Annotated in this window: 404 protein-coding genes, 9 tRNA genes, 1 other RNA gene and 3 pseudogenes (2 of these 417 cut by a window edge); 267 read left to right on the forward strand and 150 right to left on the reverse strand. The window is 63.2% G+C overall.

What is annotated here, in order from left to right:
* The 9 genes from iscR to iscX form a co-directional block, all read left to right on the forward strand.
* Positions 1-63: the end of a Fe-S cluster assembly transcriptional regulator IscR gene (gene iscR, locus AB870_RS08000; RefSeq protein WP_044455252.1), read on the forward strand. 465 nt of this gene lie to the left of the window's left edge; the window shows 63 of its 528 coding nt (coding positions 466-528); the start codon falls outside the window, past its left edge; its stop codon occupies positions 61-63.
* A 31-nt stretch (positions 64-94) separates the two neighbouring features.
* Positions 95-1,318 (forward strand): IscS subfamily cysteine desulfurase, encoded by a 1,224-nt coding sequence (locus AB870_RS08005; protein ID WP_047907597.1) that lies wholly within the window; start codon positions 95-97, stop codon positions 1,316-1,318.
* Between the two features lie 18 nt (positions 1,319-1,336).
* Positions 1,337-1,744 (forward strand): Fe-S cluster assembly scaffold IscU, encoded by a 408-nt coding sequence (gene iscU, locus AB870_RS08010; RefSeq protein WP_047907598.1) that lies wholly within the window; start codon positions 1,337-1,339, stop codon positions 1,742-1,744.
* A 29-nt stretch (positions 1,745-1,773) separates the two neighbouring features.
* Positions 1,774-2,097 (forward strand): iron-sulfur cluster assembly protein IscA, encoded by a 324-nt coding sequence (gene iscA / locus AB870_RS08015; protein WP_047907599.1) that lies wholly within the window; start codon positions 1,774-1,776, stop codon positions 2,095-2,097.
* A 29-nt stretch (positions 2,098-2,126) separates the two neighbouring features.
* Positions 2,127-2,348: a DUF3565 domain-containing protein gene (locus tag AB870_RS25555; RefSeq protein WP_084663448.1), complete on the forward strand. Its 222-nt coding sequence runs from the start codon at positions 2,127-2,129 to the stop codon at positions 2,346-2,348.
* Positions 2,349-2,465: 117 nt separating this feature from the next.
* Positions 2,466-2,996 carry a Fe-S protein assembly co-chaperone HscB gene (gene hscB / locus AB870_RS08020; RefSeq protein WP_047908961.1) on the forward strand — a complete coding sequence of 177 codons (531 nt, stop codon included), beginning with the start codon at positions 2,466-2,468 and terminating at the stop codon, positions 2,994-2,996.
* 86 nt (positions 2,997-3,082) lie between these two features.
* The gene (hscA, locus tag AB870_RS08025; protein WP_047908962.1) at positions 3,083-4,960 is read left to right on the forward strand and encodes a Fe-S protein assembly chaperone HscA; all 1,878 of its coding nucleotides are present in this window, start codon (positions 3,083-3,085) and stop codon (positions 4,958-4,960) included.
* Between the two features lie 22 nt (positions 4,961-4,982).
* Positions 4,983-5,324 carry an ISC system 2Fe-2S type ferredoxin gene (fdx, locus tag AB870_RS08030; protein WP_047907601.1) on the forward strand — a complete coding sequence of 114 codons (342 nt, stop codon included), beginning with the start codon at positions 4,983-4,985 and terminating at the stop codon, positions 5,322-5,324.
* 51 nt (positions 5,325-5,375) lie between these two features.
* Complete coding sequence (gene iscX, locus AB870_RS08035; RefSeq protein ID WP_047907602.1) at positions 5,376-5,570, forward strand: Fe-S cluster assembly protein IscX; 195 nt, start codon at positions 5,376-5,378, stop codon at positions 5,568-5,570.
* Between the two features lie 173 nt (positions 5,571-5,743).
* Here the strand turns inward: iscX and AB870_RS08040 are convergent, their stop codons facing one another.
* The gene (locus AB870_RS08040) at positions 5,744-6,466 is read right to left on the reverse strand and encodes a glycine zipper 2TM domain-containing protein (protein ID WP_047907603.1); all 723 of its coding nucleotides are present in this window, start codon (positions 6,464-6,466) and stop codon (positions 5,744-5,746) included.
* A 279-nt stretch (positions 6,467-6,745) separates the two neighbouring features.
* On the opposite strand from AB870_RS08040, the gene AB870_RS08045 reads away from it, so the two are divergent.
* The 3 genes from AB870_RS08045 (at position 6,746) to AB870_RS08055 (ending at position 9,912) form a co-directional block, all read left to right on the forward strand.
* Entirely contained in the window at positions 6,746-8,041 is a 1,296-nt protein-coding gene (locus AB870_RS08045; RefSeq protein ID WP_157112273.1) for a glycosyltransferase family 87 protein, read from the forward strand.
* 49 nt (positions 8,042-8,090) lie between these two features.
* Entirely contained in the window at positions 8,091-8,693 is a 603-nt protein-coding gene (locus tag AB870_RS08050) for a hypothetical protein (protein WP_047907605.1), read from the forward strand.
* Between the two features lie 268 nt (positions 8,694-8,961).
* Positions 8,962-9,912 (forward strand): hypothetical protein, encoded by a 951-nt coding sequence (locus tag AB870_RS08055; RefSeq protein WP_047907606.1) that lies wholly within the window; start codon positions 8,962-8,964, stop codon positions 9,910-9,912.
* A gap of 134 nt (positions 9,913-10,046) precedes the next feature.
* On the opposite strand, the gene lysS is transcribed toward AB870_RS08055, so the two are convergent.
* From lysS to AB870_RS08075, 4 genes are all read right to left on the reverse strand, one after another.
* Entirely contained in the window at positions 10,047-11,591 is a 1,545-nt protein-coding gene (gene lysS, locus AB870_RS08060) for a lysine--tRNA ligase (RefSeq protein ID WP_047907607.1), read from the reverse strand.
* Positions 11,592-11,607: 16 nt separating this feature from the next.
* On the reverse strand, positions 11,608-12,087 hold the full coding sequence (locus tag AB870_RS08065) for an Ivy family c-type lysozyme inhibitor (RefSeq protein WP_053059623.1): 480 nt from the start codon (positions 12,085-12,087) through the stop codon (positions 11,608-11,610).
* A gap of 3 nt (positions 12,088-12,090) precedes the next feature.
* Positions 12,091-13,195, reverse strand: a protein-coding gene (gene prfB, locus AB870_RS08070) for a peptide chain release factor 2 (protein WP_174554720.1) whose coding sequence is annotated in 2 segments (ribosomal slippage) — positions 12,091-13,122 and positions 13,124-13,195 — 1,104 coding nt in all. Because the reading frame shifts where the segments join, the coding sequence is not laid out codon by codon here.
* 102 nt (positions 13,196-13,297) lie between these two features.
* On the reverse strand, positions 13,298-13,519 hold the full coding sequence (locus AB870_RS08075) for a hypothetical protein (RefSeq protein ID WP_047907608.1): 222 nt from the start codon (positions 13,517-13,519) through the stop codon (positions 13,298-13,300).
* Positions 13,520-13,797: 278 nt separating this feature from the next.
* On the opposite strand from AB870_RS08075, the gene AB870_RS08080 reads away from it, so the two are divergent.
* Positions 13,798-14,694 carry a LysR family transcriptional regulator gene (locus AB870_RS08080; protein WP_047907609.1) on the forward strand — a complete coding sequence of 299 codons (897 nt, stop codon included), beginning with the start codon at positions 13,798-13,800 and terminating at the stop codon, positions 14,692-14,694.
* A gap of 14 nt (positions 14,695-14,708) precedes the next feature.
* Here AB870_RS08080 and recJ read toward each other — a convergent pair whose 3' ends face one another.
* Both recJ and AB870_RS08090 read right to left on the reverse strand, forming a co-directional pair.
* On the reverse strand, positions 14,709-16,406 hold the full coding sequence (gene recJ / locus AB870_RS08085; protein WP_047907610.1) for a single-stranded-DNA-specific exonuclease RecJ: 1,698 nt from the start codon (positions 16,404-16,406) through the stop codon (positions 14,709-14,711).
* Entirely contained in the window at positions 16,403-17,482 is a 1,080-nt protein-coding gene (locus AB870_RS08090) for a hypothetical protein (protein ID WP_047907611.1), read from the reverse strand. Before AB870_RS08090 ends, recJ begins: the two co-directional genes overlap by 4 nt.
* Before the next feature lie 183 nt (positions 17,483-17,665).
* On the opposite strand from AB870_RS08090, the gene AB870_RS08095 reads away from it, so the two are divergent.
* The 10 genes from AB870_RS08095 to ftsB all read left to right on the forward strand — a co-directional run bounded on the left by AB870_RS08095 (position 17,666) and on the right by ftsB (position 31,323).
* Complete coding sequence (locus tag AB870_RS08095; RefSeq protein WP_047907612.1) at positions 17,666-18,919, forward strand: lipoprotein-releasing ABC transporter permease subunit; 1,254 nt, start codon at positions 17,666-17,668, stop codon at positions 18,917-18,919.
* Positions 18,912-19,637 carry a lipoprotein-releasing ABC transporter ATP-binding protein LolD gene (gene lolD / locus AB870_RS08100; protein ID WP_174554721.1) on the forward strand — a complete coding sequence of 242 codons (726 nt, stop codon included), beginning with the start codon at positions 18,912-18,914 and terminating at the stop codon, positions 19,635-19,637. The genes AB870_RS08095 and lolD overlap by 8 nt, the downstream gene beginning before the upstream one ends.
* 145 nt (positions 19,638-19,782) lie before the next feature.
* On the forward strand, positions 19,783-21,249 hold the full coding sequence (locus tag AB870_RS08105) for an IS1182 family transposase (protein ID WP_053059471.1): 1,467 nt from the start codon (positions 19,783-19,785) through the stop codon (positions 21,247-21,249).
* 217 nt (positions 21,250-21,466) lie between these two features.
* Entirely contained in the window at positions 21,467-22,342 is an 876-nt protein-coding gene (locus AB870_RS08110) for a TatD family hydrolase (RefSeq protein ID WP_047907613.1), read from the forward strand.
* A gap of 44 nt (positions 22,343-22,386) precedes the next feature.
* The gene (locus AB870_RS08115) at positions 22,387-25,521 is read left to right on the forward strand and encodes a ComEC/Rec2 family competence protein (RefSeq protein ID WP_053059624.1); all 3,135 of its coding nucleotides are present in this window, start codon (positions 22,387-22,389) and stop codon (positions 25,519-25,521) included.
* An 84-nt stretch (positions 25,522-25,605) separates the two neighbouring features.
* Positions 25,606-26,436, forward strand: a complete 831-nt coding sequence (locus AB870_RS08120) for an alpha/beta fold hydrolase (protein ID WP_047908967.1) — start codon at positions 25,606-25,608, stop codon at positions 26,434-26,436.
* A 144-nt stretch (positions 26,437-26,580) separates the two neighbouring features.
* The gene (locus AB870_RS08125) at positions 26,581-28,239 is read left to right on the forward strand and encodes a CTP synthase (RefSeq protein WP_047907614.1); all 1,659 of its coding nucleotides are present in this window, start codon (positions 26,581-26,583) and stop codon (positions 28,237-28,239) included.
* 32 nt (positions 28,240-28,271) lie between these two features.
* Positions 28,272-29,126: a 3-deoxy-8-phosphooctulonate synthase gene (kdsA, locus tag AB870_RS08130; protein ID WP_047907615.1), complete on the forward strand. Its 855-nt coding sequence runs from the start codon at positions 28,272-28,274 to the stop codon at positions 29,124-29,126.
* 414 nt (positions 29,127-29,540) lie between these two features.
* Positions 29,541-30,824, forward strand: a complete 1,284-nt coding sequence (gene eno / locus AB870_RS08135; RefSeq protein ID WP_047907616.1) for a phosphopyruvate hydratase — start codon at positions 29,541-29,543, stop codon at positions 30,822-30,824.
* Positions 30,825-30,897: 73 nt separating this feature from the next.
* Positions 30,898-31,323: a cell division protein FtsB gene (ftsB, locus tag AB870_RS08140; RefSeq protein ID WP_047907617.1), complete on the forward strand. Its 426-nt coding sequence runs from the start codon at positions 30,898-30,900 to the stop codon at positions 31,321-31,323.
* A 113-nt stretch (positions 31,324-31,436) separates the two neighbouring features.
* On the opposite strand, the gene AB870_RS08145 is transcribed toward ftsB, so the two are convergent.
* The 3 genes from AB870_RS08145 to AB870_RS08155 all read right to left on the reverse strand — a co-directional run bounded on the left by AB870_RS08145 (position 31,437) and on the right by AB870_RS08155 (position 33,682).
* Positions 31,437-31,889, reverse strand: coding sequence for a hypothetical protein (locus AB870_RS08145; protein ID WP_157112275.1), 453 nt, complete (start codon positions 31,887-31,889; stop codon positions 31,437-31,439).
* A 7-nt stretch (positions 31,890-31,896) separates the two neighbouring features.
* Positions 31,897-32,832 (reverse strand): Hsp33 family molecular chaperone HslO, encoded by a 936-nt coding sequence (gene hslO / locus AB870_RS08150; protein ID WP_047908968.1) that lies wholly within the window; start codon positions 32,830-32,832, stop codon positions 31,897-31,899.
* A gap of 325 nt (positions 32,833-33,157) precedes the next feature.
* Positions 33,158-33,682 (reverse strand): gamma carbonic anhydrase family protein, encoded by a 525-nt coding sequence (locus AB870_RS08155; RefSeq protein ID WP_047907619.1) that lies wholly within the window; start codon positions 33,680-33,682, stop codon positions 33,158-33,160.
* A gap of 49 nt (positions 33,683-33,731) precedes the next feature.
* Here AB870_RS08155 and AB870_RS08160 point away from each other — a divergent pair, with 49 nt between their 5' ends.
* From AB870_RS08160 to AB870_RS08205, 10 genes are all read left to right on the forward strand, one after another.
* Positions 33,732-34,718 carry a ferritin-like domain-containing protein gene (locus tag AB870_RS08160; RefSeq protein WP_084663452.1) on the forward strand — a complete coding sequence of 329 codons (987 nt, stop codon included), beginning with the start codon at positions 33,732-33,734 and terminating at the stop codon, positions 34,716-34,718.
* Positions 34,719-34,931: 213 nt separating this feature from the next.
* Positions 34,932-35,822, forward strand: coding sequence for an alpha/beta fold hydrolase (locus tag AB870_RS08165; RefSeq protein ID WP_047907620.1), 891 nt, complete (start codon positions 34,932-34,934; stop codon positions 35,820-35,822).
* Between the two features lie 264 nt (positions 35,823-36,086).
* Entirely contained in the window at positions 36,087-36,920 is an 834-nt protein-coding gene (locus tag AB870_RS08170; protein WP_047907621.1) for a 3',5'-nucleoside bisphosphate phosphatase, read from the forward strand.
* A 12-nt stretch (positions 36,921-36,932) separates the two neighbouring features.
* A complete protein-coding gene (locus tag AB870_RS08175; protein ID WP_047907622.1) occupies positions 36,933-37,559 on the forward strand; it encodes an L-threonylcarbamoyladenylate synthase in 627 nt (208 codons plus the stop codon).
* Between the two features lie 92 nt (positions 37,560-37,651).
* Entirely contained in the window at positions 37,652-38,317 is a 666-nt protein-coding gene (locus tag AB870_RS08180) for a site-2 protease family protein (RefSeq protein ID WP_047907623.1), read from the forward strand.
* A gap of 25 nt (positions 38,318-38,342) precedes the next feature.
* Positions 38,343-39,545, forward strand: a complete 1,203-nt coding sequence (locus AB870_RS08185; protein ID WP_047907624.1) for a tryptophan--tRNA ligase — start codon at positions 38,343-38,345, stop codon at positions 39,543-39,545.
* Positions 39,542-40,141, forward strand: coding sequence for a class I SAM-dependent methyltransferase (locus AB870_RS08190; protein ID WP_047907625.1), 600 nt, complete (start codon positions 39,542-39,544; stop codon positions 40,139-40,141). The genes AB870_RS08185 and AB870_RS08190 overlap by 4 nt, the downstream gene beginning before the upstream one ends.
* Positions 40,142-40,183: 42 nt before the next feature.
* A complete protein-coding gene (dapA, locus tag AB870_RS08195; RefSeq protein WP_047907626.1) occupies positions 40,184-41,101 on the forward strand; it encodes a 4-hydroxy-tetrahydrodipicolinate synthase in 918 nt (305 codons plus the stop codon).
* Positions 41,102-41,152: 51 nt separating this feature from the next.
* Positions 41,153-42,295 carry an outer membrane protein assembly factor BamC gene (bamC, locus tag AB870_RS08200; RefSeq protein WP_047907627.1) on the forward strand — a complete coding sequence of 381 codons (1,143 nt, stop codon included), beginning with the start codon at positions 41,153-41,155 and terminating at the stop codon, positions 42,293-42,295.
* 8 nt (positions 42,296-42,303) lie between these two features.
* Positions 42,304-43,095, forward strand: a complete 792-nt coding sequence (locus AB870_RS08205) for an MBL fold metallo-hydrolase (protein WP_047907628.1) — start codon at positions 42,304-42,306, stop codon at positions 43,093-43,095.
* Between the two features lie 88 nt (positions 43,096-43,183).
* On the opposite strand, the gene AB870_RS26325 is transcribed toward AB870_RS08205, so the two are convergent.
* Both AB870_RS26325 and AB870_RS08210 read right to left on the reverse strand, forming a co-directional pair.
* Positions 43,184-43,441, reverse strand: coding sequence for a hypothetical protein (locus tag AB870_RS26325; RefSeq protein ID WP_072617452.1), 258 nt, complete (start codon positions 43,439-43,441; stop codon positions 43,184-43,186).
* 178 nt (positions 43,442-43,619) lie between these two features.
* Complete coding sequence (locus AB870_RS08210; protein WP_047907629.1) at positions 43,620-44,840, reverse strand: ribosomal protein uL16 3-hydroxylase; 1,221 nt, start codon at positions 44,838-44,840, stop codon at positions 43,620-43,622.
* 86 nt (positions 44,841-44,926) lie between these two features.
* On the opposite strand from AB870_RS08210, the gene AB870_RS08215 reads away from it, so the two are divergent.
* Entirely contained in the window at positions 44,927-45,454 is a 528-nt protein-coding gene (locus AB870_RS08215) for an FKBP-type peptidyl-prolyl cis-trans isomerase (RefSeq protein ID WP_047907630.1), read from the forward strand.
* Between the two features lie 215 nt (positions 45,455-45,669).
* Here the strand turns inward: AB870_RS08215 and AB870_RS08220 are convergent, their stop codons facing one another.
* Positions 45,670-47,091 (reverse strand): hypothetical protein, encoded by a 1,422-nt coding sequence (locus tag AB870_RS08220; RefSeq protein WP_053059626.1) that lies wholly within the window; start codon positions 47,089-47,091, stop codon positions 45,670-45,672.
* 27 nt (positions 47,092-47,118) lie between these two features.
* Positions 47,119-49,782 (reverse strand): DNA mismatch repair protein MutS, encoded by a 2,664-nt coding sequence (gene mutS, locus AB870_RS08225; protein ID WP_047908971.1) that lies wholly within the window; start codon positions 49,780-49,782, stop codon positions 47,119-47,121.
* A gap of 432 nt (positions 49,783-50,214) precedes the next feature.
* On the opposite strand from mutS, the gene AB870_RS08230 reads away from it, so the two are divergent.
* The 23 genes from AB870_RS08230 to AB870_RS08340 all read left to right on the forward strand — a co-directional run bounded on the left by AB870_RS08230 (position 50,215) and on the right by AB870_RS08340 (position 72,598).
* Positions 50,215-52,386 carry a sensor domain-containing diguanylate cyclase gene (locus AB870_RS08230; RefSeq protein WP_053059627.1) on the forward strand — a complete coding sequence of 724 codons (2,172 nt, stop codon included), beginning with the start codon at positions 50,215-50,217 and terminating at the stop codon, positions 52,384-52,386.
* 252 nt (positions 52,387-52,638) lie between these two features.
* The gene (locus AB870_RS08235) at positions 52,639-53,007 is read left to right on the forward strand and encodes a response regulator transcription factor (RefSeq protein WP_053059628.1); all 369 of its coding nucleotides are present in this window, start codon (positions 52,639-52,641) and stop codon (positions 53,005-53,007) included.
* Positions 53,008-53,446: 439 nt separating this feature from the next.
* A complete protein-coding gene (locus tag AB870_RS08240) occupies positions 53,447-54,451 on the forward strand; it encodes an NAD(P)H-quinone oxidoreductase (protein ID WP_047907631.1) in 1,005 nt (334 codons plus the stop codon).
* A gap of 181 nt (positions 54,452-54,632) precedes the next feature.
* On the forward strand, positions 54,633-55,400 hold the full coding sequence (gene tpiA / locus AB870_RS08245) for a triose-phosphate isomerase (RefSeq protein ID WP_047908974.1): 768 nt from the start codon (positions 54,633-54,635) through the stop codon (positions 55,398-55,400).
* Positions 55,401-55,491: 91 nt separating this feature from the next.
* Positions 55,492-55,860, forward strand: coding sequence for a preprotein translocase subunit SecG (secG, locus tag AB870_RS08250; protein ID WP_047908975.1), 369 nt, complete (start codon positions 55,492-55,494; stop codon positions 55,858-55,860).
* 142 nt (positions 55,861-56,002) lie between these two features.
* Positions 56,003-56,087 (forward strand) — tRNA-Leu (locus AB870_RS08255).
* Between the two features lie 130 nt (positions 56,088-56,217).
* Positions 56,218-56,577: an NADH-quinone oxidoreductase subunit A gene (locus tag AB870_RS08260; RefSeq protein ID WP_039368621.1), complete on the forward strand. Its 360-nt coding sequence runs from the start codon at positions 56,218-56,220 to the stop codon at positions 56,575-56,577.
* Positions 56,578-56,625: 48 nt separating this feature from the next.
* On the forward strand, positions 56,626-57,105 hold the full coding sequence (locus tag AB870_RS08265; protein WP_010807413.1) for a NuoB/complex I 20 kDa subunit family protein: 480 nt from the start codon (positions 56,626-56,628) through the stop codon (positions 57,103-57,105).
* Between the two features lie 12 nt (positions 57,106-57,117).
* Complete coding sequence (locus AB870_RS08270) at positions 57,118-57,717, forward strand: NADH-quinone oxidoreductase subunit C (protein WP_047907632.1); 600 nt, start codon at positions 57,118-57,120, stop codon at positions 57,715-57,717.
* 9 nt (positions 57,718-57,726) lie between these two features.
* A complete protein-coding gene (locus AB870_RS08275) occupies positions 57,727-58,980 on the forward strand; it encodes an NADH-quinone oxidoreductase subunit D (protein ID WP_047907633.1) in 1,254 nt (417 codons plus the stop codon).
* A 170-nt stretch (positions 58,981-59,150) separates the two neighbouring features.
* Positions 59,151-59,651, forward strand: coding sequence for an NADH-quinone oxidoreductase subunit NuoE (gene nuoE / locus AB870_RS08280; RefSeq protein ID WP_047907634.1), 501 nt, complete (start codon positions 59,151-59,153; stop codon positions 59,649-59,651).
* On the forward strand, positions 59,648-60,940 hold the full coding sequence (gene nuoF / locus AB870_RS08285) for an NADH-quinone oxidoreductase subunit NuoF (protein ID WP_047907635.1): 1,293 nt from the start codon (positions 59,648-59,650) through the stop codon (positions 60,938-60,940). Before nuoE ends, nuoF begins: the two co-directional genes overlap by 4 nt.
* 29 nt (positions 60,941-60,969) lie before the next feature.
* Positions 60,970-63,282, forward strand: a complete 2,313-nt coding sequence (gene nuoG / locus AB870_RS08290) for an NADH-quinone oxidoreductase subunit NuoG (protein ID WP_047907636.1) — start codon at positions 60,970-60,972, stop codon at positions 63,280-63,282.
* Positions 63,283-64,347, forward strand: a complete 1,065-nt coding sequence (nuoH, locus tag AB870_RS08295) for an NADH-quinone oxidoreductase subunit NuoH (RefSeq protein WP_047907637.1) — start codon at positions 63,283-63,285, stop codon at positions 64,345-64,347.
* A 23-nt stretch (positions 64,348-64,370) separates the two neighbouring features.
* Complete coding sequence (gene nuoI, locus AB870_RS08300) at positions 64,371-64,862, forward strand: NADH-quinone oxidoreductase subunit NuoI (RefSeq protein WP_047907638.1); 492 nt, start codon at positions 64,371-64,373, stop codon at positions 64,860-64,862.
* 80 nt (positions 64,863-64,942) lie between these two features.
* The gene (locus tag AB870_RS08305; RefSeq protein ID WP_047907639.1) at positions 64,943-65,578 is read left to right on the forward strand and encodes an NADH-quinone oxidoreductase subunit J; all 636 of its coding nucleotides are present in this window, start codon (positions 64,943-64,945) and stop codon (positions 65,576-65,578) included.
* A 9-nt stretch (positions 65,579-65,587) separates the two neighbouring features.
* Positions 65,588-65,899 carry an NADH-quinone oxidoreductase subunit NuoK gene (gene nuoK / locus AB870_RS08310; protein ID WP_023596640.1) on the forward strand — a complete coding sequence of 104 codons (312 nt, stop codon included), beginning with the start codon at positions 65,588-65,590 and terminating at the stop codon, positions 65,897-65,899.
* 17 nt (positions 65,900-65,916) lie between these two features.
* Positions 65,917-67,968, forward strand: coding sequence for an NADH-quinone oxidoreductase subunit L (nuoL, locus tag AB870_RS08315; protein ID WP_047907640.1), 2,052 nt, complete (start codon positions 65,917-65,919; stop codon positions 67,966-67,968).
* Positions 67,969-67,986: 18 nt separating this feature from the next.
* A complete protein-coding gene (locus AB870_RS08320; RefSeq protein WP_047907641.1) occupies positions 67,987-69,468 on the forward strand; it encodes an NADH-quinone oxidoreductase subunit M in 1,482 nt (493 codons plus the stop codon).
* Positions 69,469-69,488: 20 nt separating this feature from the next.
* Positions 69,489-70,958, forward strand: a complete 1,470-nt coding sequence (nuoN, locus tag AB870_RS08325) for an NADH-quinone oxidoreductase subunit NuoN (protein ID WP_053059629.1) — start codon at positions 69,489-69,491, stop codon at positions 70,956-70,958.
* A gap of 95 nt (positions 70,959-71,053) precedes the next feature.
* The gene (locus AB870_RS08330; protein ID WP_047908977.1) at positions 71,054-71,365 is read left to right on the forward strand and encodes a DUF2818 family protein; all 312 of its coding nucleotides are present in this window, start codon (positions 71,054-71,056) and stop codon (positions 71,363-71,365) included.
* 91 nt (positions 71,366-71,456) lie between these two features.
* A complete protein-coding gene (locus AB870_RS08335; protein WP_047907642.1) occupies positions 71,457-72,050 on the forward strand; it encodes an NUDIX domain-containing protein in 594 nt (197 codons plus the stop codon).
* Positions 72,051-72,085: 35 nt separating this feature from the next.
* On the forward strand, positions 72,086-72,598 hold the full coding sequence (locus AB870_RS08340) for a DUF1178 family protein (protein ID WP_047907643.1): 513 nt from the start codon (positions 72,086-72,088) through the stop codon (positions 72,596-72,598).
* Positions 72,599-72,689: 91 nt separating this feature from the next.
* Here the strand turns inward: AB870_RS08340 and AB870_RS08345 are convergent, their stop codons facing one another.
* A complete protein-coding gene (locus AB870_RS08345) occupies positions 72,690-77,513 on the reverse strand; it encodes a dermonecrotic toxin domain-containing protein (RefSeq protein ID WP_047907644.1) in 4,824 nt (1,607 codons plus the stop codon).
* 354 nt (positions 77,514-77,867) lie between these two features.
* Here AB870_RS08345 and AB870_RS08355 point away from each other — a divergent pair, with 354 nt between their 5' ends.
* Positions 77,868-78,332 (forward strand): MaoC family dehydratase, encoded by a 465-nt coding sequence (locus AB870_RS08355; protein ID WP_047907646.1) that lies wholly within the window; start codon positions 77,868-77,870, stop codon positions 78,330-78,332.
* Positions 78,333-78,404: 72 nt separating this feature from the next.
* On the opposite strand, the gene AB870_RS08360 is transcribed toward AB870_RS08355, so the two are convergent.
* The 7 genes from AB870_RS08360 to AB870_RS08390 form a co-directional block, all read right to left on the reverse strand.
* Complete coding sequence (locus tag AB870_RS08360) at positions 78,405-78,740, reverse strand: YegP family protein (protein ID WP_047907647.1); 336 nt, start codon at positions 78,738-78,740, stop codon at positions 78,405-78,407.
* Positions 78,741-79,047: 307 nt separating this feature from the next.
* A complete protein-coding gene (locus AB870_RS08365; RefSeq protein WP_047907648.1) occupies positions 79,048-79,740 on the reverse strand; it encodes a glutathione binding-like protein in 693 nt (230 codons plus the stop codon).
* A 100-nt stretch (positions 79,741-79,840) separates the two neighbouring features.
* Positions 79,841-81,058: an acyl-CoA dehydrogenase family protein gene (locus AB870_RS08370; RefSeq protein WP_047907649.1), complete on the reverse strand. Its 1,218-nt coding sequence runs from the start codon at positions 81,056-81,058 to the stop codon at positions 79,841-79,843.
* An 81-nt stretch (positions 81,059-81,139) separates the two neighbouring features.
* On the reverse strand, positions 81,140-82,267 hold the full coding sequence (locus AB870_RS08375; RefSeq protein WP_047907650.1) for a phosphotransferase: 1,128 nt from the start codon (positions 82,265-82,267) through the stop codon (positions 81,140-81,142).
* A gap of 208 nt (positions 82,268-82,475) precedes the next feature.
* Entirely contained in the window at positions 82,476-83,231 is a 756-nt protein-coding gene (locus AB870_RS08380; protein WP_047908978.1) for a histidine phosphatase family protein, read from the reverse strand.
* A gap of 106 nt (positions 83,232-83,337) precedes the next feature.
* Positions 83,338-84,117, reverse strand: coding sequence for an oxepin-CoA hydrolase, alternative type (locus AB870_RS08385; RefSeq protein WP_047907651.1), 780 nt, complete (start codon positions 84,115-84,117; stop codon positions 83,338-83,340).
* 16 nt (positions 84,118-84,133) lie between these two features.
* A complete protein-coding gene (locus AB870_RS08390) occupies positions 84,134-85,690 on the reverse strand; it encodes a 3-hydroxyacyl-CoA dehydrogenase (protein ID WP_047907652.1) in 1,557 nt (518 codons plus the stop codon).
* A 589-nt stretch (positions 85,691-86,279) separates the two neighbouring features.
* Here AB870_RS08390 and AB870_RS08395 point away from each other — a divergent pair.
* Entirely contained in the window at positions 86,280-87,299 is a 1,020-nt protein-coding gene (locus AB870_RS08395) for an IS110 family RNA-guided transposase (protein ID WP_047905322.1), read from the forward strand.
* Between the two features lie 287 nt (positions 87,300-87,586).
* Positions 87,587-88,243 (forward strand): glutathione S-transferase family protein, encoded by a 657-nt coding sequence (locus AB870_RS08400; protein ID WP_047907653.1) that lies wholly within the window; start codon positions 87,587-87,589, stop codon positions 88,241-88,243.
* 148 nt (positions 88,244-88,391) lie between these two features.
* Here AB870_RS08400 and AB870_RS08405 read toward each other — a convergent pair whose 3' ends face one another.
* The gene (locus AB870_RS08405; RefSeq protein WP_047907654.1) at positions 88,392-89,579 is read right to left on the reverse strand and encodes a pyridoxal phosphate-dependent aminotransferase; all 1,188 of its coding nucleotides are present in this window, start codon (positions 89,577-89,579) and stop codon (positions 88,392-88,394) included.
* 231 nt (positions 89,580-89,810) lie between these two features.
* Entirely contained in the window at positions 89,811-90,323 is a 513-nt protein-coding gene (locus tag AB870_RS08410; protein WP_084663458.1) for a putative toxin-antitoxin system toxin component, PIN family, read from the reverse strand.
* 58 nt (positions 90,324-90,381) lie between these two features.
* Between AB870_RS08410 and yaaA the strand changes: the two genes are divergently transcribed.
* Entirely contained in the window at positions 90,382-91,161 is a 780-nt protein-coding gene (gene yaaA / locus AB870_RS08415) for a peroxide stress protein YaaA (protein WP_047907655.1), read from the forward strand.
* Positions 91,162-91,228: 67 nt separating this feature from the next.
* A complete protein-coding gene (locus tag AB870_RS08420) occupies positions 91,229-92,377 on the forward strand; it encodes a M14 family metallopeptidase (protein ID WP_047907656.1) in 1,149 nt (382 codons plus the stop codon).
* A 118-nt stretch (positions 92,378-92,495) separates the two neighbouring features.
* On the opposite strand, the gene AB870_RS08425 is transcribed toward AB870_RS08420, so the two are convergent.
* Positions 92,496-93,092: a BspC domain-containing protein gene (locus AB870_RS08425; protein WP_047908980.1), complete on the reverse strand. Its 597-nt coding sequence runs from the start codon at positions 93,090-93,092 to the stop codon at positions 92,496-92,498.
* Between the two features lie 432 nt (positions 93,093-93,524).
* On the opposite strand from AB870_RS08425, the gene trmB reads away from it, so the two are divergent.
* The gene (gene trmB, locus AB870_RS08430; RefSeq protein ID WP_047907657.1) at positions 93,525-94,211 is read left to right on the forward strand and encodes a tRNA (guanine(46)-N(7))-methyltransferase TrmB; all 687 of its coding nucleotides are present in this window, start codon (positions 93,525-93,527) and stop codon (positions 94,209-94,211) included.
* 151 nt (positions 94,212-94,362) lie between these two features.
* Here trmB and AB870_RS08435 read toward each other — a convergent pair whose 3' ends face one another.
* The 6 genes from AB870_RS08435 to AB870_RS08460 form a co-directional block, all read right to left on the reverse strand.
* On the reverse strand, positions 94,363-95,541 hold the full coding sequence (locus AB870_RS08435; RefSeq protein WP_047907658.1) for a DUF2863 family protein: 1,179 nt from the start codon (positions 95,539-95,541) through the stop codon (positions 94,363-94,365).
* Between the two features lie 90 nt (positions 95,542-95,631).
* Complete coding sequence (locus AB870_RS08440; protein ID WP_047907659.1) at positions 95,632-96,153, reverse strand: methylated-DNA--[protein]-cysteine S-methyltransferase; 522 nt, start codon at positions 96,151-96,153, stop codon at positions 95,632-95,634.
* A 101-nt stretch (positions 96,154-96,254) separates the two neighbouring features.
* The gene (locus AB870_RS08445; RefSeq protein ID WP_047907660.1) at positions 96,255-97,751 is read right to left on the reverse strand and encodes a DNA-3-methyladenine glycosylase 2; all 1,497 of its coding nucleotides are present in this window, start codon (positions 97,749-97,751) and stop codon (positions 96,255-96,257) included.
* 183 nt (positions 97,752-97,934) lie between these two features.
* Positions 97,935-100,643 carry an aconitate hydratase AcnA gene (gene acnA / locus AB870_RS08450; protein WP_047907661.1) on the reverse strand — a complete coding sequence of 903 codons (2,709 nt, stop codon included), beginning with the start codon at positions 100,641-100,643 and terminating at the stop codon, positions 97,935-97,937.
* Positions 100,644-100,850: 207 nt separating this feature from the next.
* Positions 100,851-101,339, reverse strand: a complete 489-nt coding sequence (locus AB870_RS08455; RefSeq protein ID WP_047907662.1) for a hypothetical protein — start codon at positions 101,337-101,339, stop codon at positions 100,851-100,853.
* Between the two features lie 704 nt (positions 101,340-102,043).
* On the reverse strand, positions 102,044-103,027 hold the full coding sequence (locus tag AB870_RS08460; protein ID WP_047907663.1) for a malate dehydrogenase: 984 nt from the start codon (positions 103,025-103,027) through the stop codon (positions 102,044-102,046).
* Positions 103,028-103,373: 346 nt separating this feature from the next.
* On the opposite strand from AB870_RS08460, the gene AB870_RS08465 reads away from it, so the two are divergent.
* The 26 genes from AB870_RS08465 (at position 103,374) to AB870_RS08590 (ending at position 131,988) form a co-directional block, all read left to right on the forward strand.
* A complete protein-coding gene (locus AB870_RS08465; protein ID WP_047907664.1) occupies positions 103,374-104,210 on the forward strand; it encodes a GntR family transcriptional regulator in 837 nt (278 codons plus the stop codon).
* 223 nt (positions 104,211-104,433) lie between these two features.
* On the forward strand, positions 104,434-104,847 hold the full coding sequence (sdhC, locus tag AB870_RS08470; protein ID WP_047907665.1) for a succinate dehydrogenase, cytochrome b556 subunit: 414 nt from the start codon (positions 104,434-104,436) through the stop codon (positions 104,845-104,847).
* Between the two features lies 1 nt (position 104,848).
* Complete coding sequence (sdhD, locus tag AB870_RS08475) at positions 104,849-105,214, forward strand: succinate dehydrogenase, hydrophobic membrane anchor protein (RefSeq protein ID WP_047907666.1); 366 nt, start codon at positions 104,849-104,851, stop codon at positions 105,212-105,214.
* Between the two features lie 3 nt (positions 105,215-105,217).
* Positions 105,218-106,993: a succinate dehydrogenase flavoprotein subunit gene (gene sdhA, locus AB870_RS08480; protein WP_047907667.1), complete on the forward strand. Its 1,776-nt coding sequence runs from the start codon at positions 105,218-105,220 to the stop codon at positions 106,991-106,993.
* 12 nt (positions 106,994-107,005) lie between these two features.
* Positions 107,006-107,710 carry a succinate dehydrogenase iron-sulfur subunit gene (locus AB870_RS08485; RefSeq protein WP_044455326.1) on the forward strand — a complete coding sequence of 235 codons (705 nt, stop codon included), beginning with the start codon at positions 107,006-107,008 and terminating at the stop codon, positions 107,708-107,710.
* Positions 107,711-107,720: 10 nt separating this feature from the next.
* Positions 107,721-107,993 (forward strand): FAD assembly factor SdhE, encoded by a 273-nt coding sequence (locus AB870_RS08490; protein ID WP_047907668.1) that lies wholly within the window; start codon positions 107,721-107,723, stop codon positions 107,991-107,993.
* Between the two features lie 29 nt (positions 107,994-108,022).
* Positions 108,023-109,324: a citrate synthase gene (gene gltA / locus AB870_RS08495; RefSeq protein WP_047907669.1), complete on the forward strand. Its 1,302-nt coding sequence runs from the start codon at positions 108,023-108,025 to the stop codon at positions 109,322-109,324.
* Positions 109,325-109,608: 284 nt separating this feature from the next.
* A complete protein-coding gene (gene leuC, locus AB870_RS08500; protein WP_047907670.1) occupies positions 109,609-111,018 on the forward strand; it encodes a 3-isopropylmalate dehydratase large subunit in 1,410 nt (469 codons plus the stop codon).
* Positions 111,019-111,073: 55 nt separating this feature from the next.
* On the forward strand, positions 111,074-111,202 hold the full coding sequence (locus AB870_RS08505) for an entericidin A/B family lipoprotein (protein ID WP_047907671.1): 129 nt from the start codon (positions 111,074-111,076) through the stop codon (positions 111,200-111,202).
* Positions 111,203-111,334: 132 nt separating this feature from the next.
* Positions 111,335-111,985 carry a 3-isopropylmalate dehydratase small subunit gene (gene leuD, locus AB870_RS08510; RefSeq protein ID WP_047907672.1) on the forward strand — a complete coding sequence of 217 codons (651 nt, stop codon included), beginning with the start codon at positions 111,335-111,337 and terminating at the stop codon, positions 111,983-111,985.
* A gap of 35 nt (positions 111,986-112,020) precedes the next feature.
* Positions 112,021-113,088, forward strand: a complete 1,068-nt coding sequence (gene leuB / locus AB870_RS08515) for a 3-isopropylmalate dehydrogenase (protein ID WP_047907673.1) — start codon at positions 112,021-112,023, stop codon at positions 113,086-113,088.
* Between the two features lie 60 nt (positions 113,089-113,148).
* A complete protein-coding gene (asd, locus tag AB870_RS08520) occupies positions 113,149-114,279 on the forward strand; it encodes an aspartate-semialdehyde dehydrogenase (protein ID WP_084663464.1) in 1,131 nt (376 codons plus the stop codon).
* 199 nt (positions 114,280-114,478) lie between these two features.
* Positions 114,479-117,493 (forward strand): FimV/HubP family polar landmark protein, encoded by a 3,015-nt coding sequence (locus AB870_RS08525; protein WP_167362689.1) that lies wholly within the window; start codon positions 114,479-114,481, stop codon positions 117,491-117,493.
* Between the two features lie 111 nt (positions 117,494-117,604).
* A complete protein-coding gene (truA, locus tag AB870_RS08530) occupies positions 117,605-118,405 on the forward strand; it encodes a tRNA pseudouridine(38-40) synthase TruA (RefSeq protein ID WP_047907676.1) in 801 nt (266 codons plus the stop codon).
* Positions 118,390-119,061 carry a phosphoribosylanthranilate isomerase gene (locus tag AB870_RS08535; RefSeq protein ID WP_047908981.1) on the forward strand — a complete coding sequence of 224 codons (672 nt, stop codon included), beginning with the start codon at positions 118,390-118,392 and terminating at the stop codon, positions 119,059-119,061. The genes truA and AB870_RS08535 overlap by 16 nt, the downstream gene beginning before the upstream one ends.
* A 76-nt stretch (positions 119,062-119,137) precedes the next feature.
* Positions 119,138-120,340 carry a tryptophan synthase subunit beta gene (trpB, locus tag AB870_RS08540; protein WP_047907677.1) on the forward strand — a complete coding sequence of 401 codons (1,203 nt, stop codon included), beginning with the start codon at positions 119,138-119,140 and terminating at the stop codon, positions 120,338-120,340.
* Between the two features lie 159 nt (positions 120,341-120,499).
* On the forward strand, positions 120,500-121,333 hold the full coding sequence (locus tag AB870_RS08545) for a DNA-methyltransferase (protein WP_047908982.1): 834 nt from the start codon (positions 120,500-120,502) through the stop codon (positions 121,331-121,333).
* Entirely contained in the window at positions 121,287-122,111 is an 825-nt protein-coding gene (gene trpA / locus AB870_RS08550; RefSeq protein ID WP_047907678.1) for a tryptophan synthase subunit alpha, read from the forward strand. The genes AB870_RS08545 and trpA overlap by 47 nt, the downstream gene beginning before the upstream one ends.
* 205 nt (positions 122,112-122,316) lie before the next feature.
* Positions 122,317-123,192 carry an acetyl-CoA carboxylase, carboxyltransferase subunit beta gene (gene accD, locus AB870_RS08555; protein WP_044455339.1) on the forward strand — a complete coding sequence of 292 codons (876 nt, stop codon included), beginning with the start codon at positions 122,317-122,319 and terminating at the stop codon, positions 123,190-123,192.
* Positions 123,193-123,371: 179 nt separating this feature from the next.
* Positions 123,372-124,670 carry a bifunctional tetrahydrofolate synthase/dihydrofolate synthase gene (gene folC / locus AB870_RS08560; protein WP_047907679.1) on the forward strand — a complete coding sequence of 433 codons (1,299 nt, stop codon included), beginning with the start codon at positions 123,372-123,374 and terminating at the stop codon, positions 124,668-124,670.
* Between the two features lie 114 nt (positions 124,671-124,784).
* Positions 124,785-125,729 (forward strand): SPOR domain-containing protein, encoded by a 945-nt coding sequence (locus tag AB870_RS08565; protein WP_047908983.1) that lies wholly within the window; start codon positions 124,785-124,787, stop codon positions 125,727-125,729.
* Between the two features lies 1 nt (position 125,730).
* The gene (locus tag AB870_RS08570) at positions 125,731-126,699 is read left to right on the forward strand and encodes a CvpA family protein (protein ID WP_053059631.1); all 969 of its coding nucleotides are present in this window, start codon (positions 125,731-125,733) and stop codon (positions 126,697-126,699) included.
* A gap of 55 nt (positions 126,700-126,754) precedes the next feature.
* A complete protein-coding gene (gene purF / locus AB870_RS08575; protein ID WP_047907680.1) occupies positions 126,755-128,278 on the forward strand; it encodes an amidophosphoribosyltransferase in 1,524 nt (507 codons plus the stop codon).
* A gap of 284 nt (positions 128,279-128,562) precedes the next feature.
* A complete protein-coding gene (locus tag AB870_RS08580; RefSeq protein ID WP_047908985.1) occupies positions 128,563-129,750 on the forward strand; it encodes an O-succinylhomoserine sulfhydrylase in 1,188 nt (395 codons plus the stop codon).
* 24 nt (positions 129,751-129,774) lie between these two features.
* Positions 129,775-130,845 carry a histidinol-phosphate transaminase gene (gene hisC / locus AB870_RS08585; protein ID WP_047907681.1) on the forward strand — a complete coding sequence of 357 codons (1,071 nt, stop codon included), beginning with the start codon at positions 129,775-129,777 and terminating at the stop codon, positions 130,843-130,845.
* 171 nt (positions 130,846-131,016) lie between these two features.
* Positions 131,017-131,988 (forward strand): hypothetical protein, encoded by a 972-nt coding sequence (locus AB870_RS08590; protein ID WP_053059632.1) that lies wholly within the window; start codon positions 131,017-131,019, stop codon positions 131,986-131,988.
* 158 nt (positions 131,989-132,146) lie between these two features.
* Here the strand turns inward: AB870_RS08590 and AB870_RS08595 are convergent, their stop codons facing one another.
* The 3 genes from AB870_RS08595 to AB870_RS08605 all read right to left on the reverse strand — a co-directional run bounded on the left by AB870_RS08595 (position 132,147) and on the right by AB870_RS08605 (position 135,360).
* Positions 132,147-133,802, reverse strand: a complete 1,656-nt coding sequence (locus AB870_RS08595; protein WP_157112277.1) for a phosphoethanolamine transferase — start codon at positions 133,800-133,802, stop codon at positions 132,147-132,149.
* Positions 133,803-134,029: 227 nt separating this feature from the next.
* The gene (locus tag AB870_RS08600; protein ID WP_047907683.1) at positions 134,030-134,395 is read right to left on the reverse strand and encodes a tRNA-binding protein; all 366 of its coding nucleotides are present in this window, start codon (positions 134,393-134,395) and stop codon (positions 134,030-134,032) included.
* A 116-nt stretch (positions 134,396-134,511) separates the two neighbouring features.
* Positions 134,512-135,360, reverse strand: a complete 849-nt coding sequence (locus tag AB870_RS08605) for a helix-turn-helix domain-containing protein (RefSeq protein WP_053059633.1) — start codon at positions 135,358-135,360, stop codon at positions 134,512-134,514.
* Positions 135,361-135,652: 292 nt separating this feature from the next.
* Here AB870_RS08605 and ssuE point away from each other — a divergent pair, with 292 nt between their 5' ends.
* The 6 genes from ssuE (at position 135,653) to gltX (ending at position 141,435) form a co-directional block, all read left to right on the forward strand.
* On the forward strand, positions 135,653-136,330 hold the full coding sequence (gene ssuE / locus AB870_RS08610; RefSeq protein WP_064674801.1) for an NADPH-dependent FMN reductase: 678 nt from the start codon (positions 135,653-135,655) through the stop codon (positions 136,328-136,330).
* 14 nt (positions 136,331-136,344) lie between these two features.
* A complete protein-coding gene (gene ssuD, locus AB870_RS08615; protein WP_047907684.1) occupies positions 136,345-137,505 on the forward strand; it encodes an FMNH2-dependent alkanesulfonate monooxygenase in 1,161 nt (386 codons plus the stop codon).
* Positions 137,506-137,589: 84 nt separating this feature from the next.
* On the forward strand, positions 137,590-138,444 hold the full coding sequence (gene ssuC, locus AB870_RS08620; RefSeq protein WP_084663468.1) for an aliphatic sulfonate ABC transporter permease SsuC: 855 nt from the start codon (positions 137,590-137,592) through the stop codon (positions 138,442-138,444).
* Complete coding sequence (locus tag AB870_RS08625; RefSeq protein WP_084663470.1) at positions 138,441-139,484, forward strand: ATP-binding cassette domain-containing protein; 1,044 nt, start codon at positions 138,441-138,443, stop codon at positions 139,482-139,484. The genes ssuC and AB870_RS08625 overlap by 4 nt, the downstream gene beginning before the upstream one ends.
* A gap of 92 nt (positions 139,485-139,576) precedes the next feature.
* Positions 139,577-139,792 carry a TOBE domain-containing protein gene (locus tag AB870_RS08630; protein WP_039399140.1) on the forward strand — a complete coding sequence of 72 codons (216 nt, stop codon included), beginning with the start codon at positions 139,577-139,579 and terminating at the stop codon, positions 139,790-139,792.
* Between the two features lie 251 nt (positions 139,793-140,043).
* Positions 140,044-141,435 carry a glutamate--tRNA ligase gene (gene gltX / locus AB870_RS08635; protein ID WP_047907685.1) on the forward strand — a complete coding sequence of 464 codons (1,392 nt, stop codon included), beginning with the start codon at positions 140,044-140,046 and terminating at the stop codon, positions 141,433-141,435.
* 124 nt (positions 141,436-141,559) lie between these two features.
* On the opposite strand, the gene AB870_RS08640 is transcribed toward gltX, so the two are convergent.
* Positions 141,560-142,426 (reverse strand): inositol monophosphatase family protein, encoded by an 867-nt coding sequence (locus AB870_RS08640; protein ID WP_047907686.1) that lies wholly within the window; start codon positions 142,424-142,426, stop codon positions 141,560-141,562.
* 472 nt (positions 142,427-142,898) lie between these two features.
* Here AB870_RS08640 and AB870_RS08645 point away from each other — a divergent pair, with 472 nt between their 5' ends.
* Together AB870_RS08645 and cysE are read left to right on the forward strand one after the other, a co-directional pair.
* Positions 142,899-143,756 (forward strand): RNA methyltransferase, encoded by an 858-nt coding sequence (locus AB870_RS08645; RefSeq protein WP_084663472.1) that lies wholly within the window; start codon positions 142,899-142,901, stop codon positions 143,754-143,756.
* 322 nt (positions 143,757-144,078) lie between these two features.
* Positions 144,079-144,858 (forward strand): serine O-acetyltransferase, encoded by a 780-nt coding sequence (gene cysE, locus AB870_RS08650; protein WP_047907687.1) that lies wholly within the window; start codon positions 144,079-144,081, stop codon positions 144,856-144,858.
* 85 nt (positions 144,859-144,943) lie between these two features.
* Here cysE and AB870_RS08655 read toward each other — a convergent pair whose 3' ends face one another.
* From AB870_RS08655 to AB870_RS08670, 4 genes are all read right to left on the reverse strand, one after another.
* Complete coding sequence (locus AB870_RS08655) at positions 144,944-145,753, reverse strand: UDP-2,3-diacylglucosamine diphosphatase (protein WP_053059634.1); 810 nt, start codon at positions 145,751-145,753, stop codon at positions 144,944-144,946.
* Positions 145,754-145,817: 64 nt separating this feature from the next.
* Positions 145,818-146,312, reverse strand: a complete 495-nt coding sequence (locus tag AB870_RS08660; protein WP_047907689.1) for a peptidylprolyl isomerase — start codon at positions 146,310-146,312, stop codon at positions 145,818-145,820.
* Between the two features lie 45 nt (positions 146,313-146,357).
* Positions 146,358-146,945, reverse strand: coding sequence for a peptidylprolyl isomerase (locus AB870_RS08665; protein ID WP_418304001.1), 588 nt, complete (start codon positions 146,943-146,945; stop codon positions 146,358-146,360).
* Between the two features lie 67 nt (positions 146,946-147,012).
* Positions 147,013-147,765, reverse strand: a complete 753-nt coding sequence (locus tag AB870_RS08670) for a tetratricopeptide repeat protein (RefSeq protein ID WP_053059635.1) — start codon at positions 147,763-147,765, stop codon at positions 147,013-147,015.
* A gap of 232 nt (positions 147,766-147,997) precedes the next feature.
* Here AB870_RS08670 and cysS point away from each other — a divergent pair, with 232 nt between their 5' ends.
* From cysS to AB870_RS08715, 8 genes are all read left to right on the forward strand, one after another.
* Positions 147,998-149,401: a cysteine--tRNA ligase gene (gene cysS, locus AB870_RS08675; protein WP_047907690.1), complete on the forward strand. Its 1,404-nt coding sequence runs from the start codon at positions 147,998-148,000 to the stop codon at positions 149,399-149,401.
* A gap of 24 nt (positions 149,402-149,425) precedes the next feature.
* A complete protein-coding gene (locus tag AB870_RS08680) occupies positions 149,426-150,565 on the forward strand; it encodes a DNA-3-methyladenine glycosylase family protein (RefSeq protein ID WP_047907691.1) in 1,140 nt (379 codons plus the stop codon).
* Between the two features lie 222 nt (positions 150,566-150,787).
* Entirely contained in the window at positions 150,788-151,756 is a 969-nt protein-coding gene (locus AB870_RS08685; protein ID WP_047907692.1) for an acetyl-CoA carboxylase carboxyltransferase subunit alpha, read from the forward strand.
* 352 nt (positions 151,757-152,108) lie between these two features.
* Positions 152,109-153,434: a tRNA lysidine(34) synthetase TilS gene (gene tilS, locus AB870_RS08690; protein ID WP_053059636.1), complete on the forward strand. Its 1,326-nt coding sequence runs from the start codon at positions 152,109-152,111 to the stop codon at positions 153,432-153,434.
* Between the two features lie 207 nt (positions 153,435-153,641).
* Positions 153,642-154,892 (forward strand): aspartate kinase, encoded by a 1,251-nt coding sequence (locus AB870_RS08695; RefSeq protein ID WP_047907693.1) that lies wholly within the window; start codon positions 153,642-153,644, stop codon positions 154,890-154,892.
* A gap of 247 nt (positions 154,893-155,139) precedes the next feature.
* Positions 155,140-155,233, forward strand: a tRNA-Ser gene (locus AB870_RS08705).
* Between the two features lie 156 nt (positions 155,234-155,389).
* Positions 155,390-155,731 (forward strand): FKBP-type peptidyl-prolyl cis-trans isomerase, encoded by a 342-nt coding sequence (locus tag AB870_RS08710; RefSeq protein WP_044455358.1) that lies wholly within the window; start codon positions 155,390-155,392, stop codon positions 155,729-155,731.
* A 129-nt stretch (positions 155,732-155,860) separates the two neighbouring features.
* The gene (locus tag AB870_RS08715) at positions 155,861-157,102 is read left to right on the forward strand and encodes an MFS transporter (RefSeq protein ID WP_157112278.1); all 1,242 of its coding nucleotides are present in this window, start codon (positions 155,861-155,863) and stop codon (positions 157,100-157,102) included.
* A 154-nt stretch (positions 157,103-157,256) separates the two neighbouring features.
* On the opposite strand, the gene AB870_RS08720 is transcribed toward AB870_RS08715, so the two are convergent.
* Complete coding sequence (locus AB870_RS08720; RefSeq protein ID WP_084663478.1) at positions 157,257-158,159, reverse strand: aspartyl/asparaginyl beta-hydroxylase domain-containing protein; 903 nt, start codon at positions 158,157-158,159, stop codon at positions 157,257-157,259.
* 247 nt (positions 158,160-158,406) lie between these two features.
* Between AB870_RS08720 and AB870_RS08725 the strand changes: the two genes are divergently transcribed.
* From AB870_RS08725 to AB870_RS08745, 5 genes are all read left to right on the forward strand, one after another.
* A complete protein-coding gene (locus AB870_RS08725) occupies positions 158,407-160,461 on the forward strand; it encodes an extracellular solute-binding protein (protein WP_237170084.1) in 2,055 nt (684 codons plus the stop codon).
* Between the two features lie 2 nt (positions 160,462-160,463).
* The gene (locus AB870_RS08730; protein WP_039399120.1) at positions 160,464-161,519 is read left to right on the forward strand and encodes a microcin C ABC transporter permease YejB; all 1,056 of its coding nucleotides are present in this window, start codon (positions 160,464-160,466) and stop codon (positions 161,517-161,519) included.
* 31 nt (positions 161,520-161,550) lie between these two features.
* Complete coding sequence (locus tag AB870_RS08735) at positions 161,551-162,624, forward strand: ABC transporter permease (RefSeq protein WP_047907695.1); 1,074 nt, start codon at positions 161,551-161,553, stop codon at positions 162,622-162,624.
* Positions 162,621-164,216 (forward strand): ABC transporter ATP-binding protein, encoded by a 1,596-nt coding sequence (locus AB870_RS08740; protein ID WP_047907696.1) that lies wholly within the window; start codon positions 162,621-162,623, stop codon positions 164,214-164,216. Before AB870_RS08735 ends, AB870_RS08740 begins: the two co-directional genes overlap by 4 nt.
* A 322-nt stretch (positions 164,217-164,538) precedes the next feature.
* Positions 164,539-165,240 (forward strand): C40 family peptidase, encoded by a 702-nt coding sequence (locus AB870_RS08745; protein ID WP_053059638.1) that lies wholly within the window; start codon positions 164,539-164,541, stop codon positions 165,238-165,240.
* A gap of 99 nt (positions 165,241-165,339) precedes the next feature.
* On the opposite strand, the gene AB870_RS08750 is transcribed toward AB870_RS08745, so the two are convergent.
* Complete coding sequence (locus AB870_RS08750; RefSeq protein WP_418304002.1) at positions 165,340-166,398, reverse strand: patatin-like phospholipase family protein; 1,059 nt, start codon at positions 166,396-166,398, stop codon at positions 165,340-165,342.
* A 512-nt stretch (positions 166,399-166,910) separates the two neighbouring features.
* On the opposite strand from AB870_RS08750, the gene AB870_RS08755 reads away from it, so the two are divergent.
* Entirely contained in the window at positions 166,911-167,963 is a 1,053-nt protein-coding gene (locus AB870_RS08755) for a Fe(3+) ABC transporter substrate-binding protein (protein ID WP_047907697.1), read from the forward strand.
* Positions 167,964-168,117: 154 nt separating this feature from the next.
* Here the strand turns inward: AB870_RS08755 and AB870_RS08760 are convergent, their stop codons facing one another.
* From AB870_RS08760 to trxA, 3 genes are all read right to left on the reverse strand, one after another.
* Positions 168,118-169,131, reverse strand: coding sequence for a tetratricopeptide repeat protein (locus AB870_RS08760; RefSeq protein WP_047907698.1), 1,014 nt, complete (start codon positions 169,129-169,131; stop codon positions 168,118-168,120).
* A 258-nt stretch (positions 169,132-169,389) separates the two neighbouring features.
* A complete protein-coding gene (rho, locus tag AB870_RS08765; RefSeq protein ID WP_039399112.1) occupies positions 169,390-170,652 on the reverse strand; it encodes a transcription termination factor Rho in 1,263 nt (420 codons plus the stop codon).
* A 190-nt stretch (positions 170,653-170,842) separates the two neighbouring features.
* Complete coding sequence (gene trxA, locus AB870_RS08770; protein ID WP_047907699.1) at positions 170,843-171,169, reverse strand: thioredoxin TrxA; 327 nt, start codon at positions 171,167-171,169, stop codon at positions 170,843-170,845.
* Between the two features lie 302 nt (positions 171,170-171,471).
* Here trxA and ffs point away from each other — a divergent pair.
* The 12 genes from ffs to AB870_RS08830 all read left to right on the forward strand — a co-directional run bounded on the left by ffs (position 171,472) and on the right by AB870_RS08830 (position 183,498).
* Positions 171,472-171,570: signal recognition particle sRNA small type (gene ffs / locus AB870_RS08775), an RNA gene on the forward strand.
* A 320-nt stretch (positions 171,571-171,890) separates the two neighbouring features.
* Complete coding sequence (gene dnaX, locus AB870_RS08780) at positions 171,891-173,831, forward strand: DNA polymerase III subunit gamma/tau (RefSeq protein WP_047909000.1); 1,941 nt, start codon at positions 171,891-171,893, stop codon at positions 173,829-173,831.
* Positions 173,832-173,966: 135 nt separating this feature from the next.
* On the forward strand, positions 173,967-174,293 hold the full coding sequence (locus tag AB870_RS08785; protein ID WP_047907700.1) for a YbaB/EbfC family nucleoid-associated protein: 327 nt from the start codon (positions 173,967-173,969) through the stop codon (positions 174,291-174,293).
* Between the two features lie 34 nt (positions 174,294-174,327).
* Positions 174,328-174,930, forward strand: a complete 603-nt coding sequence (gene recR, locus AB870_RS08790; protein ID WP_047907701.1) for a recombination mediator RecR — start codon at positions 174,328-174,330, stop codon at positions 174,928-174,930.
* 250 nt (positions 174,931-175,180) lie between these two features.
* A complete protein-coding gene (locus AB870_RS08795) occupies positions 175,181-176,539 on the forward strand; it encodes a sigma-54 dependent transcriptional regulator (RefSeq protein WP_047907702.1) in 1,359 nt (452 codons plus the stop codon).
* Between the two features lie 773 nt (positions 176,540-177,312).
* Positions 177,313-177,840 (forward strand): hypothetical protein, encoded by a 528-nt coding sequence (locus tag AB870_RS08800; protein WP_047907703.1) that lies wholly within the window; start codon positions 177,313-177,315, stop codon positions 177,838-177,840.
* A 5-nt stretch (positions 177,841-177,845) separates the two neighbouring features.
* On the forward strand, positions 177,846-178,352 hold the full coding sequence (locus AB870_RS08805; protein WP_157112280.1) for a hypothetical protein: 507 nt from the start codon (positions 177,846-177,848) through the stop codon (positions 178,350-178,352).
* The gene (locus tag AB870_RS08810) at positions 178,349-178,990 is read left to right on the forward strand and encodes a hypothetical protein (RefSeq protein WP_047907705.1); all 642 of its coding nucleotides are present in this window, start codon (positions 178,349-178,351) and stop codon (positions 178,988-178,990) included. The genes AB870_RS08805 and AB870_RS08810 overlap by 4 nt, the downstream gene beginning before the upstream one ends.
* A gap of 30 nt (positions 178,991-179,020) precedes the next feature.
* Positions 179,021-180,400: a hypothetical protein gene (locus AB870_RS08815; protein ID WP_071386855.1), complete on the forward strand. Its 1,380-nt coding sequence runs from the start codon at positions 179,021-179,023 to the stop codon at positions 180,398-180,400.
* Positions 180,401-180,454: 54 nt separating this feature from the next.
* On the forward strand, positions 180,455-181,165 hold the full coding sequence (locus AB870_RS08820) for a C39 family peptidase (protein WP_047907706.1): 711 nt from the start codon (positions 180,455-180,457) through the stop codon (positions 181,163-181,165).
* 12 nt (positions 181,166-181,177) lie between these two features.
* Positions 181,178-181,927: a hypothetical protein gene (locus tag AB870_RS08825; RefSeq protein WP_064674804.1), complete on the forward strand. Its 750-nt coding sequence runs from the start codon at positions 181,178-181,180 to the stop codon at positions 181,925-181,927.
* A gap of 239 nt (positions 181,928-182,166) precedes the next feature.
* Positions 182,167-183,498: a hypothetical protein gene (locus tag AB870_RS08830; protein WP_047907707.1), complete on the forward strand. Its 1,332-nt coding sequence runs from the start codon at positions 182,167-182,169 to the stop codon at positions 183,496-183,498.
* Positions 183,499-183,732: 234 nt separating this feature from the next.
* On the opposite strand, the gene AB870_RS08835 is transcribed toward AB870_RS08830, so the two are convergent.
* A complete protein-coding gene (locus AB870_RS08835) occupies positions 183,733-184,173 on the reverse strand; it encodes a RodZ family helix-turn-helix domain-containing protein (RefSeq protein WP_047907708.1) in 441 nt (146 codons plus the stop codon).
* 399 nt (positions 184,174-184,572) lie between these two features.
* Between AB870_RS08835 and AB870_RS08840 the strand changes: the two genes are divergently transcribed.
* From AB870_RS08840 to rlmD, 12 genes and pseudogenes are all read left to right on the forward strand, one after another.
* On the forward strand, positions 184,573-185,298 hold the full coding sequence (locus tag AB870_RS08840; RefSeq protein WP_064674805.1) for a helix-turn-helix transcriptional regulator: 726 nt from the start codon (positions 184,573-184,575) through the stop codon (positions 185,296-185,298).
* A gap of 416 nt (positions 185,299-185,714) precedes the next feature.
* Complete coding sequence (locus AB870_RS08845; protein WP_047907709.1) at positions 185,715-186,890, forward strand: CaiB/BaiF CoA transferase family protein; 1,176 nt, start codon at positions 185,715-185,717, stop codon at positions 186,888-186,890.
* A gap of 112 nt (positions 186,891-187,002) precedes the next feature.
* Complete coding sequence (locus AB870_RS08850; protein WP_047907710.1) at positions 187,003-188,034, forward strand: ABC transporter substrate-binding protein; 1,032 nt, start codon at positions 187,003-187,005, stop codon at positions 188,032-188,034.
* A complete protein-coding gene (locus AB870_RS08855) occupies positions 188,034-188,846 on the forward strand; it encodes an ABC transporter ATP-binding protein (RefSeq protein ID WP_047909004.1) in 813 nt (270 codons plus the stop codon). The genes AB870_RS08850 and AB870_RS08855 overlap by 1 nt, the downstream gene beginning before the upstream one ends.
* A gap of 6 nt (positions 188,847-188,852) precedes the next feature.
* Positions 188,853-188,975 (forward strand): hypothetical protein, encoded by a 123-nt coding sequence (locus AB870_RS27365; protein WP_257786669.1) that lies wholly within the window; start codon positions 188,853-188,855, stop codon positions 188,973-188,975.
* 45 nt (positions 188,976-189,020) lie between these two features.
* Positions 189,021-189,839: an ABC transporter permease gene (locus tag AB870_RS08860; protein WP_047907711.1), complete on the forward strand. Its 819-nt coding sequence runs from the start codon at positions 189,021-189,023 to the stop codon at positions 189,837-189,839.
* Between the two features lie 244 nt (positions 189,840-190,083).
* Positions 190,084-190,845, forward strand: a complete 762-nt coding sequence (gene surE / locus AB870_RS08865; protein ID WP_047907712.1) for a 5'/3'-nucleotidase SurE — start codon at positions 190,084-190,086, stop codon at positions 190,843-190,845.
* The gene (locus AB870_RS08870) at positions 190,842-191,999 is read left to right on the forward strand and encodes a protein-L-isoaspartate(D-aspartate) O-methyltransferase (protein WP_047907713.1); all 1,158 of its coding nucleotides are present in this window, start codon (positions 190,842-190,844) and stop codon (positions 191,997-191,999) included. The genes surE and AB870_RS08870 overlap by 4 nt, the downstream gene beginning before the upstream one ends.
* Positions 192,000-192,084: 85 nt before the next feature.
* Entirely contained in the window at positions 192,085-192,861 is a 777-nt protein-coding gene (locus AB870_RS08875; RefSeq protein WP_157112452.1) for a peptidoglycan DD-metalloendopeptidase family protein, read from the forward strand.
* A 15-nt stretch (positions 192,862-192,876) separates the two neighbouring features.
* Positions 192,877-193,965: an RNA polymerase sigma factor RpoS gene (rpoS, locus tag AB870_RS08880; RefSeq protein WP_047907715.1), complete on the forward strand. Its 1,089-nt coding sequence runs from the start codon at positions 192,877-192,879 to the stop codon at positions 193,963-193,965.
* Positions 193,966-194,087: 122 nt separating this feature from the next.
* Positions 194,088-194,864, forward strand: coding sequence for a 3'-5' exonuclease (locus tag AB870_RS08885; protein WP_047907716.1), 777 nt, complete (start codon positions 194,088-194,090; stop codon positions 194,862-194,864).
* A gap of 155 nt (positions 194,865-195,019) precedes the next feature.
* Positions 195,020-196,417, forward strand: a pseudogene (gene rlmD, locus AB870_RS08890) (23S rRNA (uracil(1939)-C(5))-methyltransferase RlmD); the annotation flags it as partial.
* Positions 196,418-196,791: 374 nt separating this feature from the next.
* Here rlmD and AB870_RS08895 read toward each other — a convergent pair.
* Positions 196,792-197,493, reverse strand: a complete 702-nt coding sequence (locus AB870_RS08895) for a Bax inhibitor-1/YccA family protein (RefSeq protein WP_047907718.1) — start codon at positions 197,491-197,493, stop codon at positions 196,792-196,794.
* A 407-nt stretch (positions 197,494-197,900) separates the two neighbouring features.
* On the opposite strand from AB870_RS08895, the gene ndk reads away from it, so the two are divergent.
* The 17 genes and pseudogenes from ndk (at position 197,901) to AB870_RS25565 (ending at position 215,512) form a co-directional block, all read left to right on the forward strand.
* Positions 197,901-198,326, forward strand: coding sequence for a nucleoside-diphosphate kinase (gene ndk / locus AB870_RS08900; RefSeq protein ID WP_047907719.1), 426 nt, complete (start codon positions 197,901-197,903; stop codon positions 198,324-198,326).
* 59 nt (positions 198,327-198,385) lie between these two features.
* Entirely contained in the window at positions 198,386-199,507 is a 1,122-nt protein-coding gene (rlmN, locus tag AB870_RS08905) for a dual-specificity RNA methyltransferase RlmN (RefSeq protein WP_047907720.1), read from the forward strand.
* A 261-nt stretch (positions 199,508-199,768) separates the two neighbouring features.
* Entirely contained in the window at positions 199,769-200,830 is a 1,062-nt protein-coding gene (locus tag AB870_RS08910; RefSeq protein WP_053059643.1) for a helix-turn-helix domain-containing protein, read from the forward strand.
* 18 nt (positions 200,831-200,848) lie between these two features.
* On the forward strand, positions 200,849-202,129 hold the full coding sequence (ispG, locus tag AB870_RS08915) for a flavodoxin-dependent (E)-4-hydroxy-3-methylbut-2-enyl-diphosphate synthase (RefSeq protein ID WP_047907721.1): 1,281 nt from the start codon (positions 200,849-200,851) through the stop codon (positions 202,127-202,129).
* A 96-nt stretch (positions 202,130-202,225) separates the two neighbouring features.
* Positions 202,226-203,647, forward strand: coding sequence for a histidine--tRNA ligase (gene hisS / locus AB870_RS08920; RefSeq protein ID WP_418304003.1), 1,422 nt, complete (start codon positions 202,226-202,228; stop codon positions 203,645-203,647).
* A gap of 32 nt (positions 203,648-203,679) precedes the next feature.
* Positions 203,680-204,309 carry a YfgM family protein gene (locus AB870_RS08925; RefSeq protein WP_047907722.1) on the forward strand — a complete coding sequence of 210 codons (630 nt, stop codon included), beginning with the start codon at positions 203,680-203,682 and terminating at the stop codon, positions 204,307-204,309.
* A 98-nt stretch (positions 204,310-204,407) separates the two neighbouring features.
* Positions 204,408-205,598: an outer membrane protein assembly factor BamB gene (gene bamB / locus AB870_RS08930; protein ID WP_053059750.1), complete on the forward strand. Its 1,191-nt coding sequence runs from the start codon at positions 204,408-204,410 to the stop codon at positions 205,596-205,598.
* A 78-nt stretch (positions 205,599-205,676) separates the two neighbouring features.
* On the forward strand, positions 205,677-207,014 hold the full coding sequence (der, locus tag AB870_RS08935; protein ID WP_047907723.1) for a ribosome biogenesis GTPase Der: 1,338 nt from the start codon (positions 205,677-205,679) through the stop codon (positions 207,012-207,014).
* 126 nt (positions 207,015-207,140) lie between these two features.
* Positions 207,141-207,377, forward strand: a complete 237-nt coding sequence (hfq, locus tag AB870_RS08940) for an RNA chaperone Hfq (RefSeq protein ID WP_010807283.1) — start codon at positions 207,141-207,143, stop codon at positions 207,375-207,377.
* 102 nt (positions 207,378-207,479) lie between these two features.
* Positions 207,480-208,556 (forward strand): annotated as a pseudogene (gene hflX / locus AB870_RS08945) (GTPase HflX); the annotation flags it as partial.
* Between the two features lie 341 nt (positions 208,557-208,897).
* Positions 208,898-210,217 (forward strand): FtsH protease activity modulator HflK, encoded by a 1,320-nt coding sequence (hflK, locus tag AB870_RS08950; RefSeq protein WP_084663484.1) that lies wholly within the window; start codon positions 208,898-208,900, stop codon positions 210,215-210,217.
* Positions 210,218-210,229: 12 nt separating this feature from the next.
* On the forward strand, positions 210,230-211,129 hold the full coding sequence (hflC, locus tag AB870_RS08955; protein WP_047907725.1) for a protease modulator HflC: 900 nt from the start codon (positions 210,230-210,232) through the stop codon (positions 211,127-211,129).
* Positions 211,130-211,236: 107 nt separating this feature from the next.
* Positions 211,237-211,389 (forward strand): DUF2065 domain-containing protein, encoded by a 153-nt coding sequence (locus AB870_RS08960; RefSeq protein WP_044457977.1) that lies wholly within the window; start codon positions 211,237-211,239, stop codon positions 211,387-211,389.
* Positions 211,390-211,428: 39 nt separating this feature from the next.
* A complete protein-coding gene (locus AB870_RS08965; protein WP_047907726.1) occupies positions 211,429-212,589 on the forward strand; it encodes an ATP phosphoribosyltransferase regulatory subunit in 1,161 nt (386 codons plus the stop codon).
* 73 nt (positions 212,590-212,662) lie between these two features.
* The gene (locus AB870_RS08970) at positions 212,663-214,003 is read left to right on the forward strand and encodes an adenylosuccinate synthase (RefSeq protein ID WP_047907727.1); all 1,341 of its coding nucleotides are present in this window, start codon (positions 212,663-212,665) and stop codon (positions 214,001-214,003) included.
* Between the two features lie 27 nt (positions 214,004-214,030).
* Positions 214,031-214,567 carry a phosphoribosyltransferase gene (locus tag AB870_RS08975; RefSeq protein ID WP_047907728.1) on the forward strand — a complete coding sequence of 179 codons (537 nt, stop codon included), beginning with the start codon at positions 214,031-214,033 and terminating at the stop codon, positions 214,565-214,567.
* A gap of 369 nt (positions 214,568-214,936) precedes the next feature.
* Positions 214,937-215,512, forward strand: coding sequence for a DUF4189 domain-containing protein (locus AB870_RS25565; RefSeq protein ID WP_167362691.1), 576 nt, complete (start codon positions 214,937-214,939; stop codon positions 215,510-215,512).
* 111 nt (positions 215,513-215,623) lie between these two features.
* Here AB870_RS25565 and AB870_RS08985 read toward each other — a convergent pair whose 3' ends face one another.
* The 4 genes from AB870_RS08985 to AB870_RS09000 form a co-directional block, all read right to left on the reverse strand.
* A complete protein-coding gene (locus tag AB870_RS08985; protein ID WP_047907730.1) occupies positions 215,624-217,702 on the reverse strand; it encodes a M3 family metallopeptidase in 2,079 nt (692 codons plus the stop codon).
* A 390-nt stretch (positions 217,703-218,092) separates the two neighbouring features.
* Positions 218,093-218,944: a bifunctional methylenetetrahydrofolate dehydrogenase/methenyltetrahydrofolate cyclohydrolase FolD gene (gene folD / locus AB870_RS08990; protein WP_047907731.1), complete on the reverse strand. Its 852-nt coding sequence runs from the start codon at positions 218,942-218,944 to the stop codon at positions 218,093-218,095.
* Positions 218,945-219,226: 282 nt separating this feature from the next.
* Entirely contained in the window at positions 219,227-219,895 is a 669-nt protein-coding gene (locus AB870_RS08995; protein WP_047907732.1) for a response regulator transcription factor, read from the reverse strand.
* A complete protein-coding gene (locus AB870_RS09000; protein WP_047907733.1) occupies positions 219,892-222,375 on the reverse strand; it encodes a PAS domain-containing sensor histidine kinase in 2,484 nt (827 codons plus the stop codon). Before AB870_RS09000 ends, AB870_RS08995 begins: the two co-directional genes overlap by 4 nt.
* A gap of 342 nt (positions 222,376-222,717) precedes the next feature.
* On the opposite strand from AB870_RS09000, the gene aceE reads away from it, so the two are divergent.
* The 4 genes from aceE to lpdA all read left to right on the forward strand — a co-directional run bounded on the left by aceE (position 222,718) and on the right by lpdA (position 229,639).
* A complete protein-coding gene (gene aceE / locus AB870_RS09005) occupies positions 222,718-225,405 on the forward strand; it encodes a pyruvate dehydrogenase (acetyl-transferring), homodimeric type (protein ID WP_047907734.1) in 2,688 nt (895 codons plus the stop codon).
* Positions 225,406-225,503: 98 nt separating this feature from the next.
* Positions 225,504-227,189, forward strand: a complete 1,686-nt coding sequence (aceF, locus tag AB870_RS09010; protein WP_047907735.1) for a dihydrolipoyllysine-residue acetyltransferase — start codon at positions 225,504-225,506, stop codon at positions 227,187-227,189.
* A 78-nt stretch (positions 227,190-227,267) separates the two neighbouring features.
* Positions 227,268-227,849 (forward strand): Ntn hydrolase family protein, encoded by a 582-nt coding sequence (locus tag AB870_RS09015; RefSeq protein WP_047907736.1) that lies wholly within the window; start codon positions 227,268-227,270, stop codon positions 227,847-227,849.
* A 20-nt stretch (positions 227,850-227,869) separates the two neighbouring features.
* Positions 227,870-229,639, forward strand: a complete 1,770-nt coding sequence (gene lpdA / locus AB870_RS09020; RefSeq protein ID WP_047907737.1) for a dihydrolipoyl dehydrogenase — start codon at positions 227,870-227,872, stop codon at positions 229,637-229,639.
* A 286-nt stretch (positions 229,640-229,925) separates the two neighbouring features.
* Here lpdA and AB870_RS09025 read toward each other — a convergent pair whose 3' ends face one another.
* Complete coding sequence (locus tag AB870_RS09025; RefSeq protein WP_047907738.1) at positions 229,926-230,486, reverse strand: phasin family protein; 561 nt, start codon at positions 230,484-230,486, stop codon at positions 229,926-229,928.
* Positions 230,487-230,992: 506 nt separating this feature from the next.
* Here AB870_RS09025 and AB870_RS09030 point away from each other — a divergent pair.
* The 4 genes from AB870_RS09030 (at position 230,993) to pbpG (ending at position 235,336) form a co-directional block, all read left to right on the forward strand.
* The gene (locus AB870_RS09030) at positions 230,993-231,934 is read left to right on the forward strand and encodes a histone deacetylase family protein (RefSeq protein WP_047907739.1); all 942 of its coding nucleotides are present in this window, start codon (positions 230,993-230,995) and stop codon (positions 231,932-231,934) included.
* A 92-nt stretch (positions 231,935-232,026) separates the two neighbouring features.
* Entirely contained in the window at positions 232,027-232,986 is a 960-nt protein-coding gene (locus AB870_RS09035) for a DMT family transporter (protein ID WP_237170086.1), read from the forward strand.
* A 51-nt stretch (positions 232,987-233,037) separates the two neighbouring features.
* The gene (locus AB870_RS09040; RefSeq protein WP_084663488.1) at positions 233,038-233,883 is read left to right on the forward strand and encodes a nitroreductase; all 846 of its coding nucleotides are present in this window, start codon (positions 233,038-233,040) and stop codon (positions 233,881-233,883) included.
* A 184-nt stretch (positions 233,884-234,067) separates the two neighbouring features.
* On the forward strand, positions 234,068-235,336 hold the full coding sequence (gene pbpG, locus AB870_RS09045; RefSeq protein WP_047907741.1) for a D-alanyl-D-alanine endopeptidase: 1,269 nt from the start codon (positions 234,068-234,070) through the stop codon (positions 235,334-235,336).
* A gap of 128 nt (positions 235,337-235,464) precedes the next feature.
* On the opposite strand, the gene AB870_RS09050 is transcribed toward pbpG, so the two are convergent.
* A complete protein-coding gene (locus tag AB870_RS09050) occupies positions 235,465-236,292 on the reverse strand; it encodes an IclR family transcriptional regulator (RefSeq protein ID WP_047907742.1) in 828 nt (275 codons plus the stop codon).
* 260 nt (positions 236,293-236,552) lie between these two features.
* On the opposite strand from AB870_RS09050, the gene AB870_RS09055 reads away from it, so the two are divergent.
* The 4 genes from AB870_RS09055 to AB870_RS09070 all read left to right on the forward strand — a co-directional run bounded on the left by AB870_RS09055 (position 236,553) and on the right by AB870_RS09070 (position 240,156).
* The gene (locus tag AB870_RS09055) at positions 236,553-237,380 is read left to right on the forward strand and encodes a hypothetical protein (protein ID WP_157112282.1); all 828 of its coding nucleotides are present in this window, start codon (positions 236,553-236,555) and stop codon (positions 237,378-237,380) included.
* Positions 237,381-237,401: 21 nt separating this feature from the next.
* Positions 237,402-237,836, forward strand: coding sequence for a hypothetical protein (locus AB870_RS09060; protein ID WP_047907744.1), 435 nt, complete (start codon positions 237,402-237,404; stop codon positions 237,834-237,836).
* Between the two features lie 90 nt (positions 237,837-237,926).
* Complete coding sequence (locus AB870_RS09065) at positions 237,927-238,652, forward strand: (Fe-S)-binding protein (protein WP_047907745.1); 726 nt, start codon at positions 237,927-237,929, stop codon at positions 238,650-238,652.
* 94 nt (positions 238,653-238,746) lie between these two features.
* On the forward strand, positions 238,747-240,156 hold the full coding sequence (locus AB870_RS09070; RefSeq protein ID WP_047907746.1) for a lactate utilization protein B: 1,410 nt from the start codon (positions 238,747-238,749) through the stop codon (positions 240,154-240,156).
* A gap of 117 nt (positions 240,157-240,273) precedes the next feature.
* On the opposite strand, the gene AB870_RS09075 is transcribed toward AB870_RS09070, so the two are convergent.
* The 6 genes from AB870_RS09075 to AB870_RS09100 all read right to left on the reverse strand — a co-directional run bounded on the left by AB870_RS09075 (position 240,274) and on the right by AB870_RS09100 (position 245,414).
* On the reverse strand, positions 240,274-240,933 hold the full coding sequence (locus AB870_RS09075) for an amino acid ABC transporter permease (protein WP_047907747.1): 660 nt from the start codon (positions 240,931-240,933) through the stop codon (positions 240,274-240,276).
* A gap of 172 nt (positions 240,934-241,105) precedes the next feature.
* Positions 241,106-241,903, reverse strand: coding sequence for a transporter substrate-binding domain-containing protein (locus AB870_RS09080; RefSeq protein ID WP_047907748.1), 798 nt, complete (start codon positions 241,901-241,903; stop codon positions 241,106-241,108).
* Between the two features lie 51 nt (positions 241,904-241,954).
* Positions 241,955-242,983: a quinone-dependent dihydroorotate dehydrogenase gene (locus tag AB870_RS09085; RefSeq protein ID WP_047907749.1), complete on the reverse strand. Its 1,029-nt coding sequence runs from the start codon at positions 242,981-242,983 to the stop codon at positions 241,955-241,957.
* 162 nt (positions 242,984-243,145) lie between these two features.
* Positions 243,146-243,940 carry an arginyltransferase gene (locus AB870_RS09090; RefSeq protein WP_047907750.1) on the reverse strand — a complete coding sequence of 265 codons (795 nt, stop codon included), beginning with the start codon at positions 243,938-243,940 and terminating at the stop codon, positions 243,146-243,148.
* On the reverse strand, positions 243,937-244,701 hold the full coding sequence (aat, locus tag AB870_RS09095) for a leucyl/phenylalanyl-tRNA--protein transferase (RefSeq protein WP_047907751.1): 765 nt from the start codon (positions 244,699-244,701) through the stop codon (positions 243,937-243,939). Before aat ends, AB870_RS09090 begins: the two co-directional genes overlap by 4 nt.
* 95 nt (positions 244,702-244,796) lie before the next feature.
* A complete protein-coding gene (locus AB870_RS09100; RefSeq protein ID WP_047909010.1) occupies positions 244,797-245,414 on the reverse strand; it encodes an NUDIX hydrolase in 618 nt (205 codons plus the stop codon).
* 210 nt (positions 245,415-245,624) lie between these two features.
* On the opposite strand from AB870_RS09100, the gene AB870_RS09105 reads away from it, so the two are divergent.
* Both AB870_RS09105 and AB870_RS09110 read left to right on the forward strand, forming a co-directional pair.
* A tRNA-Met gene (locus AB870_RS09105) sits at positions 245,625-245,701 on the forward strand.
* A 224-nt stretch (positions 245,702-245,925) separates the two neighbouring features.
* Positions 245,926-246,390, forward strand: a complete 465-nt coding sequence (locus AB870_RS09110; RefSeq protein WP_047909011.1) for a GNAT family N-acetyltransferase — start codon at positions 245,926-245,928, stop codon at positions 246,388-246,390.
* Here AB870_RS09110 and AB870_RS09115 read toward each other — a convergent pair.
* Positions 246,387-247,271, reverse strand: a complete 885-nt coding sequence (locus AB870_RS09115; protein ID WP_047907752.1) for an EamA family transporter — start codon at positions 247,269-247,271, stop codon at positions 246,387-246,389. The genes AB870_RS09110 and AB870_RS09115 overlap by 4 nt on opposite strands.
* Before the next feature lie 308 nt (positions 247,272-247,579).
* On the opposite strand from AB870_RS09115, the gene dusA reads away from it, so the two are divergent.
* Both dusA and AB870_RS09125 read left to right on the forward strand, forming a co-directional pair.
* Complete coding sequence (gene dusA / locus AB870_RS09120) at positions 247,580-248,593, forward strand: tRNA dihydrouridine(20/20a) synthase DusA (protein ID WP_047907753.1); 1,014 nt, start codon at positions 247,580-247,582, stop codon at positions 248,591-248,593.
* A 211-nt stretch (positions 248,594-248,804) separates the two neighbouring features.
* Positions 248,805-248,880: transfer RNA gene (locus AB870_RS09125), tRNA-His, on the forward strand.
* A 362-nt stretch (positions 248,881-249,242) separates the two neighbouring features.
* On the opposite strand, the gene AB870_RS09130 is transcribed toward AB870_RS09125, so the two are convergent.
* Positions 249,243-249,758, reverse strand: a complete 516-nt coding sequence (locus AB870_RS09130) for a fasciclin domain-containing protein (protein ID WP_047909012.1) — start codon at positions 249,756-249,758, stop codon at positions 249,243-249,245.
* Between the two features lie 356 nt (positions 249,759-250,114).
* Here AB870_RS09130 and AB870_RS09135 point away from each other — a divergent pair, with 356 nt between their 5' ends.
* Together AB870_RS09135 and AB870_RS09140 are read left to right on the forward strand one after the other, a co-directional pair.
* Positions 250,115-250,732: a sigma-70 family RNA polymerase sigma factor gene (locus AB870_RS09135; RefSeq protein ID WP_047907754.1), complete on the forward strand. Its 618-nt coding sequence runs from the start codon at positions 250,115-250,117 to the stop codon at positions 250,730-250,732.
* On the forward strand, positions 250,729-251,463 hold the full coding sequence (locus AB870_RS09140) for an anti-sigma factor (RefSeq protein ID WP_047907755.1): 735 nt from the start codon (positions 250,729-250,731) through the stop codon (positions 251,461-251,463). The genes AB870_RS09135 and AB870_RS09140 overlap by 4 nt, the downstream gene beginning before the upstream one ends.
* A gap of 391 nt (positions 251,464-251,854) precedes the next feature.
* Here the strand turns inward: AB870_RS09140 and AB870_RS09145 are convergent, their stop codons facing one another.
* Both AB870_RS09145 and AB870_RS27670 read right to left on the reverse strand, forming a co-directional pair.
* Complete coding sequence (locus AB870_RS09145; protein WP_053059471.1) at positions 251,855-253,321, reverse strand: IS1182 family transposase; 1,467 nt, start codon at positions 253,319-253,321, stop codon at positions 251,855-251,857.
* A 66-nt stretch (positions 253,322-253,387) separates the two neighbouring features.
* Positions 253,388-253,852 (reverse strand): hypothetical protein, encoded by a 465-nt coding sequence (locus tag AB870_RS27670; protein WP_237170087.1) that lies wholly within the window; start codon positions 253,850-253,852, stop codon positions 253,388-253,390.
* 50 nt (positions 253,853-253,902) lie between these two features.
* Between AB870_RS27670 and AB870_RS09155 the strand changes: the two genes are divergently transcribed.
* The gene (locus AB870_RS09155; RefSeq protein WP_047907757.1) at positions 253,903-254,151 is read left to right on the forward strand and encodes a hypothetical protein; all 249 of its coding nucleotides are present in this window, start codon (positions 253,903-253,905) and stop codon (positions 254,149-254,151) included.
* Positions 254,152-254,252: 101 nt separating this feature from the next.
* On the opposite strand, the gene AB870_RS09160 is transcribed toward AB870_RS09155, so the two are convergent.
* From AB870_RS09160 to AB870_RS09175, 4 genes are all read right to left on the reverse strand, one after another.
* A complete protein-coding gene (locus tag AB870_RS09160) occupies positions 254,253-255,905 on the reverse strand; it encodes an MBL fold metallo-hydrolase (protein WP_237170088.1) in 1,653 nt (550 codons plus the stop codon).
* 261 nt (positions 255,906-256,166) lie between these two features.
* Positions 256,167-257,189 carry an alpha/beta fold hydrolase gene (locus AB870_RS09165; protein ID WP_084663496.1) on the reverse strand — a complete coding sequence of 341 codons (1,023 nt, stop codon included), beginning with the start codon at positions 257,187-257,189 and terminating at the stop codon, positions 256,167-256,169.
* Complete coding sequence (locus AB870_RS09170; RefSeq protein ID WP_047907759.1) at positions 257,186-258,754, reverse strand: flavin-containing monooxygenase; 1,569 nt, start codon at positions 258,752-258,754, stop codon at positions 257,186-257,188. The genes AB870_RS09165 and AB870_RS09170 overlap by 4 nt, the downstream gene beginning before the upstream one ends.
* Before the next feature lie 24 nt (positions 258,755-258,778).
* Complete coding sequence (locus AB870_RS09175; protein ID WP_047907760.1) at positions 258,779-259,690, reverse strand: SDR family NAD(P)-dependent oxidoreductase; 912 nt, start codon at positions 259,688-259,690, stop codon at positions 258,779-258,781.
* A 49-nt stretch (positions 259,691-259,739) separates the two neighbouring features.
* Here AB870_RS09175 and AB870_RS09180 point away from each other — a divergent pair, with 49 nt between their 5' ends.
* Positions 259,740-260,432: a TetR/AcrR family transcriptional regulator gene (locus tag AB870_RS09180; RefSeq protein ID WP_047907761.1), complete on the forward strand. Its 693-nt coding sequence runs from the start codon at positions 259,740-259,742 to the stop codon at positions 260,430-260,432.
* A gap of 166 nt (positions 260,433-260,598) precedes the next feature.
* On the forward strand, positions 260,599-261,801 hold the full coding sequence (gene purT, locus AB870_RS09185; protein ID WP_047907762.1) for a formate-dependent phosphoribosylglycinamide formyltransferase: 1,203 nt from the start codon (positions 260,599-260,601) through the stop codon (positions 261,799-261,801).
* Between the two features lie 132 nt (positions 261,802-261,933).
* On the opposite strand, the gene AB870_RS09190 is transcribed toward purT, so the two are convergent.
* Complete coding sequence (locus tag AB870_RS09190) at positions 261,934-262,137, reverse strand: cold-shock protein (RefSeq protein ID WP_039399001.1); 204 nt, start codon at positions 262,135-262,137, stop codon at positions 261,934-261,936.
* Positions 262,138-262,977: 840 nt separating this feature from the next.
* Here AB870_RS09190 and AB870_RS09195 point away from each other — a divergent pair.
* Complete coding sequence (locus AB870_RS09195) at positions 262,978-264,060, forward strand: GGDEF domain-containing protein (protein ID WP_047907763.1); 1,083 nt, start codon at positions 262,978-262,980, stop codon at positions 264,058-264,060.
* Positions 264,061-264,087: 27 nt separating this feature from the next.
* On the opposite strand, the gene AB870_RS09200 is transcribed toward AB870_RS09195, so the two are convergent.
* The 5 genes from AB870_RS09200 to AB870_RS09220 all read right to left on the reverse strand — a co-directional run bounded on the left by AB870_RS09200 (position 264,088) and on the right by AB870_RS09220 (position 267,289).
* Entirely contained in the window at positions 264,088-265,032 is a 945-nt protein-coding gene (locus AB870_RS09200; RefSeq protein ID WP_047907764.1) for an AEC family transporter, read from the reverse strand.
* Between the two features lie 12 nt (positions 265,033-265,044).
* Positions 265,045-265,707, reverse strand: coding sequence for a GntR family transcriptional regulator (locus AB870_RS09205; RefSeq protein ID WP_237170089.1), 663 nt, complete (start codon positions 265,705-265,707; stop codon positions 265,045-265,047).
* A 232-nt stretch (positions 265,708-265,939) separates the two neighbouring features.
* Positions 265,940-266,269 carry a hypothetical protein gene (locus AB870_RS09210; protein ID WP_047907765.1) on the reverse strand — a complete coding sequence of 110 codons (330 nt, stop codon included), beginning with the start codon at positions 266,267-266,269 and terminating at the stop codon, positions 265,940-265,942.
* 441 nt (positions 266,270-266,710) lie between these two features.
* Positions 266,711-266,899: a hypothetical protein gene (locus AB870_RS09215; protein WP_047909015.1), complete on the reverse strand. Its 189-nt coding sequence runs from the start codon at positions 266,897-266,899 to the stop codon at positions 266,711-266,713.
* Between the two features lie 183 nt (positions 266,900-267,082).
* On the reverse strand, positions 267,083-267,289 hold the full coding sequence (locus AB870_RS09220; protein ID WP_047907766.1) for a hypothetical protein: 207 nt from the start codon (positions 267,287-267,289) through the stop codon (positions 267,083-267,085).
* A gap of 604 nt (positions 267,290-267,893) precedes the next feature.
* Here AB870_RS09220 and fghA point away from each other — a divergent pair.
* A complete protein-coding gene (gene fghA, locus AB870_RS09225; RefSeq protein ID WP_047907767.1) occupies positions 267,894-268,748 on the forward strand; it encodes an S-formylglutathione hydrolase in 855 nt (284 codons plus the stop codon).
* Between the two features lie 27 nt (positions 268,749-268,775).
* Here the strand turns inward: fghA and pdxY are convergent, their stop codons facing one another.
* The 5 genes from pdxY to AB870_RS09250 all read right to left on the reverse strand — a co-directional run bounded on the left by pdxY (position 268,776) and on the right by AB870_RS09250 (position 275,685).
* Positions 268,776-269,633, reverse strand: coding sequence for a pyridoxal kinase PdxY (gene pdxY / locus AB870_RS09230; RefSeq protein WP_047909016.1), 858 nt, complete (start codon positions 269,631-269,633; stop codon positions 268,776-268,778).
* 164 nt (positions 269,634-269,797) lie between these two features.
* The gene (gene fusA / locus AB870_RS09235) at positions 269,798-271,894 is read right to left on the reverse strand and encodes an elongation factor G (protein ID WP_047907768.1); all 2,097 of its coding nucleotides are present in this window, start codon (positions 271,892-271,894) and stop codon (positions 269,798-269,800) included.
* A gap of 252 nt (positions 271,895-272,146) precedes the next feature.
* Complete coding sequence (locus tag AB870_RS09240; protein WP_047907769.1) at positions 272,147-273,793, reverse strand: methyl-accepting chemotaxis protein; 1,647 nt, start codon at positions 273,791-273,793, stop codon at positions 272,147-272,149.
* 327 nt (positions 273,794-274,120) lie between these two features.
* Positions 274,121-275,275, reverse strand: a complete 1,155-nt coding sequence (locus AB870_RS09245; protein ID WP_047907770.1) for a beta propeller repeat protein — start codon at positions 275,273-275,275, stop codon at positions 274,121-274,123.
* A gap of 140 nt (positions 275,276-275,415) precedes the next feature.
* Positions 275,416-275,685, reverse strand: a complete 270-nt coding sequence (locus tag AB870_RS09250; RefSeq protein ID WP_047907771.1) for a MoaD/ThiS family protein — start codon at positions 275,683-275,685, stop codon at positions 275,416-275,418.
* Between the two features lie 360 nt (positions 275,686-276,045).
* Here AB870_RS09250 and AB870_RS09255 point away from each other — a divergent pair, with 360 nt between their 5' ends.
* Positions 276,046-276,408 (forward strand): hypothetical protein, encoded by a 363-nt coding sequence (locus AB870_RS09255; protein ID WP_047907772.1) that lies wholly within the window; start codon positions 276,046-276,048, stop codon positions 276,406-276,408.
* Positions 276,409-276,496: 88 nt separating this feature from the next.
* Here the strand turns inward: AB870_RS09255 and AB870_RS09260 are convergent, their stop codons facing one another.
* The 9 genes from AB870_RS09260 to AB870_RS09300 all read right to left on the reverse strand — a co-directional run bounded on the left by AB870_RS09260 (position 276,497) and on the right by AB870_RS09300 (position 280,087).
* Positions 276,497-276,640, reverse strand: coding sequence for a glycine zipper 2TM domain-containing protein (locus AB870_RS09260; protein WP_418304004.1), 144 nt, complete (start codon positions 276,638-276,640; stop codon positions 276,497-276,499).
* A gap of 245 nt (positions 276,641-276,885) precedes the next feature.
* A tRNA-Lys gene (locus tag AB870_RS09265) sits at positions 276,886-276,961 on the reverse strand.
* Positions 276,962-277,012: 51 nt separating this feature from the next.
* A tRNA-Lys gene (locus AB870_RS09270) sits at positions 277,013-277,088 on the reverse strand.
* Between the two features lie 58 nt (positions 277,089-277,146).
* Positions 277,147-277,222, reverse strand: a tRNA-Lys gene (locus AB870_RS09275).
* Between the two features lie 72 nt (positions 277,223-277,294).
* Complete coding sequence (locus tag AB870_RS09280; protein WP_047907774.1) at positions 277,295-277,480, reverse strand: hypothetical protein; 186 nt, start codon at positions 277,478-277,480, stop codon at positions 277,295-277,297.
* Between the two features lie 163 nt (positions 277,481-277,643).
* Positions 277,644-277,883: a hypothetical protein gene (locus AB870_RS09285; protein WP_044455448.1), complete on the reverse strand. Its 240-nt coding sequence runs from the start codon at positions 277,881-277,883 to the stop codon at positions 277,644-277,646.
* A gap of 445 nt (positions 277,884-278,328) precedes the next feature.
* A complete protein-coding gene (locus AB870_RS09290; RefSeq protein WP_047907775.1) occupies positions 278,329-278,670 on the reverse strand; it encodes a DUF4148 domain-containing protein in 342 nt (113 codons plus the stop codon).
* Between the two features lie 282 nt (positions 278,671-278,952).
* Complete coding sequence (locus tag AB870_RS09295) at positions 278,953-279,570, reverse strand: LysE family translocator (protein WP_047907776.1); 618 nt, start codon at positions 279,568-279,570, stop codon at positions 278,953-278,955.
* A 46-nt stretch (positions 279,571-279,616) separates the two neighbouring features.
* The gene (locus AB870_RS09300) at positions 279,617-280,087 is read right to left on the reverse strand and encodes a rhodanese-like domain-containing protein (protein WP_047907777.1); all 471 of its coding nucleotides are present in this window, start codon (positions 280,085-280,087) and stop codon (positions 279,617-279,619) included.
* A gap of 481 nt (positions 280,088-280,568) precedes the next feature.
* Here AB870_RS09300 and glnA point away from each other — a divergent pair, with 481 nt between their 5' ends.
* From glnA to AB870_RS09330, 6 genes are all read left to right on the forward strand, one after another.
* Positions 280,569-281,984 (forward strand): type I glutamate--ammonia ligase, encoded by a 1,416-nt coding sequence (gene glnA, locus AB870_RS09305; protein ID WP_044455458.1) that lies wholly within the window; start codon positions 280,569-280,571, stop codon positions 281,982-281,984.
* Between the two features lie 359 nt (positions 281,985-282,343).
* The gene (gene glnL / locus AB870_RS09310; protein ID WP_047909017.1) at positions 282,344-283,450 is read left to right on the forward strand and encodes a nitrogen regulation protein NR(II); all 1,107 of its coding nucleotides are present in this window, start codon (positions 282,344-282,346) and stop codon (positions 283,448-283,450) included.
* A 62-nt stretch (positions 283,451-283,512) separates the two neighbouring features.
* Entirely contained in the window at positions 283,513-285,090 is a 1,578-nt protein-coding gene (gene ntrC, locus AB870_RS09315; RefSeq protein WP_047907778.1) for a nitrogen regulation protein NR(I), read from the forward strand.
* Positions 285,091-285,159: 69 nt separating this feature from the next.
* Positions 285,160-286,041 carry a dTDP-4-dehydrorhamnose reductase gene (gene rfbD, locus AB870_RS09320; protein WP_047907779.1) on the forward strand — a complete coding sequence of 294 codons (882 nt, stop codon included), beginning with the start codon at positions 285,160-285,162 and terminating at the stop codon, positions 286,039-286,041.
* Between the two features lie 128 nt (positions 286,042-286,169).
* On the forward strand, positions 286,170-289,313 hold the full coding sequence (locus tag AB870_RS09325) for a pentapeptide repeat-containing protein (protein ID WP_167362692.1): 3,144 nt from the start codon (positions 286,170-286,172) through the stop codon (positions 289,311-289,313).
* A gap of 249 nt (positions 289,314-289,562) precedes the next feature.
* The gene (locus AB870_RS09330) at positions 289,563-290,555 is read left to right on the forward strand and encodes a flagellar brake protein (RefSeq protein WP_084663500.1); all 993 of its coding nucleotides are present in this window, start codon (positions 289,563-289,565) and stop codon (positions 290,553-290,555) included.
* A gap of 82 nt (positions 290,556-290,637) precedes the next feature.
* Here the strand turns inward: AB870_RS09330 and xth are convergent, their stop codons facing one another.
* A complete protein-coding gene (gene xth, locus AB870_RS09335; protein WP_047907781.1) occupies positions 290,638-291,417 on the reverse strand; it encodes an exodeoxyribonuclease III in 780 nt (259 codons plus the stop codon).
* 28 nt (positions 291,418-291,445) lie between these two features.
* Complete coding sequence (locus AB870_RS09340) at positions 291,446-292,159, reverse strand: riboflavin synthase (protein WP_047907782.1); 714 nt, start codon at positions 292,157-292,159, stop codon at positions 291,446-291,448.
* A 124-nt stretch (positions 292,160-292,283) separates the two neighbouring features.
* Here AB870_RS09340 and AB870_RS09345 point away from each other — a divergent pair, with 124 nt between their 5' ends.
* Together AB870_RS09345 and AB870_RS09350 are read left to right on the forward strand one after the other, a co-directional pair.
* On the forward strand, positions 292,284-292,538 hold the full coding sequence (locus AB870_RS09345; RefSeq protein WP_047907783.1) for a hypothetical protein: 255 nt from the start codon (positions 292,284-292,286) through the stop codon (positions 292,536-292,538).
* Between the two features lie 99 nt (positions 292,539-292,637).
* Positions 292,638-292,853, forward strand: coding sequence for a hypothetical protein (locus AB870_RS09350; protein ID WP_047907784.1), 216 nt, complete (start codon positions 292,638-292,640; stop codon positions 292,851-292,853).
* 180 nt (positions 292,854-293,033) lie between these two features.
* Here AB870_RS09350 and AB870_RS09355 read toward each other — a convergent pair whose 3' ends face one another.
* Positions 293,034-294,116 (reverse strand): calcium:cation antiporter, encoded by a 1,083-nt coding sequence (locus tag AB870_RS09355; protein ID WP_047907785.1) that lies wholly within the window; start codon positions 294,114-294,116, stop codon positions 293,034-293,036.
* 377 nt (positions 294,117-294,493) lie between these two features.
* On the opposite strand from AB870_RS09355, the gene AB870_RS09360 reads away from it, so the two are divergent.
* The 6 genes from AB870_RS09360 (at position 294,494) to AB870_RS09385 (ending at position 299,517) form a co-directional block, all read left to right on the forward strand.
* A complete protein-coding gene (locus AB870_RS09360) occupies positions 294,494-295,231 on the forward strand; it encodes a FadR/GntR family transcriptional regulator (RefSeq protein WP_047907786.1) in 738 nt (245 codons plus the stop codon).
* On the forward strand, positions 295,228-295,983 hold the full coding sequence (locus AB870_RS09365) for an SDR family oxidoreductase (RefSeq protein WP_047907787.1): 756 nt from the start codon (positions 295,228-295,230) through the stop codon (positions 295,981-295,983). The genes AB870_RS09360 and AB870_RS09365 overlap by 4 nt, the downstream gene beginning before the upstream one ends.
* A 19-nt stretch (positions 295,984-296,002) precedes the next feature.
* Positions 296,003-296,863 (forward strand): fumarylacetoacetate hydrolase family protein, encoded by an 861-nt coding sequence (locus tag AB870_RS09370; RefSeq protein WP_047909020.1) that lies wholly within the window; start codon positions 296,003-296,005, stop codon positions 296,861-296,863.
* A gap of 149 nt (positions 296,864-297,012) precedes the next feature.
* Positions 297,013-297,774 carry an SDR family NAD(P)-dependent oxidoreductase gene (locus tag AB870_RS09375; protein WP_047907788.1) on the forward strand — a complete coding sequence of 254 codons (762 nt, stop codon included), beginning with the start codon at positions 297,013-297,015 and terminating at the stop codon, positions 297,772-297,774.
* Between the two features lie 199 nt (positions 297,775-297,973).
* Positions 297,974-298,645, forward strand: coding sequence for a DNA-3-methyladenine glycosylase I (locus tag AB870_RS09380; protein ID WP_047909021.1), 672 nt, complete (start codon positions 297,974-297,976; stop codon positions 298,643-298,645).
* Positions 298,645-299,517, forward strand: a complete 873-nt coding sequence (locus AB870_RS09385; protein WP_047907789.1) for a 23S rRNA (adenine(2030)-N(6))-methyltransferase RlmJ — start codon at positions 298,645-298,647, stop codon at positions 299,515-299,517. Before AB870_RS09380 ends, AB870_RS09385 begins: the two co-directional genes overlap by 1 nt.
* A gap of 113 nt (positions 299,518-299,630) precedes the next feature.
* On the opposite strand, the gene AB870_RS09390 is transcribed toward AB870_RS09385, so the two are convergent.
* The 10 genes from AB870_RS09390 to AB870_RS09435 form a co-directional block, all read right to left on the reverse strand.
* Positions 299,631-300,350, reverse strand: coding sequence for a pseudouridine synthase (locus AB870_RS09390; RefSeq protein ID WP_047907790.1), 720 nt, complete (start codon positions 300,348-300,350; stop codon positions 299,631-299,633).
* A 195-nt stretch (positions 300,351-300,545) separates the two neighbouring features.
* Positions 300,546-301,286 (reverse strand): ABC transporter permease, encoded by a 741-nt coding sequence (locus tag AB870_RS09395; RefSeq protein WP_237170124.1) that lies wholly within the window; start codon positions 301,284-301,286, stop codon positions 300,546-300,548.
* A 136-nt stretch (positions 301,287-301,422) separates the two neighbouring features.
* Positions 301,423-302,607, reverse strand: coding sequence for an ABC transporter substrate-binding protein (locus tag AB870_RS09400; RefSeq protein ID WP_047907791.1), 1,185 nt, complete (start codon positions 302,605-302,607; stop codon positions 301,423-301,425).
* Between the two features lie 35 nt (positions 302,608-302,642).
* Positions 302,643-303,545 carry an ABC transporter ATP-binding protein gene (locus AB870_RS09405; protein WP_084663502.1) on the reverse strand — a complete coding sequence of 301 codons (903 nt, stop codon included), beginning with the start codon at positions 303,543-303,545 and terminating at the stop codon, positions 302,643-302,645.
* Entirely contained in the window at positions 303,542-304,672 is a 1,131-nt protein-coding gene (locus tag AB870_RS09410) for an acyl-CoA dehydrogenase family protein (protein ID WP_047907792.1), read from the reverse strand. Before AB870_RS09410 ends, AB870_RS09405 begins: the two co-directional genes overlap by 4 nt.
* A complete protein-coding gene (locus AB870_RS09415; protein ID WP_047909024.1) occupies positions 304,669-305,235 on the reverse strand; it encodes a carboxymuconolactone decarboxylase family protein in 567 nt (188 codons plus the stop codon). Before AB870_RS09415 ends, AB870_RS09410 begins: the two co-directional genes overlap by 4 nt.
* Before the next feature lie 202 nt (positions 305,236-305,437).
* Entirely contained in the window at positions 305,438-306,472 is a 1,035-nt protein-coding gene (locus tag AB870_RS09420) for an AraC family transcriptional regulator (protein WP_084664111.1), read from the reverse strand.
* Between the two features lie 338 nt (positions 306,473-306,810).
* Positions 306,811-306,895, reverse strand: a tRNA-Leu gene (locus tag AB870_RS09425).
* A 140-nt stretch (positions 306,896-307,035) separates the two neighbouring features.
* Positions 307,036-307,950: a LysR family transcriptional regulator gene (locus tag AB870_RS09430; protein ID WP_047907793.1), complete on the reverse strand. Its 915-nt coding sequence runs from the start codon at positions 307,948-307,950 to the stop codon at positions 307,036-307,038.
* A gap of 264 nt (positions 307,951-308,214) precedes the next feature.
* Positions 308,215-308,874: a short chain dehydrogenase gene (locus AB870_RS09435; RefSeq protein WP_047907794.1), complete on the reverse strand. Its 660-nt coding sequence runs from the start codon at positions 308,872-308,874 to the stop codon at positions 308,215-308,217.
* A gap of 127 nt (positions 308,875-309,001) precedes the next feature.
* On the opposite strand from AB870_RS09435, the gene AB870_RS09440 reads away from it, so the two are divergent.
* Positions 309,002-309,943, forward strand: a complete 942-nt coding sequence (locus AB870_RS09440; RefSeq protein WP_053059647.1) for a LysR family transcriptional regulator — start codon at positions 309,002-309,004, stop codon at positions 309,941-309,943.
* A gap of 43 nt (positions 309,944-309,986) precedes the next feature.
* Here the strand turns inward: AB870_RS09440 and AB870_RS09445 are convergent.
* Positions 309,987-310,071 (reverse strand) — tRNA-Leu (locus AB870_RS09445).
* A gap of 279 nt (positions 310,072-310,350) precedes the next feature.
* Here AB870_RS09445 and rnr point away from each other — a divergent pair.
* Positions 310,351-312,927 (forward strand): ribonuclease R, encoded by a 2,577-nt coding sequence (rnr, locus tag AB870_RS09450; protein ID WP_047907795.1) that lies wholly within the window; start codon positions 310,351-310,353, stop codon positions 312,925-312,927.
* A 270-nt stretch (positions 312,928-313,197) separates the two neighbouring features.
* Positions 313,198-313,971, forward strand: coding sequence for a 23S rRNA (guanosine(2251)-2'-O)-methyltransferase RlmB (gene rlmB / locus AB870_RS09455; RefSeq protein WP_047907796.1), 774 nt, complete (start codon positions 313,198-313,200; stop codon positions 313,969-313,971).
* Positions 313,972-314,025: 54 nt separating this feature from the next.
* On the opposite strand, the gene AB870_RS09460 is transcribed toward rlmB, so the two are convergent.
* The 3 genes from AB870_RS09460 to tal all read right to left on the reverse strand — a co-directional run bounded on the left by AB870_RS09460 (position 314,026) and on the right by tal (position 321,428).
* The gene (locus AB870_RS09460; protein ID WP_047907797.1) at positions 314,026-316,347 is read right to left on the reverse strand and encodes a hypothetical protein; all 2,322 of its coding nucleotides are present in this window, start codon (positions 316,345-316,347) and stop codon (positions 314,026-314,028) included.
* Positions 316,348-316,613: 266 nt separating this feature from the next.
* A complete protein-coding gene (locus AB870_RS09465; protein ID WP_157112283.1) occupies positions 316,614-319,967 on the reverse strand; it encodes a hypothetical protein in 3,354 nt (1,117 codons plus the stop codon).
* Positions 319,968-320,477: 510 nt separating this feature from the next.
* Positions 320,478-321,428, reverse strand: a complete 951-nt coding sequence (gene tal / locus AB870_RS09470; RefSeq protein WP_047909027.1) for a transaldolase — start codon at positions 321,426-321,428, stop codon at positions 320,478-320,480.
* Positions 321,429-321,661: 233 nt separating this feature from the next.
* Between tal and rpiA the strand changes: the two genes are divergently transcribed.
* A complete protein-coding gene (rpiA, locus tag AB870_RS09475; RefSeq protein ID WP_047907800.1) occupies positions 321,662-322,354 on the forward strand; it encodes a ribose-5-phosphate isomerase RpiA in 693 nt (230 codons plus the stop codon).
* 15 nt (positions 322,355-322,369) lie between these two features.
* Complete coding sequence (locus AB870_RS09480) at positions 322,370-323,437, forward strand: serine endopeptidase (protein ID WP_047907801.1); 1,068 nt, start codon at positions 322,370-322,372, stop codon at positions 323,435-323,437.
* A 32-nt stretch (positions 323,438-323,469) separates the two neighbouring features.
* Here AB870_RS09480 and AB870_RS09485 read toward each other — a convergent pair whose 3' ends face one another.
* Both AB870_RS09485 and argA read right to left on the reverse strand, forming a co-directional pair.
* Positions 323,470-323,748: an oxidative damage protection protein gene (locus AB870_RS09485; protein WP_044455490.1), complete on the reverse strand. Its 279-nt coding sequence runs from the start codon at positions 323,746-323,748 to the stop codon at positions 323,470-323,472.
* Positions 323,749-323,924: 176 nt separating this feature from the next.
* Entirely contained in the window at positions 323,925-325,274 is a 1,350-nt protein-coding gene (gene argA, locus AB870_RS09490) for an amino-acid N-acetyltransferase (protein ID WP_047907802.1), read from the reverse strand.
* A 44-nt stretch (positions 325,275-325,318) separates the two neighbouring features.
* Here argA and hrpA point away from each other — a divergent pair, with 44 nt between their 5' ends.
* From hrpA to AB870_RS09510, 4 genes are all read left to right on the forward strand, one after another.
* Positions 325,319-329,503: an ATP-dependent RNA helicase HrpA gene (gene hrpA / locus AB870_RS09495; protein WP_084663504.1), complete on the forward strand. Its 4,185-nt coding sequence runs from the start codon at positions 325,319-325,321 to the stop codon at positions 329,501-329,503.
* 128 nt (positions 329,504-329,631) lie between these two features.
* Positions 329,632-330,627, forward strand: coding sequence for a YVTN family beta-propeller repeat protein (locus AB870_RS09500; RefSeq protein ID WP_047907803.1), 996 nt, complete (start codon positions 329,632-329,634; stop codon positions 330,625-330,627).
* A 75-nt stretch (positions 330,628-330,702) separates the two neighbouring features.
* The gene (locus AB870_RS09505) at positions 330,703-331,641 is read left to right on the forward strand and encodes an EI24 domain-containing protein (protein ID WP_047907804.1); all 939 of its coding nucleotides are present in this window, start codon (positions 330,703-330,705) and stop codon (positions 331,639-331,641) included.
* Positions 331,642-331,728: 87 nt separating this feature from the next.
* The gene (locus tag AB870_RS09510; RefSeq protein ID WP_047907805.1) at positions 331,729-332,568 is read left to right on the forward strand and encodes a competence/damage-inducible protein A; all 840 of its coding nucleotides are present in this window, start codon (positions 331,729-331,731) and stop codon (positions 332,566-332,568) included.
* Between the two features lie 178 nt (positions 332,569-332,746).
* On the opposite strand, the gene AB870_RS09515 is transcribed toward AB870_RS09510, so the two are convergent.
* Positions 332,747-333,763 carry a zinc-binding alcohol dehydrogenase family protein gene (locus AB870_RS09515; protein ID WP_047907806.1) on the reverse strand — a complete coding sequence of 339 codons (1,017 nt, stop codon included), beginning with the start codon at positions 333,761-333,763 and terminating at the stop codon, positions 332,747-332,749.
* A 143-nt stretch (positions 333,764-333,906) separates the two neighbouring features.
* Between AB870_RS09515 and AB870_RS09520 the strand changes: the two genes are divergently transcribed.
* Complete coding sequence (locus AB870_RS09520; RefSeq protein ID WP_047907807.1) at positions 333,907-334,833, forward strand: LysR family transcriptional regulator; 927 nt, start codon at positions 333,907-333,909, stop codon at positions 334,831-334,833.
* Positions 334,834-334,888: 55 nt separating this feature from the next.
* Here AB870_RS09520 and AB870_RS09525 read toward each other — a convergent pair whose 3' ends face one another.
* Both AB870_RS09525 and fnr read right to left on the reverse strand, forming a co-directional pair.
* Entirely contained in the window at positions 334,889-335,323 is a 435-nt protein-coding gene (locus tag AB870_RS09525; RefSeq protein ID WP_084663506.1) for a YybH family protein, read from the reverse strand.
* Positions 335,324-335,737: 414 nt separating this feature from the next.
* Positions 335,738-336,484 (reverse strand): fumarate/nitrate reduction transcriptional regulator Fnr, encoded by a 747-nt coding sequence (gene fnr / locus AB870_RS09530; protein WP_047907808.1) that lies wholly within the window; start codon positions 336,482-336,484, stop codon positions 335,738-335,740.
* Between the two features lie 332 nt (positions 336,485-336,816).
* On the opposite strand from fnr, the gene scpB reads away from it, so the two are divergent.
* The 7 genes from scpB to truB all read left to right on the forward strand — a co-directional run bounded on the left by scpB (position 336,817) and on the right by truB (position 347,056).
* Positions 336,817-338,160 carry an SMC-Scp complex subunit ScpB gene (gene scpB / locus AB870_RS09535; protein ID WP_047907809.1) on the forward strand — a complete coding sequence of 448 codons (1,344 nt, stop codon included), beginning with the start codon at positions 336,817-336,819 and terminating at the stop codon, positions 338,158-338,160.
* Positions 338,161-338,306: 146 nt separating this feature from the next.
* A complete protein-coding gene (locus tag AB870_RS09540) occupies positions 338,307-340,094 on the forward strand; it encodes a pseudouridine synthase (protein ID WP_047909030.1) in 1,788 nt (595 codons plus the stop codon).
* Between the two features lie 368 nt (positions 340,095-340,462).
* Positions 340,463-340,921 carry a ribosome maturation factor RimP gene (gene rimP, locus AB870_RS09545; protein ID WP_044455501.1) on the forward strand — a complete coding sequence of 153 codons (459 nt, stop codon included), beginning with the start codon at positions 340,463-340,465 and terminating at the stop codon, positions 340,919-340,921.
* A complete protein-coding gene (nusA, locus tag AB870_RS09550) occupies positions 340,918-342,393 on the forward strand; it encodes a transcription termination factor NusA (protein ID WP_047907810.1) in 1,476 nt (491 codons plus the stop codon). The genes rimP and nusA overlap by 4 nt, the downstream gene beginning before the upstream one ends.
* Before the next feature lie 80 nt (positions 342,394-342,473).
* The gene (gene infB / locus AB870_RS09555; protein WP_047907811.1) at positions 342,474-345,410 is read left to right on the forward strand and encodes a translation initiation factor IF-2; all 2,937 of its coding nucleotides are present in this window, start codon (positions 342,474-342,476) and stop codon (positions 345,408-345,410) included.
* 84 nt (positions 345,411-345,494) lie between these two features.
* Positions 345,495-345,944, forward strand: a complete 450-nt coding sequence (gene rbfA, locus AB870_RS09560; protein WP_047907812.1) for a 30S ribosome-binding factor RbfA — start codon at positions 345,495-345,497, stop codon at positions 345,942-345,944.
* A gap of 125 nt (positions 345,945-346,069) precedes the next feature.
* Positions 346,070-347,056: a tRNA pseudouridine(55) synthase TruB gene (gene truB, locus AB870_RS09565; RefSeq protein WP_047907813.1), complete on the forward strand. Its 987-nt coding sequence runs from the start codon at positions 346,070-346,072 to the stop codon at positions 347,054-347,056.
* 153 nt (positions 347,057-347,209) lie between these two features.
* Here truB and AB870_RS09570 read toward each other — a convergent pair whose 3' ends face one another.
* From AB870_RS09570 to AB870_RS09605, 9 genes are all read right to left on the reverse strand, one after another.
* Positions 347,210-347,419: a cold-shock protein gene (locus AB870_RS09570; RefSeq protein ID WP_071386859.1), complete on the reverse strand. Its 210-nt coding sequence runs from the start codon at positions 347,417-347,419 to the stop codon at positions 347,210-347,212.
* Positions 347,420-347,566: 147 nt separating this feature from the next.
* Entirely contained in the window at positions 347,567-347,725 is a 159-nt protein-coding gene (locus AB870_RS26330; protein WP_157112284.1) for a hypothetical protein, read from the reverse strand.
* Positions 347,726-347,923: 198 nt separating this feature from the next.
* Positions 347,924-348,133 carry a cold-shock protein gene (locus AB870_RS09575; RefSeq protein WP_047907814.1) on the reverse strand — a complete coding sequence of 70 codons (210 nt, stop codon included), beginning with the start codon at positions 348,131-348,133 and terminating at the stop codon, positions 347,924-347,926.
* Between the two features lie 116 nt (positions 348,134-348,249).
* On the reverse strand, positions 348,250-348,744 hold the full coding sequence (locus AB870_RS09580; protein ID WP_047907815.1) for an acyl-CoA thioesterase: 495 nt from the start codon (positions 348,742-348,744) through the stop codon (positions 348,250-348,252).
* 253 nt (positions 348,745-348,997) lie between these two features.
* On the reverse strand, positions 348,998-350,548 hold the full coding sequence (locus AB870_RS09585) for a DHA2 family efflux MFS transporter permease subunit (RefSeq protein ID WP_047907816.1): 1,551 nt from the start codon (positions 350,546-350,548) through the stop codon (positions 348,998-349,000).
* Between the two features lie 37 nt (positions 350,549-350,585).
* Positions 350,586-351,818, reverse strand: coding sequence for an HlyD/EmrA/EmrK family protein (locus AB870_RS09590; RefSeq protein ID WP_047909031.1), 1,233 nt, complete (start codon positions 351,816-351,818; stop codon positions 350,586-350,588).
* Between the two features lie 60 nt (positions 351,819-351,878).
* A complete protein-coding gene (locus tag AB870_RS09595) occupies positions 351,879-353,402 on the reverse strand; it encodes an efflux transporter outer membrane subunit (protein WP_047907817.1) in 1,524 nt (507 codons plus the stop codon).
* A 131-nt stretch (positions 353,403-353,533) separates the two neighbouring features.
* Complete coding sequence (locus AB870_RS09600; protein WP_167362733.1) at positions 353,534-354,010, reverse strand: MarR family winged helix-turn-helix transcriptional regulator; 477 nt, start codon at positions 354,008-354,010, stop codon at positions 353,534-353,536.
* Between the two features lie 133 nt (positions 354,011-354,143).
* Entirely contained in the window at positions 354,144-354,353 is a 210-nt protein-coding gene (locus AB870_RS09605; protein ID WP_064674807.1) for a hypothetical protein, read from the reverse strand.
* Between AB870_RS09605 and typA the strand changes: the two genes are divergently transcribed.
* Together typA and AB870_RS09615 are read left to right on the forward strand one after the other, a co-directional pair.
* Positions 354,352-356,175, forward strand: a complete 1,824-nt coding sequence (gene typA / locus AB870_RS09610; RefSeq protein ID WP_047907819.1) for a translational GTPase TypA — start codon at positions 354,352-354,354, stop codon at positions 356,173-356,175. The genes AB870_RS09605 and typA overlap by 2 nt on opposite strands.
* Positions 356,176-356,360: 185 nt before the next feature.
* Complete coding sequence (locus AB870_RS09615; RefSeq protein ID WP_047907820.1) at positions 356,361-357,473, forward strand: enoyl-CoA hydratase/isomerase family protein; 1,113 nt, start codon at positions 356,361-356,363, stop codon at positions 357,471-357,473.
* A 165-nt stretch (positions 357,474-357,638) separates the two neighbouring features.
* On the opposite strand, the gene AB870_RS09620 is transcribed toward AB870_RS09615, so the two are convergent.
* Together AB870_RS09620 and lexA are read right to left on the reverse strand one after the other, a co-directional pair.
* Positions 357,639-358,064 (reverse strand): hypothetical protein, encoded by a 426-nt coding sequence (locus tag AB870_RS09620; protein WP_047907821.1) that lies wholly within the window; start codon positions 358,062-358,064, stop codon positions 357,639-357,641.
* Positions 358,065-358,271: 207 nt separating this feature from the next.
* Positions 358,272-358,925: a transcriptional repressor LexA gene (gene lexA / locus AB870_RS09625; protein ID WP_044455518.1), complete on the reverse strand. Its 654-nt coding sequence runs from the start codon at positions 358,923-358,925 to the stop codon at positions 358,272-358,274.
* 227 nt (positions 358,926-359,152) lie between these two features.
* Here lexA and AB870_RS09630 point away from each other — a divergent pair, with 227 nt between their 5' ends.
* The 8 genes and pseudogenes from AB870_RS09630 to AB870_RS09660 all read left to right on the forward strand — a co-directional run bounded on the left by AB870_RS09630 (position 359,153) and on the right by AB870_RS09660 (position 366,113).
* The gene (locus tag AB870_RS09630; RefSeq protein WP_047907822.1) at positions 359,153-359,791 is read left to right on the forward strand and encodes a TetR/AcrR family transcriptional regulator; all 639 of its coding nucleotides are present in this window, start codon (positions 359,153-359,155) and stop codon (positions 359,789-359,791) included.
* A gap of 135 nt (positions 359,792-359,926) precedes the next feature.
* The gene (locus AB870_RS09635) at positions 359,927-360,958 is read left to right on the forward strand and encodes a sulfate ABC transporter substrate-binding protein (protein ID WP_047907823.1); all 1,032 of its coding nucleotides are present in this window, start codon (positions 359,927-359,929) and stop codon (positions 360,956-360,958) included.
* 18 nt (positions 360,959-360,976) lie between these two features.
* Positions 360,977-361,840, forward strand: coding sequence for a sulfate ABC transporter permease subunit CysT (gene cysT / locus AB870_RS09640; protein WP_047907824.1), 864 nt, complete (start codon positions 360,977-360,979; stop codon positions 361,838-361,840).
* Positions 361,841-361,882: 42 nt separating this feature from the next.
* Positions 361,883-362,788: a sulfate ABC transporter permease subunit CysW gene (gene cysW / locus AB870_RS09645; protein ID WP_157112285.1), complete on the forward strand. Its 906-nt coding sequence runs from the start codon at positions 361,883-361,885 to the stop codon at positions 362,786-362,788.
* A 26-nt stretch (positions 362,789-362,814) separates the two neighbouring features.
* Positions 362,815-363,550 (forward strand): annotated as a pseudogene (locus AB870_RS09650) (sulfate/molybdate ABC transporter ATP-binding protein); the annotation flags it as partial.
* A 197-nt stretch (positions 363,551-363,747) separates the two neighbouring features.
* Positions 363,748-363,891, forward strand: a complete 144-nt coding sequence (locus AB870_RS27520) for a hypothetical protein (protein ID WP_472462564.1) — start codon at positions 363,748-363,750, stop codon at positions 363,889-363,891.
* A gap of 101 nt (positions 363,892-363,992) precedes the next feature.
* Positions 363,993-364,931, forward strand: coding sequence for a CysB family HTH-type transcriptional regulator (locus AB870_RS09655; protein ID WP_044455525.1), 939 nt, complete (start codon positions 363,993-363,995; stop codon positions 364,929-364,931).
* A 141-nt stretch (positions 364,932-365,072) separates the two neighbouring features.
* Entirely contained in the window at positions 365,073-366,113 is a 1,041-nt protein-coding gene (locus AB870_RS09660; RefSeq protein WP_047907826.1) for an asparaginase, read from the forward strand.
* A 282-nt stretch (positions 366,114-366,395) separates the two neighbouring features.
* Here the strand turns inward: AB870_RS09660 and glxR are convergent, their stop codons facing one another.
* The 3 genes from glxR to gcl all read right to left on the reverse strand — a co-directional run bounded on the left by glxR (position 366,396) and on the right by gcl (position 370,369).
* Positions 366,396-367,277: a 2-hydroxy-3-oxopropionate reductase gene (gene glxR, locus AB870_RS09665; protein WP_047907827.1), complete on the reverse strand. Its 882-nt coding sequence runs from the start codon at positions 367,275-367,277 to the stop codon at positions 366,396-366,398.
* 290 nt (positions 367,278-367,567) lie between these two features.
* The gene (hyi, locus tag AB870_RS09670; RefSeq protein ID WP_047907828.1) at positions 367,568-368,359 is read right to left on the reverse strand and encodes a hydroxypyruvate isomerase; all 792 of its coding nucleotides are present in this window, start codon (positions 368,357-368,359) and stop codon (positions 367,568-367,570) included.
* A gap of 243 nt (positions 368,360-368,602) precedes the next feature.
* A complete protein-coding gene (gcl, locus tag AB870_RS09675) occupies positions 368,603-370,369 on the reverse strand; it encodes a glyoxylate carboligase (RefSeq protein ID WP_047907829.1) in 1,767 nt (588 codons plus the stop codon).
* Between the two features lie 130 nt (positions 370,370-370,499).
* On the opposite strand from gcl, the gene AB870_RS09680 reads away from it, so the two are divergent.
* The 8 genes from AB870_RS09680 (at position 370,500) to AB870_RS09715 (ending at position 376,551) form a co-directional block, all read left to right on the forward strand.
* Positions 370,500-371,411 (forward strand): LysR family transcriptional regulator, encoded by a 912-nt coding sequence (locus tag AB870_RS09680; RefSeq protein WP_047907830.1) that lies wholly within the window; start codon positions 370,500-370,502, stop codon positions 371,409-371,411.
* 163 nt (positions 371,412-371,574) lie between these two features.
* Positions 371,575-371,952, forward strand: a complete 378-nt coding sequence (gene rpsF, locus AB870_RS09685; RefSeq protein ID WP_044455531.1) for a 30S ribosomal protein S6 — start codon at positions 371,575-371,577, stop codon at positions 371,950-371,952.
* 46 nt (positions 371,953-371,998) lie between these two features.
* Positions 371,999-372,301, forward strand: coding sequence for a primosomal replication protein N (priB, locus tag AB870_RS09690; protein ID WP_044455532.1), 303 nt, complete (start codon positions 371,999-372,001; stop codon positions 372,299-372,301).
* A 2-nt stretch (positions 372,302-372,303) separates the two neighbouring features.
* Complete coding sequence (rpsR, locus tag AB870_RS09695) at positions 372,304-372,585, forward strand: 30S ribosomal protein S18 (protein WP_010803800.1); 282 nt, start codon at positions 372,304-372,306, stop codon at positions 372,583-372,585.
* A gap of 27 nt (positions 372,586-372,612) precedes the next feature.
* Positions 372,613-373,065 carry a 50S ribosomal protein L9 gene (gene rplI / locus AB870_RS09700; RefSeq protein WP_047907831.1) on the forward strand — a complete coding sequence of 151 codons (453 nt, stop codon included), beginning with the start codon at positions 372,613-372,615 and terminating at the stop codon, positions 373,063-373,065.
* A 353-nt stretch (positions 373,066-373,418) separates the two neighbouring features.
* Positions 373,419-374,786 (forward strand): replicative DNA helicase, encoded by a 1,368-nt coding sequence (locus AB870_RS09705; protein WP_047909033.1) that lies wholly within the window; start codon positions 373,419-373,421, stop codon positions 374,784-374,786.
* A gap of 114 nt (positions 374,787-374,900) precedes the next feature.
* Positions 374,901-375,527 (forward strand): DUF47 domain-containing protein, encoded by a 627-nt coding sequence (locus AB870_RS09710; protein WP_047907832.1) that lies wholly within the window; start codon positions 374,901-374,903, stop codon positions 375,525-375,527.
* 13 nt (positions 375,528-375,540) lie between these two features.
* Positions 375,541-376,551 (forward strand): inorganic phosphate transporter, encoded by a 1,011-nt coding sequence (locus AB870_RS09715; RefSeq protein WP_044455536.1) that lies wholly within the window; start codon positions 375,541-375,543, stop codon positions 376,549-376,551.
* A gap of 491 nt (positions 376,552-377,042) precedes the next feature.
* On the opposite strand, the gene AB870_RS09720 is transcribed toward AB870_RS09715, so the two are convergent.
* From AB870_RS09720 to AB870_RS09770, 11 genes are all read right to left on the reverse strand, one after another.
* Positions 377,043-377,831, reverse strand: a complete 789-nt coding sequence (locus AB870_RS09720; protein ID WP_047907833.1) for a C40 family peptidase — start codon at positions 377,829-377,831, stop codon at positions 377,043-377,045.
* 276 nt (positions 377,832-378,107) lie between these two features.
* A complete protein-coding gene (locus tag AB870_RS09725; protein ID WP_047907834.1) occupies positions 378,108-379,850 on the reverse strand; it encodes a PhoH family protein in 1,743 nt (580 codons plus the stop codon).
* A gap of 332 nt (positions 379,851-380,182) precedes the next feature.
* On the reverse strand, positions 380,183-380,644 hold the full coding sequence (locus tag AB870_RS09730) for a peroxiredoxin (protein ID WP_047907835.1): 462 nt from the start codon (positions 380,642-380,644) through the stop codon (positions 380,183-380,185).
* Between the two features lie 112 nt (positions 380,645-380,756).
* Positions 380,757-381,662 (reverse strand): polysaccharide deacetylase family protein, encoded by a 906-nt coding sequence (locus AB870_RS09735; RefSeq protein WP_047907836.1) that lies wholly within the window; start codon positions 381,660-381,662, stop codon positions 380,757-380,759.
* Between the two features lie 236 nt (positions 381,663-381,898).
* A complete protein-coding gene (locus AB870_RS09740; RefSeq protein WP_053059648.1) occupies positions 381,899-382,948 on the reverse strand; it encodes a bifunctional UDP-4-keto-pentose/UDP-xylose synthase in 1,050 nt (349 codons plus the stop codon).
* 7 nt (positions 382,949-382,955) lie between these two features.
* Positions 382,956-383,870, reverse strand: a complete 915-nt coding sequence (locus AB870_RS09745) for a formyltransferase (protein WP_047907837.1) — start codon at positions 383,868-383,870, stop codon at positions 382,956-382,958.
* The gene (locus AB870_RS09750) at positions 383,867-384,886 is read right to left on the reverse strand and encodes a glycosyltransferase (RefSeq protein WP_047907838.1); all 1,020 of its coding nucleotides are present in this window, start codon (positions 384,884-384,886) and stop codon (positions 383,867-383,869) included. Before AB870_RS09750 ends, AB870_RS09745 begins: the two co-directional genes overlap by 4 nt.
* The gene (locus AB870_RS09755; RefSeq protein ID WP_047907839.1) at positions 384,883-386,049 is read right to left on the reverse strand and encodes a DegT/DnrJ/EryC1/StrS family aminotransferase; all 1,167 of its coding nucleotides are present in this window, start codon (positions 386,047-386,049) and stop codon (positions 384,883-384,885) included. Before AB870_RS09755 ends, AB870_RS09750 begins: the two co-directional genes overlap by 4 nt.
* A gap of 135 nt (positions 386,050-386,184) precedes the next feature.
* The gene (locus AB870_RS09760) at positions 386,185-386,556 is read right to left on the reverse strand and encodes an SMR family transporter (protein WP_047907840.1); all 372 of its coding nucleotides are present in this window, start codon (positions 386,554-386,556) and stop codon (positions 386,185-386,187) included.
* A gap of 67 nt (positions 386,557-386,623) precedes the next feature.
* Positions 386,624-388,333, reverse strand: a complete 1,710-nt coding sequence (locus AB870_RS09765) for a glycosyltransferase family 39 protein (protein ID WP_047909035.1) — start codon at positions 388,331-388,333, stop codon at positions 386,624-386,626.
* Between the two features lie 71 nt (positions 388,334-388,404).
* Complete coding sequence (locus AB870_RS09770) at positions 388,405-388,794, reverse strand: Mth938-like domain-containing protein (RefSeq protein ID WP_047907841.1); 390 nt, start codon at positions 388,792-388,794, stop codon at positions 388,405-388,407.
* 253 nt (positions 388,795-389,047) lie between these two features.
* Here AB870_RS09770 and AB870_RS09775 point away from each other — a divergent pair, with 253 nt between their 5' ends.
* The 6 genes from AB870_RS09775 (at position 389,048) to moaE (ending at position 395,211) form a co-directional block, all read left to right on the forward strand.
* On the forward strand, positions 389,048-390,274 hold the full coding sequence (locus AB870_RS09775; protein ID WP_047907842.1) for a pyridoxal phosphate-dependent aminotransferase: 1,227 nt from the start codon (positions 389,048-389,050) through the stop codon (positions 390,272-390,274).
* Positions 390,275-390,311: 37 nt separating this feature from the next.
* Entirely contained in the window at positions 390,312-391,622 is a 1,311-nt protein-coding gene (locus tag AB870_RS09780) for a homoserine dehydrogenase (protein WP_047907843.1), read from the forward strand.
* A gap of 48 nt (positions 391,623-391,670) precedes the next feature.
* Entirely contained in the window at positions 391,671-393,137 is a 1,467-nt protein-coding gene (gene thrC, locus AB870_RS09785; RefSeq protein ID WP_047907844.1) for a threonine synthase, read from the forward strand.
* A gap of 66 nt (positions 393,138-393,203) precedes the next feature.
* Positions 393,204-394,415, forward strand: a complete 1,212-nt coding sequence (locus AB870_RS09790) for a molybdopterin molybdotransferase MoeA (RefSeq protein ID WP_047907845.1) — start codon at positions 393,204-393,206, stop codon at positions 394,413-394,415.
* 46 nt (positions 394,416-394,461) lie between these two features.
* Positions 394,462-394,722, forward strand: a complete 261-nt coding sequence (gene moaD, locus AB870_RS09795; RefSeq protein ID WP_047907846.1) for a molybdopterin converting factor subunit 1 — start codon at positions 394,462-394,464, stop codon at positions 394,720-394,722.
* Positions 394,723-394,749: 27 nt separating this feature from the next.
* A complete protein-coding gene (gene moaE / locus AB870_RS09800) occupies positions 394,750-395,211 on the forward strand; it encodes a molybdopterin synthase catalytic subunit MoaE (protein WP_047907847.1) in 462 nt (153 codons plus the stop codon).
* A 44-nt stretch (positions 395,212-395,255) separates the two neighbouring features.
* Here moaE and AB870_RS09805 read toward each other — a convergent pair whose 3' ends face one another.
* Positions 395,256-395,750: a group III truncated hemoglobin gene (locus tag AB870_RS09805; RefSeq protein WP_047907848.1), complete on the reverse strand. Its 495-nt coding sequence runs from the start codon at positions 395,748-395,750 to the stop codon at positions 395,256-395,258.
* A gap of 391 nt (positions 395,751-396,141) precedes the next feature.
* Between AB870_RS09805 and clpB the strand changes: the two genes are divergently transcribed.
* The 4 genes from clpB to AB870_RS09825 all read left to right on the forward strand — a co-directional run bounded on the left by clpB (position 396,142) and on the right by AB870_RS09825 (position 401,860).
* A complete protein-coding gene (gene clpB, locus AB870_RS09810) occupies positions 396,142-398,769 on the forward strand; it encodes an ATP-dependent chaperone ClpB (RefSeq protein ID WP_047907849.1) in 2,628 nt (875 codons plus the stop codon).
* 380 nt (positions 398,770-399,149) lie between these two features.
* Positions 399,150-399,677, forward strand: a complete 528-nt coding sequence (locus AB870_RS09815) for a DUF2306 domain-containing protein (RefSeq protein ID WP_053059649.1) — start codon at positions 399,150-399,152, stop codon at positions 399,675-399,677.
* Positions 399,678-399,685: 8 nt separating this feature from the next.
* Complete coding sequence (locus AB870_RS09820) at positions 399,686-400,966, forward strand: sensor histidine kinase (protein ID WP_167362693.1); 1,281 nt, start codon at positions 399,686-399,688, stop codon at positions 400,964-400,966.
* Positions 400,967-400,984: 18 nt separating this feature from the next.
* A complete protein-coding gene (locus tag AB870_RS09825; RefSeq protein ID WP_047907850.1) occupies positions 400,985-401,860 on the forward strand; it encodes a LytR/AlgR family response regulator transcription factor in 876 nt (291 codons plus the stop codon).
* Here AB870_RS09825 and AB870_RS09830 read toward each other — a convergent pair.
* Positions 401,823-402,695 carry an AraC family transcriptional regulator gene (locus AB870_RS09830; RefSeq protein WP_047909038.1) on the reverse strand — a complete coding sequence of 291 codons (873 nt, stop codon included), beginning with the start codon at positions 402,693-402,695 and terminating at the stop codon, positions 401,823-401,825. The two genes, AB870_RS09825 and AB870_RS09830, sit on opposite strands and share 38 nt — an antisense overlap.
* A gap of 262 nt (positions 402,696-402,957) precedes the next feature.
* Here AB870_RS09830 and AB870_RS09835 point away from each other — a divergent pair, with 262 nt between their 5' ends.
* From AB870_RS09835 to aceA, 3 genes are all read left to right on the forward strand, one after another.
* The gene (locus AB870_RS09835) at positions 402,958-403,320 is read left to right on the forward strand and encodes a gamma-glutamylcyclotransferase family protein (RefSeq protein ID WP_047909039.1); all 363 of its coding nucleotides are present in this window, start codon (positions 402,958-402,960) and stop codon (positions 403,318-403,320) included.
* A 168-nt stretch (positions 403,321-403,488) separates the two neighbouring features.
* Positions 403,489-404,400, forward strand: a complete 912-nt coding sequence (locus AB870_RS09840; RefSeq protein WP_047909040.1) for a DMT family transporter — start codon at positions 403,489-403,491, stop codon at positions 404,398-404,400.
* 389 nt (positions 404,401-404,789) lie between these two features.
* Positions 404,790-406,112, forward strand: coding sequence for an isocitrate lyase (aceA, locus tag AB870_RS09845; RefSeq protein ID WP_047907851.1), 1,323 nt, complete (start codon positions 404,790-404,792; stop codon positions 406,110-406,112).
* 280 nt (positions 406,113-406,392) lie between these two features.
* Here aceA and AB870_RS09850 read toward each other — a convergent pair whose 3' ends face one another.
* Both AB870_RS09850 and AB870_RS09855 read right to left on the reverse strand, forming a co-directional pair.
* Complete coding sequence (locus AB870_RS09850) at positions 406,393-406,827, reverse strand: universal stress protein (RefSeq protein ID WP_047909041.1); 435 nt, start codon at positions 406,825-406,827, stop codon at positions 406,393-406,395.
* Positions 406,828-407,101: 274 nt separating this feature from the next.
* The gene (locus AB870_RS09855) at positions 407,102-408,043 is read right to left on the reverse strand and encodes a LysR family transcriptional regulator (RefSeq protein WP_047907852.1); all 942 of its coding nucleotides are present in this window, start codon (positions 408,041-408,043) and stop codon (positions 407,102-407,104) included.
* Between the two features lie 228 nt (positions 408,044-408,271).
* On the opposite strand from AB870_RS09855, the gene aceB reads away from it, so the two are divergent.
* Both aceB and pip read left to right on the forward strand, forming a co-directional pair.
* Positions 408,272-409,867 carry a malate synthase A gene (aceB, locus tag AB870_RS09860; RefSeq protein ID WP_047907853.1) on the forward strand — a complete coding sequence of 532 codons (1,596 nt, stop codon included), beginning with the start codon at positions 408,272-408,274 and terminating at the stop codon, positions 409,865-409,867.
* A 343-nt stretch (positions 409,868-410,210) separates the two neighbouring features.
* The gene (pip, locus tag AB870_RS09865) at positions 410,211-411,146 is read left to right on the forward strand and encodes a prolyl aminopeptidase (protein WP_047909042.1); all 936 of its coding nucleotides are present in this window, start codon (positions 410,211-410,213) and stop codon (positions 411,144-411,146) included.
* Positions 411,147-411,300: 154 nt separating this feature from the next.
* On the opposite strand, the gene AB870_RS09870 is transcribed toward pip, so the two are convergent.
* Positions 411,301-413,112 carry a DEAD/DEAH box helicase gene (locus AB870_RS09870; protein ID WP_047907854.1) on the reverse strand — a complete coding sequence of 604 codons (1,812 nt, stop codon included), beginning with the start codon at positions 413,110-413,112 and terminating at the stop codon, positions 411,301-411,303.
* Positions 413,113-413,565: 453 nt separating this feature from the next.
* On the opposite strand from AB870_RS09870, the gene tsaB reads away from it, so the two are divergent.
* From tsaB to AB870_RS09890, 4 genes are read left to right on the forward strand one after another with little or no spacing between them, the layout of a single operon-like run.
* The gene (gene tsaB, locus AB870_RS09875) at positions 413,566-414,336 is read left to right on the forward strand and encodes a tRNA (adenosine(37)-N6)-threonylcarbamoyltransferase complex dimerization subunit type 1 TsaB (protein WP_047907855.1); all 771 of its coding nucleotides are present in this window, start codon (positions 413,566-413,568) and stop codon (positions 414,334-414,336) included.
* A complete protein-coding gene (rimI, locus tag AB870_RS09880) occupies positions 414,336-414,815 on the forward strand; it encodes a ribosomal protein S18-alanine N-acetyltransferase (protein WP_047907856.1) in 480 nt (159 codons plus the stop codon). The genes tsaB and rimI overlap by 1 nt, the downstream gene beginning before the upstream one ends.
* Entirely contained in the window at positions 414,802-415,890 is a 1,089-nt protein-coding gene (locus AB870_RS09885) for a uracil-DNA glycosylase (RefSeq protein ID WP_047907857.1), read from the forward strand. Before rimI ends, AB870_RS09885 begins: the two co-directional genes overlap by 14 nt.
* Positions 415,851-417,053 carry a DUF1853 family protein gene (locus AB870_RS09890; RefSeq protein WP_053059651.1) on the forward strand — a complete coding sequence of 401 codons (1,203 nt, stop codon included), beginning with the start codon at positions 415,851-415,853 and terminating at the stop codon, positions 417,051-417,053. Before AB870_RS09885 ends, AB870_RS09890 begins: the two co-directional genes overlap by 40 nt.
* Before the next feature lie 78 nt (positions 417,054-417,131).
* Here the strand turns inward: AB870_RS09890 and thiD are convergent, their stop codons facing one another.
* Complete coding sequence (gene thiD, locus AB870_RS09895; RefSeq protein WP_047907858.1) at positions 417,132-417,971, reverse strand: bifunctional hydroxymethylpyrimidine kinase/phosphomethylpyrimidine kinase; 840 nt, start codon at positions 417,969-417,971, stop codon at positions 417,132-417,134.
* 1 nt (position 417,972) lies between these two features.
* Complete coding sequence (gene lplT, locus AB870_RS09900) at positions 417,973-419,265, reverse strand: lysophospholipid transporter LplT (protein ID WP_047907859.1); 1,293 nt, start codon at positions 419,263-419,265, stop codon at positions 417,973-417,975.
* 337 nt (positions 419,266-419,602) lie between these two features.
* On the opposite strand from lplT, the gene alr reads away from it, so the two are divergent.
* Together alr and radA are read left to right on the forward strand one after the other, a co-directional pair.
* Complete coding sequence (alr, locus tag AB870_RS09905; RefSeq protein ID WP_047907860.1) at positions 419,603-420,673, forward strand: alanine racemase; 1,071 nt, start codon at positions 419,603-419,605, stop codon at positions 420,671-420,673.
* A 22-nt stretch (positions 420,674-420,695) separates the two neighbouring features.
* On the forward strand, positions 420,696-422,069 hold the full coding sequence (gene radA, locus AB870_RS09910; protein WP_047907861.1) for a DNA repair protein RadA: 1,374 nt from the start codon (positions 420,696-420,698) through the stop codon (positions 422,067-422,069).
* Positions 422,070-422,206: 137 nt separating this feature from the next.
* On the opposite strand, the gene AB870_RS09915 is transcribed toward radA, so the two are convergent.
* From AB870_RS09915 to dapC, 7 genes are all read right to left on the reverse strand, one after another.
* Positions 422,207-424,144 (reverse strand): ATP-binding cassette domain-containing protein, encoded by a 1,938-nt coding sequence (locus tag AB870_RS09915; protein ID WP_047907862.1) that lies wholly within the window; start codon positions 424,142-424,144, stop codon positions 422,207-422,209.
* A gap of 184 nt (positions 424,145-424,328) precedes the next feature.
* The gene (gene cls, locus AB870_RS09920) at positions 424,329-425,756 is read right to left on the reverse strand and encodes a cardiolipin synthase (protein WP_047907863.1); all 1,428 of its coding nucleotides are present in this window, start codon (positions 425,754-425,756) and stop codon (positions 424,329-424,331) included.
* A 152-nt stretch (positions 425,757-425,908) separates the two neighbouring features.
* Positions 425,909-426,796: a 50S ribosomal protein L3 N(5)-glutamine methyltransferase gene (gene prmB, locus AB870_RS09925; RefSeq protein ID WP_047907864.1), complete on the reverse strand. Its 888-nt coding sequence runs from the start codon at positions 426,794-426,796 to the stop codon at positions 425,909-425,911.
* Positions 426,797-426,825: 29 nt separating this feature from the next.
* Positions 426,826-427,977: a succinyl-diaminopimelate desuccinylase gene (gene dapE, locus AB870_RS09930; RefSeq protein WP_047907865.1), complete on the reverse strand. Its 1,152-nt coding sequence runs from the start codon at positions 427,975-427,977 to the stop codon at positions 426,826-426,828.
* 4 nt (positions 427,978-427,981) lie between these two features.
* The gene (locus AB870_RS09935) at positions 427,982-428,329 is read right to left on the reverse strand and encodes an ArsC family reductase (RefSeq protein WP_047907866.1); all 348 of its coding nucleotides are present in this window, start codon (positions 428,327-428,329) and stop codon (positions 427,982-427,984) included.
* A gap of 108 nt (positions 428,330-428,437) precedes the next feature.
* A complete protein-coding gene (gene dapD, locus AB870_RS09940; protein ID WP_047907867.1) occupies positions 428,438-429,265 on the reverse strand; it encodes a 2,3,4,5-tetrahydropyridine-2,6-dicarboxylate N-succinyltransferase in 828 nt (275 codons plus the stop codon).
* A gap of 24 nt (positions 429,266-429,289) precedes the next feature.
* The gene (dapC, locus tag AB870_RS09945; RefSeq protein ID WP_047907868.1) at positions 429,290-430,492 is read right to left on the reverse strand and encodes a succinyldiaminopimelate transaminase; all 1,203 of its coding nucleotides are present in this window, start codon (positions 430,490-430,492) and stop codon (positions 429,290-429,292) included.
* A 387-nt stretch (positions 430,493-430,879) separates the two neighbouring features.
* Here dapC and AB870_RS09950 point away from each other — a divergent pair, with 387 nt between their 5' ends.
* The 5 genes from AB870_RS09950 to def all read left to right on the forward strand — a co-directional run bounded on the left by AB870_RS09950 (position 430,880) and on the right by def (position 439,977).
* The gene (locus AB870_RS09950; RefSeq protein WP_053059652.1) at positions 430,880-431,875 is read left to right on the forward strand and encodes a DMT family transporter; all 996 of its coding nucleotides are present in this window, start codon (positions 430,880-430,882) and stop codon (positions 431,873-431,875) included.
* Positions 431,876-432,042: 167 nt separating this feature from the next.
* Positions 432,043-435,558, forward strand: a complete 3,516-nt coding sequence (smc, locus tag AB870_RS09955) for a chromosome segregation protein SMC (RefSeq protein WP_047907869.1) — start codon at positions 432,043-432,045, stop codon at positions 435,556-435,558.
* Positions 435,559-435,597: 39 nt separating this feature from the next.
* Positions 435,598-437,127, forward strand: coding sequence for a cell division protein ZipA C-terminal FtsZ-binding domain-containing protein (locus AB870_RS09960; RefSeq protein ID WP_047907870.1), 1,530 nt, complete (start codon positions 435,598-435,600; stop codon positions 437,125-437,127).
* Positions 437,128-437,300: 173 nt separating this feature from the next.
* The gene (ligA, locus tag AB870_RS09965; RefSeq protein ID WP_047907871.1) at positions 437,301-439,427 is read left to right on the forward strand and encodes an NAD-dependent DNA ligase LigA; all 2,127 of its coding nucleotides are present in this window, start codon (positions 437,301-437,303) and stop codon (positions 439,425-439,427) included.
* Positions 439,428-439,443: 16 nt separating this feature from the next.
* Complete coding sequence (gene def, locus AB870_RS09970) at positions 439,444-439,977, forward strand: peptide deformylase (RefSeq protein ID WP_047907872.1); 534 nt, start codon at positions 439,444-439,446, stop codon at positions 439,975-439,977.
* Between the two features lie 180 nt (positions 439,978-440,157).
* Here def and AB870_RS09975 read toward each other — a convergent pair whose 3' ends face one another.
* The 3 genes from AB870_RS09975 to map form a co-directional block, all read right to left on the reverse strand.
* Positions 440,158-441,750 (reverse strand): pseudouridine synthase, encoded by a 1,593-nt coding sequence (locus tag AB870_RS09975; RefSeq protein ID WP_047907873.1) that lies wholly within the window; start codon positions 441,748-441,750, stop codon positions 440,158-440,160.
* Positions 441,747-444,311 (reverse strand): [protein-PII] uridylyltransferase, encoded by a 2,565-nt coding sequence (locus AB870_RS09980; protein ID WP_047907874.1) that lies wholly within the window; start codon positions 444,309-444,311, stop codon positions 441,747-441,749. The genes AB870_RS09975 and AB870_RS09980 overlap by 4 nt, the downstream gene beginning before the upstream one ends.
* Positions 444,312-444,501: 190 nt before the next feature.
* Positions 444,502-445,329, reverse strand: a complete 828-nt coding sequence (gene map, locus AB870_RS09985; protein WP_047907875.1) for a type I methionyl aminopeptidase — start codon at positions 445,327-445,329, stop codon at positions 444,502-444,504.
* Between the two features lie 537 nt (positions 445,330-445,866).
* On the opposite strand from map, the gene rpsB reads away from it, so the two are divergent.
* From rpsB to AB870_RS10065, 16 genes are all read left to right on the forward strand, one after another.
* A complete protein-coding gene (rpsB, locus tag AB870_RS09990) occupies positions 445,867-446,616 on the forward strand; it encodes a 30S ribosomal protein S2 (protein ID WP_039398738.1) in 750 nt (249 codons plus the stop codon).
* A gap of 154 nt (positions 446,617-446,770) precedes the next feature.
* Positions 446,771-447,652, forward strand: coding sequence for a translation elongation factor Ts (gene tsf / locus AB870_RS09995; protein WP_047907876.1), 882 nt, complete (start codon positions 446,771-446,773; stop codon positions 447,650-447,652).
* 98 nt (positions 447,653-447,750) lie between these two features.
* Positions 447,751-448,464, forward strand: a complete 714-nt coding sequence (pyrH, locus tag AB870_RS10000; RefSeq protein WP_044455586.1) for a UMP kinase — start codon at positions 447,751-447,753, stop codon at positions 448,462-448,464.
* Between the two features lie 87 nt (positions 448,465-448,551).
* A complete protein-coding gene (gene frr, locus AB870_RS10005) occupies positions 448,552-449,112 on the forward strand; it encodes a ribosome recycling factor (protein WP_047907877.1) in 561 nt (186 codons plus the stop codon).
* 64 nt (positions 449,113-449,176) lie between these two features.
* Positions 449,177-449,959, forward strand: coding sequence for a polyprenyl diphosphate synthase (gene uppS, locus AB870_RS10010; protein WP_047907878.1), 783 nt, complete (start codon positions 449,177-449,179; stop codon positions 449,957-449,959).
* Positions 449,959-450,768 (forward strand): phosphatidate cytidylyltransferase, encoded by an 810-nt coding sequence (locus tag AB870_RS10015; protein WP_047907879.1) that lies wholly within the window; start codon positions 449,959-449,961, stop codon positions 450,766-450,768. The genes uppS and AB870_RS10015 overlap by 1 nt, the downstream gene beginning before the upstream one ends.
* Before the next feature lie 2 nt (positions 450,769-450,770).
* Positions 450,771-451,970, forward strand: a complete 1,200-nt coding sequence (ispC, locus tag AB870_RS10020; RefSeq protein WP_047907880.1) for a 1-deoxy-D-xylulose-5-phosphate reductoisomerase — start codon at positions 450,771-450,773, stop codon at positions 451,968-451,970.
* 42 nt (positions 451,971-452,012) lie between these two features.
* A complete protein-coding gene (gene rseP, locus AB870_RS10025; RefSeq protein WP_047907881.1) occupies positions 452,013-453,404 on the forward strand; it encodes an RIP metalloprotease RseP in 1,392 nt (463 codons plus the stop codon).
* Positions 453,405-453,477: 73 nt separating this feature from the next.
* Positions 453,478-455,781 (forward strand): outer membrane protein assembly factor BamA, encoded by a 2,304-nt coding sequence (gene bamA / locus AB870_RS10030; RefSeq protein WP_084663512.1) that lies wholly within the window; start codon positions 453,478-453,480, stop codon positions 455,779-455,781.
* 52 nt (positions 455,782-455,833) lie between these two features.
* The gene (locus AB870_RS10035) at positions 455,834-456,367 is read left to right on the forward strand and encodes an OmpH/Skp family outer membrane protein (RefSeq protein ID WP_418303986.1); all 534 of its coding nucleotides are present in this window, start codon (positions 455,834-455,836) and stop codon (positions 456,365-456,367) included.
* Positions 456,368-456,381: 14 nt separating this feature from the next.
* Positions 456,382-457,461: a UDP-3-O-(3-hydroxymyristoyl)glucosamine N-acyltransferase gene (gene lpxD, locus AB870_RS10040; RefSeq protein ID WP_047907883.1), complete on the forward strand. Its 1,080-nt coding sequence runs from the start codon at positions 456,382-456,384 to the stop codon at positions 457,459-457,461.
* The gene (gene fabZ, locus AB870_RS10045) at positions 457,458-457,916 is read left to right on the forward strand and encodes a 3-hydroxyacyl-ACP dehydratase FabZ (RefSeq protein WP_047907884.1); all 459 of its coding nucleotides are present in this window, start codon (positions 457,458-457,460) and stop codon (positions 457,914-457,916) included. The genes lpxD and fabZ overlap by 4 nt, the downstream gene beginning before the upstream one ends.
* 17 nt (positions 457,917-457,933) lie before the next feature.
* On the forward strand, positions 457,934-458,725 hold the full coding sequence (gene lpxA, locus AB870_RS10050; protein ID WP_047907885.1) for an acyl-ACP--UDP-N-acetylglucosamine O-acyltransferase: 792 nt from the start codon (positions 457,934-457,936) through the stop codon (positions 458,723-458,725).
* Between the two features lie 3 nt (positions 458,726-458,728).
* Positions 458,729-459,904 (forward strand): lipid-A-disaccharide synthase, encoded by a 1,176-nt coding sequence (gene lpxB, locus AB870_RS10055; RefSeq protein ID WP_047907886.1) that lies wholly within the window; start codon positions 458,729-458,731, stop codon positions 459,902-459,904.
* An 80-nt stretch (positions 459,905-459,984) separates the two neighbouring features.
* Entirely contained in the window at positions 459,985-460,620 is a 636-nt protein-coding gene (rnhB, locus tag AB870_RS10060; protein ID WP_047909046.1) for a ribonuclease HII, read from the forward strand.
* A protein-coding gene (locus AB870_RS10065) for a TrmH family RNA methyltransferase (RefSeq protein WP_047907887.1) crosses the window boundary here: on the forward strand, positions 460,617-461,373 show its 5' portion. It continues 23 nt past the right edge of the window; the window shows 757 of its 780 coding nt (coding positions 1-757); it begins with the start codon at positions 460,617-460,619; its stop codon lies off the right edge, out of view. The genes rnhB and AB870_RS10065 overlap by 4 nt, the downstream gene beginning before the upstream one ends.

The raw sequence follows: 461,373 nt of genomic DNA on the forward strand, positions 1-461,373 counted from the left end.
AACAGCAACCAGACAATGACGACGCGTATCCCCAATTCGGTCTTTGATATGGCCCGTTCATAACAGGCGCCACGGCACGATCCTGGAGCACCCCATGAAAAACGACACCCTCAACCTCCCCATCTACATGGACTACAGCGCCACGACGCCGATTGACCCCCGCGTCGTGGACAAGATGTTGCCGTACCTGCGCGAGCAGTTCGGCAACCCGGCGTCGCGCAGCCACTCGTTCGGCTGGGCTGCCGAGCAAGCGGTGGAAGAGGCGCGCGAGGAAGTCGCCAAGCTGGTGAACGCCGATCCGCGCGAAATCGTATGGACGTCGGGCGCGACCGAGTCGAACAACCTCGCCATCAAGGGGGCTGCGCACTTCTATCAAGGCAAGGGCAAGCATCTCATCACCGTGAAAACCGAGCACAAGGCGGTGCTCGACACGATGCGCGAACTTGAGCGCGAAGGGTTCGAAGTCACTTACCTGGACGTCAAGGACGACGGTCTGCTGGATCTGGAAGTCTTCAAGGCAGCCCTGCGCCCGGACACGATTCTCGTGTCGGTCATGGCCGTGAACAACGAAATCGGCGTGATTCAGGATATCGCGACGATTGGGGAAATCTGCCGGGAGAAGGGCATCGTTTTCCACGTCGATGCCGCTCAGGCAACGGGCAAGATGCCGCTCGACCTGGCTGCGCTGAAGGTCGATCTGATGTCGTTCTCGGCGCACAAGACGTATGGTCCGAAGGGGATCGGCGCACTGTATGTGCGTCGCAAGCCGCGCGTGCGTATCGAAGCGCAGATTCACGGCGGCGGCCATGAACGCGGCATGCGTTCGGGTACGCTGGCCACGCACCAGATCGTGGGCATGGGCGAAGCGTTCCGCCTGGCTCGCGAAGAAATGGCCGTCGAGAACGAGCGCATTCGTATGCTGCGCGATCGTCTGCTGACCGGCCTGACGGAAATGGAAGAAGTGTATGTGAACGGCGACATGGAACAGCGTGTCCCGCACAACCTGAATATCAGCTTCAATTTTGTCGAAGGCGAATCGCTGATCATGGCGATCAAGGATGTGGCGGTGTCGTCGGGTTCGGCGTGCACGTCGGCCTCGCTCGAGCCTTCGTACGTTCTGCGCGCACTGGGTCGCAACGACGAACTGGCGCACAGCTCGATTCGCTTCACGGTGGGTCGCTTCACGACCGAGCAGGAAGTCGACTATGTGGTCGAACTGCTCAAGAGCAAGATCGGCAAGCTGCGCGATCTGTCGCCGCTGTGGGAAATGTACAAGGACGGGGTCGATCTGAATTCGATCCAGTGGGCCGCACACTGAGCATTCAAGGAGTTAGCCATGTCGTACAGCAAGGAAGTTCTGGATCACTACGAAAACCCGCGTAACGTCGGTTCGTTCGAGAAGGGCGACGACGCCGTCGGTACGGGCATGGTCGGCGCACCCGCCTGCGGCGACGTGATGAAGCTGCAAATCCGCGTGAACGAAGCCGGCGTGATCGAAGACGCCAAGTTCAAGACCTACGGTTGCGGCTCGGCCATCGCTTCGTCGTCGTTGGTGACGGAGTGGGTTAAAGGCAAGACCCTGGATCAGGCGCTCGAGATCAAGAACACCGAAATCGCGCAGGAACTGGCGCTGCCGCCGGTGAAGATTCACTGCTCGATTCTGGCTGAAGACGCCATCAAGGCGGCGGTCGCCGACTACAAGCAGAAGCACGGCCAGACGGCTGAAACGGCCAAGGCTGCGTAAGCGGCGCGACTCATAAGGAAGCAGGCAAGATGGCCATTACATTGACCGAGAAGGCCGCGCAGCACGTTTCGCGTTATCTGGCGCGGCGCGGCAAGGGCGTGGGCCTGCGGCTGGGCGTGAAGACGACCGGCTGCTCGGGCCTGGCCTATAAGCTGGAGTACGCAGACGACGTGGCGGGCGAAGATACGGTCTTCGAAAGCCACGGCGTGAAGGTAATCGTCGATCCCAAGAGTCTGCCGTATATCGACGGCACCGAGCTCGACTTCGCGCGCGAAGGCCTGAACGAAGGGTTCCGCTTCAACAACCCGAACGTGAAGGACGAGTGCGGCTGCGGTGAGTCGTTCCGCGTCTGACGCTGCACCGCCACGCTGCACCGCCCTTGATGCGGCCCTCATCGGCGCCACTGCGCAAGATCATCGGTTTTCGGCAAGACGGCGAAGGCCAATGGGTGGCGCGACTGGCATGCGGGCATGGGCAACATGTCCGGCATCTTCCTCCGTGGCAGATCCGGGCATGGACGCAAAGTCCCGCCGGCCGTGAGGCGATGCTCGGCAGTGAACTGCCTTGCCGCAAATGCGAGCGTGGCGAGCCCTCCGACGAATGAGACGGCGGGCACGTGGGCGGGCAAAGGCAGTAGCGTAGGCAACAAGGCGGCGCGAGCCGCTTTTTTTACGGGCCGAATGCGGGCCCGGACGTAGATCAAACGTGGTGAATGGGCGCGATGAGTGCATTGACTGACAACTATTTCACGCTGTTCGATCTGCCGCAGGGCTTCGCGCTCGATACCGATGCGCTCGAGGCCGCGTACCGTGCCGTGCAATCGCGCGTGCACCCGGATCGATTCGCGAGTGCGAGCGATGCTGAGCGTCGTGTCGCCATGCAATGGGCTGCGCAGGCGAACGCCGCGTACCGTACGCTGCGCGATCCGTTGCAGCGTGCCACCTATTTGCTGACGTTGCAGGGCATCGACGTGGGCGCGGAGAACAACACCGCGATGGCCCCCGATTTCCTGATGCAGCAAATGGAGTGGCGTGAAGCGATCGACGACGCCGTTGCGGCGCGTAACGTCGGTGCGCTCGACGCGCTGGCCAGATCGCTGCGCGACGACCGTCGTGTGCGGCTCGCCAAACTCGGCGACTGGCTCGACAGCGCGGCGTGGCAACCGGCGGCGGAAGCCGTTCGGCAACTGATGTTCATTGTGCGCGCGGAGGAAGACATCGCGCAGCGCATCGAAATGCTGGAAAACGTGTGACGGCCCGGTGCGGCGCCGCCACTTGTCTTTGAGAACTGCTTGAGAACAGGGTGCACGCGTCGGCGCGTCGCCCGTACTGCAAAGTCATGGCCCTTCTGCAAATTTCCGAACCCGGCATGTCCCCCGCGCCGCACCAGCGGCGACTCGCCGTGGGCATCGATCTCGGCACGACGCACTCGCTCGTTGCCTCCGTGCGCAGCGGTGTGGCGGAAGTCCTTCCCGACGAACAAGGCCGCGTACTGCTGCCGTCGGTTGTCCGCTATCTGGGCGGCCACCGTACGCAGATCGGGTACGAGGCCAAGGCGGCTGCCGCCACCGATCCGCGTAACACCATCGTTTCCGTAAAACGTTTCATGGGACGTGGACTGGCCGACGTCGCGCATGCGGACAACGCACCTTACGATTTTGTCGATGCACCTGGCATGGTGCAGATGACGACCGCCGGGGGCGTCAAGAGTCCGGTGGAAGTATCGGCCGAGATTCTCGCGACACTGCGTCAGCGCGCGGAAGACACGCTCGGTGACGATCTCGTCGGTGCCGTGATTACGGTACCTGCGTATTTCGACGATGCGCAGCGACAGGCGACCAAAGACGCCGCGCGCCTTGCCGGTCTGAATGTACTTCGTCTGCTCAACGAGCCGACCGCCGCGGCCATTGCGTATGGCCTCGATAACGCGGCGGAAGGGCTCTACGCTGTCTACGATCTCGGCGGCGGCACATTCGACATCTCCATCCTTCGCCTGACTAAAGGCGTGTTCGAAGTGCTGGCTGCTGGGGGTGATTCGGCACTTGGCGGCGACGACTTCGATCTGGCGATCTATCGCTGGGCCGTGCAGGCAGCGCGAATCGATACGGCCTCGCTGACGCCGGAAGACGTACGCGGTTTGCTGGACCACGCGCGTACCGCCAAGGAAGCGTTGACCGACGCGGAGCGCGCGTCCCTCGCGGTGACGCTGTCGGGCGAGCGCACAGTCGCGCTCGAACTGACGCGCGAACAATTCACAGCGCTTGGCGCGCCGCTCGTGCAACGCACGATCGGACCGATGCGCAAGGCATTGCGTGACGCGGGCATGGGCCCCGAAGACGTCAAGGGTGTGGTGCTGGTGGGCGGTGCAACGCGCATGCCGCAGGTCCGTGCCGCGGTGGCGGATTTCTTCGGCCGTGAGCCGCTCGTCGATCTCGATCCGGATCAGGTCGTTGCGCTGGGTGCGGCCGTGCAGGCCAATCTGTTGGCGGGTAATCAGGCCGAAGGCGACGATTGGCTGTTGCTCGACGTGATTCCGCTCTCGCTCGGTGTCGAGACGATGGGCGGGCTGGTCGAGAAGATCATTCCGCGTAACGCAACCATCCCGGTCGCACGTGCGCAAGAGTTCACCACCTTCAAGGACGGTCAGACGGCGATGGCCATTCACGTGCTGCAAGGCGAGCGTGAACTGGTGTCCGATTGCCGTTCGCTGGCGCGCTTCGAGTTGCGCGGCATTCCGCCGATGACGGCGGGTGCCGCACGCATTCGCGTCACGTATCAGGTCGATGCCGACGGTCTGTTGTCGGTCTTCGCGCAGGAAATGCATTCCGGCGTGGCCGCGTCCATCGAAGTCAAGCCTTCATACGGTCTGGCGGATGAGGACATTTCGCGCATGTTGCAGGACAGTTTCGGCGCCGCCGAGCAGGACATGCGCGCCCGCGCGCTGCGTGAGCAGCAGGTCGAAGCCGAACGTCTGCTCGTCGCCATCGACAGCGCCCTGCAAGCCGATCCGGAACTGCTGGATGCGAACGAGCGCGCGCGGATCGACGGCCTGCTGGCCGACCTGCGTCAGAAGGCTTCCGGCGACGATCAGGCAGCGATCAAGGCGGCCACCGAAACCCTGTCGCATGCGACGGATGCCTTTGCTGCGCGCCGTATGGACAAGAGCATCCGGGCCGCGCTGGCCGGCCGCCGCGTGGCGGACATCGACAAACTGTAAGACACACACGGAATTCAAAGCCATGCCACAAATCGTTGTATTACCTCACGTCGAGCTGTGCCCCGAGGGGGCCGTGCTGGAGGTCGCGCCGGGCACGTCCGTATGCCGTGCGTTGCTGGATAACCATATCGAAATCGAACACGCCTGCGAGTTGTCGTGTGCATGTACCACGTGCCACGTGATCGTGCGCGAGGGGTTCGAATCGCTGGAGCCGGCAGAGGACGAAGAGGAAGATCTGCTCGACAAGGCCTGGGGGCTGGAGCCGACGTCGCGTCTGTCGTGCCAGACGTTGATGCCGGACGACACGGATCTGGTCGTCGAAATTCCGAAGTACACGATCAATCACGCCAAGGAAAATCACTGATCGATACCGATGCGTATCGCGAGGTGACGAGACAGCACAAAGGAGCTTCCCATGAAATGGACCGACAGCCTGGAAATCGCGATTGCGCTCACGGAGGCGCATCCCGATGTCGACCCGCAATACGTGCGCTTCACCGACCTGCATAAGTGGGTGCTGGCGCTCGACGGATTCGACGACGCCCCGGATCGCTCCGGCGAGAAGATTCTGGAAGCCATTCAATTGGCCTGGATCGACGAGGCAGATTGATCGACGAATGTGTTGTCAGGCGCGCGCCTCGCGTTTCGCCTGAGTTCGCCTGACGACGATTCAAGACAAAAGCCGCTCGAAAGAGCGGCTTTTGCGTTTTGGCGTCGAGGTTCGAACGGCGGAGGGACAGGGGAGGGATAGGGGAAGGATAGGGGAGAGGCGGGCGATGAGACTCAGCTTGCGCGCACCAACCCGTTGTTCTCCAGGCGTACGCGGTCCCCAGGCTGAACGCCTGGTGCGGACTGGTACGTCCAGTAGCGCGTCTTGCCGGTGTCCATGCGAACGTAGACGCGATACACCGTGTCGGAGCGCACGCGCTTCTCGACTTCGTTGCCGGCAAGGCCCCCGCCCAGCGCGCCGACCACCGTCATTGCCGTACGGCCGTTGCCGGCGCCGAACTGGTTGCCGAGCAGGCCGCCTGCGACGGCACCGCCGACAGCACCCAGACCGGTGGCGTGCCCTTCCGTGCGAATCGGCTCGACGGACTGCACCGTACCGCACGTGGAACACGTTGCCGCACGTGATTGCGACGGCGCGGCCGCCTGCTGCGCGTACGACGGTTGCGGCGCCGGGGCGCGTTGAGCGGGGGCTTGAGGCGCTGCGTACTGCGCGCTCTGCGGCGCTTGCGTCGCTGTCGGTTGCGATTTAGACGAATTGGTCGAACCGTACGAATTAGAAAGCGACGCTTGTTGAGGCCCCGTTAGTGCGTATTGTGCGTTGTTGTTGTTCGGATTCGTCGAGTTCGTCGAGTTCGTCGATATCGGGCCGTCGGTGCTCCTGGCGACAGGCAGCACGCCAGTAATGGCGGCGACCCCGAGCAGGCTGACGACGACGATGCTGCCGGCTGCGGCAGCGACCAGCGGATGCATGCGGCGCGGTTGCAGATCGTTATCCATGTTCTTTTCTCCATCGTGCGGTGAGTGCGACCCCCTTTCTGCGTGCTGGCGTGCACGGGCGGTTTCGCATGAGAAAAGTGTCCGCCACGGCGCCGAGTGCATCCGTTTCTTTTTGTAACGCGATGTAAGATGTGCATCGTCGGGGCGTCCGCCGGGTATCGGTTTTTGTTGATTTAAGTAATTGAAAAATATGGTGATTTTTGTCTTCTGAGCGTCCGCTTCACGAAGCGTGTGGGCGCCGCTCTTAACAAAAGAAACAAGTCGTTGGAGAAGCATGACGTGAATCGACAGACGGCATCGTCCAAATTGCCATTGGCCCGGAGGGGGGTGTCGACCGGCGGTGCCGCGCTGGCCCGTGGAGTCGAATTTGCGGCGGGCGCGGTCATGCTGTTGCAGTGGCTCGCGCTAGGGGCGTGGGCCTACAGTTGGTTGACGAGCGAAGCGCAGGGAACGGCGGGGATGCCGCCATTAGGCCATGACTTTCGCGTCTACTGGACCGTTTCCTGGATCACCACGCATCTTGGTGCGCTTGCTGCCTTCGACACCGCGACGCTCGGTGCGCTACAACATCAGTTCTTTCCTGCATACACCGAAACCGGGCGTTGGCTTTATCCCCCCACCTACCAATGGCTCATCCAGCCGTTATCGGCGATGCCGTACCGATGGGCATACGGTGTGTATGCGAGTGTCAGCGTTGCCCTGTACGCTGCCGCCGTATGGCACTGGCGTTCGCAGGCGCGTTGGCCATGGCTCGTGGTCATGGCATTTCCCGGTCTATGGATTGCGATGATGGCGGGGCAAAATTCGGTAGTCACGCTGCTGTTGATGACCGTTGCGCTTTCCTGCTCGGCTTCACGGCCGCTCCTTGCCGGCGTGTGCGGTGGCCTTCTGGTTATCAAGCCGCAGTTTGCGGTATTGCTGCCGTTGTGGTGGGTATGCGGCCGCCAGTGGCGCGCGTTATTGACGATGCTGCTCACTGGGGGCGTATGCTGCGCGCTCACGTTGGCATGGGAAGGCTGGTCGTTGTGGGGGGCCTTCTTCACGTCCGTATCGAAGTTCAACGCCGAAGTGGTTCAGCAGGGCGGCGGTGGCATCTGGCATGCGATGCCTACGATATTTGCGTTTGCGCGTCTTCACGGAGCGACGTTGCCCGCGGCCTACGCGCTATACGGTGCCGTGGCTGTGCCGTCCATCTTGTTTGCGGCGTGGCTTTGGGCGACAGGCGCGTCGTTGTCCTTGAGCGTAGCCGCCGCGATCATGGCAACGCTGCTGTCTCAGCCGTATCTGCTGTATTACGAATTGGTGTGGTTGATCGTGCCGCTGCTGTGCCTCGGCGCGCCCAACGTCGGCGACCGCGCTTCCGCCATTCGTCCCCCTGACCCGGCCTGCTCATCGGATGGGCTGTCAGCGTGGCTCGGCGGACGATTGTTGGCCGCAATCTGGTTGTTGCCGTTACAAGCGTACCTTGCGGCCCTGTGGACGCCCATGGGGCAGTGGGGTGTCGTGCTGCTACCCGCATTGATGCTGATGATCGTCTGCCGCGCCCGGCGCCCGGCACTTTCGATGCCCGCATAATGGCACCCATTGCCTGTGAACGTCACTTCCATCGGGTGGTCCCACGCTTATGATCGATACCCTTGCGCCCCTCGAAAGTCCGCTGGATACGGCCAGTCACGCACATGTCTATCCGTACGTCGTGCCACGCGCGTGGGTCGATACGCACGACGCGGAAGGCGACGTCAGCGAACCGTTTTCCGACGATGTCTTCGTGACGTTGGTAGTCGATAGCCCAGCGGGACTTCGGCGCTTGCAAGGCCGGGATTTGCACTTGGCGGGGCTGACGTTTGAAGCGATGTTCGCCCAGGCGGCGTCGAACCTGTCACGGGCATGGGCCGCGCGGCATTTCGAATTCGGCATTGCCCGGCTCGACGACGGCACGATGATCGGCGGCTCTCGTGGTAACTGGATGGCGCCTGCTGGTGCATTGGTACTGGGCAACCTCTACCAGTCGATGGTCGAGCATTTCGAAGCGAAGGAGTTTGCCGCCATCGCAGTCAACCGCACGTTTGTCGTGGCGTTTCCCACCGACACGAAAACCCTGTCGTCGCTGGCATTGCGTCAGTTGATCGAAGGCGCATCGAGCGGTGCAATCCTCCCCATTTCTCGTGGCTGGTTGCGGCTCGATGGCGAGTGGCCGTCTGCCTATCGCGGAATACCGGCTTTCTGAAACAGGCATTTCGTATTGTCTCGTTTCACACAATCTGCCCTCGCGACCCGATAACGTGACGGGTATGGCTTCCTAGACTCGGTGAAGGCACATCCGCTGCCGCCACCGGAGACCACGTATGCCAGCATTTCCTTCGTTATCGCCATATACGGCGAGTTCGCACCTCACAAACGCACATCCCGTACCGATCGCCCCGGAGACAACCGGGCGCGCGTCGTCGTTATTTGTCTCGCCCGTTGCGTCGACGGAGATATCGAGTGACGCATTCGTGCAAGCGTTCGAAGGTGCGCGCGTGCTTCGTGCTGTCGCCGAACCGCGCGCCGGAACGCAGTGCACCACGGTGTTGCCTCGCACGTCACCCGTTGAGGTGCAAGTCGAGGGGCGTACCGTCATGAATCTGCCGACCGGGTTGGATCGCGTGACATTTCTTACCGAGAACCGTGCGAGCGCCGTCTGGATGGAGGCGCAGGGTGCAACACGCCCGCTCAACGGATGCCCGGCGGACGTGCGCCCGGGGCAGGTGGCCGCCGACATCGCGGATCGTATGTCGTGTCTGGGCTTGGGCGTCGATGCGGGTTCGCGAACGGCTGTGGGGCCGGAGACCCAAACCGGTGCGTCATCGGGTGCGTCATCGGATGCGCGATCTGAGGCGCGAGCCCGCACTGCAAGCGCGCCGGGAGGCGCCAGCGAATTTGCGACGATGGAAGCGCTGTCGCTCCCTTCGGTCTACATCCGTGAGCCGGGTTTCGAGCCGGGGACGGTGGCGGCGCTCGAATACGATCTCGGGTGGCGGGCACTGGCGCCGTCCTGGCGCACCGTGATGCCGTCAATCGACGAGGCGGCGTGGGCGGCGGACCCGAATACCGCGCTGTTCCGTGCGGTCGGCCGTGCCGTGCTGCCGCATCTTGCGACTTACGAGCACGGGGATCTCGCGGACGAGATATGTGCTCGTATCGTGTCGTTCCACATGCATGCCGGTGGATGGGTCGACTGCTTGTCCAACGTCACACAGACGGCGGCCCGTCCGTCTCCCAACGGTGAATCCGAGACCGTCGCGGCCATTGAACTCTCCGATTTCCTGCGCGAATGCGCCGGTACGAACTGGCGAGAGTCGCTTATTGGCCGCGAGGGAGAAGACGCGCTGACGCGTCGGCGCGAAGCCTGCTCGCCAGCATCGACGACGGCGGCGACCTCCGTAGGGGCGGCTGAAACCCGCTGAGATCAGCGACGCCAGACGACGCGACATTGACTGGGTGGCCTCGCCCGGGCGGCCGACATCGTGATGAAAAATGCCGCAGCCCCGAAAAGGGTCAGGGCCGCGGCTTTGCATGATGCTTGTCGCGTACCGGACGATCAGTCTTCGCGACGCAGGTGCGGGAACAGCAGCACGTCGCGAATGTTGGGGCTGTCGGTGAGCAGCATGATCAGTCGATCGATGCCGATACCGCAGCCGCCCGTCGGGGGCATGCCGTACTCGAGCGCGCGAATATAGTCGGCGTCGTAGTACATCGCTTCTTCGTCCCCGGCATCCTTCTGCTCGACCTGCGCACGGAAACGTGCGGCCTGATCTTCCGGGTCGTTCAGTTCCGAAAAGCCGTTGGCGATCTCACGACCCGTGATGAACAGTTCGAAGCGCTCGGTAATGCCCGGCACCGTGTCCGAAGCGCGTGCCAGCGGCGAGACTTCCACGGGGTAATCGACGATGAAAGTCGGCTCCCACAACTGGCTTTCCGCAGTCTCTTCGAACAGAGCCAGTTGCAATGCGCCGAGACCGGCGTTCCTGAACTGCGGTGCGTCGACCTTCACGCCGTACTTGCCCAGCGCACCACGCACGAAATCGATGTCCGCGAGCTGCGCATCGGTGTATTCCGGTGCGTACTTGCGGATCGCTTCGACGATCGTCAGACGATGGAACGGCTTGGACAGATCCAGTTCGCGGCCCTGATATTCGATCGTCGCGGTACCTCGCGCATCGACGGCGGCACGGCGGATCAAGGCTTCGGTGAAGTCCATCAACCAGCGGTAGTCCGTATAGGCTGCGTAGAACTCCATCATCGTGAATTCCGGATTGTGACGCGGCGAGACACCTTCATTGCGGAAGTTACGGTTGATCTCGAACACGCGCTCGAAGCCGCCGACGATCAGGCGCTTCAGATAAAGCTCCGGCGCGATACGCAGATACATCTGCATATCCAGCGCGTTGTGATGCGTGATGAACGGCTTGGCGGCCGCACCGCCCGGAATCGGGTGCAGCATCGGCGTTTCGACTTCCATGAAGTCGGCGTTCGTCATGTACTGGCGAATCGATGCGATGGCCTTCGCACGGGCGCGGAACGTATTGCGCGTCTCCGGCGAAGTGATGAGATCGACGTAACGCTGGCGATACTTCGTTTCCTGGTCGGCAAGGCCGTGGAACTTGTCCGGCAGCGGGCGCAGCGCCTTGGCGAGCAGACGCAGCTCCTTGACCTTCACCGACAGTTCGCCGGTACGCGTGCGGAACAGCGTGCCGGTTGCGGCGATGATGTCGCCGATGTCCCAGCCCTTGAATGCCGTCATCGAGTCGGCGCCGACGTCATCGCGGCCGATGAAGAACTGGATCTGACCGCTGCCGTCCTGCACGGTGGCGAAGGCTGCCTTGCCCATCACGCGCTTGAGCATCATGCGACCGGCCACCGACACGGCGATGGGTTCGGCTTCGAGCGTTTCGTTGTCGACGTCCCGGTAACGCGCTTGCAGTTCGCCGGCGTGCTGCCCGGGGCGGAAGTCGTTCGGGAATGCCACGCCGCCCGCACGAATCGCCGACAGTTTCTCGCGACGCTCGGCGATGAGCTTGTTGTCGTCCTGCGGCAGGTCGGTTGCCTGATTGGCCGAGTCGGCCGGGGTGTTTTGATCGGTCATGATGCGAACGATGAGGTTATTCGGTAAAACGCAGCGTGTGGAGCAGGGCATTCTTGAGCGAGCCGTCGGGCGCACCCAGCCAGATCAGTTCGGTGCGGTCCTGATGTGGGCTGGCATTGGCCGTTGCACTCGGGTCTCGCACAAACAGCGCCGCGATCGCCTGTGAGCGCGGTTCGTACAAAATGTGGACGTACTCGCTGGGGCAGTCGTGTGGCTTGCAACTCTGCACCAGCAGCCAGGGTTTGCCGGCGACGCTCACACGTTGCGACGGCGTTGACGTTCCTCCCTGACGCACCCACGCGGGCACGGTGCGCGGTGCAACGATGCGTGCATAGGCGCCCGAGAAATCCGGGCGCTTCAACAGTTCATGCAGGTACGGTCCCGTCTCGGGACTTGCACCCGGTGCGCCCGGCGTACTGGCCGGGGCAGCAACGGCGGCGCGCTGCATGCACAGCGCACCCACCACCCACACGGCCAGCGTGCGGACAAACGCCATTCCTTACACGCCCTGCTTGAGGCTCGCCGAGATGAAATCGTCCAGATCGCCATCGAGCACCTTGCCGGTGTTGCCGGTTTCCACGCTGGTGCGCAGATCCTTCACACGGGACTGGTCGAGAACGTACGAGCGAATCTGGTGCCCCCAGCCCACATCCGTCTTGCTCGATTCGAGCTTGTCCTGCTCGGCACGACGCTTGCGCATTTCGTGCTCGAACAGACGCGAGCGGAGCATGTCCCACGCTTCGGCGCGGTTACGGTGCTGTGAGCGGTCGTTCTGGCAGGCCACCACGATACCCGTCGGGATGTGCGTGAGACGCACGGCGGAGTCGGTTTTGTTGATGTGCTGACCGCCCGCGCCCGAGGCACGATACGTATCGGTACGCACGTCGGCCGGATTGATTTCGATGTCGATCGAATCGTCGACTTCCGGATACACGAACAGGCTGGCGAACGAGGTGTGACGGCCGCCCGACGAGTCGAACGGCGACTTGCGCACCAGACGGTGCACGCCGGTCTCCGTGCGCAGATAACCGTAAGCGTAATCGCCGGTGACCTTGATGGAGGCGCTTTTGATGCCGGCGACGTCGCCGTCCGACACTTCGAGCACTTCGGCCTTGAAGCCCTTGCGTTCGCAATAGCGCAGATACTGGCGCAGCAACATGCCGGCCCAGTCGTTTGCCTCGGTACCGCCGGCGCCGGCCTGGATGTCGATGAAGCAGTTGTTCGGGTCGGCCGGATTGTTGAACATCCGGCGGAACTCCATCTCGCCCACGCGTGCGGCAAGACCCTGCGTGTCGCTTTCCAGCGCCACGAGCGAGTCTTCGTCGCCCTCGTCGCGGGCCATGTCGAACAGTTCCTGCGTATCGGAAAGCCCCGCGTCGAGCTCGGTCAGGTTGGTGACCACGCTATCGAGCGCCTTCTTTTCCTTGCCCAGCGCCTGGGCGCGCTTGGAATCGTTCCAGATGTTGGGGTCTTCGAGTTCCTTGTTGACTTCGGTCAGGCGAGCTTGCTTGACATCGAAGTCAAAGATACCCCCTGAGCTCGCCAACGCGGGTGCGCAGGTCGGCGAGCAGGGATTCGAGGGCGTTGAGACGTTCTGCTTCCATGAGCTATGACTATTGCGAATTCGGGAAAACCGCAATTATAGCGCAGCGAAGCCCCCGTTTCCCTCACTTTTCGGGGGCTTTTGGCGAGTTTCGGACAGTGACTTATCGCGACGTCTGACGCAGGCCGAATGCGTCGCGTGCGTAGCCCACATCAGCGAGCGAGGTCTCATCGAACGCTGCGAGCGCTTCGGCCTGACGCGTTTGTTCGTAATGCAGGCGCCACTGCTCGACGGCGCGAAAGAACAGGCCGAGCGGGGTGACCGGCGTGGCAATGGCCGGGCGCGAGGCATTGACGTTGGCGGCGGCGGACAGAGGGCGGTTCATGATGGGCGTTCCTTTCGTTCCTTGACTAAGGCGCGGTGTGCTGACCGAGGCGGAATACCCCAGGTAGACGCCGCACTAGGGATAACCCGGAATTTATGAGTTTCTCATGAGTTAAAAAGTGAATTGTTCAGACAATTTTGTTCACTATTATTGAACTGATGTGCGGCGTCGCATAACATGCCCCGACGGGGGCGGAGGTGCTACCGTATGCGTCACTCCCTAGCTTTCCTTCCGCCATTTGTTGCCGCCGCCACGTTAGCTGCGCCCCGGAGAGCGTCATGGATTTTCTGCAACTTCAGACCTTCAAGGCCATCGTGGACGAAGGCAGTGTGCTGGGAGCGGCCGAAGCGCTGCATTGCGTGCAGTCGAACGTGACGGCGCGAATCCGTTCCCTCGAACACACGGTCGGCGTCAAGCTGTTCCATCGGCAAGGGCGCCGCCTGCAACTCACGCCGAGCGGGCGCACATTGCTGGGGTATGCGGACCGGATTCTCGCGCTGTCGCGCGAAGCGAGCGCTGCGCTCAATCCGGCGAGCGAGCCGGCCGGCGACTTTTCGCTGGGGGCGATCGAATCGTCGGCGACGTCGCGTCTGCCGGCGGTGCTCGCCCGGTTTCACGCGGCGTATCCGAAAGTCCGTCTCAATCTGGTGACCGACACGTCGTTGAATCTGCTCGACGAGATTCAACACGGCCGAGTGGACGCGGCGCTGATTGCGGGGACTGCCTGTCTGGAGGCGCAAGCGCAGATGTCGGTGGTGGCCGACGAGATCTACCGCGAGCCGAGCGTGCTCGTCGCCCCCGCGCGTGCAGGGCGTGTGCACGAAGCCGCCGATCTGGCGGGGGCCACCCTTCTCATGTGGCCGCCGGGCTGCCCTTATCGCGGCACGATGGAGCAGTGGCTTGCCGCGAATGCGGTGACGCCGGGCCGCATACTGAGTTACGGCAGCTACGCCACCATCGTGGCGTGCGTCGGGGCAGGGGTGGGCTATTCGCTGGTGCCGCGCGGCATCTATCAGCGTTATCGGCAGGAGGCGAACATCGTCGGCCACGCGATGGAAGATCTGGCGGCCGTGCCCAACTTTTTCGTGCGGCACCGGGGTGTCGACGTGCATCCGGCACGAGAGGCATTTCTGCGTGTCATGCGCGACTACGTCGCCGAAGCGCAGTCTGCGTAGCGGGACTTCGGCGATCAGCCTTGAGCGTGCTCGATGATCATTTGCACACGGGATACGCCGTTAAAGGTGTCCGCAGCGAGGCGATACGCGAACCGCGCACGGCTGGGCAGTGTATCGGCATGGTTGAACCAGATCGCATTAAAGCGCATGCGACCGCGCCCGAGTTGCAGTTTCAGATGCTTATCCTTGAGGATCGCCTGCGAGAGCACTTCGAATTCCCCCGAGAAGACCGGCGGCGGAAAACCTTGCCCCCAGACCTGCGCATCCAGCATGGCGACGAACGGTGGCACGAAACAATCGTCATCGATGTCGCCATCGGTTTCGATGACGCGCGAGAGCGCTTTTTCGTCCAGCCACGCTTGTCCGACGGCTTCGAATGCGGCCTGAAAGCGCGGCAGGGCGTCGGCGGCAATCGTCAGGCCGGCGGCCATGGCATGCCCGCCGAACTTGCCGACGAGGCCGGGTTCGCGCTTCGTGACGAGATCGAGTGCGTCGCGCAAGTGGAAGCCGGGAATCGAGCGCCCCGAGCCTTTGATCTGCCCGTCGTCGCCGGGGGCGAAGACGATGGTCGGGCGATAGAACTTCTCTTTCAGGCGGGCCGCCACGATCCCGATTACGCCCTGATGCCACGTTTCGTTAAACGCACACAACGTCGTTGCCGCACGCGGGTCGAAGCGCGCCAGATCCGCCAGTGCTTCCTGTTGCATGCCCGCTTCGATTTCGCGGCGTTCGCGGTTCATCGCGTCGAGTTCCTGCGCGAGCGTCCAGGCGCGGGCGTCGTCGTCGGTGAGCAGGCATTCGATGCCGAGCGACATGTCGGCCAGGCGTCCTGCGGCATTCAGGCGCGGACCCAGCCCGAACCCCAGGTCGAAGCTGCCGGCTTGCCGCGCGTTGCGAGCGGCCGCGCGAAAGAGGGCGTTGACGCCGGGGTGCATACGCCCGGCGCGCATGCGCGAGAGGCCCTGCGCCACCAGAATGCGGTTGTTGGCGTCGAGCTTGACCACGTCCGCCACGGTGCCCAGCGCCACGAGATCGAGCAACGTATCGAGACGCGGCTGTTCGCGCGTGTCGAAGGCGCCACGTTCGCGCAATTCGGCGCGAAGTGCCAGCAGCACATAGAACATCACACCGACACCGGCGAGATTCTTGCTGGGGAACTCGCAGCCCGGCTGATTCGGATTGACGATGCAGCGCGCGTCAGGCAGTTCGCTGCCAGGCAAGTGGTGGTCGGTGACGACCACCTCGATGCCGAGCGTTTTCGCCGCAGCAACCCCTTCGAGGCTGGCAATGCCGTTGTCGACGGTGATCAGGACGTCCGGCGGTCCTTGCCTACCGTTCGCCGCGAGCGAAACGATTTCTGGCGTGAGGCCATAGCCGTATTCAAAGCGATTCGGCACCAGATAGTCGACCTTCGCGCCGAACATGCGCAGACCGCGTACGGCTACGGCGCAGGCCGTCGCTCCGTCGCAGTCGTAGTCGGCCACGACGAGCATTCGTTTGCCTGCGGCAATCGCGTCCGCGAGAAAGGCGGCCGCTTCTTGAGCCCCCTTGAGTCGCGTTGGCGGAATCAGCCGGGCAAGGGCGGTTTCGGTCTCGACGCTTTGTGCGACGCCGCGCGATGCAAACAAGCGCGCGAGCACCGGATGGATGCCGTCGCGCGAGAGGGCGTGGGCTGTGGCTTCGTCGACGTGGCGGGTGACGATGTCGGTCATGCCGCTTCCTCGCCGAGCCGGGCCAGCGCTGTCATCCGAACGGGCAGGGGCTGGCGCCGCCAGAATTTGCGCAGATCGCCGCTGCGCGAGCGGATCGTCACGCTGTGGCTGTCGCCACACAGGGTCAGCGCGACTTCGCGAGCCTGCCCCGAGGTGGCGCGCGCCAGTGCAGGCGCAAGCCACGTACGGTCGATCTCGACGAGGGCATCGCGCCAGCGTGCCCAGTCTTCCATCAGGAAATGCGACGTCAACGAGTCGATCTGCACTATCGTACGACCGTTGGCGGCCTCGATGCCGGCGGATGTCGGGTGCAATGCGATCTGCATGTGGTTCGCCAGGCCACGGGTGGCCGGCGCGTCGGCCAGCACCGTCACGCAAGGACGATTCATGCGCGGCGCGGCAATGCGCTGTCCGCCGCTGTACAGCCAGATGGCATTGACGGGCGGCAGACGGCGGGCTTCGCGGGTCTGATTGGCGGGATGGTCGTACCACGCCATCTGCACCTCGTTCTGCCACTTCCGCCACGTCAGTTCGGCCTTGCCCTGCGGCAGCCATATGTCGACGTTGCGGCCCGCGGCGCGCGCGGGCGAGGCAGTGAGCAGATCGCCCAGCGCCGGTGCGCTCAGATACCAGCGGTCGGCGCGCGGCGCAATCAATTCGGCGCTTTCTTCGGCGAAGAGCGCGTGAGCGGTCGCGAAAAGGGCGGCCGACTCCTCCGTACTCAGTTCTAGCTCGGCCGGGTCCGTCAGCACCAGATGGTCGGTGGCGATGTGGATGTGGGCGGGTTGCGCGCAGTACCAGAACCGGGTGTCCAGCGCGCCGCTGTCTTCAAGCAGCATGAAGGGCGCAAGCGGCGCGCGCGACGGGCCGCCGGGCAGTCCGAAGGCGTCGGCGAGCCAGCGCTCGTGCGGCAGCGTGGGAACGAATGGGTCCTCGGGCACGTCCTGCGCCGACGGGACGCCGCGCGCGAGCAACTTTTCGAGCGCAGGCAACTCCAATCCGGCCAGCAATGCGGGCAAATGCGCCGACGCGGGGAGCGCGAACGGCAAGAGAAAGTGCAGGGCAGGTGTATCCATGTCGAGGCGAATTGTATGGCAAACTTCGCGCTGGCAGTTGGGTGACCCTGACGTCAGGTACGGAACGTGCCGTCCGGCACACCGGGAAGGGGCCGGTGTGCCGGGCCTGGGCAGTCGGCCAGCGCCGGTGAAGACCGGCGCCGGCGCGTTCCGATCGATCCTTATCAAGAATCAGGAATCCGTTTGAAATTCCCATACGAATGGCAGATCGGCTGGCGCTACACGCGCACCGGCAAGCGATCATCCGGCAACGGTTTCATTTCCTTTATTTCCTTCATCTCCATGGCCGGCATTGCGCTGGGCGTGGCGGCGCTCATCGTGGTGCTCTCGGTGATGAACGGCTTTCAGAAGGAAGTTCGGGACCGCATGCTTTCCGTGCTGGCGCACATCGAGGTCTTTGCCGTCGACGGCAACCTGCCTGACTGGCAGCGCACGGCCGCGGAGGCACTGCAAAACAAGAACGTCATCGCCGCCGCTCCGTACGTGGGCGAACAGGCCATGCTCACGCGCGACGACAATGTGCGTGGCGTGGTGCTGCGCGGCATCGTGCCGAGTGAGGAGGCGAAGGTCTCGGACCTCGGCAAGCAGATTACCGACGGCACGCTCTCGAACCTCACGCCCGGCAGCTTCGGGATCGTGCTTGGGCGCGAGCTTGCACGCGCGCTGGGCGTGAGCGTCGGCGACAAAATCACGCTGGTGGCCCCTCAGGGAACGATCACCCCGGCGGGGGTCCTGCCGCGCGTGAAGCAGTTCACCGTGGTCGCAATCTTCACGGCGGGGCATTACGAGTACGATAGTTCGCTCGCGTTGATCGATCTGCACGATGCGCAGACGTTGTTCCGTCTGGACGGTCCAACAGGCGTGCGTCTGAAAATTCGCGACATGGAGCAGGCACCGCTCGTCGCGCGCGAACTGGCCAGAACGCTGTCCGGCAATATGTGGGTGCGCGACTGGACGCAGCAGAACAAGAACTGGTTCGTGGCGGTGCAGACCGAGAAGCGCATGATGTTCATCATTCTGACGCTCATCATCGCGGTCGCAGCGTTTAACCTCGTGTCCTCGCTTGTGATGACGGTGACCGACAAGTATGCCGATATCGCGATTCTGCGCACGCTCGGGGCGCAGCCCGGTTCGATCATGAAAATCTTCATCGTGCAGGGGGTGACGATCGGCTTCGCCGGTGCGTTGCTCGGCGTGGGGCTTGGGTGTCTGATCTCGGTCAACATCGGCACCATCGTTCCGTTCATCGAGCGCCTGCTGGGCATTCACTTCCTGCCGCAGGACATCTATTTCATTTCCGAATTGCCTTCGGATCTGCAATCGTCGGACGTGATCCGTATTGGGGTGATTTCCTTCATCCTCTCGGCGCTCGCGACGATTTATCCGAGCTGGCGTGCCTCGCGCGTCAAACCGGCGGAGGCTCTGCGCTATGAATAACGCGAATCAATCGATGGCCCCGGTGCCGAATCTGGCTTACGACGGTCCGGTGTTGCGCGCACGCGATCTGCACAAGACATTCCGGCAAGGCCAGTTGAACGTGACCGTGCTCAACGGCGCAAGTCTGGACGTGGCGCCGGGAGAGAAGGTGGCGATCGTCGGCGCTTCAGGCTCCGGCAAGAGCACACTGTTGCACGTGCTGGGCGGGCTCGACGATCCATCGCGCGGCGAGGTGTCGCTGCTGGGCAAGCCGTTTTCGTCGCTGCGCGAGCGCGAGAAGACCGCGCAACGCAACCAGTCGCTCGGCTTCGTCTATCAGTTCCACCACTTGCTTGCCGAATTTTCGGCGCTCGATAACGTGGCCATGCCGTTGCGCATTCGCCGGATGCCGGCCGAGCAGGCGCGTGCGGCCGCACAGGTCATGCTCGAGCGCGTGGGGCTGGGCTCGCGGGTGAAGCATCGTCCGTCGGAATTGTCGGGCGGCGAGCGTCAGCGCGTGGCGATGGCGCGGGCGTTGGTGACGCAGCCGGCATGCGTGCTGGCGGACGAGCCGACCGGCAACCTCGACGGGCATACCGCCGAGACCGTGTTCGAGCTGATGCTGGAATTGTCGGAGACGCTCAAGACCAGCTTCGTGATCGTCACGCACGATATCGATCTGGCGCGTCGCTGCGATCGGGCGCTGCGCCTGCGCGAGGGGGTGCTTGAGGCGGCGTGAGCGCCGTTCTGCGGGTGCTCACGGGGCACGTGGGACGTAACACCGTAACGCCTTAATGTCGTATGCCTTAACGCCGGGGATTCCCCGGCGTCAGATTGCTGACAAACCCTCGCCAAGTGCGAGGGTTTTGTTTTTTAATAGCAGGATGCTAAAGATCCCGACGCCCACGCAGCACGAACTCGAGATGGTGACGCTCGAGGAACTCGTGCCGAAGGACCACCTGCTGCGCCAGATCGACGCGGCAGTGGATTTCGAATTCATCCGCGAAAAGGTCGCGCATCTGTACTGCGCAGACAACGGTCGTCCGGCGCTCGATCCGGTGGTGATGTTCAAGCTGCTGTTCATCGGCTACCTGTTTGGAGTGCGCAGTGAGCGGCAGTTGATGCGCGAGGTCCAGGTCAACGTCGCCTATCGGTGGTTCGCCCGGTTTCGGCTGACCGACAAGGTGCCGGATGCGTCGACGTTCTCACAGAATCGCCGCCGACGCTTCACGGACACGACGGTGTATCAGGAGATCTTCGACGAGATCGTGCGCCAGGCGATGGGCCGTGGTCTGGTCGATGGCCGTGTGCTGTACACCGACAGCACGCACCTGAAGGCCAACGCGAACAAGAACAAGTTCGACGTGGTAAAGCTGGAACAGACGCCTGCGGCCTATCTGGAGAAGCTCAATGCGGCAGTGGATGCGGACCGGGCCGCGCATGGCAAGAAGCCGCTGAATCGGGACGACGATGAGCCGCCGTCGAGCAAGGACACCAAGATTAGCCGGACCGATCCGGACAGCGGCTACATGGTGCGGGACGACAAGCCGAAGGGCTTCTTCTATCTGGACCACCGCACGGTGGACGCCAAGCACGCGATCATTACCGATACGCATGTGACGCCGGCCTCGGTGCACGACAGCCAGCCGTATCTGGAGCGGCTGGATCGACAGCGCGAGCGCTTTGAGTTCAAGGTGGAAGCGGTGGGGCTGGATGCTGGCTACTTCACGCCAGCGGTGTGCCAGGGGCTCGAGGAGCGGGAGATTGCCGGGGTGATGGGCTATCGCACGCCGAACCACAAGCCGGGGCTGTTCTACAAACGGCAGTTCCAGTACGACGCGTACCGCAACGAGTACGTGTGCCCGCAGGGACAGGCGCTGCCGTACAGCACGACTAACCGGCTCGGCTATCGGGAATACAAATCCGATGCTCGGATATGCCGGTGCTGCCCGGTACGAGCACAGTGCACGAACAGTGCCAACGCGGTGAAGGTGGTGACGCGCCACGTCTGGGAGCGCGCCAAGCAGCGGGTGGACGCGAGGCGGCTGAGCGAGTGGGGACGACGCATTTACGCGCGGCGCAAGGAGACGGTGGAACGCAGCTTTGCCGATGCCAAGCAACTGCATGGGCATCGCTATGCGCGCATGCGCGGGCTGCGCAAGGTGGCCGAGCAGTGCTTGTTGGCTGCGGCGGCGCAGAACATCAAGAAAATTGCGATGCTGGTGGCGCGCCTACGGGCGCGTGCAGGCGAGCGCTCGTACCTCTGGCGCCCGTTTCGGTGGCTCATGAGCGTCCTGAGGGCTTGTCTCTCAATGTGCGCGCCCTTACGCTGCCCATTCGCCCTTGCCTAAAAGATAAAACCCCTCGCTCCGAAAAACGAGGGGTTCGTCAGCAATCTGACGCCGGGGATTCCCCGGCGTTTTTCTTTGGCGCTCGTCGTTGGCGTTTGCCGATGCGTTTTTCGGTAACGTCCTAGACCCGGATGCGGTGTTGTCCGATGGTCATGACATGCTCGACGTGCGAGCCTTGTCATCGACCCGTAGAATTGACGCTCAAGGACCTCTGACCATGTGGATCGACACCCATTGCCATCTCGACGCGGCCGAGTTCGACGCCGACCGTGCCACCGTCATCGCCAATGCCACTGCCGCCGGTGTGGCCGGGCTGGTCGTGCCGGCCGTCGAATGCGCCACCTTCGATGCAGCACGCGCGGCCGCGCGTGCCGTACCGGGAGGGGCATACGCGCTTGGCATTCATCCGCTGTACACGCCTCGGGCGCGTGAGGAAGATATTGCAACGTTGCGTGTGGCCGTCGAGCGTGCGATGGGCGATCCGCGATTTGTCGGCATCGGCGAGATCGGTCTGGATTATTTCGTGAAGACGCTGGACACTGAGCGTCAGCAATTTTTCTATGTCGAGCAACTGAAGATTGCGCGCGATTTCGATCTGCCTGTGATCCTGCATGTTCGACGCTCGCAGGACGCATTGCTGAAGCAACTGCGCATCTTTACGCCGCGAGGCGGCATTGCGCACGCTTTCAACGGGAGTCGCCAACAGGCGGACATGTTCGTCGAACGCGGATTCTGTCTCGGCTTCGGCGGGCAGATGACGTTCGATCGTGCCTTGCAGATTCGCCGTTTGGCCGTGGAGATGCCGCTGTCGTCCATCGTGCTGGAGACCGACGCGCCCGACATTGCCCCGGAGTGGATTTACAAACAGCGAAACAGTCCGGCGGAATTGCCCCGCATGGCAAAGGTTCTGGCAGCGTTGCGGGGCGTGACGCTTGAAGTGCTGTCCGAGGCCACGTGCGCCAACGCCTGGCGAGTCCTGCCCCGTTTATCTGGCGCGACGGCGATGAAACCTGGCGACGGTCTGGCCGCCAATTCGTCTCCGATGTCTCTGATTTCTCCGAACTCCGGTTCTCCTTCCGGGCAATCGCGCTGACGCTGCGGCGTCGCGCGGATGCAAGAACATGACGCGAGAACGTCATGAGAATGGTGCTGCTTGCCTGGGTCGCGGGTGTCTGGTGGTTACAGCAGGCACCGGTGTTGCCTGCCGGGCCTTGGTTTGTCGTGACCGCGAGCGTCGCCGCGATGCTGTTTGCCGTCGGCGCGCTTTGTGCCGTCTGGGGCGCGTCCAGGGGCGCGAGGATTTCCGAAGCTTCGTGCGCCATGACCCGCGACGAGGATCGGGGCGGATCTGTCGCCGGTGCGCGCGATCCGTCGCATCGGAATCGCTCCGGGCTGCTAGCCGTCATCCATTGGCGAAGGTCGGTTGGAATCACTGTCATGGCATCGTGCGCCGCGGTGGGCGGTTATGCATGGGCAGCCTACCGGGCGGAACTGCGACTGGCCGATCGGTTGTCGACAGCGCTGGAAGGGTGGGACATCACAGTGACCGGCGTCGTTGCGGGCTTGCCGGCCACCACGGGGAGCGGGATCAAATTCGCGCTCGACGTCGAGGGGGCATTCGTTGCGACGGCATCCGGAGGCGGGGACTCGGAGTGTGGCGAATGTCCCGGTCATGCGCTGTGCGCGGGCCGCGAGCGAACGTCGCCGGGGATCTCGCCGCCGCTCCCTCCCATCGCGTCGCGACATACGGGTACGTCACGGACAGCGCGTGCGGTCGATGTGGCCTGTCGGGCAGTGCATGTGCCCGGACGCATCGAATTGGTTTGGCCCGGCCGTGCGTCGTTCGGCGGGAGCTATGCGGTGCGCAATCATGGGAACGACAGAGACATGGGCGATCGTCAGGTTGCGCTCAAGAGCGCCGAGACGCCAGATCTGCGGTTGCCACGCGCCGGCGAACGATGGCGGTTGCCGGTTCGCCTGAAAGCGCCGCGCGGACTCGCCAATTGGCACGGCTTCGACGCCGAGTTGATGGCAATGGTGAAAGGTATCGGTGCATCGGGATACGTGAGAACGCCGGGCGGCAATGGCGCGGGACCTGCAAGGAATCGCCCGCTCAGGATGCACGACGGACCTGTGCGGGGATATGGCTTCGACGCATGGCGCGAGCAATTGCGTGACGATTTCCGGGCGGCGCTTGGACCCTCTGCAAGGTATGGCGGTGTGCTGATGGCCCTGGCGCTCGGCGAACGTGGGGACATCGCGGATCGTGACTGGCAGATCTTTGCGGACACCGGCGTAAGCCATTTGTTGGCGATTTCCGGGCTGCATGTGTCCCTCGTGGCCGGGGCGTTTGCGGCAATGGTCGGGGTGCTCTGGCGTCGAACCTGCTTTCGACGCTTCAGTTTGCCGTTGTGGTGGCCCGCACCGAAGGCGGCGGCGATTGCCGGCTTGCTGGCTGCGGTGGCTTACGGCGCGCTCGCCGGTTGGGGCGTTCCGGTCCGGCGCGCTGTCGGGATGGTGGCGGTCGTCGTCCTGGCGTTGATGAGCGGGCGCGCCGCGGCACCGTCTTATGTGCTGGCATGGGTGTTGGCCATCGTGGTTGCCGTCGATCCGTGGGCCGTCGTCACGCCAGGTCTCTGGTTGTCGTTCGGTGCCGTGGCGGCGCTGGTGATGGCAGGCGAGCGCCGCGAAACGCGAGCGGCGGATCAATCCCGGCGCATCGACGAGCAAAGTGGCACGGTGGGCTCGTCGGCACATGCTGCGGATCTTGCCGGTCCGGCGGTGCGGGGCGGCAATTCCAAGCCGTCACCGAGGTGGCCCGGCGCTTGGGGGACGTTGCTGTTCGTGCGATTTGGGCAGGCCGCGCGTGCTCAGTATGCGGTCACGATCGGACTGGTGCCGCTCACACTGGCATGGTTCGGGACCGTGCCGCTGCTGGGGCCACTGGCAAATGCCGTCGCGATTCCGGTGATGACGTTGATCGTCACTCCGTTGGCATTGGCGAGTGTGCTGGTGCCGAGCGGGCTGGCGCATTGGACGCTTGCCGTCGCTCACGCCGTCGTCAGCTGGCTCGCCGACTGGCTGGCAACGCTTGCTGCCGTGCCGTGGGCCGTGTGGCGTGCACCGGTCGCGCCCCTGTGGGCGCAACTTGCCGCAGTGGCGGGCGTCCTGATCTGCCTGGCCCCCATGCCGCCATGGCTTCGCCGAAGCTGGCAGCGCAGGGCAGGCGTGCGTCTCGCCGGTTTTGCGCTGATGGGGCCGGCCGTCTTCGCGTCGCCGGGGCGGCCGGCGTTTGGCGAGTTTCGCGTCACCATGCTCGATGTCGGACAGGGGAATGCGGTGCTTGTGGAAACTGCGACGCGCACACTGCTTTTCGACGCTGGGCCACCGTTTGGCCGACACAGCGACGCCGGACGACGGGTGATCGTTCCCTACTTGCGAGCGAACGGGACGGTGCGGCTCGATCGAATGGTCGTGAGCCATGCGCATGACGATCATTTTGGCGGGGCGATGAGCGTATTGCAGGCGTTTGCTTCGTCGCAGGTGTTCTCGTCGTTGCCTGCGGAACATCGGGTACGCCGCGCCGCGAAGTCGCATCGGACCTGTCTCGCGGGCCAGCAATGGACGTGGGACGGAATCACGTTCCGGTTCCTGCATCCGGATGGCGCGGCATTGCGCGAGAGTTGGCGCGCGCGCGCGGGACCCAATAGCGTGAGTTGCGTCTTGCGGGTCTCGAATGCTCGGTACAGCGCGTTACTGGCGGCGGACGCGGAGGCGATGCAGGAACGCACGATGGTGGCGCGATTCGGGTCTGCGCTGCGCTCGGACATTCTGCTCGCGCCGCACCACGGCAGTTCAACGTCGTCGACACCGGTATTCGTCGCTGCGGTTTCACCGTCGCATGTGGTGTTTCAAACCGGCTATCGCAATCGTTTCGGTCATCCGAAGCCACCCGTTGTCGAGCGCTACCGCGCTGCCGGCGCGCGAATCTGGCAAAGCGTGACACACGGTGGTGTGAGGTTCGAGAGCGGCCCGGGCGGGATCGACGTGCAGGCGTACCGCAAGCTTCACCGGCGATATTGGCGGTATGGGCAGTCTCGGGAGTTCGGGGAGTCAAGGGAGTCAAGGGAGTCAAGGGAGTCAAGGGAGTCAAGGGAGTCAAGGGAGTCTAAGGAGACTAGGGAGACTAGGGAGTCTAGGGAGTCTCGCGCGGCTCGGGAATCTGAGCGGTACCGTCATGCGGATTCGACGGAATCCTCTACCGGTACCTGACGAGCGGTTCGCTAGAATGGTCCGGCAAATGTCCTGCGCCCCAATCGATGCGCGCGAGGGGCGCTCGCCCAGACTATGAATTCCATGACAAGAGACATCATCCACTTTTCGCACGGCAACGGCTTTCCGGCCGGCGTCTATCGCAAGATGCTCGGGGCGCTCGCCGACGAGTACGACGTGCGCGCCATTGATCGTATCGGACACGATCCTCGCTATCCCGTCACACCGGGATGGCGGTATTTGCGCAACGAACTGGTCGACACGCTGGTGCGTCAGTACCGCGGCGAGCCGGTTTGGCTCGTCGGCCATTCGCTCGGCGGCTTTCTGAGTCTCATGGCGGCGCTCAAGGCGCCGCAGTGCGTGCGCGGCGTGGTGATGGTGGATTCGCCGATCGTCACGCCGGGCTGGCGCACGCAGATGCTCCGCCTGGGCATGCTGACGGGTTTGTACGAACGCATGTCGCCGGCCGGCGCGACGAAACGGCGGCGCGACCAGTGGCCGGACTGGGAAAGCGCATGGCAGCACTTCGCAAACAAGCCGGCGTTCGCCAGTTGGGATCCGGACGTGCTGCGCGACTATATCGATTGCGGGACGTTGCCCACGGGGAATGGCGACGCGCGCCGGCTCGCGTTCGCGCGCGAGATCGAATACCGGATTTACCTGACGTTGCCGCCATCGCTCGCCGTACGTGCCTTGCGCGGCGTGCCGGTTCCGGCCGGTTTTCTGGCGGGCACGGCGTCGCGTGAACTGCGGCAGGCGGGGATCGGCGCTACCCGCCGCATCGTCGGCACGCATCTGCGTTATGTGCCGGGCACGCACCTTTTCCCGATGGAACGGCCGCTGGAGACGGCGGCTGCCGTCCGGGACATGCTCGCGGAGTTGAAGGACGGACACCGGCGCGCGCTCGCTGCCTGAACGAAGCCGGATTCACGCCGAAGCGCGCCGTTCGTCACGAGGCGCTGCATCCGGCCCCTGTCAAGGCCAAAATTTGCCGCGCCGCAGGTCGAGGGCAGGGGCGCTTTCGGGTATAATCCGGCTTTCCCGCGAGCAATTACTGCGATGACCAAATTCGTTTTTGTCACGGGCGGCGTGGTTTCCTCTCTTGGTAAGGGAATTGCAGCCGCATCTCTGGCCGCGATTCTCGAATCGCGTGGCCTAAAAGTCACCCTCCTCAAGCTTGATCCCTACATCAACGTCGACCCGGGCACGATGAGCCCGTTCCAGCACGGCGAGGTGTTTGTGACTGAAGACGGTGCGGAAACCGACCTGGATCTGGGGCACTACGAGCGCTTCATCAGCGCTAAGATGCGTCGTGCGAACAACTTCACGACGGGCCAGATCTACGAATCGGTGATCCGCAAGGAGCGCCGTGGCGAATATCTCGGCAAGACCGTTCAGGTCATTCCGCATATCACCAATGAAATTCAGGCCTTCGTCGAGCGCGGTGCGCGTTCGACGTGGGACGGCCATCCGGACGTCGCTATCGTCGAAATCGGCGGTACGGTCGGTGACATCGAGTCGCTGCCTTTCCTCGAAGCCGCACGTCAGATGAACCTGCGCCTGGGCCGCAACAGCGTGGCCTTCGTGCACTTGACGCTCGTGCCGTACATCGCGACGGCCGGCGAACTCAAGACCAAGCCGACGCAACACAGCGTGCAGAAGCTGCGCGAAATCGGTATTTCGCCGGACGTGCTGCTGTGCCGTGCCGACCGCCAGATTCCGGAAGACGAGTGCGCGAAGATTTCGCTGTTTGCGAACATCCCGCAAGACGCCGTGATCTCGGTGTGGGATGTCGACACGATCTACAAGATTCCGCAAATGCTGCACGATCAGGGCATGGACCGGATTATCTGCGAAGAGTTGAAGATCGAGGCCAAGCCGGCCGACCTTTCCATGTGGACGCGTCTGGTGCACGCCGTCGAGAATCCCAAGCATGACGTCACGATCGGTATGGTCGGCAAGTATGTCGATCTGACCGAGTCGTACAAGTCGCTGATCGAAGCACTGCGTCACGCCGCGATCCATACGGAAACGCGCGTGAACATCGAGTACATCGACTCCGAACAGATCGAGAAAGACGGCACCGATGCTCTCAAACATCTGGATGCGATTCTCGTGCCGGGCGGTTTCGGCCGTCGCGGTACCGAAGGCAAGATCAAGGCGATTCGCTACGCGCGCGAAAACCGCGTGCCATATCTGGGCATCTGCCTCGGTATGCAACTGGCAGTGATCGAATTCGCGCGCGATGTCGCCAATCTGGGCGATGCGAACAGCACGGAATTCGAGCCGTCGACGCCGCATCCGGTCGTCGCGCTCATCACCGAGTGGCAGGACCGCGACGGCAAGATCGAGCAACGTACGGAAGATTCGGATCTGGGCGGCACGATGCGCCTGGGCTCGCAGCGTGTGCCGGTCAAGGCCGACACGCTGGCGTCGCGCATCTATGGCGAGACGGTCAATGAACGTCACCGCCACCGTTACGAAGTCAACAACCATTACGTGCCGCAGCTCGAAGCCGCCGGGCTCGTGATTTCGGCTCGTACACCGACCGAGAATCTGCCGGAGATGATGGAACTGCCGCAGCAGGTGCACCCGTGGTTCGTGGGCGTTCAGTTCCACCCCGAGTTCACCTCGACGCCGCGCGACGGTCACCCGCTCTTCAAGGCATATGTCGAAGCGGCGCTGGCAGGTCAGCAGGCGCGCAAGAAGGCCGCCTGAGACGCGCAGCGAGCGAGAAACAAGGAGTTCCCATGAAACTGTGCGGTTTCGATGTTGGCCTGGACAAGCCGTTTTTCCTGATCGCGGGTACCTGTGTCGTCGAGTCGGAGCAAATGACGATCGACGTTGCAGGTCAACTCAAGGAAATCACGGCTGCGCTTGGCATCCCGTTCATCTACAAGTCGTCGTTCGACAAGGCGAATCGCAGCTCGGGCAAGTCGTATCGCGGTCCGGGCCGCGAGCAAGGGCTGAAGATTCTTGAGGAAGTGCGCCGCCAGCTTGGCGTGCCGGTCCTCACGGACGTGCATACCGAAGAGGACGTGGCCGTGGCGGCACCGATCGTCGACGTGCTGCAGACGCCGGCCTTCCTGTGCCGCCAGACCGATTTCATCCGTGCCTGTGCCCAGTCGGGCAAGCCGGTGAACATCAAGAAGGGTCAGTTTCTCGCACCGCACGACATGATCAACGTCATCGACAAGGCCCGCCACGCCGCGCGCGAAGCCGGTCTGCCCGATGACCTGTTCATGGCTTGCGAACGGGGCGTCTCGTTCGGCTACAACAATCTTGTCTCGGACATGCGCTCGTTGGCGATCATGCGCGAGACCGGTGCTCCGGTCGTGTTCGATGCCACGCACTCGGTGCAGTTGCCCGGCGGTCAGGGCACCAGCTCGGGCGGTCAGCGCGAGTTTGTGCCGGTGCTCTCGCGCGCGGCGGTGGCCGTGGGCGTTTCGGGCCTGTTCATGGAGACACATCCGGATCCGGCGTGCGCGCTCTCGGATGGCCCGAATGCCGTGCCGCTCGGGCGCATGCGAGAGCTGCTCACCACGCTCAAGACCATTGACGCAGCGGTGAAGCAGGGCGAGTTCCTGGAAAATAATTTCAACTGAAATGAGACACGCCGTCCTGGGGCCACTATCAGCACGCCCACAGGACGGGTATAGCGCTCGGACGCCTTGGCAGCACCGCGTCGAGTCGTTAAGCTTGTCGCGCAGCGGTTCTCAATGGCCGCCGCGAGGGCGAGTACCCGAGGAGATGCCCGCGTGCCGTACGCCGAGCGCACCGTCGACATCGATGTTATCCCACAGGCCGCCGTGCCTCATTTCGAGGCGCCGTTGTTCCCCCGTCCACGTATTGCCCCGCCGGTGCGCGCACACGATGCGCAGCATCGGTACCCACGTCAGGATTCGGCACGCTGCCGCTTCGAGTTCGGCGTCCGGCGTGCGAGCGGCAGATCACGGACGGGATGGCGGCGCGAAGCAGGTTCCCTTTAGCGTTTTTGTCTTATAGATACCGAGGAATACATGAGTGCAATCGTAGATATCATCGGGCGCGAAGTGCTGGACTCGCGCGGCAATCCGACGGTCGAGTGCGACGTGCTGCTGGAGTCGGGGGTGATGGGCCGCGCGGCAGTGCCGTCGGGCGCGTCGACCGGCTCGCGTGAAGCGATCGAACTGCGTGACGGCGACAAGTCGCGCTACCTTGGCAAGGGGGTGCAGAAAGCTGTCGAGCACATCAATACCGAAATTTCGGAAGCCATCATGGGCCTGGATGCCGCCGAGCAGGCCTTCCTGGACAAGACCCTGATCGAACTCGACGGCACCGACAACAAGTCGCGTCTTGGCGCGAACGCCATGCTGGCCGTGTCGATGGCAGTTGCGAAGGCTGCGGCCGAAGAGGCGGGCCTGCCGCTGTACCGCTACTTCGGCGGCTCGGGCGCGATGCAAATGCCGGTGCCGATGATGAACATCGTCAACGGCGGCGCCCACGCCAACAACAGCCTCGACATCCAGGAATTCATGGTGATGCCGGTCGGTCAGTCGAGCTTCCGTGAGGCTCTGCGCTGCGGTGCCGAGATCTTCCACGCGCTCAAGAAGCTGATTGCCGACAAGGGCATGAGCACGGCCGTGGGCGACGAAGGCGGTTTCGCACCGAACTTCGCCTCGAACGAGGAATGCCTCACGACGATCCAGCAAGCCGTGGAGAACGCCGGCTACCGCCTGGGCGACGACGTGCTGCTCGCACTCGACTGCGCATCGACGGAATTCTTCAAGAACGGCAAGTACGAACTCGCGGGCGAAGGCCTGTCGCTGAGTTCGGAAGAGTTCGCCGACTACCTGGCGAATCTGTGCGACAAGTTCCCGATCGTCTCGATCGAAGACGGCATGTCGGAAGACGACTGGGCCGGCTGGAAGATCCTGACGGACAAGCTGGGCAAGAAGGTGCAACTGGTTGGCGACGATCTGTTCGTGACCAACACGAAGATCCTGAAGCAAGGTATCGAGCAAGGCGTGGCCAACTCGATCCTCATCAAGATCAACCAGATCGGCACGCTGACCGAGACTTTCGCTGCTATCGAAATGGCCAAGCGTGCGGGTTACACGGCTGTGGTGTCACACCGTTCGGGCGAAACCGAGGATTCGACGATTGCCGATATCGCGGTGGGCACCAACGCCGGTCAGATCAAGACCGGTTCGCTCTCGCGTAGCGACCGTATCGCCAAGTACAACCAGTTGCTGCGCATCGAAGAGGATCTCGGCGATATCGCTTCGTATCCGGGCAAGGAAACGTTCTACAATCTGCGCTAATTCCGTTTCCCCGGGAAGTTAGGGTCTGATTTCGGACAGCAGAGACTTCCCGGAATTCTTGCCAGGCGAAAGCATGCGAATGGTGACCTTGGTACTGGTGCTGCTCTTGGTGGTCATCCAGTATCCGCTCTGGTTCGGCCACGGTGGTTGGTTGTACGTGCACGAACTGCGCGACGAGCTGAGCGCCGAACAGCAGAAGAACGAGCAGTTGAAGGAACGTAATGATCGCCTTGCCGGCGAAGTGCAGGATTTGCAGGACGGCACGGCAGCGATCGAAGAACGTGCTCGTTTCGAACTGGGCATGGTCAAGGACGGCGAGTTGTTCGTGCAATTCGTGGGTGCAGATGGCGCAAGCGCTCCGCAAGGGGCGTCCGGTGCTGATGCACCGCTCGTCTCATCGACCGAACCGGCCCATAAGACGGTAGCTGCCGCGCCGCCGCCACCGCCGCCGCAGTCCAAGGGGCGGGCGCAGGCGGGGCACAAGACGCAGCGTCACTGATCTGATCGCGGCGCGCCGACGCCGGCAATCACGCGAACGAGTGCGGTAGAACGAGAAAGGCGCTCCCTTGGGGGAACGCCTTTTGCATTGGGGCCGGCTTGCCGCGGCGTCGCTCAGAAGCCGACGCTCACACCCACGCCCGAACGCGGACCATACCACCCCGGGCCATACCAACCGGGACCATACCACCCCGGACCATACCAACCGGGTCCGCCCCAGCCACCGTAAAAGTAGGTATTACCGTTGTAGCTGCGAATGGCGTCGTCCAGCGCCCGCTGGGCGCGTTCGCGCTCGATGGCGGTTTCCTGCTCGTCGTAGATGCGTTTGTTCAGGCGCGTCAGGTCCTGCTTTTGCGCGTCCGTCATGACGGGTGTGCCGTCCTGACCTTGCATGGTTTGCGGCAAACGCGCCGACGGCGCGTCGGGCGGCGGCAGTCGAAGCTGCGCGCAACCGGTGGCGAGCGTCAGCGCGAACAGGCAGAGCGTGCCAATGACCACACGAACCGAAGCGCCGCGTGGCCGCAGCGCGAGCGGGTGAGAAAGCGCGTGGGATGAGAGTCGGGACATGGAACGATCAGTGCTGTCCGGCCGGCGCGGCGTGCGGCGGTTCCGTGAAGAGCTGCGCGGCGTCCACCTTGTCGAACTGGTATGTCTGGCGACAGAACTCGCATGCGACTTCCACGTTCGGACGCTCGTCGAACACGCTCATGACTTCGGCTTCGCCCAGCGTGCGCAACATATTGGCCACGCGCTCGCGCGAACAGGTGCAGCGAAACGCCGTCGGCTGTGGATCGAACACGCGCACCGTTTCTTCCCAGAACAAACGATGCAGCATCGTCTCGCGGTCGGTGCTCAGCATTTCGTCGCGCTTGAGCGTGTTGCCGAGTTGGCAGACGCGATTCCACGTGTCTTCATCCTCTTCCGGCGCGTGCTCGGCGCCGCTGCCGGCCGTGCCCCCATGTCCCGGCAGCTTTTGCAGCAGTATGCCGACAGCATGGGTTTCGTCCGACGCCAGCCACAGACGTGTATCGAGCTGTTCCGAGTGATGCATGTAGTGCTCCAGGACCGACGCCATGTCGGGCAGTGGACCATGCTCGTCCGACAGCGGCACCACGCCCTGATAGGGCTGCTGACCCGGTTGCTTGACACGGGGATCGAGCGTGATGGCGAAATGCGCACGGCCATTGACGTTGACCAGCGACTTAAGCGTGCTGTCGTCGGCAATCTCGCCACTGTACTTGGCCGTTGCACGCATCGTGAGGTCGGCGTTGCATTCGACGACGGCCATGGTGACGGGGCCGTCGCCATGCAGTTGCAGAACGAGCGCGCCGTCGAACTTGACGTTTGCGGTGAGGAGGGCGGCGGCCGCCATCATTTCACCGAGCAGATGGCGCACGGGTGCCGGATAGTCATGACGCTCCAGCACGGCGCGCCAGGTGGCGTCGAGGCTGACGTACTCACCGCGCACGGGCGCGGCGTCGAACATGAATTTCTGAAGTTGGTCGGACACGGTCGAATTCCTGAAAAATGCGGCAACGGCGGTCGGTGCGGCCGGCCCGGCAAGACGAAGCGGCGCTGGCGGGCTGAACGGCGAAGGGGCGGAAACGCGGAAATGCGAAAGCGCGAGCAAGCGAGCGAGCCGAGCTTGAAAGCTGTACGCCGTGCGCACAAATCGTCGGCCATTCGTTCGTTTCTGCGAGTCCTGCCCTACACACGAGCCGAGGTTTGGCGCGTCAATGCAGCACTATCTGGGGGCGCGCGCCGCATTTTCAACACGTCGGCGGCACCGCGCGCACTGTACCCGCACCGCTTGCGCGCGCGCCGCCGGCCGTGCGTTAGCCGATGCGCACCAACTGTTCCTTGAACACCTTCCGGCGTGTGGCATAAATGGCGGCGTTACGCTTGAGGTTGGCGACTTCCTCATCCGTCAGTTCGCGCACGACCTTGGCCGGCGCGCCAAGGATCAGCGAACGGTCCGGAAACGTCTTGCGCTCCGTCACCAGCGCGCCCGCGCCCACCAGGCTGTCACGTCCGATGACGGCGCCATTGAGCAGTACGGCCTGAATGCCGATCAGCGAGTTTTCGCCGACCGTGCAGCCATGCAGCATGGCCTGGTGGCCGACGCTCACGCCACCGGCCAGCGTAAGCGGATAGCCCGGGTCGGCGTGCAACACCGCGCCCTCCTGCACATTGGTGCCCGTGCCGATACGGATCGGCTCGTTGTCGCCGCGAATCGCCACCCCCGGCCACACACTGCTGTTCTCGGCGAGTATCACCTCACCGATGATGGTGGCGGTGTCGGCCACGAAAGCACTCTCGTGGATCTGCGGGGTCTTGTCTCCAAGTTTATAGATCGGCATGGCGGCTTCGGTTCGCGGTTAAAATCGACGAAACCGTTATTGTAACGTCATGGTCGATTCCACTACCGCCCTCGGCGCCCACACCGCAGGCAATGTCCCGAACGCCGTCCGAAATTCGGGCGCCGACGCCGGTGCCGGCGTACCCCCTCAAGCCACACAGGCAAACCCGTTCCCTGCTTGCGCCCGCGAGCGCGCGCGCGAACTCCTGCGAATTTGCGATCCGTACGAGAAGGCAGCGGGTGTCTCGGCGCTGCGCGACTGCGTGCGCAAGGGCGGTGCGTACTGGTATCCCGAGCGCCGGTTCGTGTTGACGGGCGCAGCGCACGGGACGGACGAAGCGCGCGGGCAGGGCGATGCGAACGCGTTCGAAGCAGGCATTCCCGGACGTCCGGCGGCGCCTGTGCTGGTATCGCCGCGCGAACTGAAGCAGCGGGCGGTGACGACGACCGAGGGCCGGGCCGCCTTGCTGCACGCGCTCACGCACATCGAATTCAATGCCATCAATCTCGCGCTCGACGCGTTGTGGCGTTTCGACGGCCTGCCGGTCGCATATTACGACGACTGGCTCCAGGTCGCGGCCGAAGAGGCCTATCACTTTTCCTTGCTGGCAGCGCACCTGAAGACGCTGGGCGACGACTATGCCTACGGCTGCTTTCCTGCCCATGACGGCCTGTGGGACATGGCGCGGCGCACGTCCGGCGACTGGCTGGCGCGTCTTGCCTTGGTGCCGCGTACGCTGGAGGCGCGTGGACTCGACGCCAGTCCGCCCATCAGGGCGAAACTCGCCAGCGCGGGCGACAAGGACGGGGCGGCGATTCTCGACATTATCCTGCGCGACGAAATCGGTCATGTGGCCATCGGTAATCGATGGTACCGGTGGGGTTGCGAGCGTCTCGGTGTCGAGCCTGTGGCGACCTACGCGCGTCTGGCCGCACAGTACGGCGCGCCGCGACTGCGCGGGCCGTTCAATCTGGCGGCGCGTCGCGCCGCAGGCTTCGATGACGACGAACTCGCCGCGCTTCAGGCGGGCGAGTGACGGGATGAGAAGCGGCCAATGAGCGAGCAATAAGCGGGCAATAAGCGAGGAAGAAGCGAGGAAGAAGCAGGGAAGAAGCGGGCAAGCCGAAATGTCGTGGCGATAGTGTTCGAATTCGCCGCACCGGTTTTTGACGACGCTTCCGGCGCATGCGCGCGGGCCGATATACTCGACGTTCCTCAACCGTTCAGAACTTCATCGTCTGCCGGCATCATGATCGATTCCCGATCCGAGTTTCTGACAGTGCGCGGCCTGCGCCATCACGTTCGCCAATGGGGCACCCCCGGCGCGCCCAAGCTTTTTGCACTGCACGGGTGGATGGACGTGTCGGCGTCGTTCCAGTTCGTCGCTCAAACGCTCGCGCAGCGCTGGCATGTGCTGGCCCCCGACTGGCGGGGCTTTGGCCTCACCGACTGGCCTGTCGCCGACGGCCGCGCCAGCAGCTATTGGTTTCCCGACTACCTTGCCGATCTGGACGCCTTGCTCGACGTCTACGCCGAACCGGGCGAGGCCATCAACCTGATTGGCCACAGCATGGGCGGCAACGTGGCCTGTCTGTACGCGGGCGTGCGGCCCGGCCGTGTGCGGCGTCTGGTGAATCTCGAAGGTTTCGGTCTGCCACCCTCGGCGCCGACAGCGGCGATCCGTCAGCTCAGCCGCTGGCTCGACGACGTGCAGACCGTGCCGACGTTGCGTCCCTACGCGTCGCTCGCCGATGTGGCGGCGCGTCTGCGCAAAACGAACCCGCGCCTCGCGCCGGAGCGCGCGGCGTGGCTCTCGCAGCACTGGGCACGGCAGGCGGACGATGGTCAGTGGCACCTGCTCGCCGACGCTGCCCACAAGATCGCCAATCCCTATCCCTACCGACTCGATGAAGCGATGGCCGTCTGGAGCAACGTGAGCGCCCCGGTGCTGAACGTGGAAGCGACGGATTCGGATGTCCTACAGCATTTTGCGGGGGCGCAGGGCAAGGACGTCTTCCGTGAGCGCTTCGAGGTCTTTCCGAATCTGACGCACGCTTTCGTGCAAGACGCGGGTCATATGCTGCATCACGACCAGCCTGAGGCCGTGGCACGGCTGATCGAGGATTTTTGTCGCGGGTAGCAGGGGCATCGGGACCGGCGGGATCGACTGCATTGACAGCATCGACACGAGACGTCCGTTCCCTGGCTGTCTGGCCGCGGGTGTGCGGGCGATTCGATAAGTGCACGATGCGGGACGACGCAGGCGGCAGCGAGGCGCGGGCAACTCGCGTCGCGTACACTTGAGCGGTAGAATGGAGGCGTCATTACCACGTCATACGCCAGTAAAGCGAAGGCTGCGGGACTGCATAGGTACAGGTCCGGCGGCGCTGCCCGGCGGCTCATCATGCTCAATGCGGATCTTCATTGTCATTCCAGGGTGTCGGACGGCACGCTTTCGCCGTCCGAAGTGGCGCAGGTCGCTTTCGAGGCCGGCGTCGACCTGTGGGCGCTGACGGACCACGACGAGATCGGCGGGCAGCGCGAAGCGCGTGCGGCGGCCGAAGCGCTCGGTATGCGCTACGTTAGCGGCGTCGAAATTTCCATCACGTGGGCGAATCGCACGGTGCATATCGTGGGCCTGAACATCGATCCGGGCAATCCGACCCTGATCGACGGCCTCGCGGCAACGCGTGGCGGCCGCGCGGCGCGGGCGCAGCAGATGAGCGAGCAACTGGCCGCGGCGGGCATCCCCGGGGCTTACGAGGGCGCACTGCGCTTCGTCGGAAACCCCGACCTGATTTCGCGCACGCACTTCGCGCGTTTTCTGGTCGAGATCGGTCAATGTGCATCGGTCTCGGACGTGTTCGCGAAATATCTGTCCGAAGGCCGTCCGGGCTACGTGGCGCATCGCTGGGCCACGCTGGAAGATTCCGTGAAATGGATTCGGGGCGCAGGCGGTATCGCTGTCGTCGCCCACCCGGGGCGCTACAAATTCACACCGCTCGAATTCGGCGCGCTGTTCGATCAGTTCCGCGATCTGGGCGGCGAGGCGATTGAGGTGGTGACCGGCAGCCATACGCCGGAGCAATACCGCGAGTATGCCGATGTCGCGCGTCAGTACGGTTTTCTGGCGTCGCGCGGCTCGGATTTCCATGGACCGACCGAGAGCCGTGCGCTGCTCGGCAAACTGCCTGCGCTGCCCGACGATCTGACTCCGGTCTGGAGCCGCTGGCAGTAACCTTCCGACAACATGTCGCAATTCTTCCAGATCCATCCGGAAAATCCTCAGCCACGTCTCATCAAGCAAGCTGCGCAGATCATCGACAAGGGCGGCATTGTGGCGTTGCCCACCGATTCGAGCTATGCCATTGCCTGTCATATCGACGACAAGCAGGCCGTTGACCGTCTGCGCCGCATTCGCGGTCTGGATGAGAAGCAACTGCTGTCGCTGCTCGTGCGCGACCTGTCCGAGCTGGCGGAATTCGCTATTGTGGACAACCAGCAATACCGGCTGATCAAGGCGACGACCCCGGGGCCGTATGTCTTTATTCTGGAGGCCACCAAGGAAGTGCCGCGACGGCTGTCGCATCCTTCGCGAAAGACCATCGGTCTGCGGGTGCCCGAGCATGCGATAACGCTGGCCTTGCTGGAGGAATTGGGGCAACCGTTGCTCGCCACGACGCTGATTCTTCCCGAGGAAACGGAACCGCTGAACGACCCGGAGGAGATTCGGGAGCGCCTGGAAAAGCAACTCGATCTGGTCATCGATGGCGGGGCGTGTCCGAAGGAGCCTTCGACGGTGGTCGATCTGACGGTCATGCCGCCGGAAGTGCTGCGTCGCGGACGCGGGTCGCTGGCGCCGTTCGGGCTATCCTGAGTTCGCCGCGATCCCGCAATCCTTTGGGTGCCGCTATCTTTGTAAGGACGGGTAATACTGGCGCGCAGGTCTGCTTGTTACAATAGCCGGCTATGAATGCAGACCTGATCCAGACCGTTGCGGTCTACGCGCTTCCCGTCCTCTTCGCGATTACCTTGCACGAGGCCGCGCACGGCTATGTTGCGAAGCATTTCGGCGACCCCACGGCGTTTCTGATGGGGCGTGTCACGCTCAATCCCCTCAAGCACATCGATCCCATCGGTACGATTCTCGTGCCGCTGGCGCTGTATTTCATGACGAGCGGGGCGTTCCTGTTCGGCTATGCCAAGCCGGTGCCAGTGGCGTTCGGCAGTCTGCGCAATCCGCGCATCGATACGATCTGGGTAGCGCTGGCCGGCCCGCTCTGCAACTTCGCCCAGGCGATTCTCTGGGCTTTGCTCGGGCTGGGACTGCAAGTCGCGGGCGTACGCGAGCCGTTCTTCATGATGATGGCGCAGGCGGGCCTCGTGGTGAATCTCGTGATGTGCATGTTCAACCTGTTCCCCGTGCCGCCGCTCGATGGCGGGCGCGTGCTGGTGTCGCTGCTGCCTGCGCGCGCGGCCTACACGCTCTCGCGGGTGGAACCCTACGGCTTCTTCATTGTGATGGCGCTGGTCGTCAGCGGCGTGCTCGGCCGCGTGTGGCTGTGGCCGTTGATTCAGTGGGGGCGTGACGTGATCGTGTGGATGCTCACGCCGCTGCTGTCGCTGGTTTCCTGAAGTTTTTGCAGACGATAACTAGACCATGTACCCCGAACGCGTTTTCTCCGGCATGCGACCGACCGGTCGCCTGCATCTGGGCCATTATCACGGCGTACTCAAGAACTGGATACAGCTTCAGTCGGAGTATCCGTGCTACTTCTGCGTGGTCGACTGGCATGCGCTTACCACGCACTACGAAACGCCGGACGTCATCGAGCAGAACGTATGGGACGTACTGATCGACTGGCTGGCCGCAGGGATCGATCCGAATCAGGCAACGCTCTTCATTCAGAGCAAGGTGCCCGAGCATGCCGAACTGGCGCTGCTCATCGGCATGAGCACGCCGCTGGGCTGGCTCGAACGTGTGCCAACGTACAAGGAACAGATCGAGAAGCTCAAGGAAAAAGATCTGTCGACGTACGGTTTCCTCGGTTATCCGGTGCTCATGGCGGCGGACATTCTGCTGTACCGCGCGCTGCACGTGCCGGTCGGCGAGGATCAGGTGCCGCACGTCGAAATGACGCGCGAAATCGCGCGGCGCTTTAACTATCTCTACGGCCGCGAGGCGGGCTTTGAAGAGAAGGCGCTGGCGGCCGCACGCAAGCTCGGCGGCAAACGCTCGAAGCTTTATCTCGAGTTGCGTAACGCGTATCAGGAGAAGGGCGACGACGAGGCGCTCGAACAGGCGCGTGCCATGCTCTCCGAATCGCAGTCGTTGTCGATGGGCGATCGCGAGCGGCTTTTCGGCTATCTCGAAGGCGCACGCAAGCTCATCCTCGTGGAGCCGCAGGCGTTGCTTACGCCGGCTTCGCGTATGCCGGGCCTCGACGGACAGAAGATGTCGAAGTCGTACAACAACACTATCGGTCTGCGCGAAGACGCGGAATCGATCACCAGGAAGGTGCGCACGATGCCGACGGATCCGGCACGCGTGCGTCGTACGGATCCGGGCGACCCCGACAAGTGCCCGGTGTGGCAACTGCACCAGGTCTACAGCGACGACGACACGCGCGAGTGGGTTCAGAAGGGCTGCCGCAGTGCCGGAATCGGTTGCATCGAGTGCAAGCAGCCGGTCATCGAAGGCATTCTGCGTGAGCAGCAGCCCATGCTCGAGCGTGCGCAAAAGTACATGGACGATCCGTCGTTGTTGCGTGCCATCGTGGCCGACGGCTGCGAGAAGGCCCGCAAGTCGGCGCAGGAAATCATGCGCGATGTCCGCGAGGCCATGGGGCTCCAGTACTCATGACGGACGCTGTCGACGTCTGCGCGGCGCACGGCACCGGCGCACCGTCGCCGTGGCTGGTACGCTGGGCGCATCTGATCGGGCCCGGGGCGCGCGTACTCGATCTGGCGTGCGGTCACGGGCGTCATGCGCGCTGGCTGGCGGCCAGGGGCGCGCACGTCACGGCCGTCGATCGCGATGGGGCTGCCCTTGCCACGATGTCAACGCTGGCCAACGTGACGACGCACGAAGCCGATCTGGAAGGCGCGCCGTGGCCGTTGGCCGCGCAGGCCACGTTCGATGCGGTTGTCGTCACCAATTATCTGCACCGGCCCCTGTTCGGGCGTATCGCTGCAAGCGTTGCGCCGGGCGGTGTCCTCATTTACGAAACCTTTGCGCAGGGAAACGAAAGGTACGGGAAACCGTCCAATCCCGCGTTCCTGCTGGCTCCGGGCGAGTTGCTCGATGTCGCGCGCGAGGCGGGTTTGCGGGTGGCTGCGTTCGAGGACGTCACGATGCCGGCGCCGGGCGCTGCGTGTGTGCAAAGACTGTGCGCCACGCGCGCGGCGACCCCCGGGGAAAACCCCGGCACCGCCGCGCTGTACGAGGCGACAGCGTAATCCGCTACAATCCACCCTTATCGCTGAATTGTTCGATCCAACATGACTACCCAAACCCCGATTCAAGGCAGTATCGTCGCGATTGTCACGCCGATGAAAGAGGACGGCAGCCTTGACCGTGACGCACTGTGCAACCTGATCAACTGGCACGTCGACGAAGGCACGGACGGTATCGTCATCGTGGGCACGTCGGGCGAATCGCCGACGGTCAACGTCGCGGAGCACTGCGAACTCATCGAGATCGCCGTCAAGCAAACGGCCGAAGCCGGCCAGTCGCGCGGTCGCAAGGTGCACGTGATCGCCGGTACCGGCGGCAATTCGACGGCCGAAGCCATCGAGCTCACGAAGCACGCGAAGAAGGTGGGCGCCGATGCGTCGTTGCAGGTTGTGCCTTACTACAACAAGCCGACGCAGGAAGGCCAGTACCAGCATTTCCGCGCCATCGCCGAAGCCGGCGAGCTTCCGGTCATCCTCTATAATGTGCCCGGCCGTACGGTTGCGGACGCCAGCAACGAAACGCTGCTGCGTCTGGCACAGGTGCCGGGCATCATCGGCGTGAAAGACGCCACGGGTAATCTGGATCGCGGCATCGACCTGATCCGGCGCGCCCCAAAGAGCTTCGCCGTGTACAGCGGCGACGACCTGACTGCCGTTGCGCTCATGCTCATGGGCGGTCGGGGTAATATCTCGGTCACCGCCAACGTGGCACCGCGTGCGATGCACGAACTGTGCGCGGCGGCGCTGGCCGGCGACGTGGCAACGGCACGGGAACTGCAATTCAAGTTGTTCGAACTGCATCGCGCCATGTTCGTCGAAGCCAATCCGATCCCCGTGAAATGGGCGCTGCAAAAGATGGGCATGATCGCGTCGGGCATTCGCCTGCCGCTCACGCCGCTGGCGCAGCCGTATCAGGACACGGTGCTCCAAGCCCTCAAGTCGGCCAACATCGCTGTTGTCTAAGCTGTCGTTCAGGCACCCGGGTTCGATTGCCCACCCATTTTTTTGCGACTCATGAAACGAATCGTCAGTAATTCCGTAGCTCGTCCCGTGCTGGCATGGGCCGCTATTGCCTCGTTGGCCCTCGTCGCCGGATGTAGTTCCCTGTCGAGCGCCTTGTCGTCCGACAAGGTCGACTACAAGAGCTCGAAAACCGGCCCCTCGCTGGACGTTCCGCCGGATCTGACGAACGTTCAGGCCGCCGACCGCAAGTACGTGACGCCGGGCGGCACCGCCACGCTGTCGAACTACGAGACGCAGCAAAAGGTCGTGGCAGCCAATCCGACGGATAACGTGCTGCCGAGCGTGCCGGGCATGAAAGTCGTGCGCGACGGCAACGAGCGCTGGCTTGTGATCCAGAAGCCGGCTGGCGATCTTTGGCCGACGCTGCGTGAGTTCTGGCAAGAAAACGGCTTCGTGCTGACGATCGATTCGGCAGATACGGGCGTGATGGAAACCGACTGGGCGGAAAATCGCGCCAAGCTGAATCAGGACATCATCCGCGATCTGCTCGGCAAGGTGCTCGACGGTCTGTATTCGACGGGGGAGCGCGATCGTTTCCGTACCCGTGTCGAACGTGATCCGAACGGCGGCACGGACATTTACATCACACACCGTCGTATGGTGGAAGTGTTCACGAACTCGCAGAAGGACACGACCAAGTGGGAGCCGGCCCCGAACGATCCGGGGCTCGAAGCGATCATGCTGACCAAGCTGATGCAGCGCTTCGGTGCGCAGGCCGACCAGGCCAAGGCTCAGGTGGAAAGCGCCAAGGCGAGCGGTCCGACGAGCCAGGTCGTGAAGACGGCCGATGCGTCTTACCTCGACATCAACGAGCCGTTCGACCGCGCCTGGCGTCGTGTCGGGGTGGCGCTCGATCGCGGTAACTTCACCGTGGACGATCGTGACCGCGCGAAGGGGTTGTATTTCGTGAGCTACGTGGATCCGGCATCGCTGTCGAAGGACAATGGTTTCTTCTACAGCCTGTTCCATGCCAAGGAAGTGCAGGACCAGAAGAAAGCCAAGAAGTACAGCGTCAACGTGCAAGGTCGTGGCGACAACCAGACGCGTGTGCAGGTGCTCGACGACAAGGGTAACGTCGACAACTCGCAGATCGCTCAAACGATCATCAGCGTGATCGGCAACCAGCTCCGTTAAGGCGGGGCGTGCGGTTCGCCAGTTTAGGCAGCGGCAGCGAAGGCAATGCCCTGCTGGTGGAGGCGTCGGAAGGCGCCTCCACGACACGTATCCTCCTCGATTGCGGATTCTCCATGCGAGAGGTCGAGCGGCGCCTTGCGGCACGCTCGGTCGACGTGGCGTCGCTCGACGCCATCGTCATCACGCATGAGCACGCCGACCACATCGGTAGTGCGCTTTCCCTTACTCGCAAGTATCGAATCCCGCTCATCATGAGTTGGGGGACGGGGCAGGCCGTCAAGGTCGCTGCGACGCTCAAGTCCGATGGTGACGACGCGCTGGTGCGTTGGTGCCGTTCCGACGAGCGGTTGGCGGTGGGGGCTCTCGAGCTTCATCCGTACACGGTGCCTCATGACGCGCGCGAACCGTTGCAGTTCGTGTTTTCGGATGGCGCCCGTCGTCTCGGTGTGCTTACGGACGCAGGCTGCCCGACCGCTCACCTGATCGCCACCCTCGGTGGTTGCGACGCGCTGGTGCTCGAATGCAACCACGATCGCGAGATGCTGGCCAACAGCAAATATCCGCCGTCGCTCAAGGCGCGCATTGGCGGTACGTATGGCCATCTGGCGAACGACGCGGCTGCGGAAATACTCGGGGCCATCGACCGCGCGAAGCTTCGGCGCGTGATTTGCGCGCACCTGAGCGAGCAGAACAATACGCCGGCACTGGCGATGGCGGCGATGTCGGCGGTGATTGGCGCTGAGGCGACGGAGATTCTCGTCGCGACACAAGCCGGTGGGTTCGACTGGTTGACGTGTTGACGCGGCGCGTGCCGCGAAACGTGTAGACGCAAAAAAGCCGGTCGAGAGACCGGCTTTTTTTGCTCAACTGCCTCGCGGCAGCGAGAGCTTACTTGCTGGCAGCAGCGTCAGCGGCCGAAGCAACGGCGTCAGCAGCAGCACCAGCAGCCGAAGCGGCCGTGTCAGCAGCAGCACCGGCAGCCGAAGCAGCCGAATCAGCAGCAGCGCCAGCAGCCGAAGCGGCGTCCGAAGCAGCCGTAGCAGCCGAAGCGGCAGCGTCAGCAGCCGGAGCAGCGGCTTCTTCCTTCTTGCCGCAGGCGGTCAGGGCGATAGCCAACAACGAAGCGACGAGGAGAGACTTCTTCATGATCACGTCCTTTTATGGTAGAAGACAAGCGAATAAATATTAGTTACGGTAATACGCTCTTGCCAGCGCAAAGCCGATTGCGAGACATTGGCAATTGAGGATTACCCTTGGTCATGCAAGCTGCTTGGCGAGAAATTATATTGGGTTTTCCCCAACGCGTCACGTCAATCTCGCGCATTTACCCCGCTTTTTTCCTTACGGCGCGCAACTTTCGCCCGGGCTTCGAGTCACGTCCAAGTTCCAACCAACCCGAAGCGTACCAATCGTACAGAATTTCAACGATTTCTTGGTCATTTTGCTCGAATTTCGCACATTCGCCCGCTTTCAGTGCGCGTCGATCGGCAAGCCTGCGTAAGGTGGGGCGCGCATTGACGGGCACTTCCAGCGGTTCGCCGTTGACGTAATACCGGTTGCGCCGATACAACAACTGCGTCTTTGCCGACAGCGTTAGCCCTCGCGCCGATGCTTCGCGTGCGAAACGCACGGTCGAAAGCGGCTTCTGCGGCGGGTCGAAAAACACATGCGACTTGGGCTCGCTCAGCCAGCGTCCCAGAAAATCTTCCACCTCCTTTGGGCCCCAGCGCACGCGCTTGAGCTGCGAGATGAGCGTGTCGATCATTGCCTCGGGCAGCGCGGCAGGATGTTTGACAGCCGGTTGTTCCGGATCTGCGTATCGGCCAGCGAAATGGCGCGCAAACGGCAGTTCTGCCACATTTTCGGCAAGGTAATACAGGAAGTTTTGAAGCATCTCCTGTTCGAGCGGTGCCCGAAAACCGATCGAGTAAGTCATGCATTCGCCTTGCGCGATGCCATCGTGTGCATAGCCAGGCGGCAGGTACAGCATGTCGCCCGGCTCCAGCACCCATTCTTCTTGCGCTTCGAAATGTTCGAGGATGCGCAGCGGCACGTTTTCGCGCCACGTCGTATCGCGTTGCGGACCGATGCGCCAGCGACGCTTGCCATGGGCTTGCAGCAGGAACACGTCGTACGAGTCGAGGTGCGGGCCGACGCCGCCGCCGTCGGTCGCGTAGCTGATCATCACATCGTCGAGACGCGCGTCGGGAATAAAGCGAAACTGTTGCATGAGGGCGTCGATTGCCGGGGCGTGGAGATTCACGCCTTGCACGAGAAGTGTCCACTGCTTGCGCGTGAGCGGCGGCAGATCGCCGGCATCGAACGGCCCGTGATTGAGCTGCCAGCGATTGCGGGCGTGACTGACGAGGCGCGATTCGACGTCGTCCCGGGCCGCGAGTTCGAACAGCGCATCGCGCGAGAGCGGCGCGGCGAAGCCGGGAATGGCTTGCCGGATGAGCAAGGGGCGCTTGTGCCAGTAGCGCTTCATGAACGCGTCGGGCGCGAGGCCGCCAAGCAGGGAGAGGGTGTGGCGAGATGTCGTCATGCGTAATCGATGTAATCGATACAGCCGCTGCCGGGGCGCTGTCATACGGCTGCGCGTATAATGCGGGCTGTTTTTCGGAGAGTTTGATGAAGATCGAAAAGAATACCGTCGTCTCGGTGACTTATAAGTTGTCGGACGCTCAGGGCAACCTGATCGAAGAAAGCGGCGCCGAGCCGATGGTTTATCTGCACGGCGGCTATGATGGCACGTTCCCCAAGATCGAGGAAGCGCTCGACGGGCAGGACGTCGGCTTTGAAACGCAACTGCAACTGGAACCGTCGGACGCCTTCGGTGACTACGATTCCGAGCTGATCAAGATTGAAGAGCGCGGCCGCTTCCCGGATCCGCTCGAAGTCGGCATGCAGTTCGAAGGCACGCCGGAAGATGGCGACGAAGAGTCCGACACGCTGATCTACACGGTGACGGACGTTGCCGAGGACAAGGTGGTGCTCGATGGCAACCACCCGCTCGCTGGCATGGCGCTGCGCTTCGAACTCAAGGTGACCGACGTGCGTGAGGCTACCGAAGAAGAAATCGAGCATCAGCATGCGCATGGTGCATCGGGTCTCGAAATCGTCGACGAAGACGAGGACGGCGCGCCGACGCTGCACTGATCGCCGTTCGCACATTTCGCTTCATTCGCTCCGTTCGCCACGCGTCATGTGATCGCTGACGAGCGACACATGTAACGCCGGGCGGCACGCAGGGCAAACGAGCGCCGGACAGGCGCATCGCCATTGGACGATGCGCCTGTCCGGCATTTTTGTTTGGGGGGCGTGATTGGCATCGCGCGGGCAACGCGTGCGAATCAAGGCCGCGCTGGCCTGACTCAGTTCCCGCGCGTCGCCCCGCGCGAGGACGCTCCCGGTGGCCGTACAGATCCAACGGGGGTGACCCCCTGATTCGGATCCGAGCTGAGTGCCGTCACGCTGGAGGTCGGAGCGGACGCCGGATAGCGCGCCGGATAGGGCGTCGAGTAGGGCGGCGCCGACGACGTGGACGCCGAAGCACCCCCAGGGGCAGAGACCGAGGCCCCCAGCGGCACCCGTGCCGGATCCGCCGTCGTTGCCCCGTCCGGTGCCGGTGCGTGGCTCCCCGGGCGCGAGCCGTTGGTCGCTGGTGCCGCCATGCCGTTCGGCGCCAGCAGCGCGCTTTCGAAGTGAAAGAGCTGAGTGGTTTTCGGATCGACTTTCACGCGAATCCACCGGTTGGCCGTTGGCGATCCGTAGGTGCTGAGTTGTGTGAACGACTTGACGGGCGCGCCATGCGTGTCACGCAAGGGTTGCGCGTGACGCATCGTCTTGCCGCCATCGATGAGTAAAATCGGCGCCTTGAAACGCGCGGCCAATCGCTGCAACTGCGTGCGGAAATCCTTGTACCCGTCCACGCCGCGACGCCCGTTTCGGTCCGAGAAAATGCCGCCCAGACCGCCGCTGCGTGCCGGTTCGAACTCGGGATCCGCCTGGGCCACGATCACCATGCCGATGGCATTTTTCTGCTGGGCATATACGAGGGCGTGTTGCAGCCAGACGCGCGTCGCGATCACGCGATCCTCGAATTCGCCATTGCGCCCGCCCGCAGAACGGTAATTGTTGTTATTGCCCGGCAGATTCAGGCCGACGAAGACGACACCGCGGTAGAACCACCGCACATTCTCGTGATACTGGCGAAAACGCGCCATGTCGCTCTGGCGTGTGAGATCGAACTGCGAGTAGCCGACCGGCCCCGGGCCGAGCAATGCGTCGTCGTCGAAGGCGTGATCGCGCAGGAAATCGAGCCGCTCCACCGGGTTGTAGCTGCCGTCGGACGCTCGTGCGCAATCGGCCCAGTCGTTCGCCCCGGGCACGTAAATCATCGGTTTCGGTGAACTCGCGAGCAGGCTCAGGCGCTGCGTGATGAGGTCGTCACGGCAGGGCTCCAGCGCACTCTTGAGATTACCCGCGTGCAAGACAAACGCCGCCTGGCTGTCGCCGATGCTGGCCAGCACGTTGCGGGTGACAGGCACTTCGGCGTTGTTGAAGGGCGTATTGCCCAACACCGCGAATTCGAACGCTGGCGGCTTCGGTGCCGCCTTGGGCGCCGGCTTGGCCGATGCATTGGCCGACGACTTCGTCGTCTTCGCACTTGCCGGGGTGGCGTACATCAATGCGGGTCCCGCGGCCAATGCCAACGTCGCGAGGCACACGGCCGCCAGACCGGTGCCGGCGCGGCGGGAGGCGTCAGGGGCGCGCGCGACGTGCAGGATCGGCATCGGCATCGATAGAGGGCAGGGCGTGCGTCAGTCGTTCGTACGGCCGCTCATCAGGCCACGAAGTTCGTAGAGAAGATCGAGCGCTTCCCGCGGCCGCAAGTCGTCCGGATCGATTTGCGCCAGGCGTGCGAGCGCCGCTTCGGCGGCGGGGTCGAGCGACGCCTTCCCAGGTGTCCCGCCGTTGGCTGCGCGAGTGGCGAAGGCATCGTCCGAGTTGTCGGCGTCATCTTCGATCGGCTCGACGGCAGCGCGCGGGGCGAACAGGTCGAGTTGCGGTGCGGCGGGGTCGAGCGCCTGCTGTTCGAGCAACGCGAGATGTTTGCGCGCGGCACGGATGACCGGCATCGGCACGCCGGCGAGCTGCGCAACCTGCAAGCCATAACTCTGGCTGGCGGGGCCGTCCTGCACGGCATGCAGGAACACGATGCCTTCGCCATGTTCCACCGCGGACAGATGCACGTTGGCGCACTGCGGGAACTCGTCGGGCAACTGCGTGAGTTCGAAATAATGCGTGGCGAACAGGGTGTAACAACGATTGTGGGCGAGCAGATGACGTGCGATGGCCCAGGCGAGTGCGAGGCCGTCGAAGGTCGACGTGCCGCGTCCGATTTCGTCCATCAGCACGAGGCTCTGATCGGTTGCCGTATGCAGAATCGCAGCCGATTCGGTCATCTCGACCATGAACGTGGAGCGTCCACCCGCGAGATCGTCGGATGCGCCGATACGCGTGAAAATTGCATCGAGCGGGCCGAGTCGCACGGCCTCGGCGGGCACGTAGCAGCCGACGTAGGCGAGCAGGGCAATGAGCGCTGTCTGACGCATGAACGTCGATTTACCGCCCATGTTCGGCCCGGTGATGAGCAGCAAACGGCGCGGGTCGCCCAGCGAGCAGTCGTTGGCAATGAAGCGCTCGACCTGTTGCTCGACGACGGGATGGCGTCCCTGACGAATGTCGACCACGCGATCCTGCACCAGCTCGGGCTTCACCCAGCCGAGTGTCTCCGCGCGTTCGGCGAGCGACGCGAGCACGTCGAGTTGCGCAAGTGCCTGAGCGATGCGCTTGAAGTCGGTGATGTGCGGCAGCAGCGCCTGCAGCAGCGCGTCGTACAGCATCTTTTCGCGCGCGAGCGAGCGCTCCTGCGCCGAGAGCGCCTTGTCCTCGAACGTCTTCAGTTCCGGCGTGATGTAACGCTCGGCGTTCTTGAGCGTCTGACGGCGGCGATAGTCGTCCGGCACCTTGTCCGTCTGGCCGCGCGTGACTTCGATATAGAAGCCGTGCACCTTGTTGAATTCCACGCGCAGATTGTTGATGCCGGTGCGCGCACGTTCGCGCGCTTCCAGATCGACGAGAAACTGGCCGCAGTTCTCCGAGATGTCGCGCAGTTCGTCGAGTTCGGCGTCGTGTCCGCGCGCGATGACGCCGCCGTCGCGCAGCATGGCAGCGGGTTCCTCGGCGATGGCGCTGGTGAGCAGCGCGAGCGCTTCGTCGGGAATCGCCAGATCCTCGTGCAGGATGGCGAGCAGCGGCGAGCGCGCTTCGACGGCGCGCAGCGTGGTGTGCAACTCGGGCAGACGGCGCAGGGCGTCGCGCAGACTCGACAGATCGCGCGGGCGCGCCGTAAGCAATGCCAGCCGCGCCGTAATGCGCTCGACATCGGCCACGTGGCGCAGCTCGCCGTTGAGCGCGCGCCAGGTGCCCGGTCCTTCGAGCAGCGTTGCGATGGCCAGTTGACGCGATTGCGGCACTTGCTGATCGCGCATCGGGTGATGCAGCCAATGGCGCATCAAGCGGCTGCCCATGGTCGTGCCGCACGTGTCGAGCAGCGAGAGCAGCGTGGGCGACTCGGTGCCGCGCAGCGTCTCGGTGAGTTCCAGATTGCGGCGCGTGGCGGCGTCCAGGCCAATATAGGCCGCTTCCCGCTCCACGTTCAGACTTTGCACATGGCGCAGCGATTGACCCTGGGTTGCCGCTGCGTACTGAAGCAGGGCGCCGGCGGCACCCAGCGCAGGGTCCAGACCGTCGCATCCGAAAGCGGTGAGGCTGGCCACGCCCAGTTGATCGCGAAGTCGCTGTGTGCCGGCTGCGGTATCGAAGTGCCAGTCGGGAACACGTGTCGCGGTGCCGAGCGCGTAGCCGCCAAAGGCTTCGACGGCGCTATCGGGCAAGAGCGTCTCGGCCGGGCGAATGCGTTCGAGTTCACGTGCGAGCTTGTCGGCGGACACTTCCATCAGACGCAATTCGCCACTCGCGAGCGACAGCCACGCGAGGCCGGCAATGCGTTCGCTTGCGCGTCGCGCGGGCGGCATCTGCACGGCGAGCAAGTACTGGTCGACCTTGTCGCTGAGCAGTGCGGCGTCGGTGAGTGTGCCGGGTGTGACGATGCGAACGACCTTGCGCTCGACCGGCCCCTTCGATGTGGCGGGATCGCCGATCTGTTCGCAGATGGCAACGGACTCACCAAGCTTGACCAGCTTGCCAAGGTATTGCTCGACGGCGTGGTGCGGAACGCCGGCCATGCGAATGGGCTGGCCGCCGGATTGGCCGCGCGCCGTCAGCGTGAGATCGAGCAGGCGCGCTGCCTTGGCCGCATCGTCGTGGAAAAGCTCGTAGAAGTCTCCCATGCGGTAGAACACGAGCATGTTGGGATGCTCGGCCTTAATGCGCGTGTACTGCTGCATCATCGGCGTCATCGCGGGGGTGGCCGATGGGGCCGATGCCGGTGCTGCGGGGGCGGTTGTCGCTTGGGTACTCGTCATGAATGAATTCGGGTCGGGCTGTCGGGCACGATGAGCGCCGGTGCGTCGTCTGCCTGACGACGCGCTCGGTGAACCGGTCGGGGCGATGTCGCCGATGGCACGCATTTCGTCGATATCGATCCGGCCGGTTCGCACCATCGTGGCGCGTTGGATGCGCAATTTTACGACGGGTTCGGGGTATGCCGTTACTGAACCCCCGCCGAAGACTGGCCGACGCGTCGCCGGTGTCACGCATCGAGGCGGATGAGGCCGATGCACGAAGGCGTCGAGTTTTTCTCAAGTTTCCCGAAAATGTGCCGTTTCGGGTGGTAAGCTCTCGCAAAAATAAGCAAAAGCAAGACAAAAGCTACTCTCGTACGGGCCAGCATGGTGAAGTCGTTGAAGGGACGGGTCGCAGCGGCGACAGCACTCGTCTCGATGATATTGATCGTCGGATTGGCCGTCGGGATCGAGTTTTTCGTCTATGGAGAATTGCGAAGCTCGATGCAGGCGCAGCTCGACACGCACGTGAAGCTTGCGGCCGATCAGCTCGACGACAAGTTGCGCTCCAAGTTTCTCGTGCTCCATCGCATGGCCGGCAACATCGGCGATCCCAATGCCATGACGGGCGCGCAGTTCGACGCGTTCACCAAACTGTCGGTGTCGACGCCGCAGACGTTCAACACGATCTTCGTGGCGGCGCCCGACGGTCGCATGCTGTACGACTCGACCTTCCCCGACACACCCCTGAACATCGCCGACCGGGACTATTTTCGACAGGTGCTCGCGGGCGCGCCTCAGGCGGCCTCCAGCGTGATCGCCGGCAAGATCACCCGTTCGCCGGGGGTGGTCCTCGCGGTGCCGGTGACGAATCGTCAGGGCAGGGTGATTGCCGTGGTCGGCGGCGCCGTGAACCTGCTGCGACAGAACTTCATCGTCGATCTGGCGAGCAACCGGGTGGGCGAGACCGGGAGGTACTGTCTGATCACGAACGAGAGTCCGCCACGCTACGTCATTCAGGCGGACGTCACCAAGATCCTGACGACCGTCGGGCCCTCGCAGACCCTTTGCGGCGTGCGCGATGCCGGCTCGAACGATCTGGTCCGCATGCTCCCGCTCGTCGCGCGGGCGCCGATGGCGACGACCGGGTGGTTCGTCGTGGCGGTGCTCCCGGGGGCGGAAGCGTTCAGCCCGATCTCGCGCGTGCGCCGCCAGGTCGCGGTGCTCGCGATTGCGGCAATCGCGATTGCCGCGCTCGTGATGTGGTGGGTCGCGCGCCGGTTGCTTCGCCCGCTCGATACGCTGCGCGATCTGGTGGAACGAAGTGCGGGCGACATGCGGGCGGTGCAGTCGCTGCCGGTGCAGCGTGCGGATGAAATCGGCGCGCTGGCCAATTCCTTTCGCAGCATGATGGAACAGCTCGGCGATCGCACCGAAGCACTCGAAATGTCGCGCGAAGCGGCGCGGGCGAACGCGCGGCGCATGCAGGAAGTGGCGGATCGCGTGCCGTACCTCGTGGCGTTTCTCGATGGGGACGAGCGCTTCGCGTTCGTGAACCGGGCGTGCGAAGTGAGAATGCGGCGCCCGCGTGAGCGCATTCTCGGCGCAACGGCGCGCGAGCTGCTCGGCCCGTCGCTGTATCGCGAATTTGCGCCGCATCTGGCGCGCGCGCTCGCGGGCGAGGCAGCGACGTTCGTCTGGGATTTCGGCGAGGACGCCGCGTACCGCTGCTTCGAAGTGAGCTATCAGCCCGAGTGGGCCACATACAACGTGTTGGCGGGCGTTCACGTATTCGTGCGCGACATCACCGTCGAACGCTCGAACGAGCGGCGCTGGCGGCGAGAGTCGCATACGGACCACCTCACCGGTTTGCTCAATCGCAAGGGCTTCGATCAGGCGCTGTCAGGCGCGGTGCGCCGCGCACGCGAGGGCGCCGGCGCGCAGGCACTGCTGTTCGTCGATCTGGACCGGTTCAAGCTGGTGAACGACACGTGGGGGCATGCGCTTGGCGACGAGCTGCTTCGGTGTCTGGCCAAGCGACTGATTGCGAGCGTACGCGAGGGCGATGTGATTGCCCGCTTCGGTGGCGACGAATTTGCCGTCATCATGCGCGACATTCAGGATCTGCTCGATGTGGAGCGTGCCGCCATGGCGATTCTCGATGCCGCGTCCCGGCCGATGATGCTCTCCGTGGGCGAGGTCTGCGTGGGGGCGTGCGTGGGCGTGGCCATCGTTGCCGGCGGCGAGGACAAGACGTCCGACATGTTGTTCGAGGCCGCCGATCGCGCGCTGTACGATGCCAAGCACGGCGGGCGCGGGCGTTTCGTCCTTAGCAACGGCAACGGCAACGGCAGCGGCAACGGTAGCGGTAATGTCACACCGTCCGGCGATGCGGATTCCGTCGATGCCTCGGTCGATACGGGCTTCGATGCCCTTGACGATTCTGCTGGCGATTTGACTGGCAATTCGACTGGCGATGCGGCGGTTGACCCGGTTGCCGATACGCCACAGGATGCTGCCGTCCACGCCGCGGGTCGCCACGCCGGGTGCCGTCGGTAGGCGGGCACTCACCGGGGCACCGCGAGGCGCCGGTCGTGCGTCGGGTGGGGCAAGCCGGCGCAGCCGATCACGCGACGCGTCCGCCTGTTGCGTTAGCCGCAGGCAATCGGAAACGCGGCGGCGATCATCTTCCCTGAAGTTACGAACACACATTGTCTGGCGCACAATGGGCGACGCCCGTCGTTGGCGATGTGCAGTTTCCGGTCTTGCCGATGGTTCGGGTGTGAGGAAATCTTCTTGGAGGAGGCGGGCATGAAACTGGAAGGCGGACGAGGCCGCGCAGTCACGCGGGTGGCTTCCGACGCAGGGTGGCGCGACGGCGCGCGCCGTGATCCACCGCGTGCATCGCATCGGGCGCCGCGCGAGCGGCAGTCGCCCGATGGTCACGACGACGGGGCGAGACATCGCAGCCTGTCGGCGCGTGAGAACGAAGTGTTTCATATGCTGGTCGACGGCCTGGCCGTCAACGAGGTCGCCCACGCGCTGCATCTGAGCGGGCGGACGGTCGAGTCACACGTCGCGCATATTCTGCATAAGCTTGCGCTCGGCGACAGCGCGGAACTGATCGGCTACGCCGTGCGGCACGGGCTGATCGATGAAGGGGGCGAGGGCGTCGCCTGAGTATCGTTTCGGTATCTCGGGCACGAAGCAGGTCCTCACATTGCGGGTCAATACGGCGCGTCGCGAAGGGTCTTTTCGGATCGTTGCGGCGCGCCCGTCAGCGCTCATGCCTCAGTCGCACCAGTCGCCTCCGGTCGTATCCATCATTACGATGATGCCGTGTGGCGGACTCATGCTCACGTGAAGGCGTCGACATCGTCTTCCATGGGTTCCGCGAGCCCCCCCGCATGCCGCCGTCGGCGTCCCGAAAAATTCCGAATGCCCCTGCCGACGTGCCGCGCCCGCATCGACAGCCGACGCGATTGCGCAGTCGGTGATAAGGTGCTGGCTCGACATCATTTTCACGGAGGGTGCGCGCGCTGGCGTGCCCGTCCATCTCAATGACGAGGGTGCCGCCGCGCTGCTTGACGGCGTCGCCCGAGAACCAAGGACAGACGCGATGAAGGCAATCGAGATCACCCAGTACGGCGCACCGGAAGTACTTAAGCTCACGGAGCGTCCCCGCCCCGAACTCAAGCCGGGCGAAGTGCTCATCAAGGTGAGCGCCTCGGGCGTGAACCGTCCGGACGTGCTCCAGCGTATCGGGCAGTACCCCGTGCCGCCGGGGGCGTCGGATCTGCCGGGACTCGAAGTGGCAGGGGAGATCGTCGAAGGCGCGCTCGACGGCGCGGACAACCGCTGGGGCCTGAAGGTGGGTTCGCGCGTGTGCGCGCTGGTGCAGGGCGGCGGCTACGCCGAATATTGTACCGCGCCGCTCGCGCAGGTGCTGCCGGTGCCGCAGGGGTTGTCGGATGTCGAAGCGGCGTCGCTGCCCGAAACGTTCTTCACCGTGTGGAGCAATGTGTTCGATCGCGCGCGTCTTGGCGAGACCGAGACCGGCGAGAAGGAAACGCTGCTGGTGCAGGGCGGCACGAGTGGCATCGGCGTGACGGCGATCCAACTGGCTGTGGCGCTGGGGCACCGCGTGTTCGCGACCGCGGGCTCCGAAGACAAGGCGCGCGCTTGCGAGGCGCTTGGCGCCGAGCGCGGCATCAATTACAAGACCGAGGATTTCGTCGCGGTCACGAAGGAACTTACCAAGGATCGCGGCGTGGACGTCGTGCTCGACATGGTGGGCGGCGATTATCTGCCGCGTGAAGTGCAGGCGCTGGCGTTCGACGGGCGCATCGCGATCATTGCGTTGCTCGGCGGCAGCAAGGCGACGCTGGACATGGGCGCGCTGCTGCGTCGCCGTCTGACGGTCACGGGCTCGACGCTGCGTCCGCGCTCGGTCGCATTCAAGGCGGCGATCGCGCAAAACCTCCACGACAAGGTGTGGCCGTTGCTCGCGGCCGGCAAGATTCGTCCGGTGATCTATCGGACATTCCCGGCCGAACAGGCAGACAAGGCCCACGCGTTGATGGAAACGAGCACGCACGTCGGCAAGATCGTGCTGACCTGGTAAGCACGCTTGCCCGGGTTTGCCGGGCAACGCCGCGTGAAACCCCCAATTCTTGCGGTTTTGCTCGACGACGAACCGGCGAAATTGACCCTCATGCCCTGGACGCACTAGAATGAGAGGTTTTTCGTCCATACGCATTGGGGGATAAGGCGTGACAACCGGTACCGCAGCTTCGGCTCGCACCATCAGCCGCAAGGCTGGCAAGCTCGTCGTGGGCAATTGGAAACTGCATGGCAGCCTGGCCGGCAACGAGGCGTTGCTGGGCGACCTGCTGGCGTCGCCTGTGCTGAGCGCGCCGGGCGTGAGCGCGGCCGTTTGTGTGCCGTTCCCCTATCTCGCGCAATGCCAGGCCCGCCTTTCCGGGCAGGTGCTGGGGTTCGGTGCGCAGGACGTATCGGCGCAAGTGAGCGGCGCCTTCACCGGCGAAGTCGCTGCGCAGATGATCGCCGAGTTCGGCGCGCGGTTCGTGATCGTGGGGCACTCGGAGCGTCGCGCATATCACGGCGAAACCGATGCGAGCGTTGCCGCGAAGACGCTGCGTGTACTCGACGCAGGCATGACGCCGATCGTGTGCATCGGCGAAACGCTGGCCGAGCGCGAGGCTGGCGAGACGACGGCCGTGGTGACGCGTCAGCTCGACACCGTGCTGGCGGCATTGACGGCGGAGCAGGCGACGCAGATCGTCGTCGCGTACGAGCCGGTCTGGGCGATCGGCACGGGCAAGACGGCGACGTCGGCGCAGGCGCAGGAAGTGCATGCGCATCTGCGTTCGCTGCTGCGTGCGAAGGGAGAGGCGGTGTCGGAGGTGGCGGTGCTGTACGGCGGCAGTGTGAAGCCGGACAATGCGGCCGAATTGTTCTCGATGGCGGACGTCGATGGCGGTCTGATCGGCGGTGCGGCATTGAAGGCGGTCGATTTTCTGGCAATTTGCGAGGCGGGACTGCCGCGCTGATGCCAACGCCGTTCGCGATAACGGCATGAAACAAGTCATGATGCGGCGCACAAATTCGCTGCAAATCGGATTCTTCTATACGGGTGATGAGATGGGGTTGTTGAAAACGTTGTTGATCGTGGTGCAGGTGCTTTCCGCCCTGGGCATCATCGGTCTGGTGTTGTTGCAGCATGGCAAGGGTGCCGACATGGGCGCGGCATTCGGCAGCGGTTCGTCGGGTAGCCTTTTCGGCGCTTCGGGGTCCGCCAACTTCCTGTCGCGCACCACGGCCGCATTGGCCGCAGTGTTCTTCGTAACCACGCTGGGCCTGACTTATCTCGGTTCGTACAAGCCGGCGTCAAACATCGGTGTCCTTGGTAATTTGCCGGCGGCGAGCGCGCCCGCAACGGCGTCCGCACCCGCGGCGGCAAGTGTTCCGGCACCGGCGTCGGTAGCGAATCCGCAAGACGTGCCGAAGTGATGTGGCACACGTCTGTGACAAGTAATGCGTTGTAAAGAAAGTTGAAAAAATATCGAGTTGTGCATTGAACAAAATGCCGAAGAGCGCTACTATAGCGGTCTTGAAGCGATTCGTAAGTGACAGCGGATTGCAGACTATGAATGCCGACGTGGTGAAATTGGTAGACACGCTATCTTGAGGGGGTAGTGGCGAAAGCTGTGCGAGTTCGAGTCTCGCCGTCGGCACCACAGTTCTACGATGCCAGCCTTGCGTTTATGCTTTGGCTGGCATTTTATTTTGTGCTCACCGTTCATCCGCTTTCCGGTCCCCACACCATCGACGAGAGCGGTTCTTTGAACCAACCGAAAGAGGGTAGAGTTGAACCTCGGAACCTATTATCCCGTCCTGCTGTTTCTCTTGGTAGGTGGCGGTCTTGGGGCGGTCCTGATTGGCGTCGGTAAATTCCTCGGCCCCAATAATCCCGACAGCGAAAAACTCTCTCCGTACGAGTGCGGCTTCGAGGCTTTCGAAGACGCGCGCATGAAGTTTGATGTGCGCTACTATCTCGTCGCCATCCTTTTCATCCTGTTCGATCTCGAAACGGCGTTTCTGTTTCCGTGGGGCGTCGCCCTGCGCGATATCGGCTGGGTGGGCTTTATCTCCATGATGGGTTTCCTGCTTGAACTGCTCGTCGGTTTTGTTTTCCTGTGGAAGCGCGGTGCGCTCGACTGGGAATAGGGCCGTCAACGTAGCTGGCAGTATTGCAGAAGGATTCAGGGTAAGCATATGAGCATCGAAGGGGTTTTGCGCGAAGGGTTCGTCACCACCACGGCTGACAAACTCATCAACTGGACGCGCACGGGTTCGCTTTGGCCGATGACGTTCGGCCTCGCCTGCTGTGCCGTCGAAATGATGCACGCCGGCGCGGCGCGTTACGATCTGGACCGGTTTGGCGTGGTGTTCCGCCCGAGCCCACGTCAGTCGGACGTGATGATCGTGGCCGGTACGCTGTGCAACAAGATGGCACCCGCGCTGCGCAAGGTCTACGACCAGATGGCCGAACCGCGCTGGGTGATCTCGATGGGGTCGTGCGCCAACGGCGGCGGCTACTATCACTATTCTTACTCGGTGGTGCGCGGTTGCGATCGCATCGTGCCGGTCGACGTCTACGTGCCGGGCTGTCCGCCGACGGCCGAGGCGCTGGTCTACGGCATCATCCAGTTGCAGTCGAAGATCAAGCGGACTGCGACGATCGCGCGCAAATAACCGCTACCGCCCATGTCCAAACTAGAACAACTCAAGACCACCCTGCAAAACGTGCTTGGCACCCGTGCCGAGCAGTTGGTGGAAGCCCTCGACGAGCTCACGCTCACCGTCAAGGCAAGCGACTATCTCGAAGTGGCGCGCACGCTGCGCGATCATCCCGATCTGAAGTTCGAGCAGTTGATGGACCTTGCCGGTCTCGACTACTCGACATACGGCGATGGCGCCTACGACGGCCCGCGTTACGCCGCTGTCTCGCATCTGCTCTCGCTTACCCACAACTGGCGCCTGCGTGTGCGCGTGTTCGCACCGGACGACGATTTGCCGGTCGTGGCGTCGCTGATCGACCTGTGGAACTCGGCCAACTGGTTTGAGCGCGAAGCATTCGATCTGGTCGGCATCGTGTTCGAAGGTCACCCGGACCTGCGCCGTATTCTCACGGACTACGGTTTCATCGGTCACCCGTTCCGCAAGGATTTCCCGACGTCGGGCTATGTCGAGATGCGTTACGACCCCGAGCAGAAGCGAGTGATCTACCAGCCGGTGACGATCGAGCCGCGCGAAATTACGCCGCGCATCATCCGCGAAGCGCATTACGCCGGTCTGAAACATTAAGGTGGCCTTGTGGCAGACATCAAGAATTACACCCTGAACTTCGGTCCGCAGCACCCGGCCGCACACGGCGTGCTGCGCCTGGTGCTCGAACTGGACGGCGAAGTGATTCAGCGTGCCGATCCGCACATCGGCCTGCTGCACCGTGCAACCGAAAAACTCGCCGAGTCGAAGACGTTCCTCCAGTCCGTGCCCTACATGGATCGTCTCGATTATGTGTCGATGATGTGCAATGAGCACGCATACGTCATGGCGATCGAAAAGCTGCTCGGCGTTGACGTGCCGATTCGCGCACAATACATCCGTGTGATGTTCGACGAGATCACGCGCGTGCTGAACCACCTGATGTGGATTGGCTCGCACGCCCTCGACGTGGGCGCGATGGCGGTGTTCCTGTACGCTTTCCGCGAGCGTGAAGACCTGTTTGACGTGTACGAAGCCGTCTCGGGCGCGCGCATGCATGCGGCGTACTACCGCCCGGGCGGTGTGTATCGCGATCTGCCGGACACGATGCCGCAATATCGTGCGTCCAAGTTCCACAACGAGCGCGCAATCAAGAAGATGAACGAAGCCCGCGAAGGCTCGCTGCTCGACTTCATCGAAGATTTCGCGATTCGCTTCCCGAAGTGCGTCGACGAGTACGAAACGCTGCTCACCGACAACCGTATCTGGAAGCAGCGTCTGGTCGGTATCGGTGTTGTGTCGCCCGAGCGCGCGATGCAACTCGGTTTCTCCGGCGCGATGCTGCGCGGCTCGGGCATTGCCTGGGACTTGCGCAAGAAGCAGCCGTACGAAGTGTACGACCGCCTCGATTTCGAAATTCCGGTGGGCAAGGAAGGCGATTGCTACGACCGCTATCTGGTGCGCGTGGAAGAAATGCGCCAGTCCGCCAGCCTGATCCGCCAATGTGTGAAGTGGCTGCGTGCGAACCCCGGTCCGGTGATTACCGACAACCATAAGGTGGCGCCGCCGTCGCGCGTCGAAATGAAGTCGAACATGGAAGAGCTGATTCACCACTTCAAGCTCTTCACGGAAGGCTTCCACGTGCCCGCCGGCGAGACGTATGCCGCTGTCGAGCATCCCAAAGGCGAGTTCGGCATCTATCTGGTGTCGGACGGTGCCAACAAGCCGTACCGCCTCAAGATTCGAGCGCCGGGCTTCGCCCACCTTTCCGCGCTCGACGAGATGGCAAAGGGTCACATGATTGCCGACGCCGTCGCGATCATCGGTACCCAGGACATCGTGTTCGGCGAGATCGATCGCTAAATGCGCAGCGGGCGCCTCAGGCGCCCGCAGGTTTTATTCGGCAGGGTTTCGCAGGTCGATACCATTGCCGTTCCAGTAGCCGTGCCAGTCGTGCGTGGGCAGTCGATAACCTCGGCGCGCCCGCGCTGGCACGAGCGGGGATAACGTTTTAGAAAACAGTCGGATCGGAAATGCTTTCTCCCGAAGCCCTGAAGAAAATCGACCGTGCCGTTGCCAAATACCCTGCCGAGCAGAAGCAGTCGGCGGTGATGCACGCCCTTGCCGTAGCGCAGGTCGAAAAAGGCTGGTTGTCGCCCGAAGTGATGCAATTCGTGGCGGACTACCTCGAAATGCCCGCCGTTGCGGTGCAAGAGGTCGCAACCTTCTACACCATGTTCAACACGAGCCCGGTGGGCAAGTTCAAGTTGACCGTGTGCACGAACCTGCCTTGCCAGCTCACGCGTGGCGAAGAAATGGCCAAGTACCTGAAGGAGAAATTGGGCGTCGAGTATGGCGATATCACGCCCGACGGCCTCTTCACGGTCAAGGAAGGCGAGTGCATGGGTGCTTGTGGCGACGCTCCCGTCATGCTGGTGAACAACCACCGCATGTGCGGCTTCATGAACGAAGCAAAGGTCGACGCGCTCATCGAAGAGCTGACGGCCAAGGGCGCCGCAGGAGAGAAAGCATGACGTCGCTGCACAACCGTCACATCAAGCCGTTGATTCTTGCCGACCTGAACGGCGAAAACTGGCATCTCGAAGATTACGTCAAGCGCGGTGGTTACCAGCAGCTCGCACGTATTCTGAAAGAGGGCATCACGCCGGAGCAGGTCATTGCCGACGTCAAGGCGTCGGGCCTGCGTGGCCGCGGGGGCGCAGGCTTCCCGACCGGTCTGAAGTGGAGCTTCATGCCGCGCGCGTTCCCGGGTCAGAAGTACCTTGTTTGCAACTCGGACGAAGGCGAGCCCGGTACGTTCAAGGACCGCGACATCCTGCGATACAACCCGCACGCGCTGATCGAAGGTATGGCCATTGGCGGTTACGCCATGGGCATTACCGTCGGCTACAACTACATCCACGGTGAAATCTACGAAGTGTACGAACGCTTCGAAGAAGCCCTGGAAGAAGCGCGCGCTGCCGGTTACCTGGGCGACAACATTCTGGGCACGGACTTCTCGTTCCAGTTGCACGCTCACCATGGTTACGGTGCGTACATCTGCGGCGAAGAAACCGCATTGCTCGAATCGCTCGAAGGCAAGAAGGGTCAGCCGCGTTTCAAGCCGCCGTTCCCGGCGAGCTTCGGTCTGTACGGCAAACCGACGACCATCAACAACACCGAAACGTTCGCCGCGGTTCCGTTCCTGCTGGCTACCGGCCCGCAACAGTATCTGGAACTGGGCAAGCCGAATAACGGCGGCACCAAGATCTTCTCGGTATCGGGCGACGTCGAACTGCCGGGCAACTACGAAGTGCCGCTGGGCACGTCGTTCCCCGAACTGCTCGAACTGGCCGGTGGTATGCGCGGCGGCAAGAAGCTCAAGGCGGTGATTCCTGGCGGTTCCTCGGCACCGGTCGTGCCGGCCGGTCTGATGATGGAAACCACGATGGACTACGACAGCATCGCCAAGGCTGGCTCGATGCTGGGGTCGGGCGCGGTGATCGTCATGGACGAAACGCGCTGCATGGTGAAGTCGCTGCTGCGTCTGTCGTACTTCTACTACGAAGAATCGTGCGGTCAGTGCACGCCTTGCCGTGAAGGTACGGGCTGGCTTTGGCGCGTGGTCAATCGTATCGAGCATGGTGAAGGCCGCAAGGAAGATCTGGACCTGCTCAACTCGGTGGCCGAGAACATCATGGGCCGTACCATTTGCGCGCTGGGCGACGCCGCAGCGATGCCGGTGCGCGGCATGCTCAAACACTTCTGGGACGAGTTCGCCTACCACGTCGAGCACAAGCATTGCTTGGTCGGCGCTCACTAATCCCTTTTGACGCTTGGCATTGAACCGCTATGGTTGAAATCGAAATTGACGGCCAAAAGGTCGAGGTGCCCGAAGGCAGCATGGTGATCCAGGCTGCTAAGAAGAACGGCACCTACATTCCCCACTTCTGTTACCACAAGAAGCTGTCCATCGCTGCGAACTGCCGCATGTGTCTGGTCGAGGTCGAGAAGGCCCCGAAGGCAGTGCCGGCATGTGCAACACCGGTGGCCAACGGCATGATCGTGCGCACGAACTCCGAGAAGGCTGTGAAGGCACAGCAATCGGTCATGGAGTTCCTGCTGATCAATCACCCGCTCGACTGCCCGATCTGCGATCAGGGCGGTGAGTGCCAACTGCAGGACCTGGCGGTCGGTTACGGCAAGTCGGCATCGCGCTATCAGGAAGAGAAGCGCGTGGTGTTCCACAAGAACGTGGGCCCGCTCATCTCGATGGAAGAGATGTCGCGCTGCATCCACTGCACCCGCTGCGTGCGTTTCGGTCAGGAAGTGGCCGGCGTGATGGAGTTCGGCATGCTGGGGCGTGGCGAGCACTCGGAAATCACGTCGTTCGTCGGCAAGACGGTGGACTCGGAACTGTCGGGCAACATGATCGACCTGTGCCCGGTCGGTGCGCTGACGTCGAAGCCGTTCCGCTACAGCGCCCGCACATGGGAACTGTCGCGCCGCAAGTCGGTGAGCCCTCACGATGGCGTGGGCGCGAACCTCGTGGTGCAAGTGAAGAACAACAAGGTCATGCGCGTCGTGCCGCTCGAAAACGAAGCGATCAACGAGTGCTGGATCTCGGACAAGGATCGCTTTTCGTACGAAGGTCTGAATAGCGACGAGCGCCTCACCAAGCCGATGCTCAAGCAAGGCGGTGAGTGGCACGAAGTCGACTGGCAGACGGCGCTCGAGTATGTCGGCCACGGTCTGACGGACATCATCCGCGACTTCGGTGCCGATGCCGTTGCCGCGCTGGCGTCGCCGCACGCCACCGTCGAAGAACTGTACCTGCTGCAAAAGTTCGTGCGTGCGCTGGGTAGCGACAACGTGGATTTCCGTCTGCGTCAGACGGACGTCTCGGGTGGCACCCAGGGCGCCCCATGGCTCGGTCTGCCGATCGCCGAACTCGACACGCTGCAAAGCACGCTCGTGGTCGGCTCGTTCCTGCGCAAGGATCATCCGCTGTTCGCCTCGCGTCTGCGCTCGGCAGTGAAGGCGGGCGGTCAACTGAACCTGCTGCATGGTTCGGACGACGATCTGCTCGTAAAGCTCGCCAACAAGATCATCGCGGCGCCGAGCGCCTGGGTGAGCGAGCTGGCGGGTATCGCGGTCGCCGCCGCAGCTGCGAAGGGCGTCGCCGCTCCGGCAGAGCTGGCCGGCGTGAATGCAAGCGACGTCGCCAAGGCCATCGCCGCATCGCTGATCAACGGTGAGCGTCGTGCGATTTTGCTGGGCAACGCGGTCGTGCAGCATCCGCAATTCGCTCAATTGCACGCGATTGCGCAAGTGATCGCCGACATCACCGGTGCCAAGCTGGGTTTCCTCACCGAAGGCGCGAACACCGTGGGTGGCCATGCAGTGAAGGCGACGAACGCCAAGGGCGCTGCCGCACTGTTCGCGCAGCCCCGTCAGGCTTATTTGCTGCTGAACGCCGAGCCGGAGTTCGACTCGGCCGATGCGAAGCAAGCCCTCACGGCACTCGGCGCAGCGAAGATGGTCGTCTCGCTCTCACCGTTCAAGCACGGTCTCGAATATGCCGACGTGCTGCTGCCGATCGCACCGTTCACGGAAACGGCGGGGACGTTCATCAACGCCGAGGGGCTGCCGCAACACTTCAACGGTGTGGTGCGCGCGCTGGGCGAAACGCGTCCGGGCTGGAAGGTGCTGCGCGTGCTGGGCAATCTTCTGAAGCTGCAAGGCTTCGAGCAGGACACCGCAGAGCAGGTGCGCGACGAAGCGCTGGCCGGCTTCTCGGCAGCGTCGCTCGACAATCGCGCCAAGGCAGCGCTGGCTGCGCCGAAGGCTGCGGGGCAGGGGCTGGAGCGTCTGGCCGATGTGCCGATCTACGCGGCCGATGCATTGGTGCGCCGCGCGCCGTCGCTGCAACTGACCAACGACGCCAAGGCTGCGCTGCGTGCCACGCTGCCGGCTGCGCTATTCGACAGTCTGGGTCTCGCCAAGGGCGACGCGGTGCGTGTGCGTCAGGGCGACGCCGTGGTTACGCTGCCGGCCGTTCGTTCGGAAACGCTGCCTGCCAATGTGGTGCGCGTACCGGCAGCCACGCCGGCGTCCGCTGCGCTTGGCGCGATGTTCGGTGAAATTTCGGTGGAGAAGGCGTAAATGAGCCTGAACGAAGTCATCAATCAATACGGCACGCAGTTGCTGGGCGTTGCCTGGCCGACGGTGTGGGCGCTGGTCCGCATTCTCGTCGTCGCCGTGGTTCTGCTGCTGTGCGTGGCGTATCTGATTCTGTGGGAGCGCAAGCTCATTGGCTGGATGCACGTGCGTCTCGGTCCGAACCGCGTGGGTCCGGCCGGTCTGCTCCAGCCGATTGCCGACGTGTTGAAGCTTCTGCTCAAGGAAGTGATCACGCCGTCGCAAGTCAGCAAGGGCATTTACGCCATCGCGCCGGTCATGGCCGTGCTGCCGGCCTTTGCGATCTGGGCGGTGATCCCGTTCCAGCCGGGTGCGGTGCTGGCCGACGTGAATGCCGGTCTGCTCTATGCCATCGCCATTTCGTCGATTGGCGTCTACGGCGTGATTCTCGCCGGTTGGGCATCGAACTCGAAGTACGCTTTCCTCGGTGCGATGCGCGCATCGGCTCAGATGATTTCGTATGAAATCGCAATGGGCTTTGCGCTGGTCACGGTGCTGATGACGGCGGGCTCGCTCAATCTGTCGGACATCGTGCGCTCGCAGGAGCACGGCATGTTCGCCGGCATGGGGCTGAATCTGCTGTCGTGGAACTGGATTCCGCTGCTGCCGATGTTCATCGTCTACTTCATCTCGGGCATTGCCGAGACGAACCGTCACCCGTTCGACGTGGTGGAAGGCGAGTCGGAAATCGTGGCCGGTCACATGATCGAGTACTCGGGTATGGGCTTCGCCCTGTTCTTCCTGGCCGAGTACATCAACATGATCATCATCTCGGCGCTGGCGTCGGTGCTGTTCCTGGGTGGCTGGAGTGCGCCGTTCGGCTTCCTGTCGTTCATCCCGGGCGTGTTCTGGCTGGCGTTCAAGGTGTTCCTGCTGCTGTCGGTATTCATCTGGGTGCGTGCGACGTTCCCGCGCTACCGCTACGACCAGATCATGCGTCTGGGCTGGAAGGTGTTCCTGCCGTTGACGATCCTCTGGGTGATCGTGGTTGGGGGCTGGATCATGTCGCCCTGGAACATCTGGGGCTGAGGCGAACGGAGTAGAGGAATCCCATGGTAAGGGCAATCAAGGACTTTTTCGGCAGTTTCCTGTTGTTGGAACTGCTCAAGGGCATGGCGCTCACGGGGCGCTACACGTTCGCACGCAAGGTGACGGTGCAGTTTCCGGAAGAAAAGACGCCGCTGTCGCCGCGTTTTCGCGGTCTGCACGCGCTGCGCCGCTATCCGAACGGCGAAGAGCGTTGCATCGCCTGCAAGCTGTGCGAAGCGGTGTGCCCGGCAATGGCCATCACGATCGAATCGGAAGTGCGTGACGACAATACCCGTCGTACCACGCGTTACGACATCGATCTGACCAAGTGTATCTTCTGCGGCTTCTGCGAAGAGAGCTGCCCGGTGGACTCGATCGTCGAGACGCACATTCTCGAGTATCACGGCGAGAAGCGTGGCGATCTGTACTTCACCAAGGAGATGCTGCTCGCGGTGGGCGATCGTTACGAAAACGAAATCGCGGCGGCCAAGGCGGCCGATGCGCCGTACCGTTAATGCAGGGCAGGGCGCGGTGCATGGGTAGCGCGCCCGGTACGGCAACAGACGTTGGCTAATTCTCGGCACACCCGGTGATTATGGAATTCACAACTTTTCTTTTTTACGTGTTTGCGCTGATCCTCGTGGTCTCCGGCCTCAAGGTCGTGACCTCGCGCAATCCCGTACAGTCGGCACTGTTCCTGGTGCTGGCGTTCTTCAATGCTGCGGCGATCTGGATGCTGCTCGAAGCCGAGTTTCTGGCAATCATGCTGGTGCTCGTCTACGTCGGCGCGGTGATGGTGCTGTTCCTGTTCGTGGTGATGATGATCGACATCAATCTCGACGAACTGCGTCGCGGCTTCGGCAAGTTCATTCCGCTGGCGAGTACCGTCGGCGCGATCATGATCGTCGAAGCGGCCCTCGTGCTGATGCGTGGCTACGGCGCCACGCGTGCGCCGGTCAAGGCAGTATCGGCACCTGACGTGTCGAACACCAAGGCGCTTGGCGTCGCGCTGTACACCGACTACATCTTCGCCTTCGAAGTGGCAGGTCTGATCCTGCTGGTGGCCGTCGTGGCAGCCGTTGCGCTCACGATGCGTACCCGCAAGGACCACAAACAGACCGACCCGAGCCAGCAGGTGCGCGTGAAGAAGCGCGACCGCGTGCGTCTGGTGTCGATGCCCGCCGAAGCCCGACAGCAATCCACCGGCACTGACAAGCCGGCGGCGGAATAAGGAGACAGCATGATGTCGTTGTCGCTAGCGCATTACCTGGTGCTGGGCGCGATTCTGTTCGCGATCAGCATTACCGGTATCTTCCTCAACCGCAGAAATGTGATTGTGCTGCTCATGGCCATCGAGCTGATGTTGCTCGCGGTCAATCTGAACTTCGTCGCGTTCTCGCATTACCTGGGCGACATTGCCGGCCAGGTATTCGTGTTCTTCATTCTTACGGTGGCCGCCGCAGAAGCTGCGATTGGCCTGGCCATTCTGGTCACGCTGTTCCGTAAGCTCGAAACGGTCAACGTCGAAGATCTCGACCGCCTCAAGGGTTAACAAAAGCGAACGCTGTTATGGCATCCACATTGAATCCCAACCTGCTGCTCGCGATTCCGCTGGCGCCGCTCGCCGGCTCCATGATTGCCGGCCTGTTCGGCAAGCAAGTCGGACGCGCGGGCGCCCACACGGTCACGATCCTCGGCGTGCTGGTCGCGTTTGTCCTGTCGGTCATGACCTTTATCGACGTGTTGAACGGGGCGAGCTTCAACGCCACGGTCTACGAATGGGCGCGCATCGGCGAGCTCAAGCTCGAGATCGGTTTCCTCGTCGACACGCTCACCGTCACGATGATGTGCGTGGTCACCTCCGTTTCGCTGATGGTGCACATCTATACCATCGGTTACATGGCGGGAGATCCCGGCTATCAGCGCTTCTTCTCGTACATCTCGCTGTTCACGTTCTCGATGTTGATGCTCGTGATGAGCAACAACTTCCTGCAACTGTTCTTCGGCTGGGAAGCGGTGGGTCTGGTCTCGTACCTCCTGATCGGTTTCTGGTACACGCGTCCGAGCGCGATCTACGCCAACATGAAGGCGTTCCTGGTCAACCGTGTGGGCGACTTCGGCTTCCTGCTCGGTATCGGCCTGCTGCTGGCGTACACCGGCACGCTGAATTACGGCGAAGTGTTCGCCAAGGCCAACGACGTCGCGGCCCTGTCGTTCCCGGGCACCGACTGGCGCCTGATTACCGTGGCCTGTATCTGCCTGTTCATCGGTGCGATGGGCAAGTCGGCGCAGTTCCCGCTGCACGTCTGGCTGCCTGATTCGATGGAAGGTCCGACCCCGATCTCGGCGCTGATTCACGCGGCAACGATGGTGACGGCGGGTATCTTCATGGTGAGCCGCATGTCGCCGCTGTTCGAATTGTCGGACACCGCGCTGTCGTTCATCACGATCATCGGTGCGATCACGGCATTGTTCATGGGCTTCCTGGGCATGATCCAGAACGACATCAAGCGTGTCGTGGCCTACTCGACGCTCTCGCAGCTCGGCTACATGACGGTCGCGCTCGGTGTGTCGGCTTATCCGGTCGCCATCTTCCACCTGATGACGCACGCGTTCTTCAAGGCGCTGCTGTTCCTCGGCGCAGGCTCGGTCATCATCGGCATGCACCACGATCAGGACATGCGCAACATGGGTGGCCTGTGGAAGTACATGCCGATCACGTGGATCACGTCGCTGCTGGGCTCGCTCGCCCTGATCGGTACGCCGTTCTTCTCGGGTTTCTACTCGAAGGACTCGATCATCGAAGCGGTCGCTGCCTCGCATCTGCCGGGTTCGGGCTTCGCATACTTCGCAGTGGTGGCCAGCGTGTTCGTCACGGCCTTCTACTCGTTCCGTATGTACTTCCTGGTCTTCCACGGCAAGGAACGTTTCGGTCAGGCGCATGCGCACGATCATCATGACGCCCATCACGAGGAAGAAGAGGATTCGCACGGCGAGCACCACGGTCTGGCACCGGGTCAAAAGCCGCACGAGTCGCCGGCGGTCGTCACGATTCCGCTGATCCTGCTGGCGATCCCGTCGGTCATCATCGGTGCCATTGCGATTGCGCCGATGCTCTTCGGCGAGTTCTTCAAGCAAGGCGTGGCGTTCAAGGACGTGATCTTCATCGGCGAAAATCACCCGGCGATGGAAGAACTCGGCCACGAGTTCCACGGCTGGCTGGCAATGGCACTGCACTCGTTCGGCACGCTGCCGATCGCCCTGTCGGCGCTCGGTATCCTGCTTGCCGCGTTCTTCTACCTCAAGCGTCCGGACATTCCGGAAGCGCTGAAGAACAAGTTCTCGGGTGTCTACAAGCTGCTCGATAACAAGTACTACATGGACAAGATCAACGAAGTGGTCTTCGCCAAGGGCGCGCTCGGGATCGGCCGCGGCTTGTGGAAGGCGGGCGATCAGGGTCTCATCGACGGCGCAGTCGTGAACGGCAGCGCGCGTCTGGTGGGCTGGTTCGCCGGTGTCATCCGCTTCGTCCAATCCGGTTACATCTATCACTACGCGTTCGCCATGATCATCGGCATGCTCGGGCTCCTGACGCTGTTTGTGACGTTGAACGGCAAGTAACAGGGGGAGCCAATAACAATGCAATCGCTACCGCTTCTGAGTCTGGCCATCTGGCTGCCCATCATCTCGGGGATCGTTGTCCTCGCGGTGGGTAACGACCGCAATCCGGGCGGCGCACGCGCGCTGTCGCTCATCGGCTCGCTGGTGAGCTTCCTGGTCACGCTGCCGCTGATCTCGAACTTCGACGCCAAAGCTTCCGCCTTCCAGTTCGTCGAGAAATCGAGCTGGATCGAACGCTTCCACATCAACTATTTCCTCGGTATCGACGGCATCTCGCTGTGGCTCGTCGTGCTGACCGCGCTCATTACGGTGATCGTGGTGATCGCGGGCTGGGAAGTGATCACCGAGCGCGTGGCGCAGTACATGGCCGCGTTCCTGATTCTGTCGGGGCTGATGGTCGGCGTGTTCTCGGCGCAAGACGGCATGCTGTTCTACGTCTTCTTCGAAGCCACGCTGATCCCGATGTACCTGATCATCGGTGTGTGGGGCGGCCCGAACCGGGTGTACGCCGCGTTCAAGTTCTTCCTTTACACGTTGCTCGGCTCGTTGCTGATGCTGGTGGCGCTGATCTACCTGTACAACGTGACGGGTTCGTTCACGCTGACCGACTGGTACGCCGCCAAGCTGCCGATGAACGTGCAGATACTGCTGTTCGTGGCGTTCTTCATGGCGTTTGCCGTGAAAGTGCCGATGTGGCCGGTGCACACCTGGCTGCCGGATGCTCACGTGGAAGCGCCGACGGGCGGCTCCGTCGTGCTGGCCGCCATCATGCTCAAGCTCGGTGCGTACGGTTTCCTGCGTTTCTCGCTGCCGATCGCCCCGGATGCCAGCCATTACCTGTCGGGTTTCATGATCGCGCTTGCGCTGATCGCCATCGTCTACATCGGCCTCGTGGCGCTGGTACAGACGGACATGAAGAAACTCGTGGCTTACTCGTCGATCGCTCACATGGGCTTCGCGATCCTCGGCTTCTTCATGTTCAGCGAAATCGGCATGCAGGGCGCGATGGTGCAGATGATCTCGCACGGTTTCGTTTCGGGCGCCATGTTCCTGTGTATCGGCGTGCTGTATGACCGCATGCACTCGCGCAACATCGCCGACTACGGCGGTGTCGTGAACACGATGCCGAAGTTCGCCGCATTCCTCATGCTGTTCGCGATGGCCAACAGCGGTCTGCCGGCAACGTCGGGCTTCGTGGGCGAATTCCTGGTGATTCTCGGCGCCGTGAAGCTGAACTTCTGGGTGGGCCTGCTGGCCGCTACCTCGCTGATCACCGGCGCCGCCTACTCGCTGTGGATGTACAAGCGCGTGATTTTCGGTGCTATCGCCAACGATCACGTGCGCGAACTGGTCGACATCAACAAGCGCGAGTTCTTCATGCTGGCGGTGCTGGCGGCTCTCACGTTGTTCATGGGTATCTATCCGAAGCCTTTTACGGACCTGATGCACACCTCCGTGGTTAACCTCCTCGCCCACGTGGCGCAGACCAAGCTGCCGTAATCGGGGAGGACATCTAGATCATGCAAAACATTAATCTGCTGCCCGCGTTGCCGGAGGCCATCCTGCTGCTCATGATCCTCGTGATCATGATGTGCGACGCGTTCCTCGGCCAGACGCGCAAGCTCAACTACGTGCTGGCGCTCATCACGTCGGCTGTCGTCTCCGTGCTCTGGGCGTGCAACGCCGCCGATCCGGCGTCGCACTATCTGTTCGGTAACGTGTTCGTCGCCGATCCGATGTCGAATCTGCTCAAGGCCTTCGGCGGTCTGGCAACGTTCGTCACGTTCATCTACGGTCAGAAGTATCTGGAAGTCCGCGGCCTCGCCCGTGGCGACTTCTATGTCCTCAGCCTGTTCTCGCTGCTGGGCCTGTCGGTGATGATCTCGGGCAACAGCTTCCTGACGCTCTATCTGGGCCTGGAACTGATGTCGCTCTCGCTGTACGCCCTCGCGGCCGTGTGGCGCGATTCGACGAACGCGACCGAATCGGCCATGAAGTACTACGTGCTGGGTGCACTTGCATCGGGCTTCCTGCTGTACGGGATGTCGATGATGTACGGGGCGACGGGTTCGCTCGAACTGGCCAAGGTCTTCGAAGTGATCGCTTCGGGCGCCGTGAACAAGATCGTGCTGGTGTTCGGCGTGGTGTTCGTGGTCGCGGGCCTGGCGTTCAAACTGGGTGCTGCGCCGTTCCACATGTGGGTGCCGGACGTCTATCAGGGCGCACCGACCCCGGTCACGCTGCTTATCGGCGGTGCGCCGAAGCTGGGCGCCTTCGCGCTGCTGCTGCGCCTGCTCGTGGAAGGCATGCTGCCGCTGGCTATCGATTGGCAACAGATGCTGATCATTCTGGCGGTGCTCTCGCTGGTGATCGGTAACCTGACCGCCATCGTGCAGACCAACGTCAAGCGTCTGCTCGCATACTCGACGATCTCGCACATGGGCTTCGTGCTGCTGGGCATGCTCTCGGGCGTGGTGGGCGGCAAGATCGACGGGATTGCCGATGCCTACGGTTCGTCGCTGTTCTACAGCGTGATCTACCTGCTCACGACGCTGGGCACGTTCGGTATCGTGCTGCTGCTCTCGCGTCAGGGCTTCGAAGCGGAGAACCTGTCGGATCTGAAGGGTCTGAACCAGCGTAGCCCGTGGTTCGCCTTCGTCATGCTGATGCTGATGTTCTCGCTGGCCGGCATTCCGCCGCTGGCAGGCTTCTATGCCAAGCTAGCGGTGCTGCAAGCTGTCGTGAACGCGGGCATGGTGTGGCTGGCTGTCGTGGCCGTGGTTGCCTCGCTGATCGGTGCGTTCTACTACCTGCGTGTCGTGAAGCTGATGTACTTCGACAAGCCCGAAGACACCAATGCGCTGCAAGGCAGCGGCACCATGCGCTTCGTGCTGTCGATCAACGGTCTGGCAATGCTTTATCTGGGCCTGATGCCGGGCTCGCTGATGGAGTGGTGCCTGCACACGATCAAGCTGACGCTGGCCAGCTAACGTGCCGGACGAGACGTAATTCGGGAAAGGGGCAGGGCAGACCGGCAAGGTCTGCCCTGCCGTTCGACAGACAGGAAGGGAGACGAACGATGGGCATGTCGGCAGGAGGAACGCTGGTCATTCTGCTGGCCGTGCTGGGTGCGAACCTGCCGTTCGTGAACCAGCGGCTATTCGGCATTCTCGGCCGTAGGGCTGCGACCAAGCCGCTGTGGTGGCGTCTGATCGAGATGGTGGTAGCGTACTTCGTTGTGGGGGCGCTGGGCTACCTGATCGAATCGGGCATCGGCAACGTCTTCTCGCAGGGTTGGGAATTCTACGCCGTGACTGCCAGCCTGTTTGTCGTGTTCGCGTTCCCGGGCTTCGTCTACCGATATTTGTGGCGTCATCGACCGGCGGCTGCCGCGTGAGATGGACGCTTCGCAAGACGCCGCCTTCATGGCGGCGTTTTGTATTTTGGGTTCGCCAACGGATTCGCCAATTTTCAGCCGTGGAGGGCTTATGATCCAACCTCAGAACGACGATCGTCACCTCGTCGAGACGGGCATCGAAAGCGACACTGTCTACGACGGCGCTTTCCTGACCATCAAGCGCGACCGCGTGCGTTTGCCGGACGGCAAGACCGCGATTCGCGAGTACACCACGCATCCGGGCGCGGTGATGGTGATCCCGCTGTTTGACGACGGGCAGGTGCTCATGGAGCGCCAGTACCGTTATCCGCTTCAGCGCGTGATGACGGAATTGCCCGCGGGCAAGCTCGACGAAGCCGAGGGCGGCCTCGTATGCGGCCAGCGGGAACTGCTCGAAGAGACGGGGTACATGGCGAAGCGCTGGGACTATCTCACGCGCATTCACCCGGTGATTTCCTATTCGACGGAATTCATCGACATCTGGCTCGCGCGTGACCTCACGAAAGGCGAGCAGCGCCTGGACGAGGGCGAATTCCTCGACGTGTTCAAGATGCCGGCGACGGAGCTGGTCCGATGGGTGCGCGACGGGCGTATCACGGACGTGAAAACGATCATCGGCGCGTTCTGGCTGGAAAAGATATTATCCGGAGTATGGCAGCCCGGCGAACGCTCGCCGTTGCGCTGAACGGGTGTCCCGTCAAGCCTCTTACTTATCGCGTCATGAAGGTTTTTGATTTGCGTTGTGCGCACGAGCACACCTTCGAGGGCTGGTTCGGCTCGGAGGACGATTTTCTGTCGCAACAGCAGCGCGCACTGGTGACATGCCCGGTGTGCGGCGACGCGGGCGTGGTACGTCTGCCGTCCGCGCCGCGTCTGAATCTCTCCGGCGCGAAGGACGCTTCGCCGCCGCAGTCCGCACTATCGTCCGCATCGTCGGCCGTGCCGTCGCCTGCCTCGGCGTCGGCTGCGCGCGCCGGGGTGCCGCCGGCGGTTCTCGAAGCCCGCCGGGAAATGCAGGCACTCTGGATGAAGGCCGTGCGTCATGTGATGGCCAATACCGAGGACGTCGGCAATCACTTCGCCGAAGAGGCGCGCAAGATCCATTACAAGGAAGCGCCCGAGCGCAATATCCGGGGCATCGCCACGCCGCAGGAAACCGCCGAACTGGCCGAGGAGGGCATCGATGTGATGATGCTGCCGGTGCCCGCCGCTGCCAAGGAAACGCTGCAATAGCGCCGCTCGGCGATGCCGGCCGCCGAGCCTTACATCATGTCTTCGCTCCGTAATGTGCGGTCTGCCGCCGTTCTGTGCCGCGACCCCGGCGTCAGACGGCCGGCTCGGTCCATGGCCGGAGCAGATCGGCAGTCTTCGCGAAGCCCGGGGCCGTGAGCGGGACGTCGCGCAGCGCGTCGATATCGACCTGTTTGAACGCGAAGCTCGGGGTCATCGGGGTACCGTAGGCGCCATAACGTTTCAAGAGCGCCGACTTGCCCAGATGCGTTCTGAGAAATTCGACGAGCGCTTCGCGCGATGCGAAACGCCCCAGTCCGAAATTGGGATCGAAGAACGCCGAAACGTCGTTCAGAACCAACGTCATGGCGTGGGACATTGTCTGGACCAGAAAGGTACCCCGGGTCTGCGTGTTCAGCAGCTTGTCGCTGATCGCCTCGAAATCGAGAAACTCCAGATGGCTCTCCGTGGCCGATGCGCCGGGATTCATCTGGAGCGAGGTGAGCGCGTCGCGCAGCGCCTTGGCGACGGGTGCCGAGGGCGTATCCACAGCCGATTGCACGTTCATGATCAGCGAACTCACCCGCGCTTCGTCGATGGCAATCGCCATGGCCCGCGCGAATGCGAGACACAGGCCCTGCGAGCCATCGGTCGTGGTGTGGAGAAAGTCCGCCTGCGCGAATTCGATGAATTCGCCGCCCAGATCGTCGACTTCCTGTCCGAACCATCGCGCGGCCACCTTCGCTCGCAGTGATAGTTCAACACCTTCCTGGGTGCGGATTTGCTTCAGGAGCGTTGCCCGGACCGCCGGATCGTTGGACTTGATGTATTCGAGCTTGAGCAGATCGGACTGCTGTGTTTTCGGCGTCGGCGTGGGGGTAAGCGGTCTGGTTTGCCCGGCACCGAGTTGCTCGCGACGCCGCATGCCGGCCGGCGAATTCTCGGACGCAAGGGCAGAGCGAAAGCGGACGTCGATGTCACGCCGAATCTGATCGTGGAACGGTTCGGCCATGACTGCGTCGTCCGCAGTCGACGTGTCGCTCTCGACCAGGAACCAGTCGTATGTGCCCGTTTGACGAATGGCAGGGCCCTCGATGTCCGGTGAGTCGCTGCTGAACATTCGCCATCGGCCGCGTTGGGTGTCGTAGCGTACGTTGACCAACTGCTCGTCGATACGCGCGACCATGCCTTGCGGACCCCGATACAGATTCGGAAGCAGGTTCGAGAGTGCGCTCTCGGACTCTCGGGCGGCGAAGTGCCCGATGAATCCTCGAAACGCTTCGGAAGAGCGTGCAAGCAGGCCTAGCGGAATCCCGCCGGTCACGCCGGTAAGCAGCGCCGCCCAGCCGGCCTGATTCGTGGCTTCGTCTCCGAACACGGCGCCCATGGTCCCCGCAACGACGTTGAAGCCGGTGATGGCGGCGTTTGCTTGGCCAATGAAGGGCGCAGCCGAGAATGCGAGATGTCCGACGCCGACAACGACGTTGAGGACGGCGCTCCAGTTGAGCAGCGAGGCGAAGGCATTCGTCTGCGGGCGTGCCCCTGCATGTTGAATCAGGTATTGCGAATGGGCCTCCCAGGTCCTTGTGTACTCGGTGAACGCGTCTTTGTTGCCTGCGTCGAACGGCCGGCCTGGGGGCATGACTGCCGGCACGCCGGCGCCGGGACGGCCCCACTGCGCCAGCGTTTCTTCGATAGTCGCATTTCCGGAGAGCTGCGCGTTCGCCGGATTCGCTGCCGGCCCGAATGTCCGTGCCAGTCGCTCGCGCGCCGCCTTGTCCTGACATATGCGCACGATCCAGCGCGCGAGCGCGGCGCGATCCGGGAATGCCGCAACGCTGTTGGCGAGAAAGCTGGGGGCGTACACCAGAATGGCGCCGGTCTTCGGATCCGTGAATTCGTGAATGTCCGAGACCTTGCCCTCGATCTGCAACCTCGCCATCTTCAGTGCGGACATTGGGGGCGTGTACTCGGTCTCGAGGTAGCGCGCGTCGAGATTCAGCGGGGTCGACACGCCGGACGGCACCGGCGAATCGATGCCAACGAGCGTACGCGCGATGCTTGCCCCGTTTGCCGAGAGCTTGCCGTCGCCAGTCTGCAGATAGACATCGATGAGAAACGCTCCCTTGAGCGAAGCCCGCACTTCGCTGCGGTGGTGGGTCCAGAATGTCTTGACGTCGTCGAGAAAACACTTCTCGAAGGCCTTGACATCGATCCGTCCAAGCAGGTCCTGTGGTGCAAAGCCCTCGAATCTCACTACCGCATTCGCGTGCTTCGGATTCGGGCTATGGGAGAAGTACGCATGAGTGCGTCCGTAAATCAGTGGCGGCTTGCCGGCCACGACATCGAGCACGAGCTTGTCGAGACGGCTCGAAACCACGTGGGGCACCTCGGGCGGTAGCGTGTCGCGTGACTCGATGTGCAGGAAAAGGCGCTCCGGCGCACTCACCCGGGGCGTAACCGAGTCGAATATCCCTGCGAGATAGGTGCGGGCCGATGCCTCCGGCGTTGGCAAGACGGCCGAGAGATGGGCGCGCAGATGGGTGAGCAGAAGAAAGTCGGTCACAGCCGATGCGGGAAGGCTGATCTGCCTGCCGGGGGAGATGGCACCGGGCGGCCTGTTGTTGGGAAAACCGGAAACGACTCCCGCCGGCGGGCGCTGGGCTGTGCCGGGCGCGTCGCCTTCGGCGCCCGCGAACCACGTCAGCCAGTGCCGGGTTCGCGAACCGGCGCTGTCCTGCGCGTGGCCCAGGAGGTTCTCGAGCAGGCGTTGGCCGCCGAGGTTGACGTCGTCGCGAACGACTTCGAAGCTGGACTGCGTGGTGAGGTCGAACAGATCGTCCCGGGTCGGTTTCATCGAAACCTTGCATTGAGCGCCCCGTCGGCAGGCGTCCTGCAGATGGAGCGGCAACCGGTCGACCAATGCGCGGTGGACCGACGACGAATTGCCGCGCGCCACGTCATCGAGAAAATGCGACGTCGACGCATATTCGATGAGCGGATCCGTATGGCCTGCCAGATGGAGAACGATCGACGCCGGGCGCCGGGCCATGCCCGTGGAAGGTATCCCGATCACGAAGGCGCCGGCAGGGTAGTGTCGTGGTCCGGCTCCCGGTACCTCGATCTCCAGCTCATATCCCTGAATTTCGTGAATGAACGAATCTGCCGCGTCGCGCATCGGCTGGCTTGGCGCATAGCAAATGGTCTGAACGAGCGCGTGCGCCCGCGACGAGAGTTTTCCCGCGAAGTACGCGAGTGAGGCGTCCTGCTCCAGCATGGTGATACGGTGCGCGCGCAGATCCAGCGCGGCAAGCTCGCCCGGCGTGACCTGTTCCAGGGCAAGTCGTCGTCGATGAAATTCCTTTTTCGCTTGCCGCGAGATCTCGACGAACTGTTCGGCGCTCATCCCCTTGAGCTCTTCGGCCGGCTCGAAAATCGTCGACCCCGTGCGATTGCGCGCATAAATGCCGTACTCCTCGCGCAGATTGTCGAACGGCGGATCGATGGTGAAGATGTCCAGTGCCGCCTGCGTCAGCGATTTCGAATAGAGCGCTCCCTGTTGGGCACTTTGGTGACGTGTGAACGCGTCGCGATCGGGGTGGTACTGCCAGAGCGTGAAACGCTTGAGAAACCAGCCGTCGGGATTCAGATTGGCGGCCAGAGGGTAGCTTCCGTCCTTAAAGCGGTTGGCAAGAAAGCGTTTGATGTCGAGGAGCGGCGCAAGCGTCTGTCTCAGTTTGTCCTGTGCGTGCATGCGAAAGAACTGTGCCGTGATGACCGGACCCAGTCGTCTCGACGCGGCGGACGGTGACAGCGGATTGACGTCGGTCTTGAGGTTGCCGACGGCATCCTTTCGGGCGCGCTCGGCGCGTATCCGGCTGGCGAGTACCTGACTTCTGCCCAAAGGCGCCGCCTGCGTCTGCGGCATTCGCAGCGGGTCGAACGGCAACGGCATTTCCCATGCGCTCTGAACAGCGAAGCCGGCCTGGGAAATCACCGCGTCGGCAAACGCCTCGATATGTTGCAGGAGCGAGGGGGATTGTGTCGGTTCCGGCGTCGGCTGTCCCGATGGCGCATGGCTTTGCTGCGGTGCGCTGCCCCGTAGGTTGTCCGCGTCGACACGACGACGCGTATTGTCCCTCGTGCCGCCGGACGCCCGATCCCGACCGAACCGCTGGCGCGCATTCATGTCAAGCGGCTCGATATTCCGGTACGGCACGACCATGCGCTCCATGGCGCTCTGTGCATAGAGCCACCGGGTGAGAACGCCCGCGACCCCATGTTCGCGAAACGCAAACGCGGGCGCACGTGCGGACAGGCGTGCAGCGGCCTGTCGCGCAATAAACTCGTACTCCAAAGGATTGCGATCGCGCCGATAGTCGGAACCGTAGTACAGCAGCCACCAGAACGCCTTTTGCAGCCGGGCGCGGAAGGTCTCGCCCGGGCGGTCGTTGATCGGGCCCGCCGGGTCTGCCCCGCGTTGCATGGCGCGAAGAACGTCGCGGTTCAGGCTTCTGCGCAGATCGCGGACGTAGCGCTCGCTGGTCAGGCGTCGCGCGATTTCGCCAAGTGTCTCGAACGGCCGGCGCGACACCAGCGCCCATTCCCATGCGACAAGGATTTTCGGTGCCAGGTCGTGTTCCCGCTCCAGGGCCGCGGAGAACGATTCCAGGTCTTCCGCGAGGAATACCGCAACGTCGGCGGGGGGCACGCGGGTCAACGCCAGCAGCAGGGCGGCATGCGCTTGCGGGTCCATCTCGTAGAGGTCGGCGAGGGCCACGGCAAGGCCGGGCGGGAGATGCGTCAGATGGTTGTCCAGAAGCGCCGCGCGCACCGGTGTCCGGTCCGCGGATGCCGGGCGCGCGGGCGCCGGTGTAGTGCAGGGCAGTATGAGCAGCGCTGGTGCGGCGTGAATCATCGGAAATCCCTTCGGACGTGAAGACACAGCGACAGTCGAACGGGCCGGCCCACCCCCTACGCGCTGCGACCGTCTTTTGCATGCGATCATGGCGAGTGCATGGCACCCCGGCTCTCAGGATTCGCTCGTGCGCGAGAACGGTGTAAATTGTCCGATCGGGGCGATGGGAGCGGCGGGACCAAACCGGATCAAAACGCGGATCACAACGCGGATGACAACGCGGATGACAACGCGGATGACAACGCGGATGACAACGCGGATGACAACGCGGATGACAACGCGGATCACAACGGGCCGGCGCAGCACGCGTATCCGGGCGTGCGGGCAATGCCGGACGCGACAAGGAGATGAGGCATGGCAACGCTTGAGTATTATTTCGAGGACTTTTCCGTCGGCGACACTTTCGATCTTGGCGAGTACACGTTCACAGCCGAGGAGATCGTGACGTTCGCACGCCAGTTCGACCCCCAGCCGTTTCACCTCGACGAGGCGCGCGGGCGGGCATCGCACTTCGGCGGACTGATCGCCAGCGGCTGGCACACCTGCGCAATCATGATGCGGCTAAACGTCGACAGACTGCTCTCGCGCTCGTCGAGCATGGGGTCGCCGGGAGTGGAACAGATCGAGTGGCTCAAGCCGGTGCGTCCCGGTGACACGATCACGGTAACGAGCAGCACACTGGAAGTGCGCGCTTCGAAAAGCCGGCCCGATCGGGGCATCGTGCGGCAACTGTGGACCGCCACCAATCAGCACGGCGAAGAAGTGTGCCGCTTCCGGGGCACGGGAATGTACCTGAGGCGTCCGGTCGAGCGCGCGTGATCGCCGCAATGCGGGCGGCACCCGGCAACGAATCGTATGGAAAACATAGGGCGCGCCGGCGTGCCGGCCGGCTCAGTGCGACAAATCGCTTACCGAGGCCGCCGGGGCGTCGCGCTTGACCTGCTTGATACCGTCTTCCATCTGGTCTGCCGTCGAGAACATCTGACTTTGCCCGATGATCTCGCCGTTGCGCGCTTTGAGCACGAAGTAGGGGCGCCCGGACGTCGATGTCTTGCGCTCGAAGCGATGATCTTCCGCCGAATTCTTGCGAACCGATTCGATACCGTTCTGCGCGGAGGCGCGCGCCTTATAGTTTTCGGAGGAGAGGATAACGTGGCCGGCATCGGCCAGAAGCGTGAAGTGGAACTCCCCGTTGGGATGGCGCTTGAGTTCGAATTTGCCTGACATATGTGGATCTCCCGGATCTTCCAAAAGCCAGCGGCGGCGCACTGCGAACTGCAAGATGACAGCGGCCGAGTGCCGTGTCGAGGAATGCGGCTAGATTAGCACCGCCGGCATTCCGGCGAAACCGCACCTTTGTTTCGAAGTGTAATGCACTTTGCCGGACACCTCCGGGATCTCGGCAGGCAACGCCGGCGTCGCCTCGCCGGGCGCGTCCATGCACGCCCGGACGCGCCCGTACGCGCCGGAGCGCCTCGGGGGCTCGCTGAGACGCCGGCGGGTCCGGGGCGGCGCCATGGCGCCCGGCAGTCGTTCAGCGGCGCGCGTACTGCGTGGCGCCGAACAGCATTTCGCGCGCCTTGTCGTCCTGCAACGGCTTACGGGCGTCGGCCAGCACCTTGACGCCGCGTTGCACCGCCGGGCGGGCCTCGATGGCTTCGAACCACTTCCGCACGTTGGGGAAGTCCGACAACTCCACGCCCTGATTCTTCCATGAGCGCAGCCACGGCCAGATCGCGATGTCGGCCACGGTGTACATGTCGCCGGCCACATACGGGTGACGGCTCAACCGCTTGTCGAGCACGCCGTACAGACGTCGCGCCTCATTGGTGTAGCGCCTGATCGCGTAGTCGATCTTCTCGGGCGCGTAGATCCGGAAGTGGTGCGCCTGACCGAGCATCGGCCCCACGCCGCCCATCTGGAACATCAGCCATTCGAGCGTCTCGTACTTGCCGCGTACGTCTTCCGGGAGGAAACGGCCGGTTTTACCGGCCAGATACAGCAGGATTGCCCCGGATTCGAACAGGGAGATCGGCTGGCCGTCGGGACCGTCCTCGTCGACGATGGCAGGAATCTTGTTGTTCGGCGAGATGGCGAGAAATTCGTCCTTGAACTGGTCGCCTGCGCCGATGTCGACGGCATGGGCGTGATAGGCCAGCCCACACTCTTCGAGCATGATGTGGACCTTGTGGCCGTTGGGCGTAGCCCAGGAATAGACCTGAATCACTTGCGGCTCCTCGTGGATGCTTCGGTCGGTGAAACTGCCTGAAAAGTTGGCCGGAACGGCTGCCGGGAAATTACACCACAGAACGTTTTTTCGCGTGCGCTCAGGCCACGTGCTTCGCCAGTTCCAGTTTTGCGATCGCGTTGCGATGGACTTCGTCCGGACCGTCGGCGAAGCGCAGTGTCCGCGCGCTGGCAAATGCATAGGCCAGCGGGAAGTCGCCGGAGAGTCCCGCGGCCCCGTGCGCCTGAATCGCCCAGTCGATCACCTGACAGGCCATGTTGGGCGCGACGACCTTGATCATGGCGATTTCGGCGCGCGCCGCCTTGTTGCCGACGGTATCCATCATGTAGGCGGCCTTGAGCGTAAGCAGACGGGCCTGTTCGATCAGGCAGCGCGCCTCGCCGATGCGCTCGCGTGTCACGCCTTGCGCCGCAATCGGCTTGCCGAACGCCACGCGCGAGAGCGTGCGCCGGCACATCAGCGACAGGGCGCGCTCGGCCAGCCCGACGAGTCGCATGCAATGATGGATGCGGCCCGGGCCGAGGCGGCCCTGCGCGATTTCGAAGCCCCGTCCTTCGCCGAGCAGGAGGTTGCTGGCAGGCACGCGCACGTCGTCGAGGGCGATTTCCATGTGACCGTGCGGTGCGTCGTCGTAACCGAAGACGGTGAGCGGGCGTACGCGCGAAATGCCCTTCGTGTCGGCCGGGATGAGGATCATCGACTGCTGGGCGTGTTTCGGTGCGTCCGGGTCGGTCTTTCCCATGACGATGTACAGTGCGCAGCGCGGGTCCCCTGCGCCCGTCGACCACCATTTGCGCCCATTGACCACATAGTCGTCGCCGTCGCGCCGGATGTGGCATTGCACGTTGGTGGCGTCGCTCGACGCGACGTCCGGCTCCGTCATCAGAAACGCCGAGCGAATCTCGCCGCGCAGCAGCGGTTCGAGCCACTGGGCTTTCTGGGCATCAGTGGCGTAGCGCTCCAGCGTCTCCATGTTGCCGGTGTCCGGCGCGTTGCAGTTGAAGACTTCGGGCGCCCATGGCACCTGCCCCATGATCTCGCACAGCGGAGCGTATTCGACATTGGTGAGGCCCGCGCCACGCCCCGAATCGGGCAGGAACAGATTCCACAGACCCGCCTGTTGCGCGAGCGGCTTGAGGCGCTCGATGACGGGGGACGGCTGCCACGCGTCGCCATTGCGCCGGGCGATCTCGACCGCTTCGAGGTAGCGCTGCTCGTTGGGAAAGATGTGTTCGTCGAAGAACGCCGAGAGACGTTCGCGCAACGCCTGGACTTTCGGACTGTAGCTGAAATCCATGGGATCTCCGTTCGGTGACTGTCGGTATCGATAAGGACGCACGCGGCCGGGTGCGTGCTGGCGGCCGGACGGACACGCGCGTTAGGCGTCGCGCGCGTGTTCGCAAAGGCCGCCGTGTTCGGCACGCTGCGCGTATTGCCATGCGAGCTCCGCCATCGGACGCGCCCGTTTGCCCGCGTCGAGCGCCTGCCGGCTGGCGGCGGTGCCTTCGCTCGCGCGTTTCATGATCCCCTGCAGGATTGCCGCGGTGCGAAACATGTTGTACGCAAGATAAAAATGCCACTGCGCGGGCGGCGCGATACCGGTGCGCTCACTGTATCGGCGGATGTACGCGTGTTCGTGCGGAATGCCCAGCGCTTGCCAGTCCAGTCCGGCAATGCCGCGGAAAACGCCCGGACTCACGTGCCACGCCATGCAGTGATAACTGAAGTCGGCGAGCGGATCGCCCAACGTCGAGAGTTCCCAGTCGAGCACGGCGAGCACGCGCGGCTCGGTGGGATGGAAAATCAGGTTGTCGAGACGGAAGTCGCCATGGACGATGGTCGTGCGCTCAGGGGTGTCGGGCGTGAAGGGGGGCAGATGGGCGGGCAGCCAGTCGATGAGGCGGTCCATCGCCTCGATGCGATCCGTCTCCGAGGCACGATACTGCTTGCTCCAGCGGGCGATTTGGCGCGCGATGTAGTCGCCGGGCTTGCCGTACGATTCGAGACCGATCGCGCGATAGTCCACCTGATGCAGCGCCGCAACGACGCGATTCATCTCGTCGTAGATTTCGCTGCGCCCGGCGGGCGTCATACCCGGCAGCGCCGGGTCCCACAGCACACGCCCGTCCACGAAATCCATGACGTAGAACGCCAGTCCGATCACGCTCTCGTCTTCGCAAAGACCGCGCATGCGCGCCACGGGGACGTCGGTGCCCGCCAGCGCGTGCATCACGCGATACTCTCGCTCGATGGCGTGTGCCGAGGGCAGCAGTTTCGCGGCGGGCGCCGGCTTGGTGCGCAGCACGTATGCGACGCCAGGGGTCGTCAGACGATAGGTGGGATTGGACTGGCCGCCGTTGAATTGCGTGACGGTGAGTGGCCCGGCAAAGCCGTCGACGTGGGTGGCGAGCCAGCGCTCGAGTGCCGCGGCGTCGAAGGGCAGGCGCTCGCCCGGTGCACGCTCGCCTGCAAAGGCGGAAAAGTCCTGTACAAGCTCCTCGGCCATGCTGTCTCCTGCATTTCCGGTGCTGCGTTGATTGGGACCGACTCGTGGGTCTTGCCGTTGTTCGTGCGCGCCGCAGGAGGGACTCGCGGCGCGCTGCGTGGCGTGTATTGCGCGGGTGCGGCGTGGCGGGTCAGGCCGAAGCGCTTCGCCGTTGCCTGCCTGACGCATGCCGAATCCGGACAGCCTGGCGATTCGGCAAGCCGGCCACTCAGCGGTTTCGGCGCGATTGCAGGAACGACGCGAAAATCTTCTCCATGACCGTAAGCCGGTTGTCGCGATGCAATGGCTGGGGCGGTGCGTAGTTCATGAGGCGCACGACCCAGTCGTCAGGCCTGTCGCCGACATCCAGCGCATTGATGCACGCGGGTGTCTGGGCGAGCTGACCGAGGAAGAGGCGTCCCTGCGGGTGCATGGCATGCGACAGAATCGCGCGATTCACGCCGCCATGCAATACCAGCAGCACGGTGTCCCACGACTTGTCGTCGCGCAATTCCTTCAACGGGGGCACCACGCGGTCGAGCAGTTCGCTCACCGATTCACCGTTCATGAAACGGGTGGCCTCCGGTACCAGACCGTCAAAAGCACTCAGAAATGCCTGTGCCATTTCGGCGGGCGGCAGATGCGAGATGCTGCCCGCGCGAATCTCCTGCCAGCACGTCCACGTCTCGATGTCGATCTGTTGGCCGGTCTCGGCGAGGACCCGCATGGCCGTCTCCCGGGTGCGGGGCAGGCCGCTGACGATCACGCGATCGAAGCGAATGCCTTCGGCGGCGAAGGCCCGTCCGGCAGCGCTCGCCTGCTCGCGTCCCCGTTCGTTGAGCGCAACGTTATCGGCGTCGATGGGTTTGCCGCTGTCGTCGAAGTAAGTGACGTCGCCGTGGCGCATCAGATAGATGCGGCGACGCGCGGGCGGGGTGAATGCCAGCGCAGCGGCGTCGGGGCCGAGATGGCCGAGTGAACTCATGCGGTAATTCTCCTGAACGGGGGCCGGCAGACGGTATTCGCTGGTGCAGCGCATTGACCGGCGGCGTACACGGGACGTTCGTGCACGCCGTCGAGGGGTCATGCGATCAGGTGTATTTTGCCGGACGTTTTTCGAGGAAGGCGCTGATTCCTTCCAGACCGTCGGCATGATGCAGCGAGGCAACGAAGTTGTCGCGCTCCGCACCGAGTTGCGACGTGAGCGACTCGCTCGCGCCGCTCTCGACGAGCGACTTGATACGGCCCACGGCGTTCGGCGAAAGCTGTGCGAGATCCGTCGCCCAGTTCAGCGCTTCGGCGCGCGCCTGACCTGGCGCGACGACGCGATTGACGACACCTGCCGTCGCCAGACGCGCCGCAGACACCGGCTTGCCTTCGAGCAGGATTTCCGTGGCCAGCGCACGCGGGAGCGCCTGCGACAGAAACCACGAGCCGCCGCCGTCGGGCGTGAGGCCGACCTTGACGTACGCCATCACGAACTTGGCATTGTCGGCCGCGACGAGCAGGTCGCACGCGAGCGCGAGCGAGAAACCCGCACCGGCCGCCGCGCCTTCGACGGCGGCGATGATCGGCTTCGGGCAGGCCCGCAGCGCTTCGATCCATTCAGCCAGCGCGTCGATGCTCGCGGCCTGCACCGACGGATCCTTCTGGCGGTTTTCCAGAAGACGGTTCAGATTGCCGCCGGCGCAGAAGAAATTGTCGGCACCGGTGAGCACCACGGCGCGCACCGAGGCGTCGCGCTCGGCAGTCGCCAGCGCCTCGACGCCGGCGGCATACATGTCCGGATGCAGCGCGTTGCGGGCGCCGGGATTGGACAGCGTCAGTACCAGCGTCTGGTCGACGCGTTCGGCGAGCAGTTCGGCAGCCATCGATGGAGTCTCCGGATCACTGTTCTTCGGTGAGCAGCGACACGCCGAGCTGGGCGCGGCGCGTGAGCCACGGCGACGGGCGATAACGCGGGTCGCCGTAGAACGATTGCAGATTGCGCAGCACGGTGAGCAACTGACGCGCACCGACCGCATCGCCCAGGGCGAGCGGCCCCTTGGCGTAGCCCAGGCCCAGCGTCACGGCGCGGTCGATGTCGCCCGGCGTGGCAATGCGCTGTTGCGCGATGTCCGCGCCGATATTCACGATGGTGGCGATCACGCGTTGCGCAACGAAACCTGCCGAGTCGCGAATCACGGTGACAGGCGTGCCGCCGTGGGCGAACAGGGCATGTGCGGCGTTGCGCGCCTCGGCGCTGGTGACCGGCGTCGTCATGAGTGTGTGGCGCTTCGCACCGGCGAGCGGCAGCAGCGTATCGATGGCGACCGTGCGGGTGGCGTCCAGACCTTGTTCGACGGCGCACGTCGTGGCGTCCAGACCGAGCGGCGTCACGACGATCAGCGCCGTGTCCGACGGCTTGTCGCCGCTTTCGATGGTCACCCCCGTCGCACCGAGCCATTCGACAACGGCCGCGAAACCGCGCGTGTCGGCACGGCTCACCCAGACACTCGCGGGCAGCGTGTCGGGCGCCGGGGCTTCGGGCGGCACCTGCTGCTTGCCATCGACATAGCGATAGAAACCTTCGCCGACCTTGCGGCCGAGCAGCCCGCCAGCGAATCGCACGGCGGTAATCGGCGAGGGTCGGAAACGCGCTTCTTCGTAGAACTGGTGATAGATCGACTCCATCACCGGATGCGACACGTCGAGTGCCGTGAGATCGAGCAGTTCGAAGGTCCCGAGACGGAAGCCCGCCTGCTCGCGCAGGATGCGGTCGATATCGGCGAAACTGGCGACGCCCTCGCTGGCCACGCGCAGCCCTTCGGTGTTCATGCCGCGCCCGGCGTGGTTGACGATGAAGCCGGGCATGTCCTTGCAGCGCACCGCCGTGTGGCCCATGCGCTGGCCGAGAGCAAGCAGGGCGTCGCCGACTTCCGGTGCGGTGCGCAGGCCGTCGATGACCTCGACCACCTTCATGAGCGGCACCGGATTGAAGAAGTGGTAACCGGCCACGCGCGCCGGACGCTCGCATGCGGCGGCGATGGCCGTAATCGACAGCGACGACGTGTTGGACGCCAGAATCGCGTCGGGGGCCACAATCCCTTCGAGCGAACGGAACAGGTCGCGCTTCACGTCGAGCTTCTCGACGATGGCTTCGACGACCAACTGGCAATCCGCCAGATCGTCCAGCGCGTGGCAGGCCTGCAAGCGGTCCATCGTCGCCTCGACACTCGACGCCTCGATCTTGCCCTTGGCGGCGAGCTTGTCCAGCGTGTCGCGCAGGGCATCCAGCGCGGCTTGTACGGCGTTCGCATTGGTGTCGTACAGCTTCACACGCAAACCGGCCTGAGCGGCGATCTGGGCGATGCCCCGGCCCATGGCGCCGGCGCCGACGATGCCCAGTACTTCGATGGCTTTACCGGCGGTGGCCGGGGAGGTTGACGAGGGGGAGGCGGTCATTCGGATTGTCTCGAAGTTGGTGTCGATTGTCGTCGATCGGTATCGTTTCGAAGGGCGTTGCCAGACGGCGAACAGCGTTGACGCAGCGCGTCAGCGTCGCGTCTTCCACGTGACTTGCCATTCTACCGTCCGACCGGTCGGTCGGGAAATGAATTTCCTGCCGAGTCGATGGGCGATGCAAACCGATGCCCAAATCGCGTTGCGGCTATTGTCGCCGATCTTGCCGCCGTTGCCAGCGATTGTTCCGCTGCGCGGTCGGCGAGGGCAACGGCACGGGAGGGAGGTGGGGCGGAATTCGGGACGTCTCATCCGCATTCCGTTCCCGGACCTGTGTCCGGTAACGGTACACTTGCGGTAACCGGCGCTCGGAATCGGGTCGCAAACCAGTCGTGAATCAGGTCGTGAATCAGGTCGCGAAACAGGTCGCGAAACGGAACGCAAACGCCGGCTCACTCACATGGGAGAATGAAATGAACGCGTCCCACCCCGTGACCGAGTGAGCAAAGGAAGGTGGATCCTCACGGGCCAACGGCATCGATGTGCCCAAAGTGGAAAATACGAAGTTTTCCAAAGCAACCGGAGGATCCGAGTGAATTGTACGGCAGTGGGTGTAGACATCGCGAAAAGTGTGTTCCAAGTGCATTACGTCGATCAGGAAACTGGCGAGATCGTGAACAAGCCGATCAAGCGGGCAAAGTTCCTTGAGCATTTTGCGAACCGAGCGCCGTGCCTGATCGGGATGGAAGCGTGCGGTGGTGCGCACCACTGGGCCCGGCAACTCGCGAAGCTGGGCCACGAGGTGAAGCTGATGCCGGGGGAGTTCGTAAAGGCTTTCAACATCAGGAACAAGAGCGATGCGGCTGATGCGAAGGCGATCTGGCTGGCCGTGCAGCAGCCGGGCAAGCCGGTCGCAGTAAAGACCGAAATGCAGCAAGCCATGCTGGGGCTGCACCGGATGAGACAGCAACTGATCAAATTTCGCACGATGCAGATTAATGCTCTGCGAGGGCTGCTAACGGAATACGGTGAAGTGATGGGCAAGAGTCGGGCGAAGCTCGATAAGGAAATACCCGCTGTGCTCGAACGGATTGCGGAGCGTTTGCCTGCCGTGCTGATCGATACGTTTCGCGCGCAGTGGAACGGACTGGAGAAGCTTGATGAGCAGATCGCTGAGATCGAGCGTCGGATGCGCGAGTGGAAGAAAGAGGATAAGGCGGTCAAGGCCATCAGCGAGATTCCCGGTGTTGGATTACTGACGGCAACAGCAGCTGTCGCGATGATGGGAGATGCGAAAGCGTTCAGTTCGGGACGAGAGTTTGCCGCGTGGGTTGGGATCGTGCCGAAGCAGACGGGTTCGGGCGGCAAGGTGAACTTGCATGGCATATCAAAGCGCGGCGACACATATCTGCGCACCCTGCTGATTCACGGTGCACGATCTGTGCTGACGCATGCGAAAGAGCCCGGTGAGTGGGTCGAACAAATCCAGAAGCGGCGGCCAAAAAATGTCGTAATCGTCGCGTTAGCCAACAAGATGGCGCGAACGATCTGGGCAGTTCTTGCCCATGACCGGCAGTACCAGAAGGGATACGTGAGCGTGAAACCCGTCTAAACGGGCAGCGCTTGCGTAGAGGATTAACGTTTAAACACAGGGTGAACGTCGAAAGGTTGCGCAGCAATCGAGTGTGATGACAAGCCAGGTAGGACCGGGACTCGCTAAACCTGAATGATGCCTCGAGCTTTGAGCTCGCCGGGAGAATGAGGTGCGAGTCAGCGAATTTCATAGGGGCCCGCAGCGACTGTACCGACTGCATCGAGGCCGGATATAGAGCTGCAGCCCATCCTGTCTATCAAAACACGCGAAAACTGTTGCAAACGGGACGCGTTCATATAGACATCATGTTGAAGCTGTACGGCTTTCCAGTCAGCAACTATTACAACAAGGTTAAGGTTGTGCTGTACGAGAAGGGCTTGCCTTTCGAAGAGTCCGAAGCCATTCCCTGCCAGGACGAGCCGATGCTGCAATGCTCGCCGCTCGGCAAGGTGCCGTATCTGCAAACGGAGAAGGGCTTTCTGGCCGAATCGCAGGTGATCTGCGACTTCCTCGAAGCGACGCATCCCACGCCAGCACTGTTCTCGGCCGATCCGTGGCGGCAGGCCAAGGAGCGCGAACTGCTCACGATGGTCGAACTGCATCTGGAACTGGTAGTGCGTGAAGTGTACAAGCAGGCGTTCTTCGGGGGCACGGTGTCGGAAGGCACGCGTGAGCGAACCGAGAAACTGCTGCGTCGTAATATCGTCGCGTTCAAGCGCATTGCCAGGTTCGCCCCTTATGTTGCGGGCGAGACATTCACGATGGTCGACGTTGCCGCGGGCATTCACTTGCCGATCCTCGGCATGGCCGCGCAAGCCGTCTATGGCGAAGACTTCCTGAATGCCGAAGGCATCGACTGGAAGGCCTACGGGAAGATGCTCTCGGAGCGCGAATCCTTTCAGCGCATGCGCGCCGAGCAGAAGGCTTACCAGCAGGCACAGCAAGCGAAGAAAGCGGGATAATGCCGCAAGGCGTGTGCCGCAGGCGTGGCTTCGCAGCCGGCGCCGCAAATCGAAACGGCCGCCATTTTCGAGATTTTTCGAAATGCGGCCGTTTTTCCGTTTTTTCGGCCCGCCAGTGTCGTCTGACGCCGTCGTCAAACCTGCGTCGTCAAACTTTCGCCAGCCTTGCGAGCGCTTCTCGCAGTGTGTCGTCCTGCTTGGCGAAACAGAAGCGCACCACGCCCGACTCGTGCGGCTCGTGATAGAAGGCCGAGACCGGAATAGCCGCGACGCCGATTTCCCGTGTCAGCCACAGCGCGAAGTCCGCCTCGCTCATGTCACTGATGGCGCTGTAATCGACGCACTGGAAATAGGTGCCTTCGCACGGCAGCAGTTTGAAGCGCGTGCTTGCGAGACCTTCGCGGAATAGATTGCGCTTCTTCTGATAAAAGCCGGACAGTTCGAGATACGGGGACGGATCGCGCATGTAGTCGGCCAGACCGACCTGCATGGGCGTGTTCACCGTGAATACGTTGAACTGATGCACCTTGCGGAATTCGGCCGACAATGCGGCCGGTGCGGCGACGAAACCGACTTTCCAGCCTGTCACGTGATAGGTCTTGCCGAAGCTCGACACGATGAAACTGCGGCGCGCGAGTTCCGGATGGCGCGCCACGCTCTCGTGATGCTTGCCGTCGTACACCATATGTTCGTAGACCTCATCCGAGATCAGCAGAATGTCGGTGCCCGCCACGATCTCGGACAGCTTCGCGAGGTCCTGCTCGTGCCACACCGTGCCGCTCGGGTTGTGCGGCGTGTTGAACAGAATGAGACGCGTGCGCGGCGTGATGGCCGCGGCCAGCCTGTCGAACGGAATGCGGAATTCGGGAGCTTCCAGCGTGATGAACACCGGTTTGCCGCCGGCGAGTTCGATCGACGGGACGTAGCTGTCGTAAGTCGGCTCGAACACGATCACTTCGTCACCCGGATGCACCGTCGCCAGAATGGCGGTAAGCAGAGCCTGTGTGGCCCCGGCGGTCACCGTGATCTCGGTATTCCAGTCGTAATGCTGCCCATAGAGCTTGCCGATCTTCTCGGCAATGGCCTGACGCAGCGCCGGCACGCCCGCCATCGGCGGATATTGGTTGTGGTCTTCGCGCATGGCGCGCGAGACCGCGTCGACGATCTTCGGATCGCACGGGAAATCGGGGAAGCCCTGGCCGAGGTTCACCGCCTGCTTCTCGGCGGCCAGCGCCGACATAACGGTGAAGATGGTGGTGCCGACATTCGGCAGGCGCGACGCGAGCGGCGGGGCAACCAGCGCTGGCGTGGTGGATCCAGTGTGAGGCGCGTTCATGTTGACGAGGAACGATGCAGTGATCAGGCCGCCATTCTACCGCTGTCGCGCCATCCCTGCGGGCGGCACCGGGTCGTCGGCCCCTCATTTCCGAACTGTGTTTCGAACTGTGTTCCGGACTGTGGGCAGCCGGTCTGCCGGGGTGTCCCCATCCCGCCTTCGGATATCTCCCGTAACGACGCCGCCTGCCGGCGCCGTATCCCGCGGGACCGCGAGACCGCGAGCCCTGTCTCATCCGCCCACGGCGAGCAGCGACGTGAAAGCGCTTGCCGTCACGATCCGGAAGCCGAACCGGCGCGCCACGCGGCTGCGCAGTTTGAGCACCGCCTTGTCCTTGCTGACGAGCCAGTGCGCATGGCCGTCGCGCGCGGCTTCCAGAAATTTCTGATCGTCGCGGTCGCGGCAAAGGGGCAGCGGCGCGGGCGGGGCGGTGTCTTCCGGCACCACGATTCGATGCGTGTGTGCGTCGACCCAGGCAAGCGCGGCGTCGTTGTCGAGTTCGCGTGATGCGAACTGCGGGTAGGTGAGCACGATAGCCAGCTCGTCGCGGCAGCGGGGGGCCATGAGCGCGGTGAGGCGGCGCTCGACGAGCGCATCGCGCACCGGCCGTGCGACCGGATCGTCGAACACCAGCAGATCGATCCAGACATTGGTGTCGAGGACCACGCGCGGCGGTGTGGCGAGGGAGTCGAGATGCTCGGCGAAGGCCCGGTCGGCAGGCGTGGCGACAGCGTTTTGAAGCATTGGATAGAATGACGGTTTCTCGAAAGTTTCTCGATCAAGCAGGAACGCTGCACCCGATATGATAATTGTTCTCTCGCCGGCCAAATCGCTCGACTACGAAACGCCGCCTCACGTGAGCACGCACACCGTGCCCCAATTCGTGGACGACGCTGCCGAACTCATCGAGGGCCTGCGTGAACTGAGTCCGGCGCAGGTCGGCTCGCTCATGAGCATCTCCGACCAGCTCGCCGCGCTCAACGCCACGCGCTATGCCGAATGGTCGCCGCGCTTCGATACCTCCAACGCCAAGCAGGCGGTGCTCGCTTTCAACGGCGATGTCTACGAAGGCCTGTCCGCGCGCACGCTCAACGCCTCGCAACTCGACTTCGCCCAGAAGCATCTGCGCATTCTGTCGGGGCTGTACGGCGTATTGCGTCCGCTCGACCTGCTGCAACCGTATCGCCTCGAAATGGGCACCCGCTTTGCGAACAAGCGCGGGCGCGATCTTTACGCCTTCTGGGGCGAGCGCGTGACGCAAACGATCAATGCGTCGCTCGCCGAGCACAGCGAAACGCGCCGCGTGCTGGTGAATCTGGCATCGGAGGAGTATTTCAAGGTCGTCAAACGCCGCCTGATCGAAGCGCCGGTGATCACGCCGGTGTTCGAGGACTGGAAGAGCGGCAAGTACAAGATCATCAGCTTCTACGCCAAGCGCGCTCGCGGTCTGATGGCTCGCTACGCCATTGAGCGCGGCGTGACCGATGTGCAGCAACTCAAGGCTTTCGATGCCGAGGGTTACGCCTTCGACGATAGCGTCTCCAACGATTCGCTGTGGATCTTCCGCCGCCGCGTGGCCTGACGCCAGCCATCTGCCCACCCCCGGGACAGTGAGCCGGGGCGCTTCATTTCTGCCAGCGAGACAAGTCATGACCGTGCACATCAGCAGCAAATTCGACAGCGGTGCGATCGAGGTGGTGAGCGCCGAGCGTGCCGACGACATCCACGTGCGTATTGCGCGAGACGGCGCGGCCGAGTTTGCGCAGTGGTTCCATTTTCGCGTGCAGGGGGTAGCGGGTGTGCCGTGCCGCATCGTGTTCGATAACGCCGGGCAGACATCCTATCCGCGTGGCTGGGAGAACTACCGGGCGGTGGCGTCGTACGACCGCGTGACGTGGTTTCGCGTGCCGACGTCGTATGACGGGCAGGTCATGACGGTGGCGTTCACGCCCGCGCACGACAGCGTGTATCTGGCGTACTTCGAGCCATATCCGGATGAGCGCCATCTGGCGTTGCTCGGTACGGCGCAGAATTCGCCGCTGGTGCGATCGCACTCGATGGGGCAGACCGTCGACGGACGCGACATGACGCTGCTCACCGTCGGCGAACCGCGCGCCGGCAAGCGTCACATCTGGGTGATCGCGCGTCAGCATCCCGGCGAGACGATGGCGGAATGGTTCGTGGAGGGAATGCTGCGCCGCCTGCTCGGCGCCGGCGACTGGGCAGGCGACCCACTGGCGGCGGCGCTGCTCGACGAGGCCGTGTTCTTCGTGGTGCCGAACATGAACCCCGACGGTTCGGCGCGCGGCCATCTGCGCACCCACGCGGCGGGCGCGAACCTCAATCGCGAGTGGCTGACGCCCGACCTCGCGCGCAGCCCCGAAGTCCATCACGTGCGTGCCGCAATCGAGGCGACCGGCTGCGACATGTTCTTCGACATTCACGGCGACGAAGCGCTGCCGTACGTGTTTCTCGCCGGTAACGAAGGCGTGGAGTCGGCGACGCCTGCGCTGCTCGCGCGCGAGAAAGCGTTCGGCGAACGGTTCAAGGCGGTGAGTCTCGACTTTCAGGACAAGTTCGGCTATCCGCCGGGCAAGCATGGCCCCGAGTCACTCAAGCTCGCCTCGAAGTGGGTCGCGCATCGCTTCGGTTGTCTGTCGCTCACGCTCGAAATGCCGTTCAAGGACAACGCCAATCGTCCCGATCCGCAAGTCGGATGGAGCGGGGCTCGAAGCGCAGCGCTGGGCGCTTCGATGCTTGCCGCGATCTGGGCACAGATGCAGGCCGATCAGCGCTGAGCGCGCGGGGCGGCCTCGGCAACCTGGCGACGCTCCGGCAACGGCTCGCCTGCGCACGCGACAAAGCGCGGCGCACGGGGCGTCGTGCCTGATGTCTTGCCCGATCGTCGCGCGACGATCAGTTCTTCTTTTTCGCGGTGCTCTTCTTCGTGCTGCCCGATTTGGCAGACGACGACTTCGCTGTCGATTTGCTGCCCGAGGCCTTGGCCGTGGTGCCACGCTTGCCCGACTTCGCCGTTGCGTGCGACGCCTTGCCGCGTGCCGCGCGCCTGACGGGTTGCTCGACCTGCGAGAGCGGCGACGTATAGTCGAAGCCCATCATGCGGCCATCGGCATATCCGCAGCGAATGTGGATGTTGTCCGTCTGCCCGCTCGTGCGTTTGCCCACGCCATCGAGTTCGACCATTTGCGTGACGTCGACACGTTGCTTGCGATCGTCGAACGGACCGTTCCACGGTTCGATTTTCGCGTGTCCCGGATCGAGCGCGGTCTCGTTGTACTCGACACTCTCGTAACCGGGCAGTGTCGCGACGACGAAACTCGCGTGTGCCGCGCAGTCGGCGACCAGCGGATCGGCGTGACGGGTGTTGATGAACTGCTCGACCAGCGCGCGATGCTGTTCGAGCGTGAAGGCCTGTGCGGGGGCCGTGAAGGCCGACAGGCAAAGCGGCGCGGCGACAGCGGCGATGCCGGCGGCCTGGCGCACGGCTCGCATCACGACGCCTGCGGCGCGTTGAAAAAATCGATTCGACATTGCTTGACGTATTCTCGGGGGCGTAAGGATCGTTTGCATGCGGCGATCCTGAGCATTGCAGAGCAATGCGGGCATGCAGGACACCTTTTGCAGGGTCGTCGGCATGCGCCGCTCGCGAAGAAGCTTGACCGCATTTTGGAAGACAGCGGCGAAGCGGCATCCATCTTAACCGAAAAAAAGCCGCTCAAGCCCGCCCGTTAAGCCCTCGCACCGCCCCTCGCACCGCATATGGCGCTTCATGAAAGTTACGGCGCGCTACAATGCAGGCCAGCCAGAGCGACGTTTCGCCGCATTTTCATTCACACTGCGTTCGGTTTGCGGCGTTTGCTTCGCGCCTCGTGCGCGGTGCAACGGCTTGTCGTTACGTCTGGTCTCACGTTTTCACTTTTCGGCATGTTCGCAAATTCACGCACGGTAGCCAGTGCTCAATCCGGTCCGCACGACAATCTCGCGGCGCTCGTGGGCCGTCATCGAGACGCCCCGTTTCGCAAGCCGCTGGCCGCCTATAGTGCCGCAGCGTTCGATGCGGCAATCGCCGCATGGCGCCAGGCTGGCGGCGCGCCCTTGATCCTCGACGCCGGGTGCGGTGTGGGCGAGAGCACGCTGCGGCTCGCCACGCAATTTCCCGATCATTTCGTCATCGGTATCGATCAGTCGCAGAGCCGCATCGTGCGCGGCAAGGACTGGTGGGACGATGTCTGGCCCGACAATTTCGTGTGGGTGCGCGCCGATCTCGTCGACTTCTGGCGGCAGCTTCACGACGCAGGCATTCACCCGGCGCGTCACTACATTCTCTACCCGAACCCCTGGCCGAAGATCGGCCAGCTCGCGCGTCGATGGCACGCGCACGCCGTATTTCCAACGGTCGTCGCGCTCGGCGGTGTGCTGGAGTGCCGCAGCAACTGGGACGTCTACATCGACGAATTTGCGTTGGCCGTCGAGTGGCTGAGCGGTGTTCGCCCGCACGTCGAAGCGTGGACGCCGCAGGACGGCACCGCCCCCCTTACGCCATTCGAGCGCAAGTATCTGGCCTCGGGGCATGGACTGCATCGTTGTGTGGCGACGTTGCCGTCGCGCTGATCCGGGACCCGCGCGCGCGAGCCCGGGTTGCGCATCACAAATGAAATCGGCCGTGCAGGGTGAGTGCACGGCCGATTTCGTTCGAGGTGCGGCGGTTGCCGCGCGATGAGGCGACGAGGAGACGGGGGCGCAAGCGCGCAAACGTCTCCGGTTAGTGGAAGTGCGGGCGGCTCGGCTCGGCGTCTTCCGGCATTTCCGCGTGAACGACTTCGCCCACGGGATCGGGATAAAGCGGCACGCCGCAATCGTCGCAATATTCGGGGTCGAAGCGCCCGGGGTGCTTCCGGATGTCGTTCATGCCGCACGCCTTGAGCAGATCGGTGACTTCGTCGAGCGCGCCGCCTTCGACTTCGCCATTCTCACGGCCGTAAAGCGGCCACACCACGCCGTAGATCACCTCGTTGCTGCCGCGTCGTGTGAAGCCGATACGGTACTCGTCGATGTTCTGCTCGCCGAAGCCCGCGACAACGGCGCGCAGCTCCGGCGGGGTGAGCGAGAGCACGTCTTCGAGGTAGCGCAGCGCGGTGCGAATCGTGTGCGGACGAATGCGTTCGTCGGCTTCCCGGCAACTGGCGTAGTAAGCGTCGGGCAGCAGACATTCGATCTCGCAGCCCGGCAACAGGGCATTCAGATTCGGCCCGCCCTGCGCAGACCAGGCTTCCTGGCATTGCCCCCGCTCTGCGTGGCGCGGGCCGGCTTCCTGCCAGCGGAACATCGGTGCGCCCTTGGGCACGGTGACGGCCGCCAGCAGGAACCGTGGGTCGGCGAGGATCGGCGCCGTTTCCGGCAGGTCGCTGCCCGGTTGCTTCACTTCGGCGCCGCTCACGGCGGCCTGCACGAGTTGCTGCGTGACTTTCCAGGACTCGCAATGCGTGCGCGGGAGTTGATCGATGCTATACAGGTAGGGCGAGATCGCCACGCGTGCCGATTCGGCGAGCACATGCGCGTGAAGATGCGCGCGAACCGGCATGAGGGCGTCGGCCTTCACCGGCCCCGAAGGAATCGCGTAACGGGTCCACGCAAGAATGGGGATGGCGACGAGCAGACCGTCCCAGAGCTGATCGTCGGCCTCCGGCTCGGCCGATTCGCTTTGCGACTCGATGAGGTCGGCGAGCGCGCCATAGGCTTCGCTGTGGTTGGCCTGAAGGTGGTCGAGCGCGGCGTCGATGGCCGGCTGGTTGCCGTTGCGCAGCACACGTGTGAGCAGCGTATCGAGCTGGGCTTCCCAGAAGCGGTCTTCGATGCGGCTTCCGGAGGCGGCCAGCGCGAGCGCGTGGCCGACCAGCTTTTCGGCGTCGGGAGTCAGTCGTTTGGCGGTGCGTGAGCGCATAGTCGTGCAAAGCAGAAATACATGAACTCACGATTGTACGGCATGCGTGAACGCGATAGACGGGACGCGTTCGCCAATCGCGCCGACGCCTCAGAAATCGAAGGCCAGGTTGGCGGGAGCGCAGAGCCGTGTGCCACGCGTGGCTGCCGTACGGGCCCCTGGCACCGGAGGCAGCGCGGCGCCTTCGAGCGAGAGCAGCGTGAGCTTGCGCTCAAGGCCACCGGCGTAGCCCGTGAGGGTGCCGTCGGCGCCGATCACGCGGTGGCACGGCACGATGACCGATATCGGATTGCGCCCGTTAGCGGCGCCGACGGCCCGTGACTTGTTCGCGTCGCCCAGCGCGTGCGCGAGGTCGCCGTAGCTGCGGGTCTCACCGAAAGGAATGCGGCGGAGTGCGTCCCAGACGCTTTTCTGGAACGGGGTGCCCTCCGGTGCGAGATCCAGTTCGAACAGGCGTCGGCCGTCATGGAAATACTCGTCGAGTTGCTGTTTCGTGGCATTGAGCACGGCAAGGCCGTCACCGTCGAGGCGCGTGTGTCCGTCCTCCGGGAAGTGCTTTTGACGCGAGAAATACACGCCGGTGAGGGCTTCGCCGTTCGCCACGAGCAGCATCTGGCCGAGCGGGCTCTCATAAAGCGTTTGGTAGCGAACGCCAGGCGCGCTTGCCCGGGGGGAGGAAGGCGACGCAATAGATGCATCAGATGTCGTGCGGGTCATGCGAAAACCTCCTGCAAAGTCTCGACCGGCTGACCTGCCGGCCCTTGCGCTGCGGCGCGCCATATGTGCAGCGCGGCATAGGCTCGCCAGGGCGCCCATTGCGCTGCGCGTGCCGCGACGGCGCGTCCGTCGGCGGCACCGAGCGCCTGGCGCAGCACCAGATCGTCGACGGGCATCGCATCGGGCGAGCCAAGAGCGCGCATTGCGATGTACTGCGCCGTCCACGGGCCGATGCCCTTGATGGCGAGCAGCGCGGCGATCGTCGCCTCCAGTGGTGCGAGCGGATCGAGCCGCAGCCTGCCGTCCACCATCGCCTGCGCGAGCCCGTGAATTGCGGCAATACGACTTCGAATGATACCGGCTTCGCCGAGCGAATCGGCGGGCGCGGCGAGCATTTGCGCCGCGCTCGGGAAGGTATGCGTGAGTCCGTGGACCGGGGCCGGCAGGGGCGTTCCGAATCGCTGCGCCAGCCGTGCAAGCAGACGACGTGCGCCCTTGACCGTAATCTGCTGACCGACGACGGCACGCACGGCGATCTCGAAGCCGTCGACCGCGCCCGGCACGCGCAGGCCCGGCGTGGGCGATGCGAGCGTGCCCAGATGGGCGTCGATCACGTCCGGCCGTGCGCCGAGATCGAACAGATGACGCAGTTTGCCGAGCACTTGCGGCACGCTGCCCGCCAGCGCCGGGGGCAGCGTCACCTGTAATGCGTGGCGATTTGGCAGCGGCGAGACCCGGCACCAGCCAGCGACCGTCCGGCCGTCCTGGCGCTCGATGCTCAGCGTGCGGGTGTAGACGTCGCCTTCGCGCAGTTCGACGCCCTCGATGGCGCGCTCGCCCAGGAAGTCGAGCAGGGCGTGCCAGGCGAAGGGCGGGCGGTAGGCGAGCTGGAATACCAGATCGCCATCCGGAAGGGTTGCCATGCGTGCGGTGTGGGCGTTCAGACGCAGGCGTCCCGGCGCGAATCCGTATCGTGACTTGAATAGACCGTTGAAACGCCGGACACTGCCGAAGCCAGAGGCCAGCGCGACTTCCGTGACGGGCAGCGCGGTGTCCGTCAGCAAGCGTTTGGCGAGCAGCAATCGTTGCGTCTGTGCGTATTCGACGGGCGACACGCCGAATTCGTCGGCAAAAATGCGTCGCAGGTGACGCTCGGTGATGCCGATGCGGGCGGCCAGATCGGGCAACGCGGCGTGATTGAGAAAACCCTCGTCGATCATGGCGGCGGCGGCGTCGGCCAGTTCCCGCGACGCGTCGAATCGCGCGCTGCCGGGCGCGAGTTCCGGACGGCATTTCAGGCAAGGGCGGTAACCGGCCTTTTCCGCTGCGGCGGCGCTGCCGTAGAACGAGCAGTTCTCGAAGCGCGGCGTGCGCACATTGCAAACTGGACGGCAATAGATCCCGGTCGACGAGACACCGACGAAGAACCAGCCGTCGAAGCGCCGGTCGCGGGCGCAGACGGCCTTGTAGCAGACTTCCGGATCGAGCTTCATGGGCGTTGAGGCAGCAGAGAACATGGCTGCAACTCTACGCGCGCGCGGGCGCGACGGCTAGCCATTTTCGGACGTGACAAGGCGACCCAAAGCGCACTCCCCATCAACGACAAAACCCGGCACGAGGGCCGGGTTTTGGTGCGTCGCGGGCGAGGAGAAATCCGTCACCCGCGTGCGCCGAACTTACGCCGCCGCGAGCAGCTGACGCAGCACGAACGGCAGAATGCCGCCGTGCTTGTAGTAGTCCACTTCGATCGGCGTATCGATACGCAGCAGGACTTGCACCTTCTGCGTCTCGCCGTTCTTGCGATGGATGACCAGCGTGACGTCCTGTTGCGGTTTGATGTCCGCCGTCAGACCCTCGATGTCGTAGGTTTCCTCGCCGGTGATGCCGAGCGATTCCACGCTGTCCGATCCCTTGAATTGCAGCGGCAGCACGCCCATGCCGACCAGGTTCGAGCGGTGGATGCGCTCGAACGACCGGGTGATGACCGCCTTCACGCCCAGCAACTGCGTGCCCTTGGCCGCCCAGTCGCGTGACGAACCGGTGCCGTACTCTTCGCCACCGAACACCACCGTCGGGGTGTTCTCGCCCATGTACTTCATGGCGGCGTCGTAGATCGAGAGCTGTTCGCCGCTCGGTTGATGAATCGTCACGCCGCCTTCCACGCGCGAGCCGTCCGCCTTTGGCGGGATCATCAGGTTCTTGATGCGAACGTTCGCGAACGTGCCGCGCATCATGACTTCGTGATTGCCGCGACGCGAGCCGTAGCTGTTGAAGTCGGCCTTGAGCACGCCATTCTCGAGCAGCCACTTGCCTGCCGGCGAGGTTTCCTTGATCGAGCCTGCCGGGCTGATGTGGTCGGTCGTGACCGAGTCGCCGAACACGCCCAGTGCGCGAGCACCGTGAATCGGCTTGATGTCGGCGTTCGGCTCCATCGTGAAGCCTTCGAAGAACGGCGGCTCGGCAATGTAAGTCGACGCCGGCCAATCGTAGACCTGGCCCTTCGAACCCTTGACCTTGGCCCACAGCGGGCTCGGCTCCTTGACGGAATCGTAGTTGGCCTTGAACACCTTGGCGTTCATCGCGTACTTCATCAGCTTGTGAATCTCTTCGCTGGTCGGCCAGATGTCGCCCAGGAAAATTTCGCGGCCGCCACGGCCCTTGCCGACCGGCTCGGTCATCAGGTCGCGCGTGACGTTGCCGGCGATGGCGTAGGCCACGACCAGCGGGGGAGATGCGAGGAAGTTGGCGCGGATGTTCGGGTGAATGCGCGCCTCGAAGTTGCGGTTGCCCGAGAGCACGGCGGCCGCCACCATGTCGTTCTTCGTGATCGTCTCGTTCAGTTCGGCCGTCAGATCGCCGGCGTTGCCGATACAGGTCGTGCAGCCATAAGCCGTCACGCCGAAGCCGAGTTTCTCGAGGTACGGCAGCAGGCCCGCCGCTTCCAGATACTCAGTCACCACGCGGCTTCCCGGGGCGAGCGAGGTCTTGATGTGCGGAGCCACCGTCAGGCCGGCTTCCACGGCCTTCTTCGCGAGCAGGCCGGCGGCGAGCAACACGCTCGGATTCGACGTGTTCGTGCACGATGTGATGGCCGCGATCAGGACATCGCCGTTGTTCACGTCGATGCCGCTAGCCGTCTTGTACGTCGTCTCGAGTTGTTCCTTGGTGAGGTTGAAACCGTTCTCCGACACGGGCTTGGTGAACAGGTCCTTGAACGTCGCCTTCACGTTGCCGATTTCGATACGGTCCTGCGGACGCTTCGGACCGGCCAGCGACGGCGCGACCGTACCCAGATCCAGCGTGAGGGTCTTCGTGTAATCGATGCTGTTCGTCTTCGGCACGCCGAACAGGTTCTGGGCCTTGAAGTACGCTTCGAATGCGTCGATTTCCGCCTTCGTACGGCCCGTGCCTTCGAAGTAGTCGATCGTCTTCTCGTCGACCGGGAAGAAGCCCATTGTGGCGCCGTATTCCGGCGCCATGTTGGCGATCGTGGCGCGATCCGGCAGCGCCAGGCTCGACGTGCCTTCGCCGAAGAATTCGACGAACTTGCCGACGACCTTCTCGCGACGCAGCATTTCGGTGATCGTGAGCACCAGGTCGGTGGCGGTCACGCCTTCACGCAGACGGCCCGTGAGTTCCACGCCGACGACGTCAGGCGTCAGGAAGTACACCGGCTGGCCGAGCATGCCGGCTTCGGCTTCGATGCCGCCCACGCCCCAGCCCACCACGCCGATACCGTTGATCATGGTCGTGTGGCTGTCCGTGCCCACGAGCGTGTCCGGGTAGTACACGTCGTCCTTCTTGTGCACGCCGCGCGCGAGATATTCCAGGTTCACCTGGTGGACGATGCCATAGCCCGGCTGCACGACGCCGAACGTGTCGAACGCCTGCATCCCCCACTTCATGAACTGATAGCGCTCGTTATTGCGCTGGAATTCCAGTTTCATGTTCAGGTCGAGCGCCTTCTTTTCGCGGAAGTGATCGATCGTGACCGAGTGGTCGACAACCAGATCCACCGGCACCAGCGGCTCGATACGCTTCGGGTTCGTGCCCTGGCGCTCTGCGACATTACGCATTGCGGCCAGGTCGGCAAGCAGCGGCACACCGGTGAAGTCTTGCAGCACGACCCGCGCGACGACGAACGGAATCTCGTCGGTACGCTCGGCATGCGGTTGCCAGTTGGCCAGTTGCTTGACGTGCTCTTCGGTCACCTTCTTGCCGTCGCAGTTACGCAGCACGGACTCGAGAACGATGCGAATCGACACCGGCAGGCGCTCGACGTTGACACCCAGGGCTTTGCCCAATTGGGGCAGCGAATAGAACTTGCCTTTCTTGTTACCGCCGAGCTTGAACTCTTTCAGCGTTTTGTGGAGGTTGTGGGCCATGATCTTTCCTTGAGTGATACAGAAAAACAAAGCAGTGGTGAAGCAATGGGTGGGGGCGGCATTGCGCGAGCACCCTCATGAGCGCCCGCTGCGATGCCTGTGCGTCGATCTTCCGGCGCACCGGATACTACGATCCTTCAGAAGCTACAGCAGGAAAGCGGCTGGCGCATTACGGGAACCGAATCGGTGTCGAGACCGGGCACGCGCTCAGTTCGTCACCTTGATCAGTTCGTTCGATTGCGTCGGCGCGAGCTTGTTTTGATCTGCCATCGCCTGCGTCATGCATTCGTCAGCCAGACGGCTGCCGCCATCGCGGTGGGTGAAGAGCATTGCCTTGGCCGGAATCACGACCAGGTCCATGCCGCTCGCGGCGTCATAGAAACGGTCTGCGCCCGTCGTCGTCTGCTGACGCGGAAGGCGGTAATTGCGGCCTTCCCAGAACATCGTCAGGATCTGGTCGCGCTTCATGTCACCCTTGATGTACAACTTATTGTTCTCCTTGCAGCTCCAGAGTTCCGAGCCTTCGTCCGGTTGCGCCGGAGCAGCGGCAACGGCGGCCTTCTTCTTGGCCGGTGCCTTCTTCTTCGGGGCTGCCTTCTTGGTCGTGGTCTTGCTTGCCGGTTCGGCGGCAAATGCCGTCGGCAGGACGGCAACAGAACACAGGGCAACCAGCGCAGTCAGGCAAAGCTTCTTCATGGTGGGTCTCTCCAGAGGGTATTAACCGACATTCCGTAAAAGCGCAGATTATCGTACGAAGTCTGCGTCGTTCGACGTCACCACACAAATTTTTTCAATTCCTTTCACGCAAGCGCGACGAGCGGCGGCGGCGGGAGCCGGCGACGCTATCGTTGGTGTTGCGGTGCGGAATTCGGCACTTCGCCGGACTGGACGGCGCTTCGCGAGCGATGCGTGCAGCCAGGCGTGCATCGTAAAAGGCGGGAAGCGTCGTGGGCGGAATGCTTGGCGAAACGGGCGTGAAACGAGCGCGAAATGAGCGCAAAATGAACGCGGTGCGGCGCGCATGGGGGCGTGCGGGATCGGGCGCGGTACGCTTGTCGCGGGCACTGCGCCATCGCCGGTCACCCGGCGCGGGGCATGGCTTGCGGCAATCGGACGCTGCATTCGCTTGGCCAAGAAATCGCTCGATGAGGCGTGAGGGAGTGGCGGGAGCATAACGCACAGGCCGGTGAGCTTGCTGGCCGGTTGCGGCGCGTTGTCACTCCGAATTCAAGGAACGTTCGGGTACTGCCTGCTGCGCGATGATACGAGACGATACGGAGTGATGCTGCGTGGTGCGGGAGTTGCGCCGGCACTGGGGGTAGCCGCCGGCGCAGTCCCGGCCCGTTGCGGCGCTTTTGGCGTCGCGCGGGGCCGGCTTCCCGGGGAAGTTCCGGGAAGAATCAGCCCAGCAGATGTGCCACGCCGGCGCGCTCTTCTTCAAGCTCTTTCAGCGTGAAGTCCATCTTTTCACGCGAGTAGGCGTCGATTTCGAGGCCTTCCACGCGCTTGTACTTGCCGTTTTCGCAGATCACCGGCACGCCGTAGATCACATCTTGCGGAATGCCGTACGAGCCATCCGACGGAATACCCATCGTGACCCACTTGCCGTTCGAGCCCAGCACCCAGTCGTGGATGTGGTCGATGGCGGCGTTGGCGGCCGAGGCGGCCGACGACAGACCGCGGGCTTCGATAATGGCGGCGCCGCGCTTGCCGACGGTCGGCAGGAACACGTCGTTGTTCCACACGTCGTCGTTGATCATGGCCTTGACGCTCTGGCCGTCGATCGTGGCGAAGCGGTAGTCGGCGTACATCGTCGGCGAGTGGTTGCCCCACACGGCCAGCTTTTCGATGCTGGCGACCGGCTTGCCGGTCTTGGCGGCGATTTGCGACAGGGCACGGTTGTGGTCCAGGCGCAGCATCGCGGTGAAGTTTTCCTTCGGCAGGTTCGGTGCCGACTTCATGGCGATGTAGGCATTGGTGTTGGCCGGGTTGCCGACCACCAGCACCTTGACGTTGCGGCTGGCGACTTCGTCCAGGGCCTTGCCCTGCACCGTGAAGATCGCGCCGTTGGCTTCGAGCAGATCCTTGCGCTCCATGCCCTTCGAACGCGGACGGGCGCCAACCAGCAGGGCGACGTCGGCATCCTTGAATGCGACCTTCGGATCGTCGGTCACGACCACGCCTTGCAGCAGCGGGAACGCGCAGTCTTCGAGCTCCATCACAACGCCCTTGACGGCGGCTTGAGCTTGCGGGAGGTCGAGCAGTTGCAGGATGACGGGCTGATCCTTGCCGAGCATGTCGCCATTGGCGATACGGAACAGCAGGGAGTAGCCGATTTGGCCAGCGGCGCCGGTGACGGCGACACGCATTGCGGGTTTTGCCATGAGAATCTCTCCAGACGTGTACAAATTCCTGCGAAGCTCAGGATAGGCTCGCCGTCCGGGTGGCAACTCTTGCCAGGCTGACAGCGCCGCGTCACATGAAGCTTCTAAAATTCCTTGACCTACGGAAGCTTGCGGGCTGTGCGGGGTGTGCTGCCGTCGACGTGTGAAGCACCGGACGCTCTTATCTTATAAGATAGCCGTGCTGCGGCCGCAGGCCCCTGTTAGCCCGCGCCAGTGTAGGAGTCGCCACAACGAATGTCAACTCTATCTTATGTCTTATATAAGACATAGGATTATTGCTGTTATTCGATGGACGAAGGTCTTGATTTGTGGTCAAATCCCCGCCATGAATGCGAACGTTCGCGACACATCCAACACCACGCCGCCTGTCGACGCCCCACAGCGATCTGACGGCGCGCGCGACGCCGTGCCGGCCGCTCAGGCCTTGCCGGGGGCTGCCGGAGCGTCGCCGACCTTCAGCCCGCTATACCAGCAGATCAAGGGGCTCATTACCCAGAGCCTGCAAGCCGGCGAATGGAAGCCCGGCGAAATCATCCCCAGCGAAGTCGATCTGGCCTCACGTTACAAGGTGAGCCAGGGAACGGTGCGCAAGGCCATCGACGAACTGGCCGCCGAGAATCTCCTCGTGCGCAGGCAGGGGCGCGGTACCTTCGTCGCGACCCATCACGAAGACCGGGTGCAGTTCCGGTTTCTGCGTCTCGCGCCCGATTCGGGCGAACCCCATCACCCGCCCAGCCGCCTGATCGAGTGCCGCCGTATGCGCGCACCGGCCGAAATCGCGCGTCAGCTTGAGTTGCGTGCCGGCGATGGCGTGATTCTGATTCGCCGCATGATGGATTTCTCGGACCGCCCGACGGTGCTCGACGAAATCTGGCTGCCGGGCTCGCTGTTTCGTGGGCTGACTGCGGAAAAACTCAATGAATACAAGGGGCCGATGTACGGCCTGTTCGAAGATGAATTCGGCACGCGCATGATTCGCGCCGTGGAAAAAGTCCGTGCAGTGGCCGCGGACGACATGACGGCGGATTTGCTCAAGGTGCCGAAGGGTTTCCCGTTGCTGAGCGTGGAGCGTGTTTCGTTCACCTACGGCGACAAACCGGTGGAAGTCCGCCGGGGCTGGTATGTCACCACGGAACATCATTACCAAAACGAACTGAGTTGACGGATTCGGTCGGCGAATTCGGTCTGCAATTGCATTGAGAGGGTAGGGCGACTTTTCCGGGGGCGTGCCGGTGTCGTGGCCGGCGGGTGCCTGAGAGTCGAGGCTTGGGGGCGGCGTGTCGTGCGCCGTTGGCAGGAATTTCCGAACCATTGGAACCGGTATGGTGCAACGCACTAGAATCGGCGCTAAAATTCGGAGTTGATGTAACTACATGGGGTCTAGCATGGCTGAAGTGGTAAAAAAAGAGCGGCCAGTCTACAGGAATATTGGTATCGGACAGATTGTCTCGTACCGTCTCCCGCCGGCTGGTATCGTTTCGATTCTGCACCGTATTAGCGGTGTCATCTTGTTCCTTCTGTTGCCGTTCGCACTGTATTTGTTCGAACAGAGCCTCACGTCGGAACTGACCTTCGACACGCTTCGAAGCGTCGCCTCCAACTGGTTTGTCAAGCTCGTCATCCTGGCGTTGTCGTGGGGCTTCCTGCAGCACTTCTGTGCCGGCGTGCGCCACCTGCGCATGGACTTCAATCACGACGCAGTGAGCAAGGAAGCCGGCAAGAACTCGGCGGTGGTGGTCCTCGCCGTGTCGCTGGTGCTGACGCTGGCCGTGGCTCTCAAGCTTTTCGGAGCGTTCTAAGATGGCACAGAACAATATCGGTTCGAAGCGCCTCGTCGTTGGCGCCCACTACGGCCTGCGCGACTGGATTGCCCAGCGCATGACCGCGGTCATCATGGCCGTCTATACCGTGATCCTGCTGGTGTGGTTCTTCATCGCCAAGGACTTCTCCTACGAAGGCTGGGCCGGCATCTTCTCGCATCAGTGGATGAAGCTCGCCACGTTCGTCACGCTGCTCGCGCTGTTCTATCACGCGTGGGTCGGTGTGCGCGACGTCTGGATGGACTACGTCAAGCCCGTCGGTGTGCGACTGGCGCTGTACGCGCTGACGATCGTCTGGCTGCTGGCTTGTGCCGGCTACGCCGCCCAGATTCTGTGGAGAGTGTAAAGAATGGCTGCAATTAAAAATTCGCTGCCGCGCCGCCGCTTTGACGTCGTCATCGTGGGCGCAGGTGGTTCGGGCATGCGCGCTTCGCTGCAACTGGCCAAGGCCGGTCTGTCGGTGGCAGTGCTGTCCAAGGTGTTCCCCACCCGTTCGCATACCGTGGCCGCTCAGGGCGGCATTGGCGCTTCGCTCGGCAACATGAGCGAAGACAACTGGCATTACCACTTCTACGACACCATCAAGGGTTCCGACTGGCTCGGCGACCAGGATGCGATCGAGTTCATGTGCCGTCAGGCGCCGAATGCCGTCTACGAGCTGGAACACTTCGGCATGCCGTTCGACCGTAACCCGGACGGCACGATTTACCAGCGTCCGTTCGGCGGTCACACGGCCAACTACGGCGAGAAGCCCGTCCAGCGCGCTTGCGCGGCTGCCGACCGCACCGGTCACGCGCTGCTGCACACGCTGTATCAGCAAAACGTCGCGGCCAAGACCCATTTCTTCGTCGAGTGGATGGCCCTCGACCTGATCCGCAACGAAGAGGGCGACGTCCTCGGCGTGTCGGCGCTGGAACTCGAGACCGGCGAAGTCTACCTGCTCGAAGGCAAGTGCACGCTGTTCGCCACCGGCGGTGCCGGTCGCGTTTATGCGGCGTCGACCAATGCGTTCATCAACACCGGTGACGGGCTGGGCATGGCTGCTCGCGCAGGCATTCCGCTCGAAGACATGGAATTCTGGCAATTCCACCCGACCGGCGTGGCCGGCGCGGGCGTGCTGATTACCGAAGGCGTGCGCGGCGAAGGCGGTATTCTGCGTAATTCGAACGGCGAGCGCTTCATGGAGCGCTACGCGCCGACGCTGAAGGATCTGGCGCCGCGTGACTTCGTGTCGCGTTCGATGGACCAGGAAATCAAGGAAGGCCGGGGTTGCGGCCCGAACGGCGACTACGTGCTGCTCGACCTCTCGCACATCGGTGCCGAGACGATCATGAAGCGTCTGCCGTCGATTCGCGAAATCGCTCTGAAGTTCGCCAACGTCGACGCGATCAAGGAGCCGATCCCCGTCGTGCCGACCATCCACTATCAGATGGGCGGTATTCCGACGAACTACAACGGTCAGGTCGTGGTGCAGAAAGATGGCTCGTCGGTGCCCGTCAACGGCTTCTACGCAGTGGGCGAATGCTCGTGCGTGTCGGTCCATGGCGCTAACCGTCTGGGTACGAACTCGCTGCTCGACCTCGTGGTGTTCGGCCGCGCTGCCGGTAACCACATCGTGGACTTCGTCAGGAACCACGGCGAACACAAGCCGCTGCCCGCCGATGCCGGCGAGAACGCACTGGCGCGTCTGGGCCGTCTCGAAGCATCGAGTTCGGGCGAGTACGCACAGGACATTGCCAACGACATTCGCGCGACGATGCAAAAGCACGCCGGCGTGTTCCGTACTTCGGACCTGCTCAAGGAAGGCGTGGACGAGATCAAGCAAGTGGCCGAGCGCGTGTCGCACGTCCACCTGAAGGACAAGTCGAAGGTGTTCAATACGGCGCGTATGGAAGCGCTGGAAGTCGACAACCTGATCGAAGTGGCCAAGGCCACCATGATTGCAGCGGAAGCCCGTAAGGAAAGCCGTGGTGCGCACGCGCACAGCGACTATCCGGAGCGCGACGACGCCAACTGGATGCGCCACTCGCTGTTCTTCAGCGAAGGCAACCGTCTGGAATACAAGCCGGTGCAGATGAAGCCGCTGACCGTCGACTCCGTTCCGCCCAAGGCGCGTACGTTCTAAGGGATTCGCAAGATCATGAAACGCATTTTTGAAGTCTACCGCTACGATCCGGACAAGGACGCTGCACCGTACATGCAGACCTACGAGGTCGAACTCGACGGTCACGAGCGCATGCTGCTCGACGCTCTGGTCAAGCTCAAGAAGATCGACGAAGGCATCGCTTTCCGCCGCTCGTGCCGCGAAGGCGTATGCGGTTCGGACGCGATGAACATCAACGGCAAGAACGGTCTGGCCTGCCTGACCAACATGAACGATCTGCCGAACAAGATCGTGCTCAAGCCGCTGCCGGGTCTGCCCGTCATTCGCGATCTGATCGTGGACATGACGCACTTCTTCAACCAGTACCACTCGATCAAGCCGTACCTCATCAACCCCGAGCCGGCGCCGGAGAAGGAGCGTCTGCAATCGCCCGAACAGCGCGATGAGCTCGACGGTCTGTACGAGTGTATTCTGTGCGCGTCGTGCTCGACGTCGTGCCCGAGCTTCTGGTGGAACCCGGACAAGTTCGTTGGCCCGGCCGGTCTGCTCCAGGCTTACCGCTTCATCGCGGATAGCCGCGACACGGCGACCAACGAGCGGCTGGACAACCTGGAAGACCCGTACCGTCTGTTCCGCTGCCACACGATCATGAACTGTGTCGACGTTTGCCCGAAGGGTCTGAACCCGACGAAGGCTATCGGCAAGATCAAGGAGCTGATGGTGCGTCGCGCCGTCTGATTCGACGATCATGCCGGATAACACTCACCAGTCCGATCCGGTAAAACGTGCCCGCCTGCGCTGGCGGGCACGCCGCGGTTTGCTGGAAAACGACCTCATCCTCGAACGATTCTTCGCCAAGTACGAAGCCTCGCTGACCGACGAGGATGTGGGCGCCCTCACGAAGTTGCTCGATCTGAGCGATAACGATTTGATGGATCTGCTGCTAGCGCGTAAAGAGCCCGAGGCGGATCTGGACGGGCCGGACGTGCGGCGCCTGCTGGCGCTTCTGCGTGCCGTGTAGGGGTTTTGGAATTTTTTTGAGGAAGCGATATGACTCCGTCTGATGTTAAAGCCACCCTATCTTTCTCTGACGATTCGCCCAGCGTAGAGCTGCCGATTTATCAGGGGACGATGGGCCCGGATGTGATTGACATCCGCAAGCTGTACGGCCAGACCGGCAAATTCACGTATGACCCCGGCTTCATGTCGACGGCGTCGTGCAATTCCGCCATCACCTACATCGATGGCGACAAGGGTGAGCTGCTGTACCGCGGCTACCCGATCGAGCAGCTGGCGACCCACTGCGACTTCCTCGAAACCTCGTACCTGCTGCTCAAGGGCGAACTGCCCAACGCGGCACAGAAGAAGGAATTTGTCGACACCGTGACCCGTCACACGATGGTTCACGAGCAGATGAACTTCTTCTTCCGTGGCTTCCGTCGCGACGCCCACCCGATGGCCGTGCTGACCGGCTCGGTCGGTGCCCTGTCGGCGTTCTACCATGACTCGCTGGACATCAATAACCCGAACCACCGCGAAGTGTCGGCGATTCGTTTGATCGCCAAGCTGCCGACGCTCGTCGCCATGGCGTACAAGTACAGCATCGGTCAGCCGTTCGTGTACCCGAGCAACGACCTGTCGTACAGCGCGAACTTCATGCGCATGATGTTCGCGAACCCGTGCGAAGAGTACAAGGTCAACGACGTGCTGGTGCGCGCTCTGGACCGTATCCTGATCCTGCACGCCGATCACGAGCAGAACGCTTCGACCTCGACCGTCCGTCTGGCCGGCTCGTCGGGCGCCAACCCGTTCGCCTGTATCGCTGCCGGTATCGCATGTCTGTGGGGTCCGGCGCACGGTGGAGCGAACGAAGCCGCGCTGAACATGCTCGAACAGATCGGTTCGCCGGACAAGATCCCCGAATTCATCAAGCAGGTGAAGGACAAGAATTCGGGCGTGAAGCTGATGGGTTTCGGTCACCGCGTGTACAAGAACTACGACCCGCGCGCCAAGCTCATGCGCGAGACGTGCTACGAAGTGCTCAACGAACTCGGCCTGCACGACGACCCGCTGTTCAAACTGGCCATGCAGCTCGAAAAGATCGCCCTGGAAGACGAGTACTTCGTGTCGCGCAAGCTGTACCCGAACGTCGACTTCTACTCGGGTATCGTTCAGCGCGCGCTGGGTATCCCGACCTCGATGTTCACCTGCATTTTTGCGCTGGCCCGTACCGTGGGCTGGATCGCGCAGTGGAACGAGATGATCGGCGAGCCGGATCAGAAGATCGGTCGTCCGCGTCAGCTGTTCATCGGTCACACGCCGCGCGAAGTCGCGCCGATCGACAAGCGCTAAGCCCTGTCGAGGCGTCCGGCACGGCCCCCGCTTGCCGTGCCGGCACCGCAACCTTGCCGAAACGGCAAGGCGGTGCGGCCCGCAACGAGCCCTCGTTGCGCTATATTCGAATTCACGGCACAGGCTGCCGTGATTCGCACAAATCCCCGGTTCATCGTGCGTTTACCGCCCGGTTTTCCGGGGATTTCGTATTCCGCCGGCGCGAAAGCGCTATGGCATAATCAAAAGTTCACAGAACGATATTCCGCGTTCTCAGAACGACAATTTCGCCCCGCGTTTTTATCATGGCCAAGACGCTGTATGACAAGTTGTGGGATGCACACGTCGTGCATACCGAGGACGATGGCACGACCGTGCTTTACATCGACCGTCATCTGTTGCATGAGGTGACCAGTCCGCAGGCGTTTGAGGGCCTAAAACTCGCGCAGCGTCCGGTCTGGCGCCTCTCGGCCAACCTTGCCGTGTCGGACCATAACGTGCCGACCACCGACCGCACGCAAGGCATTGCCGACCCGGTCTCGCGTCTGCAAGTCGATACGCTCGACGCGAACTGCGACGGATTCGGCATTACCCAATTCAAGATGAACGACGTCCGTCAGGGCATCGTGCACGTGATCGGACCGGAGCAGGGCGCGACGTTGCCCGGCATGACGGTCGTCTGCGGCGACTCGCACACGTCCACGCATGGCGCCTTCGGCGCGCTGGCGTTCGGGATCGGCACGTCGGAAGTCGAGCACACGCTTGCCACGCAGACCTTGCTCATGAAGAAGAGCAAGAACATGCTGGTGAAGGTCGAAGGCACGCTGCCGCGCGGCTGTTCCGCGAAGGATATCGTGCTGGCCGTCATCGGCCGGATCGGCACGGCGGGCGGCACCGGTTACACCATCGAGTTCGCCGGTTCGGCCATCCGCTCGCTCACCATGGAAGGCCGCATGACCGTGTGCAACATGGCCATCGAGGCGGGGGCGCGTGCCGGTCTGGTCGCGGTGGACGACACGACGATCAATTACGTGAAGGGCCGTCCGTTCGCCCCGACCGGCGTGGAATTCCAGCAGGCCGAGGCCTACTGGCGCACATTCCATACCGACGCCGGAGCGGCTTTCGACCACGTGGTCGAAATCGACGCCAACACGCTGCGCCCGCAAGTGAGCTGGGGCACGTCGCCTGAAATGGTGGTGAGCATCGAGGACCGCGTGCCGGATCCCGAGAAAGAAAAGGACCCCGTCAAGCGCAGCGCCATGGAGCGCGCGCTCGAGTACATGGCGCTCACGCCGGACACCCCGATGGCGAGCATCAACATCGACAAGGTGTTCATCGGTTCGTGCACGAACTCGCGTATCGAAGACATCCGTGCCGCGGCCTACGTCGTGAAGAAGCTCGGTCGACGTGTCGCGTCGAACGTGCGTCTGGCGATGGTTGTGCCGGGTTCCGGTCTCGTGAAGCAGCAGGCCGAGCAGGAAGGTCTGGACAAGGTTTTCAAGGCGGCGGGCTTCGAGTGGCGCGAGCCGGGTTGCTCGATGTGTCTGGCGATGAACGCCGACCGTCTGGAGGCGGGCGAGCGTTGTGCGTCGACGTCGAACCGTAACTTTGAAGGCCGTCAGGGCGCGGGCGGGCGTACCCATCTGGTGAGCCCGGCGATGGCGGCGGCGGCGGCCATCGAAGGCCATTTCGTGGACGTGCGCCGTCTCGTCTGACGCGCACGCATCGATTTATCCGTTGTTTGACAATTTCTTTGATAGAGACAACACCATGAAGAAACTGTGGACGCTGATCGGTGCGGTGCTGCTGTTGGGCGTGGCAGGTTGCAACACGATGGCCGGGCTTGGCAAGGATACCCAAGCCGCCGGCTCGGCCCTCGAGAACGCCGCGAAGAAGTGATGCGACGGTGCGTGTCGCGGGCAAGGGTCAAAGGGGCCCAAGTCCGGCGCACGCCTTTGAGATTCTCGGTTTTGACGGCGCTGTCCCTAAGCGGCAGGTCGTGACCGAACTGTTTTGATCAGGTGGTTCGTGATGGAAAAATTTACCGTCCATACGGGGTTGGTGGCACCGCTGGATCGCGAGAACGTGGATACCGATGCGATCATCCCCAAGCAATTCCTGAAGTCGATCAAGCGCACGGGCTTCGGCCCGAATCTGTTCGACGAGTGGCGTTATCTCGATGTAGGTCAGCCGGGCCAGGATTGCAGCAAGCGTCCGCTCAACCCGAATTTCGTGCTCAACCAGCCGCGCTTCCAGGGCGCAACGGTGCTGCTCGCGCGCAAGAACTTCGGCTGCGGCAGCTCGCGCGAGCATGCGCCGTGGGCGTTGCAGCAGTATGGCTTTCGGGCCGTGATTGCGCCGAGTTTCGCCGACATCTTCTTCAATAACTGCTACAAGAACGGGCTGCTGCCGATCGTGTTGTCCGAGATGCAGGTCGATCATCTGTTCAACGAGACGGCGGCGTTCAATGGCTATCAGTTGACCATCGATCTGGACAAGCAGGCGGTGATCACGTCGGACGGCCGTGCCTACGAGTTCGATATCGCACCGTTTCGCAAATATTGCCTGGTGAACGGTTTCGACGACATCGGCCTGACGCTGCGTCACGCCGACAAGATTCGCGCCTACGAGGCCGAGCGGCTCGCCAGGCAGCCGTGGCTCGCAACGCGTTTGCCGGGTTGAGACCCGCGCACGCAGGGCACATCCAAGGAGATTGCATGAAAATCGCTGTGTTGCCGGGTGACGGCATTGGTCCGGAAATCGTGACGGAAGCCGTCAATGTGCTCAACGCACTTGGCGAAAAGTTCGAGCTGGAAGAAGCGCCGGTCGGCGGCGCAGGTTACGAGGCGGCGGGTCATCCGCTGCCGGACGCGACGCTGAAGCTGGCCAAGGAAGCGGATGCGATCCTGTTCGGCGCCGTCGGCGACTGGAAGTACGACTCGCTCGAGCGCGCGCTGCGCCCCGAGCAGGCGATTCTGGGTTTGCGCAAGCATCTGCAACTGTTCGCCAACTTCCGTCCGGCCATCCTGTACAAGGAACTGGCAGAGGCTTCGAGCCTCAAGCCGGAGATCGTGGCAGGCCTCGATATCCTGATTATTCGCGAGTTGAACGGCGATATTTACTTCGGGCAGCCCAAGGGCTTCCGTCAATCGCCGGACGGGGCTTTCGAGGGGGCACGCGAAGGTTTTGATACCATGCGCTATAGCGTGCCGGAAGTGGAGCGTATCGCACACGTGGCGTTCCAGGCAGCCGCCAAGCGCGACAAGCGTCTTTGCTCGGTCGACAAGGCCAACGTGCTGGAGACTTCGCAACTGTGGCGCGACACGATGATCGAGGTCGCGAAGCAGTATCCGGACATCGAGTTGTCGCATATGTACGTCGATAACGCCGCGATGCAACTGGTCAAGGCCCCCAAGAACTTCGACGTGGTGGTGACGGGTAACATGTTCGGAGATATCCTGTCGGACGAAGCCGCGATGCTCACGGGCTCGATCGGCATGCTGCCCTCGGCGTCGCTGGATGCCAACAACAAGGGGCTGTACGAACCGTCGCACGGTTCGGCCCCCGATATCGCCGGCAAGGGTGTGGCCAATCCGTTGGCGACGATCCTCTCGGCGGCCATGATGCTGCGTTACACGCTCGGCCGTGCCGAACAGGCCGACCGTATCGAGAACGCGGTGAAGAAGGTGCTGGCGCAGGGGTTGCGCACGCCCGATATCTGGCAGGAAGGCGCGACCAAGGTCGGTACGCGCGAAATGGGTGCGGCAGTGGTGGCCGCACTATAACGTTGACGGGGCGTCGGGAGACGCCCCTCGGCGCAATTGCAACGATAAGAGAGTGGATAAATGAAAACCGTAGGTCTGGTAGGTTGGCGGGGCATGGTCGGTTCGGTTCTGATGCAGCGCATGCAGCAGGAGAACGACTTTGCCTTGATCGAGCCGGTGTTTTTCAGCACCAGCAACGCGGGCGGCAAAGCCCCGTCGATGGCGAAGAACGAAACTTCGCTGAAAGACGCCAATGATGTCAACGAGCTGAAAAAATGCGACATCATCATTACCTGCCAGGGCGGTGACTACACAACGGATATCTTCCCGAAGCTTCGCGCCGCGGGTTGGAACGGTTACTGGGTGGATGCGGCATCGACGTTGCGCATGAAGGACGATGCGATCATCGTGCTGGACCCGGTCAACCTTGACGTCATCAAGAACGCGCTTACGAAGGGAACGAAGAACTTTGTCGGCGGCAACTGCACGGTCAGTTGCATGCTGATGGGGCTGGGCGGTCTGTTCCAGCACGGTCTGGTCGATTGGCTCACGTCGATGACGTATCAGGCGGCTTCGGGCGGCGGCGCGCAGCACATGCGCGAGCTGCTGACGCAGTTCGGCAAGATCAACGCCGAAGTCAAGGCGCTGCTCGACGACCCGCACTCGGCCATTCTCGAGATCGACCGCAAGGTGCTCGCCAAGCAGCACGCGCTCACGGCCGACGAAACCCGGCAGTTCGGTGTGCCGCTGGGTGGTAACCTGATTCCCTGGATCGACAAGGACCTGGGCAACGGCCAGTCGAAGGAAGAATGGAAGGGCGGCGCCGAGACCAACAAGATTCTGGGTCTGGGCGACGGTTTCCCGGGCACGCGCGCCATTCCGGTCGACGGTCTGTGCGTGCGTATCGGTGCAATGCGCTGTCATAGCCAGGCGCTGACCATCAAGCTTACGAAAGATGTGCCGTTAGACGAACTGACCGACATCATCGGCCAGGCGAACGACTGGGTGAAGGTGGTGCCGAACACGCGCGAAGCGTCGATGACGGATTTGACGCCCGCTGCCGTGACCGGCACGATGACGATCCCGGTGGGCCGCCTGCGCAAGATGTCGATGGGTCCGGAGTACCTGTCGGCATTCACGGTGGGCGATCAACTGTTGTGGGGCGCGGCGGAACCGCTGCGCCGCATGCTGCGGATCCTGCTCGACGCTTAAGCGTTGCAGCGTATCGGTAAGGCGTGAAGAACGGCGGCCCGCGAGGCCGCCGTCCGCGCTTTGGGAGGCGCCCGGTGTGGCACGGGCGCCAGTGACAAACGACTGACAGGCTAGACCAGACACAGTGCGGAAATACTCGACCGGCAAGCGCGCAAATTCGACCCGTAATTCGTTTCGCTTGAGTGCGGCGGCGGCTGTCTTGTGGAGCCTCGGGCTTCTCAATGCCGGGGCTGCGGAGTTCGGTCCGCAGCAGGTGCGCTCGGGGCCGGGCCAGCCGCTGCGTGCCGTGATCGTGCTGGGCAACGTATCGCAGGCGGAGGCCGACGGTTTGTCGGTCAAGCTTGCACCGCGTGAAGCCTTCCGGCAGGCTGGCCTGCGCTACGACCCCACGCTCGACAAGCTCTCCGTGTCGATCTCGCCCACGGGCGGGCGTGAGGCGGGCTACAGCGGCACGTATCTCGTACACGTCGACTCGGCCGAGCCGGTCGGCACGTCCTTCCTCGATCTGTTGCTGGTGCTCGAATGGCGCACGGGGCGTCAGTCCAACGCGGTGACGCTGTCGGCCATTCCCGAAGCCAGTGCGGGTCAGCCTCAGGCTGTCGTGCCTGCGGCGGCGAACGCGCAGACGTCCGCTGCTTCCACCGCGTCGAACGCACCGTCGACATCCGCGCCTTCGCGCCGCGCCGCCGGTCCGGCAACGGCGGAAGGCACGCGCAAGGTCGAGCGCGGCGATTCGTTGTCGTCCATCGCGCGCGAGTACACGGGCGGGGAAGGCGGCACGACGCTGGCGCAGATGATGACCGCGTTGTTCGAGGCGAACCGCTCGGCGTTCATTGGCAACGACCCGAACCGGCTGCGGCTGGGGGCGACGTTGACGCGTCCGGCCGATGCGCAGGTGCAGAGCGTTCCTGCCGCGCAGGCACGCAAATTCGTGTCGACGGCGCGAGAACAGTTTGATGCGTATCGCGCGCGGCTGGCCGAATCGACGGCGCAGCAGGGGGCGCCGGCCGCTGGCCGCAGTGCGCAGGGCGCGATCGAAGCGGGCAAGGCACCGGAAGCTGCCGTCCCCGCCACGCGCGATGAATTGAAGCTGTCGCGGCCCGGTAAGGCGGGCGCGGGCGGTACAGCCGGTCGCACCGGTGGCAGCGAAGAAGAGCAAATCGCCCAGGGCAAGGCGCAGGCCGAGGCCCAGGGCAGGGTGAGTGAGTTGCAGAAGAACGTAGCAGATCTTCAGAAGCTGTTGTCGGTCAAGAATCAGGCCGTCGCTAATCTGGAGCAGCAGGCCGCGACCGCTTCCGGGGTGGCCGCGCAGGAGAAGACGGCGAAATCCGCCGATGGCAAGACGATGAGCGCACCGTCCGGTAGCGTGGCCAGGCCGACGGCCGCCGCCGGAGCCAATGGCGACGCGAATACCGCAGGCGGCGCGCCCAGCGACGCGGCGGTGGCTGCGTCCGGCGCGGCAGCTTCGGCGGCCTTGGCAGACGCGAGCGCCTCCGAGGCGACGGCAGCGGCGCCGGCGAGCGATGTTGCCGTGGCACCCGCCAGCGCGCCGGCGGCCGAATCGAAGCCGGCGCCGAATGCGGGCATGAACTGGCGTGCGCTTACGCGGAATCCTTACGTGCTGCCGGGGGCGGGTGCGCTGGTGGCGTTGCTCGGCCTGTGGTGGCTGATGCGCCGTCGCCGTGCCGAACCGCCGGCCGGCCAGCCGGGACAGTATGACGATGGTCATGACGGGCAGCGCGACGCCGAGACGGGATCGGACCCGTCGTCGGGCGCTGCCGCGTTGGCTGGTGCGGCCGGTGTAGCCGCGGCCAGCGCTGCGGCCTTGTACGCGGCAAATCAGGGGCAAGCCGATGAGCATCTGCCTCCCGAGGCCGGCACGTCGTGGCCGGCGCCGGAGGACGACGTCGCCGCGCTGGAGGATGTTCAGCCGGATGCCGTCGCGAACGAAGCGGCCGGATCGGCCGAATTGAATGCATGGGAAGCCGAGCAGGATGCCCTGAGCGGCGAGGCGGCAGACGGGCTTGCCGAAGGATTGGACGATGCCTCGGCCGATGCGGCGCAAAACGAAGGCATCGGTGCGCCCGCAGAACCGCTCGTGACCGAAGCAAAGCATGCGGCACCGGCGGTGTCCGCCGCACCGCAAACGTCATCGGAAGCCGCCGGTGAGGCCGACATCGACTGGGACGCCGCCTTCGCCGAACAGGCGGGCGAGGTGCCCGTGGCCCATGACGATCCAGTGGATGCGACGTTGTCGTCGCTCGACGCGCCGGGAACCGCGGCCGCCATCGGCGGCGCGGCGGCTTCAGCGTCGTTGACGCCGTCGGCAGCGCGGACAGCCGAAGCGCCGAAGACAGGTGCGACGCCCGAGGGCGGTGTGGCAGGTATGCTGGGCGATCTCGATCTGGGCATTCCGGGCCAGCCGGCGAACGTCGGCACGATTTCGAGCGATGCGTTACCGTCGCTGAGCAAGGGCATCGGCTCGGTGCAATTTACGATGGCCCCCCCGGGCGACCCCCGTCTCGAGCAGGCGCACGGCGCCGATTCGGGCGATATGGCCGGCGCGTCGGACTCGATCGACTCGACCGATGCCGAGGACGATTTCGACGGCGAGTTGAGCGACGCCGATTTCGACGCCGCCATGCAGCAGGCCCAACAGTCCCAACAGCCCCAACAGGCTCCGCAGAGCGCGAGCATGTCGGAGGTGCCGCGCGGCTACGCCGATGCGGCGCATGAAGCGCCTTCGCTGCGTCCGATGTCGTTCGATTTGTCGGACTTCAGCCTCGATTTGAAGGGCGACGATGCCACATCGCCTGCGCCTGCATTCGTAGGCGCGCCGGCGCTGCCCGACGGCACCGGGCAGGAGGCGCTGATCGAGCACGTAACGCTGGACCCGCAGCAAGCACCGACGTCGCAGACGTCCTTCGCACAGGCCCCTGCCGCGCCGCAGGTGCCTCAGACGGTTCAGATGAATCAGGCGAGCGCACCGGTGCCGGACATTGCCGCGGCGACGCCGTCTTCCGAGCCGATTGCGCCACGTGCCGCGCCGCCGGACGTGCCTGACGAATTCCACACCAAGCTCGAACTGGCCACGGCATACCAGAGCATCGGCGACGACGAAGGCGCGCGGGAGTTGCTCGAGGAGGTGATTGCCGGTGGCGACGCGGCGCAGCAGTCGGTGGCGCGGGCGCGGCTGGCCGAGCTGGGCAAGTGACGACGTGGCGGGGAAATCGCGATCGCGATGTCCCGTCCGAACGACTGTACAAGACTGATTGACCGTAGTTTTTGGGCGCTCGTTGGTTGAGCGCCCATTTTTCTTTCTCCTATGCGAATCGCACTCGGTATCCACTACGACGGCACGGCGTTCTCCGGCTGGCAATCGCAGCCCCACGGCAATACCGTGCAGCAGGCGCTCGAAGCCGCACTGCGTGAATTCGGCGGCGTTGCGCTGCCGACAACGGTGGCGGGGCGCACCGATACCGGTGTTCACGGCATTGGGCAGGTCGTGCATTTCGACACCGATCTGGACCGGGCGATGTTCTCGTGGGTACGCGGCGTTAACGCGTTCCTGCCGAAAACCGTCGCCGTGCAGTGGGCTCAGGCGATGCCGGACGACTTCCACGCCCGTTTCTCCGCCTTCGAACGCACGTATTTTTACGTGCTCTACGCGAATCCGGTGCGCTCGCCGCTGCTGCACGGCCGCACAGGCTGGCTGCATACGCCGCTCGATCTCGACGCGATGCGCACGGCGAGCCGGGTGCTCGTGGGCGAGCATGATTTCTCGGCCTTCCGTTCGTCGGAATGTCAGGCCAAAACGCCGGTCAAGCACCTCTACGCCGTCGACATCGAGCAGCAGGGCGACTTCTTCATCTTCCGCTTTCGCGCCAGCGCCTTTTTGCATCATATGGTGCGCAACATCATGGGATGTCTGGTCTCGATCGGCCGGGGGCGTCAGCCGGCGAGCTGGATGACGCACGTGCTCGCGAGCGGCGACCGGCGTCAGGCGGCGCCGACGTTCATGCCGGACGGCCTCTATCTGGCACGGGTGGGGTATCCTGACCGATTCGACGTGCCCGAGCCCAACTGGGCGGCGTGGCCGTTCCCGATGCCATGGACAAGTTCATGAAATCTCGTACGCGTATCAAGATTTGCGGCCTGTCGCAGCCCGCCGACATCGATCACGCCGTTGCACTGGGCGTCGACGCCATCGGGCTCGTCTTTTACCCGCCCAGCCCCCGTTATGTGGATCTCGGGCGTGCAGCCGACCTGGCGCGCCGTGTGCCTTCCTATGTGAGCCTCGTGGGGCTGTTCGTGAATGCCGATGCAGATGAGATCGCCCGCGCCGTGGAGGCCGTGCCGCTCACCGCCCTGCAGTTCCACGGGGACGAAACCCCCGAGCAATGTGTGGCGTTGTCGGCGGCGGCGGGGAACCGCCCGTTCCTGCGCGCCATGCGTATCGGCCCGGAGACGAAAGACAGTGGCGATTTGCTACAATTCGCCAATGCGTACACCGCCGCGCAAGGCATCCTGCTCGACGCTCTGGTCGAGGGCTACGGCGGTGGAGGAAAGGTTTTCGATTGGTCACTTATTCCAAAAGACATCGCGCGTCGGGCCGTTTTGAGTGGTGGCTTGAACGCACACAACGTTGCTGATGCCATCCGCCGGGTGACGCCTTACGCCGTCGACGTATCGAGCGGTGTGGAGGCGTCGAGGGGCGTGAAGGATCACGCCCGCATGACGGCGTTCGTTCAGGCGGTGAACGCTGCCGACGCCGATAGCTAATGCAACCCGCCGGGGTGGCCCCAAGGGCCGTGGCGCCCGCCACCGAGCCGCCCTGGTAACGCGAAGAGTGACGACCATGTACGATTTGCCTGACGCCCACGGCCATTTCGGCCAGTACGGCGGTGTCTTTGTGGCCGAGACGCTGATTCACGCGCTCGACGAACTGCGCGAGGCTTATGCCAGATATCAGCAGGATCCGGCCTTCCTCGAAGAATTCCATTACGAACTGAAGCACTACGTCGGCCGTCCGTCGCCGATCTATCACGCCAGGCGCTGGAGCCAGGAACTGGGCGGCGCGCAGGTGTACCTCAAGCGCGAAGACCTGAACCATACGGGCGCGCACAAGGTGAACAACGTGATCGGTCAGGCGCTGCTCGCGCGTCGCATGGGCAAGCGCCGTGTGATCGCCGAGACCGGCGCCGGCCAGCACGGCGTGGCGACGGCGACGATCGCAGCGCGCTTCGGCATGGAGTGCGTGGTGTACATGGGCTCGGAAGACGTCAAGCGTCAGGCCGCCAACGTGTACCGCATGCAACTGCTCGGCGCGACCGTCGTGCCGGTGGAATCCGGTTCGAAGACGCTCAAGGACGCCCTCAACGAAGCCATGCGCGACTGGGTGACGAACGTCGAAAACACGTTCTACATCATCGGCACCGTGGCCGGCCCGCATCCGTATCCGATGCTCGTGCGCGACTTCCAGAGCGTGATTGGCGAAGAGTGCAAGGTCCAGATGCCCGAACTAGCCGGCCGTCAGCCCGATTACGTGCTGGCCTGCGTGGGCGGCGGTTCGAACGCGATGGGTATTTTCTACCCGTACATCGACGTGCCGGACGTGAAGCTCGTGGGCGTGGAAGCGGCGGGCGACGGCATCGAAACCGGCCGCCACGCGGCGTCCATCATCGGCGGCACGCCCGGCGTGCTGCACGGCAACCGGACTTATCTGCTGCAAGACGCCAACGGTCAGATCACCGAGACGCATTCGATCTCGGCCGGCCTGGACTATCCGGGTGTCGGCCCGGAGCACGCATGGCTGCACGACATCAAGCGTGCCGAGTATGTGGGCATTACCGATACGGAAGCGTTGCGGGCCTTTCACGACTGCTGCCGGATCGAGGGCATCATCCCCGCACTGGAGTCGAGCCACGCGCTCGCTTATGCGTGCAAGCTGGCGCCGACCTTGCCGAAGGAACAGATCGTGCTGGTCAATCTCTCGGGACGCGGCGACAAGGATATGCACACCGTGATGGCGCTGGCCAGGCCGGCGCCCACGGCCGCATAACGCGAACCGCGAGACGCCACCGATCCCAAGCACCCGACTCAGATTAAGGACACCAGAACCAGCATGACCGATCTGACTGATCGCAAGGCACCCAATGACGTCCCGGGGACCGAACGCTCCCTGGACGCCACCGAAGCGGCCGCCGCGCGTCTCGAGGCCATGGAAGCGGCCGGAGAACTGCGCGCGCGTTGGGCGCCGGGCGACATCACGTTGCGTCATGCGGACTTCCTGCAACATTTGCACGAACTGGAAGACGGCAGCGTCGACCTGATCCTTGCCGATCCGCCTTACGGCCTCGGCAAGGATTACGGCAACGATTCCGACAAACGTTCCGGCGAGGACTTTCTCGGCTGGACGTATGGCTGGCTCGAAGCAGCAATTCCGAAGCTCGCGCCGCGCGGCTCGCTCTACCTGTTCTGCACGTGGCAGTACGCCCCGGAACTGTTCGTGTTCCTCAAGCAGCGCATGCTGATGATCAACGAGATCATCTGGGATCGCCGAGTGCCCAGCATGGGCGGCAGTACGCGGCGGTTCTCGTCGGTGCACGACAACATCGGCTTTTTCGCGGTCTCGAAGGACTATTACTTCGACCTCGACGCCGTGCGCGTGCCCTACGATGCCGCGACGAAGAAAGCGCGCTCGCGCCGTATCTTCGAAGGCAGCAAGTGGCTGGAGCTGGGTTACAACCCCAAGGATCTGTGGTCGATCTCGCGATTGCACCGGCAAGACCCCGAACGCGTCGATCATCCGACGCAGAAACCGCTGCATATCATCGAGCGCATGGTGCTGGCCAGTTGCCCGCCCGGCGGTCTCGTGCTCGACCCGTTCATGGGCAGCGGCACGACCGCCGTGGCCTGCGCGCTGCATGGCCGGCGTTTCGTCGGCTATGAACTGAACGCGCACTACCACGCGCTCGCCAACCAACGACTTCAGAGACTTTCCGATCATGTCCCGCATTCAAGCCACGTTCCAAGCCTTGCAAGCGCAGGGTAAAAAGGGCCTCATTCCGTTCATTACCGCCGGCGATCCCGAGCCGGGCTGGACGGTCAAGCTGATGCACGCACTGGCAGACCATGGCGCCGACGTCATCGAGCTTGGCGTGCCGTTCTCGGACCCGATGGCCGACGGTCCCGTCATTCAACGCGCCTCCGAGCGTGCCCTGGCGCGCGGCGTGAGTCTGGCCGAAGTGCTCGGCTACGTGGCCACCTTCCGTCAGACGAACGACCGCACGCCTGTCGTGCTCATGGGGTACGCCAACCCGATCGAGGCCATGGGGCTCGATGCCTTCGCCGAGCGGGCCGCCAAGGCCGGTGTGGACGGCGTGCTGGTCGTCGATTACCCCCCGGAGGAGGCCGACGGCTTCGCCGGTGCGGTGCGCGCACACGGCATCGATCCGATCTTCCTGCTCGCGCCGACCTCGACGGACGCCCGGATTGCGGCAGTGGCGCGTCAGGCGAGCGGTTACCTGTATTACGTCTCGCTCAAGGGTGTGACGGGCGCGGCCAGCCTCGATACGGCCAGCGTGGCCGCGAAGATTCCCCAGATCAAGGCGCAGGCCCGCCTGCCGGTCGGTGTCGGCTTCGGGATTCGCGACGCCGAGACGGCCCGCGCGGTGGCCAATGTGGCCGACGCGGTGGTGATCGGCAGCGCCATCGTGCAGTTGCTGGAAAACACGCCACGTGATCTGGAGGGGCAGAACGCGGTAAAATCGCTGGCTGAATTTATTGGCGGTATCCGTCAGGCGCTCGACTCGGGCGCCAAATCGGCGTAAATTCGCGGCGTAAATTTACGGCGCAAGTTCACGGCAGAAGTTTGCCGTGTACGGGCGCTGTGGCGTCGTGCTGCGCGCCACGGCGCGGATACCGCCCGGTGAAACGCCGAATTGAAACGGCCGTATCGTCGCGACGACACGGCCGCCTTGAAATGCCCCGAAAGCGCCCGCTCCCTCCCGAGCGGGCGTTTGGCAAGGAGAAACTATGAGCTGGCTCGACAAGCTGCTGCCCCCGAAGATCAAGCAAACCGATCCGACGCAGCGCAACAAGAGCATCCCGGAAGGGCTGTGGATCAAGTGCCCGTCGTGCGAGGCCGTGCTGTATCGCGCCGACGTGGAAGCGAATCTGCACGTTTGCCCGAAGTGCGACCATCACATGCGAATCGGTGCGCGCGCGCGTCTCGACTCGCTGCTCGATGCCGAAGGCCGTTACGAACTCGGTCAGGAAATCGTGCCGGTCGACGCCCTGAAGTTCAAGGACAGCCGCAAGTATCCGGACCGCATCAAGGAAGCCATGGACGACACGGGCGAGACCGACGCCATGGTGGTGATGGGCGGCGCGATTCACACGTTGCCGGTCGTGGTGGCCTGCTTCGAGTTCTCGTTCATGGGCGGCTCGATGGGCTCGGTGGTCGGCGAGCGCTTCGTGCGCGGCGCACAGAACGCATTGGAGCAGGGCGTGCCGTTCATCTGCGTGACCGCTTCAGGCGGCGCGCGCATGCAGGAAAGCCTGCTTTCGCTCATGCAAATGGCAAAGACCACGGCCATGCTCACGAAGCTGGCCAACGCCAAGCTGCCGTTCATCTCCGTGCTGACCGACCCGACGATGGGCGGTGTGTCGGCCAGCTTTGCCTTCCTGGGCGACGTGGTGATCGCGGAACCCAAGGCGCTGATCGGCTTTGCCGGCCCGCGCGTGATCGAACAGACGGTGCGCGAGAAGCTGCCGGAAGGTTTCCAGCGCTCGGAGTTTCTGTTGCAAAAGGGCGCCATCGACATGATCGTCGACCGTCGCAAGCTGCGCGAGGAGATCGCTCGCCTGATCGCGCTGATGCAGTGCCAGCCGGCGGACGCCGTCGCCTGAGCTGCGATCGGTCACCTCGGGCGTTCGCGCGCCGTTGCGGTGCCCCCAAGGGCGGTGCAACGGCGTAGAATGACGCAACGCCACGCAGCGCTGCACCCGCGGCGCGTAAATGCATCACTTAGCAGGACAGAAGCGCGGACGTGAGTGACGTCCGCGTTTTGTTTTTCTGCACGCACATCATGCCGACATACTCCACTCTCGACGCCTGGCTCGCCCATCTGGAAACCGCTCATCCCGTGGGCATCGACATGGGCCTCGCGCGCATCGGGCGCGTGAAGGATGCCCTCGGGCTGACATTCCCATGCCCCGTCTTCACGATCGGCGGCACGAACGGCAAGGGCTCGACCTGCGCCATCATCGAAGCGATTCTGCTGTGCGCCGGTTACCGCGTGGGCTGCCACACGTCACCGCATCTGATCTCGTTCAACGAGCGTGCGCGCATCAATGGCGAGAACGTCGACGATGCCACGCTGCTGCCGCACTTCGAAGCCGTCGAAAATGCGCGTACGAGCTTCGACGAGCCGGTCTCGCTGACGTATTTCGAGTTCACCACGCTGGCGATCATGCACATGTTCGCCACGGCAGGTCTCGACGCCGTGATTCTTGAAGTGGGGCTGGGCGGGCGTCTGGACGCCGTGAACATCGTCGACGCCGACTGCGCGGTCATCACGAGCATCGACATCGATCACCAGCAATATCTCGGCGATACGCGCGAGGCGATCGCCATCGAAAAGGCGGGCATCTTCCGTTCGGGTAAGCCGGCCATCTGCGGCGACCCCATGCCGCCGGCCACGCTGATCTCCGAGGCCGAGCGTATCGGCGCCGACCTGTGGTTGTTCGGGCGCGATTTCAACTATCAGGGCGACAAGCAGCAATGGAGCTATGGCGGACGGCAGATGCGCCGCCCGGCGCTGGCCTATCCGGCGCTTCGCGGCGCCAACCAGTTGCTCAACGCGTCGGCGGCACTCGCCGCGCTCGAATCGATGCGTAGCGTGTTGCCGGTCTCGGCACAGGATATTCGCCTGGGGCTCGCGTCGGTCGAGTTGCCGGGGCGTTTTCAGGTGCTGCCGGGGCGTCCGGCCGTGGTGCTCGACGTGGCACACAACCCGCACGCCGCCGCTGCGCTGGGCCACAATCTCGACGGCATGGGCTTCTTTCCGTACACGTATGCCGTGTTCGGGGCGATGGCCGACAAGGACATCGAGGGCGTGCTGCGTCACCTTGTCGACAAGGTCGATCACTGGCGTTTGTGCGCGTTGCCGACCGAGCGCGCCGCGAGTCCGGCAGCGCTCGAAGAGAAGTTGCGGGCCGTGGGTTTCGTCGAAGATGCCGATCATTCGGTCGAAACCTTCGAATCCCCTGAGAATGCCTATGCCGCCGCGCTCGAGCAGTGCGGCGAGAATGATAGAATCGTGGTTTTTGGATCGTTCTTTACGGTAGCGGGTGTGATGTCGCATCGCAAATTGCAGCGGCACTGAAGCGTGACGGTGCGCGTGCCGTGACATTTGCTTACGAGAAATGTCATGCACACGGCGCACCAGATGCGCGATGATCGATCCAACGACGCAAGTTTCGACCTGAGCCAAGGGCCTATGGGATTGTTTTCCTTCCGCAAGAAAGACGCCGAAGCCGTTTCCCCGAAGCGCGGTAGCCGCAGGAGCGGCCGCACCGGCACCCGTACGGCGGGAGGAGGGGGCGAGTACAGCGAGCACGAGCAACTCGACCCGCTGCTGCCCGAAAAGCAACGCGCGCGCCGCCGTCTGGTTGGCGCGCTCGCGCTCGTGCTCGCGGCCGTCATCATTTTGCCGATGGTGCTCGCACCCGAGCCGAAGCCGGCCGCCGACGACATTGCCATCCAGATTCCCGGAAAGGACACCAACTCGCCGCCGGTACGCGTGAAGCCGAAAGCCGCGGCAGTGACGCCGTCCGACGCTTCGCTCGACAAGGGCGAAGAGGCCGTCGACAGCAGCACCCTGGCGCAATCGGCCAAGCCTGCCCCTGCTGCCGTGCCGCCTTCAGCGCCGGCACCCGCACCGGCGCCTGCGGCGACCGTGCCGGAACCGCAAGTGGCGCAATCCAGACCCGAACACAAACCGGAAGCCAGGCCCGAGCCCCGGAAGCCCGAGCAGCACGCCGAGGCGAAGCCCACGGCCAAGCCGGAGTCGCATGACGGGGCGAAGCCACCTGCCAAGCCGAGTAACAACGTGGCGGATCCGATCGCACAGTTCGCGCAGAACAACACGCCCGCCAAGCCGGCCGCGAAACCGGCTGACAACCACGACAATTCGCAGAAGCCGGCATCGGGCGGCAAGTATCTGGTGCGCATCGGCGCCTTCTCGACGCAGGACCGCGCACAGGCATGGCTGGTCAAGCTCAAGCTGGTGAACGTGCCGAGCTACATGGTGAAGAGTTCGGTCGATGGCCGTGAGCTTTACCTGCTGCGCGCGGGGCCGTTCCCGGACCGTAACGCCGCGGAAGCCGCCGGCAAGAAGATTCGCGACGCCGGTCTGACGGCGCAGGTCGCCGAGGCAGGCTGAGTTGGGCGATACGGTGCATGGCGGTCTGCTGACCGTGGTCGACTACGCGGCCATCGCCATCCTGCTCGGATCGATGTTGCTGGGCATGCTGCGCGGGCTGGTGCGTGAACTGTTCAATCTGGTGGGCTGGGTGGTGGCGTTCTTCGTGGCGCGTGCGTTCGGCCCGAGCGTGGCACACTGGTTGCCCGCCGACCTGCCCGGTGGCGAACTGACGCAGGGCGCGCTGGGTTTCCTGCTGGTGCTGGTGGCCGTGGTGTTCGGTGCCGGTATCGTCAGCGCGCTGGTGGGGCGTATGACCGATCTGATCGGGTTGCGTCCGGCCGATCGCGGGCTCGGTATGCTGTTCGGCATCGTTCGCGGCGTTCTGCTCTTGATGTTATTGATGGTCGCCGCCAAGTTAACGGCGTTGCCGCAACAGCCCGTGTGGCAGCAGTCGGTGACGCGCCCGTGGGTAGAGGCGGGGCTCGAGCGCCTGATGCCGTATCTGCCCGAGGCAGTGCGGCATTACCTGCGCAAGCCCGAGACCGCTGTGCCCAACGTCAACCCGATGGGGACAACCCTTCCCTTGCCACAATTGGAACCCTACCGCGGGTCGCCGGACTCGGGCGGGCACAGTGGTGTGCCGCGCGACGGCGCGCAACGTTCCTCGGGCAGTCACGGCGATGCCATCGGCGGTGCCACGAGCGGCATGGCCGGGGCGGCGGTGAGCGAAGTGGTGAGCGAAGGGGCGAACGACGTCCGGAATGCGGCGAACATGGCGAATACCGCGAATACCGCAACGAAGGCCGTATCGGCGCGCTTGTCGAACCTGATGGGGGGTGGCGCGCTGCGCGACACCAACGGCACGGGGCTGGGGGCGCAGGCGGCAGGTGAGGGAGTGGGTGTCTCGCAGCAGGGATGGGGAATGCGCAGCGGCGGACCGGGCGGTTCGCCCACCCCATCGACCGGCCTGCACAAGGTTTCCGAATGACGGATAATACAGTCCGTTTGATGCAGATTTCGATGTTTTTTGAAGGATTCATGCCATGTGTGGCATCGTCGGTGTAGTCTCCAAATCTCCGGTCAACCAATTCATCTACGATAGCCTGCTGCTCTTGCAGCACCGCGGCCAGGACGCCGCCGGTATCGCGACGACGGATGGCCAGTCCTTCTACATGCACAAGGGCAACGGCATGGTGCGCGACGTGTTCCGCACGCGCAATATGCGTGACTTGCCGGGCACTGTGGGCATTGGCCAGGTGCGCTACCCGACGGCAGGTTCGTCGAGCGCCGCTCAGGCGCAGCCGTTCTACGTGAACGCTCCGTACGGCATCGTGCTTGCCCACAACGGCAACCTGACGAACTGGGAACAGCTCAAGGACGAGATGTTCCGCGTCGACCGCCGTCACATCAACACGACCTCCGATTCCGAAGTCCTGCTCAACGTGCTCGCCCACGAGTTGCAGGAAAGCTCGCGCGACGGTCTGTCCGTCGCGTCGCTGTTCCAGGCGGTGGGCAAGGTGCATGGCCGTCTGCGCGGCTCGTACGCCATCGTCTCGATCATTTCCGGCTTCGGTCTGCTCGCGTTTCGCGATCCGAACGGCATCCGTCCGCTGTGTATCGGCCGTTTCGACGGCCCGAACGGCACGGAGTGGATGGTGGCGTCCGAATCGGTGGCGCTCGAAGGCATGGGCTTCGCGTTCGAGCGCGACGTCAAGCCGGGCGAGGCGATCTTCATCAGCAACGACGGCAAACTGACCTCGCAGCAATGCTCGGCGGTGTCTTCGATGCATCCGTGCATTTTCGAACTCGTGTACCTGGCGCGTCCGGATTCGGTACTCGACGGTGTGCCGGTCTACGACGCCCGCCTGCGCATGGGGGATTACCTCGCCGAGAAGATCAGCCGCGAGATCGTCAACTACAAGGACATCGACGTCGTCATGCCGATTCCGGACTCCAGCCGTCCGGCGGCCATGCAGGTGGCGAAGCGTCTGGGCCTGAACTACCGCGAAGGCTTCTTCAAGAACCGCTACGTCGGCCGTACCTTCATCATGCCCGGCCAGGCGATGCGCAAGAAGTCGGTGCGCCAGAAGCTCAACGCCATGCGTGTCGAGTTCAAGGACAAGAATGTGCTGATCGTGGACGATTCGATCGTGCGCGGTACGACCAGCCAGGAAATCGTGCAGATGGCGCGTGACGCCGGTGCCCGCAAGGTGATCTTCGCCTCGGCGGCGCCGCCGGTGAAATTCCCGAACGTGTACGGCATCGACATGCCGACACGCAGCGAACTGGTGGCGCATGACCGCAGCGACGAGGAAGTCGCGCGCATCATCGGCGCCGACGAACTGATTTATCAGGACGTCGAAGACATGAAGGCGGCGGTGCGCGACATCAATCCGGCGCTGTCGGACTTCGACGCGTCATGCTTCGACGGCCACTACATCACCGGCGACGTGACGCCCGAGTACCTGAACCGCCTGGAGCAGCAGCGCAAGGCGCCGAAGGCGCCGGTCGTGGAATCCGGCGAAGGCGATGAAAACGAGCCACGCGGTGTGCAACTGGGGCTTTGATCCGAACGTTGTAAAGGGCCGGCCCCGAGTCGCGATTGACCCTGTCGTCCGCCCCGGGCAGCCGGGGCAACCCTGTTGCAAGGCGGGGGTTTTCCTTCTCCGCCGCCAACGTGCTACACTGCTTCACACGTCGATTTGATTTCAGCTTGCGGACGTGGGGGAATCTCCCCGAAACAGCTAAAGCGAGGCCTAGACAGATGGATTTCGAGCCCGTTTTGCTGACAAGCGAAACGGGCTTTTCTTTTTTGGCCGGCGAGCGAGCCGACCCAATGACGAGACACACGATGGATTCCTTCGACTTCGATACCCTGGCGGTGCGCGCGGGCACGCAGCGCTCCGAGTTTGGTGAACACTCCGAGGCGCTGTACCTGACCTCGAGCTTCGTCTTCAAGAGTGCGGCCGAAGCGGCCGAGCGTTTCGCGCATTCGGAAGAGGGCTTCACTTACTCGCGGTTCACCAATCCGACCGTATCGATGTTCCAGGATCGTCTGGCGGCGCTCGAAGGTGGTGAGGCATGCATGGCGACGGCGTCGGGCATGAGCGCCATCGTCTCGGTCGTGATGACGGCCCTGTCGGCCGGCGATCACCTCGTGAGCTCGCAAAGCATCTTCGGCTCGACGCTGAACGTCTTCTCGACGATCTTCAGCCGCTTCGGTGTCGAGACGACCTTTGTCGATCCAACCGACCTCGACGCGTGGCGCGCCGCGATCCGTCCGAACACGAAGATGTTCTTCCTCGAAACGCCGTCCAATCCGCTGACCGACATCGCCGACATCGAGGCCATCGGCAAGATCGCGAAGGAGGCCGGAGCGCTGTTCGTGGTCGACAACTGTTTCTGTACGCCGGTATTGCAGCGTCCGATCGAGTACGGTGCGGACGTGGTAGTGCACTCCGCGACGAAGTATCTCGACGGTCAGGGCCGTGTGCTGGGCGGCGCCATCGTCGGCAAGAAAGATTTCATCATGGGCAAGATCTTCACGTTCGTGCGCAGCGCCGGCCCGACGCTCTCGGCGTTCAACGCGTGGGTGTTGCTCAAGGGCCTGGAGACGCTCTCGCTGCGTGTCGAAAAGCAATCGGCCAACGCGCTCGAGACCGCCCGGTGGCTGGAGCAGCAGCCGCAGGTCGGTCGTGTGTTCTATCCGGGATTGCCCTCGCATCCGCAATACGAATTGGCGAAGCGTCAGCAGAAGTCGGGTGGGGCGATCGTCGCGTTCGAACTCAAGGGCGCGACGCCCGCCGAGCAGCGCGAGAACGCCTGGCGCGTGATCGACAACACGCGCGTGTGCTCGATTACCGGTAACCTCGGCGACACGCGTACGACCATCACGCACCCGGCAAGCACGACGCATGGCCGCATCACGCCCGAGGCCCGCGCGGCTGCGGGCATCACGGAAGGGTTGATCCGTCTGGCCGTCGGTCTGGAGTCGCCGGCCGACATTCAGGCCGATCTGGCACGCGGTTTCGTGAACTGAGTCGACTCGTTAGCAAGGGATGTCATGAGCAAGTTCTGGAGTGCGGGCGTTGCCGATCTCACGCCCTACGTGCCCGGTGAGCAGCCGCAAATGCAGCGGCTCATCAAACTCAACACCAACGAGAATCCGTACGGTCCGTCGCCGCGCGTGCTCGCCGCCATTCGCGAAGCCCTCGGTGGCGACGCCGATGCGCTCAAACGCTATCCGGACCCGGACGCGCGTTGCTTCAAGCAGGCGATTGCCACGCGCTTCGGTCTGGAACCCGCCAACGTGCACGTGGGCAACGGCTCGGACGAAGTGCTGGCGAACGTGTTCCAGGGGCTGCTCAAACACGACAGGCCAATTCTGTATCCGGACATCACGTACAGCTTCTACCCCGTGTATTGCGGACTGTATGGTGTGGCGTTCGAGAATGTGCCGCTCACGGATACGTTCGAGATCGACGTCGACGCCTACCTCAAGCCGAACGGCGGCATCATCTTCCCGAATCCGAACGCACCGACGGGACGTGTGCTGGCGTCGGGCGAGATCGAGCGCTTGCTCGCGGGCAATCCGGATTCGGTCGTCGTGATCGACGAAGCGTATATCGACTTCGGCGGCGAGACGGCTGCCGGGCTGATCGCGAAGTATCCAAATCTTCTGGTGGTGCAAACGCTATCGAAATCACGCTCGCTCGCCGGGTTGCGCCTGGGTTTCGCCATCGGGCATACGGATCTGATCGAAGCGCTGGAGCGCGTGAAGAACAGCTTCAACTCGTACCCGCTGGACCGTCTCGCGCAGGCCGCGGGCGTGGCGGCCATCGAGGACGAAGCGTATTTCGACGAGACGCGCCGGGCCGTGATGGCAAGTCGCGACGCGTTGACGGCGCGACTCGAAGCCCTTGGCTTCGAGGTGCTGCCGTCGAAGGCGAACTTCGTGTTCGTGCGTCACGCGTCGCACGATGCCGCGCGATTGGCCGCCGCCCTTCGCGAACGATCGATCATCGTGCGTCACTTCGGGCATGCGCGCATCGCGCAGTTCCTGCGCATTACGGTGGGCACGAACGACGAGTGCATGGCGTTGACGGACGCGTTGAAGGCGGTGCTGGGCCAGTAAGGTCCGCGCCGATGGCGACCGCCCTCAAACCCCGGCATTCCGTTCAGCATTCCCGGCAATCCTCACGCGCAACAACTGTCAACGTTGACAGTCGTTGCGCGTAACGCTTGCTGCAAATCTCCTCATATCGGGCACCCCGTGTGACCCGCATATCGAAGAGGAGACCGCGTCATGCGTCATCCGCACCTTCATCAATGGAGCATCGTCGTGGTGCTCGTGTCGCTGTTGTGTGCGTGCACCTCGCTGCCCATGCAGACGGGGTCCCCAGGTCAGTCGTCGCTCGCTTCGGCACCACGTGATATTAAGAGCCTTCATCAGCGTGGGCTCGAGACGATCGTCGAGCTATATCGCCATTACAACTCGACGGCCAAGGATTGCGGGGAGGCCAACCTTCCCGCCGTGCTGTGCAGTGGCGTCCTGATCCGCGCGACGGAGAACACGCCCGACGGCATTGCGTGGGACCCGAGTCCATCGTCGATCACGAGTGGCGGCACATCCTTCTCCTGGCTTCGTCAGGACACCAATTTCTCGCTGATTCCGGTCGACCGTACTAGTGGATTCATCTTCTATCCGAAGCTGCATACGCCGCCGGACAAAAACGGCAAGATCGATGTGCTGTGCGCATTTCCCAACGACGGCCTCACCTACATGAGAGACGAGCAGGGGTGCGGCATCATACCGTCGTATCCCGACGTAAGCCGGCCCTGTGACATACAGGGCATTACGACCGCCGCGCAATGGTTCGCGATGTGGGACGCCGCGTTCGACAAGATGGCACAGACGTGCGGCTTCAATATTCGTCCGAACGCAAAGGATCAGGCGGACCGGTTCATGCAGGTGATTCTCGCCAGAGCGATGATCCCCGACTGGGCGTGGATACAATGGGATGAACTGCGGCTCGCCACATGGCAGCCCGGTACCGGAAAGGATCTGCCAATACTTGCGTTCTTCTATGGCGAAGGCAATGCTGCGGGACTCGCCGGTGCGCGCATCGATCAGCAGAAATACTTCGACATGTTCGGGCAGGCGATTCCGATCGTTCGCCTGTCGCTGCCCCCCGCGAAGGGGGGACGGGCACAGTTTTCGTACAGCGACGACGACCAGGCGGTTCACGCCGAAGGCAGCAGGGCGATAGTGCGGTAAATCGGTACCGCGGTAAGGGGAGCGAGTGGCATGTGCCGACGGGCGCGGGGCCCGATGCGAGTCCGCATCGGCCCCGTTATGCCGCTCGGCATGCGCCTCAACTCTCGCGTGCGGCGTCGAGCGACGCTAGCCGCGCCGCCTGGGAGCGGGCGATGATCTCAGCCGGCCTCGGCGGACACCGGTGCCGGCGGCGCCGCAGCGGGCACGTAGGGCGCACCGTTGATGCGGCGCGGTGCCGGGGTGAACGCATCGCTGAGCAGGTCGTGCGCGGCGTTGTAGTACGGCGTATCGATGTCGAGCAACCCGAGCATGGTGTGCTCGAGACGATCGGTCTGATACGGACGTGCTTCGAGCGCGGCACGCGCCTCGGCGCCGGGCGCATTGCGCCTCCAGACCAGCATCGGTATTTCGTAGCCGGAGGCGTCCGACACCGATTGCCCCGTGTGATTGCGGGTATGGCCGACTTCCTGCGCGTGATCGGAGCTGAACAACAGTGCGGCGTCGGACTTTGCCGTCGCCGCCATCGTTTTGCGGATCAGACTGGAGACGACGTAATCGTTATACGCCATGGCATTGTCGTAGTCGTTGCGCGGACGGCGTACCCATAACGAGCGTCCCTGCGCTTCGAGGTCCGCCATGACGTCGTCGTCGGTGTTGTCGAAGCGGGCGAATTCGTCGGGGTAACGCATATCGTAGGTCGGATGCGCGCCCAGCAGATGCACGACGATGAGCTTGCGCGGGGCGTCGCCGGCGAGTGCGGCTTCGACGTCCGGCAGCAGATTCCCGTCGAAATTATTCTCCCCGCGACCGTAGCCCTTGTTGATGAAAACGCGCTCGTCGGCGCGATTGGCGACCAGTCCCAGCCAGCCGTCGTTGGGCACCTGGTTCGAGATCCAGTACGTGCGGTATCCGGCTTCCCTGGCGAGCATCACGAGATCGGGCTGACGTGTCCATGCATCGGGATCGTCGAGGCTTGCGGGCGTGAGCATTTTCATGAGCGATGCCATCGTTGCCGGTTCGGACGACACCACGTCGCGAAACACCATCAGTTCGTCGCGCAGGGAGCCGAGCATCGGTGTGGTATTGCGCGCATAACCGTAGATCGACATGTTGTTGCGATTCAGGCTCTCGCCGATGATCCACACGACTGTCTTGCGCTCCGGCCCGCGATAGCGCACCTGCCATTCGGCCCGCGCGGCCATGTTGCGATCGAGTTCGCGCTGCAACCTGTCGGCGTGCGCCACCTGTCCCTTGTAGTCGAGGTAGCGGATCGGCCAATAGAGCAGCGGGTTCTCCTTGGCCATTGTCGGGTTCAGATGCAGCGCGAGAAAACCGGTGAAGAACGTCACGATGGCGAGCTTGCTGCGGCGGCGCAGCGGCGGCAGGGGATGCAACGCTTCGGCGCGCGAGAGCCGGTGCTCCAGCAGGCCGGCCGCCGTCATGAGGATCGCAAACGCGGCACCGGCCTCGGCGACGTCGCGCCAGTTGTGCCGGAAGAACTCCCCGGCCTCGGACGGATTCGTGTTGAACACCGCCTGCAACACGAGCAGATGATTCGGGCGCAAACCGAAGTAGTCGCGCAGGAAGCCTTTGGTCGCGGCGTCGAGGAAGAAGACAGCGATCACGCCGAGCGTGGTCGCGCTGAGCCACCCGGGCCGTGCGCGCAGCAGCAGACACAACCCGGCCAGACCCGGCAGCGCGGTCGCCATGATTGCCGCGCTCTTGCCGTATTCGCGCGCGCTGAGCATGCCCAGCGCCCAGAACACAGTGAGGCCGCCCAGTCCGATGCCAAGGCGGTAAAGAAGCGATTTCACGATGAACATCCCCCAATGCTGCTGGCACGTCGAGGCGTGCCTGTCGATAATCGTCCGCTGGCCTAGGCCATGAAGGCTACGAAGGACACGAAGACTGGAATGGCCGGGATCTCAGGCTTAGCGGCAGCGGTTCGACCGGGGAATGCGGAATTGGTGTCGTGATGTCGAAATTTTGGGACGAATGCCGATCGGTATTCCGATATTTCTCAGGAACTCCCCGCGGGCGCTCAGTACAGGCGAGCACCGTTTGGCACCGGGCGCTCCACGCCAGCCAGAACGATCGCGCCGTCGGCGTCGGCAAATCCGGTCACCAGCACTTCCGAGACGACGCCCGCAATGCGTTTCGGTGCGAAGTTGCACACGCACAGCACCTGACGTCCCACGAGGCCCTGGGGCGTGTAATGGACGGTGATCTGGGCGCTCGACGTCTTCACACCCCGCTCGCCGAGATCGACTTCCAGTACGTAGGCCGGCTTCTTCGCCTTCTCGTTGGCGCGGGCCGCCACGATCGTGCCCACGCGCAGTTCGATCTTCTCGAAGTCGTGCCATTCGATAGGGGGTGCCGCGTCGGCATGGTTGACGGTGTCCGTCATGACTTGCTCCGTTGTCTCGTCGATGGATGATCGCGAGCAGCTTAGCGGGTGGCGAGGCCGTGCGGCTTGTGAAATCCGGCAGGCGGGAAATCGTGCGTGTGCGAAGGGCCCGAGCGTCAGTCGTCCTGCCTCGGCGGCGAAATTCCGACGGCGCGAATGTCGCCGTTGCTTGCGTGGCCCATGCGCGCTTCGGCCGGTCTGGCGGCACGCTCGCGCCGCCAGACCGCGGGCGTGAGCCCGTAGTGCTGCCGGAAGGCATGGGTAAGCGCGCTCTGATCGTTGAAGCCGACGTCGAGCGCGATCTCGGCGAGCGGCGTGTCGTGCGCCAACAGCAGCGATGCCGCCCGCGCGAGCCGCAGGCGCATGAGATACCGGTGCGGCGTCTCGCCCGTCATCGCCACGAAGCAGTCGTGAAAATGACGAACGCTCATGCCGGCTTCGTGAGCGAGTGTCGCGGTGTCCGGCGGGGTGGCCAGATCGGCTTGCAGCCGCGCGTCGATCCGGGCGAGATCCAGCCGCAAGGTGCGCGAGGCGTGACGCGCCGGCGCCAGTCGCGCCATCAGCGCCCGAAGCCAGTCGCGCACGACAGGATCGTCTGCATCGAGCGGATGTCCCGCATCGACGCTGTGACTGACCCGGTGGGCGAGCGCCAGCAGCGTGGCATCGAGCGCGAAAAATGCCTCGTGCGCGAACGCGCGTTCGGTGCCCGTCTCGCGTGCAACGCGCGAAGGGACGTCGAGTACGACCTGCCGGTTCGGCCCGTCCCCGCGGTAGTCGTGCCGCACGCCCGCCGGGATCACCACGCCGTTGCGCGCGCCGACGCGGCCCGACTGCATGGCGTTGCCGTCGAGCGAGAGCGACATCCGTCCGGACAACCCGATCACGACCTGATGGAAGTCGTGCGTATCGGTGCTGTCGGTCGTGCGGTATTCGCGCAATTCGAGGATGCGGGGGGGAGTGGCCATGAGACGAAGTTAAACGGGCAGGGGCGGTGCAATCGTCAAGAAAAACGGGGAAGCCGGCCGTCATCCCCCTTTCCTGGAATAAGGTGCGAAAGGTGCATGACTTCAGGTTATGAAAAAACGCGCAAAGCTATCCCGGATTGATTGGTTCGGCCGTGCGAAGCGGGTCGATACACTGGTTCTCCAGTGGCCGGAATGATCCGGCCGGCATCGCAGACGCAGGGCAGACAAGCTCGCTGCGGGCACGGTGCGCTTCGATTTCTCAGGGCCTGCGGCCCGTCTTTGGCAGGGAAGTATGACATACGCCGTTACGATCTCGGGCAGCCCGTCGGCCGCCTCGCGCAGCGCCCGGCTGCTGCGTTTCGTCGAATCCGAACTGGTCGGAGCCGGTATCGAGGTCCGCCGCATCGACGTTCGCGCGCTCTCGCCTGCTGCGCTGCTCGCGGCCGATGCGTCGCATGACGATCTGCGTTACGCACTGGCGCAAGTGGCTGGTGCGCAGGCGGTAGTCGTGGCCACGCCTGTCTACAAGGCTGCCTACAGCGGGCTGCTCAAGGCATTCCTCGACGTTTTGCCTCAGGACGGTCTTGCCGGGAAACTCGTCGCGCCTTTCGCCACGGGCGGCAGCCCCGCCCATCTGCTCGCGCTCGACTACGCCCTCAAGCCGGTGCTCTCCGCGCTCGGTGCGCAACACATTCTGCGCGGGGTCTTCGCTGTCGATCAGCAGGTGCCGAAGGAAGAAGGAGCCGCGCTCGACGCGGCCATCGCCGACCGGCTCGGTGCGAACGTCGATCAGCTCTCGCAATGGCTGCATGAGCGCGAGGTGATTCGTCAGTGGCCGGCGAGGGCGGCCGGGGGGATTCACGACTCAAGTCGTGCACCGGGCGCACCGAACGGAAACGGACCTGGCGGGCTTAATGGGCCTAATGAACCTAACGCACGTAGCGCGAACCGCGCCACGCTCGCTGCCTGATCGCCGGAGCGCGTATGCAAGTCTTCTGGTTCATTCCGACGCATGGCGACACCCGTTATCTCGGCACGTCCGACGGCGGGCGCGTGTTCGATTTCGACTACGCGCGTCAGATCGCAAGTGCGGTCGACTCGCTCGGCTACGAGGGCGTGCTACTGCCGACCGGTCGTTCCTGCGAGGACGCCTGGGTCACCGCATCGAGCCTGATCGGTGCGACGCGCAACCTGAAGTTCCTCGTCGCCATCCGCCCAGGCATTGCCTCGCCCGCGCTGACGGCGCGCATGGCTTCGACGTTCGATCGCCTGTCGGGGGGCAGGTTGCTGATCAACGTCGTGACCGGCGGCGATGCCGGTGAGCTCGAAGGCGACGGCTTCTTCGCCGATCACGCCGAACGCTACGCCGTGACCGACGAATTCCTGCGCATCTGGCGCGAGATCTTCGGAAAATCGCATACCGGCGAGAGCGTCGATTTCGAGGGCGAGCATCTGCGTGCGACCGGCGCGAAGCTGTTTTTCCCGCCGGTGCAGACGCCGTATCCGCCGCTGTACTTCGGCGGTTCGTCGGACGTGGCACGCCAGATCGCGGCAGAACAGCTCGACGTCTACCTCACGTGGGGCGAGCCGCTCGCCGACGTGGCCGAAAAGATTGCGGACGTGCGCACACGTGCGGCAAAACTCGGTCGCACGTTGCGCTTCGGTCTGCGTTTGCATGTGATCGTTCGCGAGACGGAAGACGAGGCCTGGCGCGCGGCCGATTCGCTTATCAGCAAGCTCGACGACGAGACCATCGCGCGCGTTCAGGCCCAGTTCGCCAAGATGGATTCGGAAGGGCAGCGACGCATGGCGGCGCTGCATGGCGGACGCCGCGACAGGCTCGTCATTGCCCCGAACCTGTGGGCAGGCGTGGGGCTGGTACGCGGTGGGGCAGGCACGGCGCTCGTGGGCGACGGTCCGAGCGTGGCGGCGCGCCTTCGCGAGTACGCGGATCTGGGCATCGACACCTTCATTCTGTCGGGCTACCCGCACCTCGAAGAGGCATATCGCTTTGCGGAACTGGTGTTTCCGCATCTGCCGCGGCGCGTGCGCGAAAAGCTCGGGGGGCACGGCAAGGTCTCGCTGTCCGGTCCCATCGGCGAGGTGATGGCCAACAACATCGTACCGCAGGCGTCGCAAAGCTGAGCGGCGGACAACATCCTGACGACTTCACCTTGAACGCAACACAAACGGGGCCGCATCACCGTGGTGCCCCGAGGGGAAATTCGCATGACGCAACTCACTTCAACGACATTGACCGGCGCTGCCACGGGCAGCAGCGCTTCGGCCGGCACGCTGCAACGCTACCGGCGCACGTTCGTGCGACGCCTCGCGCCGTGGGTGGTGCCGATTGCGCTGGTGGCGCTCTGGCAACTCGCGGCAGAAGCGGGCTGGCTTTCCACGCGCGTGCTGCCGGCGCCGTCTGCCGTTGTCGACGCCGCGTGGCAACTGGCGATCACGGGGCAAATCTGGCGCGACATCGGCGTGTCGACCGGGCGCGCCGTGATCGGCTTCGTCATCGGCGGCGGCCTCGGATTGCTGCTCGGCATGCTGACCGGTCTGTCGCGTGTGGCGGAGACGGCCCTCGATTCGTCGTTCCAGATGCTGCGCAACATTCCGCATCTGGCGCTGATTCCGCTCGTGATCCTGTGGTTCGGCATCGACGAGAAAGCCAAGCTGTTCCTCGTCTCGATCGGTGTGTTTTTCCCGATGTATCTGAACACTTACGCGGGCATCCGCGCCGTGGATCCGGCGCTGGTGGAGATGGCGCGCAGCTATGGTCTGCGCGGATGGGCGCTGTACCGCGACGTCATCCTGCCGGGGGCGCTGCCGTCGATTCTGGTGGGTGTGCGCTTCTCGCTGGGGCTGATGTGGGTCACGCTGATCGTGGCGGAGACCATCTCGGCGCAATCGGGAATCGGCTATCTGACGATGAACGCCCGGGAGTTTCTGCAAACCGACATCGTGCTCGTGGGGATCTTGCTGTATGCGTTGCTGGGCAAGCTGGCCGACGTGCTGGCCAAGGAACTGGAATTTCTCTGGTTGCGCTGGCATCCGGCCTTTCAACGAGGAGCCGCCGCATGAGCGCACAACAACTCGCCCCGGTCGCGGGCGCTGACATCGAAGCCGAATGGACGGCAGAGCAACGCGCGACGGTCGGCACGCAAAGACTGTCGCTCGACCCGCAGCCCGACCCGTACGGCACGCAACTGCCACTCGGCGTTGATGCCGCCGCGCCGCGTACGGCGGCTGGGACGAATCTAAAAGTGGTACGCCCGTCGAGTAACCCGCATGCCGCGACCTCGGCAATCGTAGTGACTGAAGCGGCCGCGCTCCCGCCTGGCTTGCGAATCGAAGCCGTCGGCAAGCGCTACGGCGCTCGCCCGGTACTGTCGGATTTCTCGCTGACGATTCCGCGCGGCGGATTCGCCGCCATCGTGGGGCGCAGCGGTTGCGGCAAGTCGACATTGCTGCGCCTGATCGCCGGTCTCGAAACGCCGGACACGGGCAGCATTACGCTCGACGGTCATGCACTCGTCGGCACCTCCGGCAAGCTCGCGACGCGCATCATGTTCCAGGATGCGCGGTTGCTGCCGTGGCGCACGGTGCTGGAGAACGTGGCGATCGGGCTGCCGAAGTCCGCGCATGCGCGCGCGCTCGAAGTGCTGCGTGAAGTCGGCCTTGCCGAGCGCGTCAACGACTGGCCGAGTCAGCTCTCGGGCGGTCAGCGCCAACGGGTCGCGTTGGCCCGCGCGCTGGTGCACCAGCCGGACCTGTTGCTGCTCGACGAACCGCTGGGAGCGCTCGACGCGCTTACCCGAATCGAAATGCACGCGCTGATCGAGCGACTCTGGCGCGCGCACGGCTTCACCGCGCTGCTCGTCACGCACGACGTGCAGGAAGCCGTGGCCCTGGCCGATCGCGTCGTGCTCATCGAGCAGGGGCGGCTGGGACTCGATCAATCGGTGTCGCTGGCGCGCCCGCGAGCGCGCGGCAGCGCTGAGTTCGCCGGGCTCGAAGCGCAGGTGCTCGCGCGAGTGTTGCAGACCGAAGTGGCGCCGTCTTCGCATGTGCCCGCGCCGGAGCCCTTGTGGCCAGCGGCGACGGTGCGCTGGGCGGTGTGATGCGCGTCGGCATGGCGTAGAACCAACGAATCGGAACCGCCGATTCAGAACCGTTTTTCCGAACCGATTTTTTCCGAACACAGGAGTTCACCATGGGTATCACTGCTATCAACGTGCGCAACCAGTTCAAGGGCCGTATTCGCGAAATTCTGCGCGGTCCCGTGCTCTCGGAGGTCGACGTCGAGACGCCAAGCGGCATCGTGACGTCGGTCATCACCACGCGCTCCATCGACGAACTGCGTCTGGACATCGGCTCCGAAGTCGTGGCGCTGGTCAAGGCCACCGAAGTTTCGTTGGCCAAGCTCTGAGCCGAATCCGGCGGGACGGGGCCGATCGTCCGTCCTGCCGTTTTCCTGCGTGGGAACCTGCATCGGATACGCGCGGGGGCGACGTCCGATGCAGGATGCAGGAAATTCCGAGGCCCATCTCGGACTGTGCCGCGAATGCACGCACTCGGCTGATATAATGACGGCTTCCAAATGTTGGCGACCCGCCTGCGCGAGACCCTCCGCCGCGGGCGTTTTTGTTTGTCGCCGACGCGATGCACCGAAGCCAAACCATGACCACTGTCCGCACCCGCTTTGCGCCTAGCCCGACCGGTTTCATCCACCTGGGCAACATCCGCTCCGCTCTCTATCCGTGGGCCTTTGCGCGTCACAACAACGGCGCGTTCATCCTGCGCATCGAAGACACCGATCTCGAACGTTCGTCCGAAGCCGCCGTGCAGGTCATTCTGGAAGGCATGGAATGGCTCGGGCTGGATTACGACGAAGGTCCGTTCTATCAGATGCAGCGCATGGATCGCTATCGCGAAGTGCTGGAGCAACTGAAGGCGGGCGGTCACGTGTACCCGTGCTACATGAGCATGGAAGCGTTGGACGAATTGCGCGAGCAGCAGCGCGCGCGTGGCGAGAAGCCGCGTTACGACGGCCGCTGGCGTCCGGAGCCGGGCAAGGTGCTGCCCGAACCGCCGGCCGGCGTGCAGCCGGTGCTGCGCTTCAAGAACCCGCTCTCCGGCAGTGTGGTCTGGGAGGACGCGGTGAAGGGGCGCATCGAAATCTCGAACGACGAACTCGACGATCTGGTGATCGCGCGCCCCGATGGCACGCCGACGTATAACTTCTGCGTGGTCGTCGACGACATCGACATGGACATCACGCATGTGATTCGCGGCGACGACCATGTGAACAACACCCCGCGTCAGATCAACATCTTCGAAGCGCTCGGCAAGCGGCCGCCGGTGTACGCCCATTTGCCCACGGTGCTCAACGACCAGGGCGAGAAGATGTCCAAACGCAATGGCGCGATGAGCGTCGTGCAGTACCGCGAAGAGGGTTATCTGCCCGAAGCCGTGGTGAACTATCTGGCGCGTCTGGGCTGGGCGCACGGCGATGCCGAAGTGTTCTCGCGCGAGCAGTTCGTCGCGTGGTTCGATCTGGAACATCTGGGCAAGTCGCCCGCACAGCACAATCCGGAAAAGCTTCAGTGGCTCAACAACCAGTATCTGAAGCAGGCCGATAACGAGCGTCTGGCCGGTCTGACCGAGCCGTTCCTGCAAAAGGCGGGCGTGTCGATCGACGGCGGTCCTTCGCTGGCCGGTGTCGTCGGCCTGTTCAAGGATCGCGCGAACACGATCAGGGACATCGCCGCGAGCGCCGAGATGTTCTACCGTCAGCCGGCCCCGTCGGCCGACGACCTGGCACAACACATGACGGACGCGGCACGTGCGGCGGTGAAGGATCTCGCCGCAGCCCTGGCGGCATTGCCCGAGTGGAAGAAGGAAGCCATCTCGCCGGCATTCAAGGCGACGCTCGCGCAGCACGGCATGAAGATGCCCCAACTGGCGATGCCGGTACGCCTGCTGGTGGTCGGCACGACGCATACGCCGGCCATCGACGCGGTGCTCGAATTGTTGGGCCGCGATACGGTGCTCGCGCGTCTGAGCGCCTGACGGCATCGGCTGTGTCGTTCCTGGCGCCGCCGTGGCGGCGCCCGATACGAAAAAACCCCGGCATGCTTGCGCATCGCCGGGGTTTTTTCGTGGGACACCGCTGACGATGCCCCACCGCGCGGCCTCATGCCGGCGGGTTGCTTTCCGTGTTCAGCGACAGGGTCGCGCCTGCTCTGGACGACGTGGCCGGACGCTTCGTGAGCGAGTAGCCTTCGAGCAGCTTGACCATCTGGGCGTAGATCTTCGGGTTGCCTGCGAGGATTTCGCCTTCGAACAGGAAATCCGATTCGCCGGTGTAGTTGCCGACCAGCCCCCCGGCTTCGGTAATCAGCAGGCTGCCGGCGGCCATGTCCCAAGGGTTCAGGCCTTGCTCGAAGAAGCCGTCCATGCGACCGGCGGCCACGTTCGCGAGGTCCAGTGCGGCAGCGCCGGGGCGGCGAATGCCCGCGCAGTGTTCGGTCATCGTGCCGAACATCTTCAGATAATTTTCCACGCCTTGCAGATCGCGGAACGGGAAGCCCGTACCGATCAGACCGTCGGCGAGACGGTCGCGGCGCGAGACGCGGATGCGCTTGCCGTCAAGGAATGCGCCGCGGCCGCGCGAGGCGGTGAACAGCTCGTTGCGGGTCGGATCGTAGATCACCGCTTGCGAGACAATGCCCTTGTGCGACAGCGCAATCGATGTGCAGTAGTAGGGCAGGCCGTGGATGAAGTTGGTGGTGCCGTCCAGCGGATCGATGATCCACTGGTATTCCGAGTCCGAATTGCCGTGCGCTTCGCCCGATTCTTCGGCGAGGATGGCGTGCTCGGGATAGGCTTCGAGGAGAACCTGAATGATCGCTTGCTCGGCCGCTTTGTCCACTTCCGTCACGAAGTCGTTGTGCTGTTTCTTGCTGACCTTGACGGTATCGATGTCGAGGGAGGCCCGGCTGATGATGCTGCCGGCGCGGCGCGCGGCTTTCACCGCGATATTGAGCATGGGATGCTGCATGACAGATTCCTGTTAAGGCCATCGCCGGCGGAGCGCGCGACCCCCGTTGGGCCGGCCGGCAGGCGTGGCAGACAAAGCGAACAAATTGAGCAAGAGCGATGCCCGGCAAGGGCCGCGCACGGAATGGCGGCTCGTTTGCGGGGACGAAAACGCGCATTCTACCAAAAATGGCGACGGCGCGCTTCGGAACGTGCGTGTTCTGACCCTTTTTCGGTTCGCATATGTCGGCCCCATGGTCGGCCCCACGGCCGGTCCCATCTATCCGGGGCGATGTCCGCCTTCGTCACCTCCCGCCCGTCGAATCAGGCAAAATAGCGGCATTACGCGGGATGGCGCACGAGGGCGCGAATGCCACGGCGGCCTTGCGCTCGCCGTCCGAACGCTCCCGTGCGTGTTCCCGGGGGTGTTCTCATGTGTGCCGTCCATCCCGATTTTTCGTCTCCTCTCGTCGCCCGCCCGCCATCGCTGTCTCATGTCCCAGTCTGCTGCTTCCTCCTCGTCTGCCTCGTGCGCCACGTCCGGTGCATCGTCCAGTGCGTCGTCGATCTTCGGCCGCGTGCGTTTCGTGCTCAACGAGACGAGCCATCCCGGTAACGTCGGTTCTGCCGCGCGGGCGATCAAGACGATGGGCTTCGGGCGGTTGGTGCTCGCGGCACCGCGCGCCGGGGCCGGCATTCTGCGCGACCCGGAGGCCATCGCGCTGGCGAGCGGCGCCGACGACGTGCTCGCGAATGCCCTGGTCCTGCCCGACCTCGACGCGGCTTTGCAGGGCGTGAGCTGGGCCGTCGCGCTGTCTGCCCGTTCACGCGAGTACGGTCCGCCCAATGCCGACCCCCGCGAGAGCGCGGCGCTTGCCGTTGAGCATGCGGGGCAGGGCGACGCCGTGGCGTTCGTCTTCGGCAGCGAGCGCACCGGCCTGTCGAATGCGGACGTGGAGCGTTGCAACGCGCTCGTGCACATCCCGGCCAATCCCGAGTACAGCTCGCTCAATCTTTCGCAGGCGGTGCAGTTGATCGCCTGGGAGATGCGCATGGCCTGTCTCGCGCACGAGCGTGGCCACGCGCCCGGCGCCGCGCTGGCGACGGCGCCAGCGGTACTGTCCCCCGGCGCGGCCCAGCACGAAGCGCTCGCGACGCGCGACGACGTCGAAGGCATGCTCGCGCATCTGGAACGTGCGCTCGTCGATCTCGATTTTCTCGACCCCGACAATCCGAAAAAGCTGATGACGCGTTTGCGGCGTCTGTTCGCGAAGAGCCATCTGGCTCGCGAGGAAGTCAACATTCTGCGCGGCATCGCGAAGCACATTCTCGAGCGCAGGATGCGTCGCTGATCGCGCTGTCACGAACGTACGGGCGCATGCGCATGCCGGAGCGCGCCGAGCGGAAATCTCATACAATCCTCGGTCACAAGCTTATAAGTCTCTCGCGGATATGAACCGTTTGCGCCAGCGTTGCGCTGCTTCTCTGCCTTATCACGTTCACTGTTGTTAGCCCCGCGCTGACTTGCGTGACGCTGCGCCGCCCAGGCGTGTGCCGCCACCTCGCAGTGCCTGTCGGCCGCCCTCGGCCCGCACTGCCCCGCACTCCATGCCAATTCGCGTCGATCCGCCCTGAGACGGCCGCACGACGCACGACAGGACCGAACCCAGGCTCATGTTCACTCGTCTTCGCGAAGATATCGCCGCCATCCGGCAAAAGGATCCCGCCGCCCGCAGCAACTGGGAGGTCTTCACCTGCTATCCCGGCCTGCACGCCGTGATGCTGCATCGCGTGGCCCATCGTTGCTGGACGGCGGGTTTCAAGTGGCTCGGCCGCTACGTCTCGCAGTACGCCCGTTTTCTCACAGGCATTGAAATCCACCCCGGCGCCACACTCGGGCGACGCGTTTTCATCGACCACGGCATGGGCGTGGTAATCGGCGAGACGGCAGTGATCGGCGACGACTGCACGATCTATCAGGGCGTCACGCTTGGCGGCACATCGCTCGCTCGCGGTGCGAAGCGCCACCCGACGCTTGAGCCCGGCGTGATCGTTGGCGCGGGCGCGAAGGTGCTCGGCGGCTTTACGGTGGGCGAGGGCGCGAAGATCGGATCGAATGCGGTTGTCGTGAAGGCGGTGCCGGCCGGTGGCACGGCCGTGGGCAATCCGGCGCGCATCATTCGTCCCGATAAGACGCGCGACGGTGCCGATGCCAAGTCGCCGGAGAACGGGCGCAAGACGGAATTCTCCGCTTACGGCATTACGCCGAACGCCGACGATCCGGTCTCGCTCGCCATTCACGGTCTGATCGAAAACGCGACCGATCAGGCACACAAGATCGATGTGATGGTCGCGGCGCTCAATCAGCTCGGCGCGCATCTCGAAGCGCTTGGCGCAAGCACGATCGATACGGCCGAACTGCGCAAGCTCGGCAAGGAAATTCAGGACATGTGACCGGCACACACGTCGCACCATGCGAAAACGGTTCGCTTTCGAGCGAACCGTTTTGCCTTGAGCGTGCGATGGCGGCGCACGCGTTTCAGACTGCGCGTGTCGACGGCGAGAGGTCGATGGCTCGCAGTCCGTGGGCATCCCACTGCAGATAACCGCCGCGCGGCGGATCCACATCGAATTCCCAGTCGGGCAGCACCCAGCGTACACGGCGGCCGTCGACGTGACGGGCAGGGCGGTGCGTGTGGCCGTGCACGAGCGTGCGCTCGCCGGCCGCATCGAGCAACGCGGCGATCGCGCTGGCATTGGCGTCGGCATAGGCCATGCGATGCGCGCCCTTGGCGGCGCTGCGCCGCCGGATGCGATCGGCGATGCCCATGCGCACCCGCAGCGGCAGTGTCAGAAAAAGCGCCTTGCCGAGCGGCGAATGCGCAATGCGGCGAAAGCGCTGATAGCCCACGTCGTCGGTGCACAGCTGATCGCCGTGACTGAGCACGAGCGCCTGTCCGAGGAACGCGAACACGCACGGATCGTCGAGCATGACGGCACCGGCGGCGCGCGCGAAGCGCTTGCCCAGAAGGAAGTCACGGTTGCCGCGCATCACCGCGATGGGCACGCCGCTGGCCGACAGGGCTGCCATGGCGGCCGTCATGCGGCGTGCGAAGGCGCCGAGCGGTTCGGTGGCGGACGATGTCGCACGTGCGGCATTGCACGTATCGGCATCGAGCATGTCGTCGCCGATCCAGTATTCGAACAGATCGCCGAGAATGAAAAGAATGGACGCTTCACGCGCGGGACCGCGCAGGAAGTCTTCGAAGACTTGCACCGTACGCGGCAGCGCCGGCGAGAGGTGAAGATCGGAAATGAAAAGCGCGGGCCCGTCGCCCCGTGGTGTCACGGGGCATTGCGGGCACCGCGCAGTCGATACTGGCATCGAGTGTCGCAGTTCGCAGTGTGCGCGCTTACGCGACGATCACGGCCTTCTCGATAACGACGTCGTCGACGGGCACGTCCTGATGGAAGCCCTTCGAGCCCGTCTTTACGCCCTTGATCGCGTCGACCACTTCTTGGCCTTCTACGACCTTGCCGAACACGGCGTAACCCCAGCCTTGCGGCGTCGGTGCGCTGTGGTTCAGGAAATCGTTGTCGTTCACGTTGATGAAGAACTGAGCCGTGGCCGAATGCGGATCGTTCGTGCGCGCCATGGCCAGCGTGTACTTGTCGTTCTTCAAGCCGTTGTTGGCTTCGTTTTCGATCGGCGCTTCGGTCGGCTTTTGCTTCATGCCGGCTTCGAAACCGCCGCCTTGCACCATGAAACCGTTGATGACACGGTGGAACACCGTGCCGTCGTAGAAGCCCTTCTTGACGTAGTCGAGGAAGTTGGCGACCGTCTTCGGTGCCTTGGCTTCGTCGAGTTCGATGCGAATGACGCCGTGATTGGTGTGCAGTTCAACCATGATGCTTTCCTTCTAATGAAATGGTCCCGGCGGGCCGGAGGATTTTCAGCGCTTGACGACGCTGGCCGATTCGATCACGACCGCGGTGGCAGGCACGTCGGAGTACATGCCCTTGCGGGTCGTGGCCACACCCTTGATCTTCTCGACGGTGTCCATGCCGGACACCACCTTGCCGAATACCGTATAGCCGAAGCCGTCCGGGTTGGGGTAATCCAGTGACGCATTATCCTTCACATTGATGAAGAATTGCGCGGTCGCCGAATTCGGGTCCGACGTGCGTGCCATCGCGATGGTGCCGGTCGTGTTCTTCAGGCCGTTCTTCGATTCGCTGGGAATCGCGGCGCGCGTGGGCTTCTGGTCCATGTCCGGGGTGAAGCCGCCGCCCTGAATCATGAAGCGGTTGATCACGCGATGGAAGATTGTGCCGTTATAGAAACCGTCGTTGACGTATTGCAGGAAGTTCTCGACCGTCCGGGGCGCCGCCTTCGGGTTGAGTTCGACCACGAAGTTGCCGAGCGACGTCTTGAACTGCACCCGCGGTTGCGCATTCTGGGCGAAGGCCGGCAGGCTCGTGCCCGTCAGCGCGGCTGCGGCGATCACGGTGCCGGCACAGCCGAGCAGTGCGCGACGCAGACGATTCGGAAAGGACATGCGTGTCTCCATGACGTAAGGGGAATCGCTTCGAGTCGAAGCGCCGGGCTTAGTTGCCCGACTTGCCGACGTTTTTCAGTTCGGCATCTTCGTTCGTCTTCGCGGGCGACGGTGCCTGGCTGACCGGTGCGGCGCGCTGCGGGGCCAGCATGTTGGACAACGTCTTCTCGCGATTCGATACGCGAGCGGTCGGTGCGAGCTTCAGAGATTTCTGATAAGCCTGTTGCGCGAGCTTGGCATAGACGTCGCCGAGATTCGAGTAGGCGATCGCGAAACCCGGGTTGTTGCGAATCGCGCTCTCGAGCGCGGCGCGCGCCTTGTCGTACTCGCCCGCCTGCGCGTAGAGCGCGGCGAGGTTGTTGAACGGTTCGGGCAATTCCGGAAAATCCTGCGTGAGCGCCGTGAAGACGTCGATGGCTTGCGCATTACGGCCCATTTCCATGAGCACGCGGCCGTGCGTGAAGCGCACCTGTGCGTCGCGCGGGTACTGCTTCAGATGCGCGTCGATCTTGGTCAGGGCGTCGTCGAACTTGCCGGCGGCGACCAGTTTGTTGATGGCCGATTCGCTCGCCTGTTGCGGCGTTTGCAGCGGGGCGGGCGGGGGCGGATCGGTAATGGCCTGCGCGCCGGCAGGCAGCGCGAACAGCGCGCCTGCCAGGCCGAGCGTGGCGCCCGCGAGTACCGATGCGCGCGTTAGCGAACGAGCGTTGGCGGCAGCGGCGAGAACCGGGCGGAGACGGGAGGCGAGGCGCGAGCAAAGGCGCGTGGACGGGTGCAAAAGTGACCGGCTTCGTTGCGTCATGGTGGGTGCTTGGGATACCTGAGAGGTGCGCAAGAGATGCTATACTCGGCCGCATTCTAACAAAACACCTGCGCCCGGCCCGCGCCATTTCTCGATGTGGCGGTGGAGGCGGTTCGCGGGTTCGTTTTTTCTACCGCACGGCGCGCAGCCCGCCTCGCGATGTCGCTCCCGTTTCACGTGAGGATGTCGTCGCAGCGTCCGGCGCTGTTGCCGCCCGGTCAAGCGCATATCTATGGATTCACTCCGTGTCTACAACTCGCTCGCGCGAGATAAACAGCCGTTCGTACCCCTCGTCCCTGGCGAAGTCCGCATGTATGTCTGCGGGATGACGGTGTACGACTACTGTCACATCGGTCATGCGCGCGTGATGGTGGTGTTCGACATGGTGCAGCGCTGGTTGCGCACGCTGGGCTATCGCGTGACGTACGTGCGCAATATCACGGATATCGACGACAAGATCATCAAGCGTGCCGTGGAGAACGGCGAGACGATGCGCGCGCTCACCACGCGTTTCATTGCCGCCATGCATGAAGATGCCGACGCGCTCGGTGTGCAGCGTCCCGACGAGGAGCCGCGCGCGACGGATTTCATCCCGCAGATGGTGGACATGATCGGCACGTTGCAGCGCAACGGCTACGCCTATCAGGCCGAAGACGGCGACGTGAACTATGCCGTGCGCAGGTTCGCCACCTACGGCCGGCTTTCCGGCAAGTCCATCGAGGACCTGCGCGCGGGCGAGCGCGTGGCGGCCAACACGGCCAAGCAGGATCCGCTCGATTTCGTGCTGTGGAAGCGGGCGAAGGACACCGAGCCGGAAGAATCGAAATGGGCGTCCCCGTGGGGGGCGGGCCGCCCGGGCTGGCACATCGAGTGCTCGGCCATGAGCTGCCAGTTGCTCGGCAATCACTTCGACATTCACGGCGGCGGCGCCGATCTGCAATTCCCGCATCATGAGAACGAAATTGCGCAAAGCGAAGGGGCGACGGGCGAGACGTTCGTGAATTACTGGATGCACAACGGCTTCGTGCGCGTGGACAACGAGAAGATGTCCAAGTCGCTCGGCAACTTCTTCACGATTCGCGAGGTGTTGGCGAAGTTCGATGCCGAGGTGGTGCGCTTTTTCATTCTGCGCGCCCAGTATCGCAGTCCGCTCAACTACAGCGACGCGCACCTGGACGACGCGCGCGGCGGGCTCACGCGCCTTTACACGGCGCTCAAGGATGCCGCTGGCGACGGCGCGCCGCTCGACTGGGACGAGCCGTTCGCGCAGCGCTTCGCGGCGGCCATGAACGACGACTTCAACACGCCGGTGGCGATCTCCGTGCTGTTCGAACTGGCAGGCGAAATCAACAAGCAGCGCGACCCTGTGCTGGTGCGTCAGTTGCAGGGGCTTGCGGGCACGCTCGGCTTGCTTGGCCGCGATCCGCAATCGTTCCTGCAAGGGGCGGCGGGTGCGGACACCGAGGGGAACGGCGATGCGTTGCGGGCGTCGGTCGAGGCGCGCATCGAAGCGCGCGCGCAGGCCAAACGCGATCGCAACTTCGCCGAAGCCGATCGCATTCGCGCCGAATTGCTGTCCGAAGGCATCGTGCTGGAAGACCGTCCCGGAGGCGCCACCGAATGGCGTCGTGCCTGAGCGCGACGCATCGAGGCGAAACTCATGGTGACTCGTAAATCCGTAGCCGCGAAGGTTGCGACCAAGACCCCGGCAGGCACGCGTGCCGCGAAAGGCGTGACGCGGGCGGCCAGGTCGGTGTCGACGTCCGATGACGCCGTACGCCGCACGCCTGCGCGCAAGTCGATTGCGCCGGACACGGCGGCAACCCGGACGGCCGGCAAGGCTGCGGCGGCCAAAGCGCCTGCGAAGGCGCCGGCGGCATCTGCGGGATCGGCCGCACCGGTGGGCACCGCCCGCAAGGCGGCCGCTCAGAAGACGGACAGGGCGGCAAAGACGGAAAGGACAGCAACGAAATCCGTAAAGAAGACAGCGCCGAAGGCCGGAGGGAAAGCGCCGCGCAAGACGGCGTCGAAGCCGGAGACATCTGCGGCAACGACACGCCGCGTCATTGCCAAGCGAGACGGCGAGACCCGTGTCGTCACGCCCGAAATCGAGTCTATCGAGCACGAGGCGGTCGAGCAGGCGGTGACGGGCGTCGTGCCATTGCCCGTCGCGCCGGGCGCATCGCGTCCCGGCTTCTGGGATCAGGCATGCGCCGATCTGATGAAGCGCGACCGCATTCTCAAGAAACTGATTCCCCAGTTCGGCCCGGCGCATCTCACCGGGCGCGGCGAGCCGTTCGTCACGCTCGCGCGTTCGATCGTCGGCCAGCAGATTTCCGTGAAAGCGGCGCAGGCGGTGTGGGATCGCGTGGTCGCGATCTGCCCCAGGCTTTCGCCGTCGCAGTTCATCAAGGCGGGGCACGATGCGCTGGCCGGATGCGGACTGTCGCGTCGCAAGGCCGAGTACATCCTCGATCTGGCCACCCATTTCAAATCCGGTGCGCTGCATGTGGACGCCTGGGCGAGCATGGACGACGAAGCTGTCATTGCCGAGCTGACCGGCATTCGCGGCATTGGGCGCTGGACGGCCGAGATGTTCCTGATGTTCAACCTGTTGCGCCCGGACGTCCTGCCGCTCGATGACGTCGGGCTCATCAATGCCATTAGCGTCAACTATTTCAGCGGCGAGCCCGTCACGCGCAGCGAAGCGCGGGAAGTGGCGGCCAACTGGGAGCCCTGGCGCTCCGTGGCCACGTGGTACATGTGGCGCAGCCTCGAACCTGTGCCGGTCGAGTACTGACCGAATTGCCGTCGCGGAGGGCCGTGCTTGGGATCGGGCCCGGCGATCCATTGAAGCATTTACGGTTTCTGTCGACCTGAGGACGTATAATCCGCGTCCATTCCGTCTCAACCAGTCATTTTTAACGGCTATCGTTGAAAGAGAGGCGATGAAAGTTGCCTATCTTGTCCGGGTAGCTGTGACCGGCGGTACAATACGCTGCCGCATTTCCGGGGAAACCTGATGAAGAACACCTTTTTGGATTTTGAACAGCCGATCGCCGAACTCGAAGCGAAGATCGAAGAGTTGCGCTTCGTGCAGGACGATTCCGCCGTCGACATTTCCGAAGAGATCGAGCGCCTCTCCAAGAAGAGCCAGCAGCTCACCAAGGATATCTACACGAACCTGTCGCCCTGGCAGGTATCGCAAATCTCGCGTCATCCGCAGCGTCCTTACACGCTCGACTATGTGCGCGACATCTTCACCGACTTCCACGAGCTTCATGGCGATCGCGCCTTCGCGGACGATCACGCCATCGTGGGGGGCATGGCGCGCTTCAACGGCCAGGCGTGCATGGTCATCGGTCACCAGAAGGGCCGTGACACCAAGGAGCGTGCGCTGCGCAACTTCGGCATGCCGCGTCCCGAGGGCTATCGCAAGGCCATGCGTCTGATGAAGATGGCCGAGAAGTTCGGTCTGCCGATTTTCACGTTTGTCGACACGCCGGGCGCCTATCCGGGCATCGACGCCGAGGAGCGCGGTCAGTCGGAGGCCATCGGTCACAACCTGTACGTAATGGCCGAGCTCAAGACGCCGATCATTACCACCATCATCGGCGAGGGCGGTTCGGGCGGCGCACTGGCCGTGGCGGTTGCCGACACGGTCATGATGTTGCAGTTCGCGACGTATTCGGTGATTTCGCCGGAAGGTTGCGCGTCGATTCTGTGGAAGAGCGCGGCCAAGGCGCCCGAGGCTGCCGAAGCGCTGGGTCTGACGGCGCACCGTCTCAAGGCGCTCGGCCTGATCGACAAGATCGTCAACGAACCGCTGGGCGGGGCGCAACGCGATCCGCTCGGCATGGCCGGCATGCTCAAGCGTGCGCTGGCCGACTCGCTGCGTCAGTTCCAGGGCATCAGCCACAAGGAATTGCTGGAGCGTCGTTTCGAGCGCCTGATGAGCTATGGCAAATTCAAGGAAGCCGGCGCGAAGTAAGGCGTCTGCCAATGCGTCGTCGCCCGTGGTGGCGACGACGCCGAATCCGATGCCTCGTCACGATTCTTCCGCTGCCGCGTTCGCATCTGCCCGATGCGACGCGGCAGTGGCACATGTGGACATCGCTTTGCGTCTCGCGTTGACGACGCATGTGCTGTCTGGCGACGCTTCTCATTCGCCGTCTGCCTCGCGTCGCCCGGCTGCCCCGTCGGGCGCATTGGGCGCATTGGCCCCATTGACCACATTCGCCGCCTCTGTCCCGTCTGCCACGTCTTCTTCGACGTCCCCAGCGTCCTCGTCCGGCTGTGCGGCTCCCCGTCTTGCACTTGCCCTGAGCGGCGGCCTCGATTCGATGGTGCTGCTCGATGCGCTGTCGCGCTGGGTGCAAAAGCGGCGCGAAGCGGGCGATGCCGTTACGCAGCCGCTGGCCATCCATATTCACCACGGACTCTCCGGGCATGCGGACGAGTGGCTTGACGTGTGCGAGCGGGAGGCGCGTTTGCGCGGATTTGCGTTCGAAGCCCGGCGTGTGGCGGTGCCGCGCAATGCACGTGAGGGGACCGAAGGGGCGGCGCGTGCGGTGCGCTATGCGGCGCTTGCGTCGACTTGCCGCGAGCACGGCGTCGACTGGTTGCTCACGGCGCACCACGCCAACGACCAGGCGGAGACTGTGCTGTTGCAGATGTTGCGCGGCGCGGGATTGCCCGGTGTGGCGGCAATGGCAATCGAAGGCGCGTTACCCACGGCGGCGCACGAGGGGGGCGGTGTGTCCTCGCTGCACCTGCTGCGCCCGCTGCTCGATGTTTCGCGCGACACGATGCGGGCGTACGCCGAGGCGCGTTCGCTCACGTGGGTGGAAGATCCGTCGAACGAAGACCGGCATTACTTGCGCAACGCGTTGCGTCACGACGTGATGCCTGCGATTGCGTCGCATGTGCCGGCGTATCGCGAGACGTTGGCGAGATTTGCGCGGCATGCGGCGCAGGCGCAGACGTTGCTCGATCAGTTGGGGCAGCTCGACTTCGAGATGGCGCATGTCGAGAGCGCGCACAGCGACGAGCGTCTGTATCGAAGTCGTTTGCAGGGCTTGGACGCGTCTCGTCTTGCGAACCTCTTGCGTTACTGGACGGCGCGTCGCGGGCTGCCGATGCCGCCGGAGGCACGGCTCGACGAATGGGTGCGGCAGATTCGCGATGCACAGGCGCACGCGTCGTTGGCGTTGCCGCATGGCGACGCCGTCTTGCGTCTGTACCGTGATGAATTGCAGTGGACGGCGAGGTACGCCGCCGATCCGGAGGAGATCGTTCCGGACGCGGTGCTACGGTGGTCGGGACAGCGGGAGTGGCACTTGCCGCAGTGGAAGGGCCGTGTCGTGTTCACGCCGCTCTCCGAGGGCGAGTCGCATGAGGGAAGCATCGGCGAATGGGTCTTGCGCGCTGCTCCCTTGGTGGCGAAGGCGAGGGGGGGAGGAGAGCGATGGCGGGCGCGGGCACAGGGGCATTCGCGATCGCTGAAGCATTGGTATCAGAGTCGCGGGGTGGGGGCGTGGTTGCGGAACGTTCCAGTCGTGTGGCAGGAAGACGCAATCGTCTTCGTTCCGAGATTGGGCATCGATGGTAGCGCGCAGGGCGAAGGTGACGGTGGGCGGTGGCGTGTGGAATGGCGCGACGAGATGTGAGTGAGGATCGTCTGCAAAACGCAGCACAATCTGCCGCCAGATGCGGTGTACGTAAGCCAAGACAGTGCAATCTGCGCCAAACCGGCGCCAACGCGAAACATTCGTGCGATAATCGAAAATTCCGCGAATCGAAACGTCTCTGATGCTCAATGAAGGGCATCTGCGCAGGATTCATAAACGGTTTTAAATCAATGTGTTAGCAATGTTATGGCTCTGATCGTACACAAATACGGCGGCACGTCGATGGGCTCGGTGGAGCGCATCAAGAATGTCGCCAAGCGCGTGGCCAAGTGGCACAAGGCCGGTCACAAGATGGTGGTGGTGCCGTCGGCGATGTCCGGCGAGACCAATCGTCTGCTGGGTCTGGCGAAAGAGATTTCGGCCAACCCGGATCCGCGCGAACTCGACGCCATTGCCGCCACCGGTGAGCAAGTGAGCGTTGGCCTGCTGGCGATGGCGCTCAAGGAAGCGGGCGTCGATGCCGTGAGCTATGCGGGCTGGCAAGTACCGATCAAGACCGACAGTGCTTTCACCAAGGCGCGTATTTCGGAAATCGACGACAAGCGTGTCATGGCCGATCTCGATGCCGGCCGCGTGGTCGTCATCACGGGTTTCCAGGGGATTGATCCGAACGGCAACGTGACGACGCTCGGCCGCGGCGGCTCGGACACGTCGGCCGTGGCGGTCGCTGCCGCATTGAAGGCCGACGAGTGTCTGATCTACACCGATGTCGACGGTGTGTACACGACCGATCCGCGTGTGGTTGACGAAGCGCGCCGCCTCGACAAGGTCACCTTCGAAGAAATGCTGGAAATGGCCAGCCTCGGCTCCAAGGTGTTGCAGATCCGTTCGGTGGAATTCGCCGGCAAGTACCAGGTCAAGACTCGCGTGCTGTCGAGCCTGACCGACCCGATGATCGCGCTCGACGAAGAAGCGCGCTCGGGCACGCTGATTACTTTTGAGGAAGACGAACAAATGGAAAAGGCCATCATCTCGGGTATCGCGTTCCAGCGTGACGAGGCCAAGATCACCGTGCGCGGCGTGCCGGATCGTCCGGGCATCGCTTACCAGATCCTCGGCCCGATCGCCGACGCGAACATCGATGTCGACATGATCATCCAGAACCTGAGCGTCGATGGGAAGACCGACTTCACGTTCACGGTGCCGCGTGGCGACTATCAGCGCGCCATGGCGCTGCTGCAAAACGACGTGCAGGGTCATATCGGCGCGGCCGAAGTGCTGGGCGACCCGAAGGTCTCGAAAGTATCGATCGTCGGCGTGGGCATGCGCTCGCACGTCGGTATCGCCAGCAAGGCGTTCCGCACACTGTCGGAAGAGGGCATCAACATTCAGTTGATCTCCACGTCCGAAATCAAGATCTCGGTGCTGATCGACGAGAAGTACATGGAACTCGCCGTGCGCGCGCTGCACAAGGCGTTCGAACTCGATCAGGCGTAAGCCGCCGGAAGTGATCGAACGTCGTTGATCGTGTTGTAGAAGGGCGAGCCGCATGTGATCGCGATGCATGCGGCGCGCAGCGGAAAAATCGTGCAGCGATGCGGGAAATGTCCTCCGAACGTGTCGAAGGCATGACAGGTACGCAAAAAAAGTTGGGTTTCGGTGCGGATAATATTTGACGGCATCGCGAACACTAGGTAGTATCACGGCTTCGTTGCATCACCTCCCTGGTGCGACGACAAGTTTGGGAGACGTGGCCGAGAGGTCGAAGGCACTCCCCTGCTAAGGGAGCATCTGGGCCAAAACCTGGATCGAGGGTTCGAATCCCTCCGTCTCCGCCAAAAGCGGTGACAAAGCCCCGCGAGTTCGAGGACTCGCGGGGCTTTTCTTTTTGTCCTCCCCCCGCCTTCTTTTGCCGCATTCGTTTCCAGCCGTCGCCGGATGAGGTAAAGTAGCACCCCCGTCATCTTTCCGTCGAACTTCGAGCGAGGACAACCATGTCGACCATCACTACCGATTCCGGCCTGCAATACGACGACCTGCAAGTGGGCGATGGCGCCGAAGCCAAGGCGGGCCAGACCGTCACCGTGCACTACACCGGTTGGCTCACCGACGGCACGAAGTTCGATTCCAGCAAGGACCGCAACGACCCGTTTGCCTTTGTGCTCGGTGGCGGCATGGTCATTCGCGGCTGGGACGAAGGCGTGCAGGGCATGAAGGTCGGCGGCAAGCGCAAACTCATCATTCCGGCCGAACTGGGCTACGGTGCACGCGGTGCAGGCGGCGTGATTCCACCGAACGCCACCCTGGTCTTCGAGGTCGATCTGTTGGAAGTCTGAAGCATCGAACGCCGCATCCGGCGGCACGACGCGACAGACACCCCCGGTGCCTCACAGGCACCGGGGGTGTTGTTTTTTTCATGTGTGCCGACGTCACGAGCGTCGGCGGCACAAAGGAGTTCTTACGAGGTGTCTCACTCAGTTACGTCCGTATCGCCTGTTTCACGATTCTGGTTTCCCTTGTCGCTCGTGCTGTTCGAATTCGCGGTCTACATCTCGAACGACATGATCATGCCCGGCATGCCGCTCGTGACGCGCGAATTCGGCGCGTCCGCCGAAGCGACCACGCTCGCGCTCACCGCGGCCATGCTCGGCAACGCGAGTCTGCAATGGTTGCTCGGTCCACTCGCCGAGCGCTACGGTCGTCGTCGTGTATTGCTCTCGGGACTCGCGATGTTCATCGCCGCCTGTCTGGCCGTGCACTACGTGCAGACCATGCCGCAGTTCATCCTCCTACGTTTTCTGCAAGGCATGGGCTGCTGTTTCGTGCTGACGGTCGGCTACCCGACGGTGCATGAAGCGTTCGAGGAGAAGACCGCGGTGCGAGTGATGGCGCTCATGGCGAACGTCTCGCTGCTCTCGCCGCTGTTCGGGCCGCTAGCGGGGGCGGCCGTCGTGTCGTTCTGGCCCTGGCGCAGCATATTCTGGCTTATCGCCATTGTCGCCGTGCTCTCGTTCGTCGGTCTGTATCGCACGATGCCCGAACTCTCGCGTCGCGATCGCAATGCGCTGAATGCGGCGCAGTTGTGGCAGGGCTACAAGCTGCCGCTCGCCAGTGCCCGTTTCTGGCGCGGTGCGCTCCTCACGGGCCTGGCGATTACGCCGCTGCTCTCGTGGATCGCGCTCGGTCCGGTGTTTCTGATCGAGCGCGCCGGCCTGGCGCAGATGCAGTACGCCATGCTGCAAGTGCCGGTGTTCGCCGCGCTGATTCTCGGCAACGTGCTGCTCGCACGTCAGGTCGGGCGCTGGTCCAATGGCCGGCTGCTGGCCACCGGCGTGGCCGCCATGTTGATCGGCGCCGCGGTGTCGCTGGTCGGCACAGCCATTCTCGCGCCCGGCTATCCGGCGCTGCTCATCGGTACCACCTTGCACGCCTTTGGCATGGGCATGAGCTATGGCGTGGTGTACCGCCAGTCGCTGTTCGCCGTCGACAGTCCTAACCGGGCGACGGTGGCGGGCATGCTCAGCATGATTACCATCGTGGTGGCTGTCGTGGTGATCGAGGCGGTGAAGTTCGCATATCTGCACTTCGGCGACGCCGCGCTCGGCATCGGCGCGATGCTGGCGGCAGCGCTCGTCGCGGTACTCGCGGCGAACTTCGTGCCTCCGCCGGCGCAGGACCCCCTCGCGCAACCCGGACGACGCTCGTGAGTCGGTGGCAAGGCTGACGACGGGTGCGACGGCGGCAACAGTCACGACAGTAACGACAGCCACGACGGCCACGGCAGTCGATGCCGTCTCGGCCGGTGCAAAGCGAAAAACGCCAGCGAACACGATTCGCTGGCGTTTTTTCATGAGCGATGCCTCAACTGTGGGCGCGCTCGCCGGACACTGTTTCGGCGTGCCTGGCCGAGGTCGTGGCTGCGGCGGCGGTGGTGTCGCCCGGCGTCTCTTCCGGCCCCTCGCGCGCGCCCGGGTGGCTTGACGCCGGCACAGTGGGTGCCGCCGGCGTCGCGTAGTAGTCCCGCTCCCACTTCTCGTGATTTGCCTTGGCCTGCTGCAACTCGGGCGTTAGCGGCGCGAACGAGAGCAGCAATTTGTTGAGCCACGATATTGGCGCCTTGCACGGGCGTTCGAAATCGACGAACAGCACTACGCGCGTCTCGTCCGTATCGTTATGCACCTGATGCTCGTAGGCGTCGTCGAAAATCACGGCCCGGTTGGCTTGCCAGACGTAACGTTGACCGTCGACCTCGATCCAGCACTTCTCACGCTCGCGCGGCACCTTCAGTGCGAGATGCAGGCGCAGCACGCCGTTGTACGGTCCGCGATGCGGCGGGATTTTCTTGCCTGGCGACAGGATCGAGAAGAACGCCGTGCGCAGACCGGGAATGTCTTCGAGCGCCTTGGCCGTCGCGGGGCAGCGCGCCAGATTGCGTTCCGCGCGCATGCCATACCCGAGAAAGACAAACGTCTGCCACTGATGGTCCTGCGTGATGGTGGCGACATCGGGGGAAATTTCGTGGAAGGCGGGCAGACGCCCCGGGTTGGCGAGGACCGCTTCGAGCTCGCGCGCGATGGCCGGCCCCTGTGCCTCGATGGCGTCGACCCACGGAAACTGAGCGTTATCGAAGATCGGTTTGTCGCCTACCAGTGAATGGCGGGCAATGCTGCGTTGCGCCGCTTCCACACACCGAAAGAAAAATCTGGCGAGCCAGCGGGGCAGGGTACGGTTAGGGTTCTGCGCAGGCGATCGTGTAGCACTCAACGTCGGCCTCCAGGGCTGAAATGGGGGAACCGGGCCGGCGGGAGACGTGTCTTTAAGTGCGGTGAACGCCGGGCTTTTGGGTACAATTGTCGCGCGGTCCGGCCGCGCCGCCAAGTCTCGTGCGGGAAATGTGCGTGAGACGCTGGTTACGAGATGTTTCGCACGGGCGTCTCACAGACCGAAGGGGTGGGGCGGGATGCGTCCGGATCCTCTCAGGCTGGCACTCGCGGTCCAATACAGGAGACGCATGAACGCGCGCAAGACACGGCATCCACACACGACCTGGGGCTCGCTCCGCAGTTTCGTCACATCTGCGGTATTCCGGGTGTTACTGTCCTCTCCGGCGCCGTGCGTCGATTCCGCCGATCCCTGTACCAGCGCCGTCCACATCGACTGGCTTGACGGGCGTCACCGTGCCGGAGCGCCGACCACGGCGCGGATCGCACGGGCCGCCTCCGTTGCCGTCGTGCTGTCGGCCAGCCTGCTGGCGACCTCGGTCGCCCACGCCAAATACGCTATCGCGCAGTACGGCGAGCCGAAGTACGCCGAGGGATTCACACACTTCGATTACGTCAATCCCGATGCGCCACGCGGCGGCACGTTGACGCTTGCGAACCCCGACCGCCGCACCAGTTTCGACAAATTCAATCCGTTCACGTTGCGCGGCACGGCCGCGCCGGGTGTGTCCGGACTCATGTTCGAGACGCTCGGCATCGGCAGCGCCGACGAACCCGCCACCGTCTACGGCCTGCTTGCCGACGACATTGCCGTGGCGCCCGACGGCGCCTCCGTCACGTTTCATCTCAATCCGGCCGCGCGCTTCAACAATGGCGATCCCGTCACGGCGCAGGACGTGAAATATTCGTTCGACACGTTGATGAGTCCGCAATCGGCGCCCGGCTTCAAGGTGATGCTGGCCGACGTGAAAGGCGTGACGGTGCTCGACAAAAGCCGCGTGCGTTTCGACTTCCGTCGCGTGAGCCCGGACCTGCCGTTGCTCGTGTCGTCTGTGCCGGTGTTCTCGCCGAAGTGGGGCGCCGGGCCGCACGGCGAGCGCAAGGCGTTCGATGCGCTGACCTTCGAGCCGCCCGTGGCGAGCGGCCCGTACCGGATCGAGTCCTACGACGGCGGCCGGCGCATCACGTTCCGGCGCGACCCGAATTACTGGGGCAACGGGCTGCCGGTGCGACGCGGCACCTATAACTTCGAGCGCATCGTCTACAAGCTGTACTCCGACGACATCGTGCGGCTCGAAGGCTTCAAGGCCGGAGAGTTCGACGCCATCACGGAATACCGCGCCCGCAGTTGGGTGCGCAGCTACGTCGGCAAGCGATTCAAGGACGGCGAACTCATCAAGCGCGAATTCGCGCATCGCAATGCCGCGGGCATGCAGGGTTTCATTCTGAACACGCGCCGCGATCTGTTTCGCGACGTGCGCGTACGCAAGGCGCTGGACCTTGCGCTGGACTATCAGTGGCTCAATCGTCAACTGTTCTACAACCAGTACCAGCGCATCTACAGCTACTTCACCAACAGCGATCTCGCGGCGCGCGGCATGCCAAGCGATGCGGAACTCAAGTTGCTGAGCCCGTTGCGCAAGATGCTCGATCCGGCCGTGTTCGGACCCATGGTCGTGCAACCGACGACGACCCCGCCGGCAAGTTTGCGCGATAACCTGCGCGAGGCCCGCGAGCTGCTCGCGCAGGCGGGCTGGACGTATCGCGACGGCGCACTGCGCAACGCCAGAGGCGAACCCTTCGTGTTCGAATTCCTCGACGACGGCGGTGCGATGGGGCCGGTCGCGTCGGCATACGCACGCAATCTCGCCAAGCTCGGCATCACGCTCAATTTCCGTACCAGCGATTTCGCGCTGTATCAGAAGCGCCTCGAGACGTTCGACTTCGACATGATCTCGCTGCGCTATCCGGATTCGCAGATCCCCGGCACCGAACTGCTCGACCGGTTCGGCAGCCAGTCCGCCAACGTGGACGGCTCGGATAACGTAATCGGCCTGAAGGACCCGGCGGTCGACGCGCTTCTCGCCGACCTGGTGCGTGCGCACACGTATGAGGATCTGATTGCCGCCGCGCGTGCGCTCGATCGCGTGCTCATGCATGGCTATTACATCGTGCCGCACTGGTTCTCGTCGACGCATCGCATGGCGTACAAGCAGAACCTGCGCTATCCGCAAAAGTTGCCGCTGTATTTCACCGCCGAAGGCTGGCTCGTCTCGACGTGGTGGGATTCGCGCTCGGGCACCGAACAGAAGGCGTCCGCAGCTTCGACCGGAGTCGACCGATAACCATGTGGTCCTACATCCTCAAGCGATTGCTGATCATGATTCCGACGCTGCTCGGCGTGATCACCCTGACCTTCGCGGTCATCCAGTTCGTGCCCGGCGGGCCGGTCGAGCAGGTGATGCTCGAACTCAAGGGGCGCGGCGGCGGCGGTGAGGCGAGCGGGGGCGGCGGTGGCAGCGACTATCGCGGGCGTCGCGGCATCGACGCCCAGCAACTCGCGCAGATCAAGGCCCTCTATGGCTTCGACAAGACCCCGATGGAGCGCTATTGGCTGATGCTCAAACGCTTCGCGCGGTTCGATCTCGGGCAGAGCTATTTTCACCATCAAAGCGTGTGGTCGCTCATCGTATCGAAGCTGCCGGTGTCAATCTCGCTGGGGCTCTGGACGTTCTTTCTCACCTATCTGATATCGGTGCCGTTGGGCATCGCCAAGGCGGTGCGCAACGGGTCGCGCTTCGATACGCTCACCAGTCTGGTCGTGCTCGTGGGGTACGCGATTCCGGGCTTCGTGCTCGGCGTGTTGTTGCTGGTGCTGTTCGGCGGCGGTACGTTCTGGCAGTTGTTCCCGCTGCGCGAGCTGGTCTCCGACAACTGGAGCGATCTGTCGTGGCCCGCAAAGATCACTGACTATCTGTGGCACATCACGTTGCCGGTGACGGCGTCGGTGGTCGGCAGCTTCGCCGTCATTACCATGCTCACGAAAAACGCATTCCTCGACGAAATTCGCCGCCAGTATGTGTTGACGGCGCGCGCCAAGGGGCTCTCCGAGCGTAAGGTGCTGTTCAAGCATGTGTTTCGCAACGCGCTGATTCCGCTCATTACCGGTTTTCCCGCCGCATTCATCGGCGCGTTTTTCGCGGGCAGCCTGCTCATCGAGACGCTGTTTTCGCTCGACGGTCTGGGCCGTCTGTCGTACGAATCGGTGCAGCGCCGCGATTATCCGGTCGTGCTCGGTTCGCTGTATCTGTTCACGCTCATCGGGCTGGTGACGAAGCTCATCTCCGACCTCTGCTACGTGCTGGTCGACCCGCGTATTCAATTCGATCGAGTGGAGCATTGACGTGACCCGATCCGCCACGCCATCGCCACGCATGTCTTCCCATGCCGCCTCGCGCGCCGCGCGCTCGCCCCGGTGGCGTGTCTGGCGGCGTTTTCGCAGCCACCGCCTCGGTTACTGGAGCCTGGTCGCCTTCGTCGTGCTGTTCGGCGTCAGTCTCTTCGCCGAGGTTATCGCCAACGACAAGCCGTGGGTCGTTCGCTACGAAGGGCAATGGTATTTCCCGTTCGTGAAGACGTACCCCGAATCGACCTTCGGCGGCGACTTCCCCACGCCGACGGATTACCTCGACCCGTTCATCGAAGACCGGATTCGCTCGGGCGAGAACTTCGCGATCTATCCGCCGGTGCGCTACCGCTACGACACCATCAACTATTTCGCCAAGGTGCCGAATCCGGCGTCGCCGTCGTCGGAGAACTGGCTGGGCACGGACGACCGCGGTCGCGACGTGTTCGCGCGCCTGCTCTACGGCTTCCGGTTATCGGTGATCTTCGCGCTCGCGCTCACCGTCTCCGGCACGCTGCTCGGCATGATTGCGGGCGCCGTGCAGGGTTTCTACGGCGGACGCATCGATCTCACCTTGCAGCGGCTCATCGAGATATGGGGTTCGTTGCCGGAGCTGTATCTGCTGATCATTTTCGCGTCGATCTTCGAGCCGCATCTGTGGCTGTTGTTCGTGCTGCTCTCGCTGTTCGGCTGGATCGGGTTGTCCGATTACGTACGCGCCGAATTCCTGCGCAACCGTCAACTGGATTACGTGCGTGCCGCGCGCGCGATGGGCCTGTCGAACTGGCAGATCATCCGGCGCCACGTGCTGCCCAACAGCATGACGCCTGTCATCACATTCCTGCCGTTTCGCATGAGCGGGGCGATTCTGGCGCTCACCAGTCTCGACTTTCTCGGGCTGGGGGTGCCGCCGCCCACGCCGAGTCTCGGCGAATTGCTCAACCAGGGGAAGGCAAATCTGGACGCATGGTGGATTTCGCTGGCAACGTTCGTCGTGCTGGTGCTCACGCTTTTGCTGCTGACGTTCATGGGTGACGCCTTGCGCAATGCACTCGATACGCGTGTCGCGGATAAGCAGGCTGCGGCCGGGGGGGCGATGTGAACGCGCCGTTGCTCAGTATCGATCGTCTTTCGGTGCGCTTTGGCGATACCGAGGCGGTGAAGGACGTGAGTCTGGCCATCGGGCGCGGCGAACGGGTTGCGCTCGTCGGCGAGTCGGGGTCGGGCAAGAGCGTGACGGCGCTCGCCATTCTGCGCCTGTTGCAGGACGCCGAGATTCAGGGACGCATCGTGCTCGATGGCGTGGATCTGGCGGCGCTCGGCGAGCGCGAGATGCGCGGACTGCGCGGTAACGACGTTGCCATGATTTTTCAGGAGCCGATGACCGCGCTCAATCCGCTCTATCCGATCGGCGAGCAGATTGCCGAAGCGCTGGAACTGCACGAAGGGCTGTCGAAAAAAGATGCCAGACTGCGCGCCGTTGAGTTGTTGCGCCGCACGGGCATTCCGGAGCCGGAGCGCCGCGTATCGCACTTCCCGCACGAATTGTCGGGCGGACAGCGACAACGGGCCATGATCGCGATGGCGCTCGCCTGTCGTCCCAAGTTGCTGCTGGCCGACGAGCCGACGACCGCACTCGACGTCACCATTCGCGCGCAGATCATCGAGCTGCTGCTCGAATTGCAGCGCGACGCCGCCGAGAAGCGCGGTATGGCGGTGTTGCTCATCACGCACGATCTGAATTTGGTACGGCGCTTCGCCCAGCGCGTTGCGGTAATGGAAAAGGGCGTGCTCGTCGAGTGTGCCGATACCGAGACGCTGTTCGCGAATCCGCAGCATCCCTACACGCGCAAGCTGATCGACAGCCGGCCGCTTCGCGAGGTTCATCCCGTTTTGCCGATCGCACCGGTGCTGCTCGAAGGGCGGGGGGTGACCGTGGACTACGCGACGGCGCAACCCGGCCTGCGCGGCTGGTTCCGGCGTGGCCGGTTCCGCGCCGTGCATCCGGTCGATCTGGCGCTACGTCAGGGGGAAACGCTGGGCGTGGTGGGCGAGTCCGGTTCGGGCAAGACGACGCTCGCGATGGCGATGCTCGGCCTTCAGCACACCAGCGCCGGACAGATCGAGTTTCAGGGCGAGCCGCTCGGGTCGTATCGCGGCGCGGCGCGGCGCACGCTGCGCTCACGCATGCAGATCGTCTTTCAGGATCCGTTCGGATCGTTGTCGCCGCGGATGACCATCGAGGAGATCGTGGGCGAAGGGCTGGCGCTGCATCGTCCGCAATTGAGCGAGGACGAGCGCCGTACGCGCGTTGCCGAGGTCTTGCGCGAGGTCGGTATCGATGCCCGTGCGATGTCGCGCTACCCCCACGAATTCTCCGGCGGTCAACGGCAACGGATTGCGATTGCGCGTGCGCTAGTAGTGGATCCGCAAATCCTCGTGCTCGACGAGCCGACCAGCGCGCTCGACGTCTCGATTCAGCAGCAGGTGCTCCACCTGCTGGCCCAATTGCAGATCAAGTACAACCTGAGTTATCTGTTCATCAGCCACGATCTCGCCGTCATGCGGGCGATGGCACACCGGGTTTTGGTGTTCAAAGACGGCCATCTCGTGGAGCAGGGCGATACGGAGTCGGTATTTTTTGATCCGCAAAACGAGTACACCCGAGAGCTTGTCGCGGCAGCCATGCTGTAGGTCGGTGACATCGCAGTGAAACATCATATAACGTCGCGGAACATCGGCTAAATCGCAAGGGCTTGATTGTTAATGAAAATTTTCTGGTTGTGGCAATTGTTTTTTTCTATTACCTTTTGACATCATGTGACGTTCACATTACTATCGCGTACCAATTAAGTTGATTATTCAACGAGTTAACCGGCCGGAGCATAGGCCGGTTCAGAGAACAGGTTCGGCGGTGGGTCTGCCGGGCGTGACTCGACGGTTTTCAACACGGCAGCATCCTGTTGCACCTGGCGAGCTACTCATCGGCCATCCGACTCAACCAACCCGGCGACCAATGCAGACGAAACCTACGCGCACCCGCAAGACTCTCCTTCTCGCGTTCACCGCCGCCGGCCTCGTCACCGCTTCGTTGGCGGCCAGGGCCGACGACTACAACAATGGCCCGACCGCTGCCGCCCGTGCAGCCGCTGCGGCCAATCAGGCAAGCAACGCTTCCCAGAACACTGCCAATGTCGCCACGGTGGCCGGCGACGCCGCTCAGCCTGCCGTCGAAGAGTCGCGCGTGCAACGTGCGCAGAAGCTGCTCTCGAACGTCACGGACAAGGCATCCGACGTCGTCCTCGGCGCGCTGAATTACATCGGCGTGCGGTACAAGTACGGCGGCAACACGCCGGATAGCGGTCTGGATTGCAGCGGCTTCGTGCGCTATGTGTTCCAGGACACGCTTAACTTCATGCTGCCGCGCCGCTCGGAAGAAATGAGTCAGGTGGGTGAGCGTATCGCCAAGACCGATCTGAAGCCGGGCGATCTGGTGTTCTTCAACACCATGCGTCGCAGCTTCTCGCACGTGGGTATCTATATTGGTGGCGACAAGTTCGTGCATGCGCCTGCCACCGGCGGCAAGATCCGCGTGGAAGACCTGCGCGAATCGTACTGGTCGGCCCGCTACAACGGCGCTCGCCGTGTCGAGACGCTCAAGGCCAGCGCGGAACTTACGCGTGTCGAACAGCTCTTCAAGAACGATCACCCGATGTAAGTCGCCCATGCTCGCGAAGTTGGCGGGCCAGGGTGCAGAGCAAGATGCCGCCCACTGGGCGGCATTTTTGTTGGTGCGTCTCGCGACGAGGGGATGCGCTCAGCGGGCCGCTTGCGTCGCGCCGCGTGTGGTGCCCGTCTGCGCATCGGCGAGTTTGCGCTGAATCTCCGGCCACATTCCGGCGACGGCTTCCTCGCCCGCCAGAATCGCGCGATTGCGCCCCTGGAAATCCGATGCGCCCATTTTCGCCAGCGACGGACGAATCACGATGTCGGCATTCTTTTCCAGTTCGTACTGCTTGATCGACTGTCCCATGATCGTGAAGGTCTGCATCAGGATGTCGAACTGGCCTTGCGTTGCCTGCGCCGTCGGGTTGGCCGAGATGTCGACGGCGATCACGAAGTCCGCCCCCATCTGCCGCGCATATTCGGCCGGCACCGGCGCGACGAGGCCGCCGTCGACGTAATCGCGACCGCCGATGTGAACGGGCTCGAACACGCCCGGCACGCTGCTCGATGCCCGCACTGCCTGCCCGGTATTGCCGCGACGGAACAGGATCGGCGCCCCGCTTTGCAGGTCTGTGGCCACAATGCCCAACTGGCGCGGCATCTGCTCGATCGTACGGTCCTTGAGCACCTTGTTGACGTACGACTGAAGGGCCTCGCCGCGCAACATGCCGCGTGAGCGGAAGGGCATGGTCCAGTCGCTGATCGACGCTTCGTCCATCGTCGAGGCCAGGCGATTGAGCTGGAAGCCGTTCAGTCCGGAGGCGTACATTGCCCCCACCACGCTGCCCGCACTGGTGCCCACGACGATATCGGCATGAATGCCGCGCGCCTCCAGCGCCTTGATCACACCCACGTGTGCAAAGCCACGTGCGGCGCCGCCTCCCAGCGCGAGACCGATTTTCAGCGGACGCACCACCTTGGGCGGGGGCACCGGCATGGCGGGCGCTTGTGCGACGGGCGGCTGCGTGGATGACGTGACCGGCGCGTTGGCTTGCGAGTCGGAGGGTGGGGCGCTCGCACACCCGGCAAGCACGGCGGCCATTGCTGCGGCAGCGAGCATCGCGCGGGTCGTGCCGGACAGAGGCCTCGAGGGGCGGTGCTTCGATGCGGCGCGAGGGGGGGCGGACGCGAGGGGGGTATCGGCGGCCATCGCGGCAACGGCGCGACGCAGAGTTTGAATCAACGACAACAAGGGGATACTCCGGCAGGGCAGGACAGACGCTTGCGGCACCGTTAATCGGTCGGATGGGAAGGCCAGCGGGCGTCGACGCGCAATTTTACGGCGATTGGAGCGGTACCGATACAAATCGGTTCACTTTTCGAGGGTGCCATCGGTGTGCGGCGACCCGATGTGGAACCTTTGATGGGATGTCTCGTCTTATCTGCCGCAACCCGCGCGACGTTGGAAGACGTCGCCTGGCCCATCCGGCCCACCCTTCGGGCGGCGCACCGAAATGCGCTGTAACCGCCTGCAACCCGCTGCGACCGATTGACGTGTGAAGCCGCCCACCGCCGGCGCGTCTGCGTTCCTTCGCTCTCCTGGCGCCGCCGTTCCCGATAGTGAACATGTGAATCAACGCGAATGGGAATCATTTGCGTTGATACGTATTTTTCATTATGCTGTTCTCCTCTACGAAACCATGATTGCGAGGGGAACGGCCCATGAAGGCAAAGACGATCGGCAAACTGGCGCGACTGACGGTGCTCGGCGCGACGCTGGCCGCAGCATTTGGTGCGCAGGCGGACAGTGGCGTGCTGAACTTGTATTCGGCGCGTCACTATCAGACCGACGAGCAGTTGTACGGCACGTTCACCAGGCAGACCGGTATCAAGATCAATCGCATCGAAGCCGATGACGCGGCACTGCTGGAACGGCTGAAGAGCGAAGGTGCGAAAAGCCCGGCCGACGTCATTCTGATGGTCGACGCGGCGCGTCTGGCCAAGGCCGACGAAGCGGGGCTGTTCCAGCCGACAAGATCCGCCACGCTCGACGCGCGGATTCCTGCCAAGCTGCATTCGGCCGGTACGAAGGCCGGCACGGACTGGTACGGCTTTTCGACGCGCGCCCGCGTGATCGTCTACAACAAGGACAAGGTTGATCCGAAGACGGTGCAGACGTACGCGTCGCTTGCCGATCCGTCGCACAAGGGGCAGGTCTGCACGCGCTCGGGCTCGCATCCGTACATGCTTTCGCTGGTCGGGGCGCTCATTGGCCGTGAAGGCGCACAAGCCACGCAGAAGTGGGCAGAAGGCATGGTGGCGAACTTCGCGCGTGCGCCGCGCGGCGGCGACACCGACCAGATCAAGGCCGTGGCGACGGGCGAATGCGGGGTGGCGCTGGCGAACTCGTATTACTACGTGCGCATGGCTCGCTCGGACAAGCCCGAGGACAAGGCGCTGATGTCGAAGGTCGGATTCGTCTGGCCGGATCAGGCGGGCAAGGGCACGCACGTGAACGTGGCAGGGGCCGGCATCGCCAAGCACGCGCCGAACCATGCCAACGCGGTCAAATTCCTGGAGTACCTGGCGAGCGACGAAGCGCAACAATACTTCGCCAATGGCAACAACGAATGGCCGGCGGTGCAGACAACCAAGCTGGACAACCCGGCGCTCACCTCGCTGGGCGAATTCAAGGCGGAGGATGTCTCCATCGGCACCATCGCGAAGAATCTGCCCGAAGCGCAGCGCATTCTGGATCGCGCCGGTTACAAATAAGCCGCATCCGAACGTCGCAGGCGACGCTGCGACGTGAGGCGACATGACGTAAAGCGCCAAGGGCGCCGGAAGTTTCCGGCGCCCTTGGCGTTCGTTTTGCGGATTTGCGTGCTGGCGGCGTGCGGATCGCGCAGCACGTTAATGCCGCATTCGATCAGTCGTCGAGCAGATCGCCTTCCTCGCCCGGTTGATACATGTGGTAATCGCCGGTGGCATAGACCCCCTTGAGCGCCGTCGACGACGCGTCGTCGTTCTCGATCGGATGCGTCTCGGCGATGCGCAGCGATTCGCGCACCTGCGGCGGTTCGCATTCGGCGATCAGACGCAGCGCTTCCGCCTCGTCCTCCGCCACGACATCGTAGGTGGTGACGAACTCGGGCGCCGGACCGTCCGGATCTTCGTCTTCCAACGGTTCATACCATTGGCCTTCGACGATCAGGTGCATCGCGCGGGCTGTTTCCGATGGTTCGTTGCGGGCGGCGCGCAGTGCCCACAGGGCGGCATCGCTCCACTTGTAGCGTTGCACGGCTTCCAATGCCGTCGTGAGGGCCTTGGCATCATCGCCCGCCTGTTGGTACGCATGCGAGAGTTCGGCGAGTACGTCGGCCATCGAGACATTGCTGCCTTCTTCGTCATGCTCCTGTTTGACCAGCGTCTCGTAAGTGGCGATGGCGGCCTTCGGCTCGCCCTGGGCGACGAACAGGTGCATGCGCAGCGCGATGGCATTTTCGATGAAGGCGCGTCCGGCCTGCGCCAGATGCGGGCTTTCGAGCGTGCGATCCAGACGTGCCTGGGCGGCGGCGAAATCGCCCTGACGGGCGAGCGCGTTGGCGTGGTTGAAATCGACGATCACGAGGTCTTCGTCCGGCGCGCAATTGCCGGCGGCCTCGTAGGCCTCGATGGCGGCGGGGAAGCGTCCCAGATCGGAGCGGTAGTTGCCGAGCAATTGCCAGAGCAGCCAGACGCCCGGTGCGTGAGCGACACCGGCTTCGAGCACGGAGACGGCCTGCTCCGTTTCGTCCATGTCGGCATAGGCCATCGCCTGCACCTCATAAGCGCCCGAGTACTGCATCGACTCGAGCCGTTTGCCGATCTCCAGGGCCGTTTCGGGATCGCCGGCTTCCAGATGGGCGAAGGCTTCCGCCATCAATTCGTCTTTCTCGGACATTGCAATTTCTCCTTCGGGAACCGCTTTGGGGGAAGGCGTACCGGCCTCGCGTGCGCGGCGCAGGGCCATGGCGCGAACCGGTATCGTCCCATCATATAACAGGCATCGTGACAGCCAGCATCGCCGCAGAACGATCGGCGCTCGGCGGTGGGAAGGGCATGACGAGGGGAGGGGGCACCGCTTGCGCGATGCAATGAAAAAGCCGCGACGGGTCGTCGCGGCTTTTTTCTCGTGATGCGCGGGGCGGAATCGGTGCGATCAGCCGCCGCGGCGCATCAGGTCGAAGAACTCGGCGTTGTTCTTCGTCTGCTTGATCTTGCCAAGCAGGAATTCCATCGCTTCGGCTTCGTCCATATCGTAGATGAGTTTGCGCAGCACCCAGATCTTCTGGAGGATTTCCGGCTTGATGAGCAATTCTTCGCGACGCGTGCCCGACTTGTTCAGGTTGATCGACGGGTAGACGCGCTTCTCCGCGAGACGGCGCTCCAGGTGCACTTCCATGTTGCCAGTGCCCTTGAATTCTTCGTAGATCACGTCGTCCATGCGGCTGCCGGTCTCGATCAGTGCCGTGGCAATGATCGTGAGCGAGCCGCCTTCCTCGACGTTGCGCGCCGCGCCGAAGAAGCGCTTCGGGCGTTGCAGGGCGTTGGCGTCCACACCGCCGGTGAGCACCTTGCCCGAAGCCGGGATCACCGTGTTGTAGGCGCGGGCCAGACGTGTGATCGAGTCCAGCAGAATCACCACGTCTTCTTTCATTTCGATCAGGCGCTTGGCCTTCTCGATTACCATTTCGGCGACCTGGACGTGGCGCGTGGCCGGTTCGTCGAAGGTCGATGCGATGACCTCGCCGCGCACCGAGCGCTGCATTTCCGTCACTTCTTCCGGACGCTCGTCGATGAGCAGCACGAAGAGCTTGGCTTCCGGGTGGTTGGCCGTGATGGCATGCGCGATATGCTGCAACATCACGGTCTTGCCGGATTTCGGCGAGGCGACCAGCAGACCGCGCTGGCCCTTGCCGATCGGGGCGATCATGTCGATGATGCGGCCCGTCACGTTTTCCTCACCGCGAATGTCGCGCTCCAGAAGCAGCGGCTTGTTCGGGTGCAGCGGCGTGAGGTTCTCGAACATGATCTTATGTTTCGAGGCCTCGGGCGGATGACCGTTGACTTTGTCGACCTTCACCAGCGCGAAATAACGCTCGCCGTCCTTCGGCGTGCGCACTTCCCCTTCGATCGTGTCGCCGGTATGCAGGTTGAAACGGCGAATCTGCGACGGGCTGATATAGATATCGTCCGTGCTGGCCAGGTACGACGTTTCAGGCGAGCGCAGGAAACCGAAGCCATCCGGCAGCACTTCGAGCGTACCGTCGCCAAAGATGGTTTCGCCGGACTTTGCGCGCTTCTTCAGAATGGCGAACATCAGCTCCTGCTTGCGAAGGCGGTTCGCGTTCTCGATTTCGAGACCGTTCGCCATTTCTAGCAGCTCGGAGACGTGCTGGGACTTTAGTTCGGATAAATGCATAGGGAGGTGCCGTCCGCCGGACGACAAGTGAAGGATCAGGGAAAAGTGAGCGAACGCTCGAAGAACTTTGGGATGCTTTTGGGCGGATTATATAGCAAGCAGCGTCATGCGCAAGCACTGCGCGGCCCGCCCGGCGCCGGGGTGTCGCACTGTGGCGACAAAGGCCCCGGCACTTGGCATCGACGGCGAATTACAGATTGCCGTCGAGGAACGAGGTCAGTTGCGACTTCGACAGGGCGCCGACCTTCTGGGCTGCCACGGCGCCGTTCTTGAACAGAATCAGCGTCGGAATGCCGCGAATGCCGAACTTGGCCGGCACTTGCTGGTTTTCATCGACGTTGATCTTGGCGATCTGCACCTTTTCGCCGTATTCCTTCGAGACTTCGTCGAGGATCGGGGCGATCATCTTGCACGGGCCGCACCATTCCGCCCAGAAGTCGAGGAGCACCGGCTTGTCGGATTGCAAAACGTCCGCGTCGAAGCTGGCGTCGGAGATGTACTTGATAGATTCGCTCATGAGTATTGTTGCCTCGTCTGACTATTCGGAAACGTCCGATAAAAGTGGCGCCATACGCCGCTTGCTTTCATCGACGCTGGAGAGGCCACCCGGCATCTTCGGGCGTGCATTCTCCATATGGAGGCTGCAATCGCGTGCTTCAATAGCGTTCGCCAATGCAGTTTGTGCTCATCTTAGCGGAAATTGCCGAGGCTTGCGCGCGCTGTCCCCATGGGCGGCGAAGCGCGAGGCGGGGCGTTGCGCCGCACGATCTCGCGCTTCGGGCTTCTGTTGGCGCGTCGACTCTGGTAGAATCTTTCTCTGACGGGCCTCCTCGCATGGTGGCGCGGCCAATCTGGTCAGGTCGGGAACGAAGCAGCCACAGCCGTTTTCTACCAGTGCCGAGGGTCAGGCTCGTCACCTACTTCCTTGTTTTATCGATGTTCTCCGCGCGTTCTGCGCAAACGCTCCCGCCGCTTGAAGCTTTACCGAACCGTCCGCATTGTTGTTCGGCGCGACGCCGTCGTCGCCACTCTCGTTGCGCACACCTTCGTTTTCGCGACCGGGCCCCCCATGTGGTCACGCGTCTCGCGTGGGGCAGGCGGGCTTGGTAGAATCGCGCAACATTTTTTTCTATCGCCCCGATAGCCGGTGGAATCCGGCGGGATTCGGTGCCCGATCGACGTCCGATCGGGCGTTGACATCGGTGCGGAAGCCCAACGCCGAACTGTTACAATTTGGCATGACCTATCAAGTACTCGCGCGCAAATGGCGCCCCAAAGGCTTCTCGACCCTAGTGGGCCAGGAGCATGTCGTGCGTGCGTTGACGCACGCGCTCGAGCAACAGCGCCTGCATCACGCCTATCTGTTTACCGGAACGCGCGGCGTCGGCAAGACGACGCTTTCACGTATTCTGGCCAAGGCGCTCAACTGCGAGACGGGAATTACGGCCGAGCCTTGCGGCGTCTGCAAGGCTTGCCGCGCCATCGACGAAGGGCGCTTCGTCGATTATGTCGAAATGGACGCCGCCTCGAACCGAGGCGTCGACGAAATGACGTCGCTGCTTGAAAAGGCGGTCTACGCACCGGCCGACGCGCGCTTCAAGGTCTACATGATCGACGAGGTGCACATGCTCACGGGCCACGCGTTCAACGCGATGCTCAAGACGCTGGAAGAGCCCCCCGCACACGTCAAATTCATTCTTGCGACGACTGATCCTCAGAAGATTCCGGTCACGGTGCTCTCGCGCTGCCTGCAATTCAATCTGAAGCAGATGCCGGCCGGGCATATCGTGTCGCATCTCACGAACATTCTCGGCGAAGAGGGGATCGAGAACGAGCCGCAGGCGCTGCGCCTGCTGGCCAAGGCAGCGGGCGGCAGTATGCGCGACGCCCTCTCGCTCACGGATCAGGCGATCGCGTATGCCGCCGGACCGCTGACGGAGACGGCCGTGCGCGGCATGCTCGGCGCCATCGACCAGAGCGTGCTCGTGCGCCTGCTCGATGCGCTCAAGGACGAGTCGCGCACCGATTTGCTCGCGATTGCCGACGAAATGGCGGAGCGCAGCTTCTCGTTTGCCGCGGGGTTGCAGGATCTCGGCAGCCTGCTGCACAAAATCGCACTGGCGCAATATGCGCCGCAGGCGGTGTCCGACGACTGGCCGGAAGCGGCCGACGTGCGGCGTCTGGCCGAAGCGCTGTCGCCGGAAGCGGTCCAGCTTTATTACCAGATCGCCACGCGTGCGCGTGGCGAACTCGGCCTGGCCCCGGACGAATACACCGGATTTTCGATGGCGCTCCTGCGCATGGCGGCCTTTACGCCGTTGCTCTCGGGCGGCACGCTGGCCGAGCCGCCCACGCCCCAGGCTGCACGCGCCGGCGTAGTGTCTCCGGTCGCCGGGGCGCCGGCACGCGCGTCGATGGCGGACACCACGCCTCGCACCTCGACCTCGTTTTCCGCGCCTTCTTCGCCGCCGTCTGCTCCGGCTGCGCAGCCCGAAGCGCGCCGTGCCCCGGCTGCACGCTCAAGTGCGCCGACCGATGGCGCGCCAATGTCGCCCGCGCGTGCAGCACTGGCCGCCCTCAATGCCGGACGCAAGGGAACGGCAGGGCGCTCGGCGGGGGGCGCAGGCGCCAATCGCGGCAGTGCCGCCCGCGCGTCCGGCGAAGCACCGGCGGGCGCCGACCCGGAGCCCGAGCCTGCGGGATCTGCCGGGCTCACCGGCGTCACTGGCGCCCCTGATGCCGCCGCCGCCCCGATTGAACCTCCGCGTTCCTGTGTCTACCGCGAAGTCGATGGCATCGCGCCCGTCTTTACCGGTGAATGGCCCGCATTGGCGGCAGCGCTGCCGGCGCGAGGCCTTGCGCAACAACTGGCGTTCCAGAGCGAACTGACGGAAGTCGCAGGGCGCGCGTTGCATATTCGCGTGCCGCTGCGCCAGTTGGCAGATGCCGCAACAGCGGACAAACTGCGCCAGGTGCTCGCCGAGCACTTCGGCGGCGAGGTTCAACTACACGTCGAACTGGGGCAAGTCGGCACGACGGCGGCGTCGCTGGCGGCGCAGGCGGCGGCAGCGCGTCAGCGGGCCGCCGAGCAAGCGATTGCCGACGACCCGCTCGTGCGCGAATTGATCGACGAATTCGACGCCCAGATCCTTCCGGGAAGCATTCGCCCGGTACAATAAGCAGGTTCGCTTTCGTAAAAGGTCCCGAATTTTCGAATTCGTCACCTAAACGTGCGTTTGGCGCGCGTCGCTGTGTGCCGAACGTCGCCTTACGCTGCGCGACTGGCACTTCAAACGATTGACACAGGAGTCAAGATGCTCAAAGGAAACATCGCGGGTCTGATGAAACAGGCCCAGCAAATGCAGGAAAACATGAAGAAGGCGCAGGAACAGTTGGCTCAGATCGAAGTCGAGGGTCAGTCGGGCGCCGGACTCGTGAAAGTGGTGATGACCTGCAAGAACGACGTGCGTCGCGTGACCATCGAGCCGAGCCTGCTGGCCGACGACAAGGACATGCTCGAAGACCTCGTGGCGGCTGCATTCAACGACGCCGTGCGCAAGGCCGAAGCCACCGCGCAGGAAAAGATGGGCGGTCTGACCGCCGGTCTGCCGCTGCCGCCGGGTTTCAAGATGCCGTTCTGACCATTATCCGCCAGCTTCGATAGAAAGACGACGCATGCCCCAGCCCCGGCTCTCGAGCTTGCAGGAACTCGTCGACGCCCTGCGCGCATTGCCGGGCGTCGGGCCGAAATCCGCGCAACGCATCGCTTACCATCTGCTGCAACGCGACCGTAAGGGCGCGGTGCGGCTGGGCGAGGCGCTGGTGCATGCCTCCGAGCAGATTCGCCATTGCGCGCGCTGCAATACGTTTACCGAAGTGGAAGTTTGCGAGACGTGCCTCGACCCCGAGCGCGACACAAGCCTGCTGTGCGTGGTGGAAACGCCCGCCGACCAGAACATGCTTGAGCAGACGATGACCTTCAAAGGCCTTTACTTCGTGCTCATGGGACATCTCTCCCCGCTTGACGGCGTGGGACCCGGCGAAATCCATTTCGAGCAATTGATCCGCCGCGCCACCGACGGTGTGGTCAAGGAAGTGGTGCTTGCCACCAACTTCACGAACGAAGGCGAGGCCACCGCCCATTACATTGGACAGACGCTCAAGGCGCGCGGTTTGCGCGTTAGCCGGCTCGCGCGCGGCGTGCCGGTCGGGGGTGAGCTCGAGTACGTGGATGCGGGCACCATCGCCCGGGCCGTACTCGACAGGCATACGCTCTGAGCATGACGCGGGCGTGATGCCGCGCGCCGTTGCGCGTAGGTACTCGTACTCTCATCCAATCGGATTAGCTGTTATTCGCTATATCTGCGCATATTCCCGTCTTCTAGACTGAACCTGCCGACTTGGGGACCCAACTACAGGGGGAACACCATAACTCCCGAGCGGCGTGGGGCCGTATAGCTGTCGCGCAGAAGCCGGTCGAAGACCAAGAAATCTGCGTGCAGGCACTGCTTAGGCAGGGAGTTAAGGTATGGCTAACGATACCGGGCGCACCCTGATTTACGCTTCCCGAAAGCACAACGACGGTTTGCTGTCGTTCCTGGGAGAGCAAGGCTGGCAAGTGGTGCCGGCCAAGAGCGCCAGCGACGTGGGTCGCATTCTCAATCCGGGGATCACCAGCGCAGCACTCATCGACCTGGCGAGCGGTTACAGCGACCGCGAGATGGGGGCGTTCGAGTCCTGCATGCAGCCAGCAACGGTAGGCTGGGTCGCTGCGACAAATCCTGAACAACTCACGACGACGTCGATCCGCCGGCTGATTCGCGACTATTGCTTCGACTACATCAATGTTCCCTGCACGAACGATCAGCTCGCACACGCGATCGGGCACGCATGGGGCATGGCATCGCTCTCGGAAGTGCCGGTCATCACGCCCCAGGTCGGCGGCGATCAGGAAATGGTCGGCACGTGCGAAGCGATGCAGCAACTCTTTCGCACCATTCGCAAAGTTGCCAATACCGATGCGCCGGTGTTCATCTCGGGCGAGTCGGGCACCGGCAAGGAACTGAGCGCGGTGGCGATCCACGAGCGATCCCTGCGCGCGAAGGGTCCGTTCGTTGCCATCAATTGCGGTGCGATTCCACCACATCTGATGCAGTCCGAACTATTCGGCTACGAACGTGGCGCATTCACGGGGGCGAACGCCCGCAAGATCGGTCGCGTCGAGTCGGCTAACGGCGGCACGCTGTTCCTCGACGAAATCGGCGATCTCCCCATCGAAAGTCAGGCGAGTCTGCTGCGCTTTCTCCAGCAAGGCGCGATCGAGCGGTTGGGCGGTCACGAAGTGATTCCGGTCAACGTGCGCATCATTTCCGCGACGCACGGCGATCTCGAAGCCGCCGTGAAGGAAGGCCGTTTCCGCATGGATCTGTTCCATCGCCTGTGTGTGCTGCGCGTGGACGAACCGCCGCTGCGCGCCCGGGGACAGGACATCGAGATTCTCGCGCACCACGTGCTGCAACGCTTCAAGGGCGACAACCATCGCAAGATCCGCGGTTTCACGCAGTGCGCGGTTCAGGCGATGTACGAATACCACTGGCCGGGCAATGTGCGGGAGCTGATCAACCGCGTACGCCGCGCCATCGTCATGGCCGACAGCCGCATGATTTCGGCCAAGGATCTCGACCTTCTGCCGTGGGTGCCGACACTGGTTCGCACGCTGGAGGAAATTCGCGCGGAGGCCGAACGAACGGCCATCGAGCAGGCGTTGCTGCGCCACTGTCACCGTCTCACGGACGTGGCCGCAGAGTTGGGTATTTCGCGCATCACGCTGTACCGCCTCATGTGCCGGTACGGATTGCGCGGTGACGAATCGGGCGTGCCGGCCTGATATCTTCTGGCGAAGAGAGGGCGACCGTCCTGTGATGAGCAGGGCGGTCGTTTCTTTTTGGGGTCCTGAAGATCGGGGCACCGCTGCGTAGCCGGTATCCTCATGGCAAGCATTTCTCCTGTGCGCCTTGTGCATCCGTGCTTCCCCACAGGCTTGCGATTTTGTACGCATTTGCCCGCATCTTCGTATTTCGCGATTCCTGCCATCGCCAATAACGACGGGCGATTCCGGCCGCTTCTGCGTCCACGCCGAGGTGCGCGTTTCATACGCATTGCGTTATCTCGACTTTCTAAGCATCTGGCAATCGCACGCGCCGTTGCACCGGCCGCGGTACGAGCGGCTGCGCATTGCGCTGCGCAGGCAAATGCACGTCCGCACACATGTGAGGGTTGTCCCGCGGATACATCAAAGATGAAACATCCGGGCGGCGCAACGCCGGCGAGGCTCGGGCGACGGTCCATGACACTCGCATGTCGTTTTCGTCCCGCACGGCCGATCTGCCGCATTTCTGTCACGCGAAACCCTTGTAAACCGGGCGTATCCGGCAGGCGTCTCCGGTCACGTCGATATCGTTCGCAGTTCGGAACGTTTTCGAAATGCGTCGTTGAAATGACGGGAGCGGCAGATCGGACTCCACGTATCAATGCTGAAACATTTTCGCCCGCCCGAGTCGGCACACCTGTGCGTCGAAAAAATTAACGCCAATGTTTTCAGACACTTAAGTGCGGTGGCACGGAAGTCGCTTTATTGGTCCGGGCAAGGAGGGCAAAGCGATGCGAATTCTCACCACCGATATGCAGTACCGCGCACGACAAGGCGCAGGCGCCGTGAGCGCAGCCATCGTCGTAGCGCTCGCGCTGTGTGCCGCACCGGCACAGGCGCATGACTTCTCGCGCTCGCCGTTCATGCAGGTGGCGATGCTCACGGGCTCGATGGTGCCCGCATCGTTCACGACGCCGATGTTGCCGGCCGCGCCGATTTCCGATGCCGACGTTGCCGTCGACGTGGCACCTGCCACCGGATCGGTCTCCACGGTGGCCGACGGCAGCGATAGCCAGACGGTCCGCGCCTCCGGAATGCCGCTGGCTGCAGCCCGTATCGACGACGAACAACTGGGAAGCCAGCGCGGCCGCAATTTGCAGGGCGCCGCAATGGTCAAGTCGCCTGGCATGGCGCTCGCCAACGGCGTGACGTTGTGGGATGAACTGCCCGGTGGCATCACACCGACACCGCGTCCGCAACAACTGTCGAATGGCGTGGGCAACGTGCAGGTGACGCGCGTGACCTACACCACGCGGTGAACGACATGACCCCAATCACTTTCACGCCGGCTGCGCTCGTCACGATGTTCGCGGCACTGGCGCCAGCGATGCTCCCCGGCCCCGCAAAGGCCGAACCGGCCGCGCCGGGCGATCTGGTGATCGAGCGCAACATCGGCCCGCAGATTGCCTATCGCGGCTTGCCGCGTGAACAAAACCCCATCGGCATCGCCGTCCCGGCCTTTCCGACGGGACCGTTCAATACGGCGATGGGGGCTGTCAGCCAGGTCACGGATAACGAACTGACGGGACGGGCCAACACCGGTCTGGTCACGAGTTCCGTGCAGTCGGGGATCAATCCCGTCATGGGTGTGCTAGTCGGCAATGCCCGCGGCGGCAACGGCCTGAACACCACCAACGGTGTCGGCGGCGGCTTCGGTGCCGGCTCCGGCGGCGGTGGCGGCATCGGCAGCATCGGCACGCTGGTGCCGTCGGTGATTGGCTCGGCGCTCGCGCCGCTCACGAGCATCGGCGCCGCGGGAGCCGCGAAATGAGCGCACATCGTCAGGTAAGGCGCGCCATCGCGCTGGCGGCAATGACAGCGCTGAGCGCGATTGCCGGAGTCTCGCAGGCACAAGACGTATGGCTTGTGAACGGTGAACTCGCCGGTACGCACGCCACGCTCGAGAGCGGCGTGGCGGTGGGTGTGTCCGGCGCGCTGGGCGTGAATCAGGCTGCCGGCATCAATAACGCTCAGGCCAACAGCGCGGTCATCGCCAACGGCGGCGGCGCGACGCTCGGCATGACCAGCACGAATCAACAGGCGCTCGTCACTACGACGACGGGCGCCGCGAGCGCCGCGATTCAGGGCAACGCATTTTCGGGCACCTCGGGGCTGACGCAAGTCAACCAGGCGAGCGGTGCCGGCAATCTTCAACGCAACGCCACTGTCATTGTGGCCGGCGATGCGTCTGGAGTGGCGAGCGTATCGGATACGGCACTATCCGCTGCGATCTCCAAGGGTGGCCCGGCTGGCCACAACAACGTCAACGACCAGTTCCGCACGGCATCGATTTCGAACGATGCCTTCCGCGGGGCGAGCGGGGTGTTGCAGGTGAACCAGTCGGCTGGGATAGGCAATGTAACCGCAAATGTTTTTGTGCTCCGTCCCCCGGCGGGCACATCTTTTTAACTGGGTAACTCTCTCGTCAAGGAGATGGTCATGAAAACGAAAGCAATTGCAGCGGCTGCACTGCTGGTAGCAACGGGTACCGCCATGGCGTCGCCCAATCACCAGCAATATAGCTTCTCGTTCATTGGCAACGAGACCAATGTCCTGAACCTGGTCGGCATTTTCGGTCTGATCGGCATTCAGGGCTGCGTCCGTGTGGATAACACCGGCAACGCCGTCGTACAGAGCAACCAGAGTGTCGACGTCCATCACGTGAACCTCAAGGGACCGCTGCTTGGTTCCTATGTCACGGGCCATGTGACGTACGGCGTGGATGCGAAGACGACGACGGTTTCGGATCAGGGCAGCGCGTATCTGATCGCCGGTAAGACGACCACGCACTACGACAACTCCACGTCGTGGGTGAACGCAACCGCCAACGGCCACCTCAACACGAGCCAGGCCTTCCAGGCAGGTGCGGGCTATGTGGCAGGGCAGTCGAGTTCCGGCTCGGGCGGCTTCATCGCGGGCGGCGGGTATCAGTACTCGAACGTTGCAGCAGGTCTGGGTATTGTCGGTGGCGGCATCCTTCCGCTGCCGGGTGGCCTTGCGCTGTATGGTGGCTACCTCGTCGCGAACGCCGGCGCCGGTCAGGCTTCGGCATGGGGCGGCTATGCCTACGCGCAGCAGTCGCAGCAAGCGGCGGGCTTCCTCGCCGCGGGCTTCCTGAACACGCAGAAGAGCTTCGATGCGGCATTCCATGCCACGCTCAACCACGGCAATTACTCTGTCGAGAGCGATTCGATTGCCGCCGGCGCGCTCTGGGGCTTCTCGAATACCTACACGAAGTCGACCGCCTGGACCAAGGGCGCTATCACGTATCACTTCAACACGGCGCAATACCAGACGATGGGCGCGACGCTTGGCGACAACGCCTTGTCCAACGCTAACGGCAACGTCGGCGTGAACGTGGCGGCAGGTGCCGACAACGCCCAGGCCAACAATGTCGCGATTGCTTCGCTCAACGCGCAGCCGGTGTATGCCTCGGCTCAGGTGTTCGCGAACCAGTCGTCGAAGGGTTCGGCCAGCATCTCGCAGTTCATGGTCAATGCCAGCGTGGGTGACCATGCGCTTGCCGGTGCGACTGGCAACGTGGGTGTGAACGTGGCCTCGGGTGTCGGCAACGTGCAGGGCAACAGCCTGGCCGCGGCGGTCTCGCAAGGTGCGAGCGGCTGGTACAAGGGCGGTGCTGCCAACTCGACGGCACAAACCGACCAGATGGCCGGCATGAAGGCCTCGGGTGACTTCGTTGCCAACGCATCGCTCGGCAACGGCGCACTGCAATGGGCCAGCGGCAACGTCGGTGTGAACGTGGCAGCCGGTATCGGCAACGTTCAGGCCAACAGCCTTGCCATCTCGGCAATCAAGTGATGTCGCTAACCGGTCCGGGAAATTCTCCGGACCGGTTTTTTCATGAGGTGTGTCATGAATGATGCGCGTCGTGCCGCAGTGAGGATCGCTACTGTTTGCGCTCTGGCGTGCGCAAGCGTGGCCGGGCACGCGCAGTATGCATCGGTGAACCTGGAGTCTTCGATCGGGGTACCGGCGGTCAAGAAGATGCGCTCGTTCAAGTCGATGCACTACGTGAATCTGGTCCAGCAGGAATACGACTTCAGTTGTGGGTCCGCAGCACTGTCGACGCTGCTGCGATATGGCTACGGGATCAACATTCCCGAGACAGAAATGATTCAGCGAATGATGGCGTTCTCCAATCCGGAAACGGTCATCAAGAACGGCTTCTCGATGCTCGACATGAAGAAATTCGTGGAGACGCTCGGACTCGAGGGGCGAGGTTTCAAAGTGGACGTCGGCGCACTTTACGACTTGAAGATTCCGGTCATCGCGCTTATCGACGTCAACGGCTATCAGCACTTTGTGGTTATCAAGGCGGCGAAGGAGGGGCGGGTATTCGTGTCCGATCCGGCGCTGGGCAACCGCATCATCGAGCAGGCCGATTTTGCCAGGCAGTGGAACGGCCTGGTGCTGGCGGTCATCGGCAAGCCGTTCCTGGAGGATTCACCGCTGCTCAAAGGAAACGAATCCCTGGCGTCCAAGCTGCGCGACAGCGCGCTGGCCACCGGGACGTCACCGACTCCGATGGTGGACTTCGGCATCATCCGGGCGGATCTGTTTTGAGATCAGACCATCATGAATCGATATGTCCCGATGCTGGCCATACCGCTGTTCGCAAGTGCCGTGCCGGCATTTGCGTCGAGCGTGGTGCCCGAGAGCTGGACGCCCGTGAGCGATGAAGTGCTCTCGCACGCGACCGGCAAGTACGCACAACAGAACATGATTTCGGGCTTCCAGCTCGTTATGCAGTCGCAATGGCAAATGCCGACCGGCGCCAGTCTGATGGCCACGGGTGTGCTCGGGGTGAACAACGGACAGGTACAGACCGGGAGTTCGACGGCCATCATTCCCGGCGTCGTCAATGCGGTCGCGCCGACGACGCAGGTCGTGAGCGGCGCCGCGAACGTGTTGATGAACGGCGTCGCGCAGATCACGCAGGTCGCCGGCGACGCAAACAACGCCCTGAACAAAGCCATCATCCAGTACGGCCAGAACGGATCGGTTGCGATGCTCGTGCCGCTAAGCAACCAGAGTTCCAGCAACTCGTCGACGACGGTGGGCAATCTGAGCGCGAGCGTGGCGATTTCGTCTGCCGGCATGCAACTCGCACTCAACACGCCCAACGGCAACCTCGCGCAGAGCATCGCCGGCGGCGCCGGTGGCTCGATGAACCAGATCATGCAGGTGGTTCAGGTCGCGGGCAATGCACAACAGGTAATGAATACCTTGCAGTTGAACCTGCAAACGAGCGCGCTCACGTCGGCCGGGCTGCGCCAGGTTGGTATCCAGAACGCAATGGCGAACATGGTCGCCGTGCGGCATTGAAAGGTAACGTCCGATACGGCCGTGGGCCGGGGCATCGACATTGCCCGGCAGGACGCCATGACAACAAGAAATGGGGCGCCGCCGCAGAACCCTTGCGGCGTACAAGAAGGTGATGTCGGCAGAGCCCGGTCAGGGTTTCGCACGCATCACCCCGCAGTCGAGCAGCAAGGACAACCGTTGTCGGAAATACGTGTTGATTGCGCGCGGACGCCCGTCCGCTTTTTCACCCGGGGGGGATCATGAACACTCACCGCTTTTTTCCCGTTGCCGCTATTCCGTTGGGGGTACTGCTTTTCACGCTATCGGCCCAGGCTCAGGAGCATACGAACCCATCGCCGGACAACCGTATCCAGATGTTGATGGATATGGTGGACCGGCAGCAGCGGGAAATTTCTTCTCTCAAGCAGCGCCTCACGGATATCGAGATGGCGCAGCGCGGGCGCGGCCTGACCGCATGGGATACCGCGCAAATCGCGCAAGTCACGCCCGGTGACGGCTCCGGCGCCAGTTCCACAGGCACGCCTGGCGGCGGCGCCGCCGGGGTCGCAGGCCCAACGACGGCCACGCCGATCGGCGAGACGCAGCAAATGCAAAAGAGCGAGACCGACTCGCAGCGCACGCCGGCCGAAGAGGCCGTGGTGCAGGCGCAGCACGCGCCGCTGTTCGACCGCAAGCTCACCATCGATGCCGGTATCAGCTACAGCTATTACGACCGTCGTCAGTTGGTACTGAGCGGCTTTCTCGCACTCGACGCCATCTTCCTCGGTCAACTGAACCTCGGCCAGACAAAGGCCAACGTGTGGACCTTCGACGTGAACACGCGCTACGGGATCACCGATCGGCTGAGTGTGGCGTTCGACGTGCCGTACCTCTACCGCAATTCGGATTTCATTTCGGGCGGGGTGGGCGGCGCAGCCTCCTCGATCAGCGACATCAGCAAGAACTCGGCGAATATCGGCGACGTCAACGCGTCCCTGTACTACCAGGTCGTGAAGGAAAATGCGAACTGGCCGGATATCGTGGCGTCGTTGCGTGTCACGGCCCCGACGGGGACGTCGCCGTTCGGCATCAAGCTCGGCACGCCTGATCCGAGTAACAACAACCTGACGACGCCGTCACGTTTGCCCACGGGTAACGGCATCTGGGCAATCACGGCGGGCTTGTCGTTCCTTCGGACCTACGATCCGATCGTGCTGTTCGCGAACGTGGCCTATACGTACAACGTGGCCCGCTCGTTCGACGACATCTCGACTATCGAAGGCACGACGCAGCCCGCCAAGGTCAAGCTCGGCGATATCGTGCAGGTCGGTGCCGGGATGGCGCTCGCGCTCAACGACAAGACGGCGCTGTCGATCTCATATTCGACGGCCATTTCGCGTGCCACGAAGACGGCGTCCCCGGGGGCGAGCTGGACAACGGTGGCAGGGAGCACGACCAATGCGGCGTCGCTTAACTTCGGTATCAATTACGCCATCAACAAGCACTGGACGGTGAACGGCTACGTGAATGCGGGGATGTCGCCGGATGCACCGAATTACGTAATTGGGGTTCGCTTCCCGTACACGTTCTAAAGGGCGGGGTGGCGCAGCCGGGCCGTTGTCTCTCGAGCGTGAAGGATCGAACGGGACAGGGCGCAGGGGAATGCGGGGCGCGTCGCCGTCATGGGCGACGCGCGAGCGCGCGATAGCAAGGCGCACGGCGTGAATGCGCGGCGCTTGCCGTCAAAACGCTTGATGTGGGACGCAGATGTCGAGCCCGGTCGTGCTCGGTCGTGCCTGGAAGCGGTCAGTGGCGCTTCATGGCGTTTAGCGCGCGGCTGCCGGCATGCGCGTGACGGTAGCGCTGACGTTGACCTTGATGCTGGCCGTCGCGAGGGTGGATGCCGTTGGCGGCAACTGGGAAACGGCAACCGCCGTGCGTGGCTGCGTCGGTGCGGGTGCGGCGGCCTGGGTGGGTTTGGGCGATGGGGCGGGTGGAATGACTTCGTCCCACAAGCGCACGGTGTTGGCAACGCTCGTGGTGGCATGGACCGGTACGACGGCACCCGGTGCGGTACTGCCGAGGCTGGTCACGATGCTGCGCTGCAAATTGGCCGCATGGGCGCTGGCGAGCAGCGTATCGCTCACGGTCGCCGCAACGGCACCGCCGCCGATGCCGCCGACATCGGCCTGCGCGCAACTCGCGTAGCATGCAGCGGCAAGACAGAACATCGCGCTGCGCGTCGTGCTGACGGTGATCTTGAACATGGCGTGCCCCCCGGCCTTCGCGGACTGTCCTCTCAGACTCCTTGTATTTTATTGCGCGATTCGAGAAAGGAAAGGGGAAAAAAGTAATAGCGGACTCTCTGAACTTGAGGAAATAATTTACGCAGATTGCGGTTTGTCGCGCTCAGGCAACAGGGGTAGCCCTCCGTGAGTTGCGGACTCGCCACCACGCGGTTTTCGCGCATAAACTGCCTTGAAAGCAAGGTGACGCTTTATGTGTGAAGCATGACGAACGCTGGAGGACTTCTTCGGTTTTCGCCCCGGGGGGGCATGGGTCGCGCAAGCGGCGGGCCGGCAAAAACATCGATCCCTAAGGCGCAACGAGCATGACAAAAAATGGGGCGGCGGCACGGAGTGCCGACCGGAACGACAGGGGAAATCATGCGTGTGCTGGTCGTAGGTGAGGCTGCCACCTGGCTGGGCGGCCTGCAAGTCGCGTTGCAAACCGAAACGAACGTGACGCCACCGGTCTTGCGGCATGTCGATAGCGTGGCGACGCCGGACTGGGTGTGGCTGCGCGAGCTGCCCTCGCGCCGTGCGCTCGTGCTCGACGAGTCCGTCGCGCGTACGCCTGCTGTACACACGTTGTGCGCGATAGCCGCCGAATGTGTGCCGCCCGTGCCTGTCATCGTGGTGGGCGATGCGGGTTTTCCCGATGAGATCATTCGCTGGTTGCAGGCTGGCGTGGCCGCGTGTCTACCGTGGCCGAATTCGGTCGCCCGCATTCGTTCGGTGTTCGACCTGGCGTTCTCGGGCGGACGCTTCGTGCCCGAAGAGGCGCTCTCGGCGCTGCTGGTGCTCTGGCGTCAGGAGGCGCTTGGCGAGGCGTTACCCCTGTCGCGCCTGCCCGTCTTCCCATTGGGTGGCGACAAGGCGACGCAACTCGCCGAATCGGCGCTGCTCGGTATTTCTCAACGGCAGTACGAAATTCTTGCGCTGCTCTCGCGAGGCCTGTCCATCAAGACGATCTGTCAGCAACTGGTAATTTCCGAAGGCACGGCCAAGACGCACGTGTCGGCGCTGTATCGCCGGCTGGGGGCGCGTAACCGCGGGGAGGCCATCTATATTGCGGCGCAGCGCGGCGCACGTCACCTGTTCGAGACCTGAGCCGAGCTTGACTGGCCCGGCGGCGTTCGCCATGGGGCGGTCTGGCCGCCGGGCCGCCTGTGCGGTTGGCTGCCGCGATGCCGCATCGGACAGGAGGATGAGCCTTCTCGGAAGTTTCCGGGATTTCCCCTGAGGTTATTGGCCGATAGCGGCTGTCGAATTACTATACGGACTTCATTTGCCACCCATTTGCCTGGACGTCGCCCGCAGGCGGTGTCTCGAGAGTCGACGGTGATGACCGTCGACGAGGCTCAGGAGTCCAAGCGTTGTCCAAGTCGTCTACGCCGTTCGCATCGTCATCGCCGCAAGGATCTGCTGCGGCGTCGGCGGCATCTGCCGCGCAGTCTCCCTCCCCATCTTCCCAACGTTGCGCTCAGGCGCCGGCCGGTGCGCCCGGTTTCGGTGCACTTGCCGGGGTGAAGGTGCTCGAACTCGGCACGCTGATCGCCGGCCCGTTTGCCGCGCGCATGCTGGGTGAGTTCGGTGCCGAGGTCATCAAGATCGAGGATCCGCAGCACGGCGACCCGCTGCGCAAGTGGCGCAAGTTGCATCCGGACGCGGGCGGCACGTCGCTGTGGTGGGCGGTGCAGGCGCGTAACAAGAAGTCGGTCACGATCAACCTGAAGTCTCCGCAAGGGCAGGAGATCGTGCGCAAGCTCGCGGCGCAGGCCGACATCGTCGTCGAGAATTTCCGCCCCGGATTGCTGGAGCGCTTCGGGCTGGGCTACGAACAACTCTCGGCTGCGAACCCCGGTCTGGTGATGGTGCGGCTGTCGGGCTACGGCCAGACGGGGCCGTACCGGGACCGTCCCGGTTTCGGCGCCATTGCCGAATCGATGGGCGGACTGCGTCATATCACCGGCTACCCGGACTTGCCGCCGCCACGGATCGGCATTTCCATCGGCGACTCCATCGCCGCGCTGCATGGTGTGATCGGCGCGATGATGGCGCTGCACCACCGCAACGCGAATGGCGGGCGAGGGCAGGTGGTCGACGTGGCGCTCTACGAGGCAGTCTTCAACCTGATGGAGAGTGTCGTGCCGGAGTACAGCGTGGCGGGCATGGTGCGTGAGCGAACCGGCGCGTCGCTGCCGGGCATCGTGCCGTCGAATACCTATCCGTGCGCAGACGGCATGATCGTCGTCGGGGGGAATAGCGATCCGATCTTCAAGCGCCTGATGCACGCGATCGGCCGTGCCGATCTGGCCGAAGACCTGGGGCTCGCCCATAACGATGGACGGGTACCCCGCACGCAGGAGATCGACGAGGCGATCGGTCAATGGACGCAGGCGCGCTCCATCGACGATGCCCTCTGCGTGCTGCAAGCGGCGGATGTTCCGGCGAGCCGCATCTACACGGTGGCCGACATGTTCAAGGATCCGCAGTTCATCGCGCGTCAGATGATCCAGCGTCATACGTTCCCGGACGGCACGCCGATCGACCTGCCCAACATCTCGCCAAAACTGTCGGACACGCCCGGGCAGACACAGTGGCTCGGGCCCGAACTGGGCGCTCACACGGACGAGGTGCTGGGGCAACTGGGTTATGATGCCGGGCAAATCAAGGCGTTGCGCGATAACGGTGTCATCTGAGAAGACATCGCCGCCCAAGGCACTGCGGCGTGCGGGAGGGAATCGCGCGCCGTCAATAAAGCACGTCGAACAAACAAAGAAAGAACGCTGCAATCACGGAGACAACAACACCATGCAAAGACGTCAGTTCGTCACGGCCCTGGCTGCCACCGGCCTTATCGGTGCGGGCATTCGCCCCGGTTTCGCACAAGGCAGGCTCGAGAAGACCAGGATCGCCATCGCGGTCGGCGGAAAGAACCTCTTTTACTACTTGCCGCTCACGATTGCCGAACGTCTGAACTACTTCAAGGACGAAGGGCTCGACGTCGAAATCTCAGACTTCGCCGGGGGTTCCAAGGCATTGCAGGCTCTTGTCGGCGGCAGTGCCGATGTGGTCTCGGGGGCCTACGAGCATACGATTCTGTTGCAGGCGAAAAACCAGTACATTCGCGCCTTCGTATTGCAGGGGCGCGCCCCGCAGATCGTCTTCGGCGTGTCGAACAAGACGATGCCCAACTACAAGTCGATTGCCGACCTGCGTGGCAAGAAGATCGGTGTGACGGCACCGGGTTCGTCGACGAACATCATGGCGAACTTCGTGCTTGCCAAGGGGGGCATCAAGCCCAACGAAGTGGCCTTCGTCGGTGTGGGCGCGTCGTCGGGCGCACTGGCTGCGATACGGTCGGGCAATGTCGACGCCATCGTCAACCTCGACCCGGTGATCACCATGCTCGAGCGCGACAAGGAGATTCGCGTGATTTCGGATACGCGCACGCTCAAGGAAACGGTGTCGGTGTTCGGCGGTAACATGCCGGCCGGTTGTCTCTATACGAACGAATCGTTCATTCAGAAAAATCCGAACACGACGCAAGCACTGACCAATGCGATGGTGCGCGCGTTGCGCTGGCTTCAGACGGCCGGGCCGGGCGACCTCATCAAGACGGTGCCCGATGCCTATCTGCTGGGCGACCGGGCGCTCTACCTCGATGCATGGAGCCGCGTGAAGGAGGCGATCTCGCCGGACGGTCTGATCCCCGCCGACGGGCCGGCCACCGCGCTGCGCACCTTGCAGGCTTTCGATGAGACGGTCAAGGGCAAGTCGATCGATCTGTCCAAGACGTTCACGAACGAGTTCACGAAAAAGGCCGACGCCAAGTACAAATGATGACTGCGCCGGCTCTCAGTTTCGACAGCATTACCTGTACGTTCGTCGCTCGGGACGATCGTTCGAAGCGTTATACGGCGGTGGCCGACACTTCGCTCGACATTGCGCCGGGCGAATTTGTCTCGGTCGTGGGGCCGACGGGCTGCGGCAAGTCCACGCTGCTTAACGTGGCCGCAGGTTTGCTCGCCCCGTCGTCCGGTTCGGTCAAGGTGTTCGGAGAACCGCTCAAAGGGATCAATGCGCGCTCGGGCTATATGTTCCAGGCCGAAGCGCTGATGCCTTGGCGTAACGCCATCGACAACGTGACTGCCGGCCTCGAGTTCCGCGGTGTCGCGCCGGACGAGGCGAAGGCGCGTGGGCACGAGTGGCTCAAACGCGTCGGCTTGGGCGGCTTTGGCGACCGCTATCCGCACCAGCTCTCCGGCGGTATGCGCAAACGCGTCGCAATGGCGCAGACGCTGATTCTGGACCCGGACATCATTCTGATGGACGAGCCATTTTCGGCGCTGGACATTCAGACGCGTCAACTCATGGAAAACGAGTTGCTGGAGTTGTGGGCCGCCAAGCGACGGGCCGTGCTGTTCATCACGCACGATCTGGATGAGGCCATTGCGCTGTCGGACCGTGTCGTGGTGCTCGCCGCGGGCCCAAGCACGCATCCGATCGGAGAATTCCGAATCGATCTGCCACGCCCGCGCGACGTGGCGGAGATTCGGAATCATCCGCGCTTTACCGAGTTGCACGCTCAGATATGGGATGTGCTGCGTGAGGAAGTCCTCAAGGGCTACGCACAACAGTTAAAGGCGGTCTGAATCGTCATGTGGCAAATCGCAGGTATTCTCACGGTCTCGCTGAGCTGGCTCAACTGGCCTGGCTGGTTCGACTGGATGGACTGGTTCGATTTGCCGGACGGCTTTGGCTTGTTCGACTGGCTGGTCTGAAGGTCCGGCCACTCGCTCGTCTGTTATTCCCGGAATTCGTACGTCATGCGTAATCGTTCGTTCATGCGATACCTTCGCCTTTGGCAATGGTCGTTGCTGGTAGTGGCTTTTCTCGTCTGGTATGTCCTGACGAGTCCCACGCTGCTGCCTGCGTTCTACTTCGACAGCCCCGACAAGGCAGCTTTCTTCTTCGGCGAGCCGCAAAAAGTGCTGCTCCAGATCTGGCAATGGTTCGCCAGCGGCGAGATCTATCTGCACCTGGGGGTGACGCTGCTCGAAACGGTGTTGGCTTTTGCCATCGGCACCGTGTTCGGGCTGGGCGTGGGGTTGTGGCTCGCGCTCTCGCCGAGTGCCGGTGCGTTGCTCGATCCGTACATCAAAGCCGCCAACTCGATGCCGCGCGTGATCCTCGCGCCGATCTTCGGCGTCTGGTTCGGGCTGGGTATCTGGTCGAAAGTGGCGCTTGGGGTCACGCTCGTGTTCTTCATCGTGTTCTTCAATGTCTATCAGGGTGTGAAGGAAGTCAGCCCGGTCGTGCTTGCCAACGCGCGCATGCTTGGCGCGAACCAGCGTCAGTTGCTGCGCCGTGTGTATTTGCCCAGTGCGACAAGCTGGGTGTTTTCGAGCCTGCACAATTCGGTCGGTCTCGCCTTCGTCGGTGCGGTGGTCGGGGAGTACCTGGGGTCGTCGCGCGGTGTGGGATATCTCATTTTGCAAGCGGAAGGCACCTTCGACATCAACGCCGTGATTGCCGGCGTGCTCATCCTCACGGCCTTTGCATTGGTGCTCGACGGGCTCGTTGGCGTGGTTGAGCGGCGCTTGCTCGTCTGGCAGCCCCAGGCGGGGGAAACCGAAAAGATGTGACCGGATGCGACGGAGCCGGGATGTGGGCGCCGACGGCAGCGTTCCGCTCGGCGCGACATCCGCTTGGGAATCCGTTCCATTCGCGACACATTGGCAACCGAACGACGACCGATCGGGCATGGATTTGCCGCTGCGCCGGTGTCGCGCTGCACCCTCGTGACGACTCGGTGACGCGAGCCGCAGATCGCCACAGATGCCGTCATGGCGTCATATCCGAGCACCTTTCCTCGGTTACAATTGCCGCATGCGAATCCTGCTCAGCAACGACGATGGGTATCAGGCGCCAGGCCTGGCCGCGCTCTACGAGGCGCTGGCACCGCTTGGCGACATTACCGTGGTGGCGCCCGAACAGAACTGTAGCGGTGCGTCCAATTCTCTGACCCTGCAACGACCGCTTTCCGTCTTCAAGGGGGGCAATGGCTTCACGTTCATCAACGGGACACCGACCGATTGCGTCCACGTGGCGTTGACCGGTTTGCTCCAGCAGCGGCCCGATATCGTGGTCTCGGGCATTAACAATGGCCAGAACATGGGCGAGGACACGCTGTACTCCGGTACGGTCGCGGCGGCGACGGAGGGGTTCCTCTTCGGTATTCCGTCGTTTGCGTTCTCGCAAGTCAACAAGGGCTGGGACCATCTCGACAGCGCGGCCCGGGTGGCACGCGAGGTGGTCGAGCGCTATATGGAGCGGCCCTTGGGTGCTCCCTTTTTGTTGAACGTCAATATTCCCAATTTGCCATACGAGCGCCTGAAAGGCGCGCTCGCGACGCGTCTTGGGAAGCGACATCAATCGCAGCCGGTGATCCGTCAGGAGAATCCGCGCGGCGAAACGATTTACTGGATCGGCCCGGCGGGCGACGCCCGCGATAGCAGCGAAGGTACCGACTTCCACGCCGTGGCGCACGATTACGTCTCGGTCACCCCCTTGCAACTGGATCTCACGCATACCGCACGACTTGGTGTCGTGCACGATTGGCTGGCCAGCGCAGGGGTGGCTCAACGATGACGACACCGCCGAAGCGTTTTCCTCTTCCTCTGGCCGAAGTGATGACCCGTCGGCAGCGTAAGGCGCCGGTGCTGGACAAGGCGTCGCGCGCCAGTCCCGCAGGCGCACCGCCTGCGGCGATGGCGCGCAAGACGACGCCGGCGCCGGGAGCGACGTCGGTCAATTCAGGCAATGGGAAGGCGCCGCTCGGCAGTAGCAACGGTTTGCGGGTCGCAACGACGCCGTTGGCAGGGGCATCGGCCCGGCCAACGGGGGCGCAGACATCACATCCCGTCGCGCCCAAAGGATTGGCGCGCCCCGCGGCCGCGCCGCACGCCCAGCCTGCGCCGCATGCCGTGAAGAGTGCGCCGAGGCCGGGGACCAAGGCGCACGGCGGGGGGATTGCACAAAAGAATGGGCTGACGGCCGCAACGGCGGTGAAAGGCGTCGTGCGGACGGGTTCGGCATCAAAAGCGTCGGCGGGCACTGCGGTGCGAGGGCAGGTGCCGCCCGGCAGCGGTTCACCCGACGGCATCGGACTGACCTCCGAGCGCGTGCGCGCAAGAATGGCCGAGCGCGTCGCGGCGTCGGGCGTCAAGCACCCGGGCGTGCTGGCGGCGCTGGCCACCGTGCCGCGCCACCGCTTCGTCGATGCGGCACTCGCCAATCAGGCTTATGAAGACGCGGCGCTTCCCATCGGCCATGGGCAAACGATTTCGAAGCCGTCTGTCGTGGGGCGCATGATCGAGCTGCTGCTGGCGGGCGGACGTCCGCTGGAAAAAGTGCTGGAGATCGGCACCGGCTGCGGTTATCAGGCCGCGGTGTTGTCATGCGTGGCGCGCGACGTTTATTCGATCGAGCGTGTGCGTCCCCTGCACGAACGCGCCAAGGCCAATCTTCGGCCGCTGCGTGTGCCGAACATCCGCCTGCACTACGGCGACGGGCGGTTGGGGCTGCCCGCGGTGGCGCCGTTCGACGGCATCGTGATCGCTGCCGCCGGCCTTGAGATTCCGGACGCGCTCGTCGATCAGCTTGCGGTAGGCGCGCGTCTCGTCGCCCCCGTGGGCGGTGAGCAACAAATTTTGACCCTCATCGAGCGCGTCGGCGCACGCCAATGGCGCGAGACGCAGCTTGATCGGGTGTTATTCGTCCCCTTAAAATCGGGCATCATTTAAGCCCGTCGGGCCTATTCTGCGGAGGATTTGAGTGAATTTGCGAGCGGGTTTCCAACAACGCGTCGCCAGTGTCCTGTTGCTGAGCATGCTGGCAGCGTGTGCATCGCGACAAGTCGGGGCGCCGGTCGTCGACCGTACCGTAGGCGGTACGACGACCGACAGCAGTGTGCCTGGCGTGACTGCGCCAGTGGTCGACAACTCGCCGGTGCCGCCGGGGTATTACCGCGTGCAGCCGGGCGATCGTCTCTATCGCATCGCGCTGGAGAACGGACAGAACTATCGCGATATCGCGCGCTGGAACAACATCCAGAATCCGGATCAGATCGAAGTCGGTCAGGTGCTGCGCGTGAAGCCGCCTGCGGGGGATGCCGGCACGCCGTTGCCGCCGCCGGTTGCCAGCACGCCGTCGAACAACAGTCCGGCCGCTGTGCCGCCTGCCGTTGTGCCGCCGCCCGCGAGTTCGGTGGCGTCCGCGCCGTCGGCGGTGTCGAGCGGGGAACTGCGTCTGTCGTGGCCGGCCAAGGGCGCTGTCGTAGGTCGCTTCGACGATTCGAAGAACAAGGGCGTGAATATCGGCGGTACCTCCGGTCAGGACATTTTCGCTGCCGGTGCGGGTAAGGTGGTGTACTCGGGTGCCGGCCTGCGCGGCTATGGCAATCTCGTCATCATTAAACACGACGCGACCTTCTTGACGGCGTATGCACACAACAGCAAACTGTTGGTCAAGGAAGGCGACTCCGTAACGCGGGGTCAGAAAATTGCCGAAATGGGTAACTCGGACGCAGATCGGGTCATGCTGCACTTCGAGGTACGGAAAGACGGTAAGCCTGTGGATCCGATGAAGTATTTGCCGCCTCAATAAACTAGGCAGGGTCGAATGCTCAAGAGAAAGCGTCGTACTTCGCAAGAGGAAGACCTCGCTGCCCCGGAGACCGATCAGGACGTTGACGATCGGCAATCCCGGCAGGATGAGGACGTGGACGACGCTTTCGACGAGCGCGAGGCGGAGGACGACGACGCCTCGTCGTCCGAGGCCGGCGACGAAGGGGCTTCCCCGGGGCGCAAGCGCAAGGCCGCCGACGCCGACGACTTCGGTACCATCCTTCAGGCCGAACTCACGGCCGACACCGTTCAGCACTATCTCAATCGCATCAGCGTCAAGCCGCTGTTGACTCCCGCGGAAGAACTCGATTACTCCACGCGCGCTCAGGCCGGGGAGTTTGCGGCGCGTCAGGTCATGATCGAGCGCAACCTGCGTCTCGTGGTGAGTATAGCCAAGGGGTACCTCAATCGCGGTGTGCCATTGCTCGACCTGATCGAGGAGGGCAATCTCGGGTTGATGCACGCCATCGAGAAATTCGATCCGGGGCGTGGGTTTCGTTTCTCGACGTACGCGACATGGTGGATACGCCAGAGTATCGAGCGGGCCATCATGAATCAGGCGCGTACGGTTCGCCTGCCGGTGCATGTCATTCGCGAGCTCAATCAGGTGCTGCGTGCGAAGCGTCATCTGGAAAAGAGTGCCGCGTATGTCGATGGTGGCGAGCAGCGTGACGCGCGAATCGAGGATATTGCCGATCTGACCGGGAAGACACCTGAGGAGATCACCGACATTCTCGCGCTCAACGAGCATGTCGCCTCGCTCGATGCGCCGCTCGAGATCGACCCGGGCAGCAGTTTGCTCGATCTGCTCTCTGACGACCGCAGCGAAGCACCGGAGCACGAGGTGCAGCATCGCGAGCTGGAAGACCTGATGCGCCTGTGGCTGTCACGGCTTTCCACCAAACATCGTTATGTCATCGAGCGCCGGTTCGGACTCAACCGCGTGGAACCCGCCACGTTGGAGGAGTTGGCCGACGAAATGGGGCTGACGCGCGAACGCGTGCGCCAGATCCAGCAGGAGGCGCTTGTCAAGCTCAAACGCTATTTCGCGTCGAACGGCGTTCGCAAGGACGCCGTGCTGTGATTCGGCGCGAGGTTCGGGGGCTGGCGTCGCCGTCGTGTTGCGTCATACCGCGTCGCACGCCGAATGGCGTATCCCTTGGCGTCGCATAACGGCGCTTTCCGATTTTTCTTCTGATTTTCATCATGGCATCTCCCGTTCTCGTCTTCGATATTGAAACGATTCCCGACGTCGACGGCCTGCGCAAGCTTGAGCCCGCGTATGCCGGTCTGACGGACGACGCCGTCGCTGAAGCCGCTTTTGCGGCCCGTCGCGAAAAGGTGGGGCACGACTTCCTGCCGCTGCATTTGCAACGCGTTGCAGCCATCTCGTGTGTGTTTCGCGATCGCGATGGCTTTCGCGTGAAGTCGCTCGGCACGCTCGAAGACGGCGAAGGCGCGCTCGTCTCCGGCTTCTATCGCACCATCGAGAAATATGCGCCGCAACTCGTGTCATGGAATGGCGGCGGCTTCGATCTGCCGGTGTTGCACTACCGCGCCATGATTCACGGTATTTCCGCGCCGCGCTATTGGGATATGGGCGAGGACGACCGTGAGTTCAAGTGGAACAACTACATCAGCCGTTATCATCAGCGCCATCTGGATTTGATGGATCTGCTCGCGATGTATCAGGCGCGCGCCAACGCGCCGCTCGACGATTTGGCCAAGCTGTGCGGCTTTCCCGGCAAGCTGGGGATGGATGGCAGCAAGGTATGGGAGGCATATCGCGCCGGCAAGCTCGACGAGATACGCAATTACTGTGAGACGGACGTGGTAAATACGTATCTCGTCTACTGCCGCTATCAGTTGATGCGCGGCGGCTTGCGACAGGCCGAGTACGAGCAGGAGATCGAATTCGTGAGGCGTTCTCTCGAACAGGAGACGGCGCCGCACTGGAAGGAATATCTCGGCGCCTGGCGGTAATGCGCGGTGGATTCGCCGTTACCGTTGCTCTTGCCGTTATCGCGGTTCGTGCCGATTTCTGGCCGTGCTGGGCGGGCGCGCTCATACGCCAGCGAGTAACCGGCGGACGAATCGATTAAAATGCCGGGTTTGCTGTCGCATACGAGAACAAAGACGTGACCCGCTCCTCCCGAAACTCTTCGCGCAACCGGCCCGCCGCCGAGCCTGGCATCATCGACATCGAATCGCTCGACATGGAAGCGCGCGGCGTCGGCCGTACGGCGCCCGAGGGCGAGCCGGGTACGCCGGAATTCAAACCCGGCAAGGTGATCTTCGTCGAAGGCGCGCTGCCGGGCGAGCGCGTCACTTATCTCAGCTATCGCCGCAAGCCCAAATTCGAACAGGCGGAAGCGGTCAGCGTGTTGCGTGCGAGCCCAATGCGCGCCAAACCGCAATGTCCGCATTTCGGCAAGTGTGGCGGGTGCTCGATGCAGCATCTCGAACCGCGCGCGCAGATCGCCATCAAGCAACGCGTGCTGGAAGACAATCTGGCACGTCTCGGCAAGGTGAAGGCGGAAGCGATGCTTCGCCCGATCCAGGGGCCGGATTGGGGTTACCGCTTCCGGGCGCGTCTGACTGTGCGATACGTGCCCAAGAAGGGCGGTGTGCTGATCGGGTTTCACGAGCGCAAGAGCAGCTACGTGGCCGATATGGATTCTTGCGAAGTGCTGCCGCGACATGTGTCGGACATGCTCGTGCCGCTGCGCCGTCTGGTCGAGTCGCTCTCGATTCGCGAGCGTTTGCCGCAAATCGAGCTGGCGATCGGGGCCGACGTCACGGCGCTCGTGCTGAGGATTCTCGAGCCGCTCACGCCCGCCGACGAAGATATTCTCCGAGCGTTTGCCGACGCCAACCGGGTTCAGTTCTGGGTCCAGCCCAAGGGGCCGGACACGGCGGTGCCGTTCTACCCGCTTACGCCTGAACTTCATTACACGCTGCCGGAATACCAGATCCGGATGCCGTTCAAGCCGACGGATTTCACGCAGGTCAATCATCAGATCAACCGGGTGCTGGTGCATCGTGCGTTGCGGCTGCTCGCGCCGCAATCGGACGAGCGCGTGCTCGATCTGTTCTGCGGGTTGGGCAACTTCACGTTGCCGCTGGCGCGCCGTGCCGGGACCGTCATGGGGATCGAAGGCAGCACGGCGTTGACGGAGCGCGCGCTCGCCAACGCGCAACGCAACGGCGTGGCCAGGCGAACGGAATTTGCATGCCGCAACCTGTTCGACATCACCGCCGACGACATTCGCGCGCTCGGGGCGTTCGACCGGTATCTCATCGATCCGCCGCGCGAGGGGGCGCTCGCGGTGTCGAAGGCGTTGGCGGAACTCGCGCAGCAAGGTTACGACGGGCTGCCCAAGCGCATCGTCTACGTGTCATGCAGCCCGGCGACGCTGGCTCGCGATGCCGGTCTTCTCGTGCACGAAGCGGGCTATCGCCTGACGCTGGCGGGTGTGGTCAACATGTTCCCGCATACGTCGCACGTTGAATCGATGGCGGTTTTCGAGCACGAAAGCATTGGACAGCCGTGGGTGCCGCGCATTCGCGTGTCGGAGACGGGGGCGGACACGCCTGAGGGATCCGCCGACGAAGGTGTCGAGGCGATCGCCGGTGCGACCGGCGGTGAGGGTGTGATTCACCACGACGCCTGAGCCTGATCGTTGTGAGCGGGCGCGAAGTGCGCGAAACCGTAGGCGCGTAGCGTGTCATAACGACGGGGGGGCGTAGGCGGTCCTCGGTGCGTGGCCCCGCGCCGGCCGGCGATATGCCGATATACCGGTATGCCGAAAGCCGAAAGCCGAAAGAAAAAGCCAGTCCCGAGGGGCTGGCTTTTTCGTCAGGCGACAGGCAGCGCAGCACAGGCTGCGCTGCCGCTTCGCATCAGTCGTTAGTTGCGGTTGCCGCCCAGCACACCCAGGATGGCGAGCAGGTTGGTGAAGATGTTGTACAGGTCGAGATAAATCGCGAGCGTTGCGGTGACGTAGTTGGTTTCACCGCCGTTCACCACGCGCTGCACGTCGAACAGGATGTACGCTGAGAAGATGGCAATGGCGAGCACCGAAACCGTCAGCATCAGCGCCGGCAGTTGCAGCCAGATGTTGGCGACCGAGGCCAGCAGAATCACGATGACGCCCATGAACAGCCACTTGCCGAGCCCGCTGAAATCTCGCTTGCTGACCGTAGCGACCGACGCCATCACCGTGAAAATCACGGCCGTGCCGCCGAACGCCAGCATGATGAGCGATGCACCGTTGGAGAATCCCAGCACGAAGCTTAACAAGCGCGTGAGCATCAGGCCCATGAAGAACGTGAAGCCCAGCAGCAGTGCCACGCCGACACCGCTGTTCTTGAAGCGCTCGATCGCGAACATGAAACCGAAAGCGACGGCGAGGAACAAGATGACGCTGACCATCGGGCTGCCCGCGAACAGCGCGAAGCCATAGGTCACACCCAGCCAGGCGCCCGCGATGGTCGGCAGCATCGACAGCGCGAGCAGCCAATACGTATTGCGCAGCACCTTGTTGCGTACCTGAGCGGTCGAGACACCGCCTGTGCCGCTGTAGCCGAAGCGTTGGAAATCCTGGTTCATATATTGTGTTCTCCGTGGTCGTTGTGCCTGTTGGCGGGGCCACCAGGCGCCTGATGACGCATACGATGACCGGCAACCGTTGCCGGCGAATCCCCCGCGGCCCGTTGGTCCGGCTTGTCGTCGAAGGCCAAGGATATCGAAAGATACCCGGGAAAGCGTTCGGACGATTCCGGAAATCTCGGGGCAAAAGCCTAAATTTCAACGGCTCGTCACTCCTCAACCTTCCCATCCAGGGAAGGTGAGAAAAACGCATCCTTGTGTCAGCTTCGCGAAAAGCCGGACAGTCCCGGCCGTCCTGCGTTTGAGCGGTACGCGCACTGTAGGTTCCATCCCCATCATAACAGCCTTCGTGCTACAATTACGGGTTCATGTTGGTTATATAACTGCTTAATTTTTTGGAGTTTTTCATGGCAGTCGAACGCACTTTGTCGATTATCAAGCCCGATGCCGTTGCCAAGAACGTGATCGGCCAGATTTACAGCCGTTTCGAAGCCGCCGGCCTGAAGATCGCCGCTGCCAAGCTGGTGCACCTGTCGCGCGCTGAAGCCGAGCAGTTCTACGCCGTTCACAAGGAGCGTCCGTTCTTCAGGGATCTGGTCGACTTCATGATCTCGGGCCCGGTGATGATTCAGGTGCTCGAAGGCGAGAACGCCATCGCGAAGAACCGCGAGCTGATGGGCGCCACCGACCCGAAGAAGGCAGAGAAGGGCACGATCCGCGCCGACTTCGCCGACAGCATCGACGCCAACGCAGTGCATGGCTCGGACGCCGCTGAAACGGCCGCTGTGGAAGTGGCTTTCTTCTTCCCGGGCATGAACGTCTACTCGCGCTAAGCCGCGTTTAGTCGCTCCATTGCAGGAAGATACCGAAGGGATGTTGACGGATCAGGGCCATGACCAACCTCACGAATCTGCTTGATTACGATCCGGACGGTCTGGCCGCCTATTGCGGCACGCTCGGCGAAAAGCCGTTCCGTGCCCGCCAGCTCCAGCGTTGGATCCACCAGATGGGGGCCGCCGATTTCGACGGCATGACCGATCTGGCCAAATCGCTGCGCGAGAAGTTGAAAACGCGCGCGAATATTGTTGCGCCTGCCGCGATTACCGACCACCTGTCGGCCGACGGCACGCGCAAATGGCTGTTGGACGTGGGTAACGGCAACGCCGTCGAGACCGTCTACATCCCTGAGGAGACGCGTGGCACGCTTTGCGTTTCGTCGCAAGCGGGTTGCGCCGTCAACTGCCGGTTCTGTTCGACCGGCAAGCAGGGCTTCTCGCGCAATTTGTCGCTCGGCGAAATCATCGGCCAGTTGTGGATGGCCGAATTTGCGCTTCGCCGCGACCTTGGCCGCGAAGGCAGGAACGAGCGTGTCACCACCAATGTGGTGATGATGGGCATGGGCGAGCCGCTGCTCAATTTCGACAACGTGGTCGGCGCCATGCGCCTGATGCTCGACGACAACGCTTACGGGCTGTCGCGTCGACGCGTGACCTTGTCGACTTCCGGGGTGGTGCCGATGATGGACCGTCTGGGGCAGGAATTGCCCGTGGCGCTGGCCGTCTCGCTGCACGCGCCGAACGATGCGCTGCGCGACGTGCTCGTGCCGCTCAACAAGAAATATCCGTTACGCGAACTGATGGGCGCGTGCGAGCGTTATCTCGAAGTGGCGCCGCGCGATTTCATCACGTTCGAGTACTGCATGCTCGACGGTGTGAACGATACCGAAGCGCATGCGCGCGAGCTTGTCGCCCTCACGCGCGACGTGCCGTGCAAATTCAACCTGATCCCCTTCAATCCATTCCCCGAGTCCGGTCTGTTGCGTTCGAAAGATCCGCAGATCAAGCGTTTCGCGCAAATTTTGCTCGACGCCGGTCTCGTCACGACCGTGCGCAAGACGCGCGGCGATGACATCGACGCCGCATGTGGTCAGCTTGCCGGCGAAGTACAGGATCGCACGCGACTTGCGCAGCGCGGCAAATTCGGGAAAATCGCGGTCGAGGTGCGTACCGTATGACGTTGCGCATGGGCGGGCGTGGACCGTGGCGAGGGCCGTCGGCCCCGCACGTCGCATGCGGCTCGTCGGATCAGTCTTGCACTACAGCATTCCTTGCGCGGGGCGAGTGGCTCGTCCTGCGCGATTCCGTCAGTTCCTCGTCGAGTTTTCCGATGCGCCGCGCAGATCTTCACGCCGCGCGCACGGCGGACGACGCAGCGGAACTGTCGCCAGCATATCCTCAGCCGCTGCGGGCGGCTGCTTACGAACGGGGGCGTATCGATGGATAACCAGAATCAGGCGGATGCAGGCGGACAAGCCGGGGCTGAAGGCCAGGGACTGCCGCAGGGAGCACCTGCCGGATGGGCTGAGCTGAGTGCGCAAGTGGGGGCGCAACTGGCTGCGTTGCGCGAGAAGCGCGGTATGTCGATCGAAGATGTGTCGGCGCGCCTGAAAGTCTCCGTGCAAAAGCTGAAGCGGCTTGAGGCAGGCGAGTGGGATGCCTTGCCGGAGATGCCGTTTATTCAGGGCGTGGTGCGTAGCTATGCCCGTATGGTCGGGGGCGACCCGGAGCCGATGATCGAATCGCTGCGCCGCATCGGCGGCCCGGCGCCGCTTCCCATCGATATTCCGCAGCCGCAGTCGGGGCAGCCGAGCATTCCGAAGAGCCCGGTTCGCTTCCGTTCGCCGGTGGCCACGTCGCAGGCCAAATGGCCGTGGGCACTGGCCGCACTGGTCGTGATTGCCGGTGCCGCATGGTACTTCGGGAACAGCCATAAGGGCGGGCGCGGTGCGACGGACACGGCGGAGCTGGCGAGTGCCGCCTCGGCGCAGGGCGGCACGGATGCCGCGGAGCCGGCCAGTCAACCGGTCGTTGCCGATGCCAACGGGACCCCGCCGGGTGCGGATGGTGCGAACGCCAATAACAATGGCAATACGGAGAGCACGGTCAATAACGCAACGGCCAGTGCGGCCGCGGCGGGTCCGGGCCTGATCGCTGCCGTCGATCCCACACACGTGGTGGCGGGTCTGGCGAGCGCCGCGACGGCATCGGCGGCAGCGCCTGCCGCGCCGGCGAAGGCGTCCAGCGCCGGTGCGCCGGGCAATGGCAAGATTGCGTTGCGCCTGAAGGCGGACAGTTGGGTCGAAGTTCGTTCGAAGGACGGCAAGGTGCTGTTCTCCCAACTCATGCGTGCAGGCGCCGAACAGGAAATTACGGGCGATGCGCCGCTCAAGATCGTTGTAGGTAACGTCGCGGGCGTCGAGTCGCTGGAATTCAACGGCCAACCGGTCGAGATCAAGTCCCGCAATGCGGGCAACGTGGCGCGTCTGACGCTCCAGTAAGACCGAAAGAGGGTAATCATGGCTTCTGTAGAATGCATGCCGATCATCGGTGGTCCGGCGCCTCGCCGTCAGTCCCGCAAGGTCGGGATTCGCTGGGGCGGCCAGCTCGTGACGGTCGGCGGCGATTCGCCGATTCGCGTGCAATCGATGACCAATACCGACACGGAAGACGTGATCGGCACGGCCATTCAGGTGAAGGAACTGGCGCAGGCGGGCTCGGAACTCGTGCGCATTACGGTGAATACGCCCGAAGCGGCCGCCGCCGTGCCCGAGATTCGCAATCAGCTCGATCGCATGGGGGTGATGGTGCCGCTGGTCGGCGACTTCCATTACAACGGTCATACGTTGCTTGCCGATTATCCGGACTGCGCCGAAGCCTTGTCGAAGTACCGCATCAACCCGGGTAACGTCGGTAAGGGCGCCAAGCGCGACACGCAGTTCGCGCAGATGATCGAAATGGCGATCAAGTACGACAAGCCGGTGCGTATCGGTGTGAACTGGGGCAGCCTCGATCAGTCGCTGCTCGCTCGCATCATGGACGAAAACGCGGCACGCGCCACGCCGTGGGACGCGCAAAGCGTGATGTACGAAGCGTTGATCACATCGGCGCTCGAATCGGCCGAGCTTGCCCAGCGCGTCGGTTTGTCGGCCGACAAGATTCTGTTGTCGTGCAAGGTCAGTGCCGTGCAGGACTTGATCGCCGTGTACCGCGAGCTCGGCAAGCGTTGCGACTACGCGCTGCATCTCGGGCTGACCGAAGCCGGTATGGGCTCGAAGGGCATCGTCGCGTCGACGGCGGCGCTGTCGGTGCTGCTGCAGGAGGGGATCGGCGACACGATCCGTATTTCGCTGACGCCCGAGCCGGGTGGCGCGCGTACGGGCGAAATCGTGGTGGCGCAGGAAATCCTGCAGACGATGGGATTGCGTGCGTTCGCGCCGATGGTGATTGCCTGTCCGGGGTGCGGCCGTACGACGAGCACGGTGTTCCAGGAACTGGCTGCCAGTATTCAGAAATATCTGCGTGAACAAATGCCGGTGTGGAAGGCTCAATATCCGGGCGTCGAGAACATGAACGTCGCGGTCATGGGCTGCATCGTGAACGGCCCGGGCGAGTCGAAGCACGCGAACATCGGCATCAGCCTGCCGGGTTCGGGCGAGTCACCCGCCGCGCCGGTTTTCGTCGATGGAGAAAAGGTTCGTACGCTTCGCGGCGACCATATCGCCGAAGAGTTCCAGCAGATCGTCGACGATTACGTGAAGACGCATTACGGCCAGGCCCCAGGCGTCGTTGCCGCGTAAGCGGGTAAGGAAGAGTAAGACCGCATATTGCCGCAGATGACCGCACATGGTCGCGCAAGGCCGCAAGACCGAATGAACGGAGTGCAATCCGGCAATATGCCGGCAGCGAGCAGGCTGCAAGCAGGCAGAACACAAGAGAATATGACTGACGCAAAGAAGAATCGCCTCGCCAAACTGGGTGGGGTCAAAGGCATGAACGACATCCTCCCGCAGGACGAAGCCCTGTGGGAGTTTTTCGAAGAATCGGTGCGTGCGATGCTGCGTGCCTATGGTTATCAGCAGATTCGCACGCCGATTCTCGAGCACACGCAGCTCTTCACACGCGGTATCGGTGAAGTGACGGACATCGTCGAGAAGGAGATGTACAGCTTCACCGACTCGCTCAACGGCGAGCAGTTGACGATGCGTCCCGAAGGCACCGCGGCAGCCGTTCGCGCAACGCTCGAACACAATTTGCTGTACGGCGGTCCGAAGCGGCTGTGGTACTTCGGCCCGATGTTCCGCCATGAGAAGCCGCAGCGCGGCCGTTATCGGCAGTTCCACCAGGTTGGCGTGGAAGCGCTCGGTCTGGCTGGCCCGGATGCGGACGTCGAGATCATTCTGATGTGCCAGCGCCTGTGGGACGATCTCGGTTTGACCGGCATTCACCTGCAACTGAATTCGCTGGGCCAGGGTGAAGAGCGTGCGCGCCATCGTGCCGATCTGATCGCCTATCTCGAGAAGCATGCGGATCTGCTGGATGAGGACGGCAAGCGTCGCCTCTACACCAACCCGTTGCGCGTGCTCGATACGAAGAACCCGGCAATGCAGGCGGTGGTCGAAGGAGCGCCGAAGCTCATCGATTATCTCGGCGAGGAATCGATCAAGCACTTCGAAGGCGTGCAGTCGCTGCTCAAGGCGAACAACATTCCGTTCACTATCAATCCGCGTCTGGTGCGCGGTCTGGATTATTACAATCTGACCGTGTTCGAATGGGTCACCGACAAGCTGGGTGCGCAGGGCACGGTGGCCGGTGGCGGTCGTTACGACCCGCTTATCGAGCAGTTGGGCGGCGATGCAACGCCGGCCTGCGGCTGGGCGATGGGAGTCGAACGTATTCTCGAACTGCTGCGCGAAGACGACCTCGTGCCACAAGCCGAGGGGGCTGACGTCTACGTCGTGCATCAGGGCGAATCGGCCGTTGCGCCGGCATTGATCGCCGCGGAGCGCATGCGCGATGCGGGCCTGAACGTCGTGTTCCATTGCAGCCCGGACGGCAAGAGCAGCAGTTTCAAGGTGCAAATGAAGCGCGCGAACGCGAGTGGCGCGAATTTCGCAGTCATCATCGGCGAGAACGAAGTGGCGTCGGGAGTGGCTGGGGTCAAGCACCTGCGTGCCGCAGAGCAGACGAACAACCAGTCGAGCGTACCGTTCGACGGGCTTGCCGAGTACCTGATCGACGCCATCGTCGCCAGCGCCGACGAGAGCGTGAACGAAAGCCTGGCCGATGACGGCGCAGGCAACGAAACCCTTCACTAATTCAAGACGCCAGACACGGAGAATACCGGCGAATGAGCAGCTATCACGAGGAACAGGAACAGATCGAGAACGTAAAGGCCTGGTGGAAGCAGTACGGCAATTACGTTATCTGGACGCTCGTCGTCATCATGCTCGCCTACGGCGGCTGGAATCTGTGGCGCTATTACGAGCGTAAGCAGGCGGTGGAAGCTGGCGTACTGTATGGCGAACTGGAAAGCGCTGTCGACGCGAAGGACAAAACCAAGGTCGCTCGCATTGCTTCCGACATGGAGAGCAAGTTCAGCGGCACGCCGTATGCGCAGATGACGGCGTTGCTCGCGGCCAGGACGCTTGCGGACGCCGGCGATGCCGCGGGAGCGAAGGCACAACTGCAGTGGGCTGTGTCGAACGCCAGGGATGACGAGTACAAGCAACTGGCCAAGCTGCGTTTGGCCGGCGTGCTGCTCGACGAGAAGGCCTACGACGAAGCGCTCAAGCTGCTCGACAATCCGCCGGCTTCGTATGCCGGTGTGTTTGCCGACCGCCGTGGCGACGTGCTCGTCGCACAGAGCAAGGTGGCCGATGCCAAGACCGCGTACAAGCTGGCGCTCGACAAGCTCGACAAGCAGGATTCGGGCATGCGTCAGTTCGTGCAGTTCAAGCTCGACGCGCTGGGGGCCTGACGCGCGTCGGCATTCCGTTGGCAAGTATTACCCTCCCATAACGCATAACCGGGTACATGATGATCCTTAACGACTTCCGTCGATCGATGCCGCAAACGATGGCTACGTCACAGTCCGTGCAGGTTGCCCCGACGGTCTCGCGCCGTGGCATTTTCAAGCGTGCAGGCACCGCCGTGATGACGCTGGCAGTGCTGGGCACACTGGGTGGTTGTGGACTCTTCGGCAGCAAGCCGGCACACGAGCCGACGCCGCTCACGGAGATCAAGCAGGCGTTGACCGTCAAGCAAATCTGGACGGCAAGCGTGGGCAAGGCCGGTGCGTACAGCTTCGCGCCGGTCGCCGTGGGCAACGCCGTGTTTGCGGCGGGCGCGAACGGCAGCGTTGTGCGCGTGGATGCAGAGACGGGAGCCTCGAACTGGTCGGCCAAGGCGGACACGAACATCACCGCTGGGCCGGGTAGCGATGGCGAAACGACGGTCGTCGCCACGCACAAGGGCGACGTGATCGCCTTCGATCACGATGGCAAGGCGTCGTGGAAAGCGAATGCCGGCAGCGAGGTGCTCACCGCGCCGCTGGTCGGCCGTGGTCTCGTGGTGGTGCGTGCCATCAACAACCGTGTGACGGCGTTTGATTCGAGCACCGGTTCAGTGCGCTGGTCGTATTCGCAGCCGGCGGTGACGCTCACGTTGCGCACCGGCACGGGCATGACGTTCGTGGGCGACCGCTCGGTCATCACCGGATTCCCGGGTGGCAAGCTCGTAGCGCTCGATGCGAACACCGGCAACCCGCAATGGATCACGCCGCTGTCGTACCCGAAGGGGGTGACGGAGGTCGAGCGCGTCAATGACGTGACGGGCGCGCCGGTCGTCTTCGGCCGTCAGGTGTGTGGTGCGACGTTCCAGGGCCGCGTGGGCTGCGTCGACGTGCAGACCGGCAACGGCCTGTGGGCGCGCGATTTTTCGTCGCCGAACGGTGTGTCGCAGGACGAGCGCGTGGTGGCCGCGGTCAATACCGACGGTGCCGTCTACGCGTTCAATGCTGCCGATGGCAGTACACTGTGGCAGAACGATAAGCTCAAGTACCGCGATCTGTCGGCGCCGCTGGCGCTGGGCCGTGTCGTGGTCGTGGGCGACAAGCAGGGCTATCTGCATTTCCTGTCGCGTGACAACGGCGAGTTCCTCGCCCGCGTCAAGCTGAGCGGAGCCATCAGCGCGCAGCCGGTCATCGCCGGTCAGACGCTGGTTGTGCAGACCCGCGACGGCAATATTTATGGCTTCCGTCCGGAATAACCGGTAACCGGCAAGCACCCGGGCATTTTCCGGGAACGGCCGGCAGCGCGCCGGCCGTCTTCGTTTTAGGGCTTATTCATGAAACCCGTGATTGCGCTCGTAGGGCGCCCCAACGTCGGCAAATCGACGCTATTCAACCGTTTGACCCGCTCGCGCGACGCCCTCGTCGCCGACATGCCCGGGCTCACGCGCGACCGTCACTATGGCGAGGGGCGTGTTGGCGAGCATCCGTATCTCGTGATCGACACCGGAGGCTTCGAGCCCGTGGCCAAGGACGGCATTTTTCACGAGATGGCCAAGCAGACACGCCAGGCCGTGGTTGAGGCCGACGTCGTGATCTATATCGTCGATGGGCGTCAGGGCCTGACCCCGCAAGATCAGATCATCGCCGACTATCTGCGCAAGACCGGGCGCAAGATCATGCTCGTGGTCAACAAGGCCGAGGGCATGAAGTACACCACGGTCGCGAACGACTTCTATGAGCTGGGCCTGGGCGATCCGCTCGCGATCTCCGCTGCGCACGGCGATGGTGTGAAGGAAGTCATTGACGAAGCGATTGCACCGTTCTATGCGAATCCGGACGAAAGCGAGGACGACGACAAGCACGACGGCCGCGTGAAGATCGCGATTGTTGGACGCCCGAACGTCGGTAAGTCGACGTTGGTTAACACGCTGCTCGGCGAAGAGCGCGTGATCGCATTCGACATGCCGGGAACCACGCGCGACTCGATCCATATCGATTTCGAGCGTCAGGGCAAGAATTACACGCTAATCGACACGGCAGGCCTGCGCCGGCGCGGTAAGGTGTTCGAAGCGATCGAGAAGTTCTCGGTTGTGAAAACACTGCAATCGATCGCGGACGCGAACGTCGTGATTCTCATGCTCGATGCGCGTCAGGACATTTCGGATCAGGATGCGCACATTGCCGGCTTCATTCTGGAGTCGGGCCGTGCGGTGGTCGTGGGCGTGAACAAGTGGGACGGGCTTGACGAATACACGCGTGACCAGGCCAAGCAGGAGCTGGAGCGGAAACTCAAATTCCTCGGTTTTGCGAACTTCCACTTCATTTCGGCCGCGAAAGCGACGGGCATCGGCCCGCTGATGCGCTCGGTCGACGAGGCTTACGCCGCGGCCATGAGCAAACTGCCCACGCCGAAGCTTACAAAAGCGCTCATTGAGGCGGTGGAGCACCAGCAGCCGCGCCGTTCCGGCTTCTCGCGTCCGAAATTGCGGTACGCACATCAAGGTGGCTCGAACCCGCCGATCATCGTCATTCACGGGAATAGTCTGGATGGCGTGACCGATAGCTATCGTCGATACCTGGAGAACCGTTTCCGCGAAACTTTTAAGTTGAAGGGCACTCCATTACGCATAGAGTTCCGCAACAGCGCGAACCCTTACGCCAAGGGCGAGTGAAAGCCGGTCCAGGGCGGGGTTTTGCTGGCGACGCTAGCAAAATCGGCTATAGTGTGGAAGTCAGGGTGGGAAGCGCGCACACGCCCTGGCTTACGGTCATTTGCTAAAAATACAATGGAGTAACTTATGAGCAACAAAGGGCAACTTCTACAAGACCCGTTTCTGAACGCCTTGCGTAAGGAGCATGTTCCCGTCTCGATCTATCTGGTCAACGGTATCAAGCTGCAGGGAAACATCGAGTCGTTCGACCAGTATGTCGTCCTGCTGCGCAACACGGTCACGCAAATGGTTTACAAGCACGCCATTTCGACGGTCGTTCCTGCGCGTCCGGTGAATTTCCATCCGGAAGCCGAGCAGTCCTGATTCAGGCTCGCCCGACCGGGAATTTCTCCGGCCGGGCGAATTTCTCTTCCCCGTCGCCCGCTCTTGTCCAACAGTCCCAACGCCCATTCCCAGCGTAGCTTGATCACCAACGCCGCGCTCGTCGGCATCGATTTCGGCAAACTCGATTTCGAAGCCAGTCTCCAGGAACTCGACCTTCTGACGCAATCCGCAGGCGCCAGGCCTGTCGTGACCATTACCGGCCGCCGTCACAGCCCGGACGCCAAGCTGTTCATCGGCAGTGGCAAGGCCGAGGAATTGCGCGAAGCCATTGCGGAGTTCGACGTCGAACTGGTGATTTTCAATCACGCACTGACGCCCGGCCAGCAGCGTAACCTCGAACACCTCCTGCAACGCCGCGTGGTGGACCGTACCAGCCTGATCCTCGATATCTTCGCCCAGCGTGCGAAGAGTCATGAAGGCAAGCTTCAGGTCGAACTCGCGCAGTTGCAGTACCTGTCCACGCGCCTGGTGCGCGCCTGGACTCACCTGGAACGTCAAAAGGGCGGTATCGGCCTGCGCGGGCCAGGTGAAACGCAGTTGGAAACCGACCGCCGTCTGCTGGGCGAGCGTGTGAAGTCGCTCAAGATACGTCTCGAGAAACTTCAGCGCCAGCATGATACGCAGCGTCGCGCGCGTCAGCGCAGCGGCACGATGTCGATCTCGCTGGTCGGCTATACGAACGCGGGCAAATCCACGTTGTTCAACGCGATGACGAAGGCCAACGCCTACGCCGCGGATCAACTGTTCGCCACTCTCGATACGACCTCGCGTCGCGTTTATCTTGGCGATGTCGGGAACATCGTGCTGTCTGATACTGTCGGATTCATCCGCGAGTTGCCTCACCAACTGGTGGCGGCATTCCGTGCGACGCTTGAGGAGACGGTGCACGCCGACATGCTGCTGCATGTGGTGGACGCGTCGAGTCAGGTGCGCAAGGAGCAGATGGCTGAGGTCAACGCCGTGCTGGCGGAAATCGACGCGGCCGATATCCCACAGATTCTCGTCTGGAACAAGATCGACGCGGTGCCGGAACTGGCCGCACAAGGGCCGAGAATCGAACGGGACGAGGCGGGACGTGTCACGCGCGTCTTTCTGAGCGCGCGTACCGGCCACGGCCTCGACCTGCTGCGCGAGGCCATCGGCGAGGCGGTTGTGGCCGGCACTGGTGGGTTACAATCGCAGCACGAAGCGCCCGATGTCCGGCTCATCGACCGTTGGGACGATGTGTCGCGCGCAGAAGACAGATAACACGAGACGTCGCACCGTGAAGGGCGGGTTGCCACGGGGAACCGGCAGCACCCTCCGACTCGGGTGACGAACTGGCAAGAGACTAGACGGAGGCCGGGCAAGGCCGCCGATCGGCAAACCAGATTCGGGAACCACGCGCGAACCGGCTGCATGCGCGCTCCGATGTGAGGCGCGCCGGTCGCAACGCCCAACCCGCTTCAGTCACCACGCTTCTACCTATGCTTCCAAGAGCTTTGATGCGACGAGTTGGCTTGATTTTCTCCCTGAACGACCCGCGCTGGGGGCGGGACGGCGGCGGCGATGCGCCGTCCGGCAATCAGGAGCCGAACCGCCCCGATCGTGCGAACACTCCGAATTCGCAGGATCAGAAGGAGCCGCAGCGCGGACCGCAGGGTCCGCAGCAGGATGGCCCACCCGATCTCGACGAACTGTGGCGCGATTTCAATCGCCGTCTGAATCGCATCTTCGGCCGTAAGAACGGCGGGGGCGGCAATGGCGGCTCCAATAATTTCTCCGGTGGTTCGCGCGGTTCGGGCATTGGTGTCGGCGTCGTCGTCGCACTGGCATTCCTGATCTGGCTGGCCACGGGTATTTTCATCGTCCAGGAAGGTCAGGTCGGTGTCGTCACCCAGTTCGGCAAGTACAAGTACACGACCACCTCCGGGATTCAGTGGCGCCTGCCGTACCCGTTCCAGTCGGTCGAGGTCGTCAATATGTCGCAGATCCGATCGGTGGAAATCGGTCGTTCGAATACGATTCGCGATACCGATCTGAAAGATTCCTCGATGCTCACCGGCGATGAAAACATCATCGACGTGCGCTTCGCGGTGCAATACCGCATCAAGGATGCGACGGAGTTCCTGTTCAATAACGTGGACGCCGAATCGTCGGTGAATCTGGCGGCGCAGACGGCGGTGCGCGAGATCGTCGGCAAGAGCAAAATGGACTTCGTGCTCTATGCCGGCCGTGAAGAGATTGCCAACGAACTCGTCACGTCGATCCAGCGCATTCTCGATAGTTACAAGACCGGCATTCTCGTCACCAGCGTCACGATGCAGAGCGTGCAGCCGCCCGAGCAGGTTCAGGCGGCGTTCGACGACGCCGTGAAGGCGGGGCAGGATCTGGAGCGTGCGAAGAACGAAGCGCAAGCCTATGCCAATGACGTGATTCCGCGTGCCAAGGGTACGGCGTCGCGTTTGATGGAAGAGGCGGCCGGTTACAAGGCGCGCGTCGTCTCGCAGGCGCAGGGTGATGCCGATCGCTTCAAGTCGGTGCAGGAAGCTTATGCCAAGGCGCCAGGCGTGATTCGCGAGCGTATGTATCTCGATACGATGCAGCAGATCTACTCGCGCACCACCAAGATCATGGTGGATTCGAAGAACAACAGCCTGTTGTATTTGCCGTTGGACAAGATCATGGAGCGCTCACGTGGCGACACATCGACCCCGGCACCGGCGTCCGGTGCCGGCACGGGCGCGGCGGCGGGCACGTCTGCTGCCGACGACAACAATGATGTCGACCATGATCGATCGCGCGCGGCACTGCGCAACCGCGACCGCGATTCACGCTAAGGGGATAAGCGCATGAACCGTATTGGAACCGTTATCGTCGCGCTGATCGTCTTGTTGATCGTGCTTGCCTCGACCATGTTCGTGGTGGATCAGCGCCGTTATGCCGTGGTGTTCTCGCTCGGCGAGATCAAGGATGTCTACAACCAGCCCGGCCTGAAGTTCAAACTGCCGCCGCCGCTCCAGACCGTGCTGTATCTGGACAAGCGCATCATGACCATCGACAACCCGGAGCCGGAGCGTTTCATCACGGCCGAGAAGAAGAATCTGATTGTCGACTCGTACGTGAAGTGGCGCATCGCCGACCCGCGCAAGTTCTACGTGAGCTTCAAGGGTGACAACCGTCTCGCGCAGGATCGCCTGACGCAGCAGATTCGCTCGGCATTGCAGGAAGCCTTCACCAAGCGCACGGTGACGGAAGTGGTGTCCACGCAGCGCGATCAGGTGATGCAGTGGGTCAAGCAGAAGGTCGGTGACGAAGCCGCTCAGGTCGGCATCGAGATCGTAGACGTGCGTATGCGCCGCGTGGATCTGGCCGCGGGTATCAGCGATTCGGTCTATAGCCGGATGGCTGCCGAGCGCAAGCGAGTGGCGAACGAGTTGCGTTCGACAGGCGCCGCCGAGGCCGAGCAGATTCGTGCCGATGCGGATCGTCAGCGTGACGTCGTCGTGGCCGAAGCGTATGCCAAGGCCCAGCAGGTCAAGGGGGAGGGCGACGCGACTGCCGCCGGCATCTATGCTCAGGCCTTCGGTCGTGATCCGCAGTTTGCCCAGTTCTATCAGAGCCTGGAAGCGTACAAGGCGACGTTCCGCGACAAGAAGGACGTCATCATCGCCGACCCAAACAGCGATTTCTTCCGATTCATGCGCGGTTCCGGCGGTGCTGGCGCGTCGGCCGGAAAAGCGGGAAAATAACGCCTCTGACAACCGAGTAGCTGCCACCGCCCGCGTCAACGCGGGCGGTGGCGTTTTGGCCGAGTCCCCCAGTGACCAGCAGCACAATCATTCTCGCCTTCGCCCTCATGCTGATCGTCGAGGGCTTGTTCCCGTTTGTCGCGCCGGACCGGTGGCGGCAAAGTTTCCGTAAAATAACGGAAATGCCGTCCGGCCAGATTCGCTTCTTCGGTCTGGCCGCCGTCCTGCTGGGGCTGATTCTGATGCTGCTGGCCGATTAAAAAAGGCGCCTCTCGCGCCGTCTGAATTCCGAAATACCCATGCCGAACTGGCTACTTCCCGAAAATATCGCCGACGTGCTGCCGTCCGAGGCGCGCAAGATCGAAGATCTGCGCCGCCTCATGCTCGATCGCTTCCGTACCTACGGCTACGAACTCGTGATGCCGCCGATGCTCGAGTATGTCGAGTCGCTGCTGACCGGCACCGGTCATGACCTGGATCTGCGCACGTTCAAGCTCGTCGATCAGCTTTCGGGGCGCACGATGGGCCTGCGCGCCGACATTACGCCGCAGATCGCCCGGATCGACGCCCACTTGCTCAACCGCAAGGGCGTGACGCGTCTGTGCTATGCGGGTAGCGTGCTGTTCACGCGTCCGCGCAACTTGCTCGCCACGCGCGAGCCGTTCCAGATCGGTGCCGAAATCTTCGGCCATAGCGGTCTGGAAGCCGATCTCGAAATTCAGGAACTGCTGCTGTTCTGCCTGCAACTGGCCGGCCTGAAGCAAATTCGCATCGATCTTTGCCATGCGGGCGTGCTCGAAGCGTTGCTGGAGGGCGTGCCGGCTGCGGAGGCCATCGAGAGCCAGTTGTTTGGCGCGCTGGCGACCAAGGACGTGCCGCAATTGCAGGAACTCACGGGCGATCTTCCGGCCCATGTGCGCGACGCGCTGCTGAGCTTGACCACGTTGTACGGCGAGCCCGCCGATACGCTGGCGCGGGCCCGTCAGGTGTTGCCGGACCTGCCGGGTGTGAAGTCGGCGCTGGACGATCTTGCTTACCTTGCGGATTCGCAGGACAAGGGTGGACAGGCGGTGCTGTCGATCGATCTGGCCGATCTGCGCGGTTACCAGTACCACAGCGGGGTGATGTTCGCGGCCTATGTGGACGGCATCCCCAACGCGATTGCACGAGGCGGCCGCTACGACAAGGTCGGGCAGGCCTTCGGCCGAGATCGTCCGGCGACCGGTTTTTCGCTCGATTTGCGTGAGTTGGCAGCGATTTCGCCGGTTGAAGCCCGTAGTAACGCGATTTTGGCTCCTGCGGACGATGTGCCCGGGTTGCGCGCCAAGATCGATGGTCTGCGCGACGCGGGTGAGGTCGTCATCCGCATGCTGCCCGGCCACGCGCAGGATTTCGAGGAGTTCACGGGCGACCGCGTTCTCGTCGAGAAAGACGGTCAGTGGGTTGTGACACCCCGGTGAATTCGCTGAAAAAAGCGGCACTCGCCCGCGCCAACACGGGTAGAATACGTTTTTAACCAAACCAACTATTGTTATGTCCGGCAATGCTTTGAATCAGGGACGCAACGTCGTCGTTATCGGAACCCAATGGGGCGACGAAGGTAAGGGTAAGGTCGTCGACTGGCTGACCGATCATGCGCAAGGCGTGGTGCGTTTCCAAGGGGGCCACAATGCCGGACATACGCTCATCATTGGCGGTAAGAAGACCATTCTGCGTCTGATTCCGTCGGGCATTATGCACAAGGACGTCACGTGCTACATCGGCAACGGTGTGGTGCTGTCGCCCGAAGCCCTGTTCAAGGAAATCGAAGAGCTCGAGAGCGCCGGCCTGAACGTCTGCGGCCGTCTGCGCATTTCCGAAGCCTGTACCCTGATTCTTCCGTACCACGTTGCCATCGATCAGGCGCGCGAAGCACGTCGCGGCGCAGGCAAGATCGGCACGACCGGTCGCGGTATCGGCCCGGCGTACGAGGACAAGGTCGGCCGCCGTGCACTTCGCGTGCAGGATCTGTTCGATCCGAAGACGTTCGCCGAGCGTCTGCGCGAAAACCTTGATTATCACAACTTCGTCCTGACCCAATATCTGGGCGCGCAGCCGGTCGACTTCCAGGAAACGCTGGACAAGATGCTGAGCTACGTCGAGCGTCTGCGTCCGATGATTGCCGACGTGTCGCAAGAGCTGTATGCCGCGAACGCTGCGGGCAGCAAGCTGCTGTTCGAAGGTGCGCAAGGCACGCTGCTCGACATCGATCATGGCACGTATCCGTTCGTGACCAGCAGCAACTGCGTGGCGGGCGCCGCTTCGGCGGGGGCTGGTGTTGGTCCGCAGCAATTGCACTACGTTCTGGGTATCACCAAGGCCTACTGCACGCGCGTCGGCGCCGGTCCGTTCCCAAGCGAACTGTACGATGCGGATAACCCCGCACGTCAGGAAGCCATTGGTCTGCAACTGGCCACGGTCGGGAAGGAATTCGGCTCGGTGACCGGTCGTCCGCGTCGTACAGGCTGGATGGACGCCGCTGCCCTCAAGCGTTCGATTCAGATCAACGGTGTGACGGGGCTTTGCATGACGAAACTCGACGTGCTCGATGGTCTCGACACCGTGCGTCTGTGCGTGGGTTACAAGATCGACGGCAAGTCGGTCGATATCCTGCCGCGTGGTGCCGTGGACGTCGCTCGCTGCGAGCCGGTCTACGAAGACTTCCCGGGCTGGTCGCAAAGCACGGTGGGTGTGACCTCGTGGGATCAGTTGCCGGTTCAGGCGCAGAACTATCTGAAGCGTATCGAAGAAGTGAGCGGCATTCCGATCGACATGGTGTCGACGGGTCCGGACCGTGACGAAACGATCCTCTTGCGTCACCCCTTCAAGAACTGAAAAATAGCCGGACTGGCAAGACACACCATGAATCAGCCCCAAAACGACGATAAGAACCTCTGGGTCTCGTGGGACGAATACCATCGACTGATCGAGCGCCTGGCGCTCGCGGTCTATGAGTCCAACTGGAAGTTCGACAAGATCCTGTGTCTGGCCCGTGGTGGCTTGCGCGTGGGCGACCAGCTCGCGCGCATCTACGACGTGCCGCTCGCGATTCTGGCGACAAGTTCGTATCGTGAAGCCGAAGGTACCATTCGTGGTGATCTCGACATCGCGCAGTACATCACCATCACGCGGGGCGAGCTTGAAGGCCGCGTGTTGCTGGTCGATGACCTGGTCGATTCGGGCGTGACGCTCGAGCGCGTCGGCAAGCATCTCAAGGAACGGTTTCCGAAGGTAACGGATGTGCGCTCGGCAGTGCTTTGGCACAAGGCCTGCTCCAAGGTGGCGCCGGATTATGCGGTCGATTTTCTGCCGACGAATCCGTGGATTCATCAGCCGTTCGAAGAGTACGATACGCTGCGTCCGCACAACTTGTCCGCGTGGATCAAACGCGGGACCTGAAGGGACGTCGGATATTCGAACTCGCAGCCGTAAGCGCGTTCCGGCAGGGGAGGTATCTCTCCAGTGAAATGCAGGCGGTGACATCGAAAGATGCACTGCCTGTTTTGTTTTGTCCGGTCGAATTTGATGGCGTGCTCGGCTCGACGATATCTTCGAGACGCCGTGGTGCCAAGTTCGCGTACGGTGGGGCGAGGTCACACACCATTTGGCAGGCAAATCCCTCGTTATTTGGCGATTCACCTCCGTCCGCGCTATGGTTTGATGAAAAGAACGCTGTCCGTCGTCTCTGGCGACCATGCCAGTTTGCTTGCCATGATCCGTTTGTTTCGACCTTTTTCCGTCGCTTTGATCGCATGGGTGATATGCCTGATGGCAATGACCACCGTGTCGAGTCACGCCGCATCCGCGGTGGCTGGCGTGAGAACCGGAAACGGATTGCAGTATGTCTATGTGACGAATCAGACATCGATGGCGAAGGCCAAGCTGGCTGCCCTGGAGCGGTGCCGGTCGCGGTTGACTTCAGGGAGTCGAGGCGGACGGTGCGAAGTTCTGATGGCGGGGAATGGCCCCGCGTATTGGGCGGTCGTGCGCGCGAGTAACGGCGAAGTCGGCGTTGCGTTGGGCGACACGCAGGAGTCGGCGGTGCAGGACGCCTTCGTCGTTTGTCAGCGAGGCGGGCAGTGCGCGCTGGACGGCGCGCAGGTGTGGTTCGATAGCGGGCAACGTCCCGGCGGGCGCTTGCCGCCACCGAAGGCAGCCCAGGCCGCGCCGACACAATGCCGGATTCCGACGGGGCAGGTGGTTCGCATGCGCACGCAATGTGTCAACGGCGAATGCGTACGAACTTACGAGAACGGTTGCACGATCCGCTTTCAGGCGGCTCGATGTCTCGATAAGGAAACGCAAAGCTATGTGTGGCGTCCGAACGGTTGCGACGACGGTTGATACCACCTTCCGATCCTCATTGGCGCAAGGCGTTCGCCGAAATGCGAAAAACGGGCGCCGACTTTCGTCAGGCGCCCGCTTTTTCTTGCGTCAGTGCGTCGGCGACCGGCCTTAGCTTGCCGACATGCCGCTATGGCGCAGTAATGCATCCACTTGCGGGGCTCGGCCGCGGAAGGCAATGAACGACTCCATGGCCTCGCGGCTACCACCGACGGCGAGAATCTCATCGCGGTAGCGCGCACCTGTCGCCGTGTCCAGCACCGATCCGCTCAACTTTGCCGCTTCCTCAAACGCCGCATATGCGTCTGCGGAGAGCACCTCGGCCCATTTGTAGCTGTAATATCCGGCCGCATAACCACCGGCGAAGATATGGCTGAAAGTGTTCGGCCAGCGCGAGAATTCCGCTTGCGGTGTCACGTGCAACCGGTCGTTGATGCGACGTGAGACTTCCAGCACCGACTCATTTCCGCGCGGATCGAAGTCATAGTGCAGATGCATGTCGAAGTCCGAGAAAACCAACTGGCGCAGCATCATCAGTCCGCTCTGGAAATTACGCGCCGCGATCATCTTGTCGAACAGCGTGCGCGGCAACGGGGCGCCGGTGTCGACGTGTGCGGTCATGTGTTCGAGCACGTCCCATTCCCAGCAGAAGTTCTCCATGAACTGCGACGGCAGTTCGACGGCATCCCACTCCACACCATTGATGCCGGCAACGCCAGCATCTTCCACCTGCGTGAGCATGTGGTGCAGACCGTGACCGAACTCATGGAACAGCGTGATGACATCGTCGTGCGGGAGCAATGCGGGCTTATCGCCGACCGGCGCCGGGAAGTTGCATACGAGATAGGCGACTGGCGTCTGCAACGCGCCGTCGTGCAGGCGTTTGCGGGTGCGCGCGCTATCCATCCACGCGCCACCGCGCTTACCCTCGCGCGCAAACAGGTCCATATAGAACTGGGCAACCAGCTCACCGTCGCGCTCAATACGGAAGAAACGCACATCCGGATGCCACGTCTCGGCATCCTGCGGACGGATCGTGACACCGAACAACGTTCCGGCAACCCGGAACAGGCCGTCGAGCACCTCGGGCAGCGGGAAATACTGGCGAACTTCCGTTTCGGAAAACGAGTACCGTTGCTGACGGAGTTTCTCCGAGGCGTATGCGGTATCCCAAGGTTCCAGTTTGTCGATGCCGAGCGCCTTTGCGGCAAACGCTTGAAGTTCTTCCCAGTCCTTTTCGGCATACGGCCGTGCGCGACGTGCAAGATCTTCGAGAAATTCGAGCACTTGCGCCGGCGATTCGGCCATCTTCGGTTCGAGCGAGACTTCGGCGTAATTCTTGAAGCCGAGCATCTGCGCTTCTTCGCGGCGCAACGCAAGTTGCTCCACGATGATCTCGGTGTTATCCCATCCAGCCTCGCCGTCACCGAATTGAGGACCTAATTCCGACGCACGCGTGACGTTCGCGCGATAAAGCTTTTCACGCAGCGCGCGGTTGTCGGCATATTGCAGGACCGGGAAATAGGACGGGAAATGCAGTGTGAATTTCCAGCCTTCAATGCCATCACGTTCGGCCGCGGCACGGGCGGCCGCCTTGTCGTCGTCCGGCAGGCCTGCAATCTCCTGTTCGTCCGTCACGACGAGCAAGAACTTGTTGGTTGCGTCGAGAACGTGGTCGGAGAAACGCTTGGCCAGGCTGGCCTGCGCTTCCTGAATCTCGGCAAAGCGCGGCTTCTGATCCTCGGGGAGTTCGGCGCCGCCCAGACGGAACCCGCGCATTTCATTGTCGAGAATCTTCTTGCGAGCGGCCGATAGACCGGCGAATTCGGGGCCGGCGGCAATCGCCTTGTACTTTTCAAAAAGGGCAAGATTCTGCCCGACGCTCGCAGAGAATTCGGTGACCCGCGGCAGGTTTTCGCTGTAGGCAGCACGCAGTTCCGGCGTATCGGCAACAGCGTTAAGGTGTCCGATGATCTCCCAGGCACGGCCGAGACCTTCGGTGCCGTCCTCTACGGCGTCGAGAATGTTGGCCCAGGTCGCCGGGGTGGCAGGATCCGCCGCCCGGTCAACCGCGGCGCGCGCCTGTTCGAGCAAGACGTCAATGGCAGGCGTCACGTGCTCGGGGCGAATATCGGCAAAGCGGGGAAGTCCTTCGATATCGAGAAGAGGATTGGTTTGCGGCGTATTCATGCGATCGTTATCCACTTGAAGGGGCTTACGAAGAGTGTGGGGGCAACCTGTCGATTTTTCCAGTCGTTTTTTTCAACTGGCACGATTGGCGCTCACGAAGGCGAAAACACCGCAAACCCCCGTCTTTCCGTGACTTCAGCCATATCGGGACCATAAACAAGGGGTAGTGGCGCTGGAATTCGTTACTCGCCGCAGACGGTTTTTTCGGGAGGTTCTGACGCTCATGTCGGCGGTTTCGGTTTCCATGGGCGATGTCGACGCGTCCGAGGAAGGGCGCGACGAAAAAGGGCGCGCAGACCATTCGGCCTTGCGCGCCCTGCGATGTCGCGAATTGATGTGGTCGGCTGCGGACTGCTGCGAGGCGCCGCGTCTGGTCCACCGGCGAGAAGATTAGCTCAGTGCGCGCTCCGCGGCCTCGATGGTGTTGACAAGCAGCATGGTGATGGTCATCGGACCGACACCGCCCGGCACCGGCGTAATGTAACCGGCCACTTCCTTGACGCCCTGGAAGTCGACGTCTCCGCACAGCTTGCCTTCATCGTCCCGATTCATGCCGACATCGATCACCGCAGCACCCGGTTTGACCATGTCGGCAGTAACGATATTGCGCTTGCCCACTGCGGCGACGATGACGTCGGCATTGCGAGTATGGGCGGCGAGATCGCGTGTCTTGCTGTTGCAGATGGTGACGGTGGCGCCAGCCTGGAGCAGCATCATTGCCATCGGTTTGCCGACAATATTCGAGGCACCGATCACGACGGCAACGGCACCACGCAGCGGGAATTCCACTGACTCCAGCATTTTCATGCAGCCGTAGGGCGTGCAGGGGCGGAACAACGGTGCGCCAGTCATCAGTGCCCCGGCGTTCGACACGTGAAAACCATCGACGTCCTTTTCCGGCGCGATAGCTTCGAGCACTTTATGGCTGTCGATATGCTTTGGCAGTGGCAACTGCACGAGAATACCGTTGATCTTCGGATCGCGGTTCAGTTCGTCGATGCGGGCAAGCAGCGCACTCTCGGTCAGATCGGCCGGATAGCGGTCGAGGGACGAGTGCAGGCCGTTGTCTTCGCAAGCCTTGACCTTGTTTCGCACATAGACCTGGCTGGCGGGATCGTCACCGACGAGGACAACGGCGAGGCCTGGCTGGTGGCCGCGGGCGGTCAGGGCGGCGGCGCGCGTGGCGACTTCGGCGCGAATACGTTTGGCGAGGGCGTTGCCGTCGATGAGGGTGGCGGTCATGATGCGTGGATGTCGAATGAAGGAGGGGGCTGGCCGGAGGCCGGATACTGCGGCGCCAGTCGGGCAGAGGACAAGCGCAAAAGCCGTATTATAACGGCGCGCCGAAGCATGGGGGAGGGGTGGGCAGCTCCATGCGGTCGCGATGTGCGCGTCGAAGGGCATTGCCATTGATACGCGACCGGCAATCCATCGCCGGCCGGTGACGTGAGATCGGGCGCTGGCCGTTGGAAGAGCGCAGCGCCGATTCAGCAGGTGTCCAGAAACTACGAAGTCACGAGGCAATCAGGGGCGTGGGGAGCCGCTGGAGCGCTTGGGCAGTGCAAGGCGAAGCAGATCCGCAACCGTATTGACATTCAGCTTTTCCATGATGTTGGCGCGGTGCGCCTCGACCGTCTTGATGCTGATGCCCAGATCGTCGGCAATTTGCTTGTTCAGGCGGCCGGCGATGATTCGCTCCAACACCTGATGCTCGCGACTCGTCAGCTTCCGAAGCAACTCTTCCGCCGCTTGCTGTTCGCGATGACTGCTGGCTTCCTGGCGAGCCTTCGACAGCATCTTTTCGACTTGCAAACGAAGCTCGGCTTCGTCGAAAGGCTTTTCGATAAAGTCCATCGCGCCTTTCTTCATCGTCTCGACCGCCATGGGCACGTCGCCGTGACCGGTCACGAAGATGATCGGAAGGTTGATGTTTCGCTCGATCAGCGCATCCTGAAGTTCCAGGCCGCTCATGCCGGGCATACGGACATCGAGAATCAGGCAGCCCACCAGATTGTTGGGCCGATTGCTTTGCGTCACGTCGGCGCAGAACTGGAGAAAATCGTCTGCACTGCCAAAGCCTCGCACGTGATAGCCGTTGGCTTCCAAAAGCCAGCGAAGCGAGTCGCGGACGGCCTCGTCGTCATCGACGACAAAGACGGTTTCTTGATCGGTATTGATATTGGGTGTCGTCATAGTCCTCCCCCGGATCCGGATGTCGTATCGCTTTCCAACGGTAACAGAATACAAAAAGTACAACCATTCCGCACGCCGTCGACTTCATTGTTTTCTACCCACAGACGGCCGTGGTGCGATTCGATGATCGAGCGACAAATGTTCAGGCCCATGCCCATGCCATCCGATTTGGTGCTAAAGAAGGGTTCAAACAACCGTTCGATAGTCGCTTCGTCGACGCCAGGCCCGTGATCGGACACCTGGAATTCGATGGATTTGTCGCGCCGCTCCACATGTAAACGAACCGTCGGATCGCGTCGTTGACCGGGCGGTGGCGTATAACCGTGCATCGCTTCCGCCGCGTTCTTGAGCAGGTTCATCAGCACCTGTTCAATGAGCACAGGGTCGACGTTGATCTGTGGCAGTCCTGCCGGAAGCTCCGTGACGATACGAATGCGACGCTTGCGCGCTTCGATCTCCGCGAGACCCACGGCATCCGCCACGATCTCATAAATTGATGACGGTTGGCGTTTCGGTTCGCTGCGTTTCACGAACGCACGAATCCGCTTGATGATCATGCCCGCGCGAACCGCTTGCTGCGAAGTCTTCTCAAGGGCGGGAAGCAGGGTTTCAGGCGACGTACGCCCCGCACGCACGAGCGCGGCGGTGCCCATGCAGTAGTTATTGATGGCCGCCAGAGGCTGGTTGAGCTCGTGGGCCAGCGAGGACGCCATCTCGCCCATCGTCGTCAGACGTCCGGTAAATTGCAGTCGCTCCTCTTCCTGACGCGCCAGCTCTTCCGCATGACGACGGGCAGTAATGTCCGTTGCCACTTGCAACTGCGCCAAATGTCCGTCGACCCATTGAATGTACTGACGTCGGACTTCGAACCATTTCTGATGCGCGGGTAGGTAGATTTCCTGGGTTTCCGCGGCAGTGTCGGTCAACGATGCGGCGGGCAAGCCGGCGAAAGCGTCGACCATGTCGATGTGATCGAGCGATGTCGGCGACAGCTCTCCGCCCCCCGACAATTCGAGGTGGCCTTCCGGGCGCGTTCCGAACAATTGCCGATAGTAGCGGTTGGCAAAGAGCAGTTCGGCCTTGTCGACCGCGAGGACCGACACCGAGGCATCAAGGCTTTCGAGCACGGTCGTGAACCGTTCGTGCGCGGCAGCGAGTTCCTCGCGAGCACGTTTGGGTTCGCTGATGTCGGTCAGCGAAGACATCCAGCCCGTTTGACGCCCGTGCGCGTCCACAAGCGGGGAGACGAACATCCGCGCGTAGAAAATCGTACCGTCCTTGCGCTGCACGCGAATTTCGAAACCATGCGACGGCGCCTTGCCACGCAGCGTCATATCGATACGGCGCTGCATTTCGTGGATGTCGTCCTTCGGCCAATACGGATACGGTGGCGCGCGGTTCATCAGGTCGGGCTCATCCCAACCCGTCATGCGGCAAAACGCCGGGTTCACATAAGTGATGTGCCCCTGGAGATCGAGGACTCGCATGCCGATCACAATGGAGTTTTCCATTGCCCGGCGGAACGACGTCTCGTTGAACAACGCCTGTTGTGCTTCGAATCGCTGACGGGTATGTCGCCACAGACTCCAGAGGCTCCAGAGCACGAAACACGACAGGCCGGCAATCAGCCAGACCAGCGTGTTGTTGACGAAATTGCCGACGGCCGGATACGAATAGATGCGCACTGCCAGACTGTGGCCTGGCGGATCGAGAAGCAATTCGTAGGAAACGTCGCGAGGCAACGGCGGGCGCGTCGAGGTGGTGGCCAGCTCGTTGTTGTGCGTGTCGATGAACGATACCTTGAACTTGTCGCCGAGCTCCTGCGGGAGTTCGTGGATCAGCAGGCCCTCGACCGAATACACCGCACTGATCGTGCCCAGGAATTCCCGCTCCCGCAGGACGGGCACCTGCACCACGATGTAGCTTGCGCCGGAGGCATCATAAATGAGGGTGGAATAGGCCGACCGGCGTGAATCGCGCGCTGCGCGAAACGCGACCAACAACTCGTCCTCCATCGGATGCTGCGCCGAGCCCTGCAGCCGCGAGGCGAAGGGGGAGTCCGCCGGGACCGCCCATTTGGGGCGTTGCGACGCGTCGAGCCAGTTCATGAAGACAATGTCCGCATGATTCTGCATCAGTTCGCTCGCCGTGTTCTGGAAGTGCGCGATGTCCTGCGGTTTGGCTGCCGTATCGCGCGCCAGGGAGCTGATCTGGTCCTGAATGGCCAGCATATTCAGGCGGATCTGCTGCTGCGCCCACGCGACATTTCGATAAAGCGTGTCCTGCTGCTGCTCCGTCTCCCGCCGGTTCAGGCTCCAGAGAATCAAACTCATCACCACAAGGAAGATCACAATGGAGACGAGCGGCACCAGCAAGTAGTAATGCGACTCCGCGAACCCCTGCAACCAACGGTTGGAACGGGCAGGCGTAGCTGCGGACCGGGACGGTGGGGAGGAGTTTGCGAGGCGTGGCGAAAGCATGCCGAGATTGTAGCGCAGGCCAGCCCGTTTCCCGCTGTCATGGTGCGATGAGCGCTGCTTTTCGGAAGTGTCCGATCCTTTTGGTAAGACGGCTTCTCAAAGTCATGCTGAGACCGATCGGTACGACCGGAATCCATGATCTTATGGTGTCGGCAACCTATTGATTTTATGTGCACTGCAGCAGAATTCCGTATTATGAAAATTGCTATCGTAATCTGAAATTTCGCTTGCGAAGGCAGGATTATCCTTCGTACAATGCCCCGGTAAAAATGCCGGTAGGCCCGTCCATGAAGCGGGTTACGACCATTACGCCAACCCGCTAACGACAGACAAGGAGACACCATGTCCGCCGTACCTGAAGAAGCCCTGAAGATCGTATCCCCTGCGGACGCCGATCCCCAAGAAACGCAAGAATGGCTGGCCTCGCTCGAAGGCGTGCTCGCCGCCGAGGGACCGGAGCGCGCTCACTACCTGCTCGAAAAGCTGATCGAATTCGCCCGAATCAACGGCGAACACCTCCCGTTCTCGGCGAACACTCCCTACATCAACACCATCCCGGTCGACCAGCAAGCCCGTATTCCGGGCGATCAGGACATCGAGCACAAGATTCGCTCATACACGCGCTGGAATGCGATCGCGATGGTGCTGCGCGCCGGTAAGGACACGAACGTCGGCGGCCATATCGCCTCGTTCGCCTCGGCCGCAACCCTTTACGACGTCGGCTTCAACCACTTCTGGCACGCGCCGTCCGACAAGCATGGCGGCGATCTGGTGTTCGTGCAGGGTCACTCGTCGCCGGGCGTCTACAGCCGTGCGTTTTTGTTGGGCCGTCTGGAGATGACCCAACTCGAGAATTTCCGTCAGGAAGTGGATGGTGGCGGTCTGTCCTCGTACCCGCACCCGTGGCTGATGCCGGACTTCTGGCAGTTCCCGACAGTGTCGATGGGGCTGGGCCCGATCATGGCGATCTACCAGGCTCGCTTCATGAAGTATCTGGAGTCGCGTGCGATCGTGAAGACCGAAGGCCGCAAGGTGTGGGCATTCCTTGGCGACGGCGAAACGGACGAACCGGAATCGCTGGGTGCAATCGGCATGGCGGGGCGTGAGCAACTTGACAACCTCGTGTTCGTCATCAACTGCAACCTGCAACGCCTGGACGGTCCGGTGCGCGGTAACGGCAAGATCATCCAGGAACTCGAATCGGAATTCCGCGGTGCTGGCTGGAACGTCATCAAGGTGATCTGGGGCAGCCGCTGGGATTCGCTGCTCGCGCGCGACAAGCAGGGCCTGCTGATGAAGCGCATGATGGAATGCGTGGACGGCGAATACCAGACGTACAAGTCGAAGGACGGTGCCTACGTTCGCGAACACTTCTTCAATACGCCGGCACTCAAGGCGATGGTCGCCGACTGGTCGGACGAGGACATTTGGGCACTGAACCGCGGTGGTCACGATCCGCACAAGATCTACGCCGCCTATCAGGCCGCAACGACCCACAAGGGTCAACCGACCGTCATCCTGGCCAAGACCATCAAGGGCTATGGCATGGGTGAAGCCGGTCAGGCCATGAACATCACCCACCAGCAGAAGAAGATGCCGGTGGAGTCGCTCAAGAAATTCCGCGACCAGTTCAAGCTGCCGATCTCGGACGACGAGATTGCCGAAGTGCCGTACCTCAAGTTCGAGGAAGGCTCGAAGGAACTGGAATACATGCGCGCCCGCCGCATGGAACTCGGCGGTTACCTGCCGCAGCGCCGTACGAAGGCGGCTTCGCTGCCGGTGCCTGCACTGAGCGCGTTCGACGCGTTGCTCAAAGCGACGGCGGAAGGCCGTGAGATTTCGACGACGATGGCGTTCGTGCGCATTCTCAACGTGCTGCTCAAGGACAAGGTGCTCGGTCAGCGCATCGTCCCGATCGTGCCGGACGAATCGCGCACCTTCGGCATGGAAGGCCTGTTCCGTCAGATCGGTATCTGGAGTCAGGTCGGCCAGCGCTACATTCCGCAGGATCAGGATCAACTGATGTTCTACAAGGAATCGGAGAACGGTCAGATTCTGCAAGAAGGCATCAATGAAGCCGGCGGCATGTGCGACTGGATCGCTGCCGCGACGTCGTACTCGACACATGGCGAGACGATGATCCCGTTCTACATCTTCTATTCGATGTTCGGTTTCCAGCGTATCGGTGATTTGGCCTGGGCCGCTGGCGACATGCGCGCTCGCGGTTTCCTCGTGGGCGGCACGGCCGGCCGTACGACCCTGAACGGTGAGGGTCTGCAACACGAAGACGGTCACTCGCTGCTGTGGGCGTCGTCGATCCCGAACTGCCTGCCGTACGACCCGACGTTCGCCTTCGAACTCGCCGTGATCGTACAGGACGGTTTGCGCCGTATGGTGCAGGAGCAGGAAGATGTGTACTACTACCTGACCGTGATGAACGAAAACTACGCACACCCGGCGATGCCGGAGGGTGTGGAGAAAGACATTCTGAAGGGTATGTACGCCTTCCGTCGCGGCACGGACAACAGCAAGGCCCCGCGCGTGCAATTGTTGGGTTCGGGCACGATCTTCAACGAAGTGATTGCCGCCGCCGAAATGCTCAAGAACGATTGGGGCGTCGAATCGGATCTGTGGAGCTGCCCGAGCTTCACGGAACTGGCTCGCGAAGGCAACGACGTGGCACGCCACAATCTGCTGCACCCGACCGAGACGGCACGTCTGTCGCACGTCGAGAAGTGCCTCAACGAGACGCGCGGCCCGGTCATTGCATCGACCGACTACATCCGTACGTATGCCGACCAGATTCGTCCGTTTGTCCGCGGCCGTTACGTTGTGCTCGGCACCGACGGTTATGGCCGCTCGGATACGCGTGAAAAGCTGCGTCACTTCTTCGAGGTGGATCGTAACTGGGTCACGGTCGCTGCCCTCAAGGCGCTGGCCGACGAAGGCACGCTGCCGGCCAGCAAGGTTGCCGAGGCGATTGCCAAGTACAACCTGGACCCGAATAAACCCAACCCGATGACCGTCTAAAGGTACGCTGCGTGCAGCGCGCGCCGTGCCGGCCGCCCCCCAGCGGCTGGCACGGCGTGTGACGCACGTCAAGCGAAGCCTCGAGGAGACTGTGGAAAATGAGTCAAGTGATCGAAGTGAAAGTCCCGGATATCGGCGACTTCAAGGACTTGCCCGTAATCGAAGTGCTGGTCAAGGCGGGCGACAAGATCGACGCCGAGCAGGCCCTGATCACGCTGGAGTCGGATAAGGCCACAATGGATGTGCCGAGCCCTGCCGCGGGTGTCATCAAGGCGATGAACCTGAAAGTCGGTGATGAAGTGTCCGAGGGCTCTCTTATTCTGACGCTCGAGACGGCGAACGGCTCGGGCGCGCAAGCCAACGGTGCTGCCGCGCCTGCGGCGGCACCCGCCGCTGCTGCGCCTCAGGCGGCGGCCCCGGCGGCAGCACCGACCCCACCGGCTGCCCCGGCTGCCGCGGCGTCGGGCGGCACGAGCAAGATCGACGTGAAGGTGCCGGATATCGGCGGTTACGACGACGTGCCCGTGATCGAAGTGCTGGTGAAGGTCGGCGATACCGTCACCGCCGAGCAGTCGCTCGTCACGCTGGAATCGGACAAGGCATCGATGGACGTGCCGAGCCCGGCCGCAGGCGTGGTGAAGGAGTTGAAGGTCAACGTTGGCGACAAGGTTTCCGAAGGTTCGCTGATTCTCGTGCTGGAAGGTGCGGCATCGGCGTCCGCCGCGCCGGCGAGGGCGGCTGCGGCTCCTGCCGCTGCGCCGGCACCTCAGGCGGCCGCACCGGTACCGGTAGCAGCGCCTGCGCCGGCGCCTGCCGCAACTGCTGCCGCCCCCGCGCCCGCGGCAGCCCCGGGCAGTCAGCCGATCAGCCACGCCAGCCCGTCGGTACGCAAGTTCGCACGTGAACTGGGTGTGGACGTAACGCAAGTCAAGGGTACGGGTCCGAAGGGCCGCGTGGTTGTCGAGGACGTGCGTAACTTCGTGAAGAGCGCACTCGCAGGCAACCGCCCGGCAGCGGCAAGCGCTGCGCCGGCAGGCGGCGGCGAACTGAATCTCCTGCCGTGGCCGAAGGTCGACTTCGCGAAGTATGGTCCGGTCGAGCCGAAGGCACTGTCGCGCATCAAGAAGATCTCGGGCGCGAACCTGCACCGTAACTGGGTGATGATTCCGCACGTCACGAACAACGACGAAGCCGATATCAGCGAACTCGAAGCGTTCCGCGTGCAGTTGAACAAGGAAAACGAAAAGGCCGGTATCAAGGTGACGATGCTCGCGTTCGTAATCAAGGCCTGCGTGCTCGCGCTGAAGAAATTCCCGACGTTCAACGCCAGCCTCGATGGCGACAATCTCGTCTTCAAGCAGTACTTCCACATCGGTTTTGCTGCCGACACACCGAACGGCCTCGTCGTGCCGGTCGTTCGCGATGCCGACAAGAAGGGAGTATTCGAGATCGCCCGCGAAACATCGGAACTGGCAAAGCTCGCCCGTGAAGGCAAGCTCAAGCCGGATCAAATGCAAGGCGGCTGCTTCTCCATTTCGTCGCTCGGCGGTATTGGCGGCACGACCTTCACGCCGATCATCAATGCGCCCGAAGTGGCCATCCTCGGCCTGTCGCGTTCGTATCAGAAGCCGGTGTGGGACGACAGCAAGCAACAGTTCGTGCCGCAACTGACGCTGCCGCTGTCGCTGTCCTACGATCACCGTGTGATCGATGGCGCAGAAGCCGCACGCTTCAACGCCTACCTGGGGCAACTGTTGGCGGACTTCCGTCGCGCGATGCTGTAATGGCGTGGGCCGCGGGTAGCGCGTGCGCGCGCCGGCGGCCCACGCGCTAGCTTCGGGATTTTGGATGGGGAGGGCAACATGACCACCGTGGTAGTCGTCAAGAAGGCAGGCGAGATCGCCATTGCCGCCGATTCGCTCGTGACGTTCGGGGACACTCGGCTGTCGCAATCCTACGAAGAGAACCGCAAGGTTTTCCTCGTGGGCGATTCGTATGTCGGCCTGGCCGGCACGACGGCGCATTTTCCGGTCATGCGCGCGATTCTCTCCGGCATGGCCGACGAGTGCCGTCTGCATTCGCGCGACGAGGTTTTCCGCACGTTCTGCCGCGTCCATCAGAAGCTCAAGGAAGAGTATTTCCTTAACACGAAGGAAGAGGAAGACGACCCGTACGAGTCGTCGCAGATCACCAGCGTGATTGCGAATCCGACCGGGATCTACGGGGTTTATTCCTACCGGGAAGTGTTTGTTTTCGATCGGTTCTGGGGGATCGGTTCGGGGCGCAACTTCGCGCTCGGCGCCATGTATGCCCTCTACGACCAGGATCTGAGCGCACGTGCCATCGCCGAAGCGGGCGTGAAGGCGGGGGCCGAATTCGACAAGAGTTCGGCGGGCCCGTTTCAGGTACATGCGTTTCCGATCGATACCACCATCAAGTCATAAATGCGACAGGGAGACCCCGCATGAGTCTCATTGAAGTCAAAGTGCCGGATATCGGCGCAGAGGGCGTAGACGTCATCGAGGTGATGATCAAGCCCGGCGACAAGATCGCCAAGGATGCGTCGCTCATTACGCTGGAATCCGACAAGGCTTCCATGGAAGTGCCGTCCGAAGTGTCGGGCACCGTCAAGGAAGTGAAGATCAAAGTGGGCGACAAGGCCAGTGAAGGCACGCTGATCGCCATCGTCGAAGCTGAAGAGGCGGATGCTGGCAAGCCGGTAGCCCAGGCGGCAGCGCCTGCACCGGCAGCACCGGCAGCTGTGCCCGCTGCGGTGTCGAGCGCCCCGGCACCGGTGGCCGCCAGGCATACCGGTGGCGCCGATATCGAATGTGATGTCCTCGTGCTGGGTGCCGGTCCAGGTGGATATTCGGCCGCGTTCCGAAGCGCCGATCTGGGGCGCAAGACAGTTCTCGTGGAACGTTACGCCACGCTGGGAGGCGTTTGCCTGAACGTGGGTTGCATTCCGTCGAAGGCACTGCTGCATACGGCGGCCGTACTCGAGGAAGCGCAGTCGCTCGGTCATCACGGCATTTCGTTCGCGAAGCCGGAAGTCGATCTCGACAAGTTGCGCGCGTACAAGGAAAGCGTGGTCGGCAAGCTCACCGGTGGTCTGGCTGGCATGGCCAAGATGCGCAAGGTCGAAGTCGTCCATGGCGTCGGCACGTTCCTCGACGCGAATCATGTCGAAGTCGTCGGCAAGGAAGGTAGCAAGCGTGTCGTGAAGTTTGCGCAGGCGATCATCGCTGCCGGTTCGCAAGCGGTGAAACTGCCGTTCCTGCCGGAAGATCCGCGCATCGTCGATTCGACGGGGGCGTTGGAACTGCGTCAGATCCCGAAGAAGATGCTTGTCATTGGTGGTGGCATCATCGGTCTCGAAATGGCGACGGTCTACAGCGCGCTGGGCGCAGAGATCGATGTCGTGGAAATGCTCGATGGTCTCATGCAGGGTGCCGACCGCGATCTGGTCAAGGTGTGGCAGAAGATGAACGAAAAGCGTTTTGGTCGCGTCATGCTCAAGACCAAGACGGTGGGTGCCGAAGCGAAGGCCGACGGCATCTACGTGAAGTTCGAAGGCGAGGCCGCACCGGCAGAAGCGCAGCGCTACGATCTCGTCCTGGTCGCGGTGGGGCGTAGCCCGAACGGCAAGAAGATCGGCGCGGAGAACGCTGGCGTGGCGGTGGGCGATCGCGGGTTCATTTCGGTGGACAAGCAGATGCGCACCAATGTGCCGAACATCTTCGCGATCGGCGATATCGTCGGTCAGCCGATGCTGGCGCACAAGGCCGTGCACGAAGCGCACGTGGCCGCCGAAGCAGCCAACGGCGAGAAGGCCTACTTCGACGCAATTCAGATCCCGTCGGTGGCTTACACCGATCCGGAAGTGGCCTGGGCCGGCAAGACGGAAGATCAGCTCAAGGCAGAAGGCGTGAAGTACGGCAAAGCCGTGTTCCCATGGGCAGCGTCGGGCCGTGCCATTGCGAACGGTCGCGATGAAGGCTTCACCAAGGTGCTGTTCGACGAGCAGACGCATCGCATCGTTGGCGGCGCTATCGTCGGCACGCATGCAGGCGATCTGATCGGCGAACTCTGCCTGGCCGTCGAAATGGGGGCCGACGCCGTCGACATCGGTAAGACGATTCATCCGCACCCAACGTTGGCCGAATCCGTCGGTATGGCCGCCGAGATTTACGAAGGCGTTTGCACCGACGTACCGCCGCCGCGCAAAAAGTAATCCGCCCGCGCGAGCGCCAAATGAAAAACCGCCGTTCCAACAGGAATGGCGGTTTTTTTATGGGTGCCGAACAAGCGGAACGCCGTGGCGTTCCCGGTCGCGCACGTTGGCGCAGGTCGGCGCACGCAAAGAAAAACCCGGCGAAGGCCAGGTTTGAAAGGTACCTGCGGTACCGAGGAGACAACTGGGTATGGCTACCCCTTGGGATGCACCGACAAGGGGTACAGCGACACGGGGTATAGCGACAGACGGTTGACGTCGCTCGTCAAGGCAGGACGGCTATCGATTACTTCTTGGCGCTGGCAGCACGCGACGCCTGAGCCGCAGCCTTCGAGGCAACGTTGGTCGCGGCAGCGAAGTTCGTCTCCGCGATTTCCACGGCTTGCTTGGTGGCCTTCTGCACACTGTCGAACGCGCTGTTGGCGGCGGACAGGGCCGACTTGGCCAATGCAACCGCCGACTCCGAACCGGCCGGGGCGTTCTTGGCCAGGTTGTCGAACAGCGCTTGCACGTTCTGCGAGCCTTCGGCGAGTTGCGCTTCGGCGACCTTGGTCACTTCGGCTTGCGTCGACGACGCGATTTCGTACAGGTGACGGCCGTAGGCGAGGGCCTTCTCGGCGGCCGGCTGGACCAGATTGGCTTGCAGCGCGAGCAACTCTTGCGCGTCCTTCACTGCGAATGCCTTCTGGGCGGTCGATGCGGACTCGGCCAGCGAGGCCTTCACGGCTTGCAGATTCAGCTCGACCAGCTTTTCAACGCCTTCGAAGGCTTTGTTGGTCAGGCCAAACAGGGTTTCCAGATTGGCTTTGTGGGCAGCTGCGAATTGCTCGGGGGTCAGAAACGACATGGCGTTCTCCTATGGTGTCATACACAACATATGGACCCGCTCCGTGTTCGCTAGTTGGTTCTCACCTTATGGCGGTGAAACCACGGTTGGGGCCTTCTCAAATTCGGTGCGATTTCTTTTGTGCATCGCACAATTGCAAGTGTAGAGATATTTTTGCGGGTGTCAAGTCATATTTGTGCGTTGCACAAATTCAACAAAAGCTTAATAAATCAAAAACTTGGGATCCCGTCTTTGCTCGTCTACCTCGCGATGCGGCGAGCCGCCCACGCGCCGTGAACCCTTGATTGGTGCGGCTTTGCACCGTGATTTTCCTTGCCGAGCGCACCATTTTGGCTCGCCCGCGCACGCGGCCGGGCGATGGTACTATCGATCAGTTCCGGCACTGGCGGGGCGGTTACGCGATGCGGGCAGGCCATCGTTTAGAGGCTTGTCTCGCATCTGCCGCTCGCCGGTGCCGCTGTCATTCAACGCTTTTCGCGCGCCGCACTCATCGGCCATCCGCATCGATGCAAGCGTTTTACAGCGACCATTTCGTTCTGCCGTTGCCGCCCGGACACCGGTTCCCCATGGAGAAGTACGCCCGCCTGCGCGAACGTGTCGCGCACGAGCTGCCCCACGTCGCGCTGGTCGAAGCCTTGCCCGCCGACGACGCGATGCTCCGTCGGGTACATTCGCCGGCGTACGTCGCGCGCGTGAGTGCAGGTGGGCTGGATCCGAAAGAGCAGCGCAGCATTGGATTCCCATGGTCGCCCGAAATGGTCGAACGCTCGCGTCGTTCGGCCGGCGCGACGGTCGCCGCGTGTCGTGCGGCATTGACCGACGGCGTCGCTGCGAATCTCGCAGGCGGTACGCATCATGCCTACGCCGACCGCGGTGAGGGCTTCTGCGTCTTCAACGATGGCGCCGTCGCCGCGCGAACGATGCAGGCGGAACTGGGGCCGGGCACCCGTGTGGCCATCGTCGATCTCGATGTCCATCAAGGCAACGGAACCGCAGCCATTTTCGAGCATGATCCGAGCGTTTTCACGCTGTCGCTGCATGGCGAACATAACTACCCGTTTCACAAGGCGACGGGCGACCTGGACGTCGCATTGCCCGATGGTTGCGGCGACGAGGACTACCTCGTTGCCCTGGGTCACGCGCTCACGGATCTCTTCGCGCAATTCACGCCGACGCTCGTCATTTACCTGGCCGGGGCCGACCCGCTCGAAAACGACCGGCTCGGTCGTATGGCACTGTCGCACGACGGTTTGCTTGCACGCGACCATCGCGTGCTGAGCGCCTGTGCCGAACGCGGATTGCCTGTCGCGATCGCCATGGCGGGAGGATACGGGCGTGACATCGACCAGACGGTCGCCGCTCATTTCGCCACGATCCGTCTCGCCAGCCGCTTTGCAAGAGGACGTCACCGCGAATCTCGCCCATATCCGGAGGGCGTTCCCGTATGAGCGAGCACCGGGTCGTTCCCCCACTTCCGTCTGATCGGACGCCCGCACTGGCGGCGGCGAGTGGTGCATGCGCGTCGATCTGGGCGGCGACCATGCCCTGGTGGTTCGTGCTGATCTGGAGCACCGGGTTCATCGTCGCCAAATACGGCATGCCGAACGCCGAGCCGCTGACGTTTCTCGCGTGGCGCTTCGGGTGCACATTGGCGGTGATGTTGCCCATCGCGCTGCTCACGCGTTCCCCGTGGCCCAAGCGAGCCGTCGACGCAACGCGCGTGGTCGCCGGCCCGCCGGCGGGCGGCGATCTCATCGGGCGCCGCCCCCTACAAGCGTCACGCCTTGGACCGACCCACGCCTCCCATCTCGACTGGCCGCTGCTGGCGCACTTGGCCGTCTCGGGCATCCTGATTCAAGCAGTCTATCTGGGCGGGGTCTGGGCGGCGATCAAGCAGGGAGCTCCTGCGGGACTGGCGGCGCTCATTGTCGGCATCCAGCCGTTGTTGACCGCGCTCTTCGCGCGTGTGGTCGGAGAGCCGGTGTCGCGACGTCAATGGCTCGGGCTGCTGTGCGGCTTCGTGGGCGTCGGGCTGGTGGTGGCCAACAAGGTCGGGGTTCGCGGTGTCGGGGGAGGGACCGTGGCGCTGTGCGTACTGAGTCTGGTCGCGATCACCGCCGGCACGCTGTATCAAAAGCGCTTTTGCGCCCATTTCGATCTGCGCGTGGGCACGGTGGTCCAGTTCGGCGCCGCTTTCGTCGTGACGTTGCCCGCCGCGTGGGCGCTGGAGACGATGCAGGTGCGCTGGAATGCAGAGATGATCGGCGCGCTCGCCTGGTCCGTGCTGGCGCTGTCGATCGGTGCGATTTCGCTGTTGTTCCTGCTGATTCGCCATGGCGCGGCGACCAAGGTATCCAGTCTGATGTATCTGACGCCGCCCACCACGGCGGTCATGGCATGGTTGCTGTTCGGCGAGACACTGTCTCCCGTCAGCGCGGCAGGCATGGTCGTGGCCGCGCTTGGCGTCGCGCTGGTGATCGAGCGACGCACGTCGTCGTAGCTGTCCTGATCGTTCTAATCATTCTTCGTTGCCGGCCGTGAAGCCATGTCCATGAAATACCCAGATTCGCCACCGCATGCGCAGACTGCGCCGCGCTCGTGCGCTGAACCGTCGTCTGCCCATTTGGCGTCTGCCGACGTGACGCCAGCCGTCGAAGCCGAGGCGACGGCTCGGGAAAGTACGCATCCCGTCGCTGTCAACGACAACGCAGGGTTGCGCGTGGAATATGTCGACGAGGCGATTCGCAGTCGACGCTCGATTCGTGCGTATTTGCCCACACCCGTGCCCCAAGCCACCGTGGCGGATATCCTCTCGGTGGCGTCGCGTGCGCCGTCCGGCAGCAATATTCAGCCGTGGCAAACCTACGTACTCACCGGCGAGGCGCTGAAGCGGCTGACTTCGCGTTTGCTGGAGGCGTTCAACGACCCGGCACAGCGGTTGATGCATCAGGAGGAGTACGCGTATTACCCGCGCGAATGGATGGAGCCTTATCAGGCACGGCGGCGCAAAGTGGGATGGGATCTGTACGGCCTGCTGGGCATTGGACGGGCCGACAAGGCGCGCATGCATGGCCAGCACGCACGTAACTTCACCTTCTTCGACGCGCCGGTCGGACTGCTTTTCACGATCGACCGGCATTTGGAGCAGGGGAGTTGGCTGGACTACGGCATGTTCCTGCAAAGCGTGATGGTGGCTGCCAGGGCGCGTGGGCTCGACACTTGTCCGCAAGCGGCATTTACCCCGTTTCATCAGGTGATTGCCGCGGAGTTGCGTCTACCGGAGACCCGGATGGTGGTGTGCGGCATGGCCATGGGATATGCGGACCCGAACGCCGTTGAAAACGCTCTCGTCACGGAGCGTGCGCCCCTCGATGAGTGGGCGCATTTTTTGAACTGACGAATATTGCGAGGTTTGCATTATTTGGCAATATTGGGCGATTGTGCAATTCGGCGCGTTGCGCTGCACAAAACTGCCAGATGCCGGTTTAAGTATTTCAGCTAAGTCATTCATATTGCTTATTTTTTCGGAAGTTACTAAACTTCTCCCAAACTCGTTGCCAACCTTACGCTACTCCCAATCTATGTACGCGATCACCACCCTTGCGCGTCTGTGCCGCTCTCGCCTGTGGGGCGCTGCCGTCGTGGCGATCTCGCTCGCCGCCGGAACACCGGCAGTCGTTCACGCCGCCGGCAAGACGGGCGAATGCTCGCCGAAGACGGCCAGGACTGCCGCCCAGAAACGCGCGTGCGCGACGCCCAAGGCGACGAAGGCCGTCGCCACTTCCAAATCCGGTGCCAAACGCGCCGCGGCCCCGCCTGCCGCTCGCGAGGTAAAGAGCACCAAGGCTGGAGGCAAGGCGCCCAAGCTTGCGGCCGTCGACGATGACGGACCCGCAGCGAAAAAGGTGACCGTCAAACGCGTCGTTTACAAGAACGGCAAACGCCGTGTCGTCACGTCGTATCGCACCGTCAACTTTGCGCCGCAAGCCCCGGAGCGGCTGTCGGCCGGCCGCGCTTTCGGTTTGCATGAAACGCCTGACGCCCTCGCTCTGCGTTCGTCGGTGGCCTACGTCGTGGACGAGCGCACCGGCGAATCGCTGTTCGACAAGAACTCGCAAGCGGTACTGCCGATCGCGTCGATCTCGAAGCTGATGACCGCCATGGTGTCGCTCGATGCGGGTGTCCCCATGACGGAAATCATGGAAGTGACCGATGAGGATCGCGATTACGAGAAGGGGACGGGGTCGCGCCTGTCGGTCGGTTCGCGCCTGTCGCGCGAAGACATGTTGCACATTGCGCTGATGTCGTCGGAAAACCGTGCTGCTGCGGCGCTGTCACGTTACTTCCCGGGGGGGCGCCCGGCGTTCCTCGCCGCGATGAACGCCAAGGCGAAGCAACTGGGCATGAACGACACGCACTTCAACGACCCGACGGGCCTGTCGAGCCAGAATGTGTCCAGCGCACGTGACCTCGTGAAGATGGTGAAGGCGGCATATCAGTACCCGATGATTCGCCGCTTCTCCACGGACAGCAATTACGACGTGAACACCGGTCGTCGCGAACTGCATTACGTCAGCACGAATCATCTGATCGGTCACCCGGGCTGGGAAATCGGTCTGCAAAAGACGGGCTACATCAACGAAGCGGGCCAGTGCCTCGTGATGCAGGCCAACGTCGACGGCCGTCCGGTCATCATGATTTTGTTGGATTCGACCGGCAAGTACTCGCGGTTTGCCGACGCCACGCGCGTGCGCAAGTGGTTGATGGAAGGCGGCGGCGCCACGCCGCAACGCACCGCGGGAACCACGCCGACGGCGCAGGTGGCTACCAACAACGGGCACGCGCTGTAAGTCGTGTCGTGTAGGCGGTAAGAGAAGGCGCTCCCTTGAGAGCGCCTTTTCGTTTCCGGTGACGGGAATCTGCGTCACTCAGATCTTGCCGTTCCCCTCAATCCCTCGTTGTGCCGGTCACGCGTCGATTACTCCGCCGTCGCGATCTGCGACACCCCGCCAGCGGTGTCGGGATTCGGCGCATGGAAGCCGAGCGACGAAGAAATTTGCAGCGCGGTTTCGTTCAGATTCGCGAGCCAGGCGTCTTGCAGGCGATCCGCGGGTGCGGAAAGGGATAGCCCCGCTACCAGCTTGCCGCTGTCGTCGTAGATGCCGGCGGCAATACATCTCACGCCCAACTCCAACTCTTCGTTATCGCGTGCGTAACCCGATTTGCGCACGTGCGTGAGTTCGCGCTCAAGTTTTTGCAGGTCCGTGATGCTGTTACGCGTGTGGCCCGAGAGGCCCGTGCGCGTTGCGTAAGCCCGGACTCGCGAAGCTTCGTCGGCGGCGAGAAACAGCTTGCCGACCGATGTGAGATGCAAGGGCGCATGGCCGCCGATGGCGCGCACCACCTGCATGCCCGAGCGTTCGCTGTAGGCGCGCTCGATGTACACGATTTCGTCGCCTTGACGCACGGACAGATTGACCGTTTGGCCGGTGATCCGATGCAGGCCGCGCATGGGCGTGAGAGCCGCATCGCGCACCGACAGGCGGGCTTTGACCAGATTGCCGAGTTCGAGCAGGCGCATGCCGAGACGGTACGTCCCCGGATCGCAGCGATCGACGAACCGGCAGGCCACCATGTCGTTCAGGATGCGGTGCGCCGTGGACGGGTGAAGTTCGGTGGCTTGCGCCAATTCCTTGAGGCTGACGGGATCGGCATGCCCGGCCAGCGCATCGAGCAGACGCATCATGCGCTCGATTACCTGAATGGACGTGCGCGACTCCGCGCCTTGACTGGTGTCGTCTTTCATAAGGTAGGGCCGAGTTTCGTATAGCGTCGATTTTATATCATATGGTGAAAAATTCGCACCCTTTACGTAGAGGAGTTCTGCGAAAAGTTGAGGATTGTTGTCACTTCCACAGAGTGTGCGTCGAAGTTGCAGTATCCGCGTGCAGAAACCGAAAGTGGCCCGAATCGGCGGCCGTTAGCATGCGTCGGTACTTCATCAACGACGCGTGGCCCACTCGTTGTAGCGCGAGCGGTCGGCGCGTCTTCACGGAGGTGTTGCGCATGTTCGGGTATGTGTACGCGCCGGCGGTCGCGAAGTGGCCCGTGGGGCAAAAGCGGGTGCAACGCGATGACGCCGGAATGGGGGTGTCGATTACCGAGAGGCGGGCGGAGATCGTCGGAAGGTTCGCGAGCATTGCCAACGCGAGATCGCGTCTGGGAATGGGCAGCCAGGATATCGGCGAGTTGGAAGCCGCGTTCGAAAAGTCGTTCAGGAAGGCCACGTCCGGCTACTGGAAAGGCGGGTTGTGGGACGGGTTCTGGCGTTATCGGTCATCCATCGGGCAGCACGGTGCCTATTCGCGCGTCGCCGACCAGATGGACATTCGTCAAGCGGATCGATTGACGCCATCCGCCAGACGCTTTCGGGAAATTCTGACCCATTTGAACGACGTTCTGATCAAAGAGGAGGAGGCCATTGCCTATTGCGCACGCATTCGGGATCGCGCCGCGAATCTCGAGAATGAGACCTTTGCCAGCACGCTCGACGAGCGAGCGGCCTATGCCAGCGTCAAGGCGGAGTGCTTCGCGCTCATCGCCCGGACGAACCGGTGTCTTGCCGATGCGCGCCGGGCGGTGGCGCAGGCATCCAGACAGGTCTGGCCCGACAAGAAGCACTATGGCAAGCGATTTTCGCTGTCAGGCGGGCTGTATCTGGTGGCGGCGACTGTTGCGGCACTGGCGCTTGCGAAGGTAGGCCTGGTGATCGCCGCGATCGGATTCGCGGTGACGATGCTCATTCGCATCGTGAGCCTGGGCAGCATTCGCGGCTTCGACCGCGAACGAGGCTGGAAGGCAACGGAAAGTCTGCTGGAATCGACAAAGCAGTGATTAAGGAACGAGGAGACGGAAATGAGAACCTATCTCGAGGGCATTCAGGCGAACGCGTCGCAACGTCTGGACGACATGATGTGGGACACGCTGGACACGCTCAAGGGCGGGCAGCAGGAAACGATGCGCCGGCTTGACGGGCTCGAAAATCGCACGAACCGTCAGTTCGCTGAACTGCAAACGCGGCTGAGTAACCGGATGGATGGCATCGAGACCCGCTTCGACGGACTCGACCGGCGCATCGATGGCGTCGAGAACCGGCTCGATGGACTCAGTGAGAAGTTCGATGTGATGCGAGCCGACCTGAAACGGGTCATCGCGGCGCAGGAAGCCCACTCGTGTGGCCGTGAGGCGGCCGGCACGCAGGCAAGCGGATCGCGTCTGGAGAGCCGTTCGCCGCCGGTGCGTGCGAATTCCTGGGGCTACTCCAGCAAACACGCGCCGCATATGGCCTGAGCGCCGGCGCGATATGCGGGAATCCACGCTGGGCCGCTTCGGCCCAGCGACTTATAATGGCGCATTATTCCCGAAAAGAGGATTCCCCCAATGCGCGTCGGACTGTTTGTCACGTGCCTGATCGACATGATGCGGCCGGAGATTGGCTTCTCCACACTCAAGCTGCTCGAGACAGCCGGCTGCGAGGTCGTGATTCCCGATTCCCAGACCTGTTGCGGCCAGCCGGGCTACAACTCCGGCGAGCGGGCGATCGCGCGCGATCTCGCCCAGAAATTCCTCGACGAATTCGACTCCTTCGATTACGTGGTCGTGCCGTCCGGATCCTGCGGCGGCATGGTCAAGGCGCATTACGGCGATCTCTTCGCCGACGATCCGGAACTCATGGGCCGCTATGAGCGCCTGCGTCCGCGCGTGTACGAACTCACCGACTTTCTGGTCAACGTGCTGCACGTCGATACGGTGCCGGGCGACTACAACGGCGAAGTGACGTATCACGATTCCTGTTCCGGACTGCGCGAACTCGGCGTCAAGACGCAGCCGCGCGCCCTGCTTGCGAAAATGCCGGGCGTGAAGATGACCGAGATGAAGGATTGCCAGGCATGTTGTGGCTTCGGGGGGACCTTCGCACTGAAGTACGGCAACATCTCAACGGCCATCGTCGACGAGAAGTGCGCCAACATCGCCGCGAGCGGCGCACCGGCCGTCGTGCTCGGCGACCTGGGATGCATCCTCAACATTGAAGGGCGTCTGCGCCGCACCGGCGACACCAGGACTCGGGTGCTGCACATTGCTCAGGTGCTCGCCGGCGATGCGTAGGCGTATCGCCATGCTTCCGGTCCTCCCGGTCATCGGGTCTGTGCGGGTCGCCGACGCGGCACGCACGGCCGGCCTTCCTCTTTCGTGAGTTGCGATGCAAGTTCAATCGATGCAATTCAAGGCGCGCGCCGGGCAGAAGCTCGCCGATCAGCGCCTGCAAGCCAACCTCAAGAAGCTCTCGACCAAGTTCGTCACGGCGCGTGCCGCGGCCATCGAGGAAATCGATTTCGAGGCGACGCGCGAGGCGCTCAAGGAGCGGCGCAACCGCGGCATCGAGAATCTCGATGTCTGGCTCGAGATCTTCGAGCGTGAAGCCACCCGGCGCGGCGCAACGGTGCTGTTTGCCGAATCGACCCAGGATGCCGCACGTCTGATTGCGGAAATCGCACGCAAGCACGACGTCAAGAAGGTGATCAAATCGAAATCGATGGTCACCGAAGAACTGCAACTCAACAAGGTGCTCGCCGACATGGGTGTGCAGTCCGTCGAGACGGACCTAGGCGAGTACATCCTTCAGATCAACGACAACGAACCGCCGTCGCACATCATTGCGCCGGTCGTACACAAGGACAAGGACGAGGTTGCGGACCTGTTTGCGCGCGTGCACCGGAAGCCGCGCCTGACCGAGATTCCGTTGATGACGCGTGAGGCGCGCGAGATGCTGCGCCCGCAGTTTCTGTCGGCGGACATGGGCGTGACGGGCGGCAACTTTCTGGTGGCCGAAACCGGCTCGGTCGCCGTCGTGACGAACGAAGGCAACGAAGGCATGTGTACGATCATGCCGCGCGTGCACGTCGCGGTGACGGGTATCGAGAAGGTGTTGCCGACGCTCGAAGACCTGGCAACGGCCATGCGTTTGCTGCCGCGCTCGGCGACCGGGCAGGGCACGTCGAACTACTTCTCGTTGCTTACCGGCACGCGCGCCGAGGGCGAAGTCGACGGTCCGGATCATATGTATTTCGTGCTCGTCGACGGCGGCCGGTCGGGACTCATCGGCGGGGCGTTTCAGGAGATGCTGCGTTGCATCCGGTGTGGCGCCTGCATGAACCACTGCCCGGTGTATCAGAAGATCGGCGGTCACGCCTATGGCTGGGTATATCCGGGACCGATGGGCTCGGTGCTGACGCCGAGTTACGTTGGGCTTGAGAAGACGCTCGATCTGCCGCAGGCTGCGACGCTTTGTGGCGAGTGCAATCGCGTATGTCCCGTGGGGATTCCGATTTCCGATCTGCTGCGCAAGCTGCGCGAGCGTCAGGTGGATCGCGGTCTGCGGCCGTGGCGGGAGCGCGCGGCGCTGGCCGCATGGGCGTTCGCGGCGCGACGTCCGCGTCTGTATGCAACGCTGTCGAGCCTCGGGTCCTGGGCGCTCAGGCGCATGGGGCGCGATCGCGGCAGCATCTCGAAGCTCCCGTTCGCGGGCGGCTGGACCGACACGCGCGAGATGCCGGTGCCGAGCGGCAAGACGTTCCGCGCCATGTATCGCGAGCGTCGCGCACCGCGGTGAGGGGGGGCGGTGCGTCGATGTCTCGGCTCAACGCATGAGACGTAAGTCGCCTTCAAAAGAAAAAGCTGGCCTCTGCAAGGAACGCCAGCTTTTTTACGTTGGAGAGATCTCGCGCGCTTAGGTGCGCGCAGGCAACGCGAGCCGCTTTTCGATGCGTCGTTGCAGCGCCGACAGCCCTGTCGACAGGACCCAATAGATGGCCGCGCATGCGAGGTACAGCGGTAACGGCTGGTACGTCGAGGCGATCACTTCCTGCGCCGAGCGCAGCAATTCCGTGACCGTAATGACGGAGACGAGCGACGTGTCCTTGATGAGGCTGATCAGACTGTTGCCGAGGCTCGGTACGGCAATTCGCAGCGCTTGCGGCGCAATGATGTGACGCAGCGTCTGCCAGTACGACAGTCCGAGACTGTAGGCGGCCAGCCATTGACCGCGTGGCATGCCTTCGAGCGCGCCACGCATGCTTTCCGACAGGTAGGCACCGACGTTCAGGCTGAGCGTGAGCACGCCGGCGGGCGTGGGTTCGAGCGAGATGCCGATGCCCGGCAATCCGTAGTAGATCACGAAGATCTGCACCAGCAGCGGTGTGCCGCGCATGATGCTCACGTATGCGCGCGCGATGGCGCGAAACACGCGCACCTTGCCGATGCCCATGACTGCCACAAGAATGCCGATCGCGAGGCCGAACACCATCGACATCAGGGCAAACTTGATCGTGAGCACGGTGCCCTGCAACAGCACCGGCAAGGACTGGGCAGCGAGTTCGAATGGATTCATGGGGAAATGTCTTGTGAGGTGTCGTGAAGCACAACGACAACGGCCGGCATCCGCGTGAGCCGCGTGATGCCGGCCGTGGTGACGTCTTCGATGCCTGAAGTCACGTGCCGTGAGGCGGGCGGCAGTATGACGGCGCGCTACGCGGCTTGCTGGCTGATTGCGCTTCCGGCGTTTATTGCGCCGGCCTGGACGTGTCCTTGCCGAACCACTTCTGCGCGAGTTTGGCGAGCGAGCCGTCTTGCTTCATGCCGGTCAGCGCATCGTCGACGGCCTTTGCGAACTTCGGATTGCCCTTGCGGAACGGAATGCCGACTGCCTGATTGGTGCCCGGCAGCACTGCACCGGCTTCAAGCGGCAGCTTCGCGTTTTCGAGCAGGTAGGCCATCATCAGCTGATCGTTCAGCGCGGCATCCACACGCCCGGCGGCCAGGTCGGCGAGATACTCCGGCGCGCCCGGGTAGGTACGCACGTCGATTCCCGGCACGGCCTTGGCCATCTTGTCGTAATTGCTACCAAGGCTTACACCGAGCTTGTGCCCCTTGAGCGCGTCGAGCGTCTTGAACTCGCGCTTGTCGTCCTTGCGGCGGATGAGCTGTGCAGCCGAATAAGTGTATGGCTCGCTGAAGTCGAGCGACTTCTTGCGCTCGTCGGTAATGGCGACCTGGTTGACGATGACGTCGAACTTCCCGGCTTGAAGTCCGCCGATGATGCCGCTCCATTCCGTGGTGACGAATTGGGGTTTCACGCCGAGCCGTTGCGCGACGGCCTTCGCGACGTCGACATCGAAGCCGTCGAGCTGGCCCGACTTGTCACGATAGTTGAACGGCGGGTAGGTGCCTTCGATACCGATCTTCAGAACGCCCGCAGACTTCACGGTGTCGAGCAGGTCGGCCGCGCGGGCGGGGGAGGTGCCGATCAGTGCGGCCGCGGCGAGCGGTACGACGCAGAGCGTCTTGAGCCAGGATTTCATGATGTCTGGTTTTTCCCTGTGTCAATGAATGGGACGCCGGCGTTCAGTCGATCAGGCCGTACGCAGCGCTTGCACGCATTCTCGCACCAGCTCGGGTCCGCGGTAAATCAGGCCGCTGTACACCTGCACCAGACTGGCGCCGGCATCGAGCTTTGCCCGGGCGTCGGCGCCGCAGAGGATGCCGCCCACGCCGATGATCGGCAGCGCACCGCCCAGTTCGCTCGCCAGGGCGCGGATCACACGATTGGACGCGTCGAACACCGGGCGTCCCGACAGGCCGCCGGTTTCGCTGGCATACGGCAGGCCTGCGACGGCTTCGCGTGAGAGCGTGGTGTTGGTCGCAATTACGCCGTCGAACCCGTGGCGCGTGAGCGTGCCGGCGATGACCTTGATCTGTTCGTCGTCGAGATCCGGCGCAATCTTCAGCGCGATCGGCACGTACTTGCCATGACGATCGGACAGGGCCCGTTGTTTGTCCTTGAGCTTGCCCAGCAGTGCGTCGAGTTCGTCGCCGCCTTGCAGTTGCCGCAGGTTCTTGGTGTTCGGAGAAGAGATGTTGACCGTCACGTACGTGGCGTACGGATAGACCTTTTCGAGGCAGATGAGATAGTCGTCGACCGCGCGCTCGATGGGCGTGTCGGCATTCTTGCCGATATTCAGGCCGAGCGGGCCACGATAGCGGGCCGATTGCACGTTTTGCAGAAACTGTTCGACGCCGCCGTTGTTGAAGCCCATGCGATTGATGATCGCTTCGGCTTGCGGCAGCCGGAAAATCCGCGGCTTGGGATTGCCGGGTTGCGCACGCGGTGTGACCGTCCCGACCTCCACGAAGCCGAAGCCGAGCGCGGCGAGACCGTCGATGCAACTGCCGTCCTTGTCCAGACCGGCGGCGAGGCCGACCGGGTTCGGAAACCGGATGCCCATGACCGTGCGCGGATCTTCCGGCAGGGTCTGACCGACGAGACCGGCGAGGCCGAGCGAAGCGGCGCCGTGCAGGGTAGCCAACGTCAGATGGTGGGCTTGTTCAGCATCAAGACAGAACAGGGCGCGACGGGCCAGGGGATAGAGAGGCGCAAGCACGATGTCGGGTTCGGCAGAATCGGAAAGTCGCCATTTTACCGGTATCCCGAGGGTGGGGTATGTCTTTTTCTACGCTCTGCGTACTCTTGTTTTCCGGCGTTTCGGGGCACAGATGAACGCGATGCGCACTGCCGCAGGGTGCGGCCGCGGCGATGCCGACGTCTATTGTCCAGGCGAGGGCGTCTGGCCGGCTGTATCGAGTGTGGCCTCGGGCATGTCCTGCCATTGCCCGTCGATCAGCCCCTGCAGCGGGCGGAAATTCGCCTTGTAGACCATTTTGCGGCTTTGTTGAATCCAGTAGCCGAGATAGACGTGCGGCAGGCCGAGCGCGCGTGCCTGCTCAATCTGCCAAAGGATGTTGTACGTACCGTACGACGCGCCTTCGACATCCGGATCGAAGAACGTATAGACCGACGACAGGCCGTCGCTGAGGATGTCGACCATGCTGATCATGCGCAGTGTGCCGGCGCCCTGATGGCCGGGCGGCTCGCGAAATTCCACCAGACGGGAATTTACGCGGCTTTGCAGCAGGAACTGCTCGTACTGCTCGCGGCTGTCGTGGTCCATGCCGCCTCCTGCGTGGCGTCGCGACTGATAGCGCATGTAAAGCTGGTAATGCTCCTCGGTGTAATGCAGCCCGGAGACATTGACGGCAAGTGATGCGTGGCGTTTCCAGATACGTCGTTGCGTACGATTTGGGACGAAGCGCGCGATTGGCACGCGCACTGGCACGCACGCGCGGCAGCCGTCGCAGTAAGGACGGTAGGTGAATACGCCGCTGCGACGAAAGCCGGAGCGCACGAGTTCGCTGTAGACATCCGAGTTGATCAGATGGCTTGGCGTGGCAACCTGCGAGCGCGCGGTATGGTTGTCCAGATAGCTGCAGGGATAGGGCGCCGTTGCGTAGAACTGAAGGGCTGACAGCGGGGAGAGCGGCAGTTCGTTCGGATGGGTCACTGCGAAACCTCGTGAGCCTTGTCTGCTGCGTTACCGTAGGCCAGTGCGCTGAGCATCCGTTTGTCCAGACGCCAGACCGGCGCGGGGGCCATGACCGCCTTTTTCACATGCGCCAGAAACGTCTCGCGAGGAATTTCCCCTCCGCCAAGTGACGCCAAGTGAGCGGTACTTTGCTGGCAGTCTATCACCTCTATTGCGTGAGCGCGTGCAAACGCGACGAGCGCTGCCAGCGCAATTTTCGAGGCGTCGTTGCGCTTGGCGAACATCGATTCGCCATAGAACATGCGCCCCAGGGCCACGCCATACAGGCCGCCGACGCGCTCGCCGTCGTAGAACGTCTCCACGCTGTGCGCGAGTCCCGCATCGTGCAATGCGCGATACGCCGCCACGATGGCGGGTGTAATCCAGGTGCCGTCCTGTCCCCGGCGCGGTGCCTGCGCGCAGGCTTGCATCACCGCGGGGAAGTCGACGTCCAGGCGAATTTCCCAGGCGTCTTCGCGAATCACGCGGCGCAGCAATTTGCGGAAGTTGTGGCTGACCACGAAGTTTTCGGGGCGCAGCACCATGCGCGGATCGGGGCTCCACCAGAGCACCGGCTGACCTTGCGAATACCACGGGAAGATGCCTTGCCGATAGGCGGCGAGCAGCCGTTGCGGCGAGAGGTCGAGTCCGGCAGCGAGCAACCCCGGCGCGTCGCTCGACGCATCGAGTGCCTCGTCGACCGGGGGGAAGGGATCGTTTGCTTCGAGCCAGACGACCATGACGACGTTAGCTTTGCCGGAATTGCGCCGACTTCACGGTGCGATCGATGAAGTCGACGAGGTCGATACGCGCAGCGACGCGCGGGCCGATGCGTTCAGACACGCAGCATCGGCGTGAGAATGTCCTCGGTGTGCGCCGTATGCACGGGCAGCGACGGGACCGGGACGCCGGGCGCGGCGACATTGTCTGCCGCCGCTTCGAGGTGCACGCCGAACGCGCCTGTGCGACGGTCTTCGAAGAAGTAGCGCAATGTCTTGGCGACGGTGGGGAATGCAATGTCGTCCCACGGAATTTCGTCTTCCGAGAACAGTGCGACTTCGAGGCTTTCTTCGCCGGCGGCAAATTGCGGCTCGCGCATCTGTGCCAGATAGAAGATGTGGACCTGGTTGACGTGGGGGACGTTGAGCAGCGAGAACAGCGCGCCGACATCGACCACCGCGCCGGCTTCTTCCAGCGTTTCACGGGCGGCGGCTTGCGAGGTCGTCTCGCCGATTTCCATGAAGCCCGCGGGCAGCGTCCAGTAACCGAGGCGCGGTTCGATGGCGCGCTTGCACAGCAACACCTGATCGCCCCATACAGGCACCGTGCCGAGCACGTTGCGCGGGTTCTGGTAGTGAATGGTGCCGCAATGGGTGCAGACATGCCGTTCGCGGTTGTCACCGGGCGGAATGCGCAACTCGACCGGATGGCCGCAGGCGGAACAGAATTGGATGGGAGGACGTCGGTTCATGGTTGCTGCGAGTGTATCACCGGCAACGCGCGCTGTGCGGCGACGCACACCGGGTGCCGGGATTACCCGTGGTAGCGGAAAGTTCGCCCGGGCGCGCGGCGGGGCCGATCGCCGGGCGAACGCCCATCGAAAAATATTCGGGCAGTCATGTTGCACTGCGATGGCAATTGTCATATAATCTAATTCTTCAGACGCGGGGTGGAGCAGTCTGGCAGCTCGTCGGGCTCATAACCCGAAGGTCACAGGTTCAAATCCTGTCCCCGCAACCAGATTCAAAAGCCTGATTTCCCATAAGAAATCAGGCTTTTTGCGTTTTTGTCGTTCACTTCGGGCGATCGGACTTCTGACGCCGTATTCTCGTTGCGGCATTTCTAATGCCGCGTCCGGCGCGGTGTCGGTCGGCGCGGTGCCGGTCATTCCCGCCGCGTGGCTCGTCATGTGCGGCATGGGTCCGATTCTCTGCAAGTATCCCGATATCGCCGACGGAGGCCCCATGTCCGGCATCTTTCCCGCACACGAAAACGAATTCGACGCCATGGCCGATCTTTGGGAAGCCTCCGTGCGCGCCACGCACGACTTTCTGAGCGACGCCGATATTGCCTGGCTGCGTCCGCGCATTCGCAACGAGTACCTCGCGGCGGTCACGTTGCGCGTATGGCGCGACGACGCTGGTGTCATCCGTGGATTTCTCGGCGTGTCGCCGGGTCATGTCGAGATGTTGTTTGTGGCGCCCGAGGCGCGTCGACAGGGCATCGGCGCTGCGCTTCTGGCTCATGCGGTGCGTGAGTTGGGTTGCACGCGGGTCGACGTCAACGAGCAGAATCCCCAGGCGCTGGCGTTTTACCGGCGCGAGGGGTTCGAAGTGACGGGGCGCTCGGAACTCGACGCTCAGGGACGGCCGTTTCCGTTGCTGCACATGCAACTCTCAACGGCGCATGTGCGCCTGACGGGCACTTAGCGTGACGAGGGAAGCAGGCGTTGCTTGATGCGTGTGCCAAAGACGTTGATGACGAGGCCGGCCATCACCAGCGCCGCGCCGTAAATTTGTGGCGCGGTGAGTTGTTCGTCGAGCAACAAAGCGGCCGACGCGAGACCGATGATCGGTACGAGCAGCGAGAATGGTGCGACCTGGCTGGCCGGGTAGCGCGTCATCAGGCGGCCCCACAGCGTGTAGCCGACGAGCGTTGCGATGAATGCGAGATAGGCGATGGCGAAGATCGACGATCCCGAAATGTGCGCGAGCGAGTCCGCGATCTGTTGCGGACCTTCAAACCAATAGGAGAGTAGCGCGAACGGAATCGGCGGAATCAGGCTGGCCCAGACCACGAGGCCGACAAGATCGACGTTACCGATTTTCTTTGTGACGATGTTGCCGGTTGCCCAGCTCAGCGACGCGCACAAGGTGAGCACGAAGCCGATCAGCGTCATGGCCCCGCCGCCTTGCATGCCGATGACGGTGAGGCCCGCGGCCGCGATCAGGAGGCCGACGACGTTTTGTGCACGAAAGCGTTCGTCGAGGCATAACACGGCAAGTCCCAGCGTAAAGAAGGCTTGCGCCTGCAACACGAGCGACGCCAGACCTGCCGGCATGCCGACGTACATCGCGGTGAAGAGCAGGGCAAATTGGCCGAACGAAATGGTGGCACCGTAGGCGATGAGCCATTTGAGCGGCACCGGTGGGCGCTTGACGAAGAAGATCGCGGGGAAGGCGGCAAGCAAGAATCGCAGCGCGCCCAAAAGCATCGGTGGCACCCCGTGCAGGCCGACTTTGATGACAACGAAGTTCACGCCCCAGGCGAGTACCACGATGAGTGCCTGCAAGAGGTCCTTCGGTGTCATGCTGGCATCTCCCGGAGCGGTATTAGTTAATTTGTTATCGAGCGAAGCCGAAAGTGTACTCCCGATGAGTGAGCGCGTCGTGTGAAAAAACTGTCGAAAGGCGCGCTGGACGTGCGCGGAGGTCAGAGCAGCCGGTTTGCCCGGCGTAGACGCCTCCGGCAGCCGCAGAAGCCATGACGTATACTTTGGGTTTCGTGTATCAAGAGACGCCGTCCTGCTATCGCCGTACGTCGCTGTTTCGGGTCTGCTGGGAGACCTGTTGAGCGCTGGGCGAACCGGGCGGCGTTTGCCGTATCTGAGGAATTTGCATGAACTTGCCTCCCCGCCGCGTCAGCGTCGCACCGATGATGGATTGGACGGATCGTCATTGCCGGGTCTTCCATCGTCAGTTGTCGCGTCACACGTGGCTGTATACCGAGATGGTGACGACCGGCGCCTTGTTGTACGGCGACGTTGCACGTCATCTCGATTTCGACGCGATCGAGCACCCCGTCGCATTGCAGTTGGGCGGCAGCGAGCCGCAGGACCTGGCGCGTGCCGCGAAGCTTGGCGAGCAGTGGGGTTACGACGAGATCAACCTGAATTGCGGATGTCCGTCGGAACGCGTGCAGCGCGGCGCGTTCGGCGCCTGCCTGATGGCAGAGCCGGAATTGGTGGCCGACTGTGTGAAGGCGATGCGCGATGTGGTGCAGGTGCCGGTCACGGTCAAGCATCGCATCGGCATCGATGACGTCGAGTCGTTCTCGTTCGTCGAGGAGTTCGTCGGCAAGATCGCCGAGGCCGGGTGCACGACATTCATCGTTCACGCGCGTAATGCCATCCTCAAGGGACTGAGCCCGAAGGAAAATCGCGAGATTCCGCCGCTGAAGTACGACTACGCCTATCGACTGAAGCAAGTCTTCCCGCAACTCGAAATTCTCATCAACGGTGGAGTGAAGACGCTCGATGAGGTCGAATTGCACCTCCAGCATGTTGACGGTGTGATGTTGGGGCGCGAGGCGTATCACAATCCCTATGTGCTCGCGGAAGTGGATGCGCGCTTTTATGGTGGCACCGCGCCGGCGAAATCGCGTGAAGCGGTCGAGGACGCGCTGATCGAATACGCGGCGGCGCAAGTGGAGCGGGGGCAGTATCTTGGTGCGATCACGCGTCACGCGTTGGGGTTGTATCGCGGCGTGCCGGGCGCACGCGGGTGGCGGCGGGTGTTGTCGGATCCGAAGCGTCTCAAAGCGGGCGTGAGCGCATTCGAAGAGGCGCGGGCGCAGTTGCGCGCGAGCGCATTCGCCGAGCGTGACGATGCGCAGTCCGTGGCGGCTGCGTGATGCGCGGTGTCATGGATGCACGTCCTGCAAGCATGGGAGGGCGACGTTCGCGTACGAGCGCTCGCCGCGCGAGATACCGATGTCGCGCATCGATCGTGCACGTGAGAGAAGAAATATTTCGAAGAAGTGAAAAAAGTATTGGCAGCACGATAAAAACGTCGCTATAATCTTGTTTCTGTTCAGCGAGCAAGTCAAAGCGCTGATCACGGCGGTGGCCGTAGCTCAGTTGGTAGAGTCCTGGATTGTGATTCCAGTCGTCGTGGGTTCGAGTCCCATCGGTCACCCCAAAATTCCCTTGTAGTTCAAAGCGTCTCACGCGAATCCTTTTCCCCGCAAGCAATAAACTTTTCCGGCCCGCAGTTGCCGGCGTGCGCTTAATGCGACGATGGTCATAGTGTTTGTGTGATTTTCGTGTGACTTATACGCACCCGACGCCCCGTAAATCTCACCTCCCTCGATCCATGGCAGCCGACCATCGAGGCGAAAAGCGCGTGACGCTCCCCGGAAATACCCCATTCCCGGCGGGCATGGGATCGGCGTCAACCGAGCGTCATACCCGGACCCGCACGGCACTCAAGCCGCGCGGGTTTTCATGCCAGTCCGTGGCGCGCCGTTGATATTCCGCCCACCTCCGCGCCACGCGCGTACGTTACGGCATCAGTACCTTGTCGACGACATGAATCACGCCGTTGGATTGAAATACGTCGCCGATGGTGACGTTCGCAACATTTCCCTTGTCGTCGGCGACCATCAAGCGATCGCCCTTTTGCTCGACGGTCAGTGAGTTGCCTTCCACGGTCTTGAGCATCGCTTTCCCGCCACCGCTTTTGACCATCGTCATCAGGTCATGGGCGCTCAGTCGGCCAGATACGACGTGATACGTCAGGACCTTGTCGAGCGTTACCTTGTTTTCCGGCTTGAGCAGCGTTTCCACCGTACCGGCGGGAAGGGCGGCAAAGGCCTCGTTGGTCGGCGCGAATACCGTGAACGGTCCCGGCCCCGACAGCGTCTGCACTAATCCTCCTGCCTTGACCGCGGCCACGAGCGTCGTGTGGTCCTTCGAATTGACCGCGTTTTCGACGATGTTCTTTGAAGGGTACATGGCGGCACCTCCCACCATGACCGTCTTATCGTTGCCATCCATTGATGTCGCCGCGGCGTACATGCCCGGCAAGCAGCCGGCGGCGAGCAACACGAAAAGAAATCCACCCAGTTTTTGCGATCTCATGTCTTCACCTGTTCATTGGCGCTTCGCGAAGCGGAAGCAATCCGACATACGAGACAGCGACGCAATCGGATGCACCTTGCCGAAAAAAATTTCCGGGCTGTTCGTCCGTATCCAAATTCGGCAGCGCGTGCATCCGGATGACGGCGTTGAACGTATCTTCCGGCAACACCCGTGCATCCGTGCCTCCTCTCGGGCAGAAGGCATCGTCTTCCCTGGCCCGGTTACGGTAAGAGACGAGAGTGCTATATTCCGCACAACATCAACGCAGTGAGCGTCGCGACTGCCTGGCTCGCATGAACGATTATCCCGAAAGCGAAGACCGCCAACGCCGGGCGCTCATGCGAACGCCCGTTGACGAGGCACGCATTGCGCAAGAGCGCGAAGCCCTCAACGCGATCCTGGCAGCAGTCGCAAGGCACGACAGAACGGCATTCGCGACGCTATACCGCAGGTCGTCTGCACGTATTTTCAGCGTGATCCTGCGCGTCGTGAACGACCGTGTGGAAGCCGAGGATCTGCTGCAGGACGTCTACATCAACGTCTGGCGGCGTGCCGCTGCCTTCGACCCGGCCCGCGGCACAGCGATGACATGGCTCATTTCGCTTGCACGCAACCGCGCCATCGACCGCCTGAGGGAGCGCCGGGAATTGGCTCTCGACGATGCCGACGCGCTCGCGATTGCGTCGGACGAGCCGACGCCCATCCGCCTCGCAGAGGCCAGCGAAGAGCGGCGCCGGCTGGAAGATTGCCTCCAGCGTCTGGAGCCTCAGCATCGAAATGCCGTACGCGAGGCGTTTTTCGGCGGTCTTGCCTATAGTGAACTGGCGCGGCGTCTGAACGTACCGCTCGGAACGATGAAGAGTTGGATCCGGCGAAGTCTCATGCAGCTCAAAGGGTGTCTGGAACCATGAACGCGCCGGATGACAACGACGACGAACTCCGCTGCGCCGAGTACGCGCTCGGGGTGCTGGACGCCGATGAGCGGCAGTCTCTGGAGCGAGACGCGTCGATCCGTCCGGCCCTGATGTCGCGTCTGGTGTGGTGGCAGGCGCGTCTGTCCCCATTGGCGGAGGACTTGTCGTTGGAAACACCGCCGGACCATGTCTGGGAGCGCATAGCGCAGACGCTGCGCGACAGCAAGAGCAGACCGCCGGCGCGCAACAAGCCTGTCTCGCTTTGGGACAATCTGGCGATGTGGCGGTGGCTGGGTGTCGGCGCCAGTGCTGCCGCTTTGGCGATGCTTGTGATAACGCTCAGGTTTGGCTCGCCGGTCCCCGGAACGACGCAAAGCGCATCGACAACCTATCTCGTTGCCACGATCGCCCGTCAGGATGGCGTCGCGCACTGGACGGCGACGATCGCACCCGGAACGGATCGACTGATTATTGTGCCTGCCGACCGGCCAACGATCGCGACGGGGCGGACGACCGAGTTGTGGTTGATTCAGGCGAACGCAAAGCCGGTTCCGCTGGGGGTTTTCGATCCTGTGCGCCCGGCAACAATGCCCTTGTCACGTGAGATCGTGGATGCGCTGGGCCGAGCCCAAGCGGTACTCGCAGTCTCCATCGAGCCGCCGGGCGGATCGCCCACGGGGCAGCCCACCGGGCCGGTAGTGGCCACCGGAGATCTTCATCCGGCGTAAGGCGGCAGGCTAGCTCCGTATGGGAACGTACGGTGCCCCGGTCAGAACGCGGCATTGCGTTCGCATTTGCGCGTGAAACTCAGTGGGGCCGATATTGCTTTTCCGAGGATCGCTTGCGAAGCGCCGACGCGCCACGGTCTTCGACGGCGGTGCCGCTGCAACGGCGGCGCCCGGGGGAAATCGCAAAGTTTGATCTACGTCTAATTTCCGGTTCGACGCCCGGTGCCGGGCCGGGCGGGACCGTCCATAATGGACTCGTCATGTTTTCATGACCCTGTCTTCCCGGGGTGAACATGGTGCCCCATGCGTCCCGGTTTCGAAACCCACCTCCCTCAGGTGGGTTCAGATTGCTGACGAACCCCTCGTTTTTCGGAGCGAGGGGTTTTATCTTTTAGGCAAGGGCGAATGGGCAGCGTAAGGGCGCGCACATTGAGAGACAAGCCCTCAGGACGCTCATGAGCCACCGAAACGGGCGCCAGAGGTACGAGCGCTCGCCTGCACGCGCCCGTAGGCGCGCCACCAGCATCGCAATTTTCTTGATGTTCTGCGCCGCCGCAGCCAACAAGCACTGCTCGGCCACCTTGCGCAGCCCGCGCATGCGCGCATAGCGATGCCCATGCAGTTGCTTGGCATCGGCAAAGCTGCGTTCCACCGTCTCCTTGCGCCGCGCGTAAATGCGTCGTCCCCACTCGCTCAGCCGCCTCGCGTCCACCCGCTGCTTGGCGCGCTCCCAGACGTGGCGCGTCACCACCTTCACCGCGTTGGCACTGTTCGTGCACTGTGCTCGTACCGGGCAGCATCGGCATATCCGAGCATCGGATTTGTATTCCCGATAGCCGAGCCGGTTAGTCGTGCTGTACGGCAGCGCCTGTCCCTGCGGGCACACGTACTCGTTGCGGTACGCGTCGTATTGGAACTGCCGTTTGTAGAACAGCCCCGGCTTGTGGTTCGGCGTGCGATAGCCCATCACCCCGGCAATCTCCCGCTCCTCGAGCCCCTGGCACACCGCCGGCGTGAAGTAGCCAGCATCCAGCCCCACCGCTTCCACCTTGAACTCGAAGCGCTCGCGCTGTCGATCCAGCCGCTCCAGATACGGCTGGCTGTCGTGCACCGAGGCCGGCGTCACATGCGTATCGGTAATGATCGCGTGCTTGGCGTCCACCGTGCGGTGGTCCAGATAGAAGAAGCCCTTCGGCTTGTCGTCCCGCACCATGTAGCCGCTGTCCGGATCGGTCCGGCTGATCTTGGTGTCCTTGCTCGACGGCGGCTCATCGTCGTCCCGATTCAGCGGCTTCTTGCCATGCGCGGCCCGGTCCGCATCCACTGCCGCATTGAGCTTCTCCAGATAGGCCGCAGGCGTCTGTTCCAGCTTTACCACGTCGAACTTGTTCTTGTTCGCATTGGCCTTCAGGTGCGTGCTGTCGGTGTACAGCACACGGCCATCGACCAGACCACGGCCCATCGCCTGGCGCACGATCTCGTCGAATATCTCCTGATACACCGTCGTGTCCGTGAAGCGTCGGCGGCGATTCTGTGAGAACGTCGACGCATCCGGCACCTTGTCGGTCAGCCGAAACCGGGCGAACCACCGGTAGGCGACGTTGACCTGGACCTCGCGCATCAACTGCCGCTCACTGCGCACTCCAAACAGGTAGCCGATGAACAGCAGCTTGAACATCACCACCGGATCGAGCGCCGGACGACCGTTGTCTGCGCAGTACAGATGCGCGACCTTTTCGCGGATGAATTCGAAATCCACTGCCGCGTCGATCTGGCGCAGCAGGTGGTCCTTCGGCACGAGTTCCTCGAGCGTCACCATCTCGAGTTCGTGCTGCGTGGGCGTCGGGATCTTTAGCATCCTGCTATTAAAAAACAAAACCCTCGCACTTGGCGAGGGTTTGTCAGCAATCTGAACCCACCTCCCTCAGGTGGGTTTTTTTTCGGCCGGACAACGGGGAATGTCGTCTTGGCGTACCGTCGCAATGTCACCGATGGAATTCGAACGTGCTAGGATTTTTGGCAAGGCAGTGCGTTTTTCGACTTTCACGACATTGCGGAGACACCCATGAGTACCTTTTTGCACGGCGGCCTCGGACTGGGCCGCGACGGCAAATCCGTGAGTTTTTACGTCAGCGTCGACGGGAAGGTCTGGACCTGCCGGATTGGCCGCGCGGCGCTCAACCGGCTGTCCGGCGTCGATGCCGGCGGTGAAGCCCTTTTCGACCAGTTCGTCGAATTCGAGGACGATATTGTCGAACTCGCCGCCCGCGCCGTTGCCGATGGCGCCGTCACGGAACCGGTAGAGGTCGGCGCCACGTAACCCCCGTCCGTAGTGCTGTCCGTAGTGCTGTCCATCGGTCGAACGCTTTCGCGCCGGTTCGCCACGCAAGACCGGTCACCTTCGAGCATCTCGCCAATCGGGGATATACGGAGTTCGTCATGAGCTACGAGTCACATGAGCAGGTCTACGATTACCGCGCGGGCTATCGCATCCGCGTTCGTGCTTTCCAGAGCGAGTACGCCGGACCGTGGGACTATCTGGTGCAGGTGATCCGGCACGATAAACCGGAAGGCCCCGAGGTGCGTTCGCCCGACGGCCATCGCGACAATCGCCTCGACGCCGAAATGGCCGGACGAAAAGCGGGCGAGCGCATCGTCGACGGATTGCTCGGAGACGGCGACGCCTGATCCCGCCCAGCAGCGCCCTCGCGTGTCGCCACGTGCCGTCAGGGGGCGGGAAAGTCACCGCGCCGGGGGGTGTTCGCGACGTGGCGAACCGCACGGCCTCCCTATGGGGGGATGGCCGCACTAACGCGTAATCGCCAGAGACCGCCGGCCGACACTTCGGCCACACCGTCCTCTTTCAGTTTCTCCAGATGAGCGCGCAGCGAGCGTCGCGCGACACCATGGCGCGCCGCCGGCACGTCGGCGTACACGACCGGGGTCAAGGCCTCCACGGTTGCCGGGCCGACGTCGCCCAATGCGGCGACAGTGGCGGCCTCGCGGGCGAGCCGATGGGCGACGAGTCGCGCGATCCGTGCTCCGGGACGATCCATCACGAAGCCATGTCCGGGGGCGAGCCAGTGCGGGTCGAGCGACGACAGCTTTTCCAGCGACTTCAGATACGTCGCCATGTGTCCGTCCGGCGGGTTGATGACGACCGTCGAGCCCTGCATGACGTGATCGCCCGTGAAGATCAGTCCGGTGTCGTCGAGGCCGTAGCAAAGGTGATTGGCCGCATGCCCCGGCGTGTGGATCGCCCGCAGAACGCGCCCGTCGGGCAGGAGTGTGGCATCGCCGTCGGAGAGTGTCACGTCCGGCACGAATGTCGTGTCCTGCCCTTCGTCGTGCAGGGCTTGCATGCCATACGTGGTTGCGCCCGTCCTGGCTTTCAGCAATCGCGCCCCGGGCGAATGATCGCGATGGGTGTGCGTGACGAAAATCTGGCGGATGGCGCCCGGTGCGGCGCGCACGATCGCGTCGATGTGCCCCGGGTCGTCCGGCCCCGGATCGATGACGGCCCAGGCGTTATCCGGCCCTCCGCCTACGAGGTACGTGTTCGTGCCGGGGCCGGTCATCATGCCCGGATTGGGGGCCGCGATACGCAGCACGCCGGGCAAGAGCGTCACAGCGCGGCCGGGCGTGATCTCGTAGCTGCCCGTGCCTCGTGCGTCGGGATCCGTGAGGAGAAGTTCGGCCCACGCCGGCTCATCCGGTGTGACGGGCCAGCGCCCGCGCTTTCCGTTTGCGAGACGCGGCTCGATGCGAGGCACCTCGCCCAGCGCTCCTGCGGCCGAGATGGCGCGTTCGGCAGTCCCCATGCCTTCGAGCCATTGCAGCAACTTTCGGGTGGGCGGCAGCAGACGCAATTGATCCGCATGCGCGAGCGCATAGTGCGGACGCATCCAGCGATGCGCCGCCGTCTCGATGCCGTCGACTTCGACCGGCTGCTCCTCAGGCAGCATCGCGAGAAAGAAGCGCGTATCGAAGCGCTTGGGCAGGGCCGCAGGGGTCACCCAATGGCTCAGATAATGCAGACGGCCAGGCGTGAGGCGCACGTCCAGCGATCGGCACAGCGACGCAATGTCGACCTTCCCGTCGTGAAGCGCTTCGCGTTGCTCACGCATCGCGTCCAGACGAGGCGTGTCCAATGCCGCGCCGCGAGCATCGTTTGCGAACGCCACCCCGGTTTCCTCGAAGCATTCGCGCATGGCGGCGACATAGAAGTCGAGACCGCCTTCGGGTAGCCGCAGGCGCGCGCTGGCGGTCGCGTCGTCGAGGCCCTCGCAGACCGCGTGTCCAAGCCGATCGGCGGCGTCGACGACACCCCCGGGAAATACATAGGCGTCGGAACTGAAATCACCGGCCCGAACGGCCCGCCGCAACAGCAGCACTTCCATGCCGCTCGCGCGTTCGCGCAGCACGACGAGACTCGCCGCCATCCGGAGCGATTTGAGGGGCGACGCACGATGCGAAGGGTCGGACGATGACGATTGCACTGCGCAACGATCCGGACGATCTGCCATGAGACGTGCGCGTTCGAGCCGCGCGAAATCGGAAAGGCCTTAGTGTGCCATCGGAAACGCAACGCCGCAGGCGGGGATAGCCACGATGGGCCGCGTGCAGGAAATTACGGTAAGGATGTGAGGAAATCGGGACCGCCTTGCCCGCGCGCACCATGACCAGAGGCGAGGGCGATGCGACTAAATGGCGTCGTTGGCGGCCTGCGTCGGCACGGTCGTTACATCGTGACGGGTGTGATCGTTATGCGTGCGCGGCATGCGCGCGGCGACGTCTTGCAGCCACTGCATCGTCGCTTTCGGTTGCGTGACGGGCAGCATGTGCCCGCCCTCGACGAGTGTCAGGCGCACGCGCGGATTCGCAAGAGGCATCGACTCGCCGTGCTGACGGTAATCGAGAATCCGGTCGCCCCGTCCATAGAGGATATCGACGGGGACCGTCAGCGCGGCGTAACGGGCGGCGAGGGCGGACATGCCGCGCTCCGCGGCGAGCATATCGACGCTGCCCGCTTCGAAGCTGCCGGGACGAAACCCGAGCACGCCGCCGCCGCGAATCAGGAAGTCCTTCGGTGCGTCTTCCGGGCCGAAGACATAAGCGAGTGTCGCGCGTCCCGTCATCATGCCGAGGGGAACGGCAAGCGTGCGCGCGACCCAGCGACGCCACCATGCCCGGCGAATCGCGAGCGCGCGAAATGCCGCGGGAACCTCGGAGACCGGTTGCGTGAGCGGTGCGATCAACGCGAGCGCCCCCACACGTTGCGGATGATCGAGCGCGAGCATCAGCGATACGGCACCGCCAAGCGAGTGCCCGACGACCAGCGGACGCTCCAGCGCGAGCCGGTCGAGGACCTGCGCGACGACACTCGCTTGCGACGCGATGGCGGCGTCGTGCCCGGCGGCGCGCGTCGAGTAGCCGGAGCCGGGACGGTCGATGAGCACGATGCGATGCGTGCGCGCCATTGCCGCCAACGGCAGATAGGCGAAGTTGCGTAACTGCCCGCAAAGCCCGTGAATGAACACGATGGGCGGGCCGTGACCGAAGTCGACGTAATGCACCTGTTCGCCGTCGATGTCGAGAAACCGGCCGTCCGGCGGTACAGCCGCTTCGGCGTGCCGGGCAATGCGTCGTGTGACGTGCCTCAGCGCGAACACCCCTGCGACGCATGCGGTGACGAGGCAGGTGAGCAGGGCGGCGAGGATGCTCATCTCGGGTCGAAGCCTCGTAGCGGAGCCGCGTCGGCATCCGGTGCCCGTGACGATGCCGCTGCCGCGCCAGTGGACGTCACCGGCCGTGTCGCGCGTCGCTCGAAGCGCATCGCCCCATCGTCGACGCTGCCCCAGCGCATCAGGCGCAGATCCCGGAGGTAGCTCTGGTAGAACACCCACGGCTTGCGTTCCCCTTGTTTGGGCAGCGCGCCGGCGGCGCGTTGAATGTAGCCGGACGTCAGCCCGATGGCAGGCAAGTCGCCATGCTCGCCGTCACGCAATTGCGGCACGCAGGTGTCGGCGCCATGCGCGTTCATGTGCCGGATCAGGCGGCAGACGTACTGGGCGATCAGTTCGGCCTTGAGCGTCCATGACGCATTGGTGTAGCCGAAGATCGACGCCAGATTCGGCACGCCGCTGTACATCATGCCCTTGTAGGCCACCGTGTCGGCGAGCGTTACGGGATGCCCGTCGACAACCAGACGCGCACCGCCCAGCAACTGCACGCGCAACCCTGTCGCGGTCACGACGATGTCGGCGTCGAGCGTCCTGCCGCTGCTCAGCGAGATGCCATGGGGTGTGAAGGACGTGATTTCGTCCGTCACGATCTCGGCGCGCCCGCTGTGCAACGCCTTGAAGATGTCGCCGTTCGGTGTGAGGCACAGACACTGGTCCCACGGGTTGTAGCGGGGTGTGAGGTCGCGCTCGACGTTCACGCTGTGCGGCGCCTGCCGCGCGGCGCGCTTGATGAGCGCCCGCCGTATCGCTGTCGGCCAGCGTCGCGCGGCGTTGTAGAAGCCGAGCGTAATCAGTACGTTCTTCATGCGCACGACGCGATGCGCGACATGCGCCGGTAGCCAGGCGCGCAAGCGCTCGGCCACCCTGTCGCGCTGCGGCATCGACAGCAAATAGCCCGGCGAGCGTTGCAACATGGTGACATGCGCCGCGCCCTGCGCCAGGCTCGGCAACAGGGTGACGGCGGTGGCGCCGCTGCCGATGATGACCACGCGCTTGTCGCGGTAGTCCAGATCGGCTGGCCATTGCTGCGGGTGGACGACCGTGCCGGTGAAGGTCTCTCTACCGGGCCACGTGGGTGCGTAGCCAGCGTCGTACGCGTAGTAGCCGCTACACATGAAGAGGAAGCGACAGGTAAGCGACTGGGTGTCGCGGCGTCCATCGTCATGCAGTCGCTCGATGTCGAGCGTCCACCGCGCGATGCTCGAATCCCAGCGTGCCTCACGCACCTTGTGGCCATAGCGGATGAGGTCGTCGAGTCCTTCCGCGCGCGCCGTCTCTTTCAGATAGTCGAGGATCTTGCCGCCGTCCGCGATGGCCTGATCGCTGGCCCATGGCCGGAAGCTGAAGCCCAGCGTAAACATGTCCGAATCGGATCGCACGCCGGGGTAGCGGAACAGATCCCACGTGCCGCCCAGCGACTCGCGCGCTTCGAGTATTGCAAAGCGCGTGCCGGGACACCGCTCGCGCAGGTAATGCGCCGCGGCGATGCCGGACAGGCCCGCGCCGACGACGATGACGTCGAGATCCGTGGCCAAGGGGGGCGTCATGGTGAGATTCTCCGGAGCGCGTACTCAGTTCGTGGAGCGCGTGGACGATTCGTGCTGCACCGTGCGTGCATCGGCGGCGACCGGCGGGCGTTTGACCGACATGGCGGCGCGACGGTAGAGCCACACGACGATCGCCTGATAGCGGGCGCCGAGCAGGCGGGCGAGCTTGTCCACGCGCCGGGCATCGGGGCCGACGAGCACGCGCCGGGCGTTGCGCTCGACACCTGCGAGGATCTGTCGCGCGGCGGCGTCCGCACTCGTTACGTCGATGAGCTTGTTGGCGCGCCGCCGGTGTGTTTGCGGGTCCACACCGGTGAACGCGGTGATGCTGTCGTCGATGCGCGACGTCTTGACGATGTTCGTCGCGACACCGCCGGGATGCACGCACGTGCAAGAGACGGGCGAGCGCGACAGTTCCAGTTCCATGCGCAGCGCTTCGGTGAAGCCGCGTACCGCGAATTTGCTCGCGTTGTAGGCCGCTTGCGTTGGCATGGCGATGATGCCGAACAGGCTCGACGTGTTGACGATGTGACCGTCGCCCGCGGCCGTGAGATAGGGAAGAAACGCCTGCGTACCATGCACGACGCCCCAGAAGTTGATGTCCATCAGCCACGTGAAGTCTTCGTGCCGGGCGCTCGCAACCGGCACGCACAGCGAGACACCCGCATTGTTGAAGACGAGATTGACCTTGCCGTGCGCGGCTACGGTCTCGCGCGCCCATGCGAAGACGGCTTCGCGCTCGGCCACGTCAAGACGCCGCGACGTGACACGCACGCCGAGTGCGCGACAGGCGGTCGCGGTATCGGCTGCGCTGGATTCGTCGATGTCGGACAGGGCGAGGTGCGTGCCGCGACGCGCAAGTTCGAGCGCGAGCGAGCGGCCCATGCCCGATCCGGCACCGGTGATGGCGGCAACCTTGTCCGTGAACGTCTTCATGGCGTAAATTTGGTGTTGAGTGTCACCACTTTAGTTTTCGCTCCGGGTGATGTCAAATAGCGAAATGGAACAAGGACTCGAATCGAAGCATGGGACCACGGCCGACGCGGCAAGCGACGCGCCGTCGCAAGGGCGGCGCTATGGCGGCGTGGGGCAGGCGCAGCGCGAGCAGGCGCGTCGCGCGGCATTGATCGACGCGGCGACGGAGGTGTTCGGCACCGTCGGCTTTCGCCGTGCCACGGTACGTGCGGTGTGCGGGCGGGCGAAACTGAACGACCGGTACTTCTATGCCGCGTTCGACAATATGGAGCATCTGCTGCGCGCAACGTATGCGCATCACGCACAACGGCTGTTGGGTCAGTTGCAGGCGGCCATCGTGTCGAGCGCGCCGTCGCTGGACGCGCGTCTCGACGCCGGACTGCACGCGTTCTTCGCTTTCCTGCGCAACCCGCATGCGGCGCGTGTTCTCCTGCTCGAAGTGATAGGCGTGAGTGCGCAGACCGATCAGACCTATCAGCGCTATATCTTCGAATTCGCGAAGCTCATTCTGGCGATGGCCCAGGCGCGGGAGATGTGCGAGCCAGTCGGCGACGAGGCGCAGGCACAGGCCCGCATCGTCGGTCTGGCGCTGGTCGGGGCCATGACGAACGCGGGCACGGCATGGGTGCTGACCGGCTATCAGGACACGCAAGCGTGCATGGTGGCGAGTTGCCGTCGCGTGCTGCGCGGGGCGTTGGCGTGACGCAGCGGCAGGCGCGCGGCAGGGGGCTTGAGATGTCGCACCGACGCGCAGGCTCGCTACAATACGCCTTTTACGTACGACGCTCGATGACGTGAACGGGGCACACCCTCTCGACGTTCGACATGCCTGTCGTACTCACTCATTTCTTACTCTCCAAAGGTCGAAAATGACCACTATCGGAACCCCGCTGTCGCCGAGCGCGACGAAAGTGATGCTGTTGGGCGCAGGCGAACTCGGCCGCGAAGTGCTGATCGCGTTGCAGCGTCTCGGTGTCGAGACGATTGCCGTCGACCGTTACGAGAATGCGCCCGGCCAGCAGGTCGCGCATCATTCGCGCACGATTGCGATGACGGACCCCGAGCAGCTCAAGGCGCTGATCGAAGCCGAAAAACCGGATCTCGTCGTGCCCGAGATCGAAGCGATAGCGACCCCCATGCTCGAAGCGCTGGAAGCGGACGGTGTGGTGCGCGTGATCCCGACGGCGCGGGCGGCGCGCCTCACAATGGATCGCGAAGGTATCCGCCGTCTGGCAGCCGAGACGCTGGGTCTGCCGACGAGCCCGTATCGGTTCTGCGACTCGCTCGAAGCCCTGCAAGCGGCCATCGACGGCGGCATCGGCTACCCGTGCATCGTCAAGCCGGTCATGAGCAGTTCGGGCAAGGGTCAGAGCAAGATCGACAGCGCGGCCGACGTGAAGGCGGCCTGGGACTATGCGATGGCGGGTGGGCGCGTGAGTCATGGCCGCATCATCGTCGAAGGCTTCATCGATTTCGATTACGAAATCACGCTGCTGACCGTACGCGCGCGTGGCGCAAACAACGAGGTCGAGACGCATTTCTGCGCGCCGATCGGCCACAAGCAGGTGAGCGGCGATTACGTGGAGAGCTGGCAGCCGCATCCGATGTCGTCCGTGGCGCTGGAACGTGCGCGTGTGATCGCACGCGAAGTGACGAACAATCTCGGCGGGCAGGGCATCTTCGGTGTCGAACTGTTCGTGAAGGGCGACGACGTGTGGTTCAGCGAAGTCAGCCCGCGCCCGCACGACACCGGCATGGTGACCATGATCACGCAGTGGCAGAACGAGTTCGAGTTGCATGCCCGCGCGATTCTCGGTCTGCCGGTCAACACGACGCTGAAGACGCCTGGTGCGAGTGCCGTCATCTACGGCGGCGTGGACGCCAGGGGCATCGTATTCGACGGCGTTGATCGGGCACTGCAGGTGCCGCAGACGGACATTCGCCTGTTCGGCAAGCCGGAGAGCTTCGAGAAGCGGCGCATGGGCGTGGCGCTCGCGTATGACGACAATCTGGACGTGGCTCGCAGCAATGCGGTAGAAGTGGCCAGTCGCGTGAAGCCACGCGCCGTCTGACGTAGTCCCGGCGACTCGACAACAAAAAAACCCCGCCTGAGCGGGGTTTTTTTTGTTCGGGCCGCGGCTAGGTTAGCGCACTGCCCGAGGCGCGTCGATCGAACGAACGATCGCCCGGCGCATCGCCAGACCTTAGATGGGCTGGATGTTGCTGGCTTGACGGCCCTTCGGTCCCATCTTCACTTCGAAGCTGACCTTCTGGTTTTCCTGCAGGGACTTGAAGCCCTTTGCCTGGATTTCCGAGAAGTGGGCGAAGAGATCTTCACCGCCTTCGTCCGGCGTAATAAAACCAAAACCCTTGGCGTCGTTGAACCACTTGACGGTACCAGTTGCCATTTCTTAAATCCTTAAAGTTTTCAAATGAGCGAGCGAGATGCTCAGCGAGCGCATGACATTAAAGCTGATCAGGTACAACCGAGTTGACGCAGAGGGCGACATTAGATGACACAAGACTCGCCATACAACGTTCATGCACCCGTTTTTTTACGGGAAAGGTGGGAAGGTGTCAAGCAGGGAAACTGTGGGATTGTTGATCCACGCCAGTTTCCAGCCATTTTTCGTTGCGATGCGACATGCATTCGGCGTTACCGGACGGCCGGTCGAATTCGTTTCGCACATTTCGCAAGGTCGTGTCACGCCGCAGGCGCAGAATTTCCCGTTTGCCGGGAAGCCGGCTCGTCAGGGTGAGAGAGGCCGGGTGTAAATGGCGCGGAAATCGCGAGACGAAAAATCTTTCACGAAGGCCGCACATAGGCAGCCGCCATGTGGCGCAGGCACAACGCACGTATTGACGCGCGCGCTTGTCACCGAGATGTCACCGCACTGTGTGCTTCGGCCGACCTTCCGAAGCGTCGCTGCACCGGTGGCTTCGTGCGCATGCCGGCCGACCGGCCGCCAAAACGCGGCCGCGCGCCGGGAGAAACGTGTTTTGTGCGCTGCCGCACGGTTTTCATATTGCCTAGGTATTTTCCCTAGCAACGCACAAAGCGCGCGCCATTGCTCGGTTTTGCGATAGCAAAAATGATTCTCATCGCCCTCAAATTCGACCGGCGCGTGCCGTTAACGGCCTCATGGTCGGCTCGCGACGGCGGTGCAACACGTTGCGTCGTGAAGTCATCATGATGAGACAAACACGCTAGGCGGCCGCGCAGTGCCGCGTGTCTTTCGAGACCTTACGTGGCATCCAATCAGGCACCGACGCTCGACTCTCTGCAATCGCTGCTGGCAACCGTCCAGCGCAACGAGCGCTCGCTAAAACGTTTTCAGGACATCGAACTGGCACTCATGGGCGCGCCGGATTTCGGTCAGTTCCTGGAAGTGGTGCTCAACCGCCTGCGCCACGACTTCGATTTGTCGGGCGTGCGCCTGATGCTCGCGGAGGTCGACGATACGTTGCGCGACCTCATCGACACCGCCGAAGGCATTCGCGCTCTCGATGCCGGTCTGTGCATCGCGCAGGACGCCGGCGCCTTCGCCGCCGTGTGCGGCAACGGTCAGCTCTGGATCGGTGCGCCGCGTGAGCGTCATGCGCCGTTATTCGGGGCGCGTGCGCCGGCGAGCGCCGTCGTGATGCCGCTCGCCCGCAACGGCCGCTATATCGGCGTGATTGCATTGGGCAGCCGCGATGCGCGCCGCTTCGCGCCCGAGATGGCCACCGATTTTCTCGAACGCTTCGGTGCGGTCGTCGCGGTCTGTCTCGAGAACATGTGGAATCGCGAACGTCTGAAGCGCATCGGCCTGACCGATCCGCTCACGGGATTGTCGAATCGCCGTTACTTCGATCAACGTCTGCGAGAGGAAGTCATTCGCGGCGCGCGTTACGGTGCGCCGCTCGCCTGCCTGCTCATCGATATCGATCATTTCAAGCGTGTCAACGACAGTCACGGTCATGCGACCGGTGACCGCGCGTTGCGTGCAGCGAGCGCCTGCATGCGTGCCCAGTTACGCGTGACCGACACACTGGCGCGTTACGGCGGCGAGGAATTTGCGGCGCTGCTCGTACAGACGGAACGGAACTGGGCGGGGACGGTCGCGGAACGCGTGCGTCGCGCCGTGGCGCGCCTGGAAGTCCCCGACGACGGCGGCTCGCTCGTACCGCTCACCATCTCCATCGGACTGGCCAGCGTCGATCCGAGCGGCATTACCGATCCGGAAACGCTGCCGATGCGCTTGCTCGGTGCAGCTGACGCCGCGCTGTATGCCGCCAAACGCTCGGGCCGCGACCGTGTCGTTGTCGCGCCCGCCGTCGGCCTGCGATAGGGGCTTCGATAGGGCCTTCGATAGGCTTCACCGACTGAACCACCCGATCAGCAGCGACACCGTCACCACCGACAGCACCGTGGAAATCAGAATCGCGCGGGAGGCGACGGCCGCTTCGCGTCCGTAGAGCTGCGCGAGCATGAACGGCCCCGTGCCGATGGGCAACGCCGATAACAGCAGCGCGCTGTGGGCCCAGATCGCGGGAAGATCGAATACGCGGAATGCGAGGAACGCGGTGATCGCCGGCTGGAACACCAGCTTCAATCCGACGAGACGTCCGACGGTGCTCGCAATGCGAGGCGCTTTCGCCGCCCCGGCGCTCTGCGCGAGAAACATACCGATGGCGACGAGCGCGCAGGGGCTCGCGGCGCCGCCGAGCAGCGTGGTGAAGTGCAGCACCGGCGCGGGCAGCGCGAAGCCCGCCGCGGCCACCGCCATGCCGACGAAGGGCGAGACAACCAGCGGATTGCGGATCAGGGCGCGCGCGACGAACCCGGCGGTACGACGCCAGTTCGGCGTCGCTTGCAAATCCGTTTCGATGATGGCGATGGAGATCGCAAAGAGCACTGTGGCCGTAAGCAGCATGGCCACGACGACTGCCGGCACGCTGGCCGGACCGAACGCCACCAGACAAAGCGGCAAACCCATGAAACCCGCGTTCGGGTACGCCGCGCCCATGCCTTCGATGCTCGCATCGGTCAGGCGTGCGCGTACGGTGCGGTCCAGAAGAAGCGACAGCGCGAATGTCGCGGCCATGCCGCCGCCGAACGCGCCGAGAAAGCCCGGGTTGACGAGTTCCGCCCACGTGATCTGCGCCATCGACTGGAACAGCACGGCGGGCAATGCCAGGTACACGACAAAACGATTGAGCGCATCGAGTGCGCTGTCGCCGAGCCACGCCCGGCGTGCGCAAACATAGCCGAGAAAGATCAACCCGAAGACGGGGAACGCGGCGGAGATGACGGCTTGCACGGGGACAGTCCTTCAGTTCGAGGGTTTCAGACGCGCAAGCCATTCGCGACGCGCGTTGCCGCCGTCGGTCTCGGTATGTTGGCGCGCCGCGGATTCGGCACCGTCGGGATCGCCGGCCGCGATGCGCGCCACGATCTCGCCATGTTCGTGCCAGACAACTTCCTGCATCGGCAACGTGCCGAGCGTAGCCGCCATCGCGCGCATGATGTGCGGCCACTGCGGGGCGACCGTCTGCGCAATCAACGGATTGCCCGACGCGTCGTGCAGCGCCGTGTGAAACGCCACTTCCACACGTACCTGACGCGCCACCGGTGTGCCGCGCGTCATCGACATCCCGGCCGCGACAGTGTCCTGCAACCGTGCCAGCGCATGCTGCGGCAAGGCGCCTTCGGCCATGCGCGTGGCGGCAAGCCGTGCGGCCAATCCATCGAGCGCGGTGCGCACCTGATAAAGCTGACGCAAATGGTTCGCGTCGATGGGGGCGACCTCCAGTCCCTGACGCCCGCTGTCGCAAACCAGGCCATCGCGCTTGAGCAATTGCAGCGCATGGCTCACTGGCTGACGCGATACCCCCAGCGAATCGGCGAGTTCCGCCTGACGGATGCGTTCCCCCGGCGGTAGCGTGAGATCGGCGATGGCGTCGCGCAGGCGCGCGTACACCTGATCGATCAGCACCGGGGCGCTTGCGAGCGGGGAGAGGGGCGGAAGAGGGGAAAGGGGAGCGGCGGAGGCGCTGGGGATGTCCGCCTCGGTAGCGGACTCAGCGGCGGATTCGGCGGCGGACGGCATAGGGCGAAGGACGTTACCGGCATTGCCGGATTCCGTGATATTTGGAATTCCGAATTCTACGCCGATTGGCGAACGCTGGCCAGAAATTTTCCGGACAGCACTCAGCGCGCAACCACGCTTACTCGCTGGAATCGAGTTCGGGCGGGGACATCGAGGCGTTGGCGGGACTGGACGCCGTGGAGGCGGAGGAGGCGGAGCGCGCGGGCGTCTGAAGCAGGGCCTGCATGGTCGTGCGCGTGCGTTGGAGGCGGCGGGCGAGGGCCCACGCCTCGGCTTCGGTGGCGAAGAGCCCCACGATCAAATGCGGTTCGGCGGCGAAACCGTCGGAGAACAGGCCGATGTTCTTGGCGATCATTTCGCTGGCCCGCTCGACCGAGACAGTATATTGACGCGGCGAACGGTACTGATTGACGACTACGGCGAAGGCGCGGGAGAACGCGTCGGACATGCGCAGACCTCCTCTGTCGGCGGTGCGCCAGCCCCCGGCGTCTGCCGTGCAAGGGCGCGCACATGCGTTGCACTTCCGGTGATTGTAGGCGATGGCGCGATGCCCGTCGGCCCGAAAGGGACAAAACGATGTCGTTGGGCACCGGGAGATCGCGTCGCGGCGGCCGCCAAAAAAGAGCCGCCGAGCGGGTCGGCGGCGCAACAGAGAGGGTGACAGCGCAACCGAGGTTGCCGAAACGGAGCTTAGGGACCGGCGATGACAGCACCGTGACCGGGCATCGCGTTTCGATGGAGCGAACACCGCAAGCCACGCGCGCTCATGGGCCGTGGACGGGAACGCCGGGGAGACCGGGGAAACCGGGGAAACTGGGGGAATTGCCGCCCACCGCGCCGGAGCGCGTCGACGACCTTCCGCAGCCCTGCGGTGCCTGACGCGCGCCGGCTATACGAGCACGGGCAGCGCCTCCACGACAAGGAGCGCGACGAGCGCCCCGACGACCGCGCCGGCCGCGCGAAGACTATAGCGCGTGGTCCGGGTGGCAACGGGGATACCGCCAACGAGCAGGGCGCCGGCCACCGCCATCGGCAGGAACAAGGTCAGGTCGTAGAGATTGAAGTGGAATGCGGGCATCGTTCTTATCTCCTCTCCTTGGTGCCCTTCCACTATAGGACGGTGCGCGAGGATGCCCAAATTTGGTGCGGCGCACCATGTTGCAGACCGCGCAGAGGCTGGTGTGACGTGTGTCAGCGGCATCGGCATGTCCGCGCACGCCGCTCGGGTCCCCCCGCGCCTCGGGTCCCCCCGCGCCTCGGATCAGTCTTCCTGACGAACCGCGTGCATCTTGCGGCGAGCGTTCCACATCTCCATGTCCTTGCGTGTGCGCACGCGCTCGCCGACGGCAATGCCGGCCGGTTGTGCATGAGACGCCGACATGGCAGTATCGCTCGCCTCGCTGCGTGCCTGCACCATCATTACGAGCGTCAACAGCGAGGCGGCAAGCGCCAGTAGGATCAGCTTCATAAGGCCCCCGGTAAATCTCTGGTGAGTCTGGTCGTTATTTGCCGACGTCGTGCTACGTCGAGCCGACATCGTGCGTCGCTGCCGCTGCGCAGGGTGGTCGTACGGACCGGCCTTCAAGACGCCATGCCCGCGATGCCCATGCAGTGGTTCCATCTTGCATGCTGAGGGACTTCGCTGCCGCAGTTGCCTGACGGTCTGGGGCCTCGGGGTGTCTCACGCCGCAATTTTGCATCGGCGGCATCATAGCGTGTGAATGTGACAGCTTTCCGGGACTTCCCAAAACTCCACAGCCGGGCACGGGGCGGCACTGTGCAACGTGCAGTTGCCCATCCTTTACCGTATAGCGACGCGTGCAGCGAAAAGTTTAGAAATCATGACAATTTTCTACTGACATGGGCGCGCGTCGAAACGCGGCATACGTTCACCCGGGGCCGGGACAATGTCACGCGTCGCGTCGCGAGGTAAGATAGCTGCCATATCTTGCAAGAGGGCTCGCAAGAGGGCTCGCAACGGATCTCGCCAGGCAGCGCCGGTCGCCATGCCGCGCGTAGCCGGGACAAGGGCCGTCCCTTTGCCGACTTCCCGGACTTTCTCGTATATCGTCATGCTCGAACTCATTTCAGAACACCGTTGCTTCGGTGGCGCGCAGCGCTTTTATCGCCATACGTCGTCCGTCATCGGTCTGCCGATGCGCTTTTCCGTCTTCGTGCCGCCGCAGGCGCGCGACGGACGTGCCGTGCCCGCATTGTTTTACCTGGCCGGGCTGACGTCTACGGAAGAGACGTTCATGATCAAGGGCGGGGCGCAGTGGCTTGCCGCCGAGCATGGCGTGGCGCTGATTGCGCCCGATACGAGCCCGCGCGGGGCGGGCGTGGCGGGCGAGAGCGACGCATGGGATTTCGGCGTTGGGGCGGGCTTCTATCTCGATGCCACTCAGGCACCGTGGTCCACGCATTACCGCATGTACAGCTACATCGTCGACGAGCTTTATCGCCTGGTGACGACATCGTTGCCGGTCGATGCCGAGCGTATCGGCATCTTCGGCCACTCGATGGGCGGTCACGGCGCGCTGACGATTGCACTGCGCAACCCCGGCAAGTTCCGGTCCGTGTCGGCCTTTGCTCCGATTGCCGCGCCGATGCAGTGCCCGTGGGGCGAAAAGGCGTTCACTGGCTATCTGGGGACGGATCGCGAGACGTGGCGTCAATACGACGCGAGCGAACTGATGGCGAAGGCGGGACAGGCCGTTTTCCCGGGCGGTATTCTGGTCGATCAGGGGCTGAGCGATCAATTCCTCCAGGCGCAACTGCATCCCGACATCTTCGAGCGCGCCTGCCGTCAGGCCGGACAGCCGCTGAACCTGCGTCGTCACGAGGGCTACGACCACGGCTACTACTTCATTCAGACGTTCATGGCGGACCATCTGTCGCATCACGCCGAACATTTGCGCGCGTACTGATCCGCGCCGCCCGTCCTCCAGCGTGCGTTACACCGCGCGCGCTTCATAATGGCGCGAGGGGGCGACGATCTCGTCCTGCGCGCGCACGATCTCCAGTTCGTAGCGTCCGGCCAGATGGGTGACGGACAAGACGGCGTCGACCGCCGCCAGCGTGTGTTCGAACGCCTCACGAACCGTATCGCCCTTGAGCAGTCGCGCGAGAAACACGCCTGAGGTCAGGTCGCCTACACCGACCGGGTGACGCGAGAACGGATACAGCGGGCGAGCTCCATGCCACGCCTCGTCGTTGGTGACGACCAGCATCTCGAAGCTATCGGCGGACTTGCCCGCATATTCCAGATGCTTGACCAGCACCATCTTCGGCCCGCGAGCGAGCAGGGCGCGGCAAGCGGCAAGGGCGTCTTCGAACGTCTGGATGGGATGTTGCGACAGCTTTTCCAGTTCGAGGTGATTGGGCGTCATGATGTCCGCGACGGCGGGCATGTGCTCGACGAGATATTGCTCGATGCCAGGCTTGACCTGACATCCCTTCTCCGGATGCCCCATCACGGGATCGCAAAGATAGATCGCGGCCGGATTGGCGTACTTCACGCGCTGCACTGCGGCGAGCACGAAGCTTGCCTGCTCCGGCGCTCCCAGATACCCGGAAAGGACCGCGTCGCAATTAACCAGTTCGCCAATGTCGGCAATGCCGTCGACCAGCTTCAGAATGTCGTCGCTCGGCAGCGCCTGCCCCGTCCATTTGCCGTACTGCGTGTGATTCGAGAATTGCACGGTATGGATTGGCCACACGTTGACGCCGAGACGCCGCATCGGAAATTCGGCGGCGCTGTTGCCGGCGTGGCCGAACACGACGTGGGACTGAATGCTGAGAACGTTTTTCATCATGATGAACGCGGGAAGCAAAAACACGAAAAAAAACAAAACGCCCGCGAGCGGCACGTCTCCGAACCCCGGGTGAAGACGTCTGCGTTGCGGGCGTTGAGCGCCGGTGGTGCGGGCAACGGCGTATTTTGCCTTGCCGTGCCTGCGCCCGGCGGGCGACTTCCTTACTTCTTCGATGTGACGATGGCGTCGGCCACGTTCTTCGGCGCTTCGGCGTATTGCTTGAACTCCATCGTGTACGTGGCGCGCCCCTGAGTGAGCGAGCGCAGCGACGTCGAGTAGCCGAACATCTCCGAGAGCGGCACCTCCGCGCGAACGATCTTGCCACCGCCCACGATATCGTCCATGCCTTGCATGATGCCGCGACGTCCAGAGAGATCGCCCATCACGTTGCCCATGAATTCTTCGGGCGTTTCGACTTCCACCGCCATCATCGGTTCGAGCAGCACCGGGTCGGCCCGGCGCATGGCTTCCTTGAAGGCCATCGAGCCCGCCATGCGGAAGGCGTTTTCGTTCGAGTCCACGTCGTGGTAGGAGCCGAACGTCAGCGTGACCTTCACGTTGACGACCGGGTAACCGGCGACCACACCGTTGTTGAGCGTTTCGCGAATCCCCTTGTCGACGGCCGGAATGTACTCGCGCGGCACCACGCCGCCCTTGATGGCGTCGACGAATTCGTAAGGCTTTTCCTTGTCCGGTTCGAGCGTAATGACCACGTCGCCGTACTGGCCGCGTCCGCCCGACTGCTTGACGAACTTGCCCTGCACGTCCTCGACTTTCTTGCGGACGGTCTCGCGATAGGCGACCTGCGGCTTGCCGACGGTCGCTTCCACACCGAATTCGCGGCGCATGCGGTCGACGAGAATTTCCAGGTGCAGCTCGCCCATGCCGGAGATGATCGTCTGGCCCGACTCTTCGTCGGTCTGCACGCGGAACGACGGATCTTCCTGTGCCAGACGGTTGAGCGCAAGGCCCATCTTCTCCTGATCGCCCTTGGTCTTCGGCTCGACGGCCTGCGAGATCACCGGCTCCGGGAACTCCATTTTCTCCAGGATGATGACGTGGTTCGGGTCGCACAACGTATCGCCCGTCGTCGCCTCCTTCAGGCCCACGGCGGCGGCGATGTCGCCGGCGCGCACTTCCTTGAGTTCATGACGCGTGTTCGCATGCATCTGCAAGATGCGTCCGAGCCGTTCCTTCTTGCCCTTGAGCGGGTTGAGCACCGTGGCGCCCGACTCGATCACGCCGGAGTACACCCGGAAGAAGATCAACTGACCGACGAACGGGTCCGTCATGATCTTGAAGGCGAGAGCGGAGAACGGCTCGTCGTCCGATGGGTGACGCTCGATCTCGTTGTCGTCTTCGTCGTGACCCGCAATGGCAGGCACGTCGACCGGCGAGGGAAGGTACTCGATCACGGCGTCGAGCATGGCCTGCACGCCCTTGTTCTTGAAGGCCGTGCCGCACAGCATGGGGACGATCTCGCCCGCAACCGTGCGCTTGCGCAGCCCGCCCTTGATTTCCTCTTCGGTCAGGGGCTCGCCGCCGAGATACTTCTCGAGCAGTTCCTCACTGGCTTCGGCCGCGGCCTCGATCATCCTGTCGTGCCACGTCTGTGCCGTCTCCTTGAGGTTGTCCGGGATGTCGACGTAGTCGAACTTCACGCCCTTGGACGCTTCATCCCAGACGATGCCCTTCATCTTCACGAGATCGACCACGCCCTGGAAGTTGTCCTCGGCGCCGATGGGAATCTGAATGGGAACGGCATTGCCGCGCAGACGTTCGTGAATCTGCTTGTGTACGCGAAAGAAGTCGGCCCCCACACGGTCCATCTTGTTGACGAACGCGATGCGCGGCACCTTGTACTTGTTGGCCTGGCGCCAGACGGTTTCCGACTGCGGCTGCACGCCGCCGACCGAGTCGTAGACCATGCACGCGCCGTCGAGCACGCGCATCGAGCGCTCGACTTCGATGGTGAAGTCGACGTGTCCCGGCGTGTCGATGATGTTGATGCGATGTTCGGGGAAGTTGCCGGCCATGCCGCGCCAGAAGCAGGTCGTCGCGGCGGATGTGATCGTGATGCCGCGCTCTTGTTCCTGCTCCATCCAGTCCATCGTGGCAGCGCCTTCATGGACTTCGCCCAGCTTGTGATTGACGCCGGTGTAAAACAGGATCCGCTCGGTCGTCGTTGTCTTGCCAGCGTCGATATGAGCGCTGATGCCGATATTTCGGTAGCGCTCGATGGGGGTCTTTCGGGCCACAGTACACCTCTTTTCAGACGGTGGGGAAAAAGCATAGCAGCAGCCATCATACTCCAATGTCGCACGACTGCGCTGGGCGCTCCATCGCCCGCAAGGCCAGCAGACACGGGGCTTTTCGGGGACGTGCGAAGCGCGTGCAACGCCTCGCTGCGACCCTGCGGCAGCCCCGCGACAACGCGCCCGGCGACAGGGCCGGGGCGTGTCCGGGACTACCGGTCAACGCAACGAGACGCCGGCGCGCGCAGTGCGCCGTCACGCCACCTGACGCTGACGCGAAAAAGCGAGCACCGCGCCGCGCGGCCCGTTCGCGGCAACGTCTGCCTCGTCGTCGTACCCGCCCGTCACCGCATCGCCCCCGGGCAACCGGAAGACCGCCACGGCGTCGCGCAGATTGCGCGCCTGATCTTCGAGCGACCCGGCGGCCGCGGTGGCCTGCTCGACGAGCGCGGCATTTTGCTGCGTGACCTGATCCATCTGCATGACGGCAGTATTGACCTGCTCGATGCCTCCCGATTGCTCGCTCGACGCGGCCGAGATTTCTCCCATGATGTCCGTCACGCGCTGCACGGCCTGCACGATTTCCGTCATGGTGCGACCGGCGTCGCGCACCTGCGACGAGCCGTCTGCGACCTTGTGAACGGACGTCTCGATGAGCGACTTGATCTCCTTGGCGGCCGCAGCACTGCGTTGTGCGAGCGTGCGCACTTCGCCGGCGACGACAGCGAATCCGCGTCCCTGTTCACCGGCGCGCGCGGCCTCCACGGCCGCATTCAGCGCAAGAATGTTCGTCTGGAAGGCAATGCCGTCGATCACACCGATGATGTCGTTGATCTTCGTCGAGCTGTCGGCGATTTCCTGCATCGACGTCACCGCACGTTCGACCACACGGCCGCCTTCACCGGCGATTTCCGAGGCGTTCGACGCCAACTGGCTCGCCTGACGCGCGTTGTCGGCGTTCTGTTTGACGGTTGCCGTCAGTTGCTCCATCGACGATGCGGTTTCTTCGAGCGACGCGGCCTGCTCCTCTGTGCGCGACGACAGGTCGGTGTTGCCCGCGAGCAGCTGGCCCGATGCCGAGGCGATCGCGGCAGTGCCACTGCGCACACGCCGCACGATCTGATCGAGACTTTCATTCATGTGTTTGAGGGCCGCCATCAATTGGCCCGTTTCATCGCGGCTCGTCACATCGATACGGCTCGTGAGGTCGCCTTGCGCCACACGTTGCGCCACTTCGACGGCGCGTGCGATCGGCCGTGTGATGCTGCGCGTGACCGACCAGGCGGCCGCAATGCCGACCACGGACGCCAGCGCGCCCAGCGCAACGAGCAGCCATTTGGCGAAAGCGATGTCGGCGCTTGTCGCCGCGCCCGTCTCGTCGAGAATTTTCTTTTGGAAGGTGACCAGTTCGGCGGCTTCGGTCTGCATCTCGTCGAGCGCAGGCAGCGCCGTCTGTTGCACGATGCCGAGCGCGTTGTCGCGCTGGCCGGCGCTCAGTTCCGCGACGACAGCCACGCGCGCTTTCTTGAAGGTCTCGTTTTGCGCACGGATACTGCCGATCAGGCGCTTGCCGTTTTCCGTCGTGACGTACTTGTCGAGTACTGCTTGCGCTTCGGCCATTCGCGCGAGATTGGCGTCGATGCGTGCGTTGTACTTCTCGCGCTGCGCCGCATCGGTAGTCGTGAAGAATTCGAGCAGGCGGCGTCCATTGCCGCGCACCATGCCGTCGATGGTGTGCGCGGCATCGGCCTTGGCCCACGCGCTGTTGAGCAGTTCTTCATTGGCGCGCTCGATGGCGACGAAGCGAATCAACGTAATGGTCAGCATGCAGAGAAGCAGAACAAGCAACGTGCCGAATCCGATGGCCAGTCGGGTCCGGATCTTCAGGTCGGCGATGCGCATAGGGAATGACTCCTTTTAGAGATTTGATGCCAAGACAACACGGGTGACGTGAAGCTGTCGGCGTTTCGAGGAGTGGTCGCCGGTCTGCCGTGGAACGCGTCGATACCAGGGGGTAGGGCGCGACGCGACGTTGGCTCACGCGCCGGTCTTACACGTGTGACATGTCCGGCGACGCGTGACGGGGGGATGCGATGAAGCCAGTCCGTCTGACTTCGTATACGACACGAAATACGCGAACTGAAGGTTTCCTATGGCAAAACGGAGTAAACGACGAGACGAGCGACGAGACGAACGTCGCCGGAAAAATCGACGGGAAAATTAGAATATTCAGACAAAACGCACGGCATAAATCGGCGGTAAATGCGTCGACAGACTTTGCCATTGTTCGCCCGCGTTATCGCTGATCCATAGCGATCCGGTGGTCGAGCCCATCGCCAGCGTCCGTCCGCTCGCGTCGATGTCCATGCCATGGCGGTAAATCAGGTCGTACGACGGCGTTTCCGGCAGGCCTTGCGAGAGCGACGTGAAGGACTCGCCGCCGTCGCGCGTTCGTGTGACGACCAGTCGCGCGTCCACAGGGATGCGGCAGGCGTCGCGCTGTGCCGGTGCGAACCAGGCGATGTCCGGATCGTGCGGATCGACAACGACGGCGAAGCCGAAACTCGACGGTGCGGCCTGAATGCGTCGCCACGACGCGCCGTAGTCGAGCGTGCGGAAGATGCCGTTGTGATGCTGTGCCCAAAGGGCGTTGGGCGCATCGCGGCACTGTACGAGGCGATGGACGTCCTGCGCATTCGGATCGAGCCGGCGCTCCGGCGGCATGTAATCCGCTTCCATGCCCGAGGCGGCCAGCGCCCAGGTGTCGCCGCCGTCCCGTGTCCGCCAGACTCCACCGGTCGATACCGCGACCATCACCTGACGGCTGTCGCGCGGATCGACGCATATGGAATGAATGCCCGCATGGTCGTACCCGCCGCCCATCCACTCTGCGCGCTCGGGGCGGTTCCACAAACTCTCGACCAGTTGCCAGCTATGGCCATGGTCGCCGGAGCGAAACAGGCCGCCGGGAATCGTGCCCGCCCAGAGCACGCCGGGTGCATCGGGCCCTGCGGCTTCGAGCGACCACAGAAGGTCGACGCACGGGGCTTGCGAATCGTCCGGTGCGGTGTCCTGCGACGGGGCGCCGCCGGAGGATGCCTGAGGCGGTGTTTGGGGTGGTGTCTGGGGCGCAAACGCCGGTGGCGGCAACTCGGTCCACGTCTGCGCGTCTCGTGCGCGACACCATAGCTTGACGCCGAAGTGGCCGAGATTGAGCGCCGCGTAATCCGTGCCGTCGCGCGCGTCGTGCAGCACCATGCTGACCGGCTCCCCGGGAAAGTCCGGCGTGCTGGACATCAATCGCCATACGGCGCCTTCCCGTTGCCAGGTGAACAATCCCTTGCGAGTCGCGACCAGTAACGTCGCACCGGTGGCATGTTCCATGTTGCGTCTCCTTGGCTGGCGCGAAGCGCGTCGTCTCTCGCGCGCCTGCGTGGCTCTGCTATCGATGAGTGATGCCGCGTGTTGATATCCGTTTGCTGTCCGCCCGCTATCCGAGCCTCTATTCATCCGCTATCCACCCGCTATCCACCCGATAGCGCCTGTGCAACGTAGACACTGCTCGTGCCGGTGAGGCCGTCGCGCAGTGTGCGGCGGTCGCGTATCAATTTGCCGTCCACGAACACGGCAACGTGGGGACGCAATCGCCCCTGATCGTTGAACAGATAGCCGCGCAACCCTGGCGTGCGCGATACGCACTGGGCGAGCGCGTCATGCACGTCGGTGCTGTCGACTTCCTGCTCGTCTACGGACACGTGACGCTGGATGGCGGGGGCGAAAGTGACGATTGCCATGGCGTGATTTGTTGGGCGCCGTCGGCGTGGCCGGGGCGGACGGTCTGCGTCAATGGGACTTTCAGTGTAGACAATGAGGATCATCCGCACCGAGGTCGTCCCAACATTGTTGCCGGCGCGTTGCGCGTGCGCCGCGCTATGTATGACCGGAAATAACGCATGCTGCGGCCGTGCGTTGGATGCTGGGCGTTATTTGGTGTCCTTTGCATGACGCGTGGCGAGTTCCGATGCGCGTGGAGCGTTATCGCAGGGTGTGGCATCGCATATCGGACACTCCCCAACCCCATTCACCTCGTTATTGGTCACTATTGTCAATGTGCCCGCGAGCGAGGTGCCGCAGGCAATTACCGGGAGGCAGCGATGGCAAGACTCAAAGGAAAGGATATCGGCATGGGACGTTGGAACGACGCGGCGATCCGGCGTCAGTGGCGTCTGCACAAGGCGGGGGAGGAATCGAGTACTTCGGATCCGGCGGTCAAGCGTCCGCCGGAATTCGCGAAGTGCGAAGGGCATTTCGTCTGGAGTGTGAGGCAGGCGGCATTCATCGGCCGGCAGGACGAATCGACCGGTGGCGGCAGCCGGCACTATGTCAGCTGCACGGGGCAGGCACGGCGTTACGAAAGTGTGCAGCAGGCGAGGGCGGCGGGGGATGCGCTCATCGGCGACGTGTTGATCATGTACGGCTACGCCGCCAATGCCCCGCTATACATCGTGGGACGTTGACGGCGTGAGCGGGTATCGAGGTATCGGAGGCGGTGCGTGCCGAACGCTGCGCTACATGACAAGCGCGGCGGACATCGACCCGTGGAAATCACTTGCCAAGTTCGTGACCGATGACACCGCCGACGACGGCTCCACCGATCGTCCCGGCGGTGCTGCCGCCGGTGGCTTCGTGACCGATGACGCCGCCCGCTGCTGCACCCCCGAGCGTGCAGCCCATGATGGACGAACCCATCGCGAGCGCCGTGACGACAACGAGAATCGATTTCGTCATTTTCATGATGCGTCTCCTGTAGCCATTGCCGGCCGCGTGTCGCGCGGCGACATGAGTTCAGCATAGGGCGCCAGCGCTTTGCGCACTATCGGTTGCGACTGAATCGAATGTAGGAATGGGACGACAGGGAAATGGCGACGGGCGAGCGACCAGGTTGGCGCCAGAAACGACAAGGGCCGCACAGTGTGCGGCCCTTGCGATGCATCTGGTGGGGCGTGAGTGACTCGAACACTCGACCTACGGATTAAGAGTCCGCTGCTCTACCAACTGAGCTAACGCCCCGGAACTACCGGGAACAAAAAAGGCTGCAAGCGTCGCAGCCTTCTCGTACTTTGGTGGGGCGTGAGTGACTCGAACACTCGACCTACGGATTAAGAGTCCGCTGCTCTACCAACTGAGCTAACGCCCCGATGCTACCGGGAATAAAAAAGGCTGCACGGCATCGCAGCCTTTTTCAAAAATTCGTCTGGTGGGGCGTGAGTGACTCGAACACTCGACCTACGGATTAAGAGTCCGCTGCTCTACCAACTGAGCTAACGCCCCAACGAGACCGAGATAATATCGGCTCTTCCGCATGGGGTCAACCCTTAATGGTGAAAATCCGCAAAAAAGGTCTCAGGCGAGCAGGGGTACCAGCTCGAAGGCCAGTACGGCGAGTACCGCGCCCACGACAACGAGCAGGGAACGCCAGCACATTCGAATCACGCCCTTGCCTGGCATGGCGCCAACGACGATCGCACCGAACACCGCGATCGCAAACATGCTGACGAGTTGGGCATTGGAAAGGTGGGGCATGATCATGGCCGATCTCCCTGTCGCTGTGACGCGATTCAAGACGCGCCTTCAGTATAGAAAATGGCCTTCACCAAGCAAAGCGGCGCGGTGACCGGGGTTTCCCCAGTGACCGCGCCGCACTTTCGGTCTTTCGAAGGCGTCGATGTCTTCGACGCTTTCGAAGGTGCCGCTATTCCGGAAGGTCGAGAATCAGGATGATCGTCCATGCATCGTCGCCTTCATGATGGTACTGACGCTCCACCACAACGAACGGCTGCTTCTTGTCGCCCTTGCCGAGGAACATCACGTCGCCTTCCTGCGGCAGGCATTCGAGCGGCGGCAACCCGAGCGGGGTGTCTTTCGGAACGAGCCGCTCGGCCTTCTTCGCTGCGCGCTCGGTCCACTCGATATCTAGTTGGATGTCACTCACCGGATGATCCTGTCTATGCAAATTGAAACCGGCTGCATGGTAGCACGCAGCCTGCGCCGTCCACGAAACGGGAAACGAAAAAAGCCCGCTCCCCGGGGCGGAGAGCGGGCGAAAGTCCCATGCGATTACGGGGAACGCATGGCGACAGGAGACACGCCCGTGGGGAAAACCGTCGGCGCCTGCCGGGCCGTAAGGGAAGAGAACCGGCCGGAATGCATGACGATTTGCCCGTAACTTCATGGGCGGGCGTGGGCGCGCGCCTGTCGGCGGGACATCGGGGCGGACGATAACGTCTCGAAAGGAGATGGCGGGCTGACGAGGTAACGAGGCGACGCAGCGCAGGTCGACGATGCCGGTCAATCTGAGTGCGTCGCGTCATGTTGCCGGAGGCTGACAACATGACGAGGGACGGCACTGTCGCGCAGGCACATGCCCGCACAGCAGCTTACGGATTCGAGTACTTCATCTCGCCGTTCTGACGTGCGCGCACCAGTTCGTCGTAGACCTGCGTGCGCGTCTTGCCCGGCAGGTTCGCGTTGTTCATCGTCTTGAACGCCGGGTACTCATAGTCGTTTTGCGGAATCAGCCCCTGGGCGCGCGCTTCGATCAATTGCTCGCGGACTTGCTCACGCGTGAGCTGCGTCGTTTGCGGTACCCATGCGTACGGCGAGCCGTCGGGATAGGCGTCGCTGGTCAGACGCGATTGGGCGGATTGGGCGAATGCGGAACCTGCGGCGGCGGCCATCATGGTCGAGATCAATGCGGATGCAATCAGCTTGCGATTCATGGCGATAACTCCTGTTTTTCTGTGCTGCCGGGCGCGTCGTGCGCGACCGTTGAAGCCAGTCTATGCTTGTGGCTATCACGGAAAAACGGCAATTAAGCCAATAAATACTTACGCAGATCGCAACAATGTCCGGGAGGGTCCGTCCGAATGAGAATTCGAACCGATGACGAATCCAGGACGGGAGTACGCCATAAAAAACGCCACCCGAAGGTGGCGTCGTTCGTTCCCCGCCGTTCGTTGCTGCCACTCGCTTTTCGCTAAGTGCGCAGGCGCCCGCGACGATCAGCGCGTTGCGATAGCGACGGCCGCGCCCGCCATGACCGTGCCGGTGGCGCGGTTCAGTCGCTTGACGGCGCGTGCCGAACTCAGCAGACGCCGGGCGCGTGCGGCGAGTGCAATGTAGCTGCCGAAAACGATGGCGAGAACTGTCAGCGTGACGGCCACGACTTCGACATAACCGAGCGCCGTCACCCGCGCCAGGTCGAGCAGGTTGGGCAGCAGCGCGAAGTAGAACACGACGACCTTCGGGTTGCCCATCGTGACCGACAAGCCGCCAAGAAACAGTCGCCACGTTTTCTCGCGCGGCGCCGCCGCCATGGGTTCGGTCGGCGCAATGGCCGGGGCGTGCCACATCTTCCAGGCGAGATAAAGAAGATAGGCAGCCCCCGCGTACTTGATGGCGAGGAACACGCCCGAGAACGTATGCGCCAGTGCGGCGACACCGAGCACGGCAAGTGTGAGCCACACGACGTCGCCGATCGCCACGCCGGCGCTAAAGGCGATGGCGCCCTGTGTGCCGCGCCCGAGCACGCGCGCGACGATCGCCGCGATTCCCGGCCCGGGAGTGCCTGCGCCCACGAACAACGCGAGCGCAAAAGTCAGCAAGTGCGTCCAGTCCATCGTGCGTCTCCTCGCGTCGATGACGATCAGTGTTGTCCGAAAAGACTCAGGCACCCAGCCATGGCAGCCCGCGGAAGCACCAGCCGCTCACGTTCTTGCGATGGCCTTTACCGTCCTTGTCGCCTTCAAAGCCTTCGAGAATGTCGAACGACTGGACGAAGCCCGCTTCATAGGCGACCTTTGCGGCCGCCTTCGAGCGGGCGGCGCTGCGGCACAGGAACAGCAGCGGGGTGTTCTTGTCCGGCGTGTGCGAGGTGAGCTGTTCGAGGAAATGTTCGTTGGGTACGCCACCCGGGTAGCGCACCCACTCGACGTGTGCGTACTGACGGTCCGGCACTTGCGGGCGACCGACCCAATCGAGTTCGGCGCGCGTGCGCACGTCGATCAGCCGGACGCTGTCGTCCGCCGTCAACAGTTCCAGCGCTTCTTCCGGGGTGACCGCGCCTGCGTAGGCGAGTTGCCCCGTGGCACGACGTTGCATGGCTCGGTCGAGAATGGCTTTTGCGCTCGTTGTCATATTGCTGTGATCTCGTTGGTCGATGGTGATCCTTCATTCTAGCGTGCGGCAAACGCGAGAAGCACGTTTCGTGAAGGGTGGCGCTTTGGGCATTGCCCGAATATTTTCCGATTCCGGCGCACGGTTGTGTCGATGGCGCATTATGACGGTGCAGACGGGCGCACAACTTCGGATCGGAATCCCCGAACAAATGCACCTAAACAGTGCATAATTCGAAAGTGCTCCAAATTTGTGACATTTTGGTGCGCTACGCACCGAAATGGAGAATCGACGCCCGCCAGCGGGAATTCGGGGTTGGGCGCACCAGCATCGATTATTTCCTTAGAAATCAGTGGGCGGCGACGAGCGGCAACAGGCGAATTGGGCGTTGGCACGCTTCCTGCTTGTCAACGGCGAATCCGAACACGGAGTTCGTTAAGAGGGTGCGGCGACGCGGGCGATGAGCGCCGGCAGCGCCAGATTGAATCTTTCGGGAGATAGCATGAGCAAATCTGTGGCAGATGTGATGAACCTGGTTAAGGAAGAAGACGTCAAGTTCGTCGACTTCCGCTTTACGGACACGCGCGGCAAGGAGCAGCACGTCTCGGTGCCCGTGTCGCACTTCGACGCTGACAAGTTCGAAAGCGGCCACGCTTTCGACGGTTCGTCGATTGCCGGCTGGAAGGGCATCGAAGCCTCGGACATGCTGCTGGTGCCGGACGCCAACACCGCCTATATCGATCCGTTCTACGAAGAAAGCACGCTGGTGCTGACCTGCGACGTGATCGAACCGGCCGACGGCAAGGGTTACGACCGCGATCCGCGCTCCATCGCCAAGCGCGCCGAAGCCTATCTGAAGAGCACGGGCCTGGGCGACACCGCCTTCTTCGGTCCGGAGCCGGAGTTCTTCATTTTCGACTCGGTCCAGTGGAATACGGACATGTCGGGCACGTTCGTGAAGATCAATTCGGAAGAAGCGCCGTGGTCGTCGTCGAAGGACTTCGAAGGCGGCAACACCGGCCACCGTCCGGGCACGAAGGGCGGTTACTTCCCGGTCGCACCGGTCGACACGTTCCAGGACATGCGCTCGGAAATGTGCCTGTTGCTCGAACAACTGGGCGTGCCGGTCGAAGTGCACCACCACGAAGTCGCGGGCCAGGGCCAGAACGAAATCGGCACGAAGTTCTCGACGCTGGTCGAGCGCGCCGACTGGACGCAGATCCTGAAGTACGTCGTGCACAACGTCGCGCATAGCTACGGCAAGACGGCCACGTTCATGCCGAAGCCGATCGTCGGCGACAACGGCTCGGGCATGCACATCCACCAATCGATCTGGAAGGATGGTCAGAACCTGTTCGCCGGTAATGGCTACGGCGGTCTGTCGGAATTCGCGCTGTACTACATCGGCGGGATCATCAAGCACGCCCGCGCCCTGAACGCGATCGTGAACCCGTCGACGAACTCGTACAAGCGTCTCGTGCCGCACTTCGAAGCGCCGGTGAAGCTGGCCTACTCGGCCCGTAACCGTTCGGCCTCGATCCGTATTCCGTACGTTGCCAACCCGAAGGGCCGCCGCATCGAGGCGCGTTTCCCGGACCCGATGGCCAACCCGTACCTGGCTTTCTCGGCCATGCTGATGGCCGGTCTGGATGGCGTGCAGAACAAGATTCACCCGGGCGAAGCCGCCGACAAAAACCTGTATGACCTGCCGCCGGAAGAGGATGCAAAGATCCCGACCGTGTGCGCAAGCCTCGAACAGGCGCTGGAGTACCTGAACGAAGACCGCGAGTTCCTGACCCGCGGCGGCGTGTTCACCGACGGCATGCTCGATTCGTACATCGCACTCAAGACGGACGAAGCGCGCCGTGTGGCAATGACCACGCACCCGCTCGAGTTCGAAATGTACTACTCGCTGTAATCGAAGCGCTGCGCAGGGAATGCGCCGGCATGACGGAACGCCAGCGGCCGACCGTCATGCTCGACACGCACGGGGGGATGGCCGCGGCCGTCCCCCTTTTTTATCCGTCGCGTTCGGCGCAAGGGCATTCCCGTTTGGCTTTCTGTTTTTCCCTCATGGCTGCCGCAACGCATGCCATGAACTTATCGCCTCGAACCTAGATGAAAAGTGTCCGCGCTGGTGAGAAGGGGCAGACGAAGCGAGCCGCGCAGGCCGCCGCCGACAATTCTTCTCCCACCGATTTGACGACCGGCGCCGCCCAGGCGGCGGATCCTGTGGACGGCGCGCATTCCGGCGGCACGGCCGGGGCGCCCGCTCACGTGTCTGCGTGGCATGCGAGCGTCGATCCATGGGAGGCGAAGCTTGCCGCAACCGGGATTCTTCCGGGACTGGAGGCATTGCCGACGGTGCTGTTGGTCCTGGAGAAACATACGTTGCGTGTCGTCTTCGCCAATCCGGCCGCCGAGGCGCTGCTCGCGCTGTCGCGCCGCTCGCTCTCGCAGATGACATGGAACGACGTGTTCACGAACGGTGAAGTGCTGTCGTCTACGATGACGGAGCTCATCGCCAATCACTTTCAGACGACGCGCCTCGATTTGGTGCTTGAGCGCACTGCGCAGGAGCCCCTGCATACGCATGCCATCGTGGCGGCACCGGAAGCGGCCCCCGATTTCGTGATCGTCGAACTGATCGAGAACGAACAGAAACTGAAGAACGAACGCGAAGAGCGGATCATCGATCAGGCGTTGATGAACAAGCAGCTCATTCGCAATCTGGCGCACGAAATCAAGAACCCGCTCGGCGGGATTCGCGGTGCCGCGCAGTTGCTGGAGTTCGAGCTCGATCAGCGTGAGTTGCGCGAGTACACCCAGGTCATCATCAAGGAGTCCGACAGACTTCAGACGCTCGTCGACCGCCTGCTGGAGCCGCACCGCCATCCGTATATCGCCACGGATGTGAATATCCACGAAGTGTGCGAGCGCGTGCGTTCGGTGGTGCTCGCCGAATTCCCGCAGGGCTTGTCGATCGAGCGGGACTACGACGTGAGTCTGCCCGACTTTCGTGGCGACAAAGAGCAACTCATTCAGGCGCTGCTCAATATCGTGCGCAACGGCGCCGAAGCCCTGCGCGAGCAGATCGCGCGTGGCGACGCCCGTATCGTATTGCGTACACGGGTGGCGCGAAAGATCACGATTGCCAAGCGCTTGCACAAGCTGGCATTGGAATTGCATGTGATCGACAACGGGCCCGGCATTCCTGCCGACATTCGCGACCGCATCTTCTATCCGCTCGTCTCCGGGCGCGAGGGAGGGAGCGGTCTGGGACTCACACTGGCGCAGTCGTTCATACAGCGTCACGACGGTCTCATCGAATGCGAAAGCCGGCCCGGACGGACGGATTTTCGGATCCTGCTGCCCCTGGGCTGATGCGGCCCTCACGCCGTCGGCCGTAACACGTGCGGCCGGGCATAGACGTTACACGGTGAACAATGAAGCCGATCTGGATAGTAGACGACGACCAATCGATTCGATGGGTGCTGGAAAAGGCACTCTCGCGAGCCAACCTGCCGGTGCGCAGTTTCACCGGCCCGCGCGAAGCCAGCGCGGCGCTCGAACACGACTCGCCGCAGGTGCTTGTCTCGGACATCCGCATGGCGGGCGGCTCCGGACTCGAACTGTTGCAAACCGCCAAGCAACGGCATCCCGGATTGCCGGTCATCATCATGACCGCGTTCTCGGATCTCGACAGTGCCGTGGCGGCTTTTCAGGGCGGAGCGTTCGAATACCTTGCCAAGCCGTTCGACGTGGATCGTGCCGTCGAACTGATTCTGCGTGCCGTCGAAGAAAGCCTTCGTGAAGCCACGGATGACGAGCGCATCACCGAAGAGCCCGAAATTCTCGGGCAGGCGAGCGCGATGCAGGACGTTTTTCGCGCCATCGGCCGTCTGTCGCATTCGAGCGCGACGGTGCTCATCACCGGCGAGTCGGGCTCGGGCAAGGAACTGGTCGCGCGTGCGCTGCACCGTCACTCGCCGCGCGCGTCGGGTCCATTCATTGCGCTCAATACGGCGGCAATCCCGAAAGACTTGCTGGAGTCCGAACTGTTCGGCCACGAGCGCGGGGCATTCACGGGCGCGCAGGCGACGCGTCGCGGACGCTTCGAGCAGGCCGAAAGCGGCACGTTGTTTCTCGACGAAATCGGCGATATGCCGCTGGATTTGCAAACCCGTCTGCTGCGCGTGCTCTCGGACGGCAATTACTACCGGGTCGGCGGGCACAGTCCGATCAAGGCGAACGTTCGCGTGATCGCGGCCACGCACCAGAATCTCGAAGACCGTGTGCGTCAGGGGCTGTTTCGCGAGGATCTGTATCACCGACTGAACGTGATTCGCCTGCGTCTGCCTTCGTTGCGCGAGCGCAGCGAGGACATTCCGCTGCTGGTGCGTCACTTCCTTCAAAAGAGCGCACGCGAACTGGGTGTCGAGACGAAGCGGATCAGCGAAGCCGCGCTCGCGCATCTGACGCGTTTTCCGTTCCCGGGCAACGTGCGCCAATTGGAAAACCTCAGCAACTGGCTGACGGTCATGGCGCCTGCGCAGACTGTGGAAATCAAGGATCTGCCGCCGGAGTTTCAGACAACGGCGCCGATGCCGGGGGCGTCGTCGGCGCAAAGCGCTTATCCGGGGACGGCGGCGGGCGGCGCGGCGGTGCCGACGTCCGGCGGCGGTCATGCCGGATACGGCAGCGCCGGCAACGGATCGTCGGCGCCTGTCGCAGGCGGCGGCAACGTGATGGCAACGGGCGCTGTCGGCCCTGGCGAGACGGCCGGAGTGTCTGGCATGCCGGGCGCCGAGAGTTGGGAGCCGATCTTGCGTCGCGAAGTCGCCCGGCTGCTGCGTTCGGCGTCGCCGGATGTGATGGATCAGCTGACGCGTCGCTTCGAAACCGCGCTGATCAACGAAGCGCTCGACTTTACCCGGGGGCGCAAGGTCGAAGCGGCGAGCCGTCTGGGCATCGGTCGTAACACCATCACGCGAAAGATCCAGGAGCTCGGACTGGAATCCTGAAACTGGAATCCTGAAGCAAAACGGGGTAGGCTCCTTTGTTTCCTCACATCGCGACAAGGGAGCCGTAACATGGCAAGACGTATCCTGTTGACGGGCGCTACCGGACAGGTCGGCTGGGAGTTGGCACGTTGCCTGCAAGGCATGGGCGACGTGCATGCCCCCGGGCGAAACGAAATGGATCTGCTCGATACCGACAGCGTCGCGAAGACCTTGCGCGACTTTGCGCCCGACCTGATCGTCAATCCGGCCGCTTACACGGCCGTCGACCGCGCCGAGACGGACGAAGCGGCCGCGTATCAGGTCAACGCGGTGGTGCCCGGCATCATGGCCGAAGAGGCCCGCCGTCTGGGTGCCCTTGTCGTGCATTACTCCACGGACTACGTTTTCGACGGCACTTCCGCAACGCCGTACCGTGAAGACGAACCCACCAATCCGCAAAACGCCTACGGCCGCACCAAGCTGGCGGGCGAGGCGGCGATTGCCGCGAGCGGCGCAAACCATCTGGTGCTGCGAACCAGTTGGGTGTACGGCACGCGCGGCGCAAACTTCCTCTTGACCGTACAGCGACTGGCCCGCGAGCGCGACGAACTGCGCATCGTGGCGGATCAGCATGGCGCACCAACGTGGTGCCGCACGATTGCCGAGCTGACGTCGCAAGTGCTGGCACGGGGGCTGACCGAGACGGGCGTCGACGCCGATTTCTGGCGCGAGCACGGCGGCCTGTATCACATGACAGCTGCGGGACAGACGACCTGGCACGGCTTCACCGAAGCCATCCTCGATCTGACAGTGCCGGCGAAGCGCCCGAACGTTGTGGCGATTCCGACGTCCGCCTATCCGCTGCCTGCCAAGCGGCCCGCGTACTCGGTGCTCGACAACGGCAAGCTCGCGCGTCGGTTCGGCTTGCGTGCGCCCGACTGGCGTGACGCGCTCAATCTCTGTCTCGCCTGAGGCGACGACCGTCTCGTTCCGGGGATGCGGCTAAATCGGAAATTCCTCAGCCCGCAATTCCCGCGTCTTTCGGCAACATGGTGGCTTTTTGCGCATGCGCACAGACGCGTGCCGAGGAGCGATACATCATGCCGTTTCAACACACGGTTTCATTCGATGGGCAGACCCCGGCCAGTGCGTGGGCGCCGGATCCCGATGCACGCGTGCGAACGGGCGGCCTTGGCGGCGCGGCTTCTTCCGATCTGATGGCCTGCAGCGCGGCGCCTCCCCCGGCGCTGCGTCACGCGATCTTGCGCGCCGATGCCGACGAGCGACGCGAGATTCTGCTCCAGGTGGTATGGCTGACTCACGCGCTTGCGCAGGCGACCGGTCGCCGGTGTCCTGCTCCCGAACGCCTGTGTGGGGCGGAAGAGGCATCCCGGGGTGAATTGCGCTTCGATCGCGCCGCGCTCGAACAGGTGTGGGGCACAAGATTTTCGCATCTGCGGCGCGATGCCCGCGCGGCGGACCTGGCACGCGATATGGTGACGTGGTGTTCGGCAAGCCGCGACGCCGCCTCGCTCGCCAGCCAATGGCACTGGTTTCCCGCCACGGAGCGGGCCTGGCTCAACGTGGCCGCGTTTGCCCATTTGCCGATGCGCGAGTGGCCGGCCCGGCTCCTGAGCGCGGCGTTGACATTGTCGAATTTGCGCGACGCCGTGCTGCCCGATCTCTCGCTCGCCGGTGCCGATCTTCGCGGCATTCGGGCGCCCGGCGCGCAGTTCGGCGGCGGACTGTTCAACGGCGCGCTGTGGTGCGACGCGTCGCTGCGCCGAGCGCGATTCGAGTTCGCGAATCACGTGAACGCCAATTTCGAGGGCGCGGACATGCGCGATATCGGTTTTCGCGCGACCGACCTGAGCGCAGCCCGCATGGTGGAGGCCGATCTTCGCCGTGCGTCGTTTGCGCAGACGGTCATGAGTGGTGCGGACCTGAGCGAGGCACGCTGCGAGGGCGTAGTGTTCGCCAAGGTACGTGCCGACGGCGCGGCATTCCATCGGGCGCAGTTGCATGGCGCACACATGACGGACAGCAGCGCTAGCGGAGTGTCGCTCGTCGGTGTCAAGGCGAAGCGTTCGCGGTGGACGTCGGTCGCGATGGGCAACGGGAGAGCCGCGGGGGCCGATTTGCGAAGTGCCGAATTCCGCGAATGCGATCTGCTCGGCTGGGACGCGCGCGGAGCCATCCTCAATGGCGCGTACTTCGAAGCGTGCGACATGCGCGGCGCGCGATTTTCCGGAGCGAGTCTCAAGCGCATCGCCATTGGGCCGGGTTGCGACCTTCGCGGATCGCAGTGGCACGATGCCCGTCTTCGACTCGACGATGCCCGGTTGCGCGGGTTGCCTCCCGCCGAGCTCGATGCCGTCGTGCAATCGTGGATGACGTTTCCCGTCGATCAGCCAGCGGCGCGTGCGAGCATTTTCCTGCAACTGCTGTCGGCGCTTTCGCGTCGGTCCGGCTGCGCGGCAAGCGGACATGAAACGGCTCCGTCGCTGCATCGACTCCCCGAGCATGTGCAACGTAGCGACTGGCTGGGTCGCGTGCTCGCCACGCACGGAACGATGGACGAGCAGGGCGGGCTCGGCGCGCACACGGCGTTTGCCGCGCTACATGCGCAATGGGTAGCGCATCGATTGGGAGCGCTTACGGATGAGCGGCTCTCGTGCGAGCAAGCGCAATGGGCGTTACCCGCGCTGATGAGCGCGTTGCACCGGCGATGTACCTCGCCATCGCCGACGACGGTCTGGCCGCTCGCTGGCGCGATGACCCAAATCCTTTATTGGGAGAGAGAGGTCGCGGCTGGCGGGAGCGGTGTTGGCGAGGCACGCGCCGAAGCGCTACGTGCGGCGTGGTTCGAAGCGCTTCCGCAGCAGGTGCCTGTAGCGCTATCGGCTGACGGCATCAACGCATTCGACCCGGCGTTTCTCGTACTGATTCGCGCCGATGGTGAAGTCGCGGCTCGCTTGCCGAGAGCGTTGTTTGCGGGGGCGTTGGGATCGTTGGCGGCCGGGCGGGTGAAGGACGGGGGTGTGGCGTTTGCGCATGATCCATTGCCCGGCTGGCGGTGGGTTGGCGCGCGCGTGGTGGTTCGCGACGCGGCGTCGCCCGACGATTTCGTGCCAGGGACAATGCGGAATCTTCAAGGCTTGCTGCGCGGGTTTGGGTGCCTCGCCAACATCTGGCCGATCGAGTGTTCGCTCGAAGCATTTGTCCGGCTCGTTGGACGTTGGCTCGGAGAGGAGGCGCAGAGCAGGGCGAGTGCTGCCTGTCTCGGTACGTGGCGTGCGCCAGGCGAGATGGGCACTGCGGGCGCGGCACCGTCGCCGGGCTTGTCGCGATCGTTCTCTTCATTGCCGTCGCCATCACCATCGCACCCATCGCACCCATCGCACCCATCGCACCCATCGCACCCATCGCACCCGTCACACCCGTCACACCCGTCACACCCGTCACACCTGTCACACCTGTCGCCTTCATCGAACTTGCCGCACGCAACGCACACGTCGCAGACCTCGCTCAGTCTCGCCGACCGGATGGCGACGCTGGTCGGCGAGCCGGCATCGGCCGAGCATGCGAGACTGCGAATCGCGGCGCACGCCGACATCGAAGAGATTTTTCGTGAGTTACCGGTCCTGGCAACGTCGGCCGATGCACCGTTGAACCGCGCGGCGGCGCGCCGGGTGCGACTGGTTTCGCTAGTGGCGGGATTCGCATGGCTGGCAACGCAGCCGGAGTGGTATTTGTCCACGGAGCCGGCGCGCGCGCGGGGCGAGACGCTGGAGAGCATGCGCCTCGCGTGTCGCCGCTACGCGCTGGCGATGCTCAACGAGACGACAATGGGCGACGCGTTATGGCGCCGGTTACCGCAAGCGGCGACATTGCGCGCGTGCCTGTCGAACGACCTAAGTTCGTCACGCCAACTGGCGCAATCGTTGAGCGAGTGGCTGACGTGCGCGGACATTCGTGAGTTGCCGGGGTTGGCCATGGCGTGTCGTCACACCTTGCCGTGGTTCTGGGCCGTCCGTTTTCCACTTCCCCCGGACGTGACGCGTCGGGCCGTGGCGAACTGCGCGCCGGCTTCAGGCGACGCCGAATCCGCAACGGGCCTGAGCGGAGGAACGGATGAGACGAAAGGGGCAAACGCAGGGGGCAACGGCCGCGGCGGTGAAGCAGGCGCGCGGCAAAATGTTCGAAACCGGAATGAGCGACGAAATGAGGGCCGGTTTGCCTGATATTCCGTGATCGGAATCACAGTGCTTTCGTGGTAAAAATACGTACGCGCAATGCGTTGCCTCCACGGGGTGACGCTTCCTGTCGGCGGGCGCGTGACATTGCTGCAAGTTGGCGACATTTGTGAGGTTTTGGCCGCGGATGCCGGCGCGTAGAGGGTCGCCCAAAGATGCGATCCTACGGGCCGGAATGCGGGGAAGGCCAAAGCCTTGTTCCCAGACTCTCAGGGGTTTCGTACCCGACCAGGCATCATGCACTCGACCTGTATTGCGTCAGGCTATCCGGGGTTCGTGGCGGTCAATCGCCGCGAGCTTGACGCACATGCTCCACTTTCCTGGCCTTTGTTCGACGCGGACGGCACACCGTTGCTCGCGGCGGGTGAGCGATTGCCATCCGAAGCCGATCTCGATTGGCTCTTCACCATGTTTGCGCCGCATCGGCCACTGCCCGAGGCCGCGACCACAGGCGAGGCTGCCGGCCGCACGGAGGCGGCAAATTCTGCGGGTTCGGGGGCGTCGTCCGGCACAGGCACGTCGACGGTCTATCTACATGGTTTGCCCGTTCCGCTACCGATTGGCGCGTGGCTCCAGGTGCGCGTCGCGCCTGATGCGCAGACGGCGCGCGTGCGCGCCAGACTGATCGGGCGTGCGCCTAACGGCATGCTCATCATCACGCCGCCGTCGGCGGGCGAGACGCGTTTGCCGGTGCTCGCGGGCGACCGGCTGGCGCTGTGGACTTTTCCCGGGGACAACCTGTACGAATTCACTTGCGACGTGCACAGCGTGCATCAGGGGCCCTTCGATTACGTGGTGCTGTCGCGTCCCTCTCAAGTGCGCGAAACGCCGGTGCGCCGTACGCCGCGCGTAGACACCCGGCTTGTGGCACGTCTGTCGCCTATCGACGAGACCTCGCGCGCGTCGTTCCGGCGGTTGTTGGCCGACCCGCAGGACACGCCCGAGTGGCTCGTGCTGGTGCGCGACATCAGCGCGGACGGCGCCGGCATTGTCGCAAAAGCCCCGTTGCCCGAGGGATGTACTCACGTCGCACTGCAATTTCGTGTGCCGATCGGCGCCGACATCGTGCCTATCCTGGGGATGGCGGTGGTGCGGGGCGTGGAAGGACCGCGCACCGACGGCACGTGGACCTACGGTCTCGAATTCGTGCAAATGGACACGCGCAACAAGGCGGCGATTCGCTGCTTCGTGTACGAGTCCCGCCTGACGGATCCGCGCGCCAGTCACTGACACGTACGTGGTGCACTGTCAGGAAAACGGCACCCGCGGGTGCCGTTTTCCGTGTTGGCCCGGTTGCCTGCCGAGATGTGCGTCAGTCCTTGAACGTGGCCACCACCGGCGTGTGATCCGACGGCTGCTCCCAGGTGCGGGGCACGCGGTCGATTTCGCAACCGGTGCAGCGCTCGGCGAGGGCGGCGGAGGCAAGGACGTGGTCGATGCGCAGCCCGGCATTGCGGCGGAAGGCGCCCATCCGGTAGTCCCACCAACTGAAAGTCTTCTCCGGCTGCTCGAACATACGGAACGTGTCGCGCAACCCCAGACCTTGCAGACGCGCAAAAGCTTGACGTTCCTGCGGCGACACCAGATTGCAGCCTTCCCATTTCGCCGGATCGTGTACATCGCGATCTTCGGGAGCGATGTTGTAATCGCCGAGCAGGGCGAGTTGCGGGTGACGTTGCAATTCGCCCGACAGCCAATGCGTAAGCGCGTCGAGCCAGTTCAGTTTGTAGGCGAACTTGTCCGATTCGAGCGACTGGCCGTTGGGAAAGTAGCCGCAAACCACGCGCACACCGCCGACAGTCGCCGTGATGAGACGCTGCTGTTCGTCGGGGAAGTTGGGCAGGTTCTTCACGATGTCGGTCGCTTCGCCCACTTTCGCGTGATTGACCAGCAGCGCGACGCCGTTATAAGTCTTCTGTCCGGTGAAGTGCGACGTATAGCCGAGCGCGGCGATCTCGGCAACCGGAAAGTTCTCGTCGGTCAGCTTCAGTTCCTGAAGACAGAGGACGTCGACCGGATTGCTGCGCAGCCAATCCTGCACGTGACCGATGCGAACCTTGAGCGAGTTGATGTTCCAGGTGGCAAGTTGCATGTATTTCCTTGGAGAGTGTGCGCCTGGCTCAGGCCTTGTCGGCCGGTAATTTCGGCACGCCGACGAAGTCTTCTAGCGAAAGTCCCTTTTCCCTGAGCAGGGCTTCAAGCACCGGTTGCATGCGGCCGAGGCTTTCCTGCACGGCTTCGCGCACCGTGTCGACCACCACCTGCGTGCTGCGCTCGATCTCGATATTGACGCGAGCGCCGGCGCCCTTGTCCTCGAACGTCGTCATGCGGCGCGTCTCCGGAATCAACCAGACTTCGAACCAGCCTTCCTGTCGATTGACCTCCGAGACCGTCAGGCTTGCACCGTTGATCGCGATATAGCCTTTCGCGAAGACATATTTGCGGAATGCTTCGGGAATGGCGATGCGCAGCACACGGTTCGTATCCGAAGTCCGCACGCTGATGATGTCCGTCGAGAAATCGATGTGACCCGAGAGCGGATGACCGCCGATCTCCGCGCCATCCTTGGCGGCGCGCTCCACGTTGACCCGCGCGCCGGGGCCGAAACTGCCGAGCGTCGTCACGTTCAGACTCTGAAGGATGACGTCGAAGGAGGCGGCATTCGGCGAGAGCAATTGGGTGACCGTCAGGCAGCAGCCATCGACGGCGACACTGGCCCCGAGCGTGAGGTCTTCGCAGAAGCCTTCGGGAAACGCCAGTTCGAGCGTGCGCATGCCGTCTCGATCTTCGATGGACGACAGCGTAGCCGTGCCTTGAACAATTCCGGTGAACATCGTGATGTCGGTAATAAGAGTCGTGGGTTGCTATGCCGCAGTATTCTACTGCGTAGCGACGATATGCCGCTCGTCGTGCGTCGTGCTACGATGCCGCCTTTTCACGGGATCTCGACAGATCGCTATGGGTTTCGAAGGCTGCCTGCTGGCGGACGACTTTTACTATTGGGCGGAGACGTCGCCCGCGCCGGACGGGCGGTTTTACGGAGTGGTGCATTTTACGGGATGGCGCGATGTGGACGACGTCATCGAGTCGCTGGACCCGCCGCTGACTCACACCACGCCGGTGGCCCATCGCTGGGCGGGCGACGCGCTCGAAGCAGCGCACGCGCTGGCAAAGACGCTGGCCGCCGAGGGCGAACTGGGCATCGAACCCTGACCGGCCAGTGACGCCCGGACGCACGTTACCCACACGGGGCGACCTGGATATTCAAGCCATCGGGGCACGCCAGGCACTCCAAGCATCACGGACAGCACTATGACTCAGACTAAATTTGAACTTCAGAAGCGTCGCGGCCTGAAGATCGACGCCGGTGTGCGTCGTGGCCCGCCGACGGGCAAGACCGTGGGGGCACGGGGCAAGCGCGGCGCTGGCGGCAGCAAGCTGCTGGGCGCGTTGCTCGGTGCGCCGTCGGAGGAGCCGGGGACTACCGGCGCCGAGAAGACCGTTGAGCCAGGGAAGTCGAAGGCCTGACGGCATTCCCCGCTGACGGTATGTCGCTCTCGACCCGCGCGTCCGCGCCAGGTCTTTGCAACGTTTATCGTCGATTCAAGGGGCGATTCAAGGGGCAATCAAGGGGCAATTCAATAGCGAATCGCGCAGCATTTGGCGCGGCAATTCAAGGCGTGGCGCGCGGGAAGATTCGCACACCGTTCAGGGTACGATCGCCAGGAACAGGAAGGCGGCGAACAGCACCAGGTGAACGGCACCTTGGAGCACCGTGGTGCGTCCGGTACCCAGCGTAATCACGCCAACGAGCAGCGTTACCGCGAGCAGGACCGTTTCCTTCGGCGCAAGTCCAAGCTCGATCTGTTGATCGAGCACCAACGAGACCGCGGCCACTGTCGGAATCGTCAGTCCAATGGACGCCAGCGCCGAGCCAAGCGCGAGATTCAGGCTCGTCTGAAGCTTGTTGGCCCGGGCCGCGCGCAACGCCGCCAACCCTTCGGGCAGCAGCACCAACGCGGCAATCACGATACCGACGACCGCCTTGGGCGCGCCTGCCACCGCCACGGCCTGCTCCACGGCGGGCGAGAGTTTCTTCGCCAGTCCCACCACGGCCACCAGCGCCACAACCAGCAATCCCAGACTCAGCACGGCCGTGCGGCGCGAAGGCGGCGGCACGTGCACCTCTTCGCTGGGGGCTTTCGCGAGGAAGTAGTCGCGATGGCTGATGGTCTGCACGAACACGAACACCAGATAAAGCACGAGCGAAATCATGCCCTCGAACGCCAGTTGCGAGGCCGTGAGGCCCGGCCCGAGCACCGAACTCGTGTAGTTCGGCAACACCAGCGTAAGCACGGACAACGCACACAGCACGGCGAGCGCGGCGCTCGCGCCTTCCACATGAAAACCCTGCGTGTGGTGGCGCACCCCCCCGAAGAGCAGGCACAACCCGACGATGCCCGTCGAGACGATCATGATGGCCGCGAAGACAGTATCGCGTGCCAGCCCTGCCTTGTCGGGGCCGCCGGAGAGCATGACCGAGACGATCAGCGCTACTTCGATGATGGTCACGGCCACGGCAAGCACCAGCGTGCCGAACGGCTCGCCGACCTTGTGGGCGACGGTCTCGGCGTGATGCACGGCAGAGAACACGGCCCCGGCAAGGGCGGCCGCGCAGAGCGTAAGCGATGCGGCGTTTGGGAGAAATCCGGCAACACCGAGGGCGACGAGTGCCACGATCGGCATGTACATCGTCCAGTGGCCCAGCTTGGCGGTCTTTGAGGAGGACATCGTCGGAGACTCCAGAATTCGGTCAACAGGGGAAACGGCTGGGTGCGGCAGATCAAGCGACGGCGGGAACCTTGCCCCGATGAGAACCTCGGAGCGACGAATCATGGTCGCAGAAAAGTGACACCCCGACAACAGAAAGGCGTTGACTTGCCGCGACACGGGACACGTGTCGTAAATCCATCGAAAGCCGCATGGACAAACGATCTTGCGCGACCACGCTTTTGACTCCGAGTGGGAATTCGCCGAGAAATTCCATAGGTCGAATGGCGATAAGCGAAAGAAGGCGAGGACACAACGCGGTAAGCGGCTTTTCGCGTTGACATCCAATGCGTGACGGGCGTACTGTTCGTTCATTGGTCTTACCACTAAATGGCGTCATGTCGTTCGATCCCATCGTGCAGGTTTCCGTCTCGGAGCAGGTCGCGCAACGCCTGCTCACGATGATCCGTACCGGACGACTCAAACGCGGCCAGCAATTGCCGCCGGAGCGCGATCTGGCGAGCATGCTCGGTGTCGGTCGTCCGGCGGTTCGCGAGGCGATCCGTGGACTGGCCCTGCTCGGATTGCTGCGTATCCGGCAAGGGGAGGGAACGTTCGTCGGCTCGCTCGAAACGCGCGAACTGCTCGAACCGCTGGAGATGGTGATCGAGCTGAACGCGGGCACGCTCGAAGCGTTGTTCGATGCCCGGCTGGTCATCGAGCCCGGGGTGGCGGCGTTGGCGGCCACGCATATCGGAGACGCGGACATCGCGCGTCTGCATGCTCTCGTCGCCGACGAGCAATCGCTGCTGGGCGATCCCGAAACCTTTTCGGCGGCCGACATGGCGTTTCACGAAACGATCGTCGACGCGTGCGAGAACCCGTTTTTGCAGAGCATCGCGAACAGCCTCTACCTGCTGGGCAAGAAGAGCCGACGTGTGACGTCGCAAGTGGAGGGCGTGCTCGAGCGCAGTCTTCAGGACCATCGCGAGATTCTCGGCGCGCTGGAGGCGCGCGATCCCGAACGCGCGGCGCGGGCGATGCGGCAGCATCTGTGCCGCGTACGTGATGCGTATGCGGCGTCGGCGAACCTCCCCGATCACGAAACCCACTCGCTTACGAGGAGACGCTCATGACTGGCCGGCTGGCGGGAAAAACCGCCGTCATTACGGCGGCGGCACAGGGCATCGGACGCGCCTGCGTCGAAGCCTACTTGCGCGAGGGCGCACGCGTCATCGCGACGGATCTTAACGCAGGCGCGCTCGCGGCATTGGACGGGCACGCCGAGCTGGTGCGTCGTGCGCTGGACGTCACCGACCGTGCGGCCGTGGGCGCGCTGGCTCGCGAACTCGGTGCGATCGACGTGCTATTCAATTGCGCAGGTTTCGTGCATCACGGCTCGATTCTCGAGTGCGACGAAGCGGACTGGGACTTCTCGTTCGATCTGAACGTGAAGAGCATGTACCGCACGACGCGGGCATTTCTACCCGCCATGCTGGCCGCCGGTGGCGGGGCGATCATCAACATGTCGTCGGCGGCTTCGAGCGTGAAGGGGGTGGCCACCCGCTGCGTCTACGGCGCGAGCAAGGCGGCCGTGATCGGGTTGACGAAATCCGTGGCGGCGGACTTCGCCGCGCGGGGGATTCGCTGTAACGCCATCTGTCCGGGGACGGTGGAGTCGCCGTCGTTGCGCCAGCGCATCGCCACGCAGGCGGACGCGGCGGGAACGAGTCAGGCCGCGGTGCGCGAGCAGTTTGTGGCGCGGCAGCCGATGGGGCGTGTCGGCACGCCCGAGGAAATCGCGGCGCTTGCCGTCTATCTGGGTTCGGACGAATCCTCGTTTACTACCGGCGCCATCCATCTGATCGACGGCGGCTGGTCCAACTGATTTCCTAAGGAGAATGGCTTTGAAGCTGCTGCGTTACGGCCCGAAGGGCCAGGAAAAGCCGGGGCTGCTCGATGCAGACGGCCAGGTGCGCGACCTCAGCGGTGTGCTCGCCGACATTACGCCGGACACGTTGGGTGCGCTGGGGCTGGCGGCGCTGCGCGCGCTCGACGTGCACACGTTGCCGGTGGTGGCGTCGCCGGGGCGCTTCGGCGTACCGTTCGCGGGGGTGGGCAAGTTTCTGGCGGTCGGTCTGAACTATAGCGATCATGCCGCCGAGTCGGGGCTGGCCGTGCCGTCCGAGCCGGTGCTGTTCACCAAGTGGGACAACTGTCTGTCGGGGCCCAACGACCCGGTCGTGCTGCCGAAGGGCGCCGTCAAGGGCGATTGGGAAGTCGAGCTGGGCTTTGTGATCGGTACGACCGCGCGTTACGTGCCGCTGGAGCGCGCGCTCGATTACGTCGCCGGCTATTGCGTGGTGAACGACGTTTCCGAGCGCGAATACCAGATCGAGCGCGGCGGCACATGGGACAAGGGCAAAGGGTTCGATACGTTCGGGCCGGTGGGGCCGTGGCTCGTGACGACCGACGAGATTCGCGACCCGCAACAACTCGGACTGTGGCTCGACCTGAACGGTGCGCGTCGTCAGACCGGCAACACGTCGACCATGATTTTCAGTGTGGCCTATCTCGTGCACTACCTGAGCCAGTTCACCACGCTCAGGCCGGGCGATCTGGTGACGACCGGAACGCCTCCGGGCGTTGGCCTCGGTCAGAAGCCGCCGGTTTTCCTCAAGCCGGGCGATGTCATGCGTCTGGGGATCGACGGGCTGGGCGAGCAGACACAGAAGGTCTACGCGTACGATCCGGCTCTGCTCGACTGACGGTGCGTGCCGCGGGCGACCGGATGACTTTCACATCCGCCGTGTACGTTGACGGATGTCCGGCGGTAGCGTGCTCGTCACCGCCTTGCACGGCATAGCGTCGTCGACGTCCGGGACGACATCGACGACAACATTGGGAACGACTCATCATGGAAGACCTGAAAGGTAAATTTGTTCTGATTACGGGCGCGAGCACCGGCATCGGCGCGGCAGCCGCGAAGGCGTTCGCCGCGCAGGGTGCGAACGTGGCCGTGCACTACAACCGTTCCGCGGACAAGGCGCAGGCCGTGGCCCACGCCGTGCGCGCCTATGGCGTGAAAGCCATGACAGTGGCTGCGGACGTGCAGGACACGAACGCGATCGACGCCGCTGTGGCGCACGTGCTCGATGGTTTCGGCCGGATCGACGTGTTGATCAACAACGCAGGCAGCCTCGTCGCGCGTACGCCGTTCACCGACGTGACCGATGCGTACTTCGACGAAGTGCTCAACGTCAACGCGCGCTCGGTTGTCGCCTTCTCCCGCGCGGTGGTGCCGGCGATGCGAAAGCAGGGGGGCGGGGCTATCGTCAACGTGACGTCGATTGCCGCGCGTCACGGCGGCGGACCGGGCGCGCTGATTTATGCCGCGTCCAAAGGCTTCGTCAGCACGCTGACGCGCGGTATGGCCAAGGAGTTGATGGCAGATCGCATTCGTGTGAACGCCGTGTCGCCGGGCGTCATCATGACGCCGTTCCATGAGCAGTTCAGCACGCAGGCGCAGATCGAAGCGTTCCGGCAGAGCATTCCGATGGGGCGCCTCGGCGAGCCGGACGAATGCTCGGGTGCGTTCCTGTATCTCGCGTCGGAAACGCTCGCGAGCTACGTGACCGGTCAGATCATCGAGGTCAACGGCGGGCAGTTGATGGTCTGATTGATGGGGTGATGCCGAAGCCGCATGGGAGTCGTCCATCGTCCCGCTCGGAAAATTCCGCGTTGCCATAGCCTCACCGCCCAAACTCGTGTCGGGCGGCGGGCTATGGGTTCGCATCTTCGGCAATTGCTGGCACACTTGCCCCATTCGTCTGCATACGCGCGCCGTGGTGGCGTGCGGCATCACTATCGAGGGGCAAATGGAACGCTGTCCGTGGAGCGAGGGCTTCGAGCAATACCGTCAGTACCACGATCAGGAGTGGGGCGTGCCGCTGCGCGATTCGCGCGCATTGTTCGAACTGCTGATGCTGGAAGGCGCGCAGGCGGGATTGTCGTGGTCCACGATTCTCAGGAAGCGCGATACCTACCGTCAGGCTTTCCACGATTTCGACCCGGCACGTATTGCGAAGTACGGCCCCGAGGACGAGGCCCGGCTATTGGCCGATCCCGGTATCGTGCGCAATCGTCTGAAAATCGGCGCGGTGATCAAAGGCGCGCGGGCCTACCTCGCGATGGAGGCCGCGGGCACGCGCTTTAGCGACTTCGTCTGGCAATTCGTCGGTGGAGAGCCGTTGCAAAACCGCTGGACGTCGTTGAGCGAGGTGCCGGCAACCTCAGCTGCCTCGGACGCCATGAGCAAAGCGCTCAAGAAAGCCGGCTTCACGTTCGTGGGCTCGACGATCTGTTACTCGTTCATGCAGGCGGCGGGCATGGTGAACGATCATTTGATTGCCTGTCCGCGCCACAAGGCCGTGAAGGCGCTTGCGGCGAACGAGGCGAATGCGGCCAAAAGTGCCATGGCTCTGGCGCGGAAACGCCGGTCCGGGGCGTCGTCAGCTACAATCGCGCCTGACGAATCAGGACCTGCCTAATGTTCAGCTACCGCCACGCCTTCCACGCCGGCAATCACGCCGACGTACTGAAACACTTCATCGCCGTCGAATGTATCGATTACATGCGCCAGAAAGACACGGCGTTCTGGTACATCGATACACACGCCGGCGCGGGCGGCTATTCGCTCGAAGGCAAGTGGGCGGACAAGACGGGCGAGTACGAGACCGGCATCGGTCGTTTGTGGACGCGCAACGATCTGCCTCCGGCGCTGGCCGACTATGTTGCATTGGTGCGCGAGTTCAATCCGGACGGCAAGTTGACGTATTACCCCGGCTCGCCGTATTTCGCGCTGCAGCTGCTGGGCGACCGGGATCGTCTGCGGCTGTTCGAGGCGCATCCGACCGAGCAGGACGTGCTGCGCGAGAATTTCGAAGCACAGGGTCGTGTTGTCGCGCGGCGTACGATGATTTTCGGTGCCGATGGCTTCGCGGGCCTGAAGACAATTCTGCCGCCGGCCCCGCGCCGGGCCTTCACACTCATCGACCCATCGTACGAAGACAAGCGCGATTACACGCGCACGACACAGACCGTTCAGGAAGGCCTGGACCGATTCCCGACCGGGATGTATGCCGTGTGGTATCCGCTGGTGCAACGCCGGGAGGCGGCGCAACTCCCCGAGCGCATGAAACGGCTCACGATCGACGGGAAGCCGATCAGGAATTGGCTGCAAGTCGAGTTGAATGTCTGCAATCCTGTGCCGGGCGGCATGGGCTTGCATGGCAGCGGCATGTTTATCGTCAACCCGCCGTACATGCTGCACGACACGTTGAAGACGACGATGCCCTACCTCGTCAAAGCGCTGGGTCAGGACAAGGGAGCGAAGTGTCTGCTCGACGGTAAGCAGAGCTGAGGGGCAGGCAAAGCCGACATCGAAGCTAACGCTCAAGTCAATGCCAGTGCCGGTGCGAAGGCGGTCCTGACGTGGTCACGGCTGAGCGCGGCACTGGCGGGAGCGCGGTTGAATCACTTGCCGGTCCCGGGCGCTTCGTAGGGCAGCGACAGCAATTCGTCCGGTGATAGATAGCGCCATTCACCGAGCGCCAGATCCCCCATCGGCAGGCCGCCGATGGCGGTTCGCACCAGATGCTCGACACGATTTCCCGCGGCGGCGACCATTCGCTTGACCTGATGGTATTTGCCTTGCGTTATCGTTAGCGCGATCTCGTGCGACGACAGACTCATGACGTCCGTGGCGGCGAGCGGTTCGGTTTCGTCGCGCAGGAGTACGCCATCGCGCAGCGCCTGCAACATTTCCGACGTCACCGGGTGCTTTGTTGTTGCGACATACCGCTTCGGCACATGGCGGCGTGGCGACATCATGGCGTGAAGGAACGGTCCGTCATCCGATAGCAGCAACATGCCAGTGGTGTCCTGGTCGAGACGGCCGGCCGGCTGCACGCCGCGTACGGCAAGCGGCAGCGGCAGCAACGAATGGACGCCCTCGTGATGCGTCGGACTTGTGGAGCACTCGAAGCCCTCGGGCTTGTTCAGCAGAATGTAGACGTGTTCACGGTAATCCCATGACTCACCGTCGAGGGTGAATTGCAGGCCCGTCGGGTCCAGCGATTCACGCGGATTGTCGTGTACCACGCCGTCGATGGCGAAAGCACCGGATTGGATGAGCTTGCGGCACATCTTGCGACTGCCAAAGCCCTGCGATTGCAGTAAACGTTCGAGCTCGATGATGCATTCTCCGTCAGGCCTCGGGATTCAGGCCGCTATTGTAGCGGTAGCGGCCTGAATCCCGAGGCCAGGGCGCACGGATGCACCGCCCGTTTGCTGCCGATGTGCTGCCCCATGCGCTGCCCGTGCGCCGGATCCTGTCGGCGTCGTATTGTTCGCTGCCCCCGCGGATTGGTCCGATTCGTTCCTTCCGCGCTACTCGTCGCGCATCGCCCCGCCAAACCGCCGATAGACGAATCGCGCGACCCAGTCGAGCGCGAAGCCCAGCACACCGATCACCAGAATGACCGCCGCCAGTTCCGAGTACGCCAGCCGGTCGCGCGTATCGAGAATGAGATAGCCCAGCCCCGCATTGACGCCGAGCATTTCCGCCGGCACCAGCACGATCCAGAGAATGCCGATCGCGAGCCGCACGCCCGTGAGTACATGCGCCGCGATACCCGGGACGTAGACATGCCAGAGCATTTCCCGGCGCGTCGCCGCAAGACTTTCCCCGAGTTGCACCCAACGACCGTCGATGTGCGTGACGCCAGCCGCCGTGCTCATGACGAGCGGCCATAGCGCTGCGAACGCGAGCAGGAAGTACACAGCCGGGTCGCCGACGCCGAGGGACATCACGGCAACCGGCATCCAGGACAGGGGCGACACCATGCGCAGAAACTGCAACGACGGAGTCAGCGCCGTGTCGAGCCAGCGCACGCGTCCAATAAGAAATCCGAGCGGCACGCCCAACCCGATGGCCCATGCGAGACCTACCGCGATGCGCCTCAAACTGGCGAGAATGTGCAGACCCAATTGCTCGTCGCGGAACAGATCGGGCAAGGCGCGGACCGCCGCCGGTGGGGAGAATTGCGACGCCAGCGAACCGGACGTCGTGAAAAGCGCGATGCCCAGCCACCAGATCGCCACGATGCCGACGAGGCCGGCGAGCCCCAACCATGCCCGCCATGCAGGGCGAGGGCTTGTTGTCCCTGTGGTCCCCGGAGTCCCTGTAGTTCCCGTCGTCCCCGCCGCGTGGATGAACGAGCGCGCGGCGTCGACGACCGGCGGATTCACGCGCTCGGACGCAAGATCAGACAACGATCACCTCCCGACGCGTAAATCCGTCCGGCAGCCCGAACGCTTTCATGCCGCCCACGGCGGCGATGCTCTTTTTGACGAAGCGATCGTCAACGAGGTCGCGCGCGACAAACGCCGGATCGAGCTTCGCGAGGAATTGCGCATTGCCTTCGACCTGCGTCTTTTGCATGTGGCGCACCAAGGCTTCCGTGTAGCTTGGATAGGGGTACGGCTGGAAGTCGATGCGCTTCTCGTGCCAGTCGGCGTGCACGATGGCCTTGTCGGCGAGATAGCGGCCTTGCTCGGATGCGGACGACGCCAACACGCGTTGCAACACCTGGAAGGGGTGCGGCGTATAGCGGTTTTCCCCTTCCTTCGAGAGCAGACGGGCGGCGTCTTCCGGATGCGCACGCGTCCAGGCCTGCGCCTTGACGATAGCGTCCACCACCCTTTGCGACCATTCCGGGCGTGTCGACAGATCGCGCTCGTGCATGGTGACAACGCAGCACGCATGGTTCTTCCAGACGTCGCCGGTGAAACGCAGAATCTTGCCGACCTTGAGATTCTCCGCCGCCGCGTTGAACGGCTCGGCGACGATATAACCCGCGATTTGTTTCGCCGCGAGCGCCGGCGGCATGTCCGACGGCGCCATGACGATCAGGTTGACCTCATTGGCCGCGGGGGCACCGCTCTTCCTGAGCACCGGCGTCAGCCCGTTTGCGGCCAGCAGGCCTTGCAGCACAACGTTGTGGATCGAATACCAGAACGGCACGGCGACGGTCTTGCCGCCGAGTTCGCCGACCTTGTCGATCTCGTTCGCGACCGTGATCGCACTGCCGTTGACGTGATTCCATGCGACTACCTTGGCCTGTGCCTGGCTGCCGTAACGCGCCCACACCGTCATGGGCGAGAGCAGGTGAACGACGTTGACCTGCCCCGAGAGAAATGCCTCGATCAACTGTGCCCAGCTACGCAGCAAGGTCGGCTTTTCGGCCTTGATGCCCGCCTGCTCGAAATACCCGTTGTGGTGTGCGACGAGCAGCGGCGTGGCATCGGTGATCGGCAGATAACCGATACGTAATGGCGCATCCGGCTCGGCGGCGGCGCGCGCCGCGGCCGATGCCAGTAACGGCGCCGCGCCGGCGACGGTCATCATCGAAGCGAGTTTCAGCCATTCGCGGCGGGAAATTTGGCACATGGTCTGGGAATCCCCGAAAGTTTGGTCGTCAAAACCTATCGTGTTGGATGAAGCACCGTTGCGTCGCGGGACATCGCGAGTTGCAACGCCTGAAGGACCTCGATGCGCAGCGCACCGAGCGCTTGCACCTGCGCACCGCGCGGCGACGGCACGTCGATATGCCACTGGGCCAACGTGCGGCCCTGATTGCCGAGCAGAACGATGCGGTCCGAGACGAGTAATGCTTCGTCGATGTCGTGGGTGACGAGGACGGTGGCCGCACCCGTATCGCGCACGACCGTCGCGAGAAGACGTTGCATGTCGGCGCGCGTGACTTCGTCGAGCGCGCCGAACGGTTCGTCGAGAAGCAGTGCACGGGGCTGACGCGCGAGGCAGCGCGCCAACGCCACCCGCTGCGCCATACCGCCCGAGAGCTGGCGTGGGTGCAGGTGATGGGCGTGGGCGAGGCCGACTTCTTCCAGCGCGGCGTCGATGCGTGCACGGCGCGTGTCGCGAGACAGTACCGGCTGGCGCGCGAATGTCAGACCGAAGGCGACATTGCGCTCCACCGAGAGCCATGGCAGCAGGCAGGGATCCTGAAAGGCGAGCGCGACGTCCGGGCGAGGGCCGGCAAGCGGCGCGCCGTCGACGGCGACCGTGCCGTGGCTCGGCATGAGCAATCCGGCTGCGATGCGAAGCAGGGTCGATTTGCCCGATCCGCTCGGCCCGAGCACGGAAACGAGTTCCCCCCGCGCCACCGAAAGATCGACGCCTCGCAAGATCGCGTGCTTGCCATAAGACAGGCCGATGTCGCGCAACGTAAGAAATGGCGCAGCCGACGGCGATGGGTTCGAGGAGGCGGGCGACGGTTCACCCGGCAACGCGCGTGGAGCATCTTCGCGCGCTGCGGCGATGAATGTTTCGGTGCTCGCGCGTTGCGCCGCCGTGGGCTGGGTCATGAAACCGTTCCAGTCTTGGGTTGTTGCGCCCGTTGCGCCGCGAGCTGGTTTTTCAGCTGCACGAGGCTTGGCGTGACGATCGGCACGAAGGCGGCCTCGCGTTGACGCCGCGCCACCCCCGAGACACCGCGCAGATAACCGCGTCCTCCGCCAGTTTGCACTTCGAGCGTGGCGGCGTCGTGAACCAGTTCCGCCAGCGCAATGCGCAGCTTGAAGAGACTTGCCGGTGTGTCGACGAATTCGCCTTGCGCCACCCCGGTCTTCAGGCGTGCGGTCAGGGTATCGAGTTGTTCCGTGAGCGCGGCGACGTCGTCGGCGACGGCCGCACGGGCGCCCGGCCCGCCGTCGTGGGTCCCCGTCAGGCTACGTCGCGCGAGGCCCAGCGACATGCCGCATTGCAAGCCAAGGAATGCGGGGCGAACGCGTGTGAGCCACGCCGGTGCATTCTCGGCAATGCGGTCGTCCTCGGTCAGCGGCGTATCGGTCATCTGCAATGCCGCTGTGTTCGTGCCGCGCAGGCCGATCAGGTCCAGATCGTCGCTACGTGCTACGCCCGGCGCATGGTGCGCGATGGCGAAGATCGACGGTGCACCGCCAGCCTCATGATCGACGGCAGCCGCGGCGACGAATCCCTGTTTGCGCAGGTTCGTGATCCAGGGCAGCCCGCCGTTCACTCGCCAGGCCGGGGCGCTGTTGCTGCCCGTGGTCTGCGTTGCACGAATTTGCAGTGGCTCTATGGCACAGAGGTACTTCATGGCGTTCGACAGCCCGGTAGCACCGGCGAGTTCGCCGCTGAGCAGGGCGGGCAACAGCCGCTCGCGCAGGCCCCGGTTCGGGCTTTGCAGCAAATATTCAATGAACGTGCGCTGTCCCCACAGCACGAAGGCCGCCGCGAACGAATGCCCGGCCACGTCGGCGACGCTGTCGATGGCATCTCCAATGGTGCCGCCAGCCCCGCCGAGTTCGGCCGGCACGCCGATGCGCAATAGCCCGGCGCTCGCCAGTTGCGGAACGACGTCGCCGCTGAGCGTCGCGTCGGTGTCTAGCGTTTCGGCGTGGGCGTCGAGCCAGGCCGCTAGCGCTGGTGCGCGCGCGGCCAGGCCGCACAGGCTGGCGTGGGTGCTCATGCTGCCTTCGCCTTCGGTTCCCAGCGGTAGGCCGCCAGTTGGGGGTTCAGTTCGTTCTGCGAAAGATTATTCGAAAAGTTGCACAGCGTGGCGAGCGACACGCCAAGCACCACTTCCAGCGCGGCGGCATCGTCGAAGCCAGCTGCCTTGAAGGCGGCGAGTTTGGCGTCCGACACCGCACCCCGTGTGGCAATGATGGCGCGCGTGAAGACGGCGACAGCGTCCAGCCTGGCGTCGGAGAGTTTGTCCTGATCGCGGATTGCATTGAGGAGCGCTTCGGGCAATTGCGCCTTCTTGAGCGCGACGGCGGTGTGGCCCGCCACGCAGAAACCGCAGCCGTGAATGCCGGCGGCAGTGATCTGCACGACCTCGCGTTCGGCGAGCGTGAGGCTGGCGCGAGCGTTGATGGCGCCGACGCTCAGATAGGTTTCCAGCGCGGTGGGGGCATTGGCGAGCGACGCGACCAGATTCGGCAGGAATCCGTTCGCCGCGAGCGACTTTTCCAGAAACGGACGGCTCGCCTCCGGGGCGGTCTCAAGGGTATGCAATGGCAGTCGGCTCATATCGGGCTCCTTACAATCGAGCATCCATTGTGCGCAAGGCCGGAGGAGCGCTCAATGCGCGCCCGTCTGAAAATTCTGCGGATTTGTCTCATCGGGCGGCGGATGTGGCCGACGGCCGGCTCGTCCTGGGATGGGTTTGCGCTTGCGGCGTTTCCGAAAAAGGTGGCGGTGGTGCGGTGCCAGGGTTCGCGCGGCGTGCGGATCAGTGAAGCGGGTACGCCGTCGAGGCGGTGGCCGTGCGCGGCGATGGCAATGGCGACGGCGATGTCGTTTGCGGGGCCGCGCCGGCCGTCTGGCGCCGCCACGCGCCTGGCTGGATGCCCGTCACGCGCTTGAAGGCCTGCGCAAACGCCGATTCGGATTGGTAGCCGACTTGTTCGGCGGCCTCCGGTAGCGGCACGCCGGCGCGAAGCAGCGCAGCCGCTGTTTTCATCCTCACAAGTGTGACGAATTGCGCGGGCGGCTGGCCGCCGATCTCCGCGAATTGCTTGCAGAAACGCGCTCGTGACATGTGGACGAATTCGGCCATGCTGTCTGTCGTCCAACGCTCCCCCGGCGACTCGATGATCGCCGCGGCAAGACGCCCGAATGCATCGCGACGCATCAGCCGCCACATCCCCGGAGCGACGTCCTGCGCATGCACCGCTTCGCGCAACGCGTAGTAGAAAAGCAGATCGGTGAGCCGGGCAAGCAGGGGCGACGGCGTATCGCCGGGCCGGCGGGCTTCCGCCTGAATCAGCGCGAAGATCTGGGTCATGCCCGCCAGCCGGCCACTGTCGCGGCGGGCAACGATCGGGTTCGGCAGCATGCCCAGGACCAGCGTGTCCAGCTCGGTGCGGAATTCGAAGAAGCCGCAGGCGAGGGCGACGGTGGTCCCCGTGCCGGGCGCTGTGCGCGGCGTGGAGGGCAGCGGCGTCATCTTGCCCGCGCGTGCCGTGAGGTCGGCCGGCGGCGTCGCGTCCGGGGTGAGGGCATGGGCTACGTCGGAGAGCAGAAAAACGGCATCGCCCGCGTTCAACGTGAGCGTACGGGGCGAGCGGCCCGCGCCGGCGTCGAGGTGCAGATAGCAGCCGCCGTCCAGTACCACGTGGAAGCTTGCCCGCTGGTAGCCCGCCGTGGACGCCTGATAAACACCGCAATATTCGCCGACGTGGAATAGCGTGCTTTTAAGTTCGAGCCCCGCGAGCAACCAGTCGGCGACCTGCTCGGGATGGTCGGGGTGGCCCGAAAGCGCCATCGGCGTGCTCGCGCATGAGAGCGTGACCCCCGTCGCGTCCGCCGTCTGCGCGACCTCCGCCAAAGCACTTCGATCCCGCGCCATGTCAAACCCCCGCCTCCAAGCGCCTTTTCCGGCAAAACATCCATCCTCCCCACCGACATTCGGCAACACAACTATTTTTTCGTTGGATGCTTATTCCGGGGCGGAGGTAAGGCGAGGGCCGGGTTGCGGTGCGTGACCTCGGCATCGCGATGCTTTCCGAGGGGGGGGGGGCGCACAACGTACGCGGACACTGCTTTCGGGACAGGAATGAAAAAAGCCGACGATCTTTCGATCATCGGCTTTCCGAATTTGTTTGGTGCCCAGAAGAGGACTCGAACCTCCACGGTGTTACCCGCTAGTACCTGAAACTAGTGCGTCTACCAATTCCGCCATCTGGGCCCCGTCAGCTCGCTTACTGCTTGCTCGCTGCGAAGAAGTGAGATTATGCCGAGGGCGCTTGGGGCTGTCAACACTGGGATGCAAAAAAATTCAAAAATCTTTCGCGCATCCCGTCCATCCCCGCCGCGGCGCCTTCGAACTCACGCCGCCCGCCCCATATGCTCCGAGCGGATCATGTCGATCAAATGACGCAAGCCCGGTAATGTCTGGCGCCGGCTTGGGTAATACATCGACAGGGGTGGGCCGTCCACCGCCCAATCCGTCAATACTGCCTCCAGCGTGCCATTCGCCAGTTCCGTCGATACGTTGCGCTCCAGGACATACCCCAGCCCGAGACCCCCAACGGCGGCCGCAATCACGCCGTCGCTTTCGTTGATGCTCAACGCGCCCGGCACATCCAGCTCCAGCGCCGTCGCACCATTGCCCAACTCCCACTTGTACAGCGTGTTGTCGCCCAGGCGCATCCGGATGCAATTGTGCGACATCAAGTCCTGCGGCACCTTCGGCCGCCCATGGCGCGCAATGTACTTCGGCGATGCCACCACAATCCACCTGAGCGCGGGCGTGAGCGGCGTTGCAATCATGTCACCCGGCACCGTGTCGCCATAACGCATGCCTGCATCGAAACCCTCGGCCACAATGTCCAGCATCCGGTCGTCGACGGTCACGTCCAGCTCGATGTCCGGATAAGACGCCACGAAACGCGGCAGGATCGGATCGAGCAGCAAACGCGCCGCGTCGCGCGGCACGTTCAGGCGCAGACGCCCGGCCGGCGACGCTCGATATCGGTCGAGCGCGCCGATCGCGGACGCAATCTGCTCAAGGCCCTGTTCCAATTCCTTCGCCAGGGCCGCGCCGGCAGCCGTGGGCGAGACGGAGCGACTCGTGCGATTCAACAACTTCACGCCCAGACGCGCCTCCAGATTGCGCATCGCGTGGCTCAGTGCGGAGGTCGTCACGCCCAGTTCTGCGGCGGCCTCACGGAAACTCTGCCGGCGGCAGATGGTGACAAAAACGTTCAAATCGGCAAGCTCGCCGCGAGTGAAGGCAGGCATGTATTTCCCAACAAGTATCAAGCAACGAAAACCAAAACACCCGACAAGCCCAACGAATTAAGCGTCCGTTGAACGGTATTCAATTTTTTGTGAGGCAAATTCTACCGATTTCCCCGGGACTCCGGACGGCGCCGGGCGTGAAGTGACGCAAACGCTACACATTCACATCGCCGCGACGCCGCTTGGCCGAAAACGTCTCGCAAAACGCAGAAGGGCGATTCACGGGGAATCGCCCTTGTTTTTCGTCACGTCATGGACGGCGCATCACGCATCCACGAAAATGACCTGTCCGGTAATGAAGCTGTCGACGCATCGCCGAAACGCCTTGCCGACCAATTTGTCGGCGACCGGTTGATAGCCGGGCATCATGTCCCGGTAGTCTTCCCAGGCGGACTCGATCACCGTGGGGTTCACGGCGTTGATCCGGATGCCTCGCGGCAGTTCGTGCGCGACGCATTTGACGAAGGTGTCGATGGCGCCGCTGGTGGTGGCATCCGCAATGCCTTTCGGCATCGGTTTGACGTTGAGAATGCCGGAAATCAATGTGAAGGATCCGCCCTCGCGGATGTATTTCAACCCTTCCCGTACGACGTTCATCTGGCCCACCAGCTTGCTTGCGATGGTGGTGGCCCATTGGTCGTTCGTCATCGATTCGAAATCGGCGTATTCGCAATGCCCCACTGCGCTGATGACGGCGTCGAACGGCCCGTGGTGTTCGATGACGTCCTGGAACAGCGTCGAAACCGAGTCGACGTCGGTGATGTCGACCCGCAGATGTCGCGCGTCGCCGCCACCGCCGCGCCGGCTGGCCATGATGACCTCATGCTCACCGAGATCGGTCATGGCTGCCTGTCCGATGTGCCCTTTCGCGCCAATGACGATCACGCGCTTTTGATCCTGCCTGTTCTTGATGCCGAGACTCATTTGGTTTTCCTCGTTCGGTCCATTCGAAAACGAGGTGCCATCATAAAAATCCACTGCTCAGTGGTAAATCAAGTGCCAGTTGTATCCGTTACAAGGAATCGTTGTGGATAGTGTCGATCTCAAACATATGCGAATTTTTCTGCGACTCGTGCGAGAGAAAAGTGCATCGAAAGTGGCCTTCGAAACGGGCATGTCGCAGCAGGCGATCAGCGGGTATCTGAAGCGGCTCCGGGATGCACTGCCACATGAGATTTTTCTGCGCCATAGCAACGGAATCGAGCCGACGGATTTTGCGCTGGAAGTGGCCCGCAAGTTCGAGCGCGCGCTCGATGAGGTCGACGGCGTATTTCGTCCGGAGATGTTCGACCCGGCGTCGGTGGATCGGTGTGTCGGCGTCATCGCCAACGAGTACGCGCAGATGTCGATGCTGCCCAGATTCCTCGCGAGGGTTCGTGAGGCTGCGCCGGGTATCCGGTTCAAGGTGCTGGATTTCGATGGCGCGACCCATGCGGCACAACTCGCAAAAGGCGATGCGGAACTGGTGCTCGGGTTCTCCGCGTTTTTCGATGGCTCGCTAATGAGAACGGCGCTTGCGGATGAGCAGTACTGCTGCGTTGTGGGGGAGGGCTCCCGGATCGCGGGCGAGATCCGGGACGTCGCGGATGTCGGAAAGTTTGCGCGCGTGGATTTTGCGCACAGCAGCAGTTATTCGGGCGATCTCGTGTCGCAGTTTCTTGCTGCGCACGGGGTGCGTTGTGCGCCGGTGGCGACGCTGGCTTGTTACACCTCACTCAAGCCGTTTCTCGATTTCAACGACGCGCTCGCTTTCGTGCCTCGTTCGGTCGCGACGGCGTGCCGGTTGAGATGCATCGATCTCGATGTCATGCCGGAGGTGTTCAGCGTTGCCGTCGGGTGGCATCGCAGGACGTCGGGGAATCCCATGGGGATCTGGCTGCGTGAGATGGCGGGCCGGTGTTTGGGGGACGTTGGGGCCGATGCCGCCTCGAAGCGAGGCCTTCCGGGGCACCGGGCAACGCGCGCGGGGACACCGCTTTCAGGGCAGGAATGAAAAAAGCCGACGATCTTTCGATCATCGGCTTTCCGAATTTGTCTGGTGCCCAGAAGAGGACTCGAACCTCCACGGTGTTACCCGCTAGTACCTGAAACTAGTGCGTCTACCAATTCCGCCATCTGGGCCCCGTCAGCTCGCTTACTGCTTGCTCGCTGCGAAGAAGTGAGATTATCCGTATGTGACGCGGGAGTGTCAACACTTTCAGGTGAAATATTTTCGTTTCCCTCGCTCGCTTCCATCGGCACGCTCAAATTCCGCACAGGTGGCAGTTTTCGTGAGGTTTGCCGTATGATTGTCGCTGACTGTAAGACGCCGCTCCCCGCGCGTCATACAACACCACGGACCGTCGGGCGCATGGTGCGCCACTCGGCCGGATTCCACCGGCACAGTAACGCTACCGACCTTTGAGCAAATATCCCTATCCGATCCCGAGCCGCGAAGAAATCCTCGGTGTCCTGCGCACCGCCGACTCCGCGCTGTCCGCCAACGATATCGCCGAAGCCCTGGCCATCAAGAAGCAGGAGCGCGAAGGTTTCTTCAAGCGCCTTGCCGCCATGGAGCGCGATGACCAGATCCGCCTCGACCGGCGTGGCTACTATCAACTGACGCATCCGTCGAACTTCATCGCGGGCCGTGTCATCGGCCATCGCGATGGCTACGGCTTCGCCGTGCGTGACGACGACGGCGACGATCTCTTCCTTCCGAACGAGGAAATGAAGAAGGTCATGCACAACGACCGGGTCCTGCTGCGCATCGCCGGCTACGATCGCCGCGGTCGCCCCGAAGGCCATATCGTCGAAGTCGTGAGCCGCGCCAACACCCACGTCATCGGGCGTCTTCTCAACGAGAACGGCGTCATGGTCGTCGCGCCCGAAGACAAGCGCATCGGTCACGATATCCTCATCCCGCCGCGCGCCCAGGGCAAAGCGAAAGTCGGGCAGGTCGTCTCCGTCGAACTCACCGATTACCCCAGCCGCTACAGCCAGCCCATCGGCCGAGTGTCGGAAGTCCTCGGCGATATCGACGACCCCGGCATGGAAATCGAAATCGCCGTGCGCAAGTACGGTGTGCCGCATCAGTTCTCCGCCGAAGCGCTCGCCGCCGCCGGCGCGCTTCCCGATGAGGTGCGCACCCCCGACCTGCGCCATCGCATCGACCTGCGCGACGTCCCGCTGGTGACGATCGACGGCGAAGATGCCCGCGACTTCGACGACGCCGTCTACTGCGAACCCGCCAAGGTCGGACGCAGCAACGGCTTCCGTCTGATCGTCGCCATCGCCGATGTGTCGCACTATGTCGTGCCGGGCGGCCCGCTCGACGCCGATGCGCTCACGCGCAGCACCTCCGTCTATTTCCCGCGCCGTGTCATTCCGATGCTGCCGGAGAAGCTTTCGAACGGCCTGTGTTCGCTGAACCCGGACGTCGACCGCTGTGTCCTCGTGTGCGATGCGCTCATCGCGCCGAACGGCGAAGTGAAGGCATACCAGTTCTATCCGGCGGTTATTCACTCCGCGGCGCGTCTGACCTACACGGAAGTCGCGGCCGTGCTCGGTAATACGAAGGGCGCCGAAGCGCAGCGGCGTGCCGCGCTGCTGCCGCACCTCCAGAATCTGTACGAGTTGTACAAGGTGCTCGCCAAGGCGCGTAAATCGCGCGGCGCCATCGAGTTCGATTCGACGGAGACGTACATCGTATGCAACGCGCAGGGCAAGATCGAACAGATTCTGCCCCGCACGCGAAACGATGCCCACCGTCTCATCGAGGAGTGCATGCTCACGGCCAACGTGTGTGCGGCGGATTTCCTCAAACGCCACAAGCAGGCGGGCCTTTATCGCATTCACGCGGGGCCGTCCGGCGAACGCCTCCAGGTGCTGCGCACGTTCCTCAAAACGCTTGGGCTCTCGCTCGGCGGCGGCGACGAGCCGGCCACGTCCGATTATGCGGAACTGATGACGCAGATCGAAACACGGCCCGACGCGCCCATGCTCCAGACGATGCTGCTGCGCTCGATGCAGCAGGCCGTCTACAGCCCGGACAACATCGGCCACTTCGGTCTCGCGTACCCGGCCTACACGCACTTCACGAGTCCGATTCGTCGCTATCCGGACTTGCTTACGCACCGTGCCATCAAGGCGATCCTCGCCGGCAAGAAGTACGAGCCGGAGATTCCGGCCGGTGTGGAGCTGACGACGGGGTTGTCGCCGCATGCCCGCAAGCTTCAGAAGGACGACGACGCCAAAGGCAAGAAGTCGCCGGCCGTGAAAAAGCGCGTCGCGATCTGGGACGAACTCGGCCTGCATTGCTCCGCCAACGAGCGCCGCGCCGACGAAGCCTCGCGCGACGTGGAGGCCTGGCTCAAGTGCTACTTCATGCGCGACAAGCTTGGCGAGGAATATGGTGGCACGGTCAGCGCCGTCACCTCGTTCGGCATCTTCGTGCAGCTCGACGACCTGTTCATCGAAGGCCTCGTTCACGTCACGGAACTGGGCAGCGATTATTTCCAGTTCGACGAAGTTCGCCACGAGTTGCGCGGCGAGCGTACGGGCATTCGCTATCGGCTGACCGATCGCGTGCGCGTGCAGGTAAGCCGTGTGGATCTGGACGCTCGCAAGATCGACTTCCGCCTCGTGCGCGAACCGAACGCCCGCTCGCTGGCCAAGACGTCCGGTCGCAGCGAGCGGGGTGGCGCGCCCGCGCCGTCGCCGGCGGCGGGCACGCCCGGTATCGCCGGTTCGGCGAGCCCCGGACCGAGCATTCGTCAGTTGCCCAAGGGCGGCGCGTTGCTCAACGGCGTGCAACCCGCGCCGGCCGGCAAGCGTCCGGCCAAGCCGAAGTCGGCCAAGGTGAAGGCCGCACGCGCGGAACGGGGTGCGGGCTCCGCGAAGCGTAGTGGTGGTGCTGGCGGTGGAAGCGGTGGCGGCAAGGCGCCGGCGAAACGTCAGGGCGGTCCGGGCGGTCAGGCGAAAAAGCCGCGCCGCTGACCGGTGTGCGCGTGGCTTTGTGCCGTGGTTTCGACGGGATGTCTCGTCGAGCGGCGGCGCGCCGGGCGGTTTGCAGTAAGATAGGCGCCTTTGCCGGAGACGACCGGCTTCGGTACCCGCGATGAATTGCGGCGGCGGTGGCTCACATGGGCTCCCGCCGCCGTCGTGCTTTGGGCGGCGCAGTTGTCCGCGAGCGCGGCCGCCCGTCGGCCAGGCGGCGCGTCGATGCGTGGCGATGGCCCGGGGCACACGCTATTTTGAGGATATGACATGAGCAAATTGAAATTGCTGTTCGGCTTTCATGCCGTGACTGCCCGTCTGCGTCACGACGCGAGCAGCATCGAGGAAATCTATTACGACCCGAGCCGACGCGACCGCCGCATGACGGACTTTCTGAAAGCGGTCGAGACATTCAAGAATGCGCCGGGCGTGAAGATCAAAGTCATTCAGGCCGACGGCAAGCGTCTGGACGGCATGGCCGGCACGTCGCGCCATCAGGGCGTTGTGGCGCAGGCGCAGGAAGTCTCGCTCGCGCTCAATCTCGACGAACTGCTCGACGGCATTTCGGGCGATCCGCTGCTGCTCGTGCTCGACGGCGTAACCGATCCGCATAACCTCGGCGCCTGTCTGCGCGTGGCCGACGGCGCGGGGGCGCACGCGGTAATTGCGCCGAAGGATCGCGCCGTCGGCCTGAATGCGACGGTCGCCAAGGTGGCGAGCGGCGCGGCCGAGACGGTGCCCTACATCATGGTGACCAATCTGGCGCGCACGCTGCGCGAACTCAAGGATCGCGGCATCTGGGTGGTCGGCACGTCCGACGATGCACCGGCTGATATCTACGGCACGAAGCTCACCGGCCCGATGGCGATCGTGATGGGCGCGGAGGGCGAAGGCATGCGACGCCTTGTGGGCGAAACCTGTGACGAGCGCATGCGCATTCCGATGGCCGGCGGCTGCGAGAGCCTGAACGTTTCGGTCGCCAGCGCCGTGTGTCTTTACGAGGCTGTGCGCCAACGCTCGGCGGCCGCGAAGGGCGGCCGATAACGCATAAGGGCGGCCACGGTGCAGCGACGGCCGCACGTCTTCTCGGCGATGTCGTCAGGAAACATGGAGCTTTGCCCGGAGCCGATTGATTCGGTCGGTCGCACCCTCGTACCCGCCGCCGGGATCGGTCACGGGCGGCTCCGGGAGCGCGGTCTCAAGGCGCCAGGCCTCTTTCTCGCTGGGCGTCATACTGACCGTGCTGAAACTGGCCAGTTGTTCCGTCCTTACCGCTTCGACACGCCGCCTGTCGAGTTCCTGGGCTTCCTGGAACTTGCGCGCCGCCCGTTCCGATCTCGCGCCGGCTACGCGTTGTGCCTGTTCCCGTGCCGCTTTCTCTGCTTTTTCCGCTTTTTGCCGCGATTGGGTTTCCGCCTCTCGTAGTGCTGTAACGCTGGCCTGGCACGCCGTTTGCCGGCTTCGCTCCTGGCCGCTCTGTCTTGATTTTGCGAGAGCCGCGTCGGTAACGTCCCGCGTCGCGCGCGAGGCCTCGATATACGCCTGGCGTTTCGCGTCGTGCCGGGCCTCCTGTTGCGCGGCGATGAGTGCGCGTGCGGTGAGATCGTGCGCCGCACGACGGGCCGCCTGCGTTGCCGCCGCCGCGGAACGCTGCGCGACGAGTGCCTGTGCCGTTGCGTCCGGCGTGCCGGCCTGCTTGTCGGTCAGCATCTGGTACGCCGCTGCGGCAGCGCCCACGTGCGCTTGAAACCGCTCATGCACTGTACGCACCGGAACGTAGCGATATGCCATGAGGAATTTGCCGTACGCGTCTACCTCCGTTTCAACGATGCGATTGCGCGCATCGAACCGGGCCGCGTGCATTGCGTTCTCATACGACGGCCCGGCGCTATTGATCAACCCATCCATGAGGCTGCGCGGTGGGTCCTCGTTCGGCACCATCCTGCGCCATCCTTCGGTCGCCGCCTGTGCGACGATGTCCCGAAGATCGGCCTTGTCCTGCGCCGTGACGGTGGGCATGCCCGCATGCATTGTCGCGCGCAGGTTGATCTTTGCCATTTCCGCCAGTGCTTCGGGACGAAGGGTGTCGAAGAGCCGGTCGAGTGCGGCTTCGAGCCGTGGCATTCGCATTGTCTCGATATGCACCTCGTCCGCAAGCGCGCGCTCGCGCCGGAATGGCCGCATGAGGTGAGCCCTGACGCGTGCTGCGACAGCGTTTTTTGTCGACTTGCAATAGAACTCCCTGACCCGCAGTTGATCGAGAATCCACCCGGCATGCCCGGAGGTCGAAGGATTGCGGACGTCCAGTTCCTTGACGAATCCCTTGTAGCGAACGCCATTGAAGATAAATCCGGGCGGTGTCCTCAGCATGTCGGCCACACGGTGCGCCGCGCACCCCTGCGCGACAATCGTATCCAGCAGACCGATGAAGGCGCGGGCGAGTGTGGGGTGCGCCGCCGCCCGACGGCCGAGCATGGAGATGAAGTATTGCCCTTCTGGCGTCTGATCCAGCATGTCGAAGACCGCGTCGACAGGCAGCGTCATGGGGGGAATCAGGGCGGCGAGCAACTGAAGATATTCGACGGTGCACGTGAGCGTGAGCTTCGCGGTGTGTGGGGAATCGGAATGGACGAACATAAGCGCCCTGGCAAGGGGCCCGACGATATCCGGTTCGAGCAGCCGGCTTGCCGCCGTCTCGTCAATGCCGCGAGCGCCGGCGGCGGACGATGCGCCGCGCAACTCGGCGACGACGTCGGCCAACCTTTGCAGGTGGCGAATGGCCTCGATATGGCTATTCGCGGCGCGCCTGTCGGAGGCCACCAGGTAGATGTAGCGGATATCGCAATGTGCCACTTCGTGCAGTGCTTCCAGCGGGGCGTCGCCCGACGTGCCGGCATCGATCATCCGGCTGACGAGCATGGTGGTATTGATCTGCACGCCTGTCGCGTCGTTTCGGATTGCCTCGGCGATGACCTGCGCGGCGGTTGGTGTCGCATGCGGCGCGCGTTCCGTCGTGTTGCTGGCAGCCACATGAGACGCCTTCGCCCTCGCGTTCTCGAGATTGCGCAAACGTCGGCGCGCGTCCACCACCCACACCAGTCGCTCCTGCCGGCAGTCGGCGTCCCCCATGCGTTCGTGAACGTACAGCCTGGGCGTGGTGCCGTGAACCGGGTCCGGGTCCTGCGCGAAGTAAATCAGGTAGCCACGCGGCGTGCCGAACATGACGAACATCAGGTTGTTGGCAATTTCGGACTGCATGTTCATGACGTCCGGTGCGTGCGCGATGGTCCAGGCACCGCCTCTCGTGCACACCGCGTCGGGTCCCAATAGCGCCCGATAAACGACCGGAATGTCCCTGTGCATGGCCGGATCGAACTGCTGGACAACGACCTGCCGGTTTCCGGCGTACGCCAGTTCCACGGAAAAGTCGGCATCATGCAGCCGTTCCTGTGACGCGCGCGAGGTGTCCCATGATCGAGATGGCTCCGATGGTGCGTGGGCCGCGCCTGCGAAAGTCCGCTGCCAGGCCATGTTCTCCGGCCGATTCGGATCAACGTCACGCGCCGTATCCTGCTGCGCGGGGAGGATGGCGCCTGTCGCGCACGATGGGAGCGGATTCGTAGGCATGAGGGCAGATGTAGAGTGAATTGAGCGAGTTGGCGAGGGTTGACGTGCTCGCCCCTGCGCTATTGCGGCACCGCCGTGCGCTGCTTGCGCCCGGACCTGGACGCCGACGTCGATGCGACGGCCGACGACGATGCCACGGCTGACGGCGATGCTTTGCCGGAAGCCGGTACACGGGCGTCAAACGTGCTTGCGCCGCTTCGCAATCTCTCGAGGCGGGCTACCAACGCCGTGCTTGAGGGCAACTCCTTGTTATTTGCGCGTCGTGCCGGTCGTTCACGTGGGACGTGTTCGCCCCTGGCCCCGCTTGCGATGAGCTGCTCTTTCGCAAAGGAAGCGAGATCGCGGGCCCGCTTCACTGAGGCTTGCTCGTTACTCAGTTCCTTTTCCATCGCCCGCTTGGCCGCTTGTGCGGCTGTGGCGCGCCTGGCCGCTTCGGCAAGTCGCTCTTGCGCTGCGGCGGCGCCGAGCGCCGCATTCACGGCCCGATGCGCCGTGTCGTCCGCCACGGCCGCTTGCACGCGATCCCGCGCATGCGCATGCACCAACGCTTGCACATCGGTCTTCAGAGCGCTGTCGCCTGAAATGATACTTTCATACCCTTGCAAGGCGTCTGCGACGATGGTGTCGAATTCCCTTTCCAACATGACATCGCTCAGATGCGGATTCTCGCTTCGGCAGTGAATCCAGCGCGCCTGCGTACTGGCAACAAGGGCATCGATTTCCGCCTTGCGCGGCTGACTGAGCGCAGCGCCCAGCCTGCGCCCCACTTCATCCAATATGCTTCGCGTCAGCGACGACCCCGCCTGCTCGCCCGGAAATTCCTCCTGCCACATCTGGTCTACCGCCTCGACCGCCGACGCTCTGATCTGCCGTTGTTCGCCGACGCTTAGCGAAGGCATGATTTCGTTGAGTTCCTTGCGGAGTTGTTCTGCTTCGATCACGTTGAGCGCCGAAGCGGAAAACGTGTGCACGACGTAGTCAAGCGCTTCCGCCAGCGTCCATGACCTGACGTTCAACCGTTTTTTTGCCTCCGGCGGGATGTGGTAACCGCCTTGTTGCAACTTCAGTATCTGCCTGAGCGGCACCATGCTGCCAACGACTACCGTCTTCGGTTTGACTTTCATTTCGCCGAGGCGCTTGAGTAACGAATTGCGGTATGGCACGAGATCGGCATCCAGTGCGAGCAGTTCGTTGTAGAAGTCCCAGTCGAAACCGCTGGGCTTGCGAAGCAGCATCCGGGCGATGTCGAGGTTTTGGGCGTTCGCGTGCTGAAGTGTGCGTATGAAAGCCACAAACGCTTCGAGCAGGTAGACATCGAAGCAAATGCGTTTGCCCAGTTGCGAGATGTAGTCCACCCCCGCCGGCGTTTGCAGGGCTTCAAGCACCTCGTCGACCGGCAGCACCTTTGCGCGTATCAGACAACCGACCAAGCGAATGTAGGCGATAGCGCATTTCGCCTTGATGCCGGTCACTCGTGGTGAATCATCGAAGTGTTCGACTCGGAGCATACGCATCTGTGCGACCAGCATCCCTTCGCGCAACAAGTGTCTTGCGGGTTGCGTCAGGACGTTCTCGCCCGTGCTTGTCCGGTATTTCGCGAGTTCATTTGCGATTTGCGAAGTCTGCGCGACCGGTATGCCCTGCTGCTGCAAGCCTATTGCGGCTCGCCTCCGGACATCCTCGTAAGTCCTTGCGCCATGTTCCGTGAGTTTCCGTGCGATTTCCGAGAGTCGCTGCATCGCCCTTGCCGCCCCGTGGCGGCTGTTGATAACCATAGGCTCGAAGTGCTGGTGGCAAACGAGCGTTACGTTTCGGCCGGAGTGGACTTCCAGCTCCTTGAGCACGCCGGCGCAGGCGTTTGTGTCGCCGGCAAACAGACAGTTGAGATGAATATCGGTCGTGAACTCGCCGGCATTGACGTCAAGACGGATGGCGTCGCGAACGATCTGCAACGGGTCCTGCCGTGCGCGAACCGTCTCGCAAGCCGACGTCTGGATCCCCATGGCGGCAAACATCTCGCCGGCCTCGGAGTCCGGGACATGCCGTTTGAAACGGCGATTGGCGTCGACAAACGTGAACGGGTTCGTCGCGACCTGGTCCTCCCGTCCCATCGCTTCGTGAATGCATGTCTCAAGCTGGCTGGCTTGCCGGGTTCCCGTTATCGCAAAATACACGAACATTCCCCGACCGGTGCTGAATGTCGCAAACGCCAGTCTGCCGCCGCATAGGCGCGTCCACAAACGCTCGATGCCTTCCGGGTGTTCGATGTTCCAGCCGGTCTCGTTCCGGAAAATGAGTTCCTCACCCAGGATGCTGCAGTAGATCGAAATGTCCATGGTATGAACCGAGGAAGAGAACTTGACGTAAGGCATCGGAACCGGCGTAGTGCAATGCATGGTCGAGTCATCCGGAAGGGTCGCAGACATGGCTTTGTCAGCGACGGGAGGGCGTGGCACGATGTCCGGCATTTCGACACTGCAAGCCGAACCCGGCCTCCGCACCTCTTCGAGGTCTGGTTGGGCAGGAAGCGACGGTGAGCCTGACCCCGTGCTCATCGTCTCGCGCGACACGATTTCCGAGCCGAGTGGTGCCGGGCTGCCCAGCAGACGTTTGATGCTGGGCGCGGGCATGGAGAGGGACGATGATGGATCGATGCGAGTGCAGACGGTATAGGGCATGCGCTGTGGAGGATTGGCACCCCACGGATCGCTCACGATGACGAACTCGGAATGCTCCGTTGCTACGATCTCCCCGGTCTCGTGCCTGTACTGCGCGTGGGTGACCTGAATCACCCGCGCGGGCACGTGCGCGACCGTGCTGGTATTGTCCGCCATTCGCGCGTCGTGACGCGCGATGTAGTGCTGGTCCTCCGGACATTCCGGCGACAGGCGGGTAAACGAAATGCGCTCGCCCGGGTGGAGCGTCTCCTTGGTCATGCGGTACTCGTTGCCGTATTTCATGACGAAGCAGGGCGACGGATCCTTGACGCGTACGGTGGGAATCGTGTGCACCAGCAGCTTCCCGTCGACGGTGCTGGTGAATTTCGTATCGAGGAGGTCATCGATCGCGGGCATTGGCGCGAGCAGCGAATTCAACACCTCGCCGGTCAATTCGTCGAATGTGATCACACCGGGCGACGGCAACGCGTTGGAAAGGCTGTCCGAGAAGCTGACGTCGCTCAGGGGCGGGGAGAGGCTTGGCGAGCGAGGGGAAAGGAAAGCGGCGGACCTTTGCGGCGTCGGCGGCCGGAGCGACATCGAAGGGCGTTGGTCCCAATGGGGAAAGACCTTTTGGGGCGCGACGAAGTCGTCCGCCCTGAGCGGCGTCATGCCGGCGGCATACGATTGAGCGGGCGACGCGGAACTCGTCGACGGCGGATACAGGCTGCCTGCTGCATTAATTTGCGAAAACATGGAAGCGTTGTCGACGCGCGCACTCGTTTCGTTGCCACAGCGCATGGAGCGGGGCATCCCGAGAGCCGAATATTGCGACAGGCGGGAGCGCCACGCCCAGCCGGGAGCACGTGCCGGAAGTCGTTTAGGTGAGACCTAGTCTGCATGCCGCCTGCAATCATCCACTTGCATAATGTGCTCGTGGGTGAGCTTTGGGCGCGTGCCCCGATGCCTGTGCCCAAAACAGCGCAGGCGCTCACGTCACTCGCCTGTCGCGGTCCGACGATCTTACGACGTGGCGCGTGGCGCGTGGCGACGTGGCGACGTGGCGACGTGGCGACGCGCGAGCGTTGGGGCGGTGGTGCTAGAGAGGTGGAGGCGGGAGAAGCGGGAAGAAGCGGGAAGAAGCGGGAAGAAGCGGGAAGAAGCGGGGGAAGAAGCGGGGGGAGAAGCGGAGGAGAAGCGGAGGAGAAGTAGCGAGGGGGGAAGAAACGCCCGCGAGATGGACCCCGCGGGCGATCACAGCGGGGATCAGCGCGTCGCGTCGATCAGCGCTTCGAGCTTGATGGCGTCGGCCGCGAAGGCGCGAATGCCTTCCGCGAGTTTTTCCGTGGCCATGGCGTCGTCGTTGAGCGCGAAGCGGAACGACGGCTCATCGGTCTTCACCCGCTCGATGTCCGCGTCGCGCGCCTGCTTCACTTCGAGCCGGCGCTTCACTTCGCCTTCGGTGGTGCGTAACTGTTCGAGCAGTGCCGGGCTGATCGTGAGCAGATCGCAGCCCGCGAGCGCGAGAATCTGACCGGTCGAGCGAAAGCTCGCCCCCATTACTTCGGTGCCGTAGCCGAAATGCTTGTAATAGCGGTAGATGGCCGAAACCGAGCGCACCCCCGGATCGTTTTCACCGGCGTTGGCGGCTTCGTCCCAATTCGCGCCGGCCGACTTTTTGTACCAGTCGTAAATGCGGCCGACGAACGGCGAAATCAGGCACGCTCCCGCCTCGGCGCACGCGGCGGCCTGCACCAGCGAGAACAGCAGCGTCATGTTGCAGCGAATGCCGTCGCGCTCCAGAATCTCGGCGGCGCGAATGCCTTCCCACGTCGAGGCGATCTTGATGAGCACTCGCTTGCGCTCGATACCTTCGGCTTCGTACATCGCGATGAGCTTGCGTGCGCGTGCGACCGTCCCGGCAGTGTCGAACGACAGTCGCGCATCGACTTCCGTCGACACGCGGCCCGGCACGATGCCGAGAATTTCGCGGCCGAAGGCGATCAGCAGGCGGTCGATGATCTCGTGCGTGCCGTGCGCGCGGTGTTCGTCGACGACGCGCTCGAGAATCGGGCGATAAGCGTCTTTCTGTACGGCGCCGAGAATCAGCGACGGATTGGTGGTGGCGTCCTGCGGCTTGTAGGCGTCCATGGCCTGAAAGTCGCCGGTGTCGGCCACGACGGTGGTGTGACGCTTGAGTTGGTCGAGCAGATTCATGAGGGCGGCCTTGCGAGAATTGCACAGCGTGACATGAAATCCGGCCAATCTTCGATGATGTCGTTCATGCCGAGCGATCGTCGATGCGCGAATCCGCGAGACAGGCCGGAACAGCGAAGAAGCGTTCGGGCGGGGACGCGACGATGCGGCGCTGTGTGCCGCCGACGAAAAACGGCGCGCCGTCCCCGACTCCGGTAAACTTCCGACTTTACCAAACTTTGCCGAAATTCCCCATGACCCAGGACGAACTCAAACGCTTGGTCGGTCAGGCCGCTGCCGACTATGTGAACCAGCACGTGCCCGAGGGCAGCGTGATCGGCGTGGGCACCGGATCCACGGCCAACTGCTTCATCGACGCCCTGGCTGCCATCAAGGGGCGCTACCGCGGTGCGGTTTCCAGCTCCGAAGCCAGCACCGAGCGCCTGCGCAAGCACGGCATCGAAGTGTTCGACCTCAACCAGATCGACAGCTTGCCCGTCTATGTGGACGGCGCCGACGAAATCAACGCGCTGGGCCACATGGTCAAGGGCGGTGGCGGAGCGCTCACGCGCGAGAAGATCGTCGCCTCGGTCGCCCGGACGTTCGTCTGCGTGGTAGATGCCTCGAAAGAAGTCGCCGTGCTCGGCGTTTTCCCGCTGCCCGTCGAGGTTATTCCGATGGCGCAGGCGAGCGTCGCGCGTGCGCTCGAAGCCCTCGGCGGCAAGCCGCAGGCGCGTGTGCGCGCCGACGGCAGCCCGTACATGACCGATAACGGTTGCGCGATTCTCGACGTGCACGGATTGCAGATTCTCGATCCGGTGGCGTTCGAGGCGGAGGTCAACCAGATTCCGGGCGTGGTAACGGTGGGGCTGTTTGCGCAACGCGGCGCCGATCTGACTCTGATGGGCACGCCGTCGGGGGTGCGCACCATCGACTACAAAGACTGAACCCGGGAGGGCTGGATGGCTGGATCGCGTCGTCTTCCCGAAACCTGGTTCCGCCGCGGCCTCTGGCTGATCGCCGTGCTGTTCGCGGCGTTTCTCATTGGCCTTGGCGGCCTGGTCGTCGACAAATTGCCGGGCGTCGCGCCTGCGCCCACGCTGGCGTCGTTCGTCGATCCCGCACAGGCCCAGCGTGCCGATGCCGCCATCAAGCAAGCGCAAGCACAGCTCGAAGACATCGAGAGTCAGCTGGAGACGGCACGCTTGCAACTCAAGGCGCGCAGCACGGCGTATCGCAATGCACGGGAGTCGTTCAACGATTGGGTGGCCACGCGCACCGCGACGGCGCAGGCCAGCCAGGATGCCGAACTCGTCTCACGCACCCGCGCCCTCGACACGCTCAAGGCGGCCGAGCGCGACGCGCAGACCCGGATCGACGCTCTCGAAGCGAGACATCTCGATGCCCAGCGCGCAGTCGAGGCGGCACGCACGGCGCGCTTTGCGCTGAATGAGGCGGCGGGCGAGCAGCTGGCGGCGATCCAGCGTTCGCAGGAGTTGAAGGTTTTCGGCATCCGGCTGGCGTTGACGCTGCCGTTGCTCGCGATTGCGGGCTGGTTGTTCGTGCGTCAACGCAAGAGCACCTGGTGGCCATTCGTATGGGGCTTCGTCTTCTTCGCGCTGTTCGCGTTTTTCGTGGAACTGGTGCCGTATCTGCCGGACTACGGCGGCTATGTCAGATACCTCGTCGGTATCGTGCTCACGGTATCGATCGGCCGCTATGCCATCGTCTCCTTGCAGCGCTATCTCGCCAGGCAGAAAGCGGAAGAGCAGTTGCCGGACGAAGAGCGTCGCAAGACGTTGTCCTACGATCTGGCGCAGGCGCGTCTGGCGAAGTCGGTGTGTCCGGGGTGCGAACGTCCGGTGAAGCTCGACGACCCCGATCGCGACTATTGCGTGCACTGCGGCATCTGTCTGTTCGACCGTTGCGGCACGTGCAACACGCGCAAAAACGCATTCGCGCATTTCTGCCATCGCTGCGGCGCGCGCGCCATCGGCGTGAATGCCGATCCGCAGGCGCGCGTCGTTTAGTTGGCGCGCCGCGCGAGGCGTGGTGTCAGAGATTACTCGGCGCTGGGAGGCGGCACGTAACCTTGTGCCACATCGGCGCCCTCGCCGAAGAAGTACTTTTCGGTTTGCTTGACGAGATATTGGCGGGCGCGCGGATCGGCCATGTTGAGGCGGTTCTCGTTGATCAGCATCGTTTGCTGCTTGAGCCAGCCGGCCCAGGCTTCCTTGGAGACGCTTTCCCAGAGGCGCTTGCCGAGTTCACCGGGCATCGGCGGAAAATCGAGACCTTCGGCTTCCTTGCCGAGTTTGATGCATTGAACCATGCGGGCCATGAGGGGACTCCTTCGTGATCGTCGTATGTCGTGTGAATGGGGGGCTGCGGCTCATGCCGGATTGCCGGAACGGTCATGGGCAAGCGGGCATAGGCGGCGGCTGATATCCGGATATGGGGGCAGGGGGCGCGGATGCAAGGGAAAGCTCCCCGGCGGCGCGGCACCTGCCGTGCCGGTTACAACTTCTTGATGAGCACCAGCGAGCGGCGCTGCCAGTTGTAAAGGCGGCGGCGGTCCGCAGGCAGATCGTCGACGCCGGCCTTGACGAAGCCGCGCTTGAGGAACCAGTGCTCGGTGCGGGTCGTGAGCACGAACAGTCGCTCCAGGCCGCGTGCGCGAGCACGTTGCTCGATGTGCTTGAGCAGGCGTTCCCCGTCGCCCGAACCCTGGGCTTCCGGGTCCACCGTCAGGCAGGCCATCTCGCCGATGCGTTCGCTCGGATAGGGGTAAAGCGCTGCGCAACCGAACAGACGTCCGTCGTGCTCGATGACCGAGAAATGGTCGATGTCGCGTTCCAGTTGGTGGCGGCCGCGCCGTACCAGCGTGCCGTCGGCTTCCAGGGGTTCGATGAGTTGCAGAATCCCGCCGACGTCGTCGATGGTCGCTTCGCGCAGGCTTTCGAGATTCTCGTACGAGATCATCGTGCCGACGCCGTCGTGTGAAAAGAGTTCGAGCAGCATGCTGCCGTCGAGCGAGAACGGCACGATGTGCGCACGGCCTACGCCGGCGCGGCAGGCGCGTGTCGCGTACTTCAGATAGAAGGCCGATTCGCGATCGATGGTGCCTTGCGATTGCATGCGTTGCGCGTCTTCGAGCGTCAGTTCGCGCTGCAACTCGTTGTATTCGTTGAGAACGCCAGGTATCTCGGTAATGAAGATCAGCTTGTCCGCACGTAGCGCGATCGCGGCGGACGACGCCACATCTTCCATCGTCAGGTTGAACGACTGGCCGGTGGGCGAGAAGCCGAGCGGCGAGAGCAGCACGATCTTGCCGTTCGAGAGCGACAGACGGATCGATTCGGCGTCGACCTTGCGAACCACGCCGGTGTGCTGGAAATCCACGCCATCGACCACGCCGACCGGGCGCCCGGTGACGAAGTTGCCCGACACGACGCTGATGCGTGCATTGCCCATCGGCGTGTTCGGCAGCCCCTGGCTGATCGACGCCTCGATATCCAGACGCAGTTCGCCCGCGGCTTCCTTCACGGCTTCGAGGGCGGCGGCGTCCGTAATGCGCAATTGCTGGGCAAAGTGCGATTCGATGTGTCGCAGGCGCATCTGCTCCTCGACCTGAGGACGCGAGCCGTGCACCAGCACGATGTGCATGCCCATGGCGCAGAGCAGCGCGACGTCCTGAATCAGGGAGTCGAGTCCGCCGGCCGCGACCAGTTCGCCGCCAAAGGCGACCACGAAGGTCTTGTCACGGAATGCATGAATGTATGGGGCGACCGAGCGCAGCCAGTCCACGAACTGGGCTTGATGGGCGGTCTCTTCGTCTTGTAGGGCGGGGTCGGGTTCGGTCAGCATGGGTGTACGTGCGCAAACATGCGCAGATTATATAATGCGCGCCCATGGCAAGTGATGAACGAAATCGACAATCGAAGCCCCCGAAGCCGAAAGTGACGGTGCCGGGGCATACGCGTGCTCAAACGACGGGCAGTGCGCAACCGGATCGCGCTCGCATCCCGACGGAAAAGGGTGGAAAGAGCGGAAAGGGCGGACCGGCAGCCCCGGGCGCCGGACGCGAGCGCGATGGCGCGCGGCGCATGCCACCCGCCGAACGGGCCGAGCGGATCGAGCGTGAGGCGCAGCGGCTGGCCGCGCGTCAGGCCGCCGCCAACCGCGTGCCCGGGATCACGTTCCCCGAGGCATTGCCCGTATCGGGCCGCCGCGAAGAGATCGCGCGCGCCATTGCCGGCCATCAGGTCGTCATCGTGAGCGGTGAGACCGGCTCCGGCAAAACCACCCAACTGCCCAAGATATGCCTCGCACTCGGACGCGGTCTGGGCGCGGGCGGCACAGGCCTCATCGGCCACACCCAGCCGCGGCGCATTGCCGCATCGGCCACCGCGCGCCGGATCGCCGACGAGTTGAACACGCCGCTGGGCGAGATCGTCGGCTTCAAGGTGCGCTTTAACGACACGCTGTCCAACGGGGCGTCCGTCAAGCTGATGACCGACGGCATTCTGCTCGCCGAGACGCAGACCGATCCGTTGTTGCGTGCGTACGACACCCTCATCATCGACGAGGCGCACGAGCGCAGTCTGAACATCGACTTTCTGCTCGGTTACCTCAAACAGTTGCTGCCGCGCCGCCCGGATCTGAAGGTCATCATCACCTCGGCCACCATCGACGCCGATCGCTTCGCCCGCCATTTCGGCACTGGCGAAGGCGACGCGTTGCGTCCGGCGCCGGTCATCGAGGTGAGCGGCCGGCTGTATCCGGTGGAGGTGCGCTACCGCCCGATTCAGGACGACGCGCGTATCGCCAACGCCGAGGGACGCGAAACCGGCCGGGCGAGCGCGCGCGAGCGCGAGCGCGATCTGATGGACGGCATCGTCGACGCGGTCGACGAACTCTGCCGTGAAGGCTCGGGCGACGTGCTCGTCTTCCTGCCCGGCGAGCGCGAAATCCGGGAAGCCGCGGAGTCGCTGCGCAAGCACCATCCGCCGCACACCGAAATCCTGCCGCTTTTCGCGCGACTGTCCGCGACCGACCAGGAGCGCGTGTTCAAGCCGTCCAATGCGCGCCGCATCGTGCTGGCGACCAACGTCGCGGAAACGTCGCTAACGGTGCCCGGCATTCGTTACGTGGTCGACGCCGGCACGGCGCGCGTGAAGCGTTACTCGTACCGCAACAAGGTCGAGCAGTTGCAGATCGAGTCGATATCGCAGGCCGCCGCCAACCAGCGTGCAGGCCGATGCGGCCGCGTGGCCGACGGCGTGTGTATCCGTCTATACGACGAAGCCGATTTCCAGTCGCGTGCGCGCTTCACCGATCCCGAAATCCTGCGTTCGTCGCTGGCCGCCGTCATCTTGCGCATGCAGTCGCTGCGACTCTCGAAGGTCGAGGATTTTCCGTTCATCGAGCCGCCACCGGGCCGCGCCATTGCCGACGGCTACCAGTTGCTCAACGAACTCGGGGCTGTCGACGACACGAACCAGCTCACACCGCTCGGGCGCGAATTGGCGCGCCTGCCGCTCGATCCGCGCGTGGGCCGCATGATCCTCGCCGCACGCGAGCAGCAGTCGCTGCGTGAAGTGCTCATCATTGCAAGCGGTCTGGCGGTGCAGGACCCGCGCGAGCGGCCCATCGAAGCGCAGGACGCCGCCGATAACGCGCACCGGAAATTTGCCGACGAACGGTCCGAATTCCTGTCGTGGATCAAGCTATGGAAGTGGTTCGAAGAGGCTATCGCGCACAAGAAGTCCAACCGCCTGCTGGCGCAGGCCTGCCGCGAGAACTTCCTGTCGCAGTTGCGTCTGCGGGAATGGCGCGATGTCCACAGTCAGTTGCTCACCGTGGTGCGCGAACAGGGCTGGCGGCTCAACGAATCGGAAGCGACCTACGAGCAGGTCCATCTGGCCCTGCTCGCGGGCCTGCTCGGCAACATCGGCTGCAAGGCCGACGACGATCCGCATTTTCTCGGCGCGCACGGCATCAAGTTCCATATCTGGCCGGGTTCGTCGCTCGTGAAGAAGGCCGGGCGCTGGGTCATGGCGGGCGAACTGGTGGAGACAAGCCGCCTCTATGCCCGCTGCATCGCCCGGATCGAGCCGGAATGGATCGAGCGCGCCGGCAAGCACCTCGTCAAGACGTCGCTATCCGATGCACATTGGGAAAAGAAGGCCGCGCAGGTCGTCGCTTACGAGCGCGGCACACTCTACGGCCTGACGATCTACGCGCGCCGGCGCATGAACTTCGGCCCGCGCGATCCGCGCCGTGCGCGCGAAATCTTCCTGCGCAGCGCGCTCGTCGAGGGTGAATGGGAGACAAAGCTCCCGTTTTACGCCCACAACCGCAAGTTGATTGCGGACATCGAGCAACTCGAACACAAGTCGCGGCGTCAGGACGTACTCGTCGACGACGAACTGATCTACGCGTTCTACGACGCTCACGTGCCCGAGGGCCTGTACGACGGCGCGAGCTTCGAGCATTGGTATCGCGAGACGTCCAAAGGCACGCCGAAGCTGCTCTATCTCGTGCGCGACGATCTGATGCGTCACGAGGCGGCGGGGGTCACGACCGACCTGTTCCCCAAGAAGACCGCCATCGCGGGCGTCGAAATGGCGCTCACGTACCACTTCGACCCGGGTTCGCCGCGCGACGGTGTCACGCTTGCCGTGCCGCTCTATGCGCTCAATCAGGTCGACGCGCGCCGCTGCGAATGGCTCGTGCCCGGCATGCTCAAGGAAAAGGCGCACCTGCTGATGAAGTCGCTGCCGCAGAAGTTGCGGCGTCACTTCGTGCCGTTGCCCGAGTACGCGGCGGGGTTCCTCGAACGGGCGGCGTTCGGGCAGGGGGCATTGCTCGATGCGCTCATGGCCGATGCGCGCGAGCAGACCGGCGTCATGCTCAAGTCGAGCGACTTCAAGCTGGAAATGCTGCCGGCGCACTTGTCGATGAACTTCAAGGTGATCGACGAGCATGGCCGTCAACTCGGCATGGGGCGCAATCTGGCCCAACTGCGTGCCGAACTCGGCCAGCAGGCGCAGCGTACGTTCCAGCAGATCGCCGCGAGGAGCGGGGCGACGCCCACGGGAAGTGCGTCGGACGCTCGCGCGGCGCGGGCCGCACAAGCCTCACCAGCCTCACCAGCGGGGCGTGACGGGGGCAGGAACGTCGCAAATGGCGCAGGCAAGGGGGCGCCAGCCACGCCATCCGCGGGCGCCGTCGAACCTGGCCGCTACGACAATCTCACGACCTGGAGCTTTGGCGAGTTGCCGGAGATGCTGGAGATCCGTCGTGGCGGGCAGACGCTGTTCGGCTATCCGGCGCTGGTCGACCGTGGCGATCACTGCGATCTGGAAGTGTTCGACGATCCGGACGAAGCGCAGCGTCAGCATCGCGCGGGCCTGCGGCGTCTGTTCGCGATTCAGCTTCGGGAGCAGGTGAAGTATCTGGAGAAGAATATTCCCGGTTTGCAGCAAATGGCGATGCAGTACATGAGTCTGGGCACGCAGGAGGAATTGCGCGATCAGATCGTGGATCTGGCGCTGGAGCGGGCCTGCCTTCCGTTGCCGTGGCCGAGCGACAATGCGTCGTTCGCCGCCCGCAAGGACGAAGGGCGCGGCCGCCTGACGCTGCTCGCGCAGGAGATTGCGCGTCTGGCCGGGCAGATTCTCACCGAGTACGCCGCGTTGCAGAAGAAGCTGGCGCAGGCCAAGCCGTTTGCACAGGCACACGCGGACCTGACGGCCCAATTGCAGCGCCTGATCGGCAAGCGTTTCCTTGTCGATACGCCCTATGCCCAACTGGCCCACTTCCCACGTTATCTGAAAGGCATGGCGGCGCGCATCGACAAGCTCAAGGCCGATCCGTCGCGCGACGCCCGGGCCATGAGCGAGCTCGGGCCGCTGTTGCAAAACTGGCAACGGGCGACGTCGCAGCGTCGCGATCATGGCGATGCAAGGCTCGACGAGTTCCGCTGGTTGCTCGAAGAGCTGCGTGTTTCGCTCTTCGCTCAGGAGTTACGCACCCCCATGCCGGTCTCGGTCAAGCGTCTTCACAAGGTCTGGGAGGCGCTGCAACGCTGACGTCTCGATTTGCGTTGCATCATGAAGTGTCGAGATAGTGTTTCGGCTGATCGAAAAATGTACGCGGGACGCGCTTCGGCGAGGACTTCCCGGCCTACAATAGCGAGACTTTTTTCAGAGACTTCGTGATGCGCAAACTTCTGATTGCCGCCAGTCTGGCGGCTTCCTTCGGGCTCGCCGCCCTGGCCGGCCCGGCCCGCGCCGCCGCGCCCGCGCCCGAGAGCGTGGTGGTCGTGCTCAATTCGGCGGACGCGAGTGTCAGCCTGATCGACAAGGCCACGCAGAAGGTGATTCAGACGTTCCCGGTCGGCAAGGAGCCCCATCACCTGATGGCGACGCCCGATAACCAGTCGCTCATCGTCGCCAACTCGGTCGGCAACAATCTCGTTTTCCTCGATCCGAAGACAGGGCAGATCCAGCGCAAGGTCGAGAACATCGAAGATCCCTACCAGATCGGTTTCTCGCCGGACAAGAAGTGGTTCGTCGCCAACGCCCTGCGTCTGGACCGCGTGGACATCTATCGCTTCGACGGCAAGAACCTGAGCGTCGCCCAGCGTATCCCGATCAAGAAGATGCCGAGCCACCTGGTGTTCACGCAGGACAGCAAGCTCGTGTTCATCTCGTTGCAGGAGTCGAACGAGGTCGCCGCCATCGATCTTGCCACGCAAAAGGTAATCTGGAAGCTGAAGGTCGGCGACAGCCCCGCCGGGGTCTGGCTCACGCCGAACGACAAGTATCTGCTCGTGGGCATGACCGGCGCCGATTATGCGGCCGTGGTCGACTGGCGCAATCAGAAGGTCGTCAAGACGATTCCGACGGGCAAGGGCGCGCACAACTTCCGCTCGCTGGCCGATGGCAAGCACGTGCTGATTTCGAACCGGGTGTCCAGCACGATCAGCATCATCGATCAGGACGCGCTCGCGAATGTGGGCAACATCACCGGCCTGCTGCCGGGGCCGGACGACATGGAATTGTCCGCCGACAGGAAAACGCTGTGGGTGACGTTCCGCTGGGCGCGCAAGGTCGGCATCATCGATCTGACCTCGCGCAAGCTCGTCAATACCATTGCGGTCGGACGCTCGCCGCACGGGATCTATTTCTACGACCGCGCGCCGGTGCTGTAACATCGAGGCCTTACTCCCAAGGCTTTGGCCGGCCGGGCGTCGTCGGGACACCCGGCCGGTCGGTACCGCACCTGCATGAACGATATTCTTCGCGCGCTTGGCCGCGCGCTCGTGAGCCTGCTGCATCCGCGCATGCTATGGCTCACCGCAATGCCCTTCATCGTCTCCGGTCTTCTCTGGGGCGCCGTGATCTGGTTCGGATGGGAACCGTTCACCGACTTCCTTCGTGTCTGGCTCGAACAGTGGGAATTCACACAGTGGATTTACCGCTTCTTCGGGTATTTCGGCGTGGACAGCGTGCGCATGGCGCTCGCGCCGTTCATTCTCGTGGCGCTGCTCGTGCCGCTTATCGTCGTTACTGCGCTCCTGCTCATTGCGGGATGGTCGATGCCTGCGGTGCTGCGACACCTCTCGCGCCGCCATTTCGTTCATCTCGAAGCGAGACAGGGCGGGTCGTTCTGGGGAAGCCTCGGGCAGTCGCTCGGCGCGACGTTCCTCTTCCTGATCGCCGCGCTCGTCACGTTGCCGCTGTGGCTCGTGCCGCCGTTTTTTGCCATCGTGCCGCCCTTGCTGTGGGGCTGGCTGACGTATCGGGTCATGACGTACGACGCGCTCGCGTATCACGCGAGTCCAGAGGAGCGTCGCCGGCTGGTGCGCGAGAAGCGGCTGCCGCTGCTCGTCATCGGCGTTGCGACAGGGCTGCTCGGTTCGCTGCCGACACTGCTGTGGGTCTCGTCCGTCGTCATGATCGTGCTGTTCCCGGTCATTGCGCTCGTGGCGATCTGGCTTTACGTGGTGATCTTCGTTTTCTCGGCGCTATGGTTCGCCCACTATTGCCTGCGAGCCCTCTCGCGCATGCGTGCGGAAGACGCGCACCGCGAGCCCACGCTCGCCGCGACGGTGCTGCCCGTGGCCGGTGTGCCGCCGCCTGAGAGCGAGGACCTGCCGCCGGCGGACACGCCGCTGTTGCCGGGGCCGTCAGGGCCGACGGGCTCGCCCAACGGGTCGCCGTGAAAGTGGCACAATCGTCGAACTGCGCGCTGCCGCGCGGCGGCGCTGCGCAATCCCCCAAGGCACTGACGACAAGACAAAGGAAGCATCATGGCGGTCGGCATCATCATCATCGGCGACGAAATTCTCTCGGGGCGCCGTCACGACAAGCATCTGCCCAAGCTCATCGAGTTGCTCACCGAGCGCGGCATGCAACTCGGCTGGGCCGAGTATGTGGGCGACGATCCGGCGCGCATCACGGCAACGCTGCGTCGTACCTTCGCCAGCGACGACATCGTGTTCGTGACGGGCGGTATCGGCGCCACGCCCGACGATCACACGCGTCAGTGCGCGGCGGCGGCGCTCAACGTGCCGCTCGTGCTCACGCCGCAAGCCGAGGCGCTCATCATGGAGCGCATCGCCGATACCAGTCCGGACGGTGTGGCCGACATGACGCAGGCGGATAACCGTCATCGTCTGAAGATGGGGGAGTTTCCCGTCGGTGCGCGCGTGCTGCCCAATCCGTACAACAAGATTCCCGGGTTCTCGGTCGAGAACCACCACTTCATGCCGGGTTTCCCGGTCATGGCGTGGCCGATGATGGCATGGGCGCTCGATACCTATTACGCAGACCTGCATCATCTGACGAAACATACGGAACGGTCGGTGCTGGTCTTCGGGCTGGCCGAATCGACGCTCACGCCGCTCATGGAGGCCATCGAAGCCGAGTACGGCGGCATCAAGGTATTCAGCCTGCCGAGCGTGGGCGACGCGGAGCGCGGCGCGGTTTACGCCCGTCGTCATATCGATCTTGGGGTGAAGGGCGACCCGGCGCTGGCCGGTGCGGCGTTCGAGCGTCTCGTCGCGGGCGTGGAGGCCTTGGGTGGCGAGATTATTCATGCTGCGCAGGCCGTGGCGTTGCTGGAAGGGACAGTGCCGTCGGCGAAGTGATTGCCCCGGGAGGGCGTGTCGGCCGACGTCGTTCGCCGTTGTCATGATGTTGCGACATTCGCGACGTGCGACAGCGCCCCGGAGACGTCGAAACGGCGCTTGCCTTTGGGGTAAGCGCCGTTTTTTTGCACGGATGGCGGGGTGAGCACCTGGGCGCGAGAGCGCGCGAATCCATGCCTCAGAACCCGGCGAGGACGAGTTTGCCGATCGTGCGCCCGCCTTCGAGCTGCGCGTGCGCGCGACGCAGGTTCGCCGCGTTGATCGGACCCATGACTTCGCCGACGGTCGTTCGCAGCGTGCCGGCATCGACCAGTCTGGCGACCTCGGTGAGCAGTTTGTGCTGGGCGATCATGTCAGGCGTTTCGTACATGGCGCGCGTGAACATGAATTCCCAGACGAACGTGGCGCTCTTGCTCTTGAGCAGGCCCACTTCCAACGGTCCGGCATTTTCCACGATCGAGCAGATCTTGCCCTGTGGCGCGACCGCCTCCGCCATGGCCGGGAAATGCGTGTCCGTATCGTTCAGACACAACACGAAATCGACCTGCGGCAGGCCCAGCGCCTTCAACTGCGTGGGCATGTCCTGATAGTGGTCGATAACGTGCTGCGCACCTAACTGACGGCACCAGTCGGCCGACTCGGGGCGCGATGCCGTGGCCACGATCGTGAGTTTGGCGAGCCGTCGCGCCAGTTGGATCGCAATGGATCCCACACCGCCCGCGCCGCCGACGATCAGGATCGACTTGCCTTCGTCGCCGCCGTCCGGCGCGATGTCCAGACGGTCGAACAAAGCCTCCCACGCGGTGATCGTCGTGAGCGGCAGTGCTGCCGCATTCACGAAGTCGAGCGACGCGGGCATGTGACCCGTAATGCGTTCGTCCACCAGATGGAACTCGCTGTTGGCGCCCGGGCGGGTGATGCTGCCCGCGTAGTACACGGGGTCGCCGACCTTGAAGAGGGTCACGTCCGGCCCGACCGCGGCGACGGTACCGGCCGCGTCCCATCCCAGCACGCGCGGGGTCGTCTCGACTTTGTCCTTCGGGGCGCGCACCTTCGTGTCGACCGGGTTCACCGAAATGGCTTCGACCTTGACGAGCAAGTCGTGACCGGCGGGCGTCGGTGTCGGCACCTCGATGTCTTCGAGGGCCCTGGGATCGTCGATGGGGAGGTAACGAGTCAATCCAATGGCTTTCATCTGCTTTCTCCTGTGGGTGATGGCACGCCGCACGATCCGTGGTGAATTGGCGACGCACCGAATGCGATGGCGAAAGACTACGGCTAGTCGATTGATTTGATAATTCGCATAATGCGGAAAATATCTTTTGGAAAAACCATCAAATGGCATTGGACCTCGATACCGTCGCATTGTTCGTGCGCGTTGCGACGTTGGGTAACGTGTCGGCGGCGGGCCGGGAGCGCGGGTTGTCGCCCGCAACGGCCAGCACGCGACTCGCGCAGCTTGAGGGGGGGCTCGGTGCCCGACTGCTGCACCGAACGACCCGGCGAGTCGCGTTGACGCAGGAGGGCGAAGTCTTCCTGGGGCAGGCGCAGGCCTTGCTCGCGGCCGAGGCCCAGGCGCTGGCGAGCGTCGGGCAGGGATTCGCGGCGCCGCAGGGGCTGTTACGGGTATCGTGTTCGTCGTCGTTCGCCCGGCAGCACATTTCGCCCGCATTGCCGGAATTTCTGGCGCGCTATCCCGGTATTTCGCTGGATTTCCGGCTCACGGACCGGGTCGTCGATCTGCTGGAGGAAGGCGTGGACATGGCGATCCGCGTGGGCGCGCTGCGCGACTCGACGCTCATCGCACGAAAGCTCGCGGCGAATCGGCGGACACTGTGTGCGTCGCCTGCCTATCTCGCGGCGCATGGCGCACCGCGGCACCCGAGTGATCTTACGCAGCACGAATGCCTCACGCTCGGAGAGCAGCGCGACTGGCGGTTCGTCACGCCGGGCGGCCCGCTAAGTGTGCGCGTGGCGGGGCGGCTCGTGTCGGATAACGGGGAAGTCCTGCGCGACGCCGTGCTGGCCGGTTTGGGGATCGCGCTCAAATCGACGTGGGACATTGCGGCGCATTTGCAGCGCGGGGAATTGGTGCCCGTGTTGCAAGCGTACCCGCTCGCCGAGGAGGTTGCGATCTGGGCGGTGTACCCGAGCCGGGTGTTCGTGCCGCCGAAAACGCACGCGTTCATTGAGTTCCTGCAGGCGCGTTTCAGTCCGGTGCCATACTGGGAGACGCTGTGGCCGGCCCCGGCGCAGGACAGATAGCGATGGGCCTAACGAGACGCCGAGAGGTGCCGATAGATGTCGAGAGATGCCGAAGTCAATGCAGCCGGTGGGCGCGGGGCAATTGGGAGCCTGTGTCGTCGTGGCCGATGGCTGGACTGGCGTGATGCAGCACGAGCCGCCAACCGTCCGCTTCCTTGAGATAGACGTTGGTGGCCAGCACGAAGGCGTAACGCGCGTCCGGGTGCGTTTCGACCTGAATTTGCTCGAGCACGTTGTGAACGGCGCAAAGCGGGTTATGGGCGACCTGTAGGTGGCTGACCGTCACCTGCACACCGCCTTTGGCGAGGATCTGCCGCCAACTGGTGCGTACGGCCGCCGGGCCGACGTGCCGGGGGCCTGAAGGATGGATGCAGACAACCTCTTCGTCTTCCGACCAGACATCCATCAACGTATCCGTGTCACCGGCACGCAACGCTTCGTAGAACGCGTGCTCGGCGTCTTCCGGGCTGAGAAATATCGCTGCGGGCATAACGGCGGCCTCCGTCGGGGTCCATCGTTGGGATCCATCGTTCGACATGCCGGCCAGAACCCTGCCGAGCGGCGAACGCGCCGATTATGGAGGGTTTGCCCGGGCTTGTCGAACGCGGGCGTTCTCTGCGCGATTTCAGGGTGGTTCCGGCGCGGTCCCGGCGTGATTCCAGCGCGACGCCGCCGCGATTCGGGGCGGCGGGTGTTCGCTGGCGGTGTGCAGACGCGGTGAGCGACCTTTGATCTGGCGCAAGGCATCGATCGAGGCGGGCCGGTAGCTTATGGGTAATGTGCGAGCGGCGCTGCGCGTCCGGGGGTCTGCCGGATCGGCGAACTTGCCGGAAGGCCTGCGGGGAGTTGTGGGGAAGGCCAGGTGGTGACGGCGGGAGCGCTCGTGCGCTCCCGGCAACCGGCATCAGCAGTGATGCACGCCGGCGAGTTCGCGCAGGGCGATACCGTCGACGATCTTGACGTGACGCTGACGGATTTCGATCATGCCGTTTTGCGCGAAACGCGAGAACAGGCGGCTGACCGTTTCCAGCTTGAGTCCGAGGAAACTTCCGATCTCTTCGCGGCTCATGCGCAACACGAACTCGTTGGCCGCATAGCCGCGCGCGGCAAGGCGTTCGGACAGATTCAGCAGAAAGACAGCCAGACGCTCTTCGGCGCGCATGGTGCCGAGCGCGAGCAATTGCTGGTGCTCGTTACGTATTTCCTGGCTCATCAGGCGGTGCAACTGGCGTTGCAGCGAGGGTACCTGACGCGACAGCGTCTCCAGCTCATTGAAGCGTGCGATACACAACTCGCTGTCTTCGAGCGCGATGGCGGTACTCGGATGATGGTTGTCGGCCACGGCATCCAGACCGATGAGTTCGCCCTGAAGGTGGAAGCCGACGACCTGCTCGCGGCCGTCGGGGGCCGTGACACAGCTCTTGAGCGACCCGAAACGAATGCCGTAGACAGCATTCAGGTTGTCGTTGGCGTGATAGAGCACTTCGCCTTTCTTGAGGCGGCGGCGCTCGCTGACGAGTGCGTCCAGTCGTTCCAGCTCCGGCTCAGGGATGCCGACGGGCAGGCAGAACTGCCCCAATGAGCAGGTGGAACAACGAGGCTGGGCAACCGGAATGGGGTTGCCGGGAATGCGACCGGTCTCTGTGGTCATGGAGGCCCCTGAAGTTATTTCGAGAGTTTACCATGAGGCGTCGACCCGTCGTTTCGATGGGCGAGACGTCAGGGTTTCGACGATGCTTTACGGGCGTCGGTGTTTCAGTAATAATTGCGCTCATACCGGACGTCCGTCTCGCCGCACTGTCGGCCTGGGCGTTTTCCCGGCAGGTCGTTCGAGCATTCTGGTCGCGCCGCCGTCACTACGACCGAACACAATAGGGCGCGCGCTTATGCGAAGCGGTTGTCATCTGCGACCGTTTCTCGTGTTCCAAGCATCCATTTATTCCTGATACCGGGTTGCCAAGCCCCCGGTCTGCTTAGTCGCACATGAATACCCAAGAGGCGAAACTCGTCCTCGAGACCGCGTTGATTTGCGCGCAGGAACCGCTCAAGGTCGGCGATCTGCGCAAGCTTTTCAATGACGCCGTGTCTGGTGACACGGTGCGCGCGCTACTCGAGGAAATCCGCGTGCAATGGGATGGCCGAGGTGTGGAATTGGTGGCGTTGGCCACCGGCTGGCGTTTCCAGAGCCGTCCGCGCATGCGTGAATACCTTGACCGCCTCAATCCGGAGAAGCCGCCGAAGTACTCGCGCGCCGTGATGGAGACACTGGCGATCATTGCGTATCGTCAGCCGGTCACCCGCGGCGATATCGAAGAGATTCGCGGCGTGACGGTCAACACGCAGATCATCAAGCAGCTCGAAGATCGTGGCTGGATCGAGGTCATTGGTCATCGTGACGTGCCCGGCCGGCCGGGTTTGTATGCCACGACCAAGGACTTCCTGGACGATCTCGGTCTGCGCGCACTCGACGCGCTGCCGCCACTCGAAGATCCGGCTGCTCAGGCGCAGATCGATCTGCTCGCGCAGCAGAACATCGAATTCGGCGAACGTGCCGACGGTGAAGACGGGGAGGCCACGTCGGACGACGTGCCGGTTGCCGACGCCGAAGCCCTCGCGCTGCTCGCGCAGACGCGGGCCGACGACCTGCCGCTTGCGCAAGGATTGCCGGAAGATCAGCGTGCGCAACCGTCCGCCGGCGAGGCGTTGACGCAGGAGGCGTTGCTCGATGCCGTCATGGCCGAAGGTGAGGCGCCAGCAGTCGATGTCGTGACGGCCGGGCCGGAGATGGCTGCGGAAGTGGCGGCCAGGGCCGAAGTGGATGCCGGTACGTCTGCTGAAAATTCGCCGGATGCCGAGGAACTCGCGGTCCCGGTACACGTCAGTGAGCAGGACGATGCGCCGCGCGGCAACGTGCCGGACGTGTCCGGCGCGGCTGACGGCGAAGCGCCGGGTGAGGCACGGAGCGGAATGCGGGGTGACGTGCCGGGCCGTGCGTTGGCAGCCACCGATGCGCATCCGCTGGAAGACGCGGAAAGCCTGCAACACGAGGAATTTTCCGAAGTGTCGGCGCCCGAGGTTCCTGTCGGCGACGATTCGCCGCAAGATACGCAGGGTGTAGGGCACGAAGTCGGACATGAGGCCGGGCAAGCGGCCGGAATAGAAGAAGACGCGACGCATGCGGCAGATTCCGCAGCGTCGTTGGCGCAGGAGGTTTCCCCGCACGCTGTCGACTCGGCAGCGAACGAAGCCGCCGCCGGGCAGCCCATGTCCGGTGCGATCGACGGCGAGAACGACGGGGACGACAAGAATCTCGTCACCGGTACCTGAGGCGCGGTCGCACCGCACGCATTCGCAGGGCCGTTAGCGAAAGAACGAAGTCGCGGCACGTATTTGCCGCGCATTCATGGTGCGAACACGGATCTGGGCAGCGACTTTGCCTGCCCGCGACGATCCCGTTTTCCAATGAGGTTGTGTTGAAACAAAACGAAGAATCCCAGGACCTGCACGCGCGCGATGCCGGTGCCGAAGCACGTTCGCCGGAGGGCGAGGGCGGCGATGAAAAGGCGTCGCGCCGCGGTTTGCGCCGTGGCCCGCGCAGTCTGATTGCCCGCCGTCGTGCGGCGCAACAGGCCAAGCGCGAGGGCGACGACAACGGCGAATTCGCTGCGGAAGCTGCGCAAGGCGCGCCATCGGGTGAGGCGGTGCAAGCGCATTCGCCGAATGTCGACGGTGCGCCGTCAGCCGCTCAGGGGCGTGGTCGCAACAACGCACGCAAGCCGCGCGGCGGCAGGCGCGACGACGCTTCGCAGGCGACGCAGGCCGGCGGTGACGCCAATGGCAATGGCGCCGCGCCAGGCGCCCGTGCGCACCGCGGTGCAAAGAACGCCCAGGGAGCACAAGGCGGCCAGGGCGGTGCGGGCAAAACCCAGGGGCGTGGTCGCAAGGCACCTGCCGGCGGTGCGCGCGGTAAAGGGGGCGCGGGCAGCGCGGGAAGCGCCAGCGACAATGACCTCTTCGCATTCGTGACGTCCGGTGGGTTCGACGGTGACGACAGCGACGGCGATAACGCTGCCGCCAAGCGCGGTCGCCGTCCCGCGGATCGCCGCGTGCTGTCGCCGGACGACGAAGCGCCGAAGTTGCACAAGGTGCTCGCCGAAGCCGGGATGGGATCACGTCGCGAGATGGAAGAACTGATTCTCGCCGGTCGCGTGTCGGTCAATTCCGAACCGGCGCACATCGGTCAGCGCATCCTTCCGACCGATCAGGTCCGCATCAACGGCAAGCTCGTCAAGCGCCGTATCAGCAGCAAGCCGCCGCGCGTGCTGCTGTATCACAAGCCGGCCGGCGAGATCGTGAGCCATTCCGATCCGGAAGGCCGCACGTCGGTGTTCGACCGTCTGCCGCCGATGAAGACCGCCAAATGGCTTGCCGTCGGACGTCTGGACTTCAACACGGAAGGGTTGCTGATCCTCACCACCTCGGGCGACCTGGCGAACCGTTTCATGCACCCGCGTTACGAAATCGAGCGCGAGTATGCCGTACGCACGGTCGGGCAACTGAGCGAAGCATCGCGTCAACAACTGCTGCACGGCATCAAGCTCGACGACGGCGAAGCCAATTTCCTGCGCCTGAAAGATGGCGGCGGCGAAGGCTCTAATCACTGGTATCACGTGGCACTGGCAGAGGGCCGTAACCGCGAAGTGCGCCGTATGTTCGATGCGGCGGGGCTGATGGTGAGTCGCCTGATCCGTACCCGTTACGGTCCGCTGACGTTGCCGCGCGGCCTGAAGCGCGGTCGGTATGAAGAAATGGACGAAGCGCAGGTCCGCTCGTTGTTTGCCGCTGTCGGCATGAAGATGCCGGGCGCGTCCTCCGATGAGAAGGGCGCTCGCAATGGTGGTCGCGGCGGTAAGGCCGGCGCGCCGAAAGAGCCGCGCCGTCAGCCGGATCCGATGCAGACCGCACTGGGCGTGTTCACCCGGGAGCCGGGGCAGTCGCGTCGCCCGCGTGCCAATCCGTTGACCGCATTTGTGGGACCGAGCGGCGGCTATCCGGGGCAAACACCCTCGCCGCGTGGTGAGGGCCGTCGCTTCGGGGGCGGTAATTCCGCGGGTGGCGGCTTCGGCGCTCAGTCGCGTGGCGGCAATGGTAGCGGCAATGCCAACGGCAATCGCAGTCGCGGCGGCAACCGCGCGGGCAGTGGTGGTGGCGGTGGTAATTACGGCAACCGGGGCAATCGCGGCGGTAATCGCTCCCGCTGAGTTTGCCGATCCGTTATTGCGTTGCACCAATGCCGAAACGGTGCCCGTCCAGCAGTCATTTCGGGCGCCACGCGTTGCAAATCGGGTCAAAACCATATAAAATCAGCGAATAAGCTGGTTTGCGTGTCGGGCGTTCTGCTGCGGCACGCACCTCATGCGCAATGAGGCTGTAAGAAATGGGCGTTTCGCCCATTTTTTTTTGCCGCGAGCGTTTAACGCGGCCGATGCCGCCGCGTCGGGGAGTGGGTGTGTCGACTCGGACACATCGGCCCGGGCGGTCGAGGGCGGTATCGTGCGACGTCCCATGCGGGGCGCGCAGACATGTCGGGCGCTGCTGATGCGCGCGAGTTTTTCTAGGGTGAGCAAAGTTGCAATTGCCAGAACTGATCGAGACCACGGTCGAAGGCCTGGGTTACGAGCTGGTCGATCTTGAGCGCGCGGGCGGCGGACTGCTGCGCGTGTACATCGATAAGCCGGAAGGCATCACGATCGACGACTGCGAGACGGTAAGCCGTCAGCTCTCGCACGTCCTGATGGTCGAGAACGTCAATTACGACCGACTTGAAGTATCGTCGCCGGGGCTGGATCGTCCGCTGCGCAAGCTGCGTGACTTCGAGCGTTTTGCCGGCGTCGAAGTGAGTCTCACGTTGCGTGTGCCGCTCGAAGGCCGCAAGCAGTTCCGCGGCATTTTGCAGGCGCCGCAAGGCGAAAACTTGAGCCTTGAGTTCGAAGGCAAGGGCGGCCCGGCGCTGCTCGAATTCACCCTCGCGGATATTGACCGTGCGCGCCTTGTGCCGCAGATTGATTTTAGGAGTCGCAAACGATGAGTCGCGAAGTATTGCTGTTGGTCGATGCGCTCGCGCGCGAAAAGAACGTCGACAAGGATGTCGTGTTCGGCGCGCTTGAAGCAGCATTGGCTTCGGCCACCAAGAAGCGCTACACCGAAGACGTCGACATTCGCGTGCACATCGACCGTGAGTCGGGCGAGCACGAGAGCTTCCGTCGCTGGCTGGTAGTGCCGGACGAAGCGGGTCTGCAAGAGCCGGACAAGCAGATCCTTTCGTTCGAAGCCAAGGAAGACAACCCGTCCATCGAAATCGGCGAATTCGTCGAAGAGCCGGTGGAATCGGTCGAATTTGGCCGCATTGGCGCCCAGGCGGCCAAGCAGGTGATCTTGCAGCGCATTCGCGACGCCGAACGCGAGCAGATCCTGTCGGACTTCCTCGAGCGCGGCGAAAAGATCATGACCGGCACGGTCAAGCGTCTCGACAAGGGCAACCTGATCGTCGAGTCGGGCCGTGTCGAGGCGTTGCTGCGCCGCGATCAGCTCATCCCGAAGGAAAACCTGCGTATCGGTGACCGCGTTCGTGCGTACATCGTGAAGGTCGACCGCACGGCGCGCGGCCCGCAGATCGAACTCTCGCGCACGGCGCCGGAATTCCTGATCGAGTTGTTCGGTATGGAAGTGCCGGAAATCGAACAGGGTCTGCTGGAGATCAAGTCGGCTGCCCGCGACCCGGGCGTGCGCGCCAAGATCGCCGTCGTGGCCTACGACAAGCGTATCGATCCGATCGGGACTTGCGTGGGCATTCGCGGCACGCGTGTGCAGGCGGTGCGTAACGAGCTGGGTGGCGAGAACGTCGATATCGTGCTGTGGTCGGAAGATCCCGCGCAATTCGTGATCGGCGCGCTGGCGCCGGCGGCGGTGCAGTCCATCGTCGTGGACGAAGAGAAGCACAGCATGGACGTCGTCGTCGACGAGAACGAACTGGCGGTGGCGATCGGTCGCAGCGGTCAGAACGTGCGACTCGCCTCGGAGCTGACCGGCTGGCAGATCAACATCATGACGCCGGACGAATCGGCCGAGAAGCAGAACGAAGAGCGTGGCACGCTGCGCACGTTGTTCATGCAGCGTCTCGATGTGGATGAGGAAGTCGCGGACATCCTGATCGAGGAAGGTTTCTCGAGCCTGGAAGAAATCGCCTACGTGCCTTTGAACGAAATGCTGGAAATCGAAGCGTTCGACGAGGACACGGTGCACGAGCTGCGCAATCGGGCGCGCGATGCACTGCTCACGCAGGCGATTGCTACCGAGGAGAAGGTCGAGGGTGTGGCGCTCGATCTCAAGAGCCTCGACGGCATGACGCCCGAGTTGCTGGCCAAGCTGGCCGAGCATGAAATTCAGACGCGCGATGATCTGGCCGAACTGGCTGTCGACGAATTGACCGAGATGACCGGTGTCGACGAGGAAGCCGCCAAGGCCCTGATCATGAAAGCGCGAGAGCACTGGTTCCAATGATGACCTGCCCCGGCATGCATATGGAACAGTGAACTTTGAAGTTAACCGCAAGGCGCCTGGCCTTGCTTGAAGAGGTTTGAATGGCGAGCATCAACGTAGCCCAATTTGCTGAAGAACTGAAAATGCCGGCCGGCGTGTTGCTGGAGCAACTCAAAGCCGCCGGTGTGGACAAACTCAGCGCCGACGATTCGGTGACGGAAGCCGACAAGGCCCGTCTGCTGGAGCACCTGCGCCGATCGCACGGCGCTGGCGACGGCGACAAAAAGAAGATTACTCTGACGCGTCGCCAGACCTCGGAAATCAAGCAGGCCGACGCGACCGGCAAGGCGCGGACGATTCAGGTCGAAGTGCGCAAGAAGCGCACCTTCGTCAAGCGCGACGACGTGGTCGAAGGCGCGGACAACGCGGCAGCGGCTGCGGAAGACGAAGCGCTTCGTCTGCGTGAGGAAGACGCACGCCGCGAAGCGGAGCGTCTGGCGGCGGAAGCTGCCGAGCTCAAGCGTCGCCAGGAGCAACTGGAGCGCGAAGAGGCCGAGCGTCGCGAACGCGAGGAAAAGGAAGCTGCCGAGCGCCGTGCGCGCGAGGAAGCGGAGCGTGCCGCGGCGGCTGCCAAGGCGGCTGAAGAGCAGAAGGCCAAGGCAGAAGCGAAGGCCGATGCCGACGCCGAAAAGCAGGCGCAGGCGGAAGCCGAAAAGATTGCCAAGGCCGAGGCCGACAAGGCTGCCGCAGCCCGGGCCGACGCCGAGCGCGAGCAGGCCCGCAAGGCCAGCGAAGAAGCCCGTGCGGCTGCCGAGAAGGCGAGCGCGGCGGCTGACAAGGCCCGCGCCGAAGAGGAGGCCATTCGCAAGCGCCGCGCGGCGGCCGAAGCCGAAGCACGCGCGATTCGCGAAATGATGAATGCGCCGCGTCGTGTGCTGAAGGCGCCGGAGCCGGCCCCTGCGGCCGCGACGGCCAAGCCGGATGCCGCGAAGGGCACGCTGCACAAGCCGGCCAAGCCGGAAGGTGCCGCAGCCAAGCCGGCAGACAAGAAGCCGGCCGCAACGCCAGCTTCGACGACGGCTGGTGCCGCGGACAAGAAGGACAAGAAGCCGGGCGCCTGGCAAAAGGATACGGACAACCGCAACAAGCGCGGCGGTATGAAGACGCGCGGCGACACGAGCGGCGGTTCGGATGGCTGGCGTGGCGGTGGCCGTGGTGGCCGTCGTGGCGACCGTCACGCGCAGGACGACCGTCAGGCATTCCAGGCACCGACCGAACCGGTGGTGCGTGATGTGCACGTGCCGGAAACGATCAGCGTTGCCGATCTCGCGCACAAGATGTCCGTCAAGGCCGCGGAAGTCATCAAGCTGATGATGAAGATGGGCCAGATGGTGACCATCAACCAGGTGCTGGATCAGGAAACCGCGATGATCGTGGTCGAGGAACTCGGCCACCGCGCGATTGCTGCGAAGCTGGACGATCCGGAAACGCTGCTGGACCTCGGTAACGATGTGACGGAAGCCGAAGCGCTGCCGCGTCCGCCGGTTGTGACCGTGATGGGGCACGTCGACCACGGCAAGACCTCGCTGCTGGACTACATCCGTCGCGCCAAGGTGGCTTCGGGCGAAGCCGGCGGCATTACGCAGCACATCGGTGCCTATCACGTCGACACGCCGCGCGGTACGGTGACGTTCCTCGATACGCCGGGTCACGAGGCCTTTACGGCCATGCGTGCCCGCGGTGCGCAGGCAACGGACATCGTGATTCTCGTGGTCGCGGCGGACGACGGTGTGATGCCGCAGACGAAGGAAGCGATTGCCCATGCGAAGTCGGCCGGTGTGCCGATCGTGGTGGCGATCAACAAGATCGACAAGCCGGAAGCCAACCCGGACCGCGTGAAGCAGGAACTCGTGGCCGAAGGCGTGGTGCCGGAAGAGTATGGCGGCGATTCGCCGTTTGTGCCGGTGTCGGCGAAGACGGGGACGGGTATCGACGATCTGCTCGAGAACGTGCTCCTGCAAGCCGAAGTGCTGGAACTGAAGGCGCCGGTCGATGCCCCGGCCAAGGGTATCGTGATCGAAGCGAAGCTGGACAAGGGCAAGGGGCCGGTCGCCACGATTCTGGTGCAATCCGGCACGCTCAAGCGCGGCGACATGGTGCTGGCGGGGCAGGCCTACGGCCGTGTTCGTGCCATGCTGGACGAAACCGGCAAGAACACGAAGGACGCAGGCCCGTCGATCCCGGTGGAAATTCAGGGTCTGTCGGAAGTGCCGGGCGCCGGTGAAGAAGTGCTGGTGGTCCAGGACGAACGCAAGGCGCGTGAAATCGCCCTGTTCCGTCAGGGCAAGTTCCGCGACGTGAAGCTGGCCAAGCAACAGGCCGCGAAGCTCGAGAACATGTTCGAGCAAATGGCCGAAGGCGAAGTCAAGACGCTGCCCCTTATCATCAAGGCAGACGTACAGGGTTCGCAGGAAGCGCTGGCACAGTCGCTCAACAAGCTCTCGACGCCGGAAGTGCGTGTTCAGATCGTGCACGCTGCGGTCGGCGGCATCAGCGAAAGCGACGTCAACCTGGCAACGGCTTCGAAGGCGGTCATTATCGGCTTCAACACGCGTGCGGATGCGTTGGCGCGCAAGCTGGCCGAGTCGAACGGTATCGACATTCGTTACTACAACATCATCTATGACGCAGTGGATGAGGTGAAGGCGGCAATGTCGGGCATGCTGGCGCCGGAGAAGAAGGAAGAGATCACCGGGATGGTCGAAGTGCGTCAGACGTTCCGGGTGCCGAAGGTCGGCACGGTGGCCGGCTGTATGGTGCTCGACGGCTTCATCAAGCGTTCGTCTCACGTGCGCGTGCTGCGCGACAACGTGGTCATCTTCACGGGCGAGCTGGATTCGCTCAAGCGCTTCAAGGATGACGTCAAGGAAGTCAAGTCAGGCTTCGAGTGCGGTCTGTCGGTGAAGAACTTCAACGACATTACGGAAGGCGACCAACTGGAAGCGTTTGAAATCACGGAAGTTGCGCGCTCGCTGTAACGCGATTTACGCAACGGATGTGGAATGGCCCACCAAGCCGGGGAAACCGGTGGCGTGGGCCATTGCATTACTAGCGAGTTTGTCATGGCAAAGAAACGTGGCGTTCCCGGGCGGAATCTGCGCATCAACGATCAGATCCAGCGAGATCTGTCGGAGCTGATTCAGCGGGAAGTGAAGGACCCGCGTATTGGGCTGGTCACGCTGCAAAGCGTGGAAGTGACGCCCGATTACGCGCACGCGAAGGTGTTTTACACCACGCTCACCGGCGACCCGAAGGCGACCGGCGAAGCGCTCAACGAAGCGGCCGGCTATCTGCGCAATCTGCTGTTCAAGCGGTTGCACATTCATACGGTGCCGACGTTGCACTTCCACTTCGATCAGTCTATCGAACGTGCCATCGAGATGTCGCGTCTGATCGACACGGCCAATGCGACGCGCGCGAAGGAAGACGCGCAAGCGTCCGGCGCGCCCGACGATGAAGCGCGCGACGCCGACGGCGACGATAGCGGCAACAAGAAAAACGACGGCAAGTAAGCGGTCGATTGACGACGCAGCCTGCCGGGCTGGTGCAAAGCGAGCCCGGCAGTATTGCGATGCCTGCGCACGGACGACGCGTGCGACGGGCAACTCCCCATGAATATCTCAAGCACTTCCCGCACATGACGGACCCGCGTTCGCAGGCACCCCGCCAAAAACTCCCTCGTTTTCCGCTCGACGGTGTATTGCTGCTCGACAAGCCGTTGGGGCTGTCGTCCAACGATGCGCTGATCAGAGCCAAGCGTTTGCTTCAGGCGTTGAAGGCGGGCCATACCGGCACGCTCGATCCCCTGGCGACGGGGCTGCTGCCGTTGTGTTTCGGCGAGGCGACGAAGTTTTCGCAAGACCTGCTCGAAGCCGACAAGACTTACGAGGCGCGTGTGCGTCTTGGCGAGACGACGACGACGGGCGATGCGGAAGGGGAGGTATTGCAAACGCGTCCCGTGACGGTGGACGAGGCAGCGATTCGCGCCGTCTTGCCGCGCTTCACGGGTTCGATTTCACAGGTGCCACCGATGTACTCGGCGCTCAAGCGCGACGGCAAACCGTTGTATGAGTATGCGCGTGCGGGGCAGACCCTCGAGCGCGAGGCGCGCGCGGTCACGATCCATCGGCTCGAAGTGACCGAGTGTGCGTTACCGGCGGCGAATGAATTCACGTTTCGCGTGACATGCAGCAAAGGCACATACGTTCGCACGCTGGCAGAGGACATTGGCGAGGCATTGGGTTGCGGCGCGCATTTGCGCGCCTTGCGTCGTACGGCTGTCGGGCCGTTGACACTCGATGGCGCTGTGACGCTGGAAGACCTGAATGCGCTCGAACATGCGCAACGCGTGGAGAAACTCGCGCCGGTGGATGCGCTGCTGAAGTCGCTGCCTGCCGTGTGGCTCGACGACACGCTTGCGAAGCGCTTCAACCACGGACAGCGCTTGCGCCTGGACGATGCGCGCTGCCCGCATGCGCTGCGCGCATGTGCGCACGCGCATGTCGGCATTGAAGTGAAGGTCTACGCCGAAGCCGCAGGCGACATGCCGGCCCGTTTGCTCGGCGTGGCCCGGCTCGATGGCGCGGGGTTGCTTACCCCGCAGCGATTGTTGAGGACGCAGTAAGCGACGTGCGCCGTTGAGCGTTGGTTTGGCGTTATTTCTCGAGACTTTCGCTACGGTCCCGCTACGGTTCATTACTGTGCGCCTCGTCTAGCACGTCTCGCCCGTTGCCGGCACTGCGCGGCGCCTGCCGTGTTGTCGCGAATCGGTGGCGGGCTAGTCCACCGCACGGACACTGCTCGCAAATGGCTTGTTTTTCGCGTCGATCGAGACTTCGTATTCGACGAGTTGACCGCCTTTCAATGCTTGATGGCCGGATTCGATGAGGGTGGCCGGCGGGAGGAACACGTCCGCCCCGCCGTCGCTGGGTGTAATGAAGGCGATTCCTCTGACGGGATCAAGCCATACGACCGTTCCTCGTGCCATGGCGCATCTCCTGTTCAACGGCACAGATCACACGCAATCGGGCCGAAGGTGATCTGTCTGATCTGCCAGGGGCAGATAGGGCGGCGTGATCGATTCGTTACCGGTTCGCTATCGGTTCGTTACCGATGACGCGCTACCCATAAGTTATCACTCGGTTTTCGGCGGCGGCGCCGGCTGGGACGTGGTTTCACTCAATGGCGGCTCGGGAACCGGAAATAGTTGGTCATACAGATTTTTCCGGATGTCGATGTCGCACTTCATTGTTTTTTCGTTTCCCGCCAATGCTTCGCGTTCCTCGTCAGTCATGATTCACCTCCTTGGAAGGGACTTGCCGGACACGGAACGGATGAAGCACAACGCTCTGGCACCCGCGTCCAGCTGACGCTGCGCATAGCCATGCGCAGACGGGACCATTGGATCACTCGGGCACTCGCGCGTTAACTGTCAACGTTGACAGGGGATAGCGAAAGGGGAAGGAAATTGCAGGACAGGGGCACGACCCTTTCAGCCGGAGGGTTCCCGAACGTTCATCGCGAGCAGGTAGGCGTCGCCATGGGTGACGTCGTATTCGACGATCTGGCCTGTCTGGAGCGCCGACTTGCCCGGAATGCAAATCTGGGTGTCATGGACGAAAACGATTTCGCTGCCATCGTCTGGGGTGATGAACCCGTACCCCTTTTCCGGGTAATAACGCTTGACGGTTCCGCGCGGCATGTTTTGCTCTCTTTCGAAACGGCAAATCGAACGCAATTCCCTGAATTTCCGATGCGCTCCGCGCGGACGGGATCGCGGCGCACAGACTCACATCGTCGTCGCAGGAATTGGAGAGATCAGTTTGTGACGTTCTCCGGCTTTAACTCGACGATGGCGTCAAGTGCCGCCTTCACGTCCATCGCGTATTTGGCCAATGCCTTCTGTTCGTCGGTTTTCGGCTCGAACGACGGCACGCCAACCGGGTGGTTGCTCTCGTCGACCGCGACGAACACCATCAGGCAATCGGTCGTTTGACGCAACTCGCCCCACTTCGGATCGCCCGCGTGCACCGAGACGTGGATGTGCATGCTCGTGCGTCCCGTCGCCACGATGCGCGCGCGCAGTTCCACCAGATTGCCAACGAGGATCGGGCGGCGAAAGCGGATGTTGCCCACGCTGACCGTCACGCAATAGCGCCCCGACCAGGTGGCGGCGCAGGCGTAGGCCACTTCGTCGATCCATTTCATGAGCGAGCCGCCATGCACCTTGCCGCCGAAGTTGACGGCGGCCGGCTCGGCCAGAAAGCGGAAAGTGACTTCGGAACGTTCAAGCGGGTTCTGGGGGGTATTCATGATGTATTTTGTGGCTGACGAATAATGCCTTCCCGGCCCTCGTCCGGCGTTCGACGCTGTGCACGTCGGGCTCGGGGATGCGCAATGATACTGCGATTGCGTGAGCCTTGCCGCTGCCGTGCCCGGGGCAGCCGTCGCGGTGCGTGAGACAACGCCATAAAAAAACCCCGCCAGCTTCAGCGGGGTTCAAGAAGTGCCCGGTAGTACAGAGCAGGGTCGGGCACTCGGGGGGAAGCCGGTTGCGCCGGCAGGCTCAGTGCGCGCCGGCTGCGGCGTCACCGCCGCCGCCACCACGTATGGGGCGCGTGATCCACACCATCGCGATCATCAGCACGAACAGCACGGCCGAGATCCAGAAGATGTCGTTTGCGCCGAGCATCGCCGACTGCTGCGTGACCAGCCGGTCGAGGTAACCATGTGCCTGCGGCGTCGACATGCCGAGCTGGTTGAGCGTCTGCACCGAGCCGCCGAACGTCGGATCGTATGGCGTGAGGTTCTCCGTCAACTGTGCGTGGTGCAGCGAGATGCGATTGTCCCAGACGGTCGTCGCAATCGACGTGCCCACGGCACCGCACGTGATCCGTACGAAGTTCGACAGACCCGCGGCCGCCGGAATGCGATGCCCCGGCAGCCCCGACAGGATGATGGCCGTGAGCGGAATGAAGAACATCGACATCGGCACGCCTTGCAGGAAGGTCGGAATCATCAAGGTGCGGGTATCGACCAGCGTGTTGAAGTGCGAACGCATCAGGAATACGAGAGCGAACAGCAGGAACGATACGGTCACGACCCAGCGGGCATCGAGCTTCGGCAGGAACTTGCCGATGAGCGGCGACAGAATGATGGCGAACAGCCCGACCGGCGCCATTACCAGACCGGCTTCCGTTGCGGTATAGCCCAGATAGATCTGAAGCCACTGCGGCAGGATCACCAGATTGCCGAAGAACAGGCCATAGCCGACGGAAATGGCGATCACGCCGCCGGTGAAGTTGATCCGCTTGAAAAGCGTGAGGTCCACCACCGGGTGCTTCTCGGTTATTTCCCACACGACGAAGAAGCAGAACGACACCAGCGCCACGAGTGCCAGCACGACGATCGTCGACGAATTGAACCAGTCGAGTTCCTTGCCCTTGTCGAGCATCACCTGCAACGAACCGACCCACAACACAAGCAACGCCAGCCCGACGGTATCGATCGGCTTGCGATGTGTCGGTGTCTCACGCTTGGCGTAAATCAGCCAGGTGACGTATGCGGCGGCGATACCGACCGGGACGTTGATGTAAAAAATCCACGGCCAGTGGTAATTGTCCGAGATCCATCCACCGAGAATCGGACCCATCACCGGGGCGACGAGCGTCGTCATGCCCCATAACGCAAGCGCCATCGAACTCTTTGCGGGCGGATAGCTCGAGAGCAGCAACGATTGCGAGAGCGGGATCATTGGCCCGGCCACGGCGCCTTGCAGCACGCGTGCGGCGAGCAGGATTTCGAGCGTCGGCGCCATGCCGCACAGCCACGAAGCCAGCACGAACAGCAGGATCGACGAGATGAACAGCCGCACCGCGCCGAAGCGTTCCGTCAACCAGCCCGTGAGCGGCACCGAAATGGCATTGGCGACGGCAAACGACGTAATCACCCATGTCCCTTGGCTCGATGAAACACCGAGGTCGCCGGAGATGGCCGGAATCGATACGTTGGCAATCGATGTGTCGAGCACGTTCATGAACGTGGCGAGCGACAACGCGATGGTGCCGAGTACCAGCTGCCCCCCCGACAGAGGGGCAGGAGCGTTTTGAGTTGCCATGAGATGTCAAAGGGGGTGGGGGGCACCCCCCTCCGATTTACAGGGGACGTGCGCGGGCCGGCTGATTGCGCGTGTCGCTGGCACCGCCTGCGTTCGACGCAGCGGCACCGGCGTTCTCGGTGATGATCCTGGCGACGATGTCGTCGGCGTCGTGGCCGACCTTGTCGTACACGTCGGTCGAATACACCGGCAGGGCGGGCGCTTCGCCCAGTTCCTTGCCGTCGGTGTTGCGCACGTTCACCTTGACCTGCATCGACAGACCGACGCGCAGCGGGTGTTGCTGTAATTGCTTCGCATCGAGCGCGATACGCACCGGCAGACGTTGCACCACCTTGATCCAGTTGCCCGTGGCGTTCTGCGCCGGCAGCAGCGAGAAAGCGCTGCCCGTGCCTGCGGAGAAGCCTGCCACCGTCCCCTTGTATTCGACGGCCGAGCCGTACACGTCGGCGGTGAGTGTCACCGGCTGACCGACACGCATATGCGCGATCTGCACTTCCTTGAAGTTGGCGTCGACCCACACTTCGTTGAGCGGCACGAGCGCCATCAGCGGCGCGCCGGTCGCCACGCGCTGGCCGACCTGCACCGAGCGCTTGGCGACGTAGCCGTCCACCGGTGCGGGGATCGACGTACGGGCGTAGTCGAGATAAGCGGCGCGGACCTTGGCCGCGGCTTGCTGCACGTTCGGATGCGTGGTCACCGAGGTCTTGTCGGTAAGCGCCTTGTTCGAGACGAGCTGTGCACGGGCCTGTTCGAGCGCGGCTTGCGCCGACTTCACGGCATCCTGCGCATGCGCCAGTTCTTCGCGCGATACGGCGCCGGTTGCGATGGCCATCTCGCGGCGCTTCACGTCCGCTTGCGCCTTGGTAAGTTCCGACTCGCGCATGGCGACAGTGGCGGCGTAGGCGTCGTTATTCACGAAATACGTGCGCACCTGACGTACCGTCTGCGCCAGATTGGCTTCGGCTTGCAGCAGCGAGACACGGGCGTCGGTCTGGTCGAGCGTGACCAGGGGCTGACCGGCCTTGACCATCTGTGTGTCGTCTACCTTCACGCCAGTGACGGTGCCCGCCACCTGCGGCGTGATCTGCACCACGTTGCCCGCGACGTAGGCGTCGTCGGTGTCTTCGTAATAGCGCGCATACAGTGCGTAGTAAGCGCCGTAGCCGATGGCCGCAATGGCGATGACGGCCGTCAGCGTCAGCATCATGCGGCGACGCTTGCCATTGTTTTGCGTCGGCTGGGCAGGCGCTTGTTGTTGATTCTCGCTCATCATTTGCTCCGTACTAATCTCTCAATGTGCTTTTGACGTTTGTCTTGTTTTGTGTGGCGCTCAGTGGGTCTGTGCGTTGGCGGCGTCGCCCCCGGCCTTCGCCGGGCGCTCCTGTCCGACGACCAGACCGGCGGCTTGCGCGTCGAAACCGCCGCCCAGTGCCTTGATCAGGCCGATTTGCTGATCGCGGCGGGCGAAGTCGATGTTCACGCGTGCCTGTTCCTGTGCCAGCAGCGACGACTCGGCGGTGAGCACGGTCAGTTGCGGCGTCAGGCCTGCCTTGTAGCGGTCGACGGCGAGATCGTAGGCGCGTTGTGCGGCGTCTTGCGCCACCCGTTGCGACACCATCTGCTTGTCGGCCGAGCGAATCGACGACATACGGTCGGCAATGTCGCCGAGCGCCTTGTTGAGCGTCGAGTCGTAGTTGGCGACGGCGCTCTCATACGCGGCGTACTGCCCCTTCAGGTTGGCGCGCAGGCGACCGCCGTCGAAAATCGGAAGGGAGATCACCGGACCCGCCGTGATGTTCTGGCTGCTGGGGTCGATGAGCTTGCCCAGCCCGAAGGTCGAGAAGCCGAACGCGGCGTTCAGATTCACGTCCGGATAGAAACGCGCCTTCGCGACGTCCACGCCCTGGAGCTGCGATTCCACGCCCCAGCGGGCCGACACGATGTCCGGACGCCGGCCGAGCAGCGCGAGCGGCAGGTTGTCGGGCAGGGCGGGCGTAGGCAGTTGCGCAAGCTTCGGCGGGGCAATGGCCAGACCGCGGTCCGGCCCCTTGCCGAGCAGCACGCCAAGTTGGTGGCGCGTGAGCAGGATCTGGCCGTCGAGTTGTGCAAGTTGCGTCTGGATGTCGGCGCTGTTGCTCTCGGCCTGCTTCTGTTCGACCTGTGTGTCGAGACCGGCGCGCACACGATCGGCTGTCAGCTTGCCGAGGTTCTGGCGCTGCCTGCCGATGCGTTCGAGCACATCGCGCAGCGCGTACTGCTGCGCCAACTGGTTGTACGTGCGGGCGACGGCTGTCGAGAGCGCGAGACGCACTTCCTGGTCTTCGGCTTCTTCGGCACGCTCGGCGGAGGTCGCCTGCGCCCGTGCCGAACGGTTCTTGCCCCACAGATCCAGTTCCCAGGAGAGCGACGCATTAAGATCGCCCTGCGTGAACCACGTGCCGCCGTAGCCCGCCGGGTAGATGGTGTTCTCGGTGAACTTCTCACGGTACACGTCGCCCGTGAAGTTGACCGACGGCAACAACGCCGCGGCGGCGCCTTCCGTTTGCGCCTGAGCGCTTTTCAGACGCGCCGCAGCCATGGCGAGATCGGGATTGCCGGCGAGGGCCTCGTCGATCAGGGAAACGAGTTGCGGATCACCGAAACGCTGTGCCCAGTCCGTGCCAGGCCATTGACCGCCCTCCGAGGGCAGGCTGCGCTGGGTCTGATACTGATCGGGCGTACTGATCTGCTTGTCGCTGTGGATGCCGGCGAAGTTCGCACAGCCGGCAAAGCCCAGCGTCGCCGCCGCCAGACACAGGGCGGAAATCGCTGAGCGGGCCCGCAGACGCGGGAAGAACGGTGAGGCCGCTTTCATCGCAAAACCTTTACGAGAGAAGTCTTGTACTGACAATAATCGGGAAACGGGCACTGGCGCGGGCATGAAATAGTGGACTCGACAGGCTTTTCTTGACGGAATTCGGGGCGATTCCAGGGAGGGGGGCGCCGTCACCCGACCTCGCCGTTGGCGATCACTCGCCGCAGCAGGCTCTTCAGGAACCCGACTTCCTCCACGCTGAAACCGCGCATCAGGTGATCGGCCGCCCTCGTGAAGATGTCCGGCATCCGGTCGGCCATCGCATAACCAGCTTCGGTCGCGCTCAGGTTCACGGTACGGCGGTCCATCTTGCTGCGCTCGCGAACGAGCAATCCGTGCGCTTCGAGCCGGTCGAGCAGCCGGGTGACCGCGCTTGCATCTATGCAGTAGTCGCGGGCCAGATCCGCCGCCGTCTTGCTTTTGCCGGTCGCCACTTTGTAGAGCATGGTGGCCTGCGTGCTGGTGAGACCGTACTGCGACGTTTCCTTCGTCAATTCCGCGAGAATCAACTGCCGCACACGCGCCACCAGATACCCGAGAGAGTCGTCGATGTCGTAGCCGTTGCGCGGCGGGCCGGCTTGCGGCGCTTCCGGCTGGGACGCCGGCACGCAAGCGGAGGAAGTCACGGGAGGTTCGGACATTTTCGTGCAGCTGCAATAGTTGACTTGTCACGATTATAGCGGGTACTTAATTAATTTCAAGTCAATGCAATAGTTGACTAGGCAAATATTTCGCGGGGAATTAGACGGAAAGCTCTAAGTCCTTGCTTCGCCAGGCCAATGCCGTCAATGAAGTGAGCGAGGGCGGGGAGAGATTTGCCGGGGGGAAATTCGCAACGCCGGTGAAGCCAAGCCGTGAGGCGTTGTTGCAATGCAGAAAGACCATGACGCAAGACATGCGCGAGTGGTAGAATTGCGGATTCTCCAAAGGCTTTTCGAGCACCTCTTTCATGACCCGCGCTCTCCGTAACATCGCCATCATCGCGCACGTCGACCACGGCAAAACCACGCTCGTCGACCAACTGCTGCGCCAGTCGGGCACCTTCCGCGAAAACCAGCAAGTCGCTGAACGCGTGATGGACTCGAACGACATCGAAAAAGAGCGCGGCATCACGATCCTCGCCAAAAACTGCGCCGTCGAATACGAAGGCACGCACATCAACATCGTCGATACCCCGGGACACGCGGACTTCGGCGGTGAAGTGGAGCGTGTGCTGTCGATGGTCGACAGCGTGCTGCTGGTCGTCGACGCTGTCGAAGGCCCGATGCCGCAAACGCGCTTCGTCACGCGCAAGGCGCTCGGCCTCGGCCTGAAGCCGATCGTCGTGGTCAACAAGATCGACCGTCCGGGCGCGCGTCCGGACTGGGTCATCGACCAGACGTTCGACCTGATGGACAAACTCGGCGCGACCAACGAACAGCTCGACTTCCCGGTCGTCTACGCCTCGGCACTGAACGGGTTCGCCAGCCTCGATTCGAACGTTCGCGAAGGCACGATGAAGCCGCTGTTCGACGCGATTCTCGAACACGTGCCGGTGCGCGACGCCGATCCGGACGCACCGCTGCAATTGCAGATCAGCTCGCTCGATTACTCGACGTTCGTCGGCCGTATCGGTATCGGCCGTATCACGCGTGGCCGTGTCAAACCGGGCCAGCAAGTGGTGATGCGCTCGGGCCCGGACGGTGAAATTCTCAAGCGCAAGATCAATCAGGTGCTGACCTTCAAGGGGCTGGAGCGCGTGATGTCGGACGAAGGCGCCGAAGCTGGCGACATCGTGCTGATCAACGGTATCGAAGACGTGGGCATTGGCGTCACGATCTGCGATGTGGACACGCCCGAAGCGCTGCCGCTGCTGACCGTCGACGAGCCGACGCTCACGATGAACTTCTGTGTGAACACGTCGCCGCTGGCCGGCCGTGAAGGCAAGTTCGTGACGAGCCGCCAGATCCGCGATCGTCTGGACAAGGAGCTGAACCACAACGTGGCGCTGCGCGTGAAGGACACCGACAGCGACTCCGTCTTCGAAGTGTCGGGCCGTGGCGAACTGCATCTGACGATTCTGATCGAGAACATGCGTCGCGAAGGCTATGAACTGGCCGTGTCGCGTCCGCGCGTGGTGATCAAGGAAATCGACGGCGTGAAGCACGAGCCGTACGAAATGCTGACCATCGACCTGGAAGACGAACATCAGGGCGGCGTCATGGAAGAAATCGGCCGCCGTAAGGGTGAAATGCTGGACATGGTATCGGACGGTCGTGGCCGCACGCGTCTGGAATACCGCATTCCGGCTCGCGGCCTGATCGGCTTCCAGGGCGATTTCCTGTCGATGACCCGCGGTACGGGCCTCATGAGCCATATCTTCGATGCTTACGCACCGGTCAAGGATGGTTCGCTGGGTGAGCGTCGTAACGGCGTGCTGATCTCGCAAGACAACGGCGATGCCGTGGCCTACGCACTCTGGAAGCTGCAAGATCGCGGTCGCATGTTTGTGAAGCCGGGCGACGCCCTTTACGAAGGCATGATCATCGGTATTCATAGCCGTGACAACGACCTCGTGGTCAACCCGATCAAGGGCAAGCAACTCACGAACGTGCGTGCGTCGGGTACCGACGAAGCCGTGCGTCTGGTGCCGCCGATCGCATTGAGCCTGGAATACGCGGTGGAATTCATCGACGACGACGAACTGGTCGAAGTCACGCCGCAGACGATTCGTCTGCGCAAGCGCCACCTCCTCGAACACGAGCGCAAGCGCGCTTCGCGCGAAGAGAAGTAAAGCCGGCGATGACAGGGCGGCGTGGCGGACTCGGGTCTGTCGCGTCGCAATGCCAGATTGTTGGAAGAAAAGCCGGTGCCTTTGCGCCGGCTTTTTTGCTTTTGATGCGGCCTTGCCGCCGCCCGTCCATCTCCAACGCCTTCATTTCCCCCAACGCGTTGACGTTTCTGGAGCACTCGCCAGACATGACCGATTTCCTCTGTACCGAGATTCGCGGCCGCATCGGCTTCGTCACCCTGAATCGCCCGAAGGCGCTCAATGCCTTGTCGCACGACATGATTCGTGCGATGGCGGCCGCACTTGCCGATTGGCGAGACGATCCGAACGTGCTCGGTGTCGTGCTTCAGGGCGCCGGTGAGAAGGGGTTGTGCGCCGGTGGCGACATTCGCTATTTCCATGAGGCCATCAGCGCCGGTCGTACGGACATCATGGATTTCTTCACCGACGAGTACAAACTGAACTACGCCATTGCGTCGTACCCGAAACCTTACATCGCGCTGATGGACGGCGTGGTGATGGGCGGCGGCATGGGAATTTCGCAGGGGGCCGCGCTGCGCATCGTGACGGAAGCGACGCGTATGGCGATGCCTGAGACGGCGATCGGCTTGTTCCCCGATGTTGGCGGTGGGTTCTTCCTCGCCAATCTTGCTGGACACCTCGGCGAGTATCTCGGCACGACGGGTATTGTGTTCGGCGCAGTCGATGCGTGCGAAATCGGTCTGGCGGACGTGGTGCTCCCGCGCGCATCGCTGCCCGCGCTTTGCGAGCATCTCGCGGCGGGCGACTGGAGCGACAGTGAGGCAGTACTCGACGCCGCGCGCACCTTCTGTCGCGAAAGCCTGCCGCCTGCGGGACTCGCACCGGGCAAGCTGGCACCGTTGCGCAGCGTGATCGACGAGCATTTCGGTTTGGCCGATATGCCTGCCATCCTCAGGGCGTTGAAGGCCGAACCACGATGCGAGTATTCCGGATGGGCGCAGGAGACAGAGGATCTGCTGCGCACCAAGCGTTCGGCGCTCATGGTGTGCGTGTCGCTGGAGCAAGTGCGTCGTGCGCGCAAGTTGTCGCTGGCGGATGAGTTGCGCGAAGAATGGCTGATGATGCGCAGCGTCTTCAATCTCGATGGCCGCACGGGGGCGGAAGGTGTGGAGGGCATCCGCGCGATGGTGATCGACAAGGACCACCATCCGCGCTGGCAGCATTCGACGATCGAAGCCGTGACACCGGAAGATGTCGCGCGGTTTTTCGATGGCGAACGTCGTGGCGCGAACCATCCGCTGCGAGATCTGGGCGAATAAGTCGCATTGTTCGGTGCCGTAGTCTTAACGACGCACGAACCGTCATATTGCCGAATGCGCCCCATCGCCCGCCATGACACGGTGGGCGATGGCTTCGAATGCCTCGGATGCCGCGAACGAATCAAGTAGTCCGAGCGGTCGTTGTGTCGTTACGTTGCTACGCTGTCACACCGCCGCCTGACAGAACTGTTCACCAACGGCCTGATCGAGCTTGCGACAGATGTCCGCGAAGGTGCCGACCATCACGATATGCGACATATCGCGATAGATGCGCACGTCGTGACTGTCCTGCAATTCATGAACGTTGTCGCGACGCGCTTGCTGCTCGCGCACGTTACGCGACGCTTTGACAGTCTGACCGGCGGGACAGGCGCGACGCGTGGCCGATGCCATGGCAGCCGCGATGGTGCGCGGCAGGGCGGTCGTGCGAGTGCGCGCCGGCACGGTGTACGAGCGAGCGACGGCGGGCGCCGATGCGAACGGGCCGGACAGGGCCGACAGACCGTAGACCGCCGACAGGCGCGTTTGCGAAGAGGCACTCACGCGGGGTTGACCGAGGGACGTACGCAGCAAACCAAAGAGTCGAGCCATGATGCGATCCTTCTTCCAATGCGGGTCGGAGGGACGTGACCCACTGCGTTTCGCATCGCTCTCACGAATCGCGGGCGCAGCAGGGTACGGGCGCCGGACCCAGCCCGGCGCAGTCGGAAATGCAAATCTTCAGGGAGTGGGGCGGAGTGCGATGTTGCGCAGCGCCCTTCATTCGCGCCGAACGATCAACGATCGCTCATAGGTCCTTCATAGATCGTTGTTGCGGATCAGGCCGACCGCAATACCTTCCAGCGCAAAATCACCGCTGCCTTCGTCGACATTGATGTTCTCGAAGTCGGGGTTTTCGGCGATCAGCTCGACGCCACCCTTGACACGGTGAAACCGTTTAACCGTCACGTCGTCGCCGATACGGGCCACGACGATCTGGCCTTCACGTGCATCCGCCGCTTTCTGCACGGCGAGCAGATCGCCGTCGAGAATGCCGGCATCGCGCATCGACATCCCGCGCACCTTCAGCAGGTAATCGGGTTGGCGCGCGAACATGTTCGGGTCGCACTGGAAGTTACGTTCGATATGTTCCTGCGCCAGGATCGGACTACCGGCGGCGACGCGCCCCACGAGTGGCAACGACAATTGCATGAGACCCATGTGCGGCAGCGTGAACTGGTGAGAACCGCCCGCTTCGTCCAGGCGCTTGAGGCGGATGCCACGCGATTGACCGGCGGCCAGTTCGATCACCCCTTTGCGCGCCAGCGCACGCAAATGCTCCTCGGCAGCGTTGGCGGAAGAGAAGCCCAGTTCGGCGGCGATTTCCGCGCGCGTCGGCGGAAAGCCGGTGCGCTCGATCGCTTGCTGAACCAGTTCGTAGACCTGCTGTTGACGGGCGGTAAGTTTGATCATGGCATCACTGTATGGAAGCACAGGTGGCTGTATTTTTGTACAGTGTTTGCAAAAAGGCAAGCGAAACTTGATCGCCATGACAGGGCCGCCGTACGGGGCCGGCCTGCCCATCGCGCCGAATGAGGGAAAGCCCGGCGAAAGGCTCATTAAACTTCAAAGCATGTACGCGCCGGTCTGTTCACATGAATATGTACTAAGTACAGGTTAACTGGGTCATCGGGAACGACATGTCAACGCCAACCGATCTGAGATCACGCAAACGTCTGGCCACCCGGCAGGGGATTTCCAACGCGGCCACGCGGCTTTTCCACGAACACGGTTTCGATCATGTGACGGTGGACCAGATTGCGGCAGCGGCCGACGTCGGCCGGATGACCGTGTTCAACCATTTCCCGCGTAAGGAAGACATGTTCTTCGACCGCGACGAAGAGGGTCGAGAGATGCTGCGTGCGGCCATTCGGGAGCGGGCGCCGGGCGTTTCTCCGGTCGAGGCGTTGCGTTTGCTGGCGCATCGGCTTGTCGAACAAGGCAACCCGTTCGTCGATTTTTCGGCGCAAAGCCAGGAATTCGTGCGCACCATCGAGGGCAGCGAGACGCTCATGGCTCGCGCCCGGGCGATCCGGGACGAACTGGCCGATGGGGTGGCCCAGGCGCTTGCCGAAAGCGCGGGACGGCCGCCGGGCGACGTGCAGGCTCAACTGGCGGCCGCCATGCTCCTGGCGGCCTGGACCGTTGCGTTCCTTCATGCCCATCGGACTTTTCGCCAAACGCAGGACTCCGCCGCCGCGCGACAAGCCTTCCTGAGCCTCGTGGATCAGGGAGCGACGGGGCTGAACGCCGCGTTGGCAGGCTCCCCTTACGTCTGAGGGCCGGTGCGTATCAGCATAATTTCTCTAATCCTTATTCCGGCATAAACAAAAGCGAAAATATTATTTTTAATTATTTAGACGGGATCATAGACTGGCCTCCTACACACGAGAAGCAAACAAGGAGTGCAAGTCATGAACAAAGCAGCACGGGGATGGAAAGCTAAGAAGCTGGCAGTCGCGCTGGGCGGTCTGGCGCTGGCTGCCGGCATGACGATTCAGGCGCATGCGGCGAGTCTGTCGCTGCTCAACGTGTCGTACGACCCGACGCGCGAGCTGTACGCCGACTACAACAAGGCCTTCGAGGCGCACTACAAGCAGGTTTCCGGCGACACCGTCACGGTCAAGGCCTCGCATGGCGGCTCGGGCAAGCAGGCCCGCACCGTGCTCGACGGCGCGCCCGCGGATGTCGTCACGCTCGGCATTTCGGCCGACATCGATGAACTTGCCGCCGCCGGTCTCGTGAACAAGGACTGGCAGAAGCGTTTGCCCGACAACGCCACGCCGTACACGTCGACCATCGTGTTGCTGGTGCGCAAGGGCAACCCGAAGGGCATCAAGGACTGGAACGATCTCGCCAAGCCAGGCATCAGCGTCGTGACGCCGAACCCGAAAACGTCGGCCGGCGCCCGTTGGAACTACCTTGCCGCATGGCTCTACGCGCTCAAGCAGCCGGGCGGTAACGAGCAGAAAGCGCAGGACTTCGTCAAGGCGATCTACAAGAACGTCGGTGTGCTGGACTCGGGAGCGCGCGGCGCGACCACCACGTTCGTGGAGCGCGGCATCGGCGACGTGCTGATTGCATGGGAAAACGAAGCGCTGCTGTCGGTGAAGGACCTCGGGCCGGACAAGTTCGATATCGTTGTACCGTCGTCGTCGATCCTGACCGAGCCGCCGGTGGCCATCGTCGACAAGAACGTGGACAAGCATGGCACCCGCAAGGCCGCCGAAGCCTACCTGCAATGGCTGTACTCGCCGCAGGGGCAGGAAATCGCCGCGAAGCACTTCTATCGTCCGCGTTCGCCGGAAATTGCCAGAAAGTACGAGGCGCAGTATCCGAAGCTCAAGCTCTATACGGTGGATGCCGATCTGGGCGGCTGGACGAAGACGCAGGCCAGGCACTTCGCCGACGGCGGCATCTTCGATCAGATCTACACCAAGAAGTAAGCGGGCAGGGACCATCGCATGAGTACCGCACTGTTTCCCCTGTGGCGCAAGCCAAGTGCCTTGCCGGGCTTCGGCCTGACGATGGGCTACACCGTCGCGTACCTGAGCCTTGTGGTGCTGGTGCCGTTGCTGATGGTCTTCATCAAGGCGAGCTCGCTCGATTGGGCGAGTTTCGTCACCGCGGTGAGTTCGCCGCGCGTGCTGGCGTCGTACCGCCTCACGTTCGGCATCTCGCTTGCGGCGGCGTCGCTCAACGCCGTTTTCGGTTTCATTCTCGCGTGGGTGCTGGTGCGCTACACCTTTCCCGGCAAGCGCTTCGTCGATGCCCTGATCGATCTGCCGTTCGCGTTGCCGACGTCCGTGGCGGGCATCGTGCTCGCCGCGATCTACGCGCCGAACGGCTGGGTCGGACGTTGGTTCGAACCGCTCGGCATCAAGATCGCGTTCACACCGCTGGGCATTTTCGTGGCGCTCACGTTCATCGGCCTGCCATTTGTCGTGCGCACGCTGCAACCGGTGCTCGAAGAGTTCGAGCGCGAGCAGGAGGAGGCGGCGGCCTGCCTTGGCGCGACGCGCTGGCAGACGCTGCGCCACGTGATTCTGCCGGCCGTGCTGCCCGCGCTGCTGACCGGTTTCGCGCTGGCCTTCGCGCGTGCCGTCGGCGAGTACGGTTCGGTGATTTTCATCGCGGGCAACATTCCGATGGTCTCCGAGATTACGTCGCTGCTGATCATCACCAAGCTGGAACAATACGATTTTGCAGGCGCGGCGGCGCTGGCCGTCGTCATGCTGCTGATCTCGTTCGTGCTGCTGTTGCTTATCAATACGCTGCAATGGTGGCTGCAACGCCGTCATTCCGGGCGTCGCGCCAGTGGCGTCTGACGTCGGAAATCCGGTAGGAAATTCGAAGAGACCGTTTCGATCATGTCCGACTCACTCGCACTGTCGCGCCCCTTGCCTCCGGCCACTGCCGCGCGCAAATCCGATCCGACCGACGAGCCCGCGCTCGTCAAAGCCATTCTCATCGGTGTGGCGTTGTCGTTCTTCGTGTTGTTTCTCGTGCTGCCGCTCGCGTCGGTGTTCGTGACCGCGCTCGGCAAGGGCTTCGCCGCTTACTGGGAGGGGCTCACGAACGACGATGCGCTCTCGGCGATTCGTCTGACGTTACTCATCGCAGTGATTGCCGTACCGCTCAATCTGGTGTTCGGCGTGGCGGCGTCGTGGGCGATTGCGCGCTTCGAATTCAGAGGCAAGAGCGTTCTCACCACGCTCATCGATCTGCCGTTTTCCGTATCGCCGGTCGTGGCGGGGCTGACCTTCCTGCTCATTTTCGGGCGCCAGGGGCCGTTGTGGGACTTCCTCGACGCGCACAACCTGAAGATCGTGTTCGCGTTGCCGGGACTGGTGCTCGCGACGGTATTCGTCACGTTTCCATTCGTGGCGCGTGAACTGATCCCGCTGATGCAGGCGCAGGGCAGCGAGGAAGAGGAGGCTGCGCGCGTGCTGGGGGCGAGCGGCTGGCAAGTGTTCACGCGTGTGACGCTGCCCAAGATCAAATGGGGTTTGCTGTACGGCGTGATTCTGTGCAATGCGCGGGCGATGGGCGAGTTCGGGGCGGTCTCGGTTGTCTTCGGCCACATTCGCGGCGAGACGAACACGCTGCCGCTGCATGTGGAAATCGAATACAACGATTACCACACGGTGGGGGCATTTGCAGCGGCGTCGATTCTCGCGTTGCTCGCACTCGCTACGCTGGCGTTGAAGCTCTGGGCGGAACACAAGCTGGCGCAAGACAAGGCTGCGCGTCGGGCAGACGCGGTGCAGGCCTGAACGGATCGCATCGAGGAGCAGGACAAATGAGCATTCAGGTACAACAGGTTTCGAAGCGCTTCGGCGACTTCAACGCGCTCGACGACGTTAGTCTCGAATTCCCCACGGGCGAACTGGTCGCGCTGCTCGGACCGTCGGGCTGCGGCAAGACGACACTGCTGCGTATCGTCGCCGGGCTGGAATTCGCCGATACCGGTCGCGTGGTTCTCAATGGCGAGGACGTGGCGTCCGTCGGCACGCGCGAGCGTCAGGTCGGCTTCGTGTTTCAGCATTACGCGTTGTTCCGTCATATGACGGTGTTCGAGAACGTGGCGTTCGGACTGCGCGTGAAGTCGCGCCGCGATCGTCTCACAGACGCGAAGATCCGCGCCAAGGTCCACGAATTGCTCGGTCTCGTGCAACTGGACTGGCTTGCCGATCACTATCCGGCGGAACTGTCGGGCGGGCAGCGCCAGCGTATTGCGTTGGCCCGTGCGCTGGCCGTCGAGCCGAAGGTGCTGCTGCTCGACGAGCCGTTCGGCGCGCTCGACGCCAAGGTGCGCAAGGAACTGCGCAGCTGGCTGCGCCGTCTGCATGACGAGTTGCACATCACGACGATTTTCGTCACGCACGATCAGGAAGAAGCGCTTGAGGTGGCCGATCGCATCGTGCTGATGAACCGTGGCAAGGTTGAGCAGATCGGTGCACCGCAAGACGTCTACGACACGCCGGAAAGCGCGTTCGTCTATGAGTTTCTCGGCGCGGCGAACCGGCTCCCGGGCGAGTTGCGGACGCACGATTTCATTGCCGACGCGGGCAGGTATCGCGTGACGGTGCACAAGGACGACCTGCCGGCGCCGCCGCAGGACGGGCGTGCGATTGCGTATGTGCGTCCGCACGATCTCGGGCTGGTGCCTGCGAGCGACGGCGGCCCGGGCATCGATGTGGCGGTGCGCCGCGCGATTCCGCTCGGCGGCACCGTGCGTGTGGAGCTTGCGGCGCCCGGCGACGCCGTGTGGGAAGCCGAACTCACGCGCGCCGGATGGAAAGCGCTCGGCGCGGACGCCGGCACGACGCTGCGCGCGGTGCCGCGACAGTTGCGGGTGTTTTCCGCGCAGGCGTGATTCGGCCGGGGCCGTCGCATCCCTCCGGCAAAACAATAAGCGGTATCACTTGACAGTTTCCAGAGACAACGGACAGACAAGCAACAGGGCGGAGTCACATCATGAATTTCCAGCAATTGCGCTATGTGCGCGAAGCGGTTCGTCAGAACCTCAATCTCACGGAAGCGGCCAGTGCGCTGTACACGTCGCAGTCCGGCGTGAGCAAGCAGATCAAGGATCTGGAGGATGAGCTTGGCGTGGATGTCTTCGTGCGTCGCGGCAAGCGTCTTACCGGCCTGACCGAACCGGGCAAGGCCGTACTGCAACTCATCGAGCGCATGCTGCTCGACGCCGAGAACCTGCGCCGGGTAGCGCGTCAGTTCGCGGATCAGGACAGCGGGCATCTCGTGGTCGCGACCACGCACACGCAGGCGCGCTATGCCCTGCCGCAGGTCATCAAGCAGTTCACGAGCGTCTATCCGAAAGTGCATCTGGCACTGCGTCAGGGCAGCCCGCGCCAGATCGCGCAGATGGTCATCGACGGCGAAGCCGACATCGGCATCACGACCGAGGCGCTCGACCGGTTTCCCGATATCGTCACGTTCCCGTGCTATTCGTGGCATCACGTGGCGGTCGTGCCGAGAGAGCACCCGCTGGTCGGACGCGAGAACGTGACGCTTGCGGATATCGCCGAATACCCGATCATCACGTATGACGGCGATTTCACGGGCCGCTCGCACGTCGACAAGGCATTCACGGATCAGGGGCTGGTGCCCGACATCGTGCTCACCGCGCTCGATACGGACGTGATCAAGACGTATGTCGAACTCGGGCTGGGGGTGGGCATCGTCGCGGCGATGGCCGTCGATCCGCGAAAGGACCAGGATCTGGCCGTGCTGGAGCTCGACAACGCGTTCGAGCCGAGCACAACGCGCATCGGGCTGCGTCGTGGCGCGTTCCTGCGCTCTTACGCTTACCGGTTCATCGAGATGCTCGCGCCGGCCCTCAAGGAGCAGGAAATCTCCACGCAACTGCGTGAAGCGCTGGAGTTTGCGGCGTGACACGCTTGGGTGCCCCTTCCGGCGCTTGATCGGCACTGATCGGCATCTGATTTTCGCGTTGCCCCTACGGTCCCGCCCTCGTGGCGGGATCGACATTTTCAGCGATTGGGCAACCGGGCAGTATTGGATACAATCGCTGGCATGACATTGACCTCATTCAACCCGATTCCTCATTACACCGTCTCCTCCGGTGAGCTGCCGCGCATTGCGCTGCTGGCCACGGGCGGCACGATCGCGGGCAGCGCGGCAGATGCCACGCGCACCGCCGGTTATCAGGCCGGGGCGCTCGGTGTTCAGGACCTGCTGGCTGCCGTGCCCGCATTGGGCAACGTGGCGCACATCCACGCGGAACAAGTGGCGCAGATCGACAGCAAGGACATGTCGGTGTCGCTGTGGCAGAAACTGGCCGCGCGCGTGAATGCCCTGCTGGCCCAGCCCGACGTGGCCGGTGCCGTCATCACGCACGGCACGGATACGCTCGAAGAAACGGCGTACTACCTGCATCTGACGGTCAACAGTCGCAAGCCGGTCGTGCTGACGGCGGCGATGCGTCCCGCCACGGCCCTGTCGGCCGACGGTCCGCTCAATTTGCTCAATGCGGTGCGTGTGGCGACCGATCCGATTTCGGCCGGTCGCGGCGTGATGGTCGCCATCAACAATCAGATTCACTGCGCGCGCGACGTCGTCAAGACCAGCACCTACAAGGTAGACGCGTTCCACTCGCCGGAAATCGGCGTGCTCGGCTGGGTACAGGACGAGCGTGTCGCGTTTCAGCGTGAGCCGTTGCAATACCACACCGTCGAGAGCGAATTCGTCGGTTTGTCCGGCGAGCTGCCGGCCGTGGAAGTGGTGTCGAGTTACGCCGGGGTCTCGCGCATTGCCGTCGACGCGCTGGTGGAGGCCGGGGTGCAGGGCATCGTGGTGGCCGGCACGGGCAACGGCTCGTTGCACGCCTTGCTGCAACAGGCGCTGGCCGAGGCCGTACAGCGTGGCGTGACGGTGGTGCGTGCGTCGCGCGTGGGAAGCGGCCACGTGATGCACAACGGCGCCGCGCCGGACGATCAGTACGGCTTCGTGAGCGCCGGCAATCTGCATCCCTACAAGGCGCGCGTGTTGCTGATGCTGGCGTTGCAGGCGGGCGTGCCTCGCGAGCGCATGCAGAGTCTTTTCGACGAATATTGACCGCTCGAAGCCGGGCGGTACGCTCGCGCTTCGTTGGCGCGCAAAAAAATACGGCGCGAGTCGCACTTTCGCGCGACTCGCGCCGTCACTGCGGCAGGGCATCTCCCGATACCCTCACCAGGACTCTCAGCTCTCCCTGCTATTGCCTGCGGACGGCTTTTTTCAGTGGCCGTTTTCTTCGTCTTCTCGCGAACTACGCGGTGAGGGCGCCCGCCGCGATACGGTGTCGCGGCGAGGCCTGTCGTTCTATTGTTGTTGCGGGTGTTGCGCCTGGATGGCCGGTTACGCCACGGTGTGGTTGGCGAGCATTTCCAGCGCGCGCACCATGCCCGAGTGGTCCCATGCCGCACCGCCGTTTGCCGCGCAGGCGTTGAACAGTTCCTGCGCAGTAGCCGTGTTCGGCAGCGACACGCCGAGGGTCTTCGCGGTTTGCAGCGCCAGGTTCAGATCCTTCTGGTGCAGGGCGATGCGGAAGCCCGGCTCGAAGTTGCGCTTGACCATGCGCTCGCCGTGCACTTCCAGAATGCGCGACGACGCGAAGCCACCCATCAGCGCAGCACGGACCTTCGCCGGATCGGCACCTGCCTTCGAGGCGAAGAGCAGGGCTTCGCCCACGGCTTCGATCGTCAGTGCGACGACGATCTGGTTGGCGACCTTGCAGGTTTGACCCGCTCCGTTCTCACCGACGAGCGTGATGTTCTTGCCCATCAGTTCGAAGAACGGCTTGACGTCGTCGAACGCGGCTTGCGAGCCGCCGACCATGATCGACAGCGACGCGGCCTTGGCGCCGACTTCGCCGCCCGACACCGGGGCGTCGAGGTATTCGCAGCCGAGCGCCTTGATCTTTTTGGCGTATTCCTTGGTTTCGATCGGCGAGATCGAGCTCATGTCGACCACGATCTTGCCGGCCGTCAAGCCTTCGGCCAGTCCGTCTTCACCGAACAGGACTGCGCCCACGTCCGGGGTATCCGGCACCATCACGAACACGATGTCGGCGCGCTTGGCGACTTCCTTGGCCGACGTGCAGACAGTCGCCTGACCGTCGATCAGGTCTTGCGGGGGCGTACGGCGCTCGTACAGGAACAGCTTGTGACCGGCGTTTTGCAGATGCTTCGCCATCGGCGCGCCCATGATACCCAGACCAATAAAACCGAGTTTTGCCATTTCGAGACTCCTTGTTGCCAAAGTTTGAAGTGTTGTCACCGAGCGTCCGACGAGCCGGGCAGTGGTGCGTGAGCGCAGAACGGACAATGTGCGCTCGCGCATCCCCGGACTCCGGCCGCATGCCCCCTGCATGCGGCCGGCGGGGCCCTTCCTCGTCGAAACCCGGTCAGCCGGCGCGGCGCATGGTTGCGCCCGCGCCGTCATATCGTCTGCACAGCGCCGGGGGAGGCGATGTGCGGGTAAGCCGGGGGGATCGTTACCGCAGCGTTAACCGGTGCTGCCTTTGCGGTTCATGCCGCTTCGCGCAGGCCGGCCGCCTTGAACCAGCCGAGGCCGTCGGTCGTGGTGGTCGCGGGCTTGTACTCGCAACCGATCCAGCCCTGATAGCCGATGCGGTCCAGCAACGCGAACAGGTACGCGTAGTTGATTTCGCCCGTGCCCGGCTCGTTACGGCCCGGGTTGTCCGCGAGCTGTACGTGTGCGATGCGCGCCAGATTCGTCTCGATGGTCTTGGCGAGCTCACCTTCCATGCGTTGCATGTGATAGATGTCGTACTGGAGGAACAGGTTGTCCGAGCCGACGGCGTCGAAGATCTCGAGAGCCTGTTTCGTCCGGTTCACGAAAAAGCCCGGAATGTCGTATGTGTTGATCGGCTCGACGAGCAGGCGGATGCCCTCGGCCTTGAGTGCGTCGGCGGCGAAACGCAGGTTGCCGACGAGCGTCTCCTGAGCGGCTTGCGTCGACAGATCGGCGCCTTGCTTGCCCACGAGGCAATTCAGTTGCTTGACTCCGAGTGCCTTGGCGTAGGTGATGGCTTCGCCTACGCCGTCGCGGAACTCGGCCACACGGTCGGGGAAGATGGCGATGCCGCGCTCGCCCGCATCCCAGTTACCGGCGGGCAGGTTGTGCAGCACGAGATCGAGCTGATACTGGTTCAGCTTGTCGGCGATCTGGTCGCGGTGAAACGCATACGGGAACAGAAACTCCACGCCGCGAAAGCCCGCTGCGGCGGCCGCCTTGAAGCGGTCGAGGAACGGCACCTCGTTGAACAGCATGGTCAGGTTGGCGGCAAATTTCGGCATTGCGCGGACTCCTCTCTCTTTTTTCAGGGGGTGGTTTCGACGATTCGATGCAAGGGCGCTACTTGGGTGATGCTGGTGGTGCGTGGGTGCTGCTTCGGTGCCATCCGGATGAAACGGTGGCCTGCAAGGTTGCGGAGCGCATGCTTTGGCCGCACACGGGGTCTAGCCGAAAGCGGAGGGGACGCACGCGCCCCGCAAACCGTTGACAGTGCCGGCGGGGCCGACAGCGCCCCGACGTGGTTGTTATGCCGACACTGTGTCGCCTTCTTCCACAACGTCGATGATTTCTTCGAACTCGTTGACGTTGTTGATTTCGGTGCCCATCGCGATATTGGTCACACGCTCGAGAATCACTTCCACGATCACCGGCACCGAGAATTCGGCCATCAGCTTGCGGGCCTGAGCGAACGCGGGCTGAATGTCGTTCGGCTGGAATACGCGGATTGCCTTCACGCCGAGGCCTTCGGCAACCTTCACGTGATCGACGCCGTAACCGTTTACTTCCGGGGAGTTCACATTCTCGAACGCCAGCTGCACGCAGTAATCCATGTCGAAGTTGCGCTGTGCCTGACGGATCAGACCGAGATACGAGTTGTTCACCACGACGTGGATGTACGGCACCTTGAACTGCGCGGCCACCGCCAGTTCTTCGATCATGAACTGGAAGTCGTAGTCGCCCGAGATCGCCACGACGTCCGAGGAGGGCGATGCGACCTTCGCACCGATGGCTGCCGGCACGGTCCAGCCCAGCGGGCCTGCCTGACCGCAGTTGATCCAGTGACGCGGCTTGTTCACATGCAGGAACTGGGCGGCGGCGATCTGCGACAGACCGATGGTCGAGACGTAACGCACGTCGCGGCCGAAGAACGCGTTCATTTCCTGATACACGCGCTGCGGCTTGACCGGCACCTGATCGAAGTCCGTGCGGCGCAGCATGGTGCGCTTGCGCTTCTGGCAGTCGGCGACCCATTGCGAGCGATCCGGCAGACGGCCCGCGGCCTTCAGTTCCTTGGCGACTTCCAGGAACAGGGCGAGGGCTGCCTTGGCGTCCGACACGATGCCGTAGTCCGGACCGAACACGCGCCCGATCTGCGTCGGTTCGATGTCGACGTGCACGAACTTGCGGCCCTTGGTGAAGACATCGATGCTACCGGTGTGGCGGTTGGCCCAGCGGTTGCCGATACCCATCACGAAGTCGGAGGCGAGCATCGTTGCGTTGCCGAAGCGGTGCGACGTTTGCAAACCGACCATGCCAGCCATGAGCGGGTGATCGTCGGCGATGGTGCCCCAGCCCATGAGCGTGGGGATGACCGGCACGTTGACCGTCTCGGCGAATTCGACGAGCAGATCGGCAGCGTCGGCGTTGATCACGCCGCCGCCCGAGACGATGAGCGGACGCTCCGAGGCGACCAGCATCTGAATCGCCTTCTCGGCTTGCGCACGCGTGGCGGCGGGCTTGTACACCGGCAGCGGTTCGTACGTTTGCGGATCGAACTCGATCTCGGCGACTTGCACGTCGAACGGCAGGTCGATGAGCACCGGACCGGGGCGGCCCGAGCGCATCAGATGGAAAGCCTGCTGGAACACGCGCGGCACGAGGGCAGGCTCACGCACGGTCACGGCCCACTTGGTGACGGGCTTGGCGATCGATTCGATGTCGACGGCCTGGAAGTCTTCCTTGTACAGACGGGCGCGGGGTGCCTGACCCGTAATGCACAGAATGGGGATCGAGTCGGCTTGCGCCGAGTACAGGCCGGTAATCATGTCCGTGCCTGCGGGGCCCGAGGTACCGATGCAAACGCCAATGTTGCCCGCTTCCGCACGGGTGTAGCCTTCGGCCATGTGCGAGGCGCCTTCGACGTGACGCGCGAGCACGTGCTCGACGCTGCCTGCCTTGCGAAGGGCCGAATAGAACGGGTTGATGGCGGCGCCGGGCACGCCGAATGCGGTAGTGATGCCTTCCTTCTCCAGCACGCGGACGGCGGCCTCTACGGCGGTCATCTTGGCCATGTGACTCCTCCAGAAATCCAATGTGTAAGGGTGAATCGTTGTTGGAGATCACTTTAAGCCGGTACGATTTGTTTGATAAGATCACAAAAGATCGTTTTTTTAAGAACAAAAAGTATCGAATGGAGACGCGATGGACCGTTTCAAGCAGATCGAAACCTTCGTGCAGGTGGCCGAAGCGGGCAGTCTGGCTGCCGCCGCGCTAAAGGAAGGGGTCTCGCCGGTGATTCTCGGGCGGCGTATCGATGCCCTCGAAAAACGACTGGGCATCAAGCTCATGTACCGCTCCACCCGGCGGCTCGCGCTCTCGGAAGAGGGCGGCGCTTTTCTGGAGCGATGCAAACAGTTGCTCGGCGACTGGGAGATGGCGGAGAACGAAATCAGCGCGGGGCGGCACGCTGTCTCCGGTCACCTGATCGTCTCCGCGCCGGCGGCCTTCGGGCGCAAGCACGTGGCGCCGCACGCGCCCGCATTCCTGCGTCTTCATCCGGAAGTGCAGATCTCGTTCAACCTCACCGACCGGGTGGTGGATATCGTGCGGGAGGGCTACGACATGGGGATCCGTATCGGCGGTTCCGTCGATCCGAATTTCGTGGCCGTCAAACTGGCGCAGAACCGGCGGGTCGTGTGCGGCACGCCCGCGTACTTTGCGCGGCACGGCCGTCCCAAGACGCTGGAGGATCTGGCCAGGCACAACTGCCTGGCGTTCAACCTTCAGGGCGGGCAGCAGCGCGGCTGGTACTTCAAGCGTCAGGGCAAGCTCGTGACGACGCGCGTGGCGGGCAATCTCGACTGCAACGACGGCGAGTTGCTGCATCGCTGGGCGCTCGAGGGACTGGGGTTGGGGTGGCGTTCGACGTGGGAGATTCAGCGCGAGCTGCTCTCCGGCGAGCTGGAGACGGTACTGGACGAATACGCGCTGCCGGATTACGACATTCTCGCGGTCTATCCGCAGCAGCGCTTCCAGCCCGCACGGGTGAGGCTTTTCATCGAGCAGTTGCGCCAGATTTACGCGCGTCCGAACTACTGGATCGAAAACGCCTGACGCCGTGGGAAGGTTGGCAGTGTCGGCGCACCGGACCGGTCGTCGAGCGGCACCGATAGGGCGGGAGTTGATGATCGACATGAAATCCGCTAGAATCGCGGGTTCTGCAACCTTGCTGCACTGGTTCTGACGCCCAGGCAGCTTTGTCCATAAGGAGCACCGTATGCGTCATTACGAAATCGTATTTATCGTTCACCCCGATCAGAGCGAGCAAGTGCCTGCAATGATCGAGCGCTATCGTGGCACGGTCGAGTCCCGCCAGGGCAAGATCCACCGCGTCGAAGACTGGGGCCGTCGTCAACTGGCCTACATGATCGAAAAGCTGGCCAAGGCTCACTACGTTTGCATGAACATCGAATGCGACCAGGAAACCCTGGACGAGCTGGAACACGCATTCAAGTTCAACGACGCCGTTCTGCGCCACCTCGTCGTGAAGATGAAGAAGGCCGAAACCGCGCCGTCGCCGATGATGAAGGAAGTGGCCCGCGAAGAAGCCAAGAAGGCTGCCGCCACGCCCGCGACCGAAGCTGCCGCTTCGTAATCAGCGCACCGGAACGCATCAGGGTGCCAACGACGGTATTGACCGCGTGAATCGCCTTCGGCTCGAGGCCAGCATCGTCGAAATCGGCACGCTGCGCTATACCCCGGCCGGGCTTCCCGTGATCGATGTCACGCTGGCGCACGAGGGAACCGCCGAAGAGGCGGGCGTGGCCCGTCAGGTCGAGTTCTCGATACCGGCAGTAGCGATCGGTCCCATCAGTGCCAAAGTCATGGCGTTGGGACTTGAGAAGCCGGCCCAGTGGGCAGGTTTTCTGGCCAAGAAGCATCGCAATAGCCGCACCCTGGTGTTTCACATCACAGCATTGCAAGCATTTGAAAAGGATTGTTGAACATGCCGCGTCCTAACGGTAAAAACAAGAAGTTTGATCGCCGCCGCCAACAGCAAAACCCGCTGTTCAAGCGCAAGAAGTTCTGCCGCTTCACCGTCGCCGGTGTCGAGCAGATCGATTACAAGGATGTCGAAACGCTGAAGGACTTCATCGGCGACAACGGCAAGATCACCCCGGCTCGCCTGACGGGCACCAAGGCGCACTACCAGCGCCAGCTCGATACGGCTATCAAGCGCGCGCGTTTCCTCGCGCTGCTGCCGTACACCGATCTGCACGGTGCTTAATCGCCAGTCGACGAAGGAGAATAGATAATGCAAGTGATTCTGCTGGAAAAGGTCGTCAATCTGGGTAACCTGGGCGACATCGTGAAGGTCAAGGACGGTTTCGCACGTAACTTCCTGATCCCGACGAAGAAAGCCCGCCGTGCCACCAAGGACGCGATCGCCGAATTCGAAGTTCGCCGCGCCGAACTGGAAAAGGCCGCCGCCGAAAAGCTGGCTGCTGCGCAAGCCGAAGGCGAGAAGCTGTCGGGTCTGACGCTCCAGATCGCACAGAAGGCCGGTGTTGACGGCCGTCTGTTCGGTTCGGTCACCAACTTCGACATCGCCGAAGCCCTGGCTACCCAAGGTTTCAAGGTCGAGAAGATGCAAGTGCGTCTGCCGAACGGCCCGCTCAAGACCGTGGGTGATTTCCCGGTTCAGGTGGCGCTGCACACCGACGTCGTGATCGACGTTACCGTGTCGGTGCTGGGCGAGCACGCCTAAGTCGTACCCGCGTCAGCTTCCCGGCGCGAATAAAAGACGGAAGTCGGTCCACCGGCTTCCGTTTTTTTATGTCTGTCCGTTTTGTCGTTGTTCCGTTATGTTGGCTACCGGCATCCCCGGTTGCCGGTCATCCGCCGACTTGCGCCGGCCGATACCGACCCGTGTCGACGGATGTCGACGCCGGTTGGCTGTCTTCCGGTTGCGCGCTCGCTTCCTCCCACGTCATCGTTCGATAGCTCCGCCTTATGCTGCCTCCAGGGAAACTGCTGAACAAACCACGCTCGGAAAAATCGTCGCGCAAGCGGGACGTTGCCGGTTCCGACCGGGATCGCGGGGACGGTATAATGCCCGGCATGAACGCGCCCGATCCCCAGCTCGATTCGCTCAAGGTGCCACCGCACTCCATCGAGGCGGAGCAATCCGTGCTCGGCGGGTTGCTGCTTGACAACAGCGCCTGGGATCGTATCGGCGACTTTCTGTCCGAACACGATTTTTATCGTTACGACCATCGGCAGATCTATCAGCACATCGGACGCCTGATCTCCAGCGACCGTCCCGCGGACGTCATCACCGTTTTCGAATCGCTCACGTCGGCTGGCAAGGCCGAGGACGTGGGCGGGCTCGCCTATCTGAACGCGCTCGCGCAGAATACGCCGAGTGCGGCGAACATCCGCCGTTACGCCGAAATCGTGCGCGACCGTGCGGTGCTGCGCAAACTGGTGACGGTGGCCGACGAAATTGCTTCCGACGCCTTCAACCCGCAAGGCAAGGAAGTGCGTCAGATGCTCGACGAAGCGGAGGCGAAGGTGTTCGCCATCGCTGAAGAGGGCTCGCGCAGCGCCAGCGGTTTTCTTGAACTGCAACCGCTGCTCACGCAGGTGGTTGAGCGTATCGACGAGTTGTATCACCGCGAAGGCGGCAGCGACATCACCGGCATTCCGACGGGCTTCGTGGATCTCGATCGCATGACGTCCGGCTTCAACGGCGGCGACCTCATCATCGTGGCCGGTCGCCCGTCGATGGGCAAGACGACCTTCTCGATGAACATCGGCGAGCATATCGCCGTGGAGGAGGGGCTGCCCGTCGCGGTGTTCTCGATGGAAATGCCGGGTACGCAGTTGGCGATGCGTATGCTGGGCTCGGTCGGGCGTCTCGATCAGCATCGTCTGCGTACCGGCAAGCTGGTGGACGAAGACTGGCCGAAGCTCACGCACGCGATGCAGAAGATGAACGAGACGCAACTGTTCGTCGACGAAACGCCTGCGCTGAACCCGATGGAACTGCGCGCGCGTGCGCGACGCCTGGCACGTCAGTGCGGCAAGCTCGGCCTGATCATCATCGATTACCTTCAACTGATGAGCGGTTCGGGGGGCGGCGAAAATCGTGCGACCGAAATTTCCGAAATTTCGCGCTCGCTCAAGGGACTCGCCAAGGAACTGAACGTGCCGGTGATTGCGCTCTCGCAGTTGAACCGAAGCCTCGAACAACGCCCGAACAAGCGTCCGGTCATGTCGGACTTGCGTGAATCCGGCGCTATCGAGCAGGATGCCGACATCATCCTGTTCATCTACCGAGACGAAGTCTACAACCCCGATACCCCTGACAAGGGCACGGCCGAGATCATCATCGCGAAGCAGCGTAACGGTCCTATCGGCCACGTGCGCCTGGCTTTCATCGGTGCCTACACGAAGTTCGACAATCTGGCCGGCCCGCAATACTGACGCCGCGATTTCCGTCTCGTCGGATACGCGTGCGGCTGCGCACGCCTCCGACGAGGTAGAATGTGACGTTTTTGTGTCGACCCGTCCCCTATCAATACCCGGAGTTTTCCAATAATGTTCGGTCGCTTCATGCCCACCGAGGGCAAGTTCTTTGACCTGTTCAACCAGCACGCGGCGTGCATGGTTGCGGGCAGCCGCGAGCTGTCTGCCATGCTCAACGACCTGCCCAATGCCGAGGCACGTACCGTTGCTGTGCAGAACAACGAGAAGAAAGCGGATCGCATCACGCACGAGACCATCGACTTGATGCACAAGACGTTCATTACGCCTTTCGACCGCGATGAGATCCATAAGCTGATCAGCACCATGGACGACATCCTGGATCTGATGGAAGACGTGGCGACGGCCGTGTGGATGTACGACGTCAAGAGCGTGCCCGCCGAGGCACGTACGCTTGGCGAGATTTGCGTGAAGTGCTGCGAGCGTGTGCAAAGCACGGTCGCGCTGCTCAACGACATGGATCGTGCCCGCGACATCCTGAAGCTCTGCGAAGAAATCGACGGTCTCGAATCGGAAGCCGACCGCCTGCTGCGCGCATCGCTGTCGAAGCTGTTCCGCGAGGAAGCCGACGTGAAGGAACTGATCAAGCAGAAGGCGGTGTCCGAATTGCTCGAATCGGTGACCGACAAATGCGAGGACGTTGCCAACATCATCGAAGGCATTGTGCTGGAAAACGCCTGAGCGGAGACTTTCGATGGCAACGCTGCACATCAGCCTCTGGCTGGTCGGACTATTGGTCGTACTGGCGCTCCTGTTCGACTTCATGAACGGTTTTCACGACGCCGCCAATTCGATCGCCACGGTCGTCTCGACGGGCGTGCTCAAACCGCATCAGGCGGTGGCTTTCGCCGCCATGTTCAACGTCATCGCGCTGTTCGTCTTTCACCTGAAAGTCGCGGCGACGGTGGGCAAGGGTACGGTTCACCCCGAGATCGTCGATCACTATGTGATCTTCGGCGCCCTCGTCGGTGCGATCGCCTGGAACATCATCACGTGGTACTACGGCATTCCGTCGAGTTCGTCGCATGCACTGATCGGTGGTCTGGTCGGCGCCGCGGTGGCCAAGGCGGGCACGGGCTCGCTCGTTGCGAGCGGTCTGCTGCAAACCGTGGCATTCATTTTCGTCTCGCCGCTGCTCGGTTTCGTGCTCGGTTCGTTCTTCATGCTGCTCGTCTCGTGGCTGTTCTTCCGCACGCCACCGGCGCGCGTGGACCGCTGGTTCCGTCGTCTGCAACTGGTTTCGGCGGGTATGTACAGCCTCGGACACGGCGGCAACGACGCACAGAAGACCATCGGCATCATCTGGATGCTGCTGATCGCTGCCGGTCTGTGGCCGCAGGAAGCTGCCGAGCCGCCGCTGTGGGTGATCATTGGCTGCTATCTGGCAATCGGTCTGGGCACCATGTTCGGCGGCTGGCGTATCGTGCGCACGATGGGACAGAAGATCACGAAGCTCAAGCCGGTCGGCGGTTTCTGCGCCGAAACGGGCGGGGCGTTCACGCTGTTCTTTGCGTCGTGGCTGGGCGTGCCGGTTTCGACCACGCACACCATTACCGGCGCCATCGTTGGCGTGGGCGCCACGCGCAAGCTCTCGGCCGTGCGTTGGGGCGTGGCGGGCAACATCGTCTGGGCATGGGTGCTGACGATTCCGGCATCGGCGTTCATAGCCGCCATCGCCTGGTGGGTCGGCAAGCAGTTCCTGTGAGGCGGTGCGCCGTTGCATGACGGCGCCTCGTACCGGCAACGGAAAAAGCGGCTTCGGCCGCTTTTTTTTGTCGCTAACGATCGCGTGTTCGGCTGCCGCGGGAACGCGCGGACGAAGGCAGCATTGAGAGGGCAAATGGCCGCCATCGTCAAAATCAATTTCAATGGTTAATTGCGATTGATTATCATTTATTCGTGGTGTTTTTATCGGATAACGCAGGAGGTTTATATGATCACATTGATTCGATCCCTTCGCCGCCGTCCGTTGGGGCTGTTGGTGGGCGCGGCAATCAACATCGGCGGGGCCACCGCCTTGCTCGCGCAACTGCACTGATTCCATCCGGTGAGAACGCGGTCATGCGAGAGATGACAAGCGGTGCTACCGGAAGCGGGATGTCTCCCTTCGGGCGCCAACGAAGCGCGCACCGATCGATCTGGACGCCCCGGCCCGCCTTGCCGCCCGGCGTGCTGTATCTCGTTAGCCGGAAGTCGTTACATCGAACTGTTGGCGAAACGCGCGATCGGATCGTCGTCCTGAGCGGGGGGCGCCGTGAGCCTTGCGGTGCTGCTGGGTGAGATCGCCTGGGGCGTTTCCATGGGAGAGGGCGTTGCGGCCGTCAGGGGGCGATTCGGCGTGGTGCTCATCGGCACGTTCGGCAGCGGGGTTGCGACAGGTGCCTCGGCGAGCGCTGCGGGTGCCGAACGATCGACGTACATTGTATTGCCGGCAGGCGCCTTGTTGGCCGCCACACGCCGAACACCGTCGATACGCTTTGCCCAATAAGGGAGGAAGATGCTTTCCAAACGCACCGTGCCGCCGGAATTCGGTGCGTGAACGAACTTTCCTTGTCCCACATAGATGCCCACATGCGAGTGGGCGCGCCCCGTCGTATTGAAGAAGATCAGATCGCCGGAGGCGAGGTCGTCCCGTTCCAGTACGGTGCCCACACCGCTCATGTCGGCGGTAGTGCGGGGCAAATTGACACCTGCGGCGCGCGCCACGACATAGCGCACGAGGCCGCTGCAATCGAAACCGGAATCGGGAGTATTGCCGCCGTAGCGGTAAGGAATGCCAACTAGGCTCATCGCTTCGAGCGTGATTTCCTCTTGCCCGGCGCTGCGCTCGGGGCCGACGGTGCGATTGCCGTAATTCGCACTACCGCCTTGCCGGACCGTGGGGCCCGAGGAGCACGCGGCAACCAGCAGTGTCAGTGCGAGCACACCCGCGCTTCGCCACGGAAGACCCGCCAGTGCTATTGGCGACGTCTTGCTTTGAGCCATCGGACAAGTCGGAGAACGAGGCATGCTCGGAGGGCGCTGGAAGGGCATGCGCCGAGTTTACGATGCTTGCCGTGTGAATGCATCGCAAAAGTGCCGAATTTCGGACCTTTTGTGGCATTGACGTCACAAATTCGCGGCTTGCCGGGCGATTTCGTCGGCAGAGCGCCGTGAGGATTGAGGGGAAGGGGCGGCGAGCGTCGCTCACGGCCAATGAAAAACGGCGCCCGAAGGCGCCGTTGCGTTGAGCATCGATTTCCGCGATGTCGCAGGCGGGTGTCAGAGAATTTCCGCGGCGTAATCCGCCAGACGCGAGCGTTCGCCGCGCGCAAGCGTGACGTGGCCGCTGTGTCCCCATCCCTTGAAGCGATCCACCACGTACGTCAGGCCCGAGCTGCCTTCCGTGAGGTACGGCGTATCGATCTGCGCGATGTTGCCCAGACAGATCAGTTTGGTACCGGGGCCGGCGCGCGTGACGAGCGTCTTCATCTGCTTGGGCGTCAGGTTCTGCGCTTCGTCGATGATGACGAACTTGTTCACGAACGTGCGTCCGCGCATGAAGTTCATGCTCTTGACCTTCAGTCGCGAGCGAATGAGTTCCTGCGTGGCGGCGCGGCCCCATTCGCCGGCGGAGTCGTCCGTCTTCTGCAGCACTTCGAGGTTGTCGTCGAATGCCCCCATCCATGGTTGCATCTTCTCTTCCTCGGTCCCCGGCAAGAAGCCGATGTCTTCACCGACGGGCACCGTGGCACGCGTGATGATGATCTCGTTGTAGCGCTTCTCGTCGAGCGTCTGTGCGAGACCGGCGGCGAGCGCGAGCAGCGTTTTGCCGGTGCCGGCCTGACCGAGCAACGTGATGAAGTCCACTTCGGGGTTCATCAGCAGGTTCAGCGCAAAGTTCTGCTCGCGGTTGCGTGCCGTAATGCCCCACACGTTGTTCTTGTGGTGGCCATAGTCGCGCAGCGTTTGCAGCAGCGCCGTCTTGCCGTTGATTTCCCGAACCTGCGCGTAGAAAGGCGCCTCGCCGTTGTTCGTCTCCAGATAGACGAACTGGTTGATGAGGAAGCTCGCGCACAGGGGCCCGGTAATGCGGTAGAACGTGGTGCCGGTTCTGTTATCCTGCCAGCTCTCCATGCCTTTGCCGTGCTTCGTCCAGAAGTCCGGCGGTAGCGCCATGACACCCGAGTAGAGCAGGTCGCTGTCCTCGAGCACCTTGTCGTTGAAGTAGTCTTCCGCGGGCAGGCCGAGCGCATGCGCCTTGACGCGCATGTTGATGTCCTTCGACACCAGCACGACCTGACGATCACGGAACTTGTCCTGCAACGCGCGCACGACGCCCAGAATCTGGTTGTCGGCCTTGCCTTGCGGCAGACCTTCGAGCGGCGGAACATCGGGAAGATCGGTCTGGAAGTACAGACGTCCGGTGGCGTCCTTGTTGCCGAGCCGCGAGAGCGGAATGCCCTCGGCCATCGACTTCGTGCCGCTTTCCGCGACCAGGCCGTCGAGCGTGCGGCTCACCTGACGCGCGTTGCGCGCCACCTCCGACATGCCCTTCTTGTGGTTGTCCAGCTCTTCCAACGTCATCATCGGCAGATAGACGTCGTGCTCTTCGAAGCGGAACAGGCTGCTCGGGTCGTGCATGAGCACGTTCGTGTCGAGCACGAAGAGCTTGGCCGGTTCCAGATCCTTGCCACGCGTACGTTTCGAAGCTGAGCCCGTCGCCGTCGGCTTCACCGACTTGAGCGACGCGCTGGCGCCGCCGGAGTCCGCCGGCGGTGATTGGGGCGAACGTGCGACGGGCGACGGCTGTGGTGCAGTCTGCGTTGCCGGGGCGGTTTTCGGGACGACCTTCAACTCGGTCGCGTTGGTGGTGCCCGCAGCACCGGACGTCTCGCCCAGTGCATGTTGTTCAGACGAGGGGATCGGTTTCTTGGCCTCCGTGCGCGAAGGTTTGAGGCGAGTGGGGAATTGTTCCGGGGCAAGCAGCGTGCCCGGTTTGGTCGGCGCCGATGGCAATGGCATAGATTTCCCGTTCAAGAAAACACAACACTACTCGGCCGGGACAAACGGCGATACATCACGTCCCGGCAACAAAAAAGCCGCCTGCCCGGACGCACCGGAGAGGCGGCTTGGCTGAAGGCGCCGCCTTGGCGACGCCTGCAATAGTCTCGTTCAATGCGCTTGATCATTACGGCCGACTATAACGTCTCTTGCCGTGCTTGTATAGCGTCGAATGTCCTCACTGGCGGTCGCATCGGCGCGTTGCGCAACACCGGCCCGGATAGCGTTCGACCGGTGCGGCGTGCGCCGGCGGGGCGCCGCGCGCGACGCGGGTTTCGCCCGGGCGGGTCTTGTCACAGTGCCTGCACGGCAGCCAGCACTTCCGCCACGTGATCGGGCACGCGCACGCCGCGCCATTCCTTGCGCAGCACACCCTTGTCGTCGATCAGGAACGTGCTTCGCTCGATTCCAAGGTGTTCTTTGCCATACAGTTTTTTCAGCTTGATGACGCCGAACAACTTGCAAACGGCTTCGTCGCTGTCGGAGATCAGCGGGAAGGGCAGTCCCAGTTTGTTCTTGAAGTTCTCGTGAGAGCGCAGACTGTCGCGCGACACGCCGACGATCTGCGCGCCGGCGGCCTGGAACCGGTCGTAGCTGTCGCGGAAGTTCATGCCTTCCGTCGTGCAGCCCGGCGTGTTGTCCTTCGGGTAAAAGTAGATCACTACTTTCTGGCCGCGATGCGCCTTGAGCGAAAAATCGCCGCCGGTGGCCGGTGCGGTGAAATCGGGCACGGGAGTGTCGATGGCTACCGTCACTATGGTCTCCTTGGGTGGCCGTTTTCAGGCCGGTTCGGGAAAGTGTTTCGAATTCTGGTTGCGGTGTCGTCTTGCTGGTGGCGCGGCAAGATAGGGGTGCCGGACAGCGGGGTCAGGCAGCCGCCGGGCCCTCAAGGATCAGATCGCCCGAGCGCCCGGGAATCTCGCCCCACACGACCGGATGCGCGGGCAGTGCGGCGAGATCGAGCGTCTCGTAGTACTGACCCATCGTGATCAGATCGTGACCCTGACGACGCCATCCGGCCAGCAACCGGCGGAACAACGGCGCCAGCTTCTGGCCTTCGAGTTCCGCATGAAGCGTGAACACGTGATCTTGCGCCGGATGGCGGGTCAGGGCAAGCAGATGCTCGGCGACGCCGTCGATGTCGCGCCCGTCGATACCGAGCAACTCGTCGACGGTCGGCAGGGTCGTCGGCATTTGCACGTGATTCAGGCGTACGCCATCCACGACCGGATAGTGGGGTGCCCGCCCCCGTCCGTCCGACGAATACTTCATGCCCCAGGCGTCGATTTGGCGGAACGCGTGGTTGTTCATCTGCCAGCCGGCCGCCCCATGCGCGAGCGGTGGCGCGCCGAATATCTGTGCGAAGCGTGCGTGCGCCTGAGACATCTGACGCTGTGTCCAGGCAGCATCGCGCGTGCGCACGTTATCCTGCCAGTACGTGTGATCCCAGGTATGGATGCCGGTTTCGTGGCCGGCGCTCTGCACGGTACGCATGATGTCCGCGGCACGCTTGCCGATGTCGGGTCCGGGCAGCAGGGTACCGTACATCAGTGTCTTGAGGCCGTAGTGTTCGACAACCGATGTGCGCGAGACTTTCTTCAGAAAGCCCGGGCGGAAGACACGCTTGAGCGCCCAGCCGGTATGGTCGGGGCCGAGGCTGAACAGGAACGTCGCCTGCGCGTCGTGCTCGGCGAGCGCCGCGAGCAAATTGGGCACCCCTTCGCGCGTGCCGCGCAGGGTGTCGACGTCGATCTTCAGGACAATCTTGGCCATAGCCGTCCTTGGCGAGGATATTGGAGACGTCGCTCGGATGGAAGGCGATATCTCGAATCTCGAATCAAATTATGGAGTCGATCTGCACTGTCACACCGCAATGTCGTATGACGGCGTCGACACCGAAGTCAAAAACGCCCGATGCGCCGAGGGCGCACCGGGCGTGTCGTGCGAGGTTCAGGCGCTGTGCATGCGCGATGAGGCGCGATGAAGCAGTGCCGAGCGATGCACCGGCGTTATTCGCCCTCGACCAGACGGCGAGCTTCGGCGACGTGACCGCGATACGCTTCGAAAATCTTGCGCAGCGCGTCGTCCATCGACGTGGTCGGCTTCCAACCGAGTTCCTGCATGGTGTTCTCGATCTTGGGCACGCGGTTCTGCACGTCCTGATAGCCGTTGCCGTAATAAGCGCCCGACGACGTTTCGACGAGCTGCACCTTTTTGGCGGTCTCGGCGTACTCGGGGAATTCGCTGGCGAGCTTGAGCATCATGTGAGCCAGTTCGCGCACCGAGAAGTTGTTCGTCGGGTTGCCGATGTTGTAAATCTTGCCGCTGGCAATGCCACCCTTGTTGTCGATGATGCGCACCAGCGCGTCGATACCGTCGTCGATATCGGTAAAGGCGCGCTTCTGATGACCGCCATCGACGAGACTGATATTTTCACCGCGGGCGATATGACCGAGGAACTGCGTGACCACACGCGACGAGCCTTCCTTCGGCGTGTAGATCGAGTCGAGACCGGCGCCGATCCAGTTGAACGGACGGAACAGCGAGAAGTTCAGGCCTTCCTGCATGCCGTAGCCCCAGATCACGCGATCCATCAGTTGCTTCGAGCAGGCGTAGATCCAGCGCGGTTTGTTGATCGGCCCGTAGATCAGCGGCGAGTTTTCCGGGTCGAATTCGCCGTCGGTGCACATACCGTAGACCTCGGAGGTCGACGGGAACACCAGGTGCTTGCCGTACTTCACGGCCGAGCGCACGATCGGCAGGTTCGCTTCGAAGTCGAGTTCGAACACGCGCAGCGGGGCCTTCACGTAGGTGGCCGGCGTTGCGATGGCCACCAGCGGGAGGATCACGTCGCACTTGCGAATGTGGTACTCGACCCATTCCTTGTTGATCGTGATGTCGCCTTCGAAGAAGTGCATGCGCTCATGGTGGACGAGATCGCCGAGGCGGTCGGTGAGCATGTCCATGCCATAAACTTCCCAGTCGGTCGTCTCCAGGATGCGCTTCGACAGATGGTGGCCGATGAACCCGTTGACACCGAGAATCAGGACTTTTTTCATATTACGGTCAGTGATTGAGCTGGGAAAACTGTTCCGGCACGACAGGCTTGCCGTCCAGCATGAGTTCTTGAATGACGATGGCGTTCGCGTCGCCGCAAACGCCGAGGAGCGCATTATCCACTACTTGCACTCCGCAGGGCAAACCCGCGGGGGCGGGCGACCGGGACAGGCGCGCGCGCGTGACCACGTAGCGACGCCCCGCAATGTCGGTAAATGCCCCCGGATACGGCGGTGCGACCGCCCGGATCAGGTTGTAGACGTTCTGCGCGGCCTGTGTCCAGTCGATGCGGCCGTCTTCGGGCTTGCGTGCGCCGAAGTAGCTGCCGGCGGCGAGTTCGTTGGTGTGGCGCGGCGCCGTGCCCGCGATCAGGCCCGGCAGGCAGCGCCACAGGGTCTGCTCTGCGGCAACCGTGACCTTCTCGAAGACTTCGCCCGCCGTATCGTCCGGCAGGATGGGCACCGAGGTCTGATCGACGATCGCCCCGGCGTCCGGCTTGAGCGCCATTTCGTGCAGCGTCGCGCCCGTTTCCGTTTCGCCTCGCAAAACCGCCCAGTTCACCGGTACGCGGCCACGATACTTCGGCAGCAGGGAGCCGTGCATGTTGAACGCACCGCGCGGCGCAATGGCCAGCACGTCCACCGGGATCATGTGGCGGTAATAGAACGAGAAGATGAAATCCGGCGACACCGCACGGATACGTTCCGCGAGCGCCGGATCGGCCGGGTCGTCGGGCGTGATGACCGGGATACCGTGCTCGGCAGCCACACCGGCGACGCTGCCGAACCAGATGTTCTCGTTCGGATTGTCCTGATGCGTGACCACGAGGCCGACGTTGACGCCGCGTGCGAGCAGCACTTGCAGGCAGCGAACGCCAACGTTGTGATACGCGAAGACGACGGCTTTGGCGGCTTGGTCGCTCATGACGTATGCGATCCCAATTCGGTTGCCCCGGTACTCAGCGAAGCGCTTGCGTTGCTGCCCGTCGCCCTCTCGGCACGTCCGGCCGGTTCTTCCAGTACGGCCTGCACCAGATAGCGCGGACGTTGGCGGACCTGCTGGTAAATGCGGCCGATGTACTCGCCCAGCAGTCCCATGCCGAACAGGATCACGCCCAACAGGCAGAACGTGACGGCAAACAGCGTGAAGACGCCCTGGACTTCCGAGCCGAACAGGAAACGCCGTGCCATGAGCACGATGAACAGCACGCCCGAGGCGGCCGACAGCGTAATGCCCACGCCCGAGAGCCATTGCAGCGGTACGACGGAGAAACCTGTGACGAGGTCGAAATTCAGACGAATCAGCGAATACAGCGAGTACTTCGACTCACCTGCGAAGCGTTCTTCGTGCGCGACGTCCACTTCCGTCGGATTCTGCGCAAACGTGTAGGCGAGTGCGGGAATGAACGTGTTGATTTCACGGCACTGGTTGACCGTATCGACGATGTGACGGCTATAGCCGCGCAGCATGCAGCCCTGATCGGTCATGCGAATGCGCGTGATGCGCTCGCGCAGGCGGTTCATGGCGCGCGAGGCATTGCGGCGGAACCACGTATCCTGACGGTTCATGCGCACCGTGCCAACGTAATCGTGGCCGGCGGCCAGTTGCGCGACGAGTTTGCCGATTTCCTCCGGCGGGTTTTGCAGGTCGGCGTCGAGCGTGATGACCCATTCGCCGCGTGTGTGTTCGAAGCCCGCGAGAATGGCCATGTGCTGGCCGTAGTTGCCGTTGAACAGCACGACGCGCGTGACATCCGGGCGCGCGCGGTATTGCTCGGCAAGCAGGGCAGCCGAGCGGTCACGGCTGCCATCGTTGACGAACACCACTTCGTAGGTCACGCCCAGCTTGTCGAGTGCCGGGTAAAGCCGGGCAAAGAGGGCGGCAAGGCCTGCCTCTTCGTTATAAACCGGGATGACGACGGAGAGTTGGGGTCGATTCATTTTTGGTGATCAGCGCAAATAGCATTCACGGCTTCGCAGACGCGCGCAACGTCGGCATCCGTCATGGCGGGGAACAGCGGCAGCGTCAGAATCGCGCGGCCGAGGCGTTCCGTGTGCGGGAACTGTCCTTCCTTGAATCCCAGCGCACGATACATTGTAAACAGATGGATGGCGGGGTAGTGGACCCCGCTGCCGATGCCGCGCGCCTTCAGCTGCTCCATGAAGCCCGCACGGTCGATGGTAAGCCGCGTGAGCGGCAGTTCGATCTGGAACATGTGCCAGTTCGAATTGGTGAAATCGGCGTGCGGCAGGCCGACACCGAGCTTTACGGCGGCACCGCCCGCGAGCGTATCGAAATACAGTCGCGCCAGTTCCGTGCGGCGTTGATTGAACGCTGCCAGATGCGGCATCTGGCCCAGCCCCACACGGGCGGCCACGTCCGTGAGGTTGTACTTGCCGCCGAGCACGTCGACGTCCATGCCGTCGAGGCCGAAGCGGGTGACGCCTTGCAGACGATACTTCTCCGCTAGACGGGCTTCTTCGTCGGTGTTGAGCACCAGCGCGCCGCCCTCGATGGACGTCAGGTTCTTGTTCGGATGAAAGCTGAACGACACGAGATCGCCGAACGAGCCGATACGCTTGCCGTTCCAGGCGGCGCCCATTGCCTGCGCGGCGTCTTCGACCACGCGCAGCTTGTGGCGGCGGGCGATGTCGTACAGGCGGTCCATGTCCACCGGCAGTCCGGCGAGGTAGACGGGAATGATGGCCCGGGTTTTCGGCGTGATTGCCTTTTCGAGCAGATCCAGATCGATGTTGCGCGTGGCCGGATCGACGTCGACGAACACCGGCGTGGCGCCCACTTCCAGAATGACGTTGGACGTTGCGACCCACGACAGCGGCGTGGTGATGACTTCGTCGCCGCTCTGCACGCCGGCAATGCGCAGGCCGATCTCGAGCGTTGCCGTGCCGGAATTGAACACGCGCACGGGGCGGCCACCGAAATATTCGGAAAGTGCCTTCTCGAATGCCTGCACTTGCGGGCCCGAGGTGATCCAGCCTGAACGCAGCACTTCGGACACACCGGCGATGGTGGCCTCGTCGAGCGTCGGACGCGTGAACGGAATGAATGGTTGATTCGGTTGGGAGGTTGCCGAGTCGCTCATGATGTATGACTAAGCCTCAAAGTAGCTCGAAGATGCATGGAAAACGCGCCGGTCCGAAGGCCCCGAGGCCGAAGGTGGAAAGCGGAGAGCGGTCGGACGAAAGCGGTGCGTTCTGCGTTTGCGACGGGCGCGGCCTTAGCTGCGCGCCAGAATATAAACACCCACGAGAATGATGCCGATGGCCACGATACGTTGCATCGACAGCGTCTCGCCGAACAGATACCAGGCGGCGAAGGCGTTCACGACATAGCCCAGCGAGAGCATCGGATAGGCGATCGACACCTCGACGCGCGACAGCGCCAGAATCCAGACCACTACGCTGATGGCATAGCAGACGAGCCCGCCCATGATCGGCAACTGCGTGGCCAGCTTGATGCCGATGGGCACGATGTTGGCGCGCGTGAATTCGAGCGCGCCGATGGCGTTGGCGCCTGCCTTCAGCAACAACTGAGCGCATGCGTTGAGCAGCACGCCCGTGAGAATAAGGGAAAACGTGGCGAGATTCATGGAACGTTTGTGAACGTTTGTGAATAATTATGGATACCGCAACTTGTCTCGGAAAGGCCCAAGCGCGCTATTTTACGTCGTCTTCGGGCTGTGGTTTCGAGATCACGACACGGCGGGCATCGCGCGCGACGATACGCATCGGCAAATGCTCGGCCTCGAGTTGGCCGAACGTATCCGGATCGACCAGCGCCAGCGCCTTCGGGTCGGCACGCCACCGGGTGTAGAAGTCCTTGAGCGTCGGCAGCCATTTCTGCGGCTCCTGCTTCACGCCGAATTCGAGCTCGTCGGGGTGTTGCACCATGATCATGGACTGCCCAAGGTAGTAGGGCATGGTGTGATCGAGCACGTTCACCGAATAGAACGGCACGTTCGGTCCGAGCCGCTGCATCTCGGCCTTGACCGCCGGCACCAGCAACACGCCGGTGCTCTGGCGGCCGAACACTTCGTGCCCCATGCCGCCTATGCTCACGAGCAGCAGCATGCCGCCCGCGAAAGTCAGCAGGGCGCGGCGGGCGCTGTGACGCGCGAGGCGCCACGCCACGAGCGTGCCCGCCAGTCCGGCACCCACGGCGAAGTACAGCCAGATCTGGAACGCCTTGTACAGTTCGTTCGGATTGCGCACGCTGCCGGCGCGTCCGGCGAAGATCGCCACCATCACGAGTGCGGCAATCAGGAAGACGGCATAGCCGGCCAGGTGCAGGCGCACCGTGTCGCGACGCATTTGCGCAAGATACAGGCCGAACAGCAGCGCCATGGCCGGGGCGATCGGCAACAGGTACGAAATCAGCTTCGAGTGCGATGCGCTGAAGAAGACGAAGATGAAGACGGACCATACCCAGAGCATTGCCGCGGGCGCGAAGCCATTGGGCTGGCGCGGCATGCGCAGGGTTGCCCGCACCGTGCCCGGCAGCACGGACAGCCACGGCAGGAAACCGACCACGAACACGGGCACGAAGTACCACGGCGCACCGTCGCGGTTATGGCCTTCCATCGCGAAGCGACGGAAATGCTCGTTGATGAAGAAGAAGTCGAAAAACTCCGGGTTGCGCGTCTGCACGAGCACGAACCACGGCGCGGCGATCGCGAGGAAGACGACCAGCCCGCTGCCCAGATAAAGGCGACGCCACAACGCCCAGTCGCGCGTGACGAGCGTGTAAAGCACCAGTACGGCGCCCGGCAACACGATGCCGACCAGCCCCTTGCTCAACACGGCAAGCGCCATCGCCGCCCAGCACAGCCACATCCAGCCCCGCACGGCGCGACGCTCAAGCCCGGGGCGTTGCGCGAGCAGCAGCGCGCACAGCGACAGCCCCATGAAGAACGACAGACCCATGTCGAGCACGTTGAAGTGCCCCAGGAGCGACCACAGCGGTGCGGCGGCCAGTGCGGCGGCGGCGAACAGGCCGACACGGGCATTGAATATGCGCCGGCCGGTGAAGCCGACCATCAGCACACCCGCAAAACCGGTCAGGGCAGTCCAGAGGCGCGCCTGCCATTCGCCGAGCCCGAAGACGGCAAACGTCAGCGCGTTCATCCAGGTCTGGAGCGGCGGCTTCTCGAAGTATTTGTAGCCGTTGTAGCGTGGCGTGATCCAGTCGCCGGTCGTCCACATCTCGCGCGCCATTTCCGCGTAACGGCCTTCGTCGCTCGAAATCAGATGACGGTAATCGAGCACGCCGAACCACACGAGTGCGAACGCCAGAAGCAGCAGCCAGAAGGCGGCCGGGGACAGCGGGTATGCGGCGTGGGGGGCGGCGTGGGGGGCGGTGGGGGGCACAGGCGGTGTCGCGAAAGGCTGCGGCGTGAGCGGTTCGGCGCCCGGCAGGCCGGAGGCGAGGGGGCGGCGGCTCACTCAGCCGCCTCGGTTTCGATGAGCACGGCGAGCACGACGCGGCGTCCCTCGCTCATCAGAATGTTGTAAGTGCGGCAGGCCGCTTGCGTATCCATGGAATCGACGCCAATGCGCTGGCTCGTCAGTGCCGTGGTCAGGCGGGGATGGGCGAAGCGCAGTCGCGCGCCGCTGCCGAAGATCACGACTTCCGGGGCGCGCTCGCGAAGCCCGTCGAAGTGAGCGGCGTCGAGCGCATCGAAGCGCGACACCGGCCAGGGCGCGACCTCCCCCTCGGGCGAGATGATGACGCTGTGGTCGTAACGAACCTTGTTGACCTCGACATAGCCCGGGCCGTAGCCGGTGACCGTGTTCAATGCCGCTTGCGACGGGTCTTGATGCAGTTTCACTTTGGGAGATTCCCTACCCAGTGGTTACCCAGTGGTGGATGAGCGTCGACAGATCGTGTAACGGGCGGGCATCTTGCCTTGCGTGCCGCAAACCGTCAATGATGCATTGCCGAAGTCTGTCATAATTGGCTAAATTATAGCTTTTTGCCGTACGCAGCACGGCAAAACCGTTGCAGCGCGGCATTTTTCACTTCGTCCCGCCTGTTACCGGCCCGTCCGGACCCCTGCGCCGCCCGTCAAGACCACAACCGCCGTGAAACCGATCCTCAAATCGCAGAAATTGCAGAATGTCTGCTACGACATTCGTGGGCCCGTGCTCGAACATGCCAAGCGCATGGAAGACGAAGGACATCGCATCATCAAGCTGAACATCGGCAATCTGGCGCCGTTCGGTTTCGAGCCGCCCGACGAAATCGTTCAGGACATGATCCGCAACCTGCCGAACTCGGCCGGCTATTCCGATTCGCGCGGGGTCTTCGCGGCGCGCAAGGCGATCATGCATTACTGCCAGCAAAAGCGCATCACCGATGTGCAGCTCGACGATATTTACCTCGGCAACGGGGCGTCCGAGCTGATTGTGATGGCGATGCAGGCACTGCTCAACGACGGCGACGAAGTGCTCGTGCCCGCGCCCGATTACCCGCTCTGGACCGCTGCGGTCAGCCTGTCGGGCGGCACGCCGGTGCATTATGTCTGCGACGAACAGGCCGGCTGGCAGCCGGACCTCGCGGACATCCGCAAGAAGATCACGCCGAACACGCGCGCCATCGTCGTCATCAATCCGAACAACCCGACCGGTGCGCTGTATTCCGACGCGCTGCTCAAGGACATCGTGGCGCTCGCGCGCGAGCACAAGCTCATCATTTATGCCGACGAGATCTACGACAAGATCGTATACGACGGCGAGGAGCACACCTCGATCGGCTCGCTGTCCGAAGATGTCCTGACGATCACGTTCAACGGCCTGTCCAAGAGCTATCGCGCCTGTGGTTACCGCGCGGGCTGGATGGTCGTGTCGGGCGACAAGCGTCCCGCACGCGACTATATCGAAGGGCTGAACATCCTCGCCTCGATGCGTCTGTGTCCGAACGTGCCCGGTCAGTATGCCATTCAGACGGCGCTGGGCGGGTATCAGAGCATCAAGGACCTGATCGTACCGGGTGGTCGCCTGTACGAGCAGCGCGAACTTGCGCACCGCATGCTCACCGACATTCCCGGTGTGACGTGCGTCAAACCCAAGGCGGCGCTGTATCTTTTTCCGCGTCTGGATCCGGCGGTGTATCCCATCGCCAACGATCAGGACTTCATCCTCCAGTTGCTGCTCGAAGAGAAGGTCCTGCTGGTGCAGGGCAGTGGCTTCAACTGGATGCATCCCGACCATTTCCGCGTGGTGTTCCTGCCTCACGAGGGCGACCTGGAAGACGCCATCAGTCGCATTGCCCGCTTCCTTGACGGTTATCGCCGTCGCCACGGCAAGTGATGCGCGCCAACCGATTTCGACTTTTGAGTAAAACTGCATGAAACCGATCAAATTGGGCCTGCTTGGCCTTGGCACCGTAGGCTACGGGGCCTTCCAGGTACTGGCTCGCAACCAGGAAGAAATTCAACGTCGTGCCGGCCGGGGTATCGAGATTACGAAGGTTGCCGTTCGCAACGTGGAACGCGCCAAAGGGCTCGTGGGCCACGCCGCTGCGGTCACGGGCGACCCGTTCGAGGTGGTGAACGATCCCGCCATCGACGTGGTGGTCGAGACCATCGGCGGCTACGATCTGACGAAGGAACTGGTTCTCAAGGCGATCGAGAACGGCAAGCACGTGGTCACCGCCAACAAGGCGCTGCTGGCCGTATATGGCAACGAAATCTTCGCCGCGGCACGCAAGGCCAACGTGATGGTCGCGTTCGAGGCGGCCGTGGCCGGTGGCATTCCCATCATCAAGGCACTGCGCGAAGGGCTCACCGCCAACCGCATTCAGTGGATTGCCGGCATCATCAACGGCACCACCAACTTCATTCTGTCGGAGATGCGCGACAAGGGCATCGATTTCGACGTGGCACTCGCCGACGCGCAACGCCTGGGCTACGCGGAAGCCGACCCGACGTTCGACATCGAAGGAATCGACGCCGCCCACAAGCTCACGCTCATGAGCGCCATTGCGTTCGGCGTGCCGGTGCAGTTCGACCGCGCTTACGTGGAAGGCATCACCAAGCTGGCCGCGCTCGATATCAAATACGCGGAAGAGCTGGGCTATCGTATCAAGCTGCTGGGCATTACGCGCCGCGCCGAAGCGGGTATCGAACTGCGCGTGCATCCCACGCTGATCCCGGCCAAGCGCCTCATCGCCAACGTTGAAGGTGCCATGAACGCCGTGCTGGTGCAGGGCGATGCCGTGGGCGCCACGCTGTACTACGGCAAGGGCGCGGGCGCCGAGCCGACCGCATCGGCCGTGGTGGCCGATATCGTCGACGTAACGCGCCTGCAGACTGCCGATCCGGAGCATCGTGTGCCGCATCTGGCGTTCCAGCATGACTCGCTCTCGGACATTCCGGTGCTGCCGATCGACGAAGTCACGACCAGCTACTATCTGCGCCTGCGCGTGGTCGACCGTGCCGGCGTGATGGCCGAGCTCACGCGTATTCTGGCCGATCTGGACATCTCCATCGACGCGCTCCTGCAAAAGGAATCGCGCGAGGGGGAGCACCAGACCGACATCATCATCCTGACGCATCAGACACTGGAAAAGCACATCAATTCGGCGATCATGAAGATCGAAGCGATGGACACCGTGCTTTCGAAGGTCACGCGCATTCGCATGGAAGCGCTGAGCTGAGCGCATCGCACCGGCTCGCAAGCATCGACACGACAGGACACGACCCACATGAAATACATCTCCACGCGCGGCGCGGGCCTGAGCTCTGGCGAACCGCAATCGTTCTCCAGCATTCTGCTCGGCGGTCTGGCGCCGGACGGCGGTTTGTATCTCCCGACGGCATACCCGCAGGTGACGGCCGACGAACTGCGTGCCTGGCGCCAGCTGTCGTATGCGGAACTGGCGGCTCAGGTGCTGGGCAAATTCGCGGGCGATATTCCCGCCGAAGTGCTGGCCGATCTGACCAAGCGCACGTACACCGCTGAGGTGTACCGCAACGTGCGTCCGGGCGAAGACGCCGCAGAGATCACACCGCTGCTGCCGCTGGGCGTCGAAAAGGACACGCAGCTCTCGTTGCTGGCGCTGTCCAATGGCCCGACGCTGGCGTTCAAGGACATGGCCATGCAGTTGCTCGGCAACCTGTTCGAGTACGCACTGGCGCAGCATGGCGACGCCCTCAACATTCTTGGCGCCACCTCGGGCGATACGGGCAGTGCGGCCGAATACGCCATGCGCGGCAAGGAGGGCATTCGTGTCTTCATGCTCTCGCCGGCGGGCAAGATGAGCGCGTTTCAGACGGCGCAGATGTACAGCCTGCAAGATCCGAACATCTTCAATCTCGCGGTCGAGGGCGTGTTCGACGACGCGCAGGACATCGTCAAGGCGGTCTCGAACGATCACGCCTACAAGGCGCGCTACAAGATCGGCACCGTCAACTCGATCAACTGGGCGCGTGTGGTGGCGCAGGTCGTGTATTACTTCAAGGGCTACTTTGCGGCCACGGGCGGCAAGTCCGGTCGGGACGGCGAAGTGTCGTTCACGGTGCCCTCGGGCAACTTCGGCAACGTCTGCGCTGGTCATATCGCCCGCATGATGGGCCTGCCGATCCGTAAGCTGGTGGTGGCGACCAACGAGAACGACGTGCTCGACGAGTTCTTCCGCACCGGCCGTTACCGCGTGCGCAAGTCGGCGGAGACGTTCCACACGAGCAGCCCGAGCATGGACATTTCGAAGGCGTCGAACTTCGAGCGCTTCCTGTTCGATCTGCTCGGGCGCGATGCGACGGCGACCGCGGATCTGCTCTCGAAGGTCGAGCGCGAAGGCGGCTTCGATCTGTCGGGCAGCGAGGCGTTTGCCCGCGTGGCGAAGTTCGGCTTCGTGTCCGGTCGCAGCACGCACTCGGATCGTCTCGCCACGATTCAGGATGTGGCGGCGCGCTACGACGTGATCATCGACACGCACACCGCCGACGGCGTGAAGGTCGCGCGCGAGGCGCTCGAACCGGGCGTGCCGATGGTCGTGCTCGAGACGGCGCAGCCGGCGAAGTTCGCCGAGACCATTCGCGAGGCATTGCATCGCGAACCGCCGCGTCCGGCCGGTTTCGAGCAACTCGAATCGCTGCCGCAGCGCTTCGACACCGTGCCGAACGACGTCGAACGTGTGAAGGCTTATATCGCCGAGCACACCGGCCTGTGAGCCGCCGCCTGGCTTCCTTTACCCCTTGCTTTACCCCTTGCGCTCACTGACTTACGGGCCAATCGCATGCTGAGTACACAAGAAGCTCTCGACGCCGTGCTGGCGGCGGCGCGTCCGCTCGACCGGCACGAAACGGTGGACACGCTCGCCGCCAATGGCCGCGTGCTGTCGGCCGATGTCGTGGCCACGCTCGATGTCCCACCGATGGATACGAGTGCGATGGACGGCTACGCCGTGCGCGTTGCGGATCTGAGCGGCAATGAAACGGTGCTGCCGGTCTCGCAACGGATTCCCGCGGGGCATACGCCCCAGGCGCTCGCGGGCGGCTCGGCGGCCCGTATCTTCACGGGGGCGCCGGTGCCGCCGGGCGCGGACGCGGTCGTGATGCAGGAACAGTGCGAAGCGCGGGACGACGGCACTGTCGTGGTGCGCCACACGCCTGTCGCGGGCGAGTTCGTCAACCGCCAGGGCGCGGACATCCGCCGCGACAGTGTGGTGCTCGCGGCAGGCACGCGTCTGCGCGCGCCCGCGCTCGGCCTGGCCGCGTCCGTGGGCATCGCCAAGCTCCAGGTGGCGCGGCGTCTGCGCGTTGCGGTGTTCTTCACGGGCGACGAATTGACGATGCCCGGCGAACCGCTGCGAGCGGGCAGCATCTACAACTCCAACCGTTTCGTGTTGCGCAGTCTGCTGGAGAATCTGGGCTGCGAAATGACCGACTACGGCATCGTTCCCGACAATCTGGCGGCCACGCGCGCGATTCTGCGCGACGCGGCACGTGGCAACGATCTGATCATCACGTCGGGCGGCGTGTCGGTGGGCGAGGAGGATCACGTCAAACCGGCGGTGCAAGCCGAGGGGCGTCTGAACCTGTGGCAGATAGCGCTCAAGCCGGGCAAGCCGCTGGCGTACGGCGAAGTCAACCGGGCCAACGGCGAAACGGCGCACTTCATCGGGCTGCCGGGCAACCCGGTGTCGAGCTTCGTGACGTTCCTGCTGTTCGTGCGTCCGTTCATACTGCGTTTGCAGGGCGTGACGCACGTGACGCCGCGTCGCATCGCCATGCGTGCCGACTTCACACAGAAGAAGGCGGATCGTCGCAACGAGTTCGTGCGTGCCCGCATCAACGATCGGGGCGGACTCGACGCCTTTCCGAACCAGAGCTCGGCGGTGCTCACGTCGACTGTGTGGGGTGACGGCCTCATCGACAATCCGCCCGGGCATCGCATCGAGGCGGGGCAGACGGTGGCGTTCCTGCCGTTCTCGGACCTTCTATATTGAGAGACAGGTGTGCGGCCGATGTCGTGCGCCGCGCACCGCAAAGACTATGCAGATCGATCTCCGCTTTTTCGCCAGCGTCCGTGAGGCGCTGAACGTCGCCGAGGAGCGCGTGGACACCGTTCCCGCCGGGATTGCCACGGTGGGAGACGTACGCGAATGGCTGTGCACGCGCGGCCCCGTCTGGGCCGAAACGCTCGGGCCGCAGCGCCCGCTGCGCATGGCGCTCAACCATACGATGGTGCCTGCGTCGACCCTTCTGACGGAGGGTTGCGAAGTCGCTTTCTTCCCCCCGGTCACGGGCGGCTGACCGGTCAACGCACAGGAGACGACAGCCATGCCGATTCGCGTTCAGACCGAAGATTTCGACCTGTCGGAGGAAGTCCGCCGCCTGCGGGCGAACGACCTGCGCGTGGGCGCGATTGCCACTTTCGTGGGGACCGTCCGTGACCTGAACGACGGCAAGGACGTCTCTCGCATGACGCTCGAGCACTATCCGGGCATGACGGAGAAGGCGCTCGAATCCATTGTGGCGCAGGCGTGCGAGCGTTGGCGTGTGTTCGACGCGCTGGTCATCCATCGCTATGGCGAGTTGGGGCCGGGCGATCAGATCGTGCTGGTGGCCGTGACTTCGGCACACCGCGGCGATGCCTTCGCGGCGTGCGAGTTCATCATGGACTTTCTGAAGACCGAAGCGCCGTTCTGGAAGAAAGAGGCGACGCCACAGGGCGAGCGCTGGGTCGATGCGCGAGAGACCGACACCGCAGCGCGGGAGCGCTGGGTGGTGGGTGAGCCGTAATTTCCATGAACGTCGGCGAAAATGCAGAATCTTCGCCGATCGTGTCAATCATGCTCCCGGGCAGGCCGCCGGTGCCTGATGCTGTCGAGCAGCGTGCGCTGTGCCGGTGGCAACGTGTATTCCCATCCAAACAGGTTTAACTGAAGGCTTTCCGCGATCCGGATGGCCGGTTCTGCAAAGGCGAAGGCGGCCTGCGGCTCGAAAAGCTTGTCCAACGTGTCAAAGAACAGGGACAGCCACCGGCTGAAATGTGTGCCGCTCAGGTGGCTGAAGGGCTGGTGCGCCTGCGTCACATTGCCGCGGTAGCGTTTGGCGCCGAGCACGATGCTGCACCAGAACGCCACCATTTTCTCCAGATGCATATCCCACCGGCCTTCGAGCGCCTGACGGAAGACGGGGCCCAGCAGGTCGTCGTCGCGAATGCGTCCGTAGAATGTGTGAACCAGCAGGCGCACGGCGTCCTCGTCGATGTCGGCGATGCGCGCCGTGGGACACCCGGCCGCGGGTCCGGCGCACGCCGTTTCGGCAGCGGGCCGCATGGCGGGATACGCCGTCGTTCGAGTCGCTATGAGTTCCGTGGGCAGCTTCGTTTGGCGGGGTGTTTCGGCAGACATGGCGTCGGGGCGTATGAGGGCACTGACGGGATTCCGGGCATTCCGGGCGTCAGGATGACTCATGGTGCGGCTTGCTGAAAGTGGCTATTATGACCCTCAAACCCGGGCCTGTCCCGCGCTTGCCCCGGCGCGTCGCCAGCGATGCGTGCACCGCTCGCCCCCGCCGGAAGTCCTCATGGCAAGCCCTCGCAGCAAGGCTTGACGCCGGCCTTGCCCGGCGCGCGCGAAATGCCAAATGTCGCGCTGTAATGCCCCTTGAAACCACAGGGGATTGTCCGCACATCCGATCCAGAAAGATTTCTTACCGGAGCATTCGATGCGACAAGACAAATTCACCACGCAGTTCCTGGAAGCGCTGGCTGATGCACAGAGCATGGCAGTCGGTCGCGACCAGCAATACATCGAGCCGCTGCACCTCCTCGCCGCGCTGATCGCACAACCCGAGGGCGCCGCGCGTTCGCTGCTGCAACGCGCGGGCGTGCAGGTGCAGCCGTTGGCGCACGACATCGAAACGGCGATCGCGAAGCTGCCGCAGGTGCAGGGCACCGACGGCAACGTGCAGGTCAGCCGCGAACTCGCGGGCCTGCTCAATCAGGCCGACAAGGAAGCGCAGAAGCATGGCGACAGCTACATCGCCAGCGAAATGTTTCTGCTCGCGCTTGCCGACGACAAGGGCGACACGGGCAAGCTCGCGCGCGCTCGCGGGCTGACCCGCAAATCGCTGGAAGCCGCCATCGAAGGCGTGCGAGGCGGGGCATCGGTCGATAGTCAGGACGCCGAAAGTCAGCGCGAAGCGCTCAAGAAATACACGCTCGATCTGACCGAACGCGCGGCCGCCGGCAAGCTCGATCCGGTGATTGGCCGCGACGACGAGATTCGTCGCACGATCCAGATCCTGCAACGCCGCACGAAGAACAACCCGGTGCTCATCGGCGAGCCCGGTGTGGGCAAGACAGCCATCGTGGAAGGGCTTGCCCAGCGCATCGTCAACGGCGAAGTGCCGGAGTCGCTCAAGAACAAGCGTGTGCTCGCGCTCGACATGGCCGGTCTGCTGGCCGGCGCAAAATTCCGCGGCGAATTCGAAGAGCGCCTGAAGAGCGTGCTCAACGACATTGCCAAGGACGAGGGCCGCACGATCCTGTTCATCGACGAGATCCATACGATGGTCGGCGCGGGCAAGGCCGAGGGCGCGATGGACGCGGGCAACATGCTCAAGCCGGCGCTCGCGCGCGGCGAGCTGCACTGCATCGGCGCGACGACGCTCGACGAATACCGCAAGTACATCGAGAAGGACGCCGCGCTGGAGCGTCGTTTCCAGAAGGTGCTCGTCGAAGAGCCGAGCGTGGAGGCGACCATCGCGATTCTGCGTGGCTTGCAGGAGAAATACGAACTGCACCACGGCGTGGAAATCACCGACCCGGCGATCGTGGCGGCGGCGGAACTCAGCCAGCGCTACATTACCGACCGCTTCCTGCCGGACAAGGCGATCGATCTGATCGACGAAGCGGCGTCGAAGATCAAGATGGAGATCGATTCGAAGCCGGAGGTGATGGACAAGCTCGACCGCCGTCTGATTCAGTTGAAGATCGAGCGCGAGGCCGTCAAGAAGGAAACGGACGAGGCGTCGCAGAAGCGTCTGTCGCTGATCGAGGAAGAGATTTCGCGTCTGGAGCGCGAGTACGCCGATCTCGAAGAGGTGTGGACCGCCGAGAAGGCCGCCGTGCAGGGCAGTGCGCAGGTCAAGGAAGAGATCGACCGCGTGCGTGCCGAGATCGCGAAGCTGCAACGCGAAGGCAAGCTCGACAAGGTGGCCGAATTGCAATATGGCAAGCTGCCGCAACTCGAAGCGCAATTGAAGGACGCGGACGCCGCCGAAGCGGCAGGCCAGCAGTCGCAGCCGCGTTTGTTGCGCACGCAGGTCGGTACCGAAGAGATCGCCGAAGTGATTTCGCGGGCGACGGGTATCCCTGTGTCGAAGATGATGCAGGGCGAGCGCGAAAAGCTGCTCAACATGGAAACCAAGTTGCACGAGCGTGTGGTGGGGCAGGACGAGGCGATTACGGCAGTCGCCGACGCCATTCGCCGGTCGCGCGCGGGGTTGTCTGACCCGAACCGTCCGTACGGATCGTTCCTCTTTCTCGGGCCGACCGGCGTGGGCAAGACGGAGTTGTGCAAGGCGCTCGCGATGTTCCTGTTCGATTCGGAGGATCATCTCATCCGCATCGACATGAGCGAGTTCATGGAAAAGCACAGCGTGGCGCGTCTGATCGGTGCGCCGCCCGGATACGTCGGGTATGAGGAGGGCGGTTACCTGACGGAAGCCGTGCGCCGCAAGCCGTACAGCGTGATCCTGCTCGACGAGGTCGAAAAGGCGCACCCGGATGTGTTCAACGTACTGCTGCAAGTGCTGGACGACGGTCGCATGACCGACGGGCAGGGGCGCACCGTGGATTTCAAGAACACGGTGATCGTGATGACGTCTAACCTCGGCTCGTCGATGATCCAGTCGATGGTGGGCGAACCGCAGGAGCGGATCAAGGACGCGGTATGGACGGAGATCAAGGATCACTTCCGCCCCGAGTTCCTGAACCGGATCGACGAAGTCGTGGTGTTCCACGGACTCGATCAGAAGCACATCGAGTCGATTGCCACGATCCAGATCGACATCCTGCGCCGGCGTCTGGCGAAGCTGGACATGAACCTGGAAGTCTCCAAGGCGGCGCTCACGCACGTGGCACGCGAAGGTTTCGACCCGGTGTTCGGGGCGCGTCCGCTCAAGCGGGCGATCCAGCAGGAGATCGAGAATCCGGTCGCCAAGCTGGTGCTCGCCGGCAAGTTCGGACCGAAGGACACGATCCCGGTCGACTGGCGCAACGGACGGTTCACATTCGATGGCGACACGGCCGCGCAGGTGAGCAAGCAAGCCGAGGCGGCGGCCGAATAAGCGTCGACGGCGGCCCTCACGGGGCGCGTACCCAATCCCCGCGTTTCGCAAGGAGCGCGGGGATTTTTTTCGTCTTTCCGCTTCCGGCGCCGCACGCTAGCCTGAGCGGCAAGTCGCGCCGCTGCGAGTTGTCGACGGGTTCGACCCGCCGGTTTCGCGGGCATCGGGGTCCCCGGGGCGGTCATGGCATCGTCGTGTCACAAACGTCGGCGAAAATGCGCGACCACCACGTTGACGCATTGGGAAGGAGGAAAGCGCGCCTGCGTTCGCGCCGTGAGGAGACGGCTGGCGGCGTAGGAAGACCGTTCGTCGCATTCGGGCGGCGAGCGGTGCCGCGACGGCTTAACGTCGTGCCATGAATCGAACTCGACGAGGGCTTCATGGCGACGATGATGGTGATGCATGTGGGGACGGCGGGCGTGGCGATCCTGTTGGGCGTGGGCGTTCTGCTCCTGCCGAGAGGGACACCGCGACACCGATGGATGGGCCGTTGGTGGGCGTTAGCGATGGTGGCGACCGCCGTGACGAGCTTTGGCATTCGCGAGCTTGGAAAAGGGCATTTCTCGTGGTTGCATGGGCTCTCCGTCTACGTGCTGATCAACCTGGCGCTTGCCGTGAACGCTGTTCGGCGGGGCAATGTGCGCGCGCACCGGCGGCAGATGCTGGGGCTGTATGCGGGGTTGGTGATCGCCGGGGTGGCCGCGGTGGCCGTGCCCGGGCGGCCGCTCAATAACGCATTGACGCGGATGTGGCAACATGGCACACCGCAGGGGACGCTAGCGCGGGCCGGAAGCACGCACGAAAGCATACGAGTGTTGACGGACATCCCCGTGCCTGTAGGGACGAAGTCCGGTGAGGAACTGCTCGTCGCGAAGGACGCGAGCGGGATGCGAGGCGCACGAGAATGACGTCGACAATGAAAATACCGCAATCCGTTCGGAAGGCTCGGACGCTGTCCGGCAGCGCGCCGCCCGGCCCGTGGCGGCGATTTTTCCGCGAGCTTGCCGGTGTGGCGCTTTTCAACACCGCGATTGCCGGGCTGCTTTGGTTCGTCGGTTTCGGCGACGCGTTCGTTCACAACCTCGTGTTTGCACAATGCATCGGTATCGCCATCGCCGTGTTCGTGGACGGTGGGCGCCGCGCGATCTGGCGAGACGCCCGGCCCCCCATGGCGTGGTTTGTGCTCCTCGTGGTGTTCGGATGTGCCGCCGGGCTGGTTGCCGGCATCGCGGCCGGCACCGCGTTGTTGGGCCTGCCGATCTCGATGTGGCGCCCGCTGAACGGGCATGCGCTGCCGGTCGTTCTGCTGGTCGCGCTGATCGCAACGGCCATCGCCAGTTATCACGGCTGGTCGCAGGCCCGCATTTCGCTCCTGCGCGAGGAAACGGCGCGGCAGGCGCTGCGCGAAGCGGCTGCCGGCCGGCAACTCGTCCAGGCGCAGCTTCGGACGCTTCAGGCACAGCTGGAACCGCACTTTCTGTTCAACGTGCTCGCCAATCTCGATTCGCTCATCGCCAGCGATCCGGCGCGGGCGCGGCATTTGCTGGGGCATCTCAACCGGTTTCTGCGTGCCTCGCTTGCCGCGACCCGCGCGTCGACCACGACGCTCGCCGACGAGTTCGCGCTGCTCGAAGCGTTGCTGGCGATCCAGCAAGTGCGGTTCGGCGAGCGATTGCGCTATCGCTTCGATTTGCCGGATGAATGCCGCCTGGTGAGTCTGCCGCCGATGCTCGTACAACCGCTCGTCGAGAATGCCGTGAAGCATGGTGTCGAGCCGCTGGCGACGGGGGCGACGGTGGTGGTCGGTGCACGGCTGGAGCGGGGCGCGTCCGGTGAGCAGTATCTCGTGTTGCGTGTCGCGGACGATGGCGCAGGCTTCACGCCGCACAGCATCGACACCATCGACACCATCGACGGCACGACCGCCCGGCGCGTTGCGGACATCGGCATGGCGAGACCCGGCGCGGCGGCCGCTCGAACGGGCGATGCGCAGCAGGCAGGCAGTGATGGGCACGCGGCCGAGCGCGTCCGCCAACGGTCTCCCGGCATCGGTCTGACGAATATTCGCGAGCGCCTGCGGGTGCTCTACGGCGACGACGCGCGACTCACGCTCAGCGAAGGCGTGCCGCGCGGCGTTGTCGCCAGCTTGCGTCTGCCTGTGGGGTCGTCCGGCAGCGCAAGCGAGGCAGGTTTCTAGTTGCAGAGAGTGGAGTGCATGACATCGTCCGTCTCCCAAGTTGTCCCGGCCGCTGCGGCCGCACCGGTCGCCCTGATCGCCGAAGACGAACCGTTGCTCGCCGATGCGCTGCGCGCCATGCTCGCGCAGGCATGGCCCGTGTTGCGCGTGCTGCCTGTCGCGCCGGACGGCACGACGGCGATCGCCGCGATTGCCCAGTCGCGGCCGGACGTCGTATTCCTCGATATCTCGATGCCGGGCGCGACCGGTATCGAAGTCGCTCATGCCTGCGGGCGGCTGGCTCGTCCACCGCAGGTCGTTTTCGTGACGGCATTCGACCGGTTCGCGCTCGATGCCTTCGATGCCGCCGCCGTGGATTATCTGCTCAAGCCGGTCGAGCCGGAGCGGCTGGCACGGACGGTGGCCCGTCTTCAGGAGCGCCTCGCCGCTCCGGCGCCTGAGACGCTCTCGCAATTGTTGACGGCGCTGCGAACGCATCTCGACGCAACGTCCGTCATGTCCGCCCCTTCCACCGCGATGGCGGGCACGCCAATCGCGCCGGCATCGCAGCCCACGGCACCGGCTCGGGAATATCTGCAATTCATCAGGGCGTCGGTGCGCGACGAGATCCGTATCGTGCCCGTCGACGAAGTCTGCTTCTTCGAAGCGGCGGACAAATACGTCGTGGTGGCGACAGTCGACGGTGACCTGCTGATTCGCACGAGTCTGCGCGAGTTGCTGCCGCAGCTGGATCCGTCGCGCTTCTGGCAGGTGCATCGCAGCACGGTGGTGAACGTTGGCGAGGTCGTGAGCGCGCAGCACACGCCGTTGGGCCGCCTCACGCTCAAACTCAAACGACGCAAGGACCGTGTCGCGGTCAGCCGTCAGTACGCTCACTTGTTCCGGCAGATGTAGCGTCCGGGACGGTGGCGAAGAAGTCGGTCGGGGTGCGGCCGAAGGTGCGCTTGAACATCGCGGAAAAGGCGCTCTGGCTCCGATAACCAAGCTCGCGCGCGATGCGCGCCAGCGGATAGCCCTTCGACGCGAGCGGAATCGCCTGGGCGAGCACGGCCTGCTGGCGCCACTGCACGAAGCTCATATTCAATTCCTGGCGGAACAGGCGGCCGATGGTCCGTGGACTGGCGCCGGCATATCTGGCCCACTGGTCGAGTGTCCAGGCGCGGGCGGGGTCCGCGAGCATCGCATTGCATAACGTGAGCAACCGCTTGTCGCGCGGCAGCGGCACTTCGAGCGGAAGCGGCGAGGCGCGACGCAACTCGTCCAGAATCAGCCCGCCGAGCATCTGCTCTCGCCGGGCGTCGAGTTCGGGGGCGGGCACGTCGATGGCCGCGATCAATTCGCGCAGCAGCGGTGAGACTTCGACGACGCGGCAGTGATCGAGGCCAGTGGGAATGACATCCGGGTGGACGTATAGAGTACGCAGATATGACGGCTCGTTGACCCGCAGGCTGTGCTCGACAGCGGGCGGAATCCAGATGGCGCGCGAGGGCGGCACGATCCAGGCGGCATCGGCCACGGCGATCTGAATGACCCCGCGCGGCGTGTAGGCGACCTGGGCCCAGGCGTGGCGGTGATTGGGCACGCGGATGCCGTCGCGCAACGCACGCGCGCGCAGGCGGACCGGGCGCTCGCGCGTTGGCGTGAAGGCGTCGGGGACGACATAGCTTTCGAACTCGTGCTGTGCCGCAGTGGGCGGTTCGGCGCATGCCGAAGGGGGCGAATGGGCCAAATTGGCCGGATCCGACAGATCGGATGAACCGGGTGGACCGGACGGTTCGGACGGTTCGGACAGACCAGGTCCCGAATTCGGCATGGCGTGATCGCGACAAATGAGATTTTGGTAAGTGTAAACTCGTTGCCTGTCACTTTCGAACCGGATGCCCGTCATGACTACCGCCGCGCAGGATCTGTCCTCCCTACTTGACGATCGACGTGACGACGCCGTGTATGTCTTCGTCTACGGCACCCTGCGCGCGGGCGAAATCAACGACATGACGGTGGCCGCGGCGCGCCATGGCGTTGAAGCACCTGCGTATGTGGGCACGGCGACGTTGAGCGGCTGGCTGTACGACTTCGGCAGCTATCCCGGCATGGTGCTCGGCGTGCCCGAGCGAGTCACCGGCGACGTGTATCGAATCCCGGCGGCGCTGGTTCCCATCCTCGACGAAATCGAAGCCGTGTACCCGGGCGAGGCCGGATTGTTCGTCCGTGAAATGCACGACGTGTCGTGCGGCGGCGCGACGTACCGGTGCATTGTGTACCCGGTAGACGCCTCGGCCGTCGGCGAACTGCCGCAGATATCGGGTGGCGACTGGGTGACGTATCGCCGCGCGAGGGATACGAACGTGGCCTGACGGCGTGTTCGGTCGCCTGCCGCTCGCCGTCGATCGCCATCTGCGGCGTGAAGGGCCGCCCGGGAAACGTCGCCATGTCCGATTATGACCAGCATCGGCGGCGCCGATGTGGGACGATTCACGCATTCCGATTCTTCTCGGGCGGCCAATCGCGCCGTCCGTCCGACCATGCGTTCATCCGATATCGCTCGCTTGCTGACGCTCTCCGCCATCTGGGGCGCGAGTTTCCTTTTCATGCGCATCATCGTGCCCGCGCTCGGGCCTTTACCGACGGCGTTCTTCCGTGTCACGCTGGGCGCCATCGGCCTGGCGGTGATTCTGCTGGCCATGCGCGTTCGCTGGGAGTTCAAGGGATTGCTGGGGGTGTCGATGCTGCTCGGCGTCATTAACTCCGGCATCCCGTTCGTCATGTACTGCCTCGCCGCGCGCGTGCTGCCCGCGGGTTATTCCGCCATTCTCAATGCCACCACGCCATTGATGGGCGTTGTTATCGGCACGTTGTTCTTCCGTGAGCGGCTCACCGGCGCCAAGGGCTGGGGAGTATTGCTCGGGCTCGCCGGCGTCGCCGTACTCACACGCACCGGGCCGGTCACGATGTCGGGACCGGTGCTCATGGGCGCGCTCGCCTGTCTGGTCGCCACGTCCTGTTACGGTCTGGCCGGGTATCTCACCAAGCGCTGGATTACCGAGCGCGGCGGCCTCGACGCCAAACTGGTCGCGTTCGGCAGCCAGTTGGGCGCCGCTGTCGTGCTGCTGCCGTTTTTCGGTTACGTGTCGGCCACGTCCGGGATCCCGGGACCTGCCACTGGCGGGGTATGGGCGGCGATGGCGGCGCTGGGCTTCCTGTGCAGCGCGCTGGCCTATATGTTGTTCTTCCGGCTCATTGCGGATCTGGGACCGCTGCGCTCGCTGACCGTGACCTTCCTGATCCCGCCGTTCGGCGTGCTGTGGGGCGCTCTGTTCCTGAACGAAGCGGTCACGATGGCTCACTTCGTCGGCGGGTGCTTCATCGCGCTGGCCGTGTGGCTCGTGTGCAGGCCCCCCAAAGTCGTTCCTTCCGCCAGCCGCGCAGCTTCATAACGTCCGGTGGCGTCCCGCGCGCAAGGAAGGCACCCCACGCACCTGGCGTTTCCCGAAGGCCGATGACCTGCGTCATCGGCTTTTTTCATGATACGAAATGTCTTTGCGGTGCGTAAAAATTTGCGCTGCTTGGCACAACATGTAGATTTCAGGAAGGAAAACAACGTTTCATATCAAGAAATAATTTCGTTATGTCATTGATTGTTAATGATAAAAAAGTTGTCCGTTTGCTCTGATTCCTTCTGTTGCGTTGCGTGAGAAATCCCTAAACTCTTATACAAGACCTGCCGATTTGGAGACGCAAAAAGCGGCCAACCGCGACAGCGGTGATCCCGAGGCAGCAAAGAGTCACCCCCTTTTATTCGTATCGAGAACCAGGAGAGATCATCATGACGACGCGCCAAGAGCAAGTGAAGCAACTCGAACAGGACTGGGCGACCAACCCGCGCTGGAAGGGCATCAAGCGGGGTTACACGGCACAAGACGTGGTGCGTCTGCGCGGTTCGATCCAGCCGGAACAGACGCTGGCCCGGCGCGGTGCCGAGCGTCTGTGGACCATGATCAACGAAAAGCCGTTCGTGAATGCGCTCGGCGCGCTGACCGGCAATCAGGCCATGCAGCAGGTCAAGGCCGGACTCGAAGCGATCTACCTGTCGGGCTGGCAAGTGGCGGGCGACGCGAACATGGCTGGTGAAATGTACCCGGACCAGTCGCTGTATCCTGCGAACTCGGTGCCCCAGGTCGTGCGTCGCATCAACAACACCTTCACCCGCGCGGATCAGATTCAGTGGTCCGAAGGCAAGAACCCGGGCGATGAAGGCTATATCGATTACTTCGCCCCGATCGTCGCCGACGCGGAAGCCGGTTTCGGTGGCGTGCTCAACGCCTTCGAACTGATGAAGGCCATGATCGAAGCGGGCGCTGGCGGCGTGCACTTCGAAGACCAGCTCGCCTCGGTCAAGAAGTGCGGCCACATGGGCGGCAAGGTGCTCGTGCCCACGCGCGAAGCGGTGTCCAAGCTGGTGGCGGCGCGCCTGGCGGCCGACGTGCTCGGCGTGCCGACCGTGCTGATCGCCCGTACCGATGCCGAAGCGGCCGATCTGATCACCTCCGACGTCGATCCGCTCGACCAGCCGTTCTGCACCGGCGAGCGTACGGTCGAAGGTTTCTACCGTACCCGCAACGGTCTGGACCAGGCTGTTGCCCGTGGTTTGGCTTATGCTCCGTTCGTCGATCTGGTGTGGTGCGAAACCGGCAAGCCGGATCTCGAATTCGCCAAGCAATTCGCGGAAGGCATCCACAAGCACTTCCCGGGCAAGATGCTTTCGTACAACTGCTCGCCGTCGTTCAACTGGAAGAAGAACCTCGACGACGCGACCATCGCCAAGTTCCAGAAGGAACTCGGTGCGATGGGCTACAAGTTCCAGTTCATCACGCTGGCCGGTTTCCACAGCCTGAACTACTCGATGTTCAATCTGGCCCACGGCTACGCCCGTCGTCAGATGAGCGCTTTCGTGGAGTTGCAGGAAGCCGAATTCGCCGCAGCCGAGAAGGGCTTCACGGCAGTGAAGCACCAGCGCGAGGTGGGCACGGGCTATTTCGATGCCGTCACGCAAACGATCGAGCGCGACGCATCGACCACGGCCCTGAAGGGTTCGACGGAGGACGAACAGTTCTTCGACGAAAAGAAGGCGCAGGTCAAGGCAGCCTGACAGGGCTGAGGGAGGGCGCGATGCGCCCGCAGGCCGGCGATGCGCGTGGGGGCACGTCGTTGGCGGGCGGGAGGCATCGTGTCGGGACCGCGCGTCCGGCGTATCCGGCCGGGCAGCTCTGACGGCGTTCCCGTCGCGGTGAGGGCTGCAATGCACGCCTGAACGAGAAAAGGCTCGTGAGCTTATCCCGCTCACGGGCCTTTTTTCATGGTGTCGACATAAAGAATGCGGTGCCGCTCGCCACCGGGCCGACGGTATCGTCGCGGGCGGCGCGCCGCGATCACCGGTAGACGAGCACCGGAATCTTGGAATGCACGAGCACGCGTTGCGTCTCGCTGCCGAGTAGCAGACTCGTGAGACCGCGCCGGCCGTGGGACGCCATCAGAATGACGTCGCATCCATGGCGCTCGGCCGCGTCGATGATGCCCAGATAGGGGGCGGGGAAGGTGGAACTGTCGCGCTCGAAGGGCACGCCCGCGGCGGCCGCGGCCTTTGCCAGTTCGTCGAGATGCGCGCAAGCCTCTTCGGCGATCCGTTCGCTGAAGGTGGCAGGGGCTTCAAGCACGTATTCGCTGAACGGAGAGTACGGATACTCGGCAAGACAACAGTAGCCGGTGACTTTGGCGTTGAGGGCGCGCGCCAGTTCGAGTCCGCCCGTCACGGCTTTTTCGGAGAGTTCCGAGCCGTCCGTCGGAATGAGGATGTGGGTAAACAACATATGACCTCCCGCAGTTGGCGTTGCTGAACACGCGTTCACAGGCTCGCGCAGGTATCACGGTCTTGCACCCAGTCCGCTTTGCCGTTGATGGCAGCCGTTGATGTCACTTGCACATCGCCTGCGGACCCTTCGCTTCGATTCTATGGCTTCGGCGCGCCGCAACAACAGGGGCAAACCCGACATCCGTGTGTGCCGGTCGTCGATGAATCAGACGCCGGGCTCGCGTCAATCGTTCCTCGCATGTGCCTCATTTCGCGTGTCGTCAACGGCATCAGGCCGACGCGTCGGCCTGCGCGCCGGGAGGCTGGTCGTCCTGCCAATACGCCGAGCTTCCGTAGTGGTGCTTGAGATGATCGATGAACAGGCGCACCCGCAAAGGCAAATGACAGCGTTGTGCGAAAACGGCATGGATGCCGATGGGCGGCGCGGCGAACTCGTCCAGGACGGTGACCAGACGACCTGCGCGAATGTCGTCGCCGACTTCCCACCACGAGCGCCAGGCCAGTCCGTAGCCGCCCAGACACCAGTCGTGCAAAACCGCCCCGTCGGTGCATTCCATCGTGCCGCTCACACGGATGGTCACGACCTTGCCGTCCTGCGCGAACGTCCAGCCGCGCTGCTGGTTGGCGGTCGAGCCGAACGCCAGACAGTTGTGGCGGGTGAGGGCGTCCAGCGATTCGGGACGCCCGCACCTGGCAAGATAGCCGGGCGCCGCCACGCACACGCGCCGGTTATCGCCCAAACGCAGCGAGACCAGACTGGAATCGGGTAATTCGCCCAGTCGGATGGCGCAATCGAAGCCCTCGTTGACGAGGTCGACCAGCCGGTCGGAAAGATCGAGGGTGACGCTCACATCCGGGTGCGATTCGATGAATACCGGCAGTAGTGGGGCGACGTGCCGTCGCCCGAAGCCGGCCGGCGCCGACAGCCGCAAATGCCCGCTGGCTTTCACTCCACCGGCCGACACGGCGGCCTCGGCGTTGTGCATTTCGTTGAGGATGCGCTGGCAATCCTCCAAAAAGGCCGACCCTTCGAACGTGAGCGTCACGCGCCGGGTGGTGCGCACGAGCAGTTTGACGCCCAGCCGGTACTCCAGGGCGTCGATGCGTCGCCCGATCACCGCCGGGGCCACACCCTCGAGCGTCGCGGCGGCCGACAGACTGCCCTTGGCGGCCACAGCGACGAAAGTTTCGATTTGTTTGAAGCGGTCCATGACGCGGATTATGTACTAAAAAGTCATAGATAAAGTGATTTCCATGCATCTTTATGATGATTGGCTTCAATAATAAAATCGACGGTCAATGCTGCCGGACCTTGTCGTTCAAGGCATTGACGGGAGTGCGTGCCTGACCGCCCGACGAGGTGGCAGGCCCAGTGCAAAGCCCCTGACGTTTTCCTTGCGGCGCACTCCTTATATAAATCAAGCTGTTGGAGATCCCCGATGCCTTTGACTCTGCCCCCCGGCATGCAACTGCATGTCGACGCCGCCGATATCCGTCCCGAATATGAAGCCATCCTGACGCCTGACGCGCTGGCCTTCATCGCCAAGCTGCACCGCGCCTTCGAATCGCAGCGCCAGACGTTGCTCGCCGCCCGTGAAGCACGCGTCGCACGACTGGACGCCGGGGAGGTGCCCGACTTCCTGCCCGAGACGCAGGCGATCCGCGACGGCGACTGGCGCATCGCACCGCTGCCGGCGGCGCTGCAATGCCGCCGCGTGGAAATCACCGGCCCGGTCGAGCGCAAGATGATTATCAATGCGCTGAATTCGGGTGCTGACAGCTACATGACCGATTTCGAGGACTCGAACACGCCGAATTGGCACAATCAGTTGCAAGGTCACATCAACGTGCACGACGCGGTGCGCGGCACCATCAGCCTCGAACAAAATGGTAAGCACTACAAACTGAACGACAAGGTCGCCACACTGATCGTGCGGCCGCGTGGCTGGCATCTGGACGAGAAGCACGTCAGCGTCGACGGCGTGCGCATGTCGGGCAGTCTGTTCGACTTCGGCCTGCATGTCTTTCACAACGCGAAGGCGTCTCTGGCTCGCGGTTTCGGTCCGTACTACTATCTGCCGAAGCTCGAGAGTCACCTCGAAGCGCGGCTGTGGAACGACGTGTTCGTGCTCGCACAGAACGAGCTCGGGATTGCGCAGGGCACGATCAAGGCGACGGTGCTCGTCGAGACGATCCTCGCTGCGTTCGAAATGGATGAAATCCTGTACGAACTGCGCGAGCACAGCGCCGGCCTGAACGCCGGGCGCTGGGACTACATCTTCTCTTGCATCAAGAAGTTCAAGGTGGATGCCGGCTTCTGTCTGGCCGACCGTAGCCGCATCAACATGACGGTGCCATTCATGCGTGCGTATGCGCTGCTGCTGCTCAAGACGTGTCATCGCCGCAACGCACCGGCCATCGGCGGCATGAGCGCGCTGATCCCGATCAAGCACGACGCGCAGGCCAACGAGAGGGCCATGGCCGGTATCCGTGGCGACAAGGCGCGCGATGCGACCGACGGTTACGACGGCGGCTGGGTGGCGCACCCGGGCCTCGTGCCCGTGGCCATGGAGGAGTTCGTGAAGGTGCTCGGCGAGCGCCCCAACCAGATCGACAAGCAGCGCGACGACGTAAACGTCAAGGGCCGCGACCTGCTGGAGTTCAAGCCCGAAGCGCCGATTACCGAGGCCGGGCTGCGTAACAACATCAACGTGGGCATCCACTATCTGGGGGCATGGCTGGCGGGCAACGGCTGTGTGCCGATCCACAATCTGATGGAAGATGCGGCCACCGCGGAAATTTCGCGCTCGCAGGTGTGGCAATGGATCCGTTCACCGAAGGGCAAGCTCGACGACGGCCGCAAGGTCACGGCCGAACTGGTGCGTGAATTGATCCCGCAGGAACTCGCCAACGTCAAGGAACTCGTGGGGCAGGTGGCGCCGACGTACGATCGCGCGGCCGTGATCTTCGAACAAATGAGCACGAGCGAGGATTTCGTCGAATTCCTCACGCTGCCGCTCTACGAAGAAGTGTGATGCATCCGGGATATCCAGGGCGTTAGCCCGGGAGCGTTGGCCGTCGTACGGCGCGACGACAGGTCCGAAGCAAAATGGGACGATGGCGACATCGTCCCATTTTGCGTTCGGCGTGCTTGGTCTTGTTTGAGGCACCGCGCTACACTGAACTTCGACGTATTGGTCCTCGTCCTACCCGTCCGCGTTTTCCGCTCAGGTCATTGTTCACGTGAGGATGCCGATGTCACCCGATTTTCCCGAGGTTCCGGAAGTTGCTTCCCATGCGGCCCGGACGAATGCGTCACGACGCGAGCCACGCGGGCCCGGCAAGATTGTCGAGGCCATTCCGGCGTCTGTGCGCGGTTTGTATCCTCCCATCGACCCTTTCGAGAGCGGCATGCTCGACGTCGGCAACGGGCACCGCATTTACTGGGAGCGTTGCGGCAACCCGAAGGGTAAGCCAGCGGTGTTTCTGCATGGTGGTCCTGGCGGGGGCTGTTCGTCGGATCACCGGCGCCTGTTCGACCCGTCGAAGTACTGCGTCACGCTCTTCGACCAGCGCGGGTGCGGGCGCTCGCTGCCGCACGCGAGCCTCGACTGCAACACCACGTGGGACCTCGTCGACGATATCGAAGCGTTGCGTACGCAGTTCGGCCATGACCGGTGGCTGGTGTTCGGTGGCTCGTGGGGCAGCACGCTCGGCCTGGCATATGCGCAGGCGCACGTCGACCGGGTGAGCGAACTGATCGTGCGGGGCATCTTCGCGGTGCGTCGTGAGGAGGTGCACTGGTACTACCAGAAGGGCGCATCCTGGCTGTTCCCGGATCGTTGGGAAAAGTTTCTTGCGCCGATTCCGCTCGAAGAGCGTGGTGATCTCCTGCGCGCCTATCAAAAGCGGCTCACCCATCCCGACGAGGCTGTTCGTATCGAAGCGGCACGGGCATGGAGCATGTGGGAGGGCAGCACGATTACGCTATTGCCGGATGACCAGCTTGCCGACGCATTCGGCGATCCGCACTACGCGATTGCATTCGCCCGCATTGAAAATCATTACTTCATGCACGATGGTTTTCTCAAGCCGAATCAATTGATCGGCGGGGCGCACGTGTTGCGCGAGATTCCGGGGGTGATCGTGCAGGGACGTTACGACGTGGCGACGCCCGCGCGCACCGCATGGGATCTGCACAAAGCGTGGCCCGAGGCCGATTTCTACTGGGCGCCCGATGCCGGACATGCGTTCAGCGAGCCGACCGTTCTGCACTGGCTGATCGAGGCGACCGATCGGTTTGCGTCGGCGTAGGATCTCCGCACACCCGCATCGGGCGTTGCGTGCCGCACATCCCGGTAGTTCCCGAAAACGAAAACCCCGGCATTGACGATGACCGTCGATGCCGGGGTTTTTTGTCGGTGCGCGCGAGACCCGTGTGACCGGGATCTCGCCGACATGCACGGGCTCAGTCGCCGCGACGTTTGTTGAAGCCGCCGTTGCCACCGTTACCGCGATTGCCGTAGCCGCCGCGATCCTGACGTTGGCCGTCGAAGCTGCGGGTGCCGCGATCCTGGCGATAGCCGCCTTCGAACGAACGGCCGCCGCGGTCCTGACGGTTGTCGTCGAACGGACGCGGGGAACGACGCTCGAAGCGGTCCGTGGACGCGCCCGTCGAGAAGCCATTACCACCGTCGTTTTGCTGGTAGCCGCCCTGATAGCCGCTGCTCTCGCGACGCTCGAACGAACCGGCCGGCTTATTGCCGCCGAAGCGCTGGCCGCCCTGATAGCCGCCATTGCCGCCGCCGTAACCACCGTTGCCCTGACGCGGGCCGCTGTTGCTCCAGCGGCCGCCGTTGCCCGCGTTGCCGCGATTGCCGTAGCCGCCACGACCCTGACCCGGGCGCTTGCCGCCTGCGCCAGCCTTCGGCGGCGAGCGGCGCGGTTCGAAACCGGCCACGACGTTTACCGGCAGCGGCTGACGTGTATAGCGCTCGATGCGGCGCACGGCGCCGACTTCGGCGTGTGCGGCGAGGCTCACGGCCACGCCACGACGACCGGCGCGACCCGTGCGGCCGATACGGTGGACGTAGTCTTCCGCGAACTTCGGCAAATCGTAGTTGAACACATGCGTGATACCCGGCACGTCGATGCCGCGTGCGGCGACGTCGGTGGCCACAAGCACGCGCACACGGCGCTCGCGCAGGGCGCGCAGCGTACGGTTACGCACGCCTTGCGGCATGTCGCCGTGCAGGGCGGCGCTGTCGAAACCGGCTTGTTCGAGCTGATCGGCCAGCAGATCGGCGTCGCGCTTGGTCGACGTGAATACGATGGCCTGGTCGAGCGAGTCGTTGCCGAGCAGGTGGGTGAGCAGACGGTCCTTGTGGGCACGGTCATCCACATAGTGCAGCGTTTGCTCGATGTTTTCGTTGGTGCGCTGATCGCTGCTGCGCGTGATCTCGATGGTTTCCGGATCGCGCAGCAGACGGCGCGTGATTTCGCCCATGCGGCCGTCGATCGTTGCCGAGAACAGCAGCGTTTGACGCGTTTGCGGCGTGGCGTCGACGATGGTCTGAATGTCGTCGATGAAGCCCATGTCGAGCATGCGGTCGGCTTCGTCGAGCACGAGCATCATCAGTTGCGACAGATCGATCTTGCCGCTGGAGATGTGATCGAGCAGACGTCCTGGCGTTGCCACAATGATTTCGGGTTGCTTGGCCAGCATTTCGAGCTGACGCGGATAGGGCATGCCGCCCAGAATGCTCACCGTGCGCAGCCGGCGCAACTGCTTGCCATAGGTATCGGCAGCGCTCGATACCTGTTGCGCCAGTTCGCGTGTCGGCGTGAGCACGAGCAGCAACGGCTGCGCGGCAACGCGACGCACGCGTTGACCCTTGCGCGGCTTTTCACCCGGGGCGGCCGGTTGATTGCGCGGGTGAGCGGCCGGGGCGCGGCTGTTCAGTTCGCCGCTGGCCTGCATTTCGGCAAAGCGGTGGATGGCCGGCAGCATGAAGGCGGCCGTTTTGCCCGAACCCGTCGGGCTCGACACGAGCAGATCGCGCCCGGCGAGCGCGGCAGGAATCGCGCGCTGTTGAACGGGCGTCGGATGCGTGTAACCGGCAGCGGTCAGCGCCGAGAGGATGGCTTCGTTCAGGCCAAGTTCGGCGAACGTGGGCTTGCCGTCGTCGTCGCTTGCGACGTCAACAACGGCCTTTTCGTTTTCTTCGGACGACGGGAAATACGTCTGCGCGATGGCAGACAGCTTGGAATGCTGTTCCATGAATCCTCTTGCGGATTGTAAGGTTATGTCGGGGCGTTGGCGCCAATCGGCAAACCCAATTCGTCGCAAGCAGGAAGCAAATCGCGGATGGGGCAGAAAGCGGATCGAAATCCGTATCGTAAGCCAGGGGACGGTGGCGGGTCGTTCCTAGGAACGCCAGTACCGGCAAGCACTACAGCGGCTTATCACAGGATTGGGGCAAAACGCGGTTTTTCGTCGCCCCACGGAAAACCACATGGGGCTCCGTGAAGCGAAGCGCGCATTATATACCTGTTTTTCGGAAAATGCACGTTCGGATTTGCACGGGGCGGCGAGGCGTTGCCGGTCGAGGCTGCGCCATGTCCCGGCCGGGCCCGAGCGGGTATCCGCGATGGGGGGCGATGGGCGATGGCGAGGCCCGGCGCACTGCGATCGCGCTAGGTCGCTCGCCGTGCGCCCGATTACAATAGCGCCATGTCTTCGATTACGCTTCTCGCCCTCGATACGTCGACCGAATTCTGTTCGGTCGCCGTATATCGCCACGATGTGGCCAATAGTGCGCCTGCGCTCGTCGTCGAGCGCCATCTCGATACCGGTCCGGTCTCCAGCACGCACATCCTTCCCGCGGCGCGCGACATCCTGCGCGAAGCCGGCGTGACGCTGGCTCAGTGCGATGCCATCGCCTTTGGCGCGGGCCCCGGCTCGTTCACCGGCTTGCGTACGGCGTGCGGCGTTGCGCAAGGGCTTGCGTTCGGCGCCGGCTTGCCGGTGGTGCCCGTTGGCACGCTGCTCGCGTGTGCCGAAGCGGCCCGCGCCATGCGCGCCACGAGTATCGATGCACAGCGTGTGCTCGTCGCGCTCGACGCTCGCATGAACGAGGCGTATTGGGCCGATTACGCATGGGACGATGCGTCCGGCGAATGGCGCGAGGTGCACGGCCCGTCGCTCGACGCCGCCGAACGGGTTCGCGCACCCGATGCCGCATTCGTCGTTGCGGGCAATGCGGTGGCAGCCTTCGGTGAGCGTCTGCATGCGAGCCTTCAGGCGCAGGCCGTGCTGGTGGATGCCATGCCGCGTGCGCGGTATGTCGCGTCGCTCGCCGCCCGGGCCTTTGCACGCGGTGAGGCCATTGCCGCGGATCAGGCGATGCCCGTGTACATCCGCAACAAGGTGGCGCAAACGACCGCCGAGCGCGAGGCCATCAAGCAGGCGGCAACGCGGGTCGACGGCAAGGGGGCGCTCTGATGCGTCAGGCCGGACCGAATCATTATTCGCCGATGACGCTGGCCGATCTCGACGAGGTCGTTGCGGTCGAAGTGCGGGCGTACCCGTTTCCGTGGACCCGCCAGAATTTCGCGGACTCGCTCGATGCCGGGCATCGCGGTGTTTGCCTGCGTGCCGTCGACGGCACATTACTGGGCTATTTCCTGCTGATGCCGGTCGTCGACGAGTCGCATCTGCTCAATGTCTGCGTCGCGCCCGAAATGCAGGGCAACGGCCTGGGTGTGCAGTTGCTGCAGGAAGTGGTGCGTGTCTCGCGTGAGCTGGGCATGGGCGGGGTGCTGCTCGAAGTGCGCCCGTCGAACATGCGCGCACTTCGCATTTATGAGCGTTTCGGCTTCGAGCAGATTGGCCGGCGCAAGGGATACTATCCGGCGAGCGGGCGTCGTGAAGACGCCATCGTGATGCGCCTGTCGTGGGAGACCGATCGTGCCGTGGCCTAAAGCGATTCTGGAAGAGTTCGGGCTGTGGCCGGTGTGGATGTCGAACGCGGCCGTGGCGGATGCCGCAGCGTCTGCGGCGGCGTGCGCGGCGACTGCCGGCGAAAGTAACGTTGCGACGCTTGCCGACCCTGCCTGCGCGGCGGTCGCGCGGGGCGAGGACCTGCCGCCGTGGGATGTGCCGCCGGCGGTACCGGCGTCGCCCGCGAGCGCGTCGCGTCCTGCCGTTGCACGGCCTTCGGCGCTCGACGATGTGCAGGCGGCACCGACTGCACCGGTTCGGCGCGAAACGCCGCCGGCGCCCCAGCCGGTGGCGCGAGAGTCCGCTGGCCATCGCACGATCGACATGCCGCCCGAGGACGTGCCGATGTGGCTCGACAGCGATGGCTACGGCGATGGCGATGCCGCCGCCGATGCCGCGCTCTGGTCGATCGTGCGCGAGGCGGGGGACGAAGCCCCGTCGCGGCCGGCGTTGCCGGGCGTCGAGACACTGGATTGGGACGCGCTGACCGAGCGCGTGGCCAATTGCCGGTTGTGCGGTCTGTGCGAAAAGCGTACGCAGACGGTCTTCGGCGTTGGGGATCGCGAGGCGGACTGGCTGCTCGTGGGCGAAGCCCCCGGGCAGCAGGAAGACTTGCAGGGCGAGCCGTTCGTGGGGCAGGCGGGCAAATTGCTCGACAACATGCTGCGTGCCTCGGCGCTCACGCGTGGCGAGAACGTTTATATCGCCAACGTGCTGAAATGCCGCCCGCCGAACAATCGTGATCCGGAAGCCGATGAAGTGGCGAGCTGCGAGCCGTATCTGAAGCGCCAGGTCGCGTTGCTCAAACCGCGCGTGATTGTGGTGATGGGGCGCTTCGCGGCGCAGAGCATCCTTCGCACGCAGGCGAGCATCGCCAGTCTGCGTGGGCGCGTGCATGAGTATGAAGGGGTGCCGGTGATCGTGACGTACCATCCGGCGTATCTGTTGCGCAGTCTACCCGACAAGGCCAAAGCCTGGACGGACTGGTGCCTGGCGCGGGCTACCTACGAGGCGGTGTGCGAAACGACTCCGGACAACAAGCCTACGGCGAACTGATCGAAACGCTGCGCGAGGCGCCCGTGCGCGACCTCGCGTGGTTATTGTTGTCCGCCGACCTGCTCAGTGCTGCACGGTTTCCGGCCGCGTTGGCGCACTTCGACGGCGTGCAGGCCGCGGCCGACATCGCTGCCGTCTCCCCCCAGGGCCTGCCGCCCGCGCCGCTTCCCGGCGTCGCCGAACCCGTTTTCCATTCCCGTGTCCTGCATGACTGGCTGCTTGCCTGCGACGCCAACCCGGAACCGCTGCGCGAGATGCTTGCGCGCGGCGAAAGCCACCGGCTGGGTCGTTACGCCGAGCAGTTGCTGCATTTTGCGCTGCTGCACAGTCCCCGGTTCGATCTGATTGCGGCGGGTCTTCAGGTGCGTGATGTGCGACGGGGCAACATGACGCTGGGCGAGTGCGACTTCCTGCTGGAGCGCCGGGCGGACCGCCGGTTGCTGCATTGGGAACTGGCCGTGAAGCTGTACCTGTTCGTGCCGCCTGAGGTGCCATCGTCACCCTCGTCAGTTCTCGACGAGCGAGCGATCCAGTTTCATTGGCTCGGCCCGAATCTGGCCGATAGCCTCGCGGACAAGGTGGCGAGACTGCTCGGGCATCAATTGCGCCTGACGTCGCTCGACGCCGCACGTAGCGCACTGCCTGCGCCGGGGCCGTGGCTGCCGCAGGTCTATCTCAAGGGATGGTTGTTCCACCCGCTGGGGCAGCGTGGGACGTTGCCGCAGGTCGCGTCCGAAGCGCATGGTCGCGGCTGGTGGGCCACGCTTGACGAGTGGTGGGTGCATGCGCATTCCATGCTGCCGGGGCGGCAAACGTCGCAACGCCGTCAAACCGGGGCCTGGGCAATGCTGCCGCGATCGCGCTGGCTCGCGCCGGCGCGTGTCGATGCGTGCGCCGCGCTGTCGCTGGACGCCATGCGCGCGCATATCGAGGCCCATTGGCGTGAGCGCGGTGTTGCGGAGCCGCTGTTGATCGTCTCGCTGGCAAGACGCACGGACGATGCCGCCGCAGGTGACTGGTTCGAATGTGAGCGGGGCTTCGTCGTCCCCGACTTCTGGGCGCCGCGCGCGCGGCACCGTATCGAGGAATTGCGCGAACGCGCCGACGCTGCCGCACGCCGCGCACTGGCGCAGACGGCCGACGACGGCGCGCCGTCGATCTGACGCATGCGCTGAGGAAAGCCGGGGGCGTGAGTCCGATGCGGGGGGGGGGGGCTGTGCGGGCGCGCCGCCCGGGGTGTCTTAGCTCTTCGGCCAGACCGCGTGGAAGTGATGGACGGGGCCGATGCCTTTGCCGATGCTCAGTTCGTCGCTGGCGGCGAGAGCGCCGTTCAGGTAAGCCTTGGCGTCGCGCACCGTATCCGGCCAGTCGTGGCGACGCGGACGAAGGGCCGCGAGCGCAGCCGACAGCGTGCAGCCCGTGCCGTGCGTATTGTGGGCGGCGATGCGTGGGGCGTTGAAGCGCTCGACGCCTGCCGCGCTCACCAGCCAGTCGGGGCTCAGATCACCCGCCAGGTGTCCGCCCTTGACCAGTACGTTACGCGCGCCGAGCGCACGCAGTGCCTGCGCCTGACGCTCCATTTCACGCTCGTCCGTCGCCGGGGCCACGCCCAGCAGTGCCGCGGCTTCCGGCAAGTTCGGTGTGATCAGATCGGCCAGCGGCAGCAGTTCGTCGCGCAGGGCGGCGACGGCGTCCGGTTGCAGCAGCGCGTGACCGCTCTTCGAAATCATCACCGTGTCGAGCACGACGAAACGCGGTTTGTACTGGCGCAGTCCGGCGGCCACTGCCCGCACGACGTCGGCGTTGGCGAGCATGCCGAGCTTGACCGCATCGACGTCGAGGTCCTGAAAGACGGCGTCCATTTGTGCCGTGACGAAACTCGCCGGCGGCGTGTGGATGCCCGTCACGCCTTGCGTGTTTTGCGCCGTGAGCGCCGTAATCACGCTGGCGCCGTAGGCACCGAGCGCGCTGAACGCCTTGAGGTCGGCCTGAATGCCGGCGCCACCGCTGGAATCGGAGCCGGCGATGGTCAGCGCAATGGGAACGGACGACTGGCGAGAGGACGACGGAAGCGAATTCATATCAATGCTTGACTTCACCAATGAGCGCGACCGAATCGAATTCTCGCTGATTGGCCTGGTGACGCTTCATGACGAGCCACATCGTGCCCGAGACGAAAACACCGAACAGAATGATGACCACGCCGACGGGCACGTTGAACCAGATCAGCAGTGCGTACAGGCACAGCATGATCAGCACCGACAGATTCTCGTTGAAGTTCTGTACGGCGATGGAGTGGCCCGCAGAGAGCAGCACGTGACCGCGATGCTGGAGCAGCGCGTTCATCGGGACCACGAAGAAACCCGCGAGCGCGCCGACGATAATGAGGAAGATGTACGAGACGATCAGATACAGCGGGACTTTCCACTCGGTGCCCCACGGCAGCAGATCTTTCGAGAAAAAGGCCATTGCCATCACGGCGATGCCCATGGCAATGCCCACGGGCAGCACGGACAGCGAACGCTTGAGCGGAATGCGCGAGGCGGCGACGATAGCGCCGATGGCCACGCCCACGGCCGACACGGCTTGCAGGATCGCGCCTTCGGAGAGCGTCATGCCGAGCGCCTTTTCGGCCCAGCGCAGCACGATGAATTGCAGCGTGGCGCCTGCCCCCCAGAACAGCGTGGTGACGGCCAGTGAGATCTGGCCGAGCTTGTCGCGCCACAGCGTGACGAAGCAATCGGCGAAATCCGAAAGGAGTTTGATCGGATTGCGCTCCTGACGCGCGTAGCGCGCGCCGGTATCCGGAATGCGCAGATTGAACAGCGCCGCGACCACGTAAATTCCCATGATGACGATCATCGCGGCCATCGCCGGCGAGTTGATCACGTCAGGCGTATGGAGCAGCACCCACTGGGAGATATGCGGACTGATCAGCGCACCCCCGAGCACGGTGCCCAGAATGATCGAGCTGACGGTAAGTCCTTCGATCCAGCCGTTTGCGGCAACGAGTCGTTCGGCCGGCAGCAGTTCGGTGAGGATTCCGTACTTCGCGGGCGAGTAGGCGGCCGCGCCGAACCCCACTACGCCATAGGCAACAAGCGGATGCGAGCCGAACAACATCATCAGGCACCCGGCGACCTTGATCGAGTTGCTGATGAACATTACCTTGCCCTTGGGCATGGAGTCGGCAAATGCCCCGACATAGGCGGCGAGAATGACGTACGAGAGAACGAAGAAGAGTTTGAGCAGCGGTGTCATCCACTGCGGGGAATGCAGATCTTTCAGGAGTGCGATTGCGGCAATCAGCAATGCATTGTCGGCCAGCGACGAAAAAAACTGCGCGGCCATGATGGTATAAAAGCCTTTCTTCATCGGTACTTGAGTCGATCCCGTGCGGCGTAAAACTTGCGTGTCTCGGTTGTCGGAATCCGCGGTATCCCCCAGGGATACCCAAACGGGAAGAAACCGGGCTTAAACACAGGGGTATCTGCGCTCATCGGCCATGCAAATGTCGCTATTGAACCGTATGTACGGTTTTGAAGCCCCCGTGTCGGGCGCCCGGTCGCCCTCGGTCTGAGACCGATATTGTTATCGGGATAAAGATTTCGGCAAAACAAGTTGTGCGCACGGCTTTATAACACGAAAATATGCCGATGCGTTATGCCGCCGGCCTGTGCTGGCGAGCTTCTCCTCAGCTTCGATTCCTGCCATGCCTCGTCCAATCAAAGTTTCGATTCATACCGCAGCACTCGCCCACAATCTCGACGTCGCCCGCCGCCACGCACCCAACTCCAAGGTATGGGCCGTGGTCAAGGCCAATGCTTATGGGCATGGTATCGAGAACGCTTATCCCGGATTGCGCGACGCCGACGGATTCGGCCTGCTCGACCTCGACGAAGCCGTGCGGCTGCGCGAGCTGGGCTGGGCCGGCCCCATCCTGTTGCTCGAAGGGTTCTTCAAGCCGGAAGACCTCGCGATCGTCGACAAGTACGGCCTGACGACCACCGTTCACTGCGACGAGCAACTGCGCATGCTGGAGACCGCACGTCTTACCAAGCCCCTGAACATCCAGCTCAAGATGAATTCGGGCATGAACCGCCTCGGTTTTGCGCCTGATCGTTTTCGCGCCGCCTGGGAACGCGCCCGCGCGATTCCCGGCGTCAGTCAGATCGTGCTGATGACACACTTTTCCGACGCCGACGGCGAGCGCGGCATTGCCTATCAAATGGAAGCCTTCGAGCGTGGCGCCCGCGACGTGCCCGGCGAGCGCAGCCTGTCCAATTCCGCGGCGACGTTGTTCCACCCGAATGCGCATGGTGCGTGGGTGCGCCCCGGGATCATGCTCTATGGTTCGTCGCCGAAGGGGCTCGAAGTGACGGCGGACGAACTCGACTTGCAGCCGACAATGACGCTCGAAGCGGAGTTGATCGGTATTCAGGAGGTGCCCGCTGGTGGATCCGTCGGCTACGGCAGCGTATTCAAGGCGGATGCGCCGATGCGCGTGGGCACCGTCGCCTGCGGCTATGCCGATGGCTATCCGCGTGTGGCGCCCACGGGCACGCCGATTCTGGTCGACGGGGTGCGTACGCGCACCATTGGCCGCGTCTCGATGGACATGCTCTCGGTCGATCTCACCCCAGTGCCTCAAGCGCGCGTCGGTGCACCGGTCACGCTGTGGGGCCGGGGGCTTTGCATCGACGAGGTGGCGGCAGCGGCCGGGACGCTCGGTTATGAATTGATGTGTGCCGTGGCGCGTCGCGTGCCGTTTCACGCCTTCTGAGCGTTACGACAGGACATGCTGCATGGCTAAAGCCAAAACCGTCTACATCTGTACCGAGTGCGGCGGCCAGACGCCCAAATGGGCGGGCCAATGCCCAAGTTGCAACGGCTGGAATACGCTCGTCGAATCCGTGGCGGAAACGTCCGCCGGACACCGCTATCAGGCGCTCGCCAAGAGCACGCCGGTGCGCAAGCTGGCGGACATCGAAGCATCCGACGTGCCACGGTTTTCGAGCGGTGTGAGCGAATTCGACCGCGTCCTGGGCGGTGGCCTCGTGGCGGGCGGTGTGGTGCTCATCGGCGGCGATCCCGGCATCGGCAAATCGACGCTTCTGCTTCAGTCGCTCGCCCATCTGGCGCGCGAGCGGCGCGCGCTGTATGTCAGCGGTGAAGAGTCCGGAGCGCAGATCGCGTTACGCGCGCAGCGGCTCGGTCTTGGCGCGGCGGGCGAGGGTGGGGGTGAACTGGATCTGCTGGCCGAAATCCAGCTCGAAAAGATCCTGGGCGCCATTGAATCGGAAAAGCCTGACGTCGTTGTCATCGACTCGATTCAGACGATCTATTCCGAGGCGTTGACGTCGGCACCCGGCTCCGTGGCGCAGGTGCGTGAGTGTGCCGCGCAACTGACGCGCACCGCCAAGCAAAGCGGCGTGACCGTCATCATGGTCGGTCACGTGACGAAGGAAGGCAGCCTCGCGGGGCCGCGCGTGCTCGAACACATTGTGGACACGGTGTTGTACTTCGAAGGCGATACGCATTCGTCGTATCGCCTCGTGCGCGCGTTCAAGAACCGTTTCGGTGCCGTGAACGAGCTTGGCGTGTTCGCGATGACCGAGAAGGGGCTGCGCGGTGTCGCCAATCCGTCCGCCTTGTTCCTGTCGCAGCACGAGCAAAGCGTGCCCGGGTCCTGTGTGCTGGTGACGCAGGAGGGCACACGCCCGTTGCTCGTGGAGGTGCAGGCGCTGGTCGATACGGCGCAGGTGCCGAATCCGAGGCGTCTTGCCGTGGGGTTGGAGCAGAACCGGCTGGCGATGTTGCTCGCGGTGATGCACCGGCACGCAGGTATCGCCTGCTTCGATCAGGACGTGTTTCTGAATGCGGTTGGCGGTGTGAAGATCACGGAACCGGCAGCGGATCTGGCGGTATTGCTCGCAATCCATTCGTCGCTGCGCAACAAGCCGCTGCCGCGCGGGATCGTGGCGTTTGGCGAAGTCGGGCTGGCGGGTGAAATCCGGCCGAGTCCGCGCGGACAGGATCGTCTCAAGGAGGCGGCCAAGCTCGGTTTCTCGATGGCGATCATCCCCAAGGCCAATGCGCCAAAGCAGCCGATCGACGGTCTTGAAGTCCACGCTGTCGACCGCCTCGAACAAGCGATTTCGGTGGTGGCCGGGCTGTAGTCGATGGCTGCGGTTTAGGCGACGCCATATCGCGACATGCGGATAGCAAAAAGCCCGGTCCGCATGGCCGGGCTTTTTGTTGCCTGATGCAAGGACTCAAGCTCGAAAGGACTCAAGGGCGCAAGGCAGTCACCGTCTCATATGATTTGTTCGAGTGCTTCCTGCGCTTCGAGCCATTCGGCTTCGACGTCCGCGAGTTTGGCCGCGATGTCCGCCTGCCGTTTGAGGCTATCCGTCAGCAGCGCTTTGTTCGACGCTTCGTACGTGCCGCTGTCGGCGAGAATGGCATCGAGCTTTGCCTTCTCGTCCGAGAGCTTGCCCATCGAATCCTCCAGCTTCTCGATCTTGCGCTGAAGCGGCTTGCGCAGTTGCGACAGGCGCTGGCGTTCCTGCGCCTCGGCACGCTTCTGATCCTTTCGGTTGACGCCGTCCTCGCCGGCCGTGCCGTCGCCGCCGCCATTGCCTTCGCGCGCCGCGGCGCGCTGATCGGCCGCGTGTTGCAGAAGCCAGTCACGGTAGTCGTCGAGATCGCCGTCGAACGGTTTCACTTCGCCGCCGGCAACCAGCAGGAACTGGTCCGTGGTGGCGCGCAACAAATGCCGGTCGTGCGAGACGAGAATCAGCGTGCCATCGAACTGGGCGAGGGCCATCGTGAGCGCGTGGCGGGTTTCGAGGTCCAGGTGGTTGGTCGGTTCGTCGAGCAGCAGCAGGTTCGGCTTTTGCCAGATGATGAGCGCCAACGCGAGACGGGCCTTCTCGCCGCCGGAGAATGGTGCAATCGACGCCGTCGCCATGTCGCCCCGGAAGTTGAATCCGCCGAGAAAGTCGCGCAGTTCCTGCTCGCGCGTATCCGGTGCGAGGCGCTGTAAGTGCTGCAAGGGCGAATCGTCGTGACGCAGCGTTTCGACCTGATGCTGAGCGAAGTAGCCGATCTGGAGGCCCTTACCGGTCTTCACGGTGCCGGCGAGCGGCGCAAGGGTGCCGGCAAGTGTCTTGATGAGCGTGGATTTGCCTTGACCGTTTGCACCTAGCAGGCCGATCCGCTGTTCGTTTTGCACCGACATCATGACGTGCGGCAGGATGATCTTTTCGCTGCCGTCGTCTAGGTGGTACCCGCACCGCACGGCTTCGAGCACGAGCATCGGGTTCGGTGCGCTGTCGGCCGGGCGGAATTCAAAAGTGAAGGGCGAAGCCACATGGGCGGGAGCGATGCGCTCCATCTTCTCGAGCGCCTTCATCCGGCTTTGCGCTTGCCGCGCCTTTGTGGCCTTGGCCTTGAAGCGCGTGATGAACGATTCCAGATGGGCGATCGTCTTCTTCTGCTTCTCGAAGGCGCTTTGTTGCAGCGTCAATTGCTGGCCGCGCAGAATTTCGAACTGGCTGTAGTTGCCGCCGTAACGCTTGATCTGCTGATTCTCGATGTGCAGCGTGACGTTACAGACCTCGTCGAGAAACTCGCGATCGTGCGAAATCACGATCAGCGTGCCTTGATAGCGTTTGAGCCAGTCTTCGAGCCAGACGATGGCGTCCAGATCCAGGTGGTTCGTCGGTTCGTCGAGCAGCAGCAGGTCGGACGGGCACATCAGCGCCTGCGCCAGATTCAGACGCATGCGCCATCCGCCCGAGAAACTGGCCACAGGCAATTGCGTTTGCGCGAGCGTGAAGCCCAGACCGAGCAGTAGCGCTTCGCCGCGTGCGGGGGCCGTGTAGCCGTCGGCGTCCGCGAAAGCCGCGTGGGCTTCGGCTTGCGCATGGCCGTCATGCGCGGCCTCGGCGGCAGCGATGGTCGCTTCGATTTCCCGCAGGCGCGTGTCGCCGTCGAGTACGTAGTCGAGCGCGGTGCGTTCGACCGCTGGCGTCTCCTGCATCACGTGGGCGACGCGCCAGCCGCTGGGCACGAAGACGTCGCCGCCATCGGCGTGCAACTGTCCGCGCAGCAGGGCGAACAGCGTCGATTTGCCTGCGCCGTTGGCGCCGACGAGGCCGACGCGCTCACCCGGGTTGAGCGTCACGGAAGTATCCTCGAAGAGCGGCTTGGTGCCGCGCGCGAGGCTGAGGTGTTCGAATCGGATCACGGAAAAAACCGGAGGTGAAGCGTGTCAATTCGTCCGGCGCGTCACGGGGCGGCATGCGCGGCCTGCGTCAATACGGTTGAAGCGGGCGGGCATGACGTCCGCGCCGATGCAAGACGTGCGGCGGACGGCAAAAGCAGCATTTTACCGGTGCGGGCGCGCTAAAGCGATGCGTGAGGCACCGGGATCAGAGAATTGGGGCGAAAAGCCGTGACACGCGCATCACAATCTGGCGCCATCTCGGAAGCTTCCGAAAGTCGTCCTTGTTCAGCAGCGTGGCGTGTTCGAAGTCGTTGGTCAGCATGTAGGCGACGTCGTCGGCAAAGCCGCGGTCAACCGTCAACAGCATGATTTCGAAGTTCAGGCGAAACGACCGGTTATCCAGATTGGCGCTACCCACGGCGGCAGCACTGTCGTCGATCAGCACGACCTTCTGATGGTTGAAGCCGTGCCGATAGCGGTAGACATTGATGCCGCTGCGTGCGGCCTCATAGGCATACGAGGTCGTCGCCTCGAACACGACATAGTGATCCGCCCGGTCGGGGATCAATAGGCGCACGTCCACACCGCGGAGCACCGCGAGCCGCAACGCCGAAAATACGGCTTCGTCCGGCACGAAATACGGCGTGGTAAGCCAAACGCGTTTTTGCGCGGCATTGATCGCCGTCACGAAGAATAGCGAGGACGTTTCCAGACGATCCGCCGGTCCGCTCGGCACGACCTGACAATGCATGTCCTCGCCGGAGGCCGCTGGCTGACGATTGAGTTCCGGCACGAGGCCCGTGCACCAGTGCCAGTCTTCGGCGAATGCGCGCTGAATACCGACCACGGCCGGTCCGCGCACGGAAATATGCGTGTCGCGCCAGGGCGCGAGCGGAGGTTTCTCGCCCAGATACTCCACGCCGACGTTGTGTCCGCCGATGAACGCTTCGTTGCCGTCGATCACCACGATCTTGCGGTGATTGCGGAAGTTGAGCTGAAACCGGTTGACGACGATGCCACGCTTTTTGGCCGCGAACTCGTACACCTGCACGCCGCCCTTGCGCAACGTCTCGCAGTAGCTGCGCGGCAGGTCGTGGCTGCCGATGCTGTCATAGAGGAAGAAGACCTTGACGCCCGTCGCGGCACGGGCGAGCAGGCGAGCGGAGAGGGCGCGACCGAGGGCATCGTCCTTGACAATGAAGAATTGCACGATGACATAGTCGCGGGCGCGATCGATGGCCGCGAAGATGGCATCGAACGTCGCACGGCCATTGACCAGCAAGCGCACGCGATTGCCCGCAACGAACGACATGCCGGTCATCGCGGTGAGCGATGCGAACTCCGGGTGCGCTTCCATCGCGACGGGCGGCTCGCCGTGCCATTGCGTCTCCCCCATACGCGACTGCAACGCCTCGTTACGCGCGCGACGCGCTTCGACATAGCCGACGAATTTCGACCGTCCAAGAAACAGGTAGGGAATGAGCGTGAGATAGGGCATCGTCACGAGCGACACCGCCCATGCGACAGCGCCTTGCGACGTACGTACCGTCAGAACGGCATGGATCGCGGCGGCGATTCCGAGTGCATGGATACAGGCGACGGCAAAGCCGACGTCGAGCCAATTGAGCACCATGACGGACAACATGCCTCCATGCCGTGAGTCGCGCGGACCCGGGAACCCGAGTGTAACCGCGGTGCGTGTACTTGGGCGAGGGCTCGCTGCGTCGTCGTGAGGCGCGAGCCCTGGGTGAGTTTCGTCGGGGGTGGACGACAGTCCGGCGCGGATTACGGCAGGTCGGCCGCCTGTACGAGGAAGACCATGTCGTCGCCCGCGCTCGTGGCCAGCCACGTCATCGGCAGATCGGGAAATGCGGCTTCCACGAAGTGACGCTCATTGCCGATTTCCACAATGAGCACGCCGTCGTCGGTCAGATGCTCGCGAGCGCCGGCAACGATACGGCGTACGACGTCCATGCCATCGTCGCCACCGGCCAGCGCAAGACGTGGTTCGTGACGGTACTCAGCAGGCAGTACCTGCATGGAGCCTTCGTTCACGTACGGCGGGTTGGTGATGATGACCTCATAACGCTTGCCTGGCGGCAGCGGAGCGTACAGATCGCCAAGGTGCAGCGAGAGGCGATCTTCGAGGCTGTAGTCGGCAACGTTGATTTTCGCGACGTCGAGCGCGTCGGGCGAAATGTCCACGGCGTCGATCCGTGCCGAAGGGAAAGTTTCGGCGGCGAGAATCGCCAGGCAGCCCGAGCCGGTGCACAATTCAAGGACGTCCCCAACGTCTTCCGCGTGGTTCACCCACGGCTGCAATCCGTCTTCGAGCAGTTCGCCGATGAACGAGCGCGGCACGATGACGCGCTCGTCCACGTAGAAGCGGCGACCGTGCATCCACGCTTCGTTCGTAATGTACGACGCAGGCACACGTTCCCCGGCACGGCGATTGATGACCGATAGCGCCCGTTCGACTTCTTCGGGCAACAGGCGCGCATCGAGGAACGGATCGAGCGTATCGATGGGCAGATGCAGCGTATGCAGCAGCAGATACGCGGCCTCGTCGTAGGCCGTAGCCGTGCCATGACCGAAGGCAAGCTCGGCTTCGGTAAAGCGCGATACCGCGTAGCGCAGCAGATCGCGCAGCGTCAGAAAAGGATGGGTCGTCATGTTGAAGTCGCCTCTCGCGCGTTATGCCTTTATGCGACCAGACGCGTCAGCACGCCACGATAGACGTTCTTGAGCGGCTCGATGTCGGCCACGGCAATGTGTTCGTCGATCTTGTGGATGCTGGCATTGCATGGGCCGAATTCGATGACCTGCGGGCAGATCCGTGCGATGAAGCGGCCGTCGGACGTGCCGCCGGTCGTGGACAGTTCGGTCTCGAGCCCGGTTGCTTCGCGAATGGCGCTCGACAGCGCGTCCGACAATTCGCCGCGCGGCGTGAGGAACGGCTGACCGCTGATCGTCCAGTCGAGCGTATAGGTCAGGCCATGACGGTCGAGCAGTTCGTGCACGCGCTGCTGGAGGCCGTCCGATGTGCTGGCCGTGGAGAAGCGGAAGTTGAACATGACCGTCAGTTCGCCCGGAATGACGTTGGTGGCGCCGGTGCCCGCATGAATGTTCGAGATTTGCCACGTGGTGGGCGGGAAATACTCGTTGCCGTTGTCCCATACGGTCTGCGTGAGTTCGGCAAGCGCCGGGGCGAACAGATGCGTCGGATTCCGCGCGAGGTGCGGGTAGGCGATGTGGCCCTGGACACCCTTGACGACGAGCTTGCCGGACATCGAGCCGCGCCGGCCGTTTTTGACCATGTCGCCAAGACGCTGGCTCGACGTCGGCTCGCCGACCACGCAGTAGTCCAGCCGCTCGCCGCGCGCCTGCAAGGCCTCGACGACCTTCACGGTACCGTCGGTGGCGGGGCCTTCCTCATCGCTTGTCAGCAAAAAGCCGATGGCGCCCGCGTGATCCGGGTGCTGTGCGACGAACTCCTCCGAGGCGACGACGAACGCCGCGAGCGATGTCTTCATGTCGGCGGCGCCACGACCGTAGAGCATGCCGTCGCGATGCGTCGGCGCAAACGGGTCGGAGTGCCATTGCTCGACCGGACCGGTTGGCACGACGTCGGTGTGGCCTGCGAAGACGAGCAACTTGCCGTCGGTGCCGCGCGTACCGCGCTTGACCGCCCAAAGATTGGTCACGCCGTTCGAGGCGATGGTCTCGCACGCGAAGCCGATTGCCGTGAGGCGGCGCGCCAGAATGGCCTGGCAGTCGCGATCTTCGGGCGTCACCGAGTGACGGGCGATCAGTTGCTCGGTAAGCGCCAGCGTGGCGCCTTGGGAGGAAGTCATGAAATCAGAATTGTGAAGCGTAACTGTCGGGCGTGAAGCCCACGGAAACCTTGCCGTCGGCGACCAGCACGGGGCGCTTGATAAGCGACGGGTTTTCGATCATCAACGTGCGGGCGACCGACTCGTCGGCGGCCGCAGCCTGCTGCTCCGGCGTGAGCTTGCGCCACGTCGTGCCCTTGCGATTAAGGAGCGTGGCAAGTGGCACCTGCGCCAGCCAGGTGCCCAGCAGTGCGTCGCTCACGCCCGCCTTCTTGAAGTCGTGAAAGTCGTACGCCACGCCATGCTCGTCGAGCCACGTGCGCGCCTTCTTCACGGTATCGCAGTTGGGAATGCCATACAGCACAGCCGCCATTGCCTGGAACTCCTGATGTCGCAATTGCTGAAACAAAAAGACGAAAAGAGACGAGGCGAAAACGCCGCGGCCTGAACCGCGGCGCTAGCCTTGCCCGACGGCGTGGGCTTATTCGCCGCGCAGCAGATCGTTGATCGCGGTCTTGGCGCGCGTTTGCGCGTCGACCTTCTTCACGATCACGGCGCAGTACAGGCTGTACTTGCCGTCCTTCGAGGGCAGGTTGCCCGGCACCACGACCGAGCCGGCCGGCACGCGGCCGTAATGCACTTCGCCGGTTTCACGGTCGTAGATCTTGGTCGACTGACCCAGATACACACCCATCGAGATGACCGAGTTTTCCTCGACGATCACGCCTTCCACGACTTCCGAGCGGGCGCCGATGAAGCAGTTGTCTTCGATGATGACCGGGTTGGCTTGCAGCGGCTCGAGCACGCCGCCGATGCCGACGCCGCCCGAGAGGTGAACGTTCTTGCCGATCTGGGCGCACGAGCCGACGGTCGCCCACGTGTCGACCATGGTGCCTTCGTCGACATAAGCGCCGATGTTGGTGTACGACGGCATCAGGACAACGTTCTTGCCGATGAACGAGCCACGGCGAGCGACCGCCGGGGGCACGACGCGGAAGCCGCCGCGCGCGAAATCTTCGGCGGTGTAGTCGGCAAACTTGCTCGGCACCTTGTCGTAGAACTGGCTGAAGCCGCCGGCCGGCATCACGGCGTTGTCTTCCAGGCGGAACGACAGCAGCACGGCCTTCTTGATCCACTGGTTCACGATCCATTGACCGTCCTGCTTCTGGGCAACGCGCAGCGCGCCCTTGTCCAGTTCGGCGATCACGTGGGCGACGGCGTCGCGCACTTCGGCGGGAGCGGCCTTGGCCGAGATTTCGGCGCGGTTTTCCCAGGCTTGGTCGATGGTGGTTTGCAGTTGTTGCGACATGGCGAGAATCAGTTGCAGTAGGGATTAAAGGGATTGGCAGAACTGCACGATGCGTTGAGCGCCTTCGGTGCATTCGTCCACATCGGCCACGAGGGCAATGCGCACGTAGTTCTCCGCCGGGTTGGTGCCGTGCGCCGCGCGCCCCAGATAGGATCCGGGCAGTACGGCCACATTGTATTGCGCCAGCAACTGACGCGTGAATTCCGTATCCGACAGGCCAGTCCTGGCGTCGACTTTGGCCCACAGATAGAAACCGGCGTCCGGCAGGCGCACGTCAAGCACCTCGGCGAGCATCGGCGTGACCGTCTGGAATTTCTTCAGGTACTTGCTGCGATTCAGGCGCACGTGGGCCTCGTCATTCCACGCGGCAATGCTCGCCGCCTGCACGGCCGGGCTCATGGCGCAACCGTGGTAGGTGCGGTACAGCAGGAATTTCCTGAGGATGGCGGCGTCCCCGGCCACGAAGCCCGATCGCATGCCCGGCACGTTGGAGCGCTTCGACAGGCTGGAGAACACCACCAGACGCTCGAAGCTGCGGCCGAGCTGGTGCGCGGCGGCGAGGCCACCCAGCGGCGGGTGCTCTTCGTCGAAATAGATTTCGGAGTAGCACTCGTCCGACGCAATCACGAAGCCGTATTGATCCGACAGCTCGAAGAGCCGCTTCCAGTCGGCCAGCCCCAGCACGGCCCCGGTCGGATTTCCCGGCGAGCATAGATAGACGAGCTGGACGTCGCGCCAGACATCGTCCGGCACGGCGTCGTAATCCGGTGCGAAGTTGCGCGCCGGGTCGCTATCGGCGTAGTACGGTGTGGCGCCGGCGAGTAGAGTGGCGCCTTCGTAAATTTGATAGAACGGATTGGGACACAGCACGCGAGCCCCGGGCTTGCTGCCGTCGACGACCGTCTGGGCGAACGAGAACAGTGCCTCGCGCGAACCCGTGACCGGCAGCACTTCCGTGGCCGGATTCACGTTGGGCAGCGCGTAGCGGCGCTCCAGCCAGTTGGCGATGGCCGCGCGCAGCGGCTCGCCACCGGCGGTGGCGGGGTAGTTCGATAGACCGCCCAGCCCTTCGATCAGGGCTTCCTTGATGAACTGGGGCGTCGGGTGCTTGGGCTCACCGATGCCGAAACTGATGGCCTTGAAGGTGCTGGCCGGCGTGACGTCCGAGACGAGCGACTTCAGGCGTTCGAACGGGTAGGGCTGGAGCTTGTCGAGTAATGGATTCACTTGGATTCAAACAGACTCAGGGCTAGGGTTCGTGACGCGGTTCAACGGCAGGTTCATGGCGTCGACGAGCAAAATCGGGGCCGCCGCCGGAGTCGCCGGGAATGCTTCGGACGGTAGGGGCGAGATCGGTGATGCGCCGGTGCGCTATGCAACACGGTGCCTGTTCCTGACCATACTCGACGGATCGCCGGCCCGACATAGGCACACGCTTATCCGATGCATCACGCGAAGGGGTTTCCGGACGCGTTCAAGAATGGCAAGATCGGCAAAGCGAAAATTATACCGTTACGGCGCCCACAAAGCGCGTTCACCGCGTAATTCAGCACATTCCGAGGCGCCAATAGGGCAAGTCTGCGGAGTATCTCAGGTTTTTCAGGAGTCAACAGTATGACCGTAGCCGGCAACGGCGCGCATGGCCCGGAATCGTCCGCTTCCGGCGCCAGCGCTTCCTTTGGCGCCAAGGCCGCGCCCGCCCTGGCCATTCTCATCGGATCGTCCGTGTGGGGACTTGCCTGGTTCCCCTATCGCGTGCTTGCCCAGTGGGGCGTGGCGGCCGTGCCCGCGCAGATCTGCACCGCGAGCGTCGCCATCGTGCTGCTCACGCTGGTGTACCGGCGCTCGCTCGGCACACTGCGCTGGTCGTGGCTGCTCGTGGGGGTGGCGTTCGCCGGTGGCACGACCAACGTCGCCTTCGTCTGGGGCACCACGCACGGCCACGTCATGCGGGTGTTGCTGCTTTTCTATCTAACCCCGGTCTGGACTGCCCTGTTTGCCCACTGGCTGCTCGGGGAGCGCGTGGGCCTGCGTGGCGCCGGCCTGATCGCGCTGGCGCTGGGCGGTGCCGGCCTGATGCTCTGGTCGCCTGCGCTGGGCTGGCCGGTCCCGAACAATCCCGGCGAGTGGGCGGGGGCCATTGCCGGTGCGGCGTTTGCCATGAATAACGTGCTGTTGCGGCGTGTGAGCCAGTCGTTGCCGCACGTTCGGGCCGAAATGCGCAGTTGGACGTTGTACCTCGGCTGCGTGGTCGGCGGGCTGCTGGTGCTGCCGTTCGATGGCGGCGTGCAGGCCGGGCAGGCGGCCGTCTCGGCCGTGACCTCAAGCATGGCCACGGCTGCCGTGGCGCTGGCGCTGGGCGGCACCATCGCCCTGACCAATGTCGTCGTGCAATTCGGGCTGGCGCGGGTGCCGGCCGATCAGGCCGCGCTCATCATGCTTTTCGAGATCGTCGTGGCGGCGATCTCGTCCTGGTGGCTGGCCAGCGAAGGCCTGGGCGCGCGCGAAATCGCGGGCGGGCTGTGCATTGTCGCGGCGGGCGTGCTGTCCGGAATTTTGCCCGATTCGCGACGTTGTAAATCCGCGACGCCGGGGGATGCGATGGTATGATGCGTACCGTCGTTGTATCGAGGCAAGCGGCACGAAGCGTGCACGAAAAGCGACACGAAATTTGCAAGAAAAGCGGCCTGCGCACGCCAGCGTGCCCGGGCCCGACAGGACCAGCTAGCGCGTCTGCGTCTTTCCCATCATTCAATGACCGATAAAGCGAACCTGCCGTGCGTCTGACATCCATCAAACTCGCTGGCTTCAAATCCTTCGTCGATCCGACGAACTTTGCGGTCCCCGGCCAGTTGGTCGGGATCGTCGGCCCGAACGGGTGCGGAAAATCCAACATCATCGATGCCGTGCGCTGGGTGCTCGGCGAGTCGCGCGCCTCGGAGCTGCGCGGTGAATCGATGCAGGACGTGATCTTCAACGGATCGACTGCGCGCAAGCAGGCGAGCCGCGCGAGCGTCGAACTGGTGTTCGACAACAGCGCCGGGCGCGCCGCCGGGCAGTGGAGCCAGTACGCCGAAATCGCCGTCAAGCGCGTGCTCACGCGCGACGGCACTTCCAGTTACTACATCAACAACCTGCCGGCCCGTCGTCGCGATATTCAGGACATCTTCCTGGGTACCGGCCTCGGGCCCCGTGCTTACGCCATCATCGGGCAGGGGATGATTTCGCGCATCATCGAGGCGAAGCCGGAAGAGCTGCGTGTGTTCCTCGAAGAAGCGGCGGGCGTCTCGAAATACAAGGAGCGCCGGCGCGAGACGGAGAACCGTTTGCAGGACACGCGTGAAAACCTTACGCGCGTCGAGGACATTCTGCGCGAACTCGGCACCAATCTCGAAAAGCTTGAATCGCAGGCCGTCGTCGCCAATCGATTCAAGGACTTGCAGCGCGACGGCGAGGAAAAGCAGCAGCTTCTCTGGCTGCTGCGCAAAAACGAAGCGCAAAACGAGCAGGAGCGCCAGCAGCGTGCCATCGAATCGGCACAGGTCGACCTCGAAGCGCAGATGGCGCGCTTGCGCGGTTCGGAAGCCGATCTCGAAACCCTGCGTGCGGCGCATTACACGGCCACCGACGCGGTGCAGGCCGCGCAAAGCGCGATGTACGAGGCGAACTCCGAAGTGAGTCGTCTCGAAGCCGAAATTCGCTACGTCGTCGAGTCGCGCAACCGTGTACAGGCCCAACTCGCGGCGCTCACCTCGCAGCGCGAGCAGTGGCAGGCGCGCTCGGCGCAGTCGGAAGAAGCGCTCGCGCTCGCGGAAGAAGAACTCATCATCGCGGAAGAGCGCGCTGCGACGGCGCAGGATCAGGCAGCGGACCAGAACGAGGCGCTGCCTGCCCTGGAAGCGGGCTGGCGCGACGCGCAGAACCGGCTCAACGAACAACGCAGCGAGATCGCGCAGGTCGAGCAGAATCTGAAACTTGAAGCGGCGCACCAGCGAAATGCCGATCAGGCATTGCAGCAGTTGCAGCAGCGTCAGGAGCGTTTGCAGGGCGAGGCGCGCGGGCTCGACCGGCCCGATGAGGCCGAACTGGAAATGCAGCGCGCCGACCTCGCCGAACATCAGGCGATGCTCGAAGACGCGCAAGCCGAACTGGCCGACGCGCAGGAGCGCTTGCCGCGACTGGAAGCCGAGCGCGCCGAGGCGCAGGCCCGGGTCCAGTCCGAAGCCGCGACGATCGCTCAGCTCGAAGCGCGTCTGGCCGCGCTCAAGCAGCTTCAGGAAAGTGTTCAGACCGAAGGCAAGGTTCAGCCGTGGCTCGACAAGCACGAGTTGGGGCAATTGCCGCGTCTGTGGAAGAAGCTGCACATCGAGCCGGGGTGGGAGAGCGCGCTCGAATCGGTGTTACGCGAGCGTCTTGCCGCGCTGGAAATCAGCAATCTCGACTGGGTCAAGGCGTTCGCAAGCGACGCACCACCGGCCAAGCTGGCGTTCTATTCACCGCCGCCTGCGGCCCGTACGCCGGAATCGCCCGCTTCGCTGCGCCCGTTGCTGTCTCTTTTGCGTATCGACGACCCGGGCCTGCGCGCGGTCTTGCAGGAGTGGCTGGGTCAGATTTTCGTAGCCGACGATCTGGCACAGGCCATGGTCGCGCGTGCACAGTTGCCCGAAGGCGCGTCGATCGTCGTCAAGGCGGGCCATCAGGTCACGCGTGTCGGCGTGCAGCTTTACGCGGCGGATTCGGAGCAGGCCGGCCTGCTCGCGCGCCAGCAGGAAATCGAGAATCTGGGCAAGCAACTGCGCGCGCAGGCCTTGCTCTCGGACGAAGCGAAGTCGGCCGCGGTGCGTGCGGAGGCGGCATACAGTCAGGCTGCGCAGTCGCTGACCGAAGTGCGCGGTCGGGCCGAGCGTGCCACGCAGCGTGTTCACGCGTTGCAGATGGAAGTGCTCAAGCTCACGCAGGCCTATGAGCGCTACAACGCGCGCAGCACGCAGATCGATGAAGAACTGCGTGAAATCGCTGCACAGATCGAAGAACAACTGGCAATGCGCGCCGAATCGGAGGCCAATTTCGAGCAAAGCGATGCCCGTCTGGCCGAGTTGCAGGCGACGTTCGAAGACGGTCAGCTCGAATTCGAGTCGCTCGACAGTCAGTTGTCGGATGCGCGCAACCGGGCGCGCGAGCTTGAACGTCTGGCGCAGGAAGCGTCTTACGCCCAGAAGGGCATCGCGAGCAAGATCGACGAGCATCGCCGCAATATTCAGACGGCACTCGAACAAGCCGAGCGTCTGGTCGTCTCGATCGAGCAGGCGCAGGCCGAACTGGCGCAGATCACCGAACAAACGGCCGAAAACGGTTTGCAGGACGCGCTCGAATTGCGCGCCGAGAAGGAGGAAATTCTTGGGGCCGCACGAATCGAACTCGACGCACTGACGCAGAAACTGCGCCAGAGCGACGAGGAGCGTCTGGCGGCCGAGCGCGGCTTGCAGCCGCTGCGCGAGCGCATCACGGAATTGCAGTTGAAGGAGCAGGCAGCGCGACTCAATCGCGAGCAGTTCGTGGAGCAGCTTACGGCCGCCGAAGTCGATGAGCAGGCGCTTTCGGCCAAGCTCACGCCGGACATGAAGCCGTCGTACCTGCAAGGCGAAGTCACGCGCATCAATAACGCGATCAACGCGCTCGGTCCGGTGAACATGGCCGCGCTCGAAGAGCTGGAGACGGCGCGCGAGCGCAAGGTCTTCCTCGACGCCCAATCGGCTGACCTGAACGACGCCATCGAAACGCTCGAAGGCGCCATCCGCAAGATCGACGAAGAAACGCGCGTGTTGCTGCAAGGCACGTTCGACGAAGTGAACAAGCATTTCGGCGAACTGTTCCCGATGCTGTTTGGCGGCGGGCAGGCGAAGCTCATCATGACCGGCGACGAAATTCTCGATGCCGGCGTGCAGGTCATGGCACAACCGCCGGGCAAGAAGAACTCCACGATTCATTTGCTGTCTGGTGGTGAGAAGGCGCTCACGGCCATTGCACTGGTGTTCGGGATGTTCCAGCTCAATCCTGCGCCGTTCTGCCTGCTTGACGAGGTGGACGCGCCGCTCGACGACGCAAACACCGAGCGTTACGCCAAAATGGTGGCGCGCATGTCGGACCGTACCCAATTCGTATTTATTTCGCATAACAAAATCGCAATGGAAATGGCCAATCAACTCATCGGCGTCACCATGCAGGAACAGGGGGTGTCGCGGATCGTGGCGGTGGACATGGAGTCTGCGATCAATCTGGCCGAGATCGCCTGACCCCGCGCCCACGATGGAGAAGAGAGAGGAACGCCGCGCATGAATGAACTGCAGCTGAGCTTGATTGCCGCAGGGGTAGTGGTACTGCTGGGGGTGGTCGCCTATAACGCCTGGCAAGGCAGCAAGGCACGCGCGCGCATACCGCGTCGCATGCCGGTCGATGGTGCGGACATCGACACAAATGTCGGCGCCCCTGACGCCGATGACGACCGTCCGTTCATCGAACCCACGCTTTCGCCGCCGCGCGTGCCTGCGCACTCGGTTGAGCGCCGTGAACCGACGCTGGGACCGGCAACCGCCGGTACGTCGGTGCAGGATGCCTTTGCGATCAACGAAGATGCCTGGGATGCGCCGCCTGCCGCACGCAAGCGCGCCGCGCAGGAAGCCGCTGCGCGTGCCGCTGCCGAGGGGGCGGATGGCGGCGAGCCGGGTGTCGTCGCCGAAGCTTCGCCTGCACGCCAGCCTGGCGATGACGATCCGTCTCACGAATCACAGGAGGCCGCCGTGGCCAGCGCCGTAGCACGCGTCGATGCCGAGCTTGCTGCCGACGACACCGTCGATGCAGCGACTGCGGGCGCTGCGGCCGCGGCAGCGGGGGCGCTGGACCTCCCGGATGCCGCTGCCCGGCCGGGCGGCGAGGCTGCTGCCGAAGCGGCGCCGTCGGCATCGGCCGGTCCGGCATCGTCCGTGCCGTCCGCGGTAGCCACTGCGCCGGTAGCCGCTGCCCGCTCCGCAACGCCGAGCGGCCCGCCGTCGATCATCGACGAGCGCATCGATTGCATCGTCGAATTGCCGTTGGCGAACATGGTGGCCGCGGAGCGCCTGATGCCCCTCACGGTACGGATGCGTCGTGCAGGCAGCAAGCCGGTCAATGTCGAAGGCCGCCTGGACGAAAGCTCGGTCTGGGAACCCATTCGCACGGGCGGACGCTATCACCAGTTGCGCATGGCCGTACAACTGGCCAATCGCGCGGGGGCGTTGAATGAGGTCGAATTCTCCGAGTTTTCGAATCTCGTTCAAACGCTGGCCGACGCCGTGGATGCCCTGCCGGAGTTGCCGGACATGATGGAGACGGTCGCGCGTGGCCGCGAACTCGACGGCTTTGCCGCGCAGTGCGACGCGCAACTGTCGGTCAACGTGCTGTCGGACGGCGCCCCGTGGTCGGCGAACTACGTTCAGGCAGTTGCCACGCAGGACGGCTTGCTCCTCTCGCGCGACGGTATGCGGTTCGTGAAGCTCGATGCGCGTCAGAATCCGGTGTTCATGCTGCAATTCGGCGACACCAACTTCCTGCGAGACGACCTGACGTACAAGGGCGGTGACCTCATCACCATGCTGCTCGACGTGCCGGTCGCCGACGAGGACCTGTTGCCGTTCCGGCTGATGTGCGACTACGCGCGTTCGATCGGACAGCGTATCGGTGGCCGCGTCGTGGACGATCAGCGTCGTCCGCTCTCCGATGCTGCGCTGCAAAACGTCGACAAACAGTTGCTCAAGCTCTACGAACGCCTTGAGGCACGGGGGTTGCCCGCCGGTTCGCCGGTCACGCGCCGCCTGTTCAGCCAGTAAATTCAAGGCGGTACGCGGCAGGGGCGATCTTGTTGCGCACCGCGTTCGATGCACGCCGTTCACCGTTGGGTGAGCGGCGTTTTTGTTCCGATTGATTACACCTATCGATGGCGCCCATAGGCGTATGTCGAAGGCATAATGTTCTGACTTCTCGTATCCCGAGTCTTGCACGCATGTCCCAAACTTCCGTTCCGGGTCAGGGCGCGAATGCCCATACGGCCGCCGACGCTACGGCAGCAGCACAACGTGCCGCCGAACTGCGCATCGAACTGGCGCGCCACAACCGCGCGTATTACGAAGACGACGCGCCGCTCATTCCCGATGCCGAGTACGACCGCCTGTTTGGCGAACTCGCCGCGCTGGAAAGCAACTTTCCCGAGTTGCAGCGTCCCGACTCGCCGACGCAGCGGGTCGGCGGCAAGCCCGTGGAGGGATTTGCGCCGGTCGTGCACCGCGTGCCCATGCTCTCGCTGAACAACGGTTTTGAAGACGAGGATGTCGAAGCCTTCGATCGTCGTGTGTCGGATGGATTGCGCGAGCTCGCCGCCCCGAATGCGTCGTCCGGCGATTTGTTCGGTTCGCCCGATGCGCCAGTCGAATATGCTGCGGAGTTGAAGTTTGACGGATTGGCGATCGCGTTGCGTTACGAACACGGCGTGCTGGTGCAGGCTGCGACGCGCGGCGATGGCACGACGGGCGAGGACGTCACCGCGAATATCCGCACGATCAAGAAGATCCCGCTGAAGCTCGAAACGGACCATCCGCCCGAGGTGCTGGAGGTGCGCGGCGAAGTGCTCATGTTCCGCGCCGACTTCGACAGGTTGAATCGGGCGCAGGAAGCTGCCGGCGAGAAAGTGTTCGTCAACCCGCGCAATGCGGCGGCAGGCAGCCTGCGTCAACTCGACTCGAAAATCACGGCCAAGCGCCCACTTTCTTTTTTTGCCTACGGCGTAGGCGAACTGGTCGGGGTGCCGATGCCCGAGACGCATTCGGGTTTGCTCGATTGGTACGTCACGTTGGGCATTCCGGTGAACGACCGGCGCGAAGTCGTGAAGGGGGCACAAGGGCTGCTGAAGTTTTATCGTGAAGCCGGCGAGGCGCGGGCATCGCTGCCTTACGACATCGATGGCGTTGTGTACAAGGTCAATCGCCGCGACGAGCAGGATCGGCTCGGATTCGTCTCGCGTGCGCCGCGTTTCGCGCTCGCGCACAAATTCCCTGCACAGGAAGCGTTGACCACACTGTTGGACATCGAGGTTCAGGTCGGCCGTACCGGCGCCATTACGCCGGTGGCCCGTCTCGCGCCGGTATTTGTGGGGGGGGCGACGGTGACGAACGCCACGCTGCACAACGAGGACGAGATTCGCCGCAAGGACGTGATGATCGGCGACACGGTCGTCGTTCGCCGCGCGGGCGATGTGATTCCCGAGGTCGTGGGATCGGTGTTGGATCGTCGCCCGGCCGATGCCCGGGCCTTCGTCATGCCGAGCGCGTGCCCCGTGTGCGGATCGGCCATCGAGAAATTGCCGGACGAGGCGATTGCCCGATGCACAGGCGGCCTGATTTGTGCGGCACAGCGCAAACAGGCGCTGCTGCATTTCGCGCAACGTCGTGCGCTCGATATCGAGGGGCTGGGTGACAAATTGGTCGAACAACTCGTCGATCAACAGATCATTCGGACCCCGGCCGACTTGTTCAAGCTTGGCGTAGCGAAGCTGGCGGCGCTTGACCGGATGGCCGACAAGTCCGCGTCCAATCTCGTGGCGGCGCTCGAAGCGGCGCGCCACACCACGCTGGCGCGTTTTATCTTCGCATTGGGCATTCGCCATGTCGGCGAGGCGACGGCAAAGGATCTGGCGCGCCATTTCGGCAAGCTCGACAACCTGATCGGCGTATGCAGGCGCGATTCCGACCTCGCGGAACTGCTTGCCGTGCCGGACGTCGGACCCATTGTGGCGGAGTCGATCAACAATTTCTTCTGCGAAGATCATAATGTCGAAGTGATCGAGCAACTGCGGGCGGCCGGTGTCACATGGCCGGAGTCGGATCCCGAGGCCGTGGCGCCGCTGCCGTTGGCAGGCAAAACGTTCGTGCTGACGGGCACGCTTCCCACGCTTTCTCGCGACGAGGCGAAAGCCATGCTGGAGGCACAGGGCGCGAAGGTTGCCGGGTCTGTTTCTGCGAAAACCGATTACGTTGTGGCGGGCGCGGAAGCGGGCAGCAAGTTGGCGAAGGCCGAGGCGCTGGGTGTGCCGGTGCTCGACGAGGACGCTATGCGCGCGATGCTGGCCGCGCTTTGATGTGAGGACCCAACCGATGATTCGCGACATTTTGAAGATGGGCGATCCGCGCTTGCTGCGTATCGCCAAACCCGTCGAACAATTCGGCACTCCCGAGCTGGACGAGCTCATCGCCGACATGTTCGAAACCATGAAGCATGCGAACGGGGCCGGGCTTGCCGCGCCGCAGATCGGTGTCGATCTGCAAGTGGTGATCTTTGGCTTCGAACACAACGAACGCTACCCGGACGCGCCGGAAGTCCCGGAGACGGTGCTCATCAATCCGACCATCACGCCGCTCACGCAGGATATGGAAGAGGGATGGGAGGGATGCCTGTCGGTGCCAGGCCTGAGGGGTATGGTCAACCGCTATTCGATGCTGCGTTACGAAGGGTTCGATCAACATGGCCATGCCATCGATCGCGTAGCGGAAGGGTTCCACGCCCGAGTGGTTCAGCACGAATGCGATCACCTGATCGGCAAGTTGTATCCGATGCGCATTACCGATTTCAGCAAGTTCGGATTTACCGAGATTCTCTTCCCGGGACTGGATCCGAACAGCGACGATTGATGAGTCGATCGATGGATCGACGGCGTCATAGTGTGTTTTGTGATTCCTGAGGCTATGCGAGTGTTTCGACCGGTACGGATGCAGAAAGCTCGCCTTGATGAAGTGACCCCCAATCGTTGGACATAAGTCCAACCCTTGGGGGTTTTTTCATGGCCAAGTTCGCGATGAACCGGTGTCGACTCAGAAGCCCTCGCCAGCACGCAGGTAGCGCCATTCACCGACCGGGAGATTGCCGAGGGTGATGCGCCCCATGCGCACACGTTTGAGGCCGGTTACATGCAGACCGACCAATTCGCACATTCGACGGATCTGGCGCTTCTTGCCCTCCTTGAGCACGAAGCGCAGTTGCTCCGGGTTCTGCCACTCGACTTGCGCGGGCTTGAGCGGTTGGTCGTCAAGTTCGAGGCCATGGCGCAGCAGTGCCAAACGGTCGGCCGGGAAGTGTGCCTGTACGTTCTGCGTGTGCTCGTTGTACGAGACGCGCACGAGGTATTCCTTCTCGATGTCCGAATCTTCGCCGATCAGTTGCTTGGCGATGCTACCGTCTTGTGTGAGCACCAGCAGGCCGGTCGAGTCGATGTCGAGGCGTCCGGCGGGTGCAAGGCTGCGCAGGTGCGAAGGCGAGAAGCGTACACCGGCGTCGTCTTCTGCCCAATGATGTTCGCTCGTGACGAGCACGACGGCAGGGTCGTAGCCATCTTCGGCTTGGCCGGAGACGTAGCCCACGGGCTTGTGCAACAGGATGGTCACTCGATTGGCCTGTTCCTTTTGCGCTGCCTGAACGACGGTAATTTCCTGCGTTGGCAGAATTTTTGTGCCGAGTTCCTTTACGACTTTGCCGTCGACACGCACCCAGCCCTTGGCGATCCACTCGTCGGCCTCGCGGCGCGAGCAAAGGCCCAACTCGGACATGCGCTTGGACAGACGCAGCGACCCGGCGGCATCGTGATGAATCTTGATGTCGTCGTCATCGTCACGTTCAACGCGCGGTGCCCGTGCAGGACGCGCGGAACGTTGCGCCGGTTTGTTCCCCTCATCGCGACTGAAACGGCCACGCGGTGCGCGGTTATCGAAGTTGCCGCGTGCACCCCCTTCGGTGCTGCGACGCGGACGGTCGTCCCCGAAGCGACGCGGTGCGCGGTTGTCGAAGTTGCCGCTTGCGCTACCCTCCGTGCTGCGACGCGGACGGTCGTCCTCGAAGCGACGCGGTGCTCGGTTGTCGAAGTTGCCGCGTGCGCTACCCTCGATGCTGCGACGCGGACGGTCGTTCTCGAAGCGACGCGGTGCGCGGTTGTCGAAGTTGCCGCGTGCGCTACCCTCGATGCTGCGACGCGGACGGTCGTCCTCGAAGCGACGCGGTGCTCGGTTGTCGAAGTTGCCGCGTGCGCCCCCCTCGGTGCTGCGACGTGCACGGGACTCGTCCTCGAAGCGGGCAGGGCGAGCCCCTGCCACACGCTCGCGCTGACCACGTGCCGGCGGGCGTTCCCCTGTCTGGCGCTTCTCGTAAGGGGTACCGCCGCCAACCGGCTTGCGGGATGCGCCGCCGCTGCCGCCGGGACGACGTACGCCTCCCGGCGTTGCTGCGTCCTCCACCGGACGCGGACGAGCCGGCTTGCCGGCTACCTTCTTTTTCACGCCGCTGGCATCGAGCATGGACGCGGGCACCGATTTGGTCGGACGACGCAACGCGCCGGACGAGCGCACGGGGGCGCGGGTCTTGTCGAGGGTGCGGGGATGTTTGGCGCTCAGTTTGGCGCGCGGGGTATCGCTCATGGTTCCAATGCTTCGAGTAATTCGGTCTCAACGGCAATTTGCAGACGGCTATCCTGCAAACGGCTGCCATCGAGCAGGAACGTATCTTCGACACGTTCGCCGAGGGTATTGATGCGGGCGGTTCGCACACTGACGCCATGACGCGCAAGCACGCGAGCGACCGCGTATAGCAGACCGGTGCGGTCGTTGGCCGACACCGACAGCAGGTAGTACTGGCCGCGCTCGTCGGGCCGTAAATCGACGCGCGGTGTGACCGGGAAACTGCGCGAGCGTCGTGGCAGGCGACCCTTGTTCGGCTCCGCCAGCGGTTCCGCTTTCGTTAGCAGCGACACCAGTTCACTTTCCACCAGATTGATGATGTCTCGATAGCTGGTGTCCAGCCCAGGGTCGGTCAGCAGGAAGCTGTCGAGAGCGAAACCATGGCTTGTCGTGTGCACCTTGGCGTCGAGAATCGACAAGCCCTTGCGCTCGAAATAGCCGCAAATGCGAGCGAATAAATCGACCTGATCGCGCACATAGACCAGCACTTGCAGGCCTTCGCCAATTGGAGACGGACGCGCTTTGACGATCGGTGATGCGCTGTCGACATGACGCCACAAATGTCGCGTCTGCCATGCGACGTCCGCCGGATCATTGCGCAGGAAATACGCGACATCCAACGTGTTCCAGAGCGCTTCCTGCGCACGTTCGGGCACCGTGTACAAACGCAGCAATCCGAGCGCTTCTTCCTTGCGCGTTTTCAGTTGCGAATGCGGATCGGGGTTCGCGCCGCCCAGCACTTGCAACGTCAGACGATAAAGATCTTCGAGCAGCTTTCCCTTCCAGGCATTCCAGACCTTCGGACTGGTGCCTCGAATGTCCGCGACCGTCAAAAGATACAAGGCCGTCAGACGCCGCTCGTTTTCCACCTTCTCCGCGAAGCGGCGGATGACTTCCGGGTCGGTCGTATCCTGTTTCTGCGCGACTGTGCTCATCGTCAGATGCTCACCCACGAGCCAGACGATCAGTTCGGTGTCTTCCTTGCTGATGCCGTGCCGGGTGCAGAAGGTACGCGCGTCGACCATGCCCAGCGTGGAGTGGTCGCCGCCGCGCCCCTTCGCAATGTCGTGAAAGAGCGCGGCAATCGTGAGCACCCACGGCCGGTCGAAGTTTGCGATCAGTTGGCTGCAAAACGGATATTCGTGCGTATGCTCCGCCACCGCGAAGCGGCGAATGTTTCGCACGACCATCAGAATGTGCTGATCAACGGTGTAGACGTGATACAGATCGTGCTGCATCTGACCGACCACTCGGCGGAAGTTGATCAGATAGCGACCCAGCACGCTGGTCTGATTCATCAGCCGCAAGGCGTGGGTGATGCCCTGCGGCTGCTGAAGAATTTCCAGGAATGTGCGTCGGTTCTCGGGATCGGAGCGCCACTGCGCGTTCATCGATTCACGCGCGTTATACAGCGCGCGCAGCGTTCGTGCCGAGAGGCCCTTCACACCGACGACCTGCTCATATAGCAGGAACGTCTCGAGGATTGCATTCGGATGACGCTCGTAAAGCCCGTCGTCCACGATCTCGATCATTCCCTGCTTTTCGACGAAGCGCTCGTTGATCACGCGGGTCACGCCACTGGTCTGAGGGAACAGCCGCGCCTCGACATTCAGCAACAGCACCGTGTTCAACTGAGTGACGGCTTTCGCCGCCCAGTAGTATCGGCGCATGAGTTGTTCGCTGGCGCGTTTCGTCGTCGTCGCCTCGAAGCCCAGGCTTTGGGCCAGCGCGGTCTGAAGATCGAACACGAGCACATCCTGACGGCGTCGCGCGAGCAAATGCAATCGCGCACGCAAACCTTTCAGGAACTGCTCATTGCGCCTCAGCTCCTTGAGCTCGCGGTCGGTCAACAGGTCGCGAGCAGACAACTCGGTCCAACTGTTGCCGAGACCTGCCGCCTTCGTCATCCACAAAATGACCTGAAGGTCGCGCAGCCCACCCGGACTTTCCTTGCAGTTTGGTTCAAGACTGTACGGCGTGTCCTGATACTTCGCGTGCCGCTGGCGAATCTCCAGCTGTTTGCTGCGGAAAAAAGCGAGTGGGTCGAGATCAGCCGAAAAGCGCTGCTGGAACTCGTCGAAAAGCGCCTGATTGCCCGCGAGAAGACGGGATTCGAGCAGACTCGTCTGTACCGTGATGTCGGCGTGCGCTTCCGATATGCACTCGTCGACGGTGCGGACCGACGAGCCGATCTCGACGCCAATGTCCCACAGGAAGCCGATAAAAGGCTCAACGTGCTGGATGAGCGCCTCGTCCTCGGCGTTGCGATGCAACAACAGGATGTCGACATCCGAATACGGGTACAACTCCCCGCGCCCGTATCCGCCGACCGCGACCAGGGCAAAGTCGTCCGGCATCCCGTACTCGGCCCACGCCTCCCGCATGGACCGGTCGACCGCGTGACACAAACCGTGCAGCAGCACATCGATCTTGCCGTGCGTGGAAAAGCGCTCGACGAGTTCGGCTTTGCGGTCCTTGAGGGCCTGACGTAGCGGAGACGGGGCGTGTGCACGTGCGTGCATGGCGGCTTCCAGAAGGTGGTGTAACGAATCAGGCCGCAATGGCCGGGAGCATGCCGGTAAAACGTCGACCGATGAAAGTCGATGAAAAACAAGCTAACGAAAACCGTCGACAAGGACTCGTCAGGTGCCGATGCAAGCTGCTGACACGGTCAAACGGTCGCCGATATTGCCCGCAACCGGATCCGGGCGCTCAGGTGCTTGCGGCGAACGACGTGACATACGACGAGCCCGGCGGCGGTGGCGGGGTCAGCGCCGAACGCGTGAGCACCTCATGGCCGGTCTCCGTCACCAGTACCGTGTGTTCCCATTGGGCCGAGAGACTGCGATCGCGTGTCTTGACGGTCCACTGGTCCGGCATCGTACGAATTTCGCGCTTGCCTGCATTGATCATCGGCTCGATCGTGAAAATCATGCCGGCCTGCAATTCGAGGCCGGTACCCTGACGGCCGTAGTGCAGAATCTGCGGATCCTCGTGAAATACCTGACCGATGCCATGCCCGCAGTACTCACGCACAACGCTATATCCCTGCGCCTCGGCATGCGTCTGAATCGCCTGGCCGATGTCGCCCAGATGGGCCCCCGGACGAACCTGATTGATCCCGAGCCACATGCATTCGTAGGTCACCTGGGCCAGACGCTTTGCGAGAATGGTGCCGTCACCCACGATGAACATTCGGCTCGTGTCCCCGAAATAGCCGTCCTTGATGACGGTGATGTCGATGTTCAGCGCATCGCCATTCTTGAGCGTCTTGTCGCCCGGAATGCCGTGACAGATCACATCGTTCACGGAGATGCAGGTGGCCTTGGGGTAGGGCGGGTAGCCGGGCGGCTGGTAGTTCAGCGGCGCCGGTACCGTGCCTTGCTCCTTGACCATGTATTCGTGGCAGAGGCGGTCAAGCTCCCCCGTCGTGACGCCGGCTCGCACGTGCGGCGTAATGAAGTCGAGGACTTCGCTGGCCAGACGGCAAGCGACGCGCATCATTTCAATGTCGTGGGCATTCTTGAGGGTGATGGCCATTGCGGGATGGGACAAATTGCGTAAACAGTGACGCATTATCGCATCAATGACAGGTTTTGGCCTTGCCCGGCGCGGATTTCGGAGCGTTCCGACGATGAATTGCCGTGATTCCGCCCGGTGTCGCGCAATGGGCGTCGAACCCGCCGGCAAGCCGCGCAAACCGGGCATTCACGGTCTGTCATGGCATGTTCACGTGCCGCTTGAGTGCCGGCCCACGCCGATGCTATAATCTCGGGCTAAGTCGAGGACGAGTTGTCAATAAGGCCGAGGGTTTCCCCTCAGGTTTTGACGAAATTCGCCGGGGTTTTGGGGGTGTTTTGCCCCAATTTGGTGCCAAATGGTGCCAAATGGTGCCAAAAAGCGGTGCGCCCCGGGGTTTTCGGACGGCAAGGTCGTCATTGGCTTGGAAATTTTGAAATCGCGGGCCGGCGCACCCAGGGTGCCCGATTTTCGCGGACGGGTCATGCAAAGCTGTGTGGCAGTCTGACGAAGCGGGTACGGCAGCCGGTCTAAGACCTAACCCTCACGGAGAATCACATGTCTGTCACGATGCGTCAGATGCTGGAAGCGGGCGTCCACTTTGGTCACCAAACCCGTTTCTGGAACCCCAAGATGGCCCCCTATATCTTCGGCCATCGCAACAAGATTCACATCATCAACCTCGAAAAGACGTTGCCGATGTACCAGGACGCGCTGAAGTATGTGCGTCAACTGGCAGCGAACCGCGGCACGATCCTGTTCGTGGGCACGAAGCGTCAGGCGCGTGACATCGTGGCGGAAGCCGCGGCACGTGCCGGCATGCCTTACGTCAACAACCGTTGGCTGGGCGGCATGCTGACGAACTTCAAGACCCTGAAGTCGTCGATCAAGAAGCTCAAGGACATGGAGCAGGCGCTGGAAGCCGGCGAACAAGAGCGCATGAGCAAGAAGGAAGCGCTGCTGTTCGATCGCGAAATGGCCAAGCTGCAAAAGTCGATCGGTGGCGTTAAGGAAATGGGCGGTATGCCCGACGCCATTTTCGTCGTTGACGTCGGCTATCACAAGATTGCCATCACCGAAGCCAACAAGCTGGGCATTCCGGTGATCGCAGTGGTCGATACGAACCACTCGCCGGAAGGTGTGGATTACGTGATCCCGGGTAACGACGACTCGAGCAAGGCGGTCGAGCTGTACGTTCAAGGTGTTGCCGACGCGATCCTGGAAGGCCGTGCGAACGCCGTCAAGGAAGTCGTTGAAGCCGTTCGCGGCGAAGGCGACGAGTTCGTCGAAGTGAACGAAGAGGCGTAAGCGGCCACCGCTGCGTAACAAAGGGGGCTGCTTGTGGCGCCCCTTTTTTTTAGTCCGATTTCCCCGCGTCGGGTGTGCGGATCGCCATGGGGCGGGCAGTGAGGCCGCCCGGGTGACGTCTCTCCCGACTGATTCGATATACAGGAGTAACGATATGCCGGCAATTACCGCAGCAATGGTGGGCGAACTGCGCGCCAAGACCGATGCGCCGATGATGGAATGCAAGAAGGCGCTGACCGAAGCCGACGGCGACATGGTCCGCGCTGAAGAAATCCTGCGTGTCAAGCTGGGTAGCAAGGCCAGCAAGGCCGCAAGCCGCATCACCGCCGAAGGCGTGATCGCTGCTTACATCGACGGCGGCAAGGGAGCCGTGGTCGAAATCAACTGCGAAACCGACTTCGTCTCGAAGAACGACGACTTCCTGAAGTTCGCCAACGACCTGGCCAAGCTCGTCGCCGAGAAAAACCCGGCCGACGTCGCCGCCCTGTCGGCCCTGCCGCTCGAAGGCAAGACCGTCGACCAGGTCCGTGCCGACCTGATCGGCAAGATCGGTGAAAACATGACGATCCGTCGCTTCCAGCGCTACGAAACGTCGGCCAAGCTGGCCGCTTACCTGCACGGTACGCGTATCGGCGTGGTCGTCGAGTACGACGGTGCGGACGCTGAAGTCGGCAAGAACGTCGCCATGCACATTGCCGCCATGAAGCCGGTCGCTGTGTCGGGTGATCAGGTGTCGCCGGAACTGATCGAGAAGGAACGCAAAGTTGCCGCCGAGAAGGCCGCCGAATCGGGCAAGCCGGCCGAGATCGTCGCCAAGATGGTGGAAGGCAGCGTGCAGAAATTCCTGAAGGAAGTCTCGCTGTTCAACCAGACGTATGTGAAGGACGACAAGGCCACCGTCGAGCAGATGCTCAAGGCCAACAACACCACGGTCAAGGGCTTCACCATGTTCGTGGTCGGCGAAGGCATCGAGAAGAAGCAGGACGACTTCGCTGCTGAAGTTGCCGCTCAGGTTGCCGCTGCAAAGCAGTCGTAATTCGCGCAGTGCCGTAGTACCCGGGGGCGGCGGTGCCGTCCCCGTTGTTTCATCCAGAATACCCCCACAGTGCCCGACCAGACTTCTTAAGGACCGCCATGTCTACTCCTTACAAACGCGTACTTCTCAAGCTTTCTGGTGAAGCCCTCATGGGTGACGATTCGTTCGGCATCAACCGCGCAACCATCGAGCGGATGGTTGGCGATATCGCCGAAGTCGTTCGCCTGGGCACGCAATTGGCCGTCGTGATCGGCGGTGGCAATATCTTCCGGGGTGTGGCAGGCGGCGCCGCCGGTATGGACCGCGCAACGGCCGACTATATGGGGATGCTCGCCACGATGATGAACGCGCTGGCGCTGCAAGACGCCATGCGTCACGCCGGCATCGAAGCGCGTGTGCAGTCCGCGCTGCGTATGGACCAGGTTGTCGAACCGTACATTCGTCCGCGTGCGATCCGTCAGCTCGAAGAGGGCAAGGTCGTGATCTTCGCCGCCGGTACGGGTAATCCGTTCTTCACGACCGATACGGCCGCGGCGTTGCGTGGTTCGGAAGTCGGCGCCGAAGTGGTGCTCAAGGCGACCAAGGTCGACGGCGTGTACTCGGCCGACCCCAAGAAGGACCCGAACGCGGTAAAGTACTCGACCATCAGCTTCGACGAGGCGATCTCGAAGAATCTGCAGGTCATGGACGCGACGGCTTTTGCGCTGTGCCGCGATCAGAAGATGCCGGTGCGCGTTTTCTCGATCGTGAAGCCCGGTGCGCTCAAGCACGTCATCCTTGGCGAAGACGAGGGAACGCTCGTCCACGTTTGAGTTCAAATTGCGGCGTCGGCGTGCATTGGCGCGCCGACGCCGTATCATTTATGTTTGCGTAACAAATTTCAAGGTTTGGAGGTTGCCATGAGCGTTGCTGACGTCAAGAAGAATGTCGAGCAAAAGATGAAGAGCTCGATCGAGTCGTTCAAGAACAACCTGGCGAAGATTCGTACCGGCCGCGCGCACGTGGGCCTGCTCGATCACGTTCAGGTCGATTACTACGGTTCGATGGTGCCCATCTCTCAGGTTGCCAACGTGAGCCTCGTCGATGGCCGCACGATCGGTGTGCAACCGTGGGAAAAGAACATGGTTGCCAAGGTCGAGAAGGCGATCCGCGAGTCGGACCTCGGTCTGAACCCGGCCACGCAAGGCGATCTGATTCGCGTGCCGATGCCGCAACTGACGGAAGAGCGTCGTCGCGAGATGACCAAGCTGGTCAAGTCGGAAGGCGAAAACGCCAAGGTGGCCGTGCGTAATCTGCGTCGCGATGCCAATGAGCAGCTCAAGAAGCTGGTGAAGGACAAGGAAATTTCGGAAGACGACGAGCGCCGTGGCGGTGACGACGTCCAGAAGTTCACCGACAAGTTCGTCGCCGAGATCGACGAGTTGGTGAAGCAGAAGGACGCCGAGATCATGACGGTCTAAGTGCTTCGGCACTCACCGTAAGATCTCCGCAGACTTTCGCGCTCGACTCCCGCACCGTATCTCAATGGGTTTTCTCAGCTCTACGCTTTCTGCTCCCGAGACAGCGAGCATTCCGCGCCACGTTGCCATCGTCATGGACGGCAACGGGCGTTGGGCTACCAGTCGTAAATTGCCTCGCGTTGCGGGGCATAAGCGGGGCGTTGACGCCGTGCGAGAAGCGGTGACCGCGTGTGCCGAACTCGGCGTCGAATACCTGACCCTGTTCGCGTTCAGTTCCGAGAACTGGCGTCGGCCGCAGGATGAGGTTTCGACGCTGATGCAGTTGTTCATCCTCGCGCTCGAGCGTGAAGTGGGCAAATTGCACAGCAACGGTATTCGGCTTCGCGTGATCGGTGCCCTCGAAGCGTTCGAGCCGCGCATTCAGGAACTCGTGCGCCGCGCAGAAGAGCGTACGCAGGACAACAAAGGTCTCACATTGACCATCGCAGCCAACTACGGCGGGCGATGGGATATTCTCCAGGCCGCTCGGAAGCTTGCCGCTGCGCGTGTTGCGCAGGGCGGGGCAGAGGCGCTCGAGACATCGTTCTCGGAGGACGATCTCGCGCCGTATCTGAGCATGGCCTATGCGCCGGAACCGGATCTCTTCATCCGTACCGGCGGCGATCAGCGCGTCAGTAATTTTCTGCTTTGGCAACTGGCGTACACTGAGCTGTATTTCACCGAAGAATTCTGGCCGGACTTCAACGCCAATACCCTCAAACGCGCCGTTGCAGAGTTTCAGCAGCGCGAGCGCCGTTTCGGCCGTACCAGCGCGCAAGTCCAGAACCCCTCGGGACAATCCGCCTGATGCTCAAGACACGCGTTATTACCGCTGTCGTACTTCTCGCCATTCTGTTGCCCGTGATCTTCGTCGGTACACCGGCGCAGTTCGCATTGCTCGCGGCCGTAATCGTAGCGGCGGGGGGATGGGAATGGGGCCGTCTGGTCGGACTGAACGGCACCGGCGCCGTCTTCTACGGTGCGCTCGCCCTGCTGGGCGTCGGCCTTACGTGGGCGGGCGGATGGATGCTCTCACCGATCTGGCTCAAGCCGGCCGCCGTTTTCTGGGTGTTGGCCGGTCCCTATACGCTTGCGCGCAGACCCGCGACGAAGGGCGCATGGCGCGGCCTGTTGCTCGTCGCCGGTCCCGTGCTCCTGATCGCCGCGTGGCAGGCACTTTGTCTGGCGCGTGAGCGCGGCGTGGCGTTCCTGCTTTCCGTGCTTGTGATCGTCTGGCTGGCGGACACCGGCGCCTATTCCGCCGGGCGCGCCTTCGGCAAGCGCAAGCTGGCGCCGTCCATCAGTCCCGGAAAGTCCTGGGAAGGCGCCGTCGGCGGATGGTTGCTGGTGCTGGCGGTAGCGGCGGCCGTGCTTGCCAGCGGCTTGCAGGCACCGACCATCGTGTCTCATCTCGCCAGTACGCAGGGGCTGGGTGTCGGCGCACTGACGCTCACCATGCTGGTGGCCTTCTCGGTCGTGGGCGATTTGTTCGAATCTCAACTCAAGCGGCAGGCCGGCGTGAAGGATTCCAGCGCGCTGCTGCCCGGCCATGGTGGCGTGCTCGACAGAATCGACGCATTGCTGCCGGTGCTTCCACTGGCTCTGCTCTTCGTCTGATCATGTCGCAACGTCTCTCCATTCTCGGCTCCACTGGCTCCATCGGCGTTAGCACGCTCGATGTCGTGGGGCGCCATCCCGACCGCTTCTCGGTCTATGCGCTGTCGGCGCACCGCAATCTCGATCGTCTCTTCGAGCAGTGCGTCGCTCATCGCCCGCAAGTGGCTGTCGTGGCCGATGCCGAGGGCGCTGCCGTGTTGTCGGCGCGTCTGGTGGAGGCGGGGCTGAAGGTCGATGTGGCATACGGCCCGCAAGCGCTGATCGACATCGCCGAGGCAGCCGAGCCAACGATGGTCGTCGCGGCGATCGTGGGTGCCGCTGGTCTGCAGTCGACGCTGGCGGCCGCGCGCGCGGGCAAGCGCATTTTGCTTGCGAACAAGGAATCCCTGGTGCTCTCCGGCGCGCTGTTCATGGCGACCGCCGAGCGTGCCGGTGCCACGCTGCTGCCGCTCGATAGCGAACACAACGCCATTTTTCAGTGCTTGCCCCAGGTGGCCGGTGAGAACCGCATTTCCACGCGTGGCGTGGAGAAATTGGTGCTGACCGCTTCGGGGGGGCCGTTTCGCGAACGCGAACTGGCATCGCTTGAAAACGTGACGCCGGACGAAGCATGCGCGCATCCCAACTGGGTGATGGGGCGCAAGATTTCGGTGGATTCGGCCAGCATGATGAACAAGGGGCTCGAAGTGATCGAGGCCCATTGGCTGTTCAATATGCCGCCGGAGAAGATCGAGGTGTTGATCCACCCGCAAAGCGTGATCCATTCGATGGTCACCTATACGGACGGTTCCACGCTGGCGCAGCTCGGCAATCCCGATATGCGCACGCCGATCGCGCACGCGCTCGCGTTCCCGGATCGGGTGACGTCGGGGATTGCCGGGCTGAACCTCGCCGATATCGGCAAGCTGACGTTCGAAGCCCCGGATCTGCGTCGCTTCCCGTGCCTGCGTCTTGCATTCGATTCGCTGCATCGAGGCGGCACCGCCGGCGCATTGCTCAACGCGTCCAACGAAATTGCCGTGGCGGCGTTCCTTGACGGACGTATTCGTTTCACGGCCATTGCGCAGGTCGTCGAGCAGGTGCTCGATGCCGTGCCGGTGGGCGAAGCCACATCGCTCGACGTTGTGCTCGACGCCGACCGTCATGCGCGTGAACTGGCGACGGCCATCGTGGCCAAGCTGCCCGCGCCAGCGCGTTCCTGACGCCGCTGATCATGTCGTAACGTCCCCGGGGTCTGTCCGCTCATGAATCTGTTGACCACGTTGCTTGCGTTCGCCATCGCCATTGGCGTGCTGGTGGTGTTCCATGAGTTGGGCCACTATACGGTCGCGCGCCTGTGCGGCGTGAAGGTGCTCCGGTTTTCCGTGGGGTTCGGTGCGCCGCTGCTCAAGTGGACGATGGGCCGGGACCGCACGGAATGGACGATCTGCGCACTGCCGCTCGGCGGTTACGTCCGCATGCTCGACGAGCGCGATGAGACGCAGATCGTGGCGCCCGAGGACAGGGCGCGCGCATTCAACCAGAAGTCCGTCTACAAACGGTTCGCTATCGTGGCGGCCGGCCCCGTCGCCAACTTCCTTCTTGCCATTGCGCTGTACGCGAGTCTGAATCTTGCCGGCGTCACCGAACCGGTTGCCCGCATTGCGCCGCCCGCTCCCGGAACGCTGGCGGCACGGGCGGGGTTGTCGGGCGGCGAACTTATTACCGGCGTCCGGAAAAACGGGAGGAATCCCGACGAGGCGAACGCAGACGAGACGGCCGTTCGTTCGTGGGAGGATCTGCGCTGGCGCCTCGTCGACCCGATGATCGAGGGACAGCGCGTGACGCTGGTGGCGCGCACACGGGACGGTCGTGCCGAATACACGCTGGATGCGGCCGGGCAGCACTTCGATGCCGATGGCGAACAAGACTTCATGCAACGTCTGGGTCTGGTGCCATCGGCGCGAGTCAAAGTGGGGCAGATCATGGCGGGCGGGGCGGCAGGACTCGCGGGACTGCGCGTCGGCGACGAAATTACCGCGGTCGACGGCAGTCCGGTGACGTCCGCCAAGGGATTCGTGGACGCGGTGCGCGCCCACCCGGCGAAGCCGATGACCTTGACCGTGCGCAGGGAGGGCAGTGTGCGCAGCGTCACGTTGACACCTGCGGTCGAAATCGATCCGGCAGTGGACGGGGGCGTGCGCGTCGGCAAGATCGGTGCGGCACTGGCGAGCCAGGTCGATTCCGTGACGGTTCGTTACGGTTTGTTCGAGGCCATCGGTCGAGGGGCGCAGCGTACGTGGGAAGTCACGACGTTCAGCGTGCGGATGTTTGGGAAGATGATCGCGGGCCAGGCATCGCTCAAGAATCTGAGCGGGCCGGTCACGATTGCAGATTACGCAGGACGTTCTGCGCGGCTGGGGCTGGACTATTTCATCGCCTTTCTGGCGCTTGTCAGCATTAGCCTCGGCGTATTGAATCTGTTGCCGATTCCGGTTCTGGACGGTGGCTATCTGTTATATTATGCGGTCGAAGCGATTACCGGTCGGGCAGTTTCCGAGCGGTGGCAGGGCGCGCTGCAACGAGTGGGCATCGTTTGCATCCTTGCGCTCTCTGCCGTAGCACTTTTCAACGACCTGTCGAAGTTGCTGCACTAGGACAGCGTCACGTGCCTGCCGGTCGCAGGCAAATCCGAGTTTTTACGATTCAATTGTTTCTTGGGGAAGCAAGTTGTCGAATAAATACCACCTTGTTCCGAAGACCCTGGTGATTGCGGTTCTGGCGGCACACAGTTTCCTGGCACGCGCCGTCGAGCCGTTCGTGGTCAAGGATATCCGAGTGGAGGGCTTGCAGCGCATCGAACCCGGAACCGTGTTCTCGTACCTGCCGGTGAAACCGGGTGACAAGTTCAACGATGATAAGGGCACCGAAGCAATTCGTGCCCTTTATGCCACGGGCCTGTTCTCGGACGTGAGCGTTGAAGCGCAAGGCAGCGTGCTGGTGGTGCACGTCAACGAGCGTCCCGCCATCGCTTCCATCGACTTCCTCGGCATCAAGGAATTCGACAAGGATGGTCTCAAGAAGGCATTGCGCTCGGTCGGCCTGACCGAAGGCCGCAGCTTCGACCGGAACCTGCTCGACAAGTCGGAGCAGGAACTCAAACGTCAATACCTTACGCGCGGTTACTACGCTGCCGAGGTCAAGACGACGGTCACGCCGCTCGAACGCAATCGCGTGGGTATTCAGTTTTCCGTGACGGAAGGCCCGAAGGCCACCATTCAGCAGATCAACTTCGTCGGCAACAAGGCCTTTTCGTCGTCGGACCTGATGTCCGAAATGGAACTGGGCACGCCGAACTGGCTGTCGTGGTACTCCAAGAACGACCTGTATTCCAAGGACAAACTGACGGGTGACCTGGAAAAGCTGCGCTCCTTCTATCTGAACCGCGGCTATCTGGAATTCAACATCGACTCCACCGACGTTTCGATCACGCCGGACAAGGACGAGATGTTCCTGACGATCAACCTGCACGAAGGCGAGCCGTACAAGGTGTCGGACGTAAAGTTGTCGGGCGAGATGCTCGGCAAACAGGACGACATCCAGAAACTCGTGCAGCTCAAGGCGGGCGACACGTTCTCGGCAGCCAAGCTGCAAGCGAGCACGAAGGCCATTTCGGATTTGCTGGGTAACTACGGTTTCGCGTTCGCAAGCGTGAATGCGCAGCCGACGATCGACCGCAACAATCACACGGTCGCGTTGACGCTGACGATCGATCCGGGTCGTCGCGTGTACGTTCGCAAGATCAACATCGTAGGCAACTCGCGTACGCGTGACGAAGTGATTCGCCGCGAACTGCGTCAGCTCGAAAGCTCGTGGTACGACGCCGATCGCCTCAAGCTGTCGCAGGACCGTATCAACCGTCTGGGTTACTTTACCGACGTCAACGTGACGACCGAGCCGGTGGCCGGTTCGAACGATCAGGTCGACCTCCAGGTGAAGGTGGAAGAAAAACCGACGGGCACCATCAACGTGGGTGCGGGCTTCTCGTCGACCGACAAGGTGGTGTTGCAAGCCGGTATCAGTCAGGACAACGTGTTCGGTTCGGGAACGTCGCTATCGGTGAACGTCAACACCGGTAAAACGTACCGTACCCTGGCTGTCACGCAGGTCGATCCCTACTTCACGGTCGATGGTGTCAGCCGTATTACCGACATCTACTACCGCACATATCAGCCGCTGCTGCTCACGAGCGATTCCGATTTCCGTATCAACACGCTCGGTGGCAACCTGAAGTTCGGTGTGCCGTTCTCGGAAGTGGATACGGTCTTCTTCGGTCTGGGCTTCGAGCAGACGCGTCTGCACCTCACGAGCGACGGTACGACGCCGCAGCGCTACATCGACTACGCGAACCAGTTCGGCTACGTCAGCAACAACTATCCGCTGACGGTGGGCTGGTCTCGCGACTCGCGTGACAGCGCGCTCATTCCGAACCGCGGTCACTATCAGCAGGCCAACCTGGAAATCGGCACGCCGATCGGAACGACCAAGTACTTCCGTGCCTACTACCAGCACCAGTACTACTATCCGGTGAGCCGCGGCTTTACGCTGGCCCTGAATGGCGAAGTCGGTTACGGTCACGGCATGGGCGGTCAGCCGTTCCCGATCTTCAAGAACTACTTCGCCGGCGGTATCGGTTCGGTGCGGGGCTACGAGCCGAGCTCGCTGGGGCCCAAGGACACCAACGGCGAACCGCTGGGCGGTGCGTCGAAGCTGATCGGTAACGTGGAACTCACGTTCCCGTTGCCGGGTACGGGTTATGACCGCACGCTCCGTATCTTCACGTTCCTCGACGGCGGTAACGTGTTCGATAACGGCCAGGCGATTACCTTCAATAACCTGCGCTATTCTTACGGTTTCGGCCTGTCGTGGATTTCGCCGATTGGCCCGCTCAAGCTCTCGATGGGCTTCCCGCTCGTCAAGAAGACGGGCGATCAGTACCAGAAATTCCAGTTCCAGGTCGGTACGTCGTTCTAACGACGGCGCTTCGACCGGTTCCGAACGTTTTATCGTTGTAAGGGGTAATACATTGAACGGTATCCGTAAGCATTGCCTTCGCGGCGTCGCCGCGGCGTTGCTGGCTGGTGCAGCTTTCGCTGCGTCGGCTCAGGATGCGCGCATCGCCGCTGTCAATTCGGATCGCATTCTGCGCGATTCCACACCGGCCAAGGCTGCGCAGGCCAAACTCGAAGCCGAGTTCTCCGCGCGGGACAAGGCTTTGCAGGATATGGCCCAACGTCTCAAGGCGATGTCGGACAAGCTCGACAAGGACAATCCGACGTTGAGCGACGCCGAGCGCGCCAAGCGCCAGCGCGATCTAGCCGCGGCCGACACCGAATTTCAGCGCAAACAGCGGGAGTTTCGTGAAGACCTGAACCAGCGTCGTAACGAAGAACTCGCAGCGGTGCTCGATCGTGCCAATCGCGTCATCAAGCAAATTGCCGAGGCGGACAAGTACGATCTGATCGTCCAGGAAGCGGTCTACGTGAGTCCGCGTATCGACATCACGGACAAGGTGCTCAAGACCCTGAACGCGAGTTCGGGCGGCGCCAGCGGCAAGTGACGGGCGCGCCATCCATGTCGGGATCGTCGTCCGCAGTAACCGTTACCCTCGCTCAGTTGGTCGCACGCTTCGGCGGCGACCTGGTGGGCGACGGTAACGTCGCCGTCGAGGGCCTCGCCCCGCTCGATCGGGCGGGAGCAAGCCACCTCGCTTTCCTGTCCAATCCGCTTTATCTCGCAGAAGTGCCGAATTCCAAGGCTGCTGCGGTCATTCTTTCCAAAGCCGATTTCGACAAGCTGCCTTCGCATGAAGGCCGGGCGTGGATCGTTGCTCCGAATCCGTACGCCTACTTCGCGCGCGTCGCGCAGATGTTCGCGCAGGCCGCCGCGCCGGTGCCGGCCCCAGGCGTTCATCCGAGTGCTTCGGTCGACCCCACGGCTGTGGTGCCGGCGTCGTGCGTGATCGGGCCCAACGTCGTGATCGAAGCTGGCGTGCGTCTGGGCGAGCGCGTGCGTTTGATGGCAAACGTGTTCATCGGGCGCGGCACGACGCTGGGTGACGATGTGCTCATCTATCCGAATGCGACGCTGTATCACACGACAGTCATCGGTGCGCGCTGTGTGATTCACGCCGGTGCGGTGATCGGTTCCGACGGTTTCGGCTTCGCCCCCGATTTCTCCGCCACAGGCGGCGAATGGGTGAAGATTCCGCAGGTCGGCCGGGCAGTGATCGAAGACGATGTCGAAATCGGCGCGTCGACGTCGATCGACCGTGGCGCCATGGCCGACACGGTGATCGAGCGCGGCTGCAAGATCGACAATCAAGTACAGATCGCTCACAACGTGCGTGTTGGCGCATTCACGGTGATCGCCGCATGCACGGGCATCGCCGGCAGCAGCACGATCGGAAAATTCTGTATGTTGGGGGGCAATGTCGGTATTGCCGGACACGTGACGCTCGGGGACAAAGTTATCGTGACGGCCAAGTCGGGCGTGTCGAAGTCGATTCCCGGCCCGGGCACGTATACCAGCGCGTTTCCTGCGATTCCGAACGCTGAATGGAACAAAAACGCGGCCATCATGCGCAATCTGGACAAGATGCGCGACCGCGTGCGACAACTCGAAGCGAAGGTCAAGGACCTGCAAGACAAATGAGCGAGACCACTATCAATATCGACATCCACAAGATCATGAAGCTGCTGCCGCATCGCTATCCGATGCTGATGGTGGACCGCGTGATCGACCTGGAGCCGCACAAGAACATCAAGGTTATCAAGAACGTCACGATCAATGAGCCGTACTTCACCGGCCATTACCCGCAGCGTCCGGTGATGCCGGGCGTGCTGATCGTCGAAGCGCTGGCTCAGGCCGCCGCGCTGCTCACGTTCTCGGACGAGCCGGTTCACGACGAAAACACGCTGTACTATTTCGTCGGCATCGATAAGGTTCGATTCAAGCGTCCGGTCGAGCCGGGCGATCAACTCATTCTCTCGGTCGACTTCATCAGCCACAAGCGGGGCTTCTTCAAGTTCAACGGTGTGGCGACGGTCGACGGCAAACTGGCTGCCGAAGCCGAGTTCGTTTGCATGGTCAAGAAGAACGGCGAATAATCGGAACCGAGACGCTCATGACCAACATTCATCCCACTGCTATCGTCGATCCGAAGGCGCAACTGGCCGGCGACGTCGTCGTTGGCCCTTATGCGATCGTCGGCCCGAACGTAACGATCGGCGCGGGTTCGCAAATTCTTGCGCATACGGTCGTCGACGGTCATACGACGCTGGGCGAGGGCAACAAGATCGGCCCATTCGCGTCGATTGGCGGTAGCCCGCAGGACATGAAGTACGCAGGCGAGCCGACCAGGCTCGTGATCGGCGACCGCAATACGATCCGTGAGTTCACGACCATCCACACCGGCACGGTGCAGGACGGCGGACTGACGAGTGTCGGTAACGATAACTGGATCATGGCTTACGTGCACATTGCGCATGATTGCCATGTGGCAAACCATACGGTGTTCTCGAGCAACGCGCAGTTGGCGGGGCACGTCCATGTCGACGACTGGGCGATTATCGGCGGCATGACCGGTGTGCACCAGTTCGTGCGTATCGGGGCCCACGCGATGGTGGGTGGTGCTTCGGTACTCGTGCAGGACGTGCCGTCGTTCGTGATCGCATCGGGCGACCGCGCGGTGCCGTACGGTATCAACGTCGAAGGCCTGCGCCGACGCGGTTTTAGCGCCGACGCCATTACCGCATTGCGTCACGCGTACAAGCTGCTTTACAAGAGTGGGTTGACGCTCGACGAGGCCAAGGTGCAGATTGAAGCCTTTGGCAATGCCGGTGCGCCAGACGTCTTCGAAGCGGTGCGCGCACTGCTCGATTTCCTCAACGCAAGCACGCGCGGTATCGTGCGCTGACCTATGTCGCCGACCCTTCCCGGCGCCGGCCAGCGAACCCTGGCGATGGTGGCCGGGGAGCTGTCGGGCGATCTCATTGCCGGCAACGTGCTTGCCGGCCTCAAACGAAGTCTTCCGGCCGACATCGCATACGCGGGTGTCGGTGGTCCACATATGGCGGAAGAGGGCTTCGGCGCCTATTGGCCGATCGACAAGCTCTCCGTCATGGGCTACGTCGAAGTCATCAAGCATCTGCGCGAAATTCTCTCGATCCGCAAGCAGCTTCGCGAGCGTTGGCTCGCCGAGAAGCCGCTGGCGTTCGTGGGTTTCGATGCCCCCGATTTCAATTTCGATCTCGAAATCAAATTGCGCGAGGCGGGTGTTCCGACGATTCACTTCGTGAGTCCGTCCATTTGGGCGTGGCGGGGCGGGCGTATCAAGAAAATCAAGCGCGCCGTCGATCACATGCTGTGCCTGTTCCCGTTCGAGCCGGAGATCTATCACCGCGCGGGCATCGACGCGACGTTCGTCGGTCATCCCATGGCCGACAAGATTCCAATGGTGCCGGATGTCGCGGGCGCGCGTACGACGTTGGGGTTGACGGGCGACGGCCCGGTCGTGGCGATTCTTCCCGGTAGCCGTACGTCCGAAGTGCAGCGCCTGACGCCCGTGTTCTTCGCCGCGATGCGCTTGCTCGCGAAGCGCGATCCCTCGGTGCAGTTCGTGTTACCCGCGGCGACGCCGCGTCTGCGTGCGTTGATGCAACCGGTTTTCGACGCACACGGCGATCTTCGTCTCACGGTGATCGATGGCCGTGCGCCGCTCGCGTTGGAGGCCGCTGACAGCGTACTCCTTGCGAGTGGGACGGCAACGCTCGAAGCCGCGCTGTACAAGAAGCCGATGGTGATTTCCTACAAGGTGCCCTGGCTCACTGCGCAGATCATGAAGCGACAGGGGTATCTGCCCTATGTTGGGTTGCCCAACATTCTGTGCGGCGAGTTTGTCGTGCCGGAGCTTCTGCAACATTTCGCGACGCCGGAAGCGCTGGCGGACGCCGTGTGGCAGCAACTGACCGATCCGGCGCTGCGGGAGTCGCTGCAAGCGCGTTTTACGAAGATCCACGAACAACTTCGGCAGAATACTGCCGCACGTTCGGCCGAAGTGATCGAGCGCGTGCTGCGGGAGAAGGGGCGCATATGAGCGAAGACGTGAAAGTGCGTCGGACGGTGCGCCACGTGACGTCGCGCGAACGCGCGAGCGTAAAAGCCGCGTCTGCGCAAATGGCGTTTGACCTGTTTGCCGACGTCGCCGCCGACCTGACCTGCGGGGTGGACGAAGTGGGGCGTGGTCCGTTGGCCGGCCCGGTCGTCACCGCGGCCGTGATTCTCGACCCGTCGCGCCCGATCAAGGGGCTTGCCGATTCGAAGAAACTCACGGCGCTTCGTCGTGAAGCGCTCTATGAGGAAATCGTCGAACGATCGTTGGCATTTTGCATCGCCGAGGCGAGCGTTGCCGAGATCGATTCACTGAATATCCTGCACGCGACCATGCTGGCCATGCAGCGCGCCGTCAACGGCCTGTCGCGGGTGCCGTCACTCGCGCTCATCGACGGCAATCGTTGCCCAGTATTGCCGATGCGTGCCGAAGCCATCGTCAAGGGGGACGACAAGGTTCCGGCGATTTCGGCCGCGTCGATTCTCGCCAAGGTCACGCGCGACCGGCAACTCACGGCATTGCACGATGAGTTTCCGCAGTACGGGTTCAACGAGCATGTCGGCTACGGGACACCGAAGCACCTTGAAGCGCTGCGCGCTCACGGACCGAGCCCGCACCATCGCCAGTCGTTTGCGCCGGTGCGCGAGGCGTTTGAAATTTTCGGCACGCTTACGGTGTCGCGCGTGGTCCGTTCGTCATGAAACTCATCAGTTCCAAAGACAATCCGTTCTACAAGCGCCTGAAGCAACTGGCGCAGTCGAATCAGCAGCGTCGCAAGCTGGGGCAGACGCTGCTCGAAGGCGTGCATCTGGCTGACGCTTATCTTGGCTCTCTTGGGCAGCCGCTCGTTTGCGTGGCCGCGGAGCCGGCGTTGGAAAACGACGAGGTGGCGCACATCTGGGCGGGTGTCGAGGCCGACCGCCGCGTATGTTTGCCGCAGGCGCTGTTCGAGCCGCTGTCGACGCTCGTCAATGGCGTGCCGCTTCTGTTCGTCGTGGAGATGCCGTCCGGTCATCTGCCAGCATCGCAGACTACCGACTGCGTCATTCTCGACGCGGTGCAGGACGCGGGTAACGTGGGCTCCATCCTGCGTAGCGCAGCGGCGGCGGGGGTGCGCGATGTGTACTGCATGTCGGGAACCGCACTTGCTTGGTCGAGCAAGGTGCTGCGCGCCGGGATGGGGGCGCATTTCTCGCTGAACATCGTTGAGCATTGCACGCCCGATTCCCTCGCGCCGCGCCTTGCGGTGCCATTGCTGGCTACCAGTTTGCAGGCGAGCACGTCGCTTTACGAGCGGGATCTGCGCGAGCCGGTAGCGTGGGTCTTCGGTAACGAGGGAGCGGGTGTTTCCCCGCACTGGCTCGATCGTGTGCAAACGCCCGTACGGATTCCTCAGCCTGGCGGCATGGAGTCGCTGAACGTCGCGGCATGTGCGGCTATCTGCCTGTTCGAGG

Origin of the sequence: Pandoraea faecigallinarum (assembly GCF_001029105.3) — a bacterium.
Taxonomy (GTDB): Bacteria; Pseudomonadota; Gammaproteobacteria; order Burkholderiales; family Burkholderiaceae; genus Pandoraea; species Pandoraea faecigallinarum.

What these genes read in the sequence shown, in the direction of transcription:
- AB870_RS08005 (WP_047907597.1), top strand. Translation starts at nt 95, where the DNA reads ATGAAAAACGACACCCTCAACCTCCCCATCTACATGGACTACAGCGCC.
- iscU (WP_047907598.1), top strand. Translation starts at nt 1,337, where the DNA reads ATGTCGTACAGCAAGGAAGTTCTGGATCACTACGAAAACCCGCGTAAC.
- iscA (WP_047907599.1), top strand. Translation starts at nt 1,774, where the DNA reads ATGGCCATTACATTGACCGAGAAGGCCGCGCAGCACGTTTCGCGTTAT.
- AB870_RS25555 (WP_084663448.1), top strand. Translation starts at nt 2,127, where the DNA reads ATGCGGCCCTCATCGGCGCCACTGCGCAAGATCATCGGTTTTCGGCAA.
- hscB (WP_047908961.1), top strand. Translation starts at nt 2,466, where the DNA reads ATGAGTGCATTGACTGACAACTATTTCACGCTGTTCGATCTGCCGCAG.
- hscA (WP_047908962.1), top strand. Translation starts at nt 3,083, where the DNA reads ATGGCCCTTCTGCAAATTTCCGAACCCGGCATGTCCCCCGCGCCGCAC.
- fdx (WP_047907601.1), top strand. Translation starts at nt 4,983, where the DNA reads ATGCCACAAATCGTTGTATTACCTCACGTCGAGCTGTGCCCCGAGGGG.
- iscX (WP_047907602.1), top strand. Translation starts at nt 5,376, where the DNA reads ATGAAATGGACCGACAGCCTGGAAATCGCGATTGCGCTCACGGAGGCG.
- AB870_RS08040 (WP_047907603.1), bottom strand. Translation starts at nt 6,466, where the DNA reads ATGGATAACGATCTGCAACCGCGCCGCATGCATCCGCTGGTCGCTGCC.
- AB870_RS08050 (WP_047907605.1), top strand. Translation starts at nt 8,091, where the DNA reads ATGATCGATACCCTTGCGCCCCTCGAAAGTCCGCTGGATACGGCCAGT.
- lysS (WP_047907607.1), bottom strand. Translation starts at nt 11,591, where the DNA reads ATGACCGATCAAAACACCCCGGCCGACTCGGCCAATCAGGCAACCGAC.
- AB870_RS08065 (WP_053059623.1), bottom strand. Translation starts at nt 12,087, where the DNA reads ATGGCGTTTGTCCGCACGCTGGCCGTGTGGGTGGTGGGTGCGCTGTGC.
- AB870_RS08075 (WP_047907608.1), bottom strand. Translation starts at nt 13,519, where the DNA reads ATGAACCGCCCTCTGTCCGCCGCCGCCAACGTCAATGCCTCGCGCCCG.
- AB870_RS08080 (WP_047907609.1), top strand. Translation starts at nt 13,798, where the DNA reads ATGGATTTTCTGCAACTTCAGACCTTCAAGGCCATCGTGGACGAAGGC.
- recJ (WP_047907610.1), bottom strand. Translation starts at nt 16,406, where the DNA reads ATGACCGACATCGTCACCCGCCACGTCGACGAAGCCACAGCCCACGCC.
- AB870_RS08090 (WP_047907611.1), bottom strand. Translation starts at nt 17,482, where the DNA reads ATGGATACACCTGCCCTGCACTTTCTCTTGCCGTTCGCGCTCCCCGCG.
- lolD (WP_174554721.1), top strand. Translation starts at nt 18,912, where the DNA reads ATGAATAACGCGAATCAATCGATGGCCCCGGTGCCGAATCTGGCTTAC.
- AB870_RS08105 (WP_053059471.1), top strand. Translation starts at nt 19,783, where the DNA reads ATGCTAAAGATCCCGACGCCCACGCAGCACGAACTCGAGATGGTGACG.
- AB870_RS08110 (WP_047907613.1), top strand. Translation starts at nt 21,467, where the DNA reads ATGTGGATCGACACCCATTGCCATCTCGACGCGGCCGAGTTCGACGCC.
- AB870_RS08115 (WP_053059624.1), top strand. Translation starts at nt 22,387, where the DNA reads ATGAGAATGGTGCTGCTTGCCTGGGTCGCGGGTGTCTGGTGGTTACAG.
- AB870_RS08120 (WP_047908967.1), top strand. Translation starts at nt 25,606, where the DNA reads ATGACAAGAGACATCATCCACTTTTCGCACGGCAACGGCTTTCCGGCC.
- AB870_RS08125 (WP_047907614.1), top strand. Translation starts at nt 26,581, where the DNA reads ATGACCAAATTCGTTTTTGTCACGGGCGGCGTGGTTTCCTCTCTTGGT.
- kdsA (WP_047907615.1), top strand. Translation starts at nt 28,272, where the DNA reads ATGAAACTGTGCGGTTTCGATGTTGGCCTGGACAAGCCGTTTTTCCTG.
- eno (WP_047907616.1), top strand. Translation starts at nt 29,541, where the DNA reads ATGAGTGCAATCGTAGATATCATCGGGCGCGAAGTGCTGGACTCGCGC.
- ftsB (WP_047907617.1), top strand. Translation starts at nt 30,898, where the DNA reads ATGCGAATGGTGACCTTGGTACTGGTGCTGCTCTTGGTGGTCATCCAG.
- AB870_RS08145 (WP_157112275.1), bottom strand. Translation starts at nt 31,889, where the DNA reads ATGTCCCGACTCTCATCCCACGCGCTTTCTCACCCGCTCGCGCTGCGG.
- AB870_RS08155 (WP_047907619.1), bottom strand. Translation starts at nt 33,682, where the DNA reads ATGCCGATCTATAAACTTGGAGACAAGACCCCGCAGATCCACGAGAGT.
- AB870_RS08160 (WP_084663452.1), top strand. Translation starts at nt 33,732, where the DNA reads ATGGTCGATTCCACTACCGCCCTCGGCGCCCACACCGCAGGCAATGTC.
- AB870_RS08165 (WP_047907620.1), top strand. Translation starts at nt 34,932, where the DNA reads ATGATCGATTCCCGATCCGAGTTTCTGACAGTGCGCGGCCTGCGCCAT.
- AB870_RS08170 (WP_047907621.1), top strand. Translation starts at nt 36,087, where the DNA reads ATGCTCAATGCGGATCTTCATTGTCATTCCAGGGTGTCGGACGGCACG.
- AB870_RS08175 (WP_047907622.1), top strand. Translation starts at nt 36,933, where the DNA reads ATGTCGCAATTCTTCCAGATCCATCCGGAAAATCCTCAGCCACGTCTC.
- AB870_RS08180 (WP_047907623.1), top strand. Translation starts at nt 37,652, where the DNA reads ATGAATGCAGACCTGATCCAGACCGTTGCGGTCTACGCGCTTCCCGTC.
- AB870_RS08185 (WP_047907624.1), top strand. Translation starts at nt 38,343, where the DNA reads ATGTACCCCGAACGCGTTTTCTCCGGCATGCGACCGACCGGTCGCCTG.
- AB870_RS08190 (WP_047907625.1), top strand. Translation starts at nt 39,542, where the DNA reads ATGACGGACGCTGTCGACGTCTGCGCGGCGCACGGCACCGGCGCACCG.
- dapA (WP_047907626.1), top strand. Translation starts at nt 40,184, where the DNA reads ATGACTACCCAAACCCCGATTCAAGGCAGTATCGTCGCGATTGTCACG.
- bamC (WP_047907627.1), top strand. Translation starts at nt 41,153, where the DNA reads ATGAAACGAATCGTCAGTAATTCCGTAGCTCGTCCCGTGCTGGCATGG.
- AB870_RS26325 (WP_072617452.1), bottom strand. Translation starts at nt 43,441, where the DNA reads ATGAAGAAGTCTCTCCTCGTCGCTTCGTTGTTGGCTATCGCCCTGACC.
- AB870_RS08210 (WP_047907629.1), bottom strand. Translation starts at nt 44,840, where the DNA reads ATGACGACATCTCGCCACACCCTCTCCCTGCTTGGCGGCCTCGCGCCC.
- AB870_RS08215 (WP_047907630.1), top strand. Translation starts at nt 44,927, where the DNA reads ATGAAGATCGAAAAGAATACCGTCGTCTCGGTGACTTATAAGTTGTCG.
- AB870_RS08220 (WP_053059626.1), bottom strand. Translation starts at nt 47,091, where the DNA reads ATGCCGATCCTGCACGTCGCGCGCGCCCCTGACGCCTCCCGCCGCGCC.
- mutS (WP_047908971.1), bottom strand. Translation starts at nt 49,782, where the DNA reads ATGACGCCGATGATGCAGCAGTACACGCGCATTAAGGCCGAGCATCCC.
- AB870_RS08230 (WP_053059627.1), top strand. Translation starts at nt 50,215, where the DNA reads ATGGTGAAGTCGTTGAAGGGACGGGTCGCAGCGGCGACAGCACTCGTC.
- AB870_RS08235 (WP_053059628.1), top strand. Translation starts at nt 52,639, where the DNA reads ATGAAACTGGAAGGCGGACGAGGCCGCGCAGTCACGCGGGTGGCTTCC.
- AB870_RS08240 (WP_047907631.1), top strand. Translation starts at nt 53,447, where the DNA reads ATGAAGGCAATCGAGATCACCCAGTACGGCGCACCGGAAGTACTTAAG.
- secG (WP_047908975.1), top strand. Translation starts at nt 55,492, where the DNA reads ATGGGGTTGTTGAAAACGTTGTTGATCGTGGTGCAGGTGCTTTCCGCC.
- AB870_RS08265 (WP_010807413.1), top strand. Translation starts at nt 56,626, where the DNA reads ATGAGCATCGAAGGGGTTTTGCGCGAAGGGTTCGTCACCACCACGGCT.
- AB870_RS08270 (WP_047907632.1), top strand. Translation starts at nt 57,118, where the DNA reads ATGTCCAAACTAGAACAACTCAAGACCACCCTGCAAAACGTGCTTGGC.
- nuoE (WP_047907634.1), top strand. Translation starts at nt 59,151, where the DNA reads ATGCTTTCTCCCGAAGCCCTGAAGAAAATCGACCGTGCCGTTGCCAAA.
- nuoF (WP_047907635.1), top strand. Translation starts at nt 59,648, where the DNA reads ATGACGTCGCTGCACAACCGTCACATCAAGCCGTTGATTCTTGCCGAC.
- nuoG (WP_047907636.1), top strand. Translation starts at nt 60,970, where the DNA reads ATGGTTGAAATCGAAATTGACGGCCAAAAGGTCGAGGTGCCCGAAGGC.
- nuoH (WP_047907637.1), top strand. Translation starts at nt 63,283, where the DNA reads ATGAGCCTGAACGAAGTCATCAATCAATACGGCACGCAGTTGCTGGGC.
- nuoI (WP_047907638.1), top strand. Translation starts at nt 64,371, where the DNA reads ATGGTAAGGGCAATCAAGGACTTTTTCGGCAGTTTCCTGTTGTTGGAA.
- AB870_RS08305 (WP_047907639.1), top strand. Translation starts at nt 64,943, where the DNA reads ATGGAATTCACAACTTTTCTTTTTTACGTGTTTGCGCTGATCCTCGTG.
- nuoK (WP_023596640.1), top strand. Translation starts at nt 65,588, where the DNA reads ATGATGTCGTTGTCGCTAGCGCATTACCTGGTGCTGGGCGCGATTCTG.
- nuoL (WP_047907640.1), top strand. Translation starts at nt 65,917, where the DNA reads ATGGCATCCACATTGAATCCCAACCTGCTGCTCGCGATTCCGCTGGCG.
- AB870_RS08320 (WP_047907641.1), top strand. Translation starts at nt 67,987, where the DNA reads ATGCAATCGCTACCGCTTCTGAGTCTGGCCATCTGGCTGCCCATCATC.
- nuoN (WP_053059629.1), top strand. Translation starts at nt 69,489, where the DNA reads ATGCAAAACATTAATCTGCTGCCCGCGTTGCCGGAGGCCATCCTGCTG.
- AB870_RS08330 (WP_047908977.1), top strand. Translation starts at nt 71,054, where the DNA reads ATGTCGGCAGGAGGAACGCTGGTCATTCTGCTGGCCGTGCTGGGTGCG.
- AB870_RS08335 (WP_047907642.1), top strand. Translation starts at nt 71,457, where the DNA reads ATGATCCAACCTCAGAACGACGATCGTCACCTCGTCGAGACGGGCATC.
- AB870_RS08340 (WP_047907643.1), top strand. Translation starts at nt 72,086, where the DNA reads ATGAAGGTTTTTGATTTGCGTTGTGCGCACGAGCACACCTTCGAGGGC.
- AB870_RS08345 (WP_047907644.1), bottom strand. Translation starts at nt 77,513, where the DNA reads ATGATTCACGCCGCACCAGCGCTGCTCATACTGCCCTGCACTACACCG.
- AB870_RS08355 (WP_047907646.1), top strand. Translation starts at nt 77,868, where the DNA reads ATGGCAACGCTTGAGTATTATTTCGAGGACTTTTCCGTCGGCGACACT.
- AB870_RS08360 (WP_047907647.1), bottom strand. Translation starts at nt 78,740, where the DNA reads ATGTCAGGCAAATTCGAACTCAAGCGCCATCCCAACGGGGAGTTCCAC.
- AB870_RS08370 (WP_047907649.1), bottom strand. Translation starts at nt 81,058, where the DNA reads ATGGATTTCAGCTACAGTCCGAAAGTCCAGGCGTTGCGCGAACGTCTC.
- AB870_RS08375 (WP_047907650.1), bottom strand. Translation starts at nt 82,267, where the DNA reads ATGGCCGAGGAGCTTGTACAGGACTTTTCCGCCTTTGCAGGCGAGCGT.
- AB870_RS08380 (WP_047908978.1), bottom strand. Translation starts at nt 83,231, where the DNA reads ATGAGTTCACTCGGCCATCTCGGCCCCGACGCCGCTGCGCTGGCATTC.
- AB870_RS08385 (WP_047907651.1), bottom strand. Translation starts at nt 84,117, where the DNA reads ATGGCTGCCGAACTGCTCGCCGAACGCGTCGACCAGACGCTGGTACTG.
- AB870_RS08390 (WP_047907652.1), bottom strand. Translation starts at nt 85,690, where the DNA reads ATGACCGCCTCCCCCTCGTCAACCTCCCCGGCCACCGCCGGTAAAGCC.
- AB870_RS08400 (WP_047907653.1), top strand. Translation starts at nt 87,587, where the DNA reads ATGTTGAAGCTGTACGGCTTTCCAGTCAGCAACTATTACAACAAGGTT.
- AB870_RS08405 (WP_047907654.1), bottom strand. Translation starts at nt 89,579, where the DNA reads ATGAACGCGCCTCACACTGGATCCACCACGCCAGCGCTGGTTGCCCCG.
- AB870_RS08410 (WP_084663458.1), bottom strand. Translation starts at nt 90,323, where the DNA reads ATGCTTCAAAACGCTGTCGCCACGCCTGCCGACCGGGCCTTCGCCGAG.
- yaaA (WP_047907655.1), top strand. Translation starts at nt 90,382, where the DNA reads ATGATAATTGTTCTCTCGCCGGCCAAATCGCTCGACTACGAAACGCCG.
- AB870_RS08420 (WP_047907656.1), top strand. Translation starts at nt 91,229, where the DNA reads ATGACCGTGCACATCAGCAGCAAATTCGACAGCGGTGCGATCGAGGTG.
- AB870_RS08425 (WP_047908980.1), bottom strand. Translation starts at nt 93,092, where the DNA reads ATGCGAGCCGTGCGCCAGGCCGCCGGCATCGCCGCTGTCGCCGCGCCG.
- trmB (WP_047907657.1), top strand. Translation starts at nt 93,525, where the DNA reads ATGTTCGCAAATTCACGCACGGTAGCCAGTGCTCAATCCGGTCCGCAC.
- AB870_RS08435 (WP_047907658.1), bottom strand. Translation starts at nt 95,541, where the DNA reads ATGCGCTCACGCACCGCCAAACGACTGACTCCCGACGCCGAAAAGCTG.
- AB870_RS08440 (WP_047907659.1), bottom strand. Translation starts at nt 96,153, where the DNA reads ATGCTGCTCGTGGCGAACGGCGAAGCCCTCACCGGCGTGTATTTCTCG.
- AB870_RS08445 (WP_047907660.1), bottom strand. Translation starts at nt 97,751, where the DNA reads ATGAAGCTCGATCCGGAAGTCTGCTACAAGGCCGTCTGCGCCCGCGAC.
- acnA (WP_047907661.1), bottom strand. Translation starts at nt 100,643, where the DNA reads ATGGCCCACAACCTCCACAAAACGCTGAAAGAGTTCAAGCTCGGCGGT.
- AB870_RS08455 (WP_047907662.1), bottom strand. Translation starts at nt 101,339, where the DNA reads ATGAAGAAGCTTTGCCTGACTGCGCTGGTTGCCCTGTGTTCTGTTGCC.
- AB870_RS08460 (WP_047907663.1), bottom strand. Translation starts at nt 103,027, where the DNA reads ATGGCAAAACCCGCAATGCGTGTCGCCGTCACCGGCGCCGCTGGCCAA.
- AB870_RS08465 (WP_047907664.1), top strand. Translation starts at nt 103,374, where the DNA reads ATGAATGCGAACGTTCGCGACACATCCAACACCACGCCGCCTGTCGAC.
- sdhC (WP_047907665.1), top strand. Translation starts at nt 104,434, where the DNA reads ATGGCTGAAGTGGTAAAAAAAGAGCGGCCAGTCTACAGGAATATTGGT.
- sdhD (WP_047907666.1), top strand. Translation starts at nt 104,849, where the DNA reads ATGGCACAGAACAATATCGGTTCGAAGCGCCTCGTCGTTGGCGCCCAC.
- sdhA (WP_047907667.1), top strand. Translation starts at nt 105,218, where the DNA reads ATGGCTGCAATTAAAAATTCGCTGCCGCGCCGCCGCTTTGACGTCGTC.
- AB870_RS08490 (WP_047907668.1), top strand. Translation starts at nt 107,721, where the DNA reads ATGCCGGATAACACTCACCAGTCCGATCCGGTAAAACGTGCCCGCCTG.
- gltA (WP_047907669.1), top strand. Translation starts at nt 108,023, where the DNA reads ATGACTCCGTCTGATGTTAAAGCCACCCTATCTTTCTCTGACGATTCG.
- leuC (WP_047907670.1), top strand. Translation starts at nt 109,609, where the DNA reads ATGGCCAAGACGCTGTATGACAAGTTGTGGGATGCACACGTCGTGCAT.
- AB870_RS08505 (WP_047907671.1), top strand. Translation starts at nt 111,074, where the DNA reads ATGAAGAAACTGTGGACGCTGATCGGTGCGGTGCTGCTGTTGGGCGTG.
- leuD (WP_047907672.1), top strand. Translation starts at nt 111,335, where the DNA reads ATGGAAAAATTTACCGTCCATACGGGGTTGGTGGCACCGCTGGATCGC.
- leuB (WP_047907673.1), top strand. Translation starts at nt 112,021, where the DNA reads ATGAAAATCGCTGTGTTGCCGGGTGACGGCATTGGTCCGGAAATCGTG.
- asd (WP_084663464.1), top strand. Translation starts at nt 113,149, where the DNA reads ATGAAAACCGTAGGTCTGGTAGGTTGGCGGGGCATGGTCGGTTCGGTT.
- truA (WP_047907676.1), top strand. Translation starts at nt 117,605, where the DNA reads ATGCGAATCGCACTCGGTATCCACTACGACGGCACGGCGTTCTCCGGC.
- AB870_RS08535 (WP_047908981.1), top strand. Translation starts at nt 118,390, where the DNA reads ATGGACAAGTTCATGAAATCTCGTACGCGTATCAAGATTTGCGGCCTG.
- trpB (WP_047907677.1), top strand. Translation starts at nt 119,138, where the DNA reads ATGTACGATTTGCCTGACGCCCACGGCCATTTCGGCCAGTACGGCGGT.
- AB870_RS08545 (WP_047908982.1), top strand. Translation starts at nt 120,500, where the DNA reads ATGGAAGCGGCCGGAGAACTGCGCGCGCGTTGGGCGCCGGGCGACATC.
- trpA (WP_047907678.1), top strand. Translation starts at nt 121,287, where the DNA reads ATGTCCCGCATTCAAGCCACGTTCCAAGCCTTGCAAGCGCAGGGTAAA.
- accD (WP_044455339.1), top strand. Translation starts at nt 122,317, where the DNA reads ATGAGCTGGCTCGACAAGCTGCTGCCCCCGAAGATCAAGCAAACCGAT.
- folC (WP_047907679.1), top strand. Translation starts at nt 123,372, where the DNA reads ATGCCGACATACTCCACTCTCGACGCCTGGCTCGCCCATCTGGAAACC.
- AB870_RS08565 (WP_047908983.1), top strand. Translation starts at nt 124,785, where the DNA reads ATGGGATTGTTTTCCTTCCGCAAGAAAGACGCCGAAGCCGTTTCCCCG.
- purF (WP_047907680.1), top strand. Translation starts at nt 126,755, where the DNA reads ATGTGTGGCATCGTCGGTGTAGTCTCCAAATCTCCGGTCAACCAATTC.
- AB870_RS08580 (WP_047908985.1), top strand. Translation starts at nt 128,563, where the DNA reads ATGGATTCCTTCGACTTCGATACCCTGGCGGTGCGCGCGGGCACGCAG.
- hisC (WP_047907681.1), top strand. Translation starts at nt 129,775, where the DNA reads ATGAGCAAGTTCTGGAGTGCGGGCGTTGCCGATCTCACGCCCTACGTG.
- AB870_RS08590 (WP_053059632.1), top strand. Translation starts at nt 131,017, where the DNA reads ATGCGTCATCCGCACCTTCATCAATGGAGCATCGTCGTGGTGCTCGTG.
- AB870_RS08600 (WP_047907683.1), bottom strand. Translation starts at nt 134,395, where the DNA reads ATGACGGACACCGTCAACCATGCCGACGCGGCACCCCCTATCGAATGG.
- AB870_RS08605 (WP_053059633.1), bottom strand. Translation starts at nt 135,360, where the DNA reads ATGGCCACTCCCCCCCGCATCCTCGAATTGCGCGAATACCGCACGACC.
- ssuE (WP_064674801.1), top strand. Translation starts at nt 135,653, where the DNA reads ATGACATACGCCGTTACGATCTCGGGCAGCCCGTCGGCCGCCTCGCGC.
- ssuD (WP_047907684.1), top strand. Translation starts at nt 136,345, where the DNA reads ATGCAAGTCTTCTGGTTCATTCCGACGCATGGCGACACCCGTTATCTC.
- ssuC (WP_084663468.1), top strand. Translation starts at nt 137,590, where the DNA reads ATGACGCAACTCACTTCAACGACATTGACCGGCGCTGCCACGGGCAGC.
- AB870_RS08625 (WP_084663470.1), top strand. Translation starts at nt 138,441, where the DNA reads ATGAGCGCACAACAACTCGCCCCGGTCGCGGGCGCTGACATCGAAGCC.
- AB870_RS08630 (WP_039399140.1), top strand. Translation starts at nt 139,577, where the DNA reads ATGGGTATCACTGCTATCAACGTGCGCAACCAGTTCAAGGGCCGTATT.
- gltX (WP_047907685.1), top strand. Translation starts at nt 140,044, where the DNA reads ATGACCACTGTCCGCACCCGCTTTGCGCCTAGCCCGACCGGTTTCATC.
- AB870_RS08640 (WP_047907686.1), bottom strand. Translation starts at nt 142,426, where the DNA reads ATGCAGCATCCCATGCTCAATATCGCGGTGAAAGCCGCGCGCCGCGCC.
- AB870_RS08645 (WP_084663472.1), top strand. Translation starts at nt 142,899, where the DNA reads ATGTCCCAGTCTGCTGCTTCCTCCTCGTCTGCCTCGTGCGCCACGTCC.
- cysE (WP_047907687.1), top strand. Translation starts at nt 144,079, where the DNA reads ATGTTCACTCGTCTTCGCGAAGATATCGCCGCCATCCGGCAAAAGGAT.
- AB870_RS08660 (WP_047907689.1), bottom strand. Translation starts at nt 146,312, where the DNA reads ATGGTTGAACTGCACACCAATCACGGCGTCATTCGCATCGAACTCGAC.
- AB870_RS08670 (WP_053059635.1), bottom strand. Translation starts at nt 147,765, where the DNA reads ATGACGCAACGAAGCCGGTCACTTTTGCACCCGTCCACGCGCCTTTGC.
- cysS (WP_047907690.1), top strand. Translation starts at nt 147,998, where the DNA reads ATGGATTCACTCCGTGTCTACAACTCGCTCGCGCGAGATAAACAGCCG.
- AB870_RS08680 (WP_047907691.1), top strand. Translation starts at nt 149,426, where the DNA reads ATGGTGACTCGTAAATCCGTAGCCGCGAAGGTTGCGACCAAGACCCCG.
- AB870_RS08685 (WP_047907692.1), top strand. Translation starts at nt 150,788, where the DNA reads ATGAAGAACACCTTTTTGGATTTTGAACAGCCGATCGCCGAACTCGAA.
- tilS (WP_053059636.1), top strand. Translation starts at nt 152,109, where the DNA reads ATGGTGCTGCTCGATGCGCTGTCGCGCTGGGTGCAAAAGCGGCGCGAA.
- AB870_RS08695 (WP_047907693.1), top strand. Translation starts at nt 153,642, where the DNA reads ATGGCTCTGATCGTACACAAATACGGCGGCACGTCGATGGGCTCGGTG.
- AB870_RS08710 (WP_044455358.1), top strand. Translation starts at nt 155,390, where the DNA reads ATGTCGACCATCACTACCGATTCCGGCCTGCAATACGACGACCTGCAA.
- AB870_RS08725 (WP_237170084.1), top strand. Translation starts at nt 158,407, where the DNA reads ATGAACGCGCGCAAGACACGGCATCCACACACGACCTGGGGCTCGCTC.
- AB870_RS08730 (WP_039399120.1), top strand. Translation starts at nt 160,464, where the DNA reads ATGTGGTCCTACATCCTCAAGCGATTGCTGATCATGATTCCGACGCTG.
- AB870_RS08735 (WP_047907695.1), top strand. Translation starts at nt 161,551, where the DNA reads ATGTCTTCCCATGCCGCCTCGCGCGCCGCGCGCTCGCCCCGGTGGCGT.
- AB870_RS08745 (WP_053059638.1), top strand. Translation starts at nt 164,539, where the DNA reads ATGCAGACGAAACCTACGCGCACCCGCAAGACTCTCCTTCTCGCGTTC.
- AB870_RS08750 (WP_418304002.1), bottom strand. Translation starts at nt 166,398, where the DNA reads ATGGCCGCCGATACCCCCCTCGCGTCCGCCCCCCCTCGCGCCGCATCG.
- AB870_RS08755 (WP_047907697.1), top strand. Translation starts at nt 166,911, where the DNA reads ATGAAGGCAAAGACGATCGGCAAACTGGCGCGACTGACGGTGCTCGGC.
- AB870_RS08760 (WP_047907698.1), bottom strand. Translation starts at nt 169,131, where the DNA reads ATGTCCGAGAAAGACGAATTGATGGCGGAAGCCTTCGCCCATCTGGAA.
- rho (WP_039399112.1), bottom strand. Translation starts at nt 170,652, where the DNA reads ATGCATTTATCCGAACTAAAGTCCCAGCACGTCTCCGAGCTGCTAGAA.
- trxA (WP_047907699.1), bottom strand. Translation starts at nt 171,169, where the DNA reads ATGAGCGAATCTATCAAGTACATCTCCGACGCCAGCTTCGACGCGGAC.
- dnaX (WP_047909000.1), top strand. Translation starts at nt 171,891, where the DNA reads ATGACCTATCAAGTACTCGCGCGCAAATGGCGCCCCAAAGGCTTCTCG.
- AB870_RS08785 (WP_047907700.1), top strand. Translation starts at nt 173,967, where the DNA reads ATGCTCAAAGGAAACATCGCGGGTCTGATGAAACAGGCCCAGCAAATG.
- recR (WP_047907701.1), top strand. Translation starts at nt 174,328, where the DNA reads ATGCCCCAGCCCCGGCTCTCGAGCTTGCAGGAACTCGTCGACGCCCTG.
- AB870_RS08795 (WP_047907702.1), top strand. Translation starts at nt 175,181, where the DNA reads ATGGCTAACGATACCGGGCGCACCCTGATTTACGCTTCCCGAAAGCAC.
- AB870_RS08800 (WP_047907703.1), top strand. Translation starts at nt 177,313, where the DNA reads ATGCGAATTCTCACCACCGATATGCAGTACCGCGCACGACAAGGCGCA.
- AB870_RS08805 (WP_157112280.1), top strand. Translation starts at nt 177,846, where the DNA reads ATGACCCCAATCACTTTCACGCCGGCTGCGCTCGTCACGATGTTCGCG.
- AB870_RS08810 (WP_047907705.1), top strand. Translation starts at nt 178,349, where the DNA reads ATGAGCGCACATCGTCAGGTAAGGCGCGCCATCGCGCTGGCGGCAATG.
- AB870_RS08815 (WP_071386855.1), top strand. Translation starts at nt 179,021, where the DNA reads ATGAAAACGAAAGCAATTGCAGCGGCTGCACTGCTGGTAGCAACGGGT.
- AB870_RS08820 (WP_047907706.1), top strand. Translation starts at nt 180,455, where the DNA reads ATGAATGATGCGCGTCGTGCCGCAGTGAGGATCGCTACTGTTTGCGCT.
- AB870_RS08825 (WP_064674804.1), top strand. Translation starts at nt 181,178, where the DNA reads ATGAATCGATATGTCCCGATGCTGGCCATACCGCTGTTCGCAAGTGCC.
- AB870_RS08830 (WP_047907707.1), top strand. Translation starts at nt 182,167, where the DNA reads ATGAACACTCACCGCTTTTTTCCCGTTGCCGCTATTCCGTTGGGGGTA.
- AB870_RS08835 (WP_047907708.1), bottom strand. Translation starts at nt 184,173, where the DNA reads ATGTTCAAGATCACCGTCAGCACGACGCGCAGCGCGATGTTCTGTCTT.
- AB870_RS08840 (WP_064674805.1), top strand. Translation starts at nt 184,573, where the DNA reads ATGCGTGTGCTGGTCGTAGGTGAGGCTGCCACCTGGCTGGGCGGCCTG.
- AB870_RS08850 (WP_047907710.1), top strand. Translation starts at nt 187,003, where the DNA reads ATGCAAAGACGTCAGTTCGTCACGGCCCTGGCTGCCACCGGCCTTATC.
- AB870_RS08855 (WP_047909004.1), top strand. Translation starts at nt 188,034, where the DNA reads ATGACTGCGCCGGCTCTCAGTTTCGACAGCATTACCTGTACGTTCGTC.
- AB870_RS27365 (WP_257786669.1), top strand. Translation starts at nt 188,853, where the DNA reads ATGTGGCAAATCGCAGGTATTCTCACGGTCTCGCTGAGCTGGCTCAAC.
- AB870_RS08860 (WP_047907711.1), top strand. Translation starts at nt 189,021, where the DNA reads ATGCGTAATCGTTCGTTCATGCGATACCTTCGCCTTTGGCAATGGTCG.
- surE (WP_047907712.1), top strand. Translation starts at nt 190,084, where the DNA reads ATGCGAATCCTGCTCAGCAACGACGATGGGTATCAGGCGCCAGGCCTG.
- AB870_RS08870 (WP_047907713.1), top strand. Translation starts at nt 190,842, where the DNA reads ATGACGACACCGCCGAAGCGTTTTCCTCTTCCTCTGGCCGAAGTGATG.
- AB870_RS08875 (WP_157112452.1), top strand. Translation starts at nt 192,085, where the DNA reads ATGCTGGCAGCGTGTGCATCGCGACAAGTCGGGGCGCCGGTCGTCGAC.
- rpoS (WP_047907715.1), top strand. Translation starts at nt 192,877, where the DNA reads ATGCTCAAGAGAAAGCGTCGTACTTCGCAAGAGGAAGACCTCGCTGCC.
- AB870_RS08885 (WP_047907716.1), top strand. Translation starts at nt 194,088, where the DNA reads ATGGCATCTCCCGTTCTCGTCTTCGATATTGAAACGATTCCCGACGTC.
- AB870_RS08895 (WP_047907718.1), bottom strand. Translation starts at nt 197,493, where the DNA reads ATGAACCAGGATTTCCAACGCTTCGGCTACAGCGGCACAGGCGGTGTC.
- ndk (WP_047907719.1), top strand. Translation starts at nt 197,901, where the DNA reads ATGGCAGTCGAACGCACTTTGTCGATTATCAAGCCCGATGCCGTTGCC.
- rlmN (WP_047907720.1), top strand. Translation starts at nt 198,386, where the DNA reads ATGACCAACCTCACGAATCTGCTTGATTACGATCCGGACGGTCTGGCC.
- AB870_RS08910 (WP_053059643.1), top strand. Translation starts at nt 199,769, where the DNA reads ATGGATAACCAGAATCAGGCGGATGCAGGCGGACAAGCCGGGGCTGAA.
- ispG (WP_047907721.1), top strand. Translation starts at nt 200,849, where the DNA reads ATGGCTTCTGTAGAATGCATGCCGATCATCGGTGGTCCGGCGCCTCGC.
- hisS (WP_418304003.1), top strand. Translation starts at nt 202,226, where the DNA reads ATGCCGGCAGCGAGCAGGCTGCAAGCAGGCAGAACACAAGAGAATATG.
- AB870_RS08925 (WP_047907722.1), top strand. Translation starts at nt 203,680, where the DNA reads ATGAGCAGCTATCACGAGGAACAGGAACAGATCGAGAACGTAAAGGCC.
- bamB (WP_053059750.1), top strand. Translation starts at nt 204,408, where the DNA reads ATGGCTACGTCACAGTCCGTGCAGGTTGCCCCGACGGTCTCGCGCCGT.
- der (WP_047907723.1), top strand. Translation starts at nt 205,677, where the DNA reads ATGAAACCCGTGATTGCGCTCGTAGGGCGCCCCAACGTCGGCAAATCG.
- hfq (WP_010807283.1), top strand. Translation starts at nt 207,141, where the DNA reads ATGAGCAACAAAGGGCAACTTCTACAAGACCCGTTTCTGAACGCCTTG.
- hflC (WP_047907725.1), top strand. Translation starts at nt 210,230, where the DNA reads ATGAACCGTATTGGAACCGTTATCGTCGCGCTGATCGTCTTGTTGATC.
- AB870_RS08960 (WP_044457977.1), top strand. Translation starts at nt 211,237, where the DNA reads ATGCTGATCGTCGAGGGCTTGTTCCCGTTTGTCGCGCCGGACCGGTGG.
- AB870_RS08965 (WP_047907726.1), top strand. Translation starts at nt 211,429, where the DNA reads ATGCCGAACTGGCTACTTCCCGAAAATATCGCCGACGTGCTGCCGTCC.
- AB870_RS08970 (WP_047907727.1), top strand. Translation starts at nt 212,663, where the DNA reads ATGTCCGGCAATGCTTTGAATCAGGGACGCAACGTCGTCGTTATCGGA.
- AB870_RS08975 (WP_047907728.1), top strand. Translation starts at nt 214,031, where the DNA reads ATGAATCAGCCCCAAAACGACGATAAGAACCTCTGGGTCTCGTGGGAC.
- AB870_RS25565 (WP_167362691.1), top strand. Translation starts at nt 214,937, where the DNA reads ATGGCAATGACCACCGTGTCGAGTCACGCCGCATCCGCGGTGGCTGGC.
- AB870_RS08985 (WP_047907730.1), bottom strand. Translation starts at nt 217,702, where the DNA reads ATGAATACGCCGCAAACCAATCCTCTTCTCGATATCGAAGGACTTCCC.
- folD (WP_047907731.1), bottom strand. Translation starts at nt 218,944, where the DNA reads ATGACCGCCACCCTCATCGACGGCAACGCCCTCGCCAAACGTATTCGC.
- AB870_RS08995 (WP_047907732.1), bottom strand. Translation starts at nt 219,895, where the DNA reads ATGACGACACCCAATATCAATACCGATCAAGAAACCGTCTTTGTCGTC.
- AB870_RS09000 (WP_047907733.1), bottom strand. Translation starts at nt 222,375, where the DNA reads ATGCTTTCGCCACGCCTCGCAAACTCCTCCCCACCGTCCCGGTCCGCA.
- aceE (WP_047907734.1), top strand. Translation starts at nt 222,718, where the DNA reads ATGTCCGCCGTACCTGAAGAAGCCCTGAAGATCGTATCCCCTGCGGAC.
- aceF (WP_047907735.1), top strand. Translation starts at nt 225,504, where the DNA reads ATGAGTCAAGTGATCGAAGTGAAAGTCCCGGATATCGGCGACTTCAAG.
- AB870_RS09015 (WP_047907736.1), top strand. Translation starts at nt 227,268, where the DNA reads ATGACCACCGTGGTAGTCGTCAAGAAGGCAGGCGAGATCGCCATTGCC.
- lpdA (WP_047907737.1), top strand. Translation starts at nt 227,870, where the DNA reads ATGAGTCTCATTGAAGTCAAAGTGCCGGATATCGGCGCAGAGGGCGTA.
- AB870_RS09025 (WP_047907738.1), bottom strand. Translation starts at nt 230,486, where the DNA reads ATGTCGTTTCTGACCCCCGAGCAATTCGCAGCTGCCCACAAAGCCAAT.
- AB870_RS09030 (WP_047907739.1), top strand. Translation starts at nt 230,993, where the DNA reads ATGCAAGCGTTTTACAGCGACCATTTCGTTCTGCCGTTGCCGCCCGGA.
- AB870_RS09035 (WP_237170086.1), top strand. Translation starts at nt 232,027, where the DNA reads ATGCCCTGGTGGTTCGTGCTGATCTGGAGCACCGGGTTCATCGTCGCC.
- AB870_RS09040 (WP_084663488.1), top strand. Translation starts at nt 233,038, where the DNA reads ATGAAATACCCAGATTCGCCACCGCATGCGCAGACTGCGCCGCGCTCG.
- pbpG (WP_047907741.1), top strand. Translation starts at nt 234,068, where the DNA reads ATGTACGCGATCACCACCCTTGCGCGTCTGTGCCGCTCTCGCCTGTGG.
- AB870_RS09050 (WP_047907742.1), bottom strand. Translation starts at nt 236,292, where the DNA reads ATGAAAGACGACACCAGTCAAGGCGCGGAGTCGCGCACGTCCATTCAG.
- AB870_RS09055 (WP_157112282.1), top strand. Translation starts at nt 236,553, where the DNA reads ATGTTCGGGTATGTGTACGCGCCGGCGGTCGCGAAGTGGCCCGTGGGG.
- AB870_RS09060 (WP_047907744.1), top strand. Translation starts at nt 237,402, where the DNA reads ATGAGAACCTATCTCGAGGGCATTCAGGCGAACGCGTCGCAACGTCTG.
- AB870_RS09065 (WP_047907745.1), top strand. Translation starts at nt 237,927, where the DNA reads ATGCGCGTCGGACTGTTTGTCACGTGCCTGATCGACATGATGCGGCCG.
- AB870_RS09070 (WP_047907746.1), top strand. Translation starts at nt 238,747, where the DNA reads ATGCAAGTTCAATCGATGCAATTCAAGGCGCGCGCCGGGCAGAAGCTC.
- AB870_RS09075 (WP_047907747.1), bottom strand. Translation starts at nt 240,933, where the DNA reads ATGAATCCATTCGAACTCGCTGCCCAGTCCTTGCCGGTGCTGTTGCAG.
- AB870_RS09080 (WP_047907748.1), bottom strand. Translation starts at nt 241,903, where the DNA reads ATGAAATCCTGGCTCAAGACGCTCTGCGTCGTACCGCTCGCCGCGGCC.
- aat (WP_047907751.1), bottom strand. Translation starts at nt 244,701, where the DNA reads ATGGTCGTCTGGCTCGAAGCAAACGATCCCTTCCCCCCGGTCGACGAG.
- AB870_RS09110 (WP_047909011.1), top strand. Translation starts at nt 245,926, where the DNA reads ATGTCCGGCATCTTTCCCGCACACGAAAACGAATTCGACGCCATGGCC.
- AB870_RS09115 (WP_047907752.1), bottom strand. Translation starts at nt 247,271, where the DNA reads ATGACACCGAAGGACCTCTTGCAGGCACTCATCGTGGTACTCGCCTGG.
- dusA (WP_047907753.1), top strand. Translation starts at nt 247,580, where the DNA reads ATGAACTTGCCTCCCCGCCGCGTCAGCGTCGCACCGATGATGGATTGG.
- AB870_RS09130 (WP_047909012.1), bottom strand. Translation starts at nt 249,758, where the DNA reads ATGTACGCCGCGGCGACATCAATGGATGGCAACGATAAGACGGTCATG.
- AB870_RS09135 (WP_047907754.1), top strand. Translation starts at nt 250,115, where the DNA reads ATGAACGATTATCCCGAAAGCGAAGACCGCCAACGCCGGGCGCTCATG.
- AB870_RS09140 (WP_047907755.1), top strand. Translation starts at nt 250,729, where the DNA reads ATGAACGCGCCGGATGACAACGACGACGAACTCCGCTGCGCCGAGTAC.
- AB870_RS09145 (WP_053059471.1), bottom strand. Translation starts at nt 253,321, where the DNA reads ATGCTAAAGATCCCGACGCCCACGCAGCACGAACTCGAGATGGTGACG.
- AB870_RS09155 (WP_047907757.1), top strand. Translation starts at nt 253,903, where the DNA reads ATGAGCTACGAGTCACATGAGCAGGTCTACGATTACCGCGCGGGCTAT.
- AB870_RS09160 (WP_237170088.1), bottom strand. Translation starts at nt 255,905, where the DNA reads ATGGCGGCGAGTCTCGTCGTGCTGCGCGAACGCGCGAGCGGCATGGAA.
- AB870_RS09165 (WP_084663496.1), bottom strand. Translation starts at nt 257,189, where the DNA reads ATGAGCATCCTCGCCGCCCTGCTCACCTGCCTCGTCACCGCATGCGTC.
- AB870_RS09170 (WP_047907759.1), bottom strand. Translation starts at nt 258,754, where the DNA reads ATGACGCCCCCCTTGGCCACGGATCTCGACGTCATCGTCGTCGGCGCG.
- AB870_RS09175 (WP_047907760.1), bottom strand. Translation starts at nt 259,690, where the DNA reads ATGAAGACGTTCACGGACAAGGTTGCCGCCATCACCGGTGCCGGATCG.
- AB870_RS09180 (WP_047907761.1), top strand. Translation starts at nt 259,740, where the DNA reads ATGTCAAATAGCGAAATGGAACAAGGACTCGAATCGAAGCATGGGACC.
- purT (WP_047907762.1), top strand. Translation starts at nt 260,599, where the DNA reads ATGACCACTATCGGAACCCCGCTGTCGCCGAGCGCGACGAAAGTGATG.
- AB870_RS09190 (WP_039399001.1), bottom strand. Translation starts at nt 262,137, where the DNA reads ATGGCAACTGGTACCGTCAAGTGGTTCAACGACGCCAAGGGTTTTGGT.
- AB870_RS09210 (WP_047907765.1), bottom strand. Translation starts at nt 266,269, where the DNA reads ATGTCCGACGCGTTCTCCCGCGCCTTCGCCGTAGTCGTCAATCAGTAC.
- AB870_RS09215 (WP_047909015.1), bottom strand. Translation starts at nt 266,899, where the DNA reads ATGCCCGCATTCCACTTCAATCTCTACGACCTGACCTTGTTCCTGCCG.
- AB870_RS09220 (WP_047907766.1), bottom strand. Translation starts at nt 267,289, where the DNA reads ATGAAGCTGATCCTACTGGCGCTTGCCGCCTCGCTGTTGACGCTCGTA.
- fghA (WP_047907767.1), top strand. Translation starts at nt 267,894, where the DNA reads ATGCTCGAACTCATTTCAGAACACCGTTGCTTCGGTGGCGCGCAGCGC.
- pdxY (WP_047909016.1), bottom strand. Translation starts at nt 269,633, where the DNA reads ATGAAAAACGTTCTCAGCATTCAGTCCCACGTCGTGTTCGGCCACGCC.
- AB870_RS09240 (WP_047907769.1), bottom strand. Translation starts at nt 273,793, where the DNA reads ATGCGCATCGCCGACCTGAAGATCCGGACCCGACTGGCCATCGGATTC.
- AB870_RS09245 (WP_047907770.1), bottom strand. Translation starts at nt 275,275, where the DNA reads ATGGAACATGCCACCGGTGCGACGTTACTGGTCGCGACTCGCAAGGGA.
- AB870_RS09250 (WP_047907771.1), bottom strand. Translation starts at nt 275,685, where the DNA reads ATGGCAATCGTCACTTTCGCCCCCGCCATCCAGCGTCACGTGTCCGTA.
- AB870_RS09255 (WP_047907772.1), top strand. Translation starts at nt 276,046, where the DNA reads ATGGCAAGACTCAAAGGAAAGGATATCGGCATGGGACGTTGGAACGAC.
- AB870_RS09260 (WP_418304004.1), bottom strand. Translation starts at nt 276,640, where the DNA reads ATGGGTTCGTCCATCATGGGCTGCACGCTCGGGGGTGCAGCAGCGGGC.
- AB870_RS09280 (WP_047907774.1), bottom strand. Translation starts at nt 277,480, where the DNA reads ATGATCATGCCCCACCTTTCCAATGCCCAACTCGTCAGCATGTTTGCG.
- AB870_RS09290 (WP_047907775.1), bottom strand. Translation starts at nt 278,670, where the DNA reads ATGAATCGCAAGCTGATTGCATCCGCATTGATCTCGACCATGATGGCC.
- AB870_RS09295 (WP_047907776.1), bottom strand. Translation starts at nt 279,570, where the DNA reads ATGGACTGGACGCACTTGCTGACTTTTGCGCTCGCGTTGTTCGTGGGC.
- AB870_RS09300 (WP_047907777.1), bottom strand. Translation starts at nt 280,087, where the DNA reads ATGACAACGAGCGCAAAAGCCATTCTCGACCGAGCCATGCAACGTCGT.
- glnA (WP_044455458.1), top strand. Translation starts at nt 280,569, where the DNA reads ATGAGCAAATCTGTGGCAGATGTGATGAACCTGGTTAAGGAAGAAGAC.
- ntrC (WP_047907778.1), top strand. Translation starts at nt 283,513, where the DNA reads ATGAAGCCGATCTGGATAGTAGACGACGACCAATCGATTCGATGGGTG.
- rfbD (WP_047907779.1), top strand. Translation starts at nt 285,160, where the DNA reads ATGGCAAGACGTATCCTGTTGACGGGCGCTACCGGACAGGTCGGCTGG.
- AB870_RS09325 (WP_167362692.1), top strand. Translation starts at nt 286,170, where the DNA reads ATGCCGTTTCAACACACGGTTTCATTCGATGGGCAGACCCCGGCCAGT.
- AB870_RS09330 (WP_084663500.1), top strand. Translation starts at nt 289,563, where the DNA reads ATGCACTCGACCTGTATTGCGTCAGGCTATCCGGGGTTCGTGGCGGTC.
- xth (WP_047907781.1), bottom strand. Translation starts at nt 291,417, where the DNA reads ATGCAACTTGCCACCTGGAACATCAACTCGCTCAAGGTTCGCATCGGT.
- AB870_RS09340 (WP_047907782.1), bottom strand. Translation starts at nt 292,159, where the DNA reads ATGTTCACCGGAATTGTTCAAGGCACGGCTACGCTGTCGTCCATCGAA.
- AB870_RS09345 (WP_047907783.1), top strand. Translation starts at nt 292,284, where the DNA reads ATGGGTTTCGAAGGCTGCCTGCTGGCGGACGACTTTTACTATTGGGCG.
- AB870_RS09350 (WP_047907784.1), top strand. Translation starts at nt 292,638, where the DNA reads ATGACTCAGACTAAATTTGAACTTCAGAAGCGTCGCGGCCTGAAGATC.
- AB870_RS09355 (WP_047907785.1), bottom strand. Translation starts at nt 294,116, where the DNA reads ATGTCCTCCTCAAAGACCGCCAAGCTGGGCCACTGGACGATGTACATG.
- AB870_RS09360 (WP_047907786.1), top strand. Translation starts at nt 294,494, where the DNA reads ATGTCGTTCGATCCCATCGTGCAGGTTTCCGTCTCGGAGCAGGTCGCG.
- AB870_RS09365 (WP_047907787.1), top strand. Translation starts at nt 295,228, where the DNA reads ATGACTGGCCGGCTGGCGGGAAAAACCGCCGTCATTACGGCGGCGGCA.
- AB870_RS09375 (WP_047907788.1), top strand. Translation starts at nt 297,013, where the DNA reads ATGGAAGACCTGAAAGGTAAATTTGTTCTGATTACGGGCGCGAGCACC.
- AB870_RS09380 (WP_047909021.1), top strand. Translation starts at nt 297,974, where the DNA reads ATGGAACGCTGTCCGTGGAGCGAGGGCTTCGAGCAATACCGTCAGTAC.
- AB870_RS09385 (WP_047907789.1), top strand. Translation starts at nt 298,645, where the DNA reads ATGTTCAGCTACCGCCACGCCTTCCACGCCGGCAATCACGCCGACGTA.
- AB870_RS09400 (WP_047907791.1), bottom strand. Translation starts at nt 302,607, where the DNA reads ATGTGCCAAATTTCCCGCCGCGAATGGCTGAAACTCGCTTCGATGATG.
- AB870_RS09405 (WP_084663502.1), bottom strand. Translation starts at nt 303,545, where the DNA reads ATGACCCAGCCCACGGCGGCGCAACGCGCGAGCACCGAAACATTCATC.
- AB870_RS09410 (WP_047907792.1), bottom strand. Translation starts at nt 304,672, where the DNA reads ATGAGCACCCACGCCAGCCTGTGCGGCCTGGCCGCGCGCGCACCAGCG.
- AB870_RS09415 (WP_047909024.1), bottom strand. Translation starts at nt 305,235, where the DNA reads ATGAGCCGACTGCCATTGCATACCCTTGAGACCGCCCCGGAGGCGAGC.
- AB870_RS09420 (WP_084664111.1), bottom strand. Translation starts at nt 306,472, where the DNA reads ATGGCGCTTTCGGGCCACCCCGACCATCCCGAGCAGGTCGCCGACTGG.
- AB870_RS09430 (WP_047907793.1), bottom strand. Translation starts at nt 307,950, where the DNA reads ATGCCTGCCTTCACTCGCGGCGAGCTTGCCGATTTGAACGTTTTTGTC.
- AB870_RS09435 (WP_047907794.1), bottom strand. Translation starts at nt 308,874, where the DNA reads ATGAGTCTCGGCATCAAGAACAGGCAGGATCAAAAGCGCGTGATCGTC.
- AB870_RS09440 (WP_053059647.1), top strand. Translation starts at nt 309,002, where the DNA reads ATGCGAATTTTTCTGCGACTCGTGCGAGAGAAAAGTGCATCGAAAGTG.
- rlmB (WP_047907796.1), top strand. Translation starts at nt 313,198, where the DNA reads ATGAGCAAATTGAAATTGCTGTTCGGCTTTCATGCCGTGACTGCCCGT.
- AB870_RS09465 (WP_157112283.1), bottom strand. Translation starts at nt 319,967, where the DNA reads ATGTTTTCGCAAATTAATGCAGCAGGCAGCCTGTATCCGCCGTCGACG.
- tal (WP_047909027.1), bottom strand. Translation starts at nt 321,428, where the DNA reads ATGAATCTGCTCGACCAACTCAAGCGTCACACCACCGTCGTGGCCGAC.
- rpiA (WP_047907800.1), top strand. Translation starts at nt 321,662, where the DNA reads ATGACCCAGGACGAACTCAAACGCTTGGTCGGTCAGGCCGCTGCCGAC.
- AB870_RS09480 (WP_047907801.1), top strand. Translation starts at nt 322,370, where the DNA reads ATGGCTGGATCGCGTCGTCTTCCCGAAACCTGGTTCCGCCGCGGCCTC.
- AB870_RS09485 (WP_044455490.1), bottom strand. Translation starts at nt 323,748, where the DNA reads ATGGCCCGCATGGTTCAATGCATCAAACTCGGCAAGGAAGCCGAAGGT.
- argA (WP_047907802.1), bottom strand. Translation starts at nt 325,274, where the DNA reads ATGCTGACCGAACCCGACCCCGCCCTACAAGACGAAGAGACCGCCCAT.
- hrpA (WP_084663504.1), top strand. Translation starts at nt 325,319, where the DNA reads ATGGCAAGTGATGAACGAAATCGACAATCGAAGCCCCCGAAGCCGAAA.
- AB870_RS09500 (WP_047907803.1), top strand. Translation starts at nt 329,632, where the DNA reads ATGCGCAAACTTCTGATTGCCGCCAGTCTGGCGGCTTCCTTCGGGCTC.
- AB870_RS09505 (WP_047907804.1), top strand. Translation starts at nt 330,703, where the DNA reads ATGAACGATATTCTTCGCGCGCTTGGCCGCGCGCTCGTGAGCCTGCTG.
- AB870_RS09510 (WP_047907805.1), top strand. Translation starts at nt 331,729, where the DNA reads ATGGCGGTCGGCATCATCATCATCGGCGACGAAATTCTCTCGGGGCGC.
- AB870_RS09515 (WP_047907806.1), bottom strand. Translation starts at nt 333,763, where the DNA reads ATGAAAGCCATTGGATTGACTCGTTACCTCCCCATCGACGATCCCAGG.
- AB870_RS09520 (WP_047907807.1), top strand. Translation starts at nt 333,907, where the DNA reads ATGGCATTGGACCTCGATACCGTCGCATTGTTCGTGCGCGTTGCGACG.
- AB870_RS09525 (WP_084663506.1), bottom strand. Translation starts at nt 335,323, where the DNA reads ATGCCCGCAGCGATATTTCTCAGCCCGGAAGACGCCGAGCACGCGTTC.
- fnr (WP_047907808.1), bottom strand. Translation starts at nt 336,484, where the DNA reads ATGACCACAGAGACCGGTCGCATTCCCGGCAACCCCATTCCGGTTGCC.
- scpB (WP_047907809.1), top strand. Translation starts at nt 336,817, where the DNA reads ATGAATACCCAAGAGGCGAAACTCGTCCTCGAGACCGCGTTGATTTGC.
- nusA (WP_047907810.1), top strand. Translation starts at nt 340,918, where the DNA reads ATGAGTCGCGAAGTATTGCTGTTGGTCGATGCGCTCGCGCGCGAAAAG.
- infB (WP_047907811.1), top strand. Translation starts at nt 342,474, where the DNA reads ATGGCGAGCATCAACGTAGCCCAATTTGCTGAAGAACTGAAAATGCCG.
- rbfA (WP_047907812.1), top strand. Translation starts at nt 345,495, where the DNA reads ATGGCAAAGAAACGTGGCGTTCCCGGGCGGAATCTGCGCATCAACGAT.
- truB (WP_047907813.1), top strand. Translation starts at nt 346,070, where the DNA reads ATGACGGACCCGCGTTCGCAGGCACCCCGCCAAAAACTCCCTCGTTTT.
- AB870_RS09570 (WP_071386859.1), bottom strand. Translation starts at nt 347,419, where the DNA reads ATGGCACGAGGAACGGTCGTATGGCTTGATCCCGTCAGAGGAATCGCC.
- AB870_RS26330 (WP_157112284.1), bottom strand. Translation starts at nt 347,725, where the DNA reads ATGACTGACGAGGAACGCGAAGCATTGGCGGGAAACGAAAAAACAATG.
- AB870_RS09575 (WP_047907814.1), bottom strand. Translation starts at nt 348,133, where the DNA reads ATGCCGCGCGGAACCGTCAAGCGTTATTACCCGGAAAAGGGGTACGGG.
- AB870_RS09580 (WP_047907815.1), bottom strand. Translation starts at nt 348,744, where the DNA reads ATGAATACCCCCCAGAACCCGCTTGAACGTTCCGAAGTCACTTTCCGC.
- AB870_RS09585 (WP_047907816.1), bottom strand. Translation starts at nt 350,548, where the DNA reads ATGGCAACTCAAAACGCTCCTGCCCCTCTGTCGGGGGGGCAGCTGGTA.
- AB870_RS09590 (WP_047909031.1), bottom strand. Translation starts at nt 351,818, where the DNA reads ATGAGCGAGAATCAACAACAAGCGCCTGCCCAGCCGACGCAAAACAAT.
- AB870_RS09595 (WP_047907817.1), bottom strand. Translation starts at nt 353,402, where the DNA reads ATGAAAGCGGCCTCACCGTTCTTCCCGCGTCTGCGGGCCCGCTCAGCG.
- typA (WP_047907819.1), top strand. Translation starts at nt 354,352, where the DNA reads ATGACCCGCGCTCTCCGTAACATCGCCATCATCGCGCACGTCGACCAC.
- AB870_RS09605 (WP_064674807.1), bottom strand. Translation starts at nt 354,353, where the DNA reads ATGAAAGAGGTGCTCGAAAAGCCTTTGGAGAATCCGCAATTCTACCAC.
- AB870_RS09615 (WP_047907820.1), top strand. Translation starts at nt 356,361, where the DNA reads ATGACCGATTTCCTCTGTACCGAGATTCGCGGCCGCATCGGCTTCGTC.
- AB870_RS09620 (WP_047907821.1), bottom strand. Translation starts at nt 358,064, where the DNA reads ATGGCTCGACTCTTTGGTTTGCTGCGTACGTCCCTCGGTCAACCCCGC.
- lexA (WP_044455518.1), bottom strand. Translation starts at nt 358,925, where the DNA reads ATGATCAAACTTACCGCCCGTCAACAGCAGGTCTACGAACTGGTTCAG.
- AB870_RS09630 (WP_047907822.1), top strand. Translation starts at nt 359,153, where the DNA reads ATGTCAACGCCAACCGATCTGAGATCACGCAAACGTCTGGCCACCCGG.
- AB870_RS09635 (WP_047907823.1), top strand. Translation starts at nt 359,927, where the DNA reads ATGAACAAAGCAGCACGGGGATGGAAAGCTAAGAAGCTGGCAGTCGCG.
- cysT (WP_047907824.1), top strand. Translation starts at nt 360,977, where the DNA reads ATGAGTACCGCACTGTTTCCCCTGTGGCGCAAGCCAAGTGCCTTGCCG.
- cysW (WP_157112285.1), top strand. Translation starts at nt 361,883, where the DNA reads ATGTCCGACTCACTCGCACTGTCGCGCCCCTTGCCTCCGGCCACTGCC.
- AB870_RS09655 (WP_044455525.1), top strand. Translation starts at nt 363,993, where the DNA reads ATGAATTTCCAGCAATTGCGCTATGTGCGCGAAGCGGTTCGTCAGAAC.
- AB870_RS09660 (WP_047907826.1), top strand. Translation starts at nt 365,073, where the DNA reads ATGACATTGACCTCATTCAACCCGATTCCTCATTACACCGTCTCCTCC.
- glxR (WP_047907827.1), bottom strand. Translation starts at nt 367,277, where the DNA reads ATGGCAAAACTCGGTTTTATTGGTCTGGGTATCATGGGCGCGCCGATG.
- hyi (WP_047907828.1), bottom strand. Translation starts at nt 368,359, where the DNA reads ATGCCGAAATTTGCCGCCAACCTGACCATGCTGTTCAACGAGGTGCCG.
- gcl (WP_047907829.1), bottom strand. Translation starts at nt 370,369, where the DNA reads ATGGCCAAGATGACCGCCGTAGAGGCCGCCGTCCGCGTGCTGGAGAAG.
- AB870_RS09680 (WP_047907830.1), top strand. Translation starts at nt 370,500, where the DNA reads ATGGACCGTTTCAAGCAGATCGAAACCTTCGTGCAGGTGGCCGAAGCG.
- rpsF (WP_044455531.1), top strand. Translation starts at nt 371,575, where the DNA reads ATGCGTCATTACGAAATCGTATTTATCGTTCACCCCGATCAGAGCGAG.
- rpsR (WP_010803800.1), top strand. Translation starts at nt 372,304, where the DNA reads ATGCCGCGTCCTAACGGTAAAAACAAGAAGTTTGATCGCCGCCGCCAA.
- rplI (WP_047907831.1), top strand. Translation starts at nt 372,613, where the DNA reads ATGCAAGTGATTCTGCTGGAAAAGGTCGTCAATCTGGGTAACCTGGGC.
- AB870_RS09705 (WP_047909033.1), top strand. Translation starts at nt 373,419, where the DNA reads ATGAACGCGCCCGATCCCCAGCTCGATTCGCTCAAGGTGCCACCGCAC.
- AB870_RS09710 (WP_047907832.1), top strand. Translation starts at nt 374,901, where the DNA reads ATGTTCGGTCGCTTCATGCCCACCGAGGGCAAGTTCTTTGACCTGTTC.
- AB870_RS09715 (WP_044455536.1), top strand. Translation starts at nt 375,541, where the DNA reads ATGGCAACGCTGCACATCAGCCTCTGGCTGGTCGGACTATTGGTCGTA.
- AB870_RS09720 (WP_047907833.1), bottom strand. Translation starts at nt 377,831, where the DNA reads ATGGCTCAAAGCAAGACGTCGCCAATAGCACTGGCGGGTCTTCCGTGG.
- AB870_RS09725 (WP_047907834.1), bottom strand. Translation starts at nt 379,850, where the DNA reads ATGCCATTGCCATCGGCGCCGACCAAACCGGGCACGCTGCTTGCCCCG.
- AB870_RS09735 (WP_047907836.1), bottom strand. Translation starts at nt 381,662, where the DNA reads ATGGCCAAGATTGTCCTGAAGATCGACGTCGACACCCTGCGCGGCACG.
- AB870_RS09740 (WP_053059648.1), bottom strand. Translation starts at nt 382,948, where the DNA reads ATGAAAAAAGTCCTGATTCTCGGTGTCAACGGGTTCATCGGCCACCAT.
- AB870_RS09745 (WP_047907837.1), bottom strand. Translation starts at nt 383,870, where the DNA reads ATGAGCGACCAAGCCGCCAAAGCCGTCGTCTTCGCGTATCACAACGTT.
- AB870_RS09750 (WP_047907838.1), bottom strand. Translation starts at nt 384,886, where the DNA reads ATGAATCGACCCCAACTCTCCGTCGTCATCCCGGTTTATAACGAAGAG.
- AB870_RS09755 (WP_047907839.1), bottom strand. Translation starts at nt 386,049, where the DNA reads ATGAGCGACTCGGCAACCTCCCAACCGAATCAACCATTCATTCCGTTC.
- AB870_RS09760 (WP_047907840.1), bottom strand. Translation starts at nt 386,556, where the DNA reads ATGAATCTCGCCACGTTTTCCCTTATTCTCACGGGCGTGCTGCTCAAC.
- AB870_RS09780 (WP_047907843.1), top strand. Translation starts at nt 390,312, where the DNA reads ATGAAACCGATCAAATTGGGCCTGCTTGGCCTTGGCACCGTAGGCTAC.
- thrC (WP_047907844.1), top strand. Translation starts at nt 391,671, where the DNA reads ATGAAATACATCTCCACGCGCGGCGCGGGCCTGAGCTCTGGCGAACCG.
- AB870_RS09790 (WP_047907845.1), top strand. Translation starts at nt 393,204, where the DNA reads ATGCTGAGTACACAAGAAGCTCTCGACGCCGTGCTGGCGGCGGCGCGT.
- moaD (WP_047907846.1), top strand. Translation starts at nt 394,462, where the DNA reads ATGCAGATCGATCTCCGCTTTTTCGCCAGCGTCCGTGAGGCGCTGAAC.
- moaE (WP_047907847.1), top strand. Translation starts at nt 394,750, where the DNA reads ATGCCGATTCGCGTTCAGACCGAAGATTTCGACCTGTCGGAGGAAGTC.
- AB870_RS09805 (WP_047907848.1), bottom strand. Translation starts at nt 395,750, where the DNA reads ATGCGGCCCGCTGCCGAAACGGCGTGCGCCGGACCCGCGGCCGGGTGT.
- clpB (WP_047907849.1), top strand. Translation starts at nt 396,142, where the DNA reads ATGCGACAAGACAAATTCACCACGCAGTTCCTGGAAGCGCTGGCTGAT.
- AB870_RS09815 (WP_053059649.1), top strand. Translation starts at nt 399,150, where the DNA reads ATGGCGACGATGATGGTGATGCATGTGGGGACGGCGGGCGTGGCGATC.
- AB870_RS09820 (WP_167362693.1), top strand. Translation starts at nt 399,686, where the DNA reads ATGAAAATACCGCAATCCGTTCGGAAGGCTCGGACGCTGTCCGGCAGC.
- AB870_RS09825 (WP_047907850.1), top strand. Translation starts at nt 400,985, where the DNA reads ATGACATCGTCCGTCTCCCAAGTTGTCCCGGCCGCTGCGGCCGCACCG.
- AB870_RS09835 (WP_047909039.1), top strand. Translation starts at nt 402,958, where the DNA reads ATGACGGTGGCCGCGGCGCGCCATGGCGTTGAAGCACCTGCGTATGTG.
- AB870_RS09840 (WP_047909040.1), top strand. Translation starts at nt 403,489, where the DNA reads ATGCGTTCATCCGATATCGCTCGCTTGCTGACGCTCTCCGCCATCTGG.
- aceA (WP_047907851.1), top strand. Translation starts at nt 404,790, where the DNA reads ATGACGACGCGCCAAGAGCAAGTGAAGCAACTCGAACAGGACTGGGCG.
- AB870_RS09855 (WP_047907852.1), bottom strand. Translation starts at nt 408,043, where the DNA reads ATGGACCGCTTCAAACAAATCGAAACTTTCGTCGCTGTGGCCGCCAAG.
- aceB (WP_047907853.1), top strand. Translation starts at nt 408,272, where the DNA reads ATGCCTTTGACTCTGCCCCCCGGCATGCAACTGCATGTCGACGCCGCC.
- AB870_RS09870 (WP_047907854.1), bottom strand. Translation starts at nt 413,112, where the DNA reads ATGGAACAGCATTCCAAGCTGTCTGCCATCGCGCAGACGTATTTCCCG.
- tsaB (WP_047907855.1), top strand. Translation starts at nt 413,566, where the DNA reads ATGTCTTCGATTACGCTTCTCGCCCTCGATACGTCGACCGAATTCTGT.
- rimI (WP_047907856.1), top strand. Translation starts at nt 414,336, where the DNA reads ATGCGTCAGGCCGGACCGAATCATTATTCGCCGATGACGCTGGCCGAT.
- thiD (WP_047907858.1), bottom strand. Translation starts at nt 417,971, where the DNA reads ATGAATTCGCTTCCGTCGTCCTCTCGCCAGTCGTCCGTTCCCATTGCG.
- lplT (WP_047907859.1), bottom strand. Translation starts at nt 419,265, where the DNA reads ATGAAGAAAGGCTTTTATACCATCATGGCCGCGCAGTTTTTTTCGTCG.
- alr (WP_047907860.1), top strand. Translation starts at nt 419,603, where the DNA reads ATGCCTCGTCCAATCAAAGTTTCGATTCATACCGCAGCACTCGCCCAC.
- radA (WP_047907861.1), top strand. Translation starts at nt 420,696, where the DNA reads ATGGCTAAAGCCAAAACCGTCTACATCTGTACCGAGTGCGGCGGCCAG.
- cls (WP_047907863.1), bottom strand. Translation starts at nt 425,756, where the DNA reads ATGGTGCTCAATTGGCTCGACGTCGGCTTTGCCGTCGCCTGTATCCAT.
- prmB (WP_047907864.1), bottom strand. Translation starts at nt 426,796, where the DNA reads ATGACGACCCATCCTTTTCTGACGCTGCGCGATCTGCTGCGCTACGCG.
- dapE (WP_047907865.1), bottom strand. Translation starts at nt 427,977, where the DNA reads ATGACTTCCTCCCAAGGCGCCACGCTGGCGCTTACCGAGCAACTGATC.
- AB870_RS09935 (WP_047907866.1), bottom strand. Translation starts at nt 428,329, where the DNA reads ATGGCGGCTGTGCTGTATGGCATTCCCAACTGCGATACCGTGAAGAAG.
- dapD (WP_047907867.1), bottom strand. Translation starts at nt 429,265, where the DNA reads ATGTCGCAACAACTGCAAACCACCATCGACCAAGCCTGGGAAAACCGC.
- AB870_RS09950 (WP_053059652.1), top strand. Translation starts at nt 430,880, where the DNA reads ATGACCGTAGCCGGCAACGGCGCGCATGGCCCGGAATCGTCCGCTTCC.
- AB870_RS09960 (WP_047907870.1), top strand. Translation starts at nt 435,598, where the DNA reads ATGAATGAACTGCAGCTGAGCTTGATTGCCGCAGGGGTAGTGGTACTG.
- ligA (WP_047907871.1), top strand. Translation starts at nt 437,301, where the DNA reads ATGTCCCAAACTTCCGTTCCGGGTCAGGGCGCGAATGCCCATACGGCC.
- def (WP_047907872.1), top strand. Translation starts at nt 439,444, where the DNA reads ATGATTCGCGACATTTTGAAGATGGGCGATCCGCGCTTGCTGCGTATC.
- AB870_RS09975 (WP_047907873.1), bottom strand. Translation starts at nt 441,750, where the DNA reads ATGAGCGATACCCCGCGCGCCAAACTGAGCGCCAAACATCCCCGCACC.
- AB870_RS09980 (WP_047907874.1), bottom strand. Translation starts at nt 444,311, where the DNA reads ATGCACGCACGTGCACACGCCCCGTCTCCGCTACGTCAGGCCCTCAAG.
- map (WP_047907875.1), bottom strand. Translation starts at nt 445,329, where the DNA reads ATGGCCATCACCCTCAAGAATGCCCACGACATTGAAATGATGCGCGTC.
- rpsB (WP_039398738.1), top strand. Translation starts at nt 445,867, where the DNA reads ATGTCTGTCACGATGCGTCAGATGCTGGAAGCGGGCGTCCACTTTGGT.
- tsf (WP_047907876.1), top strand. Translation starts at nt 446,771, where the DNA reads ATGCCGGCAATTACCGCAGCAATGGTGGGCGAACTGCGCGCCAAGACC.
- pyrH (WP_044455586.1), top strand. Translation starts at nt 447,751, where the DNA reads ATGTCTACTCCTTACAAACGCGTACTTCTCAAGCTTTCTGGTGAAGCC.
- frr (WP_047907877.1), top strand. Translation starts at nt 448,552, where the DNA reads ATGAGCGTTGCTGACGTCAAGAAGAATGTCGAGCAAAAGATGAAGAGC.
- uppS (WP_047907878.1), top strand. Translation starts at nt 449,177, where the DNA reads ATGGGTTTTCTCAGCTCTACGCTTTCTGCTCCCGAGACAGCGAGCATT.
- AB870_RS10015 (WP_047907879.1), top strand. Translation starts at nt 449,959, where the DNA reads ATGCTCAAGACACGCGTTATTACCGCTGTCGTACTTCTCGCCATTCTG.
- ispC (WP_047907880.1), top strand. Translation starts at nt 450,771, where the DNA reads ATGTCGCAACGTCTCTCCATTCTCGGCTCCACTGGCTCCATCGGCGTT.
- rseP (WP_047907881.1), top strand. Translation starts at nt 452,013, where the DNA reads ATGAATCTGTTGACCACGTTGCTTGCGTTCGCCATCGCCATTGGCGTG.
- lpxD (WP_047907883.1), top strand. Translation starts at nt 456,382, where the DNA reads ATGTCGGGATCGTCGTCCGCAGTAACCGTTACCCTCGCTCAGTTGGTC.
- fabZ (WP_047907884.1), top strand. Translation starts at nt 457,458, where the DNA reads ATGAGCGAGACCACTATCAATATCGACATCCACAAGATCATGAAGCTG.
- lpxA (WP_047907885.1), top strand. Translation starts at nt 457,934, where the DNA reads ATGACCAACATTCATCCCACTGCTATCGTCGATCCGAAGGCGCAACTG.
- lpxB (WP_047907886.1), top strand. Translation starts at nt 458,729, where the DNA reads ATGTCGCCGACCCTTCCCGGCGCCGGCCAGCGAACCCTGGCGATGGTG.
- rnhB (WP_047909046.1), top strand. Translation starts at nt 459,985, where the DNA reads ATGGCGTTTGACCTGTTTGCCGACGTCGCCGCCGACCTGACCTGCGGG.